This is a genomic window from Gordonia pseudamarae (assembly GCF_025273675.1).
Taxonomy (GTDB): Bacteria; Actinomycetota; Actinomycetes; order Mycobacteriales; family Mycobacteriaceae; genus Gordonia; species Gordonia pseudamarae.
The window spans coordinates 1,382,135-1,843,507 of sequence record NZ_CP045809.1 but is presented as its reverse complement, the minus strand read 5'-3'; the positions used below and the strand labels follow the sequence as shown (position 1 = coordinate 1,843,507).

Here is a 461,373-nt window from a genome sequence, read left to right as displayed (position 1 = left end):
ACGACGTTCTAAACCCAGCTCGCGTGCCGCTTTAATGGGCGAACAGCCCAACCCTTGGGACCTACTCCAGCCCCAGGATGCGACGAGCCGACATCGAGGTGCCAAACCATCCCGTCGATATGGACTCTTGGGGAAGATCAGCCTGTTATCCCCGGGGTACCTTTTATCCGTTGAGCGACACCACTTCCACTCGTAGGTGCCGGATCACTAGTCCCGACTTTCGTCCCTGCTCGACATGTACGTCTCACAGTCAAGCTCCCTTGTGCACTTACACTCAACACCTGATTGCCAACCAGGCTGAGGGAACCTTTGGGCGCCTCCGTTACATTTTGGGAGGCAACCGCCCCAGTTAAACTACCCACCAGGCACTGTCCCTGAACCCGATCAGGGTCCGAGGTTAGAAGTCCAATACGATCAGAGTGGTATTTCAACAACGACTCCACGACCACTGGCGTGACCGCTTCACAGTCTCCCACCTATCCTACACAAACCGAACCGAACACCAATACCAAGCTATAGTGAAGGTCCCGGGGTCTTTTCGTCCTGCCGCGCGTAACGAGCATCTTTACTCGTACTGCAATTTCGCCGAGTCTGTGGTTGAGACAGCAGAGAAGTCGTTACGCCATTCGTGCAGGTCGGAACTTACCCGACAAGGAATTTCGCTACCTTAGGATGGTTATAGTTACCACCGCCGTTTACTGGGGCTTAAATTCTCAGCTTCGCACCCACAAGGGGCACTAACCGGTCCTCTTAACCTTCCAGCACCGGGCAGGCGTCAGTCCGTATACATCGTCTTACGACTTCGCACGGACCTGTGTTTTTAATAAACAGTCGCTTCTCTCTGGTCTCTGCGACCACCACCAGCTCCCACCGAACAGTGTTCACCAGCAGTGGTCCCCCTTCTCCCGAAGTTACGGGGGTATTTTGCCGAGTTCCTTAACCACAGTTCACTCGATCGCCTTAGTATTCTCTACCTGACCACCTGTGTTGGTTTGGGGTACGGGCCATGTACCAACTCACTAGAGGCTTTTCTCGGCAGCATAGGATCATGGAATTCGCCTCACCGGCTACGCATCACCTCTCAGGCACACAAGACACGGATTTGCCTATGTCTCGCCCTACAGGCTTACACCAGTACAACCACTCACTGGCCCCACTACCTTCCTGCGTCACCCCATCGCTTAACTACTACAACCAAGGTCGTGCGCAGCACCCGCCAGCCACCCGAAGGCGGTCTCTTGGGATTTGGGCACTTAGTACAATTGCCTCGCTATTGGGCGCGGATACACGGGTACGGGAATATCAACCCGTTGTCCATCGACTACGCCTGTCGGCCTCGCCTTAGGTCCCGACTCACCCTGGGCGGATTAACCTGCCCCAGGAACCCTTGGTCATCCGGCGGACAAGTTTCTCACTTGTCTTTCGCTACTCATGCCTGCATTCTCACTCCCACACCCTCCACACCTGGATCACTCCGGCGCTTCCACGGATGCAGGACGCTCCCCTACCCACCCACACCACTACACACACCCCCGCAAGGATGTGCCGATGACTTGTGTGAGTGCCGCGGCTTCGGCGGTGTACTTGAGCCCCGCTACATTGTCGGCGCAGGATCACTTGACCAGTGAGCTATTACGCACTCTTTCAAGGGTGGCTGCTTCTAAGCCAACCTCCTGGTTGTCTTCGCGACCCCACATCCTTTTCCACTTAGTACACGCTTAGGGGCCTTAGCCGGCGATCTGGGCTGTTTCCCTCTCGACTACGAACCTTATCGCCCGCAGTCTCACTGCCACACTCTCACTTACCGGCATTCGGAGTTTGGCTGACGTCAGTAACCTGATAGGGCCCATCGGCCATCCAGTAGCTCTACCTCCAGCAAGAAACATGTGACGCTGCACCTAAATGCATTTCGGGGAGAACCAGCTATCACGGAGTTTGATTGGCCTTTCACCCCTACCCACAGCTCATCCCCTCCATTTTCAACTGAAGTGGGTTCGGGCCTCCACAACATCTTACTGCTGCTTCACCCTGGCCATGGGTAGATCACTCCGCTTCGGGTCTAGACCCGGCGACTACAGTCACAAGACATAATGTCTCCGACATTGCGCCCTATTCAGACTCGCTTTCGCTACGGCTACCCCACACGGGTTAACCTTGCCACCGAGCACTAACTCGCAGGCTCATTCTTCAAAAGGCACGCCATCACCCACAGTCCACTCAAGAACTCACAGGCTTTGACGGATTGTAAGCGTCCGGTTTCAGGTACTATTTCACTCCCCTCCCGGGGTACTTTTCACCTTTCCCTCACGGTACTAGTCCGCTATCGGTCACCAGGAAGTATTCAGGCTTACCGGGTGGTCCCGGCAGATTCACAGCAGATTCCACGAGCCCGCTGCTACTTGGGCATCCATCACGCAAGACCACAGGCTTTCGACTACCGGACTCTCACCGTCTACGGCGGACCATTCCAGGCCACTTCACCTAACCCATGATTTTATCACTCACGCCCGGACAGGTAGATCCGGGAAGATGAACCCCACAACCCCACACACACAACCCCTACCCGGTTACACATGCGCATGGTTTAGCCTCATCCGCTTTCGCTCGCCACTACTCACGGAATCACACTTGTTTTCTCTTCCTATGGGTACTGAGATGTTTCACTTCCCCACGTTCCCTCCACACCCGCTATACATTCACGGGCGGGTAACACCACATAACTGGTGCTGAGTTTCCTCATTCGGACACCCTCGGATCACAGCTCGTTTGACAACTCCCCGAGGACTATCGCGGCCTACCACGTCCTTCATCGGCCCCTGGTGCCAAGGCATCCACCGAACGCCCTAAAACACTTACAACAACACCTACAAACACACCCCCACCACACAACCCGAAGACTGCCGGCAAAGACACGAATGTAGACGCCAAAAAAGCACTATCTCAAAAAATGAAATTGCAATATTCATACCATCAACAACAACCAACAACCCCTCACAGGGCACATCGATCATCACTGATGAGATGCTCGCATCCACTATGCACTTCTCAAACAACACACACCCACCACCAGCCACCAACTCCGGCCCCCATCACAGGAACCCTCACCACCAGCAACCCAACAGCAGGCCAAGACAACCCGCATCACTGCGTGTTCCCTCAGAACCCCGATAGTGTGCAACAACCAGCATCCCAGTCACCCAGAACACTCACCCCACCCACCACACACGTCTAGTGCACAGCCGGCATAACAGGATGTGTTTGATGTTTCACCCATGAACATGACCGCGGCACACCACATTCGGGCATGATCCACGACAGTGCCAATGCTCCTTAGAAAGGAGGTGATCCAGCCGCACCTTCCGGTACGGCTACCTTGTTACGACTTCGTCCCAATCGCCGATCCCACCTTCGACAGCTCCCTCCCACACAGGGGTTAGGCCACCGGCTTCGGGTGTTACCGACTTTCATGACGTGACGGGCGGTGTGTACAAGGCCCGGGAACGTATTCACCGCAGCGTTGCTGATCTGCGATTACTAGCGACTCCGACTTCATGGGGTCGAGTTGCAGACCCCAATCCGAACTGAGACGCGCTTTAAGGGATTCGCTCCACCTCACGGTCTCGCAGCCCTCTGTACGCGCCATTGTAGCATGTGTGAAGCCCTGGACATAAGGGGCATGATGACTTGACGTCATCCCCACCTTCCTCCGAGTTGACCCCGGCAGTCTCCTGCAAGTCCCCGGCATAACCCGCTGGCAATACAGGACAAGGGTTGCGCTCGTTGCGGGACTTAACCCAACATCTCACGACACGAGCTGACGACAGCCATGCACCACCTGTACACCAACCACAAGGGAACCGACATCTCTGCCAGCGTCTGGTGTATGTCAAACCCAGGTAAGGTTCTTCGCGTTGCATCGAATTAATCCACATGCTCCGCCGCTTGTGCGGGCCCCCGTCAATTCCTTTGAGTTTTAGCCTTGCGGCCGTACTCCCCAGGCGGGGTACTTAATGCGTTAGCTACGGCACGGATCCCGTGAAAAGGAACCCACACCTAGTACCCACCGTTTACGGCGTGGACTACCAGGGTATCTAATCCTGTTCGCTACCCACGCTTTCGCTCCTCAGCGTCAGTTACTACCCAGAGACCCGCCTTCGCCACCGGTGTTCCTCCTGATATCTGCGCATTTCACCGCTACACCAGGAATTCCAGTCTCCCCTGTAGTACTCAAGTCTGCCCGTATCGCCTGCACGCCTACAATTGAGTTGCAGAATTTCACAGACGACGCGACAAACCGCCTACGAGCTCTTTACGCCCAGTAATTCCGGACAACGCTCGCACCCTACGTATTACCGCGGCTGCTGGCACGTAGTTGGCCGGTGCTTCTTCTCCAGGTACCGTCACTCGCGCTTCGTCCCTGGTGAAAGAGGTTTACAACCCGAAGGCCGTCATCCCTCACGCGGCGTCGCTGCATCAGGCTTGCGCCCATTGTGCAATATTCCCCACTGCTGCCTCCCGTAGGAGTCTGGGCCGTGTCTCAGTCCCAGTGTGGCCGATCACCCTCTCAGGTCGGCTACCCGTCGTCGCCTTGGTAGGCCATTACCCCACCAACAAGCTGATAGGCCGCGGGCCCATCCCTGACCGCAAAAGCTTTCCACCAACCCCCATGCAAGGGCAGGTCATATCCGGTATTAGACCCAGTTTCCCAGGCTTATCCCAAAGTCAGGGGCAGATCACCCACGTGTTACTCACCCGTTCGCCACTCGAGTACCCCCGAAGGAGCCTTTCCGTTCGACTTGCATGTGTTAAGCACGCCGCCAGCGTTCGTCCTGAGCCAGGATCAAACTCTCCATGAAAAAACACTGAAACCAAACAGTTTCAACACAATTCTTCAGACCAGAGAGAAAAACCTGACCAAAAAATCCTCAAAAAAACAAACTGGCATTCAAAAATATTTTGACTACCAAAAAAATTTGGCATCAAACAAAGTTTGTCACACACTATCGAGTTCTCAAAGAACACACACCCACCAACACCACCCCACAAAGAGGCAACCATCAGCAAGCACTGCTCACAAACACTTGGAAACCGCCACCCACTCCGGGGCAACCACTCCAGCCTAACAGACCCGAACCCCGACCGCAAAACCCGGCAACCCCGAACCCTTGCAGCCGACCGAACCTACCCGGCCCACCCCGAACCCCGGCGCACAACACAGCACACCAGAAAACAAACCAAGGTGATCATCACAAACCCGAAACCAACACCCACAAGCCCCTGACCAGGACTTTCATCCTCGCCCGACTCCCCGGCGCCAGCCCGTCTCGCTCTGACTCGAAGAAAGTTACGCGAACGTTTACAGAGGATCAAATCGCCAGGTGGACACGCTCGGCCGACTAGGTTCGCCCAGGTAGGCGCGTTGTCGGTGGAGCATGTTCGGTCAATTGCACCCAAATCGGGCGAAATCACCTTGTTGTGATCTGCATCACATTACTCGGTCGTGTTCCCGTACCCCGAAACTGCCGAATCCCCGAAACCCTGCCTTTACGGCCAGTTCACCACCACGATCTGGAGACCTACTCTGGACCCATGACCACGGTGAATGCGGACGCTGCGACCCCTACCGAACTGAACGTGCTGGTCAGGCCGCTACCGGACTACCCGGACGCCGAGCGTGCATACTCCAGGAGCTCTTCCCTGCTATGGCGGCGCTCCGCCGGTGCGGTGGAGATCCTGCACCCCTGGACCGAACGGACCATCTCCGATTCGGTGATGGTGGCCTCCTTGTCCGAGCTCGTCGAACTCGGAGTCCTCAGCGGACAGGAACAGTTCGAGGATGCCGCCGTGCAGATGATCTGCTCGTCGGCCGCCTCCGAGGAGTCCGCCTGGCGGGCCTACTACCTCAACTCGATCAACGAGTTGGACAACGGCACTTCACCTTTCAGCCCCGTCCATCGTCGGGCACGGTCCTTGATCGCCGGCCACGAGGTTCTGGAGGTGGGATGCTGCTTCGGCTTCTTCGCCCTGGCGTGCGCCCGGGACGGTCATTCGGTGCGGGCCTGCGACATCTCCCCCGGCGCGATCGACCTGCTCACCACCGCCTCGGCGAGCCTGCGGATCGATGTCGACGCGTGCGTCGGCAATGCTCTCGCACTGCCCTACCCGGACGATCACGTGGACACTGTCACCCTCATCCACCTGCTCGAACACCTCGATGTCCAGGACACGACCGTCGCGGTCACCGAGGCGTTGCGGGTGGCCAGGCATCGCGTGGTGATCGCCGTGCCGTTCGAGGAGGAGCCGACCGAGCACTTCGGGCATCTGCTCCGGCTCACCGAGGACGACCTGCGACTCTGGGCCGATCGTGTCGATCACGCCGGCGCCGAGATCTTCACCGACCACGGCGGCTGGCTGATACTCACCCCGCACCGGTAGTCCGGTGCGCCGCCTACTATCGCCGGACCCGGGCCCGGCCGGTTCGGGGGCGCGGGCGGTCAGATCAGGCCGCGTTTGCTGGCGATGTACACCGCGTCAGTGCGCTTGGACACCCCGAGCTTGCGGATGATGTTGCGGATATGAAACTTGACCGTGGATTCGGAAATGAAGAGCTTCTGACCGATTCCCTTGTTGGACATGCCGTCCGCCAGCAGTCGCAGAACTTCGCGCTCACGGTCGGTCAGCGCGTCGGAGGTGCCGGACTCCCCCGAGACCGTACGCAGGACGATCGCTGTACTGCGCGCGTCGAAGGCGCTGCCCCCACCCCACACGGCCTGGATCGCCCGCACGAGTTCGGTGGTGTCGATGTCCTTGACCACGTACCCGCGTGCCCCCGCCTTGACCGCGCGCACCACCAGGTCATCGTCGAGGAAGGTGGTGAGCACGAGTGTGGCCACCGTCGGATACCGCGACGACAGCTCGGTGACCAGGCGCAAGCCCTCGTACTCGGTCCCTGCGCTGAGTTTGAGGTCGACGACGACCACCTCCGGCCGGCACCGCGCGATCTCGGCGAGTGCCGCATCGTAGGAGTCGGCCTCACCGACCACCGAAATCGCCTGCTCGCGGTCGAGCAGCGACCTGATCCCCTCCCGCAGCAGCGCGTGGTCATCGACCAGCATCGTGCGGACGGCCGATTGCGGAGTCCGCCCCGGCGGAGCCGTGGATCTTTGTGGAACACCTTGCGCCCCAAATGTTGTCATTGGTTCACCTCCCGCGGTCTGACCGGCCGGACAGTGGCGTCGGGCAATTCGACGGCGATCCGTATACCACCCATGCGCGATCGCCTGATACGCAGCGTGCCACCCAGGTCCGCGGCGCGGGTCGTCATGTTCGCCAGCCCGCGGTGCCGGCCGGCGAGGTCACCCAGCGTGGCCGCCTGCAGAACGCGACGTAGATGTCCCGGATCACCGGCACCGTCGTCGTCCACCGACAGCCCCACGTCGTGTTCACCGTACGTCAGCACCACCTTCGCCCGAGTGGCCTCGGCATGTACCGCCGTGTTGAACAACGCCTCGCCGGCGATCCGCAGAATGGCGTGCTGTGCGTCGTCGGATAGATCGCGCACCTTGCCGACCACGCGAACCTCGGTCCGCAGGTCGGCCGGCATGTGCATCGAACACAGTTCGTCGAGAATCTCACCGAGAGTCAACCCGCCCACCGACGGCGCCTGATTGAGCGCGTAGATCACCGAACGCAGCTGTTCGACGGCGTTGCGGGTGAGCCGACCGGCCACTTCCAGTCGCGCCGCGGTCGCCGGATCGGATTCGACCCGGCACACCTCGATCTGCATACCCGCCGACAGCACAGACTGGGTCACCGAGTCATGCAGCTCCCGCGCGATTCGTTCGCGCTCCTCGGTGACCAGCCGCTGCCGTATCGCGGCAGACAGTTCCCGCTGCGTACGTTCGAGGTCCTCGTTGCGCGCGGCGAGTACCGCGGCCTGTTCACTGACCCGCCGGTAGGCGTCCTCGGCGCGGGTCAGCTGATGCCTGCTCTCCTCCAGGAGTGCGGCGTTGAGCAGGGCGACAACAGCCTGGCGTGCCAGGATCCGCATCACCACCAGATCTGCGGAGTCCACGAGATTTCCCCGACGGGTCCATGCGGACAGCCCACCGACGACGCGGCCGTCGAGTTCCAGCGGCAGGTGCAGATGGTGATCGTCGACCACCGCCACCTCCAGTCGATCGGTCTGTCGGCGCAGGATGTCGTTGAGCCGGTTGAGAACTTCGTCCGGCAGGTTGCTGGGCACCCGGCCGCTGGCCACCCCTTCGAACGCGTAGACGGTGCCGTCGGCGGCCATCATCAGGTGCCGCGGGCCTGTGCGTTCGAGTTCTCCGTCGCAGAGCGCGAAGACCACCCACCGCGCGTCGAGGTGTTCGCTGACGGCCCTGGCCACCGACAGGACCAGATTCTCCGGTCCCTCCGCGGTGTCGACCAGGGCGCGCGAGATCCGGTCGAGCGCGCCGACGACCCGGCTCAGGCGCTGCTCGACGCCCCGGTACTGGGCGTAGTGGCCACCTTTGACCGAGTGCAGGCCGATCAGTGAGTTGAGCCATTCGGCGTCGGAGGAATCGGGCGACGAGGTGGGACACGGGCCCTGCACTGCGTTATCCCGGTGTTCGAGGTTATCCCGGTGTTCGAGCGGGTCCGGCTGGCGTTGCTCGGCGGACCGGCCGCGCGGGCTCTGTTGTGTGCGTGGCGGCGACATGGTCACAGTGCCTCGCGGTACATGGCGGCCACGTCGGCGGCGGTCGGCCGGCGCGGATTGGTCCGCATGCAGGCATCGGCCAGCGCGTTGACCACCAGTGACGGGATATCCTCGGCGCGTACCCCGAGCGCCGACAACGACGTGGGCAGTCCGACCCGCGTCGTCAGCCCGGACATCTCGTCGGCGAAGCGATCGGCGGTGGCGTGCGGTGATGCCGCCTCGGGCAGTCCGATCGCCCTGGCCAGATCGACGTAGGGCGATGGATCGGCCTGCGCGTTGAACCGGATCACATGCGGCAGGATGATCGCGTTGATGGCGCCGTGCGGCGCGTCGCACATGCCGCCCACCGGGTGACTGAGCGCGTGCGTGGCACCGAGAATCGCGTTGGTGAACGCCATTCCCGCCTGCAACGCCGAATACGCCATGTCCATCCCGGCGTCGGGGTCGGCCGGGGCGTTCACCAGCCGCTCCAGGCTGCGCCAGGCCGTGCCGATAGCCGACAGCGCCGCCGCGTCGGTGAGCCGGGTGTGCGCACGCGAGGCGTATGCCTCGACGCAGTGCGAGACCGCGTCCATACCGGACTGGGCGACCACCTCGGGCGGCATCGTCGCGAACAGCCGTGGATCGATCACCGAGACGTTCGGGACCAGGCCACGGCCGATGATCGTCACCTTGGTCTTGCGGTCGGAATCGTTGATGATGCAGAACTGCGAGACATCCGAACCGCTGCCGGCGGTGGTCGGCGCCGCCAGCAGCGGCGGGAGCGGGTTGCGGGCCCTGTCGATGCCCTCGTACTCCAGGATGTGACCGCCGTTGGCGGCCAGGATCGCGACCCCTTTCGCGGCGTCGATCACCGATCCGCCGCCGAGCGCGACAATGCCGTCGCACCGCGCCATCCCATAGCGTTCGAGGCCGGCCACCACCTCACCGGCACGCGGATTGGGGCTGATTCCGGTGAACGAGGAGGTGCGGATACCGGCCTTGTCCAGCCTGTCGGCCAATTCGGAGAACCAGGGGCTGCCCAGGATCCCGCGGTCGGACACGACAAGCAGCCGACTCACGCCGAGCCCTTCGGCGGCGCGCGGGATCTCGGCGAGAGCACCGCGCCCGATGATCACCTCGGGAGTGTGAAACTTGGCCACGCGCACCGCATCGCGGGCCGGCTGTTCATCGCTGAACCCGGACCGCGACGACGGCACCCGCTCGACAATCTCATCCACTGACACTGTGAGCCACACTACTTCGGCGGGTCATGCAGCCACGTTGCAAATGGAAAAGACTCCGGGGCATCGACCAGGCGCGTCCGGCCATCACACCTTGATCGCATCGACCGACACCTGCTCGAGTGCCGTCAGATCATGGATGATGTGCACCCGATCGCAGTACGCGGCATAGCCCGGCAGATCGCACGAACCAAGGCCCCACGAGTACGAGGGTTCGGGCGTGATCCAGATGACCTCCCGCGCCCGGCGCGAGATCTCCTCCAGTGCGGGGAAGTTCGGATCAGCACCGTTGCCCCGGCCGTCGCCCAGGACGATGACCGTGGTCCGGCGATTGACGGCGCCGCCGTACTCCTCCAGGAACATGCCCAACGCGGTGCCGTAGTCCGAATCCGCGGACGTGTCGAGCACACCGCCGTTGGACAGACCGCTGACCACCAGGGACAGCGCCTCCTCGATCGGATGTTCGGCGAACAGATCGGTGATCTCCACCAGATCCGACACGAACGCGAACGAGCGCACGTGCGAGACCATCGACTGCAGTCCGTGCACGAGCTGCAGCGTGAACCTGGCCGCGGCGCGCACCGACAAGGACACGTCCGCCAGGATCAGCAGACTCGGGCGGTCCTCCACCTTGGCCACGGTGATCGGCCGGAACGGCACACCGTCGTAGCGCAGGTTGGCACGCATCGTGCGGGCGGCGTCGACCGAACCGCGTGCGGCCACCTTGCGGCGCGACCGGGGTGCCCCGTGCAGGCTGCGGATCAGCCGCCGGATCGAATCCTCCAGACTGGCGCGTTCGTGCTCGTGGATGACATCGCGGATCTCCGCCTTGACCTCGCGTTCCTCGATCTCGTGGTCGCTGGCCATCAGCTGCTCGAGGTGGTCGCGCAGCTTCTCCGGCAGACCGTCGAGCAGACCCGCCAGGATGCGGCGCAAGGCCGCGATCTCCTCCGCGTCGGGCTGGGTGAGGTCATCGGAGTCGCTGTCGAGCCAGTTCAGCAGCGCCATCTCCTGCGCCACCGACAACTCGACGTCGAGCCTGGTGCGGTCGTCTGCCACCAACTCACCCGGCCTGCCCGGATTGGACAGGCGCGACACGGTGAGCTGGACACGCGCGGCGGCCTCGGAGTTGGGCACCTCGTCGGCCGACAGCACGATCTCGTCGGTCAGCGACGCCATGTCCAGACGGTTGGCCTCCTGATGCAGGTTGTACTGCTCGGCCAGGTCCTCCGGGTCGAAGTAGTCCTTGAGGTTGGACGGCGGGCCGTGGCTGTGGCCCTGCTGCGGGGTCTGGGAGATCTCATCCGAGAGGCTGTACTCGTTCAGTTCGCCGCTGTCGGAAAGGTCGTCGTGGGTATGCGTATGCCCGTGCCCGTCATCGCTGTCCAGGACCGGCCGCAACCGGAAGAAGCGGTCGAAGACATCATGAAATGTCTCCTCGTCGCGGCGGTCCTTGACCAGGCACACCTCCAGGGCCGACCGCAGCAGTTCCCGTTCGCCGAGGATCTCCGGTGCGGCGGTCGCCGCCATCGCATCCATCGCCTCAGATACGCCGATGCGGATACCGTGCAGCCGCAGCAACCGGACGAACCGGTGAATCGCGCCTTCCATCCCGGCCGCCTAGAACGGCCGCTTGCGCGCGCCGCCGCCGCCGCGGGAGGCGAAGGATCTGCTGCCCTGCCCCGCGCTCACCGTGCGCTTGCCGATGTCCCTGCTGTCGCCGGGCGCGCCGTAGTAGTCGTCGCCGTGCCGGCCGGGTTCGTCCATCGCCGCGCGCCGCTCGCGGCCGGGTTCGTTGTGATCGTGCGCATGGCCGTGATCGTGGGAATGCCCGTGGTCATGGGAATGCCCGTGATCGTGTCCGTGGGTATGCAGGTGGCTGGGCACCTCGGCGTTGGGGTCGACCAGTGTGGGCAGTGCGTCCACCGCACGGGCCAGGTCGCGGTCGTACTTGACCACCACATTCGCTGTCTGCGAAAGGATGTCGGCGTTGAGTTCGTCTGCGCCCAACACCGCCAGGGTCCGCGCCCAGTCGATCGCCTCGGAAATGCTCGGGGCCTTGCGCAGGTCCAGGTCACGCAGCCCGCGCACAATCTGAACAAGCTTGGCGGACAACACATCCGAGAGGCCGGTATTCTTGGACTTGATGATTGCCAGCTCGCGGTCGGCCGTCGGATAGTCCAGCGACAGGTGCAGGCACCGGCGCTTGAGCGCGGCCGACAGATCACGGGTGTTGTTGGAGGTGAGGATCACCAGCGGCATATGTTTGGCCACGAAGGTGCCGATCTCGGGAACCGACACCTGGAACTCGGCGAGTAACTCCAGCAGAACCGCCTCCAGCGCCTCGTCGGCGCGGTCGACCTCGTCGATGAGCAGCACCACCGGCTTCTCCGAGCGCACCGCCTCCAGCAGCGGGCGCGGCGCCAGGAAGCGTTCGGAGAAGAAGACGCTCTCCTCTGCGCCGATCCGGTCCACGGCCTCTGACAGCGTGTCGACATCGGCCACCACCTGCGAGATCTTCTCGCGCAACACCTGGGTATACAGCAGTTGCTTGCCGTAGTCCCACTCGTACAGCGCGGTCGTCTCGTCCTGGCCCTCGTAGCACTGCAGGCGCAGCAGTTCGCGTCCGGTGACCGCCGCCAGCGTCTTGGCCAGCTCGGTCTTGCCGACGCCGGCCGGCCCCTCCAGCAGCAACGGCTTGCCCAGCCTGCCCTGCAGGAACACGGTGGTGGCGAGGCGCTGATCGGCAAGGTAACCGGCCTGTGCGAACTGCTCGACGACGTCGGCGACGTCGGCGAACTGTTCGGCTGCGGGGCTGGTGGTCTCGTCGGTGGTGCTCGCGGGCGCGGCGGTGGTCTCGGACATGTGATGCTCCGGTTCTAGAACGGTGGTTGTCGGTGCTGGGTATGGGGAATGCGGGTGGCGGACGATGCTGCATTGTCCGCCACCCGCTCACCTCATCGCGGACGAAGCGACGAGAGGATCCCGTGGGACCTGGGAGGGCGAGCTGCTCTAGGTGAGCAGTTCGTCCAGGTCACCGTTGAAGCAGTGATCGACGACCGGACGAACCGTCTCGAAGGTGCACTCCTTCGGGTTGCCCGGCGTACAGGCGTCGCCGAGCACGTGGTTGGTGATGGCGTCGATGGTGGCCGGGCCGCCGTCGATCTCCTTGCGGTTGGCGTAGAACGCGGTCGGACCCGTGCCCAGGCGGTTCTTGACGTGCGTGTCCTGGGTGATGTCGGTGAACTTTTCGGTGATGCCCACATCGCGCAGCAACCGGATCGCGGCGTTGAGCGCCTGGTCGGCGGCCTGCACCTTGGTCATGCCGTGCGTGTCGATGCCCATCACCTCGGCGATGTCGGCGAAGCGCTCGTACATGACCGGCATGTTGAACGCCCACACGCGCGGGAGTGCGATGGCGTTGTTCAGGCCGTGGTGGGTGTCGTAGAACGCCGACACCGCGTGGCTGATCGAGTGGATGATGCCCAGGCCACCGGAGTTGAACGCCTGCGCCGCGATGTACTGCGCGTACATCATGCCTTCGCGGCCGGCCAGTTCGGTGGGGTTCCAGGTGGCCTCACGCAGGTGCCTGTTGGTGAGCCGGATGGCGTGCAGTGCATTGCCCAGCGACGGCTGGAAGTTCAGGCGCGAGACGTACGGCTCGGAGGCGTGCGCGAGAACGTCGAAACCGCACTGCGCGGTGAAGGCCACCGGGCATTCGTAGTACAGCACCGGGTCGTCGATCGCCAGGGAGGTCACCGAGGCGTCGTCGAACGCGACGTACTTGTGCGGCTTGTCTGGGTCGGTGGTGGTGTCGGTGATGACGTACGCCCACGAGGTCTCCGAACCGGTTCCGGCGGTGGTGGACACGGCGATGTGCGGCGGGTTCTTAGGGTTCTCGCTCTTGTTGAAGCCCTCGAACTCGTTGATGCTGCGGCCGTCGTGGGCGACCGAGATACGGGCACCCTTGCAGGCATCGTGCGCGGAGCCGCCGCCGATGGAGATGAACGAGTCGCACTTCTCCGAGTTGTACAGCGCGACCGCGTCCATGACGTTGTAGTCCTTGGGATTGGACTCGACCTGATCGAACACCACAACCTCAAGGCCGTGGTACTTGCACGACTCCGCGATCTTGTGAACGATGTCCGTGCCGCGCAGGCCGGTGGTCATGATGAGGGTCCTCTTGAATCCCAGCTTCAGCGCCTCGGGACCGATCATCTCGTGTGCGCCCGGACCCATCATGGCCCGGGGGAAGGGGTGGAACTCCTTGATGGGGAACGGCTTCAGCAGTTCATCTACCTGCATGACTACCTCCTCGCGCTGATGCGCACTGGAAAACTACGGGGTGACAGGCGCGACGTTACGCGGATCACACCCGCGCCCCCAGGGCCTCGGAGACAAACCGTCCGTTCACATCCGCACGACCCACCACCGGTCAGGTACACCCCTGCCCGAGTGGCCAGTTAGCTGTGCGCTAACCGACGCCGGCGGCCCAGGCCCGCCGCAGACTCTCGGCGTCGAAACCCCACGGAAGCTCCAGCCGGTGCCGGGCCAGCAGCGCCGCATCCGCGAGAATGTCCACGATCGGACCATCCGCGACGATGCGGCCGGCGTCGATGACGACGGCACGCTCACACAGTTGCGCGGCGTACGGCAGATCGTGGGTCACCACCAGCATGGTCCGCTTCAATCCGAGCAATGTGTGCGCCAGTTCCCTGCGGGCCAGCGGATCGAGATTGGCCGACGGTTCGTCGAGAACGAGAATGTCTGGGCAGCAGGCGAGTACGGTTGCCAAAGCACCGCGCCGACGCTGCCCCCCGGACAGATGGGTGGCGCCGCGATGGGCGTGCGCGGTCATCGACACCGCACCCAGCGCCTCATCGGTGCGGGCGGCAAGTTCCGCACCGGCGACGCCGAAGTTGGCCGGGCCGAACGCCACATCCTCGGCGAGGGTCGACATGAAAAGCTGGTCGTCGGGGTCCTGGAACACCAGGCCCACCCGCCGCCGGATATCGCGAACCGACTTGTCCCCCAGCTTTATCCCCGAGATCGCCACCTCCCCCGCGGTGGCCCGGAGCACGCCGTTCAGATGCAGCATCAGCGTGGTCTTGCCCGCACCGTTGGGCCCGAGGAGCGCGACCCGCTCCCCCCGCCGCACCGTCAGGTCGATGCCATCGAGCGCGACATGCCCGTCGGGGTAGGTGAAACCCAGCCCGGTCACCGCGATCGCGGGAGCACCCGGGACGGTCACTGCGGTACCGGGTTCAACGGCCACGGCGGTGCCGGGTTCATCCGAGCTACCCGCCCGCGTTCGTCTAGACCACACCGTTACCTCTCCTCACAGCGTTGCATCTGCTCACGGCATTGCATCTCGTCACAGCAGTTTCCAGGCCGTCACCGATACAGCCACCGCGGCCACCGCCGGCATCGTCACCGTCAGCCATTGCGCCGCACCGGCCTTCACCCGCGAGGACGGGCCCGGCAGTTCGGGCACACGCCCGCTGAACCCGCGCGAGGTCATTGCCAGGTGAACCCGCTCACCGCGCTCGTAGGACCGCAGGAACAGTGACCCGACACCTTTGGCTATCGCCGCCGCCTGATGGGCGAAACGGGGATCGTCACCACGCGCCGTCCGGGCGATGCGCTGCTGCCCGGCCTGTACCGCCAGGAGATCGACGTACCGCAGCATCATCACCAGAATCTGGGTGATCATCGCCGGAACCCCCAACCGCGACAGGGCGATCGGAAGTTCGTCGGCACGGGTGGTGGCCGCGAACGTCAGCGAGGCAGCGACACCGAGGGTGCCCTTGACCAGAATCCCCCACGCCGCATAGAGGCCGGAGACCGACAGCGACATGCCCAGGACCTCGGTGCGTTCACCGCCCTCGGAGAACGGCAGAAGGATCGCCAGGACGACGAACGGCGCCTCGATCAGCATCCGCGGCGCGATCCACCGCAGCGGAATCCTCGCGATCGCCCACACCGTGATGAGGATTCCCGCGACAACCAGATAGGGCCAGAACACCTCGCGGGGTGCCGCCACCACCGCGAAGACGAAGACGACCAGGCACACCAGCTTGGCCTCGGCGGGCGCGCGATGCACCGGTGAATCACCCTGCCGGTACAGCGGATGCGAATGTCCTGCTCCCATCGGATCGCCCCGCCGCGTCAGCGTCCGGCGCCGTCACGGCGACCGCGGGCCAGCAGCCAGAACAGTCCGCCGGCCACCAGCACCGTGACGACAACCCCCAGCACCCCGGCGATCCCGCCGGAATTGCCCAGACCCGAGACGCTGTAGTCGGCCAGCGGCGACGACGACATCGCGTGGTCCGTGGCGTGCTGGGCGATGCAGTTGCCGTGCAGTTGTTCAGCGCCGTTCACCATGACCGTCTGGCACCCCCGCTGGGTGGCCGAGTCCAGTCCGTCCGGCGACGAACTGGCCGCGTACGACAGGACGCCGGCGATGACCAGCGCCACCAGGCCGAATGCCACGAGGAACCCGTGCCTGCGTAACCACGGCCGACGGCCGCTCCCGTCCTGTTCGGTCCCGTCCTGTTCGGTCCCGGGCCGTGCGGTGCCCGTTCCCTGCGCGCCGGGATCGTCGACGATACTCATGCCCGAACTCCCTCACTCGTCACCGACCGGCGTCCCGGCACATCGGCCGGGCGTGTTCGGCGCAACAGATACACCAGATCGGGCCGCGCCTTGGCCACCGCGGTCACCGTCACCGCGGTGATCAGACCTTCGCCGACACCGATCAGCAGATGCGTGCCCCACATGTACCCGGCCACCGTCGCCAGCGATGAGTCGCCCGCCCCGCCCAGCGCATACTGAAATACAAATCCGGTTGCGGCACAGACAGTTCCGACGAGAGCGGCGACAAACGCGAGGACCGTCAGGCCCCGCCCTCCCGACTGCCCGGTGAGGAATCTGCGACCGGCCATCGCCACACCGAAGCCGGCGAAGGTGGAGATGATCGCCATGTTGGTGATGTTGGTACCCAACGCCGACACCCCGCCGTCGGCGAACAGGAGTGCCTGCACCACCAACACGATCGAGATGCACAGCGCCCCGACGTACGGGCCGACCAGGAGCGCGGCCAACGCGCCACCGAGCAGATGCCCGCTCACCCCGGGAAGGATCGGGAAGTTGATCATCTGCACCGCGAAGATGAAGGCGGCGACGAGGCCGGCCATCGGTACCGCTCGTTCATCGAGATCGGCACGGGCCCGCCAGCCGCACAAGGCCAGGCACCCGGCCGCGAACACCGCGAACATGACCGACACCGGCGCGTTCACGATGCCGTCGCTCATATGCATCGCCAGCGTGGTGGATGTGGTGGACGTCATAGGCTGAACGCTAGACCCGCCGCCGAATACCTGTCCACAGATTCATATGTCCGCATGCACAGACTATCCATCCGGTCAGGTACCGAACCCTCCCAACGGGGCCGACACCTGTCCGTCACCGGCACCGGTCCCGTCCGTACCGGGGCCGGCCCGCACGGGCTCCGGAGCCGCCGTACCGTCGACACGGCGGCCGGGATCGGGTGACTCAGCCGGTAACCCGTTCGATCCGGCCACCCAGGCTGCGCAGGATCTCCTCGAACCGGGGATAGCCACGATCGATGTGTTCCACATCGTGCACATCGGTCACCCCGTCGGCCACCAGGCCCGCGAGCACCAGGCCCGCTCCCGCCCGGATGTCCGAACACCACACCGGCGCACTGGAGAGCTGATCAACCCCGCGGATCACCGCATGATGACCGTCGGTGCGCGCATCCGCGCCGAGACGGACCATCTCCTCGACGAACCGGAACCGGGCCTCGAACACGTTCTCGGTGATCAGCGACATTCCGTCGGCAACCGCCGCCAAACCGATTGCCATCGGCTGCAGGTCGGTGGGGAAACCGGGAAACGGCAATGTCGAGACGTTCACGGCCCGCGGCCTGGCGTCTGCGCGCACCCGGAACCCGTCATCGAAGGTCTCCACCACCGCACCCGTGTCGCGCAACTTGTTGAGCACCAACTGCAGATGTGCCGGGGCGACACCGTGCACGGTCACATCGCCGCGCGTCATCGCGGCCGCGATCCCCCAGGTGGCGCCGACGATCCTGTCGCCGACCACCCGGTGCGTCGTCGGATGCAGTTGCCGGACGCCCTCCACGGTCAGCGTCGACGATCCGGCGCCGTCGATCCGGGCGCCCATCTGCACGAGCATCTCGCACAGGTCGACGATCTCCGGCTCGCGCGCCGCGTTGTCGATGGTGGTCACCCCGTCGGCGAGGACCGCGGCCATCAGAATATTCTCCGTGGCGCCGACCGACGGAAACTCCAGCGCCACGCCGGCACCGGTCAGCGTGTCGGCCGAGGCCACCACACAACCGTGCTCGATCGAACTGTGCGCACCCAGCGCCCGCAGACCCGCCTGATGCATGTCCAGTGGCCTGGACCCGATGGCATCGCCGCCGGGCAGCGCGACCACCGCGCGACGACAACGCGCCATCAGCGGACCCAGGACGCACACAGAGGCACGGAACTGCTTCACCGCGTCGAAATCGGCGTGATACTTGGGTTCGGCCGGCGACTCGATGGCCACCGTGTCGCCGTCGATCGTGACCGCGGCACCCAGACCACGCAGTACATCCGCCATCAACGGGACGTCCGCGATATCCGGACTGTTGGTCAGCGTGGTGGTGCCCTCGGCCAGCAACGCGGCCGCCATCAGCTTGAGCACGCTGTTCTTCGCACCGCCGACGACCACCTCGCCCTCGAGCCGTGCCCCACCACTCACCAAGAACCGATCTGCCACGCTCACACCTTAACCGGCACCACCCGCCACCGTCGTCACCTGGCCCTCACCTGCCAACACGGACCGGTCACCACGATAGATTTGCACCCATGGCCATACATCTGACGCGGATCTACACCCGGACCGGCGACGACGGGACAACAGGGCTCAGCGACTTCTCGCGAGTCGCCAAGACCGACGCCAGAGTCGTCGCCTACGCCGACTGCGACGAGGCCAACGCTTCGATCGGCGTGGCGCTCGCCCTCGGCGGGAGCATTCCCGACGACATCGTGACCGTCCTGCGGACAGTGCAGAACGACCTCTTCGACGCCGGCGCCGACCTGTCCACCCCCGTCGTCGAATCCCCGAAGTACCCGCCACTGCGTATCGAGCAGGCCTACATCGACGCCCTGGAGCACTGGTGCGACCACTACGGCGAACCGCTGCCGAATCTGGATTCGTTCATCCTGCCCGGTGGTTCGGTGTTCGCCGCGCTGCTGCATCAGTCACGCACCGTCGTGCGGCGGGCCGAACGTTCGGCGTGGGCCGCCATCGACGCGGACCCCGAATCAACCGGCGTGCTGCCGGCCAAATACCTCAACCGGCTCTCTGACCTGCTGTTCATCCTCGCCCGCGTGGCCACGCATCCGCCGTACGGTCAGGGCGATGTGAAATGGGTTCCGGGCGGGGACCGGGAACATCCGGGACGCGAAGCCTGACAGAACGGCTCCGCCGCCGGGCCTAGGCCCGACGGCGTTGCGAACGCGCCGACTGGCGGGCCTCGATCCACGACTGGAACGCGGTGGCCGCCCCCTGGGTCATGGCCATCTCGAACGCACCGCCACGCCCGTCCGCGCCGGGCGCGACCTCGAGGACCACAAGGCCGTCGAGGATGTCCGCCTCGGTACCCTCCGGACGCCGCCGGGCCACGATCTCGGTGCTCTGCCGCAACAGCGTCACGGTGGCACCGAGCCTCAGTGTGCTGAGACGATAGAAGGCGATGCCGATCTCGTCGTAGCGCACCACCCCGTGCCGCCAACCCTGGTCGGCGGCCGCCGGGATACGACGCAGAAGGCAGGGCGTACCCACGCTGCGAAGCCTGGTGATGCGGTACGCCAGGACTATCGCCACACCAGCCGCGAGCACCAGCAACACACTCAGCACGATGATGGCAATATCCACCGGGGAGGCACCTCCAGGTGAGCGGTCGGCTCCGCGCCGACAGAACTGGGCTGCCATCGGCGCTGACCGGCCATACTTGGTGTACAGGATGCCACCACCGGACGGCTGGAACAACACGAGGGCCACGCCTGCGACGCAGCCCACAGAAGACAGCCTCCACAACAAATCGGCCATCCGGAACTCGCGTTCCGAATGGCCGATCACACCAGAATCGTGCGGTGCTACTTGTTCAGGCTCTCCGCAGCCTTCACCAGGGCGTGCGCGTGGTTGTACTCCGCGCTGCCCGGCTCGGCCGCTTCGAGTGCGGCACGCTGGGCAGCCACATCGATGTCGTCGGCCCACTGGGCCGAATCGGCCAGGATGGTCACCCGCTCGCCGGTCACCGAGAGGAATCCGCCCTCGACGGCGGCAGCCTTGCGGGTGCCGTTCTCCTCGACGATCGCGACGAAACCGCTGGGCACAAGCTCACCGAGAAGAGGCTCGTGCCCCGCCAGAACACCGAGCTCGCCCACGGTCGTCTGGGCGATCACGAATGTCGCCGATCCCGAGTACAGCTCCCGGTCCGGGGAGACGACCTCCACGTGGAAGGACTTGTCTGCCATGGCGATGTGCTACTTTCCGGCGATCTTGGCAGCGGCGGCTTCCACGTCGTCAAGGCCGCCACAGCTGTTGAACGCCTGCTCCGGCAGGTGATCGAACTCGCCCTTGCAGACACGGTCGAAGGCCTCGATGGTGTCGGCGAGTGGCACGACCGAACCGACCTGGCCGGTGAACTTCTCGGCGACCAGGAAGTTCTGGCCGAGGAACTTCTGCAGACGACGGGCACGCTGCACCGTCACCTTGTCCTCTTCGGACAGCTCGTCCATACCGAGGATGGCGATGATGTCCTGCAGTTCCTTGTACTTCTGCAGAATGCGCTTGACCTCGTTGGCGACGCGGAAGTGCTCGTCACCGACGATCGAGGCCTCCAGGATGCGCGAGGTGGAGGTCAGCGGATCCACGGCGGGGTAGATACCCAGCTGCGAGATCGGGCGCGAGAGCTCGGTGGTTGCATCGAGGTGGGCGAACGTGGTGGCCGGCGCCGGGTCGGTGTAGTCGTCGGCGGGCACGTAGATGGCCTGCAGCGAGGTGATCGAACGACCCTTGGTCGAGGTGATGCGCTCCTGCAGCTCACCCATCTCGTCGGCCAGCGTCGGCTGGTAGCCCACGGCCGAAGGCATACGGCCGAGGAGGGTCGAGACCTCCGAGCCTGCCTGGGTGAAACGGAAGATGTTGTCGATGAACAGCAGCACGTCCTGGTGCTTCACATCGCGGAAGTACTCCGCCATCGTCAGCGCGGACAGGGCCACGCGCATACGCGTGCCCGGCGGCTCATCCATCTGGCCGAACACCAGGGCGGTGTCGCCGAGAACGCCCATCTCCTCCATTTCGAGGTGGAGGTCGGTGCCCTCACGGGTACGCTCACCGACGCCCGCGAACACCGAGGTGCCCGAGAACTCGCGAGCGATACGGGTGATCATCTCCTGGATCAGAACGGTCTTGCCGACGCCGGCACCACCGAACAGACCGATCTTGCCGCCCTTCACGTAGGGGGTCAGCAGGTCGATGACCTTGATGCCGGTCTCGAGGATCTCGGTCTTGCCCTCAAGCTCACTGAAGGCCGGGGGCTTGCGGTGGATACCCCACTGCTCGCCGTCACGGCCGAGTCCCGGGCTGTCGAGGCAGTCACCGAGCGCGTTGAACACGTGACCCTTGACCACGTCACCGACGGGCACCCGGATCGGGAAGCCGGTGTCGGAAACCGCAGCACCACGGACCAGGCCGTCGGTCGGCTGCATCGAGATCGTACGCACCAGGTTGTCGCCGAGGTGCTGGGCAACCTCGAGGGTCAGCGTCTTGGCGACGGCCGCCAGCGTGACCTCTGCGTGGAGGGCGTTGAACAGTTCAGGGATCGAGCCCCGGGGGAACTCGACGTCGACCACGGGGCCGATGATGCGGACGACGCGGCCCTGGGTCGAGCCCGCCTTCCCTTCCGTTGGTGTCGTAACAGCTGCGGTCATTGTGGTTGGGTCACTTCCTCTTGGGTAAACGTTTCGGTTTGGGCGCGCTCGTGCCGCCGCACTCAGCTCAGTGCGGCAGTGCCGCCGACGATCTCGCTGAGTTCCTGGGTGATCTGGGCCTGACGCAGCTGGTTGGCCTCACGGGACAACGACTTCGACAGTTCCTCGGCGTTGTCGGTTGCCGCCTTCATGGCGGTACGACGCGCGGCCGACTCCGACGCGGACGAATCCAGCAGTGCCGCGTGGATACGCGTGGCCACGTACTTCGGCAGCAGCGAATCGAGCAGCGCATCGGCGCCGGGCTCAAAGCTGTAGTTGCGATCCGGTGTCGACGAGTCGGTTTCGTCGGCATCGGCGACAACCAGCGGAGCGACCCGCCGGACTTCCGGTGTCTGCGTCAGCATCGTGACGAAACGCGTGTAGACCATGTGGATCTCGTCGACACCCCGCAGGGTTCCGCCGCCCGGAAGCTCGACGGTTTCGTCCGAACCCGCCATGAACAGCTCCACGAGCAGGTCGGCGGCCCGCGCCGCATCGCTGTACGTCGGCTTCTGGGAGAATCCGCTCCACGAACCGGCGAGCGTCTGGCCGCGGAAACTGAAGTAACCGATGCCCTTTTGCCCGGTCGCGAACAGTACGGGCTCCTTACCCTCCTCTTCGAGGAGCGCGATGAGCTCACGTGCCGAGCGCAGCGCGTTGGAGTTGTAACCGCCGCACATACCGCGGTCGCTGGTGACCACCAGCACCGCGGCACGCTTGGGTGCTTCCCGTTCCACCAGCAGCGGGTGATCGAGCGAGCCGGCACTGCCGGCCAGCTCGGCGAGCACCTCGGTCATCTCGGCCGAGTACGGCTTGGCCGCCGCCACCCGAGCCTGCGCCTTGGTGATCTGCGAGGTCGCGATCAGCTCCTGCGCCTTGGTGATCTTCTTGGTCGACTGCACCGACCGGATGCGTGAGCGCAGCTCACGGATGCTGGCCATGGACCCTCACCCCTTTCTGACGAAAGAATCGGTTGTCCACGGACTACTTCTTCACCTTGATGGCTTCGCGCTCCACGTCTTCGGCTTCCATGGCCTCGACCTTGGCGTCGTTGACCACACGCTTGCCGTCGTGGGTCAGGTAGCCCTTCTTGAAGTTCTCGACCTCGGAGACCAGTACCTCGGCCTGGTCGGCGCCCAGAACCTGACCGCCCTCGATGGAGGCGTAGACGCCTGCGGCGTTGTGATGCAAGTGCGAGAGCAGCTGCGTCTCGAAGTTGCGGATGTCGTTGACCGGCACGGAGTCGTAGTGGCCCTCACCGCAGAGGTAGATCGAGACGATCTGGTCCTCGACCGAGAACGGGCTGTACTGGTCCTGCTTGAGCATTTCCACCCAGCGGGCGCCGCGCTCGAGCTGCGCCTTGGAGGCATCGTCGAGGTCGGAGGCGAACGCGGAGAACGCTTCGAGCTCACGGAACTGTGCCAGTTCCAGACGCAGCGAACCGGAGACCTTCTTCAGGCCCTTGGTCTGGGCGGCACCACCGACACGCGACACCGAGGTACCGACGTTGATGGCGGGGCGGACACCCTTGTTGAACAGATCCGATTCGAGGAAGACCTGACCGTCGGTGATCGAGATGACGTTGGTCGGGATGAATGCCGAGACGTCGTTGGCCTTGGTCTCGATGATCGGCAGAGCGGTCATCGAGCCGCCGCCCATCTCGTCGGATAGCTTCGCGGCACGCTCCAGCAGACGCGAGTGCAGGTAGAAGACGTCACCCGGGTATGCCTCGCGGCCCGGCGGGCGGCGCAGCAGCAGCGAGATGGCGCGGTAGGCCTCGGCCTGCTTGGTCAGGTCGTCAAACACGATCAGGACGTGCTTGCCCTCGTACATCCAGTGCTGGCCGATGGCCGAACCGGTGTAGGGGGCGAGCCATTTGAAGCCGGCCGAGTCCGATGCGGGGGCGGCGACGATGGTGGTGTACTCCATCGCGCCGGCCTCTTCGAGAGCGGTCTTGACGCCGGCGATGGTCGAACCCTTCTGACCGATCGCGACGTAAATGCAGCGGACCTGCTTGTTCGGGTCGCCGGTCTCCCAGTTCGCCTTCTGGTTGAGGATCGCGTCGACGCAGACCGCGGTCTTGCCGGTCTTGCGGTCACCGATGATCAGCTGACGCTGTCCACGGCCGATGGCGGTCATCGCGTCGATGGCCTTGATGCCGGTGGCCAGCGACTCCTCGACGGGCTGACGCTGCAGCACCGTGGCGGCCTGCAGTTCAAGCACGCGCTCGCCCTCGGCCTCGATGTCGCCGAGTCCGTCGATCGGGCTGCCCAGCGGGTCGACGACGCGACCGAGGAACTTGTCACCGACCGGAACCGAGAGAACCTCACCGGTGCGGCTGACCTGCTGGCCCTCTTCGAGTGACTGGAAGTCACCGAGGATGACGGCGCCGATCTCGTCCTCATCGAGGTTGAGGGCCACGCCGAGGATTCCGCCCTCGAACTTGAGCAGTTCGTTGGCCATTGCCCCGGGCAGGCCACTGACCTGGGCGATACCGTCAGCGGTGTGGGTGATGATGCCCACTTCGTCGCGGGACGCCTCTGCCTCGAACGACGAGACGTACTGCTCGATCGCTCCCTTGATCTCCTCTGGTGAGATCGTCAACTCCGCCATGGGTGTTCTCGTCTTTCCTTGAATCGGTTCGGGTCTGTGCTGGTGATGTGGTGAGGTTGCGCGTCGGCGTGAGGTCAGCGCGGCAGCGTCTGGGCCGCTGTGGCCAACCGCGTGGCGATGTCGGCCTCGATGACCTCGTCGCCCACTGCGATCCGCAGGCCACCGAGGATGGCCTCGTCAACTTCGGTCTGCACCGAGACGGGGCGACCGTAGATGTTGGCCAGGACACCGCCGAGACGCTGGATCTGTGCGTCGGTGAGCTGCGATGCCGATATGACGTGTGCGACCGACTCACCGCGGCGCGCCGCGGCCAGTTCGGCGAGATGGCCGACGGCCAGCTCCATCGGCTGACCGTGCAGCAACCGCACGGTGTGTGCGAGCAGGGTCTGCGTATGCGCGCCGACCTTGCCGCCGATCAGCGTGCCCAGCAGCCCGATCCGGTTATCGGCGTCGTGGTTGTAGTCCGACAGCAGCGAAGCGAGCTGCGGATTGGCGTCGAGGAGTCGCGAGACCCGGAAAAGTTCGTCCTCGACGCTCTCAATGGTGCCGTCGCGCTCCGCGGCGGCGAGCACGACGAGTGAGTTCTGGCGCCGGAGCGCCGTACCGAAATCGGCGGTCGTCGACCAGCGCTGCCGGGCGGCGGCGGCGACGATGTCCACGGCCACCGGGGATGCCTTACCGGCGAACAGCGAGTTGACCAGGGCGGTCTTGCCCTGCGGGAACTCGTCGTCCTCGGTGAGCTTCTTGCGCAGCACCGGGTTCTTGTCGAGCAGTCCGATGATCTGTGTGAGGTCATCGGATGCGGTAACGAGAGATGCGGCGTCCTTGCCCGCTGCGTCGGCCTCGAAGGCCTCGGCCACTGCCTGGGCAGCGTCGCGGCTGGTGGCCCGCAGCGAATGAATGCCGATCAGCTCGGCACGCGAGTGCGTGGCCGGTGTGGCGGCCGACATCGCCTCGAGTTCGCTGATGACGCGATCGACGCTCTGTTCCTTGGCGGCCGGGTCGGCGAGGTGTCCGCGCACCAGGTCGCCGGCCTGGTCGACCGCGCTCAGGCCCAGATCGGTGCGCAGCTTGCGCACCAGGGTGGACCGGACGAGATCGCCCTGGTTGCTGCTTCCCTCCGAGATCCGGCGAACCTCGCGATCGGCCTGCACCCGAAGGTCGGCGACGATGTTCTCGGCGTCGACGACGGCGTTCTCACGCAGCTTTTCGCCTTCGACCTTGGCGTTCTCGACCGCACGCTCGTGTGCGACGGCCGCGTCCTTGGCCTTGGCCTCGGCGCTCTCGCTGTCAGCGATCTGCTGACCGATGGTGTCCTGCGTGTTCTTGACCGCCTTCTTCAGGAGCGGTACGACGAACTTCCAGATGAGGAAGGCGACGACGGCGAAGCCGACGAGCTGTCCGATGAAGATTTCCACTGTTTAGCTCACCGTCTCCTGAAATGCCTTACCTGTCCGGACGTCCACACCGAGCACGCGGCCGGCGAGGGTCTCCGACAGACGTCCCACGTCCTGCTGCGCGGTGGCCGCGGCCGCGTCGGCCTCGGTGCGCAATCCGGCCGTGGTGGTGGCGAGAGCGGCGTCGGCCTGCTCGGTCGCGCGCCGCTTCGCCTCTGCCAGTTCGTCGTTACCCTGTGCCCGCGCCTCGTCCCGGATACCGGTTGCCACGCCACGAGCGTCTTTGAGCGCGGCCTCGTACTCGGTGGTGGCAGCCTCGTAGCTCGCCGCAGCCGCCTTGTTGTCCTCGGCGGTCTTCGCAACCCGGGCATCACGTTCGTCGAGGACCTGGACGATCGGCGGTACCACGTAGAACTTGATGACCAAAAACACGACTACGAAGATCAACAGGCACACGAAAAAGGTGCCGTTCGGGATCAGGAAGTTGTTGGTTTCCTCACCCTCGGATCCTGAGGCGAGATACATGGTGATTGATTCTTTCTATTGAACCTGACGTCAGTCGGCGGAGATCGGCGTGGCGAAGACGAACAGCGCCATGAATGCGAGGTTGATGAAGTAAGCAGCCTCGACCAGACCGACGGTGATGAAGAACGGGGTGAACAGACGACCCTGAGCCTCGGGCTGACGTGCGATACCCGCGATCAGCTGAGCACCGGCCAGACCGTCACCGATACCGGCACCGATCGCACCGCCGGCCATGATGAGACCGCCGCCGATCAGGGCGCCCATACCAATTGTTGGATCCATTCTGAACTTTCCTTTCGGGTGGAAACTGACGATTTCACTCGCCAGGTCTATAGGCCTGCCCGGCGGCGCCGGTCAGGGGTTTCGTCAGTGATGGTCTTCGGTCTCCATCGCCTGACTGAAGTAGAGGACAGTCAGCAGCGAGAAGATGAACGCCTGGATGAGGCCGACGAACAGGTCGAACGACTTCCACAGTGCGTTGGGTGCCCACAGGATGTAGGCGGGGAACATGGCGATGACCGCGAGCATCGTTCCGCCGGCGAACATGTTGCCGAAAAGACGGAGGGAGAGCGAGACGGGCTTGGCGATCTCTTCGATGATGTTGATCGGGGCGAGGCCGACGGCGTGACCCTTGATCAGCTTGATCGGATGGCCGATGATACCGCGACGCTTGACGCCGGCCGCGTGGTACCAGACGAACACGAAGATGGCCATCGCGTAGACGAAGTTGACGTCGCCGGACGGGGTCATCAGGACCTCGTGGGCCACGCTCTCACCGTGGTCGTCGGTGGTGCCGTACTGCCACGGGATGATGCCGATCCAGTTGGCGATCAGGATGTAGGTGAACAGGGTGACCGCGAGCGGCAGGACGAAGCCGGCGATCTTCATGCCGATGCCCTGCTCGATCTGCTGGCGCATCTGCACCGTGATCGTCTCGAAGTAGATCTGCACCGTGTTGGGTTTGCCGGACGTCATCTTCGCCTTGACGAAGAGCGCCAGGCCGATCACGATCACCGCGGCCAGCGCCGAGGCGATGATGGTGTCGATATTGAAGGTCATCCCGAGGAACTCGGCCTCTTTGTGGTGACCAACTTCGATGGAAGCCGCCAAGATGGAGGTTTCGCTCATAGCTGCTTACGCAGTCCTTTCATCACCGGGATCACCGTGTTGAGTACCAGGATCACCTGTCCAACCGCGAGTCCGAACATGACGCCCAGCCCATCGGGCCGGACCAGGAGGGCCGCCGCCAGTGCCAGCACCGTGATGGCGCCCAGCCGGGCGGCGGAATTGAGGGCCAGAGATTTCTTGTGCGGGTTGGGTTCTGCCGCGATGACACCGACGACGTTGCGCACGGCGACCGCGTTCACGAATGCCCCGACCACGCCCACAAGAAAGAACACCCCGACCAAGGGGTGTCCGAGCCAGATCGATACGCCTGCCACGACTGCCGTGACCACGACCGCGATGATCCCCGGCCGCCGAAGCCCCGTGGGCGCCTGCGGATAGACGGGGGCTGATTCGGGTGCGGATGTCGTCATTCGCCTCTCCTCAGCTCCTTCAAGCCGGCTTTGCGCGGACTCAGCCCGCCAAGCGGGCACAGGGTACCGCACGGGTTCCGGACAGCCAGTGTGACACCGGATGGCCCGCGGGTGCTCTGTGACCATATCAACACAGGGATAAAGACGTCACCGGGGGGTATCTCTTGAGTTTCCCGGTTGGTCGGCGTGAGCAGATCTGCTCTACTACCGTCGATAGTACACGTAGTTTTACTGTTACCTTACCCTGGCCCCGCACGGCGGCCCAGGACCGCTCTCCCCCACCATGTTCGGGGCCGCGGACGCCGGCTCAGCGCGCACTCCGCGAACTCGTGCGCCACTCCGCGTACCGGCGCTGCAGGCGCGGCGCCATCGTCACGCCCAGCGCCAGTACCAGCCCGGCGCCCAGAGCCGGGGCCACATACCTGACCGGGTAGATGGTGCTGGCCGCGACGGAGAAGGCCAGCACACCCACCCACAGGTAGATGATCAGCGCCACCCGGCGCTGCGAATGGCCGAGCTCGAGCAGCCGGTGATGCAGGTGCATCTTGTCGGGCGTGTAAAAGCCCACCCCCGCCCGGGTACGGCGGATGACCGCCATCAGCATGTCGAGCATCGGGATGAACACCACGGCGGCGACCAGGATCAACGGGCTCAGGAGCGTGAACACGTCGGCCGGACCGTACGAGTAGATCGCGATGCGCCCCGACGCACTGGTCGCCGCCGCAGCCAGCAGCAGTCCGATCAGCATCGCCCCGGAGTCGCCCATGAAGATCCGCGCGGGCGAGAAATTGTGCGGCAGAAAGCCCAGACACGCACCCGCCAGCGCGGCCGCGATCAACGCCGGCGGGTAATAGCTGACGTCACCTCCCTGATCCCGGAGCAGGCCCACCGAGAACAGACAGATCGCCAGCGCCGAGATGGCGCCCAGCCCCGCGGCCAGCCCGTCCAGACCGTCGACGAAGTTGACCGCGTTGATGGTGGAGACCGTGATGAGCACGGTGAGCAGGCCGGCCTGGAAGGGATCGAGGACGACGGTGTCGATGTCACCGAACGGCACCGGCACCAGGTACCAGCTCACGCCCATCACGACAAGGACACCGGCCGCTGTCACCTGGCCCAGGAACTTGGTCAGGGCATCGAGGCCCCACCGGTCGTCGATGACGCCGACCAGGACTATCACCGTGCCCGAGGCCAGCACCGCGCTCATGTCGTTGGTGTAGGCGAAACCACGCGTCAGCGCGGGGAGATTCGCCGCGAGCATGATCGCCGCGAGAACACCGGCGAACATTCCGATGCCGCCGAGTCTGGGGGTCGGGATGACATGTACGTCGCGGGTCCGCGGGACAGCCACGGCACCGGCCTTGATCGCACCCATCCGGACCAGCGAGGTGACGAGGTAGGTGACCGCCGCGGCGGTCAGACCGATCAGCAACAGCTCCCGGAACGGCACGCCCGCCCCGCCGCCGGAGGAGGCCGCGAGTGACAGGTGTGCGGGTTCGGGACTGATCGCGTCAGGATGCATCGCAACAGGTTCCGCGACGACCGCCGCTCACCGGTCTCCGGTCAGCACTGCCGGGTCGATGTCGAGAACCTCGGCGATGTCCGCGACCGACACCGCACCCTCGCGCAGGATCCGCGGGGTCATTCCGGTCAGGTCGACGATCGTCGAGGGCTGCGCCAGCGCGGCCGGACCACCGTCGAGATAGACCGACACCTCGCCCCCGAGCTGCGCGCGCGCGTCGGCGGCCGTCGACGCCGGCGGCTGCCCGGATACGTTGGCACTCGAGACCGCCATCGGGCCGACTGCCCGCAAGAGTTCGATCGCCACCGGATGCAGCGGCATCCGCACCATCACCGTTCCGTCGGCGTCACCGAGATCCCAGGCAAGTGACGGTGCCTGCTCCACGACGATGCTCAGCCCGCCCGGCCAGAAGGATTCGACCAGCGCCCGCATATCCGCCGACACCGACAGCACCAGGCCGTCGATGGTGTGCCAGGACCCGACGAGGACGGGCACCGGCATGTCGCGGCCCCGGCCCTTGGCGCTCAGCAGCGAGGCCACTGCCTCGGAGTCGAAGGCATCGCAGCCGATACCGTAAAGCGTGTCGGTGGGCAGGACCACCAGTCTGCCCACCTTGGCGGCCCCCACCGCCGCGCGGATACCGGCCTCCCGCGAGTCCGATTCGTTGCAGTCGTACACGGTGCTCACTGCCGGTCCTCGCTCACTGCCGGTCCTCACTCATCGCTGGTCCTCACTCGTCGCCGGCTCACAATCACCGCCGAAAGACTCACTCTGCCATCCTCGCACGCCACATGCCGAGCCCCGCGCCGATGCTCGTCACGGGCCGCTCACCGCGACCGGCGCATCGTCACGAATCGTGGCCGTCCGGTCAGATCGTCGTGGCCGGCGACCTCGGTAAACAGCCCGGTGGCGGCCGCGGCCGCGAGCACCCGGGCGGACGTGCTCTCGTCGTGCTCGATTCCCGCGCGGCCACCCGGCCGCAGGAGCCGGCCCACCAGCGCGAGCATCGGGGTGATCACCGACATACCGTCGTCGCCGGCGAACACCGCGGCGTGCGGGTCCGCACCGACCTCCGGTGCGACGCCGGTGCCCTCGGGGACATACGGTGGATTGCTCACCACGAGATCGGCGACCGGTGCCGCGCCACGCGATCCGGGGCCGCTACCGGCCACGGCCGCCAGGGCCGCGACCGTGGCGCCCGCATCGGTCACGTCGGCACACACGGCCCGGCAACGCGAGGCCACATCGCAGGCGGTGATGTTGCGGTTGAGCCACTGCCAGGAGTCAGCGGACTTCTCGACGGCCAACACCCGGGCCGTGGGCACCAGTGTCGCGACAGCGATGCCGAGCGCCCCGCTGCCGCTGCACAGATCGACCACGACCGGATGCGCCACCTCGGTCAGCGCGGCAACAGCCCACTCGAGCAGCCATTCGGTCTCCGGTCGCGGAACGAAAACGCCCGGACCGACCGCCAGATCAACCGGGCCGAACGCCGCGGTGCCGATCAGGTGCTGCAGCGGGACCCGGGTCCGGCGCCGGGCGACGAGGTCGCGGTAGGACCACGCCTGGTCGTCGGACAGATCGTCGGCGATCAGGAGCCGCCCGCGATCGATGCGCAGCACATAACACATCAACCATTCGGCGTCGGCACGGGGCGAGGCCACCCCGACTTCGGCAAGTTGACTTGTCGCCCATGCGATCTCGTCGCTGACGCGCACTCGCGGGGCCGTCATTCGGCGGCGAGGCGCGCCTGCCGGTCCGCCGCGACCAGGGCGTCGAGCAGCGCGTCCATGTCGCCGGCCAGCACCGCGTCCAGATTGTTGGCCTTGTAGCCGACGCGGTGGTCGGTGATGCGGTTCTCGGGAAAGTTGTAGGTACGGATGCGCTCGGATCGGTCCACCGTGCGGATCTGTGCGGCACGCCCCTGCGCCGCCGCCGCCTCAGCTTCCTCCTCGGCCGCCGCCTGCAGACGCGCCGCGAGCACCTGCATCGCGCGGGCCTTGTTCTGCAGCTGGGAACGCTCGTTCTGGCAGGTCACCACGATTCCGGTCGGCAGGTGCGTGATCCGGACCGCCGAGTCGGTGGTGTTGACACCCTGCCCGCCCTTGCCCGAGGACCGGTAGACGTCGATCCGCAGGTCCGATTCGTCGATCGCGACCTCCTCGACCTCGTCGGGCTCGGGGTAGATGAGCACACCGGCGGCCGAGGTGTGGATACGGCCCTGGGACTCGGTCACGGGCACACGCTGCACCCGATGCACACCACCCTCGAATTTCAGCCGCGACCACACTCCGTCGCGCACCGATTCACGCGCCTTGATCGAGATCGTGGCCTCCTTGTAGCCGCCGAGGTCCGATTCGGTGACGCCGAGGAACTGCGCCTTCCAGCCGCGCCGTTCGCAGTACTTGAGGTACATCCGGGCCAGGTCGGAGGCAAACAGTGCCGACTCCTCCCCTCCCGCACCGGATTTGATTTCCATGACGACATCGTCGCCGTCATGCGGGTCACGGGGGGCGAGCAGGTCGGTCAGAGTCGCGTCGAGTTCGGCGACCGTCTCCTCCAGTGCCGGGATCTCTTCGGCGAACGCCGGGTCATCGGCGGCCAGTTCGCGGGCCGCCTCCAGATCGTCCCGGGCCGCGCACAGCCTGCGGTAGGTGGCCATCACGGGCGCCAGTTCGGCGAAGCGTTTGCCCACCCTGCGCGCGGCGGCCGGATCGTTGTGCAGCGCCGGGTCCGCCAGCTGCCGCTCGAGACCTTCGTGTTCGGCGACGACATCGTCGATCGCGGACGGGCTGGTGCTGCTCACAGTGCCTCACTGGGATAGATGGCACCATCGGGTATCGATGGCACGTGCCGGGGATCGGTTCGGACAAAAAAGAACGGCGCCCGGCCCGGGAGGAGTTCCCGGGCGGGCGCCGTTGTGCAAGCTAGCTGGAGGCTGCGCTCTTGTTCCGCTTGCCGTAGCGCTTCTCGAAGCGCGCGACACGGCCGCCGGTGTCGAGGATCTTCTGCTTGCCCGTGTAGAACGGGTGGCACTGCGAGCAGACCTCGACGGTGATCCGGCCGCTCGAGGCGGTGCTCCGGGTCTCGAACGTGTTGCCGCAACCACACACGACGGTGGTGGCGACGTATTCGGGGTGGATACCCTTTTTCATTCCTCTGGTGTCCCTTCGATGGTGGTCGCCGGGTCACCGTCGGTGATTCGACGGTGTGAACCGGTACCGGACTCAACCTTGCCACTATGCCACGGCCGACCATCCGGAATGAAATCGATCAGCCGGAGATCGGTGCCGACATGTGGGCACAAGTAGCGCAACAGCGCGCCCGGTCCGGCTATTCCACCGCCCCGACTCCACCATCCTGACCAGCAACAAAGGTATAGCTTAGTTAATTTAGGATTGGCTTAGCTATAGTGATCGGACGCCACTTCAACGTCGCAGGGGCGTATCAAGCATTCGGTCGGCTCGATACAGGAGACGTATGAAGCGCGAACAGCGCACGCAGGACCTGCTGTGGCACCCCAGCGACGAGAAGAGCAGTTGCGGCGTCGGGTTCATCACCCGCAAGGACGGCGTGCAGAGCCACGACGTCATCGTCAAGGCATCCGAGGCACTGTGCTCGGTCCCCCACCGCGGCGGCATGTCGGCCGAGGGAGTCGGTGACGGCGGCGGTGTCTCGATGGACCTCTCACAGGCCTTCTTCCGCAAGATCACCGGCATGCCGGACCTGTCGCTCGGCAGGTTCTGCGTCGGAAACTTCTTCCTCCCGGCAGGTGCGCAGGACCGCGCCGAGCACCTCATCGAGTCCACGATGACCGAGCGCGGCTTCTCGGTTCTTGCAGTTCGTGATGTGCCGGTGAACAATTCGGCTTTGCGCGCCGCCGCGGTCCGGCACCAGCTGCCGATCCGGCAATGGGTGTTCGCCGCACCCGAACCGACGCCCGGACCCGCCGAACTCGACCTGCTGGTTCAGCAGGCGCTGCTGCACATCGAGGCCGTCGGCTACACCGATCCCGCACTGGCCGGGCTGTATCCGCTGTCGCTGTCCGCGCGGACCCAGGTCCTCAAGGGCCGGCTCTCCTCCCCCGAGGTGATCGGCTACTTCGCCGACCTGACCGACCCGGACCACGCGGTGCACACCCTGTTCTTCCACACGCGGTTCTCCACCAACACGGACCCGCATCCGACGATGGCCCAGCCCTTCCGGTTCCTGGCCCACAACGGTGAACTCAACACCGACAAGAAGAACCGCATCGCGCAGGTCACCGCCGCGGCCGCGCAGCGGCGCCGGATCGTCCGGCCGCCCGGTCAGTCCGACAGTTCACGGCTCGACCAGACCGTCGCCACCCGGGTCACCGAGGACGGTCTCGACCTGGTCACGGCAATCGTCTCGATGATGCCTCCGGCCTGGGAGAACGACAGCTCGCTCTCGCCCCGCGTGCGGGCGATGTTCGAATACTTCTCGCTGTACGAGGAAAAGAACGACGGACCTGCGGCGGTCGTCTTCGGCAACGGATCGATCATCGGTGCCCGCCTCGACCGGCTGGGGCTGCGACCGCTGCGCACCCTGGAGACCAACAAGTACCTGTGCGCGTTCTCCGAGGCCGGGCAGATCGACGTGCACCCGGATTCGGTGATCGCGCGGGGCCGGGTATCGGCGGGCGGGATGATCTTCTACGACCACCGCGAACATCGCACCTACACCACCGACGACGCGTACGAGAAGCTCGCCGCCGCCGCCGACTACCCGGCACTGCTGGCCGCAGCCAAGGTGGACCTCGACGATCTGCCCGAATTCGAACCGGGCCCTGTTGATGGTCGGGCCCCGGTCGGCCCCCAAGGCTCCGTCTTCCTCCCCCCTTCGGGGTCGCAAACTCCCCGCTCAGTCAGTCATCCAGACGAAGCCGGTCCGACCGAACCCGACTTGACCGACCATCAGCTGTTCCGGTCGTACTATCTGGATCAGGAGAGCTTCCGCTACTTCATGGATCCGATGCTCGACAAGGGCGCCGAACTGGTGTCGGCGATGGGCTTCGGCAACGCCATCAACGCGCTGAGCAACATCGAACCCAGCATCACCCGCTACTTCTCGCAACGCTTCGCCCAGGTCACCAACCCGCCGCTGGACAGCATCCGGGAGGCCGACGGCATGACGCTGCGCGTCTCGCTCGGCATCCGGCCCGAGGTGTCCGGACGCGACCGCAGACACGACACCCTGATCCGCACACGCCAGATCGTGCTGCGCTCGCCCATCCTGACCGCCCAGCACCTGTGGGTGCTCGGGGCGCAGGCCGAAACACCGGTCAGCACATTCTCCGCGCTGTACCCGGTCGGTCCCGCCGACAGCGGGCGCGCACAGCTGGTCACCGCCATCGACCACCTCTGCGAGGAGATCGTGGCGTTTGCCAAACGCCGCGGCGGTATCGCCGTCATCACCGACCGCGGGGTCGACGCCCACCACGCGGCGCTGCCGATGACCTTCGTCGTCTCGGCCATCAACCAGCGGCTCATCGACGAGGGGCTGCGCCTGCGGATCTCCCTGGTCGTGGACAGCGGACAGGTCGAGTCGTCGCATCACCTGGCCACGCTGCTCGGATTCGGGGCCTCGGCCGTGCACCCGCATTCGGTGGCACGCCGGGCCGCCGCCCGACCCGACCCCGATCAGGCCTTCCGGAACTGGGCCAAGGCCGCGGAGAAGTCACTGATGAAGACGATGGGCCGGGTCGGGCTGTGCACCGTCGAGAGCTACATCGGCGGAGAGTTCTTCGAACCCAACTTCCTCGACACCGCCGACGACGACCTGCGACGCTGGTTCCCGGGCTCCCTATCACCGGTCGGCGGCGTCGGACTCGACGCCATCGCCGAGGTCCTCGCGGACGCGCACCGCCACGCCACCGACGAGGCCTCCGTACTCACCTCCGACAAAGATCTGCCGCTGCTCGGGCTGTTCAAGGAGCGGGCCGGCGGCGCCGGCCACTCGTTCGGCACCAAGGCGGTCAAACGCTACGAGGGGCTCACAGCCGAGCCGCTGAGCTACCGGTCGGCCGACAAGGTGTCTGCGAAGGCCGAGGCCGCCGACGCGTCCGGCTCACTGCCGCTGCTCACCCTCGCCGGTCTGGACTCCGCATTCGGCCTCGACGCATCGGTATACGGCGGCAGCGGCTTCGACCGCCTGTCCGACGAGGCCATCGACACCTTCCGGATCACCCCGGCCTACCGCTCGTTCACCGAGGACATCGCTCAGGCCCGCGCCGAACGGCCCAGCGCCCTGCGTGACATCCTGGCGGCCCACCCGGCCGGTCCGCCGATCGAGCTGGAGCAGGTATCCGCCGCCCACGAGATCACCGCCACATTCGCATCGGGCGCGATGAGCCACGGCGCGCTCGTCGCCCCCGCCCACGAGGCGGTCGCGCACGGCACCAACATGGTGGGCGGACTGTCCAACAGCGGTGAGGGCGGCGAACATCTGTCGCGATACGGCACTATCCGCGCCTCGCGGATCAAACAGTTCGCCTCGGGCAGGTTCGGTATCTGGTCGGGCTATCTGGCCGACCCGATGCTCGAAGAACTCGAGATCAAGATCGGACAGGGCGCCAAACCCGGTGAGGGCGGACAGCTCCCCGCGCCGAAGGTCACCGTGGAGATCGCCGCGGCGCGCGGCGGCACACCCGGCGTCGAGCTGGTCTCACCTCCCCCGCACCACGACACCTACTCAATCGAGGATCTCGCGCAGCTGATCCACGACTGCAAGGCCGCACGCGTACGGGTGATCGTGAAACTGGTGTCGTCCGAGGGCATCGGCACCATCGCGGTGGGCGTGGCCAAAGCCGGCGCCGACGTCATCAACGTGGCCGGCAACACCGGGGGCACCGGCGCCGCGTCGGTGACCAGCCTGCGGTACGCGGGCAGAGTCGCAGAGATCGGGTTGGCCGAGGTGCATCAGGCGCTGTGCGCCAACGGTCTGCGCGACAAGGTCGTCCTGCGCACGTCAGGGGCGCATCAGACCGGTCACGACGTGGTGACCTCCGCGTTGCTCGGCGCCGACAGCTTCGAGTTCGGCACCGCAGCCCTGATGATGATCGGCTGCGTCATCGCCAAGAACTGCAATGTCCAATGCCCGGCCGGACTCACCACCAACCCGGAGGTGTTCGAGGGCGACCCGCGCGCGATGGCACAGTATCTGCTCAACGTCGCGCACGAAGTTCGTGAGATCCTCGCCGGCCTCGGGCTGCCCGACCTGCGGGCCGCGCGCGGACGCGCCGACCTGCTGTCGGTGATCGACCATCCGGCACTCGTCGGCACGCTGCGCAGCCGGGCGCTGCTGGCCGTCGTCGACAACCCGCACATCGACGACCCGGTGTACCTCGAACGCGACTACGCGGTCGACGACCGGCTCCTGGAGCAGGTGCGCGACACGCTGTTCGACAGCGGGTCGGCGGCGGTGACCACCCAGCCGGTGCATCTGGGCAACCGCAACAAGAGCGTCGGCGCACAGCTGGCCATCGACATCGAACGCATCCTCAACTACGAGATCGGCGATGCCGACGCGGCAGCTCTCGGACCGGTACACACCGACGACCGCGGCCGCCGCTACCTGGACGCCGACACCGTCACCGTGCCCACCACCGGATCGGCGGGGCTTTCGTACGCGGCCTTCTGCACCGACGGCATGACGATGGTCCACACCGGCACCTGCAACGACGGTGTCGGAAAGTCGATGTCGGGCGGCTCGGTGATCGTACGGTCCCCAGGTGGCGGGTCTCCCGCGGTCGGCGGCAACGTGCTGGTCGGCAACTTCGCGTTGTTCGGCGCCACCGGTGGCCGACTGTTCGTCGAGGGCGAGGCCGGGGACCGGTTCGCCGTCCGCAACTCCGGTGCCACGGCCGTTGTCGAAGGTCTCGGCGAGTACGGCTGCGAGTACATGACCAACGGGGCGGTGTTCAATCTCGGCGGCTTCGGCAAGGGCCTGGCCAACGGGATGAGTGGCGGCTTCCTCTATCAATACGATCCCGCCTGCGATCTGGACTCGCGGATCAGCTCCGATTCGGTGATCGTGGGCGCCATCACAGGTGTCGACGACCCGTACGCCCCGTTCCATCACCACGCCGCCCGCACCCTGCTGCACATGCACGCGGCGGCCACCGGCTCGGCGCTGGCCACCCGGCTCATCCAGAACTGGGAGACCGAACGTCACTACGTCAGCTACGCGATGCCCAAGGCCCTCCTGCAGCATCAGGACAGCGACACCATCATGGCGACGCTGACCCGGCGTGAGCTGCTGGACGAGCTGTCCACCGCGATCGCCGGAGACCAGGTTCACAAGCTGAAGATCTCGATCCGCCACCGGGCACCCGTCGCCGAAGGTCTGACCCCGGAGTTCGGTCATACCGACGACGAACAGACGTTCCGGGTCCTGGGTGCGTTCATCGTGTTCGAACTCGCCCGCGAGGTGGCCACCCGCCGCCTGCGGCGCACATCGCCCGCCGCGGACGACACCGCCGTGGCCAAGGCCGCGCGCAACCTCGTGCTGACCGAGGATTTCGAACTCAACGGCAAGGTCAAGAAGTATGCCCGCGACATCCTCTGCGGCTATGCCGACGAGCAACTCGCGGCCCTGATCGGCAACAAACGCGTCACCGACTACAAGAACGCGTTGCGACTGCGAAACGTCCGGTCGATCGATGCTCCGGCAACGTACGGCTGGGTACTGCACCAGGACGCCGTGAACCGTGCCAAGCTCGGCGGACTGCCCGGTTTCGATGAGCTCTTCGCCTCAAGAGCCGTGCCGGATGTCGCGGCTACCATTGCGGCCGGTATATATCACAGTGACGCAAATCGCATATCCAAATCGAAGGTCGGATGACATGCAACTGCCCCACATTCCCGCGGACGTACCCTTCACAGGCGAACAGAAGGCCTGGCTGGCAGGGTTTCTCGCCGGACTGAACACCCGCATCGGACTGCCTTCGGAGGTGGTTCCGGCATCCGGCCAGGCCTCGCAGGCCACCCCTGCCGTCGCCACCGGAGCAGCCGCCCCGCAGCCGCAGGCCGCCGAGCCCGAACCGGCCGCGTCCGGTCCCCGGTCGCTGCTGGTGGTGTACGGCACCCAGACCGGCAACGCCGAATACGTCGCCGAGCAGGTCGAGACCGCGGCCGCCGAGCACGGCTTCGCCGCCGAGACCAAAGACATGGGCGATATGGACCTGGACACGCTCGCCGCCGCGAGCCACCTGGTCATCGTGTGTTCCACCTACGGCGAGGGCGAGATGCCCGACGATGCCGAGGACTTCTGGCAGGAGGTCGCCGGACCGGGAGCGCCGCGGCTGGACGGCACCTATTTCGGCGTCGTCGCGCTCGGCGACTCCATCTACGACGGTTTCTGCCAGGCCGGCAAGAACTTCGATGCCCGGCTCGCCGAACTGGGCGCTATCCGGGTGATCGACCGCGTCGACTGCGACGTGGACTATCAGGGACCGGCCGACGACTGGGTCGCCGAGGCGCTGCCCGCGCTCGCCGCCGCCGGTGCCGAACCGGCGTCGGCCGTCGCCGAACCCGAGGCCGCCGAGGTTCCCGCCCCCGAGACCGCCGTCACCGAGACGGCCGCTCCCGAGATCGTCATTCCCGAACCCGGCGCCCCGGAACCGTCCGACAGCCCGGCCACCGAGGCCTCCGCCCCCAAGGCACCCGCGAAGGCCACCGGCAAGTCCGACTGGGGCCGGAAAAACCCCTATCCGGCGACCATCGTCACCAACTCGGTCCTGTCCGGCGCCACCTCGGCCAAAGAGGTACGCCACATCGAGATCTCGCTCGGTGACAGCGGGATCGCCTACGAGCCGGGCGACGGTATCAGCATCGCGGCCGTCAACGACCCCGCGGTCGTCGACCTGATCCTCAAGCGGATCGGTGCCACCGGCGACGAGGTGATCAAGGATCGCAAGACCGAACACACCCTGCGCGAGGCACTCACCCACCACTACGAGATCGGGGTGCCCACCAAGTACCTCGTCGACTACATCGCCAAACGCACCAACGATCCCGAGATCGGCCACCTCGTCGACACCGGCGACCACGAGGCACTCGACGCGTGGCTGTACGGGCGCGACGTCCTCGACGTCCTCAATGTCGACCCCGATCTGACGATCACCCCCGAGGAACTGATCGCCGAGCTCAAACCACTCGCGGCCCGCGTCTACTCGATCTCCTCGAGCCCGCGCGTGCACTCCGGATCGGTCCACATCACCATGGCGGCCGTCCGGTACCGCACCGGTGACCGCGACCGCGGCGGTGTGTGTTCGACCTACCTCGCCGATCGTCGGGCCGTGGGCGAGCAGGTGGGTGTGTACATCACCCCCAACAAGTCGTTCCGGCTGCCCGCCGACGACGCGAAGGTCATCATGATCGGCCCCGGCACCGGTGTCGCACCGTTCCGCGCGTTCCTGCACGAGCGGGTCTCCCGTGGCGCGACCGGCGACAACTGGCTGTTCTTCGGCGACCAGCACCGCTCGAGCGACTTCATTTACGCCGACGAGTTCGGGCAGTTCGTCACCGACGGCGTGCTCACCCACCTCGACCTGGCGTTCTCGCGGGACCAGGAGCACAAGGTCTACGTCCAGAACAGGATGCTCGAGAAGGGCGCCGAATTCTTCTCGTGGCTGGAATCGGGCGCCCACGTCTACGTGTGCGGCGACGCCACCCGGATGGCGCACGACGTCGATGAGGCACTGCACGAGATCATCGCGCAGCACGGCAAGCTCTCGGCGAATGACGCCGAGACCTACATCAGCAAGCTTAAATCCGACAAGCGCTATCTGCGCGACGTGTACTAACGCGGCTCCAGGCGCGAGCCAGAAAGGAAAGCGGCGACGATGCCCGATTCCCCGGACAGGACACCCGACGATTCCGGTACCGCCGGCGACCACGAGGTCACCGGCGTCACCGGGCACGGATGCGCCAACGCATCGGGCTGTTACTGTCCGGGCCGGGCGCGGCAGACCACGAGCGATCTGGACACGCTGCTGGCCACCCCCGGTTTTGCCGGGACGGTGCTGGACACACCCGTCACCGAGTTGGCCGGCACGCTCCCGCTGCTCGACCGCGTCGTCGGGGTGACCGTCGCGGGCCCGGTCATCATGAACGATGTGGGCACGCACTGCGCGCCCGTCGAGATGGGCGGCCCGCTGAAGTTCGACGACACGCACATCTCGTTGCGCATCAACCCGCGACGTCTCGGGAAGATCCTGGTCACCGAGCCCGCCGCGCACGTACCGCCCACGCTGCGGCTGTTCGACACCGACGGCAACACCGCCCACGCGACATATCTGACCGAACAGTCGGACCGGCTGGCCTTCGAGGCGCTCTCGCTGGCCGTGCCCGCGCGTGAAGACGACGCCGGATCCCGGGACGAACAGATGCCGGAACCGTCGTCGGCGTCGGTGCCCGACGACGATCAGATCGCGCTGTTCGACGCCATGCTCGACGACTGCGGTACCCAGCGCCTGGCCCGCCTGACCAGACCCGACACCACGGCAGCACCCCGTGCGGTCCGGGTCGACTCGGATCAGGTAATCGCCGCCCTCGAACACGCCTCGCTGTTGGGTATGCGGGTGACGCTGTGCGCTGTCGCCACCGGATGCCTACAGGTTCGCCATGCCGTTCTCGACGGCTGCCGAGAGCACAACGGGACGATGGTGATCGCTTCGGGCACCGCCCGCGTGATGATCAACTTCAACCTCGTCGAGGAATGCTGGATCAGCTGGTCCCAGGGTGCGTGCGGGCCCACCGGTGCCATCGAGCTGTACGACCGGCACGGCCGGTGCAGTTTCGTGGCCACCCAGACCGGGCCGGTGGCGCCCATCACCTCGGAGGCATGGGATCAGCTCATCAGCGACCTCGCCGCCTGAATCACCGCCTACACCACCACGAACGCCCCCGATCGCCGGAGTACCGGCTTTCGGGGGCGTTCGTGGTCGGATCTACTGCCGATCGGTCGTCCTGCTGATCAGTCGTCTTGCTGATCAGTCGTCTTTCATGGCTCCGGGGGCGTTCGACTGGACCTGCATCAGGAATTCGATGTTGGTCTTCGACTTCTTCAGCTGTGAGATCAACAGGTCGATCGCCTGCTGCGAGTCCAATCCGCTGAGCACGCGACGCAGTTTGTGCACGATCGCGAACTCCTCGGGCGAGAGCAGCAGCTCGTCCTTACGGGTGCTCGACAGGTTCACGTCGACCGCGGGGAACACACGGCGTTCGGCGATCTTGCGATCGAGTTTGAGCTCGGCGTTGCCGGTGCCCTTGAACTCCTCGAAGATGACGGTGTCGCCGGTCGATCCGGTTTCCACCAGCGCGGAGGCGATGATGGTGAGCGAACCACCGTTCTCGATGTTGCGGGCCGCGCCCAGGAACCGCTTGGGCGGGTACAGGGCGGTCGAATCAACACCACCGGACAGGATGCGCCCCGACGCCGGCGAGGCGTTGTTGTAGGCACGACCCAGGCGGGTGATCGAGTCGAGCAGCACCACCACGTCCTTGCCCTGCTCCACCAGGCGCTTGGCCCGTTCGATGGCCAGTTCGGCGACCGAGGTGTGATCTGACGGCGGGCGGTCGAAGGTGGAGGCGATGACCTCACCCTTCACCGAGCGCTGCATATCGGTGACCTCTTCGGGTCGCTCGTCCACCAGCACCACCATCAGGTGACATTCGGGGTTGTTGGTGGTGATCGCGTTGGCGATGTCCTGCAGGATCGTCGTCTTACCGGCCTTCGGCGGCGACACGATCAGTGCGCGCTGACCCTTGCCGATCGGCATGATCAGATCGATCACCCGCGTGTCGAGCCGATCTGGCGTGGTTTCCAGACGCAACCGCTGATTGGGATACAGCGGGGTGAGCTTGTTGAACTCCGGACGCTTGCGCGCAGCATCGGGGTCACCGCCGTTGACGGTATCCAGCCGGGCCAGCGGGTTGAACTTCTGCCGCTGGTTGGCCTGCTCGCCGTCCTTGGGCACCTTCACCGCGCCGGTGACTGCGTCACCACGACGCAGGCCGTAGCGGCGCACCAAGTTCATCGACACATAGACGTCGTTCTGGCCTGCCAGGTAGCCCGAGGTACGCACGAACGCGTAGTTGTCCAGGACATCGAGGATGCCCGCGACCGGCTGCAATACGTCGTCATCGGAGATCTGCGGCTCACCCGAGGGGGACGAGTCGCGGTCGCGCCCACGACGGCGCTCGCGGAATCGCCTGCCGCGCCTGCCGCCCCGGCCGCCGTCCTCGTCGTCGTCGCGCGGGCCGTTCTGGCCACCACCTGACTGATTCCGGCCCTGCTGGTTCTCCCCGCGCTGGTTTTCGTTGCGCTGGTTGTTGTCCCCGCGCTGGTTTTCGTTGCGCTGGTTGTTGTTCTGGACCTGCTGATTACGGTTGCGATTGCGATTGTTTCGACCCTCGCCCTGCGTACCGTCCGACGGCTGGTCGTCGGCACGGGCCGTCTCGCCCTTTCCGCCGTCGTTCCGGCCCGATTCCTTCTGGCCCGATTCCTTCTGGCCCGGCTCCTGCCGGTCGGAATCACTACCGCGGGCTTCCACCGCGGGCTCCTGACCTGTGCCGTTGTCGGTGGCGGCCGAAGTTCTGTCGGCGTCGCCCCGGACCGGGGCGACGGAGTCGGCATCCGCGGGCGCCTTCGCCGTGCGGGTCGCACGCGTCGTGCGCGGCGCCTTCGCCTTCACCGTCTTCGCCTCGTCCGCGCTCTTGGGCACGTCAGCGGTCAAGGTGAGCTGATCTGCTCCGCCCTGACGTTCCTTGATCGCGGCGATCAAGTCGCCCTTGCGCATACCCGAAGTACCCTTGATGCCCAGCTCACCGGCCAGAGCACGCAATTCGGTCAGGACCATGCCGGAAAGTCCGGCACGCGCCCTGCTCTTCGGTGCGGTGATCACGTCCGTATCGGTCACGGATGTCCTTTCGTTCCCCTGATCTCGAGCAATGAGACCGGGGTCTAGGCTGCCCCCCGCTGCGCTCAGCGGAAGGATGTACGTCCCGGGTGGACGTTGTCGGGGAATGTATTCGGGGTGTGCGCCACGAGAATCCCCGCTTCTTCATGCTCCACATCTGATGACCTGGCTCGTGGCCGGGCTGCGATTCACCATGGCCGCACCGCTGTGCTCAGCAGTGTCATCGCGCCGACCAGTACAGCTCCATGATGCCGAAGTACCGGCCGGCACCACGGATCGGTGTGCCGGAGTGTGGAGGAGAAACGTGGCAGAAAACTCTGCGGGGCCGAGACCCATAATACGCTAGCCGTTTTCGCATACTACGGGTAACACGCCCGAAAACACAATTGACGGTCAGCCGACCATTCGGCCGATGCCACTCACCAGGAGATCTCGACGCCCTCGGCGATCTCGACCGGCCAGGTCGCGAACCCGATTCCGTGCGCCAGCGCGTCGACCTCGTCGGTGACCGCATCCGTACTCAGGACCAGTACCGACGGGCCCGCTCCCGACACCATCGCGGCATATCCACGCTCGCGCAGCGCCACCACCAGCTCGGCGCTCTGTGGCATCGACGGCGCCCGGTACGGCTGGTGCAACCGGTCGACGGTCGCATCGATCAGGCATTCCGGCGCGGTGGTCAACGCCACCACGGCCAGTGCCGAGCGCGAAAGATTGAACACGGCGTCGGCACGCGGCACCGTGTCGGGCAGCAGGCCGCGCGTATGCGAGGTCGAGGATTCTGTTTCCGGCACGAACACCGTGGCCCGGATTCCGGGATGCACCACGAGCCCGCGTGCCAGGTAGGCCTCCCTCACGGCCACCACGCCGTCGGGGTTCGCGTCGAGCGGACTGTCGGCCCAGGTCACCACCGCGCCGCCGAGGACGCTGGCCGCAGCATTGTCGGGGTGTCCCTCGAACTCGCCGGCCAGCTGCACGAGCTCGGCGTCGGAGAAGGGTTCACGAACACCCGCGGCCGCGAGCAGCCCCGATGCCGCGGCAAAACCGGACACGGCGGCGGCCGCCGAGGAACCCAGACCGCGCGAATGCGGGATCGCGTTGACGCACCGCAGGGCCAGGCCGGCCGCGCTCGCCCCGCCGTATTCGAGTCCGCGCCGCACCGCGCGCACGACCAGATGCCGTTCGTCGCGCGGAATGCTGTCGGCACCTTCACCCGTGGCCTCGATGTGGATTCCCGACGCCACCGTGGACACGGTGAGCGTGTCGTAGACACCGAGCGCGATGCCGAGGCAGTCGAAACCCGGACCCAAATTCGCACTCGAGGCCGGAACCCGTACCCGCACCGAAATACCTTCGAGCAGAACATTGTCGGCGCCCCCGACGACCGAGGGCGCCTCCGGCATCACGTCGCCGGCCATCTCCAGATCAGCCGACACCGAGGGCGTCCGCAACCGCGACCGGATCGACCGGGATCGCGTTGACCTCCGGCATGCCCGACAGCGCGGTGTCCGGGTCCTTCAGACCGTTGCCGGTGACCGTGCACACGACGGTGCTGCCCGATGCGATCCAGCCGTCGGCGTGCGCGGCGAGCAGACCCGCCACACTGGCCGCCGACGCCGGCTCGACGAAGACACCTTCTTGGCCCGCGACCAACCGGTATGCCTCCAGCAGCTTCTCGTCGGTCGCCGCGCGGAACTGGCCGTTCGACTCATCCTTGGCCGCGACCGCCTGGTTCCAGCTCGCGGGCGAGCCGATCCGGATAGCGGTGGCGATGGTTTCGGGGTTCTTCACCGGGGCACCGTTGACCAGCGGCGCGGCACCCGCGGCCTGCACACCCAGCATCCGGGGCAGCGAATCGCTGATGCCGTCTGCGTGGTACTCGCGGTAGCCCGTCCAGTAGGCGGTGATGTTGCCGGCGTTGCCCACCGGCAGCGCGTGCACGTCGGGAGCACGGCCGAGGACGTCGACGATCTCGAACGCCGCCGTCTTCTGCCCTTCGATACGGGCCGGGTTGACCGAGTTGACCAGTTCGATCTCGGGAAAGTCCGCGGTGACCTTGCGGGCCAGTTCGAGGCAGTCGTCGAAGTTGCCCTGCACCTGAATGATCTTGGCGCCGTGCATCACCGCCTGAGCCAGCTTGCCCATCGCGATCTTGCCCTCGGGGATCAGCACCGCACAGGTGATACCGGCCCGGGTGGCGTACGCGGCCGCCGACGCCGATGTGTTGCCGGTGGACGCACACAGCACCGCCCGCTTGCCGTTGTTGACGGCGGTGGTGACCGCCATGGTCATACCGCGGTCCTTGAACGATCCGGTCGGATTCAGACCCTCCACCTTGAGGTACACCTCGCAGCCGGTCAGCTCCGACAGGTACGGAGCCGCCACCAGTGGCGTGCCGCCCTCCAGCAGCGTCACCACCTTCCAGTCGGCGGCCACGGGCATCCTGGTGCGGTAGGCCTCGATGAGGCCCGGCCAGGCGCGGTGAACGGGGTTGGGGGTCACGTCGGTCGGGCTCACGTCAATCATCGGTTCCTTCCATTCGGAGGACGCTGGATACCTTGATCACCGCATCCATGTCTTCCAGTGCCGCAACGGTTTCCGACTGCGCACGGTCGGGTGCGCGGTGGGTGACCACGATCAGCCGGGCATCGTCGCCCGCGCCTTCCTGGCGCACCGCGGCAATGCTCACCGACCGCTTGGAGAACTCTCCGGCGACCTGCGCCAGAACCCCCGGACGGTCGGCGACCCGCATCGACACGTAGTAACGCGTCGGCACATCGTCGATGGAGGCCACCGGAAGGGCCGCGTACGTCGACTCCAGCGGACCACGGCCACCGTGCACCTTGTTGCGGGCGGCCATCACCAGATCACCCATCACCGCCGACGCGGTGGGCGAACCACCGGCGCCCTGGCCGTAGAACATCAGGCGACCGGCGTTCTCGGCCTCCACGACGACGGCGTTGAACGCGCCGTTCACGGTTGCCAGCGGATGCGAGAGCGGGACCAGCGCCGGGTACACCCGAGCCGACACCTGTTCGCCGTCGTCGCCGATGACCCGTTCGCAGATGGCGAGCAGCTTCACGGTGCAGTCGAACTTCTTGGCCGCCGCCAGATCGGCGGCGCTGACCGCGGTGATGCCCTCGCGGTGCACATCGGCCGCGGTGACGCGCGTGTGGAAGGCGATCGAGGCCAGGATCGCCGCCTTTGACGCGGCATCGTAGCCCTCGACATCGGCGGTGGGGTCGGCCTCGGCGTACCCCAGGCGCCCGGCCTCGGCGAGGGTCTCGTCGTAGCCGGCGCCCGTGGAATCCATCGCCGAGAGAATGAAGTTGGTGGTGCCGTTGACGATCCCGGCCACCCGCTGCACCTTGTCACCGGCCAGCGACTGCATCAGCGGCCGGATCACCGGGATCGCACCGGCCACCGCCGCCTCGAAGTACAGGTCCACCTTCGACTCGGCCGCCGCACCGGCCAGTTCGCCGGTGTAGTCGGCCAGCAGCGCCTTGTTGGCCGAGACGACCGACTTTCCGCCGGTCAACGCCGTACGGATCAGTTCGCGGGCCGGATCGATGCCGCCCACGAGCTCGACGACGATGTCGACGTCATCGCGGGCGACCAGGGCCGCGGCATCGGTGGTGAGCAGAGCCGAGTCGATCTTGCGGGGCTTGCTCAGGTCGCGCACCGCCACACCGCGGATCTCCAGCGGAGCACCGACCCGGGCACGCAGGTCGTCGGCGTTCTCCTCGAGTATGCGCACCACCTCGGCGCCGACATTGCCCATACCGAGCACGGCGACGCCGATGGCCGGCCTGTCCTGAACGGCTTCGGTCACTTGGACACCTCCAGTCGCAAGAAGTCTTCGATCGTCTCCCGACGGATCAGCAGTCTCGACGCGCCGTCGGCGACGGCCACCACCGGCGGGCGCATCACCATGTTGTACCGGCTCGACATCGAATAGCAGTACGCACCCGTCGCCGCCACGGCCAGCAGATCGCCGGGCCGCAGATCGCCGGGCAACCAGCAGTCCTTGATGATGATGTCACCGCTCTCGCAGTGTTTGCCCACCACCCGGCTGACCACCGCGGGTGCCGTCGACACACGCGAGACCAATCGTACGTCGTACTCGGCCTGATACAGAACGGTGCGGATATTGTCGCTCATCCCGCCGTCGACGGAGACGTAGCGACGGACGGCGCGGCGTTCGAGTTCGACATCCTTGATGGTGCCCACCTCGTACACGGTGACCGTGCCGGGACCGGCGATCGCACGCCCCGGTTCGACGGCGAGGGTGGGCATCGGCAGACCGACGGCGGCCGATTCGCGCCGGACGATCGCCGCCAGCGTGTCCGCGACATCCTTCACCGGCAGCGGGTCGTCATCCTGGAGATACGAGATCCCCAGTCCCCCACCGAGATCGATGATCTCCAGCTGCGCTGTCTTGTCGACTCCGAACTCGGAGACGATCTCCTTGAGCAGCCCGAGCACCCGATGTGCGGCCAGTTCGAAGCCGTCCATGTCGAAGATCTGCGAACCGATATGGCTGTGCAGACCGACCAGGCGCAGGTTGTCGGTGGCGAACACGCGGCGCACCGCATCCATCGCGACACCGCCGGACAGGGCGAACCCGAACTTCTGGTCCTCGTGCGCGGTCGCGATGAACTCGTGGGTATGCGCCTCCACGCCCACGGTGACCCGCACCAGCACGTCGGCGACGATGCCGCGGTCACCGGCGAGCGTGTCGAGCCGGTCGATCTCGGCCAACGAGTCGAGCACGATGTGCCCGACGCCGGCATCGAGCGCGGCGCCGAGTTCGGCGGTGCTTTTATTGTTGCCGTGCAAGGCGATTCGTTCGGCGGGGAAGCCCGCGTGCAGGGCGATGGCCAATTCTCCGCCGGAGCAGACGTCCAGGCTCAGCCCCTCCTCATTCACCCAGCGGGCGATCTCGGTGCTCAGAAATGCCTTGGACGCGTAGTGAACCCGACCGTACTGACCGAACGCACCGATCATGTCCGCGCAGCGCGAACGAAAGTCCTTCTCGTCCACCACGAACAGCGGCGTACCGTACTCGCGCGCCAGTTCACCCACCGGCACACCCGCGAGTGTCAGCTCGCCGGAGTCGGCGCGGATCGCGTTGCGCGGCCACACGTTGGCCGGAATCTCGGCGAGTTCCGCGGGGTCGTGCGGTCGCTGGGCCAGGTGCGGTGCCGCCGGGATGTCCGCATGCCGCGGGCCGGCCGGATGCGCGCTCACATCCGCTCCGGTGCGCTCACGCCGACCAGGTCCAGGCCGTTGGCCAGCACCTGCCGGGTCGCCTCGCACAGCGTCAGCCGCGCGCGATGGATGTCGGCGGCCTCCTCGTCGCCCTGCGGCAGGACGCGGCAGCGGGCGTAGAAGCGGTGGTAGGCCCCGGCCAGCGCTTCCAGGTACCGGCACACACGGTGCGGTTCGCGCAGCTCGGCCGCCGTCGCGACCACCTCGTCGAAGTCTCCGATGGTGCGGATCAGATCGCCCTCGGCGGGGTCGTCGAGCAGTCCGAGATGCCCCGTGTCGCGTTCGAGCCCGAGCTCGGCCGCGCTGCGGGCCAGCGCCGACAGTCGGGCGTGCGCGTACTGGACGTAATAGACCGGGTTGTCGTTGGACTGTTTGACCAGCAGATCCAGGTCGATGTCGATGTTCACGTCCACCGACGAACGGATCAGCGAGTACCGCGCGCCGTCCACACCGACCGCACCGACCAGGTCGTCCATGGTGATCACATTGCCGGCGCGTTTGCTCATCCGCACCGGCCGGCCGGCCTTGACCAGGTTTACCATCTGCCCTATCAGCACCTCGACGGCGGCCGGATCGTCACCGAGCGCGGCCGCGGCCGCCTTCAGCCGTTTGATGTAGCCGTGGTGGTCGGCACCGAGCATGTACACACACAGATCGAAGCCCCGGTTGCGTTTGTCGCGGAAGTAGGCGATGTCACCGGCGATGTAGGCGGCCTCGCCGTCGCTCTTGATCACCACCCTGTCCTTGTCGTCGCCGAAGTCGGTGGTGCGCAACCACCAGGCGCCGTCCTTCTCGTACAGGGTGCCGTTGGCCTTGAGCTCGGTGATGCAGGTGTCGACGAGCCCGGACTCGAACATCGAGTTCTCGTGGGTGTACACGTCGAAGTCGGTGCCGAACTCGTGCAGGCTGTGTTTGATCTGCCCGAACATCAACTCCACGCCCTCGGCGCGGAACGTCTCGCGGCGGTCGGCGGGTTCCTGTTCGAGGACGCCGGGCACCTTCGCGACCACGTCGGCGGCGATCTCGGCGATGTAGTCGCCGGCGTACCCGTCCTCGGGGGTCGGCTGCCCGAGCGCGGACGCCTCCAGTGACGTGGCGAATCGGTCGATCTGTCCACCGTGGTCGTTGAAGTAGTACTCGCGGGTCACCGCGGCGCCACGGGCGGCGAACACCCGGCCCAGCGCGTCGCCGACAGCCGCCCAGCGGGTGCCGCCGAGGTGGATGGGTCCGGTCGGGTTGGCCGAGACGAACTCCAGGTTGATCGACGTGCCCGACAGTTCCCCGCCATGGCCGTACCCGGTGGCCTTGGCCAACACCGATTCGACGACGGTGTTCTGCGCGGCCGCGGCCAGCCACACGTTCACAAACCCGGGGCCGGCCACCTCGGCCTTGTCGATGCCGTCGGCGGCGGCGAACGCGTCGGCAAGCCAGCCGGCGAACTCGCGGGGCACCACACCGAGACGTTTGCCCAGTTGTAGGGCGATATTGGTGGCGTAGTCACCGTGGTCGGTGTTGCGGGGCCGTTCGACGACGACGGTATCGGGCACCAGCGAAGCATCCAGGTCCCGCCCGGATACGACGGTCAGCGTTATCTCGCGGAGAAGCGCAGCGAGGGCGGCAGGAGTCACGGGTATTCATCCTATGGTCCGTGGTCCCCGCGCGGACAATCGACTCCACCCGAAGCCGGCGATCACCCCCCGGGCGATGTGCCGAACACGACTAATGGGACATTCGTAGCGACCACCGACCGGTGGCCCGTCACCACTGTCCACTCGGAGGTTCACCGCATCGTGTCCGACGCCCCGACACTTACCCCCGCCGCGCGGCCCTGGCTGCTACCCACAGCGATCGGCGTGGTCGCACTGCTCCTGGGCGTCGGCCTGGGCTGGCTGGTCACCGCCAGTTTCGCCGGCGACTCCGAGGACGGACCGGACGCCGGGGCCGCGCCCGTGGGCTTCGCCCAGGACATGATCGTGCATCACGCGCAGGGCGTGGAGATGGCCGAGATCGTCCTCACGCAGGGCACCGATCCCGCGATCAGGAAGATCGCGCTGACGATCCTGACCGACCAGACCCGTGAGATCGGCCAGATGACGGCGTGGCTCGACCTGTGGGGTCAGCCGGTGGAGAGTCCCGATGCTCCGATGACCTGGATGGGTCACGACACATCGGACCCGACCGGGCACGACATGTCCGGACACTCCGGCCATGGCACGGACGCCCCCGCTGCCACCGCTCCTGCTGGGACCTCTCCTGCTGCGACGAACTCACCCGTTCCGGCGGACGAACCCGTCATGCCGGGGATGGCAACCGATGCGGAGATGGCGAGGTTGCGCTCGCTGCACGGCGCCGAGGCAGACACCTTCTTCATCCAGCTGATGCTGCGCCACCACGAGGGCGGCCTGCACATGATGACCTTCGCCGCCGATCCCGCCAACGTCTCGCAGGAGTACGTGCGCGAGCTCGCCGGCCACATGGACGGTCAGCAGACCGACGAGATCACCCTGTTCACGAAGATCCTCACCGAACGCAACGCCCAGCCCCTGCCGATGAACTGAGCCTGCTCAGCGCGTTCGGCCACGCTTGTTCGCCGAGACCTGATCAAGCGTTCCGGCGGAGCGGCGGCGGTGCGACGGGTCCGCACCGCCCAACCTGTCGCCCGAATCCAGTCGCCGCACACGTGCCCGGATCGTGTCGACGACCGACTCCACGGGCCAGTCCGCCGCTGAACCCACGTCGCGTTCCCCGACAAGCCGCAGGCTCTCGACAGCGCCAGTACCAGCGCCTCGTTCTCCGAACTGTGCGGCCAGACAGTGGTCGGTTTGAGGATGTGTGTCGACGGATAGCCGTCCACCGGTCGGCACCATCGGTCATCGACGTTGGTCAGCAGCAATTTGTCCTGCGCCCCGCCCAACGACATCCGGATTCCGTGTATGGGATCGGTGCCGAGCGGACTGTCCCCGAGCCCACCGAGGAGTTCGGCGATGTCGCGATCGCGCAATGGAACCGATGGATGCCCCGAACCCGGTGGCCCTTCATCGGTGGGCAAGACCACGACCGCGCCCGTGCACTCTCTGCCATACTCCGTCAGCAGTGCCATCACGTCCGCCGGTGTCGCCGGCGCGCCGGCCAGGTCGAGTCGGACGCCACGTAACCGTGCGGCCGCAGCGGCCAACGCATTTCCTTCCGGGAGAAGACCTTCCAGATACGCCCGCGAGACGGCCGGTGGTTGCGACGCCACTACCGCGGGCAGCGAGCAGGACAGGATCGGCGCCCCCTCCCGATAGCCGCCACACCCCTCGTTCGTGTACTCGATCGAGATCTTGTTGCCCCGGGCCCTGGGCGCGATACTCGCCGTATGCCGACCGTTCAGCCAGATATCCAGTGCCTTCACGACGTCCGCCAGCCCCGCCGCGGCCGCACCGCCAGTTCGAGGTCGAGTGCGGCGAGGGCGTCGAACAGTTTCTCAACCGCCTTGGTTGTTTCCCCTTTCTCGATCTGGGTGATCGAGAAACGGTTGGTGAGCGCCCGTTCGGCGAGTTCGGCCTGCGTCATGCCGTGTTCGAGCCGCGCAGCGCGAATCGCGCGCCCCAGTCCGGCCGCGGAACGCACCGACACCTCACGATCACCCGATGTTGACATATCCCAACATTAGACCAACAGGTACCCGATGGCAAGAAATCCCAACATCGCGTCGGGTGTGCCACCGCGTCGCACATGCGGACCGAGTTGATCACGCAGGCGGTGCGCAAACGCTGCCCGCAGTGGTTTCGTCGCCGGCGGCGCGATCTTCCATCCGGACCGGGGAGCCCAATACACCAGCGGCGAATTCGCCACTGGTGCACAGTATTTAGATGTACGTTTGCCTGTTGGACGGACCGGTCAATGTTGGGACAATGCCGTCGCTGAATCGTTCTTCTCCATGCTCAAGAACGAGATGTACCACCACCATCGGTTCGGTACCCGTGCCCGCGCCCGGCTCGCGGTCGCCGACTACATCGACGTGTTCTACAACCGCCGCCGCCACTCAACGATCAACTACCAAACCCCCGCCCAGGCGATGAACAACGTCCTCGCCCGCACCGATCCCACAGCCGATCAGGCCGCATAAAGATCAGGGGGTTCCGCCGCCTACAGAACTTGACACAGCCCACCCCGCGTTCTCGAAACGCGAGAATCACTGTTTGGCGTGACGCCAATTTGTGCCGTGTACTCAGCGCGCGTTGAATCCAGCATCCACGGGGAAGGTGACACCGGTGATGTAGCGGCCGGCATCACTGACCAGGAATGCGATGGCGGCGGAAACATCGGCGGGCTCGATGAACGGGACCGGCATGATGTTGCGGACAGCATCGAAGTCGACGTTGGGATCGCTGTAGAACTTCTCGAGTTGAGGATTCTGGATCATCGGAGTCGCCACCCCGGTCGGGTGAACGGTGTTCACTCTGATGCCCTTGGGGCTCAGCCAGTTTGCGTAGTTGCGCATCAGTCCGACGACACCGTGCTTGGCAGCGGTGTAGGCGGCGTTGACACCGCCCATTCCTCCGGTCCCCTTCAAACCCTGCGACGAGCTGGTGATGACGATGGAACCACCGTTGTTGGCCAGTAGGCTCGGTACAGCCGCGGTAACGGTGTTGTGGACGCCGGTGAGATTGACGTCGATCACGTCCAAGAAGGCTTGGTGGGTGTTGATCTCGATACCGAGCGGCATGATGCCGGCGTTCGCCAGCACGATGTCGACCCGTCGACCGATCGTCGCCTCACCCTGTGCCAGCGCATGGGACAGAGCATCAGGGTCCCGGACATCGGCTTCGGATGCGACGATCGCGCGGCCGAGTTTTTCGACCTCCTTGATCGTCACATCCATGTCGTCACGAGTCGCCATCGCGTACTCGACAGTCGGGATCTGTGCGCAGATGTCGACGGCGATGATGTCGGCTCCCTCGCCGGCAAGTTTGATCGCATGGCTGCGCCCTTGGCCCCGCGCCGCTCCGGTTACGAATACGGTCTTGCCGTCTAGCGTGCCCATGTCGGGCTCCTCTCGTCGTGCGTGTACGTCGGAATCTGTCGACACAGAACCTTCGTTGTGGTTGCGCAGGGCGGCGTGCGGAGTGGATCACCAAGCGCTGGAGCGTAGGAAACGACCGGATTGGTCGATACAACAATGTGTACGACACGTGTACGACACGTATCCGCAGGGCGCCTGCGCAAGGGACGTTACGGCGAGGTCGGTCCTGATCGGGTGCGGGCTCCCGACCAACGGGAGAATGAGGACACAGACCACTTTTCGAGACAGGACCAGGCGCCTGGTCGTTGGGTCACGACACCGGCGCGCTCCGATGCGAGTCGATGATTGTCTCGGACATCGTGCAGAAGGAGTGGTAGACGCGGTCGGTGACGATGCGGTCCGGGCATTCGGCGTCGAACCACCGGTCGACGAGCGCCCAGTGCACCGGGTGGTGCATGTACTGACCGAGTAGCGCGTCGATACCGGTGAACTCCTGCTCCCACACGTGGGTCCACCGCGACGAGGGCGCAACCGGCGTGCTCGACGAACCGTTCAATACGTTGCGGTCGGTCGCCATCTCCGTCTCCCGCGCACACATCGCGGCAAGCCCACCGAACAAAACCACCGATGACCTGGGAGAAAAGAACAAACCCACGCGCGAGGGCGTGGGTTTGAACAAAGCTAGCTTGGTGCGCCTTCCGGGATGTCACTCGAACTCAGCGGGCGTACTCCGGCCGGAGGCCGGTGAGGATGTTGTGGTGCCCCCCGCAGGATTCGAACCTGCGACCTTCTGCTCCGGAGGCAGACGCTCTATCCCCTGAGCTAGGGGGGCTCATCGGGCGAGAGTCAGAGTAGCCTACCGATACCGAACTCCCCAAACCGCATGGTCAAGACCGCTTTCGGCGAGTCATACGGTGACCACGTGAGCGTCGCGGACGCCGGCGTAGCGATGCGGGCTGCACGTCAGAACGATCACCTGGGCGTCGTGGGCGGCCTCGGTGAGCACCGACGCCATCGCAGCGATGCGGTCGGGGTCGCTGTAGCCGAGTGCGTCGTCGATGATGACGGGAACACCGTCGGCCTCGTCCACGAGGGTGGCGACGGCCAGGCGGGAGATCAGGCCCAGCTGTTCCTTGGCGCCGCCGGACAGTGCGTCGCGGGGCACGGTGACGCCCTCGACGGTGCGGGAGACCACGTTCAGGTCGTCGTCGACGTCGAAACGCACCGACTCACCGAACACGATGGCGCCGAGCTGGTCGAGGCGGCGGGTAAACGGGTCGGCGTACTTGGCGCGCGACTCCAGCCGCGTGCGGGTAAGGGTCTCGTGCAACAGTTTTGCGGCCTCGGCGCGGCGGGTGATCCGCCGCAGACCGGCGCACGCGTCCTCCCATTCGACCTGCGCCTCGTCGAATTCGTCGAGCCGGGCCTCGCTGCGGTACATCTCGAGTTTGGTGCCGAGTTCGGTGATCAGATGCCCGACGGCGTCGAGTTCGGCATCGCCGTGACCGATGTCGCGGGCGATCTGCTCACGCCGCAATTCGATACCGGCGGCGTCGAGTTCGGCCGCCTGCGCCGCGAACTGGGTCTGCGCCGCGCGGGCCTCCTCGAGATCATCGCGGGCCCTGTCGACCGCCGCGCGGGCCTCATCGTCGGGCAGCGCGAAAACCAGCTCGGCGAGCCTGTCGTCCAGCTCATCGATCTGCTTGCCGACGCGCTCGCGCCGCCGCGCCAGCGACGTCTGCCGGTCTGTGAGGGCCGACGACTCCGACGCCCGCCGGATCGCGGCCGTGTGGGCGCGCTCCACCAGATCGGCCTGGGCGCGCTCGGCCGCCACCAGATCGTCGATCGAGTCCGGCGCCGGCGCCTCGGCCTCGGGCAGTCCCTCGAGCTCTGCGCGCACCACATCGCGCCAATCCCGGATCTCGGCCACGGTCCGCCACTTGAGCAGCCCGTCGCGCCGCTCGCAGATCAGCGCCCGCTTGTGGGTGAGGTCGGTGCGGGCGGCGGCCCTGGCCGCAGCCTGCGACAGATCCGTCAGACCGTGGGTATCGCATAGGGTTTGCGCCGACCACTGCAGCCGGTCGAGTTCCTCGGCCAGCGCCTGCGTGTCGACGCCGCGCCGCACCGTCACCCGCACTACCCCGGCCGCCTCGATCACACGGTCGGCGTCGGCCACGACATCGACCGCACCATCGACATCTACCGCACCATCGACATCTACCGCACCATCGGCGGCCACGGGCTCGCCGTCGATCGTGACCGGATGGTCCCCCAGCGTCTCCACGCGCAGCGTCGCCGCCGCCGCCTCCAGCCGTCCGCGCGCGACGTCGATCCGGTGGGCCAGCGCCTGCGCCGCCGAGGCGACCTCCGCATCGACGGTGTGCGTGGCCAATTCGCCGTCGACGGTGTCGAGCTCGGCCCGGAACCCGGCAAGCTTGTCGAGGACGTCGGTGAGTTCGGCGACCTCGGCGGTCAATCGGGCGCGGCGCAGAGCCTGCCGGGCGGTACCCACCTTCTCGCGCAGATCGACCAGAATCTCCTTGGCAGAGGACAATTCGCCTTCCAAACCAGAGGCCTCGACCGCCGCCAGCCGTGCCTGTTCGAGAGCCTGGGCGCACTGCTCGTCGAGTTCGGCGGCCTCCGTGCACAACACCGCACGCCGCTGCCGGATGTCGTTGCGCTCGTTCATCACCCGCTCGGCCAGTGTCAACGCGGTCTGGCGGTGCGCGACACCGCGCGCGGCGTCCTCCGCCTTCGACAGCACGGCCTGCGCCGCCTGCCACGCGAGCTCGACCCGCTCCTGGTCGGCCCGGGCGAGTTCGCCCGCGCGCTGCAACTCCCCACGACGCGAGACCGCCTCCCGCAGCCGTTCGATGTCGTCATCGAGCACCTCCCGGCCCCGGCGCAGCCGGTCGTACCGTTCACCGGCGACAGCGGCACGGGAGGCGGCCGCCGCCAGTTCGCCCGTCGGCTTGCCCTGTTTGAGGGTGTAGTACCGGCCGTATTCACCGGCCACCGCATCCACGAGAACGTTGTCGTCCTCGGACACAATCGGATCTGGGGACACAACCGAATCGGGGGGCACAACCGAATCGGGTTCGGCACCGGCGAGCCCGCCGCCGCCGGCCGCCCGGTCGAGCGCCCGCGACAGCGACGCCGCCGACGACAGATCGGTCAGCGCCGGATCGGTACCGGACTGCAACAGTTTCAGCGCGTCGAACAGCACCCTGTCGACGGTCGTGTCGAGGATCTCGTCGACCCGGTCGTGCGCGTCACGACCGCTGAGCTGTTCCGGTTTCGGGCGGTGCACGGCCAGCGTCGTCGACGGCTGCTTGTTGAATCGTTTGGAATAGGTGAAATACCATTCACCGCAGCTGATCTCGGCCTCGACTTCCGACCCCACATCTCGACCGGACGGCATGATCGCGCGCACGGCCGACGATTTGCTGTTGTCCCGGAACCTCAGCAGCACATCGAGGGCCTCGATCATCGACGACTTGCCGGCCTCGTTACGGCCCTCGACCACCGTCACGCCCCGATCGGCGAAACACACCTCGCGCTCACCGATACCCCGGAAGTCACGCAGCTTCAGGCGGTGCAGCCTCATCGCGAGGCCAGTCTGCGCAGCAACGCCAGGGCATCCCGGGCGGCCTGCGCGCTCTCGTCATCGGATGAGTCCGCGATACCCAGCAACTCGTGTGCCGCTTCGGCGGCATACCCCGCCACACCCAATGATTCGATGTCGGACTCGGCGCCGACGACGGTCAGGTCGTCATTCTTGGTCCACGGCACCAGGGCGGCGAACCGGTCCCGGAACTGTTCGAGCATCTCCTCCAGCACCGCGTTTTCGGCGATGGTGAGCGACCCGACCAGGCCCAGCTGCACCACGACACGCGTCTTGTCGGCGATGGCCTCCAGTTCGGCCCGCAGCGCCTCCACGTCGTCGGCGCCGGCGATGTCGCGGCTGATGCTGCGAAAACTCCACTCGCCCACCCGATGCGGGGTGACCTCGATATCGCGCCGATCGCCCGCGCGGCGCAGCGTCACCGCCAGCACGTGGCCAGGCTCGGCCTCGATGTGGTCGAAGTTGGTGACCTCGTGGGCGCCCGAGTACCAGATGCGCCCGCCGCCACCCACGTCGGTGACCGAATGCCGGTCACCGAGCGCCACATAGTCGACCAGGCCGGACTCGACGGCCCGCTCCAGGGCATCGACCGAGATCAGCGCGGGATCGTCACCGGGCACGATCGTGTCGACGCCGCCATGCCCGACGACGATGCGGATCACGCCGTGCTCGTTGCCGCCCGCACGCTCGATCTGCTTGTTGACCAGGTCGGTGAGCGGATGCTTGTGCGCCCAGGGCGCCGGCACCAGCTCGATGCCCTCGCGCACCCGCACCACCCCGTCGGCCGACAGCACGGTCACATTGGCAGGGCAGGCGTCGACGAAGGCGCGGGACCGGTACACGCTCGCCGGGTCGGCGGTGTCGTGGTTGCCGGGCAACAAATACACCGGCACACCGCACGCGGCCAGCACGTCCATGGTCTGGCGGATAGTCCTGTCCGCCACCCGGTGATCCTCGAAGACGTCGCCGCTGACGACGATGAACTCGGCACCGGTCTCGCGGGCGACCGCACCGATCCGGGTGATCGCCTCACGCCGGGCCGCGGCGTAGGAGTGGGCGGCCTCGGCGTCGAGATAGTGCCGCGTCATGCCGATCTGCCAGTCCGCGGTGTGCACGAACGTCACCGAGTGTGCCGTCGACCGCCCGTCGTCCGGGGGCGCAGGCGTCCGCTCGACGGCCTCGGCCGCGGGCCGGGCCCCGGGTTCGACCTCGGGTTCGGGCTCGGAGACCAGCCGCGTCACCGGTGCGGGCCGGGCCGGGCCAAGTGACTCCATGCCGGGGAGCGGCTCGAACTCGGGCAGGTCGAACAGCGACGCCGTCATCGTCGACGCCCCTCCTCTCGCTCGCGGCTGTGCAAGGGTACAGGGGCGATTCTATGAGCCGCGTACGACAATCCCCGCATGCGGCGCGGTCGGAGCACCCGCGCGTGGGTCAGTGCACCTCCTCCGCGCTCTCCTCGCCCACCGGCGCGGCACCGCCGCCGGGATGCGCGGAGGCGGGCCGCCGCAGGAACAGAGTGGCCGCGACACCCATCACCAGTACGACCGCCGGGAGGTAGATCGACTGTCCCATCGCCGTCGCGAAGCCCTCGCGCAGGAACTCCGGCAATTGCTCGACCGTGCCCTGTGCGCTGTCGACGTCGATGTCGGCGGGCAACTCGGCCGACAACCGCGTCTGCATCAGGGCGCCCACCATCGCCGCGCCGAGCACCGATCCGATCATGCGGGTGGTGTTGTACACGCCCGCGCCCGCGCCCGCCTGATGCCAGGGCAGGTTCCGGGTCGCGGTGGCCGCCAGCGGGGCCCAGATTCCGGCCGAGGCGACACCCATCAGGGACATCGGGATGAGAATCAGCCACACCGGGGATTCCGGCCGGACGACCACACCCAGCCAGCCCACCGAGATCGCGGCCAGTCCGAGTCCGGTGCAGATGATCAGCCGCGGATCGACCCGGTCCAGGACCTGTCCCACAATCGGTGCCAGGATGCCGGTGATGACCGCCTGCGGCACCATCATCGCCGCGGACTGGGTCGGCGACATCCCGCCGACGAGCTGCAGGAAGAACATGGTGGGGATCATCAGACCGGAGATCGCGAACCCCATCGAGGCAATACCCAGGTTGGACAGCGTGAAGTTGCGGTCCCGGAACAGTTCGAGCGGCACCAGCGGTTCGGTACGGATCTTCGACTGCCAGTACACGAACAGCGCCAGCACCAGCACGCCACCGAGGATCAGCGACCAGATCCACCAGCCCCAGTTGTTCTTCTCGCCCTCCTGAATACCGAAGACCAGCGCGAACAGGCCGATCGCCGAGAGCGCCACACCTATCAGGTCGAACTTGTGGTCGTGCGTGTCGACCGTCGGCACGAGCGTCGCCGCGAGTACCAGACCGATGGCCCCGACCGGCAGGTTGACGAAGAAGATCCATTCCCAGCCCAGACCGTCGGTGAGCACGCCGCCGAGCAGCGGACCGACCAGGGTCGCGACACCGGCCACGGTCCCCCACACACCCATCGCCGCGCCACGCTTCTCCGGCGGGAAGATCCGGGTGATCAGCGCCATCGTCTGCGGGGTGATCAGCGCGGCGCCGAGGCCCTGCAGGCTGCGGGCGGCGATCAGTTCGCCGATCGATCCGGACAGCCCACACCACAGGCTGGCGACGGTGAACACCAGCAGACCCACCTGATAGATCCGCTTCGGGCCGAACTTGTCCCCGAGTCGTCCGGTCACCAGCAGCGGCACCGCGTAGGTCAGCAGGTACGCGCTGGTCACCCACACCACACCGTTGACATCGGTCCCGAGGGACTCCATGATCTGCGGCTGCGCGACGGCCACGATCGTCATGTCCACCAGGATCATGAAGAAGCCCACGCAGAGTGCCATCAGCGCAACCCACGGGCGGGTGGTGATCGCGGCCCGAGCACCGGGCGAATTGGTTGTCATAGGACTTCAGGTACTTCCGGTAGAAGGAAAGCTCCGCGGGACCCCGCGTCATCGACGCTAATGGTCCCCGGACCCCGCGTCATCGACGCTAATGGTCCCCGGACCCCGCGACCAATCGGCTTATCAGGTCAACCGGGAGATTCACGACATACCGGGCAGAGGAATTGATCACCCGTCCCGCCGCGGGATCGCCGCGGCCACCGCACCGGATCACTACTCTGGTGAACATGTCCCCGAACACAGCCGCCGACAACACCGGACCGGGTGCGGCCACACAGGGTCAATACGTGACCGACGGCCAGGAATTCGTCCGCGACACCAAGTACATCGAGACGCGGATCACCGCCGACGGCCGCGACGGCTACCCGGTGCAGGCCGGCCGCTACCGGCTGGTGGCCGCGCGCGCCTGCCCGTGGGCCAATCGGACCCTCATCGTGCGCAGACTCCTGGGTCTGGAAGACGCCCTGTCCCTGGGCCTGTGCGGCCCCACCCACGACGCCGATTCGTGGACCTTCGACCTCGACCCGGGTGGTCTCGATCCGGTCCTGGGCATCCCCCGGATCAAGGACGCCTACGAGCGCCGCTTCCCGGGCTACCCCAAAGGGATCACCGTCCCGGCGATCGTCGACGTCCCGTCGGGTGCGGTGGTCACCAACGACTTCGCGCAGATGACCATCGACTTCTCGCTGGAATGGACGGCCTTCCACCGAGACGGCGCCCCCGAGTTGTATCCGGACGCGCTGCGCGAGGAGATCGACGCGGTCAATCGGGGCGTGTACACCGAGGTCAACAACGGCGTCTACCGCTGCGGTTTCGCCGGGGACCAGGACTCCTACGACGCCGCCTACGACCGGCTGTTCACGAAACTCGACGAGTTGTCCGAACGCCTGTCACACCGGCGCTACCTGGTCGGCGACACCATCACCGAGGCCGATGTGCGGCTGTTCACCACCCTGGCCCGCTTCGATCCCGTCTACCACGGCCATTTCAAATGCAACCGGTCGACGCTGAGCGCGATGCCTGTCCTGTGGGCGTACGCCCGCGACCTGTTCCAGACCCCCGGATTCGGCGACACCGTCGACTTCACCCAGATCAAACGGCACTATTACGTCGTCCACCGCGACGTCAACCCCACCGGCATCGTGCCCAAGGGCCCCGATCTGTCACACTGGCTGACCCCGCACCATCGGGAACAACTCGGCGGCCGTCCCTTCGGCGACGGCACCCCACCGCCCCCGCCGGCACCCACCGAGCACATCCCCGCAGAGAATTGGGTACCCACCGCATGAGCAGGATCCGCACACGCAACGGAAACGTCATGGTGACACCGGAGAGCGGTGCCGACGTGCGCGACGGTCGACCGTCCGCCTTCACGCTCCGGGCGGTCAGCCGGGTCCTCGACAAGGCGCAACGTCTGCAGGCCCCGCAGGTCAAGAAATACGTCGACGGAATCCGCCGCCGTCATCCCGACGAGACCCCTCAGCAGATCATCGAACGGCTCGAGAAGCACTACCTGCGGGCGGTCACCGGCGCCGGCAGCGCGGTCGGTGCCGCCGCCGCGGTACCCGGTGTGGGGACCGCGGCCGCGCTCGGCGCGGCGACCGGAGAGACCGCGCTGTTCATCGAGGCTGCGGCGCTGCTGGCCCTGGCCGTCGCCGAGGTGCACGGCATTCCGGTGCACGACAACCAACGGCGCACCGCTCTGGTGATGGCCGTGGCCCTCGGCGAAGAGGGCGTGCTCGCGGTGAGCAAGGTGGTGGGTTCGCGCAGCGGAACCCTGCGCAGACTCAACCAGAGCACCACCCCCGACAGCCGGATCGGCAAACTCAACCACAAACTCGCCACCAAACTCGCCCGCAAGTACGCCATCAAGCGGGCACCGCTGATCTTCGGCAAGCTGCTGCCGGCCGGAATCGGCGCACTGATCGGCGGCGTGGGCAACCGTGCGCTCGGCAAGAAGATCATCGCGAATTCCCGGGCCGCGTTCGGTCCGCCCCCGCGGCAGTGGCCGGTCATCGACGGTTCCGTCGTCGACGGCGGCGGACCCGACACCGGTGTGGCCGTGCGCAATGACGGGAGTCGCCGCCGCGCGGGCCGAGGGTGAGCAGGACCGAACCCGGCTGGGTCCGGCGACTCACGGCCCAATGCCTGGAGCACAGGCATCTGGTGGTGCTCACCTGCCTGGCGACGCTGACCGCGGTGTCCGTCGACCTGGCGGCACCGCTGCTGGCCAAGGCCGCGATCGACGACGCGACCGGCGTCGGCCACGGTGGCCCGGGCCTCACGGTGATCGTGACGGCACTGGTCGCGGCCGCGGTGATCAGATTCGGATGCCAGTTCGCCCGCCGGATGACGGCGGGCCGGTTGTCAATCGTCGTGCAGAACACGTTGCGGCTCAAGCTATTCGACACTCTCCTGCGGCTCGACGGAGCGGCCCAGGGCCATATCCGGACCGGACAGATCGTGTCCCGGTCGATCTCGGACCTGCAGATCATCCAGGGCCTGCTCGCGCAGGTGCCGCTGGCCCTGGGCTCGGCGGTTCAGCTGATCGCCGCGATCGCGATCATGATGTACCTCTCACCACTGCTGACCGGTGTCGCGCTGGTGACGGTGCCGCTGGTGGCCGTGGTGGTGGTCCGGGTGCGCCGACGCATGTTCGCCGCCACCTGGTCGGCGCAGCAGGCCGCCGCCGACGTCGCCGGCCATGTCGAGGAGACCGTCACCGGGGTGCGGGTGGTGAAGGGTTTCGGGCAGGAAGAACGCGCCGTCGACACACTGGTGGATCTGGCCGGACGCCTGTATCGGCTCCGGCTGCGGGCGGCGCGCATCAACGCGATCCTGGCCCCGACCCTGTCGGCGATCCCGCAGCTCGGCACGGTGCTGGTGATCGCGGTCGGCGGGTATCTGACCCTGCACGGTTCGATCACCGCGGGAACCTTCCTGGCGTTTGCCACCTATGTGGCATCGATGACCGCACTCGCGCGCATGGTCACCGGGCTGCTCGTGACGGCGCAACTGGCCCGGGCCGCGGTCGACCGTGTCTACGAGGTGGCCGATCATCCGCCCGACCCCGCGCTGGCCTCCGACGCACCCGCCCCCGGCGGACCGCTGGGACTGCGGCTGTCCTCGGTCCGGGTGGAACTGGGCGGGCGAACCGTGCTCGAGGAGATCACCCTGGACATCGCTCCCGGGGAATGTGTGGCGGTCGTCGGTCCGCCCGGATCGGGCAAATCCACCCTGGCCGACATCGTGTGCCGGTACCACCGACCGGTGGCCGGTTCGGTGGCCGTCGGCGCGGGTGAGCACTACGTGGATGTAGGCGATCTGGCCGCCGACGCACTGCACTCGGCGGTGTCGGTGGCCTTCGACGACCCGTTCCTGTTCTCCGACACCATCGCCGCGAACATCGCCGTCGGTGTGCCCGACGCGGCGGAGGCCGATATCCGCGCCGCCGCCGACCGGGCCTTCGCGACCGAGTTCATCGACGAGTTGCCCCACGGTTTCGACACTGTCGTCGGTGAACGCGGGCTGACCCTGTCCGGTGGTCAGCGACAGCGCATCGCGTTGGCCCGGGCCATGTTCGCCCGGCCCCGCATCCTGGTGCTCGACGACGCCACGTCGGCGGTCGACGCCGTCACCGAACAGGCGATTCTGCGTGAGCTGCGGGCACCGGGGCCCGGGACTCCCACCACGATGCTGGTGCTGGCGCATCGTCGTTCGACACTCGCGCTCGCCGACCGGGTGGTGGTGCTGGACGACGGCCGGATCACCGATATCGGGACGGTCGCCGAACTGGACGGGCGCAGCGCACGGTTCCGCGCACTGATGAGTGCCGGTGCGGACCCCGCTCCGGTACTCGCGCCCGCTCCCGAACCGGCCTATGACGTGCTGTGGCCGCCGGTCCCCGAGTCCACTCACCGCCGCAACCGCACCTCCCGGGCCGCCGACACCGGCGCCGGCAGGTCCGGCGCGCTGGGATCGATGCCCGAGACCCCGGCCCTGGCCGCCGCCGTCGCGGCCCTCCCACCGGCGACGGAGGAACCCCGCATCGACCTCGCCGCCGCCCGCGCCGACACCGAGCCGTTCACCCTGGCCGGCCTGCTCGGCGGTGTGCGGACGCTGATAGCACTGACCGTGCTGGGGATCGGTGTCGAGACGGCCGCCGGGCTGGTGTTCCCGTCGCTGGCCCGCATGGTGCTCGACGGTTCCGGCTACGCGACGGTGTGGCGGGTAGTGCTGGTCGGTGTGCCGGCGGTGTGCCTGGCCTGGGCGGCCGCGCGGCTCACCGTCATCGCGTCCACCCGGGCCGGGGAACGTATCCTGTACGGCCTGCGAATCCGCAGCTACACCCATATCCAGCGACTCGGCCTGGACTACTACGAGCGCGAGTTGTCCGGGCGCATCATGACGCGGATGACCACCGACATCGACGCTCTTTCGACGTTCCTGCAGACCGGGCTACCCTCTGCGGTGGTGGCCGTGCTGACCCTGTGCGGGGTGGGCGCCGCACTGGTACTCACCGACCCCACGCTCGGTGCGGCGATGCTGCCGTTGGTTCCGCTGCTGATCGCGGCAACCATCGTCTTCCGGCGGATATCCTCGCGCGCCTACACGCGGGCGCGAGAACTGGTGAGCGCCGTCAACGCCGACTTCCAGGAGAACATCGCCGGCATCAAGACCACGCAGGCCTATCGGGGTGTTCCCGCCGCCCGGGCCCGCTTCGCCGCGCGGACCGCGGCCTGGGTCGACGCCCGGATGACATCGCAACGCGCCATCTCTGTGTATTTCCCGTTCATCACGTTCACCGCCGACATCGCCGCCGCCGCCGCGGTTGCCTTCGGCGCGCATCAGATCGCCGACGGGAGGCTGTCGGCGGGCACGCTGGTGGCGTTCGTGCTGTACCTGTCGATGCTGTTCGGGCCCGTACAGCAGTTGTCGCAGGTGTTCGACGGCTACCAGCAGGCCGCGGTCGGGCTGCACCGCATCGCCGACCTGCTCGCCACCGGGTCGTCGATCCCGCACAACCCGGACGCCCGGGAGCCCGGACCGCTGGACGGCGACGTGTGCTTCGACGACGTGGGTTTCCGTTACGGCCGGAGTGAACGCTTCGCGCTCGCGGGGGTGCGGCTGAGTATTCCGGCGGGCACGTCACTGGCGCTGGTCGGCCGGACCGGCGCCGGGAAGTCGACGATCGTCAAGCTGCTCGCCCGCTTCTACGACCCCACTTCCGGCGCCATCCGGGTCGGCGGCACCGACATCCGCGACCTCACGCTGGACGGATACCGGCACCGGCTCGGCGTGGTGCCGCAGGAATCGCATCTGTTCGCCGGCACCGTCGCCGAGAACATCACCTACGGACGGCCCGATGCCGACCGTGCGGCGATCACCGCTGCCGCACGGTCGGTGGGGGCGCTCGGCGTGATCGCCCGGTTGCCCGACGGGATGAACCAGCAGGTCGGCGAGCGGGGCAGAGCGTTGTCGTCGGGACAGCGGCAGCTGGTCGCCCTTGCCCGCGCCGAATTGGTGCGACCGGACCTGCTGCTGCTCGACGAGGCGACGGCCAACCTCGATCAGGAAACCGAGTCGCTGGTGCTCGCGGCAAGTGCCGCCGTCACCTCCCGGCGCACGTCGGTGATCGTGGCCCACCGCCTGGCCACCGCCGCACGCGCCGACCGGATCGCCGTCGTCGACGCCGGCCGGGTGGTGGAGTACGGCACCCACGAGGATCTACTCGCAGGGGGCGGGATGTACCGGCGGCTCTGGGAGTCGGACCGCACGGCACCGGTATGAGATTTTCGTCATATGGACCTGCCACAGTGCTTCATGTGATGCACCGATAGTGCTGTGAGGTCCGAGCACTGCAGCCTGCCGTGGACGGCGTACCATCGAGGGTTGATCCACGCCGACTGTCTCCACAAGGGACCTAGGACGTGATCAGGCGACCCGATACCAGAGGGAATTGAGGCGAGAAAGCGCAGTGAGCAGTTCGGTTTCGGATTTCGGACAGAACACCTGGCTGGTCGAGGAGATGTACCAGCAATTCATCAAGGATCCGACCTCTGTCGACCCCAGTTGGCACGATGTCCTGAAGACCTACAAGCCCGAGTCGCCCGGTTCGGCCGCGTCCGGGCAAGCCTCAAGCAACGGTGGCGCGGCCCCCGCACGGACTGCTGCCCCGGCACAGCCCACGCCCGCTGCGCCGGCCAAGCCCGCGGCCCCGGCCAGGACGGCAGCCCCGCGGCCGACCAATCAGGTCACGCTCGACACCGTTCCGACGCGACCGCAGACGCCGCGTAAACCCGCCCCCGTCAGGGAGGCCGCGGCCACCAAGGCGGCGGCCGGTCGTGGTACCGCCGGCCGGGGCGGCTCGTCGACATCGACCACCGCGGTCGGCGGCAAGGCCCCGGCCACCCCGCCGGCGGCCGACGAGAACAAGGTGCTGCGCGGTCCGGCGGCGGCGATCGTCAAGAACATGAACCTGTCGCTGGAGATCCCCACGGCGACCAGCGTCCGGGCCATCCCGGCCAAGCTGATGATCGACAACCGCGTCGTCGTCAACAACCACCTCTCGCGCACCCGTGGCGGCAAGATCAGCTTCACCCACATCCTGGGTTACGCGATCGTCCAGGCCATCAAGGACTTCCCGAACATGAACCGGCATTTCGCCGAGGTCGACGGGAAGCCGAACGTCATCACCCCCGCGCACACCAACCTGGGCCTGGCGATCGACCTCGTCGGCAAAGACGGCAACCGCACACTCGTGGTGGCCGCCATCAAGGGCTGCGAGACGATGAACTTCGGCGAGTTCCACGCCGCCTACGAGGACATCGTGCGCCGTGCCCGCGAAGGCAAGCTGGCCGCCGCCGATTTCGCCGGCGTGACCATCTCGCTGACCAACCCGGGCACCATCGGAACCGTGCACTCGGTGCCCCGCCTGATGAAGGGTCAGGGAGCCATCATCGGAGCGGGTGCGATGGAGTACCCGGCCGAGTTCCAGGGCGCCAGCGACGAGCAGATCGCCGATCTGGGCGTCGGCAAGCTGATCACCCTGACCTCCACCTACGATCACCGGATCATCCAGGGTGCCGAGTCGGGCGACTTCCTGCGCCGCGTGCACACGCTGCTGCTCGACGACGGCTTCTTCGACGAGATCTTCACCGCGTTCAAGATCCCCTACGAACCGATCCGCTGGCGCCGCGACATCCCCGCGGGCCTGGTCGACAAGAGCACCCGTGTGCTCGAGCTGATCGCCGCCTACCGCAGCCGTGGTCACCTGATGGCCGACACCGATCCGCTGATGATGAACAGCGACGCGCGGGCCGCGCACCCCGACCTGGACGTGCTCACCTACGGCCTGACCCTGTGGGACCTCGACCGCGAGTTCAAGGTCGGCGGCTTCCACGGCGAAGAGCGGATGAAGCTGCGCGATGTACTGTCGGTGCTGCGCGATGCGTACTGCCGTCACGTCGGTATCGAGTACACACACATCCTGGAGCCCGAGCAGCAGCGCTGGCTCGAGGACCGGGTCGAGATCAAGCACGTCAAGCCGCCGGTGGCCGAGCAGAAGTACATTCTGTCCAAGCTGAACGCGGCCGAGGCCTTTGAGACGTTCCTGCAGACCAAGTACGTCGGGCAGAAGCGGTTCTCGCTGGAGGGCGCCGAGGCGACGATCCCGACGATGGATGCGGTGATCGACCGCTGCGCCGACCACAACCTGCGCGAAGTGGTCATCGGCATGCCGCACCGCGGCCGTCTGAACGTGCTCGCCAACATCGTCGGCAAGCCGTACTCGAAGATCTTCGGCGAGTTCGAGGGCAACCTGAATCCCGCTCAGGCACACGGTTCGGGTGACGTGAAGTACCACCTCGGCGCCGAGGGCAAGTACTACCAGATGTTCGGTGACAACGAGATCGCCGTCTCCCTCACCGCCAACCCGAGCCACCTCGAAGCGGTCGACCCGGTGCTGGAGGGACTGGTCCGGTCCAAGCAGGATCAGCTCGACGAGTCCGAACAGTTCGCGATCCTGCCGCTCATGCTGCACGGCGATGCCGCGTTCGCCGGCCAGGGTGTGGTCGCCGAAACGCTCAACCTGGCGATGCTGCCCGGTTACCGCACCGGCGGCACCATCCATATCGTCGTGAACAACCAGGTCGGTTTCACCACCGCACCCGAGCATTCACGGTCCACCGAGTACTGCACCGACATCGCCAAGGTGATCGGCTCGCCGATCTTCCATGTCAACGGCGACGATCCGGAGGCGTGTGTGTGGGCGGCCAAACTGGCCGTGGACTACCGCGAGGCGTTCCACAAGGACGTCGTCATCGACCTGGTGTGCTTCCGCCGCCGCGGCCACAACGAGGGCGACGACCCGTCGATGACGCAGCCGGCGATGTACGACGTGATCGACACCAAACGCGGTGTCCGCAAGAGCTACACCGAAGCCCTGATCGGCCGTGGTGACATCTCCACCAAGGAGGCCGAGGACGCGCTGCGCGACTACCAGGGCCAGCTCGAGCGGGTGTTCAACGAGGTCAAGGAACTCGAACGGTACGTCCCCGAGCCGAGCCCGTCGGTGGAGTCCGATCAGACGCTGGCGCTGAAGGTCGAGACCGCCGTCGACAAGTCGGTGCTCGAGCGGATCGGCGACGCCTTCTTCGAGGTGCCCGAGGACTTCCATCCGCATCAGCGGGTCAAGCCGGTGCTCAAGCGCCGCCACGAGATGTCCCGCGAGGGCCACGTCGACTGGGCGTTCGCCGAGTTGCTGGCGTTCGGCTCGCTGGTACTCGAGGGCACCGATGTGCGTCTGTCGGGCCAGGACTCGCGGCGCGGCACGTTCACGCAGCGCCACTCCGTGCTCATCGACCGCACCAACGGTTCCGAGTACACCCCGCTCAACCACCTCTCACCCGACCAGCCGGGCCGGTTCCAGGTGTACGACTCGCCGCTCTCGGAGTTCGCGGTGTTGGGCTTCGAGTACGGGTATTCGGTGGGCAACCCCGACACCCTGGTGCTGTGGGAAGGGCAGTTCGGCGACTTCGTCAACGGCGCCCAGTCGATCATCGACGAGTTCATCTCCTCGGGTGAGGCCAAGTGGGGTCAGCTCTCCGATGTCGTACTGCTGCTGCCGCACGGTCACGAGGGGCAAGGTCCCGACCACACTTCGGGCCGTATCGAACGGTTCCTGCAATTGTGCGCCGAGGGTTCGATGACGGTCGCGCTGCCGTCGACCCCGGCCAGCTATTTCCATCTGCTGCGACGGCACGTGCACGACGGCATCCGCCGCCCGCTGATCGTGTTCACCCCCAAGTCGATGCTGCGCAACAAGCACGCCGTGAGCCAGATCACCGATTTCACCGAGGACAAGTTCCGCTCGGTGCTCGACGATCCGAAGTTCGCCACCGGCGGCGCCGACCACAGTAAAGTCAAGCGGATCCTGCTGGTCAGCGGCAAGTTGTACTACGAGCTCGATGAACGCCGCGAGCAGGACGGCCGCGACGACATCGCGATCGTCCGGATCGAGCAGTTGTACCCGGTTCCGCACCGCAGGCTGCGCAAAACCATCGAGCAGTACCCGAATGCCACCGATTTCGTGTGGGTGCAGGAGGAGCCGGCCAACCAAGGTCCGTGGCCGTTCCTGGGCCTGTGGCTGCCTGAGGTGCTGCCGGATCTGCTCAGGGGGCTGCGCCGGGCGTCGCGTCGCGCGATGTCGGCACCGTCGTCGGGTTCGAGCAAGGTTCACGCCGTGGAGCAGAAGGAGATCATCGACACCGCGTTCGGCGAGTGACGATCACGCTCTGACCGGCAGGGCCCACCCCTCGGGGTGGGCCCTGCCGGCATCTCGGCCGGCGGTACAGCATGCCCGGGCGGGGTCACCTCGGCGTCACACCCGCGTGAGGACCGCCTCGAGCAGATCGACGCGCGAGCCCAGCGATGCCAGTGAGGCGTGTTCGGTGACGGCGTGCGCCCCACCTCCCGACGGACCGAACCCGTCGACCGTGGGGATTCCCAGACCGCCGGTCAGATTGGTGTCCCCGGCACCCGCGGCAGGCCGCCCGGTGACGCTCTGCCCGATGCCACGGGCGACGTCGGCGATCGTGCCGAGCCACCCGGTGTCTGCCGTCGAGGCAGGCCACGACGGCCGCTGACTGAGGACTTCGACATCCAGGCCCGCGCCGGTTCGGATCGGCCGCAACGCCGCGAACCCGTCGAGCACACGGGTTTCGGACTCTCGGTCGATGAATCTGAGTCCGATCTCCGCTTCGGCGTGCGCGGGTACCACGTTGGCGGCCCCGCCACCGTTGACGGTTCCGATGTTGCACAGCACCTCTGTGGGCAGTGTCGGGTCGGTGACCAGGTCACGGACCGCCATCAGCTGGTCGACGAGTTCGTCGACGGCCGATATCCCGCCCGCCGGGTCGAGCGCCGCGTGCGAGGCCTTGCCGGTGACCGCCAGGCGCACGCGGGTGCTTCCCCGCCGCCCGACCTTGAGCGCGCCGTCGGGGTGAGGCGATTCGAACCCGATGACCGCCGACACGCCCTGGACGCATTCACCGATCAGCGGCCGCGAGTCGGGTGAACCGACCTCCTCGTCGCACACCACGACCACCCGGACGGCCCGGTGCGCACGCCCACGCAGCCGCTGCGCGGCGGAGAGCATCACCACGAGGCCGCTCTTCATGTCGTAGACCCCGGGACCGCGGACGATGTCGCCGTCGACGGACCACGGCACATCACCGGTGAGCGTTCCGTGCGGCCATACGGTGTCGCAGTGCCCCACCAGGAGCACCGGATCGCCAATGCCCGGCAGTTCGGCCACCAGGTGCGGCCCCGACCCGCCGGCGACGATCCGGACGTCGGCACCGACCGCGCGCCACCAGCCGGCGAGCATCTCGATGATCTGCGAGGCCGCCGCCGCGTCGAGTGACGGGGTTTCCAGTCGCACAAGCGCGTGCAGCCGCTCCAGATCGGTCATATCCTCGAAGGTGCGCACATCGATGCCGTCGGTCGAGGTACCCACGAAGCCACCCCCGAGCTGTTGGCGACACTTACGTGTCCTATCTTGGCCTTGTATCAGGTGAAATGGCAAGATATTCTTAATATTACGTTTCTCAACAAGATCCGCCGTCCACCAGCCCGGCCACGGCGCACCCCCGGCATCGCGCCCGCCACGACGCCCCGGCACCGCCGATTCGCGAAAGATCGTCCCGTGCCCCCTCCCGACACGCACACCCAGGTGCGCACCCGTGACCGCTTCGATCAATTCCAGGCGGCCGACGAGTTGTACCGGCGGGTCTTCGGCTACGACCGGCCCGAGTTCGCGCTCAACCCCAACCCGCTGTCGGCGCTCACCCGCAACGGGGGCTCGACGATCGGGGCCTACACCGACTCCGACCGGCGCGTCGGAGTCGCGTACGGATTCGCCGGACTCGATTCAGCGGACCAGGGGCGACCGGTCACGGCAGTGGGGATTCCCGCCGGATACGGCGGCCGGTGGCTCGCTCTGCCCGAGACGTCCGACGACCGCCCCGACACACCGGCCAACACGCGGACCCTTGCCGCGATACGGGCGGTGGTCAAGGACGGGCCGATACTGGTGTCATGTCATCGCACACAGTCGGCGACCGGCCCGGCCGGGCCGGTTCCGGGGGCGGCCACCGGCACCGCGGCGTACCCGGCGGTCCGGGCGCCATGACCGAGGACCGCACACAGAATCCGAGCCTGTCCACGCCCGGTGAGCGCTACGGCGAGCGGCTGCGCACCAACTCCTCCGCCGAACAGGTGCAGAGTCGCGTGATGCAGGCAGAGACACGCTCCCTGGCAATGACTTTCAATGATCTCACGGCCAGCGGCGCATTGCCCCAGGCGGCCGCGGTCATCCTGGGTGCCCGGCGCCGGTACATCACCGGCGAGGGGAAGTCCGCGATGTACGCGGGCCTGCTCAGCGCTGATCTGTCGGCCACGCTGTCCAACGTGTTCCTCATCGACGGCCACGCGCTGACCCCGTTGACGGTGCTCACCGACGTACGCGACAAGGATCTGCTGATCGCGTTCTCGCTGCGCCGCTACCGCCGCGAAACCACCAAACTCGGCGAGCTCTTCCGCGCGGCGGGCGGCAAACTGGTGCTGGTCACCGACAGCGACGAAGCGCCCCTGGCACCGCTGGCCGACGCGACGATCCGGGTCCGCACCGACAGCGCCTCCTACGCCGACTCCCCCACCGCGATGGCCGCGGTCTGCCATCTGCTCAGTACCTTGACCACCGCCAGCGCCAAAGGTGCCCGCCGACGACTCACCATCCGGGACGAACTCGCCACCGCCCTCGACCTGTACCAGCCCCTCGCCCCAGACTCCCGCACACCGGGCCCCCACACACCGGACGGCGACACGACACACCCCGGTGTGGCGGAAGACGGAGCCCACCCATGAGGCTCGACCGTCTGCGCATCTTCGAGGTGCGCCTGCACCTGGCGCACAGCTTCCAGACAAGTTCACACCGCAAGTCCGGCCTCACCCATCTGCTCGTCGCGGCCACCGATGCCGACGGCCGCACCGGCTGGGGCGAGATCGCCTCCCCCGCGGATCCGTTCTATTGTTCGGAAACCACCTTCACCGCCTTCGACATCGCGATCGACCACCTGGTCCCCCGCGCCCTCGACACCGACTGGGACACTCCGGCCGACTTTGAGCAATCCTGGTCGAAGATCCGCGGACACGAATTCGCGAAGTCCGGATTCTCTTGCGCCGCATGGGATCTTTACACGCGCATCCAGGGCGTACCGCTGGCGGCGGCGCTCGGCGGGACCCGGAGCGAGGTGGTGGCCGGGGTGTCACTGGGCATCGAACCGACCATCGACGACCTGCTCACCCAGGTGCAACGCCAGGTGGATGCGGGGTATCGGCGGGTGAAACTGAAGATCGCCCCCGGCTGGGATGTCGAACCCGTCGCCGCGGTGCGCCGGGCCTATCCCGGCCTCGACCTGCACGTGGACGCCAACGGCGCCTACCCGGACGACGACGCGTCGTCGAAGGTGTTCATCACCCTCGACGAGGCCGGTCTGACCATGATCGAACAACCCTACGCACCAAGGGATTTCCTCGCCCACGCACAACTGCAGCGCCGGATCGACACCCCGGTGTGCCTGGATGAGTCGGTGGTGGACGTCCACGACCTGCATACGATGCTCGCACTGGGCGCCGGCCGGGTACTCAACATCAAGGTGTCGCGGATGGGTGGACTGTCGGCGGCCCGGGCCGCCCACGACGTCGCCGTGGAGGCCGGAATCCCGGTGTGGTGCGGCGGGATGCACGAGTTCGGGGTGGGCCGCGCCGCCAACGTCGCCATCTCGTCGCTGCCCGGCTTCACCCTGCCCTCCGACGTGTCCGGGTCCGACAAATACTATGCCCGCGATGTCATCACGCCGCCGGTCGTCGCCCACGGCGGTGTGGTCATCGTCCCGACCGATCCGGGTATCGGCCACGACGTCGACATGCATTGGGTAGAACACAACACGCTCCGCCACTACGACAGCGGTGACGACACCGCCGCCTGACATCGCCTTACGCAACGTCCCAGACCCGGAAAGATCACCGTATGCAGCCGCTGACCCTGTACGTGCTCGACCTGTCCCGCCCGGCCGGTGCCGACCCCGACGCCGCCATCATCCGGCGTCAGGTCGGCGACGCCGTGCTGCGCACCGACGACCTGGGCGTGACGCGTGGTGATGGCATCTTCGAAACCATCCTGGTGCATCAGGGCGTGGCGCAGGCGATGGACGCGCATCTGGACAGGTTCGCCCGATCGGCGGCCATGATGGATCTACCGGCGCCCGAGCGGGCGCTGTGGCGGCGGGCGGTGGAGGTCGCGGCCGCCGAGATGGCCCCGCTCGCCCCGTTCGCCGCGGTCAAGTTTGTGATGACCAGAGGCGTCGAAACAGAGGATATACCAACCGGTTTCGCATACGGGTTTGTACCCGACGATCCGGCGGGGGCACGCCTGGACGGCATCGACGTGGTGCTGCTCGATCGCGGCTACCGGCACGATGTCACCGAAACCTCGCCATGGCTGTTGCAGGGCGCCAAGACACTCGCCTACGCCGTCAACAAGGCGGCACTGCGCGAGGCGGCGCGGCGCGGCGCGCACGATGTGATCTTCGTCAGTTCCGACGGCTATGTCCTCGAAGGACCCAACTCCACGTTGATCGCGCGCATCGACGGCGTCTACATCACCATTCCGGTGGCGCTGGGGGTGCTGCCCGGCACCACGCAAGGCGATCTGTTCGCCGCTCTCGAACTCGCGGGCGCGCCGACGCGGGTGTCCGAACTCTTTCCGGCCGACCTGACCACCGCCGACGCGCTGTGGTTGTGTTCGTCGACGCGGGGTGCGGCGCCGATCCGGAGCGTGGACGGCGCACCTGTCACCGTCGACCGTGAGGTGACCGCCATGATGAACGACGCCCTCGGCGCCCGAACGACGTGAGGTTCACCGGCGGCCATCACCGCCGGGATCATGATCAGGTCACATAACCACAAGGGGGAATATGCGTTTCGGAATCACGGCATTGTCCACATTGGCCGTCGTTCTGGCGGTGACCGCGCCCGGAGCGGCTGCGGCACCGTCCGCGGACTCCGGATATCGCGCGCACTCGCAACCGCATGCGAACGGAACGATCACCACCGAGAGGTACACCGGGACCGCGGGTTCGCGCGAGTTCCAGGTGTACCGGCCACGGGCGCACCGGCCGGGGCAACCACTCATGATCTGGCTGCACGGCGCGAGCAAGGTGCGCAACGGCGATCCCCGGGAGTTGCGCCGCACGAGCACCCTGCTCACCGAGGCCGATCGGCGCGGATACTCGGTGGTCGCGGCGATGCAGTCGCTGTCGGTCGATCCCTCCGGCACCTGGCGGGTGTTCGATCCGGCCAATCTGATCCGTGGTCAGGGCGAGACCTCGATCATCGCCGGCATCGTCCGGCGATCGGTGCGCGAACTGAGAGCGGATCCGTCGCGCGTGTACGTGGTCGGGCATTCCGCCGGCGGCGCGATGACGCAGAACGTTGTCGCGCTCTACCCGGAATTGTTCGCCGGGGCCGCCACAAGCGCGAGTGTCCCGTTCGCGGCCGATCCGACGGGCGCGTTGACCCGCGCCACCCGTCAGGGGAAACCGATCCCCATGTTCGTCGTCCAGGCCGACAAGGACAGCCTCGTACCGCTGTTCGTGAGTACGCTGAGCATCGGTGCCGCCTTGAACGTCAACGGGATTCGCGGTGCGCACCCGGCGGTCTCACGGCTGAGGGCCACATCGTCGGACAGGTATCCGACCGTGCTCGAGCGGTACGGGGCCGGTCGCCGCGAGGTGGTGTCCGCGACGGTGATCGGTGCCGACCATCCGACAGGTCCGGGCGGTGTCACGGTGAACGGCCCGGCCCTCGACCGGAAGGTCATCACGTTCCTGCTCTCGCACCGCCGGTGATCGGCGGTCGCGGCAGGAGTCAGTACACGTCTCGGTTGCGATCGTCGAGATAGCAGAACTGGCCGCGGGCGCGTTTGATGTCGGTGCGGGTGATGGAGGCGGTCACCAGATCCGGGTCGCCGCCCTTCTCGGCGACGGACACGCCGGTGGGCCCGAGAATAGTGCTCAGGCCGCCATAGGTCATATCGCCTTCGACGCCCACACCGTTCGCGTAGGCGAGGAAGACCTGGTTTTCCAGCGCACGGGCCGGGAGCAGCACCCGCTGCACATCGTTGAACTCGGCCATGTTGGCGGTGGGCACGCAGACGATATCGGCGCCGCGGACGGCGAGCGAACGCACCATCTCCGGGAACTCGACCTCGTAACAGATGAGCAGACCGACATGCCATCCGCCGAACTCGATGACCGGCGCCGGCTCGGTGCCCGCGGTGAACATCGCCCGGTCGAGGTCGCCGAACAGGTGCGTCTTGTGGTGGCTGCCCACATGGGCGCCGGTCGCGTCGACGAGCCGCGCGGCGTTGTACACCGATCCGTCATCGGCGATCTCCGCGCATCCGTAGACGACGGCGATCCCGTGCTTGGCGCACATATGCGAGACGGCGTCGGCGACCGACCCGTCGACCGGCGGAACCGTCATGTCCCGCAGCGCCGGATCGGCACGCAGCCGTACGGCATCGGCTCCGACGTTGTATCCACCGATGAACATCTCCGGGGTGACCAGCAGATCGACGGTCCCGGCGACCTCGGCCAGTTTGGCCTCCAGGCGCTCGAGGTTCTCGGCGACCGTGTAATCTACGCGCAGCGACTCGACCGGCGGCATCGGCTCGCACTGCCACAGGGCCAGGCGCAACGTCTCGGGCAAGGCAATCAGTCTCCGATATCTATTGGTCCGAGCCGAGAGTACACGTCACCCGGCCCCGGGTTATCCGGCGGCGTCCGACCACTGAAATGTGAAAGAACTCCCCACACGGCATTCAAACCGGTCTGTACAGCCCCCTCCACCCACGCAGGCATGAATGATACATCATCACCGGCAAGAAATATCCCCCGCTCGGCGTCCGGGAATTTCCCCTGATCGTGGAAATGACCATACATTCGGGTATTGTAGCGGTAGTGGCCCGGCAGCGCACCTTTGAATGCGCCCAGGAAGTGCGGCTCATCTTCCCAGGACACGGTCAATGGCCTTCCCACAATGTGACTTTCAATGTCAACGTCGGGGTAGATCTTTCGCAACGCGGACAAAGCCAATTCAACGCGCCGTCCCACCGGATGCGGAAGCACTTTCAGGGCATCGGACATCCAGCTGTACGTGAGACAGATCACGGCGGGCCGATCGGGTCCGTTGTCAAACAAATATGTGCCGCGTGTGAGCCGGTCCGTCAACGTCGTACTCATCAGATCGCGCCCGGTGTCCGGATCTACGTCTTTCCAAAAGGGCCGATCCACCATGACGAATGTTTTCGACGACTGCATGTAGCGCGTTCGGTCCAGCGCCATCCACATGTCCTGGCTGAACAATGATTCGTCGCAGTCGATCTCCGTCGAGAGCAGCCACGCCTGACAGGTCGCCACCACCGCCGGAAACACATGCGCATCGCCCCACCGGTCGGTGACCTCGATCCGGTCGGGCCCGAGCCGGCGGATCCTGGCGACCCCGGCCCTGGGCACTCCCCGGTGCAGCGACGACAGAGTTGTCCCGGCCGGCCAGTGCGCAATGGTCTCCGGCGCGTGCGCCCACAGTCCGCGCGGCACCTGCTCACAGCCGCCGTCGATCAGGAACTGGTCGCTGTCACAGCCCGTGACCACCACCCGCAAGATCTCCAGCATCGAGTTGGCGAAATCCGAATCCCAGCCACCGGTGCCGAATCCGACCTGACCGAACAATTCCCGATGCCGGTACGTAAGCGACCCGAACTCGTCGGAGGTGGCCAGGAAATCGTAGAAGCTACGGTCGTCCCACTCCCGGACCAGCTTGTTCCAGCGCTTCTTCAACGCCACCGCGTCGCGGCGAACAATCGCATCCTGAAGGTCGCCGAATCCGGCAACCCGTTCCAGTGCCGCGTCCCAGGCCCGCGAGATCACCCGGTAGATCTCGGGCAGATCGTCGATGGTGCGGGCATAGAGCGTCTGGCCGCCGATGTCGATGACGGTGGATCCCGACGCTGGGGTCAGCGGATTGGGAAAGGGACGGTAGCCCAGACCGAACATGTCGACGTAGTGGAAGAATGCCCGCGACGAAATCGGGAAACGCATACCACCGAGTTCGGCGACCTCCGGCTCACCGGGGGTGAACGGTTCGGACCGAAGCCGCCCACCGATCCGTTCGGCCTCGTACACGACCGGTTTCAGGCCGAGCTTCATCAGTTCGTAGGCCGCGACCATCCCCGCCATGCCCGCCCCGACAATCGCGACCTCCGAGCCGAGCGCTTCATCGGGCACCGTGCCCAGGCCTGCCGGATGGCGCAGCCAGTCGTCGTAGGCGAACGGGAAATCCGGTCCGAAGATCGTGACGGGTGCATCGGCGGCCATACGGCGACGCTACCGCCGGCCCGACGTCCCCGCTCTTCTTCACCGGCCCGCGGGTACCTGCCACTTCGGCGCAATCGTGGGCGCCATGACCGGTGAGTTCGTACTCTCGAGAGCACCGGCGTCGATGAAGGGCGGTCGCCATGTCAGCATCCGGTTTCCCTGCCGAGGGGTTCGCGGCGCCGCAGCGGCGACGGCTGGTCACCGAGATTCCGGGACCGCGCTCGCGGGAACTTGCCGCCCGCAGGGCCGCCGCCCTGCCCGCAGGGCTCACGAGCAGCGCGGGCATCTACGCGGCCGCGGCGGGTGGCGGAGTGATCGTCGATGTCGACGGCAACTGCATGATCGACCTCGGCAGCGGCATCGCGGTCACCACGGTCGGCAACTCCGCTCCCCACGTCGTCGCCCGGGCAGCCGATCAACTCGAGGCGTTCACGCACACCTGTTTCCTGGCCACCCCGTATGAGCTGTACATCGAGGTCGCCGAAACCCTCAACCGACTCACCCCCGGTGATCACGAGAAGCGGACCGCCCTGTTCAACACCGGCAGTGAGGCCGTCGAGAACGCGGTCAAGTACGCGCGCGCCGCCACCTGTCGCCCCGCCGTGATCGTGTTCGACCACGCCTTCCACGGCCGGTCACTGCTCACGATGACGATGACCGCCAAGGACCGGCCGTACAAGCATGGTTTCGGCCCGTTCGCGCCCGAGGTGTACCGGGCGCCGATGGCCTACCCGTACCGCTGGCCGTCGGGCCCCGACAACTGCGCGGCAGAGGCGCTCGGCCGACTCGCCGATCTCATCGACGTGCAGCTCGGCGCCGACGCCATCGCGTGTGTGGTGGTCGAACCGATCCAGGGCGAGGGCGGATTCATCGTGCCCGCCGACGGTTTCCTGCGCGGCGTCGAACAGTTGTGCCGTGATCGGGGCATCCTGCTGGTGGCCGACGAGGTACAGGCCGGTATCGCCCGCACCGGCAGGTGGTTCGCGTCCGAACACGAGGGCATCGTTCCCGACCTGGTGGTCACCGCGAAAGGCCTGGCCGGTGGGCTGCCGCTGGCCGCGGTCACCGGCCGTGCCGATGTCATGGACGCCGCGCATCCCGGCGGGATCGGCGGCACCTACAGTGGCAACCCGGTGGCCTGTGCCGCCGCGCTGGGCGTCTTCGACGAGATCACCTCGAACAACCTGCTCGAACGGGCCCGCGACATCGGCGACCTCCTGACGCGTGAGCTACGCGAGATCACCGCGGGCACCGACGTGATCGGTCAGATACGCGGGCGGGGCGCGATGATCGCCGCCGAACTGGTCCTGCCCGGCACCACCGAACCCCATCGTGACGCACCGGCCCGCATCGCCCGCCACTGCCAGGACAATGGCGTGCTCGTCCTGACCGCGGGCACCTTCGGCAACGTCCTGCGTTTCCTGCCCCCGCTGTCCATCTCGGACGAGTTGCTTCGCGACGCCCTCGGTGTGCTCGCCGGCGCCTTCGCCACCCTCTGAACGCTGCGGGCGGGCGATGGCGGACCCGGTGGGTCAACAGCCGAACGAACAGCGGTGGACACCTTTGATCTTGCCGTCGAGCCTGGCGACGAGGTGCGAATCGGACCCGTTGGTGTTGACGCCGATCCACACTGAACCGCCCCGGAAAGTCCGGAGACTTTGATGTACCCCGGGTTCGCCGGGGTGATTCAAGTTGAGCCTGCGACCGGCGAGCAGGTCTCCCCATAGCCAACCCTCGCTTGAGGTTGCTGGTGGTCCCGGTTTGCGGGTTCAACAGCAACCTCAGGCGGAGCCCGGTCGGTCAGGTGGCGGTGAGGGCGGCACCGGCGGCGAGAGCGGGCAGGGCTGCGGTGACCAGGGCGACCAATTCGTCACGGGTGATGTCCTGGGTGGTGAACCAGTTGATCGCGGTTTCCTCGACGAACGCGATCCAGCCGTGGACGGCGAGGCGGACAATGGGGGTGACCTCGACGCCGAGGGCGGGGACGTGGGTGAAGATTCGTTCGGCCATGGCCGCGCGGGTGGAGTCGAACACGGCGCGCATCGCCGGGTCGGAGCTGGACGCACCGCGGATCACGGCCATGTAGGCGATGCGGTTGTCGCTGACGTAGTCGATGAACGCACCCATCGCCTTCTCCAGCATCTCGATCGGGTCGTCGAGGGTGGGGTCGGGTTCGGTGCAGGCGAGCATCTGGTCGGCCTGTGCCTGGGCGAGGGCTACCACGAAGTCCTGTTTGGAGTCGAAGTAGTGGAACAGCAGGGCCCGCGAGACACCGGCGGCGTCGGCGATCGCGTCGATGGACACCTCTTCGATCGGACACTCGCGCGTCATGGTCAGGCCGAGTTCGATGAGCTGCTCACGCCGGGCCTTCGGGCTCATCCGGGTGCGGCGCGGCTTGGCCGACGATGCGGCCGGCCTGTCGGCTGTGCTGGTCACGAACTCTCTTCCTCCACATCACCCTCGTCCCCGGCCACGACCGGCCCGGAGGGCCGACCATGTCACCGGTCCACACGGCGCGCATGTCACCGGAACGGAGGCCTTTCGGCACTTCGCCTTCCCTGGTGAAGCGTACTCAATTGACGTCGGCGACCTCACCACCGTAGCCCGTTACTGACCAATACTCAATAAGGTATTGACGGAAGGTCAATAGCGCCCTAGTGTGGGCCACATGACAACGAACGATGTTCAGGTCGCCATCATCGGCGCAGGCTTTTCCGGACTCGGCGCAGCCATCAAACTGAAACAGAATGGCTTCGACGACTTCGTCCTCCTCGACCGCGGACAGAACTTCGGCGGCACCTGGCGCGACAACACCTACCCCGGTGCGGCCTGCGACGTGCCCTCACAGCTGTACTCCTACTCCTTCGAGCTCAATCCCAACTGGACCCGCTCCTACGGCCACCAGCCCGAGATCCACCGGTACATCAACGACGTCGCCGACAAGCATGGCATCGGCGCCAAGACCCGCTGGAGCTCGGAGGTCACCCGCGCGCAGTGGGACGAGGACCAGAGCCGTTGGCTCATCGATGTGACCCGCGACGGCAAGAACGAACAGATCCGCGCCCAGTTCGTCGTCGGCGGCGTCGGCCCCCTCTGCGAGCCCAACCTGCCCGACATCGACGGCATCGACAGCTTCGGCGGCAAGATCGTGCACTCGGCCCGCTGGGACAACGACTACGACTTCACCGGCAAGCGGGTCGCGGTCATCGGCACCGGCGCCTCCGCCATCCAGCTCGTACCCCAACTGGCCACGATCGCCGCCCGCCTCGACGTGTACCAGCGCACCGCGCCCTGGATCGTGCCGCGCACCGAACGCGCCTACCACCCGGTCGAGAACTGGGCGTTCAAGCACGTGCCGGGCGTCCAGAAGCTGATGCGTGCCACCGTATACGGCCTCAACGAGATCACCGCGTTCGGCCTCACCTACTCCCCCAAAGCCCTCAAGCCGGTGGAACTGGTGTGCCGCACCAACATCTCCAAAGCCATCAAGGACCCCGAACTGAAGGCCAAGGTGACCCCGACGTTCGCGATCGGCTGCAAACGAATCCTGCGCTCCAACGACTGGTACCCCGCACTGGCCCGGACCAACGTCGACCTGGTCACCGACGGGATCAGCAAGATCACCGGCAGCGGAGTGGTCAGCAGCGACGGCACCGAACGTGAGGTGGACGTGATCGTGGTCGCCACCGGCTTCCACGTCACCGACTCGCCCGTGTTCGACGCCATCGTCGGTGCCGACGGCCGCAGCCTGGCCGACGTGTGGGCCGAGATCGGCATGCAGGGCTACAAGGGCACCTTCATCCACGGCTTCCCCAACCTGGCGCTGATGATCGGGCCGTCGACGGGCCTGGGCCACACCTCGATGGTGTACATGATCGAATCGCAGCTGAACTACCTCGTCAGCTTCCTCAAACAGGTACGCGAGCAGGGCATCAGCCGCGTCGATGTGAAAGCCGACGCCCAGACCGAGTACAACGAGGGCATCCAGCACAACCTGCGCAACAGCGTGTGGGTCAACGGTGGCTGCGCCTCCTGGTACAAGGACAACAAGGGCAACATCACCACCCTGTGGCCGGGATTCACCTTCAACTTCCGGCGCATCACCAAGGAATTCGACATCGCCGCCTACGATGTCGAACGTCGCAAGGCGGCCGTTCCGGCGTGACGGCGGCCGGTCCTTCGATGGTTGGGGTGTGTCGGCTCGCCGGGTTTCGAGGCTCATCGCCTAGCGGCTCTTCAAAGCTCAACCAGCTGGAGGCCACCAGGTTTCGAGGCTCATCACACCTCAACCAGCTGGAGGCCACCAGGTTTCGAGGCTCATCACACCTCAACCAGCTGGAGGCCATCGGGTTTGAAGGCTCATCCGACAGATCGTCCAGGGGCTCAGCGCGGCTCTGACCAGATACACAATTTCAGGAGCACATCATGAAGAACTTCCGTGACAAGGTAGTCGTGGTCACCGGCGCGGGTTCGGGCATCGGCCGCGAACTGGCCGTCACACTCGCCCACAAGGGCGCCAAGGTCGCCATCTCCGATGTCGATGCCGCGGGTCTGGCCACCACCGAGCGCCTGGTCCGCGAGGCCGGTGCCGAGGTGCACACCCAAACACTGAATGTGGCCGAACGGCAATCGGTTCTGGACTACGCCGATACCGTCGCCGCCCACTTCGGCAGCGTCAACGCGGTATTCAACAATGCCGGCATCGCCCACCACGGCGAGGTCGAGCACACCGAGTTCAAGGACATCGAGCGCGTCGTCGACGTCGACTTCTGGGGAGTCGTCAACGGCACCAAGGCTTTCCTTCCCCATGTGATCGCATCCGGCGACGGCGCCATCGTCAACGTCTCGTCGTTGTTCGGCCTGCTGTCCGAGCCGGGGCAGGCCGCCTACAACGCGGCCAAGTTCGCGGTGCGCGGATTCACCGAGGCGCTGAACCAGGAGATGATCGTCGCCAAGCATCCGGTGAAGGTGACATGCGTGCACCCCGGCGGCATCAAGACCGCCATCGCCCGCAACTCCACCACCTCCGGAGATCACGACCAGAAGGCCACGGCCGAATTCTTCGACAAGCACCTGGCCCGCACCTCGCCGACCAAGGCGGCCGAGGTGATCCTCGACGGCGTCCGCAAGGGCAAGGCGCGCGTGCTCATCGGTGCCGACGCCAAGGTGCTCGATCTGTGGGTGCGGGTGGTCGCTTCGAAGTATCAGGGTGTGTCCGCACGGATCACCGCACTTGCACTCAGCAAGGTGTAGCGGCGGTCACAGACCGTGTTCGGTGAGCCACGCGGCCGCGAGGTCTCCTGGCTCACCGCCCTGTGCGGCCCGGTCGGCCAGCGCCTCCAGGTCGGCGGTGGTCAACTCGCCCGCCACCTTGTTGACGGTCTTCATGTCCTTGCGCGAGAGTGCCGCCGACCGATACACCGGTACCAGGACCTGCGCTCGCGGCGCCGGCTCACCGGTTACCACCAGCGTCGGATCACCCACCGACACCCCTTGTGGCAGCGAATGGTTCAATTCGACGAAAACGTCCTCGGCGGTCATCGAGGTGGCCTGCGGTGCGAGTGAGGTGAGCAGCGTTCCGGTGAACGCGCCGAACAGATCCACCTCGGCGGCCGACATCTTCTCCAGCAACCGCGCGTCGTCACCGATCGTCACCGTCTCCGATACATCGGCGCCGCCCCGACGCAACGCCCCCGTGTAGATGTTCGCCACCACCCGCATCATCGGGGTGTCCGTGGCCCCCACCACCAGCCGGTGGTGCGGCGCCCGGCCGGGATCGTCGCAGGCCGTCACCATCGACGCCACCACGACGATCAGACACAACACCGTCCACACTCTCCTGCTCACCGGACCCACCGTATCGTCTCGCCCGCTGTCAGCGAGTCGGGAGCGCCCGGACGCATCGGCCACTACGATCGTCACCGTGCCCTCGATGCCACATCTGCGAGCGGGCCTGTCCCGCTCGCGACTACCGCTGCCTCCGATCCCCGTACCGGTGGCGCGGGCCGTCGTCGACTGCGCGGTGTACGTCGACGGCACACGCACACCCGGATACATCTCGTACACCGACGCTCTCCATCAGGTCCGGGAAACGGGCACCGGCTTCGTCTGGCTGGGACTGCACGAACCCGACGCCACCCAGATGCAGAACGTGGGCGAACTGTTCGGCCTGCACGAACTGGTCATCGAAGATGCCATACACGCCCACCAGCGGCCCAAACTGGAGGTCTACGACGACGTCCGGTTCCTGGTCCTGCGCACCGTCAAGTACGTCGAACACGAATCGATCGACCACGCCAGCGAGGTGGTGGAGACCGGCGAGATCATGATCTTCACCGGCCCCGACTTCGTGGTCACCGTTCGCCACGGCGACCACACCCACCTGTCCGGAGTCCGGCGCCGCCTCGAGAAGCGCCCCGAGCTGCTCCGGCTCGGACCGATGGCGGTGCTGCACGCCATCGCCGACCGCGTCGTCGACTCCTATCTGGCGGTCGCCGAAAAGATGGACACCGACGTCGAGGCCATCGAGAACGCGGTGTTCGAGCCGTCGGCGCGCCGGGTCCGGATCGAACCGGTCTACATGCTCAAACGAGAAGTCCTCGAACTACGCCGGGCGGTGTCGCCGCTGTCGATGCCGCTGGCCACCCTCACCGTGCCCGACCGGCCGGGCGTGCCCACCGAGATCCGGCGCTACCTCGGCGATGTCGCCGACCACCTCGCGATGGTGATCGAGCAGATCGCCGAATACGACCTGGTCCTGTCGTCACTGCTCGACGCCGCCACCGCGAAGATCGGCATCCAGCAGAACACCGACATGCGCAAGATCTCGGCATGGGTCGCGATCGGCGCGGTGCCCACGATGATCGCGGGCATCTTCGGGATGAACTTCGAACACATGCCCGGCACCGGTCACACATGGGCGTTCGTCACGCTGCTGGTCGTCCTGACCGTGATCTGTGTGGGGCTGTTCGCGGTGTTCCGTCACCACCGCTGGCTATAGGCGCACAACAGGCGCATTGTCGCCTCGCCTGGTTCCAGGGCTCATCGCCCGGCGGCCCTTCGCACCCCTACCGGCGACGGCGAACTACAGGGTGGCCGCCGAACGCGTCACCGACGCCACATCGATCCCGGCCTCGGTCCACGCCTCGCGCAGCGCATCGACCCCTTTGAGCCGCACCCATGCCGCCTCGTTGGCGGTGATCGGGATGGCGCGCAGCAATGCCACCGGGTCCATCGGCTCGGGCAGGCCCACCTCACCGAGCGCATCGGGCTCCAGGATCAGCGCGGTGCACGCCGACCCGTCCCACAACGGTTCACCCAGATCGATCAACGCGTCGGCGGCCAGGATCAGCCCCTCCACCGCAGGCGCCGCGGCGATCGTCGCGAGCCGTTTGTGCAGCCCGGGCAGGGCGTGCCCGGCGTGCATCCGCACCACGATCTCCGCGCGCGGACCGCGCACCGGGTCCGGATTGAAGTCGGCCGGATCGCTCATCGGGTGCCGGGCGCACCCACAGGTGGCGTAGACCAGCCCAGAATCGGTCTGAAATCGCAGCACGTCGATCGGTTCGACGCCCAGAAAGGTCACCGACGCCTTCTGCGGCCGCACCCCCAGCCGGTCGGTCAGAAAGGCGGTCACGGCGCCACTCACTGAAGTGCTCACCCGTCCACCGTATCGGCCACTACGCTGAACTGGTGGTACGCGTGCTGGCGGTGGCCGACGAGGTGGTCGATTCCCTCACCTACGGGGTGGGTATCGAGGGCAAACCCGACCTCATCCTCGGCGCCGGCGACCTGCCGTTCGAGTATCTGGAGATCCTGTCGACGCTCTGCGACGCCCCGTGTGTGTTCGTGCCCGGCAACCACGACCCCGACCTGCACGGCTACCGGCGCGGCCGGACCGGGTGGACCCGCGGCGGCCTGCCCACACCGGACCCCGGCCCGGCGGGGGCCATCAACGCCGACGGCCGCACCGTGCGTGTGGCGGGACTGACCATCGCCGGTCTCGGCGGCTGCCGCCGCTACAACGGCGGACCGAATCAGTACACCGAGCGCACCCAGCGACGACGCGCGGCCCGACTGCGCGCCCACTCGTGCCTGCGTCGCCGCGACATCGACATCCTGCTCACCCATAGCCCGGCCCGCGGCGTGGGTGACGGCGACGACCCGCCGCACCGGGGTTTCCGCTGCTATCACCGGCTGGTGGGCGGGCTCGATCCGGTGTTGCTGGTGCACGGGCACATTCATCCGTTCGGCCTCCACCCCGACGACCACCGGATCGGCGCCCGCACCACGTCGATGAATGTGGTGGGCTACTGCCAGTTCACGATCGACCCCACGATCGGTGCCGTCGCGGTGGGACGGAGACGTCATGGCGCGTGACACCGGATTTCCGGCCGCCGACGCCGAGAACGACTTCAGCCGGCTGCGCCGACAGGCCGAACTGTCACGCCTGGTGCAGTGGATGCGCCGCCAGCCCGCCGACGTCAACGAGATCCTGCCATTCGACGAGGTGGTCGCCGCACTCGGCCGCACCGGCGAGGTGCGCCTCGGTCTGCGGCAGGTCGAGGTCCGCACCATCATCGGAAGTGTAGATCGCACAAAGGATTTCGACCGATACTTCCGGCCGACGTCGTCACATGTGCGGGCGCGCTGGGAACGGCTGGCGACGGCGCAACGGCGCGGTGAGTCGATGCCGCCGGTCGAGCTGTACCGGATCGGCACCATGCATTTCGTCATCGACGGCCACCATCGGGTGTCCATCGCGATCGCCCGGCGCCAACCGATCATCGACGCCTACGTCACCGAGATCCACACCCGCATCGCCCCCGATGGCATCAACGTGTCGTCGGATCTGCTGCTCAAGGACCATCGACGGCTCTTCCTGACCCGAGTGCCGCTGTCCCAGGCGCAGGCCGACGCGGTGCGCCTGACCGACCCGTGGGGCTACGCGCAACTCGCGGAAGCGGTGGAGGCGTGGGGGTTTCGGCTCTCGCAGGAGGTCGGCGAGTTCCTGTCGCGGCCCGAGATGGCGCGGCGCTGGTTCGGCGAGGAATTTCTGCCGGTGGTGCGGATGGCGCGCCGTGCCGACATCCGCGCCGATCTCACCGGCGACGCCGAACTGTACCTATGGCTGGCCGGTGAACGGTACCGACTGTTCCGCAAACACATCTGGGACAAGGCGGTGTTCGAGCAGTTGTCCGATGCCGCACGCCGCCACCGGCGGTGACATGCCGGCGGCGGGTGCTGCGGTGTCGTTGCCGCAGAAGACAATCGGCCGCACGGGTTCGGCTACAGGCGAAGGTTGGCTCCCGATGACTGGTCGAACACCGCCACCTTGCGGGTGTCGAAGAACAGTTCGGTACGCGATCCGCGGGTGGCCTGCGATTCGGGTGAGAGCCGGGCCACGAACTGTCCGGCACCCACCGACGCGGCATCGGCGTGGACGGAGCCGCCGTGATCGAGATCGAAGTAGGCGTACTTGTCCGACCCCATCGACTCCAGCACTCCGATGTCGGCGGTGAAAGTGCCTCCGGCCTCCCTGGTCTGCGGGTCGATGAGCGCCGCGTCCTCCAGATTCTCCGGCCGGATGCCGATCAACACCTCCCCGCCACCCTTGGCGTTGGCGACGATCCGGCTGTGATCGGGCAGCGTGATGCGGCCCACCGAGGTGTCGATGGCCTCGCCCGCGAGTGTGCCCGGAATGAAGTTCATCGCGGGCGAACCGATGAAGCCGGCCACGAACAGGTTGACCGGATTGTTGTACAATTCCTGTGGCGATCCGATCTGCTGCACATAGCCGCCGCGCAGCACCACCACCCGGTCGCCCAGGGTCATCGCCTCGGTCTGATCGTGGGTCACATAGACGGTCGTGGTACCCAGTCTGCGTTGCAGCTGCGAGATCTCGGTGCGCATCTGCACACGCAGCTTGGCATCGAGATTGGACAGCGGCTCGTCCATCAAGAACGCCTTGGGCGAGCGCACGATCGCCCGGCCCATCGCCACCCGCTGACGCTGACCACCGGACAGGTTGGCGGGTTTGCGATCCAGATACGACGTCAGATCGAGAATCCGCGCGGCCTCCTCCACCTTCTGCGTGATGGTTGCCTTGTCGAGTTTGGCCAGGGTGAGCGGGAACGCGATGTTCTCGCGCACCGACATGTGCGGATACAAAGCGTAACTCTGGAACACCATGGCGATGTCGCGGTCCTTGGGTGCGCGTTCGTTGACGCGCTCACCACCGATGCGCAGCTCACCCGAGGTGATGTCCTCCAGCCCGGCGATCATGTTGAGTGTGGTGGACTTACCACAGCCCGACGGACCGACGAGAATGATGAACTCGCCGTCGGCGATGTCGATGCTCACCTCATGCACGGCCGTCGAGCCGTCCGGGTACTTCTTGGACACTCTGTCGAGAACGATGTCGGCCATGGAGTTATCCCTTCACCGCGCCGGAGGTGAGTCCGGCGACGATACGACGTTGGAAGAAGAGCACGAAGATGATGATCGGGATGGTGATGACGACGGCCGCGGCCGCGATCGATCCCGTCGGTTCCTCGAACTGGGAGGAGCCGGTGAAGTTGGCGATGGCCACCGGCGCCGTGATGGCCCGGTTGGTCGAGGTCAGCGACAGGGCCAGCAGCAGATCGTTCCAGGCGAAGATGAACACCAGGATCGCCGCGGTGACCACACCCGGCGCCGCCAGCGGCGCGATCACCTTGGTGAACGCCTGAAACGGGGTGGCGCCGTCCATCTTTGCCGCCTTCTCCAGCTCCCACGGGATCTCCCGGAAGAACGAGGACAGGGTGTAGATCGCCAGCGGCAGCGCGAACGTGATGTACGGCAGGATCAGGCCCGGCCAGGTGTCGAACAATCCGATCGCGCGCTCGATGTTGAACATCGGCGTCACCAGGGACACCTGCGGGAACATCGCGATCAGCAGCGCCGCACCGATGAGCAGCTTCTTGCCCGGAAAGTCGAGCCGGGCCACCGCGTAGGCGGCCATTGTGCCCAGCAGCACCGCGATGAACGTGGTGATCAGGCCGATGCCGATCGAGTTGCGCAGCGCCGCGGTGAAGTCACCCGCGTCGAAGATGTCCTTGTAGTTGTCGAAAGTCCATTCCTTGGGTATGAAACTGCCGTCCTTGACGGTGCCCGGCGGTTTGAACGACAACGATACGATCCACAGCAGCGGGATAATCGCGTAGAGCACCACCAGCAGGTTGGCGACGCTCCACCACGCCTTCTTCGATCCGGTGTTGTTCATGCCCTACCGCCCCTCGTTGTCAGAGCCGGGTGCCGCCGTGCCGAAGCCCTTGACGAACACGAATGCGATGATCGCGACGCATAGGAAGATCAGGATGCTGATCGCCGATCCCACACCGAGATTGAATGCCTTGAACAGGTTGTCGTAGCCCAGCATCGACACCGAATAGGTGTTGTTGGAGCCTTTGGTGAGCACGTAGATGTTGTCGAACACCCGGAACGCGTCGAGGGTGCGGAACAGCAGGGCGGTGAGGATGGCCGGCTTCATCAACGGGATGATGATGCGCACCAACCTCGTCCACGCACCGGCGCCGTCGACCTGAGCCGCCTTGAGCAGGTCGTCGGGAACCAGCGCCAATCCGGCCAACAACAGCAGCGCCATGAACGGGGTGGTCTTCCACACCTCGGCGAGGATGATGATGAACAACGACGGCCACTGCTGGGTGAGCGGTGCGCTGCCGTCGGGCAACAGGTTGGCCAGATAGCCGGTGCCCGGGGTCCACGCATAGTACCAGGAGAATGCCGCGGCCACGGTGACGATCCCGTACGGGATGAGCACCACGGTGCGGATCACGCCCTTGCCGAAGATGGTGCGGTGCATCACCAGCGCTATGGCCATACCGAGCACCAGCTCGATGACCACCGAGACGACCGTGATGAACATCGTCACACCGAACGCCGTCCACCAGTACCCGTCCGAGAGCACGGTGGAGTAGTTGCTGAACCAGACGAAGCTGCGCTCACCCGGCGCCGACAGGCTTTCCTTGTTCAGCGACAACCAGAACGCGTAGATGATCGGATACCCGGTGACCAGCGCCATCAGCAGTGCCGACGGGGCGACGAGCCAGAACGCGAGCCGGCGCTCGGCCGACTTGCCGTCGCTGACCTTACGCCCCTTGCCCCCGTCGGCCATGGACTCGGGCCGGGTGACCGTCGCGACGGCGGCCGCCGCGGTGGGCGCGGCGACCGGAGCCGACGTACGATCGGGCCCGGCACCGGCCGTCTCGGGCCGACCGCGCGCGGCGCCGGGCATCTGCTCGGGCGGTATCCACTTGCCGGCCGCGCCCGAGGCGGTGCGCCTGGGTACCTCGGGATGGGTCCAGCCCTGCGGCGGTTCGTCGCCGCCGAGGGAGTGACGGCCCGCGCCGTTTCCGTCCGTCATCATGGGATCAGACCTTTCCCGTCGATCGCCTTCTGCACCTGATCGGCCAGTTTGTCGACCATCGATTCGGGGTCCCAACCGCCCACCGGCGACAACGTCGCGGTAACCAGCGTGGAAATCGATTGGTACACAGGAGATGCCGGTCGGGTTGCGGCACGCCCCGCCGACAGCTGCTCACCGATGATGTCGCCCATCGGGTACGCGGCCCGAAAATCCTGGTCGTCGTACAGTGACTTGAGTACCGGCGGGTTGCCGCCGTTGATGGCATAGATCTTCTGCGAGGCCGGGGTTGTGAGGCATTCTGCCGCCTCGAACGCCAGACCCGCCTGTTCGGAGGTGCTCGCCACCCCGATGTTGACCCCGCCGATGGTGCTCTTGGCCGGCACACCTTCGGCGACACCGGGATACGGCGCGAAGTTGAACCTGGTGCGCACCAGGTCGTTGACCTCTCTCAGCTCACTGTCGGATGGTGATCCGCTCACCAGGTCGGCGAACGCGGTCATCTCCTTGAAGAACGGCACATCGCCGGCCGCCGCGTTCGAACGCATCGAGGCGAACACGAACGGCCAGTTGATCGCGAAGGCTGCCTTGCCGCTTTCCATGCCGAGTCTGGCCGCGGTCTCGTCGGAGTTGGTGATCGAGGGATCGTGGCCGGGGGCGGTCGCCACCGATTTGAGAATCTGCAGGGTCTTGAGCGTGGCCGCCCGATGCTCGGGTGTGTCGTTGAGGGTCTGCCTGGACGCGTCGTCGGGGTCGACGACCGAACCGCCGGCACTGACGAGCACCGAGTTGAACCAGACCATCAGGCCCTCATACTGCGCACCCTGCGCCATGATCCAGCTCGGTCCGCCCGCCTCCCGGATCTTCTCGGTGTCGGCGAGCATCTTGTCCCAGGTGGTGGGTGCCACGGTGGTGCCCAGATATTTTTGCATCACATCGGGCCGATACCAGAGCAGCTGGGTGTTGCTCCAGGCCGGGACCGCGTACAGCCGCTTCTCGAGATCGTCGTCGGTTTTCCACATCGCGCTGGCGAGCGGGCCGACCAGCGTGGTCTGCTGCACCTTGGCCGACAATTCGTCGGGCACCGGTTCGACCCAGCCGGCGTTCGCGAACTCCGCGGTCCACACCACGTCCAGACCCATCAGGTCGACACCGCTGTCGTTGCCGGCCAGCCGCCGGGCCAACTGCAGCCGCTGATCGTCGGCGGCCTTGGGCAGGACGTGGACCTTGACCGTGTACTTTCCCGCAGCGTCCTTGTTACAGGCGGCACTGGCGGTGCGCGCGATCTCGGCCGAGTCCGCGTTGGTGTAGAAGTTGATCGTGCCGGCCGTGTGTCCCGAACCGCAGGCCGCCAGCGGCATTCCCACAGCCGCGGCTGCTGCGACCGCGACCGCTTTGCGTCGGATGGTCACATGAGCTCCTCACGCCGAATGTTCCGATTCATCAACGTAACAGAGGAAACTGTGATGCACGGCACGTTTGGCGCGGCCGTGCCAGCGAACGGACAACTCCGGCGGATAGAACACCGGTCCCGCCGACGACCGACGGGCACGACCTCAGATCGTCAGTCGGGCCAGCATATCCCGTGCCTTCTCGGCGCTGCGCGGATCGCACAGCACGTCGTAGCGGCCGGCCACCAACTGCATCGTCGAGGCGAAATCGCGCTGCCCCTTGGTCGCCGCGTACGGGATCGTCGTGGAGATCACCCCGAAGATCACGCCGCCGACGAGGCCGAAGACGATGGGCACCAACGGGTTGTCCACCACGATCGAGACGAGCAGACCGAAGAACAGACCCAGCCAGGCCCCCGAAACGATCCCGCCACCGATCACCTTGCCCCAGGTGAGGCGGCCGATCACCTTTTCCACCTGCATCAGGTCCACACCGACGATGGTCACGTCCTGGACCGCGAACTCCTGGTCGGACAGATAGTCGACCGCCCGCTGGGCCTCCGCATAGGTGCCGTAGGAACCGATGGGCCAGCCCTTGGGCGGTGTCGGCAGCGCGGCGCCGGGCTTGGGCGGTTGGATCGGGTTGGACATGTCGTCTCCACTCCTGTTGTCAGCGGCCTTTACCCTTAGCGCATGGCATCGGTGAGCAAGGTCTACATCGCCAGATTAGTCGGGCTCGCGGTCCTCGGCCCCGACGGCGAGTCGATAGGCCGTATACGCGATGTCGTGGTGGCCCTGCGGCTGTCCGGACAGCGCCCCCGGGCACTCGGCCTGGCGGTCGAATTGCCCACCAGGCGAAGAATTTTCGTACCCATGCTGCGAGTCACCGCCATCGAACCGCAAGCGGTCACCCTGGCCACCGGATCGGTGAACCTGCGGCAGATGCAACTGCGTCCCGGCGAGGCCCTGGCCATGGGACAGATCGTCGACACCCGCGTGCGCGTGCACGATCCCGAACTCGCGGGCCTGGCCGACCAGGATCTGACGGTGATCGACCTGGCGATCGAACGCACCCGCACCCGCGACTGGGTGATCTCCCGGGTGGCCGTCCGGACCGACCGGAAAGGTTTGCGCCGCGGCGACATTCACGTGGTGGAATGGGGAAATGTGGTGGGCTTGACCCAGCACGCACTCCAGCTTCCCGGACAGAACCTGGCCCAGGAGCTGTCCCAGTTCGAGGGCATGCGGCCCGCCGACGTGGCCAACGCGCTGCGTGACCTGCCGCCCCGCCGGCGCGACCGCATCGCCGCCGCCCTCGACGACGGACGCCTGGCCGACGTGCTGCAGGAGTTGCCCCCCGACGATCAGACCGCCATCCTCGACCACGTCGGCATCGACCGCGCCGTCGACGTGCTGGAGGCGATGGACCCCGACGACGCCGCCGACCTGCTCGGCGAGCTGCCCACCACCGAGGCGGAGGCCTTTCTGGCCCGGATGGACCCGGAGGAGTCCGAGCCGGTGCGTCGGCTGCTGACCCACTCCCCGGACACCGCGGGCGGTCTGATGACCAGCGAACCGGTGATCGTCACGGCCTCCACGACCGTCGCCGAGGCACTGGCCCGTATCCGCAACCCCGAGCTCAACCCGGCCGCCGCAAGCCTGGTGTTCGTGGTGCGGCCACCGACCGCGACGCCGACCGGGAAGTATCTGGGGTGCGTGCACTTCCAGGCCCTGCTGCGCGAGCCGCCCGCGAGCCTGATCGGCGGTATCCTCGACGCCGATCTCAGCCCACTCGGCCCGGAGGACTCCCTGGAAACCGTCACGCGCTACTTCGCGACCTACAACCTGGTCTGCGGGCCCGTCGTCGACGACGAGAACCACCTGCTCGGCGCGGTCAGCGTCGATGACCTCCTCGACGAACTGCTGCCCCGCGACTGGCGGGAAACCGACCCGCACCCCGACGCACCCGACCCGGCCGTCGGCTTCCGGACCCCGACCACCGGAACCACCACCGGAACCGCAGACGGAGCAGCACGGTGAGCGCCGAACGTCCCGGCCGCAGACTCGACACCCCGCAGGAACGCTGGCGCCCCACGTTCAACCTCGACTCCGACATCGTCGGCGTGTACAGCGAGCGGGTCGCCCGGTTCCTGGGCACCGGGCGCTACCTGGCGATTCAGACGGTTGTCGTGATCGTGTGGATCGCGCTGAACCTGATCGCGGTATCGATCCGGTGGGATCCATACCCGTTCATCCTGCTCAACCTCGCGTTCTCGACCCAGGCCGCCTATGCGGCGCCGCTGATCCTGTTGGCACAGAACCGCCAGGAGAACCGGGACCGGGTGTCGCTGGAGGAGGACCGGACCCGGGCCGAGCAGACCAAGTCCGACACCGAGTTCCTGGCGCGCGAACTAGCCGCCGTCCGGCTGGCCGTCGGCGACACCGTCACCCGCGACTACCTACGTAAAGAACTCGACGACCTGATCGACGAACTCACCGACCGGCTGCGAGAGCGGACCGAGGAGACCGACCCGCTCGACGAGCCCAAGACCGACGATCACGATCCGACGGTCGACTGAGCGATCCGTCGGCCCCGGACCGTCCCCACGCTCCCACTGGCCGGCGATCGTCGCCAGAATTCATTCGATCGGGCGACCGGCCGGGTGTCATCCCAGGTGGCACGCGGTGCGACCGCCTCATCAGGAGGCCGTTCGCCATGCACGTGGGCAAAGAGTTATCGGGTTCCTGTATTCGGAATCCGCGACCTTCTGTATCGTGGGTCACGTTCACCATCCGAAGCAGCCGGGGCCGGTGAACGTGGATGCGCTCGGGGCGGGCCGGATCCGGCCGAGGCGATGAGCGCGGCAAATCAGTCGTGTGGTGTACGGAGTTGGGGCGTGGAACAGGCTTGGAGCGCGAAACCTACAGGGCGCCGTCGGGATAGTCGCCGATGATTTCGAACTTCACGAAATCATGCGGACCTACCGGCCGACGTCGCTCCCGCCGAGTTCTCGGCGTGGGTACCGGAACAGTCCTGGTCGGAGCGATGGTGCTCGGCGCGGCCTCATCGAGTGCGCACAGCACCGCGCTCGACGTCGAACCCGTCCGACCGGTGGTCGAGACGCCGGCCTACGAGCTCTCGGCCGACCCGGTCACCGCGCTGGCCGGCTTCTCCCCACCCGCCATCAGCAGCATCGTCACCACCACGGGCGCGGGTGTGGCCCCGCAGTTCCGCACCACCGTCGACCTGCCGTCCGGGCCGCTCGGCATCCCGGGTGTCGTCCTCAAGGCGTACCAGCTCGCCGCCACCCGGGTCGGATCCGAATCCCCGCAGTGCAAACTGCCGTGGTTCCTGCTCGCCGGTATCGGCCATATCGAGTCGAACCACGCCGGAAACGGTTCCGTCGACGCCTACGGCACCACCATCAATCCCATCGCCGGACCCGTCCTGGACGGCACTCTGGCCGGCAACGAGGTGATCCGGGACACCGACGGCGGCCGGATCGACGGTGACGCCACCCACGACCGGGCCATGGGACCGATGCAGTTCATCCCGAGCACCTGGTCCGCCTGGGGCAGCGATGCCAACGGCGACGGCAAAGCCGACCCCAACAACGTCTTCGACGCCACTTACTCCGCCGGACGCTACCTCTGCGCCGGTATCACCGACATCATGTCCGAACGCAACAAGGTCGCCGCGGTCCTGCGGTACAACCACTCGATGGAGTACGTGGCCAACGTGCTGAGCTGGGCCACCGCCTACTCGACCGGCGTCCTGCCGACCAACCCGATCCCTGAACCACAACGTCCGACGTCCTCCACTTCGAAGAAGAAGCCCGGGCGATCATCGACCGACAAGTCCACGTCGGAAAGCCGCGAACCCGATGATCCCTCGACCACCACCAGCACGACCAGCACGACCACCCCGACCCAGCAGTGCGTGGTTCGCGGGGTGTGCCTGCCGCCCGGGATCACCATCCCCGGTCTCCCGGTTCCCGGTCAGCGCACCACGCCGTCGGTGACCCCCAAAACCATCACCCCCGCACCCAAGCAGGGCACCACCAAACAGAGTGGAACGGTCGGCACCACCAAGCAGGGCACCACCAAACAGAGTGGAACGGTCGGCACCAGCGGATCGCCCAAGAGCGACGCAGCGCGCACCAGGCCCGCTCCCACGACGACCGGCACCCGAACCCCCACCACCACGATCACCGTCGTACCGCGCTGACCTCGCGGTCCCGGCCGCACGGCCGAGGTGCCCGGCCCCATGGCCTAGTCTGGTAGACGATGAGTACCGGAGTTGTCCCCACCGAGTCGTCCGTCCGTTCGGCGCTCAGCAAGGTCGCAGATCCCGAACTGGGCAAACCCATCACCGACATCGGGATGGTCAAATCAGTGGTGATCGCCGACGACCTGAGCGTCGACGTCGGCATCTACCTGACCACGTCCAGTTGCCCGATGCGCACGGAGATCGCCAGCCGTGTCGAGAAGGCCGTCGCCGACGTGCCCGGCGTCGGCCAGGTGCGGGTCGAACTCGACGTGATGGACGACGAGCAGCGCACGGCGCTGCGCAAGAAGCTCCGGGGCGACAAGGACGAACCGGTCATCCCGTTCGCCCAGCCCGGATCGCTGACCCGCGTGTACGCCGTCGCCTCCGGCAAGGGCGGCGTCGGCAAATCGTCGATCACCGTCAACCTGGCCACGGCGCTGGCCGACCGCGGCCTGTCCGTCGGCGTGCTCGACGCAGACATCTACGGACACTCCGTCCCTCGGATGCTCGGCAGCGACGCCAAACCCACCCAGGTCGAGCGGATGATCGTGCCCCCGATCAGCCATAACGTGAAGTTCATCTCCATCGGCCAGTTCACCGACGGCAACACCCCCGTCACCTGGCGCGGCCCGATGCTCCACCGCGCCCTGCAGCAGTTCCTGGCCGACGTGTACTGGGGCGACCTGGACGTGTTGCTGCTCGATCTACCGCCCGGCACGGGTGATGTGGCCATCTCCATCGCCCAGCTGATCCCGGGCGCCGAGATCCTCGTCATCACCACCCCGCAGCAGGCCGCGGCCGAGGTCGCCGAACGGGCGGGCGCGATCGCCCTGCAGACACGCCAGAAGATCCTCGGCGTCGTCGAGAACATGTCGTGGATGGAGCTGCCCGACGGCACCCGGATGGAACCGTTCGGCTCCGGCGGCGGCCAGAAGGTCGCCGACCGGCTGACCCGCGCCGTGGGCGCACCCGTCAAGCTACTCGGCCAGATTCCACTCGAACCGCTGCTGCGCGAAGGCGGTGACGCCGGGACACCCGTCGTGCTCGAGCACCCCGAATCCGCATCCGGGTCGGCGTTGCGCGCCGTCGCCGAGCAACTGGCCGTCCGTCGCCGTGGTCTGGCCGGTATGAGTCTGGGCATCGACACCACCCGGCACACCGAACCCACCAACCTCCTCTGACGGCACACGCCCGCCGGCGCCGTCAGGGTGCGTACCCGGCGGCGGGACGCCTCAGGTGGCGTCCCAGCGGCTCGGGTCGTGCGGAATCGACCCGGGCGCCTGTGGTCCCTTCGTCAGGTCCGGACGCCCCGCGCGGTCGGCCCGCTCCGGCATCGCCGAGGGCTTGGCCGAAGTGGCCCCGGGGGTCGAAGTGGGCCCGGGGGCCTGGCCCAGATCGAAGCCCTTCTTGACGTCATCGAAGATCGAGCTGTCGCCGCCCAGTAGATGTTTGGTGACGATCGACTGCGGTGTCATCCCCCGCAACTCGTTGAGCTGTGCCAACGGCTTGTGCAAATCATCGAACTCCGGTCCGAGCTCGTCCTTGAGCTGGCTGGTGGCGCCGGTGGCATAGTCGCGTGCCTGGCGCACCGCGCGCAGCGTCCACGACACCGCTCCGGGCAGACGTTCGGGACCCAGCACGATCAGTGCCGCGGCAAGAATGATCAGCAGTTCGCCCCAACCGATGTTGCTGAACATTCGCCCATCCCTACGTGCTGTGTGCCTGATATGGTCGCAGGCCCGAGATACCCGGCCACGATACCCGGCACCCCAAGGTACCCGCCGACCGAGAACACCCCGGCCCGGCCCGTCCGGACTGAGGGCGTGTCTCCCGATTCCCTGCGCCGCGCTCGGCGGAAGAATTGGGAGATACGTCCTAGTCGCTGCCCGGGGTGATGGTTCCCTTGAAGGTGCGGCCGTCGCGCCAGTAGGTGAACGGCACGTTCTCGCCGATCGTGGCCGTGCGCACCGCGACCGTCAACTCGTCCGCGCTCTCGATGGTCCGGTTGTTGAACGAGATGATGACGTCATTCTCCCGCACCCCGGCCCGGTCCGCAGCGCCGCCGTCGACCACGTTGCGCACCTGCGCGCCCAGCACCCGTTCGTTGCGAACCGAACTGGCGTTGATGCCGATCTGCGGATGATTGACCTTGCCGTCGGCGATCAACGCCTTGGCGATCGGCAAGGCCTGGTTGATCGGGATCGCGAATCCCAGACCGATCGACCCACCACCGGGCACCAGACCCGCCGTGTTGACGCCGACGACCTCGGCCTTGCCGTTCACCAGCGGACCACCGGAGTTGCCCGGGTTGATCGCCGCATCGGTCTGGATCGCGTCGATCACCGCATCGGTGTCGGACTCGGCATCCGGCTTGAGCGGCACAGGCCGGTTCTTGGCACTGACGATACCGCTGGTCACCGTGCGGTCCAGACCCAGTGGCGAACCGAACGCCACCACGTCCTCGCCGATCTGCAGGTCGTCGCTGTTGCCGAGCTTGGACACCGTCAGATCTTTGACGTTGTCGACCTTGATCACGGCCAGATCGGTTCTGATGTCGCGGCCGACGATACGCGCGGGAACCCGGGTGCGGTCGGAGAACACCACCTCGAGTTTGGCCGAGCGGTCGTTCGCGGCCATCGAGACCACATGGTTGTTGGTGAGGATGTACCCCTCGGGGTCGATGACGAAGCCCGAACCATTGGCGTACGCGCTGGCGGTGCGGATGTCGATGGACACCGCCGACTTGGCGACGGCCTCGACCACGGCAGCCACCTGGCCACGTGGGGCGTCCCCACCCCCGCCCGACTGCTTGAGCTCGACGGTGTTCGAATGCAGCGGCGCCGCCACCTCCGCGGTCCACCTGCCCAGCAAGCCGCCGGCCAGTCCGATGAGCAGAGCCACTATCGCCAGCGTCGCCAGCGCCCACCAGCTGATGCGGTTGCCGAACAACACGTCCCGGACGCCGAGTTTGGGACCTGCCAGGGTCGGCTCACCGGCCACTGGGACGGCCAGGGCGGGATGATCGAGCACCGGGGCGCTGTCGGGGTCGCGCCACGGGTCCTCGGGCTTCGGGTTGCCGACCGGCGCGCCGTACGAGGCGAGCGGATCGCGCTGCAGGCTGTCGGTCTCGCCGTCGGGGCGGCCGAATGCCTCCGCGAGCACCGGGTCCGGCGGCCGCACGGCGGGCGCGGGCCGCGAGTCGGTGTGGCCCCGCTGTGCGAACGACCCTCCCACCCCCACGGGTCTGCCGAACACCTCGGCGGTTTCGCGGGACACCGGCACATGGCGACCGATCGAGTGATCGGCTTTGTCGTCGATACGTTCCACCTTTGTCAGCGACCCCACCGGCGTGAGGCCCAACCGGTCACATCGCCCAGTGCGGGCGGCGCGTCGTGCACAGGAAACCCGGAAGCGGCCGGCGGCGCCTCAGCACCGGCCGGGGGCACGTCGAACTCGCGGGTGGGAATCTGGGACAGCTGACCGAGCAACGACGCGGGAATCTCGACGGAGCCGGAGGTGCGCAGACGGGTCCGGGCGGTGACCTGGGCTTCCACCGCGGCGGCGCATTCGGCGCACAACCCCAGATGCCGGGCGGCCCGCATATGCGGCGACATCGCCAGCTCACCGTCGACGAACGCGGCGACGGCCTCCGGGGCCAGGTGTTCGGTGGAGGCGAACTCGCGACCGCCGGGGGTGCCCGGCGCGCGGTAGGACGGATTCGGGGCGAACGACGATCCGCCCGGAGACCAGCTCGCCGGATTCCAGTAGGAACGGCGTCGTCGACGCATACCGGTCGCATCCAGCGGCGACTGCGGACTCTGAAAACCCTCGGAACCCTGACGACTCCTGCCGGTGTCCATGCCTTTGCCCTTCCGTCTCGTCGATGCGGCTGTCACGACATCGCGGCCGTCTGCAAGAGATCGGACGCGCGCACTGCCGCCAGCCTATCCGAATCTCTCAACGACGCCCGCGAGCCCACGGTTCCCGAGACGGACGGAGATCGCGGTACGGGCCCGGGCCGTCCTAGTGGCCGGCCCCCACCGCCACCGAACGGCTGTCGAGGTGGCCGCTGCCGGCGAGATGATCACGAATCGCCTGCCTGCCGCGATGGATACGGCTGCGCACGGTGCCGAGCTTCACCCCGAGGGTAGCGGCGATCTCCTCGTACGACAGACCTTCTATGTCACAGAGGACGACGGCGGCGCGGAACTCCGGCGACAACGCATCCAGCGCACTCTGCAGGTCGGCATCGAGATTCGCCTCGGCATAGATCTGCTGCGGGTCGGGGGTGTCGGCGGGAACCCGGTCGTAGTCGTCGGGCAACGCCTCCATCCTGATCTTGCCGCGGCGACGCACCATGTCGAGAAACAGGTTGGTGGTGATGCGGTGCAGCCAGCCCTCGAAGGTGCCGGGCTTGTAACTCGACAGCGATCGGAAGACGCGGATGAACGTCTCCTGCGTCAGATCCTCGGCATCGTGCTGATTGCCCGACAGGCGGTAGGCGAGCCGGTAGACGCGGTCGGCGTGTTCGTGCACCAGTTCTTCCCACGACGGCATCAGTCCCGCGCTGCCCGTGGCGTCGAAGCCCGCGGTGCCGGACGGAATCTGCTCGGCGGATTCGTCGTAAGGCGCTGGTACTGGCGATGAAGACATTGCTGGTGCACTTTCCCTTCGTTCACGCTCGTGGTGCGACCGCGGGTACTTGGTCAACCGACCCGGTCACCGGAATATTCCGGATCCCGATCGTCCGCACCGGTTCGCGATCGAGTTCAACCTTGTCGTATCGGCGTGTGGTCGCCGTATGAGATGGCTGTGTGTTCCCTGAGGAACCGCCGCGAGCGTTCTACACAGCCCACCACCTGCGATTTTCACCCGACAATCAGCGCGCCCCTGCGACGCGGACGGTAACGACCCGATTACGCTGACACCGTGAGCGAATCACCTGACCCCGTTTTGTCCGCGCAGGCGGCGGCCGCAGTGCTGGCCTACGCCGAGTCCGCGATCATCGAGGACGACGCCGTGGCGGCGGCCCGCGCCCGCGCCGAAGAACTGGGCGCGACCACCGTGAGCCCGGCCACCGGTGCGCTGCTGGCCTTTCTCGCGCGCTCGGCCAACGCCTCCAATGTGGTCGAGATCGGTACCGGGGCGGGCGTCAGCGGCCTGTGGCTGCTGGCGGGAATGCATACCGACGGGGTGCTGACCACCATCGATCCCGAGCCGCTGCACCACCGCGCCGCCCGGGCATCCTTCGCCGGCGCCTCGGTGTCCACCGGCCGCACCCGGCTCATCAACGGCGCTCCGCGCGATGTGCTGCCACGGCTGGCCGACGCCTCCTACGATCTGGTGTTCGTCGACGGCCCGCAGCTCGAACTGCCCGACTTCGTCATCGAGGCGATCCGGCTGCTCCGTCCGGGCGGGGTGCTCATCGTGCACGATGCGGCCGCCGAGGGCGCCATCGCCGACCCCGGCCGCAACGATCCGATGACCGAGGCCGCCCGGAACGCCGCGATGGTGGTGGCCGAGGACGACCGGCTCCTGCCGGTGGTCATCCCGCTGGGCAAAGGGGTGCTCGCCGCCGCCAAGGCGGGCTGACGGCACCGCCACGGACCCACCGCCGATGCGGCGGCCCGGGTCCGTACCCAACAAGTCCGGGGCCCAACAAGTCCGGGGCCCAACAAATCCGGGGCCCAACAAGGACCCGGGGCCCGGCGAGAACTCAGATGTCCGAGGAAAACCGGATCCCGTTGTCGGGAATGGTCACGCCCGGCCACACCCGCGCCCCGCGCAGCAGTTCACAGCGGGCCCCGATGTCAGCGCCGTCGCCGATCACCGTGTCGCGGACGAGCGCCCGCGGTCCCAGACGTGCGCCGAACCCGACGATGCTGCGCTCCACCACGGCTCCCGCCTCGATCACCGCACCGTCGAAGACCACCGCGCCGTCGAGCCTGGCACCCGGACCGATCTCGGCGCCGCGCCCGACGACGGTGCCGCCGATCAACAACGCCCCCGGTCCCACACCCGCGCCCTCGTGGACGAGGGACTCGCCCCGCCGGTCACCGAGCGCGGGCGAGGGGGCGATACCCCGCACCAGGTCGGCCGACCCGCGGACGAAATCTTCGGGGGTGCCCATGTCGCGCCAGTACGAGTAGTCGACATGCCCCTGGATGTGTACCCCGGAGCTGAGCAGTCCCGGGAACACCTCGCGTTCCACCGACACCGGACGGCCCTCCGGGATCTGTTCGATGATCGAGCGACGGAAGACGTACGCGCCGGCGTTGATCTGGTCCGTCGGCGGATCCTGCGTCTTCTCCAGGAAGTCGGTGACCCGACCCGTCTCGTCGGTGGGCACACAGCCGAAGGCCCGTGGATCGGACACCCTGACCAGGTGCATCGTGACGTCCGCGCCGCTGGTGCGGTGGGTGTCGAGAACCTGACGCACATCGGTGCCGCCGAGAACGTCACCGTTGAACACCAGAATGGTGTCGGCGGTCAGTTCGCCGAGCACATTGCGGATGGCGCCGCCGGTGCCCAGCGGTTCCTCCTCGGTCACGTACCGCAGCCGCAGGCCGAGTTTGGATCCGTCGCCGTAGTATTCGGAGAACACGTGCGCCTGGAACGAGGTGCCGAGCACCACGTCCTCGATGCCCGCGGCCTTGATCCGGGAGAGCAGATGCGTCAGGAACGGCAGCCCGGCTGTCGGCAGCATCGGTTTGGGCGCCGACAACGTCAGCGGCCGCAGCCTGGTCCCCTTGCCGCCGACGAGGACGACCGCCTGTACCTCGGGCCGCACATCGTCGGACGCCTCATGTCGTCCGGCGGCGTCGGCGTCATTGTGGGTTGCCGGATTCGTCATCGTTGATCCCCTGTCACATGTCCCCCGTTATTGTCGAGTGCCTTGCGGGCCGCGCGTACGGCCAGCTTCGAACGCACCGCCAGTCCGATGCGCAAGGCCAGCCGCAGCGGCGCGCGCAGCAGACCGGGGTTACGGTCGGCCTGGAACCGGTACGCGCTGCGGTGGTGCGCCGGCAGCATCAGCTCCGGATTCTTGCCGGCGCTGTGCCCTTTGGTGTGGGTGATGACCGCCGACGGCACGTACACGTTGAGCCAGCCCGCCTTGCCCAGCCGATCGCCGAGATCGACGTCCTCCATGTACATGAAGTAGCGCGAATCGAATCCGTCGATCGAGTCGAACGCCGTCCGCCGCAACACCACACACGACCCCGACAGCCACCCGACGGGTCGTTCGCTCGGCGCGACGTCGTCGGCACGGTAGGCCGTGGTCCACGGATTGGATTTCCAGATGGTGGAGAACAGTGCGTGGCCGGTCCCCGACAACAGATCGGGAACGCGCCGCGCCGACGGGTACACCGATCCGTCGGGTTCGTGGATCAGTGGTCCGAGAGATCCGGCGCGCGGCCAGCGCTCTGTCGCCGCGATCAGTTCGTCGAGGGAGCCCGGCGACCATTCGACGTCAGGGTTGGCCACCACCACGTAGTCGATGTCGGGCCCGAGTTCGGCCACGCCCCGGTTGACCGCACCGCCGTAGCCGATGTTGCCGCCGGTGCGCACCACCCGCGCCGAGGCGAACTCGCGCTCGGCTCTCTCCGGCGCGCCGTCGACCGACCCGTTGTCGGCGATGATGACCTGCGGGTCCGCGGTGGTGGCCTCGCCGAGGCTGCGCAGGAACGTCGTCAGATAGTCACCCGAGTTGTAGGTCACCGTCACGACGGCCAACTGTGAAGTCACCGGGACAGGGTAACCAATCCCCCGGCTCCGGCCACCGATACCCGCGACCGGACGGTCGCCCGAGTTGTCCGGTTCACGCCTGCGGCGGCCCGGCGATCGCCTCGTGCAACGCCGCGCGCCAGTCGCGCAGTGGGGTCAGCCCGGCGCCCGACCAGGATCGTCCGGACAGCACCGAATACGCGGGACGCGGTGCGGGCCTGGGGAAATCCGCCGTGGCGCAGGGGTGAACGCGCGCGGGGTCGGCGCCGATCTCGGCGAATACCGCGGCGGCCAGCTCGAACCAGCTCGCCCGGCCCGAGTTGGTGGCGTGAAGCACTTTTCCGGCGACGGTGTCGTCTCGCCCGCGACGGGCGAGCTCGAGCAGGCCCGCCGCCAGGTCGTAGGCATAGGTGGGCGAGCCGATCTGGTCGCTGACCACGTCGATCGCATCACGGTGGGCTTCGAGTCGGCGCATCGTGCCCACGAAGTCACGGGAGTCGGGGCCGCCGGTGTACAGCCACGCGGTCCGCACGATGGTGCTGGTGGGGTCATCACGCAGGACGATCTTCTCCCCGCGCAGTTTGGTGCGACCATAGACGGTGGCCGGGGTGGTGTCGGGGTCGACATCGCCGGGTTCGTATCCTTCGATGTCGGCCACGCGCGGCGGAGTCCCGGAGAACACGTAGTCGGTGGATACCTGCACCAGCCAGGCGCCTTTTTCCCTGGTGACCCGCACGAGGTGGGCCGGTCCGTCGACGTTGACCGCGTGCGCGCCGCTGTGGTCCTCCTCGGCGCCGTCGACGTCGGTGTAGGCGATGCAGTTGACGACGACATCGTCGGCGTCGACCCCGGTCAGTGCGGCCCGCACCGATTCCGAGTCGGTGATGTCGAGGTCTGCCGATGTCAGCGGGATCACCTCAAGCGGAAATTCGCTGTGGGCGGCCGTCTGCCGCATCGCGGTTCCGAGTTGACCGGCCGCACCTGTCACGAAGAGTCGTCGCGTCATGGTGACTATCGTGCCTGTTGCCTCCCGAACGGATCACACGACTCGCCCGGCGTTGCGCGACTGCATTCCCTCTTCACACAAGTAGCCTGGCGTTGCACCTTCAACACCAGCACCACCGTTCTCACCGGAAAGGCTTTGGCCAACTCGTGGACTCTCGATCAGACAACGGACGCCGGCGCGGGGAGCGCAGCGAGCGCGCCGAAGCTGACCGGCGCCGGGAGCGGGCCGACATCGACCGACGCCGGGAACGGGCCGAGACCGACCGACGCCGAGAGCGGGCCGAACGGTCCGAGACCGACCTGCGGCGGGAACGCGGCGACGCCGAACGACGTCGGGTCCAGACGCAGCCACGTCACGAACGGGGCGCGCGGACCGGGAACCCACGGCTCCGGGAGCTCGACGATCGAACCGAATCCGGCCGCCGACGCGAGCGTGATGCCGCACCGCGGCCGGCCGAGGCCGCCGACAGAGGCCGGGCCGCTCGTCCGCGTCCCGATGCTCCGGATCGGCGCGCCGCCGGCGGCCGCGGAGATCGCCCGTTGGGCGCAGACGGTTCCCGCACCCCGGACCGTTCCCGCACTCCGGACCGTTCCCGTGCCGGCGATCGGCGCGGGGCCGATCCGCGCGGCGACCTCGAACCGCCGACCCGCCGGGTCGATCGATCCGCCGATCGTGCGAGCGGGGAGATCCGTCGAGACGGACCGCGCCGACGCCCTCCCCGTGACGAGGCCGCGCGGGGCCGCCCGGCGGGTGGACGTTCGGCACCGACCCGGCTGCCCGCGGATCCTCGCGGGGGAGAAGGGCTCGACGTCCGTCGTGCGTCCGAGGAGATCCACACCTCGTCGCGGCGTGCGGCCACCGATCCGGGCGAGAGCCCCCGACGGCGCGTCCGGCGCCCCGCCGCGGAGTCGGGCGCGCCGCGAGAGCGGGTTCGTATTCCGGGGAAGAAGTCGGCGCCGACACCCGGAACGACCCACGACCAGCGTGCGGCGACCACTGATCCAGTGAAAGCCATTGCAGCGGAACAGAATACCCATCCGAAGAGGTCGATCAAGAAGGAGAACCCCGCCCACAAGGCCGATACCGGGGAGGGTGCCACCCGGACGGATTCCGCCCACGAGGCGCCCGACCAGAAGGACGCGGGCCGGAAGGACGCGGAACAGACGGCCGCGGAACAGACGGCCGCAGTGGCCCCACGCGCCGGTTCCACGGCGAAGACGACCACAGCGCCCGGCGCGCCGCCGGACACACCCGCCGGGGCGGCGAAGGTGCGGACAGCCCTGCGCGACCGCCACAACATCTCACGCATGGTCGTGGCGCTGCTGAGCGTGACGGTGCTGGTGTGCACCGGGTATGCGTGGCACAGTATCTCCGACCTACGCGAGAGCGTCACACAACTGTCAGGTCTCGGCCTCGGTGGCGGTGGCGGCGACGGCGCGACCGACGTGCTCCTGGTAGGCACCGACTCGCGGACCGACGCCAAGGGAAATCCGTTGAACGCCAAGGAGCTCCGCTGGCTACGATCCGGCGACGACGTGGCCACCAACACCGACACCATCTTGCTGATCCGGATTCCGAACAACGGGGCGTCGGCGACCGCGATCTCGATTCCGCGCGATTCGTACGTCCAGGTCCCGGGAATCGGCATGAGCAAGATCAACGCCGCCTACGGCGCCACCCGCGAGCACGTGCGCGCGGAGCAGGTCGAGGCAGGCAAGCCTGAGAAGGAAGCCGAGTCCGAGGGCACCAAGGCGGGCCGGAAAGCGTTGATCGACACCGTGTCCAATCTGACCGGGGTGCGTGTCGATCACTACGCGGAGGTTGGTCTGCTCGGTTTCGTGCTGCTCACCAACGCCGTCGGCGGCGTCGATGTGTGCTTGAAGAGCGCTGTGTCCGAGCCGCTGTCAGGGGCACAATTCCGGGCCGGAACACAGACGCTGACCGGGCCGAAGGCACTGAGCTTCGTCCGGCAGCGCCACGACCTGCCGCGCGGCGACCTCGATCGGATCACCCGCCAGCAGGTGTTCATGGCCTCGCTGGCCCAGAAGGTGTTGTCCGCCAAGACGTTGACCAGTCCGTCCAAGGTGTCCGAGCTGCAGAAGGCGGCGTCGAGGTCGATCGTGATCGACGACGGCTGGGATGTGGTGAGTTTCGTTCAGCAGCTCAAGGATCTCAGCGGCGGCAACATCCGATTCTCCACCATCCCGGTGATCACCGAGCACGGATGGAGCGAGGACGGCCAGCAGAGCGTCGTCGAGGTCGATCCGGCGCAGGTCAAGACGGCGACGGCAAACATGCTCAAGAGCGACGGGGACAAGTCCAAGAATGCCGATCGCGGCGACTACACGGTCGATGTCACCAATGCGGGCACCGTCGACGGCCTGGCATCCAACGTGTCGAACGTCCTGGCCGGCAAGGGCTACAAGCGGGGCCGGACGGCGACCCGGGGATCGGACAACCTCGATTCGCTGATCCTGACGCATTCGAAGGACGACGCGGGCGCAAAGAAGCTGGCCAAGGATCTCGGCGGGCTGACCGTTCGCGAGGACAGGTCCGTCCCGGAAAGGCAGCTGCGGGTGGTCCTCACCAATTCGTATGCCGGGCCGGGGTCGGCGGCCGACCCGACCAACGAGATCGCACAACCCCAACGGAGCGGGCAGGATGTCAACTCGGCACCGGGCGGCAACCGGTCGCCGATCACCGCCGATTCCGACGGTCCCATGTGCGTCAACTGACACCGCATCTGCCGGCTGCCCGTGTGCCTCGCCTGACCCCGCGCGCCGAATGACCGTGTGCCCACCGCCGACCGAAAGGCATCGCATGTCTCCCCCATCCTCCACCGGCTCCGCCACGATCACCGCCGCCGTGTTCGGCGCGGTCACCGACTGGACCCGGCCGATGCTGACCTTCTACGACGACGCGACCGGTGAGCGCACCGAGCTGTCTGCGGCGACACTGGGCAACTGGGCGGCCAAGACCGCCAACTTCGTCGTCGACGAGGTGGGCGCCGTACCGGGCGATGTGATCGTCGTCGATCTGCCACACCACTGGCAGACCGCGGCGATCCTGCTCGGCTGCTGGTGGGCGGGCGCGCACGTCCGGTTCGGCGGGGCCGGCGACGACGAGGCGGTCGCGGTGTTCACCTCGGTGGACAGAATCGGCGACCACGATGACGCCGACGAGGTGATCGCCACCTCGCTCGACCCGTTCGCCCTGCCGGTGCGAAACCTGCCGCCCGGGGTCACCGACTTCTCCACGGCGGTGCGGGTACACGGCGACAACTATGCCGCGCGGGCCCGGGCCGAGGCGGCACTCGACGATGCCACCACCGCCGAGGTACTGGCGGCCGCGCTGGCGCGGGCCGACTCCGACGGCGTGACCGACGGCGCACGGGTGCTCTCGACGCGGACATGGGCCGACGCGGATGCCGTCACCGCCGCATTGGTGTCGGTGTTGGCGCGTGGCGCGTCGCTGGTATCGGTGGCCAACGCCGATCCCGACGGCATCGAGCGCCGCGCTCAGACCGAGCGCGCGACGCTGATCCTGCGCTGAGGATCAGCGCCGACCGACGCACACGCCTATCCGCCGAGCAGCCTGTCGCGCAACGCCTCGTCCTTCGCCAGCACCATTGCCTCCAAGCCGCGCTGGAAGTCGGTCATCCGGTCGAGCAGGGCCGGATCCGACGCGGCCAGGATGCGCACCGCGAGCAGGCCCGCATTGCGCGCGCCGCCGATCGACACGGTGGCGACCGGAACCCCGGCGGGCATCTGCACGACCGACAGCAACGAGTCCATGCCGTCGAGATATTTGAGTGGAACCGGCACGCCGATCACCGGCAGCGGCGTGGCCGAGGCCACCATGCCCGGCAGATGCGCCGCGCCACCGGCACCGGCGATGATCACCGAGATCCCGCGACCGGCAGCACCGGCGGCGTAGTCGAGCATCCGCTGAGGGGTGCGGTGCGCCGAGACGACACCCACCTCGAACGGGACTCCGAACTCGGCCAGGGCCTCGGCGGCCGCCTCCATCGTGGGCCAGTCCGAATCGCTGCCCATGATCAGGCCCACCCGCGGACCTGCCGGGGCCGTTCCGGGCCCGGTGCCCTCGGCGTTGCTGTCGGTCATGAATGCGGATCCCATCCGTCGGTCCATTCTGCGCGCGACATCCAGTGCGCGGCCCGTTCGGCCCGCTCACGGACGTCCTCGACGCCCTTATCTGCTGAGGTGCTGTCTGCTGTGCCCACGATATTGACATGCCCGATCTTGCGGTCGGGCCGCTCCCCCTTGCCGTACAGGTGCACCTTCGCCTCGGGCATGCGGGCGCACAGGTGGTGCAGCCGCTCGTCCATCGACATCCGCGGGGCCTGCTCGGCGCCCAGGATGTTCGCCATCACCGTCACCGGTGCGCGTGGCGAGGTGTCGCCGAGCGGATAGTCGAGCACCGCCCGCAGATGCTGCTCGAACTGTGAGGTGACCGCACCGTCCATCGTCCAGTGACCGCTGTTGTGAGGGCGCATCGCCAGTTCGTTGACCACCAGCCGTCCATCGGCGCCTTCGGAACCCGCGGTCTCGAACAGTTCCATCGCCATCACCCCGACGACGCCCAGTTCTGCGGCCAGCCGCAGGGCCATCTCCTGCGCCTGCTGGGCCGACGGCCCGGCCAGGCCGGGTGCGGGTGCGAGCACCACCGCACACTGGCCGTTGCGCTGCACCGTCTCCACGACCGGCCACGCGGCACACTGCCCGAACGGCGAACGGGCCACCAGCGCCGACAACTCACGACGCATCGGCACCTTCTGTTCGACCATCAGGTCCGCACCGGCGCCGAAGTACTCGTCGAACACCGCCAGCGCCTCCTCGCGCGTGTCGGTCAACCAGACGCCTCGACCGTCGTAGCCGCCGCGCACCGCCTTGAGGACCACCGACCAGCCATGCGTGTCACCGAAGTCACCCAACCGGGTGCGCGCCGTCTCCCGGTCGGGTCCGGCGAGGTCGGCGAAGGCGGGCACCGGCAGGCCCAGCTCGGCCAGCCGCTGCCGCATCGCCAGCTTGTCCTGCGCGTAGTGCAGCGCCCGCGACGGCGGACGGACCTGCACCCCTTCCTCCTCGAGGGTGCGCAGCAGTTCGAGCGGCACGCCCTCGTGGTCGAAGGTCAGCGCGGTGGCCCCCCGCGCCGCCCGCCGCAGGTCGTCGATGCTCTCGTGCGATCCGAGCACCACATCGGCGCTGACCATCGCGGCGGGATCGGCCGGTGAGGCCGCCAGCACCCGCAGACACTGGCCCAGGGGGATCGCCGCCTGATGCGTCATGCGGGCCAACTGGCCTCCGCCGATCATCGTCACCGTAGGCATCGGACCTGCTTGCCGGGCATGCGCGGCGGGCTCAGAACTCACGGTTGACATGGTGGCACGTCGCCCTCACCCATCGCACATCGTGCCCGAGACGGACACCACATCTCCATCGTTTCGTACACTCGGATCTTGTGCCCTTTATCGATGAGCTGGTCGACCGGTTGCCCGGACCCCTACACAAGCTCGCGATGCGCCACCACGAACTGATCAAGTTCGCGCTCGTCGGCGGCACCACCTTCGTTGTCGACATGGCCATCTACTACACGCTGAGCCTGACCGTCCTGGAAGCCAAGCCGGTGATCGCCAAGATCATCTCGGGGGTCCTGGCGACCGTCCTGAGCTACGTCCTCAACCGCGAATGGGCGTTCAAGAACCGTGGCGGCCGCGAACGCCACCACGAGGCTTTGCTGTTCTTCGCGATCAGCGGCGTCGGAGTGGGCTTGCAGGCCGCTCCCCTGTGGTTCGCCAACAACGTGTTCAATCTCCGGGCCAATCTGGGAACCCTGGAGCTGGCCGTCGTCGACTTCGTTCTCGGATTCATCATCGGCAACCTGCTGCAGATGGGCTTCCGATTCTGGGCGTTGCGCAAATTCGCGTTCCCCGAGGCCACGGTTGCACTGCTCGGTGAGATCCATGCCGATGGCGAGATCGAGCCCGGCGGTGGGAGCCGCCCGGACGGCGAGACGGGGCCCGACGGGGCGCGCGCCGATCTCACCGATGAGGAACTCGACCACGGGTGACCTCGGAGCCGGGTGCCCGCCCGTCGCCCCGCTGTGTCCCGCCGCAGTCTGTGCCATCGCCGGCCGCGCCGTCGGTGGGCGCCTGCGCCGCGTCGGCCCACTCGATGCCTTCGGTCCAGGCCGGAACGACGATCGAGAACACCGGCGGCCGGCGTGAACCGAGTTCGAGTCTGCCGCCCTCGGCTTCGATGAGCGCACGGGCCAACGACAGCCCGACACCGCTGCCGCGTCCCGCCGAGAACCCCCGCCGGAAGATCAGGACGGCGAGTTCGTCCGCGACACCCGGCCCGTCGTCGGCGACAGTGATGCGGACCAGTCCGCTGGACAGTTCCCCGACCTCGATGCGGCACTGACCCGCTCCGTGGGTGAGCGCGTTGTCGATGAGCACGCTCAGCGCCTCGCGCAGGCGACCGGGGTGGGTGCTCGCCGCCACCGTCCCGCCTCCTCCAGCACCGCCACCGCCACCGGCCACGATCGAGCGCCCCCGCGAGGCGAAGGCGGGAGCGAAGTCGGCGACGAGGGTCGCCACGGTGTGCCCGACGTCGACGGGCTGTGAACGGGTCGTCTCCTCGCGCGACTGGGCGACGAACTCGTCGAGCTCGCGGGCGAGCCGGTCGATCTGTTCCAAACCGGCCTCGGCCTCGACCACGACCGCCGGATCCTCGTGCAGGGTCAGCTCGTCGAGCCGCAGCTGAATGGCAGTCAGCCGGCTGCGTAGCTGATGGGAAACATCGCCCACCGTTTCCCGTTCACGTTCGAGCCGCAACGCGATCTCGGCGTTGGCATCGCCCAGGGCCGACGACACCCGATCGAGTTCGCTGATCCCGTACCGGCGCCAGTGCGCCCCGAACTCGCCGCGGCCCATCGCCGCGGCCCGGTCGGCGAGGTCGGTCAGCGGATCTGCCAGCCTCCCCGCCGTCACCGCCGCCACACCGGTGCCCGCCGCCACCGACGCCGCCATCACCATCACCACCACACCGAAGGCGAACAGCTGATCGTTGCGGACGTCGGAGGCGGGGATCTCCAGCAGCAGAGTGCCTGCGGCGCCGAGGGCGATCGAATCGGATACCGTGTCCCCGTCGATGCGGGCGCCGATCACCCTGGTCTCCATCGGGCCGGACCGGGCCCCCGACTCATCTCCGGTGGTCACCGGATAGCGGATGGTGAGTCGGCCACCTTCGGGCAGCAGCACCCCGAAGGCGTCGACATCGAGTTCGCCGGGGGCGATCGACCCCGACTCACCCTCCTGCCGGATGAGCTGGTCGGCGATCGCCTTGATCCGGCCGTCGAGATCCTGGCGGGCGTTGTCGGCCACCCACCACCAGGCGATCACGGCCAGCGGAATCCCGAGCAGCAACCCGACCGCCACCACCATGGCGATCATCGAGTAGAGGATGCGTCGGCGCATCTGGGTGCGGACCCCATTTCAGTCGGACCGGTGAGTTCGGCCGGACCCGGTGAGTTCAGTCGTGATTCACGGATCGAACCGGAACCCGACACCGCGCACGGTGACGATGTGCCGGGGCCTGTCGCGCCGGTCGTCGCCGATCTTGCGGCGCAACCAGGAGATATGCATGTCAAGAGTCTTCGACGACCGCAGATCTGCCGATCCCCACACGTCGGTGAGAATGTCGTCGCGGCTGACGACCTGCCCGGAACGCTCCATCAGGAACCGGAGCAGATCGAACTCGCGGTTCGCCAGCACCAGGTCCTTTCCGTCGACCAGGACCCGCCGGCCTCGCGGGTCCAGCCGGATGTCGCCGCTGTCGAGGACCTGTTCGGGTTCTCCCTCGGCGTTGCGCCGGCGCAGCAGGGCCCGCACGCGGGCGAGCAATTCGGCCAGGCGGAACGGTTTGCCCACGTAGTCGTCGGCACCGGCGTCGAGTCCGACCACGAAATCGACCTCGTCGGTGCGGGCGGTGAGCATCAGTACGGCCAGACCCGGCCGGGTCGCCCGGATACGCCTGCACACCTCCAGGCCGTCGATCTCGGGCAGTCCCAGGTCCAGGATGAGCAATTCGTAACGGCTGTCCTGGGCGTGTTCGAGGGCCTGCGCGCCGTCGGTGACCACCTGGCAGCCGTAGCCCTCGCGACCCAATGCCCGGGCCAGGGGCTCGGCGATGGCGGTGTCGTCCTCGGCCAGCAGCACGTCGGTCATCAGCGGCCCTCGCGCTCTGCGGGCTCATCGTCGAGCACTTCCTGGTACAGCAGCGCATGCACCCGCTCCACCTGTGGAATGTTGTCGAAGGACAGCGGTTCGTCGGACGCCGATTCGATGACCAGCGACCCGGTGTGCAGCAGGCGATCGATCAGCCCATGCTGGAACTCGACCGTGTTGATGCGCTGTAGCGGGATGTCGTTGCCGGATTTGGTGATGATGCCGTTACGGAAGATCACCCGCCGGTTGGTCACGACGAAATGAGTGGTCTTCCACGCCACCAGCGGCCGCACCAGATACCAGCCGGCCATACCCAGCCAGATCACCAGCAAGATACCGAGAACCCAGGTCCGCGCGGTGCCGTCGAGCTTGTCCGACGCCAGCCCGCCGAGCACCCCGGCCACGCCCGTGGCGATGATGAAGATCAGCAGCGGAGCCACCAAGCACTTCCAGTGCGGGTGCCGCTGCAAGATGATCCGCTCGCCCTGTGCGAGATTCTCCTTGGGAATGCCCATGCCTGGCAGCTTAATGCGCCCACCAGAACATTTGCCGCGAGTCGGCCCGGCAGACCACGCCGACACCCTCGCCTACACCTCAACCGTGACGGCGCCTGCGTAGACTTGGTGCCAATCGCAGGTCAGGAGGCACACCTATGAGCTATCACGACCCGGTAGACCGCAACCGGCGCAATCCGGCCGACGCCGTTCCTCCCACCAGGGCCTATACCCAGGCACCCGGTTCCGGAAGCTACGACAATCACGGCGATTCCGGCCAATACTACGACGATCGTTCACACGGTGGTCCGATCTATCGTGACCAGGAGTACCCGGCACCGGGGCAGTACGAGAACCCGCGCGATTATCAGACCTCGCGCCACCTCGGTCAGCAGTACGGGGCACCCCAGCAGTACGGGCCGCCGCATGGCGCGCAGTCCCCGTACGACCAGCCGCGTCCGTACGACCAACCACGTCCGTACGAGCAGCCGCGCCGTGAACCGCAGCCGAGTTCAAACGAGGACCGGTCACCTCGTGGCGCGTACGAGGCCCCGCAGCAACCCCGCAAGCATGTCGGCCCCGATATCAATCCGGGCCTGTTCGTCGGCGGCGTCGTGATGACCGGCATCGTCACCGGTCTGGCCGCCTGGCTGGCCGCCTGGGTGGCCCGGATCATCATTGAGAAGGTCAACGACTCCGGCAGGTTCGGGGTATGGAATCCGATTGCCCGCGACGAATACTGGTTCGCCGTCGTCGCCTTCCTGTGCGCCATCGCCGCAGGTGCGCTGTGGTACCTACTGCAGCTGATCACGCCGTCCCCGGACGCGTTCTTCCGTTGGATCGTGTCCCTGCTCATCGCGGCGGCCGCCCTCATCCCGCTGCTGCTGTCGGCCGAGATCTCCGTCGGCATCGCCACCGCGATCCTGCATCTGATCATCGGGCTGCCGATCCTTGCCCTGATACCGGCGATGGGCCAGAAGAGTCTGCGTGACTGAAGATCCTGGGTCGCTGAAGATCCTGGGTCGCTGACCCGACCGGCCCTCCCATTGTTGATCCGCAGTTTGCGGTAGCCGCGCTCACCTGGTCCTCGGATCACTCGAACGAACCATCGGACCCGCCAGGCGATACCCGCGTACGCGATACCGGTTGCGCAATACCGCTGTCAGCTGCCGGTGCTGCCGGTGCCTTCCGTGCTGCCCATGGACATCACCTGAAGGATGGACATCAGCCAGTACGCGGTGCACGGGTGCACCGATGATCCGGTCGTTTCGGAAACCGTGGGAACGCACGGGGGAACCACCGGGTAGTAGACGGTGGAGGGCGCGGCCTGCGCGGGTGCGGCACCCAGCAGTGCGGGTACGGCGATGGCGATCGAGATCGCGGCGATGCGCAGGCGTCGGCGAACGTTCTTCATGAAAACCTCACTCGGTGGCGGGTCGGACCCTCTTACTGTGCCACCTGATCCACCCACCGTCAGCATGCGACCCCGGATCGACCGTCCTGCCCCATCAGACACACGGGTTCCTCCGGCACCGATCAGTCTTCGGCGACGCGCAGGTGGGTGACGTCCCCGGCGGTGGCGACGATTCGTTCACCGGCCGAGGTCTCCACGATCACCCGGCCGTCGGAGTCGACGTCGACGGCGGTTCCGATGACGTCACGGTCGCCGGGAGCGACCAGCCGGACCCGGCGGCCGATGGTGTCGCATCGGTCGCGGTAGGCGGCGGCCAGGGCGACGATGTCGTCGGGCCAGCCGTAGAGCAGCGCGTCGAGTTCGGCCAGGACGTTGCCCGTGACCGTGTGGACGTCGACGGGTGCGCCGGTGGCGATTCCCAGTGAGGTGGCCGTGGGCACCGGCAATTGATCCTCGGTCATGTCGGTGTTGATGCCGATGCCGATGACGGCGACGCCGCCGTCGGGACCCGGCGCGTATTCGGAGAGGATTCCGCACACCTTCTTGCCGTCGATCAGCACGTCGTTGGGCCACTTGAGCACCGCCCGCAGACCCAGGGCGTCGACGGCGCGGGCGACCGCGACACCGGCGAGCAACGACATCCAGCCCAGCCGGTCGGCGTAACGGCCCACCGCCACCGCGGCCGATATCGCCACCGACGAGCCCGCGGGCGCGGTCCAGGCGCGGCCGTGGCGGCCCCGCCCGCCGGTCTGGTCGGTGGTGATCCGCACACTGCCGGCCACCACGTCGGTGTCCTCTGCCGCCGCCAGCGACATCAGGTCGGCGTTGGTCGACGCGGTGGACCCGACCACCTCCACGGTGTGCCATCGCGTGTCGGACAGTCGGTCGGCAAGGACGGCGGCATCCGGCGCGAAGCTCATGACCGATCACCTTACCGGCCCGAAAGCGCACCTCACGGGCGGTCCCGACCGAACGCTCGGGAACATGAGGAGAATCTCACATTGGGAGTAGTTGACGTGGGTCACAGACTTGTCGTTAGCATCGTTGTTCATGACCTCTGCGCAACCCCAAGGCGGCACGCCTGACATCCACACAACAGCAGGAAAACTCGCCGATCTGCGTAACCGGCTCGACGAGACGCTGCACCCGGTCGGCGAGGGCGCCGTCGCCAAGGTGCACGAGCGGGGCAAGCTGACCGCGCGCGAACGCATCACCCACCTGCTCGACGAGGGCTCGTTCGTCGAACTCGACGCGCTCGCCCGCCACCGCAGCACCAACTTCGGCCTGGGCGATCGCCGCCCCGTCGGCGACGGTGTGGTCACCGGCTACGGCACCATCGACGGCCGCGAGGTGTGCATCTTCAGCCAGGACTCCACCGTCCTGGGCGGCAGCCTCGGCGAGGTGTACGGCGAGAAGATTGTCAAGGTCATGGATCTGGCGGTCAAGACCGGCCGGCCGCTGATCGGCATCAACGACGGCGCCGGCGCCCGTATCCAGGAGGGCGTGGTCTCGCTCGGCCTGTACGGCGAGATCTTCCACCGCAATGTGCGCGCCTCGGGCGTCATCCCGCAGATCTCGCTCATCATGGGCGCCGCCGCCGGTGGTCATGTCTACTCCCCCGCGCTCACCGACTTCGTGGTGATGGTCGACCAGACCAGCCAGATGTTCATCACCGGCCCCGACGTGATCAAGACGGTCACCGGCGAGGAGGTGACGATGGAGGAACTCGGCGGTGCGCACACGCACATGTCCAAGTCGGGTACCGCCAGCTACGTCGCCTCCGATGAGGAGGACGCGCTCGACTACGTCCGCGAGCTGCTGTCGTACCTGCCGAGCAACAACCGCAGCGAGCCCCCCCGTCTGCCGGTGCAGCCCTCGACCGGCGGCATCGAGGACTCGGTCAACGAGGAGGACCTCGAACTCGACACCCTGATCCCCGACTCGCCGAACCAGCCGTACGACATGCACGAGGTGATCGCGCGGATCCTCGACGACGACGAGTTCCTCGAGGTGCAGGCCGAGTACGCGACCAACATCATCGTCGGCTTCGGCCGTGTCGACGGGCGCAGCGTCGGCATCGTCGCCAACCAGCCCACCCAGTTCGCCGGCTGCCTCGACATCAACGCCTCGGAGAAGGCCGCCCGGTTCGTGCGGACCTGCGACGCCTTCAACATCCCGATCCTCACCCTCGTCGACGTCCCCGGCTTCCTGCCCGGCACCGACCAGGAGTACAACGGCATCATCCGCCGCGGCGCCAAGCTGCTCTATGCCTATGGCGAGGCCACCGTCGGCAAGATCACCGTTATCACCCGCAAGGCGTACGGCGGCGCGTACGACGTGATGGGCTCCAAGCACATGGGCGCCGACGTCAACCTGGCCTGGCCGACCGCCCAGATCGCGGTCATGGGCGCCTCGGGCGCGGTCGGTTTTGTGTACCGCAACCGACTCAAGGATGCCGCCGCCAATGGCGAGAACGTCGACGAACTGCGTCTGGAGCTGCAGCAGGAGTACGAGGACACCCTCGTCAACCCGTACGTGGCCGCCGAACGCGGCTACGTCGACGCCGTGATCCCGCCGAGCCATACCCGCGGCCAGATCGCTACGGCGCTGCGCCTGCTCGAGCGCAAGGTGGTCAACCTTCCGCCCAAGAAGCATGGGAACATACCTCTGTGAGCCCGGACATCGTGAACAAGGACAGCGTGAGCAACGACAAACAGAGCACCCCGGACGAGCGCACGCCCGAACGTCCGTTCCTGCAGGTAGTCAAAGGCAATCCGACCGATGAGGAAGCAGCGGCGCTGACCGTGGTGCTGGCGGCGGCAGCCGGAAACGGCGACTCGCCCGAGCCGCAGGTGCGCAACGACTGGGGCAACTACGAGGAGCGGCTGCGGCAGCCGTGGGGGATGCCGACCAGCTTCACCCACCGGCACCGCTGAGGTGGCGTCCCTGTCTCCGGTCCACGGCACGCACGTGGTGCTGGGGTCGGCCTCGCCGGCACGTCTGAAGGTGCTGCGCGATGCCGGCCTCGATCCCGAGGTCGTGGTCTCCTACGTGGACGAGGATGCGATCGTCGAACAGCTCGCCGGTGTCGAACCGGCCGAGGTGGTGGTGCGGCTGGCCGCGGCGAAGGCCGCCGAGGTGTGTGCGGACGTCGTCGGCAGAGCCGCTGCCTGCGACCGGCCCACCGGCACCGACACGGTGGTACTGACCTGTGATTCGATGCTGCTGCTGGACGGCGTGCTCAGCGGAAAGCCGCACACCACCGCAATCGCGCGCGACCAGTGGCGGCGGATGCGCGGCACCACCGGCCGACTGCTGACCGGACATCACGTCACACGCATCATCGACGGCGCGATCGCCGGGCAGGCCGCTCGCACGGTATCGACGACGATCCGGTTCGCCGATGTCGACGACGCCACCATCGACGCCTATGTCGCCACCGGCGAACCGCTGTCGGTGGCCGGCGCGTTCACCCTCGACGGGCTCGGCGGCTGGTTCGTCGACGGCATCGACGGTGACCCGTCCTCGGTGGTCGGCATCGGGTTGCCGACGGTCCGTGAACTGCTGGCCGCGGTGGGGGTGGACGTCACCGCGCTGTGGTGACCTCCGACTCGTGGCAACGTCCAGAACCGGTCGGGTGACCCGTCACCCGCACACCGACAGCCGGTAGTAGGTAGTCTCGACAGTCGGATCATCGCAGCGACGATCCTCGACGCCGGACAGCTGATCGGCGCGGCCGCACCCAGTGTTTGCACAGGTCCCGGTTCCCCAGGTGCCGCGGACACGCAGGACGTCCACCCTCAGAAGGGAACCCGCACGTGAGCGTCGATATCGACCCGAATCCCGCGTTCGCCGCCTATGCCCACCCCGAGCGGCTCGTATCCGCCCAGTGGCTGTCGGCACATATCGGCACACCGGGCCTGAGGATCGTCGAATCCGATGAGGATGTGCTGCTCTACGACATCGGTCATATCCCGACCGCCCAGAAGATCGACTGGCACCTGCACCTGAACGATCCGGTGACCCGCGACTACATCACCGGGGAGCAGTTCGCCGAGCTCATGCGCGAGAAGGGCATCAGCCGCGACGACACCGTCGTCATCTACGGAGACAAGAGCAACTGGTGGGCCGCCTACGCGATGTGGGTGTTCACCCTGTTCGGGCATCCCGACGTGCGCCTGCTCGACGGCGGGCGCGACGCCTGGCTCGCCGAGGACCGCGACACCTCGTTCAACGTTCCCGACTACCCGCGCTCGGATTATCCGGTCGTCGAACGCGACGACAGCAAGATCCGGGCGTACGCGGCGGATGTGCGCGCCTCGCTGGGCACGGTCCCGCTGGTGGATGTGCGCTCACCGCAGGAGTACACGGGTGAACGCACCCACATGCCCGACTATCCGCAGGAGGGTGCGCTGCGCGGCGGTCACATCCCCACCGCGGTGTCCATCCCCTGGGCCAAGGCCGCCGCGCCCGACAGCCGATTCCGTAGCCGGGCCGAACTCGACGAGGTGTACGCCGGGCTCGACGCACACACCCCGACCATCGCCTACTGCCGCATCGGCGAACGGTCGAGCCACACCTGGTTCGTGCTGACGTATCTGCTCGGATTCGACGACGTCCGCAATTACGACGGATCGTGGACCGAGTGGGGTAACACGGTGCGCGCACCCATCGTCGTGGGTGACGAGCCTGGCGCGGCACCGGCGTGAGCGTGCCCCCGGCGCTCGCCGAGATCGTCGACGACTTCGCCGCGCTGTCGGACCCCGACAAGGTGCGGTTGCTGCTGGAGTTCGCCGGGGAGTTGCCCGACCTGCCCGAACATCTACGTACCGAGGCGATGGAGCCGGTACCCGAATGCCAGTCGCCGGTGTTCCTGTCGGTGGACGCCACCGAACCGACGCATGTGCGGCTGTATTTCAGCGCGCCGCCCGAGGCACCCACGACACGTGGGTTCGCGTCGATCCTGCATCAGGGCCTGGACGGGGCCTCGGCCGAGGAGATCCTCGGTGTACCCGGTGATTTTTATCATGATCTGGGCCTGGAGAAGTCGGTGAGCCCGCTCCGTCTGCGCGGTATGGCCGGGATCCTCGGCCGTATCAAAGCGGCCGTGCGCCGGCAGATCTGACGGGCCGGCCGGGCACATGAAGTTCGTCCAGATCCTCGAGGAACCCATCGCACCGGGCGGCCTGGTCGAGTGGACCCCGTATGTTCCCGGCGGGCTCGGGGAGTGGACCACCGACTCGCGCCCGACCTCCCACAATCACGAACAACACCTGCGTTCGGCTTTCGACTACCGGCTGCGCACCCGGCGTGAGGGCGGCCGCGAGTCGTGGCTGGGCCTGGCGATCGAGTTCGATGAGCCGCTGTCGATCCCGGCGATCCGGGCCACCCTGCTGGCCTGGATCGACCGGCACGAGGTCCTGCGCAGCCACGTCATCCTCAAGGGGATACGGCCACAGGGCGCGCCGGGACTGGTCCGGCTGACCACCGGACCGGGGACGGTACGGCTGCGGATGGGCAGGGTCGGCTGGTATTCCGACGCCGCGGCGATGACCGATCAGATCGCGGGGGCGTTCGACCGGGCCACCGCTCCCCTGCACTGGCCCGCGTACATGTTCTCCACGGTCGGCCGCGAGGACTCGTTCACACTGCTGTTCGCCGGCGACCATTCGCTTCTGGACGGTTACTCGCTGATCGTCGCGCAGAACGAGCTCGTTGCGCTCTATCGCGCGGCCCGGGACCGCGCCAGGACCCACGGCGATCCGGGCGTTCCCTCGTTGTCGGAGGTGGGCAGCTACGTCGACTTCAGTGCGCAGGAACGCAGACTCGCCGACGAGACCGGCCCGGATCACCCCGCGATCGAGGTGTGGACGACGTTCCTGCGCACCGGCCACGGGCAGATGCCACGCTTCGCCGCCGCCGAACGGAGACTGCCCGCGGTGGCGCGTCCGGCCGTCCCGGGTGCGCCGGAACCCTCCGGGCACCCGGTTCCGGGGGCCGGAGGGGCCCGGACCGGGGACTGCGGGACCGAACAGGACGGGACCGAACAGGACGAGACGGGGCCCCCGCAGGACTCGATCACCGAACTACTGCTCGACGACGACCAGACGAACCGGTTCACCGCGGTCTGCTCGGAGGCCGGCGGGTCGCTGTTCGCCGGTGTGCTGGCGGCGCTGGCGATCGTGTACCGCGAGATGACCGGCGACACCGAGTTCCGGTGCGTGATGCCCCGGCACACCCGCACCGATCCGGAATGGCTGGCCTCGCTCGGCTGGTTCGTGGGACTGGCCCCGGTGTGTCTGGACATGTCTGATTCGCCGACGTTCGGGCAGTTGATCGTGCGCGCCAACGCCGAACTCAAACACGGCCGGGTCGGCGCGACGGTGCCGTATCTGCGGGTCGCCGAGCTGATCGAGGGTACGCACCCCGATGTGCTGGCCGGTGAGCCGCGGTTCGCGGTCTCCTTCATCGACACCCGGTACGCCCCCGGCGCCGCCGCCGCCGACGCGGGCCGGGCGCGGGTGCTGCGCAGCCACTGCTACGCACCGGAGGAGGTGTTCATCTGGATCAACCGCACGCCCGGCGGGCTGCGCGTATCGACGCGCTTTCCGGCGGCCGACGCCCACGATCCGTCGACCGGCGATCTGGTGAGCACCTATATACACCGCTTCGCGGATCTGCTGACGGCGACCGGCGACCACAGCACTTTTGCTACCGACGAGTAACCGGAACCCTGCTACCGAGCATTCGTTCGGTGCGCTAGGGTGAGTCGCGGAGTCGACGGCACCTACACTCAAGTGTCGTCGGTCACGCCTCGCCATCCATGAGACGGACGACGCGACCCACCCGTCCGAGTACCACGAGAAGTGCCTCGCCGACCACGGTGCAGGCAGCCCAGGAGAACCAGTGCCCACTCCCTCTGCGAACACGTCCCAAGGCATCAGCAAGGTCCTCATCGCCAACCGTGGTGAGATCGCCGTCCGGGTGATCCGTGCGGCCCGCGACGCCGGCATTCCCAGCGTTGCCGTGTACGCCGAACCGGATGCCGATGCACTCTTCGTGAAGCTTGCCGACGAGGCCTTCGCCCTCGGTGGTCAGACCTCAGCCGAGTCCTACCTCGTCTTCGACAAGATCCTCGACGCCGCCGCCAAGTCCGGCGCGAACGCCATCCACCCCGGATACGGCTTCCTGTCGGAGAACGCCGATTTCGCGCAGGCCGTGATCGACGCCGGGTTGATCTGGATCGGCCCGTCACCCAGCTCCATCCGCGATCTCGGCGACAAGGTCACCGCCCGTCACATCGCGCTCAAGGCCGACGCCCCGATGGCGCCGGGCACCAAGGATCCGGTGGCCAATGCCGACGAGGTTGTCGCCTTCGCCCAGGAACACGGCGTTCCGGTGGCCATCAAGGCCGCCTTCGGCGGTGGTGGCCGCGGCATGAAGGTCGCCTACACCATCGAGGAGATTCCGCATCTGTTCGAGTCCGCGACCCGTGAGGCCATCGCGGCCTTCGGCCGTGGCGAGTGCTTCGTCGAGCGTTACCTCGACAAAGCCCGCCACGTGGAGGCACAGGTCATCGCCGACCAGCATGGCAACGTGGTGGTCGCCGGCACCCGCGACTGCTCGCTCCAGCGCCGGTTCCAGAAGCTCGTCGAGGAGGCCCCCGCGCCGTTCCTGACCGACGAGCAGCGCACCAAGATCCACGAGTCGGCCAAGGCCATCTGCCGCGAGGCCGGGTATTACGGCGCCGGCACCGTCGAGTTCCTGGTGGGCAACGACGGTCTGGTCTCCTTCCTCGAGGTCAACACCCGCCTGCAGGTCGAGCATCCGGTCACCGAGGAGACCGCGGGCATCGACCTGGTGCGCCAGCAGTTCCGCATCGCCAACGGCGAAAAACTCGAGTTCTCCGAGGATCCGACCCCGCGTGGCCACTCCTTCGAGTTCCGCATCAACGGCGAGGACGCCGGCCGCGGCTTCCTGCCCGCGCCCGGCCCGATCTCGGTCTATTCCGAGCCGTCGGGTCCGGGCGTGCGCGTCGACTCCGGTGTGGTCCAGGGCGATGTCATCGGCGGCCAATTCGACTCGATGCTGGCCAAGCTGATCGTCACCGGTGAGACCCGCGAGCAGGCGCTCGAGCGTGCCCGCCGCGCCCTCGACGAGTTCCAGGTGGAAGGTCTGGCCACGGTGCTGCCGTTCCACCGGCACATCGTCTCCAACCCCGCATTCATCGGTGACGGCGAGAAGTTCGACGTGTACACCAAGTGGATCGAGACCGACTGGGTCAACCCGATCGAGCCGTACACCGGCGGACAGCCCATCGAGGACGACGAGGAGGCCCCCCGCCAGAAGGTCGTCGTCGAGATCGGTGGCCGGCGCGTCGAGGTGTCGCTGCCCGGCGATCTGGCGCTGTCGGGTGGTGGCGGCGCGGCCGCCGGCGCCATCCGCAAGAAGCCGAAGGCACGCACCAAGAAGAAGGGCGGCGGCGCCGCGGCGTCGGGTGACTCGGTGACCGCACCGATGCAGGGCACCGTCGTCAAGGTGGCCGTCGAGGACGGCCAGGAGGTCGCCGAGGGCGAGCTCGTGGTGGTGCTGGAGGCCATGAAGATGGAGAATCCGGTGACCGCGCACAAGGCGGGCGTCGTGACGGGTCTGTCGGTGGAGGCCGGCGCGGCCGTGACCCAGGGCACCGTACTGCTGGAAATCAAGTAGCCCCTTTGGAGGCTGTCGAGATCAACGCCGGGACGTGGTATCTGCGTGCGCTTCGTGCGGACACGCGGGTGTCCGACGTCCCGGCGTTGGCCGATCTGGGGGTCGACGACCCGGCCGGGTATGTGACCCGTGCCGCCGAGGGCTGGGCGACCGAAGCACTGTTCACCTGGGCCGTGTGCATACCCACCACCGGTGAACTCGTCGCGCTGGTCACCATCACCCCGTCCGCTGAGGTGGCTGTTCAGGAAGGCCGGGCCCGCGTCGGCTACGACGACGCCCTCGCCGACGCGTTGCCTCCGGTCCGGCGGTTCGTCGAGGGCATGCTCGGCCTCACCGTCGCCGACTGAGCGCGTCGGCGGCCGGCCCGTTCAGTACTCAGCGCTCGGTATCGATGTCCAGCCCGGTCGCCAGGTCGCCGCATTCGACCGCGATCACCTCTGCGGCGCGCGCCATCAGGTAGGCGCCGGCACCGGCGTCGCCGTGAAGTACGGCCGCCACGCCGTCGAAGTGCGCACGCCCAAGGTAGACCGGATGACCTGGTCTGCCGTCATACACCACCCGCGCGAGTGCCGGCGACGATCGGCCGCCGGCGAGGAGCAATCGCCGCACCACGTCGCCGCCCACATCGGGTGTGTCAACAACATGTAAAACAACACCGCCGCATCCGGGGGTCGCCCGGGCGTGACCGAGCACTGCTCGCACCGTCGCCGACAGCCCCGACGCCCAGTCATCCACAATGAGTTTTCGCGCCCCCGGCGGGGACGGCACCACCGCCGCACCCATCGCCACCACCACCTCGTCGCACCCTCCCCCGACGAGGGCATCGACCGCGATTGACAGCCATTCACCTTGGCGCGCAAGTATTTTAGGGCTACCGAAGCGCCTTCCGGCACCGGCGGCCAGTACCGCTCCCAACACCATCGGCCGATCCATCGCCGCTCCCCTTCCGGCACCACAATCCGTCGTGACCGGTGTCCGACCACCAGCTGTCATCGTCGACTTCCGGTGTCGATTTACCGACCGGAAACACGACGCTCTCACCGAGCGCACAGTGCGTCGCCGGTTCACTATGTACACCTGCCACACCTCGGACAACCACTGTGGCACAGCGGACCCCACCTCCACCGAGAGTCGGGACGATTTCCACCAGCGAAAGGTGCGAACACCACCATGGCGACTGACTTCGCTGCCGGTAAGGCAGCGCCACAACGTAAACGGGTCCACGAAGTGGACCAGGTGCCCCCATCAGGAAAACTCGTGGCCCTTGGCGTGCAGCATGTCGTCGCGTTCTACGCCGGCGCCGTGCTCGTCCCGCTACTCATCGCCCGCGCCATCAATCTCGACGACGCGGCGCTGACGATGCTGATCACCGCCGACCTGTTCACCTGCGGCATCGCCTCGTTGCTGCAGGCCGTCGGTTTCTGGAAAATCGGCGTGCGACTGCCGCTGCTGCAGGGCATCACCTTCGCCACCCTCGCACCGGTCATCAAGATCGCCAACGACCACGCCGGCGAAGGCGAGCACGCCGCGCGTGTCGGCCTGCAGACGGTGTACGGCGCGGTGATCGCGGCCGGTATCTTCACTTTCCTGATCGCACCGTTCTTCGCCAAGCTGATCAAGTACCTCCCGCCGGTGGTCACCGGAACACTCATCACGATCATCGGTGTATGCCTGATCCCGGTTGGCGCGGGCGACGCCGTAAGCGATCCGGCCACGCACATGCACGATTCGGCCAACGCGCGATGGGTGGCCTACGCGCTGGGCACCATCGTCCTGATCGTGCTGATGCAGCGCTTCTTCCGGGGTTTCATGTCCACCATCTCGATCCTGCTGGGGCTGATCGTGGCGACCTTCGTCGCGTGGCTTCTCGGTGACGCGTCGTTCGACAGTGTCGGCGACGCCGACTGGCTCGGTTTCACCCCGCCATTCGCCTTCGGCGCACCGCGCTGGGACATCGTGGCGATCGTGTCGATGATCGTGGTTCTGCTGGTGGTGGCCGTCGAGTCGACCGGGTCGATTTTCGCCACCGGCGAGATCGTCGGCAAACGCATCAAGAAGGACGACGTCGCCGCCGCGATCCGTGCCGACGGCCTGGCCACCGTGATCGGCGGCTCGTTCAACTCGTTCCCCTACACGGCGTTCTCCGAGAACGTGGGCCTGGTCCGGATGACCGGCGTCAAGAGTCGCTGGGTGGTGGCCTGCGCCGGTGTCATCATGATGCTGCTGGGCCTGTTCCCGAAGATGGCCAAGGTGGTCGAGTCCATTCCGGCCCCGGTCCTGGGCGGTGCGGCGCTCATCATGTTCGCGACGGTCGCGATCGTCGGCATCCAGACCCTCACCAAGGTCGATTTCACCGATCACCGTAACCTGATCATCGCCGCCACCTCGCTGGCCGTGGCTCTGTACGTCGAGCATTCGCAGTCCTCGCCGCCGTCGCAGGTGATCAACAAGGACGGCGAGATCGTCGATATCAATGCCATCCCGGGCGTGGACGAGGCGATGCCGAACATCATTTTGCAAATCCCGTTCTCGACGGGCATCACGATGGGTGCCATCACCGCGATCCTGCTGAATCTGCTGTTCTTCCACATCGGGTCGCGTGGTCCGGCGGTGGCCGGGGCCGGCTCGATCACCCTCGACGAGGTGAACACGATGACTCCCGAACGTTTCCGCGAAACATTCGGTGACCTCGTGCAGAACGTCGACTGGGTCGTCGACCGCGCCTACGATCAGCGGCCGTTCGACGATGTGCACGATCTGCGCAGCGCCTTCCAGGAGGCCATGCTCACCGGCAGCGACGAGGAACAGATGCAGCTCATCCAGGCATTCCCCGACCTCGGCGCCGAGGATGAGGAGACCGGCGAAATGGTGGCCGTCGACCACAAGGGTCTGTCACAGCTGGAGGAGACCGAACACGAGAATGTGGTCAACCTGTCGGCCGCCTATCGGGAGCACTTCGGCTTCCCGCTGGTGATCTGCGCCCGCGAAACCGAACGCTACGACCGGGTGCTGCGCAACGGTTGGGCCCGCATGGACAACTCGGAGACGAGCGAAAAATCGTTCGCGCTGATCGAGATCGCGAAGATCGCCAATTACCGCTTCGATGATCTCGTCTCCGACGCCAACCCGATCACGTCGGCGCGGTTCAGCAGGCAACCAGAACTCTAGGGCGTGCCCGGACGTTCCGGTGGTCGTGCCGCCACCGGAACGCCGGACATCGCCCCGCGGGTATCAGCGACAATCCCGGCGCGCCGACGCGCCGACTAGCTCCTAAGGTGGGACCGTGCGCAGGGTTGATTGGCAAGGTTTGTCCAGCTTCAACGAACTCACGGAGCGTCAGGCGATCAGCGCTCTCTACGAGTGCTGCAGCTCGACGATCTGGGCGATTCGGGTGGCTGCGGCACGCCCGTTCGCCGACGATGAGGCGTTGCTGGAATACGCCGACCTGATTCTGGCCGAGTTGAGCGAGAAAGACCTCGATGAGGCACTGGCGGGTCATCCCCGGATCGGTGACCGTGCCGACAACCCGTCGTCGGCTCGTGAGCAATCGGGGGTCGCCGGAGCCGACGCGGCGGTGCTGGCCGAACTCAAAGCGCTCAACGCCGCCTACGACGAACGTTTCGGACATGTGTATCTGGTCTTCGCCAACGGCAGGCCCGCAGCCGAACTACTCGCGATCCTCAAGGAGCGCATGCGCAACGACCCGGCCACCGAACGCCGGGTGATGCGGCTGGAGCTGGCAAAGATCAACCGCAGCAGACTGATCCGCATGCTCGCACCCGCCGGGAGCTTCGACGACGAAGGAGCCGCCTGATGACCGGACTGTCCACCCACGTCCTCGACGCCGTAACCGGTGCACCCGCGACAGGTGTGCTGGTGTCCCTACAGGACGCCTCCGGCACCGAACTGAGCACCGGCACCACCGACGCCGACGGCCGCATCACCTCGATCAACGACTTCCCCCTCCTCGCCGGCATCTACCACCTCGTCTTCGACACCGGAAACTGGTTCTCCGACAACGACATCAAAGCCTTCTATCCCGAGGTCGACATCTGCTTCGAGGTCGATGACCCCACCCGCCACTACCACGTCCCGCTGTTGTTGAGCCCGTTCGCGTACTCGACCTACCGCGGCAGCTGACGGACCGACGGCACGGTCAATCGTCACGGTGCAGTCAGTAGCATCACCAGGACCGCGCGCGGTGCTAATGTTGATAAACTATATTGTTCATCAACATCGCCACGATGGCGGTGCCCGACAGGTGGAGTTGCCATGTCCATTACCCAAATCGACGTTGATGATGAAGCCCTCGCCGAAGTCCTGAAGAGGTCCGGACTCGGCACCAAGAAGGATGCGGTCAACGAGGCTCTCCGCGACTACGCGGCAAAGCTACGTCGCGCAGCAGAGTTCGATGACTATGCTCGTCGTGCCCATGAGTGGGACTACGAAGCATGGAAGGCGCAGCGCGCAGCAGATCGCGGGGAGCGCGACTGACGTGTACCTCCTCGACTTGTCAGCTCTGTGGCGGATGCAGCGCGAGCCCGCCGTCTTGGAGCATTGGCGAGCTACTATTGAAGCAGGTGAATTACGGTCATGCGCACCCCAACGCGTCGAAGTTCTCCGATCAGCGCGCAATGCGACCGAGTTCGACCAGATGAGCCGCGATCTCACGCTCTTCTACCCCGATGCATCTGTACCCAAGAACGTGTGGCGGTGGATCGACACCGCCCAGCACACACTGGTTCGAGCCGGCGCGTTGCGAGCGTTCAGTGTCGTCGACCTGGTGATCTGCGGAACCTCTGTCCACCATGGCCTGACCGTGCTGCATGATGACCGCGACTTCGATACGGCAGCCAGGCACCTAACTGATATGCGATCCCAGCGCGTGAGAAGTGGTTGAGCCGGGCAACTACACTGCACATGGTGACAACCGAGAACTTCGACTGGGTCGGTCTGAAGCAAGCTGTGATCGACGAGATCACAATTTTGGTACGGTCGCACCGTGCCGAACACAACGACGAGATCTACGGGATCGCCGGTCCGGCGTCACCGCATAAGATATGACCCGATCATAATCGGATTCAAATACTCTGAAGGCTCCTCATTCTCTCTCATCATAATGAGCTCGAACTCAACCTCATATAGTACGAAATCCACCGGATAGCCGCGGACACGTTCTCGTCCTCATCTTCGTTGAGTTGGTCCCAACGGTCTACAAGATCGAAGGGGCTATGCAAATCCAGGTGCGCAGCACAGGAAACCACTTCAACACCACCGGCCTGGTCCAGGAGCACGCTGAGGCGACAGATGATAGCAGCAAGGTCATCTAGCCTCAAAATTTTGTGGGGTGGCGGTCGGTTGCCGATGGCCCGATTGGGTGGTCTGGGGACCTGACTTCGGGCCGAGGCCGTGAGGAGTGTGCCGAGGCGTCGGTGGGCGTTGGGGTTCACGGCCCCGAAATGTGGTCCTTTCGGTGTTGGTTGGTCGGGTTGGTTGGGTGGTCAGCGGGGGTTGGGTAGGGTGTCCAGCCGGGTGAGTGCGGCCAGTAGTAGGTGTCGGCCGGGTGCGTGTGTGGCGAGTTTGAGTCGGGTGCGTCGGGCGTGTCGGGTGATCTTGGCGGCGATGGAGAACAGGTGCAGTCGTAGTTTTTTCGGTTCCCAACGGCGTGCGGTGGTGCCGTCGAATCCGAGGAGTTGGGTCCAGGCGATCAGTTCGCAGGCGAGCATGACTATGGCGCACCAGATGCGGTTCTGGTCGAAGCCGTGCAATGGAAGGTTTGTCAGGCCACAGTCTTTCGCGTTGCGGATGCGGTCCTCGCAGCGGGCACGACGACGGTGGCGCAGTTCCAGTGCGGCGAGCTGACCTGTGGTGGTGTTCGTGGCGAAAGCGGTCAACCGCATTCCGTCGGAGTCGGTGTAGCGCAGTTGCGCCCCTGGATGCGGGTGTTCTTTGCGTACGATCACGCGTATACCGTCGGGCCAACCCGACAGGTCGAGCACGCCGGTCAGCTCAGCCACCCACGCCCCGTCGCGTTCGGTGCCGTCGCTGTCATAGGCCGGTGTCCACGCCGCAGGTTGGAGGCGGTCGATGACGGTGGCGATGGTCTCGGTCAGCCCGAACCCGACCGAATAGGACAGGCGCCGACGGGTCAGGTAGTCCAGGAAATCGTGTGTGCCACCAGCGGAATCGGTGCGGATCAACACGCTTTTACCCACCCGATACCCGCCGGTGCCCCGGATCTGTGTCAACGCTTGTTCGACGACGGTGATGTGGTCGGCGGCGGTGTTGGAACCAGCGTTGCCCGGGCGTAGCTCGATTGCCAGGGGTTCACCGGTACCCTCGCCCTGGTGGTCGACGAACGCGCACAACGGGTGGAACCCGAATCCTTTCTTCCACGTCGCGGTGGCCTGCTGCTTCTCCGAATGGGCGGTCACCAACGTGGCATCGAGATCGATGATCAGCGGTGCACGGGCATCACGGCCATGATCAGGGGCACCCTCACCGGCAGCGGACCACGCCGTCGCACGCGCGGCTGCGCGTGCGGTGTTGATCGCCGCCAAAGCTGTGGTGGCATCGGCGGCCAACGTCGAGACCAGCCGTGACACCGTCGGATCGGAGGCCACCGGCCCGAACACACCCGGATCGGTGCGGACCTGGTTGATGTCGGCCAGGCAGTCCCCACCGATCGCGACCGCCACGGCCAGATCAGCGATGATCTTGCCCGGATCATGGGTTGCCATCGGCGCACGCCACGGCGCCAATGCCTGTGACAGTGCGCTGGTCAGACCAGTTTTGTGCGCCGTACGCAGCAACACCACAGCCCCCGCATGCGACACGACACCGGTTCCTGAACCATCTACCGACACTGACGGGTACGGCGACGTAGACTTACTCACCTGAATGGTGCTCCTCGATCTGGTCTGTTTGGAACCTTCGCAAGTTCAATCATCCCAGGTCAGGGCACCATTCTTTGTTAACGACACGGAATTACCGTGAAAGGCCCAGGTTAGATATGGCCCGATCAATAATCGGATTCAAATAGGCTGAAGGCTCCTCGTTCTCTCTCATCAGAATGAGCTCGAACTCAACCTCATATAGTGCGAAATCCACCGGGATAGAGTAGTGCCCCATAGAGTGGTGTAACTCGGTGACCAGGACCGTGGCCGGCAGCGTGTGGCTGTCGGGCAGGGAAGCGGTCACCGTGTGATCCTTCGAGTCAACCTCTCACAGAATCCTCGAATGGAGTCATCACGATGACCGCACCCCACATTGTCGACCCGGCCGGCCTGTTGAGCCAAGCTCTGACCGACGCGTCACCGGATCTGATGCGCGAGCTGCTGCAGACAGTGATTAACGCCCTGCTGTCTGCGGATGCCGACGCCGTGTGCGGCGCCGAATGGGGCCGCCGGTCCGAAGAGCGCACCAACTACCGCAACGGCTACCGCCACCGACCCCTCGATACCCGCGTAGGCACCATCGACGTCGCCGTGCCCAAGCTCCGGTCGGGCACCTACTTCCCCGAGTGGTTGCTCGAACGCCGCAAACGCGCCGAGTCCGCGCTGATCACCGTGGTCGCTGACTGCTATCTCGCCGGGGTCTCGACCCGCCGGATGGACAAGCTGGTCAAGACCCTGGGCATCGATTCGTTGTCGAAGTCGCAGGTCTCCCGCATGGCCGAAGACCTCGACGAACAGGTTGCCGCGTTTCGTCACCGCCGACTGGACGAGGCCGGCCCGTTCACGTTCGTCACCGCGGATGCGTTGACGATCAAGGTCCGCGAGAACAAGCAGGTCGTCAAAGCCGTCGTGCTGCTGGCTACCGGAGTCAACGGTGACGGTCATCGTGAGGTGCTCGGCATGCAGGTCGCCACCAGTGAGACCACAGCCTCGTGGAACACCTTCTTCGCCGACCTCGTGGCCCGCGGCCTGGGCGGAGTTCGCCTGGTGACTTCCGATGCCCATGCCGGGCTCATCGAGGCGATCGCAGCGAACCTACCGGGAGCGGCCTGGCAACGCTGCCGCACCCATTACGCGGCGAATCTGATGGCGGTGTGTCCGAAGTCGATGTGGCCAGCAGTCAAGGCCATGCTGCACAGCGTCTATGACCAACCCACTGCTGGTGCGGTCAATGCCCAGTTCGACCGACTCATCGAATACACCGAAGACCGCCTACCCGACGTCGCCGAACACCTCGGCGACGCCCGTGAAGACCTGCTGGCATTCGCCGCGTTTCCTGATGACGTGTGGCGCCAGATCTGGTCCAACAACCCCACAGAACGACTCAACCGCGAGATCCGGCGCCGCACCGACGTCGTAGGCATCTTCCCGAACCGCGATGCCATCGTCCGGCTCATCGGAGCAGTGCTCGCCGAGCAGACCGACGAATGGGCCGAAGGCCGCCGCTACCTCGGCCTCGAAGTGCTCAGCCGCTGCCGACTGACCGTCACCGACACCGACCACACACCGGAGGTGAACACCGACCCACTGATCCAACTACCCGCCTGACCACCTACGAAGGACCACAACCAGTTACACCACTACGCGGGACTTGACCCGGGATAGCCGCGGACACGTTCTTGTCCTCATCTTCGTTGAGCTGGTCCCAACGGTCCGCAAAGTCGAAGGGCGGCGGCGCCTCCCGTCGGCGGTGGAGGCGAAGCCGACGGGTTTGATGGTGGGTGTCAGGTAGTTGAGGCGGTCGTTGACCAGAGGCCACAGCGGGTTGAGAACGGCGCGTTCGGTGTCGGTGTCATAGCGCCAGTAGAACGCGTACTTACGCACAAGGTGATTGTCCTTGGATTCGATGGTGGGCAGTGTCATTCCGCCGTAGCAATAGGGCAGGTCAACGGGACCGGCCGGGGGTGAGGACGGGGTGGCCGTCGTGGGTCGGGGTCGGATGTGGTTGACGATCGAGGATCGGGTGGAGATCGCCGTTGGGGTGCGGGCGCAGGAAACCGTGACCTCGATCGCGAAGAGGATCGGCCGGGGACAAGTCGGTGATCTCCCGCGAGATTCGGCGTAACCGGTGTGCGTCCGGGCAGTACCGGGCGGCCACTGCCAACAAGCTCGCCACCGCTCGACGAGCCCGGGCGCAGGACCGCAAGATCGACGCCGATGAGGTGCTCTCGGCGCGGGTGCGAGCGGATCTGAAGGCCTCGCGTACCCCGCGTCAGATCGCCGGCCGGTTGCGGCTGGAAGCCGGCGAGGACACGGTAGAGGTCATGGATCATTCTCCCGGCGCTCAGGGCCGGACCGTCTCGTATGAGGCGATCCGTAATGCCTCACGTCAAACTGCCCGCGAAACCGGGTCCATGCCTCAGATAGGAATGCCCGCGAAACGGGGTTCAGCTGGCGGGGATTCGAATGCCTTTGCGGACGTCGGGTAGTGCGGTGGGCAGGGAGGCGAGGTAGAGCTGCTCGGTTTTGTCCTTGGCCAGCAACAACAGCTGGTCTTGGAGGGACGCGATGTCGCGGCCGATCTGTGCGGGGTTGAGGCTGTCGCGGTAGGCGCACAGCTCGGCGCGTTGGGCATCAGAGAGGACATCAGCGGCCAGGAGCCGGTCCAACGGGGTGGCCGGGGCGTCGTAAGACCCGGCGTCGGCGTCCGTTCGCTGTGGAGGCGAATCCGGTGGGCTTGACGGTCGGGGTCAGGTAGTTCATCCGATCGTTGACCAGCCGCCCCAGCCGGTTGAGAACGGTCCGTTCGGTGTCGGTGTCATAGCGCCAGTAGAACGCGTACTTGCGGACGAGGTGGTTGTTCTTCGATTCGATGGTGGCCTGGTCGTTCTTCTTGTACGGCCGGGGTCGGGTGAAGTAGATGCCTCGTTTCCGGCCCAGGTGATGACCGGCTGATTGAGGAACTCCGATCCGTTGTCGAAGTCCAAACTGGTTACTGCATAGGATATTTCAGTAATCGCGGTTTTCAACCCGGACAGGATGTGGGTGTGGGCGTTGTTGCGGATACTGCGGGTGAACACCCATCCGGTGTGCACATCGGTCAGGTTCAATGTCCGGGCGAACTCGCCTTTGAGTGTCGGGCCGCAGTGAGCGACAGTGTCGCCTTCGAAGAATCCTGGTTCGGCTTCGGCCTCATCACCGGCCTTGCGAACCTTGATAGAATTACGGAGCAGCACAGACGGTTTCGTCGTAGACACACCAGAGATCTGATCATTGGCTTTCGCTGGTTTGAGGTAGCGGTCGATGGTTGCCGCCGACATCGACAACAACTCCTCACGCACCGATTCGCTGTAACGGCCCTCTCCGACAACGAGTTCACCGTGACGCTCGAGCGCAGCAAGCTGCACAGGCATCGACACCGCGAGGTACTTGCCACACTGGCCACCCGAAGCCGCCCACACCTTCTGCAGCACCTTGAGCGCATCGTAGGAGTACTTCAGCGCCCGCGGCTTGCGCTCGCGCACCGCAACCGCACGGCCCTTACCCGGCCGCGTCGCCGCAGCCACCAACCGCCGGCGCGCATTGTCACGCGACCAACCGGTCACCTCGATCCCCTGATCGAGGATCTGGCCCCGCTCCTTCTTCGACGCCTGCACATACCCACGAGCAAACCTACTGGTCACCTCAGCGCGCGACCGCATCGACAACTCACTTTCCATCCACCGACGATCATCATTTCGCGGGCAAACCTATGTGAGGCACCGAGGGCGTTTCGCGGGCAGACTACGTGAGTCCAGCCGGACAGTTGGCTACCAGCGCATACATCGCTATGGTGGATCACGCAACTGGTTCGCCGACCGGAGCAACTATGGAGCCCCTGTGTTCTGATCGGCGACGACAAGAGGGAATCCGGTGAGAGTCCGGAACTGTCCCGCAGCGGTATGCCGGAACGACCGCCGTCTTGAGCACTGGGTGAGCCCGGGAAGCGACGGCCAGTAGGAGCGCGATGCGCGCACGCCGGTAAGTCCGAAGACCTGCCTGTTGTGCCGGGCGCGCCGCGTCCGGCGACTCACCGCCTCGTGGACTCGGGCGAGTGGTCGACAGGCGTTTCGGCGTGCCCTCTCAGGGCCGTGCCGACGGGGCTCGCGACTTCTCTCCGCAAGGGCGGTGGTCATCCACTTGCATTGCAGGAGAACATTACTCATGTCGATCAACAACCGGCCGTTTACCACCACAGTGCTCGGCACCCCGCGGGTGGGGCCGAACCGCGAACTCAAGCGTGCCATTGAAGGATACTGGGCGGGCCGCGTGTCCGCAGCCGATCTGGCCGAGACGGCTGCCAGCCTGCGCCGCGACACCTGGACCCAGCTCGCGGCAGCCGGATTCGATTCCATCCCGGTCAACACCTTCTCGTACTACGACCAGGTCCTCGACACCGCGGTCATGCTCGACGCCCTGCCCGCCAGGGTCTCCGGCATCGCCGATCCGCTGGACCGCTACTTCGCCGCCGCCCGCGGCAACGCCGAGGTCACCCCTCTGGAGATGACCAAGTGGTTCGACACCAACTACCACTACCTGGTTCCCGAGATCGGCCCGGACACCACGTTCACGCTCAAGCCGGAGAAGATCCTCGCCGAGGTCGCCCAGGCCCACGGCCTCGGCATCACCGCACGCCCCGTCGTCGTCGGTCCCATCACCTTCCTGACGCTGGCCAAGGCCGTCGACGGTGCGGCCGCACCGATCACCCGCATCGACGACGTGCTGCCCGCCTACTTCGAACTGCTCGACCGTCTCGTCGACGCGGGTGCGGACTGGGTGCAGTTCGACGAGCCGTCGCTGGTCACCGATGCCGTCAACGGCCTGCCCGAGCTGGCCGAGGCCGTGTACGGACGCTTGTCCGCGGTCACCCGCCGCCCCGCGCTGCTGGTCGCCACCTACTTCGGTGATCCCGGTGCCGCGCTCGGCGCTCTGGCCCGCACCGACGTCGAGGGCATCGCCGTCGACCTTGTCGAGGGCGACGTCGCCGCCGTGGCGGCCGTGCCCGAGCTGGCGAACAAGCTGGTCGTCGCGGGCGTGGTCGACGGCCGCAACATCTGGCGGACCGATCTCGACAAGGCACTGGGCACCCTGGGCACCCTGCTCGGGTCTACCGGCTCGCTGGCGGTGTCCACATCCTGCTCGACGCTGCACGTGCCGTACAGCTTGGAGCCGGAGACCGCACTCGATGACAATCTGCGCGGCTGGCTGGCGTTCGCCGCCGAGAAGTACACCGAGGTCGCGACGTTGTCGCACGCACTGCGCGACGGCCGTGAATCGCAGGCTGCGGCGTTCGAGGCGAGCAGTGCCGCCCTGGCGACCCGCGCCACCGATCCACGTCTGCGCGTGGAGACCGTACGGACGCGGCTGGCAGCCGTCACCGACGCCGACGTGACCCGCGGCGAGGCGTCCGCACGCCTGGACCGCCAGCAGGAGAAGCTGGGGCTGCCGGCACTGCCGACCACCACGATCGGCTCCTACCCGCAGACCTCGGCGATCCGCGTGGCCCGTGCCGCGCTCCGCAAGGGCGATATCGACGACGCGGCGTACGTGGAGAAGATGCGCGCCGAGATCGCCGAAGTGATTGCGCTGCAGGAGAAGATCGGTCTGGACGTACTGGTGCACGGGGAGCCCGAGCGCAACGACATGGTGCAGTACTTCGCCGAGCAACTCGACGGATTCTTTGCCACCGCGAACGGCTGGGTGCAGTCCTACGGCACCCGCTGCGTGCGCCCGCCGATCCTGTTCGGCGATGTCGTCCGCCCGAACGCGATGACCGTCGACTGGATCACCTACGCACAGTCACTGACCGGAAAGCCCGTCAAGGGCATGCTGACCGGCCCGGTGACGATCCTGGCGTGGTCGTTCGTCCGCAACGATCAGCCGCTGGCCGATTCGGCCAACCAGATCGCGCTGGCCATCCGCGACGAGACCGTCGACCTGGAGAAGGCCGGTGTCGGCATCATCCAGGTCGACGAGCCGGCGCTGCGTGAGTTGCTCCCGCTGCGGGACGCCGACAAACCGGCCTATCTGGCCTGGGCGGTCAAAGCGTTCCGGCTGTCCACCTCCGGTGTCGCCGACCAGACGCAGATTCACACCCACCTGTGCTACTCCGAGTTCGGTGAGGTCATCGGCGCGATCGCCGCCCTCGACGCCGACGTCACCTCGATCGAGGCGGCCCGGTCGAAGATGGAGGTGCTCGACGATCTGAACGCCGTCGGCTTCGCCAACGGCGTCGGTCCGGGTGTCTACGACATCCACTCGCCGCGTGTTCCCGGCACCGCCGAGATCGCCGAATCACTCGCCGCCGCTTTGAAGGCCGTTGATCCGCGCCGTCTGTGGGTCAATCCCGACTGCGGCCTCAAGACCCGCGGCACCGACGAAGTGGTCGCCTCCCTGACCAACCTGGTCGAGGCCACCGAACAGGTCCGCGCCACCTTGTAAGGCCGGATACGAACCGCCCGCCACCGCCCCGACGCTCGATCGCGTCAGCGGGGTGGTGGCGGGTGGTCATTTCCCAAAGCCGCCGGAGATGTGGCATATCGAGCATCCGCTGCGCTGAACCGCTGTCTTGTGGCTCAGACCGTGGCCCGGCGGTCTGCCACCGACGGAGCACGCCGGACCTGACAGACCGAACTCGATAGAACGGACCGTACGATAGAACGGACCGCCGGAGATCACAGGTGGCCCAACACCCTGATGTGATCTCCGACGGTCCGCTTTTGATGCTGACCGCGCCGCGGCCGCTCTGCGTTTCAGCCGAGCACGATCAGCAAGTCCCCCGGCGCCACCTGGGCGACTTCACCGATGGCCACCCTGGTCACCTTCCCCTCAACCGGAGAGGTGATCGTGGCCTCCATCTTCATCGCCTCGATGGTGCCTATCGCGGCACCTGCCGCCACGACATCACCGACACCCACTGACAGTGACACCACGCCGGCAAATGGCGCCGCGATATGGTTGGGGTTTGAGCGGTCGGCCTTCTCCGCCGAAGTCACCTCGGCATCGACCGACCTGTCGCGGACCGCGACCGGCCGCAGTTGTCCGTTGAGGACACACATCACAGTGCGCATGCCCTTCTCGTCCGCGTCGCTGACCGCTTCGAGACCGATGATCAGTTCGTGACCGGGTTCAAGTTCGACGCGGTGCTCCTCGCCGTAACGCAGACCATAGAAGAACTGGTTCGCCGACAGCGTCGAGGTGTCACCGAACTGTTCCTGGTGGTCCTCGAATTCCTTTGTCGGGCCGGGGAACAGCAGCCTGTTGAGCGTTTCCTGACGGCCGCGGCCGGACACGTCGAGCGCGGCCGAGTCCTCGACGGACAACTCTTGCGGCGACGGTGCGTCGGCACGGCCTTCGAGGGCGACGGTGCGCAGCGGCTCGGGCCAGCCACCGGCCGGGTCGCCGAGCTCCCCGCGCAGGAAGCCGATCACCGAGTCCGGGATGTCGTAGGCCGACGGATCTGCGGCGAACTCACCGGCGGTGATACCCCGGCCCACCAGCGCGAGCGCCAGGTCACCGACCACCTTGGACGACGGAGTCACCTTGATCAGGCGGCCCAGCATCCGGTCGGCCGCCGCATACGCCTCTTCGACGGCCTCGAACCGGTTGCCCAGCCCGAGTGCGATCGCCTGCTGTCGCAGGTTGGACAGCTGGCCGCCAGGGATCTCGTGGGTGTAGACGCGGCCGGTCGGCGCGGGCAGGCCCGACTCGAACGGCGCGTACACCTTGCGCACGGCCTCCCAGTACGGTTCGAGGTCGCACACCGCACCCAGATCGAGTCCGGTATCGCGGTCGGTATGGGCGGCCGCCGCCACGATCGCCGACAACGCGGGCTGGCTGGTGGTGCCGGCCAGGGCCGCGCTCGCACCGTCGACGGCACTGGCACCGGCCTGCCAGGCGGCGAGGTAGGTGGCGAGCTGACCGCCGGCGGTGTCGTGGGTGTGCACGTGCACCGGCAGATCGAATTCCTTGCGCAACGCCGACACCAGGGTGGTGGCGGCAGGTGCGCGAAGCAGTCCGGCCATGTCCTTGATGGCGATGATGTGCGCACCGGCGTCGACGATCTGCTCGGCCAAGCGCAGATAGTAGTCGAGCGTGTACAGATCTTCAGCCGGGTTCGCCAGGTCGCCGGTGTAGCTCATCGCCACCTCGGCGACCGCGGTGCCGGTTTCGCGGACCGCGTCGATCGCCGGACGCATCTGCTCGATGTTGTTGAGCGCGTCGAAGATCCGGAAGATATCGATGCCCACCCCGGTGGCCTCGGCGACGAACGCGGTCGTCACCTTGGTGGGGTACGGGGTGTAGCCGACGGTGTTGGCTCCGCGCAGCAGCATCTGCAGGCAGATATTGGGGATTGCGGCACGCAACTGCGCCAACCGATCCCACGGGTCTTCCTTCAGGAAGCGCAGTGCCACATCGTATGTCGCGCCGCCCCAGCATTCGATGGACAGCAGTTCGGGGGTGAGTGCGGCGATGTGGGGAGCCACCGCGATCAGCCCGGAGGTGCGGATGCGGGTGGCCAGCAGCGACTGGTGGGCATCCCGGAAGGTGGTGTCGGTGACCCCGAGCCGCTTGCTCCGCAACAGGTCCGCGGCGAAACCTTCCGGCCCCAGCTCGAGGAGGCGTTGCCGCGAGCCGTCGGGCGGTGAACTCAGCAGATTGTGGTCGACAGCGGGCAGCTTGTCGCGCGGGTACACCTTGGTGGGACGTTCGCCGTGGGGCTTGTTCACGGTGACGTCGGCCAGGTACGACAGGATCTTGGTGCCGCGATCGGCCGATCCCTTCGACATCTGCAGCCACGGACGATCGTCGATGAACGACGTGGTGACACGGCCGGCCCGGAAGTCCTCGTCGTCGAGCACCGCCTGCAGGAACGGGATGTTGGTGGCCACGCCACGGATGCGGAACTCGGTGACCGCGCGCCGGGCACGTGAGACCGCCGTCGGGAAATCGCGCCCGCGACAGGTGAGCTTGACCAGCATCGAGTCGAAGTGCCCGGCCACCTCGGCGCCGAGGTTGGTGCCGCCGTCGAGCCGGATACCGGCCCCGCCCGGCGAACGATAGGTGGTGATCCGGCCGACGTCGGGCCGGAAACCCTCGGCCGGGTTCTCCGTGGTGATGCGGCACTGCAGCGCCGCGCCACGGATCTTGATCGATTCCTGGGACAGCCCCAGCTCGGCGAGGGTCTCCCCCGACGCGATGCGCAGCTGTGCACCCACCAGGTCGACGTCGGTGATCTCCTCGGTGACCGTGTGCTCCACCTGGATGCGCGGGTTCATCTCGATGAACACGTGCCGGCCCTGCTCATCGAGCAGGAACTCGACGGTACCGGCGCACGAATACCCGATCTGGCGGGCGAACGCGACGGCGTCGGCGCAGATACGGTCCCGGATCTCGGGATCGAGGTTAGGAGCCGGGGCCAGCTCGACCACCTTCTGATGGCGGCGCTGCATGCTGCAGTCCCGCTCGTACAGGTGGATGACGTTGCCGTGGGTGTCGGCGAGGATCTGTACCTCGATGTGCCGTGGGTTGACCACGGCCTGCTCCAGGAACACGGTCGGATCACCGAAGGCGGTGTCGGCCTCACGCGAGGCGGCGGCGATGGCATCGGCGAGTTCGTCGATCGTCTCGACACGACGCATACCGCGTCCGCCACCACCGGCCACGGCCTTGACGAACACCGGGAACCGCATGTCGGCCGCGGCCGCCAGCAACTGCTCGATGTCGGCACTGGGCTCCGAACTCGACAGCACCGGCAGTCCGGCCGCCTTGGCCGCGGCCACGGCGGTCGCCTTGTTGCCGGTCAGCTCCAGTACCTCGGTGGGCGGGCCGATGAACGTGATGCCGGCCGCCGCGCACGCCGCGGCCAGCCCGGGGTTCTCCGAGAGGAACCCGTATCCGGGATAGACGGCATCGGCGCCGGATCGTACGGCCGTCGCGACAATCTCCTCGACCGACAGATAGGCCCGCACCGGATGGCCCGGTATCCCGATCTGATAGGCCTCGTCAGCCTTGAAGCGGTGCAGCGAATTGCGGTCCTCGTACGGGAACACCGCGACGGTTCGCGCCCCCAACTCGTACCCCGCGCGCAGTGCGCGGATCGCGATCTCACCGCGGTTGGCCACCAAAACCTTATCGAACATGAGCACACTCTCTTATTGTCATTACGACGTGAGAAACGATTCCTCACAACCGCTTTCGTCAAGTTGTGAGAACCCGAGACCCACCGGGCCGACGTTGCGCGGCTTACGGTACGCACGACCGATTGCCACGTCAGTATACCGTGAGCTAACCCACAGCGAGGGACCGCTGCGCCTGACCGTCGTAGGCACTGAGCGGCCGGATCAGGGCGTTGGAGGCCACCTGCTCCATGATGTGCGCGGTCCACCCCGTGATCCGACTCATCACAAATATCGGCGTGAACGCCGGGATGTCGAAGCCCATCAGGAAATAGGCGGGGCCGGTCGGGAAATCCAGGTTCGGCTTGATCCCGGTACGCTTGCCCATCTCGTCCTCGAGCTCGGCATAGATCGTCAGCCACTTGTCCTCACCGAAGTGAGCAGAAATGTCCTCCAGCGCCGCGCGCATCGTCGGCACCCGCGAGTCGCCGTTCTTGTACACGCGGTGACCGAAGCCCATCACCTTGTCCTTGTTGTCGAGTTTGGCGCTCAGCCATTCCCGTGCACGTTCTGGCCGGTCGATATCGATCATGTCGTGCATGACGGCCTCATTCGCGCCGCCGTGCAGACTGCCCTTGAGCGCACCGATAGCTGCGGTGACCGCACTGTAGATGTCCGACTGCGTCGAGGTGACCACTCGCGCGGCGAAGGTGGAGGCATTGAAGCTGTGCTCGGCGTACAGGACCATCGACTTCTCGAAGGCCTTGACGATCACCGGATCGGGAACCTCGCCGAACACCATGTTCAGGAAGTTCTCCGAGTAGCCGAGCCCGTGATGCGGGGCGATCGGCTCCAGCCCGCGCCGCCGGCGCATGTCGGCGGCCACGATGGTCGGCAGCACCGCCAGCATCCGCAGCGACTTGGCCAGGTTCGCCGACGGGCTCGGGTCGTCCTCGGCGGAATCCTCAGTACCCAGGAAGGAGATCGCCGTTCGCACAACGTCCATCGGGTGGCAGGTGTCGGGGATCTTCGACAGGATCGACGCAGCCGTGCGGTCGAGCCGACGGTTGGCCCGCTCCTTCTGGCTGAAGTCGGCGAGCTGAACGTCAGTGGGCAGTTCCCCGTGCCACAGCAGGTAGGCCACCTGCTCGAACGAGCAGTGCTGCGCCAGATCCTGCACCGCGTAACCACGGTAGGTCAGCGAATTCGTCTCGGGCACAACCTTGGAGACGGCCGTCTTGTCGACGACCACCCCGGCAAGGCCCTTGTAGATGGTGGGTTGTTCCGCGGTAGGTGCACTCATGAGATGTTTCCTTGGGTTGACGAACTGGACGGCTAAGCCCCGTCGGCGAGCGTGAAATTGAACAGTTCGGAATCGAAGTCGTTGTACTCCGCGTACCGCAGCAGTTCGTACAGTCTGCTGCGATGCTGCATCCCGTCAAGCAATCCGGCCTGCGTTCCCTCGCTGAGGATTTCGCGAAGTCCGGCCTCAACCGCGCCCATCGCGATCCGCAGTGTGGTCACCGGGTAGATGACCGCGTTGTAGCCCACGTCCCGTAGCTGGTCGGCGGTGATCAGATCCGATTTACCGAACTCGGTCATGTTCGCCAGCAGTGGAGTATCCACGGCTTTGCGGAACTTCTCGAACTCACCGAGGTCGGTCAACGCCTCGGTGAAGATCAGGTCGGCCCCGGCATCGGCGTAGGCCTTGGCCCGGTCGACGGCCGCGTCGAATCCCTCGATGCCGCGCGCGTCGGTACGTGCGCAGATCACGAAGTTCGGGTCCCGTTTCGCCGATACCGCCGCCCGCAGACGTTTGAGCATCACATCGGCGGGAACCACATCCTTGCCGTCGAGGTGGCCGCAACGTTTGGGGTTGACCTGATCCTCCAGGTGCAAACCCGCAAGACCCGCGTCCTCGAGTGCGGCGACGGTGCGCGCGGCACTCATCGGCTCGCCGAACCCGGTGTCGGCATCGACGAGGGTCGGCAGATCGGTTGCCCGGGCGATGGATCCGGCCCGAGCGGTCACCTCGCTGAGCGTGGTCAACCCGATGTCGGGCAGGCCCAGATCCGCGGCGAGCACCGCTCCCGACACGTACACGCCATCGAATCCGATATCGGCGATGAGCTTTGCCACCAGCGGCGAGAACGCTCCCGGCCAGCGTTGCAGCTCACCCGAGTTCAGGCCGTCACGTAGCGCCTTGCGCTTGTCGGCATCGGTGACGCCCGAGGAGAACAGCGACATCAGAAGATCCCCTTGCCGACCGTGGGTGCCTTGTCCAGGTAGGCCTGCGGTACAACGATGTTCAGCTCACCGAGCGAGCCGGCCGGCTTGGCCGCCAGGTCGGTGACGAACGACAGGAAACGCCGCTGCTCGTCGGATTCGACGACTCCTTCGGCAAGACCTGTGAACTTCTCGACGTACTGCGGGCGGGCGAACGGGCGCGCACCGAGCGGATGTGCATCGGCGACGGCCAGTTCGTCGGTGAGCACGTCACCGTTCTTGAAGGTGATCACGGCCTTGGCGCCGAATGCCTTCTCGGCCGGGTCGTTCGAGTGGTAGCGGCGCGTCCACTCCGGGTCTTCGACGGTGGAGATCTTGTGCCACAGTTCGACGGTCTCGGCCCGGTGGGCACGCTCGGGGGCGTAGGACTTCTCCGAGTCCCAGGTGCCGTCCTCCAGCGCGACGGCAAAGATATAGGGCACCGAGTGGTCGAGGGTTTCGCGGCTGGCGTCGGGATCGAACTTCTGCGGATCGCCCGAACCGGTGCCTATCACCACGTGGGTGTGGTGACTGGTGTGCAGCACGATCGACTCGATCTGGGTGAAGTCTGCGATCTTCTCCCGCATCCGGCGCGCGAGGTCGATCGGGGCCTGGCTCTGGTATTCGGCCGAGTGCTCTTTGGTGTAGCTGTCGAGGATGGCGCGCTTGGCCTCCCCCGGACCCGGCAGCGGCACCGTGTACTGGGCGTCGGGGCCGCTGAGCAGCCACGCGATCACACCATCCTCGCCTTCCCAGATCGGCGACGGGGCGCCTTCGCCGCGCATGGCACGGTCGACGGCCTCGACGGCGACCTTGCCGGCCCAGGCCGGGGCGTAGGCCTTCCAGCTGGAGATCAGGCCCTTGCGGGACTGGCGGGTGGCCGTGGTCAGGTGCAGTGCCTGGCCGACGGCCTGGTAGATCGTCTCCTGATCCAGGCCCAGCATGGTGCCCAGACCGGCGGCGACCGACGGACCGAGGTGGGCGACGTGGTCGATCTTGTGCTCATGCAGGCAGATGCCCTTGACCAGGTCGATCTGCACCTCGTAGGCGGTGGCCAGCCCGCGGATCAGGTCGGCACCCGAGGCGCCGACGTGCTGACCGACCGCGACGAGCGCCGGGATGTTGTCCCCGGGGTGGGAGTACTCCGCGGCCAGGAAGGTGTCGTGGAAGTCGAGTTCACGCACGGCCACGCCGTTGGCGTAGGCCGCCCACTCCGGTGAATAGGTGCCACCCACACCGAACACGCCCGCGCCCGCACCGGCCGCCGTGGCCGGGTGCGCGACGGCCTGCGTACGGGCGGTGGTGACCGGCCGGCGGATCACCGACGCGGCGCTCACCGCGGCGTTGTCGATGATGCGGTTGATGATCATCGCCTCGGTATCGGCGGGCACCTCGACGGGGTCGACGGCGATGGCCGCGATCTTGCTTGCGAGGTGTTCAGACTTGGGAAAATCGTCCGAACTGCGATGCGAGGTGACGGTGTGATTGATCATGTCCACACCGTACGCACAACCGAAGTTCCATAGAAAGACCTGGATAATGCGTATTTTTGCGGATATTTGCCTATCAGTTTGCGAATGTTGCGGACTAAGATCCGGTTATGCTGGCCCTCATGGCCAAGCTGTATGTGGGTGCGCGTCTGCGTCGTCTTCGTGACGAACGGGGGCTGTCCCAGGCCGCCCTCGCCCGCCGGATCGAGCTGTCCACGAGCTATGTCAACCAGTTGGAGAACGACCAGCGGCCCATCACCGTGCCGGTACTGCTCACCCTCACCCGCGAGTTCGATCTGGGGCCCGACTACTTCGCCGCCGACCCCGACGCCCGCCTGGTCGCCGACCTGTCGGACGCGCTGGCCGCGCACTCCGAATCCGGTGATGTCTCCCGCGCGGAGATCACCGAGTTGGTGTCGCGGATGCCCGCGGTGGGCCGCACCCTCGTCGCGCTGCACCGGCGGTTCACCGCACTGACCGCCGAGGTGGAATCGTTCTCCACCGAATTCGCCGGCGCACCGTCGGACACCCCCGCCCAGGGTTCGGTCGGCCCGCGGACCCCGATGCCGTTCGAGGAGGTACGCGACTTCTTCTACGACCACAAGAACTACATCGACACCCTCGATGTGGCCGCCGAGCAGATCTTCGACACCCACGGACTGTCCATCGGCGGACTGGACCTGCAGCTCGCCCGAGTCCTGTCCGACGAGTTCGGCATCGGGGTCTCGATCACCCACGCCGGCGATCCTGCGGCAGCCGGTGCGACCGCCAAACGCCGCTTCGACGCCACCACCGGCACCGTGTACCTCGCGGGCAGACTCACCGCGGGCCAGCGCGCGTTCCAACTGGCCACCCAGCTGGCCTTCCTCACCCAGTCCGATGTCTTCGACGACATTCTGGCCGATGCCGAAAATCTCAGTCCCGCATCGGTTCCTGTTGCCCGAATCGGTTTGGCCCATTATTTCGCCGGGGCGCTGGTGTTGCCGTACGAGCGCTTTCTGCGCGCGGCCGAGGCCAACAACTACGACATCGAACTGCTGAGCCTCGGCTTTCAGGTCGGCTTCGAGACCGTTTGCCACCGGCTGTCGACGTTGCAGCGCCCGTCCAACCGCGGCATCCCGTTCATCTTCGTCCGCACCGACCGGGCCGGAAACATTTCCAAACGCCAGAGCGCCACCGCTTTTCACTTCTCCAGGGTCGGCGGAAACTGTCCTCTGTGGGTGGTGCACGATGCGTTCACCACGCCGGGGCGCATCGTCACCCAGACCTCACAGATGCCGGACGGGAGGTCCTATTTCTGGTTGGCCCGCACCACCGATGAAGGCATCGGCTACCTGACCTCACGGAAGAGTTTCGCGATCGGTCTGGGCTGCGACATCGCCCACGCCCATAAACTGATCTACTCCACCGGTGTCGACCTGGCCGACGCCCGCACCACCATCCCCATCGGCGCCGGCTGCAAGGTCTGTGACCGCCCCGCCTGCCCACAGCGCGCCTTCCCCCAGCTCGGCCGCCCGATCCACGTCGATGCCGGGATCTCCGATTCCATCCCCTACCGCCCCGAACACATCGGGTGACAGCCCGGGCACCGACACCTCTACGGCACCGGGTCCCGAGGCTCACACGCCCGCATCTCGACCAACGGCCGGCGCCCCGCGCAGATCTCGTCGCCGATCACCGTACGCACGTCGGAAATGTCCCCGTAACCCACCCGTCGTAGCGTGAGTGGGGTGAGTACCCGAACCCTGATCGCCGGGTGCGCGATCATCACCGTCGACGCCGAGCGCCGAGAACTGGGCAGTGGTTGGGTACTGATCGACGGCACCACCATCGCCGCCGTCGGTACCGGCGCGGACATTCCCGCCCTGCTCGGCGACGACGTGACGCACATCGACGGCACCGGCTGCGTACTCACCCCGGGCCTGGTGAACACCCACCACCACCTGTATCAGTGGATCACCCGCGGCCTGGCCGCCGACCATACGCTGTTCGAGTGGCTCACCACGCTGTATCCGGTGTGGGCGGGGATCGACGAGCAGGCCGTCAACGTCGCGGCGATGGGCGGACTCGCACATCTCGCGTTGTCGGGATGTACCACCACGACCGATCATCACTACGTCTTTCCCAAGGACGGCGGCGACCTGCTGGCCGCGGAGATCCTCGCCGCGCGGACGGTCGGGATGCGCTTTCACCCGACGCGCGGGTCGATGGACCTGTCGGCGAAAGATGGTGGTCTGCCACCTGATTCGGTGGTGCAGACGATCGACGAGATCCTCGCCGCCGGCGCCGACGCGGTGTCCCGCTGGCACGATCCGGCGGCCGGGTCGATGCTGCGCATCGCACTCGCACCCTGTTCCCCGTTCTCGGTCACCACCGACCTGTTACGCGAATCCGCGATACTCGCCAGGCAGCTCAAGGTTCGGATGCACACTCATCTGGACGAATCCCCCGACGAGAACACGTACTGCGCCGAACATTTCAACGCCACCCCGCTCGAGTACATGGAGTCGGTCGGCTGGGTGGGCGAGGATGTCTGGTTCGCCCACGGAATCGAATTCTCCGACAACGAGATCGACCGGCTCGCCGCCACCGACACCGGCATCGCCCACTGCCCCACCTCCAACGCCCGCCTGGGCAACCGGATCTGCCGCACCAGGGATCTGGTGGCGGCCGGGGTACCGGTGGGACTCGGCGTCGACGGCGCCGCGTCGAACGAGTCGTGCCGGCTCCTGGAGGAGGCCCACCAGGCCGTGTTGATGGCCCGGGCGATGGGTGGACCGACGGCACTGACCACCCGCACCGCCATCGAACTCGCCACCCTCGGCGGTGCGCGGGTGCTCGGCAGGCAGGACGAGATCGGTTCGGTCGAACCCGGAAAACTCGCCGACCTGGTGCTGTGGGACCTGACAACCATCGCGCACAGCGACATCGACGATCCGGTGGCCGCGCTGGTCCTCGGCGCCCAGCCGCCGATCCGCGGTTCATGGATCAACGGGCGCCGTGTCATCGACCGAGCGAGAATACTGACCGTGGACGCCCCGACCGTGGCCGAGCAGACCCGAGCCGAACACCGCAGGCTCCTGACGAAGGCGGGGCGCTGATGGACCTGAACACCGTCACCGGCTACCGCCGCGCCCGCACCCGCGAGGACCTGCGTCTGGCCCCGGGCGAGACCATCGTGGCCGGTGGCACCTGGTTTTTCAGCGAGCCGCAGATCGATTCGACCGGGATCGTGGACATCTCCGGAATCGATTGGCCCGCTTTCGAGGATCTGCCCGGCGGCGGACTGCGGGTGGCCGCCACCGCCACCATCGCGTCGCTGGCGGCACTCCCGCCGCGACCGCACTGGCCCGCGCAACGGTTGTTCGCCCAATGCGCCGACGCCCTGCTCGCCTCGTTCAAGATCCAGCACGTCGCCACCGTCGGCGGCAACGTCTGCCGGTCGTTCGCCGCCGCGTCGATGGTCTCACTGATGGCCGGTCTCGACGCGGTCGCGCACATCTGGTGTCCCGACGGCACCGACCGCCGCGAACCCGTGGAAACCTTCGTCACCGGGCAGGGCACCAACACCCTCGCCCCCGGTGAGGTGTTGCGTGCCATGGACATTCCCGCCCATGCCCTCCGCGCGCGTTCAGGCTTCCGCAAGATCGCGCTCGCCGAACTCGGCCGCTCCGGCGCGGTAGTCACCGGCCGCGTCGGCACCGGGGCGAGCGCAGCGACGGGGGATGTCACCGGGGCGAGCGCAGCGACGGGGGATGTCACCGGGGCGAGCGCAGCGACGGGGGATGTCACCGGGGCGAGCGCAGCGACGGGAAATGTGGCGGCCGGACAGTGTGTCATCGGTATCACCGCTGCCACGTTGAGACCCACCATCCTGCGCTACCCCACCGTCCCCGATGCCGAAACCCTGCGCCGCGACATCGAGTCGGTCGGCGGCTACTACACCGACCCCCTGGGTTCGGCGGATTGGCGCCGTGGTGTCTGCGTCGTTCTGGCCGAACAGATCCGATCGGAGCTGGCCGATGAACAGCACTGAGTGCGGCCCCCCTCGCCGGTTGAGGTGCGAAGAGCCGCCAGGCGATGAGCCTCGAAACCTCGTCAGACGACAACGTCATCCCACGGGGTTTCGAGGCTCGCAAGCTCGCACCTCAACCGGCACATCAGCTACCACGAAGTGCACGTTGCCATGAGATTCACTGTCAACGATCAACCCGTCGACGGCGACCCTGCGCCCGGACAGTGTCTGCGCACGTTCCTGCGCGACAACGGCCACCACGAGGTGAAGAAGGGCTGCGACGCCGGCGACTGCGGTGCCTGCTCGGTACTGGTCGACGGAAACCCGGTGCATTCGTGCATCTTTCCCGCACAACGTATCGACGGACGTTCGGTGACAACCGTTTCCGGTCTCGGCACACCCGACGATCTGCATCCGGTCCAGCGGGCATTCGTCGACAACTTCGGTTTCCAGTGCGGGTTCTGCACCGCCGGAATGATCGTCACCGCCTCCACCCTCGGCCCGAACGACCTCGACAACCTGCCCCGCAAGATGAAGGGCAATCTCTGCCGGTGTACCGGCTACCGGGCGATCCGGACGTCGATCAGCGCCGCCGTCACCGGACAGTCCGATTCGTGCGGCTATGCGTGCGCCCCGAATGTGGTCTGCCCCACCGCCGGTGACGGTGCGCCGAGCGGGGATACGGCCCGTCCGTGCCCGCCCGTGGGGGTCCCGGTGTCGCGGGATCGGGCGCCGACTCCGGGATCCATCGGCGTGTCGGTCAATCCGCCCGCGGCCCGGCGCGTCGTCACCGGCACCGAGCCGTACACGTTCGACGTCGATCCGGATTCGTTCGGTGCACCGGTGCACATCATCCGGGTGGCCACCTCACCGCATGCACACGCCCGGATCCTCGCGATCGACACCCGCGCGGCCCGGTCGATGGCCGGCGTGATAGCCGTGTTCACACACGAGAATGTTTCCACGAGGAGGTTTTCCACCGGGCGTCATGAGTTCCGCACCGACGACCCGGACGACACCCTGATCTTCGACCCGGTGGTCCGGTTCATCGGGCAGCGGGTGGCGGCGGTCGTCGCCACCTCGGCCGCGATCGCCGAGGCCGCCTGCCGCGCCATCGACGTCACCTACGAGCAGTTGCCGGCGGTGTTCGATCCGGAGGCGGCCCGCGCCCCCGGCGCCCCGCTCATCCATCCCGACCGCACCCCCGATGATCGGGTGGCCGAGGCTCACCGAAATGTGATCGCCTCGTTCCACGAGGGTTTCGGTGGTGACCCCGATGCGGCGCTCGCCGCCTCGCACACCACCGTGTCGGGCACCTGGAGCACCGCGCGGGTCAGCCACGGACAGTTGGAGACCCACGGTAGCATCGGCCGACTCGACGACGACGGGCGGCTGATCATCCGGACCAGCACCCAGGTGCCGTTCCTGGTCCGCGACGAACTCGCCCTGCTGTTCGACATGCCGGCCGAGCAGATCCGGGTGTTCAGCGCCCGCGTGGGTGGCGGTTTCGGCGGAAAGCAGGAACTGCTCACCGAAGATCTTGTGGCGCTGGCTGTTCTACGCACGGGAGTGCCGTGCGCCTACGAGATGACCCGCACCGACGAGATGACCCGCACCACGTGGCGGCATCCGTTCCGGGTCACGGTCGATCTGGGTGCCGACGCGGACGGCACGCTCACCGCGATGAAGGTGGATGTACTCTCCGATACCGGCGCTTACGGCAATCACGCAATCGGTGTGATGTTCCATTCGTGCGCCGAGTCGGTGTCGGTGTATACCTGCCCGGTCAAACGGGTCGACGCCGAGGTGGTGTACACCAACAATCCTCCGTCGGGCGCGTTCCGTGGCTATGGGCTCGGGCAGGTGATCTTCGGAATCGAGAGCGCCCTGGACGAACTGGCGCTGACGCTGGGTATCGACCCGTTCGAGCTGCGCCGCCGCAACGCGGTCGCCGACGGCGATCCGCTCCTGGTCGCCGAGCCCGAACCCGAACACGACCTGGTGTGGGGCAGTTACGGTCTCGACCAGTGCCTGGACCTGGCGCAGCGGGCGCTGGCCCGCGGCAACGGAGTCACCGCGCCCGAGGGTCCGTCGTGGCGGGTCGGCGAGGGGATGGCGGTGGCCACCATCGCCACGATGGCACCGCGCGGGCACCTGTCCACGGTCACCGCCGCCGTCGACGCCTCCGGGACGTACCGGATCGGTGTGGGCACGGCCGAGTTCGGCAACGGCACGACCACCGTGCACACCCAGATCGCCGCCTCCACCCTGAACACCGGCCTCGACCGTATCGTCCTGACCCACGGCGACACCGACGGCGCGGTCTATGACACCGGCGCGTTCGCCTCGGCGGGCACCACCGTGGCGGGCAAGGCCCTGTACTCCGCGTGTCTGCGGCTGCGCGAGATCCTCGTCGAGACCACGGTGCGACTGACCGGGGCCGATCCGACGACGGTGACGCTCGATGCCGACGGAGCGGCGGTCGGCGAGGGCAGACTGTCGTTCGCCGACCTGATCGCCGGCGCCGACGACGGGTTCCGGGACGGTCGGACGCTCGTTGCCTCCGGGCATGAGGCGGGAGACTTCCGGTCGATCGCCTTCAATGTGCAGGCGTTCCGAGTCGCGGTCGACGTCGATACCGGCCGGGTGGTCATCCTGCAGTCGGTGCACGCCGCCGACGCCGGCACCGTGATGAACCCGCAGCAATGCCTCGGCCAGGTCGAGGGCGGCGTTGCCCAGGCCATCGGCAGCGCACTCTACGAGGAGATCATGCTCGACGGCGCGGGCGGAGTACTCACCCCGGTGCTGCGTACCTACCGGCTGCCACAGATGGCCGACATCCCCGACACCGAGGTGTACTTCGCCGATACCTCCGATGACCTCGGCCCGTACGGCGCCAAGTCGATGAGCGAGTCCCCCTTCAACCCGGTCGCCCCGGCCCTGGCCAACGCGATCCGTCGCGCCATCGGCATCCGCCCCTGCGAAACCCCGATGTCCCGCGACCGTATCTGGCACCTGGCCCGCGTATCCGTGCGCGACTAGCCAGCACCCGAACCATGTTGTCGGTTCCAGAATCCCGAATCCGGAAGTGACAGCAAGGCGTCATCAATCTGCGAGCTATACCCGAATGACTGTCGGCCCGCCCGCTGCTTCGATCGGATCGAAATCGTCATCCTGGGTGACCACAGCCATTCCGTTCGCCTGGGCTACTGCCGCGATCCACAGATCGTTGACCTTGGCCCGGCGCTTGTACTCAGCCAGCTTGACGCGGAGTTCCGCCCAGCACCTGGTCACTTCGGCCGTGATGGGAAGAGGCTCCGCAGTATTGGCGAAGTCGAGCGTCCCCAGACGCCGCGCGCGTGGTGGTGTCCTGCGCGGCCAACACTCCCGCGTACAGTTCGCCGATGGTGATCACGCTGATTGCCGTCGTGGGCCGAGATCGGGCTACTCCTTGGTGTATCAAAGCAGGCGATGCACAAGAAGTACCGGAAGGTCGGCTGAGACCGTCAGTAGAGGGTGGAGAAGTATTCGTCCCAGAAGCGGATGACGATCAGCGCGACGACGGTCAGTACCCACACCGCGAGGATCACGCCGTGGTTGCGGGCCAGGAAGCCTGCCACGCGCGAGCGCTCGACCAGGCCGAAGGCATGGGCGTTGCGGACGGTCACGAAGATGAACGTCGGGATGGTCACCGACCACACCACCATGCACCACGGGCACAGCTTGCCGATGTCGTAGAGGCTCTGGTCGATCAGCCAGAGCACGAAACCGACGGCGAAGGTGGCGCCGAGCTGCAATCCCGCCCAGAACCATCTGTTGTATCGCGCGCCCGACAACAGCCCCACACCGACGGTGACGAACACCGCGAACCCGGCGACCCCGATGAACGGGTTGGGGAACCCGAACGCCGACGCCTGGCTGGTCTCCATCACCGAACCGCAACTGAACAACGAGTTGAAGTTGCACGAGGGGCTATAGGTGGGGTCCTTGAGCATCTCGACCTTCTCGATGCTCAGATCGAATGCCGCGATCAGGCCGATCGCGCCGCCGATCGTCAGCATCCACGCCACGATCCTCGTCCACGACGCCTCGGCCTGGGCCCGCAGCGCGGCGACATCGAACCCCGGAGACTCGCCTTCCGTGGAGTGCGAATCGGAATCAGTCACGTCCACCGTGGACGAGTCGGCGACTTCGGTCATGCTGGCCAGTCTATCCACGCGCCCGGCAGGCAGCTCAGGGCCGGACGGCCCCAGCGGCCTGGTCAGCGAGCAAGCAGACCTTTGGCCACATGTGTGACCTGAATCTCGTTGCTGCCGGCGTAGATCATCAGCGACTTCGCGTCGCGGGCGAGTTGCTCGACGCGGTATTCGGCCATGTAGCCGTTGCCGCCGAACAACTGCACCGCTTCCATCGCCACGTCGGTGGCCGCGCGCGAGGAATACAGCTTCATCGCCGACGCCTCGGCCAACGACAGCGGTTTGCCCGCCTTGGTGCGTTCCATGGCGTTGAACAGCATGTTCTGCACATTGATCCGCGCCACCTCCATCTCGGCCAGTTTGAGCTGAATGAGCTGGAACTGTCCGATCTCCTTGCCCCACAGCGTGCGGGAGTTGGCGTAGTCGACCGACAGGCGCAGCGCCTCCTGGATGACGCCGAGCGCCATCGACGCGATCCCGATCCGTTCCGCGGTGAAACCGGCCTTGACGGCCCCCGAGCCTCGCCGACCCTGTCCCTCGTCGCCCGGATTCTCGGTCTCGCCGAGCAGGTGATCGCGGGAGAGCCGGACGCCATCGAAAAAGAACTCCCCGGTCGGCGAACTCATGATGCCCATCTTCTTGAACGGTGCTCCCTGGGTGAACCCGGGCATCCCCTTCTCCACGACGAAGGCCAGGACTTTCCGCTCACGCTGAGGGGTACCCGAGCCGTCATCGAGTTTGGCGAAGACAACCGCGGTGTCCGCGTACGGACCGTTGGTGATGAACGTCTTCTGCCCGTTGAGGATGTAGTCGTCGCCGTCGCGGCGGACCGTCGTCTTCATGCCACCGAGTGCATCCGATCCCGAATCGGGTTCGGTGATCGCCCAGGCCCCGATCTTGGCCAGGGATACCAGGCCGGGCAGCCAACGCTTCTTCTGCGCGAGGGTGCCGCGGCTACGGATGGTGCCCACCGTGAGTCCCGTCGACACGCCCAGCGAGGTCACCAGTCCGAGACTGACCGAGGACAGTTCGCAGTTGAGCATGATGTACGTCGACTGGCTCATCCCCCCGGAGCCGGAGGATGCCTTGCCCGAACCGGAGTCGGCCGGCTCCTCTCCGGACGCACGCGCCTCCTCGGCCGCGAGCTCGGCGACGAGCGCATCCTCGGCCATCTGGTCCACGCCGAACGTGGCGAGCAGTTTGCGCAGAATGTCGTACGGCGGCAGCTGCCCCGATTCGAGCTCGTCGGAGTTCGGACGGATCTCCTTATCGATGAACGCGCGCAGCGCGTCCCGGACCATCAAATCCTCTGCCGACCATTCGTACACGAGCACTCCCTTACCGACTGAAACTAGAACATGTTCTATTCTGCCTGGTGCTCCTACGAATCGGCAATCGGGTGGCGATATCCCGGTCACGGGCCTCCGGACCTGGCCGTCTTCCGGATCTGGCGGTGCCGACGTCCGGTGCCGCGAACGGTCAGCTGCCCGGGGGTCGCGTACCGCCCGAACGGCGAACCGCGTACGCACCCGCACCGAGCACTCCGACACCGGCGATCGCGCCCGCCGCGATCGCCCAGGGCACCCAACCGTCACCCGAATCGCCACCGCTGCCCGAATCGCCACCGGATGCCGCCCGGGTGTCAACGCCCGGCGCCGATGTCGTGGTCGATGCATCCTCCTCCGCGTTGTCCTTCGCAGCCGCCACAGTGAACCTCAGTTCTGTGGTGTAGGACGTGCGCCGATCGGTCACCGTCGCGGTGTACGTTCCGGCCGGCTGGTCGTCACCGAGAACGAAGACGATAGTCGCCTCCCCCTTCTCATCGGCGGCGACGTTCTTGACCTTGACCTCGCGTGGTCCGGTGACCACGGTCGTGAACCGATCGCCGGGGGTCGCTCCGGTCACGCTGATCGTGCCCGCACCACCGGGCCGGATCTTGTCGGCGCCGAGCGCGACCTCGGCCTGACCCGCGTCACCGAAGGTGACGCGGGTCTTGGTGTCCTGGGACCGGTCCGGGCTGCCGTGTGCGGCGATCGTGTAGATCGAGCAGGTGTCGCGCAGGCAGTTGCCCTTGCCGTAGTCGGCTTTCAGGGTCAGCGTCGTCGACCAGGAACCGCCCTTCATCATGTACGGGGTGACAAACGAGGTGGCGCCCCAGCCGGCGGCGTCGGTCGTCGAGAACAGGCTGTCCTGCACCATGCCGACGTAGATGCCGGCTCCGGCTCCGGAGAATCCCGAACCGGAGATCGTCACCGTCGACCCGCGCGGGTCCAGGCCGCTGGTCTGTGAGATCGACACCGAAGGAACGCCGTCCTTCGCGCCGGCATCAGCATGGTCACGGCCCGCCGCGGCCGAAGGCTTGGCGACGCGCGCATCGGTGAAGCCCACCGGCGTCCTGGTGTCCTGCGACCGGTCCGTACTGCCATGTGCGGCAAAGGTATACACCGAGCATCTGGCCTTCTGACAGTCGGCGTCGGCGAACAAGGCCGACACCTTCAGCCGCGTCGACCAGGTGCCGCCCGACATCTGTGACGACCGCACGAACACGGTCCCCGGCCCGTATACGCTCGCGTCGGTGGTGGAGAACTGGTCGTCCTGAGCGATTCCGACGTAGATACCGGCGCCACCGCCGGAGAATCCGGTACCCGAGACGGTGATCTCCTCGCCGTCGGGGTTGAGTCCGGAGGTCTTGGACAGCGTCACCGCCGGTCCACCGGCGCGGGTACCGGTGGCCCGGATCCCGGTCTGCCCGGGCGCGGCGGGGGGCGTCGTCCTCGGCGATGCCGTGCCGGGGCCGGTCGAGTCGGCCGTTCCACCGTCCCTGGCGCCGGTGTTCGGCGTGCCGGTGGTCGGCGTGCCGGTGGTCGAGTCATGATCGGTGATCTGCCGCGCGGATCTACGACCACCCACCTCGATCCGGGTCCAGTTGTCCTGGGTGCGGTTGGCCGCACCCTGTGGCAGGGCCACGAAGGTGGCGATGTAGCAGGCCGAGACGGTGCAGTCGGTGTCACCGACCCGCCCGGTCACCGTGAGGGTGGTGGTGAATGTCCCGGATGCGTCGGTGGTCAATGTCCGTGCGCCCGCGGCGACCAGTGGAAATCCGGTGAACGGCCGGGCGACGGTCTGGGCGATGGTCAGCCGCTGGTCGGCGGTGAATCCGGAACCGGTGATCGTGACGCTCTCGCCGACGGCGGGCGTGGCCGAACTGAGCTCGACGCCGGTCTGCCCGTCGGGGTTGGGGTCGATGGTGAAGTCGCCGATGGTGATGCCACCGGCCAGTTCACCGAGACTTCCGGTGCCCGCAGGACCATCCGCGGGAGCCGCGGCGGCGCTACCGGCGGTGATCATCGCGGGCATCGCGCACAGCAGGCAGGCCACGAGGACTGCGACGAACCACCATCGGGATCGTCCCGATTCCGCGGGGTGTCCCGCCGTCGTCACGTTCGTGGACTCGTCAACCACCAAAGACACCAGGTAACGATAGCCTCACCAGCTGCGCCGGACATAGCCGAGTTCGGCGGATGTCGCAGGTCTCACGCCCGCCGAATGCATCGGTGGCCCCGATCATGACGATCCGGGCCACCGATGCGTCGATGTCGTCCTGCCCTCGATGTCAGCCGACGGTCTCGGATGCGGCGGTCTCGGATGCGGCGGTCACCGCGGTGCGCGGCTTCTCCAGCAACCGGATGATCAGTGCGAAGGCCACCGCGAGCACGGTCCACAGGATCACCTGGGCGGAGATCGCGTAGACCCGGAAATCACCGATCACATCGCCGGGGAATCCGGGGAAGACGATCGCGCCCTGGTCGTTCCTCAGCGCCTCGGGCACCTCGTGGAACTCGGGCAGGAGCGCGGCCGCGATCACGATGACGATCAGATAGGGCACGGCCGCCGCGACGCCCGCGACCAGCCCGCCGATGCGGGGCCGCAACCACAGTGCCAGGGCCACCGCGGCCGCCGCCGCGATCACCGACACCAGGGTGATGGTCAGGTACGCGCCGCTGCGATCGCCGATGGTGTTGTCGTCTCCGACGGCCGGGGGGTTGGCCGGGTAGACGAAGAACGGCACACCGAAGACCGCGACGAAACCGATGGCGGCGAGCGCGGCCACCACCGCCCGCGGATCGGTCGCCGGATACCGGCGACCGAGGTAGGACCACAGCACCGTGAACGCGACGGCGAAGAAAGCGCCCATGCAGAGGGCGAAGACGAGCGTGCCGGTCGCGGCACCGATGTTCTCCTGGACCGACCGGGTGAACACCTCGTGCTCGTGCCCGCCGTGCTCACCGGCGAGCGCCTCCTCGGCCGCTCCCCGGCCGTCCTCGTAATCGATCGCCTTGGCGACCTGCGGTTCGATGAAGATGCGGGCAAAAGTGTACGTGATGATTCCGGCGACCAGGCCTGACAGCAGGCCTGCGCCGATGAACTTCTTTTCCATGTTCGGTTGTCTCCTCGGACCGGGTATCAGTGGCAGGGGAAGCCGAGGAAGTGGCGCGAGTCGTGGATGAACTCGTGGATGTGGGTGTCCGATCCGAATACCGACACCGCCCCCTGGTCGTAGCCGAGGAAGTAGTAGGCCAGGGCCGCGGCCAGCACGGTGAGCGTGAGCCACAGCGCGGAGTTGACCGCGGTGATGTCGGGGACGGCCAGCGCCCGGGCTTTGCCGGGGGCCGCTGCGGTTGTCGAGGTCACGATGAAGGTCCTTTCCGGGATCGTGCGTCCCAGTGAGCACACGTTCTGTGGCCGGACACGGTGCTCTGACTGCCCGCGCGTTCCGTCGCCGTTCGTGCGGTTCGACGATGGTGCGGTTCACAGTGGCGCGACCGTCCCGGATTCTCACCGGGTTTCCCGTGTTCTGGCCTCGGAGTGACTCTATACCCGTGTGTCGTATCCATGCGACATGATGGCTCTGTGGCCGCCGCCTCCGTGCTCAATCGCTTTTCCACCGCCACCCGGCGGTGGTTCACAGGTGCCTTCAGCGCGCCCACCGCCGCACAGGCCGGCGCCTGGGCGGCCATCGCCGACGGTCACAACACCCTGGTCATCGCGCCCACCGGGTCGGGTAAGACACTCTCGGCATTCCTCTGGGCGCTCGACCGGCTGACCACCGAGACGAACGCCGAGCGCGATTCGGGTACCCGCGTTCTGTATGTCTCACCGCTCAAGGCCCTCGGCGTCGACGTCGAACGCAACCTGCGCGCGCCGCTGACCGGAATCACCCGCGCCGCGCAGGAGCTCGGCGCCCCCGAACCCGGTATCACCGTCGGGGTCCGCTCCGGCGACACCGATCCGGCCACCCGCCGATCGCTGGTGAAGGCTCCCCCGGACATCCTCATCACCACCCCGGAGTCGCTGTACCTGATGCTCACCTCCGCGGCACGCGAGACGCTGCGGCACGTGCACACCGTCATCGTCGACGAGGTGCACGCGGTGGCCACCACCAAACGCGGTACACATCTGGCACTGTCCCTCGAACGGCTCGACGAACTGCTGGAGCGGCCGGCGCAACGAATAGGGCTGTCGGCCACGGTCCGCCCGGCCGAGGCGGTGGCCGCGTTCCTCGGCGGCACCGGCGAGTGCCGGATCGTCAACCCCCCCGCCGCCAAGACGTTCGATCTGCGCGTCGACGTGCCGGTGCCCGACATGACCGCCATCCCGCCGCCCGAGGACGCCGATGAGCTCGACGATCCGTTCTCCCCCGCGGCCGGATCACTGTGGCCGCATATCGAGACCTCGATCGTCGACGCCGTCGAACGCAACCACTCGACGATCGTGTTCGCCAATTCGCGGCGTCTGGCCGAACGGCTCACCGCCCGGCTCAACGAGATCCACGAACGGCGCCGCAACGACGGTGCCCTCGCCCCACGCACACCCAATCCCGGCGTACCGGGCGGATCGGCGGCGCACGTGCCGGGGTCGGGCACCACCGCCGGATCGGCACCGGTGCTCGCCCGTGCCCACCACGGCTCGGTGAGCAAGGATCAGCGCGCCCAGATCGAGGACGACCTGAAAGCGGGCCGGCTGCGGTGCGTGGTCGCCACCAGTTCCCTCGAACTGGGCATCGACATGGGTGCGGTCGATCTGGTGATCCAGGTGGAGGCACCACCGTCGGTGGCCTCCGGCCTGCAACGGATCGGGCGGGCCGGCCACCAGGTGGGTGAGATCAGCCAGGGTGTGCTCTACCCCAAGCACCGCACCGATCTGCTGCACTGCACCGTCACCGTCGCCCGGATGCTCGGCGGCGACATCGAGTCGCTGCGCGTTCCGCAGAACCCGCTCGACGTGCTGGCCCAGCACACGATCGCCGCGGCGTCGGTCACCGCGCTCGACGTCGACAACTGGTTCGATGTGGTGCGGCGCGCGGCACCGTACCGGGACCTGCACCGTTCGGTGTTCGACGCGGTACTCGACCTGATCTCGGGGCGGTACCCGTCCGACGAGTTCGCCGAACTCCGTCCGCGCGTCACCTGGGACCGGACGGTCGGCACGATATCCGGGGGCACGCTGACCGGGCGACGAGGTGCGCAACGCCTGGCGGTCACCTCCGGCGGCACCATCCCCGACCGGGGGCTGTTCGGGGTGTTCATGATCGGCGAGAGCAACGCGCGTGTGGGCGAGCTCGACGAGGAGATGGTGTACGAGTCACGGGTCGGTGACGTGTTCGCGCTCGGGGCGTCGAGTTGGCGGATCGAGGACATCACCCACGACAGGGTGCTGGTGTCACCGGCGTTCGGCCAGCCCGGACGACTTCCCTTCTGGATCGGCGACTCGGTGGGCCGGCCTGCCGAGTTGGGTGCCGCGATAGGACGATTCACCGGTGCAATCGCTGACCCGGACAAGCTGGCCAAGCGGGCCGATGCCCTCGGTCTCACCGATTTCGCCCGCGACAACCTCGCCGCCCTGGTCGCCGACCAACAGGGCGCCACCGGGCACCTGCCCACCGACAGAACCCTCGTGGTGGAACGATTCCGCGACGAACTCGGCGACTGGCGGGTGATCCTGCACTCCCCGTACGGCCTGCGGGTGCACGCCGCGTGGGCGAGCGCCATCTCGGCGCGGCTGCAGACCACGCTCGGACTGGAGGGCGCCACCACCGCCTCCGACGACGGCATCATCGTCCGCCTGCCCGACACCGACGACGAGCCGCCGGGCGGGGCGGTTTTCGTGATCTCCCCCGACGACATCGAGCAACTCGTCACCGATGCGCTGACCGATTCATCGATGTTCGCCTCCCGCTTCCGCGAATGCGCCGCACGCGCACTGCTGCTGCCCCGGCGCGATCCGGGCCGCCGGGCGCCACTGTGGCAGCAGCGCCAGCGCAGCGCCCAACTGCTCTCGGTCGCATCACAATTCCCCGACTTCCCGATCGTCCTGGAGGCGGTCCGCGAATGCCTGCAAGATGTGTACGATCTGCCCGCGCTCACCGAGCTGCTGACCCGGATCAGCACCCGCAAGGTGCGGATCGTCGAGGTGGAGACCCCGGCGCCGTCACCGTTCGCGGCGTCGATGCTGTTCGGCTATGTGGGTGCGTTCATGTACAACGACGATGCCCCGCTCGCCGAAAGACGTGCCGCGGCACTGTCGTTGGACACCAGCCTGCTCGCCCAGCTGCTCGGGCGGGTCGATCTGCGGGAGTTGCTCGATCCGGCCGTCATCGCCTCGGTGGTGGGCAGATTGCAGCGCACCGCCCCCGAGCGGGCGGCCCGCGACGCCGACGACGTACTGGATCTGTTGCGTTGGCTGGGCCCGCTGCCGGCCACCGACATCACCGTACGCTACGTCGGCGAGGCCGATCTCGGGGTGCTCCTGGACGCCGCGGTGCGTGCGGGCACCGTCATCGCCGTCACCGATCGCGGCCGACCGCTGCTGGCCGCGGTGGAGGACACCGCGCGGCTGCGCGATGGGCTGGGAATCCCCGCGCCGCAGGGTGTTCCGGCCGCTTTCGGCGAACCGGTGCCCGATCCGGTGGGCGATCTGGTGCATCGTTACGCCCGCACCCACGGCCCGTTCACCACGCCCGAGGCCGCCGATCATCTCGGCATGGCCGTCGCCGTCGTCGCCGGCACGCTCGAACGCCTGGCCCGCGACCGCAAGGTCATCAAAGGCGACTTCATCCCCGGCACCACCGGGGCACAGTGGTGCCATGCCGACGTGCTGTCACAGATCCGGCGGGAGTCGCTCGCCGCGATCCGCGCCGACGTCGCACCCGTGCCCACGGCAGCGTTCGCGCGGTTCCTCACCGCGTGGCAGCACGTCACCGGACCCGGCCGGTTGCGCGGCATCGACGGTGTGACCGCGGTGATCGACCAGCTCGCCGGGTATCCGCTGCCCGCCTCGGCGTGGGAGTCGTTGATCCTGCCCGCGCGGGTCCACGACTACTCCCCCGCGATGCTCGACGAATTGCTGTCCGCCGGCGAGGTGGTGTGGTCCGGACACGGCCGGATCGGCGGCGCCGACGGCCTGATCGGTCTGCATCCGGCCGACCTGGCCCCGGTGACGCTGGCCGCGCCCACCGACATCGACACCACCACCGTCCACGACCGGATCCGCGAGATCCTGGCACCCGGTGGCGCGCTGCGGTTCGGACAGATCGCCGACCACCTCGACGCACCCGCCCCGCCGGGAACCGGGACGCCGCAGGTGGCCCACACCGACATCGAGGCGGCGCTGTGGGATCTGGTGTGGTCCGGTGAGATCAGCAACGATTCGTTCGCCCCGGTGCGGGCGCTGCTGTCCCCTCGCCGCACCTCCGCTCGCCCGGCCGCAACCCCCGCCCATCGTGGCCACGGCCGCGCGCCCCGACTGCGCGCGACCCGATTGTCGTCGAGATATCTTGCTGAACAGTCACTTTCGAGGCAGTTCGGCCCAACCGCGGGCGGTCGCTGGTATCGCCCCGAACGCCACGTCGCCACCACGCCCACCGACAGCACCGCGACCACCCACACCGTGTGCGAGCTGTTGCTCGCCCGCTACGGGGTGGTCACCAGGGGCAGCGTCGTCACCGAGGGGATCGACGGCGGCTTTTCCCGGATCTACAAGGCGTTGCACGTCTTCGAGGACAACGGCCAGGTGCGGCGCGGCTATTACGTCGACGGTCTCGGCGGCGCGCAGTTCGCCCATCCGGCCACCGTCGACGACCTTCGTTCCCATGGCGAGGACCGGCACGAGAACGACTCGCAGGCCGTGGTTCTCGCGGCCTGCGATCCGGCGAATCCATACGGTGCGGCCCTGGACTGGCCACCGTCCGAGGGACACCGGCCCGGCCGCAAACCGGGCGCCCTCGTGGTGTTGTTCGACGGTCGGCCGGTGGTGTTCGTCGAGCGCGGCGGCAAGACCGTCCTCACCTTCTCCGATGACGCCTCGGCACTCCACGCGACCGCCGAGGCGCTGGTCACCACGGTCCGCGCGGGGCGGGTGGAACGGCTGACCATCGACCACGTGGACGGCGATCCGTCGTTGCGCACGGCGTTCGGGCGGATACTGGTGGACGCCGGTTTCGCCACCACCCCGCGCGGCATCCGCCTACGGTACGGACGCCATGCCTGAGGACGACACCGTCTATCGGACCGCGTGAGTGCTGCGCGCCGGGTGTTGCAGGGTGACGTGTTGCGATACAGCCGGTTCCGGCGCCCGGAACACGGCGCACCCGGACTCACCGATCGGTGAGGCACTATTCGATCAGCGGCTGATGGCCGGAGTCTCCCCATTCCCTGTGCCGCCGTCGGCGGAAGAATCGGGAGACACACCATAGACGGCCCTAGACGGGGTAGCGCTCGGGTTCGGGCCCGAACACGAACCGGCGACCGCTGATCACGTTCACGGTGATGGCGACATAGTTGTATTTCATGGTCGCGACCCACGGCTTCAGCGGCAGTTCGTCGGCGGCGGCGATGTCCCCGGTGGACACGATCCGTTCGGCCGTGCCCTTCGCGATGACGCTCCACCCGCCTTCGGTGTCGTAACTGTCGACCTCGAAGACCACCTTGCCGTTGACGGAGAGTCCGGCGAGCTTGGTGCCTTCACCGGTGCGGAACACGATCTTCTCGCCGTCGACCACATAGTTCAGCGGAAAGATGTCAGGGTCGTCACCGACGCTGACCCCGATCCGTCCGAGCGACTGTGACCGCAGGAGCTCCCAGGATTCCTGGTCGCTGAGCACTGTGATGGGGTCACCTGTCATGTCTTTGGCCTCCTTCGTCGTGCCGCTCGTCAACGGTGAGAGCAAGCACCCGAGAACGCTGGTCGGATGCCAGTGGCCGTGAGCGACGATAACGACCGATCCCGCCGGTGGGCCGGATCAACTCACACCGTCATCGTATCCCCCGCCGCATGGGAGCGCGCCTACTCGGGGACGGGCACCGGTTCGAGGATCTCGCTGCGCGCCTCGGGAGCCGAGGCACGCAGGGCATCGGCGGAGGCGTCGTCGGGTTCGCGTTGCGAGGCGATCTCGGCCTCCACCCGCGCCCGGTAGGTGTCCACCTCGAAGGCCACCTTCTCGGCCGACCAACCGAGCACGCCGGCCATCAGATCGGCGACCTCCCGCGCGCAATCGACACCACGATGCGGGTATTCGATCGAGATCCGGGTGCGCCTGGCCAGCACGTCCTCCAGATGCAGCGCGGCCTCGTTGAGCGCGGCGTAGATCACCTCCACCCGCAGGTACTGGGGGGCGGCGGCGATCGGTTCGAGCAGGCCCGGGTCGTCGTCGGCGTGCACCAGCACATCGTCGATGAGTGAACCGTAACGGTTGAGCAGGCGACGAATCCGGTACGGGTGCAGACTGAATCGCTGACCGAGGTGTTCGCACTGGTTGACCAGTGCGAAGTAGCCGTCGGCGCCGAGGAGCGGAACGCGTTCGGTGATCGAATGCGCCACCCGGGTGGGTATGTAGTCATTGCAGGCGTCCACGGCGTCGGCCGCCATCACCCGATAGGTGGTGTATTTGCCGCCGGCGATCGACACCAGCCCGGGCGTCACCACCGCGACGGCGTGCTCGCGCGACAGTTTGGACGTCTCGTCGTCCTCACCGGCCAGCAGTGGCCGCAGTCCGGCGTACACGCCCTCGATGTCGTCGTGGGTGAGCTGGGTGACCAGCACCTCGTTGACCCGTTCGAGGATGTAGTCGATGTCGGCGCGGGTGGCCGCGGGATGCGCGAGGTCGAGATTCCAGTCGGTGTCGGTGGTGCCGATGATCCAGTGTGTCTCCCACGGGATCACGAACAGCACCGAGTTGACGGTGCGCAGGATGATCGCGGTCTCGCTGACGATGCGGTCGCGGGGCACCACGATGTGCACGCCCTTGGAAGCCCGGACCTTGAAATGCCCGCGCTGCTTACTCAGCGCCTGCACCTCGTCGGTCCACACCCCGGCGGCGTTGATCACGCAATGCCCGCGGACCTCGGCGGTCTCGCCGGTCTCGGTGTCGCGCACCCGTACACCCAGCACCCGGTCCGATTCGGTGAGAAAGCCGACGACCTGGGTGGAGGTGCGCACGACGGCGCCGTAGTGGGCGGCGGTGCGGGCGACGGTGAGGCTGTGCCGGGCATCGTCGACGACGGTGTCGTAGTAGCGGATTCCGCCGATGAGCGAGCTGCGCTTGAGGGCCGGAGCCACCCGCAGCGCGCCCGATCGGGTGACATGCTTTTGCCCGGGAACCGATTTGGCCCCACCCATGCGGTCATACAGGAAGATGCCCGAGGCAACGTACGGACGTTCCCACACCCGGTTGGTGAGCGGATACAGGAATGGCAGCGGCTTGACCAGATGCGGGGCCAGGGTGCTCAGTGACAGTTCACGCTCGCGCAATGCCTCACGGACCAAACCGAATTCGAGCTGCTCCAGGTACCGCAGGCCGCCGTGGAACATCTTCGACGACCGGCTCGAGGTTCCGGAAGCGATGTCCCGGGCCTCCACCAGCGCCACCCGCAGACCGCGGGTGGCCGCGTCGAGCGCGGCACCGACCCCCACGACACCACCACCGACCACGACGATGTCGAACTGCTCGGAGCCGAGCCGCCGCCACGCCTCCTGGTGGTAGAGCGGCCCCATGTCGGCGGGGCGGTCGGGATTGAACTCGTCACTCATGTTTGCCAAGCGTAATCCAACCCGACTCCTCCTACCGCGTGCGACACCACCGTCCGCCGGCCACCGAACCCAATCGCACCCGATGCCTGATACCGCGTGCAAGACTGTCGGTCGTGGGTAGCCAAACAGATACTTATGTGATGGCGATCGATCAGGGAACCACGTCCACCAGGGCGATGGTCTTCGACCGGTCGGGTACGGTGATCAGCCGCGAACAGATCGAGCACCGGCAGATTTTCCCGCAGGCCGGCCGGGTCGAGCACGATGCCGCCGAGATCTGGCGCAATGCCCGGCGGGTGGCGGCGGCGGCGCTGGCCTCGGCCGATCTGAAGGCCGACCACATCGTCGCGTGCGGGCTGACCAACCAGCGCGAGACCACCCTGCTATGGGATCGGGCCACCGGTGAACCGGTGCACAACGCGATCGTATGGCAGGACACCCGCACGGGAGCGCTGTGCGAGCGTCTGGCCGGCGATCAGGGGGTGGACCGCTACCGCGACCGCACCGGACTTCCGCTGTCCACCTATTTCTCCGGCCCCAAGATCGCCTGGCTGCTCGAGGAGCACCCCGAGTTGCGGGCTCGCGCCGACGCCGGCGAACTGTGTTTCGGCACGATGGATTCGTGGCTGGCCTGGAATCTGACCGGCGGCCCCGACGGCGGTCTGCACATCACCGACGTCACCAATGCCTCCCGCACGATGCTGATGGACATCCACACACTCGACTGGGATCGGCAGATCTGCGCCGACATGGGCATTCCGTTGTCACTGCTGCCCCAGATCCGCAGTTCGTCACAGGTGTACGGCCCGATGCGGGAGAAAGGACCACTGCCCGGCGTTCCGTTCGCGGGCATCCTCGGCGATCAGCAGGCCGCGATGTTCGGGCAGGCCTGCCTGTCGCCGGGTGAGGCCAAAAATACCTACGGCACAGGCAATTTCCTGTTGATGAACACCGGGACGGTGCCGGTGTTCAGTCAGCATGGGCTGCTCACCACCGTCTGCTACCAGATCGGCGACGACGAGGCCCGCTACGCCCTCGAGGGGTCCATCGCGGTCACCGGCTCGCTGGTCCAGTGGCTGCGCGACAATCTCGGTCTCTTCCCGGATGCGGCCGACGTGGAGACGCTGGCCGCCACCGTCAACGACAACGGCGGCGCCTACTTCGTCCCCGCCTTCTCCGGTCTGTTCGCGCCGCGCTGGCGGCCCGACGCCCGCGGCGTGATCGTCGGTCTGACCCGTTTCATCAACAAGGGCCACCTGGCGCGGGCCGCCTTGGAGGCCAGCGCTTTCCAGACCCGCGAGGTGATCGAGGCAATGCAGGCCGACTCCGGTGTACCCCTGTCGACACTGAAGGTGGACGGCGGCATGGTGGTCAACAATCTGCTGATGCAGTTCCAGGCCGACATCCTCGACGTCCCGGTCGTACGGCCCGTCGTCAACGAGACCACCGCACTGGGCGCCGCCTACGCCGCCGGCCTGGCCGTCGGCTATTGGGACAGCCAGGACGACATCCGCGCCAACTGGGCAGAGGGTGGTCGCTGGGAGCCCGACATGCCCGCCGATCGGCGGGCGGAGTTGTACGCCGGCTGGAACCGCGCCGTCGAGCACAGCCTCAACCTCGCCTGAGTTTGCTGCCAGACCCGGATTCCGGGTCTGGCCTCAAACTCACCCAGTCGGGTCGTCGGCCTGGTCCGCCAGCAGCCGCTCCAGTTTGGCTTCAACTACCGATACGGCCTTGTTCGATGCCTGCTCGGGTGAACGCCGCTGCACGGGTCGGTCGATGTCGGGCAGCAGCCATGCGGGTGGCACCGACAGCGCGAGCGCGAGGCGGTAGATCGTCGACAACTGTGGATCGGCGATGTACGGGTCGCGGTTGCTGTGATTGCGTTCGAGGTTGGAGACCTGATTGCGGTGCATTCCCGACCGGTGGGCGACTTCTTCCTGGGATAGTCCGCGCTGACCCCGGATGAACGAAAGCCGATGCCCGAAGGAGTCTCCGTAGGTCCCCCAATCGAGGGATCCACGTTCTCGGGCAGGCACCCAACCAATTTGTCCGACGCACAACGTATTGTCTGCACATCATGATGTGCACACCATTGACGATGGACAATCTCAGACCTCAGGCCCGGCTGCGGGGGCGATGGCCCGAGCCCGTGACCGTCGTCGCGGTGACTGCGCTGGGCCCCGACGCGTCGACGGTGATCCTGCGCCGTGGCGACGGGACGATCAGCGAGGAGATGTTTTACGCGAACGACCTCGACAGTATCGAGATCGTCCCCGCCGACGCGGCGGACTGGACCTTCGCCGCCGACGCTTCCGAATTCAAACTCGCCGCCGAAGCACTACGCATCCGGATGGCGGGGCTGCACGATCCGATGCTCGCCGTCGGCACCAGCGACATCTCACCGCTACCGCACCAGATCCGGGCGGTGTACGGCGAGTTGCTGCCCCGCACCCCGTTACGGTTTCTGCTCGCCGACGATCCCGGTGCGGGCAAAACGGTGATGGCGGGGCTGTACGCCAAAGAACTGATGCTGCGTGGCGACCTGACCCGGATGCTGATCGTCGCCCCCGGCGGTCTGGTGGAGCAGTGGCAGGACGAGCTGGGCAGCAAATTCGGGATCTCGGCGACGATCTTGGGTCGGGAGTTGGTCAACACGAGCGTGGGCGGCGATCCGTTCATGACTCATCCGCTGCTCATCGCGCGGATGGACCAACTCGCCCGCGACGAGGACCTGCGGGAGATTCTCGCGCGCAGCGAATGGGATCTGGTGATCGTCGACGAGGCGCATCGGATGTCGGCGACGTGGTGGAGTGGTGAATTGCGCAAGACCTCACGCTATGCGCTCGGCGAGTTGCTGGGTTCGATCAGCCGGCATCTGCTGCTGATGACGGCCACCCCACATTCGGGCATCGAAACGAACTTTCAGGCATTCCTGGCACTGATCGACCCGGACCGGTTCGAGGGCCAGGCGCGCGGCGAGACCACCTCCACCGATACCACCGGGCTGATGCGCCGAATGGTGAAGGAGGACCTGCTGACTTTCGACGGCAAGCCGCTGTTCCCCGAACGCATCGCCGAGACCGTGCCCTATAAGTTGTCCGGCGGCGAACTCCAGCTATATGAGGCGGTCACCCGGTATGTTCGGGACGAGATGAATCGGGTTGATAAACAATCTGATTCACCGCAGCGCCGCACTGTGGGATTCGCGCTGACGGTATTGCAACGACGCCTGGCATCGAGCACTCACGCAATCTTGCGGAGCCTTGTGCGTCGCCGCGACCGGCTGGCGGCAATGCGCGCCGATATGGCCGCGGGGCGATATACGGCCCCCGGCGATCCGGGCAGGATTCCCCGGCCCGAGGATTTCGACGATACCGACGAGTTCAGTGCAGAAGAGTACGAACGGGTCGAGGAAGAGGTGGTGGACGCGGCAACGGCGGCCCGCACTGTCGCCGAACTCGACGCCGAAATCGCGATCCTCGATGAGCTGGTGACCCTGGCCACCGAGGTCCGCAACAGCGGCAACGACCGCAAATGGGCGGAATTGCGCTCCCTGCTGATCGATCGGTCACTACTGCGCGACGAGGACGGCCGGCCTCGCAAGTTGATCATCTTCTCCGAACACCGCGACACCCTCGACTATCTGGCCCGGCAGGTCCGCAATCTGGTCGGCGCCGACGATGCGGTGCTCACCATTCACGGCGGCACGCGGCGCACCGACCGGGTGGCGATCCGCGAACAGTTCACCCAGGAACCACACCGGCAGGTGCTGATCGCCACCGACGCCGCAGGTGAGGGCCTGAACCTGCAGGCCGCGCACCTGATGATCAACTACGACCTGCCGTGGAATCCGAACCGGCTCGAACAGCGGTTCGGCCGCATCCACCGGATCGGTCAGGAGAAGGTGTGCAGAGTCTGGAATCTGGTGGCCGACCAGACCCGCGAGGGACAGGTCTACGAGCGGCTGCTGATCAAGATGGAGCAGCAACGAAAAGCATATGGCGGCAAGCTATTCGATGTCCTGGGCGAGGCCTTCAACGAAACCCCGCTGCGCATCCTGTTGATGGAGGCGATCCGCTACGGTGACGACCCGGCGCGGATCGCGGAAATCGAGCGGGTCGTCGACGCGCAGGTAGCCGACGGCTGCGTCGAGCTGGTCGAGAGCCGCGCGCTGGCGAGGGAAACGTTGGGACCGCTGGAACTCGACGAGCTTCGTCGGCGGATGGACGACGCGACCGCGCGCCGATTGCAGCCGCACTACATCGAGAAGTTCTTCGTCGACGCGTTCGGTGCACTGGGTGGGCGGATGAAGCGCCGCGAGAAGGGCCGCTACCAGATCTCGAATGTGCCGGGGCAGCTCCGTCATCGGCCTGTCCGCCACGAGCACGCGGGGCGCCCGGTGGTCACCTCGTATGAGCGGGTCACCTTCGAGCCCGCCGCCGTCTCCGGGGCCAAACGCGCGGAACTACTCGCGCCGGGTCATCCGCTGCTGGACACGCTGCTCGATGTGACTGTCGAACGAGGACAGCGAGCGTTGAATGACGGTGCGGTGCTGTTCGATCCCACCGATCCGGGAACCACACCGTCGGTGATCGTCGCGATGACCGGGGACATCGTCGACGGCCACGGCATCACCGTCAGCAAACGCTTCTCCTTCGTGTCGGTGACAACCGGACCCGACGGCCAACCGGTGCTCGCCGATGCCGGCCGCGCACCGCACCTCGATCTGACGGCCCTCCCCGTCGGCGCCGAGTCGGCCGCCGAACGGGCCCGCATGTCGGTGTCGGGGAACGCACATACGTCGGCGATGCGCTGGGCCGCCGGGGTGGCACAGCCCGAGCACCTTCGCGATGTCCGGGAACGACTGTTGCCGACGGTGGAGAAGACCCGGTCGGCGGTCCGCTCCCGTCTGGTGTCACAGATCAACTACCTGGACGGCGAAGCCGCGCGCCTGCGTGAGGTGATCGCGGCGGGCCGTTCCGGAAAACGGTTGCGGCACAGTCCCGACCGACTGGAAAGCCGGGCCCGCGACCTGGAAGCCCGCCTCGACGCCCGGATGACCACCCTCGCCAAGGACGCCGCGCTCACCGCCAGGCCACCCAACCTGACCGCGGTCATGCTGGTGATCCCGGCGGGCATGGTCGGCGGACAGATTGCCCGCCGCGCCAAGGACACGCAGATCACCGACGCCAGGGCTGTCGCCGCCGTACTCGCCGCCGAGCGCGCGCTGGGTCGCGAACCGGAGGAGATGCCGCACAACAACAAGGGCTACGACATCCGCTCGGTTCCACTGCCCGACGCCGACGGCGTCCGGGGGCCGACGGTGTTCATCGAGGTCAAGGGCCGGATCGAAGGCGCCGACAGCTTCTTCGTCACCTACAACGAGGTCCTGCACGGACGCAACACCGGCCCACAGCATCGCCTCGCCCTCGTCTCGGTCAGCGACGAGGGCCCCGACCATGACGACATCCGCTACCTCACCAATCATTTCGCCAGCTTCGAGATCGGCGGCACCGATGTATCCGGCGTCGAACTCGACTGGCGCAAGACCTGGGCCAAGGGCAAGCCCCCACACTGATCATGCCGGCGGCTTCACCCGCTCGACGTCCGACGAATCCACCACATGAGCACCGCCCACCAGAGGGGCCGAGACTCCGGCGATATCCTCATACAGGCCGAGGAAGCCTTCCGGATGAGCCACTTCCGTGGCCGCGACGCACGCCTGACCCGAGCACCCGGCCGCCGATCTTCGATAAGATCAGTTTGTCGGCCGTCGATGTGACAACGGGACCGGCATGGAGGTTGGTATGCAGCGACCGAGCGCACAGCCAGAGCCGACCGTTCGCGTCGGCGACTACCCTCAGCTCCGGGCAATCTCCTGGCAACTCCGCGACGACACCGAACTCAGCGAATCGGAGGCCCTGCGCCGCTACGAACGGAACTGGCGTTTCGTCGGCCTGATGGATGATCGTGAAAAGGCCTTCGTCCAGCATCTCGCCGACACCTACAGCGCCGGGAGGCTGCTTGTTTGAGCGTCCACGCCACCGAGCGATCGCCCGCCTGCTGGGCGGTCTCCACGCAGGTCTCCTGCGCGAGATGAACTGCTGGTTCGGCGGTGGCACTGCCATGGTCATGCGTTTCGGTGAATGGCGCGAGTCGTCGGACATCGACATGCTGATCTCCGACTGGCCGAGTTACAAGACGCTCTGGGAGCGTGTGTCGACCGAAGGCATCGAAGCGATAGGTGCCGTTGAGCCGGTGCGCGAAACCGTCACCGACCGGTACGGCATCCGAACTCTTTTGCAGTCCGATGCCGGACCGGTCAAGTTCGAGATCATCCACGAGGGACGTATCGAACTCGACGCCCCGGGCGACGCCGACATGGTCGGTGATATCGCCACGCTGGCGACAGCCAATATGGTCGCATCCAAACTTCTCGCCAACGACGACCGGCGGGCTGACACGTCCCTGTTCAGCCGGGACCTCATCGACCTCGCACTTCTCCCGGCAACCGAAGCAGACTGGACGCGAGGGCACGCCAAGGCCGTCGCCGCCTACGGCGCAACGATCGACTCGTGGCTCGGCAGGGCAATCGAGACCGCACTGGAAAGACCCGGCTGGATCCAACGGTGCATTCGGGAGCTACAGATGGCCGTCGACGAGCAACTGCTCAGGGAACGGCTCACCGCGTTACTCGACCGCCCCACCGACTGACATCGTCCTGCCCGCGCGAACCCACGTCGGCTTGCTCACACAACTTGTTGTGCAATAGTCTGCAACGTTCTGAGTCGTATGCGAGAGGGCTGCCATGCCGAGCGGTGCACAACATGTTGGTAGACGAAAGCTGATCGAGGTCAGCTTGCCGTTGGAGACCATCAACAAGGAGTCGGCGCGCGAGAAGTCGATCCGGCACGGGCATCCGTCGACGCTGCACCTGTGGTGGTCGCGCAAACCACTCGCCACAGCACGTGCCGTTCTGTTCGCCCAGCTCGTCGACGACCCGGTTCGCGTTGACCTGGTTCCGCCAGAACACTTTCGATACCGGCAGGTTCGGCGATGCCGAATCGATCGCGAACGCTCGTGGCGTGTCGCTGGATGGTCTGGAACGTGCCGGCATCCTCACCAAGGGCGGCGGCAAGGTCGCGCTCATCGCTCCGGCCGACATGCCGCCGGACTACGACCCGGCCACCGACGACGGCATCTCGCACTGGGAGGTTGTCATGCATATGTCGCGCGTGCTTGCCGCCGACGGTGTCCCGGCCGCGGCGTCGTTGCTGGGCCGGGTCCCGCGCACCGTCGACTGGGATCTGTGCAAGGAGTTGGCACACCTGCTGGTCAAGCTCGCCGAGGACCGGAAGGAGACCACGCTGGCCGTCGACTTCAACAACCTGGGCGCCGCCTGGAATGACATCGCCCGCCAGGCCCCCGACTCCTCCTGGCAACCCACCCTCACCGACTGAGTTTGCTGTTGATCCCGGTTTCCGGGATCAACAGCAAACTCACACCAAAAGGGAACCTTTCGCCCACCTGGTGCGTCAGATTCGCGTGGATCTGAACGAGTTCGTCATCAGACACGACGGTGTGGTCAGCGCCAGGCAGGCGCGCGGGTTTCTCAGCACGTCGGCGATAGGGCGGCGACTGTCGTCGGGCGTGTGGACGGCGGTGACCCCGGGGGTGTACCTGGTAGCGGGCCATCAGCGGTCGGCGCGGGCGCAGGCGCGGATCGCCGCACTGTCCGTCGGCGACGACGCGGTGCTGGGTGGCGAGGCCGCCGCGTGGTGGTTGGACATCGTGGACAAACCACCACGCAAGCACCTCGTATACACTGCAACGCGCGGACGGTATGCGCGGGCATCATCGACGACTGTTGTGCGGCAACGACACCTCGACCCGCACGATATTTCTGTCGTTGACGATCTGCCGGTGACGGCCCGTGAGGCGTCCGTACTCGATGCGGCGCTCACGCTCGGAATCTCAGTCGTCGACTCAGCTCTGCTGCGTGGCTTCGTCACGCTGCCCGGACTCGAAGCGGCACACCAGCGCTATCCGGGGCGACGAGGAATCGCGAACATCAATCGGTTCTTGGCACTCTTGCGCTCGGGTGCGAGGTCGGAAGCCGAACGTGTCGTCGTGAGGATGTTTCGCAGGGCGCACGTCACCGGCTGGATCGCCAACCATCCGGTTGGCGGCTACCTTATCGACTTCGCCTTCCCCGACATCAACCTCGCCATCGAGATCGACGGGTTCGGGTGGCACCGCGACGTCGGCGCCTTTCAGCATGACCGGACCCGACGCAATGCGCTGGTCGCCGCCGGCTGGACGGTCCTCAATTACACCTGGGCCGACCTCCTGGAACGGCCATCAGAGACGCTCGGTGAGATCGCCACCGTCCGCCACCAGCTGACCGCCGCCTGAGTTTGCTGTTGATCCCGGAAAACGGGATCGACAGCAAACTCACCCCGCAGCCCCGATGTCAGAGGTGGCCGATACAGTCGATAGTCACAACATGTTGTGTGACTGACGTGAGGCGTGGGCTATGGCATTGAGCAACCGGGACCGTATCGGCAAGGCAATGGAGCTGCTCGGCCCTGCCCTCAACCGGTTTCTCACCACGGTCATCAACCCGGAGGTGCCCAATGGCACCTGGCTGGACCTGCTGCGCATCAAGGATCAAGGCAAAGGCGCATCGTCGAATAAGACCTACAACGCCGACGACCCGGCGAACGGCCTGCGCGTGATCACCGAGAACGTCACCGGCACCGTCCGCAAGGGCTGGTATCCACTCAACGGTGTCCTTTCCCGCGTCCAGAAAAGCTACGCATCGGAACTGCGTGATGCCCGGAACCGCCAGGCGCATATGGAAAGTTTCGACAACGACGACGCCCAGCGCATCCTCGACACCGCCGAACGCCTCCTCAAAGCCATCAACGCACCGGCCGAGGCCGAGCAGGTTCGTAAACTGCGGGTCGATCTGCGCCGCGTCGCCGCCGACCGCGAAGACACCAAAGCCGCCCGCAAACTTGACCTCGCGTCGGTGGCCGCCGACAATTTGCCGCCGTGGCGCGAGATCCTCAGCCCACACCCCGATGTCGCAGGCGACAACTTCAACGCGGCCCGAGTTCGCCGCCGACCTCTATACCGTCGCGCAGGGCAACGAGGCAGGCGAATACACCGACCCGGTGCAGTTCTTCGAACGCACTTACCTGACGCAGGGCCTACGCGACCTCATCGACCGCAATGTGCGGCGGCTGACCGGCGATATGAATGCCTCCCCGGTCGTCAATCTACAAACCAACTTCGGTGGCGGCAAAACCCACTCGATGCTGGCGCTGTGGCACCTCGCCTCCGGGCTGAGCAGCTCCGAATATCCCGACGACGTGGCCGCGATCATCCGACCGCTCGACGCCATCCCGGCCGGGGTGCGCCGGGTTGCCCTGGTGGGCAATCAGATGGAGCCGGCCAAGTCCGATACCACCGATGGTCGGCCCGGTATCCGGACGATGTGGGGCGAACTCGCCTGGCAACTCGGCGGGCAGGAGGCTTACGACATCGTCGCGCACGCCGACCAGACCTCGACCAATCCGGGTGCCTCACTGCGGGAGTTGTTCACCCTCTACTCCCCCGCAGTCATTCTCATCGACGAGTGGGTTGCCTATGCGCGACAACTGTTCCACGCGAGCGGGCTACCCGCGGGCGACTTCGACACGCAATTCACCTTCGCGCAAACACTGACCGAAGCAGCCAAGGCGGTCAGGGGCATTCAGGTGGTCATCTCCATCCCCGCCTCACACGACAACTCCCCCGACTCCGATGGCATCAACGACGAGGAGGTCGGCGGCGAGTATGGCCGCGAAGCGCTGTCGAGGTTGAAATCGATCGTCGGCCGCACCGCCGATCACTGGCTACCGGCGAACTCCCAGGAAAGTTTCGAGATTGTCCGGCGTCGCATCTTCGTGGCACCCGACGGGGAAACACTCGCCAAAATCAGTTCGATCGCCAAAAGTCTGGTGGAATACTATCGCCGCCACAACACCGAATTTCCCAGCCATGCTATCGAACCGGCATACATCGACCGCATCAAACAGTCTTACCCGATTCACCCCGAACTCTTCGACCGCCTCTATGAGGACTGGTCCACCTTGAATCGTTTCCAGCGCACCCGTGGCGTGCTGCGGATGATGAACCGAATCGTCGGCACCTTGTGGCGAAGCGACGACTCCGGTGCCCTGATCATGCCGGGATCAGTACCACTGGAGAAGGATTCGGTCATCACCGAAATCACCCAATACCTCGACGACAATTTCCGCCCCGTGCTCGGTGCCGATATCGCCGGTGAGGATTCCGTCCCGTACATCATCGACAAAGAACACGACCTATTCGGCAAACGCCGCGTCACCCAGCGTCTGGCACGATCGGTATTCATGGGGGCCACCCCCACCCTGCACACCGCACACAAGGGCGTCGACAAACCCCGCATTTTCCTGGGTACCGCCGTCCCCGGCGATATACCGGGAAACTTCCATTCCGCACTCGACCATCTCGCCAATCGTGCGACCTACCTCTACACCGACGCCGGGCGTTACTGGTACGACACCCAGGCCAATACCACTCGCGCGGCCCGCGATCACGCTGCCAACCTTCCGTCCGCCGATGTGTGGGCAGAGGTCACCGAACGTTTGCACGCCGCGCGCCGAACGTCCGCCGACACCAGTTTCGTCGGAATCCACGTGTGCCCGGACACGTCGGCGGACGTACCCGACGAGGCAGCGACCCGACTGGTCATCGCCCCCTTGAAGGTGACTCACGCCGCACGCGCGACCACTTCGTCCGCACTGGTGTGGGCCAAAGAACTGGTCGAACACCGCGGTGCGGCGAACCGCACGTACAAGAACTCGCTGCTGATGCTCGTCGCCGACGACAAGCGGGCACGTGAACTCGATGAGGCCGTCCGCGACTACCTGGCGTGGCGGTACGTCCATGCCAACGCGGACTCTCTCGGGCTCGGCGGCCAGCAGACAACCCAGGCCCGTACCCGGATGGAAAAGGCCGACCGGATCGTCGCCGACCGGTTGATCGACACCTACATCTGGGCGATCGCACCCACTCAGGACCCCGCGCAGCCCATGTACTCACTGACCGCACTGAACACCGGCGGTACGACCGACGATGTGATCGCCCGTACCGGCAAGAAGCTGGCCGATGACGGCAAGATCGCGACAATGCGGTCGTCGTCGCTGATCGGTATGGACCTGACCGGCCCCATCGCCTCGGTGTGGTCGCCGGGACACGTCAGCGTCGGAGAGTTGTCCGACCTGTATGCGACGTACCCGTACTTGTCGCGGCTGCGGAATCGCGCCGTCCTTACCGACGGCCTGCTCTCGGTGTACAACGACACCCGCTGGGACATAGATGGTTTCGCCTTCGCCTACGGCTGGGACGATGCCAAAGGCGAGTACCTCGACTTGCATCTGCCCACCGACGCCGCGACGCCACAACTCACCGATTCCACGCTGATCGTCAAACCTGATGTCGCTCAAGCGCAGCGCGCGCGGGAAATCGAGCGATACAGCAACAAGCACGCCGACGATTCGTCGTCGAGATCTTCGGACCGAGCGGATAACTCACGCCACGATGGAACACCCCACGCCGACGATCCTGCGCCCCGTCCGCCACGCGCGACCCGCTACTGGGGCTCGAAAACCCTCGACGTCAACTTTCCCGCCCGAGACTTCTCGACCATCCAGCAGGAAATTCTGCAGCACCTGTCCACCTCGCCCGACACCACCGTCGAAGTCCGCATAGAGATCAACGCGACCACTCCGACCGGTTTCGACGAGTCCTGCCAACGCACCGTCCGCGAGAATGCGAACACGCTGGGCTTCGACGAGACCGAGTTCGCCGTCGAGTAGCGATCTCACCGTCCGAGTTTGCTGTTGATCCCGGTTTCCGGGTCTGGCAGCAAACTCACCCGCCCGCACGCAGCCGACGCGTCGATCAACTGTCCTCAACCGATCGCGGTGATCGACACATGGTGACCGGGCACCCGTACAAGGCGGGAGTCGGCGGTCACCGGTTCCGTGTCGAGTAGCTCGGCGAGTGCCACATACGTTGCGTCGTAGGCGGTCAGGTTGTCGCGCAACTCCCACACGCGCCGGGCGACCCATAGATGATCGTGGTAGTCGATATCGAACTCGCCAAGGGCGTCCAACGCTGAGAGCGCCGTGTCAGGCGAGGTGAGCCCTGCCGCTACCCGCGCCGGCGCAGTACTTGGAGGACCTCCACCGTCAGCAGATGCGGCGCGTACAACTGGGGGTCGGGATCACTGAGCCGACGACGCACCGGCGGCGCCTACGGCAGGTTCAGCAGCTCCACCACCGCCCACGTGTCGACCACGATCACCGGATGTCGCGCTCGGCACGAACCGATTCGGCCGCCACCACCACGAGATTGCCAAGGGCATATCGACCGGCATGTGACGCCGCGCATCTGAGATTCTCTCCGTACTCCGAACATGGTCAGTGATCGCGTCTGTCGGACCCGGAATCATCCTCCGGCTCGACGGTTTCCGGACCGATCGACCAGTCACCGAGAACCGGCGGCGATACCAGCGGCAATGGGCCGAGCATCTGTGCCCCGTTACCTTCGGTGCGCAGGTACCCGGCCACCGTATGTTGGTCACCTCCCGCTCCTGCGCTGCGCGCTCCCGATGGCACCGCACCACCAGGTATCGGCCGGGTGGTTCCGGGCACCGTCGACGTCGGCGTGGTACCCGTCGGAGTGGACAGCGGCCCGGCAGTCCGTGGCGTGATCGGCGTGCGCGGGCCGCCAGAAGAGATCGGGCCGTTGATTGTTCGCGGCGTCGGCGATCCCGGTGCTCCGGTGGGGGTATTCAGCCCCGGCAATGAGAGCGGGGTCGACAGGTTCAGGCTCCGATTTCCCGATCCAGTCATGTTTGGTCCGGTCGTGTTGGGTCCAGGGGTTTGTGGCCCGGTTGTGTTGGGGGCGGCGTTACTCGGCGAGGTCGTCGGCGACGTGGTGTCTCGGGCTGCGGTCACCGTCGGATCGGTTCCGGTGGTCGTATCCACTGGGCGGGTCGTCGTATCTGTGGTATTCGGCGTGACGTTCGACGACGTGGTCGTGGTGGTGTTCGGCATCGTCTGCGTGTGAGTGTCGCGTGTGTCGGTCTGCCGTTCCGTCGACACCGGGGCGCTGCCGGAGGTCGTCGTGGTCGCATTGTCCGAGACAGCTTGCGTCACCGGCGATGTTCGAGTCGGCGTGACGCTCGTCGGCGTCGCCGACCCCGACGGGTAGTCGCCTCCCGCGGTGGCATAGGACGCGGGATAGACCGGGACGACATCCGCGTCGTCCAAGCCACGCTCGGTAGACACATTGACCCCGGTGATCGGATCGGTGTACGTCGAATTCATCATCTGTTCGAGGTAAGCCCGGACTGTAGCCAACTGCAGCTGCCCAAGACTCGTCGCGGCGAACCCTTTCAGATTCACCAACTCTGCTTCGCGGCCGCCCGTCGCCTCAACGATCCGCCCTGCCGTGGTCGTCGAATCCCGGCCCACGACAGTCCAGTTGGCGCGGGCATCCACGTTCCACCCAAGGGCGTACCCTTCATCCCGACATGCCTGGGCGCCGAGCCCTTTCGCCCCTGGAGTCCCGAAATCCCCCACCAGTTCGGTCCCGATTCGTTGCATCTCCGAGATCACGACACCCAGCACATCGCTGTCGCCGGACGCTCTACCACCGTTCATCGACCTGACGACCACGAGCACCTCGCCGATACTCATCGACCCCCACGGACTCCCCACCAGCCACCCCCCGGATCAGTTCACAATCCCTCGTCCCCCTCTGGACACCGGCGACTCTACCGTGTTCACTGTGACCAGTTAAGCAATCCATCAACAGGTTTCGCCTGGCAAAGATTGTTCGACACCACAAGTCAAGGGGGATATCATGGCCGGTGACGACACACAACCGGGACGGCAGTACGACTTCGACACCGGCGATCTCCTGGAGTCCAGCGAGACATGGTGGAAGGCACGCGGCAAAACCGCAGAGACTGCCGCAAACGACCTGGAATCCCTCATGCGGCGGGTCAAGCCGCTCTTTGGCGAGAACTACTGGGGCGACTGCGTGGAGGGTCGCGCCACCCATACAATGTTTCGCAGATTCATCGATACCCTGGTGACCGATTTGACGGAACAATCAGCGTCCGCTCGCAATCTGTCCCAAGCGTGCTACGAGGCCGCTCGCACCATCGCGACCGCAGACCACAATTCAGCAGCGGGTATCGCGTCCAGCTGACCTCAATGACATGCCATCCATACATGTGCGCCATCTCCCGCTGGTGGTCGGGTTGATAATTACCGCTGGGCTGTCGGCATGCTCTACACCTGGCGAACCGATACCCACATCAGATCCTGCGACGTCAGAACCAGTGACGAGCACGCCTGCACCGATTCGCCAAACCGACGACCGCGGCAAACCACTACCGTTCACCACCCGCTTCCCGAACCGATGGTCGGCGAACAACAACGGCACCAGCTACGAACCATGCACCGCCCTGAACGATGCGGAACTTACCTCACTCGGCCTCGACCCCACCACCGTGAGAGATGCCGCCCTGGCCAACCATCAGACCGCCCGCGGCTGCATATGGAAATATTTCGGAAAATTTATGGGCGGCATCAGTCAGACCACGGGGAACAGGCCCACATTCGAATACGAACTGACCGATACCGAGTGGTACATAAGGTCATACACCACCACAATCGGGGGACGGCTGGCGATAGTGAACTATTGGGATCGGACCTCGTGCGTTACCATCGTCAAAGTCGAGAATGCTCGAGTAACAACAATCGTCAACCGAGTCCTGACTCTGACCCCCGAATCCGAGCTGTGCAACCTGGCGATCGAATTCACGAAGCTGACGATCCCAAAAATGCCACCACCAGCCCCGTAAGCCACGCCGCAGCGAAAGGCACAAACTGGTCATTCTTCCCAACTATCGTTGATAGTCACGTGGGGGCCAGCTCGTGTTTCCGACAATTCCCAACGGCATCATTCCGTCCGGCCACTCGATATATATACGACATCCGCAAGGGGGAGATACGAATCGGGTCCGGCAGCTTCCGGCACGGCGAGGAGGCATTCCATCAACAGATTCTACCTGGCAAAGATTGTTCGACACCACAAGTCAAGGGGGATATCATGGCCGGTGACGACACACAACCGGGACGGCAGTACAACTTCGACACCGGCGATCTCCTGGAGTCCAGCGAGACATGGTGGAAGGCACGCGGCAAAACCGCCGAGACTGCCGCCAACGACCTGGAATCTCTCATCGAGCAGGTCAAGCCGCTCTTCGACGAGAACTACTGGGGCGACTGCGTTGAGGGTCGCGCCACCCACACATTGTTCCGCGATTTCATCGATACCTTGGCGACCGCTTTGGCGGAACAATCAGCGTCCGCTCGCAATCTTTCCCAGGCGTGTTACGAGGCGGCTCGCACCATTGCGACCGCAGACCACGATTCAGCAACGGCGATCTGACCTCAACGACATGTCATCCACACATGTGCGCCTGCTCCCGCTGGTGGCTTGTCTGGCTGTTGTCTGCGCGCTGTCGGCATGCGCCACGCCCGGGGAACCGATACCCACATCAGAGCCAGCGACGTCAGAACCAGTGACGAGCACGCCTGCACCGATTCGTCAAACCGACGACCGCGGCAAACCACTACCGTTCACCACCCGCTTCCCGGACCGATGGTCGGCAAACAACAACGGCACCAGCTACGAACCATGCACCGCCCTGAACGATGCGGAACTCACCTCCCTCGGCCTCAACCCCACCACCGTGAGAGATGTCGCGCTGGCCAACCATCAGACCGCCCGCGGCTGCATATGGAAATATTTCGGAAAGTCTATGGGCGGCATCAGTCAATCCACCGGAAACAGACCCACATTCGAATACGAGCTGACTGATAGAGAATGGTACATAAGGTCATACACCACCACAATCGGGGGACGGCTGGCGATAGTGAACTATTGGAAGCAGTTCTCGTGCTTTACCATCGTCAAAGTCGAGAATGCTCGGGTAACAACAACCGCCAACCGAGTCCTGACTCCAACCCCCGAAGCCGAACTGTGCAACCTGGCGATCGAATTCACGAAGCTGACGATCCCAAAAATGCCACCACCAGCCCCGTAAGCCACGCCGCAGCGAAAGGCACAAACTGGTCATTCTTCCCAACTATCGTTGATAGTCACGTGGCATCCAACTCGTGCCACCGACAATTCCCAACGGCATCATTCCGTCCGGCCACTCGATATATATACGACATCCGCAAGGGGGAGATACGAATCGGGTCCGGCAGCTTCCGGCACGGCGAGGAGGCATTCCATCAACAGATTCTACCTGGCAAAGATTGTTCGACACCACAAGTCAAGGGGGATATCATGGCCGGTGACGGCACACAACCGGGACGGCAGTACAACTTCGACACCGGCGATCTCCTGGAGTCCAGCGAGACATGGTGGAAGGCACGCGGCAAAACCGCCGAGACTGCCGCCAACGACCTGGAATCTCTCACTGAGCAGGTCAGGATGCTCTTCAATGAGAACTACTGGGGCGACTGTGTGGAGGGTCGCGCCACCCACACATTGTTCCGCAGCTTCATCGATACCCTGGTGGCCGACTTACGAGAACAATCAGCGTCCGCTCGCAATCTGTCCCAAGCGTGCTACTCTGCGGTTCGCACCATCGCGACCGCAGACCACGATTCAGCAACGGCCATCTGACCTCATACCGATATGTCTTCCCTACGTGTGCGCCAGCTCCCGCTGGTGGCCTGCCTGGCCGTCATCTGCGCGCTGTCGGCCTGCTCCACACCTGGCGAACCTATACCCACATCAGATCCTGCGACATCAAGACCAGTGACGAGCACGCCTGCACCGATTCGCCAAACCGACGACCGCGGCAAACCACTACCGTTCACCACCCGCTTCCCGAACCGATGGTCGGCAAACAACAACGGCACCAGCTACGAACCATGCACCGCCCTGAACGATGCGGAACTTACCTCCCTCGGCCTCGACCCCACCACCGTGGAAGATGCCGCCCTGGCCAACCATCAGACCGCCCGCGGCTGCATATGGAAATATTTCGGAAAATTTATGGGCGGCATCAGTCAATCCACCGGAAACAGACCAACATTCGAATACGAACTGACCGATACCGAGTGGTACATAAGGTCATACACCACCACAATCGGCGGACGACTAATGATAGTTAACTATTGGAATTGGGCCTCATGCTTTACCATCGTCAAAGTCGAGAATGCTCGTGTAACTACGAGTGTCACCCGATCCTTGACGCAAACCCCCGAAGCCGAGCTGTGCAACCTGGCGATCGAATTCACGAAGCTGACGATCCCAAAAATGCCACCACCAGCCCCGTAAGCCACGCCGCAGCGAAAGGCACACGCTGATCATCGTTCCCAACTATCGTTGACAGTCACGTGGGGGCCGGCTCGCGCTACCGACAATTCCCAACGGCACCATTCCGTCCGGCCACTCGATGCCAACGACATCCGCGAGACAGGAGAGATGAATCGGGTCCGGCAGCTTCCACTATGACCACCCGGTCGAGTGTGCGATCAGACCCGGTTTCCGGGTCTGGCAACAACCTCAGCCCGGTATGTACTCCGAGAGTGCGATGATCACCGCTTCCCGCCCGATCGCCGCAGCGGCCTCGTAGACGGCTTCGGCGAACTCCTCGCGCGACAGGCCGGGGGTGGTGGCGCGCAGCAGACAGTCGATTGCCCGGGCACGCCGAAAGGCGACGAGCTGGCCTGCGGCATCATCGTTCTGGCGGCAGGTGTGGGCGGTGAACTCGGCACGGATGCGGGCGGCGTCGAGTTCGATACGCAGCCCGGTCGTCAGCGCTCCGTGGGCTCGCCACTGCCCCGACATATCCAGCACTTCTGCCAGGTCGTCGACGCCGGTGCCGTCGATGACCGCGACAATCAGCAGATTGGTACACGCCGCGATATCGCCGTCGGCGACTGCCGCCACCGCGACGGTCATCTTCTCCCCGAGATGATCGATTCTGCTCACAGTTCCTCCCCCACCCTGACCGTTCCACACCCTGAAGTAGGGATGGATCTGCCAGTCTAGCGGTCAGACTGCGGCGTCAGTCGAGGTCATCGTGGCGCACGAGCTGACGTGCGGCCTCGGTGATGGACCCCGACAACGACGGGTACACCGAAAAGGTCTGCGCCAGATCACTGACCGTCAGCTTGTTCTGCACCGCAAGGGCGATCGGCAGGATCAGCTCGGATGCGTTGGGCGCCACCGTGACCCCACCGATCACCACACCGGTGGCGGGACGGCAGAAGATCTTGACGAAGCCCCGGCGCAGGCCGCTCATCTTGGCGCGTGGATTGGTCGCGAGTGGCAGCATCACCGTCCGCGCCGGATACTCACCGGCGTCGATCGCCTTCTGCGACACACCCACGCTCGCGATCTCGGGCCGGGTGAAGATCGCCGACGCAACGGTTTTCAGCTTGATCGGGCTCACCCCCTCGCCGAGCGCGTGATACATGGCGATGCGGCCCTGCATGGCGGCGACGGAGGCGAGCGGGAAAAGCCCCGTGCAGTCCCCGGCGGCGTACACGCCGGGCACCGATGTGCGGGAGACCCGGTCGACGGTGACATAGCCGCCGCGATCGGTTTCCACACCGGCCTCGGCGAGCCCGAGAGTCTGCGTGTTGGGTACCGAACCGACCGTCATCAACACGTGCGAACCCACCACCCGCTGGCCGTCGGCCAACTCGACGGTCACCGAATCGCCTTCGCGGACAACCCTGTCGGCACGGCCATGCTTGATCAGGGTGACACCGCGTTCGGCGAGCACGTCTTCGAGCACCAACGCGGCGTCCTCGTCCTCGTGTGGCAGCACCCGGTCGCGACTGGACACCAGCGTCACCTTGACACCCAATTCGGTGTAGGCGTGCACGAATTCGGCGCCGGTCACGCCCGACCCGATCACGATGAGGTGTTCGGGCAGCTCGTGCAGGTCGTACAGCTGTCGCCAGGTGAGGATCCGTTCACCGTCGGGCTGCGCATCGGGCAAGATCCGGGGCGAGGCGCCGGTCGCGATCAGCACGACCTCACCGGAGTAGGTTTCGGTGGTCCCGTCATCGAGGGTGGTGACGACGTTGTGCGAGCGCACCCCGGTCTGTGTCGGTTCGAGCGTGGCCGTACCCGACACCAGTCGCACGCCCTCACTGATCAGTCGCGATCGGATGTCGGCGGACTGGGCGAACGCCAGATCGCGGACCCGCTGGTGGATCTGCGACAACGTGACCGTCGCATGATCGGCGTCCAGGCTGATGCCCAGGTCAGCGGCCCGGCGGATCTCGGTGCGGATGCCCGTGGAGGCGATGAATGTCTTGGACGGGACACAATCCCACAGCACGCAGGCACCGCCGACACCGTCGGAGTCGATCACGGTGATGTCGGCACCATAGGCCGCCGCGGCCAGCGCCGCCTCATAGCCGGCCGGTCCCCCACCGATGATCACGATCTTGGTCACGTCGTCACTCCTGTTCTTCGCCGACGGTGTTCTCACCCGGGCGGCACACGAGACCGTCCGGGCCGGGCTGAGAGTCGGCTGCTCCGCACACCAATTTAGTGCTCACCGCCGGATACGCGCGACCGAACCGACAGCTCACCTCCGATTCTTCAGCGAACGGTAGTGTTTGCGTCGTTCAACGGTCAGATGCTCGATCGCGTAGCCGAGCATCGTACGCGGCATCCGGGACGCGTACTCGTCGAGAAAGCCCGTCAACATGCCCGGGTCGACCCGTTTGCCCACCTCGCGCAGCATCCAACCCGTTGCCTTCTGCAGCAGGTCATCTGGGTAGTCGAGATAGACCGGGGCAAGTTCCAGGGTTGTCGACCCGTCGCCCCGATTGATGAACTCCTGAGTGGCGATGATCGCGATCCGCCGCAGCCACAAGTCGTTTCGGCCGCCGCCGGTGCTGCGGGGCGAGCTCGAACAGCAGACCGCGTGGCCGGTCGACGAGCAGACCGCCGAGGATCGGTCCCGCAGAGGTGTCGACGATGTCCCAGTTGTTGATCCGGCCACGTCGGGCAGCATCGAGATACCACTCTCCCGTTCGTCGGCGGCACGACGAAACCGCCCGACGGCACCGATCACCGCGCACAGCCGATGCTCGTGTACCGGCGAATCGACCAGAGCGGTGAGTTCGGCGAGCGGCAGGTCCGGAAACGACCGCATCACCGCGCGCTGGGCGGGCACCGGCACCCCGATGAAGCGATCGCCTTCGCCGTACTCGCCGGGCCCGGTCTTGAAGAACCCTGCGCTGCTCGCGGCGCGGCCGGGCGAAGCCAGCGCGGCGAGGGCTTCCATCACCGCCCGAGCCGACTGGCGCGGCGGGCCGGGTCGGGTGTCGGGGGCCGCCCGCGACCGGGCCGTTCGTTCCGGAGGGTTCGGGGGCATCGGAGAGGTCACCTTCGGACTGTAGATCGCTCCCGGCGATGTGATGCTCGCGGTGATCGCCCGACTTGCGCACCTATTGTCCGTCGCGGGGCACTAGGATGACTCGACGGGCCGCTGTTACGGCCGGTGGTAGACGAGGAGCCGAACGCCGCGCGGCAGTCCGCGGGGTGTGAGCGGAGAGGACGACGTGCCGATTTACGCGGCGTACGGGTCGAATATGCACCCCGAGCAGATGGCAGAACGCGCCCCTCATTCCCCGATGTCGGGGACGGGCTGGCTGAGCGGGTGGCGCCTGACCTTCGCCGGCGGCGACATCGGCTGGGAGGGTTCCCTGGCAACGGTGGCCGAGGACCCGTCCGCGCGGGTGTTCGTCGTGCTGTACGACGTGACCGACGAGGACGAGCAGGCCCTCGACCGATGGGAGGGCTCCGAGCTCGGGATCCACCGCAAGGTCCGGGCCCGCATCGACACCGCCGACGGCGCCGTGCTGGCGTGGCTCTACGTCATGGACGCCTTCGAGGGCGGACTGCCGTCGGCCCGCTATCTGGGCGTGATGGCCGAGGCCGCGGAGATCGCCGGCGCCCCCGCCAAATACGTCCAGGACCTGCGACTGCGCGAATCCCGCAACGTGGGCCCCGGTTCCGGCGGCGAGGTTTAGCGACTCCCCAACACCCGGTTCGGACTTCACAAGTTGTTTAGCGCCGGCTGCGCGTAACGCTTTCGGCATATGGCCGGGCTCTGCATTATTTGCCGGTGTCCGAAACCTCCCCCACGCGCACGATCAGATTCAACGCATTCGACATGAACTGCGTCGCGCACCAGTCCCCCGGTCTGTGGCGCCATCCGCAGGACCGGTCCTCGAACTACAACACCCTCGACTACTGGGTGGACCTGGCCAGGCTGCTGGAAACCGGCGGCTTCGACGGCCTGTTCATCGCCGACGTCCTCGGCACCTACGATGTGTTCGCCGGCAACGACGAGGCCGCCCTCCGGCAGGGTGCGCAGATTCCCGTCAACGACCCGCTGCTGCTGGTTTCGGCGATGGCCTACGCCACCGAGCACCTCGGCTTCGGGATCACCACGGGAACCGGATTCGAACATCCGTATCCCTTCGCCCGGCGCCTGTCGACGCTGGACCATCTGACCAAGGGCCGTCTCGGCTGGAACGTGGTGACCGGCTACCTGCCGTCGGCCGCCCGCAACATGGGCGCCGACGACCAGCTCGAGCACGATACCCGCTACGACCAGGCCGACGAATATCTGACAGTGCTGTACAAGCTGTGGGAGGGATCATGGGAACGCGACGCCGTCCGGCGTGACCGCGTCACGGGCGTCTTCGCCGATCCCGACAAAGTGCACCACATCGGGCATCGTGGTGAGCATTTCACCGTCCCCGGCATTCATCTGTCCGAGCCGTCGCCGCAAGGTTCGCCGGTCATCTACCAGGCCGGCGCGTCGCCGCGCGGGCGCCGGTTCGCCGCCGAGAACGCCGAAGCCATCTTCGTTGCCGCTCCCACGAAGAAACTGCTGCGCCAGACCGTTTCACAGATCCGTGACGAGCTGGTGCGCGCCGGACGGGACCCGTACGACGCGCGGATCTACACCCTGCTGACCATCATCACCGATGCCACCGGAGAGGCCGCACGCGCCAAGGCCGACGAGTACCGCCGCTACGCCAGCGAGGAGGGATCACTGGTGTTCATGTCGGGGTGGATGGGCATCGATCTGGACGCCTACGACATCGACGAACCGATCGGCAACGTTCACAGCAACGCCATCCAGTCGGCGGTGGCCGCGTTCAGCCAGACCTCCGAGACCGGCGAACCGTGGCGGGTCCGCGACATCGCAGCCTGGGGCGGTATCGGCGGAATGGGGCCGGTACTGATCGGCTCCGGCGACGAGGTGGCCCAGCAACTGCAGGACTGGGTCGCCGACACTGATGTCGACGGGTTCAACGTCGCCTACGCCGTCACACCGGGATCGTTCGCCGACATCATCGAGCACGTCATTCCGGCACTCGAACGACGCGGCGCCTACGACCGCACCTACACGCCGGGAACACTGCGGCACAAGCTGTTCGGCCGGGGCGACCTGCTCCCGGACAATCATCGCGGCGCCGACTTCCGCCCCGGTCGTCCCGGGTCCACGATCGACGATTCGGTGCGCGGCTCCCGCGCCCGGCTCACCGGAGTCCGGTGATGATCGAATTAGTCAATCTGACAAAAACATTCGGCTCCGGAAAGACAGCCACCACGGTTCTCGACGACATCTCGTTCACCGTCGACGCCCGCGAGATCCTGGCCGTAGTCGGTCCGTCGGGCGCGGGTAAGAGCACCCTGGCCCGCTGTCTCAATCTGCTCGAACGCCCCACCTCCGGTCAGGTCATCGTGGGCGGCGAGGACCTGACCGCGATGGGTGCGGCCCGGCTACGGGACGCACGCCGACGCATCGGCACGGTCTTCCAGTCGGCCAGCCTGCTGTCGCGGCGCACCGCCGCGGAGAACGTGGCCCTGCCACTGGAGTATCTGGGTGCCACCAAGGCCTCCACCAGGGCGCGGGTCGGCGAACTCCTCGACCGCGTCGGGTTGCTCGACAAGGCCGGACACTATCCGCACCAGTTGTCCGGCGGACAGCGCCAGCGCGTCGGAATCGCCCGGGCGCTCGCGCTCACACCGTCGGTACTGCTCAGCGACGAGGCGACCTCCGGGCTCGATCCCGACTCCACCGAAACCTACCTGCGGCTGCTCACCGAACTCCGCGACGATCTGCGGCTGGCGGTCGTATTCATCACCCACGAGATGGACACCGTTGTGCGTGTCGCCGACACGGTCGGACGAATCGACGGCGGCCGGATCGTCGAACACGGCGCGATCACCGACCTCGTCCTCGACCCGCACTCGTCGCTGGGCCGTGCGCTGCGGCCACGTGGTCCCGCCGCCGGAGTCGGCCGCGGACACACCGGCCTGACCGTCGTCTACAACTCGGCCACCGTACCCGCCGACTGGCTGACCCGGCTCGGCACCCGGCTGGGGCTGTCGATCCCGGTTCTGGGCGCGAATGTACAAACGGTCGACGGTGTCCCGTTCGGTGACTTCACCGTCTCGGTTCCCTCCGACCGGGTCCCCGCGTTCATCTCGGCCGCCGGGGAGCTGAGCCTGACCGTCGACCCGGCGCCACCGGCTCAGTCGGCAGCCCCGGCCCGGGAGCCGCTGACCACCCGAGACGAGGTGACGGTGTGAGCACCTTCGATCTCGCCGCCATCAAGGTCCCGACCGATGAGATCCCCGATCTGCTGATCCCGGCATTCCTCGACACCGTCCAGATGGTCGGCATCGTCATGGTGATCGTGCTGCTCGTCGGAGTGCCCCTCGGAGCTCTCGTCCACAACCTCGCCCCCGGTGGGCTGTTCGAGAACCGGGCGCTGCACACGCCGCTGTCGTGGATCATCAGCATCGGCAGATCGCTGCCGTTTCTGGTCCTGATGACCGCCATCATCCCGTTCACCCGATGGATCACCGGCACCAACATCGGAATCGCGGCCGCCGTCGTACCGATGTCGATCGCCGGGATCGCGTTCTTCACCCGCATCGTCGAGAACTCGCTGCGTTCGGTGCCCACCTCGGTCATCGACGTGGCCCGCGCCTCCGGCGGGTCCAACGCACAGATCATCTGGACCGCGCAGATCCCGGAGGCGCTGCCGAGCATCGTCGGCGGGCTCACCATCAACACGATCGCGATGATCGAGTACTCGACCATCGCGGGCACCATCGGCGCGGGCGGCCTCGGCTATGTCGCCGTCACCTACGGCTACCAGCGCTTCGACCACGGCGTCATGATCGCCACGATCGTCGTCCTGGTCATCACCGTGGCACTCATCCAGCTGGCCGGCGACGCACTGGTGCGCAGCCTGACCCCCGAAAAGTCCAGGCGCATCAACCGCTGATCCGTTTCGTCCGCATCTCCCCCTACCTGATCGAGAGGTTTCACCATGTCCAATTCTGTTGATGTCCAACCAGAGTCACCGCCTTCGGGTGGTTCCGACATCGAGCTCGGCCGACGCGGAAAATGGCCGATCGCCGCCGCGATCATCGTGGTCGTCGCCGTGGTCGCCGCCGTCCTCGTCTGGCGCCTTGCCGGATCCGACGACACCTCGCCGAACGACACCGCCGGCGCCACCCTCACCATCGTCACCGCCGAGGGCAACGCCGCCGAGGAGGCGCTGGTCACGTTCATCGCCGATGAGGTCGCCCCGCGCCACGGCATCAAGGTCGCCTTCAAAGGACTGTCCGACTCCACCACCCTCAACCGCGCCGTGAGCGACGGCGAAGTGGCCGGTACCGTCTACCAGCACAAACTCTGGCTTTCGCAGGTCCTCGAAGCCAACCCCGACTTCAAGGAGGAGGCCGCCACCCCCGTGTTCCGCTGGGGATTCGGCATCTGGTCGGACAAGTACAAGAACCCGGCCGACCTGCCGCAGAACGCGAAGGTGTCGCTGTACTCGGACCCTGCCAACGAGGCACAGGGACTGTGGCTGCTCGAGCGCGCCGGTCTGATCACCCTCACACCCGGCATCGACAAGTGGAAGGCCACCCAGAAGGACATCGCGACCAACCCGAAAAACCTGCAGTTCGTACTGCTGGACTTCGCCGCCCAGTCGCGATCGCTCGGTGACCTCGACGCGACGGTCGGATACACCGAGTACTATCTGGCCGCGGGCATCGACGTCGCCAAGCAGATCTACGCCCCGCCGGCCCCCGACGAGTTCGCCGGACAACTCACCATCGGCACCGAGTGGAAGGATTCGGACAACATCAAGAAACTGGTGGCCGCATTCAAAGACCCTGCGGTACAGGAATTTCTGCGCACCGATCCGTCGGTGAAGGACATTCTGCTGCCGCTGTAGCGGCACAACCCGGCCCATGCCGACGGCAACACCGGCCCGTGCGATCGCCCGGGCCGGTGTTGCCGTCGGTTCAGTGTTGCCGTCGGTTCAGTGTTGCCGTCGGGTTCAGCCGCGTCCGGACGACCCGAGCACGACCCCGACCAGCGCCCTGACCCCCACGTCGAGCGCCCGCTCGTCGATACGGAAGTTGGGGCTGTGCAGGTCCACCTGCGGTCCGAGCCCGTCCCACACACCGAGCCTGCCCATCGCGCCGGGCACATGTTCGAGATACCAGGAGAAGTCCTCGCCGCCCGGTGACTGCGGGGTGTCGGCGACGGCGTTGGGTCCCACGGCGCTGACCGCCGTCGACAGCATCGCGATCGCGGTCTCCTCATTGACCACCGGCGGGACACCACGGAAATAGTTGAGGTCGTACTGCACTCCCAGCGGTCCGACCAGTTCGCCGATGATGCTGCGCACCAACGGTTCGAGCTCCGTCCAGATCTCGCGCTCGCCGGTGCGGACGGTGCCGCGCAGGCGACCCTCCTGCGGGATGGCGTTGGGGGCGCTGCCCGAATGCGCCGATCCCCACGCCATCACGGTCCCCGACCGCGGGTCTATCCGCCGCGACAGCACTCCGGGCAATCCGGTGATGACGGTGCCCATCGCATAGATCAGGTCGGCGGTCAGATGCGGCCGCGAAGTGTGTCCGCCTTTCGAATGGAAGGTGATGTCCACATGGTCGGCCGCCGAGGTCAGCGCACCGGAGCGCAATCCCACCGACCCGACCGGCAGCCGCGGATCGCAGTGCAAGGCGAAGATCCGGCTCACCCCCTGCAGCACCCCGGCGTCGATCGCGTCGAGCGCACCGCCGGGCATCACCTCCTCGGCGGCCTGGAAGATCAGCCGAACCCCCACCGGAAGGTCCTCGACACCGGACAGCAGAGCGCCGGCCGCAAGCAGGATCGCGGTGTGCGCGTCATGCCCGCAGGCGTGCGACACGCCGTCGATGGTGGAACTGAACGGCAGCCCGGTGTGCTCGGTGATCGGCAAGGCATCCATGTCGGCGCGCAACGCGATCCGGGAACCCACCTCGGGCCCCAGATCGCACACCACCCCGGTGCCCAGCGGCAGTCGGCGCGGACTCAGCCCGAGCGCGGTCAGCTCGGAGATCACCAGATCGGTGGTGGCCACCTCCTGGCGCGACAGTTCGGGATGGGCGTGGATCTGTCGCCGCCACGCGACCAGCTGGTCGCGATGGGCGGCGAGCCAGTCGTCGACAACCGACGACGCCCTGCCGAAGGGGTCGAGCGAACCTTCCGCGGCGGTCACAGCAATGTCGCCGGAGTGATCACGGCCAGGTCGTCGAGCAGCGGTGTGCGCAGTCCCTTCTTGATCAGGCCGAGGTTCGGACCGGCCACCTGCTGACGTTCGGCGGCCACCGCGCGCGCCCGGCCCAGCAGGTCGTCGACGGATGCGGCCTCACCGACGATGCCGGCCGCCGCCGCGTCGTCGGCACCGTAGCGGCGGCTGGTGAGCATCGCCTCGGTGGCGGTGGCATCGGCGAGACGTGTGCGGATCAGCGCCGCCATACCGCGGGTGAACGGCATCGACAGCGCGGCCTCGGGCAGCGACCAAAATCCGCGATCGGCGCGCATCACGCTGTGATCGGCGCACAGGGCCAACATCGCGCCGGCACCGAAGGCGTGACCGTTGATCGCCGCCACGGTCGGCACCGGCAGGGTCAGGACCTTGCTGTAGAGCGCGTGCACCTTGTCCAGGTACGCGGGCAGCTCCGCGAAGTTCGCAGCGATGAAGTCGGTGTCGAGGCCGTTGGTGAAATACTTGCCCGTCGCGGTGATCACCAGCCCCTTCGCGTTGGCCGCGGCCTCGTCCAGCAGGCCGGTCACGGTCTCGATCCACTCCGTCCGGAATCGGTTCTCGGGGTTGTCCGGATCGAGGTCGACGCCCTCGGTACCGAGGTAGAGCTCGTAGATGTCGCCGTCGGCGTTCAGAAAAGGCATGGAAAGACAATATCGCCCGAGCCGATCGCGCCCCGGACGACTCCGCCGGAACACCCCGATCCGCGGGGTATCGGCCCGGCGGCTGCCGGTCCGGCGGGGGCGACAGCCATAATCGGGGCATGAGCGCGGGCGGACCAGGAGATCAGTACGGCAGTCGATACCCGGGGTTCCAGGGCGACCCGATGTCGTATCCCGGCCACGGCTATCCCGGTGGCCAGTCCGGTGGCTACCCTCCGCCCGATCGTTCCCCCTGGTCATCGCCGGTGGTGCTGGTCGCGGCGGCCGCCGGCGTACTGCTGGTGATCGGCGGCGTCCTGGCCGCCTTCCTGCTCATCCCGTCCGACGACGACGATCCGGTCTCGGCACCGGGAACCAGCACCACCACGTCGACCGTCACCGGGTCCCCCGGTGAGCGGGCGGACTCGCCGACGGTGACGATAACCCCGCCGCCCACCACCGTGACCACCACGCACCAGCCGACCACGACCGGCACCCGCCCAGCCCCCACCGTGCCCGGCGCCGACTGGCAGGGTTTCACCGACGGCCCCCGGTGCGATGCCGCGAACGATCCGGCGGTCGCGATCCTGCGGACGGACCGGTCCCGGGTGATCATCTGCCGGGTCGGTGAGGCGGGCGGGCTGTACTACAAGGGCGTCGCCGACGGAAACCTCAAGCACATCGACTTCCCCACCCAGGAAGGCAAGTACTTCATCGCGCGCAGTGGTTCGTACGAGTACATCGTCACGCCGTCGGGTCTGGTGATCCGGCAGAACGGCAACACCATCGCCGACGAACCCGCCATCGCCTACTGGTCCCGATAGGAGTACACACGACTATGGCCCACCAACCGGTCCTCGACGCCGTCGGGCTCGACGTGGTGCGCAGCGGCCGACTGCTGCTCGACGATGTCGGCATGCGGGTGCTGCCCGGCGAACACTGGGCGCTGCTCGGCCCGAACGGCGCCGGTAAGTCGACCCTGATGACGATGCTGGGAGCCCGCGGGTTTCCCACCCGCGGCACCGTCGATGTCCTCGGGCACCGTCTCGGGCGGGTCGATATGCGGTCCCTGCGCACCCACATCGGGCACGTCGATCCGCGCTGGCGCATCGACATCCCGCTGTCGGCGCACGAGGTGGTACTCACCGGGCTGACCAACACCCCCGAACTCGACAACCGGCACCACTACACCGATGCCGAACACGCCCACGCCGATTCACTGCTGGCGATGTTCGGCATGATGGAGCGTCGGGAATCGTTGTGGCCGTTCATGAGTCAGGGCGAACGCGGACGCACCCTGATCGCCCGGGCACTGATGCCGCAGCCGCCGCTGCTCCTGCTGGACGAGCCCGCGACCGGTCTCGACCTGGCCGCCCGCGAAAAGCTGCTCGCCGGGATCGATCAGCTACGCGCCGAAGTGCCCACGCTGGCAACGGTTCTGGTGACACACCACCTGGAGGACCTGCCCGCCAGCACCAGCCACGCACTGTTGCTGCGTGAGGGCAGGACCGTCGCCGCCGGCACCGTCGACGAGGCCCTCACCTCCGAGACCATCAGCACCTGTTTCGACCACCCCGTCGAGGTTCGCCGTACGGCCGGTCGCTGGTCCGCGGTCGCCGCGTAGGGCCGCTATCGGCGCAGGAGACCCTCCTCACCGAGGGTCTCCTGCGCCACTGACCCTTCCCATGTAACGCGGGAGGTCAGAAGCGTGTAGCGATGGCATCGATGATCTGGTCGGGGGCTTCTTCGGGTACGAAGTGTGCGGCGTCGGCAACCGTGATGACATCGATGTTCGCGAAGGCGGTGCGCACACGAGGCAGGCAGACCTTTGGACGGAAGACAACATCGCGCATGCCCCACACAGCCACCGCCCGCTTGTGCCCAAGCAGCCTGGGTACGTCAGCTTCGAGCCTCGCCATCAACGGACGGGCCCCACGGATCTGCCCGGGCATCTCGGCGAGTCCGACTCGTGCGTCGGCGTCGGACTGCACGCCACGATAGTGGTCGGCTTCGGCCGCGATCAGAGTCGGGCCGGAAGTGCCGAGTAGCAGTTTCTCGATGAGGACATTCTCATGCAGGATGCGCCGCCGCATCGGTCCGCTGTCCATCACCACACTGAACGCGTAGTTGGCCACCGAGAGCCTCGGCCAGAACATGGTGTTGCACAGTGCGATTCCAGCAACCCGATCGGCTCGCCGAACGCAGGCGCCCAATCCGACCGGTCCGCCCCAGTCGTGTCCGACCATGACGAACCCATCGAGTTGCAGGTGGTCGATGAGCTCACCCGCGACCATCGCGAGTTCATCGATCGCGTAGCTGTATCCGGGTGGTCGTTCCGAAAGCCCGAACCCTGGATAGTCCAGCGCAACACACCGGAAGCTCTCACGAAGTCCCGCAATCACTCGACGATAGAGGAAGCTCCAGGTCGGCGAGCCGTGAAAGAAGACGACCGGCGGACCGGAACCCTCATCCACGTAGTGAACCCGACCCGCCGACGACTCGAACCATCTCGAGCGGAACGGATATAAGGCGGAATCCGGAGTGAAGTCGATCAGCATGTCGATGGGCCATCCTTCCTAGCCGCGCAGTTTGCTACAGATGTAGCGTAATACAGATGCTACACCTGTATCCTCCGTGTGGTGACGACGAGTACATCCGGCGGCGAGGATCGGCGCGAGGTGATCGCGAGGAGTGCGATCACGGTGATCGCTGGTCACGGGGTGCGCGCATTGACCCATCGGGCGGTCGACCGCGAAGCGGGGATCCCGGAGGGCGCGACGTCACATCACGCACGGACACGGCAGGCGTTGATCGAGCTGATCATCGAGAGTCTCGAATCTCGCACCCTCGCCGACACACAACTGTTCGTCGACTCGCTTGCCACGTCGGAACCACGCGACATCGACGGACTGGCATCGGCACTGACCGAACTCATCGACGCGTTGGCGTCACGCGAGGCAGATATGCGGGCACGGTACGCGCTCATGCTGGAACCTGGTGGCGATCCGGCCGCGCATGCCAGACTGGCGGTGAGTTCGGAGATCGACGCCGTGGCGATGCACGCCGTGTCGCAGGCGATGGCAGGTGCAGGACTCAACCACTCCGCCAAACAGGTCCAGGACCTCATAACACTGGCCGACGCACTGGTATTCGCCCGTACCGTAACCGGTACCGACATCGCCTCCGTCCTCACCCCCTACCTCCACGGGCTACACACCCAGGCACAGCCATCGGATTGACCTTCTTGACTTTCCCGCACAACGCAGGAGGTCAGCGGGGGCCGTATTGGCGATCGCCGGCGTCGCCGAGGCCGGGAACGATGTAGTAGGCCTGGTTGAGGCCTTCGTCGACCGCACCGACGATCAGCCGGATCGGATGACCGGAGTTTTCCAGGGCGGCAACACCCTCCGGAGCGGCCACCACACAGATGGCGGTGATATCGCGGGCACCGCGGTCGACGAGCAGATCGATGGCGTGGAGCATCGAACCGCCGGTCGCGAGCATCGGGTCGAGCACGAAGACCGGGATGTCCGACAGGTCCTCGGGCAGCGAGGCCAGATACGGCACCGGCTTGGCCGTCGACTCGTCGCGGGCGATACCGACGAATCCGATGTTGGCCTCGGGGACCAGCGCGTGTGCCTGGTCGACCATCCCCAGCCCGGCACGCAGCACCGGGACGAACAGCGGGGGTGCGCTGAGCCGGGCGCCGACGCACGAACCCATCGGCGTCTGGATCGGCACCTCGTCGACGAGCGCCGCCGCGAGTGCCTCGTACACCAGGATCTGGGTGATCCCCGACAGTGCCTGCCGGAACTCCGCATTGCTGCTGTTCTTGTCGCGCAGGGTGGTCAACCGGACGGCGGCCAGCGGGTGGGCGACGATGTGGACATCCATGCGCTCACCTTAATTCGGGACAGGCCGCACCGCGCACAAAGAGCCCCACCATTCATCGAACAAAAATTCGATGGAACCAAACGGGGTTCGGCCGCGTCAGATTCCCATGACGAACACCCAGGTTCAGGCCGATCCGGCCGCGATCACCCGATTCGCCCGACAGCAGCGCACCATCGCCGCGGAAATCCGTGGCTCCGCGAGCGTCGGTAACTCGGCAGCCGGAGAACTCGCCCCCACCTTCGGCATCATCGGCGCCGACTTCCTCGCCGTACTCACCAGTGTGCTCGACGCCAAGAACCGGACGGTCGTCGCGATCGCCGACCAGCACGCGACGATCAGCACCCGATCGCAGGCGGCCACCAACACGTACGTCACCACCGACAGCAACGCGGCCCGGCGTGTTGTCACCAACTCCCAAACCACCAGGACGAACCGGACGACGAACAAGACCGACACCCGGACGCAGACGGTGAGCAACAGCCTGACCACCGGCATCCAGGCGCTGTCCACACTCGCGACCGGAGTCCAGTCACTCGCCGGCCTGCTGACAACCTCCCAGGACACCGACGAGCAGAACCGGACAACGAACACGAACCGGCAAAAGACCACCACGCCGGCCCCCGATAAGACGACAACCGACAAGACGACAACCGACAAGACGACAACCGACAAGACGACAGCGGACAAGACGACAGCGGACAGAACGACGGCGGACAAGACATCTGCTGACACGTCGACCAACGAGAAGTCGACCACCGAGAAGACGACCACCGAAAAGCCAACTACGGAGAAGACAACTACGGAGAGGCCGACAACGGACAAGACCGTGCACACCGATAAATCCGGCACCACACCGGACAAGGTCGTCTCCACCGTCGCCACGCCGAACGGCACCACCGCGTCCACGACAACGACGACGACCACCACGACCTCGACCCCCGGCGGTACGACCACGACAACAGTCACGACCACCGAACTCGGCACCGTCGACAAGGAGCTGACCCTCAAATGATCAATCTGCTGATCGCACCCCTGCACACCCTCGTCGACGCCCTCGGCACCGGCGTCCTGCCGCCGGATAGTCCGGTCAGCCGGTTACGCACCACCGCAAGCACTCTCGCCGAGGCGGAGAAGAACTCGGCGGCGGCCACGACGACAGTCCTCGCGTCATGGTCCGGTGACGGCGCCCGCAGCATGAGCAGTCAGGTCACCGCAACCCACGATGCCGCGACGGAATTCACCACCGACGCCGACGCCATCATCACCATCGTCGACGATGCCGCGGGCAAGATAGCAACCGCCGCACGGCAACTCGACACGCTCGTCGACTCCTTCGGTCGCACCGCCGCCACACTCGGCAGCAACGCGCTGACGGTCCCCGGGCTGGCACTGCTCGTGCCGGTGGCCATCGATCACGTCAGCCGTGGCGTCCAGATCGTCGAAAAGACCCGGACACAACTGGAATCCGACAGCGCGCGGCTACGCTCACTCACCCGTACGACGACCACAAACACACGGACCGCCGCGACAACCACCACGAACACGCCAAAGGCAACCATCTCCACTGCGACGACCCCGCCAGCAACCACCCCCACCGCGACCACCCCCATCCGAAACACCCCGGCGATCACCACCACACCGTTCTCGACCACCCGCACCACACCCGCGTCCACAACCACGGACACCGGCCGGCGGACGACCTCCACCACCGACACCCCGACGATCACCACCCCCACGATCACCACAGCGGCCAACACCCGCACCACAACCGACACCACCGGGCGGGGTATCCCGGTCACCCTGCCCGACGGCTCCATCGCCTACGCACCCAATCAGCGCGCCGCCACCGCCGTCACGGCCGCGCTCAGCAGACAGGGCACCCCGTATGTGTGGGGCGGCACCGGTACCGGTGGTTTCGATTGCAGCGGTTTCACCCAGTGGGCGTACCGCCAGGCCGGCGTCGAACTGCCGCGGCTGGCCCAGGATCAGGACACCGTGGGCCGGCAGGTGTCCCAATCCGAGCTACAACCCGGCGACCTCGCCGTCTGGTCGGGCCACGTCGCGATGTACATCGGCAACGGACAACTCGTCGAAACCGGCGGCGCCCCCGTGGGCGTCACCGCGCTGCGCACCACCAACGCGGACCAGACGTTCGAGGGCTTCTACCGTGTCACCTGAGAAACCTGAGCACGCTGATAACCCTGTTGTGCCCTACCATGGTGTCGCGCTGCCCACTCCTAGCGTTAGGCTTTCTGCTCATGGCCGGAGACATCGTCCCCATCGAACTCGGATTGACCAACGGAAACGTGTTCACCCTCTGGGCGCCGCGCTGGCGCGAGGGTGACGACGAATGGGAAGCCTTCCTCGGGCTGGAGGAGGACCTGTACGGGCTGCCCGGCGTCGCGGAACTGGCCGCCTTCATCCGGTCCGGCACCGAGAACGATCTCGAGGATCACCCCACGTGGGAGACCCTCAAGCAGATCTCGGCCGACGAACTGCTGCCCGACGACCGGCACACCTACGATCTGGTCGGCGTGCCCGAACTCGCCGCCGAGGACCCCACCCCCGAGGTCATCGCCGAGCTCGAGGATGCCCTGGAGATCGTCCGCATCCTCGGTGAGGTGTGCGAGCTGACCGTCGTCACCAAGTTCTTCAACGGCAACCCGATCCTGGGCGCCGTCACCACCGGTACCCGCAACTTCGTCGGCCGCGACGGCATCGACCTGTGGGTGCGCATCGGGCGACTGATCGCCAAACACTGGGATGACGTCGTCGACGCCATCGACGGTGTGCTCACGACACCGCCCACCGACGCCGCCGCCGTTGCCGTCGCCGAAGCCGAACTCGAGGCGGCGGCCTCCGCCGAGGACGAGGACGAGCCGGGCGACGACGAACTCGAGCAGGTCGAGAGCGGCGACGCCGACGACGAGTCCGAGGACGATGAGGACGAGGACGAGGACGAAGTAGATGACGACTACGACGACGACAGCTTCTGGGCGCGCGTCGGCATCGACCCCATCCGGATCGTCACCGGCGACGACGAATACCTGACGCTGCGCTGCTACCTCGGCGACGACCCGGTGTTCCTCGGCACCGACGGCAAGATCTTCGTGTTCACCTCGGCTCGGACGATGAGCAAGTTCCTCGCCGACAGCACCGACCACGACCTGCTCGACGTCTCCACCTTCGACCAGGTGCGGATCGAGGCCACCGACGGCTCACTCGAGTTCGACGTCATCGACGAAAACGTCTACGTCCTCACCGGCCTGGCCGCCGACATCGCCGACGGCCCCCGCCGCATCGACCGCAACCAGCTCGACCTGGCCGTCGAACTCTTCACCGACGCAGCCGATTTCGGTGACGACGATGCTGTCAACGAGGCGCTGGGGTCCAGCACCCCGCTCGGCTGGTTCGTTGACTACGCCATCAACCCCGACCCCAAACGCCTCGCACCGTCGGGACCGTTCGACAACGAGTCGGAGGCGTGGCGCGCACTGGAACACGACTTCGAGGCCAGGCTGGTCAAGAAGAGCTGAGGCTCAGCCGATGAGGACGGCGTATCCGGGTTTGATGACCTCGTCGATGATCCGGATGCGGTCGTCGAAGTGCAGGAACGCCGATTTCATCGCGTTGAGGGTGAACCGTTCCAGATCGGTCCATCCGTAGCCGAAGTGGTCGACGAGGACCTTGAACTCGTTGCTCATACAGGTGTCGCTCATCAGCCGGTTGTCGGTGTTGACCGTAACCCGGAAGCGCAGCCGCGCAAGAATGTTGAACGGGTGATCGGCCAGTGACGCGACAGCCCCGGTCTGCACGTTGGAGCTCGGACACAGCTCCAGCGGAATCCGTTTGTCACGCACCGTCGCCGCGATGTCGCCGAGCACCGCCCCATCGAAGGAATGCGAGGCGGGCGTGACCCCGGGCGGCAAGGTGATGTCGTCGATGACGCGGACGCCGTGGCCGAGCCGGTCGCAGCCACAGTAGGCCAGTGCCTCATGGATCGACGGCAGGCCGAACGCCTCCCCGGCATGGATGGTGAACCGGGCGTTGCTGGCGCGCATGTACTCGAATGCGTCGAGATGCCGGGTCGGCGGATTACCCGCCTCGGCGCCGGCGATGTCGAAACCGACCACACCCCGGCCGCGGAACCGCACGGCCAGTTCCGCGATCTCCCGCGAGCGGGCGGCATGGCGCATCGCGGTCACCAGAGCGCGCACGACGATCGGCCTGCCGCGGCCGGCCGCGTCCACCTCACCCTTGGCGAACCCGGCCAGCACCGACTCCACCACCTCGTCGAGGGTCAGCCCGTTCTCCAGGTGCTGTTCGGGGGCGAACCGCACCTCCGCGTAGACGACGCCGTCGGCGGCGAGGTCCTCGACGCATTCGCGGGCGACCCGTTCCAGCGCGGACGCGGTCTGCATCACCGCGACCGTGTGCGCGAACGTCTCCAGATATCGTTCCAGCGACCCGCTGTCGGCGGCGTCCCGGAACCACGTGGCCAACGCCACCTGGTCGTCGGCGGGCAGTTCGGTGTAGCCACAGTCGTGGGCCAGCTCCAGCACGGTGGCCGGTCGCAGTCCGCCGTCGAGGTGATCGTGCAGCAGCGCTTTGGGGGCGAGGGCCAGGTTGGCCGGGTCCAGTGGTCGGGGCGTCATCGTCAGACGGTAACGCGATCGAGCACCAATGGCCGGGCGAGTGGACCGGACTGTCCCTCCGCGCCGATCACAGCGGCGCCGTCGAGTGCCGCAACGGCTCCGGGGATGGCCTCGGGGGTCCGGGTGTGCAGGCTGTACAACGGAGCACCCGCGACAACCGTGTCACCGGGTTTGGCGTGCAGGACCACACCCGCCTCGGCCTGCACGTCGGCTCCGGGCACCGCACGCCCGGCACCGAGCCGCCACGCCGCCACCCCCACCGCCATCGCGTCCAGGCCCGTCAGGACACCCGACGACGCGGCCCGCACCACCTCCACGTGCGGTGCCACCGGAAGTGGGGCATCCGGATCGCCGCCCTGGGCGGCGATCATGGCCCGCCAGGTGTCCATCGCCCTGCCATTGGCCAGGTGCGCGGCGGGGTCGGCATCGCACAGGCCGGTGGCCGCCAGCATCTCCCGCGCCAGTACCAGTGTGAGTTCGACAACATCGGCCGGCCCGCCGCCGGCGAGCACCTCCAGCGACTCGGCAACCTCGACGGCGTTGCCCGCCGTCAGCCCCAGCGGCGTGGACATGTCGGTGATCAGGGCAGTGGTGCGCACTCCGGCGGCTGTGCCGAGTGAGACCATCGTCTCGGCCAGCCGCCGCGCGTCCCCGGGTTCTGAAAGAAAGGCACCCGAGCCCGTTTTCACATCCAGCACGAGCGCACCGGTGCCCTCGGCGATCTTCTTGCTCATGATCGAACTGGCAAGCAGCGGGATCGATTCGACGGTCCCGGTCACATCGCGCAGCGCGTACAGCTTGCGGTCGGCCGGGGCCAGGTCGGCGCCCGCGGCGCACACCACCGCACCGACCGATTCCAGCTGCGAATACAGCTGCGCCGTCGTCAGATCCGCCCGCCACCCGCTGATCGACTCCAGCTTGTCCAGGGTGCCGCCGGTGTGACCGAGCCCACGGCCCGACAGTTGCGGCACCGCCACCCCGAAGGAGGCGACGAGCGGCGCGAGCGGGAGCGTGATCTTGTCGCCCACGCCACCGGTGGAGTGCTTGTCGACGGTCGCCAGGGTCCGGCCGTCGCGGCGCAGGCCGGAGAAGTCCATCCGCCCTCCGCTCTCGATCATCGACCGCGTCCAGGTGACGATCTCCCGTTCGGTCATTCCGCGCAGGTAGATCGCCATCAGCAGAGCCGACATCTGTTCGTCGGCCACCCCGTCGGCACGGGTGTACCTGTCGATGACCCAGGTGATCTGTTCGTCGGTCAGTTCCCGGCCATCTCGCTTGGCCGCGATGACCGACACGGCGTCCGGTACCGGGCTCATCGGGTGATCCGATCCAGATCTTCGGGTCCGAACGCCTCGGGCAGCAGCTCGCCCAGCGTGCGCGGACCGTCGGCGTGATCAATGAGCAGGCCCGGCCCGCCGTGCTCCAGCAGGACCTGCCGGCACCGGCCGCAGGGCATCAGGGGAGAGCCGTCGGCGTCACAGATCGCGACGGCCCGCAGGCGTCCGCCGCCGGTGGCGACCAGCTGCGCCACCAGCGTCACCTCGGCGCAGATCCCGAGTCCGTATGAGACATTCTCCACATTGCATCCGGCGACCAAACGGGCATCGTCGGTGATCGCGGCAGCACCCACCGGGAACCTCGAATACGGTGCGTAAGCCTGACCTAGCATCAGCCTTGCGTTGTCGCGCAACGTCTTCCATTCGACCGACTCGACCACCACAACCTCCTCGACGTCACTGTGCGGGCCCGGTGTGACCATCCCTACGCCCGTTCAGACATTGGTAAGGCAAACCTAATTCGAGTTATCTTGTCTCTCAAATGTGTTCGGGTAATTTAACGACGGCCTCAGCATAGGTTTAAAGTCTCTTGCATGGGTCGTACGCAGGATCGTGAGCAGTCGGCCCAGCCAATCCATCGACGGTGTTGGAGGCCAACTTTCCGATGAGCACGCCGACCGAGGTTGCACCAGATCCGGTGCGTAAGCGTTCCCTCTACCGAGGCGATCCAGGCATGTGGTCCTGGGTGCTGCACCGCATCACCGGTGTTTCTATCTTCTTCTTTCTGTTCGTTCACGTCCTCGACACGGCGGTCATCCGTATCGATCCGAACAAGTATTCGGAAATCATCGAGACGTACAAGACCCCGATCATCGGTCTGATGGAGATCGGCCTGGTCGCGTGCGTCATGTTCCACGCCCTCAACGGCCTGCGACTGATCCTGGTCGACTTCTGGGCCAAGGGACCGAAGTACCAGCGGCAGATGCTGTGGGGCATCCTCGGCCTGTTCGTCGTGCTGTTCGGCGCGATGACGGTCCGGCTCCTGCAGATCCTGATCCAGCACTCGCTCTAGGAGCCGACGGACATGACCACTTCAGCAAACCCGAAACTGGCCAAGACGCTCGAGAAGGAGCACGTCCGACCGGCCAGCCTCGACAACCCGCGCTCGCCGCGCAAGCCCAAGGGCGGCAACTTCGAGAAGAACGCATGGATGTTCATGCGCTTCTCGGGGCTGGCACTGATCATCCTCACCTTCGGCCACATGTTCATCATGCTGGCCTGGGAGGACGGGGTGCACCGCATCGACGCCTCCTACGTGGCCGAGCGGTGGGACTCACCGTTCTGGCAGATCTGGGACCTGACGATGCTGTGGCTGGCACAGCTGCACGGCGGCAACGGCGTGCGCACCGTCATCGCCGACTACACCCGCAAGGACTCGACCCGCTTCTGGCTGAACGTCCTGCTGGCGCTGTCGATGCTGCTCGTGCTCATCATGGGCACCTACGCCCTGCTCACCTTCGACGTCGGCAGCGTCGACTGACCTCGCGCGTCGGACAAAGGAGACCAAGACTCATGCAGGAACACCGCTACGACGTGGTCATCGTCGGCGCCGGCGGCGCCGGGATGCGCGCGGCCATCGAGGCCGCTCCCCGTGCGCGGACCGCGGTCCTCACCAAGCTCTACCCCACCCGTTCGCATACCGGCGCGGCGCAGGGCGGCATGTGCGCCGCGCTGGCCAACGTCGAAGAGGACAACTGGGAGTGGCACACCTTCGACACGGTCAAGGGTGGTGACTACATCGTCGACCAGGATGCCGCCGAGATCATGGCCAAGGAGGCCATCGATGCGGTGCTCGACCTGGAGAAGATGGGGCTGCCGTTCAACCGCACGCCCGAGGGCCGCATCGACCAGCGCCGGTTCGGCGGCCACACGCGCGACCACGGCAAGGCCCCGGTCCGCCGGGCCTGCTACGCCGCCGACCGCACCGGCCACATGATCCTGCAGACGCTGTACCAGAACTGCGTCAAGCACGATGTCGAGTTCTTCAACGAGTTCTACGCACTCGACATCTGTCTGACGGAGAACGAGGACGGCGAACTCACCGCCACCGGCGTCGTCGCCTACGAGCTGGCCACCGGCGAGATCCACGTCTTCCACGCCAAGTCGATCGTGTTCGCCACCGGTGGTTCCGGACGTATGTACAAGACCACCTCCAACGCGCACACCCTCACCGGCGACGGCATGGGCATCATCTTCCGCAAGGGACTTCCCTTGGAGGACATGGAGTTCCACCAATTCCATCCGACCGGTCTGGCCGGCCTGGGCATTCTCATCTCGGAAGCTGTGCGTGGTGAGGGCGGTATCCTGCGCAACGTGGACGGCGAGCGGTTCATGGAACGCTACGCCCCCACCATCAAGGACCTCGCGCCCCGTGACATCGTGGCCCGCTCGATGGTGCTGGAGGTACTCGAAGGTCGCGGCGCCGGACCGAACAAGGACTACGTCTACATCGACGTGACCCACCTCGGCGAGGACGTGCTCAACGAGAAGCTCCCCGATATCACCGAGTTCTCGCGCACCTACCTCGGCGTCGACCCGGTCACCGAGTACGTGCCGGTGTTCCCCACCTGCCACTACGTGATGGGCGGCATCCCGACCAACATCGAAGGCCAGGTGTTGCGCAACAACACCGAGATCGTGCACGGTCTGTTCGCCGCCGGCGAGTGCGCGTGCGTGTCGGTGCACGGCGCCAACCGCCTCGGCACCAACTCGCTGCTCGACATCAACGTGTTCGGCCGGCGCGCGGGTATCGCCGCCGCGGAGCACGCCAACTCCGCGTCGTTCGTGCCGCTTCCCGAGGCGCCCACCTCGATGGTCGACAGCTGGCTGGAAACCCTGCTGTCCGACCACGGCCACGAACGGGTCGCCGACATCCGCACCGAGCTGCAGGCCTCGATGGACGCCAACGCGTCGGTGTTCCGCACCGAGGACACCCTCAAGCAGGCCCTCAAGGATGTACAGGGGTTCAAGGAGCGGTACGCCCACATTCGCATCCACGACAAGGGCAAGCGCTTCAACTCCGACCTGCTCGAAGCCATCGAACTCGGCTTCCTGCTGGAAATGGCCGAGGTCACCGTCGCCGGTGCCCTCAACCGCAAGGAATCCCGTGGTGGGCACGCCCGTGAGGACTACCCCAACCGCGACGACGTCAACTTCATGCGCCACACGATGGCGTACAAGAAGGGCGCCGACCTGGTCGCCGACATCGAGCTGGACTACAAGCCCGTGGTACAGACCCGATACGAGCCGATGGAGCGTAAGTACTGATGACCGCAATCCTGGAAAAGCCCACGCCCGGCTCCGACGAGCCGCCGCTGCCCCCGGTGCCCGCCGAGGCCACCATGATCACGCTCAAGATCTACCGGTTCAACCCGGAAGATCCTGACGCACAGGGATTCCAGAGCTACCGTGTCCCGGCCCTGCCGACCGACCGGCTGCTCAACCTGCTGCTGTACGTGAAGGGTTATCTCGACGGCTCACTCACCTTCCGGCGCAGCTGCGCACACGGCGTGTGCGGCTCCGACGCGATGCGGGTCAACGGCGTCAACCGGCTGGCGTGCAAGCTGCTGATGAAGGATCTGCTGCCCAAGGATCCCGCCAAGGCCAAGGAACTGACGATCACCATCGAACCCATCAAGGGTCTGCCGGTGGAGAAGGACCTGATCGTCAACATGGAGCCGTTCTTCGACGCCTACCGGGCGATCAAGCCGTTCCTGATCACCTCGGGCAATGAGCCGACGTACGAGCGTATCCAGAGCCAGACCGACCGCGCCCGCTTCGATGACACCACCAAGTGCATCCTGTGCGCGTGCTGCACCACCAGTTGCCCGATCTTCTGGAACGAGGGCAGCTACTTCGGTCCGGCCGCCATCGTCAACGCGCACCGGTTCATCTTCGACAGCCGTGACGAGGCCGCCGTCGAGCGCCTGGACATCCTCAACGATGTCGACGGCGTGTGGCGTTGCCGTACCACCTTCAACTGCACCGATGCCTGCCCGCGCGGCATCCAGGTGACCCAGGCGATCTCGGAAGTCAAGCGCGCACTGATGTTCTCGCGCTGACGCCTGCCTTTCAGAAGACAGGGGGCCCGCCGACCGAATGGTCGGCGGGCCCCCTGTCGTTTCCGGTCGAACTGTCGTTTCCGGTCGAACTGTCGTGTCCGGTCGCACAGTCCCTATCCAGGTTTGCCGCCGGTGCGTCGGGCCGGGACCGGCGGCCACGATCTCACCTGCGCAGACGCGCGACCTGCGCGATGGATGCCGCGAGCACCGCTCCGGCGGCCACCGCACCCGCGATCACCGTTGGTCTCGGCGTCGGATTAACCGCGTAGGTCGGTGAGATCACCACAGTCCGCTGCGCCTGCTCCTCCTCGTGCGGTTCGATCTCATCGACCACCTGGAAGGCCTGGTTCTTCGGGTCCGTGGCGCACCAGGCGGTGGCGTACAACAGGATTCGCGAGGCGAGATAGGCGAACACCATGATGCCGATGATCGATCCGAAGGCCGCGCCCGCGGGCCCGCTCATCACCGACGTCAGGTAGATGCCGCCGAACGTCTTGAGGACCTCGAAGACCACCGCCATCAGCAGCCCCGCCTTGAGACAGTTCGTGAACGGCACCTTGGTCAGCGGAAGCCACGACTGCACGAAAGTGCACAGCATCCAGGACGCGCAGACCGACACCAGGATCGAGACCACCCGGATCACCGTCGACGCCCACGGCATGTCATCGATCGACAGCCAGTCCATGATCTTGTTGAGCAGCCCGCTGCTACCCAGCGCGCTCAGCACCATCGTGACGATGAACGCCGCCCCGAGGGCCACGAAGGCCAGCAGATCGCCGAGCTTGGCCATCACCGCGTTGCGTTTGATGCGTCCGCCCCAGATCTCGGTCAGCGCCATGCGCACACCCGCCATCCATCCGATGCCGGTGAACGCCGCACCGAACAGGCCGACCACACCGACCGTGGCGCGGGAGGCGATGGCCGAATCAATCAGGTCCGACACCTGCGTGCCCATGTCGCCGGGCATCTGCTCGACCACCGACTCCTGGATCTCGTCGAGCAGACCCTGATTGCCGGCGAGGACATAACCGGCAATGGCGAACGCCACCATGAGGATAGGGATGAGTGCGAGTATCCCGTTGAAGGTGATGCTCGCGGCATGCAGATTTCCGCGTCGCTCATTGTAGCGGGTGACGGTGTCGAGGATGTGTTTGAGCACCGGCCAGCGGTCCTGCGCCTCGGTGAACTTCTCCTTGCCCGTGCTCACCGCGGCCTTCGCCGAGTCGATCGCCGAACTCATCCCCGATGTCTCCCTCGTCGTGATGCGAAGGAGACATCCCTCACATCTTCGGTGCCAGGAACCCTACTTTGTCATACGTAACAGCGAGTGTGTCGGACGCAATCTTGCGGGCCCGCTGTGCTCCGGCGGCCAAAATACCGTCGAGATAGGCCGGGTCCTCGGTGTATTCGGCGACCCGGCCGCGCAGTGGACCGACGAAATCGGCCAGAACCTCAGCCGTGTCGACCTTCAGGTCGCCGTACCCCTTGCCCGCGTACTTCGCGACGAGATCGTCGATGCCCACTCCGCTCAGCGCGGACTGGATCGTCAGCAGGTTGCTCACGCCGGGCTTGTTCTCGCGGTCGAAGATGATCTCGCTGCCGGTGTCGGTGACCGCCGAGCGGATCTTCTTCGCCGACCGTTTCGGATCGTCGAGCAGGTTGATCAGGCCCTTGTCGGTGTCGGCGGACTTGCTCATCTTGGCCGTCGGGTTCTGCAAGTCGTAGATCTTGGCGAACTCGGAGACGATGTAGGCCTCGGGCACCTTGAGTGCCTTGCCGAATCGCTTGTTGAAGCGCCCGGCCAGGTCGCGGGTCAGTTCCAGATGCTGACGCTGATCCTCACCCACCGGCACCAGGTCGACCTGGAATGCCAGGATGTCCGCGGCCATCAGGATCGGGTAGGTGAACAGCCCCACCCCGGCGGCATCGGCGCCCTGTTTGGCGGATTTGTCCTTGAACTGCGTCATCCGGCCCGCCTCACCGAAACCGGTCAGGCACGAGAGCACCCAGTTGAGCTGCGCGATCTCGGGCACGTGCGATTGGACGTAGATCGTCGCGCGCTCCGGGTCGACGCCGACGGCCAGCAACTGCGCGACCGCCACCCGGGTGCGTTCACGAAGCACCGCGGGATCCTGCGGCACCGTGATGGCGTGCATGTCGGGGATGAAGTAGTAGGCGTCGAAGTCGTCCTGCAGTTGCACCCACTGCCGCACGGCACCGAGGTAGTTGCCGAGGTGGAAGGAGTCACTCGTCGGCTGAATTCCGGACAGCACCCGCTTACGGGCCTGGGGTACGGCACCTTCGCCGCCGGTGTTCTCACTGCTCGCGACTTCACTGCTGGTCATGGGTTCCAGTGTCTCAAAGGCGCTCAACCCGATGTTGTCGGCACACCCGGCGACGTGGCGCGGGACGGTCAGCCGAAGGTGACGGTCACCGGTGCGTGGTCGGACCAGCGCAGATCGTAGGCATCGGCGCGGTCGACGACGGCCGAACGCGCGGCGGCGGCCATCGGGGCGTTCGCCAACTGGTAGTCGATGCGCCAGCCGGCGTCGTTGTCGAAGGCCTTGCCGCGCCACGACCACCAGCTGTATGGTCCGGGTCCCTCGGGGTGCAGGTCGCGGACCACGTCGGACCAGCCCGATGCCAGCAGCCCGGCCACCCATGCACGTTCGTGCGGTAGGAAGCCGGGGCTCGTGAGGTTGCCCTTCCAGTTCTTGATGTCGGCCTCGGCGGGCGCGATGTTCCAGTCGCCGCCGACGACCACTCCCCGATCCCGCGCTCCCCCGTCCTGCACTCTCCCGTCCGGATCGATGAGGCCGGCGAGATACGCGCCGAATTCGTCGAGGAAGCGCTTCTTCTCCTCGAATTTGGCCGCGTCCTGCGGAGTGTCCGCGGCGCCTTTGGGCAGGTACAGGGCGCCGACCGTCAGCTCGCCGACACCGTCGATGCCGGGTGCGCCGAAGTCGGCCTCGACGTATCGGCCCAGATCGTCGAATTCTGCGCTGCCGAAGCCGGTGCGCACGGCGGCCGGTTCGATGCGGCTGAGCACGCCGACCCCGGCATGACCCTTGACCGACGATTCGGTCATCGTCAGGTGCCAGCCACCCTCCAGCACCGGTGCCAGCGCCTCGTGTGCTTGTTTGTGCGATGCCCGGATTTCCTGCAGGACAATCACATCCGATGGTGCCTCCGACAACCATCGCAACATTCCCGCGTTGCGTTCGTTGCGTTGCCTGACGGCGGCACGGATACCGTTGACGTTGACCGTGGTGATAACGATGGACACGACAACCGAGCCTACGTGTGCACGGCCGCGACGCCGACGGCGATCACCGTCACCCACGCCGGTGTGCCGCCACGGCCGGTACCAGAATCAGCAGCCCGCCCACGGCCAGGTCCGCGCCGAACAGGGTGGGCGTCGGCAGAGTGCGCAGCAGCGCCGGCACCGTATTCCACGAACACGCGGTGAGATCGTTCACAACACCGATTTCCGCGGTGTTCCAACCGGTCTGAGCAGGAGGGTTCCCTGGGTATGAAATCGGTGTTATATCCTTGTCGCCAGGTCATGAGTATCAGCACGAAGCCCCGGCTCGCTGATCGGCAACCCTCCAACCGCGGTGGGGTGCTCCGGGTGATGACCAGGTTGGGGGCCACACGGCCTCCCGGCAAGCGCGGGTCCGAAGGTCGGACCCCACAGGGTCTCAGCGAGCCCTGCCGACCGTAAGAAAGTTGTGTACACGTCATGTCTGACGCAGCGAATCCAGCAGACAACTGGAGTTTCGAAACCAAGCAGATCCACGTCGGCCAATCACCGGATCCGACGACCGGTGCGCGCGCGTTGCCGATCTACCAGACCACCAGCTACACCTTCCGCGACACCGAGCACGCCGCCAATCTCTTCGGCCTCACCGAGCCCGGCAACATCTACACCCGGATCATGAACCCGACGCAGGACGCGGTCGAGCAGCGCCTGGCCGCACTCGAGGGCGGCGTCGCCGCACTGCTGGTGGCCTCGGGTCAGGCCGCCACCACGTACGCGATCGTCAACGTGGCAGAGGCCGGCAGCCATGTGGTGTCCAGCCCCCGGCTGTACGGCGGAACCTACAACCTGTTCCACTACACCCTGCCCAAGCTGGGTGTCGAGGTCACCTTCGTCGACGATCCCGAGGATCCGGCGGCGTGGCAGGCCGCGGTCCGCGACAACACGCGCGCCTTCTACGGCGAGTCCATCGCCAACCCGGGCAATGAGGTACTCGACATCCCGGGCATCTCGGCGGTGGCGCACAACAACGGTATTCCGCTGATCGTCGACAACACCGTCGCGACCCCGTACCTGCTCAATCCGCTGGCTCACGGCGCCGACGTGGTGGTGCATTCGGCCACCAAGTACATCGGCGGCCACGGCACCGCGGTGGGGGGTGTCATCGTCGACGGCGGCACCTTCGACTGGCGGGTCCAGCGCGACGGAACGGACCTGTTCCCGGGTTTCACCACCGCCGATCCCAGCTATCACGGCGTCGTGTTCGCCGACCTGGGCGCCCCGGCGTTCGCTCTGAAGGCCCGGGTCCAGTTGCTGCGTGACATCGGTGCCGCGATCGCCCCGTTCAACGCCTTCCTACTGGCACAGGGCCTGGAGACGCTGAGCCTGCGGGTCGAGCGGCATGTGGCCAACGCGCAGCGCGTCGCCGCGTTCCTCAACGACCATCCGCAGGTCACGTCCGTGACGTATGCGGGGCTGTCGACGTCTCCGTGGTACCGGCGGGGCCAGGAACTGGCCCCCAAGGGGCAGGGTGCGATCGTCGCGTTCGAGATCGACGGCGGCGTGGATGCCGGCAAACGATTCGTCGACGCGTTGACCCTGCACAGCCATGTCGCCAATATCGGCGATGTCCGGTCGCTGGTGATCCATCCGGCCTCGACCACGCACAGTCAGCTGACGCCCGAAGAGCAGCTGGCGGCGGCGGTCACCCCCGGGCTGGTCCGGCTCGCCGTCGGTATCGAAGGCATCGATGACATCATCGCCGACCTCGAGCAGGGCTTCGCGGCAGCCAAGTGAACAGGTGATGTGTGAGAGCGAGTGAGCAACCCGTGCCGGTGACCATCAGCAGTCCAGTGACGGAGCATCCGTACGCCCTCAACTGGGAGAACGCCCCGGACGGGGAGTTGATGTATGCCCCGGTGGGCCCTGTGGCACTCGACAACGGTGAGGTTCTCGGCGACGTGACCCTGGCGTTCCAGCGCTGGGGCACGTTGTCACCCGACCGCGACAACGTGGTGCTCGCCCTGCACGCACTCACCGGGGATTCCCATGTCACCGGACCGGCCGACGACGAGCACGAGGCCGCCGGCTGGTGGGACGGACTGATCGGTCCGGGATGCGCCGTCGACACCGACCAATGGTGTGTCGTGTCCCCCAACGTCCTGGGCGGTTGCCGCGGGTCCACCGGACCCTCGTCGACCGCCCCGGACGGCCGCGCGTGGGGTTCGCGGTTTCCGCGGATCACCATCCTCGACCAGGTTCGGGCCGAGGTCGCGCTGACCGAGGTGCTCGGTATCTCGCGGGTGACGGCCGTGGTCGGCGGCTCGATGGGCGGCGCGCGCGCACTGGAATGGGCGGTCGGCTATCCCGATCGGGTCCGCTCGGCGCTGGTCCTGGCGGTCGGTGCCCGCGCCACCGCCGACCAGATCGGCATCCAGTCCACCCAGATCGCCGCTATCGAGGCCGACCCGCACTGGCAGGGCGGCGACTACCACGGGTCGGGCGTCTCGCCGACTGTCGGTATGGGTATCGCCCGGCGTATCGCGCATCTGTCCTACCGCGCCGAGATCGAGCTCGACGAACGATTCGGCAACTCCCCGCAGGGCACCGAGAATCCGCTCGACGACGGCCGCTATGCCGTCGAAAGCTATCTCGAACACCAGTCGGCGAAGCTGAGCCGGCGGTTCGATCCGGGCAGCTACGTCACCTTGACCGACGCGCTCAACAACCACGACGTCGGCCGGGGTCGAGGCGGTGTCGAGGCGGCGCTGCGCGGCTGCCCGGTGCCCGTCGTCGTCGGCGGGATCGATTCGGACCGGCTCTATCCGCTGCGCCTGCAGGCAGAAATCGCCGAACAACTCGGCAACGCCGCCGGTGGACTGCATGTGGTGAGCTCGGACAAGGGGCATGACGGCTTTCTCACCGAGGCCGACGCCATCGGCGGGCTCCTGCGGTACACGATCGACGTCGCCCGGGATGCGCGCCGGTAGACTCCTACCGATGACCACCGATGAGCCGATCCCCCGTCCGTCGGACACAACCGATTGGGAGGATCTTCCCGACGGTCAGCTGACCTCAGTCACCCTGCCCCCGCTTCCGCTCGACAGCGGCGAGACGTTCGAGAACGTGACGATGGCATTTCAGCGCTGGGGCCGGTTGTCGCCCGACCGCGACAACGTCGTTCTCGTCCTGCACGCGCTCACCGGCGACTCGCACGTCATCGGCCCCGCCGACGACGATCACCCGACACCCGGTTGGTGGGGTGATGTGATCGGGCCGGGCCGGGCCATCGACACCGCCGAATGGTGTGTCATCGCCGCCAACACCCTCGGCGGTTGCCGGGGTTCGACCGGGCCGTCATCGATTGCCCCGGACGGCAGGGCATGGGGATCCCGATTCCCCGCGATCACGCTGCTCGACCAGGTGCGGGCCGAGGTACTGCTGATGGACCGTCTCGGTATCGACCGGGTGGCCGCGGTGCTCGGCGGGTCGCTCGGTGGCGCCCGTGCGCTCGAGTGGGCCGTCGGATTTCCCGACCGGCTTCGCACCGCGCTGGTCCTCGCGATCGGCGCCCGCGCCACCGCGTTCCAGATCGGGATTCAGACGGCGCAGATCGCGGCCATCAAGGCGCATCCGGATTGGCAGGGCGGCGACTACTACGGCACCGGGCGGTCACCCGCCGCGGCGATGGGTATCGCGCGCCGGATGGCGCATCTGACCTATCGCGGTGAAGCCGAACTCGACGAACGGTTCGCCAACGCACCGCAGTCGGGCGAGGATCCGCGCACCGGGGGGCGCTACTCCATCGAAAGCTACCTGGAGTATCAGGCCGAGAAGCTGATCGAACGATTCGATCCCGGCAGCTACGTGTTGCTGACCGAGGTCGTCAACGGCCACGACGTCGGACGCGACCGCGGCGGGGTGAGGGCCGCGTTGAGTGCCTGCACCGTCCCGGTGGTCGTCGGAGGCATCGATTCGGACATCCTGTTCCCGCTTCGGCTGCAGCAGGAGATCGCCGACAACCTCGGCAACGCCGTCGGCGGGCTGCACGTGGTCAACTCGGACAAGGGGCACGACGGATTTCTCACCGAGGTCGACGCCGTGTCCGACCTGCTCAGGTATACCGCCGACATCGCCCGGAAGCCGCCGGTGGAATGCGGTGCCGAGAATCGGTAGAGGTACGGGAATCGGTAGAGGTAGTGGGCCCGGAATATCCGGGAGCCCCGCCGGGCGGCTGCGGAGCCATTGCCGGCGGCTATGAACCGTAGGCCGCTTCGGGCACCTCGGTACCCGATTCCGGGGCCGGCTCACCGGGCGCCGGTGTCCTGGACGATGTCGGCGCGCTGATCTCCGGGTTCGGATCGGTCACCGCGGGTTCACCGTCGCCGGACGGTTCCGACGATGCCGCGGTGCTGGTGGGGCTGCTCGAGGACGAGCTGTCCGATGACGATGGCGGGTCCGTACTCGTCGATGTCCCGACGCCGGACGTGGAGGGTGTCGTCCGCGTCGTGGTCGAGGTCGAGGTCGTCGTCGAGGTTGATGGAGGCGGAACAAGCGTCGTGGTCGGCCCGTCGCCGGCGAATCCGGGCGGCTCGGGGAGCAGGGTCGTCGTCGACGTCACGTCCGGCTGTGGCAGCTCGATGGTGGCCCACCCGGGCGTGGCCGCTCCCCAGGACGGGTCGGTCGGCAGGGTGTGCGTGGGGCGTTGTGTCGGCGATTCGGACAGATTTTGGAACAGTCGCGTCGTCGCGCCGGTCGCCGTGGTGTGCCTCACCGAGTGCATCGGCTCCGAGGTCGGGGCATCGGGCGAGTTGGACACAGTGGACAGGGCACTGCCCACCGCGTACAGGGTCATCAACACCGCCCCGAGGATCGCGGCAACCGCCGCCAGCGGCATCGGGGACAGCAGCCCGCGGGTCACACCGCCACCGATCATCGTCTGTCTGGCCGCGTCCGGTCCGCCCGAGGCCAATCGGGCCGCGCCGATCGCCGAGGCGAGTTCGGGCATGTTCGGGATCACGGTGCCCCGTGCCCCGTGCCCGGTGCCCACGCCCCGGACCGCCGGGATATTGACGAGGCCACCGACGAGCACCACCGCCTCGGGGTCTGTTCCACGTCCGGCGGCCAGCGCCAGGGCCTTGCGCACCGCCTCGCGGGCCTCGGCGACCATCGGCTCCACCGCCTCGGCCACCATCTCGGCGGTCAAGTCGACCTTGCTGACTCCCGCCGCCGGTGTGACCTGTCCCTGTGCGACCTGCTCGGGTCGGGTCAGTTCCTCTTTCGCGGTGCGGCAGGCGCTGACGAGATCGCGCCGGTTCTGGCCGAAGGCCGGGTCGCTCGCGATACCCGGTTCGGACCGCATCACCGATCGGGCAAGGGCCTCGTCGATTTCGCGGCCGCTGATCGCCCGGGAACGCTGTACCTCCCCCGTTCGCCGTGTGGCCGGGTCGAGGGTGTACATCGACATCCCGGAGTCGCCGCAGTCGACCACCAGCACGGCGGAGTATCTGTCGATCTCACCGGTGTCGCCCAGATATTCGGCGACGGCCTGTTCGCCGGTGAACAGACGGATCTGTCTGCGCGTGCCCGAACCCTTGCCCGCCACGGCGTGCCGCGGGCCTCCGGTGAGGGTGGCCACACCGATGGCCTGCACGCTCAGATCCTCGTCGGCGGCGGCGTTGAGCATGACGTCGATCCCGGCGTTCACCCGGCCCACGTCGTCGAGGCCGTCACGACCGTCGACGGCGATGACCCGGCTGTCGACGATGCTGCGACCGGTTTCGTCGTCAGTCAGCAGGACGTAGTGCACAAGACCACGTCCGACCGACACCCCCAGGGCCGTGGAACCCCGAGGTGGTGTGGTGCCGACTGCTGACGAAGTGATGCGAAATCCCGATCGTTGGGGGCGTTTGAGATCTTATTGTAATGAATCCGTGCCCAACGAGTCGATGGACGTGGCCAGCCACAGGATCGCCACCCCGGCCGACGCCATCAGCACCGAATCAAACAACCGTCCTCTGACCTGCAATAGTCCGGCACGTTGCGACGGCAGCAGGGCCCGGAAAAGTGAACCGAGCAACAATGCCGAACCGAGCACGAATACACCACGCCGCCACCGGTCGAAGGTTACGAAGATCGCCGCGATCAGGGCGGCGAGTAACACCAGAACGTACGGCAACTCCACCAGCACCGCCCGCAGCAGACTCACCCGCGGCTGGTCCTCTCCCGGTTGGTCCTCCCCCGGTTGGTCCTCTCCCGGTTGGTCCTCTCCCGGTTGGTCCTCTCCCGGTTGGTCACCGTGCTGGTTTCGAGGCTCGCAAGCTCGCACCTCAACCGGCGAGGGGGTGTCATCGTGCAACCCGCCGTCATCCGGGGGGACAACCTCGGACGAGGGGCCCGATGCCGGCGAGGTCATCGCCGTGCCGCGAGTTGCGCCTCGGCTCGTTCGACCACGTTCACCAAAAGGAAAGCCCTGGTCAGCGGCCCCACCCCACCCGGATTGGGTGATACGGCACCGGCCACGTCCCACACATCGGGTGCGACGTCGCCGACGAGGCCCTGCTCGTTGCGGCTGACACCGACGTCGATGACCGCGGCCCCCGGTTTGACCATGTCGGCGGTGATCAGGTGGCCGACACCGGCCGCGGCGACGACGATATCGGCCCGCGAGACCTCGGCGGCCAGGTCCCGGGTGCCGGTATGGCAGAGAGTGACGGTGGCATTTTCGCTGCGCCGGGTCAGCAGCAACCCGATCGGCCTGCCGATGGTGACGCCGCGTCCGACCACGGTTACCCGGGCGCCGTCGAGGGGGATGCCGTAGCGGCGCAGCAGGTGAATCACCCCGCGCGGGGTGCACGGCAGTGTCGATTCCTTGCCCAGCACGAGCCGTCCCAGGTTGATCGGGTGCAGGCCGTCCGCGTCCTTGTCGGGGTCGATACGTTCGAGCGCGGCGTTCTCGTCGAGGTGCCCCGGCAGCGGCAGCTGGACGATGTAGCCCGTGCAGGCCGGGTCGGCGTTCAGTTCGTCGATCGCGGTGTCGAGCTGTTCCTGCGTGATGTCGGCGGGCAGATCACGCCGGATCGATTCGACGCCGATGCGGGCACAGTCGTTGTGCTTGCCCTTGACGTAGGAGTGCGAGCCGGGGTCGTCGCCCACCAGGATGGTGCCCAGACCGGGCACGATGCCCTCGGCCCGCAACTTCTCCACCCGCACGCTCAGATCAGCGAAGATCTCGTCGCGGGTGGCTTTTCCGTCAAGTCGTATCGCACTCACCGGGCCCATTATTCCACTATGCGGTTCGGCCACTCCGCCACATGATGCCGCGGGTCGGGCCACGCCGGTCCACGGGTGCGCCTACGACTAAGCTGACCGGCATCATGTTCCGGATCATGTTCTTCCAACCCTGCATTCCGCCCAACACCGGCAACGCGATCCGCCTGGCCGCCAACACCGGCTGCCAACTGCATCTGATCGAGCCGCTCGGGTTCACCATGACCGACGCCCAGGTCAAACGTGCCGGACTCGACTACCACGAGATGGCCAACGTCACTGTGCACCCGGATCTGCCGACGGCGTGGGAGTCACTGCGCCCCGAGCGGGTGTTCGCGTTCACCGCGCGCACGGACAAACGGCACACCGATATCGCCTATCGGCCGGGCGATGTGCTGCTGTTCGGTCCCGAACCGACGGGCCTGCCCGACGATGTGCTCGCCGATCCGAAGGTCACCGACCGGGTTCGCATCCCGATGTTGCCCGACCGGCGATCGCACAACCTGGCCAACGCCGCCTGCATCGCCGTCTACGAGGCGTGGCGTCAGCACGATTTCACGGGCGCGGTCTGAATCCTCGGCTGTCACCGATATGCCCGATTGGCGGGCTCCGGTGTCCTTCAGACGGTTGATTTCGGCCGGGCGGACGACGAAATGCCCTGATACGACACGTCTCCGGTCCCATACGATCACCTCGTGACGAGGTGGTCGATGGTCGGTCGCGACAAGGAATGCGCGGTACTGCGACGCGCGCTTCGCGATGACACCGCACCCACCGTCGTGGTCGCCGGGCCCGCCGGGATCGGCAAGACGCGGCTGATCACCGAGGCTGTCGCCGATCGCCGGGACGTGCGATGGGTCCATCCCTCGTTCGCGGCCGCAGCCGTTCCGCTCGGCGCGTTTGCCGAACACGTCGACCCGGTGATCGTCGATCCCCTGTTGCGGATACGTTCGCTGATCCAGTCCTTCACCTCGGGTGCCGACGATCCGGTCGTCGTCGTCGACGACATCCAGGTGCTCGACCAGATGTCGACGATCGTCGTGCAGACCCTCATGGCCATCCCGACGGTCCGGGTGGTGCTCGGCTATCGCACCGCCGGTCCCCCGACCCCGTTGCTCGCCGAGGTACTCGGCGCATCCGGGGTTCTGCGGATCGATCTGGAGCCGTTGTCGCGCACCGCCGTCGACGGGTTGGTGAGCCAGGCCCTGGGCGAGGACGTCACCGAATCCGTCCGCGGCGACCTGTGGCGACTGACGCAGGGCAATTCGCTGTACGTGACCGAACTGCTCGCCGACCCCGAGTCGCTGGGGGCCGCGTCGCTGTGGGATTCGGAGCGGCAGGTGCCCGGCACGGTGAGGGTGCCCAAAAGCCTGATCGATGTCGTCTCGACGCGGATCGGTGATCTTCCGGAGGCCACCGCGGACGTGCTCGACATGGTGGCGCTGGCCGAGCCTGTTCCGGTGTCGGTGATCACCGCGTTGACCGCTCCTACCGCACTGGAGAGCGCCGAGGTCCTGCGGCTGGTCGTGGTCGACGACGGGCCCGGCGGGGATGTGCGGCTGGCCCATCCGCTGTACGGCGAGGTCCGCCGTGCGAGCGCCCCCGCGACCAGGTTGCGGAGACTGCGCACGCTGCTCGTGCGCGAGCTCGACCGTCAGCGGATCCCGGGGATGCAGGTCGCGGGCAACAAGGGTGTGCTGGCACTGGCGGCCGAGCCGTTCGACGGCAGGGAACGCATCCTGTTGGAGGGGGCGGTCGCGGCGGCCGGGCTGGTGGCGCTGCCGCTGGCGGCGGAGTTGGCCGCGCAGATCGGCCCCGGTGAGCACTATGTGGACGCGCAGTTGCTGCTGGCGCACATCGCTTCACTCATGGCCGATCCGGAATCGGTCGAGCATTCGCTGATCCGCGCCCGCAACAACGAACTCGACGACGCCCAGCGCGCCGAACTGCTGCTGCAGGAGAGCTACCACCGGCTGTGGGCGTGCAACGATCCGGCCGCGTCTGTCGCGGTGATCGATGCGGCCCGCGCCGAGGGACATATGTCGGCGAGCCTGATCGCCGCGCAGATGATGGTCGATGCCGCACGGTCGCGCCCGCGCGCGGTGATCGACGGCGCCGAGGTCCTGGCCCGGACCTCACCGGTGAGCGACACCGCCCGCATCACCGCGGACTGGGCCGAGGTCGTCGCTCTGGCCGACGTGGGCCTGATGCGCCGCGCACATGAGATCGCCGGCCGCGCACATGCACTCGCCGATCACAGTCCGTGGGGAACGTACTGGCGGATGACGCTGTGCGACGTCCACATTCGAGCATGCGAACTGGGCAATCAGGGCCCGGCGGCGGTACGGATCGCCACCGCGATCCGTGAAACGATACCCACATCCACCGGCGATGTCGAAGGGTGGATCCTCGGATTCCTCGGCGTGGCACAGTTCTCGGTCGGCGACCTGACCGGCGCCGACGATCTGCTGACCAGGTCGCTGACCGCCTTCGATTCGGTGCAGTCCCCGCCCGAGATGTGGTTTCCGTTCTGCCTCAACGCCGCCGAGGTCGCGGCGAACATGGGCGATGCCGAACGGGTCCGCGGCCTGCTGGCGCGGCTGACCTCCCACCCCAGTGACGGGTACGGGTTCCGTACCGCTCGGATCCACATTGTCGAGGCCTCGCTGCACGCGCTCGGGGGCGCGACCTCGGTGGCCGCGGAGATCGCCCGAACATCGGCCGAGTCGGCGCACGCCGCCGGGCAACTCACCCCCGAGGTGATATGCCTGCAGTACGCCGTCCGGTTCGGCGATACGACATGTGCCGACAGACTCGCGGTGCTCGCCGCGGAACTTCCCGAGGTTCCCCGTGCCCGCACGACACTCGCCCACGCCCGGGCCCTGGCCGCCGGCGACGGCGAGCAGCTGATGGCGGCCGCCCGGTCCTATGCCGCCGACGGGGATCTTCCGGCGGCGGTCGACGCCGCCGCACAGGCGGTGGAGGCGTTCCGGCGGCAGCACCGTGGCGGAGCCGCGCTGACCGCACGCGAGTACGCCGCCGGGCTCGCCACCCGCTCCGGTGCCGACACACCCGCGCTTCGCGCTGCACAATCGGAGGACGGCCTGTCCGGGCGGCAGCGTGAGATCGTCCGGCTCGCCGAACAGGGTCTGAGCAACAAGGAGATCGCCGACCTGCTGGTGCTGTCGGTGCGGACCGTCGAGGGCCACATCTACCGGTCCTCACAGATCCTGGGCGCGCCGATCCGCCGGACGCAGCACCCCGACCACAACGGCTGACGCGCGGGCCTCGGGCCTCGGATATGCGGCGCCGACACCGCGCTCACCGCCTGATCGGCGCTCAGCCGACCCGGAACCGTTTGGTACGCGCGGTGGCCCCGCCGATCAGCGCCACCTTGCTTTTCGGCACACCGAGGTGTTTGGCGAGCAGTTCACCGACCGCCTTGTTGGCCTTGCCCTCGGTGGCGGGTTCACGCACGAAGATGGTGATCGCCCCCTCGCCGTCGACCTCCACCAGCGGCCCTTTGCTGCTGTTCGGTTTCACTGTGACCACAACAGTCTGCGACATTACTTCCCCGATCATCGTTCTCGTGTCCCACGTGCTTCGTGTCCCACTTATTTTGTGCGCCCCGACATCAGTGCCAGTCCCTGGAACGGGTCCCCACCCGAAGGTCCATCCGCTGCAACCGGTCCGCGACCACGGTCACGGCCCCTTCCGCGTTCTGCACCTTTCCCCGTACCAGCAACGCAGATGCCGAGTGTGCCAGATCGCGGTATCGCACCCACAATCCCACCGAACACACCACGTTGACCATTCCGGTTTCGTCCTCAAGGTTGATGAAGGTCACCCCGGACGCCGTCGCGGGCCGTTGACGGTGCGTCACCGCACCGCCGACCAGCACCCGCGCACCGTCGGCCACCGACAGCAGCCGGTCGGCGGGAACCACCCCCAGCGCGTCCAGTCGCGGCCGCAGGAACCGCGTCGGGTACAGGTGCGGGGTGATCCCGGTAGCCCACACGTCGGTGGCGGCCAGTTCCACCTCCGACAGACCCGGAAGTTCGGGCGCCGACACCGACGCCTCCAACCGTAGATGATCGTTCCGGGCCGCGGCGGCGGCACCCGCCTGCCAGAGGGCCTGACGCCTGCTGAAACCGAAACAGTCGAATGCGCCCGCACCGGCCAGACCTTCCAGGTGCCGGACGTCGAGTTCCGCCCGACGGGACAGATCCTCGAGATCGGTGTAGTCACCGCCCCGGCCGCGTTCGTCGACGATCCGCCGCGCCACCTCATCCCCCACCCCACGTACCGCGGCGAGCCCGAGCCGCACCTGCATGCCCTCATTCTCCAGTGTCGCCCACGGCGACGAGGCGTTGATGTGCGGCCGGTGCACCCGCACCCCGTGCCGCCGGGCATCGGCGACGAGCGACTGCGGGGAGTAGAAACCCATCGGCTGGGCACGCAGCAGCGCGGCACAGAAAGCGGCCGGGTGATGCAGCTTGAACCATGCCGAATAGAACACCAGCGAGGCGAAACTCTGCGAATGACTTTCCGGGAAACCGAAATTGGCGAATGCCGCCATTCTCTCGTAGATGCGGTCGGCGGTCGGTCCGGTGATGCCGTGCAGACGCCGCATACCATCATAGAACCGCCTGCGTAGTTGTTCCATGCGTTCGGGTGAGCGTTTGGAACCCATCGCACGGCGCAGTTGGTCGGCTTCGGCCGCGTCGAATCCGGCGACGTCGACGGCCAGTTGCATCAGTTGTTCCTGAAACAGGGGAACCCCCAGCGTCCGCTCCAAAGCGTTCCACATCGACGGATGTTCGACGTCGGGCTTCTCCTTTCCGTTGCGCCGCCGAATATACGGGTGCACCGAACCACCCTGGATAGGTCCGGGACGGATCAGTGCCACCTCCACGACGAGGTCGTAGAAGTTTCGGGGCCGCAGCCTCGGCAGCGTCGCCATCTGCGCCCGCGACTCCACCTGGAACACCCCGACGGAGTCGGCGCGGCACAGCATCTCGTAGACGTCCGGTTCGGACAGGTCGAGCTCGGCCAGGTCGACGACGATGCCTTTGTGCTGCGCCAGCAGATCGATGGCGTAGTGCAGCGCCGACAGCATCCCGAGCCCGAGTAGATCGAACTTGACCAGACCGATTGCGGCGCAATCATCTTTGTCCCATTGCAGGACGCTGCGGTTCTCCATGCGCGCCCATTCGGTGGGGCATACGTCGGCGATCGGCCGGTCACAGATCACCATACCGCCGGAGTGGATACCCAGATGTCTGGGCATGCCCACTATCTCACCCGCCAGTTCGGTCACCGCCGCCGGCGCGTCGTCGGGATCGCGGCTCCACGCGTCCTGCTGTCCGGGGGCAAAACCCAACGCCCGTACCATATCCCGGACCGCCGACTTTCTCCGGAAGGTGATCACGTTGGCCACCTGCGCGCTGTGGTCGCGGCCGTAACGCCGGTACACGTACTGGATCGCCTCCTCGCGGCGATCGGATTCGATGTCGACGTCGATGTCGGGCGGGCCGTCGCGCGCCGGTGACAGGAATCGCTCGAACAGCAGCTTGTTGGCCACCGGGTCGACATTGGTGATGCCGAGTGCGTAACAGACCGCCGAGTTGGCGGCACTCCCCCGGCCCTGACACAGGATGTCGTTATCCTTACAGAAGTCGACGATATCGGCGACTATCAGGAAGTAACCGGGAAAGTCGAGTGAGGCGATGACGGCCAGCTCGTGGTCGATCTGCCGGTACGCCGCGGGGTGTTGGGCCGGGGTGCCGTAGCGCCGCCGCGCGCGCCGCAGCGTCAGTTCCCGCAGCCACGAACTCTCGGTGTGCCCGTCGGGGACGTCGAAGGGCGGCAGTTGCGGTGCGATCAGGCCGAGTTCGAAGGCACAGTCCGCGGCGATACCCACCGCGTTGTCGATGGCCTCGGAACACCCGGGCAGCAGACGTCTCATCTCGTCGCCGCTGCGCAGATGCGCGCCGCCGACCCCCGGTAGCCAGCCTTCGATGGTGTCCAGGTCGGTGCGGGCACGGATCGCCGCCACCGCCATCGCCAACCGCCGCCGATCCGGCGCGGCGAAGTGCGCCCCGGTGGTGGCCGCCGTCGGCACCGCGCACTCGGCGGCGATCGACGCGAGGGCGGCATTACGTTCGTCGTCGTCGGGCAGCCCGGATGCGGTCAGTTCGACGACCACGTTGTCGCGGCCGTACCGGTCGATCAGCACGCGCAGTTCTGCGCGCGCGGCCGGTATCCCGGCCCGCTCCAGTGCCCGGCGTACCGCGCCTTTGCGGCAGCCGGTGAGAATCAGCCAGTGACCTGCGGCCATGCCGGGAAGCGCGTCGGGTTCGTAGCGCAGCAGCCCTTTCTCCCCACCCGCCATGTGTGCCGCGGCGATGGTCCGCGACAGTCGCCGGTAGCCTTCCCCGCCGCGGGCGATCACCAGCAGATGCTCACCCGGCGGATCGGGCACCCCGGTGCGGGTGGCGTCGCGTTCCAGCGACAGTTCGGCCCCGAACACCGTCGGCATCCCGTATTCGCGGGCCGCCTCGGCGAACCGGACCACCCCGTAGAAGCCGTCATGATCGGTCAACGCGAGCGCCTTCAGATCGAGCCCGCGGGCCTCGGCGACCATCTCCTCCGGCATCGACGCCCCGTCCAGAAAGCTGTAGGCACTGTGCGCGTGCAGTTCGGCGTAGGCGACCGTCGACACCCGCCGCTCGATGTCGTCGGCGGTGAATGCACCTCGCTGTCGCGACCAGGCCGGCGAGTCGTTCCCGTCTCCCGGCACATAGTTCTCGGCCATCCGCCCGCCGGGCCCGGGCGCCCGTCCCGACAGCACCCGCTCCATCTCCGACCAGGTCGGCGGCCCGTTGTTCCATCCCATCCACCCACCATATCGAACACACTTTCGATATTGAGGTCCACCCGGCGTTACACCCTTGGGTACCATGATTCGATACCGCGTTCACGAAATCATTTCAGGCAGAGGAGATACCCACCGTTGAACTACATTCGTCGATCCGCAGTCGCGATCGGTTGCGCCTTGGCAGTGACCGCCGGCGGGGCGCTGCAAGCCGGTGATGCCGAGGCCGGCCCCGTCGGCTACGTCTATATCGCCTTCCCCAAGAGCAAGGGCAATTGCGGTCCAGCCGGAAAGGTCTGGGCCATCAAGGCCTCGGTCGGGGCGACCTACACATCCACTTGGGACTATGGCGACGATCTGATCTATGCGAAGGTCACGTTGAAGCAGTCTCAATCGGTGTCGGCGCAGGTCTGGTGCAGCCAGTCCAAACCGAAAACCAAACCGTCACGTTTCCTGATGTCACATGCGGTTTCGCAGAACATCAAGCCGACCCGCAACAATCAGACGGTCTTCGTCGGACCGGCCGGGGTCAGCTACAACTGATATGTAGGCCATGCTGGTCAAGAGACATGGTGCGGCGCCCGTCCCGATTCGTCGGGGCGGGCGCCCCGTACTTCGCTGAGCTGATACCCGGTGAGCGACATACGCGACTCGGTTACCACAGGACGGCGATTTCGGCAGGAGCGTTCCAGCCGCCGAAGGATATCCGTTTGGCGCCGAAGGGAATTGTTGCGCACGAAGACTATTCGTAGATCCCCTCCACGATCCAGTGCTCAGATCGGTAGTGCAGGAGGAGAGCCCGGGTGTCGTCGAGGAGGACTTGGGCCCGGGCGGTTCCGTCGAGACCGGTGGGCCAGGGGCCCGCCCACCAGCGCACCGACCATGTGCGGTGCCCGACAACCAGCGCCGGTTCGGCGCTGAACGCACCCCGCGCCGACACCCGCACCGGATCGCCGTCCGGGTCGAGCACCGCGACGGCCGCCTCGGCCAGGGTGGCCGGGGACGGTTGCGGCAGCCGTCCCGGCCACGGTGCCGACCGATCGTGGTGGGGCACGGAGTCCTCTCCCAGGGTCACCAGCCTCACCTGATCGGACGGGCCTCGCCCGCCGCTGAGCACCGGGATCTTGACCGCGTCACCGCCGAGCAGTCCCTGTACTCGCGCCAGCACGGCCCGGGCCCGTTCGCCGTCCGACTCCGACTCGGGCAGACCGTGCCCCGACAAGGTGTAATGCATTGCACCCGAATCGATCACCTCCACCGGATCGATCCGCAGCAATGCGATCGGCGAATCCGGGCGCTGCCCATGGGTGCCACGGCCACCGGTGAGCCAGCCGTCGAGCTGCCACCGGACCCGGCAGGCGATGTCGTCGGCGGTGAGCGGTGCGACCGCTCGCCAGGTCCGCGTATGCCGCTGCCCCAGTTGCGTCACCGCCTCGACGGTGAGCCGGGTGCAGCACACCGACATCGCGGCCAGACGACGATGCAGTTCGTCGGCCAGTCGGCGCCCCACGAACGCCGCGGCATCAACCCGGTCGATCGGCGGATCGCAGTCGTACTCGATCAGCAGATCCTCCTGGATCCGTCCGCCCACCGGACCGCGGTCCGGCACCGCGTTCGCCAGCCGGTGCGCGGCAACGGCATCGGCGGTGAACCGGGTGGCCACATCGCGGATCGGAAATCCGGCGAACGCACCGATCGTGGTAATGCCCAGTCGGCGCAGCAGGTCGACGAGTTCGGTGCGCTCATGCCCGCCGAAGGCCGATTCGACGGCCAGCTCGGCGATGGGCAGCGGCGCCAGCCACGCCGCATCACCACCCGGTTCGACGCATTGCCCGCGCCGGGCGGCGAGCACCGCGGTGAACATCTCGTCGGCCACACCGGCCGACGCCTCGGCACCGCACGCACCGATCACGTCGGTCAGCCGTTCGGCGATCGCCTGTTCGTCGCCGAGATGCCGACACAGCGTCGCGGTCAGCGGTATCACCAGCAGCCCCGGCCGCAGCACCTCGACAGTCGGCACCACCTCCGTCACCGCGGCCACGATCGGCTCGTACCACTGCCCGTCACGGCCGGCGTCGGAACCGGCGAGCACCATCTTCGGGCAGGCGGCCTGTGCCTGCCGGTTACGCATACCCCGGCGGACCCCGCTGCGTCTGGCCGCCGCCGAGCACGCCACCACCCGGTTGGCGTGCAGCACCGCCACCGGTACATCCGGAGCCAGATCCGCCGCCGCACCGGCGGCGCTCGCCGGCCAGTCCGGGCACCACAGCGCCAGCACCCTGCGGGCCGGCGACCGTGGCCCCGAAACCCCTCGCGAGGACGGGTCACCCATCAGTTGGCCACCTCCAGCACCGGATCGGCAGCCACCGACCGATACCCGTCGGTGCGCACCATGCCGACACGCCTGGACGCCCCGAATCCATCGGCGACCAATTCGACGTCGACGCCACTGCGGCACCGGCCCCGGCCGACCGCACTGACCCGAAGGCGCATCCCACCGATCCGCCCCATCCCGCTGCGGCCTGATCCGCTGCCGGAAATACTGTGGGACAAGCTGTTACGATATCCGGTCACTTCGGCATCGATACTGGTACGCACCCCGGGCCACTGCCCGCCGGTCACGATCAGGGTCGACGACCGCTTCCGCAGGCGCCCCATCAGCACCTTGGCCCGGGACGGCGGCACCGAGGCTCCGGCCAGATTCAGCACCACCACGTCCATCCCGTCGAGCAGTACCGAGGCCACCTCCACCGGATCGGCACCCGGATACGGCACGGTCGCGATCCTCGACAGATCCGCACCCAGCTCGGCCGCCGACAGCAGACACAGGCGCGGCATGCCGACGATGCCGACACGCCGCCCGGAGGCCGACGCCGACGCGATCAACGACAGCAGCACCGACCGCGCGCCATCGCAGGCCAGCACGGCGCCGGTAGCCAATCCGCCGGCCGGAAACAGCGGCTCCAGCGCCACCGGCACCGGGATCACCGATACGTCCGGCCGCTCCGCCGACAGCCGATCGGGTTGCCCGGACATGACGGCGAGCTGTCGGCGCAGTTGCGCGATACGGCTTTCGTGGTCGGCATCGGACCGCCGCCCCGCCGTACCCTGCCCTGCCACAGTCGGTCGATCACCCATCGTTCCTCCTCATACCCGGTGTGGTGGCGCGCGTACAGGGAAGATGCTGCGCATCCCGGAGCGGTCACCCCGGGAGACGAATCCCCGCCCAACCTCCGCCGGATCGAACAGGTTTTCGACGAGTTGATCATAGACGAGAGCGCCGACATTGATGCCCAAAGCGCTGTCGCCGCAGGTGGAAACACATTGTCGAACACGGAACGGCGATCATCCCGACGGTTGAGCCAGAACCCGGGGAGCCAGAACCCGGGGAGCCGGAACCCGCGGGCCAGAACCCGGGGAGCCGGAAGCCAGGGAACTGAAACCAGGGGCCGGCCGGGGTCAGAACAGGGTGAGCGCCTGCGCCAGCTCGGGCGCGGCCACCAGCGCACGCTCGGCGGCGATGGTCATGTCCACCTCGCGCGATGCCGCGACCCGGCCACTGCTGGCCGCCCCGTACAGCCCGCCGGAATCGCCGAGTCCGTGCTTGCGGACCAGCGGCGCCATCCGCTCCCGCAGCCAGGCCGAGTACTCCTTGGAGACATAGGCACCCCGCCCGTACAGGCTGCGGTAACGCGGGATCAGCCGCGGATGTTCGGCAGCCAGCCAGTCCAGGAACCACGGCTTCGTCGACCCACGCAGATGCAGCGGAAAGGCCGTCACCCCCGAGGCGCCCACCCCGGCCAACGCACCGAGCAGTTCGTCGAGCTCGGAGATCGAGTCCGACAGGTACGGCAGCACCGGCGCGACCATCACGTGCGGGGCGAATCCGGCGTCGGCGACGTCGCGGATGAGCGTCAGCCTCGCCCTTGGCGAGGGTGTGCCCGGTTCCAGGGTCTTCTGCAGTTCGGCGTCGATGACGGCCAGCGAGATCCCGATACTCACCGGCACCCGTCCGGCCGCCTGCCGGAGCAGTGGCAGATCACGACGCAGGAGTGTGCCCTTGGTGAGGATCGAGAACGGTGTGGCCGCCTCGGTGAGCGCTGCGATCACCCCCGGCATCAACCGGTAGCGCCCTTCGGCCCGCTGATAGGGATCGGTGTTTGTGCCCAGCGCCACGGTCTCACGGGTCCATGATCTGCGGCGCAGTTCTTTGCGGAGCACCGCGGCCACGTTCAGCTTGACCACGACCTGCGAGTCGAAGTCGGCGCCGGCGTCGAGGTCGAGATATTCGTGGGTGGGCCGGGCGAAACAATACCGGCAGGCATGCGAGCAGCCCCGGAAGGTGTTGACGGTATGCCGGAACGGCAACTGCGCACCCTCGGGCAGCTTGTTGAGCGCGCTTTTGGCCAGAACCTCATGAAAAGTGACACCGGCGAAGTCCGGCGGACGCACCGACCGCACGAGCCCCGATCGCTGCAGGCCGGGTAACGCGCCGTCGTCGACGGCCACCCCACCCACCGACACCTCTTGATCCGACCATCGCATCACTAAAGTCGAACACACGTGCGAGGGGGTGTCAACCGTGGCCACTCCGTACCGTCACCACGGCTATTATGCAGCCATGTCATCGGTCGCCGACAATCCCCGCGTGCCAGGTCCGCAGTACCTGGTCGCCGGGCGATACCGCCTGCTGTCCAGGATCGGCGGTGGCGGCATGGGCACTGTGTGGCTGGCCCGCGATCAACTCCTGGACCGCGAGGTGGCCGTCAAACAGGTGATCTCCACCGAGGGCCTGAGCGAGGACTCCGCCGACACCGTCCGCCAGCGCGCCATGCGTGAGGGCCGGATCGCCGCCCGGCTGGCCCACCGCAACGCCATCGCCATGCACGATGTGGCCCTCGACAGCGGTGAACCGTGGCTGGTGATGGAGTATCTGCCCTCGCGCAGTGTCGCGCAGATCCTGCACGCCACCGGCACCATCGACGTCGCCCAGTCGGCGCAGATCGGCGCGCAGGTGGCCGACGCGATGGTCGACGCGCATGCCGCCGGGATCATCCACCGCGACATCAAGCCGGGAAACATCCTGATCGCCAGTACCGGCCGCAACGCGGGCCTGGTGAAGATCACCGATTTCGGTATCTCGCACGCCAAGGACGATGTGACCCTCACCCAGACGGGCATCGTCACCGGGACACCCGCCTATTTCGCGCCGGAGGTGGCCCGCGGCCAACTGCCGTCCGAGGCGTCGGACGTGTACTCCCTCGGCGCCACCATCTACACGATGCTCGAGGGCCTGCCACCGTTCGGCGTCGACGAGAACTCCCTCGCCCTGCTGCACAAGGTCGCCCGCGCGAAGATCAATCCGATCACCAAGGCCGGTGCGCTCGAACCGATCCTGCGTAAACTCCTCGAGCCGTCACCGGCCCGCAGGCCCACGATGGCACAGGCTCGCGACGAGCTGGCCGCCATCGCGGCCGCGGCCACACACACCAGCACAGATCAGGTACTCACCGGAGTCCTCACCCAAAAGGACGGGGCCCTGCCGATCTGGATGCAGAAGTCCCGACCGCGCACTATCGCTCCGGACGCCGCCGCGGCGCAGCGCACCATCACCCCCGCCCCGTCGGGTACCGCGCAGCAGCCGGGCACGCTGCCCCTGTCGCACACCCACGATCCCTCGTACGCACCGACCATGTCGTCGGATCGTCTGCACTTTCCCGGTCACGGCGCCGGCAGTGCCAACCGGATGACCGGCGCGTTCCCCGAACCCCGCCCCCAGCAACAGAGTTCGACCACCGCTCTGGCCCTGTCGGTGTTCGCCTTCTTCGTCGTTCTCGCCGGTGTCGCGATCCTGCTGATCGCCCTCCTCAAATAGTCGCCACCGGCCTCGCCCGAGGCGTCCGGTGAGCGTGCCGACCGCGGCATCCGCGCAGGTGTATCCGGTCAGCCGATGTGGCGGGTGGCGGCCCAGCGGGTGAGGGCATTCCGGTTGGACTGCTGGGTTTTTCGCAGCACATTGGAGGCGTGGGTTTCCACCGTCTTGATGGAGATGAACAGTTCCTCAGCGATCTCGCGATAGGTGTAGCCGCGCGCCAGCAGACGGAGCACCTCCATCTCGCGGCGGGTCAGCGAGTCCAGTTCGGGGTCGAGGGCCGGTTCCGGTACCGAGGACCGACCGGTGAACGAGTCGAGCACAAACCCGGCCAGCCGCGGGCTGAACACGGCATCGCCGTCGGCGACTCGACGTACCGCGTCGGCGAGTTCGGCGCCGTCGATGGTCTTGGTGACGTAGCCACGGGCCCCCGCCCGGATGGTGGCGATCACGTCCTCGGCCGCGTCGGACACGCTGAGTGCCAGGAACACCGGGGTGTCGCCGCCCAGCCGGTCGCGGACGCCACGCAGCACCGCAACCCCACCGCCGCCGGGCATGTGCACGTCGAGCAGCACCACGTCGGGACGTGAGGCGACGATGTGCTCGATCGATTCGGCCACGGTGCCCGCCTCCCCGGCGATGCTCAGGCCGCGCTCCCCGGCGAGTTCGGCCCGCACCCCGGACCGGAACACCGCGTGATCATCGACGAGGAACACCGTGCACGCCCCGCCGCCGGAATCCTCCTCTGCCCCTGAATGGTTCTCGGCGCCAGTATCGTTCGTGTTACCCGAATCATTCTCTGTCACTGGCCGTCCTCCTGCCGTCCGGTGTGCGAGGCCACCGCGTCGTCGCCGGGCATGTTCCTGCCGTGCGGGTCGTCCTCGTGGGCGCGGGGCATTCGCAGCACCACATTGGTGCCGCGACCCGGTGCCGAGTCTATGGTCACCGATCCGCCGAAGCGGTCCATCCGGCCGCGTACCGACCGTACGATTCCCTGCCGGTCCTCGCCCACCGTGGCCGGGTCGAAGCCGACACCGCGGTCACGGACGAACACCTCCACCTGTTCGTCGGTGATCTCGCAGTACACCGAGACCTTGCGTTCGCCGGAATGCTTGGCGGCGTTGATCAGTGCTTCCCTGGTCGCCGACGCCAGTCCCGCCCAGCGGCGACGGCGCTCGGCGTGCGGTTCGTCGTCGGGGCTGAGGTCTCCGACGGTGATCACGTCCACCTCGATGCCATAATCGTCCTCCACCTCACCGCACACGCCGGTCAGCGTCGCGGCGAGCGAACCGCCGTGCTGTGCGGGATCGCCGAACAGCCAGCCGCGCAGCTCTCTCTCCTGACTGCGCGCCAAGCGCACCACCTCGTCGGGTTTGGCGGCTTTCTTCTGGATCAGTGCGAGGGTCTGCAACACCGAATCGTGCAGGTGTGAGGCGATCTCCTCGCGTTCGGCATCGCGGATGCGGGCCGCCCGTTCATCCCCCAGCGCGCGCCACATCCGCATCCACAACGGCACCGTCAGCATGACCACACCGGCCAGCGTCACCCCCACCGCCAGCAGAGTTGTCGAGAGCCGGCCGACGTCGGGGTCGCCGAGCAGGACCACCACCGCGAGCCCGCCGACGACGGCCGCCGCGCCGCCGGCCAGCCGTGCCCAGGTTCGCCAGGTCCCCCGACCGGTGGCCGGCGCGTCGAATTCGCGCCACACCACCCCGGCACCGACGAGAACCACCAGGAACGGCAGCAGATTGGCCAGCGGGGTTCCGGCGGCCGCGATCCCCAGAAGTATCGACACGACGGAGCCGACCAGCGCCAGGCCGTATGCCTGCCTGCGCTCGGCGGCCGACGCCCGCTCGGTGTCCTCACCCAGCGGGCACAGGAACCACAGCAGCACGTACGCCGCGACACCGGCACCGGCGAGCGCGCCGAGCAACACGAACACCACCCGGACCCGGAACACGTCGACGCCCAGGTGGTCGGCCAACCCACCGGCCACCCCGCCGATGACCCGGCCGGCGTTGCGCCGGACGAGCCTGGACGGCCCGTCCGGGGACGGCCGTCCGGCAGGCAGCGATCCCGCGGCTTCCGGCGGGTACTGCGCGGCCAGTCCACGTGGTCGCCAGGGGACGGCCGACGGTCCCGTCCGTTCCGCGCGCAGATCTTCTCCGCGCAGACCTTCTCCGCGGCGACGTTCTCTGCGACGACTCACATCTTTGATACTGGCACGGCCGGGGTCCCCGACACATCAGGGATGATCTCAGGGTGTTACCCGATTCCGGGGATCGGGCCGCGCCGACAGTATGTATGTCATGGACACCAAGCAGCTCGAACAGATGTGGACCTCGCGCCCGGTCCGGACTACCGCGCGCACCGTGGCCGGGGTCTGTTCCGGCATCGGCGCGCGGTATCGGGTCGATCCGACCCTGGTGAAGGTCGCGTTCGTGGTCGCCACCTTGTTCGGCGGCAGCGGCATCCTGCTCTACGCCATCGCCTGGCTCACCTTTCCGGGTACCAGCGGTCGCGCCAAGATCGGCGGCCCGCGCGAGCACAGGTCGGCCCTGCACGGGCACGGCAGGCATCAACTGATCCTGGTCGTGGTGATCGTCCTGGGCATCCATACCGTTTTCGGGTTCGGTTCGCAGACTTGGGGTTCGGGAGGTCTGATGGGTACGATCCTGATGCTCGCCGGGTGGTGGTTGCTCTATCGACGCACTCCGGCCGCACCGCCCGGCACCGGTGCCGACAACTATCGGGCACCGGCCGCGAGCGCCGCGCATTCCTTTCAGCGCTGGACTCCGCGGGACATGACCGACGGGCTCGTCCCGTCCGGATATGCCGGTGCCGCGGCCGGCCACCCCGCCGCACCCACCGGATACGGGCCGTCCGCATCGGCTCCCCCGGACACGGCGCGGACGCCCTGGTCGCCGGCCGGCGTGCAGTCGGTGCCCGCGCAGCCCACCGGGGCGGCCGCCTCCACCGATACAGGTGTCGTACCGCCGGTGCCGCCGGCGTGGGATCCACTGGGGGCCGCGCCTTTTGCCTGGGATCTTCCCGAACCGGCTTCGTCCGGGGACGATTCACCCGATCCGGGGCGATCACCGTGGACGCCGATGGTTCTCGGGGTCGCGATCCTCACCGCGGCGGGCGCCGGCGCGGCCCATCTGGCCGGCGTCGACTGGTTCACCCCCCTGCGTATCGCGGCGCTCGCCCTGGCGGTGATCGGTGCGGGCCTGGTGGGTTCGGCGCTGCGCCGACGGCCCGCCGGCGGGCATGCGACCGGCCTGGCCACCGTCGCGGTGATCCTCGGCGCCGGTCTGCTGCTCGCCGCCGCCGCCGACATGCAGTGGCAGCGGCTGCCCGGCGGCGGGGTCGGTGAGCGGGTCTGGACACCGCAGAGTGAACACGACATCCGGCCGGAGTACTCGTTCACCATGGGCAGCGGGACGCTGGATCTGACCGGCGTGACGCTCACCGAGGACCGCAGCGTGAGCATTCGCGGCGGTATCGGCGAGATCGACATCACGGTTCCGTCGGACATGGCGATCGATGTCACCTGCTCGGCGAATGTCGGCGACACCCACTGTCCCGACGGCCTGTCGAAGGGCGACAGCCGACCCGGCGGTCCCGTCCTGAGCATCGACGCCGCGGTGAATCTCGGAGATGTGGAGGTAGCACGATGACCGGCGATTACCCCGCCACCGCCAGCGGGTCCGGCGGCGGAACCGGCGAGATGACCGAACGGGCGGGCCACAGAGCCCCCGGATATGTGCTCATCGGTCTGTGCGCGATCGCGATCGCCGGCTGGGTGCTGACGGGGACTCCGGCGATCGACGACGCCGCGACGATCGGCAAGATCGCGGTGGGCGCGTGCCTGATTCTCGGGGTCGCCCTCATCGCCACCGGGGCACGCAAGGCGACGCCCCGCCGATAGCCTCCCGCGCGGTGTGCGGCATGTTCGGTCGTGAACACGGCAAACCAGAAGTTAGGTCAACCTAAGACCTCTGCTACCCTACCCTGTGGCAAGCAAGGTTAGCCTGCACATCATTGAGCGAAGTCGGTTGCGCGAAGTCGGAGGGTCGGAGGTTGCGGATGCGGAGAAGCTCGCGGGTACGTCGAATCCTGACCACCATGTCGATCCTGACCGTCATGTCGATCCCGACCATCGACTCCTGGACACCGCCGGGGATCCGCACAACGGCGCCGGCGCAGGCCGCGCCCGCCGGAAAGCCCGGCGATGTGGTCCGCAGCACCGAGATAACCGACCGGCCTGAAGCCCGAATGGCCAGTGCAGCAAGGGTTTTTGATGTCACCTACCTGTCCGCAGACTCCCACGGCAACCTCGTCGAGGTCAAGGGCAGCGTCTCGGTCCCCAAGAAAAACCCCGGCCCGGGCGGCTGGCGCATCATGGCGTGGGACCACTCGACGATGGGGCTCGGGGACGACTGCAGGATCACCGACACCCTCGGCAAGGATCCGCGCGGCAGCCGCGACAAGTGGCTCGGCCAGTGGCTGCGCGACAACTACGTGATCGCCGCGACCGAGTACCAGGGAATCGGCGGGCCGGGTGTGCACGCCTATCTCGACGGACCGGTCGCCGGCAAGAACACCCTCGACATGGTGCGGGCCGCCCGGACCGTCGTCACCCGGTATGTCGGCACACCGATCTCCAATGCCTTTGTCAGCTACGGCGGTTCGCAGGGCGGACACGCCTCGTTGTGGTCGAACCATCTCGCCGGATCCTATGCTCCCGAGCTGAAGAACGCCGCCACGATCGCGCATTCCGTGCCGACCGGCCTCGCCGACTATTTCGCCGCGATCCGGCCCGGGTTCCCGAACGTCGTCATTCCCGACTACGTCACATACTTCTCGTATGTACTGGCCGGCCTCAAGGTGGCCAGACCCGATATCGACGTGGACGCCTACCTGACACCGACCGGACGCAAGGTGGTCAAGGACGCCGAACGGCTGTGCTACGCCGAGTCCGGTCCGGCGACCAAGGGGCTGACCGTCGGGCGCCTGGTGTCCAAACCGCTTACCGACGGCCCACTGTTGCCCGCGCTGCGTCAGTACGCCCGGGTACCCACCTCCGGCTACGGCGCGCCGATCCTGATCCAGCAGGGCTATCTCGACGTGGTCTCGTTCACACCGCTGAGCGAACAGTTCGTCTCACAGCTGCGCGCCAACGGCGTCGACGTCACCTACCGGACCTATCCGGATCAACGGCACGGGCTGAGCACCGCACAGGTATTGCAGTCGGTGACCTGGTCCAACAGCCGCCGAACCTGGCCCAGGTAGGCCGCTGTATACCGTCGTGACACCATTTTCTTGGCCGGACACCGAGTGTGTCCGGCCAAGAGTATGTGAGGAAGAGTTCTGATGAAGATCGCCGAGATCATGCCGCTCACCCCGCTGCAGGAGGGACTGCTCTACGCGTCGACCCTGTCGGATTCGGGGCCCGACCCGTACACGGTGCAGGCGGACCTCGGTATTGACGGCGATCTCGATCCGCGACTGCTGCATCGCAGCGCACAGGCCGTGCTCGAACGTCACCCCAACCTGCGCACCGCGTTCCGCCGGCGCAAGAACGGAATGCCGGTGGCGCTGGTGCTCGACGGCGCCGAAATCGGCTGGGCCGAATACGATCTGACCGACATGTCCGAGACCGACGCGCTACGCCGGTGGCATGAGCTGCGTGATCGCGACCGCGACAACCGATTCGATCCGGGCACCCCGCCCCTGCTGCGCCTGACCCTGGCCCGGATAGCCCCCCGGTCCTGGCGGGTGCTGATCACCAATCATCACCTCATCCTCGACGGCTGGTCGTCGCCGCTGCTGGTGCGCGATATCTTCGCCGCGTACGCCGCGGGTGGCGACACCGGGGATCTGCCGCCGGTGCGCTCCTACCGCGACTTCCTGGCCTGGCTGAACGACCGCGACACCGGTGCCGCACTCAATCGCTGGCGGCAGGTGCTGGGCGCGACACCCTCGGCCACCCTGCTGGCGCCGGACACCGCCGCGACGTTGGGTTCGCGGCCGGCCGAACTGCGCATCGACGATCTCGGTGATCTGACCGACCGCCTGACGGCACGCGCCCGCGCCGAGGGCACCACGACCGCGGCGCTGGTGCAGACCGCGTGGGGCCTGACCCTCGGGCTCGACACCGGGCGCGGTGACGTCCTGTTCGGTATCACCGTGTCCGGCCGCAGCCCCGATTTCGACGGCGCCGAATCGATCGTCGGCATGACGCTCGGCGCTGTCCCGGTACGGGTCGAGGCCCACCCGTGGGACCAGCTCACCGACGTGGTCCGGCGGGTCGGTGCCGCGCAGACCGCGGTGATGGACGATCAGTGGGTCGGCCTGCCGGCGATCGCCGGGGCGGTGGGTCTGGGCGAGATGTTCGACACCCTGCTGGTGTTCGAGAACCACCCGCTCAGCGCGGGAACGCTGGGCGAGACGATGACCGCGGCCGGACTCGCGATCACCACGATCGAACCGCAGGATTCCACGCACTATCCACTCACGCTCCAGGTGATCCCCCACCCGACGATGCAGATCCGGCTGCACTATCTGCCCGAGGCGGTGTCCGTCGCCCGTCGTGACCGGCTGGCCCGGACGCTGGTCGCCGTGCTGACCGCGCTGGCCGACGCGCCGTCGACCCCGGTCGCCGGGCTGCCGGTGCTCGACGAGCGGGAGGCCGCACGGGTTCGCGCGCTCGGCACCGGCGCCGCACTGGCCGCGCCGTCGCTCGACGATCTGCTCTCCGTCGCGCCCGGTGACGAGGTCGCGGTGATCGCGGCGGGTGATTCGATCACCTGGACCGAGCTCGATGCGCGGGTACGGGCGCTGACACAGCGCCTGGCGGACGCCGGGATCGGACCCGAGTCGATCGTCGCGCTCGCACTCGCGCGCCGGACCGACACGGTGACCGCCGTCCTGGCGATCCTGCGGTCGGGTGCGGCGATCCTGCCGGTCGCGCTCGACTACCCCACGGACTTCATCACGTTCGTCCTGGGCGATGCCCGGCCGGATCTGGTCGTCGTGGACGGGCGTACCCCGGTCCCCGGCACCGACGGTCTGTCACTGCTCGTCGTCGGCGACGCGGCACCGGGAAACCCGGTCACCCGGCGCCCGGCCGGCGAGCGCACTGCCCGGCCGGACAATCTCGCCTACCTGCTGTACACGTCGGGTTCGACCGGTACCCCCAAAGCGGTGGCCGGGACCCGCGCGGGTCTCGCGGCCCGGCTGGCGTGGGCCCGCGAACAGTGGCCGCCGGCCGGCCCCGATGTGCGACTGGTCAAGAGTTCGCTGTCGTTCATCGACGGCCTGACCGAACTGCTCGGTGCGGTCACCGCACGCGCGCCGATGATCGTGGCCACCGACGATGAACGGCTCGACCCGATCGCGCAGGCCGCACTCATCACCGAGCACGCGGTCACGCAGGTCACCGCCGTCGGTTCACTCGCCGCCGAACTCGCCGAGTCGGCACCGGCCGCGTGCCGCGGGATCACCCGGTGGATCCTGTCCGGGGAAACACTGCACAGCGAGGTGGCCGCACGCCTGCGCGAGCTCGCACCGGGGACCACGATCGTGAACTCGTACGGTTCCTCCGAGGTGGTCGGCGACGTCACCTTCGCCGTCGCCGACCCCGAGACCGCCGACCCGGTTCCCATCGGCCGACCGGTCCCGGGTACCGAGATCCTCGTACTCGACGATGCGCTGCGACCGGCACCGGTGGGCGTGGTCGGCGAGATCTATGTGCGCTCGGCCCAGGTCGCGCGCGGCTATCTGCGCCGGCCCGCCCTGACCGCCGAACGATTCGTCGCCGCCCCCGACGGCGACGGCAGGTTGTTCCGCACAGGCGACACCGGATGCTGGGACGGCGACGGCAATCTGGAGTTCCACGGCCGCGCCGACGGTCAGGTGAAAATCCGCGGCCATCGTGTGGAGACCGTCGGGGTGGAGGCCGCGCTGCGCGCCCAGCCGGGTGTCGACGATGCCGTCGTGGTCGCCCGGCCCGACAGCACCGGGTCGCTGACGCTGTGGGCGTACGTCACCGGTGACGCCGATCCGATCGCGGTCCGCGCCGCCGTCGCCGAACGGCTGCCCGACTACCAGGTGCCCGCCGTCCGCACCCTCGATCAGCTGCCGACACTGCCCAACGGCAAGGTCGACCGCCGGTCGCTGCCTGATCCCGCCGGTCCGGCCACCGGACACGGCGTCCGCCCACTCGCCCCCGGCACCGAAACCTCGATCGCCGCCCTGTTCGGCGATCTGCTCGGTCGCACCGAGGTCGACGCGGAGCTGAATTTCTTCGTCAGCGGTGGTCATTCGTTGCTGGCCACCCGTCTGGCGCACCGGATCGCCCTCGAGCTCGAGACGCCCGCCACCGTGCGCACGGTGTTCGATCATCCGACCGTCGCCACGCTGGCGGCCTGGGTCGACGAGTATACCGGCGAGCCGGACGAGCCCGATGTCGCCGACCTGCCACGCCCGGACCCGCTGCCCGCCACCTCCGCCCAGCGCCGGCTGTGGGCGCTCGACCGGTTGCGGCGGGACTCGCCGCACACAGGGCAGGGACAGACAGGGCACGGACAGGCAGAGCAGGGGAACGATGCGGTCGGCTCGGCCTACAATCTGGCGTTCGTCGTCGAACTCGACGGCCCCCTCGATCCGGCCGCGCTGCGGTCCGCGGCGCAGACCTTGGTGGACCGGCACGAATCGCTGCGCACCCGGCTCGTCGCCGACGACGACGGAAACCTGTTCCAGCAGATCCTGCCGGTCGGCACCGGCGCCTCGGTCACCGAGCACGACGGACCCGAATACGTTGCCGCCCTGGAACGTTCCCGGAACAAGAGATTCGATCTGGCGGCCGAATCACCCTTCCGCCTCGATATCGCCCACACCGGCGATCACAGGTCGACGGTGCAGATCGTCATGCACCACATCGCCGGCGACGAGTGGTCGACGCCGCTGGTGTTCGGCGAACTCGCCGCGGAGTACGAGCGCGTGCTCGGTGACGGGGCGCCGCCGCCGGCCCCTGCGCTCCAGTACGCCGACGCCGCGCTGCGTCAGGAGCGCCTGTTGGATGCCACCGACTCGTCGGGCATTCCGCTGCGTCAGCACGAACGTGATCACTGGCGCCGCGAACTGGATGGTCTGCCCGACGAACTCCCGCTTCCCTACGACCGGCCCCGCCCGGCATTCGGCTCCGATTCCGGTGGGACCGTGGAGTTCACGATCGACGCGCCCACCACCGATGCGCTGGCCCGGTTGACCCGTACCCTGGGCGTGACCGGCTTCATGGTGGTCCATGCCGCGGTGGCGGCACTGTGGTCGCGACTGACCGGCGGCGACGACATCGCGCTGGGCACCCCGGTCGCCGGGCGCGAGGATCCGGCCACCCGATCGGTGATCGGCATGTTCACGAACACCGTCGTGCTACGTACCCGGCTGAACGGCGATCCGACCGTCGCCGACCTGCTCGAACAGGTCAGGCAGGTCGATCTGACGGCATTGGAGCATCAGCTGTTGCCCTTCCAGGAGGTCGTCGACGCCGTAGATCCGGCCCGCGATGTGGCGCGCAGCCCTCTGTTCCAGACGCTGGTGCAGTACCGAAGCCCCATCAGCACGCCCGATTTCGCCGGGATTCCCGCCCGGTTGCTGCCGGCGCAAGCCACCACCGCCAAGTTCGATCTCACCGTAGAATTCCTGGAAAATGGTCCCGGACAACCCCTCTCAGGAAGGATCGAGTTTGCCCGCGACCTGTTCGACGAAGCCACCGTCCAACGGATCGCCGCCGCGCTGACGCGGGTGCTGACCGCGATGGTGGCCGACCCCGGAACCAGACTGTCGCGGCTGCCGCTGCTGACCGACCCGGACCGGGCGGCGCTGATCGGCTTCAACGACACCGCCGCCGACGTGCCCACCGATGCCGACCTGCCGATCCTGATCGTCCGGGCGGCACACGCCCATCCCGGGACACCGGCCGTCATCGACGACGACACAACCCTGACCTACTCCGAACTACTCAGGGCCGCAGACAATCTCGCCAGAAGGCTGGCCGGTTCGGGGGTGGGAACCGACGACGTGGTGGGCGTGGATCTGCCGCGCGGGGTCGCGCTGTCGGTGAGCGTGCTGGCGATCATGCGGGCGGGTGCCGCCTACCTTCCGCTCGACCGCGACCATCCACCGGCGCGCCGGGAGTTCATTCTCGGCGATGCCCGGCCGGCCGCGATCGTCACCGACGACGACACCTTCGCCGCCGCCGACGCTCCGATCGTGCGGGTCGATGCCACCGGTACCCCCGTCACCGACGGCCCCGACAAGACCCCGCCGCCCGGCTCACTGCCCGTCGCACGCGGCGCGTACCTGATCTACACCTCCGGATCGACCGGCAACCCCAAGGCCGTGGTGGTCGAGCACCCCGCGATCGTCAACCGGTTGTTGTGGATGCAGGCCCGATTCGGCCTGCGGCCGGGTGAGCGGGTGCTACACAAGACACCGATCGGTTTCGATGTGTCGGTATGGGAGTTGTTCTGGCCGTTGATCTGCGGCGCCACCATCGTGATGGCCGCGCCCGGCGCGCACCGTGAGCCCGCCGCGATCGCCGAGGCGTTGCGCCGGCACCGGATCACGACCGTGCACTTCGTGCCGTCGCTGTTGCGGGCGTTCCTCGCCGACACCACCGCGGGGGCGGGCGAAGCGACCGGAGAACTGCCGGATCTGCCCGACCTGCGCCGGATACTGTGTTCAGGTGAGGCGCTGACCGCACCGCTGCGCGACGGCGTCGCGCAGCGGTTCGCACAGGTGCGCCTGCACAATCTGTACGGCCCCACCGAAGCGGCCGTGGACGTCACCGAGATCGACGTCACCGAGACCACCGGTACGATCGTGCCGATCGGCGCGCCCGTGTGGAACACCGGGTTGCACGTCCTGGGCCGGACGCTGGACGAACTTCCGATCGGCGCATGGGGTGAGCTGTACCTGTCGGGCCGGCAGTTGGCCCGCGGCTACGCCCGCCGCGCCGGACTGACCTCGACGCGTTTCCTCGCCTGCCCGTTCGGGTCGGCCGGAGACCGCATGTACCGGACCGGCGACGTCGCGCGGTGGACCGCCGACGGCGTACTGGAGTACGCGGGCCGCAGTGACGGGCAGCTGAAACTGCGTGGGCAGCGCGTCGAACCCGGAGAGATCGAACGGGCACTGCTGTCCACCGGCCACCTGGCACAGGCAGTCGTGGTGGGCCACACCACCGTCGACGGCCGCACCGCACTCGTCGCCTACGGCGTACCGTCCGCCGCACAGCCCGGCGATACACAAACCTGCGATACACAAGACCCGAATACGCAAACAATTGCGCCGGAACAGATTCTGGCCGACATCGCCGAGCTGCTGCCGGCTCATCTGGTACCGGCCACCCTGACCCTGCTCGATGCGTTGCCGGTCACCGCGAACGGCAAGCTCGACGCCCGCCGGCTGCCCGATCCGCTCATCGCCGGCCTCGGCGGTGCGGTCGAGGACCCGATGGCCGCCGAGATCGCCGGGGTGTTCGCCGACGTCCTGCATCTCGACGGTGACGCCGTCGGGTCCGGTGACGACTTCTTCGCCCTCGGCGGCGACAGCATCGTCGCGATCACCGTGGTCAACCGGTTACGCCGGCGCGGCCTGCTGGTGGATGTGCGGGAGTTGTTCGAGCAGCGCACCGTGGCCGCGCTGGCCGCGGTGGTCCGCCGCGACACCAAGACGGCCTCCGACGACGTACCCGAACGCACGTCGCCGCTGCCGCTGACCCCGATCGTCGCGCAACTCGCGGGCCGGCCGGGCCGCTGGCAGTCGCTGGCCCAGTCGATCACCGTCGCCGTCCCCGCGACGGTGACGGCCGACGACATCCGGCGGGCGCTCGACGCCGTCATCGCCCGCCACGAGGCGCTGCGGTTGCGGGTCACCAGCACCGTGCCGGGAGTGTGGTCCGTTCAGCCTGTCGCAGTCCAATCATTTGATACCACAGACATTCTCACGGTTCATCAGATCACCGATCCGACGCCGGAGGCATTCGCCCGGATCGCCGCCGACACCCATGCCCGGCTCGATCCCACCACACATGGAACCATCACGGCCGCAGCCGTTTTCGCCGATGGAGAGCACGTCAGACTGGTGCTGGTGATCCACCATCTCGCCGTCGACGCGGTGTCCTGGCGCATTCTGCTCGACGACCTCGCCGACGCCGCCGATGCCGTCGCCGCCGATGTCGACGCCGCGGACAAACCACCGGCCCTCCCGTCGCCGGCTGTGCCGTACTCGAGATATGCCGATGCGATGTCCGAGCTGGCGGCGGCGCCGTCGACCATGGCCGAGCTCACCCGCTGGCGCACCCTGCTGGCCCGGTCGGTGCCGATCACCGACGCCCGGGACTTCGGAGTGCAGGCCGATCTGATCACCACAGCCATCACACTCGATGAGGAACACACCCGCCGGTACCTGTCGGCCGAGTCCGTGACCGCCGCGGTGATCGCCGACAGCGGGTCCGCGATCACCGCCTGGCGCACCGGTGCCGGACATACCGCCGGACCGGTACTGATCGACGTCGAACGACACGGCCGCGACCTGGGCGACCTCGACCTGTCGCGGACGGTGGGGTGGCTCACCACGGTGACTCCCGTACTGTTCGACCCCGCCGGGGACGATCCTGCTGCGTCTGATCCTGCTGCGTCCGATCCTGCTGGGCCGATCGCCGACGAACTCGGACGTCCCGGCCATTCCTACGGACTGCTTCGGCACTGCAACGCGCGCACCGCCCGGGCCCTGGCCCGCGCCCCCAGGGCGCAGGTCCTGGTCAACTACCTGGGCATCATGGTGCTGAGCGGCGGGGGGCGGTGGCAACCGGCGCCCGAATCGGCGTGGACCAGAACCCGCCCCGCCGACGACCTGGGCGCCGACTACGCGATCACCGTGGACGCGCGCGTCGAGCGTGACCGGGACGATCGGGGTCGACTCGTCGTCGAGGTGACCTGTTCTGCCCGGGTTTTCACACCGACCGACATAGAAGTGCTGGTCGGTGCCGTCGAACAGGCCGTGCGCGCACGTGCCGGGCGCGGGGCACGTCAGCAGCCCAATAGTGTGTAGGTTACCCTAACCTGGGTCCGCGGTGTCCGCCTTTGACACCACCGGCAACCCCGTCAGTGAACAATCCGTCCGCGAACACTCCCGTCCGCGAACACAGAGGAGCTTTCCGATGGCCTTGACACACGTAGCGGTCGCCGCCCGGCCCGCAACCGACCGAGGACCTCGGCGAGGCCGCCGCGCGCGCAGCGCCGTCGTCGCGCTCACCGCTGCCGTGACCCTCGTCGCGGCCGGCTGCGGCAGCGACGAGTCGTCGGACGAGAGCAGTGTGTCCACCAGCGCCGCGGGCTGCTCGACCGGCTCGGAGTCGGGCACGCGCACCATCAGCGACACGCATTTCGGTGACGTGGAGGTTCCGGCGCATCCGCAGCGGATCGTCGCCGGCTGGCTGGTCGGCAACCAGCTCATCGACCTCGGGGTCCCGCTGGCGGGTCTGCTCGACGACTACCAGCAGAACGCCTCGCAGGCCGAACTGGACAAGGTCAAGGATCTGCCGACGGTCGGGTCCATCGCCGACGGCCTGAGCGCGGAGAAGGCCCTCTCACTCAAGCCCGATCTGGTGGTCACCTCGATCCGGCAGGACGTCGTGGAGACCCTGGCCGTCGACAAGCTCAAGGAGCAGGTACCGGTCGCCGCCTTCGACATCAAGGAACCGGCCGACGTGTGGCGCAACTACCCCAAGGTCGCCGACGCGGTGGGCTGCGGCGACAAGGTCACCGCCGACCTCAAGCGTCTGGACACCGACCTGGAGCAGGTCGGCATCGACAACAAGGAAGCCATCTCCACGCTCGGCGAGGTCGCCTACGTCGAAGGTTCGGCGGTGCCGGGCTCGTTCCAGATCGCCACGTCCAAGGCGCTGACCTACGAGCGCCTCACCAAAGCCGGTCTCACCTACTTCTCGGGCGCCGACCCCAATCCCGAACGCTACAACCAGGCCGTCTCGCTGGAGCTGACCAGCAAGCTCGAACCGGCCAACGTGATCTTTTACGAGGCCGATTTCGACGGCAAGCCCACCAAACGCACGCAGGAACTGCTCGACAAGACCACGTTCAAGAACCTGCCGGCGGTCAAGGCGGGCAACCTGTTCCCGTACCCGGCACCGTACGCGTACACGATCACCGCGGCCGATATGCAGGTCGAGGCCATCACGTCCGCCGTGAAGGCCGCTAAGCCCGCCCAGTAATGACCGACGCCACCTTCACCGCCGCCGCCCCATCCGAAGACGCGACGTCCCCGGCGGGCGCGCCCCGGGCGGGTGCGCGGCCGCTGACCGCCGCCCAGCGCGAGATCTGGGTGGGTCAGCGGCTCACCGATGACGCGACCGCCTACTCGACGGTCCTCGTCGCGCACGCCCGGGGTCCCGTCGACTTCGACGTCCTGCAGGAGTCGATGCGGGTGGCGATCGGCGAATCGCAAGCCGTCCGGGTGCGCTTCCGGGTGGCCGACGGCGGTGAGGTGGTGCAAGAACCGACCGACACCGTCCCCGAATGCGACATCCTCGACCTGCGTGACCGGCCGAACCCGTATGCCGAGGCACGCGAATGGATCTCGGCCGAGCTCGAACGACCCTACGACGTCGCCGGTGAGCGCGGCGAGGGCGGCGAACTGCTGTTCCGCATCGCCCTGATCCGGGTGGAGGACGAGTACAACCTGGCGTTCCTGTCGGCACACCATCTCATCCTGGACGGCACCGCGGTGGGTTTCGTACTCGCATCCGGACTCGCTCGCTACGACGCGATGCGCCGGGGGCAGAAGTACGCCGGCGCCGACGAGTCCGGTACGCAGTGGTCGCTGGGCAGCCTGGTCGATCTCGACGACGACTACCGCAACTCCGAACAGTTCGCGCAGGACCGGGACTTCTGGGTCGCGCACGTCGCCGACGCGCCGCCACCGCCGCGGCTGCTCACCGATCTCGATCCGACGCCCCGCCGGGCCGATATACTCTCAGTCGGGCTCACCGACGAGGAGTACGACCGGCTCTACGCGCTGGCCCGCACGCTCGGGGTGCGGACGGCGGGCATGCTGTTCGCGGCACTCGCCGGATTTCTGCATCGGCGGACCGGCCAGAGCGATCTGATGCTGGCCATGCCGATGGCGGCCCGCACCACACCCGAACTGCGGACGCATCTGGGCACTTTCGCCACGGTGCTGCCGGTGCGGGTCCGGTTACGGTCGGGCGCCACCTGGCGGCAGGCGGCCGGCGACATCGATGAGCTACTGGGTAAGGTGGCTCCGCACAGCCGTTTTCGCGGTGAGGATCTCGGCCGGGCGCTGCGAGATGCGGGCAACCCTAAGGCACTGTTCGGCGTCGGTGCCAATGTGCTGCCGTTGAGCACCCGTCCGTTCACCCGGGTCGGGCTGGAGGCGACCCTGGAGATCCTGTCGTCGGGTCCGACCGGCGACATCGACGTCTTCTTCGAGGTCGACGTCCCCGCCCGCAAGATCCGGCTCAACCTGCACGGACCCGGCACCCACATGGCCGAGATGATCCGTATTGCCGACGAGCTGGCCGACTACGTACGCGGCCTCGTCAACGATCCGGAGCAGGTGATCGGTCCCGCGTTGCCCGCAGCGGCCGGGCAACCGGACGGGTCCGCGGCCGAGGCACCGGCCGGAACTCTGCCCGGCGCCGAGGAGTGGATCGCCGCCAACGACGCCGAATCCTTCAGCACCGGATCTTTCGACACCGCATCCGATGTGGAACCGGACCCCGATACCTATCCCGCGACCGTCATCGCGGTGGACACACCCGCCGGCACCGAGGCCGCACAGGTCCGGGCGGTGCTGACGGCCCTCGTCGGCGCGCACCCTGAGCTGTCGCTGCGCGCCGAGCGCTGGGCTCCGGGTCTGTGGGAGTACGTCCCGGCCGATGCCGCGGACGCCCTGACGATCCTCGATCCGGCAACCGTGCCCGACGCGGCCGCCGGCGGATTACCGGACACCGCAGGCGGTTTCGCCGCCGCCTGGATACCGGGCACACGCCGCCGACCCGGAACGCTGCTGCTGGCCGCGCACCCGCTGATCGCCGACGCCCACGGCCTGCAGATCCTGCGCCGGGACCTCGACACCTGTTGGTCGGCCATCGCGGCCGGCGCCACCATCGACCTTCCCACCGCACCCACACCTGCCGATGCGGTGACGTGGGCCGCCGACCGCGCCAACTCGGCCGGCTGCGTCGAACAACTCGACAGCTGGCTCGAACTCACCCGGCAGGCGCCCGCCACCGGGCCCTCCGACGACGGTGACCGGGCCACCGCGACGGCCCTCGCGGACCCCGCGGCCACCGCTGCGGCGGGTCTGGATGTGAGCGGCACCGCTTTCGCGGCACTGTCGCTGGCCCTGTCGGAGGTCGCCTCCACGGCAGGCACTCGGGGCTCACGTGTGATCGTCGACCTCGACCGCGCCGGACGCGCCGGTTATCGGCAACCCGTCATCGGCAGTGCTGCCCCGTTCGGTTTCGCCGCCCCCATCGCCGTGCCGGTGACCACCGATCCGTCCGCCGCCCTCCGTACCGCCCGTACCGGCCTGAATCGGCAGCCCGACAATGGCCTCGACTTCGCGCTGCTGCGCCATCTGCACCCACAGGCGTCCGCCGTGCTCGCCGACGCCGGATCCCGCTGGCCGATCCGGGTGCGCGATGAGCGTGGCCTGCGGGTGATGCGCGGCCAGGATCCGGCCACCGGTGCGCTGGTCCGGCTCACCGACGACGGATTCGTGCTGACCGTCCACTCACCGCTGCCGACCGGCGACGGATTCGTGGAACCGGCCGCGCTGGTCCGGGCCTGGGCACGCGCCGCCGAGTCGGTGGCCGCCGCCGCCGCCGACCCCGCCAACCAGGTCGGTCCGTCGCCGGACAACATCGTGGGCGTCGAACTCTCCGACGCCGCGCGCACCCGGCTGCGGCAGCTCGCGCCGGGCCCCATCGAGGCGATCTGGGCGCTGTCACCGCTCCAGGAAGGCCTGTACTTCCAGTCGGTGGTGTCCGAGGATCTCGATATCTACAACGCCCAATTCGTGCTCGACTTCGATCGCGCGCTCGACCCCGACAGGCTCCGGCACGCACTCGCGGCACTGATGGCCGATCACCCGGCGTTGCGCGGCGGTTTCACCCACGACGGGATGCCCGGACCGGTCCAGTATATCGTCGACCGCCTGCCCGTCCCGCTGGAGATCGCCGATCTTCGTGAATTGCGCGACACCGCACTCGACGACGCCTACAACACGGTGATCGGGGCCGACCGCGCGCACACATTCGACCTGACCGCGCCGCCGCTGTGGCGGGTCACGCTGATCCGGCGACCGGACGGCGACCGGCTCGCGGTGTCGCGCCGGTTCCTGGTCTGGGACGGCTGGTCCAACGGTCCGTTCATCGGCGGGTTGCTCGCCCACTACGCCGGTGAGCTCGACCGCTCGCCCGCACATCCCCCGTCGCTCCGCTCGCCCGCACCAATCGAATCGGCGGTGTTCGCCCGGTATCTGCGATGGCTGGGTGAACGAGACCGTGCGACGGCCGCCGCCGCGTGGGCCGACTATCTCGACGGCTACGACGAACCGTCGGTACTGGTTCCCGAGGCCGACCCGATTGTCCGGGGCCGCACCCGGATCCACAACCACACCCTGAGCGCCGGGCAATCGGCGGCACTGCCCGCGCTGGCCCGTGCCGCCGGTGTCACCCTCAACACGGTGCTCTCGACGGCACTGCTGCTGGTGGTGGGCCGGTGGACCGGCCGCACCGATGTGGCGATCGGTCAGACCATCGCGGGCCGCCCGCCCGAGGTCGAGGGCGCCGACACCGCGATCGGCATGTTCCTCAACACCGTTCCGGTGCGGGCCCGACTGCGGCCCGACGCGACCGTCGCCGATCTGCTCGGCGCACAGCAATCCGCCGCGCTGGGCGTGCTCGGGCACGACTGGCTCAGCCTCGGCGAGATCCAGGCGCAGGCCGCCGCACCCGTTCTGTTCGACAGTCTGCTGGTGTTGCAGAACTTCATCGCCGACGCGGCGCTGGGCGCCGAACACGGGGTGGTGGGACACACCAGCGACGATCACACCCACTTCGCCCTGACCGTGGTGATCACCCCCGGCGACGAGCTGACGGTGAAGGTCGAAACCCGCTCGGACATCATCGACGACGAGACCGCCGAGGGCCTGTCGGCCGACCTGCTCACCCTGCTGGCCGCACTCGCCTCCCCCGGACCGGTGCTCGATACCCCGCTGGCGCGGTTGCCGATCGCGGCGGCGCAGCAGCCGCTGATCGGGCGCACCCTGGACGTTCCGGACCTGTCGGTGTCGGAGCTGTTGGCGGCCACGGCCGCCGACAACGCCGAGGCCACCGCCCTGATCTTCGGCGATCAGTCGCTGACGTTCGGCGAACTCGACGCCGAGATCAACAGGCTGGCCCGATTGCTGCTGGCCGACGGCGCCGCACCGGAGACCGTGGTGGCCCTCGGTATCGAACGGTCCATCGAGATGGTGGTGGCGCTGTTCGCGGTACTGCGTACCGGCGCCGCCTATCTGCCGCTGGAGCTGGTACATCCGGCCGAACGCCTGCACGAGTTGGTGGCCGACGCCCGTCCGGTGCTGGCCCTCACCGCCGGCACCGGCGCCGAGACCGATCGGGTGATTTTCGGCGACACCGGGGTGCGGCCGATCGACCTGCGTTCGACGCAGGTGCGCGAACGACTTGCCAAACTCTCGCCGGAAGCGCTGTCGGACAACGAACTCGGTGGATTCGCACGCGATCGCTCCGGCCGGCTCGACCATCCCGCGTATGTCATCTACACCTCGGGGTCCACCGGCAGACCCAAGGGCGTGGTCACCGGCTATCGCGGCCTGACCAACATGTACGTCAACCACCTCGACGAGATCTTCCGGCCCGCGGTCGCCCGTTCCCGGTTCGACCGCCTGCACATCGCGCACACCGTGTCGTTCGCCTTCGACATGTCATGGGAGGAACTGCTCTGGCTCACCTACGGCCATACGGTGCACATATGCGACGAGGAGTTGCGCCGCGACCCGCGTGATCTGGTGGCCTACTGCGACGCGCACAGCATCGATGTCATCAACGTGACCCCCACCTACGCCGAGTACCTGATCTCGGCGGGCCTGCTCAACGGCGAGAACACCGGCGACACGGCGGGTTCGCACCGTCCGGCACTGATACTGCTCGGCGGCGAGGCCGTGGGCACCGGGGTGTGGGACGCTCTGCGCGAGGCCGACGGTACCGAGGGCTACAACCTGTACGGGCCCACCGAATACACCATCAACACCCTCGGTGGCGGCACCGGGGATTCGGCGACGCCCACGGTGGGCAGACCCATCAGCAACACCGTCGGACATCTGCTCGACCCGTGGCTGAGGCCGGTACCGCCGGGCGTGCCGGGCGAGTTGTACGTCGACGGCGACGGCCTGGCCCGCGGTTACTGCGGCCGCCCCGAGCTGACCGCGGCGAGTTTCGTCGCCCACCCGCACAATCCCGGCGAAAGGCTGTACCGGACGGGTGATCTGATGCGCCTGCGCGGCGACGGCCTGCTGGACTACCTCGGGCGCACCGACTTCCAGATCAAGGTCCGCGGCTATCGGGTGGAGCCGGCCGAGGTGGAGGCCGCGCTGGCCGCCGTCGACGGAGTGTTGCACGCCGCGGTGGTGGCCCGCACCGATGGCGCCGGAACACCCTCCTCCACAACCACACTGGCCGCGTATGTGGTGTCCGACGGACATCTGCCGCCGATTCCGCAGATCCGGCGTCGGCTCGCCGAGCGGCTTCCCGCCTACATGGTGCCCTCCACGATCACCGAGATCGGCGAGATACCGGTCAACGTCAACGGCAAACGCGATGTGTCCGCGCTTCCCCAACCGGTCACCGCCGCCGGTGGTGGCGGGCGGTCCGGGTCGATGCTGGAGCGGGTGCTCGCCGAGATCGCCGCGGGCGTCTTCGGCGTCGACGAGGTGGACCCGGACACCAACCTGTTCGATCTGGGTGCGCATTCACTGCAGCTGATGACGTTCGCCGACGCGGTGCGCAGCAGACTCGGGGTAGAGCTCAAGGTGGCCGACGTGTTCACCAATCCGACGATCGCCGGCATGGCCGCGGTGCTCGGCGGCGACTCGGATACCGGCTCGCATCTACGGGTTCCGGTGATCACCTTCCGCCGCCGACCCGCGCACGCCGCCGACACCCCCGTGTTCGTCCTGCCGCCGGGTACCGGTCTGGGTTGGCGCTACGGCCAGTTGCTGGCACACATCCCCGACTCGCGAGGCGTGTACGCCGTGCAATCGCCACCCATCGCGCACATCGAGGTGGCCGCCGACCTGGGTGCCACGGCACGGTATTTCGCCGAACAGATCGACCGGGCCGTCGCCGGGGACGGCGACGGCGACGCGGTGACACTGCTGGGCTGGTCGTTCGGCGGTTCGATCAGCACGGCGGTCGCGGCGGCACTGGCCGAACGCGGCCGGCGGGTCGAATCCCTGGTACTGGTCGACTCGTTCGCCCGCTCCCCCGCCGAATACTTCGAGTACGTCGACACGATCGCACCCGCGGCGGCGGCCCTGGCCGCGATCGACGTGCCGGTACCACCGGAGCTGGCCGCCGATCTGACCGTGGAGCAGGCGGTCGAGGTGGTGCGCGGCAGCGACTCGGTGTTCGCCGGACTCGGCGCCGACTACATCGCATCCATCGTGGCATCGAACATGTGGGCCCTGACGGTGATGCGGCAACTACACCCTCCCGCCGAACCCCTGGACACCCCGGTGCTCTACGTCGAGGCCGATCCGCCGTTCTCGTACAACACCTGGGCGGGCATGCTGAATGTGACACAGCATGTGAGCGTGGAGTATTCGCATCCCCAGATGCTCAATCCCGATGCGGTGCGCAGCTGGGGACCGCATCTGGCAGCATTCCTGGAGCCGAAGGCATGACCGAGCCCATCGCCCTCACCTGCGCACAGGCCGGACTCTGGTTCGGCCAGACTCTGGCCCCGGACAACGCCACCTTCAACGTGTGCGACGCCATCGAGATCCCCGGCGACATCGATGTCGAATCGCTTGTGCGCGCCGCGCACCTGGCGGTGTCCGAGTCCGACGCGCTGACCACGCGCCTGGTTGCGTCCGGCGACGGCTGGCGACAGCTGCCCGGCGACTTCGACCCGGCTCCGCCCACCGTCGTCCGCACCGACGCCGACGACCCGTGGCCGGTGATCACCGAACAGATGCGCCGGTGGACCGGCCGGCCGCATGATCTGAGTGTCGAACCGGGTGTGCACCACTGGGTCATCTCCGCTCCCGGACGCACATTCTGGGTGCTGGCGGTGCATCACGCACTGATCGACGCCTACGGCCTGTCCCTGGTGTTCAACCGGGGCGCGGCGATCTACGCGCACCTGCTGGCCGGTACCCAGGACACCGCGGCCCCGCTGGATCCGATCGCCAAGGTCGTCGACGGCGACCTGAACTACCTCGCCTCCGATGCCTACCGCAGCGATGCCGCATTCTGGTCCGAACGGCTAGACGGCGCACCCGAAACGGGCTTGTCCGGGCAGGCCGACGCCGTCCGCACCATCCGCACCACGCTGCCGCGGATTCCCGGGAGTTGGACGATTGCCGTCACCGCCGGTGTGGCCGGATATCTGGCCCGGGTGCGTGGCGAGGACGAGATCAGCCTCGGATTCCTGTTGATGAACCGGCTCGGCTCGCCGTCGGCGCGGGTCCCCACCGTCTCGGTGAACCTGGTGCCGCTGCGGGTGACCACCCGTCCAGCCGACACCGTCGCCGAGATCATCGCCGGCACCGAATCGGTGATCCGTGAACTGAGCCGCCACCAGCGGTACCGGGGCAGACCTGTCGGCGGTGAGGACGGGACCGGACACGGCACCGGCCCGACACTCACCGGCGGGTTCAGCCGATTCGCCGGGACCGTCGTCAACGCCAAGCCGTTCGCCCCGTCGGTGCGTTTCGACGGCCGCGACGCCGCCCAGCACTCCATCGAACGTGGCCCGGTGCAGGACTTCTCGGTGACCATCGCACCCACCGGCGATGGTGAACTGGGCCTGCTCATCGATGCCGACGCGGGCCTCTACGACGACCGGGCGCTGTCACGGTTGTCCGATGACATCGCCCGGTTCCTGGTCGCCTTCACCGACCCCGCGTCCGCCGACAGGAAGCTCGCGACACTGGCGCTGCTCACCGACGCCGAGACCGAGCACGTCGCCCGGCTCGGCCGGGGCGGTCCCAATCCGGGTGGCGTGTCGATGATCGAGACATTCGACGCGACGGTCGCCGCCGACCCGGACGCGATCGCGATCCTCGCCCCGGACGCTACCTGGACGTTCGCCGAGTTGTCGGCCCGCACCGAGGTGCTGGCCCGTACGCTGCGCGCCGCCGGAGTACGCGCCGACGATCCGGTGGCGATCCTCGCCGACTCGTCGGCGGCCACCGTGGCCGCGATCCTTGCGGTGTGGCGGGCCCACGGAGCGTTCGTCCCGATTGACCCCCGATATCCCGCCGACCGGGTCACCTATCTGCTCGAGGACTGCCGGGCGCGGGTGGTACTGGTCACCGAGTCGACGCGTGAACTCGCCGGCCGGTATCTTCCCGCCGGCGCCACACTCATCGACCTCGCCTCCACCGATGCTCCCGACAACACAGAAATAGTTCTGCCGCAGGACTATCCACACCCCGAGAGCACCGCCTACGTCATCTACACCTCCGGATCGACCGGTCTGCCCAAAGGTGTGGTGATCCCGCACCGCAGCATCTGCACCCTCCTCGGCTCGCACCGGTTTTTCACGATGCCGGACGAGAAGATCCGGATCCTGAGCACCCACACCTTCTCGTTCGACTCGGCGGTGGTGCCGTTGGCGTGGATGTGTTTCGGGCACCACCTGCACCTGATCGACCGGGCCGATGTCACCGACCCGGACGTGGTCATCGACTTCATCCGCGGACACCGTATCGACTATGTCGACGCGGTCCCCGCCCTGCAGGCCGAGTATGTGCGCGCCGGTCTGGTGAATCCATCATTCGGCCAACATATTCCGCGGTGGCTGTCGACGGGCGGGGAGGCCTTCTCGCCGTCGTTGTGGACCGAGCTGCACCAGAACCCGGCGGTCACGGTGTTCAACCTGTACGGCCCCACCGAGACGACCGTCGAGATCACCTTCGCCACGGTCGCCGACACGCCCCGACCGTCGATCGGGGTGCCTTCTCTGGGTGCGGACCTGCATATCCTCGATCGGCACCTGCGGCCGGTCGCCGCCGGCGACGAAGGCGAGCTGTACATCGGCGGACAACAGTTGGCGCGCGCCTACCACCGGCGTCCGGACCTGACCGCGCAGCGGTTCGTGGCCAGCCCGTTCGTCACCGGTGAGCGCCTGTACCGGACGGGCGACCTGGTGCGCTGGAACACTTTCGGTCAACTCGACTATCTGGGCCGTGCCGACGATCAGGTGAAGGTGCGCGGCTACCGCGTCGAACTCGGCGAGGTGGAATCCGCGGTCACCGCGGCCGCCCGCACACTCGGCCTCCCGGTCGGCGCGGTGGTCGCCGATGTGCGGTCCTCCGAGGGATCACCGGCGCGGCTCGTCGCCTACCTGACGGGTACGGCCACCGACGATTTCGCCGCGCTGCGTGAGAACATCGCCCGGATCGCGCCGTCGTACATCGTCCCGTCCGCGTTCGTGCCGATCGACACGATCCCGCTGAGCCCGGCGGGAAAGACCGATCGGCGGGCGCTGCCCGACCCGTGGCACGGTCAACCCGTCGCCGCGCAACCGGTGACGGGCGATTCACCGGTCGCGATCCTGTCCGGACTGATCGCCGACATCCTGGAGCTGCCGTCGGTGGCACCCGACGAGGACTTCTTCTCGCTCGGTGGTGACAGCATCATCTCCATCCAGTTGACCTCGCGGGCACGCGAATTCGGTATCGTGGTGACCCCGCGCCAGGTCTTCGAGTTGCGCACGGCACAGGCGCTGGCCGACGCGGCCGATCGGTCGTCGGCGGCCACCGTGACCGCCGACCCGGCCCAGGCCGTCGGCGAGATCGCGTTGACACCGCTGATGCATCGAGTGCTGCGCGGCGGCGGTCCGCTCGACAGATTCGCACAGATACGTGCCTACCGGATACCGCCGGGCGCCTCCCCCGCCGATCTGTCCGACACCCTCGACGCGGTACGCCGGGCCCATCCGATGTTGCGCGCGCGGCTCACCGACGCCGGACTCGTCGTCGACCGCTCACCCGCCGACGACGCCGACACCTCGGTGCAGGACGTCAGCATCCCCGCCGGACTCGGCGTCGCGGCCGCCCGGACCTGGGCCGAACAACGGATCACCGAGGCCGCCGGACTGCTGCGCCCACGCACCGGCCTCATGAGCCGGGGCCTGCTGATCCGCGATCTGCCCATCGGGGACGGGGCCACCGCCGAAGGCGTCACCGACGCGTTCGTGCTGATCGTTCACCATCTGGTGATCGACGGCGTGTCCTGGCGGGTGCTGAGCGAGGACCTGCGGCAGGCGTTCGACTCGGTGTCCCGGGCCGGCGCGGCGCGGCTCCCCGCACCCACGACGTCGTTCCGCGAATGGTCACGCGGACTGGTCGCCCGGGCCGCCGACACCGATATCGCCGCCGGTGCCGGGCTGTGGGAGCATCCCCCGGCCGCACCCGGTCCCGACGACATCGCGGTATCAGCACGCCCGCTGGACGCCGCGGTGGATGTGGCGTCCGCCGTCGACCGGTTCGAGGTTGATCTGCCCGCGCGGGAGGCCATCTCCGCGATCCCCGACCTGTACCGGACCGGTCCCACCGAGGTTCTGCTCGCGACGCTGGCACTGGCGATCGCCCGGGTGTACCCCGATGATCGCCCCGGCAGCCGCCGATTGTTTATCGACCTGGAAGGCCACGGCCGCGACGAGACGCTGGTCGACGGCGTCGACCTGTCGCGAACCGTCGGCTGGTTCACCGCCTTCTGGCCCGTGCCGGTCGACATCCGCGCCGACGGCGTGGCGGCGGCGCAGGCGGCCGACACCCTCATCAAGCAGGTCAAGGAACGGCTGGCCGCACCCGTGTTCGGCGGCCTCGAGTACGGTCTGCTGACCGAACTCGCACCGGGCGCCGAACCACAACGACCGAGCGGCGTCCTGTTCAACTATCTCGGCAGGCTCACCACCGGCGAGGGCACCGGGCCGTTCTCGGCGGTCTGGCCGGATACACCGATCATCGTGGTGCGCGACGACTCGATGCCGGTATCGCATCCGCTGGAAATCAACGCGGTGGCCGTCGCGGTCGGCGACGAGTTGCGGCTGCGGGCCGAGATCTCCTTCGTCCGAACACTGATCAGCCGGGAACGCGCACAACGGATCGTCGCCGAATGGTCCGCGATCCTGGCCGCGCTGACCGCACCCGACACGATCGGCGAATTGGGCGGGATCACCCCGTCCGACTCACTGATCGACGACCTCACCCAAGACGAGATCGATGAATTCGCCGACGATTTCGCCTGAGAACCAGCACCGGCGACAAGAGAGTACGACACCATGGCATTGCTGTTCACCGTTGACACCGTCGAGGATCTGTCACCGCATATGCGGCGATTCACCTTCTCGGGCGATGCCGTAGGCCAATACATCGCCACCGGCCAGTTCCCCAACATCAAGATCTTCCTGCCGCACCCCGACGGCACCTACGACGTCCCCGAACTCGACGACCCGACCAGCCGGGTGGAGACCGTCCTGCGCTCACGACCCGAGCTGCACGCCCGGGTCCGCACGTACACGGTGCGGCGCCACAGCGCCGAGAACAACACCCTGAGTATCGATTTCGTACTGCACGGCGATGAGGGCATCGCGTCGGCATGGGCCGAACGCGCCAAGCCCGGCACCACCCTGGGTATCGCGGGCGGCGGTGGACGGCACATCGGCCACGGCGACCACTACCTGATCGCCGGCGACGAAACAGGACTACCCGGAATCGGTGACATCCTGGACAATCTGCCCGCCGACGCCACCGGCACCGCCTACATCGAGATCGCCGACGACTCCGGGCGGTTCGAACTCACCAAACCCGGCGGCGTCGACGTGGTGTGGCTGTCACGGGAGGGTGCGCCCGGCGGCACCACCACCCTGCTCATCGACGCCGTGAAAGCCCATGAACTCAAACCCAATACATTCGCCTGGGTGTCGGCAGAGTCGGCGCAGGTGATCGCGATTCGCAAGGATCTGCGGGCCCGCGGGGTGGACCGCAAGTCGATGCTGGTGATCGGCTACTGGCGCCGCGGCCTGTCGGAGAACGGCTACGCCAAGTCCGCCAACCACGACCGCGACCTCAAAGAGTACGACGATCACGAACACGACCACGACCACGGAGTCGGTGCCGCCATGCGCGAAGGCGCCGCCAACCTCGCCACCCGACTGCGCCGCCGTCGCCGCGCCCGAGACCCGAAACACCACCCCACCGCCGATTGAAGCACGAACAGCCGCACGACAACACCACCCCGCCGCTGGTTGAGGTGCGAAGAGCCGCTAGGCGATGAGCCTCGAAACCTGGTGGGCCATAGCGGGAATCAGTCGGAGATGTCGGCGATCGCACCGGCGGTGTTGAGGTCGCCGTAGGCGACGGCGTATCGCTGGGCCAGCGCGAGCGCGATCTCCGGGCGCTGCCACAGGCCGCCGTCGGCACTCGCCGTGGCCAGCCAGGTGGCCAGACCGTGGGCCACCGATGCCCGGTACCGCAGCCAGATCTCGTCGTCCGATGGCAGTTCGGACGCCGGAAGCTCCAGGGCGGAGCGGTATTCGACGAGTAGTGCGCGTTCGTGGGTGCGACGGTCCTCGACGGTGATCGATCCCTGCAGAAAGTATCCGACGTCGAGTGACCAGTTACCGCGACGCACCATCTGCCAGTCGAGCAGACCCACGTCGCCCTCGGGGGTGACGTAGGTGTTGCCGATGTGCGCGTCACCGTGCAGCAGCGTCTGGGTCGTGGTGGTGAGGGTGCCGATGTACGGTTTCCACACCTCGTCGACGAGTTGCCCGATGGTCATCGACAGCACCGACCGCGGAGTCGTGTCGTCCAGCTTCTCCAGCGCCGACGGCAGCGGCGCGTATTGCAGGCCGTCGAACGCGACGAACGGTTCGAGCCAGGACAGCTCCGGAACATCAAGGCGCGCACCCCAATACCGGCTGTGCAGCCGGCCCAGCGCCCGTACCCCGGCGGCCGCCTGGCCGGGGGTCAACGGCCGCAAGGAGTTTCGTGGGTCGGCGCCGCGTGCGACGATGTCCTCCATGACGAGCAGGAAGTCCTCACCGACCTCGTCGAACAGCGCCGAGTACACGGCCGGATGATCCACCGGCAGCGGCACGTCGGCCGCGAACAGTCGCGGTTCGTGGAACAGTCCGCTGGTCATCGTCAGCAGCACCCGATGATCGGGGTCCACCGATTTGACGAAAACCGTTGCCGGACCCGTGCCGGCACGATATGTGAGCGCCAGCCGGGCCCGCCGGTTTGTGCCGTCGTCGCGCAACACCACCGACACCTCGTCGACGATCGCCCCGGGATGGATGTCGGCGAGTATCCCCGACATCCACTCGGGCGTGATCTCATCAACGCTCGTGGGCATCGTCGGTGCACTCAACTCGGGTCTCCCGCCGCGTCAGGTGGAACTGGAAAGTTCACCCGACGCTAGCGACGACGGAACACCGGGGTGCGGCCACGTTCCGGACACCGGGACGGTGATCACCGCCGCCGTGTTGTCACTCCCACTCGATGGTGCCCGGCGGCTTGCTGGTGACGTCGAGAACGACCCGGTTGACGTCGGGGACCTCATTGGTGATGCGGGTGGAGATGGTTTCGAGGACGTCGTAGGGCACGCGCGTCCAGTCGGCGGTCATGGCGTCCTCGCTCGAGACCGGCCGCAGCACGATCGGGTGGCCGTAGGTACGGCCGTCGCCCTGCACACCGACGCTGCGCACGTCGGCCAGGAGCACGACCGGGCACTGCCAGATCTGGCCGTCGAGGCCGGCGCGGGTGAGTTCTTCGCGGGCGATGGCGTCGGCGCGACGCAGGATCGCGAGCCGTTCGGCGGTCACCTCGCCGACGATGCGGATCGCCAGGCCCGGACCCGGGAACGGTTGGCGCGCAACGATCTCCTCGGGCAGGCCGAGCTCGCGTCCCACCGCGCGCACCTCGTCCTTGAACAGTAGGCGCAGCGGCTCGACAAGGCTGAATTCGAGATCGTCGGGCAGGCCGCCCACATTGTGGTGGCTCTTGATGTTGGCGGTGCCGCTGCCGCCGCCGGATTCGACGACATCCGGGTACAGGGTGCCCTGCACCAGGAAGTCGACCTTCTCGCCCTGTGCGGCGCGGTCACCGAGCACCTCGGTGACCGCACCCTCGAAGGAGCGGATGAACTCGCGGCCGATGATCTTGCGTTTGGCCTCCGGGTCGCTGACCCCGGCCAGTTCACCGAGAAAGGTTGCCTCGGCGTCAACGGTCACCAGACGCGCGCCGGTGGCGGCGACGAAGTCCTGCTGCACCTGCTCGCGCTCACCTTCACGCAACAGCCCGTGGTCGACGAACACACAGGTCAGCTTGTCGCCGATGGCCCGCTGCACGAGCGCGGCCGCCACCGCCGAGTCGACCCCACCGGACAGGCCGCAGATCGCCAGCCCATCGCCCACCTGCGCACGTACGTCCTCGATGAGACTCTCGGCGATGTTCGCGGCGGTCCAGGTGGGTTGCAGACCCGCGATCTCGTACAGGAATCGGGTCAGCACCTGCTGGCCGTGCGGCGTGTGCAACACCTCGGGGTGGTACTGCACCCCGGCCATCCGGCGCTCGATGTTCTCGAACGATGCGACCGGTGCGCCGGGAGTCGAGCCGGTGACCGTGAAGCCCTCGGGCGCCTCCTGCACGGCATCGTTGTGGCTCATCCACACCGGCTGCTCACCGTCGAGGCCCGCGTGCAGTACGCCGCCGGCCGGGGCGAACGGCGTGCGCCCGAACTCGCGGCCGCCGGTGTTGGCGACGGTACCGCCGAGTGCTGTGGCCATCGATTGAAAGCCGTAGCAGATGCCGAACACCGGTACACCCAGGTCCAGGACCGCCGGGTCGAGGCCGGGGGCGTCATCGGCGTACACCGACGCGGGCCCGCCCGAGAGCACGATGGCCGCCGGGTTCTTGGCCTCGAACTCGGCCGGTGACGCATCGTGGGCGATGACCTCGGAGTAGATACGCGCCTCACGCACCCGCCGGGCGATGAGCTGCGCGTACTGGGCACCGAAGTCGACGACCAGGACGGGACGGGTATCGGTGGTATCGGATGAGCCGGTCACCCGCGCAAGTCTATAAGCGTGCCCGACATCGCGGGAAATCGCCGGCCGCGCCGCGTGGCGCGGGCTACGGGTCCGCCCCCGGCTCCGAGGCAGACATCACGTTTCCAGGTGTCCTGCGGCGTGGGATACTCCGAGATCGTCATGGATGAAACAACCAGCGTCCCCGCACGGGCTCCCTTCCTCACCGTCACCGACCTCACGCAGTCCGCCGTTTTCGCCGCGCTGATCGCGGCGCTCGGCCTGCCCGGCACCATCAACCTTTCCAGCGGTGTGCCCATCACCCTGCAATCGCTCGGCGTGATGCTCGCGGGTGCGGTCCTGGGCCCCAAGAAGGGCACCCTGGCGGTGGCGATCTTCGCGGTGCTGGCGCTCGTCGGCCTGCCGATCCTGGCCGGCGGACGCAACGGCTGGACCTCGCTCACGTCGGTGACCGGCGGCTTCTTCATCGGATTCCTGCCCGCCGCGCTCATCATCGGGCTGCTGACCGCGCTGATGATGCCCAGGTACCGCTGGTGGCTGGGCATCGTGTTCAACATCGTCGGCGGCCTGCTGGTGATCTACACCTGCGGCATCGTCGGCATGGTGATCAAGGGCATGACGTTCGACGCCGCGCTCAGCGCCAACACCTCGTTCATCGCCGGCGACATCGGTAAGGCTGTGGTGGCCGCGCTGGTCGCCGCGCAGGTGCACCGCGGCTGGCCCGGACTGATCCGGCCGCTGGGCCCGGCCACCGTACTGCGCGGGGCTTGATCGGGTCTGCCGTGATCACGTTCGACCACGTTTCGCACGGCTACGACGGCCGCCCCGTTCTCCGGGATGTCAGTCTGACCCTGGGCGAGCGCCGGATCGGGATCGTCGGCGCCAACGGTAGTGGCAAGTCCACGCTCGCCCGGATGCTCAACGCCCTGGTGCTCCCGGATACCGGCACCGTCACCGTCAACGGGCTCGACGTGGCCAAGAACAAGCGGCAGGTGCGACGCGACGTCGGGTTCATCTTCTCCGACCCCGACCGGCAGATCATCATGCCGACGGTGCGCGAGGACATCGAGCTGTCATTGCGGCGCACATCCCTGAGCAAGGACGAGCGGGCGCGCAAGGCCACCGACGTGCTCACCCGGTTCGGGCTCGGCGCTCACCTGGACCACCCGGCCAACCGGTTGTCGGGCGGCCAGAAGCAACTCCTCGCACTCGCCTCGATCCTGGTGACCGAGCCACGGGTGATTGTCGCGGACGAGCCGACCACGCTGCTCGACCTGCGCAACGCCGCCCTGCTGCGGCGTACCTTCGCCGGGCTCGATGAGCAGCTGATCGTGGTCTCGCACGATCTGGAGTTCGTCGGCGACTTCGACCGCGTCATCGTCATCGACGACGGCCGCGTGGCCGCCGACGACACCCCGGCCGCGGCCCTGGCCTTTTACCGTGCCCGGATGACCACGTGAGCGTGCTCGGCGTGTACCGCCCGGGCAGCACCGTTCTGCACCGGTTGCCACCAGGTATCAAGCTGCTCACGCTGGCGGTGGCGATTCTGGCGATCTCGCTGACGGTGCGGTCGATGACCGCGCTGGCGGTGGCCGCCGGATGTGTGGCCGCGGTATACGCGCTGGCCCGGGTCGGGCCACTCACCGCCTGGCGGCAGCTGCGCCCAATGCTGTGGATGTTGCTGCTGATCTTCGTGTTTCAGACCATTTTCACCGGCTGGGAGCGGGCCGTGATCGTCTGCGGGGTGCTGGTGACGTCGATGGCCCTGGCCACGGTGGTGACGCTGACAACGCGCACCACCGACACTCTCGACGCCCTGACCCGGGCGATGAATCCGCTGCGGCGCTTCGGTTTCCCGGTCGACCATCTGGCGATGGCACTGGCCCTGACCATCCGTGCGATCCCGCTGATGGTGGAGGTGGTACGTGAGGTGGACGAGGCCCGCAAGGCCCGTGGCCTGCGGCCGGGTCCACGGATTCTGGTGGCGCCCATTGTGATCGCCGCGCTGCGCACCGCCGAAGGATTCGCCGACACCCTCACCGCCCGCGGCCTCGACTGAGGCCGCCGGTTCATGGTGTCGCGAGATTACGAGCCTCGAAACCCCACCGCTGGTTGAGGCGCGAGCCTGCGAGCCTCGAAACCCCACCACTGGTTGAGGTGCGAGCTTGCGCCGGCGCTCCGCACACCTCAACCAGCAAGGTCAGGCACGGGCGGACAGACCCACCTTCTGGAACTCCTTGAGGTCGCAGTAGCCGGCCTTGGCCATCGCGCGCCGGAGCGCGCCGACGAAGTTCAGCTCGCCGTACGGATCGTCGGACGGACCACTGAGGACCTGCGCCAGGTCGGGGCGCTCGTCGTCGGTGGCAACCTGCAACAGCGAACCGCGCGGGGTGTCGGGGTGCGCGGCCGCCGACGGCCAGTACCAGCCCCGGCCCGGAGCCTGCGCGGCGGTGGCCAGCGGGGTGCCGAGCACAGCGGCGTCGGCACCGCAGGCGATGGCCTTGATGAGGTCGCCGGAAGTGTGGATGTCGCCGTCGGCGATGACGTGTACGTACCGTCCGCCGGTTTCGTCGAGATAGTCGCGGCGGGCCGCGGCGGCATCGGCGATGGCGGTGGCCATCGGCACGCCGATGCCGAGAACCTCACCGGTGGTGGTGGATCCGGCGGTCGAACCGTAACCGACGATGACACCGGCAGCACCGGTGCGCATCAGGTGCAGTGCGGTGCGGTGGTCGTGCACACCGCCGGCGATGACCGGGATGTCGAGGTCGGCGATGAACGTCTTGAGGTTGAGCGGGGGTCCGCTCTCGCCGGTTGCGCGGTCGGTCCGGGTGACGTGCTCGGCGGAGATGATGGTGCCGTGCACCACCAGCAGTTCGACTCCGGCGGCCAGCAGAGCCGGGGTCAGTTCGGGAGCGTGTTGCGGACTGACCCGCACCGAGGTGGTCACCCCGGCCTCGCGGATCCGTGCCACAGCCTGCCCGAGCAGTTCGGGGTCGAGCGGCGCACGGTGCAGTTCCTGCAGGCGGCGCACCGCTGCCCGCGGATCGGGGTCAGTGGCGGCCACGTCGATCAGCTCGCCGATCTTGCTCTCGACGTCGCGGTGCCGCGCCCACAGTCCCTCGCCGTTGATGACGCCGAGCGCGCCCAGACGGCCGAGTTCGATCGCCGACTCCGGCGAGACGAGCGCATCGGTGGGATGGCTCAGGATCGGGGCGTCGAACCGGTAGGCGTCGATCTGCCAGGCGGTGGACACATCTTTGGACGACCGGGTGCGGCGGGACGGGACGACACTGATGTCGTCGAGTTCGTAGGTCCGCCGGGCCGTGCGGCCCATTCCGATATCGACAAGGTCACGCACCGTTGCGCCTTTCTGCTGGTGACGAGTGCTCACAGGGAAGTGCCCGGGTCGCCGTGTGGCGCACCCGTTGTGAGTCGGTGGGTTCGGGCACGTACCGGTCAGCGTGAATAGTAGTTGGGCGCCTCTGTGGTGAGGGTGATGTCGTGCGGATGGGACTCTTTGAGCCCGGCCGCGGTGATCTGCACGAACCGCGCCTGCTGCAGGTCGGTGATGGTGGCCGAGCCGGTGTAGCCCATCGCCGCACGCAGACCGCCGACCAGCTGGTGCACGACCTGGCTGAGCGGCCCGCGGAACGGGACGCGGCCCTCGATGCCCTCGGGGACGAGCTTCTCCTCCTTGAGGACATCGTCCTGGAAGTAGCGGTCCTTGGAGTACGACTTGCCCTGGCCGCGGCCCTGCATGGCGCCGAGCGAGCCCATGCCGCGATAGCTCTTGAACTGCTTTCCGTTGACCAGGATCAGCTCTCCGGGCGACTCGGCGGTGCCCGCGAGCAGCGACCCGACCATCGCGGTCGAGGCTCCGGCGGCGAGTGCCTTGGCGATGTCGCCCGAGTACTGCAAACCGCCGTCGGCGATCACCGGTACGCCGGCCTTGTGGCAGACGGTGACCGCTTCGAGGATCGCGGTGATCTGCGGGGCGCCGACACCGGCGACCACCCGGGTGGTGCAGATGGAGCCCGGTCCGATACCGACCTTGACCGCGTCGGCACCGGCCTCGATGAGCGCCTGGGCGGCCTCGCGGGTGGCGACGTTGCCGCCGACGACGTCGACGCGGTCGCCCACCTCGGCCTTCAATTTGGCCACCATGTCCAGGACGAGCCTGTTGTGGGCATGTGCGGTATCGACGATGATCACGTCGGCACCGGCGTCGGCGAGCGCCATCGCCCGTTCCCATTGCGGACCGCCGGTGCCCACGGCCGCACCCACGAGGAGCCTGCCGTCGGAATCCTTGGTGGCCAGCGGGTGCTGTTCGGTCTTGACGAAGTCCTTGACGGTGATCAGACCGGTGAGTTTGCCGTTGCCGTCGACGATCGGCAGCTTCTCCACCTTGTTGCGGCGCAGCAGGCCGAGTGCGGCCTCTGCGGACACACCCTCCTGAGCGGTGATCAGCGGGGCCTTGGTCATCACCTCGGAGACCGGACGGTCCTGGTCGACCTCGAAGCGCATATCGCGGTTGGTGATGATGCCCACGAGCTCGCCGACGGCATCGACCACGGGCAGACCGGAGATGCGGTAACGCGCGCACATCGCGTCGACCTCGGCGAGGGTGTTGGTGGGCGAGCACGTCACCGGATCGGTGACCATCCCGGCCTCGGACCGTTTGACGGTCTCCACCTGTGAGGCCTGCGCCTCGATCGACAGATTGCGGTGCAGCACACCCATGCCGCCGGCCCGGGCCATGGCGATCGCCATGCGCGATTCGGTGACGGTGTCCATCGCCGAACTGACGAGCGGTACCCGGAGGGTGATGTTGCGGGTGACCCTCGAGGACGTGTCGACGTCACTGGGAATCACATCCGACGCCGAGGGCAACAGCAGGACGTCGTCGAAGGTGAGACCGAGCATCGCGACCTTGCCGGGGTCGTCTCCACCGGTGTGAACGTGCGTCATCGTTCCATCTTATCGGCACCGTCGGCCCAACCAGGAATCGTGTTGACCGCACCACATACACCACCGCGACGGCCCGCTCCGGAGCAAGCGCCCGCTCGGGCCCGCCGCACAGCGGCATTCGCCCGGACGACGTTGTCCCACATGTGGTGGTTGATCGGTTACCGTGGAGCACGTGCGTGATCACCTTCCCCCTGGCCTTCCCCCGGATCCGTTCGCGGGCGATCCCAGCGACCCGTCGGCCGCCCTGGACGCGATTGAACCGGGCATCCCGCTCGACGAGAGCGAGCGGATGGCCGTCGAGGAGGATCTGGCCGATCTCGCGGTGTATGAGGCGTTGCTGGCCCAACGCGGTGTGCGCGGCCTGGTGGTAATGTGCGAGGACTGTCGTGAAGATCATTATCACGATTGGGAGATGTTGCGCGCCAATCTACTTCAACTGTTGGTGGATGGTACGGTGCGCCCGCACGAGCCCGCTGTCGATCCTCGCCCCGACGACTACGTCACGTGGGACTACTGCCGCGGCTACACAGACGCACACGGCCATTTCATCACCGGCACCGATCACTGACGTCCGGATATCCGGCCTTCGACAACAGCAATGCCGAGACAACAGCAATGTCGGCACCGTCCGCGGTGTCGGCATTGTCGGCTTCTGCCCGTGTACCGGTCCGGCGTGCTGCCGCACCGCGTACCCGGGTCAGTTCGACGGCGACGTGGTCTCGACCGCGGTCCGGTCGTCGGCGGGGTCGTCGGCGGGGTCGTCGGCCGCTGTGGGGGCCGCCGTCGTCACCTCGTCGTTGGTGGCGGTGGGTGCCACGGTGGTCTCCGGGGGATTGCTGGTCGAGGGCGGCCGGGAGGTGGGCGCGTCCAGCACCACCGTGTCCGACGGGCGCGTCGTCACCGTGATGGGACCGCCGTCGTCGCCCGTCGGATCCATGGAGTCGTCGGTTCCCGGGTTGTCCGTGGCCGCGTCTTCATCGGCGGACGTCGTCGATGACCGCTTCGGCGAGGACCGGCTGCTGCTCGCGCCCGTCGCCTTGTCCGCGCTGTCGTCCTTGATCCGCTCGATCCATTCGTTCATCCGGCGGCGGGTCTCTTCGTCCTTGACCGGTTTAAGACTCTCCGACGCCTTCGAGATCAGACTGCTGGCCGATGACAGGTCACCGGTCTGCACCGCCGACTGCGCCTGTTCGAGGTTGTTCTTGGCCTCGACCATCGCCTTGGTCTGCTGGGCCTGCTCGGCGAAGACCACCGACTTGACACCCCACAGCGCGTCACCGGGTTGCGCTCCCTCGGCCACGACGATGAGGCCGGCGGCGGCGACGACCGCAACGGCCGCGGCCCCGGAGACAACCCGCAAATGCCGCATTGTGCGACGGCCACGACGCGGTTGCCCGGACGCGGCGATGGCGTGTTCGACCTCGTCGACCGACGGCAGCGGCGGCGGCGGCGCGGACAGGCTGTCGCGACGCCACCCGGACAGCAGGACGGCGAGCCGGTACTCGTCGTCGTCGCCGGTGAGCACGGGGGCGTCACGGGAGAGCGCGTCGAGGAACTGGTCGTCGGCACGCAGGGCGACGAAGTCGAGTCGTTCGGTGTCGGCCTGCGAATCCGAGTGTTGTTCGTCCCACTGTCGTTCGTGGTCGTTCATCGCGGATCACCTGCCTTACCGATAAGTTTCTTGAGCCGGGACAGCGCACGGTGCTGCGCCACACGCACCGCAACCGCGGTGGACCCGACGACCGTCGCGGTTTCTTCCGCCGACAGCCCTACGACGAGCCGCAGGACCAGGATTTCCCGCTGCTTTTCAGGAAGCAGTTCCAGCAGCTCACGCATCTGCCGACTGACGTCGGCGTTGAGGGCCAGTTGTTCGGGCCCGGCGACGCCGGTGGGTCTTTCCGGTACATCCTCGACGGGATCCGAGCGCACCCGGCCGACCGCCCGCATGGCGTCGGCGACCTTGTGCGACGCGATCCCGTACACGAAGGCCATGAAGGGCCTGCCCTGCTCTTGATAGCGGGGCAGCGCCGTCATCACTGCCATCAGTGCCTCCTGCGCGACATCATCAGCGGAGAACAAGTGCCGTTCTCCGACTCCCAGACGTCCTCGGCAATAGCGCAAGATCGGTTCCTGCACGCTCTCGAGAACTGACGTGAGTGCCGCACGGTCACCCTGCCGTGCGGCGCGGACAGCATCGTCCAACTCACTATCTGTCAATCTCATCGCTTGTTACGAACTCCGTGTTACATAGTCGTAGCTGTCACTACCAGCAATTTCCGTCGGCGCCGTTGCCTGTCCGTTATCTCCGTCACGTGTGGCCATGACGCCGAAGACCCCGACGCCGTCCCACCGGGAACCTAAAACACCTTAGCGAGGTACCGGTCACCGGCCGAATGACATACCGCGTCGTGTCAGTTCGGCGTGCAGGCTCCGATACTCGACGGCAACGCCCGGGTCCGACACGAGGGACCCGAGCAACGCCGTCGCGGCCCACTGCAGTGGCAGCAGCCCGGCGTCGGCGGCAGCCCTCCGACAGGCCTGCCCGCGTTCGACGGCGGCGGCGGCGTCGCCGGTGGCGGCATCGACGGCGGCGGCGATCAGATCGGTCTTCATCCGGTGCCGGGTATGGCGCTGTGCGGGCAACTCGGCCAGCAGGTCCAGGCCCGCCTGCGCGTGGATCCGTGCCGCTGCGGGCTCCCCGCGGTACAGGTCGAGTTCGGCGCTGACCCATTCGCACCGGAGCATCGGCCGCAGAGCGCACTCCCAGTCGCCCGCGTCGGGGGCCGCGGCGGCCATGAGGCTTCGTGCCCGGCGCAGGAGGCGTTCGGAGGCACCGAACGCGAACCGCCCCAGATTGTCGGCGGCGAGCCCGACGAGGGCGTCCATCCGGGCCGCGAACGCCCACCGGCCGTCGGCGGCCCCGGCAGGCCCCGGCAGGCCGATCGCCGCCAGCGCGCGCGCATCGGATACCAACGCCCGATCGTGGCGGCCCGCCTGCCGCAGCAGCGAGGCCCGGGTACTGAGGCACAGCGATTCCAGTGCCGTGTCGCCGGCCCTGGTCGCCTCGTCGCGGAGCATCTCCAGTTCGGTGTCGGCGCGGGCGACGTGCCCCGCGGCACCGTGTGCCACCGCCCGGTGCCACCGTTCGTGGCGCAGCACCTGCCGATTCCGATCGGCATCCGCGGCTATCTCACCCACCGAACCACCCGCGAGCAGCGGAAATAGTGTCATGAGTCACCCTCACCGATACAGTTTGCATGAATTTAACACCGCCGAACACGGGGTTTGTGGGCGGCAAAAGTGACAGGCACATGTTCTGATTATGTCATAGAGGTTACGTGACGTCGGTGGGAAACTTTCCCCGAAGCACCGCCGATACCCGCGAGTAGAACCGGACGGACCACGAATTACGTTCTGCAACAATGAATACCACTGGTGTCATAGTGGCGTTCCACCCCTCGCACAGTGCACCGTGCACCGGTGCGCACCGTACAACATTCCGTTAACAAACGGGGAATCTTTGGGCCTTTCGGTCCGATTCGAAGCCATATTGACTCGGTTTCTTTCACACATTTAGTGTTTTTTCATGCACCGGCCAGAACGGCCGGAGAGAACAAGGAGATGCAGCCATGCCTCAGCCCAATCACCTCCCCGGCCCCAACGCTGACATCTGGGATTGGCAGATGCATGGTCTGTGCAGAGGCGTGGATTCGTCGATGTTCTTTCACCCCGACGGTGAACGCGGCCGGGCCCGCGCACAGCGCGAACGGCGCGCCAAGGAGATGTGTCACCGTTGCCCGGTCATCGCGCAATGCCGCGAACATGCTCTCGCGGTGGCCGAGCCCTACGGCATCTGGGGCGGACTGAGCGAGTCCGAACGCAGCATCCTGATGAAGCGCGGTGTGGGCCGCCGCATCGCCTGACAATGACCTTAGTGAAGAAGGGGCACCCAACCAGGTGCCCCTTCTTCGTGTCACAGCCCGACCCCAACGGGCCGATGCCACCCACGACCACATAATTGGCCGCGCGGTCAGATCAGGCGCAGCGACCCGCGTCTGGACTGACAACACGCGAGCGAGCGGAGCGAGCCCCGCGTGTTGGAGGGAAGACGCGGGGCAAGCGGAGCCTGATCTGACCGCAAATCCAACTCAGTGCGCGTGGCCGTGGTGAGCGTGCGCACCGCTGTCGGCGGCCGGCTTGTCGGTGATGGCGGTCTCGGTGGTGAGGACCATACGTGCGACGGAGGCAGCGTTGACGACGGCCGAGCGGGTGACCTTGACCGGATCGATGATGCCGTCGGCGAGCAGGTCGCCGTAGGTCAGGGTGGCGGCGTTGAAGCCGTGGCCGCTCTCGGCCTCGGCGACCTTGGCCACGACGACGGCCCCGTCGAGTCCGGCATTGGTGGCGATCCAGTACAGGGGCGCCCGCAATGCGGTGGCAACCACCCGCACGCCGAGCGCCTCGTCGGTGGGCAGGGTGTCGGCGAGTCCGTCGAGGACCTTGGCCGCCTGCACGATCGCCGAGCCACCGCCGGGGATGATGCCTTCCTCCACGGCTGCCTTGGCGGCCGCGACGGCGTCCTCGACGCGGTGCTTGCGCTCCTTGAGCGCGGTTTCGGTGGCCGCGCCGACTCGGATCACGGCGATGCCGCCGGCGAGCTTGGCGAGCCGCTCCTGCAGCTTCTCGCGGTCCCAGTCCGAGTCGCTGTTCTCGATCTCGCGCTTGAGCTGTTCGACGCGGGCCGCGATCTCCTCGCTCGTGCCGGCGCCGTCGACCAGGGTGGTGTTGTCCTTGGTGATGACGGCGCGACGGACCGAACCGAGCAGTTCGAGGCCGGCATCGGCGAGGGTGACACCGATGTCGGTGGAGATGACGGTGCCGCCGGTGACGACGGCGAGGTCTTCGAGGAAGGCCTTGCGACGGTCGCCGAAGTAGGGCGCTTTGACGGCGACGGCGCGGATGGTCTTACGGATCGAGTTGACGACGAGGGTCGACAGCGGCTCACCTTCGACGTCCTCGGCGACGACCAGGACCGACTTGCCCGCGTTGACGACCTTCTCCAGGAGCGGCAGGAAATCGGGCAGGGAGCTGATCTTGTCGCGGTAGAGCAGCACCAGGGCGTCGTCGAGGATCGCCTCCTGGTTGTCGGGGTCGGTGACGAAGTACGGCGAGAGATAGCCCTTGTCGAACTGGACGCCCTCGGTGATGTCGAGTTCGGTGTTCAGTCCCGAACCTTCTTCGACGGTGACGACACCGTCGGCCCCGACGGTGGACATCGCTTTGCCGACCATCGTCCCGACCTCCTCGTCGCGCGAGGACACGGTGGCGACCTGGGCGATGGCGGTTTCGCCGTCGACGGGGGTTGCCACGCGCAGCAGTTCGGCGCTGATCGCGTCGGCGGCCTTGCCGATCCCGATGCCGAGGGCGATGGGGTTGGCGCCGGCGGTCACGTTGCGCAGGCCCGCGGTGACGATGGCCTGGGCCAGGACGGTGGCGGTGGTGGTGCCGTCGCCGGCGACGTCGTTGGTCTTGGTGGCAACGGACTTGACAAGCTGGGCGCCGAGATTCTCGCCCGGGTCGTCCAGGTCGATGTCGCGGGCGATGGTGACGCCGTCGTTGGTGACGGTCGGGCCGCCGAAGGCTTTCTCGAGTACGACATGCCGACCGCGGGGTCCGAGAGTGACCTTGACGGTGTCGGCGAGGGCGTTGATGCCGCGTTCGAGTGCCCGGCGAGCGGTGTCGTCGAATTCGATGTGCTTGGCCATGTGGTGCTTTCGGTTGTGAGGTGTTCGGGCCCTGTGATCTGGTGAGGGCCGCTCTGGGTGATCCGCTGTGGTGAGGGTGCGGAAAGCCATCCGCCCCGGGCCCTGGTGAGGGCGCCGGGGCGGTATGGCCAGATGGCGCGGGGACCGCGAGGTCTCCGCTGCGACGGGATCTAGCCGATCACGGCCAGCACGTCGCGCGCCGACAGGATCAGGTAGTCCTGACCCGAGTACTTGATCTCGGTGCCGCCGTACTTGCTGTAGATGACGGTGTCGCCCTCTTTGACGTCGACCGGGATGCGGTTCTCGCCCTCGTCGTCCCAGCGGCCGGGGCCGACCGCGATGACTTTGCCCTCTTGCGGCTTCTCCTTGGCGGTGTCCGGAATGACCAGACCCGAAGCGGTGGTCGTCTCGGCCTCGACTGCCTGCACCAGGATCTTGTCCTCAAGCGGCTTGATGTTCACGCTCGCCACGATGTGCGTCCTCAACTTTCGTACTGAGTATGTGATCGGTGTTCCGATACGTACGTGGGTGGCGCCCTGTTCCGATTGCCGCGTCGTCGCGGGTGCCGCGGCTTCGCACAGTGCCCTCTAGCACTCTATACATGCGAGTGCCAGCACTCAAGGTTCGAGGGCGCAAAAAGCCGGCCGGATGTGATCGCTCTGCGCGAACAGGCCGCGGTGCGGGCCATGCAAGCGGTTCAGCCGCCGACCACCGATCGCGCCAGCAGCCCGCGGGCGACGAACTCGGCGGTCAGCGCCGCGGCGATCGCGCTGACCGCGAGCAGCGCTATCAGCACGAACAACTGCATGGCGGCGGCCGCCGCCGGTGACGCGCCGCCGAGCACCATCCCGACGAACGAGCCGGGGATGGTGACCAGCCCGACCGACCGGGTCTGGTCGAGGGCGGGGATGAGCGCGGTGGCCGCGGCGGGACGGCAGATCTCCAGACGCGCCTCGCGGACGAGGAAGCCCAGTGACATCGCGGCCTCCACCTCGCCGAACCGTTCGGCGAGGCTGTCGAGGCAGTGCTTGCCCGCGAGCGAGGTGGTGTTCATCGCGGCCCCGAACATGATCCCGGCCGTCGGGATGATCGCCAGTCCGGTCATCGGCAGAACACCCGTGGCGACCAGCAGCGCCACGATCACCAGGGTCGGCAGCCCGACCGGGATGGCGCACAGGATCGTCGTGCGCATCGCCTCACGGCGAACCGCCGTCGCGGTGCGGGTGGCATTTCCCGCCGCCGCACCCGGTCCGGTCGCGCTTCCCGTCGCCGCGTGCGCCTCGGTGACCCTGCCCGCCGAAGTGCTAGAGGCGATCGCGGCCATGACGAGTACGAAAAGGATCGACGCCCACAGCACGTCGATGACGATGGTCACCACCAGTGCCAGCACACCCAGCTGCACTATCGCCCGCGCGACGGCGCGCACGGTGGCGGCGGCCAGCCGGCTGCCGCTGAGGTGGTTCACGAACGCGGCCAATGCGGTGAGCAGGACCAGCGCGACGGCCAGCCTCGGGCCGATGTGGATGATCGCGTCGTTGACCTCGCTCATCGCACGGGACCCGATCGCATGCGGGCCGTCATCGGCAGTAGGGAGATCGGGGTGTTCGCACTGTCTCCACCGTTTCTGTGGGGTGACGTCCGGCGGGCATCGGGACGGGACGTCGAATTCGGATCCCCGGCAACGGACCGGTGTTGCGGGGGTAACGCACAGGCAAACTGTAGTGTACGCGACGCCCAGAAATGTTTGGGTAGTGTTTACGACACTCGTGGGCTACTCTCATCGCGTGACCGAGTACCCCGCAGACTTCGTCCGGCGCTACCGCGACGCCGGCTATTGGACCGGCCAAACGCACTCCGCCCTGCTCGAGAGGACGGCGGCCGACCATGGTGACCGCGTGGCGGTCATCGATTCCCGCCGTCGGCTCACCTACGCAGAACTCCTCGCCGGCGCACGCGGATTGGCCCACGGACTCGTCGCCGCCGGACTGGACACCGGCGACCGGGTCGTGGTGCAGATGCCCAACGTCAGCGAATACCTGGAGGTGATCTTCGGGCTGTTCGACGCCGGACTCGTCCCCGTGTTCGCGCTCGCCTCACACTCGGCCGCCGATGTCGACGACCTGCTCACCCGCTCGCAGGCGCGGGCCTACATCACCGTCGATGCCTTCGGCGCGACCCGATTCGACGAGAACGCCGCCGCGATCGCGTCCGCCCACCCCGACACGACGGTGATCGTCGCCGTCCTCGGCTCCGGCGACGAACCCCGGGTCGGCGTCTCGCTCGATTCCCTGCGCACGGGTACGGCGACGTCTACGGGGCGGGCACCCGGCCCAGAGGCGCTCGCCTTCCTCCAGTTGTCGGGCGGCACCACCGGCTCCCCCAAACTGATCCCGCGCACCCACGACGACTACCTGTATTCGGTCCGGGAAAGCGCCGACATCTGTGGGTTGCATCCGGATTCGGTGTTCGGGGTGGTGCTGCCGGTGTCGCACAACTTCACGATGAGTTCACCGGGGGTCCTCGGCGCGATCCACGCCGGTTCGGCCATCGTGATGGTCGACTCCCCCGATCCCCACGCGGTGTTCGGCGCGGTGGCAGCCCATCGCATCACACATCTGTCGGCCGTCCCGCCGCTGGTCGCCGCGTGGATCGACTCCCCCGCGCGCGGCGAGCACGACATCTCCTCGCTGCAGGTGCTGCAGGTGGGCGGGGCCAAACTCTCGCGCAGTATCGCCGAGAAGGTGCCCGGCGCATTCGGTGTCACGCTGCAGCAGGTGTTCGGGATGGCCGAGGGCCTGGTCAACTACACCCGACTCGATGACGACCCGACCACCATTGTCTGCACCCAGGGCAGGCCGATCAGCCCCGACGACGAGATCCGTATCGTCGACGCCGACGGAAACGAGGTTCTCGACGGCACCCCGGGCAGCCTGCGCACCCGCGGGCCGTACACCATCCGCGGCTACTGGGGCGGGCAGGCGGCGGACTCGTTCACCCCCGACGGCTTCTACTGCACGGGCGACATCGTGGTGCGCGATGACCGCGGATACCTGCAGGTGGTCGGGCGTGACAAGGACCAGATCAACCGTGCGGGCGAGAAGATCGCCCCCGAGGAGGTCGAGAACCTGCTGCTGACGCATCCGGCCGTCCGCGACGCGTCGGTCGTCGGGGTCGCCGACGACCGCCTCGGCGAGCGGATCGTCGCCTACCTGATCGCCGCCGAATCGGGCCGGACGCCGATGCCCGACGAGTTCGGCATGCGCGCGTACCTGCGCGAACAGGGCCTGACCCCGTTCAAGGTGCCCGACCGGATCCTGGTCGTCGACGAGTTTCCGACGACGGCGGTGGGCAAGATCAGCAAGAACGCGCAGCGTGACGACCAGGGCGCACCGCCGCCCGCCGGGACAGCGGAGGCCGGCGGCGACGCCGCCGAGCGCGTGCGCGGGGACCTGGCCGGCAAGCTCGGGATCAGCCCGGCGGCACTGTCCGGTTCGATGGCCCTGGCCGACACCGGAATCGACTCGCTGCAACTGATGGCACTGCTCGACGCCTGGCGGGCGTCGGGAGCCCACGGTCTGGACTTCGAGGCGCTCGTGACCGCAGCGACCCTCGACGACCTCGTCGAGCAGGTCGTCGCCGCCAAGGCCTACGATGCCGACTGACGTGACCGTGCCCGGCGATGCGCCGCCGGAATCCCCGTCCACCGCCCGCGAGGACGCCCTCGGTGTGGTGTCGGCGTACGGGGGCAACCGCCGGAGCGGTGCCACCTACGCCCTGTGGTGGTTCGGGCTCGCCCTCGTGGTGGTGCTGCTGGCCTGGTTGAGCCTGTTCGTGGGTGCCCGGCCGGTGTCGGCCACCCAGGTGTGGGATGCGCTGTTCTCCTATGCCGGCAGCGCCGACCGCGACCAGGAGGTGGTGGTCGGCTACCGCATCCCGCGGGCACTGCTGGCGATCGTCGTGGGCGCCGCACTGGGCATGGCCGGCTCTCTCATCCAACGGTTGATGCGCAACCCGCTGGGCGACCCGCAGATCCTGGGCGTCAACGCCGGGGCGTCGTTCGCGGTGGCGATCGCTGTCGGGTTTCTGGGCCTGACCAGCATGTGGTCGTACATCTGGTTCGCCTTCGCCGGTGCGGTCGTCGCGATGGCCATCGTCTACGGGCTCGGTTCGGCGGGGCGCGGACGGATGACACCGGTCCGGGTCACGATGGCCGGGGTCGCGGTCACCGCGGTGCTCACCGGCGCGGTCCGCGGCATCGGACTGCTCAATCCCGACGCCTTCGACGCGCTGCGCATCTGGGAGGTCGGCTCGCTGGTCGGCCGCAACAACTCCGTCCTGCTGGCCGTCCTGCCGTTCATCGTGGTCGGCGGCATCCTCGCGATGGGACTGGCCCGGCCCCTCGACGCCATCTCGATGGGGGACGACCTGGCCACGGCGATGGGCGTCCCGGTGCGGCGCGTCCGCATCCTCACCATCATCGCGGTGGTGCTGTTGTGCGGCGCGGCGACGGCGGCGGCCGGCCCGATCGGGTTCGTCGGCCTGATGGTCCCGCACGCGGTCCGCATGATCGCCGGTGTCGGCGGCTGGTGGCTGACGGCGTTCTCGATGCTCGGTGGCGCCGCGCTGGTCCTGGTGTCCGATGTGGTCGGCAGGGTTCTGGTGCGGCCCGACGAGGTGCCGGTTGGGATCGTCACGGCTTTCGTCGGCGCACCCATTCTCGTGATTCTGGTTCGCAGACTGTCGTCAGGAACCGCTTGACTCCTCCCGTCCCTGAAGGAACGGGATTCCTGTTTCATCGGCAACCGCCCGAAAGGAGAACTCCTTTGAGGTCTTACATTGCCTCCGCAGGCGTTTTACCTCTCTGCCAGTCCGGCAGCGAGGATGTTGCGGGCCGCGTTCACGTCCCGGTCGTGGGTAACGCCGCATCGGCACTCCCACTCCCGGACGTTCAGCGGCAACTTCTCGTGCAAAGCTCCACAGCCCGAGCACACGCGGGTCGACGGATACCAGCGGTCCACAAGCAGCAGATCGCGGCCGTACCAGTCGGCCTTGTATTCGAGCATGGTGCGCAACTGCCGCCAACTCGCGTCCGAGATGCTTCGGGCCAGGGCGTGGTTGCCGAGCATGTTGCGTACCGTCAAGTCCTCGATGGCGATCGCTTGGTTCTCGCGGATCAGCCTCGTGGACAGTTTATGCAGGAAGTCGGTGCGCCGGTCAATGATCCGCGCATGGACGCGAGCCACCTTGCGGCGGGCCTTCTCCCGATTGTTCGACACCCTAGCCTTGCGCGACAGGGATCGTTGAGCCTTCGCCAACTTGCGCCGGTCGCGGCGCTCGTAGCGCGGATTGGTGACCTTCTCACCGGTCGACAACACCGCCAGGGACGTCAGGCCGACATCGACACCAACCGTGCTGTCGGTCGCCGGTGCGGGTTCGATGGTGTCCTCGGTGAGGATGGAGACGAACCAGCGGCCCGCCGAATCCTTGGACACGGTGACGGTGGACGGCTCGTCCGGCAGTTCCCGAGACCAGCGAATATCGAGCGGAGTCTTCATCTTCGCCAGGGTGAGTTGACCGCCGCGCCAGGTGAACGCCGACCGCGTGTACTCCGCCGATGCTTTCGACTTTTTGCGGGATTTGAACCTCGGGTAGCGGGCACGTTTGGCGAAAAAGTTCGAGAACGCCGCCTGCTGGTGCCGCAGCGATTGTTGCAGCGGCACGCTCGACACCTCGTTCAAGAACGCGAGGTCGTCGGTCTTCTTCCAGCCGGTCAGCGCGGCCGACAACTGAATGTAGGTCGTCTTGCGGCTCTCGGTGGCGTACACCCTCGTGCGCTCGTCCAGGGCCTTGTTCCAGACCAGGCGGACACACCCGAACGTGCGCCCCAGCTCCGCACCCTGTTCGCGAGTCGGGTAGAAGCGGTACTTGAACGCCCGCTTCACCGTTTTCGCCATAGCTCACACACTACCGTATCCTTCTGTAAGGAAGGGGGAAGGCGTTTCCTCCCGGCCGTGAACGACCGGGTTTCCACGCCTGAACCCCGATGACATCGACACGCAAGGCCGAACAAGGCCGCACTTTCGACGTACAGCATTCGGGCACAATAGATTTCGGACGTCCGGTGATCCGGTGGCGCATCGGCGGTCTGTCCGGGCGATGGGACCGCCGCGAGGTGGTCGTCGGGACCGTCGCCGCGGTGGCCACCGTCGTCATGGCGATCGTCGCGCTCGGGGCCGGCGACCTCACCGTTTCCCCGGTCGGGGTTGTCAAAGCCCTGCTGGGCACCGGCGATCCGGCCGCCGAACTCGCCATCCGCGAGTGGCAGGCACCCCGGGTGCTGGCCGCACTGGCGTTCGGTGCGGCACTCGCCCTCTCCGGTGCGATCTTCCAGCTGCTGACGCGCAATCCGCTCGGCAGCCCGGACATCATCGGTTTCGGTGTCGGTTCGTACACCGGCGCACTGGTGGTGACCCTGCTGTTCTCGGGTGGCTACCTGGCCACCGCCGGCGGCGCACTGGTGGGCGGAATCGCCACCGCCGCGGTCGTTTACGCACTCGCCTTTCAACAGGGCGTGGGCGGTTTCCGCCTCGTGATCTGCGGTGTGGCCATCAGTTCCATGCTCGCGGCGGTCAACTATTGGCTGATCCTGCGGGCGGAACTGTCCGAGGCGATGTCGGCGGCCCAGTGGGGCGCCGGAACATTGGAGACCATCACCTGGCAGATGACCACACCCGCGCTGTGTGTGATCGCCGTCCTGATGGTCGGGGTGGGCGCACTGTCCCGTCGGCACCCCGTCTTCGAGCTGGGCCCGGAGTTCGGGCGGACACTCGGCGCCGACTCGCGGTTGTCGCGGATCGGTCTGCCGGTCCTCGGCGTGGCACTGACGGCCGCCGCCACCGCGGTGGCCGGCCCGATCGCGTTCATCTCGTTGTCGGCCCCGCATATCGCCCGGCGGCTCGTCGGCGGCGGACGCACCCCGCTGACGGTCACCGCCCTGCTGGGCTCGCTGCTGTTGATCGTCAGCGATATCGTTGCCGCACGAGCTTTTTCACCGCGAGTACTGCCGGTCGGCGTGGTCACGGTCTGCCTCGGCGGAATCTACCTCTGTTACCTTCTGTACCGCGAGATGAGACAGGAACAATGACCGCTATCTCCACCAGGCTCGGCGCCGCCGATCTCACCCTCGGTTACGGCGAGAAGGCCATCGCCCGCAACCTCACCGTCGACATCCCCGACAACAGGTTCACGGTGATCATCGGCCCGAACGCCTGCGGCAAGTCCACGCTGCTGCGCGCGTTGTCGCGCCTGCTCGCACCCACCGCAGGCTCTGTCGTCCTGGACGGCAAGTCGATCGAGAAGTACTCGACCAAAGAGGTGGCCAAGATCCTGGGGCTGCTGCCCCAGACCTCGATTCCGCCCGAGGACATCAGGGTGGCCGAACTCGTCTCACGGGGCCGGTATCCGCATCAGCGGTTTCTGCGTCAGTGGTCACAGGCCGACGAGGACGCGGTGACCGCGGCGATGGAGGCCACGGGTGTCGCCCACCTGGCCGGTGAACGGGTCGACCGGCTCTCGGGCGGGCAACGACAGCGCGTGTGGGTGGCTCTGGTCCTCGCGCAGGAAACCCCGCTGGTACTGCTCGATGAACCGACGACCTACCTGGACATAGCTTTTCAGGTCGAGTTGCTCGACCTGTGCCGTCGGCTCCAGCGCGAGGAGAACCGGACGGTGGTCGCCGTTCTGCACGACCTGAACCAGGCCTGCCGCTACGCCGACCACATCATCGCGATGCGAGGCGGTGAGGTGATCGCCGCGGGCGCACCGGCACAGGTGGTGACCGCCGACCTGGTGGCCGATGTCTTCGGGCTGGCCTGCCGCATCATCGCCGATCCCGAGTCGAATTCTCCACTGATCATCCCGATCTGGCAGGACGCCTAGACCGGCGATCACCACAAGAAAGGGCACCCTTACCCATGCCTGTGAACCCTGCTAAGGTCCGATCCATGAATTCACGACGAATCCGACAAGTTTGCTACGTGGGTGCTCCGGTTGTCGCCGGGCTCGTCGTGGCGGCAACCCTGGCCTCGCCCGCCTCCGCGGCCCCGGCAAGCGCCAAGCTCGCCTCGGGGTGGTCGTACTCGCAGACATCGATTCCCGCGGGTGTCACCGACGGCGCCGAGTTGGCGATCGATCAGAAGCGTCGCAAGATCTTCGTCACCGATGCCGACGACTTCAACTACAAGGACCCAAATACCGGACAGGTCCTGCCCTACCCGCATCTGCTGGATCCCAAGGTGTCGGTGCTCAGCACCGACACCCGCAAGGTGCTGCGCTCGATCAGCTACAACAATCTGCCCACCTCGTCGGTCGAGGCCAGCAAGTCCGTCCCGGTGAAGATACCGATGAAGCAGGTGCCCTTCGGCCTCGCGCTCGACACCAGGAGCGGGCGTGTGATCACCACCAACGCCGAGACGAACCGGGCCACGGTCGTCAGCATGAACGCACGAAGTGCGGCGCCGAGTGACATGGTCAACACCAAGCTGTCCCATCCGATGGGAGTTGCCGCCGACTCGGCCACCGGACGCGCATACATCGCCAACCTGGACTTCAACGCGGTGATCGTGGTCGATACCGCCACCCGTCGCGAGATCGCCCAGATCAAGGACATCTACAGTCCGTCGTTCATCGCGGTCGACTCCGCCCGCCACCGGCTGTACGTCGGAAACGCCGACATCAAGACCAAGAAGACGCACTACGTAGCCGTGGTGGACAGCCGCACCAACAAGGTCATCAAGAAGATCCCCACCGCGGCCAACTCGCGGCCGGCCGTCGACGCGGCCACCGGCAAGATCTATGCCGCCAGCTTCGCCACCGGCGAGGTCGCGGTGATCGATCCCGACTCGCTGACCGTGACCACGCGCATCCAGACCGGCACCACTCCCAACAAGATCGCCATCGACTCCAAGCGCCGCGTGGCGTACACGGCGAACCTGTTCAAGAAGAGCTTCACCGTTATCGATCTGAAGACCGACGCCGTTATCGGGACCATCCCCGCCGGTGTCAGCGTGCATACGCTCGCCGTCGACGAACGCACCGGAACCGTGTTCTCCACGCAGTTCCAGTCCCCGAAGATGACCGTTCTGTCGGTCAAGCGCGGTTAGGTTCCCACACACACCCGAAATACCCACCACACCACCGAGATCCCGGCTCACCGGGGTGTCGGTGGTGTGGCATATTCTCACCCATGCACCCCCTATGTAGTCACTACTACAGTGGGTTTACATAGGGTAGTGTTCACGACATGTCGTTCGCCTCTCTGGTATCCGAGCAACTCGCCGGACTGACTCCCGCAGAAGCGCGGGTGGCGATGTTCATGGCCGACCATCCACACAGCGTGGGCCATCTGTCCGCCGCCCGACTCGCCGAAGCCGCCGATGCCAGTGACGCCACTGTCATCCGCACGGTGCGCAAACTCGGATTCAACGGTCTGGCCGCGCTCCGCGAGTCGCTGGCCACCGAGTTGTCGCTGTCCGGGCGCTTGGAAGCCTCGCTGAGCGCCGGGCACCAGGTCGGCACGATGCGGCTGATCGCCGAACGCACCGACGCGGTCATTGCGCTGCCCGGGCGGATCAACGAGGAGCCCCTGCTCAAGGCCGTCGACATCGCGGGCAGGGCCAGGCGCGTGTGTATCGTCGGTTTCGGTCCGGCGGGCTTCCTCGCCGGCTACGCCGCCCACCAATTCCGGCGCGCCGGGGTGCCGGCCACCGCGATGACCTCCACCGGACAGGGGTTCGCCGACGAACTGAGCCGGCTCACCGAGGGCGATGCGGTGCTGGCGCTGGCCTACGACCGCACCCGTGAGGTCGACGTCCTCCTCGATCAGGCGGTCACGTTCGCGATCCCGGTCATCCAGCTCACCGAGGACGCGCTGACCGCCGATCCGCGCGCCACGCTGGCGCTGGGGGTGGGCCGCGGCGAACCGACGCACTCACCCACCCACGCGCCGACCATCATCGTCCTGGAGTCCCTGGTGCTGGCCGTGGCGGCCCGGCACGTCAAACGGGCCGATCAGGCCACAAGGCTGCTGGCCGATCTGCGCTCCCGCCTGGCCACCGCCCCCGAATCCGGCACGCAGGAATCCGCTGACCAGGAGTCCGGCACACACGAGTCCGGCACCCGGAAGTCCGGTGACGCATGAACGCGCTGTTCGAGCTGAGCGGCCTCACTGTGGCCCGCGACGACGCCCGGCTGCTCGACGACGTCACCGTGGCGATACCGGACACCGGGGTCACCGCCGTGATCGGGGCGTCGGGATCGGGCAAGTCGACCCTGCTGCGGTGCTGCAACCTGCTCGAATCGCCCACCGCCGGGCGGATCGCCTACCGCGGCACCGACCTCGCCGAGGGCGACCCGCGCGCTCTGCGCAGAAGGGTCGCGATGGTGTTCCAGAAGCCGACGGTGTTCCCCGGCACCGTCATCGACAATCTGCGGGCGGCCGATCCGCAGCTGACCCCCGACGGCGCCGGCGAGCTCCTGTCCCGCGTCGGCCTGTCCGCCGACGCGCTCGACCGAGTCGCCGATACGATGTCCGGCGGCGAGGCGCAGCGGCTGTGCCTGGCGCGTGCACTGGCCACCGAACCCGAGGTGCTGCTCGCCGACGAGGCCACCTCGGCGCTCGATGAGACCTCGACAGCGGTACTCGAGACCCTCGCCACGCGGCTCGCCGCCACCGGCACACCCGTCGTGTGGGTGACCCACCACATGGGTCAGATGAACCGGATCGCCGACCACGTGATCCAGCTCGACCACGGGCGGCTGGTCTACGCCGGCGAGGTGAGCGGACTGCCCGCCGACGACGGGCCCGGCGCCAAGGAACTCACCCCCGGGAAGTTCCACCGAGATAACAAGGAGGACAGCTGATGTCCGGGGCCACCGTCGGCTGGCTGGGGCTGGCCGCCTCGCTGATCTTCGTCGCCGCCTCATTGGGGATCACCGCCCAACAACGTCTATCCCTGAATCGTCCCATTGTCATGGCCGTGGGGCGTTCGCTCATTCAGATGCTTATCGTGGGCGCGGCACTGGTCCCCATTGTCGACCCCGGCACACCACTGATCTGGTCATGGCTGTGGGTGGCCGGAATCATCGGATTCTCCACATTTACCATTACTCGACGGGCGCCACAGGTTCCGGGTTTGTTATCGGTGGCATTCGTCGCCAATATCACCATTGCCGTGGTCAGTCTTGCCATTATTTTCGGATTTCAGATATTCGAGGTCGACGGACGGTCGATCGTGCCGGTCGCCGGGATGGTCATCGGCAATTCGATGAAGTCGGCGGTGGTCGCCGCGAGTCGGGTCGCCGAATCGGTTTCGGAGAACCGCGCCGAGATCGAGGCCGGTCTGGCACTGGGGATGAGTGTTCCGCATGCATCTCGACGTCTAGTGAGATCTGCTCTGCGAACCGCAATTTCGCCGCAGGTTGAGCAGACCGCCGCGCTCGGTATCGTGTTTCTTCCGGGCGCCATGACGGGTTTGATCCTGGCCGGGGTGGACCCACTCGAGGCGGTCCGGACCCAGCTGGCATTGATGTACGTGATCTTGGCAGGTGTGGTGATCGCCGCGGTGATCACCGGCATGGGCACCTTGTACCGGCTGACCACACCGCAGCAGACAGTCGTGCGTCTGCACCGCGAGGTGCGGTCCTGAAAGAGGCAAAGTACTGAAATAGACTGTCCCCGGCTACTTTTGAATCACCGGGGACAGAACTAGCCGTCGCGCCTCAGCCCGCAGGACGGTCCGTGATCGCACTCAGCGCGACGTCGGCCAGGAACTGTGACCCGGCACCGATGATGTCGTCGTTGAACTCGTAGGCGGCATTGTGCACCGGCCCCCGGTCATCGGTGATCGGCCCGTTTCCGATGAAGGTGTATGCACCCGGAATCCGTTCCAAGAAGAAGGAGAAGTCCTCTGCGGCAAGGATTCCCGTGGTGTTGGGATCCACCTTTTCCGGTCCGGCCACGGCCGATGCCACCGCGGCCGCCCGCGCCGCGCACCCGGGGTCGTTGACTGTGCACGGATACCGGCGCTCGTAGGTCAGGTCGATGCTCACCCCGTGGGCCGTGGCCACCGCCGCGCACATCTGCCCGACGATACCCTCGATCTCGTCGCGCGCGTCGGCGCTCAGACAGCGGGCCGTACCGCGCAGGACCGCCTGTGGCGGCAGTACGTTGTTGGTCTCCCCGGCGAGGAACTGTGTGATCGAAACAACTGCCGGCACAAAGGGATCAAGCCTCCTGGAGACGATGGTCTGCAACTGGCCGACCAGCGCGGAGCCGGCCACGATCACGTCTCCGGTGTGGTGCGGCGCCATCGCGTGTGCCCCCTGCGCACCGATCGTGATCTCCAGGTGATCGAACGAGGCCAGTTGCGTCCCGGGCCGTACCGCGAAGTGCCCTGCGGGAATACCGGGGATGTTGTGCACCCCGTAGATCTCCTCGATCCCGAACCGCTCTATCACCCCGTCGTCGAGCATCGCGACCGCCCCGGCCGCACCCTCTTCCGCGGGCTGGAACACCAGCGCGACAGATCCCGTCAGATTAATTGTCTTACTGAGTATTTCGGCAGCACCGAGAAGCATCGCAACGTGTCCGTCGTGGCCACACGCGTGCATGACGCCGGGTTCGACGGAGGCGTGCGCACGACCGGACGTCTCCTGGATGGGCAGGGCGTCCATGTCGGCCCGCAGACCGATCACCGGCCCACGCGTCCTGTCGCCGATCACGCCCACCACACCGGTGCCGCCGATGCCGGTATGCACCTCGACGTCGATGTCGCGGAGATAGTCCGCAATCAGATCGGCCGTCCGGATCTCTTGAAAGGCGAGTTCGGGGTGGGCATGGATATCGCGGCGAACGGCGGTCAGACGCTGCAATGTGTGAGAATTCAACGAAGACATACCAAACAGTCTCACAAATCTCCGATTATGTGGAGTTCAGGGCTTAGGTAACACTAATTCCCGGTGTACGATGTGGGCCATGAGTCTTCGCCGTAACCGGATCACCGCATTCACGGTCGCGCTGCTCTGCGCGGCGGCACCCGCCATTGTCGGGTCCCCCGTCGTCACGGCCGCTCCCGCATCGACGTCGGCGGCCGGCTGGACCTTCCGGGTCTCGTCCACACCCGCCGGCGTGAACAGCGGCGGCGAACTCGCCCTCGATCCGGTGCGCCACTCCCTGTTCATCACCGACAACGACTTCGTGATGAGCACCAAGGGCGGCACCGACGTGTCCTTCGACCCGCACGTGGTCACCCCCAAGGTCACCGTGCTGCGCACCACCACCCAGCGGCCGGTCCGCTCCATCGACTTCAGCCCACAGCCGTGGGGCATGATGCCGATCGGCAACGCTCCGATCATTCCCACCCCGCAGGTGCCCGACGGCATCTCCCTCGACATCCGGCGCGGCCGGATCGTCGTCAGCAACTCGCACGCCAACGGAATCACCGTGGCCGACATGTCGGCCACCACCACCAGCGCCAAGAACCTCATCTCGGTACCCAACACCCACCCGATGGGCAGCGTGGTCGACACCGCCGCGGGCAAGGCGTACGTGGCCCTCAACAACGCGGGCCGGGTGGCCGTGATCAGCACCGTCACCGGACGGAAGATCTCCGAGATCGGTGGCATCGCCTGGCCCTCGTTCGTCGACATCGACGCCGGGCGGCACCGTCTGTACGTGGGCAACGCCGACTATCTCAGCAAGAAGACCAACTACGTCGCCGTGGTCGACACCCGCACCAACACGGTGATCAAGCGCATCACGACACCGTCCAACACCCGCCCCAAGGTCGACCCGGTCACCGGCCGCGTCTTCGCGGCGAGCTTCGACACCGGCAAGATCATGGTGATCGACCCGCGGTCGCTGACCATCACCAAGACCGTCAACACCCGCACCTCGCCCAGCAAACTGGCGATCGACGCCACACGCAGGCTCGTGTACACCGCCAACCTGCAAAAGCGCACCATCACCGTGCTCGATGCCGACACCGCCCGGATCATCGCCACCGTGCCGACCAACGCACCCGTGCACACGATCGTCGTCGATCCGGACACCGGAAAGGTGTACGGCACACAGCATCAGTCGGGGCGGCTGACCATCGTGTCCGTCGCCAGGAGCTGACCGGCACCCCTCTTCCGCAGACCCGCCCACCGCGCCGTTCACCCGGTGACAACGAAAGCCACTGAAACCCGATGAGCACTCTCCCCGCCGACAACGCGGCGTCCGCCCCTCCCCCGGTCAGCCCTGCCCCGGTCAATCCGGACCAGGTCGGCCCGGATCAGGCGAACGGAACCCGGCTGACCGCCGCCCAGACCGCCCTGTGGTTCGGCCAGCAACAGGTTCCGGGTTCGGAGGTCTATCAGTGCGCCGAACGAGTCGACATCCGGGGCGAGATCGACACCGAGGTGTTCGGTGACGTGCTGGCCCGGTGCCTGCGTGAGGTACCGGCGCTCAACGCCGTCTACGGTGCGGGCGCCGACGGCCCGGTCCGGTGGCCCCTCGCCCGGGATCACGCGGTACGTCTCATCGACGTGAGCGGCACACCCGATCCGGACAAGCAGTGCGATCACGAGATCACCGAGTTCATGTCGGGTGCCCGTCCGGAGCGCGCAGAGATCTCCGGCGAGTGGCTCAGCACCCAGATCCTCGTCCGATTGTCGGCCGCACATCACGTCTGGGTCCAGCGAATCCATCACATATGTGTCGACGGATACTCGTTCGCCGCGTTGCTGCGCTGGGTGTCGGCGTCGTACACCGCGGCCGTCGGCGGACAGCCGTCCCCGGCGGTTCCGTTCGCCGCCGCCGGGGCCGATGCGGCGGCCGATCCCGCCGCCGGCTCTGACCCGGCCGAGTTCTGGCGAGATTACTGCGCAGGTGATTCGCGGCCGCAGAGCCTCGTCGACCTGCCACCGACGGTGGCGGTCAATCACGCCCGGCGCGTCAACCGGCACCTGCCGGCCCGCACCCGGCCGGGGACGCACGGCTGGGCCGAGGCCGTGATCGGCGCGGTCGCCGTGTACACCGCATCGCTGTCGGCCGAGACCGAGGCCGTGATCGGTATGCCGTGGGCCAACCGGCGTCTGGGTGCACCGCCCACGGTCGAACCGGCCGTCAACATCCTGCCGCTGCGCATCACCACCCGGCCCACCACGACGGTGGGCGAGCTACTCGACGCGGTCAGTGCCGAGGTCCGCACGACCAGGCCGTATTCGGGGTACCGGGCCGAGCGGTTGCGGCGCGATCTCGACGCGGTGGGTACCGACGCGGTGATCTTCGGTCCGGTCGTGAACATCAAGTTCTTCACCCCGGTGCTCACCTTCGGCGAGGCGACCGGGACGATCACCAACATCGCCATGGGGCCCGTCGACGACATCACGTTCACCGCCTCACCGCAGCAGGACGGCGGACTGGTCCTCGAGGTGGAGACCAACCCGCGCCGCTACAGCCATGCCGACACCGAGCGGCACGCCGACCGGGTGCTCGCGGTGGTCGGCGAACTTGTCGGCGCCGATCCGGACACCCCGGTCGGTGCCGTCACGATCGCCGCACCCTCCGATGTCGACACCCAGATCAACCGTTTCAACGACACCGCGGTCGCCTACGACGACGCCACCCTCACCGAACTCCTCGACGCCGCCGCCGTCACCCACAGCGGGCGGCCGGCACTCGAGTGGGGTTCGCGCACGCTGACCTACGGCGAGTTCCACACCGCGGTCACCGATCTGGCCGAGCGACTGGCCGGGTACGGCGCGGGACCGAACACGGTGGTGGCGTTGCGGATGCCGCGCGCGGCGGAGATGGTGGTGGCCATCCACGCGACCATCAAGGCCGGCGCCACGTACCTGCCCATCGACCCCGAACTCCCCGATGAGCGCATCGCCTCGATCCGCGGCGACGCACAGCCTGTGGCCGAGCTGACCCTGCCCGATCCGGCGGTCGACGCACTCGGCGCCCCCCGCTGGGAGTGGAACGATCTCGCGCTGACGGTGACCTCCTACGGCCATTCCGGCAGCGGACCGCTGCGGGCCCCCGCGCCCGCCGATTCGGCGTACATGATCTTCACGTCCGGGTCCACCGGCCTGCCCAAGGGCACCATCATCGAACACCGCAGCATCGTGAACCGGCTACGCTGGATGGACGCGGTCTTCCACCTCACCCCGGACGACAGGGTGCTCCAGAAGACGCCGTACTCGTTCGACGTGTCGGTGTGGGAGTTCTTCTGGCCGTTGCTCACCGGCGCACGTCTCGTGGTGGCACCGGCCGGCGCCGAACGCGACAGCGCCCACATCGCGCGCGAGATCATCGACCACGGTGTGACGGTGTGCCATTTCGTGCCGTCGGCACTGGCCGCGTTCGTCACCGAGGCCACCGCGCGCGAGACCACGTCGCTGCGGCTGGTGGTGTGTTCGGGCGAGGCGCTGGCCGCCGAAACCGTGGTGCAGGCGGGCCGGGTGTTTCCGCGCAGTGTGGGAACGGCGGACAGGCCCGGCGAGAACATCGTCTACAACCTGTACGGGCCGACCGAGGCCGCTGTCGACATCACCTGGTGGTATCCGGGTGCGGATTGGGACCGGGCGTCGGTGCCGATCGGTCTTCCGGTACACAACAGCGCCGTGTACGTGCTCGACGACGCGCTGCGCCCGCTGCCGGTCGGACACGTCGGCGAGCTGTACCTGGCAGGTGTCCAGCTCGCCCGCGGATACCTGTGCCGCGGTCCGCTCACCGCCACGAGGTTCGTGGCCAATCCGTTCAGTGCCGGCCGACGCATGTATGCCACCGGCGACCTGGCCCGGCGCCGGCCGGACGGGGTGATCGAGTACATCGGGCGCGTCGACGATCAGGTCAAGGTCCGGGGCCGGCGCATCGAGCTCGGCGAGGTGGCCACCGCGCTCTCGGACGTGCCCGGCGTGGCGCATGCGGTGGTGATCGTGCGCGGGCGCGGACCGTCGGCGCTCCTGCTGGGCTACATCGTCGCCGATCCAGGGCAGGCCGTCGACACCTTCGAGGTGCGTACTCGGCTCGCGCACCGGCTGCCGTCGTACATGCTGCCCGACGCGATCGAGGTGATCGACGCGATCCCGATGACCCGAAACGGCAAACTCGACCGCAAGAAGCTACCCGAACCCACCTTCGGTGCGGGTGAGATCACCAGTCCGGCCAACCCTGTGGAGATGGCACTGGCCGGCGTCTTCGCCTCGGTGCTGCAGCGACGCCAGGTGTCGACGACCGATAGCTTCTTCGATCTCGGCGGCAACTCGCTCTCGGCCACCCGACTGGCCACCCGGGTGAGCGCGGCACTGAACCAGGACGTGTCGGTGTCGGACGTGTTCGCGGCGCCGTCGGTGGCCCTGCTCGCCCGCCGGGTCAGCGGCGAGTCCACGGTCGATCCGTTCGGGCGGCTGTTGACGCTGCGGCCGGACGACGGCGGCGGCGAACCGGTGTTCTGTATACATCCCGCCGGCGGTCTCGGCTGGTGTTATTCGGGCCTTCTCGGGGTGCTGGACCGGGCCGGCGGGGTGTACGCCCTGCAGGCCGACGGGCTGGACGGCGGCCCGCTGCCGGAGAGCCTGCGACAGGTGGCCGAGAGCTACCTCGACACGGTGCAGGAGGTGGCCCCTGCCGGGCCGATCCGGCTGCTCGGCTGGTCGGTCGGCGGGGTGATCGCCCACGAGATGGCGGCGCTGGCCGCCGACCGGGGGCTTCAGGTCGGTGTGCTGGGCCTGATGGACGCCTATCCGAGCGAGCTGTGGGCCGCGCAACCGCCACCGTCGGACGAGGAGGTGCGCCGCGCATTCCTGATCATGGCGGGTATCGAACAGGGCGAGCGCAGCGACGGGGAAACTCAGGGCGAGCGCAGCGACGGGGAAACTCAGGGCGAGCGCAGCGACGGGGAAACTCAGGGCGAGCGCAGCGACGGGGAAAGTCAGGGCGAGCGCAGCGACGGGGGATGTGAGGTCGACCTCGATTCCGACGACGCGCTGCTGCGGGCGCTGCGCGGGGCCAACACGGCTTTCGGCGGCCTGTCCGCCGAACGGGTCAGGACGATCGGCCGGATCGTCGCCCACTTCGCCGAACTGATGCGCACACACACCACCTCCACATTCGACGGCGACGCCATCCTGTTCCGGGCGCTCGAAGGCGGCGAGGATTTCCTGGACCCGGAGGCCTGGCGTCCGCACGTCGGGGGCCGATTCACTCAGCTCGACTTCCACACCTCGCATCCGGGCATGATCCGGCAACGGTCGCTGATGAAGATCGCCGACACGCTCAACTCCGTCGGGGCTGCCGGAGACGCCCGTGCCTGACCCCACGGCCACCCCGGAACGGATCCGTGAGCTGATCGTCGGCGATGCGCAGGTCGACACCGGGGCGCTCACCACCGCGCTCACCCGGCATGGTACCCCGCTGATCACCGACGACCCCGACAACCCCGACCGGCAGCGGATGCTGTTCACCTGGTGGCCGAGCCGCGACCCGGTACTGCCCGACGGCAAGGAACTCGCCGGGGTCTATGTGTGGGTCAACCGGCTCACCGACAAGGAACACGCCGATGCGGGGCTGATGCGTCGCGTTCCCGGAACCGATGTGTGGTTCACCGAGATCTCGGTCCCCCGTGACACCATGGCCGGGTACCGCATCTACCCGTTCGCGGCGGACGGCCCGGGCGTCACCGACGGGCGGGTCGAGTACTCGCGGGCCGTGGTCGCCCATGCCCTCATCGATTCCCGGAACAACCTGGTGCGCAGCAGATCACCATTCGGTTCGGTGGCCCGCTGCGTGTCCGCGCCCGGCCTCGACGCCTGGACCGGCCCGCACAGCGCGACGATCACCGAGACCACCGGCGAGGTGTCCGTGGCCGGCGAGTCCGGTATCCGGTACCGGCTGGGCGTCCCCGACACCGCGGACCCCGCGCCGATCAACCTGCTCATCACCTTTGACGCCGAAAAGTGGTGTGACCGATACCAACTGGCACAGGTTCTGGACCACCTGTATCGACGGGGAAGACTCGGCGAGCGGTTCGCGGTCCTCGGTCTCCACTCGCCACCGGGCAGCGGTGACCGGCTGCGGTTCCTCGGTGGCAATCACGGGGTGCTCGACGCCCTGGTGGGCAGCGTCCTGCCGCAGGCGCACCGGCACCTGCCCGCACCGCCGCCGAGCACGGTCGTCGCCGGCCAGAGCCTCGGCGGGCTGGCCGCCCTCTCGTTCGGCTCGTGGTACCCCGAGTCGGTGGACCGGGTTCTCGCGTACTCGCCGTCGGTGTGGTTCCGCCCCGGCCTGCACGCCCGGCCCGCCGATGTCAGCGGCCGCCAGGAGTGGATTCATCACCAGCTCCGCGATGCCGGACGGGCTTCGGCCTCGCTGCCCCGGCTGTACCTGGCGGTGGGCGACTTCGAGGGACAACTCGCGCCGAACGTGACCGAGGCCGCCGAGACCGCGGACGCCGCCGGTTTCCCGCTCACCTTCCGCACCTACTCGGGCGGCCACGACGACAGCTGGTGGGCGTCGATGCTGCTCGAGGACCTCGCCGACCGGCGCGGCGGGCCGGCACTGCCCGGTCCCGCCACCCATTTCCCCGCCACCGACACAGAATGCTAGCGGATGCATAACCGACTCCTCCGATTCCTCGCCCTCCTCGGCGCCGCCCTGCTCACCCTGTTCGCGGTCGCCGCCTGCGGCGGTGACGATTCGGGTGCGGGCGCGTCGGGTCCGTCACGGCAGTACACCGATGCCCACGGCCGCACCGTCGACATCCCCGAGCACCCCGGCAAGGTCGTGACCCTGGCTGAGGGGGCGCTCGACGCGGCGCTGGCACTCGGGGTGATCCCCGTCGGCACGACCAGTGCACGGGGACAGACAATGGCCCCGGCATACCTCGGCGCCGAGGCCGCCGACATCCCGATCGTGGCCACACCGCGCGGCCCGAACCTGCAGCAGATCCTCAAGGTCCGGCCCGACCTCATCCTGGTCGATGACACCACGGCCGCCCGCAACTCGCTCGACGAGCTGAGCAAGATCGCGCCCACCCTGTTGATCGCCAAGTACGCCGACGGTTGGGAGACGTACTTCAAGGCCGTCGCCGACGTCCTGGACAGGCACGAGCAGTACACGACGGTGAGCACCGAGATCGCCACCGAAATCGGCCAGGTGAAGCAACGGGTCACCGCCCAACAGGTCGACGGCCGCGCTGCGACCGCCGGTATCGTCCGGTGGGCGGCCGACGGGCCGACCATCGTCGGCGGCAATTCGATGCCGAGCTGGGTGCTCAAGCAGGTGGGTTTCACCCGTCCGGCGGCGCAGGAGAAGATCAACTCCCAGGGCCGTTCCGGCGACAAGGTCAGCCTCGAATACCTCGATCTGATCGACGCCGACTACCTGTTCTTCGGTGTACTGGCCGGCAAGGACAAGGCGGCCGAGGAGTTGTCGGCCGCACGCAAGCTTCCCGGGTTCGCCACGCTGGGCGCCAACCGGTCGGGCAAGGTCTTTCCCGTCGACGGCGTGCCGTGGACCAGTGGTTCCGGCCCGCTCGGTGTCCGGGCGGTGCTCTCCGACATCGCCGCCGCCGTCGGCTGACGACCGGCCGGGCTTCATTTCCCACTCTGCGACATAGCTTTTCGAATCAGGATCGGACCCATGTCTCTGCCGCGCATCCCACCCTACGATCTGCCCGCACCCGATACCTGGCCCGGGGCCCGTGCGGGATGGCGAGCCGATCCCCGGCGTGCCGTCCTGCTCATCCACGACATGCAGAAGTACTTCGTCGACGCCTTCACCGACGGACACCCCCTGCTGGCGGGGGTGATCGGCAACATCCTCGCCATCCGTGAAGCCTGCGACGAACTCGGCATTCCCACCGTGCTGTCGGCGCAGCCACCGCGCCAGCATCCGGCACGGCGCGGACTGCTCACCGACGTGTGGGGTCCGGGCCTGTCGACCGACGCCGATGCCCGGATCATCGCCCCGCTTTCGCCGCGGCCCGGCGACATCGAGCTGGTGAAGTGGCGCTATTCGGCGTTCGCGCGGACCGATCTGCTGGAGTTGATGCGCCGGTCGGGTCGGGACCAGTTGCTCATCACCGGCGTGTACGCGCATATCGGCTGCCAGCAGACCGCGGCCGATGCGTTCATGAACGACATCGAGCCCTACCTGATCGCCGACGCCGTCGCGGACTTCTCCCTCGCCGACCATCTGCGGTGCGTCGACTACGTGAGCCGGGTGTGCGGCTCGGCGGTGACGACCGCCGAAGTCGTCGGCAACCTCGTGGCGGCACCGGCGATCCCGGCCTCACCTCGACCTGCCTGCGTGTAGCCCGTTCGGTGACAATCGCCGCGACGATTCACCGATGACGCGACGGCGATCCCGGCGCGGTCGATCTCCCCCTTGGGTATGCGGGTCCGGGTGTAGTTCCCCGGCGCTTCGGAGAGCCTCCGGAACCGGCGCCCGCTCAGAGCTCACCCGTTGCTGAGCATCACTGCGGCCGATTCCACGCAGGACCACCTCGGGTACCAGCGGATATGCTCTTCGAGGCGTCGCGAGGTCACTGTCGCTTCCCCTATCGTGACCCACTCCGATGAATAGCGTGAGAGCTTGAGTCGGTACAGGAATTCGGCAAGTCGTTCCGCAGCCCGTAGCGGAATGGATATGCATTTGTTTCCGCCGAGTTCGGCGATCTGCCGCACAGTCAAGTATCCCTTGGGGCCGATATTGAAGACGCCTGAGCACCTGTGCTCGATGATTCCGAGCATCGCGGAGGCGAAATCGTCCTGGTGAAGAAATTGGTAGGCTGCCGAGCCCGCACGTGGATATACGATCACCCGCTGTCGGAACATCCGTATGCCGGAGTTCTCTATGTCTGGGCCGACTACATAGGTCGGCCTGAGTATGCAGAGGCGTTGCCGTATATTCGGGTCTCGCTGTGACCTTTCCGCCAGCCGGATTTCCATCTCGGCCTTGTGGTCGAAATAGAACTTACCCGGCGTGCGCTGGATGGCAACCGATTCGTCCAGACACTGTCCCGCGCGGTAAGCATCGCCGTAGGCGTTGATACTCGACAGTACTACTATGTGTCCGACCCCCGCCTCAACCGCGAGTTCGACGACGGATTCGACCGCTTCGACGTTCACCTTCCATGCTTGCTGTTTGTCTCGCGGCTCTTCGACGACATAGGCCCCATGGATGAGACAGTCGATACCGTTAAGATGATCGGCGGTCAATTCCGATATCGAGCTGTAGAGCACAGACTCCACACGATCGTGACATACTCGAAGGGGGCGTCGTGAGAACGCCCGCACCGAATCGACTGCGGCGGATCCGGCGAGCGCTCGGACTAGGACAGTGCCGAGGTTCCCGGCGGCTCCGGTCACGGCGACATTGGTCATAATGCAGGCACTCCCACCACCGCGGTCCCGATGACATCGGCTACATGCCGAAGGTCATCTGGACGGTGGTCGGCGGTGACGCATATCCGGAGAATAGAGCGTCCCCTCGGTACTGCAGGATGCAAGGCCACACCGACATAGACTCCGCTGTTAAGAATTTCGTTCCAGACTTCGACGGCTTCTTCGTCGGAACCGATCTTCACTGAAAGGATGGGCGACCACCCCGCGCGGGGGAGATCGAGCGCTACTCCTTGTTCGTGGAGTAGGTGTGCTAGATGGGCCGATGAGGTTCGTACCTGGTGGGCGATGTCGCGGCCTTCGGGGCTCATGACGATCCGGAGCGACTCGAGCGCGGCCCCCAAGCTCGCCGGCGTCGCTGATGTCGTGAACAGATGACTTCGGGCGGTGCCTTTCAACCCAGCAATCAACTCGGCCGATCCTGCGATGAATCCTCCGGTGCTGCCGAGCCCTTTGGACAGCGAGCCCATCAAGATATCCACTTCGCCGAGTACACCGCACTCTTCAGCCCAGCCGCACAGTGACTCGCCGTATAGCCCGAGTGAGTGGGCTTCATCGACCATGATTGCGGCACCCCGGTCCTGGCATATCGCAACGATCTCGGGGAGCGGCGCCAGGCTCCCCTCCATCGAATAGAGACCGTCGACGACGACGAGGGCCTCACCGGCCGCCGTCTCTGCTGCAGTGAGTACATTCCGCAGACTCTCCACGTTGTTATGCTCGAAGCGCAGTATCTGGGCTCCGGACAGCCGGGCTCCGTCGATAATGGAGGCATGCGCGTACTCGTCGACGACGATGATGTCGCCGCTGCCCATGAGCGCGGAGAGCACACCGACGTTGGCCGTATAGCCTGATGTGAAGACGAGTGCGTCGACTGCCCGATACCACCCAGCGATGAGCTCTTCGATCTCGACGTGCAGCTTGTTCGATCCGTTAAGCAGTCGGCTGCCTGTGGTGGCACTTCCGTAGCGGTGTATCTGCTCGACTGCGGCGCTCCGAACTCGTATGTCGCCCGCGAGCCCCAGATAATTGTTCGATCCGAACATCAGCACATCGCGGCCTTCGAGACGTACGGAGGAACCGATCATCGACTCCGCGGTGCGATAGAACGGGGAAATCCCCCGGCTTCGAAGCTCTGCGACCAGCCTGGGCCGATCCGTTTCGGCAAGCCGTTCAATCAAGGTATGGACCATATCCGCCTGTCACTTTCTCAGAGATGTCGATCGTCACGGCCGTCTCGGTGTCAGCTGGACCCGGAACTTCCCCGGCGAAACCGTTACATTTCGGCGCGAATACCGAATCGAGGTGTCGGCGATCGACGCCGGCCTCACCTCGTATCGCCCGACGATTGTGCCGAGCACAGTTTTCATCTCGGCGATCGCCAGCGCAGCCCCGATACACCGTCTGCTGCCACCACCGAATGGGAAATACTCGGAGGGCCTGAACTTTCCTTCCAGGAAACGTTCCGGTCGGAAGACATCCGGGGTGTCGTACACCTGCGGCCGTCGGTGCACCAGGTATATCGCCGGTGACAACAGTGATCCGACTGGAATGTCGAAGCCTTGGATCGTTACCGGGACGGTGGTCTTGCGGGACACGATGTCCACCACCGGCGTGATGCGGAGTGCCTCCGCACAAACTGCTTCCAGGTATCCGGACCCGGCCATGTGCTCGGGTGTCGCTCCCCGATCGACACCATCGTCGCCGTTGATGATCCGCTCCGCGACACGAGGAGTCCGCGCCACCCAGAACAATGCCCAGGACAGAGCGCTGGCCACGGTGTCATCGCCAGCGGCGATGAGAGTGATCAGGTCGTCCCGGAACCCGTCAGCCCCGCGCACATCGGACCATGCCTCGCCACGGGCCGCAGCCATTCGCGCTCCGACACAAGAGGTTCGAGGTTCCTGCGCCGCCTTCACGACCGTCTCGGACAACACCGAATCCAGTGCTGCGATTCGGCGCTGGAACCAGTACCCGGGTGAGGCGACGCCGCGTTCTCGTTGTAGTACTGGGAAAAACGCTGCCAGCGAACTCAGCGATCCAGTGACCCCATGAAGCCGCGCGAAGAAGACGCGCAGCAGATCGGGGTCGTCGGTTCCGAGTACGCGGTATCCGATGAGCCGCATCGCCAGCCATCGAAAGAGCTCGGTTACTTCGACCACACCACCGTCCTCGGGCAGTTCCTCACGGGTTAGCCGTGCGACTGCCTGTGGGTCGATGCGCGGGCGGGTAGTGAGCGAGGAGCGCATCTCCGCACGACGACGCCGATGTTGTTCGCCGTCGAGAACGAAGAGCGAGTCGGCCCCGACAATTGGGGTCATGAGCGCATTCGCTTCGCCGGTCCGGCCATGATCGGGATCCATCCGGAAAACCGACTCCACGTCGCGGGGGTCGGCGAGCATGACCACATCACCGAGAGCGTGTAGGCGTAGGGTGAACGCGTCGCCGTAGCGCCGCTGGCACTCGTACAGATAGGGGTAGGGACGAAGAGTCCAGTTCATCGTTTGCCGGGTGCGGGAATATCCTGGTCCTGGGGGAATGTTCTGGTACACGGTTAGTCGGCCGCCGGGCGCTCCGAACAGGTGAACATCATTTCCTCGTGGGTGATCCCGTTGATGAATTGGGTCGACACGATCGCACGAATCACCTTGCCTGGATGGGATTTGAACCGTTCCAGGGGGAAGCTTCGCCAGTGCCTGCGGATGGTGCCGCGGACGTCAGCAGCGGACATGACGGAGACCTGTTCGAGTTCGTGTAGCACGTCGAAGCCACCGGCTTCGAGTTCAGCGCGGAAGCTCGCCTTGGAGTAGTCCCGCACGTGAAACCGATAGAAGTCTTGGGTAGGGTATACGCAGCCGGAAATCAATAGTCGCCCGGTCGGTTTCAACGCCGATCGGATCACCTCGAGCAGCGCTTGAGGCTGGTCGACGTGCTCGAGGACCTCGAAACAGGTGACCAGGTCGTAGGCGCCGGGATCGGGTGTGAATGTGGTCGCGTCGTGCTGGATATACTCGATCGCGGGATGCGAGTAGTTGTCGAATGCGTAGGCGAGCGCGGCGGAGTCGACGTCAACAGCAGTTACCCGCTCGGCGCCTGAATCGGCCATCGAGTGGGCGCCGTAGCCAGCGCCACACCCGAGGTCGAGCACTCTCTTACCTCGGATGTCGGAGGATGCGATCTCGTACCGCTGCCGATGCTGTTCCAGCAGCATGAATCCCATCCGATCGGCTGGACCGATCCATTCCGGAACGACACGTTCACCGCTGTCGCGCAGCACCATCACACTTCTCCCTCGTTCGAATTCGGGCGACGCCCCGGTGTTCCATTCGTTCACGACACTGACGACGCCCGCTGGCCCAGCGCCCGGAGCATGCCGGTTGAGTTCGTCCTGATCGCTTCCACGACGAGGGGTTCCAGCATCGGGCGCAACTCCGGCAGCCCAATATCGAACTCCACCTCGAGTGTGGCCTCGGCGGAGCCATCGTCGAGAGCTCGCACCTCCCAATAGCCTTGGTATACTTCCAGATCGCCGGATAGTTGCTGAAAGGTCAGGCGATAGTCAGCGTCGTAGCGCAGTTCTCGTTCTGTCCATCTCAGGACCGAACCCTTGACCGTCGCCTGCCAGGACACCACGGTATCCACCAAGCCGTCCGGACGAGTGGTGCGCGAGTCAACCCGGATATCGGCGATAGATTCCATGTATTCCGGATACGATTCGACATCACACAATTGCTTCCAGACTGCAGCGCGGGAGGCGTCAAGTCGTTCTTGGACAGTGACCACTGGCATGAGTATTTACCTTTCGGGGTCGGACGGATTCGGGGACAAGACTGCGGTTTTCTCGTGCGTATCGAGCTCGATTGCGCTCTGCAGAAGTTCTTGTGCGCGCAACACCGCATCGCGGAAATCGGAGGCGCCGAGGCGCCGACCGACCGCAGGTACAGCCCCCCGTGAAACAGCGAGCTGCACCGCGTCTGCGGATTGCTCAACCGAGTGGATGGTGCCCGGATGGCTGGCATAGATCCGACCGGCCTCGAACTGCCGCACATACCAGGGAGTATCCGTGGACACATCGTCTTCGTGACGGAATGCCTCGAGCTCCATGACGCCAGCCAGGGTGAGAATGACGGCCTTCTCTTCGGGGCTTCGTGGGACCACCAATCCCTCGCCGGCGAGCCTTAGGTGTACGGAGTAGTCTCGTTCGGCATCCGAGCCCACCGAGAGGTATGTCAGGCCGGCACCGGTCACCGAATCCCCTGCATGTGCATCAGCGCTCACGTTTGTGAGCAGGGCGAGGACCAGCGAGCGCGTCGGTGCCAGCCACTCGGCATCGAAGATCGTGGGGTCGGCGGGGACGTCGTAGGGCGATTGGGACTGGGCCAGCAGCTCGACCACCGGCTCGATGAAAAATTCAGGCAATGGCATGGGATGCCTTCCGGTCGATAATGATTCCGCGGCGTGCCAAATCGTGTCGGATCTCGTGGAGGGCGTCCTTCGATATCGGACGTGCTCCCTTGTGGTGGGCCTTGCCCGAACTCGGCGCTTCGTAGCCGTTGAGTAGATGCAACATATCGCCCGCTGCATGCCATCGGGCCTGTCGCTTCGGGCCGCGAAGGAAGAGAGAGACTGTTCCGGGTAGCACTATCGTCTGGTGTACCAAGGAGTTCTGAAACGAGTAGCACGAGCCCGGTCGCTCGACCGAGACGATGCCGGGCGCGATATCCGCCGACGTGAACTCACCCGCCTGAGCGGAGCCAGTTCTCCTGTTCCACACGTGCAGATAACCACCCGCCAGCACGAATACGCTGAAAGGATACTTGTGGTCGTGCGGAACCAGGTCCCTGTCCCTGCCCGAGAAAATGTGCAAGCGCAGCTGGCAACGCCGTTCCGGATCTTCGTAGAGTGACAACCGGTGTAGGAGCGGATGGGTTTCTGACCGGGCCAGACGAACCGGATTCGACTCAATTTTGATTACTTTGTCCGACAACAACTCTCGGTTTAAAGCCAGCCGCGCAAGGATCGTGCGGGCCTGCCGATTCGCTCGACGAGGGTTCTCCCACTCGATCGCTGAGCAGACAGCACCCAGATCGAACGCGACGTCATCGGGCTTTGTCGATTCGATATGTTTCATCGACCGAACCTCCGTTTCCTGTGCGAGTAGTCGTCGAAAGCCGTACGGAAATCGGCGTATGAGAGCTCGGGTGCCGGAACGCTTGTCAGATAGAATTCTGCGTAGACTGATTTCCACGGCAAAAATTCTGGGACGAACGCCACAGCCGACGCCCTGATCACGAAGTCGATGGGCGCCAGGCTCCCCGTGTCAAGGAATTTCTCAAGGTTCGCACTATCGAGATCTGCGACTACCTCGGCCAGGCTAGTGCCTGCGGCCCGGGCAGTAGCGAGCATGCGACGTACTCCGTTGACGATTTCCTGGCGCCCCTCGTATTCAAGGATCAGGTTCACAATAAGTCCCGGCCCGTCTCGGAGGTCGTCCGCGCGTCGCCCAGAGTTCGTTGCAGAGTAGCCCAGCGCCTCGTTGCCACCGATGAGGTTGAAAGACGCCACCGGAACGGTCGGCCAGCCGAGCCTGAAGTGATCGAGCACCTGTTCCCATGCCACTACAGCTTGCTTCTCGGCGAGCGAGACCTCAGGTGCCAGGATCTGGAGCGTGAGCTCGGTGACACCGGCCGCCCAGCACCATTCGACTATTTCGATTTGCTTGGCGCAGACCCGACTGTAGGCCTCGAGCGTAAGTGTCCCGTTCGACTGGGCCCACAGCGCAGTGCCTCCGAGGATGACTCCTACATGCGCGGGCGTCATGGTGTGCCTCCTGGCGCGCCAGAGTTTTCTTCGATCAGACCGTCCGTGCAGAGTTGGGCCACCATCGCGCGGTACTCCGCGATGGTTACAGGCCGTTGTCCGTTGGCATGCTTGGGCTTTCCGGCCTCAGAGGGTGGTGGCCAACGCTCTGCCTGTGGGAGCATGTCCAGCGCCGCGTGTGATCGGCCCTTGACCCGAGGGCCCCGCATGAACAATGTGACTGTTCCCGGCAACATGATCGTCTGATGGACCAACGGGTGGCCGAACGTGTAGCAGGCGCCTGGGCGCTCAATGGTTACGATCCCCGGTAGCACGTCGGAACCGGTGAACTCGCGCTCACCTCGATCGGCTCGCCGCCGCCACACGTGCACGTAGGCGCCGCGCAGGACAAATGCGGTGAACGAGTACTTGTGGTCGTGCGGCACCAACTCGCGGGAACCGGGTGACATGTGCAACCGAACCTGAAATCCGCGCGAATCGTCCTGATAGAGGACTAGCCGGTTAATCAGCGGGTGCACTTCGCTCTGCGCGAGCCGACTAGGGTCGAACTCAATCTCGTGGACGAGGCGACTGAGGAGACTGCGATCATCAGCTAAGCGCGACAGCACGTTTCGCGCCTGACGATGCCCTGATCGCAGATTCGACCAGTCCAGCGGGGGCAGATGGTCGATCCAGTGCCTGCTGATATCCATCGATAGGTGTCCCGTCATGTATATCTCTCGGTTCCTCGGGGAGACAGACTTGAGATAATCTGGTCAGCGGCGGCGGCGAGTACGTGGTCTCGGTCGTCCGCCGACAAGTCGACCCGCAAGCATCTCCATTCGTTCGCGATCTCCTCGAAGATCGTTGCGCTGCGGCTTTGGAGATCCATGTACGAATCGCGCCCGATCGCTCGGCCCGCCGGACCGTAGTGCTCCATCCCGCCCACTTGGCCATACTGCAAAACCCTGCGCTGGTACGCGATCTGGGGATCGGTTCGGACCAGGACGGGTAGGGACCTGTCGGCCTCGGGCCGGAGTATCTCGATGGCGGCCCGCAGTGCCGCGTCGAACTGGGGCCGGGCTGCACTCTGAGGCTCGGTCACAGACATACCCAGCAGGTACAGCTTGACCACCATCTTGATGCCGTGGGTGTCCTCGATAACGGCTCGTCCCGCTTCGAGCTGGGGGCGAATGATTGCTTCCCGGAACGCTATACACCCGGCGGTCTCGGACAGCATCGAGGCGATGAGTCCGGCGGGGTTGTTCTTGACGATGACTGCTGTGTTGAGCAGTTTCTCGAACTCATCGGCTAAAATCTCACCTGCTAGCGGTGGAAACTGCTCTCCGAGAACAGTCCCGTCGTCGAGACCGGCGAAGCCATACAGCGTTCTCAGCGCTCCCTCGTAGAGCGCGGTAACCGTACTCCCCGCGAAGTCGCGCGGTGTCGATTTAAGGAATTGACGACGAGACATGCGGATCGCGTCCACCCCTCGCACTGTCAGCTGCCGTTCGAGTTCGGTTGCAAGCGTGGTCTTGCCGGCACCGTCGATGCCGATGAGCCCCACCGCGCATCCCGGTGCGATCGACTTCGAATTCAACGGACACTCACCTCCCGCTGTTCGCCACTGCCAGCTGATGGCCCCGTGAAGCACCCGTCGCGGTGCGCAAGCAGCACATCACGGAACTCGGTGACACCGAAGTCCGGCCAGAAGCCGGGTACCACACACATAGTGGAATACATTCCGGCCCAAAGCAAGAACCCGGAGGATCGCCGCTCACCCGAGGTCCGGACGATAAGTTCCGGCGCCGGCGACACACCGAGTATTTCCTCCGAGATCGACCGGACACTTATCCGGCCGATTGCCTCTCCCAGCGTCAGTCCACTGGAATCACACCGCGCCAGGATCTGTCGGCACGCATCTACGATCTCTTCGCGGCCTCCGTAACATACCGCCAGATTGATCCGTAAGCCTCCTACGCCTGACGTGCGCTCGACCGCGCGGTCGAGCGCATCCAGCAAAGGCTTGCGAATGACCTCCCGGGAACCTAGGTGCCGGATGCTCCCGATTCCCCGGGAGCCGACCACATCCACAGTTGCCTCGATGATTTTCGCCAGGCAGTCAACCTCTTCCGCGTCACGACGCAGATTGTCGGTCGACATCATCCAGAGAGTGACGGTGTGGATTCCCGCCGCCTCGCACCATGTCAGGATCTCTGGAATCCGGGAGAACCCGGCCAGATGTCCGGCTGAGGCGTTCATCCCGCGTGAGCGGGCCCATCGGCGATTACCGTCGAGAATGAACCCCACATGAGCGGGCACGCGGGGTAGTTCGTCCCGATTCACCACTGTCGAACCGCTTACCGTTGTCACAGTGTCCTCTCCACCCCCCAGACCGGCACCCGTTCGAAGAACGTGACTGCATCATCGTGCCAGCAGTCGCGCCATCCGGCGGCCTCCCGGCACGCCAATTCGGCGTAGCGATGCATTTTCGAGCGCAACTCGCGGTCCACTCGGTGGTGTTGGGCGATGTCGCGAAGGCAGTCGATGTCGGCCGCAGTGCAGTCCGGACGCCCCAGGATCGACTCGATGCGCACCCGCTCAGTCTCCGTCGCCGTAGCCAGCACAGCTCGGATTGCATAGGTACGTCGGCCGTCCCGTACGTCGGCAGTATTCGGCTTCCCGGTCACCCGTTCGTCTCCGAACAGACTCAGGTAATCGTCACACATCTGGCCTGAGATCCCGAACATAAGCGCGTAGCGACGCAATGTCTCAGCATGTTCGACGGGATCCTCACCGGCGACCAGGAGTCCGAGTTGGATCGGCGCGAGTGCCGAAGAGCGGGAAGCCTTGTAATCGGAGACCGAGTTCAGTAACTCTTCGCTCGGGATCTGCGGGAAATCGCGCTCCAGATCGAACATCTGTCCCACGAAGGTGGCAGCTGCTGCTCGTGTCTGCACGTCGACGAGCGCGTGCCGGAGCGCAACTGGCAGTCCAGAGTCCAGGAGAACCTGCAGGGACAGAAATGCGGCAAGGTCACCGGCGAGCAGCGCAAGACCGAGAGCGGTCTGGGGATGCTGGGGGAACTCCTCCCGGTACGCGTAGTACGTCGAAGGTCCGCCACGCCGGGTCGGGGCATCATCGATGATGTCGTCGTGCACGAGCAGGTGGGTCTGCAGCAATTCGATACTGAGCGCCGCCTCGTCGAGCCCGGGCACCGGTTCAGCGGTAACCAGACGAGCAGCTTCGTACAAGAAAGCGACGCGCTGACGCTTACCGCCACGAAGTGAGAGGTGCCCGAGCAGCTCAAGACTCCGTGCTGTGAAGCGGCTCTCAGCAGGTCCGTCAAAGTTTCGTTGGAGATCTTCGAAATATTGTGCGAATACGCGGGAGAAATGGTCTTGATAATCTGCGATCCTGCCCTGCAGCTCGCGGGTTATGCGATCGATATCGCTCGATGTTGACACTTCCGAAGCCTCATCTCGAAATCTGATCTGTATGCGAAATGGCATCGATTACTCTGAGAGCCGCTAGGCGCGAACGCAATCGTACAAATTCGCTGAATTCCAGGCGTCGTTGCCCGTCCGTATGCCGCCTTTCTTCGATCAATTCAGTCTCCGAATCGTCCGCTCGGCTACTACTGACAGTCCGATCTAGCATATCCAGAGCTGCGTAGGAACGGCTCTGCTCGCCGGGTCCTCGCATGAATAATGTGACCGTGTCCGCTTCCATCATGGTCTGATGTATGAGCGAGTATCCCAATGTGTAGCAGGAACCTACCTGTTCACAGGTCACCAACCCCAGCGGCGCCTTCTCTGCAGTGAAACTACCGCTATAAGATACAGACCGACGGCGCCACACATGGGTGTAGGAACCGCGGAGTATATAGGTCGTGAACGAGTATTTATGGTCGTGCGGGATGAGTTCGTTGTTTCCAGGCGAGACGTGCAGACGCAAGTAGATCCCGCGGTCGATATCGCGCCATAGCGTGAGACGATCCATGACAGGGTGGTGGTCCGCATCCGCGAAAAGAACCTCATCTATCGCGACACGGTCGACCAGGTTGGTCAACAGCTCTCGATCAGCTGCCAATTCAGTCAGTACTGACCTGCATTGCGCGTGGGCCAATCTGAGGTCGGTCCAGTCTATGGCGAAACCAGTTCCAAGCCAGTTCCGAATGTAGTCGGACACAGTCGGTTCACCTTCGATCTTCTATTCGGGTAACTCGTCGGTGATGAGATTTCGCCATCGCGCTGCGACATCCAGGTTCCGCAGCGTCGGCAAGACCGCGTCGAATACATCGCCAAACCACCCAGAGAACGGCTCCGTCGCACGTCGTTGCCTTAGGCCGTCTTGATCCACCCGAGCGATGTCCACGACCTCCTCGGGGGCAGGCTTCAGGTCGGCAGTGACGACACCTACAAATAGATGGTTGTACTCGTGTTCAACCAGCCCCGATTGTGGATCTTCATGGCGATATGTGACCGTGCCAGCCTCGGCCAGAACCGCAGGGCACACACCCAGTTCTTCCCGGACCCGGCGAGCGGCCGCAACGAATGGGTGTTCACCAGGAAGTGGATGGCCACAACAGGAATTCGACCACACTCCAGGGAAATGGTACTTGGTCAGCGCCCTGCGCTGCAGAACCATATGCCCGTCACTGTCGAGTAAGAATACAGAGAATGCGCGATGCAACCGCCCTGGAAATCTATGGGCAGCAATCTTCTCGGCGGTACCCAGCGTATTCCCGCTCGAATCAACGAGTTCCAGCAGAATGCCTGCCACATCCGCCGTCGAAGCATGACCCAAGGCACTTATCGCGCCTTCTGAAGTTAACGCCATTCGACCCCCCATATCGAGTTCCCCAAGAACGGAGAGGGACGATCGCCGACAAGCGACGATGCCAGAGAAATGTCGACTCGATACGAGCCAGCCTGACATTTACAGTACCCCACCCTTCCATCACACTACAGATCCCTTACAGCCCGCGCAAGAGAGATCTTCACCGAGATACTTCCTGACGACGGTTGCCGGACTGTGATTCCGCCGCTAGTGTCATGGCATTGGTCGTCAGGGGGACCGGCAAGTAGTCGGCTAACGTTTCGGGAAACCGAGTTCGGTTCAGTTCGGCAGTTATCGCAACTTTGTGCAAGCTCCCTGTCACGTTCCAGGAGTATCGATGACCAGGGGGAATTGAGTATGAGTCCATCGGCAGCTACGCCATCGTCATCAGCGACGCTTGATGCCCGGCTGCAAGCACACCTGGCCTCCCATCGTCTGACACGGAACGATGTCATCGCTCAGGTAGACACTTCGTTCGGACAACCGTTGCTCACGGTAGCCACTGGTTCGGTCCTGGCCGGGTTCGGCAACCCTGGAAGCGATCTGGACATATACTCGGTCGTGCCCGGTGCGGTGGCAGCCGCTCTCCCGCTCACCGCATACGTCAACGCCGCGCTGATCGAGGTTGTTCTCCACGGCGCCGAACCGATCACGAACCGCCATCGAGAACTCGTCTCCGGCCAGTGGCCACCAGCTGACATTGCTCCCGGCGCGATAGCCTCCGCTCGCTTGATCCTCGACAGTCTCAGCAGGTTCGCTCTCGGCCTGCCATTGACCGGTACTCAGGAATGGTTGTCCTGGCAGCGGAAACTTGCCGGTGACATGCCAGGTCGAATCGCCGGCTGGCATGCCGTCGAAGCCGTTCGCAAAAGGGTGTCTGCCCGCGTATTCGCGCCCAGCAAGCCGATCGTCGCCGCCCTGCGCATCGGTGAAGCACTCTGCGCGGCGCTCGAGCGGCATGCCGCGCTGCACGGTGAGTGGTATTTCAAACCCAAATGGCTGGGCGAAAAGCTGCGGCGGCTCGACGATCACTCCGCTCTCGATGCCTACCGCCTGGCAATGTGTCCGCCCGTCATACCTTCAGACGTGCCGGCATATCTGGACAAGACCGGTGAACTGCTCGACCACTTCCTCGCCGACGTCTTCTGCTCCGGCTGGCGTATCAAGGTTACACCTGCCATCGGAACCCAGGGCCATCTCTTTGACGAGACATACCTGATGTCGCGCTGGGGTTTGCGCACGGTCGCGGTACCCGCCGACGGGCCCGCGTGCGCAAACCCCGTGTGGACATACGGGATCGAGGACCAGTGGCACGACGACGTCGCCGACCTTTTCATCGAGGATGTGCTGTGGATGGGAGTCGAGAAGCCGTGAACACCCATTCGAGTCCCGAGCTGCGACGGCATGTCGCTCATGTCAGCCACGGTGCAGTGATGCTGATGATCGGCGCGCAATCGGCTCTCCAAGATATCGACGGCGGCGCCAAAGCTGGCCAGTGGCTGTTGGTCTTGGGGCAAACCCGCTACCTCATCACGATCTGCTGCCAGGCGCGGGGGCTGGAGTTCGGTGCCGAGCCTTACGTCGCCGAGGACGGCGGAGCGCTCGATCCCCATACCCACGTACCGCCGGATATCTGGATAGCAGGCCACCACCTACTCAAGGAAGCAAGCGAGTTCTCCCGCACCGCGCCCGATGCTGAACGTGCACAGTTCTGGCTGGCCCAGATACATGCGTGGGTATCGGAGATCGAGTCCACCCTCAGGCTCCCGGATCCGCTACCTGAACTGCGTTCTCCAGAAGGGATGTTCGGCGCTATCCGGTTGGTTCGCGCCTGGACCGAGCTGACAGATCGACTTGGGCTCCCGCCTCTGCTGCCCACCGACTGGACCAGGCCACTGTAACCGGGCCCTCGCCCAGAACGCCACATCGACCATTGGAGCTACTCGCGCGTGAGACCTGCACTCGAAATCGAGGACCTACGAATGTCTTTCAACGCATGCGACGCCCTCACCGGAGTGACTTTGAACGCCGACCGTGGTGAAGTGCTCGCCGTTATCGGTCCCAACGGAGCGGGGAAGACGACGTTGATATCGATCGTCGCCGGATTGCTCGCCCCGAGCAGCGGCTGCACACGGGTTCTCGGACTGGACGCCACCGGCGAGAGCAAGGCCCTGCGCGGCCGAATCGGACTGGCCGGTCAAGACATCGCGGTGTACCCCGCACACACCGTTGAAGAGAATCTTCGATTCTTCGGTTCGCTCAACGGGCTACGGCGCAGAGAACTCACGGGTGCCGTCGAGGAGTTGCTCGAAGTTCTCCAACTCGGCGACCTTCGAAAAAAGCGAGCGGCGATACTGTCAGGCGGTCAGCGCCGCCGTCTCCACGTCGGCTGTGCACTCGTCTACCGGCCCGACGTCGTCATGCTCGATGAGCCGACCGCGGGAGCGGATCCGGAAACCAGGCAGCAGCTGCTGCGTATCGTGTGCCAGCAGGCCTCGCGCGGATCATTGGTCGTCTACACCACCCATTACCTCGCCGAGGTCGAGGAACTACGTGCCCGAGTAGCGGTTCTCGCCCACGGCCGGATCGTGGCGGAAGGCACCGTCGACCGGCTGATCGCCGATCACGCCGCCAGCGAACTTGCGCTCCGCTTCGAGGGGGCACTGCCTACAGTCGATTGGCCAGGCGCACGGGTGCTCGCCGACACTCTGCTGCTACCGACGTCGAATCCGACCACTGACATCGTGCACGCGCTAGAAGCCGTGGCTGAGCACCGCGAGCAGTTGTGCGGGCTGGAGATCATCCGCGCCGACCTCGAACGTGCCTACTTCAATATTGTCACAGATGGGGGGTGCTCGTGACCCGCGCGCTACTGTTGTCCCGACATGATGCAGCCTGGCTGTGCCGTGAACCCGCTCCGCTGGTCACAGTACTGATCACTCCGGCCCTTCTGGTGCTGTTTATCAAGCCGCTCTACGCCGACGCAGTCACCCGACTCGGGTATCTGCACGGCGATGGGGTCCAACTGGCGGTCCCTGGAGTCGCGGTCATGTTCTCGTTCTTCCTGATCGGGCTGGTCACCGACTCGTACTTCCGCGAGCACGGTCTGCAGACTTGGCAACGTCTGCGCCTGTCGCCGGTGCGGACCTGGGAGGTCCTTCTCGGGAAATCGACGCTGTGTAGCGCACTCTCAGTTACACAGACAGCGTTTCTGTTCGCTCTCGGATGGACGGTGGTCGGCCTGCACATCACCGGTTCGATCCTCGCGCTGGCGACGATGGCACTCGCACTGGCTGCCTGCGTCTCGTCATTCGCCCTTGCGTTGTGCGCCGTGTCAGCCTCTCGGCGGCAGGCATTTGCGGCGGAGCGGGTCGTGACCTTGACCTGGACGCTGGTGGGCGGCGCGTTGGTGCCAACCGATCTCATGCCGGCACTGGTTCAATGGATCGCGAAAGCGACTCCGGTGTACTGGGCGGTCAACGGATTCCGGCAAGTGGTTCTAGATGGGGCCGCCCTGACGGACATCCTCCCGTGTCTGGCGGCGGTTCTCGCCTTCACCGCTGTCTTCACCGCTGTAGCGCTCTGGCGCTTCCCTATGGATCAGGAGCGGCTCCATTGGACTTAGCGCGAACGGAGGGGAGCGTGGATAGGTTGGTTAGGTGACGAAGTCGAGCATCCTGCAGCGGTTCGCATCGTACGGGCTCGTGCGAGACGCCGAGAGCGTGTTGATGGTTCGTATCGGTCCATCATCGAAGGACGACCACGGTCGCTGGATACTGCCTGGTGGGCGAATCGAACACGGTGAGCATCCCCGCGACACTGTTGTCCGTGAATTCAAGGAGGAGACCGGCTATGATGTCGCAGTCGTTCGGCTGCTGGACATCGATGCCGAGCACCGGATGCTGAGCACCGGGCTGGACCTGCATGCCGTCTTCTGCCTTTTCGAGGTCAGAATCACCGGCGGTAAACTGACCCACGTCGGACACAGCGGCGCTGATGCCTCCGCCTGGATTGCAATTGCGGACCTACCCACTCTTCCTGTGCTCCCGCCGGTCAGAGCCGCACTGCACCGGTACATCGGTGATGTCTGAGCGCCTTCTTCGCACGGACTGCTATTGCAACGAAGGCCTTCCCCGATACGATGCCCAGGTTCCCGGTGCCACATCTAACTGCGACGCGAGAATTGATGAGACTTCTGCCCTTGTTCCTACGCCGACCGATGGAGACGATCTACGAGCGTCGGCTCGCCACCACACTGGCCGGGCTACCAAGACCCCGGCACATCGGAATCATGCTCGACGGCAATCGTCGCTGGGCACGAGAGGCTGGCCACGACGATGTCCGCGAGGGATACCGTGTTGGTGGCGCCAAGGTAGCCGAGTTTCTGGAGTGGTGCACCGCCGCCGACATCAGACACGTCACGCTCTTCATGCTCTCCGACGACAACCTCGGCCGCCCACCCACGGAACTTGGGCCTCTGATCGAAATCATCGAAGCGACCGTACGGGACATCACCGGCCCGGATCGCGACTGGGAAGTTCAAGTGATCGGGTCGCTCGACTTGCTCCCCGACAGTGCCGCCCGGGTTCTTACACAAGCCGCCGCAGACACAGTTGAACGCCGCGGTCTCAAGGTCGATGTCGCAGTCGGTTACGGTGGTCGCCGAGAGATCGTGGATGCCGTGAAAAGCGCTTTCCGACAACATATCGCAGCTGGCGGCGACCCGGTCGAACTGATCGAGCAGTTCGATGTCGACGACATCTCCCGGCATCTGTACTCCGCCAGCGGCGACAACACCGACTTCATAATCCGGACCTCTGGCGAGCAGCGGCTCTCGGGGTTCCTATTGTGGCAATCAGCCTATGCCGAAATGCAGTGGATGGACTGTCACTGGCCCGCATTTCGTCGCATCGATTTCCTGCGTGCACTGCGCTCATACGCAGGACGGCAGCGGCGATTCGGCATGTGACGAGTCCTCGCCGTCGACGCCGCCACGCTGGCTGGGATGAGGCGATGTCGGCCTCGCGGACCCATACCAGCGCCTGGTCGACCTGGCCGCGCGCATGGCGCTGGCGGCGGCCAAGGTGCGCGTCGGCGTGGACCGCGGACTGTTCACCACCGGCTCCCCCGACGATGCCGCCCGCGTCGTGGTGTCGATGTGCGCGGCGCTGCCCACCTGGTGGCATCCGGGCGGACGGCTCTCACCCGAGGAGGTCGCCGCCGAATACGTGCGATACGGGCTGAACCTCGTCGGGTACCACACCGGGGAGCCCGCTACAGCTGGCTGACCTGCACCGACATTCCGGGATCGGAAGCCACGGTGAGCGGCGAGGGCTGTGCTCCGCCGGCGATCACATGTGCGCCCAGGGTCGCGATCATCACGCCGTTGTCGGTGCACAGACGCGGCTTGGGCACCCGCAGGGTTATTCCCGCCTCCGCGCAGCGCTGCGCGGCCAGTGACCGGATCCGCGAGTTGGCGGTCGCACCGCCACCGAGAACCAGGGTGTCGACGTCGAGGTCGGTACAGGCCCGGATCGCCTTCATCGTCAGGACGTCCGCGACCGCCTCCTGGAACGAGGCCGCGACGTCGGCCAACGGCACCTGCACGCCGTCACGGGCGCACCGCTCCACATACCGCGCCACCGCCGTCTTGAGTCCGCTGAAGGAGAAGTCGTAGCGGGCGTCCCGGGGCCCGGTCATCCCCCGGGGGAACGCGATCGCCGACCGGTCTCCGTGAACCGCGAGCCGATCGAGTGCCGGACCACCGGGATAGCCGAGGTCGAGCAGCCGGGCCACCTTGTCGAAGGCCTCCCCGGCGGCATCGTCGACGGTGGTGCCGAGTTCGGCGATGGGCCGGGCCAGGTCGGACACGTGCAGCAGGTGGGTGTGCCCGCCCGAGACCAGCAGCGCGACACATTCGGGCATCGGTCCGTGCTCGAGTGTATCGACGGCGACATGCCCGCCGAGATGGTTCATCGCGTACAGCGGCACATCCCAGGCCAACGAATACGCCTTGGCGGCAGCGACGCCCACCAACAGCGCCCCGGCAAGCCCGGGGCCGATGGTCACCGCGATCGCGTCGGGACGGTCGATTCCGGCCGCCTCACGGGCCCGCCGCATCGTCGGCACGATGGCCTCAAGGTGTGCGCGAGAGGCGATCTCGGGCACCACGCCACCGAACCGGGCGTGCTCGTCGACGCTGGAGGCGACCTCGTCGGCAAGCAGTTCGGCCGCACCGCCGGCCCACCGGACGATGCCGACTCCTGTTTCGTCGCAGGAACTCTCGATTCCCATGACGATCATCGTGGGGCCTCCTGGGTGTGTTCGGTCCGGGCGGGCCGGACCATCGTGTACGCGTCGGCACCCGACGGCTGATAGTAGCCGCGACGAATGCCGGCCGTCGCGAATCCGTGGCGTTCGTACAGGCCGATGGCGGTGTGGTTGTCGGTACGGACCTCCAGATACACCGGCGCGCCGGCATCGTCGGCCACCGCGAGCATCGCCCGCAGCAGCGCCAGTCCGTATCCGCGCCCCCGCCGTCCGGGATCGACCGCGATGGTGTGGATCTCGCTTTCGTAGGCGCCCGGTCCGCCCAGCATCGAGATCCCCGCATAACCCATCACCTCGGCGCCGGGGCTCTCGCGTGCGGCGAAATAAGTGTTGTAGGGCGCCTTCATCTCGGCACGGAACGCCGCCTCCGGCCACGGAGAGTCACCGGCGAACATCTGCATCTCCAGCGCCGCGCACCGGGGCGCGTCGGCGAGGGTGAGCCCGTCGATGATCGGGGCCGCCGCCGTCACCGCGGGACCGCCGTGGCCGGACGCTGCCGTTCGACCGCATCCGGGCGCCGGAGATACAGTGGCACAAGAGACTCGGGCACCTCACCGGCCGCGATCGCCGGCACGGCCGCCGTCGCGAGACCGAAGACCGTCGGCACGGACGGGACCTGCTCGTCGACGGTCAGCCCCACCGCCTCGATGTGTGCCGGTGATCCGGCCGCCACATCCACTCCGGCCACCTCGCCGGTCACCGCGGCCGGCGCGGCGACCTGGGGTCCGGCCACCCGCGTGCCGTTCTCGTAGCGGGCCCAGTACACCTCACGCCTGCGCGCGTCGCTGATGACGGCGACCGAACCAACCGAGGGCCGGTCACCGCGCACCTGCGCGGCGATCGCGTCGAGCGAGCACACGCCGTACGCGGGCAGCCCCAGCGCATCGGCGAACGCCGCGGCGGTGGCCAGCCCCACCCGCAGGCCGGTGAACGGTCCGGGGCCGCAGCCCACCACGACGGCGGCCAGCTCCGTTCTCCCGACACCGGATTCCTCCAGCACCTCACCGATCAGGGTGGTCAGCAGTTCGGCGTGCCTGCGGTGATCGGCTACCGACCGGGCAGCGAGCACCGTCACATCCTCGCCGGTGATCGTCGCCACCCCGGTCACCACCGAATCGGTGGCCGTGTCGATCGCGAGAACCCTCATCGTGCCGGTGTCAGTCATGGTAAACCCACCCCCATTGCGCATGGCGCACATCGGAATCCGGATCTCGGCGCAGCCGCACCGACAGGTGCCTGTCGGCCAGCACCTCGGCCACCCCCTCACCCCATTCGACGACCACCACGTCGTCGGTCAGGTCGGTGTCGAGGTCGAGTGCGTCGAGTTCGTCGAGACCGCCGAGCCGGTAGGCGTCCACGTGCACCATTCCGGGCCGGCCGGGGCCGCCCGGGCGGTGTTCGCGGGCGATGATGAACGTCGGCGACGACACCCGTCCCACCACGCCCAGCCCGGCGCCGATACCACGGGCCAGTGCCGTCTTACCGGCGCCGAGCGGCCCGTCGAGGATCACCACGTCGCCGGCGGCCAGACCCGAGGCCAGTTCGCGGCCGAGGGATTCGGTGTCGGCGACATCGGGAAGGTCCCGGCTGTGCCACCGGATGTCCTGATCGTTCACTTCTGTCCTCGCAGCCAGCGTCGTCGTCGCGGCGGGAGCAGTGCCAGCCTGCGGCGCTCCACCAGATCGACGATCGCCTCGTTCACCAATCCCGGGCGTTCGAACTGCACCATGTGTCCGGCGTCCTGGGCCACCACCAGTCGCGAGTCCGTACCGAGATCCGCGTACATCCCCACCGAATTGGCCAGTGGGGTGAGCTGGTCGGCGCTGCCGCACACCACCACGCTGGGCACCTGCGCCAGAACCGGGAAGGCGGTCGACTCGTCGTGGTCCTCCAGCGCGTGCAGGAAGTTGACGAGGGTGTCCAGCGGGGTGTTCTGGATGATCTTCTCCACCGCACGGCCGGCGGCCCGGCTGTGGAAATCCGGCCCGAAACTCGCCGCCACCAGCACCGGTTCGAGCGAGAAGCGGGTGATGCCACGGCCCGACTGGACCAGTCGGGGCGCCCGGCGCACCGACGTGCGGAACGCGCGGACCACCGGGTTGCGCAGCCCCACACCCAGCCCGGCCTCGGTGAGCCCCCGCGAGGCGGTGGCCACCAGTGCCACACCCGAGACGATGCCGTCGGGGCCGAACAGGTGGCCATGTCTGCGCGCCAGCGCCATGAGTGCCATACCGCCCATCGAATGCCCTACCAGCACAACACTTCCCGCCGGTTCTCCCCTGGCCGGGCGGCGTCGCCGGCTGCTGTGCGCGGGGGCGATCGTCCGGATCACCGCCGCGGTGTCGTCGGCGAGCTGATCGATGGTGCAGGTGTCCGCGGGCGCCCGGTCGCTGGTGCCGTGCCCACGATGGTCGAAGAACACCATCCGGATACGTCTGCCCGCCCACCGTTCGGCGAGCTGGAAGCGCTGAAAGTGCCAGCTCGCCATCCGCAGGGTGAAGCCGTGGACGAACAGCACCGTCACATCGGGTTCAATGTCGGTGCCGCCGTCCCACAGGTCGACCGTGCGCACCGACAACGTCAGACCGTCGTCGGTGACGACCGACGACGCCGGATCGTCGTAGATGGCCTTGAAGTCCTCGTCCGCGTACGGGTCCGGGCCGGCGATCCGATCGCGGCGGGTGACCCGCTTGGCCACTCCGCCGGCCGCCTGTCTACCCAGCGCCCCGACATCGGGCAAGCCCGCCAGCAGCCCGGACCTGCTCGGTGTCCTGGGAGCTCCGGAGGTTCCCGCCGACCTATCCATGGGGCTGCTCGCCACTGCCGCCCACATAACGGCGCGCGGTCCGGCCGCGGACGGCCGAGAGGATCTCGTAGTCGATGGTCCCGGTGGCATCGGCCCAGTCGGCCGCGGTGACACCGCCGCGATCTCCCCGCCCGAACAGTTCGGCCAGGTCGCCCTCGGCGACACCGCCACCCTCAGGCCCGAGATCGATGACGAACTGGTCCATGCACACACGACCGATGGCCGGGAACCGCCGCCCGTTGACCAGCACCTCGAACCTGCCCGACATGGTGCGCGGAATGCCGTCGGCGTAACCCGCCGGGATTACCGCGACCACGGTGTCGTGCGGGGCCGTCCAGGTGTGCGAATACGACACCCCCTGCCCCTTCGTCACGCGCTTGACCAGCGAGATCTCGCCGGTCAGCGTCATCGCCGGGATCAGCCCGAAATCGCCGCGGTCGGGCAGCGGGGAGCGGCCGTACAGGGCGATCCCCGGCCGGACCAGGTCGCGGGCCAAGTCCGGGCGCACCAGCGCGGCCGGCGAATTGGCCAGATGAACGACCTGCGGCGCGGTACCGAGCCGAGCCAGATCGGCCGCCGCCGCATCGAGCCGGTCGGCCTGCCGGGAATTGAGCGGGTGGTCGGGCTCGTCGCCGCGCACCAGGTGCGTCATCGCCGCACGCATCGTGATCGACTCCTCGGCGCGCGCCTTGGCCAGCGCCACCGCCATCGAATCCCACTCGTCGACGGCCACGCCACTGCGGTTGAGGCCGGTGTCGACCTTGACGGTCACGGTCGCGGTCACCCCACTGCTCCGGGCGGCGGCGACCACGGCGTCGAGCTGTCGCGGCGAGGACACCGCGATATCGATACCCGCGGCCACCGCCCCGGCGAAATCGGCGCTCGGGGCATGCAGCCAGGAGGTGATGTGGGCGTCGATACCCGCCCGCCGCAACGCCAGTGCCTCGGTGATGTGGGCCACGCCCAGTTCTGCGGCACCGGCACCCAGCGCGGCGCGGGCCACCTCGACCGCGCCGTGCCCGTAGGCATCGGCCTTCACCACCGCGATCACGTCGGTACCCGACGACGCGCGCAGCACCCCGACGTTGTGCGCGATGGCACCGAGGTCAATGGTGGCGGTCAGGGCGGCAGTGCTGGGCGTGGTGGTCATCGCCGACCATTATCCCAGACGCCCACCACCACCCCGATGGATGTATGGGTGCAATTGAGTAGTTGTACCGATCTCACCGTGCATCGCCTCAGTGACACTCAATACCTGCAGGCCAGCGCCTTCCGACCGGAGACGCCGATGTATCAGTATCAACCGCCCACCACGTACCACCCACCGGCCGCACCCGCCCCGGTGCCCAAGCGGTCGCGCATCTGGCTCACCTCGGCCTGGATCAACACCACGCCCGCGCTGGTGCTCGTGGCCTGGGCGATCGACGTCAACCAGTGGTGATGTGCCCGTCCGCGCCGCCGTGCGCGGTGCGCAGGTTCCCGATCACCGGACGTACCGCCGCCAGCAGCGCCGACGCGCCGATCGGGGCCCCTCCGCTCGCCCGGAGCGCCGCCAATGCGTGTACCCGGGCGGCACAGGCCCCCGCGATCTCGGGTTCCAAACCCGCCGCGAGCAGCGATCCGGCGATACCGGTGAGCACGTCACCCGCACCGGCCGTGGCCGCCCACGAGGAGCCCGCGTCGTTGCCGTACACCCGCCCGGCGGGCGTCGCCACAAGCGTGATCCTGCCCTTGAGCAGCACGGTGACCCCCAGGTCGGCGGCCAGCGCCCGTACCGCGGCGGGCCGGTCGGCACCCACGGCCGCCCCCGACAGCCGCGCGAACTCCCCCGCGTGCGGGGTCAGCAGCGTCGGCGCCGTCCGACCGCGCACCAGATCGGGGTCGCGCGCGATGACGGTGAGCCCGTCGGCGTCCACGAGAACCGGCAGATCACCGGCCAGGACGGTGCGCAGGATATCCAGCGCCCGGTCACCGGTGCCCATCCCCGGACCGACCGCCCACGCCTGCACCTTTCCGGCGTCGGCCAGATCGTCGACCGCGACCACCTCGGGATAGTGCGAGACCACCGCCTCGGCCGCCGAACCCACAAAGCGGGTCATGCCCGATGTCGCGGACACCGCGGCCCCCGAGGCGAGGATCGCCGCCCCCGGATACCGCTGCGACCCCGCGACGATGCCGACCACGCCCTGGGTGTACTTGTCGTCGGCCGGGCCGGGCACCGGCCAACGCGCGGCCACCTCTGCGTCGGTGAGCGAGAACAGGCCGTCGGGGGTGTCCGTGGGCGCCATACCGATGTCGACCAGAACGATCCGGCCGCATCGCGGCGCTGCCAGCAGATGCAGGTTGCGGTACGCGCCGAAGGTGACGGTGATCGCCGCCCGCACCGACCGATCGTGCACCACCCCGGTGTCGGCGTCGATACCCGAGGGCAGGTCGACAGCGACGATCGGTACGGTGACACCGGCGAACACCGCTGCCGCCGCCGGCCGCAGCGGACCGGTCCCACCGATGCCGACCACGGCGTCGATCACCAGGTCGACGGTATCCGGTAGGGCGCCGGTGATCCGGCCGCCGGCACCGCGGAAGGCGGCCAGGCCACCGCTGTGCGTCGTGTCGGGGGCGAGCAGCACCGCCGAGCAGCGCACCCCACGCCGGGCCAGGATCGCGCCCGCGTAGAGCGCGTCGCCTCCGTTATTGCCGGCGCCGATCACCAGACCGACCGCCCGCCCGTAGCAGCCGCCGGTACCGGTGAGCTCACCGAGCACCACCCGCGCCACCCCGGCCGCCGCCCGCCGCATCAACGTCCCGTTGGCCAGCAGATCCCCGGTGGCGTGTTCGGCCGCCCGGACCGCATCGGCGGTCAAATACTGAATCGGCATCGTCACCCCTCGGAAACTGTTGCGCGCGAGCCCTTTTCCGCTACTTACTCCACCGTGACCGATTTGGCCAGATTGCGCGGCTTGTCGACGTCGTAGCCACGTGCCTGCGCGACGGTCGCGGCGAACACCTGCAACGGCACCGTCGACACCAGCGGCTGCAGCAGGGTGGGCACCGCCGGGATGGCCACGAAATGATCGGCGACCGCGCGGGCCGCGGCATCGGTCTCCTCCGAGATGACGATGGTGGTGGCACCGCGCGCCTGGATCTCGCGGATGTTGCTCACCATCTTCGAGTGCAGCAACGCCCGGCCCGAATGCTGCGGCATCACGATGATCACCGGCAGACCCTCCTCGATGAGCGCGATCGGACCGTGCTTGAGTTCGCCGGCCGCGAAACCCTCGGCATGCATGTAGGCGAGCTCTTTGAGCTTGAGCGCACCTTCGAGTGCGACCGGATAACCCACATGCCGTCCGATGAACAGGACGGTGGAGTGGTGGGCCAGCGATCGGGCCAGCTCACGCACCGGATCCATGGCCGACAGCACCTGCTGGACCGACGCCGGCATCGCCTCCAGCTCATGGAACTCGCGAGCCACCTCGTCGGAGTATTTGGTGCCACGGGCCTGCGCCAATGCCAGACCCACCAGATAGGCGGCGGCGATCTGCGCGAGGAAACACTTGGTGGAGGCGACCCCGATCTCGGGTCCGGCATGGGTGTAGAGCACCGCATCGGACTCGCGGGGGATCTGCGCGCCGTTGGTATTGCAGATGGCCAGCACGCGGGCCTTCTGATCCTTGGCATGCCGGACCGCTTCGAGGGTGTCGGCGGTCTCCCCCGACTGGGAGATCGCCACCACCAGCGTCGACCGGTCGAGGACGGGATCGCGGTAGCGGAACTCGCTGGCCAGTTCCACCTCGACCGGCAGCCGCGTCCAGTGCTCGATGGCGTACTTGGCGAGCAGACCCGCGTGGTACGCGGTTCCGCAGGCCACCACGAACACCTTGTCCACATCGCGCAGCTCGTCGTCGGTGAGCCGCTGCTCGTCGAGCACGATGCGCCCGTTCTCGAAGTGTCCGAGCAGCGTGTCGGCGATGGCGGCCGGCTGCTCGGCGATCTCCTTGAGCATGAAGAAGTCGAAGCCGCCCTTTTCCGCGGCATTCAGGTCCCAATCGATATGGAACGGTTTGCCCTCTCGCGCCTCACCGTTGAAATCGGTGATCTCGTACGAGTCGGCGGTGATCACCACCACCTCGTCGTGGCCGAGTTCGACCGCGTCGCGGGTGTGCTCGATGAATGCGGTCACATCCGAACCGACGAACATCTCGCCGTCGCCGACGCCCACCACGAGCGGCGTGGAGCGGCGGGCCGCGACGATGGTGCCGGGATGATCGGCATGGGTGAACACCAGCGTGAACGCGCCTTCGAGGCGACGCAGCGTGGAGTACGCGCTGGCGACGAAATTCCCGGCGGCCTCCCCCGAGGCATACTCGCGCTCGATCAGGTGCACGGCGGTCTCGGTGTCGGTGTCGGAGGAGAACTCGATGCCCAGGTTCTCCAGCTCGTCACGCAGCGGCGCGTAGTTCTCGATGATGCCGTTGTGGACGACGGCGATCTTCTTGTCGGTGCTGACATGCGGATGCGCGTTGCGGTCGGTGGGCTGACCGTGGGTGGCCCAGCGGGTATGTCCCATCCCGGTGGTGCCGCTCAGCGCGTCACGGCCCACCGCGGCGATCTGCTTGTCGAGATTCTCCAGGCGGCCGGCCTTCTTCTCGACTGTGGTGTGCCCGTGACCGTCGACGATCGCCACGCCCGCCGAGTCGTAACCCCGGTACTCCATGCGGCGCAAAGCCTCGACCACGATGTCCAGCGCATCGCGCCGCCCCACATATCCGACGATTCCACACATAGCTCATCAGACTACCTGCGTGGCGCCCTGCCGCCGGGTACCGACCACACTCTCAGGACGCAATCGCGGGGTCCGTCTTTTTCTTCGGCGGGGTCGCGCCCAGCAGTGTCGATATCGGGTCGAGCAGGTCGGGTGTGTCGTCGAGATCGAGTGTGGTGAATGCGCCGAGAACGACCTCCGGATCGGAGAACGCCTGGTACTCCAGGTCACCGGTCAGCGAATGCAGCAGATACCCGGCCAGCAACGCCCGCACCTGCGAATGCACCTTGCGGTCGGCGCCGTTGAACCCGAGCAGCCGTCCGGGGCCGAACTTCTCGACCAGGGCGGCCGACGCACCGCCGGCCAGAGTGCGCAACACCACATCCCCGCCGTAGGCCGCGGCCAGCGGTAGCGGGTTGGCGTGCACGCCGTCGAGGATGGAGCCACCGATCACCAGGCCCTGGGCGGTCACCGTCTCCGCCGCCGGCAACAACGTCGCGGTGGTGGGCGCGGGGAACACCGCGGCCACCGACCGCACCGGCCGCGGCGCCTGCCCGTGCAGGATCGCGGTCGACGCCGCCAGCACCGCCGCCGACGCGCCCAGGCCGTCACCGGCGTATCCGACCCGCTCCGCGTCGACCTTGACCGCCCCGAACCCCAACGGCACGTGCGAGACCACGTCCAGCGCCGATCGCAGCGCCGCCGCAAGTGCGGTATCGGAGGCCAGCACACCCCGCTCGGCGTCGGGTGCGGCCACCACAATCCCCCATGAGGCCAAGTGGTACAGCAGATCCCGGTAGCGGCCACTGTCGGCCAACCACGAATGCCCGAACGCTATCGCCGGCCACCTGTCGCTGTCGCGTGTGCGGGCCGGCAGCCACGTCTGCGACGACGGCGCGAACACCTGCCCCGGCATCCCGACGATGCCCAGATCGCCGCGCAGCACCCGATACGGCCCACGGATCGCCAACCGCGCCATCAATTCCTTGGGCGATTCCGACGGCTTCTTCGCTTTTCCGAACACGACTGCCAGCCTAGCCGCTACCTGCGGGAAGCAGCACCGAAGACGCCACATGACATCGCGTTCGGCGACGCCGGCCGCCGGGTCCGGGCGACGCCGTCAGCGGCGCCGCGTGTGGGGACTGCCCGATGCGAGGTCGGCGGGCAGCAGGATGCGCGGGTTCTCGACGTCGGCGAGGTCGGCTTCGCGCTGCAACCGGTCACGGGTGGCAGACTCCGCCGCCGACGACCGCCGGACCGTCCGCGCGAGCCCCGCCCGGCGATCGGCGTAGGCGCCGATCGCCGCCGTCACCGCCTCGGTGGAACCTCGCCCGATCTCGTCGATCGCACCGGCGACCCTCATTCATCACCGGCCAGCGCCAGATATCCCGAACCGTTGTCCGGCGGGGCCTGCGGTGCGCCGCCGGCCAGATCGTCGGTGGCGGTGACCAGCACCCGCAGCATTTCGGCGATACCGTCGTCGGTGGCGTCGGCCGCGGTGTCGAACAGGGTGACCCGTGCGGCGATGTCGTCGGCCAGCAGCGACGGTGACACCACGCCCGTGCGGATCGCCTCGGCCGCGCCGTGGGCGGGGACTCCGCAGACCAACGGTTCACCGACCTTGTCGACGGCCCGGTACCAGGTGGTCAGCAGCTGCTCGATGCCCGAGGCCGCGGCCACCGTCGCCTCCGCCCAATCACGCAACACGATGAGGTCGGCGTCCACCCGGTCGCCGTGCGCGGTCACCGCACGGCCCACGGCGTCGCCCACCTGTGGCCACGCCTGCCGCAAGGACACCGATCGGCCCGGGATCGAGACGGCGAGCGAGGCCAGGCCGTGATGCGACCCGGCCAGCACGAAGGCATCGGCCGCCAGGGCCGACACATCGACCCGATCGATCCGGTCAAAACGCCTGCGAACCTCGGCCTCACCCGGAACCGTTGTGCCGCAGTCGCGCCCGACACTCAGAAGGGTGCAGAACGAATCCAGACTCCGACCGGACCGCGAACGCATCGCGACCAGCGCCGCCTCGGACGTCCTCATGGCGTCGGCCACGACAGGGCGATCCGGGCGTCGGTGCCCTCGATCAAGGACAGCCCCCGGTCGAGGTCGTCGGCGAGGGACTCGGCGTCACTTCCGTCGGTGCGCAGATTCTCCGACATCCTGCGCGCCATGGCCGAGAACCGCTCGCGCAGCAGCAGCGCATCGGCGCCGGTGCCCCACGCGGCGAATTCGTGCGTGGCCAGATCAGTTGACACCGAACCCGATACGGCCGCGAATCCCCGGTAGAAGGTGATCGTCTCGCGCACCCGGCCCACATCGACACGCATTTCCCCGTCGGCCATCGCCGCCCCCTCCCCTTGCCAGGTGAGTGTAGCGGGGGTCACCGCATGTGGGGAGAGTCCGATCGGACACTGTGCACAACACGAACCGCCGACAATCGCGAATCCCAGACAATCGCGAATCCCGGACTGTCGCGAATCCCGGACTGTCGCGAATCTCAGACGGTGATGCCGTGGCCGGCGAGAACCTCGATCAGCGCGCGCGGACGGTCGGCGGGGGCGGCGTCGTGGACCAACGCGAAATCGCAGCCCAGGGCCCGGGCACCGCCGTCTGCTTCCTCGCTGTCGCCCACCATCAGCGCCTGCTCCGCCTGTGCGCCGAGACCGTCGAGGGCGGCGTTGAACAGTCGGGGGTCGGGTTTGATCGCGCCGACCTCGAACGACAACGCGTAGGCCGACACCAGATCGGCGACACCCTCACGGGCGAGGACCTGACGCAGGTCGAAGGCGATATTGCTGACGATACCGACCCGGATCCCCTGCCGGGAAAGGCTGGTCAGAACCGCAACGGTGTCGGGGTACGGGATCCACGAATCCGGGTCCAGCACCCGCTCGTACAGCGTCTCGGCGTGACCGGGCACGGTCAGCCCCGACGCCCGCAGGATCGCCACATACGCCCGGCGATGCAGCCTCGGATCGAGGTCTCGGTCGCGCCAGGCGCTGCGCTCGTCGTCGGTGATGTCGACGGTGAGTCCGACGGGCTGGGTGAGCCGGCGGATCAGCTCCGCCTGATGCTCGAGATGGAGTGGTTCGCCGTGTTCGTCGTGCACACCGGCGAACCACTCATCACGATGCTCGAACCGGAACAGTGTTCCGGAGAAGTCGAACAGCACCACGCGCGGCATTCTCACGCCCCCGCCGCCGCCACCACGTCGGCGATGCGTTGCGCGGTGTGCAGGGCGGCGTCGGCGGTGCCCGCCTCCACCATCACCCGCACCAGTTGTTCGGTCCCCGACGGACGCAACAGCACCCGGCCGACACCGGCGAGTTCGGCCTCGGCGTCGTCGACCGCCTGCTGAACCTCGGGTGCGCGGGCCACCGCATGCTTGTCGGCCACGCGCACGTTGATCAGTTCCTGCGGCAGCACCGTCATGATGGCGGCCAGGTCGGCGAGGCGACGGCCGGTGACCGCGAGCTGCTCCATCAGCAACAGACCGGTCGCGATACCGTCGCCGGTGGTGCCGATCGCCGGGATCACGATGTGGCCGGACTGTTCGCCGCCGAGCGAGTACCCACCCTTGCGCAGCTCTTCGAGCACGTACCGATCGCCCACACCCACGGTGCGGACCCGCACCCCGGCGTCCTTCATGGCGATGTGCAGCCCGAGGTTGCTCATCACCGTGGCCACGAGCACGCCGTCACGCAGACGTCCGGCCGAGTTCATGGCGTTCGCGAGGATCGCCATGATCATGTCGCCGTCGACGACAGCACCGGTGGAATCGACCGCCAGGCAGCGATCGGCATCGCCGTCGTGGGCCAGGCCCAGGTCGGCGCCGTACTCCAGAACGGCGGCCTGCAGGGTGTCCAGGTGCGTCGAACCACAACCGTCGTTGATGTTGACGCCGTCGGGGTCGGAATGGATCGCGATGACCTTGGCGCCGGCGTCGGCATACACCTGCGGGCCCAACGCGGAGGCGGCGCCGTTGGCGGCGTCGACCACGACGGTGACACCGTACAGCGAGTGACCGACGGCCGAGGCCAGATGTTTGCGATAGCGGTCGGCGGCGTCGGGAGCGTCACGCACCCGGCCCACGGCCGCACCGATGGGCCGCACGAACTCGGCGTCCATGGCTGCCTCGATCTTGTCCTCGACGTCGTCGGGCAGCTTGTGTCCGCCGGCGGCGAAGAACTTGATCCCGTTGTCGGGCATCGGATTGTGCGACGCCGAGATCATCACGCCGAGGTCGGCGCCGTAGTCGGCGGTCAGGAACGCGATGGCCGGGGTGGGCAGCACACCCACCCGGATGGCGTCGACACCGGTCGCCGCCAGGCCCGCGCAGACCGCGGCCTCCAGCATCTCACCGGATGCGCGCGGATCCCGCCCGACGACGGCAATAGGGCGACGCGAGGTGTCGCCGGACACTGTCTGGAAAACGACCGCGGCGGCCGAAGCCAGGCGCAACGCGAACTCTGGGGTGAGTTCGTCGTTGGCCAGGCCCCGGACGCCGTCGGTTCCGAAAAGGCGAGCCACGCGTCAGCGCTTGGAGTACTGCGACGCCTTGCGGGCCTTCTTCAGGCCATACTTCTTGCGCTCCACCGCACGCGGGTCGCGGGTCAGGAAGCCTGCCTTCTTCAGGGCGGGACGATCATCCGGGGTGACCTCGATGAGGGCACGGGCGATCGCCAGACGCAGGGCGCCGGCCTGACCCGAGGGGCCACCACCGACGAGGCGGGCGTACACGTCGAACGACTCGGTGCGCTCGACGGTGACCAGCGGAGCCTTGATGATCTGCTGGTGCACCTTGTTGGGGAAGTAGTCCTCGAGGGTGCGGCCGTTCAGCGTGAAGTCGCCGGTACCGGGCACCAGACGCACACGGACCACGGCCTCCTTACGGCGGCCGACGGTCTGGATCGGACGGTCGATGACGATCGGGTCGCGCTCGACGACGTCGGTCTCCACGGCCTCGGCGTCGTAGTCGTCAGCCGCGACCTCGGCCTCGTAGCCGTCCTCGCCCTGCTCGACGGCGTCCTCGACGACCTCGGCGCTGTCCACCTCAAGGTTCTCCACGGCGTCGTTGGTCTCGTTGCTCACTGGGCCACCTGCTTGATCTCGAAGGGCACGGGGCGCTGGGCCGCGTGGGGATGGTTCGGGCCGGCGTACACCTTCAGCTTGGAGGCGACGGCGTCGCTGAGCTTGTTCTTCGGGAGCATGCCCTTGACAGCCTTCTCCACGACGCGCTCGGGGTGCGAGGCGAGCAGTTCGGCGGTGGTGCGGACCGTCAGGCCACCCGGATGCCCGGAGTGCCGGTAGTTCAGCTTGCTGTCGGCCTTGTTGTTGGTCAGGGCGACCTTCTCGGCGTTGATGATGATGACGAAGTCACCACCGTCGACGTTAGGGGCATAGGTCGGCTTGTTCTTGCCGCGCAGCAGATTGGCGGTCTGCACGGCCAGCCGGCCGAGCACCACGTCGGTGGCGTCGATGACGTGCCACGAGCGCGTGATGTCACCGGCCTTCGGTGCGTAGGTAGGCACAGTTGGTCCTCAACTCTTCTACTAGTGAATGCTGGTCGAGTACGTGAGCAGAGGGATTCCCCGGCGACCAGTGGGGACCCGGGCCTCGACTATCCGTGACCCACGAGAGTCTGCGCCCACGAAGGATCACGGATGCCACGCACCAGCGATCAACAGTACGCGGAAGTGCAGTTCAGGGTCAAAACGCCGGTCGGTCAGCCGGCCCCGCCCGCTCAGCGACCCGGAACCACCGGCCGGGGGCGGCGTCGACCCCGACAGGAGACGGTCGTTGCGGGAACTGCTCCTCACGTCACCGTCGGCCGATCCGCACCGACGAGACCGCCCGCACGCACTCGCCGGCCAGGGACTGGGCCTGATCGCCGTCCTGGCAACCCACGCTCACCTGCAGGCCGTCCGAGACCAGCACATACCAGCGGATCGGGCTGCCGGAACCGGGTGCCTCGCGGTAGCTGATCACATCACGTCCCGCATAGCCGGTCGACGCCGAGAACTCGGTCACCACCGCGTCGCCACGCTGACGGATACGGTTGCGCAGACTCAGCGCCACCGACTGCTGCGTCGCACCGGCCCGCACCGGGCTCAGCACCACGATGAGCCGGCGGCCGTCGGCGGGATCGGCGAACACCGTGCGGCGCGGCCCCGACCGCGCCGCCCCTGCCGGCGGGTCGGTGCGCCGCCACTGTCCCGGCACGCTCACCCGCACCCGGTCGAGGTCGGCGGTGACGACCCGCGGCCGGGCGACCGGATCACCACCCAGGACGATCGCCGCTCCGGCGGCCGACACGAGCACGCACAGCAGGACGACGGCCGCCGCCATCAGCGGCCGGTACCGACGACCGCCCGCCCGCCGCGGCCACTCGGTCGGCACCCAACCCGGGCCGGACCGACGCTGCGGCGAGCCGCGCAGGCCGTACTCGCGGACCAGCGCACGGTCCGCGGTCAGCACCCTGCCCGCCACGACGACGCCCGTGACCACCTCGACGGCCCGCGCCACCTCCGCCGGCACCGCCCCGTCGACGACCACGACCTCCACCGAATCATCGATCAGCCCGCCGATGTCGTCACCGGACCGATCCGGTTCGATGATCCCCTGCGCGTCCACCACCCAGCCGTCATCGGAGCGGACGACGATCGCCGCCGTCCAGAAAGGTCGCTGCCCGAACGCGTCCGGATGCGTCGGCAGGTGGGTGGTCTCGATCACCGCGCAGCGGCGCACGGCCCGGTCGGCGTGGGCGGCTGCCACCAGCGTCGCCCGCGCGGTGATCAGCACCGGACACCGCAGTCGCGCGGCCGCCTCGTCGATGACCGCGCGGCGCACGCTCCCCCACGTGCTCGGTACCCCCACCACCAGCGGAACGGGTGCGCCACACTGCGCGGCGCGATATTCCGTGAGGTCGCGCAGCAGGCCGAACCACATCGCCGAGGTGCGCCGGCGGACACCGTCGACGGTGACGGTCGGGGTGTCGATCGCGTCGAGCAGCCAGGTGACATCGATGCCGCGACCGTCCACGTCGGTGTGCCCGTAGGCCAGGTCGGCCACCGTGCGGGGATCGGCCCGCGCGCCCGGTGCAGGCCCGGCGGTCACTGACCGGCCGCCCCGGCTCCGGTGCCCTCGGATTCCGCAGATCCCTGTTCCGCAGATCCCTGTTCCGGCGTCGCCTGTTCCGGCGCCTCAGGATCCGGTGCCACAGGATCTGGGGCTTCCGGCTCCGGGGCTTCCGGCTCCGGCGGAACCATCGCCACCTGCACCATCTCGGTGGGACGGTTACGCGAGACCAGCTCGCCGCGGCCCGGTACGAGAGTCCGCATCCGCGACCGGCCGACAATGAAACCTTCCTCCCGGTCGCCACTCATCAGCAGCACATCGCACGAGAGCTCCCGCAGCCTGGTGATGAGCGGGTCGAACAACGCCCGCGCCACGCCGCCGGCCCGCCGGGTCAGCACGATCCGCAAACCCACGTCACGGGCGTTCGCGGCCACCTCCAGCAACGCCAGCAACGGATTGGCACCGGCCGTGGCCACCATGTCGTAGTCGTCGACGATCAGCACCACATCGGGCCCCGACCACCAACTGCGGTCCCGCAACTGCTGCGGCGTCACGTCCTCCGGCGGCATCCGCGCGGTGAGATAGGCCGCCAATTGCGTCATCATCTGCGTAGCCGTCTGCGCCGACGACGCCGACCCGGCCAGGTAATCGTCGTCGACCACACCGAGCAAGGTCCGGCGGTAGTCGACGAGCACGATCTTGACCTGTTCGGGGGTGGCACTGCCCACCAGCCCGTGGATGATCGTGCGCAGCAGGGTGGTCTTGCCGTGCTCGATGTCGGCGAACGCCATCAGATGTGGTTGCACGCCGAAGTCGAGGATCACCGGGGCCAGTTCGGATTCGCCGATCCCGATCGCCACCTGGCCCGGGCCGAGCGTGATCTGTGCGGCGGCCACCGCATCGGCCACCTCGATTGTGCTGATCGAAGTGCCGAGCCTGCGCACGGGCGGCGCGGCGCGGTCGGGAAACCGGGTGCCGATCTCGTGGACGGCCGACGCCACCGCGGACGTCAAGTCGTCGGTCGAGCTCGACGCGTCGAGCCGGGGCAGGGCGATCAGCATATGCAGTTCGCCCGGCGCGACGCCACGGCCGGGACGGTCCTGCGGGACCAGCGCCGCCGCCCGGCGCCCGAGTTCGGAGTCGATGGGGTCACCGAGCCTCAGTTCGATGCGGGTGCCGAGCAGGTCCTTGATGGCCGGCCGGACCTCGGCCCAGCGGGTGGCGGTGACGATCACGTGGACGCCGTACGAGAGCCCCTGCGAGACGATCGAGGTGAAGGTGTCCTCCAGCGATTCCAGATCCGAGCGCAGTGCCGCGATCCCGTCGAGGACCAGGAAGACGTCGCCGTGCCGATCGTCGGTCAGATCGTCGTCGGGCGCCGCTACACCGGTGCTCAGCCAGTGCGCCCGCCTGCTGCGGTAGTCCCGCATCGATTCGATCCCGTGCCGGGCGAACCGCGCCTCGCGTGCCCGCACGATGCCGGCCACCTCGGCGATCGTGCGGCGCACCCCGTCCATGTCGCCGCGCGTACACACCGAGCCGACGTGCGGGAGTCCGGCGAGGCCGACCAGGCTGCCGCCGCCGAAGTCCAGGCAGTAGAACTGCACCTGCTCGGGGGTGTGCGTGGCCGCCGCGGTCAAGACCACCGTTCGCACCGCGGTCGACTTCCCCGACTGCGGCCCACCGGCGATCGCGACGCTGCCCGCCGCCCCCGACAGGTCGATGACCTGCGGATCCCGCCGCTGATCGGCGGGACGGTCGATGATGCCGACCGCCAACCGCAGAGTCCCGGCCGCCCCGTGCCCGCTGAGCCGGCCGACCGTCGGCGATTTGTCCAACGGCGGCAACCACACCTCGTGCGCGGGTGTCCCGTGCCCCTCGATACGCCGCAACAGGGTCTGCAGCAACGACGCGGACGCGGCAGGTGGTGCTGTGGGCGCCAGGTCCGGCACCGGCTCCTCGTCGAGCAGGGCCTGCGCGCGGTCCAGCAGGGACGACCGCGACGGTTGCTCCACCGCGACCGTCTCCGCGCCGAACGGCACTATCGTCACCGCCCCCGGCCCGCCCGCGACACCGGGCCCCGGGCCACCGGCCGCGGGCGGCTCATAGGGACCGGACACGTAGCTGGCGTTGAAGCGGATCGGTTCGGCGGAATCGCATTTGAGATAGCCCGACCCCGGAACACTCGGCAGGTGGTACGCGTCGGGAACACCGAGAACCGATCGGGATTCGTTGGCGGAGAATGTTTTCAGACCGATTCGGTACGACAGGTGACTGTCGAGACCGCGCAGCTTGCCCTCCTCAAGACGTTGCGAGGCCAACAGCAGATGAATGTGCAACGACCGCCCCAACCGGCCTATCGCCACGAACAGTTCGGCGAAATCCGGTTTCTGAGAAAGCAGTTCGGAGAACTCGTCGACGACGATGAACAGTGCGGGCAGCGGTGCGAGGTCGGCGCCGGCCGAACGCGCCCGCTCGTAGTCGCCGACGTTCGCGAAATTGCCCGCCGCGCGCAGGATCTCCTGACGGCGGTTCATCTCCCCCGAGAGCGCGTCCTTCATCCTGTCGACCATGGCGAGTTCTTGCTCGAGATTGGTGATGACGGCGGCGACATGCCGGGCCCGTTCGAGGCCGAGAAAGGTGGCACCGCCCTTGAAGTCGACGAGCACCAGGTTCAGCTCGGTGGGCGAATGCGTGGCGATCAACGCCAGGACCAGGGTGCGCAGGAACTCCGACTTGCCCGACCCCGTCGCACCGACACACAGCCCGTGCGGCCCCATCCCGCCGTGCGCGCTCTCCTTGATATCGAGTTCGACGCGGGCGCCCGAGGCGGTGTAGCCCACGGGTACCCGCAGCCGGTCACGGCCCGATCGCGGACGCCACGCGGCAACCGGGTCGAAGGCCGTCGCGTCGCGGATGCCCAGAAGCGCGGTCAGACCCGGATCGGTTGCCACCGCATCCGATTCCAGCGACACCAGGGTCGCCGCCGTCGTGAGCCGATAGCGGGCCAGGCGGCGGGCGGCGGCGAGCGACTCGGGAATCGAGAGCGCGTCCATGTCCGCGAACTCCTCGACCCCCGCGCTGCTACGGGCCGATATCCGCCCACCGGACACGTTCAGGTGCAGTCCCCGCCGCACAGCCAGTTCGGTGGGTGTGTCGGCGATGTCGATGACGCTGACGCCGTCGATACCCGAATCGTCGGCGATGCGCTCGTCGCCCGCCACCCGGCCGTCGTCGATCACCACCACCAGATGCACCTGACCGGCCACTGGTGGGGCCGAGCGGGAGAAGCGGGAGCGCTCGCGCAGTTCGTCGGCCAGCGATCCCTCGAGAGCCGACAGGTCCGGATAGATCATCCGCACCGGGCCCAGCGCGTCGAGATGGGACGGATGACCGGCGTGCGGCAGCCATTTGATCCAGTCCCACAACGGTCCGGCCGGATCCGCGGTGACCACCGCGATCCGCAGCTGGTCCGGCGCGTGTGCCATCGCCAAACTGATCAGCATGGCCCGCACCAGACCTCGGGTCTGCTCCCGCGGCCCGCCGACCGCGACCGCAGGGAAGCCGCGCAACGAGATGGCCGTGGGCATACCGTGCACCACCGAATGGGTGCGCACGAACCGGCGCAGCGCCACCATCGAGACGGGCTCCAGATCCTCGATCGGGCCCACTTCCGGCGGCATCAGCCGCACAGCCAGCCGATGCGCTCCGACCCCGATCCTCACATGCGCGAAATCATTGTCGCCCGAACGTCTTTCCCACATCCTCCGGGAGCCGATGAGGTCGTGCGCGGCGGCCGGATCGGAGTGGCTCCAGGCCAGTGCGTCGCGCTGCTCGAGTGCGCTGTCGCGAACCTGGCGGCGCAGTTGCCCCAGATAGCGGAAGTAGTCCTTGCGCTCCTCGTTGAGTTCGGCCGCGCGTTTGCCACCGTTCCCGGACCGGCCGGACGCGAACATGCCGACCATCGACATGAGCATCATCATCGGAAACATCAGGAACAGCGGATTACTCATCATCTGCCGTCCACCGGTCACGAACATCAGCCCCACCATCCCGATGACGGCCACCACCATCACCACCGGCAGCAACCTGGTCAACAGGTTGCCGGGGACGGCACGCGGCACCTCGGGCGGCGGCGACAGTGTCAGCTCACCACCCGGCATCGGCGGTGGCGACACGCGGGCACGCCGCGCAAAACCTTCTGTGGTGACCACCATCGGACCGTTCCCCCGTTCCCCCTGCCGCCCCGTGCCTGTGCATCCGGGACTGGCCTCCCGGCGCCCGATTGTGCACAATGGGCGCCAATCGGTCATCGTAGCCGCGCTTCCGGGGGGAAGGAATATCGTTGTCCCAAGGCATCCAGCCATTGTCGGATCCCGAGCTCGTCGCCGGGCCCGAGTTGGTACGGGTCTCGGTCCTGGGCGGGAACACCCAGTTCGACGTGGGCCTGCCCGCGGGTGTGCAGATCGCTGCGCTGATCCCGGAGTTACTCTCGCACATACGTTCCCGGTCATCGGGCCATCCCGGATCGGCCTCCGGGGTCGATGACGACGACCACGACGGGACGGCATTCCGGCCACACTTGTGGACCCTGTCGATGATCGGCGGCGAGGATCTGCCGGCGGAGGTGACATTGTCCGAGTCGGGTGTCCGCGATGGCGAACTTCTGGTACTACAGTCCAGGAAATCCGGTGCGGCACCGCCACTCTTCGATGACGTCATCGATGCGGTGGCCCGACTCGGCGAGGAACGGACATCGCAGTGGTCGGCGACGACCGCTCGCTATGCCGGATATGCCGCCGCCGTTGCCTTCTCGCTCCTGACCGCGCTCGCCCTGCTGGTGGCCGATCACCCCGGTAGCGGGTGGCCTCTGGTGGTCGCGGCCGCGGCCTGCCTGGTGCTGCTGGTCGCGAGCGGCGTCGTCGGCGGGGTTCATCGCGACGCGGCCACCTCGATCGCGCTGCTGTGCACCACGCTGCCGCAGGCGATGGCGGCCGGGATGCTCGCCGTTCCGGGTGTGATCGGCCGCGCCGACATCGGTCTGGGCTGCGTGGTGGTGCTGGCCGTCGTGGTGATCTCCTATCGGGTGACCGGCGCCGGGGCACTGTGCCATAGCGCCGCGACCACCGCCGCCGTCCTCGGCGGAACGGCGTGCGGGGCAGCGCTGCTGACCGATGCCTCACCGGCCGAGGTGGGTGCGGTGACCGCGGTGTGCGCGGCGGCCGCGGTCGCCCTCGCACCGAGACTGACCATAGTGCTGGCAAAACTGCCGCTGCCACCCGTCCCGACCGCCGGCGGCGCGGGTGATCTCGTCGATCACGAACCGTCGCCGACGATCGAAGGGATCGGGGCGGTGGGCGCGATGGCCCTGCCCGACGCACGCACCCTCGAACGCCGGGTCGCTCTCGCCGAGTCGTACCTGACCGGAATCCTCACCGGTGCAGCCCTGGTCACGGTCACCGCGACCGTCGTATCGGTGTCGTGGCACACCTCCGCCTCGGTCGGCCCACTTCCGGTCACCGCCATCCTGGCCACCGTGATATCGGCGGTGCTGTGTCTTCGCGGCCGATCGCACAGCGGCCTGGCCCCCGCCGCGATACTGATCGGCGCCGGAATCCTCGGCTGGCTCGGGGTGTTGTCGGCGATGTTGTTCACCACCGATCCGGCGCCGGCCGGTGTGGTGGTGGCCGGACTGGTGACCGTCGTCGTGGCCACGGCCATCGGCGTCGTCGCCACCGCACACGAGTTCTCGCCGGTCATGCGGCGCGCGGTCGAGATCGGCGAGTACGTCCTGGTGGCCTCGATCGTGCCGCTGCTGCTGTGGATTCTCGATCTCTATCAGTCGGTGCGCAACCTGTGACCGCGACCGTCCCCACCGCCGCCCGGTTCACCCCTGCCGCCCGGTTCACTCTTGCCGCATTGCTGATCGCCGCAACACAACTGGTTCCCGTCGGTGCGGCCGCCATCGACCCGCCGGGCATCGACCGGCGGGCCCGGCCGACGGCCGGACCGATCGCCCCCAACGAGCCCACGCAGCGCCGCACCCTGTGCGCACGTCCTGTCACCACCCGGCCCTCCGCCACCCCCGCGGCCCAACGGCTGCTGAATCTGCCTGCAGCGTGGCGACTTTCGCGCGGGTCCGGGCAGAAGGTAGCAGTGATCGACACCGGCGTCACCCCACATCGGCGGCTTCCCGACATCATCGGCGGCGGCGACTACGTGTCCGCGGGCAAGGGCCTGGACGACTGCGACGCACACGGCACCCTGGTGGCGGGCATCATCGCGGCCCGACCGAGTCCCGAAGACCGGTTCTCCGGCGTCGCACCGGAGGCCACCATCATCGCCATCCGCCAGTCGAGCGGCGCCTACGCCGCCACCGGCAGTCGCCGGACGGACAACACGGGTGACGACACCGCCGTCGGGTCCGGCTACGGCACCATCAGCACCCTCGCGCGGGCGGTGGTGCGGGCCGTCGACCTCGGTGCGACGGTCATCAACATCTCGGAGGTGGCGTGCGTCCCGGCCGCCGAGCGGTTCGACGATCGGTCTCTCGGTGCTGCGATCCGGTATGCCTTCGACCGCAACGTGGTTGTGGTCGCGGCCGCCGGAAATCTGTCGTCGTCGTCGCAGTGCCGGACCCAGAATCCGGAGCCCGCGGTCGCGGGCTACGGCCGGGACAACTCCGCTGCCTGGCGTTCGGTGGTCACCGTCGCCAGCCCCGCCTGGTTCAGCCCGTACGTACTCGCCGTCGGCGCCGTCGACTCCGCCGACGGTTCTCCGGCCGATTTCAGCATCCACGGCCCGTGGGTGGGCGTGGCCGCGCCCGGTACCGACATCGTCAGCCTCACCAACGCGTCCCATGGGCTGGCCGGCGCGTACCGTTCGGACGACGGGTCGGTTCCCATCCGGGGCACCAGTTTTGCCGCCCCCTACGTCGCCGGAACAGCGGCACTGGTGCGATCCCGATTCCCGCAGCTGTCGGCGGCGCAGGTCATCGACCGGATCGTCCGCACCGCGCAGGGGCGCGGGTCGGGTCACGATGTCGCCGTCGGCTATGGCGTCGTCGACCCGGTGGCCGCGCTGACGACCGTGCTGCCGGACGAGTCGAACGGCGGTGGACTGTATACCGGCGGACCGGTCGAACCCCGGTCGACGCCCGTCGCCGCACCACCGGTCGCCCCCCTCCCGGACCGGGCGCCACGCGACCGCGCACTCTGGGGTTCGGCTGTCGGCATCTCGGTCATCGTCGCGACGCTACTGCTCGCGCTGCCCAACCGGCGGGTGCGCAGACTCCGCCCGGACGAATACTGACCTCGGACCACGATCTCCCGCGCCGGACGGTACCCGAAGAATCACGCGCGACCCACAGGAATTACGGGTGAACCACAAGAATCACCCATGACCGATAGGAATTGCATATGGGCCGAAAGTCCCTGTACGGGGGATGTGCGATGTCCGACCGGCCCCGCGTGTGAAAAGATACATTCGCGCCAGTGACGCCGAAATCGGTTCGGCGCCGGAATCGCAAGGGAGAACCGTCGTGTGGGATTCATTTTGGGACTTTCTGTGGTCCACGATCCTTGTCTTTGCGTTCATCGCGTACCTGATCATCCTGTGGCATATCATCGTGGATTTGTTCCGCGACCGGGACACCTCGGGATGGAAGAAGGCCATTTGGGTGGTGTTCCTCATCATCTTCCCGTACCTCACATCGATCGTCTATCTGATCGGACGGGGTAAGGGGATGACCGAACGCCAGATCGCGGCCGCCGAGCAGGCCAAGGCGGCGGGCGATGACTACATCCGTTCGGTGGCCGGGTCGAGCCCGACCCAGCAGATCGCCACCGCAAAGAGCCTGCTCGACTCCGGCGCGATCTCCGCGCAGGAGTTCGAAACGCTCAAGGCCAAAGCACTCGCGTCCTGATCTTGCCGCCATTGCGGACAAACGGTGGTGGTCACAGGATGTGACCACCACCGTTTGTCCGGTGCTGCCGAATGCTATTTGCGCACGGTGCGGGCCGGCCGCAGTTCGCGCGGCAGGGCGAAAGTGAGGGTTTCCTCGGCGGTGTTGACGGTGGACACGTCGTTGTAGCCGTGCTCGGCGAGCAATTCTACGACGCCGCGCACCAACACCTCGGGCACCGATGCGCCGGAGGTGACGCCGACGGTACTGACCCCGTCGAGCCAGGTCGGGTCGATCTCGCGGGCGTAGTCGACGAGGTAAGCGGCGGCGGCGCCGTTCTGCAGCGCCACCTCCACCAGCCGAACCGAGTTGGACGAGTTCTTGGAACCCACCACGATCACCAGTTCGCACTGCGGTGCCATCGCCTTCACCGCCACCTGACGGTTCTGGGTGGCATAGCAGATGTCGTCACTCGGCGGGTCGGCCAGATTCGGGAAACGATCCCGCAGCCGGTCGACGGTCGCCATCGTCTCGTCCACCGACAGCGTGGTCTGCGACAGCCAGATCACCTTCGACTCGTCGCGGACCGATACGTTCTCGACACTGGCCGGGCCGTCGACGAGCTGGATGTGTTCGGGGGCCTCACCGGCGGTGCCCTCTACCTCCTCGTGGCCTTCGTGGCCGATGAGCAGGATGTCGTAGTCGTCGCGGGCGAAGCGTTTGGCCTCCTGGTGCACCTTGGTGACCAGTGGGCAGGTGGCGTCGATGGTCCTGAGACTGCGTTCGGCGGCCGTCTTGTGCACCTCCGGCGACACGCCGTGCGCGGAGAACACGACGATCGCGCCCTCGGGCACATCGTCGGTCTCGCCCACGAAGACGGCGCCACGCTCGGTCAGCGTCTCGACCACATGCCGGTTGTGCACAATCTCTTTTCGCACATAGACGGGTGCGCCGTACTTGTCCAGGGCACGTTCCACCGTCTCAACGGCACGGTCGACACCCGCGCAGTACCCTCGCGGTTCGGCCAGCAGGACACGTTTGGAATCAGCCACGCCATCAAGGGTACGTGTTGGATTGCCCCGGGGATGAATGGCAGAGTTGTGACATGGTCCGCGCACCCTACACCGTCCGCATCGCCGCAGGTCTGATTGTGACCGCGATCGAGGAGACGCAGAAGCTCCCCACCCTGGTCGTAACACTACCCATGACCGCGCTCAGCGAGGCCCTCCAGCTCGGGATGCGAGTGCAACAGGGTGTGGCCGGACTGGCCATCAAGGGCGACCTGGCCCTGGAGCTGATGTTCGACAGGCCCAGCGAAGAACCCTCCTGGGCGCGCTTCGACGAGGACGAGGACCCGGTCGAACTGTCGCTGATACCCGCCGAACAACCCGGCGCCGACGCCCTCGACGACCAACCCGAACCGCCCGCCGCACAATCCCCTGCCCGGGAATCCCCGGCTCCGGACTCCCCCGCCGACGATGTCGCTACCCACCATGTCCCGTCCCACCATGTCGCTGCGCACGATGCCACTGCCCCCGAGGTCACGGCCCGACAAGCGGATGCGCAGCCGGCCGACGCAGCTCCGGGCACCGACCGCACCACCACCACCACCGAACCGGCCACCGGTGGCCGGTTCGCGCTGTACAGCTCAGCCCCCGACACCGTGGTGAAAGCCCCCGCCGACACCCGCCCGGGCGCCGCCGCATTCGACGGACCGGTGCCCGAAGTGGTCGAGTACATCGAATACGACCGCCTGACACTGGCCCAGTTGCGGGCCAAACTCCGCTCCGTCGGCACCGACGAGTTGGCCGCGCTGTTGGAGTACGAGCAGACCACCAAGGCACGGGCGCCGTTCGTGACGATGATCGAGAACCGGATCACCGCACAGCACAAGCGCCATTCAACCACGTGACCGGCGCGGTCTACACGTCTGCGGGCGGCGGCAACGAGCGCACCGCCAACACACCGGACGATCCGTGGCCGGTACGCACCGTCAACACCAAGATCGCCGACTGGGTCCACCGGCTCGGCCAGATCTGGGTGGAGGGGCAGATCACCCAGATCAGCCGGCGCCCCCGCGGCCGGGTGGCGTTCATCACGCTGCGTGATCCGGCCGCCGACATGTCGGTGCAGGTCACGTGCAGTCCTGATCTGCTCGACAGAGCGACGGTGCCGCTGTCCGAAGGCAGCCGGGTGGTGATGCTGGGCCGCCCCACCTTCTACACGGGTCGGGCCACCTTGTCGTTGCGGGTCTCGGAGATCCGGCCGGTCGGCATCGGTGAACTGCTGGCCCGTATCGAGCGGTTGCGGCAATTGCTCGCCGCCGAGGGCCTGTTCGATCAGCGACTCAAACGGCCGCTGCCGTTCCTGCCGAAGGCCGTCGGCCTCATCTCCGGCCGGGCCAGCGCCGCGTCGCGCGACGTGGTGGCCGTCGCCACGGCCCGGTGGTCGTCGGTTCGTTTCGAGATCCGCGATGCCACCGTGCAGGGTCCGGCCGCGGTGCCGAGCATCCTGCCGCTGCTGGCCGAACTCGACGCCGCCGATCACGTCGAGGTGATCATCATCGCCCGCGGCGGCGGCAGCGTCGAGGACCTGTTGCCGTTCTCCGACGAGACGCTGCTGCGCGCGGTATCGGCGTGCCGTACCCCGGTGATCAGCGCCATCGGCCACGAACCCGACAGCCCGCTGCTCGACCATGTGGCCGATGTGCGCGCCGCCACCCCCACCGACGCGGCGAAACGCGCGGTACCCGACGTGCGGACCGAGCTGGCCGGGATCGTCGAGCTGCGCCGGCGCAGCGCCCACGCGCTGCGCAACTGGGTGCACCGCGAGGAAGGCGGACTGGCCGGATTGCGCGCCCGGCCCGCGCTCGCCGCACCGCTCACCATGATCGACTCGCGCACCGACGACATCGCCCGGATGCGGACGGCGCTGCGCCGTGACGTGTCCCGGTCGGTCGAGGGCGAACAGCGCCGCATCGAGCATCTGTCCGCCCAACTCGGCACGCTCGGACCCGCGCAGACGCTGGCCCGTGGCTACGCGGTGGTGCAGCGCCTCGACATCGACGAGCCGCACGCGGTGTGTGCTGTCGGTGACCTGCCCGCCGGGGCACGCATCCGGATACGGGTGGCCGACGGTTCGGCCCCGGCGACCATCGACGCCGACGGGACCACGACAACTCCGGCGCCGACCGCGAGCCCCCTACCCCGACCCTGACGACCCCAACCCTGACGACCCCGACCACGACAACCCGGAGCAAGAGAGAGCAGTGACCCAGGACAAGCGCACCCCGGTGGACGAACTCGGCTACGAGGCCGCCCGTGACGAACTCATCGAGGTGGTCACCCTGCTCGAACGCGGCGGAATCGACCTCGACGCCTCATTGGCCCTGTGGGAACGCGGCGAAGCGCTGGCTTGCCGCTGCGAGGAACATCTCGCCGGAGCGCGCGAACGCATCGAGAAGGTGCTGGACCCGGACAACCGGCTGTCAGGTCACGACAGCTAGCGGGTCGACGCGGCCAGCGGCTGCTGCGCGATCACCGCCTCCGCGATGGTCCGGATGTCGGCGTCGGGGCCCTGAGATCGCACGCCGATACGCACATCGCCGAGATCGGCGATCCAGAACGTGTTCCCCTTCTCACCTTCGTAGACCACCCAGGACTGACCGCCCGCGTCCTGTCTGCCGGCGCCCCGCGCGTCATACCCGCCCAGATTGGCCACGAGCTCATCCTCGGTGGCATCGGTCTGGGTCAACTGCACGTAGGCGCCCTTGGTGCTGATCCAGCCGACGTTGCTCGACACCTTGCCGCCGACCATCTGCGTGGAGCCCGAATTGGGTTTCCAGCCTTCGGGGGTGGCCGGGCGCCGGACCGGGAACGGCATCGACCGGGCGTCGGCGGCCAGGGCGGCCGAGACGTCGAAGGCGGGAACCTTGTCGTCACCGGCACCGGCCTTGAGACCGAACGTCCAGTTGCCCGACGCGAACAGCACGAACATGCACAACGCCAGCAGCGCGAGGACGGTCCAGATCATGTCCCGCCCGTCCTGCAGGATGCGTGGTTTACCGGTGGCCATGACCACCAACATAAACCGGCACTCGGCTCAGCCCGAAATCACGACTTCACGCGGCCGGCGGCCGACACGACCGACAGCCGGATCCGTATCGGAACTAGGACTTGACTCCGCCGGCGGCCGACACGACCGACAGCCGGATCCGTATCGGAACTAGGACTTGACTCCGCCGGCGGTCAGACCCGAAACGATCCGGCGCTGGAACACCAGCACCATGATCACCAGCGGCACCGTCACGATGGTGCCCGCCGCCATGATCGCGGTGTACGGCTGGGTGAACGAGTTCTCCCCCGAGAAGCGGGCGATGGCCACCGTCACCGGTTCGGTGTCGCGTGTCGACAGCTGGCTGGAGAGCATGAACTCGTTCCAGGTGGCGATGAAGGCCAGGATGGCGGTGGTGAACAGGGCGGGTGCGGCAAGTGGCAGCACGATCAGCCGGAACGCCTGCGCGCGCGTGGCGCCGTCGATGCGGGCGGCCTCCTCCAGTTCCCACGGCATGTCGTTCATGAACGAGGTGAGTGTGTACACGGTGAGCGGCAGCACGAAGGAGATGTTCGGGATGATCAGGGCCTGATAGCTACCGATCCAGTTCAGGTCGCCGAACAACTGGAACATCGGCGTGATGAGCGCGACACCCGGAAACATCGACGCCGCCAGGACGATGCCGCTGACCACATATTTGCCGCGGAACTCGACCCGTGCCAGCGCGTAGGAGGCGAAAATGCCAAGGGTCAGCGCGACCGCCGTGGTGACAGCTCCGATCAGGAGGCTGTTGACGATGGAGCCGAGAAAGTCGTTGCCCTTGTCGGTCGACAACGCGTCCCGGAAGTTCTGGAACGTGACATGCGTGGGCCACCACGTGGTGTCAAAGGTGTGCTTGACATCGCGGAAGGCCGTGATGACCATCCAGTAGAACGGCGCCAGTCCCCACACCAGGATCAGCGCCACCCCGCCATATGTGCGGAGCGACGCGAATGCCTTGCGCCGGTTGCGCGCGTGCGCGTTCGACACCCTCGGCGTGGCCGTCGCGGCCGTCATCGGACTCCCTTTCGCTGCTCTTCTTGAGTGCGAACCACGTTGGCACCCAAGAACTTCACCATCAGGAAGGCAACCGCGAAGATCATCAGAAACACCAGCGTCGACAAGGCCGAGGCGCTGTTGAAGTTGCTGTTGCGCATTTCGGCCACCACCAGAATGGAGACCGTACTGGTCGGGGTGGCACCGCTCGTGCCCGACAGGATGGCCGGCAGGTCGTACATCCGCAGTACGTCGAGGGTACGGAAGAGCACCGCCACCATCAGTGCCGGCTTCACCAGCGGCAGCGTGATGTGCACGAACTGCTTCCACTTCGATGCCCCGTCGACACGGGCGGCCTCGTACACGTCGGACGGAATCAGTTGCAGCCCGGCGAGAATGAGCAGCGCCATGAAGGGCGTCGTCTTCCACACGTCGGCGATGATCACCGCGAACCGCGACGCCCACGGGTCGGTGGTCCAGGCGATGTCGGTGCCGAGCATCTTGTTGGCGATACCGTTGTCGGCGAAGATGAAGAACCACAGTTTCGCGGTGACCGCGGTCGGGATCGCCCACGGGATCAGCACACTGGCCCGCAGAAACGATCGGCCGACGAAGGTCCGGTTCATCACCGTGGCCATCCACAGTCCCAGCAGCACCTCGATGGCGACGGTGGTGACGGCGAAGAAGAAGGTGATGGCCACCGCCTGCCAGAAGTCGCTGCCGAGGTTGCCGTCGGGGCAGCTTCCGGCGCCGGTTCCGCAGTCACCGGTCAGCCACATCAGGTAGTGCTTGAACCCGGCGAAGCCGCCGGACTCGAAACGTCCGGTGGCCTCGTTCAGTCCGGCGTCGGCCTGGAACGACAGATAGACCGCACGCAGGACCGGGTAGGCGATGACCACCGCCAGCACCACCATGGTGGGTGCCAGCAGCCAGAACGCCCGGAGATCCCGGCCCTGCGTGCGCTTGGTGAGCGACTCCATCACGTCCGGTCGGGCCGGACGTGACCGAGCGAGACCGAATCGGTCACTTGGTCGCGACCTTGATCGCCTCGTCGATGTCGGCGGCGGCCTGGTCGACGGTCTTGGATCCGTTCAGCGCGGCGTAGACGTTGTCCTGGATCGCCTTGCTCACACCGTTGTAGTACGGGGTGACCGGGCGCGGCTTGGCGTTCTCGAGGGCGTCCTTGAGCGCGGGCAGGTACGGGAATTCCTTGACCAGGGACGTGTCGTCGTAGATGGACGCCAGCACCGGCGGGAACGAGGCCTCGGCGAATGCCTTCTGGTTGTCCGCGTTCTGGATGTACTTGATGAAGTCGACCGCGGTGGCCTTGTTCTTGGAGAAGACGTTGATGCCGTCGTTGTAGCCGCCGAGCGTGGAGGCTCCCGCGCCGTCGGGGCCGACGATGGCCGCGACACCGAACTTGCCCTTCACCTTCGACTCGGCATCGCCGGCGTTGGTGTACATATACGGCCAGTTGTAGGCGTAGGCCGACTCGCCGCCGACGAAGGACAGGTTGGTCTCCTCCTCGGTGAACCCGGTGGCCTTCTTGGGGATCACACCGTCCTTGTAGGCGTCCACGAGCGCCGACAGGCCCTCCTTCGCCTTGGTGGAGTTGACCTCCGGGGTCTTGCCGTCGGAACCGACGACCTGACCGCCCCACGAGTGGATGGCCTGGGTGGCGTTGACGGTGAGGCCCTCGTACTGCTTGAGCTGGGTGACCAGGCAGTCGACGTTCTTATCCTTGGCTTTGTCGCAGCTGTCGACCAGCGCCGCCCAGTTCTCGGGGGCCTTGTTGCCCACGACGTCCGTGCGGTAGTACAGCAACTGCGCGTTGGTGTTCTGCGGGCCCGCGTACAGCACGTCACGGTAGGTGGCACTCTCGACGGTGGCCGGCAGCAGCGGCGCGGTGTCGATGGCCAGGTCACCGGTGAGCGGTTCGAGCCAGCCGTTGGCTGCGAACTCCGCCGTCCAGGTGACGTCCAGTGCCATCACGTCGAACTCGTCGTTCTTGGCCTGCAGGGATTGAACCAGACGGGAGCGCTGGTCGTCGGCCTCACCGGGGAGTTCGACGATCGTCACCTTCTCGTCCGCGTGTTCCTTGTTCCACGAGTCGACCACCGGACGGATCAGGTCGAGGTCGTTCTTGCCCATGGCGAACGAGATGGCGCCGCGACCGTCGAGGTTCTTGCCGGCCGCGTCGTCGGCGCTGTCGCCGTCGTCCGAACATGCCGAGAGGACGAGAGCCGACGCCACCGAAAGCGCGACGGCCAATTGACTGCCGCGTCCAAACCGGGTCCTGGTACTCATAGTTCTCCTGTTCACAGGTCTGGTCGAGAAAATGTTGCCGCCCCGCCTAGTGCGCCTCGTGCGTCGCCGGTCACACCAAACTCAGGCAAAGTATCACATCGGCAGGGTGATGTGGCTTACAACCGCCTACCGGTGATCGTCGAGAACAAGTGCACCCGGGAGACGTCGAATGCCAGGCTCAGCCGGTCGCCCTTGTGCGGCGGGTAACGCCAGTCCGCGCGCGCCACGAGCGAGACCTCGTCACCGAACAACTCCGTACGCCCGTACAGGAAAGCATCGGAGCCGAGTTCCTCCACGACGTCCACGTCGACGGGCAGTGACTGCGGCACGGACCGGTCGTCGACGATGGCCAGATCCTCGGGCCGCACCCCCACCACGACCTCGTCCGCGTCGAGGTTGGCCGCCGACGGCGGCGGGATACGGATGCCACCCAGTTCGATTCCGCCGATTCCCACCGGCACGGTGAACAGATTCATCGCCGGTGATCCGATGAAGCCGGCGACGAACAGGTTCTCGGGCTTGGCGTACAGATCTCGCGGGCCGGCGCACTGTTGCAGCACACCCTTGTCCAGTACCGCGACGCGATCGCCCATCGTCATCGCCTCCACCTGGTCGTGGGTGACGTACACGGTGGTCACCGCCAGCCGGCGCTGCAACTGCGCGATCTGGGTGCGGGTCTGCACGCGGAGTTTGGCGTCGAGGTTCGACAGCGGCTCGTCCATGCAGAACACCTGCGGTTCACGCACGATCGACCGGCCCATCGCGACCCGCTGGCGCTGGCCGCCCGAGAGTGCCTTCGGCTTGCGGTCCAGATACGGCGTCAGATCGAGCATCTCGGCGACGGCGGCCACCTTCTTCTGAATGTCGGGCTTGGCCATGCCGGCCATCCTGAGCGGGAAACCCATGTTCTCGGCCACCGACATGTGCGGGTACAGCGCATAGTTCTGGAACACCATCGCGATGTCCCGGTCCTTCGGTTCGAGGCCGGTGACATCGGTGTCGCCGATCAGGATCCGCCCGCTCGACACCTCTTCCAGCCCTGCCAGCATCCGCAGCGACGTCGACTTACCGCATCCGGACGGACCGACGAGCACAAGGAACTCGCCATCGGCGATCTCCAGGCTCAACGAGTCCACCGCGGGTGTATCCGACCCCCGGAACAGGCAGGTGGCACCGTCGAATGTGACCGAGGCCATGGGCTCTCCTTCGCAACAGTCTGTGATGGTGACGACCGGATGTGTGTGCGGTGACTCCGGTCAGAATCTATACCGCGACCCTGCCGGGAGCCGCGCACGGGCCGGGTGCGGCGTCCCACCCACGATGTCGTCGGGCGCGTGTGACGTGCGAGGATGGGAGTACTACGCAATGCCGGCACGTTCCCCCGCTCGCCTTAGGAGGCCGACTTTCATGTCCGAATCAACCCATCAGGCTCCCGATCGCAACCTGGCCATGGAACTCGTCCGGGTCACCGAAGCCGCGGCGCTGGCCGCCGGTCGCTGGGTGGGCCGTGGAGACAAGAACGGCGGTGACGGGGCCGCTGTCGACGCGATGCGTGAGTTGCTCTCGACGGTGTCGATGCGCGGCGTCGTGGTGATCGGCGAGGGCGAGAAGGACGAGGCGCCGATGCTCTACAACGGCGAGGAAGTGGGCAACGGCGACGGTCCGGACTGCGATGTGGCGGTCGACCCGATCGACGGCACCACCCTGATGGCCGAGGGCCGTCCCAACTCGATCGCCGTGATCGCGGTCAGCGAGCGCGGCACCATGTACGACCCGTCCGCGGTGTTCTACATGAACAAGATCGCCGTGGGACCGGAGGCCAAGGGCGCCATCGATATCGACGCGTCAGTCGAGTGGAACGTCAAGTCGGTCGCGGGGGCCAAGGGCATCGACGTGGGCGATCTGACCGTGGTGGTGCTCGACCGTCCGCGGCACGCCGACCTGATCAGCGAGATCCGCGCCGCCGGCGCCAAGATCCGGCTCATCTCCGACGGCGACGTGGCGGGCGCGATCGCCGCCGCGGGTGACTACTCCACCGTCGACATGCTGATGGGCGTGGGCGGCACCCCCGAGGGCATCATCACCGCCGTCGCCATGAAGTGCATGGGCGGCGAGATCCAGGGCAAGCTGTGGCCGCGCGATGAGGCCGAGCGGCAGAAGGCCCTCGACGCCGGTCACGACCTCACCAGGGTGCTCACCAACGACATCCTCGTCTCCGGCGAGAACGCCTTCTTCTGCGCCACCGGTGTCACCAACGGCGACATGCTGCGCGGGGTCACCTACCGCCGCAACGGCGCCACGACCCGTTCGCTGGTGATGCGCTCGAAGTCCGGCACCATCCGCCGGATCGAGGCCGTGCACCAGACCAGCAAGCTGCGCGAGTACGCCCGCATCGACGTCTGACATCCCGCCCACCCGAGGATTAGGGTAGCCTTTCCATATTCGCAGGTCAGCGGCCTGCGAATATACGATTCGGCCTGTGAGTACAGCCCCGGATCCCGAGTTCCGCTATTCCGATCTCCTGCCGATCGGCACTGACGACACCCCGTACCGTCTGATCACGACGGACGGGGTGTCGACGTTCGAGGTCGACGGCCGCACATTCCTGAAGGTCGCCCCCGAGGCGTTGCAGAAGCTCACCGCTGCCGCCATCCACGACATCAGCCACTTCCTGCGGCCGGCGCACCTGGCCCAGCTGCGCAAGATCATCGACGACCCCGAGGCGTCGGGCAACGACCGGTTCGTGGCGCTCGATCTGCTCAAGAACGTGAACATCTCGGCCGGCGGCGTCCTGCCGATGTGCCAGGACACGGGCACCGCGATCGTGATGGGCAAGAAGTCCGAGGGCGTACTCACCGGCGCCGACGACGGCGAATGGATTTCGCGCGGCGTCTACGACGCGTACACGACGTTGAACCTGCGGTACTCGCAGAACGCGCCGCTGACCATGTTCGAGGAGCGCAACACCGGCACCAACCTGCCCGCGCAGGTGGAGATCTACGCCACCGAGCAGGGACCGAAGGGCCCGGAGTACAAGTTTCTGTTCATGGCCAAAGGCGGCGGCTCGGCCAACAAGTCATTCCTGTTCCAGGAGACCAAGGCCATCCTGAGCCCCAACAAGCTCCTCGACTACCTGGATCAGAAGATCCGGTCACTGGGCACCGCGGCCTGCCCGCCCTACCATCTGGCGGTGGTGATCGGCGGCACGTCGGCCGAGTTCGCTTTGAAGACGGCCAAATACGCTTCGGCCCACTACCTGGACACGCTGCCCACCGAGGGCTCGATGGCGGCCCACGGCTTCCGCGACATCGAACTGGAGGAGCAGATCTTCACGCTCACCCAGTCGTTCGGGATCGGCGCCCAGTTCGGCGGCAAGTACTTCTGCCACGATGTGCGTGCGATCCGCCTGCCACGGCACGGGGCATCGCTGCCTGTGGCCATCGCGGTCTCGTGTTCGGCCGACCGGCAGGCGCTCGGCAAGATCACCGCCGACGGCGTGTTCCTCGAACAACTCGAAACCGACCCGGCCCAGTACATGCCGGATGCGGGCGTCTCGGAGGAGATCGAGGGCGGCGCCGTCGTCGAGATCGACCTGAACCGGCCGATGCCCGAGATTCTCGCCGAACTCAGCAGGTACCCGGTCAAGACCCGGTTGTCGCTGACCGGTCCGCTGGTGGTGGCCCGCGACATCGCGCACGCCAAGATCAAGGAGCGCCTGGACGCGGGCGAACCGATGCCCGACTATCTGCGCGATCATCCGGTCTATTACGCGGGTCCGGCCAAGACGCCCGACGGTATGGCCTCGGGATCGTTCGGGCCCACCACCGCCGGGCGGATGGACAGCTATGTCGAACAGTTCCAGGCCGCGGGCGGCTCGATGGTGATGCTGGCCAAGGGAAACCGGTCCAAGCAGGTCACCGAGGCCTGCAGCGGCCACGGCGGCTTCTATCTCGGGTCGATCGGCGGCCCCGCGGCCCGGCTGGCGCTGGACTGTATCAAGAGTCAGGAGATCATCGAATACCCGGAGCTCGGCATGGAGGCGGTGTGGAAGATCGACGTCGAGAACTTCCCGGCATTTATCGTCGTCGACGACAAGGGTAATGATTTCTTCACCGATCCCGGTGGTGCGGTGAGTGTTCCCCTCGGCGGAATCCGCATCCGCTCCCGCGAGCGCTGAACCACTTGTGCGGTGAATCGGGTCGAATACGAGCCCCAATTCACCGCACAAGGGTCGACGGGGGTCAGTCTCCCGATACCGGAGGTGTGACGCCGTTGTCGGTCGCGTGGTACCTGATAACCGAGCCCTGACGTGCGGGGATCGGCATTCCGGTCCCCGCACGTAGGTCGTGATCCACTCCGGTTCCGACCACGGCCCGGACGGCGACGGCGCCCTCTGAACCACGACACCCGGTCTCCGCCATCCCTCCCAGTGCGCAATCCGATCGGTGTAGAGATAGTAGGTGCCGCCGTACATCACCATGTTCGGGCCCTCGTTGCCGCGTACGAGGCAATCCTGCACAGGCTTCCAGGGTCCGTATACGCTGCCTGATCGCCAGATCTCGTTGCACTGCCCGTCGCGTTTGATGTTGAGGTAGATCGTCGACCCGTCGGCGTAGAACGAGCCGTCGATGCGGTCTGTGGAGGGCACATTGAGGTGGATCTTGCGGGCCACACCGGGCACGAATATGATCTGCCTGCCGTTTGGCGTTCCCACTCAGGCCACACGCAGCTCGTTGACCTTCACGATGTACGGTTCCATCCGGTCCTTCTCGGGGCGCCCGTGCAGTTCGCCGTAGTAGCCGACCGAGAACACTATGTAGATGTCGCCGTTCGGTGCCTTGAACCAGTCCGGTGCGACCACATCGGTGCCATAACACGGCTTCTGGGCGTATCTGATCCCAGTGTAGTTGTCGCCGTTGAACATCCGACCTTCGGGCTTGGACCACGCCCGGGCGATACCATTCGGGACGATTTGATCCGTTCGGGCGACACCATCGGACAGAATTTGACCCGTACGGGCGACACCATCGGCAGCCATCCGGACAGGGCTATGAGTTGTGTCATATTTCGATCGGGCGACCTCGCCGTTCGGGCCGAACCACCACCGCAGTACGGTGGTGTAAGGACAACCTAATATCCGACGACGGAGGACCGGAGCAGCATGACCGAACCGCAGTACCGTATCGAGCACGACACCATGGGCGAGGTCAAGGTGCCCATCGACGCACTGTGGCGGGCCCAGACCCAGCGTGCAGTCGAGAATTTCCCGATCAGCTTCCGGCCCCTCGAACGCACTCAGATCCGCGCGATGGGCCTGCTCAAAGCGGCCTGCGCGCAGGTCAACAAGGACCTTGGCCTCCTCGAGGCCGACAAGGCCGAGGCGATCATCGCCGCCGCCACCGAGATCGCCGACGGCAAACACGACGACCAATTCCCCATCGACGTGTTCCAGACCGGGTCGGGCACCTCGTCGAACATGAACGCCAATGAGGTGATCGCGACGATCGCCAAGAACAACGGCGTCGACGTGCACCCCAACGATCACGTCAATATGTCGCAGTCGTCCAACGACACCTTCCCCACCGCCACCCACGTCGCGGCCACCGAGGCCGCGGTCACCGACCTCATCCCCGCCCTCGATCATCTGCGGCTGGCGCTGTTGGAGAAGTCGACGCAGTGGCGGGAAGTGGTCAAGAGCGGCCGCACCCACCTGATGGACGCCGTCCCGGTCACCCTGGGCCAGGAGTTCGCCGGCTACACCCGGCAGATCGAGGCGAGTGTCGAGCGGGTCACCGCCACCCTGTCGCGGGTCGGTGAACTGCCGATCGGCGGCACCGCTGTGGGCACCGGCCTCAACGCACCTGACGGATTCGGCACCAAGGTGGTGGCCGAGTTGCGCAAGCGCACCGGCGTCGACGCCCTGTCGCTGGCGAAGGACAACTTCGAGGCCCAGGCCGCCCGCGACGGCCTGGTGGAACTGTCCGGTCAGCTCAAGACGATCGCGGTGTCTCTCACCAAGATCGCCAACGACGTGCGTTGGATGGGGTCCGGTCCGCTCACCGGTCTCGGCGAGATCCAGCTGCCCGACCTGCAACCGGGCAGCTCCATCATGCCGGGCAAGGTCAATCCTGTTCTGCCCGAGGCCGTCACACAGGTGGCGGCGCAGGTCATCGGCAACGACGTCGCGGTCACCTGGGGCGGCGGCAACGGTGCGTTCGAGCTGAACGTGTACATACCGGTGATGGCCCGCAACGTGCTCGAGTCGATCAAGCTGCTGGCCAACGTATCCCGGCTGTTCGCCGATCGCTGCATCAGCGGCCTGGTGGCCAACGAGGAGCGGCTGCGCACCCTTGCCGAGAGCTCACCGTCGATCGTCACCCCGCTCAACAGCGCCATCGGTTACGAGGAGGCGGCGGCCGTGGCCAAGCAGGCGCTCAAGGAGGGCAAGACCATCCGGCAGACGGTCATCGATCGGGGCCTGATCGGCGACAACCTCAGCGAGGCCGAACTCGACAGCCGTCTCGACGTGCTCAAGATGGCCAACCTGGACCGTGAACGCTGAGCTGATGCCACAGCGCTGAGCTGTTCCCACAACGAAAGCTCCCATCCGCACGGTGAATTCACCACCGCGGATGGGAGCTTCTTATGCCTGACGGCTACGTGCTGCTGCCCGGAACCAGATCGGTGATCAAGGAAATCAGGAAGTTCACCAGATCACCGAATCCGTTGCCCTCACTGCTGACGGTCTCGGTGCCCGGGGTGTTGGCGGACTCGTCGGTCGGCGTGCCCTTGTTCACGCCGATCACGATCTTCGGGTTCTTGGCGGGGTCAAGCCAGCGCAGGATGTCGCGCATCGATCCTTCCTCGATCGCCACACCCCCTTCGGTGGGTGCGTGGTCGGTGACGTGCAGGAACATCGCCGACGCCTTGCCCGGGATCCGCTGCGGGTTGTGTGCGATGTTGACGGCGTAGTCGTACACCGGACCCGAGTTGTACAGGTTCTCGCTGTCGCCGCCCGGACTCCGCTCTGCGTGGACGTGCTTGTTGTAGGTCGGCGAGGACATGTCCGAATCCCACCAGTCCTGCGCGGTCACCTTGAAGTACGACATCGCGGTGCCCGGATTGTCCTTGCGGCCGAATGCCTGATCGAGGGCGTATGTACCCATCGGGGTGCGAGGCACATTGTCCTTGGCCTCCCCCATGCCCTGTGCACCGAGATAGGCGAGCATCGGACCGTAGACCGGCTTCCACGTGCCGGCGTCGTCTCGTTCGAACGCGGTCAGCTCACCGGTGGTGGCGGTGGCCTTGGCGGCGGTCACGACGATCGCCTGCCGGGTCTGGTTGGGACCGACCTTGTTCCGGCCCGTCCCCAGGAGGTTTCCGGCGAGGTTGTCGAGCACGGTGTCGAGCTCGGGAATGCCGGTCTTGGGCAGTGCCGAACCCGGCGGCGACGGGGTGCCGGCGGGTGCTGCCGCGGCCGAACCCGCACCGCCGAGCACGACGGTGACAAGACCGATCGAGATCAGTCCCACAAACCTCACAAACAACATCTGAAACTTCTGCACCAGGTCAGTGTGCCAGAGACAAGAGCCTGCTGCATATACCAAATAGTCACGATCCCGTACATTTCCGGTATCCGACCCGACCATCGCCCATCATCGATCGGAAGTCCCTCGATAATTAGGATTACCTAAGTATGCTCGCCTCATGTCGGCGAAACCACACCTGGGCGCAATCCAGGAAACACTGCTCATCCCGCTATACGGCCGGGCAAACGACGCCCGCAGGAAGAACAGCATCCTGCACGACACCACAGCAGCCGAGATGGTCGACTCGCTCGACTACGACTTCGACCAGCACGACACCCGCAATACCACCGGTTCGGTGTGGCGGGCCTCGATCTTCGACCAGTTCGTCCGCGACTTCCTCACCGATCACCCCGACGGCACCGTCGTCGACCTCGGTTGCGGCCTCAGCACCAGATCCGATCGTCTCGACAACGGCACCGCGCACTGGATCGATCTGGATGTTGCCGATTCGATCGCTTTGCGCCGCAACTTCTTCGACGACAGCGACCGGTACACGATGATCGCGGGATCAATCTTCGACACCGAGTGGTACGACCGGATTCCGCGCGAGCAACCGACACTCCTCCTGAGCGAGGCGGTTCTGCTGTACTTTCCCGAAGATCAGGTCCACAGCGCGCTGCGTTCGATCTCGACGGCCTTTCCCGGTGCACACCTGGCATTCGACACCGCGGGAAAGGCGATGTTCGAGGCACAGGACAAGACAAAGGTGTACGACAGCCTGTCCGCCCGTTTCCACTGGCAGTGCGACGATCCGGCCACATTGCAGCAGTTCGGTCTACGACTCACCTCGTCGTACAGCTTCGGCACTCCCCCGCCCACCGTCACCCGCACCTGGCCGGCGCTGCACCGCTACGGCATCAAGCTGGTCGGCCGATTCCCCATGTCCAAGTCGTACCGGTTCACCCTGTTCGAATGCACCCCGGCGCGGTGATCGTCACCTGACCAGATGATCGTAGGCTGGAAGGTATGGCGCAACCACGATGGATCACCGACACCAAACCCGGCCACAGCGAGTGGTACATCGAGCGGTTCCGGAAGATGGCCGCCGCCGGCGACGACCTCGCCGGCGAGGCCCGGCTGATCGACGCCATGGTCGGCAGGAACGCGCACATCCTCGACGCGGGGTGCGGACCGGGCCGCCTATCCGGCTACCTGCACGCCGTCGGGCATGCCGTGGTGGGCGTCGACGTCGACCCGAAGCTGATCGCCGCCGCCGAGCAGGACCACCCGGGCCCCACCTATCGGGTCGCGGATCTGTCCGAACTCGACCTGCCCGCCCAGGGGGTACACGAGCCATTCGACGCGATCGTGGCCGCGGGCAACGTCATGGTGTTCATCGCCCCCGACAGCGAGGCGCAGATCCTACGCCGACTGGCCGCCCATCTCAAGCCCGGCGGATTCATCGTCACCGGGTTCCACACCAACCGCGAACTCACCGTCGACGCCTTCGACGCGGCCGTCGCCGACGCCGGACTGACCGTCGACCAGCGGTTCGCCACCTGGGATCTCCGGCGCTGGCACGATACCGCGGACTTCGCGGTCACCGTCCTGCGGCACGCCGCCTCCGCCGGCTGAGGTGTTTCGAGGCTCGTCGCTTACGCTCCTCGCACCTCAACCGGCGGATGTGGCCGACACGGCCCCGGGCACCTCAACCGGCGGATGCAGGTTCACAGACCGGCACCGGGGGCGAACTCCTCCAGCATCTCGGTGACCAGTGCCGCGATCGGCGAACGCTCACTGCGCGTGAGGGTTACGTGTGCGAACAGTGGATGACCCTTGAGCTTCTCGATGACCGCGGCCACCCCGTCGTGCCTGCCGACGCGCAGATTGTCGCGCTGTGCCACGTCGTGGGTGAGCACAACTCGGGATCCTGATCCCAAGCGCGACAACACCGTCAGCAACACGTTGCGCTCGAGGGACTGCGCCTCGTCGACGATGACGAACGAATCGTGCAGCGATCTGCCCCGAATGTGGGTGAGCGGCAACACCTCCAGCATGCCGCGGCTGAGTACCTCCTCGATCACCTCGGGTGAGGCCAGGCCTTCGAGGGTGTCGAAGACCGCCTGCGCCCACGGCCCCATCTTCTCGGCCTCCCCACCGGGCAGGTAGCCGAGCTGTTGTCCGCCAACGGCATACAGCGGCCGAAAGACCACCACCTTGCGCTGGGTGCGGCGTTCGAGCACCGCCTCCAGTCCCGCGCACAGGGCCAGGGCCGACTTTCCCGTTCCCGCCTTGCCGCCGAGCGAGACGATTCCGACGGACTCGTCGAGCAGCAGATCCAGCGCCACCCGCTGTTCGGCCGAACGGCCGTGCAGGCCGAATGCCTCCCGATCGCCGCGCACCAGCTGTACCCGCTTGTCCGGATTGACCCGCGCCAATGCGCTGGAGGTGTTGCCCAGCAGCCGGATACCGGTGTGGCAGGGCAGCTCCCGCGCCGCGTCAAGATCGACGACACCCTCGGCGAACAGGGTGTCGATGACATGGGAGTCGACGTCAAGTTCGGTCATCCCCGACCACCCCGACACCACCACGTCCTGCGCGTGGTACTCGTCGGCGTCCAGACCGACCGCGCCGGCCTTGACCCGCAGCGGGGTGTCCTTGGACACCAAGGTCACCTCGCTGCCCTCCGCACGCAAATTGAGGGCGCACGCGAGGATTCTGGAATCGTTGGAGTCCGTGCGGAATCCGGCGGGCAGAACCGCGGGATCTGTGTGGTTGAGCTCGACTTGCAGGGTTCCGCCGCTCTCGCCGATGGGAATCGGCAGGTCCAGACGTCCGTGTTCGAGCCGGAGGTCGTCGAGCAGACGCAGTGCTTCGCGGGCGAACCAGCCGAGTTCGTGGTGATGGCGTTTGCCTTCGAGTTCGCTGATCACGACAAGCGGCAGAACCACGTGATGCTCGGCGAATCGCGTGACTGCCCAGGGATCGGACAGCAGCACGGAGGTGTCGATGACGTAGGTACGTGTGGTCACGTCGAACTCCTACGTTTGTGCGGCTCCCGCACAAACCAGTTGGCGGCGACCGGCCGGTTCCGTGGTCACACCCGGCAGATGCCGGGCGAACCGAGGACCGGGGCCGGCCCTCCCGCGCTGTTGCTACACACCACGTTTGAACCTCCCGGACGAACCGCTTCCACGCGGTCCGTCACTCGCCAACGTACGCGCCGCGCGGCGGTTCGGCTCGTCAGAATGGGTGCGTTCGCGTGAATTTCGCGTTAACGGGCCGTAGTGTGGGCACCAAGACAACCGTCGGTTGCCCCTCGGATCCACACGTGCGATCCGGGCCTACGAGGGTCGGCCGGCCGCTCGGTCCGCGAGCGCGGCCAGCGCGAGGATGCGTCCGCGGGCGGCCTCCGCGTCGTCGCTCAGTTCCTGCACCGATTCGAGTGTGAGCGCGTCGACCAGTGCGGCGGCCACCGCGCCGCGGGTGCCGTCGTTCTCGTAGTCGGCGATCAGCGCCCGCTCCGCGTCGAAGTCGGCCACATCGGCTCCGATCGCCTCCATGCCCGACAGGGCCCGGTCGATGGCCACGATCGCCGCTTCCTGGTCGGCGACGATCCCCGCACCCAGGAATGCTGCGAAGGTCCTGGCCTGCAGGGCGTCGTCGGCGGCTATCCTGCGCAGGATCTGGGCCAGGACCCCTTCGGAGACGGCCTCATCGATGCTGTCGGAGACAGCCTCACCGAGCCTGCGGACGAACGCCGCGCACTGGTGCTCGTGCACGGCCATGATGGCGAGCACGTCGAGCGGACCCACATCGGTGGCCGAACCCTCGTATTGCCGGAATCCGGCGGTCACGTGGATACGGCGGCGGACCTCGGCGTCAACCGGGTCGACGGCCCGGGTGACGACGAGGTAGTCGCGCAGGACGATGGCGTGCCGGTTGTCCTCGGCCGTCCACACACCGACCAGTTCGCGCCACGCCGAGAACACCGGAAAGTGCACGGCCAGCATCCGATGATAGGACGGCAGGTTGTCCTTGAGCAGCAAGAACGCCAGGACACCCGCGCGCACCTCGTCGGTCAGGGTCGCCTGACCGGGCTCCCAGTCGGAACCGCCGAGGAACGCGAAGTTGCGGCCCGCGTCCCACGGTACCCAATCGTGCGGGTTCCACGGCTGCGCCGCCGCCCGGTGGTCCTCGGCGATCTCCGGCAGCGCCTTCTCCAGTGCGAGGATCAGGTCGTCGTCGGAGAGCGCGTTGGTTCTGGGCTGGGCGTTCATGCCACGCACGATAGTGAATGGTCCCCCGTTGTGACGAATCCGGTGCAATTCCCGTCGCTGCGCTCGCCCCGGCACCTCCCGTCGCTGCGCTCGCCCCGGCACCTCCCGTCGCTGCGCTCGCCCCGGCACCTCCCGTCGCTGCGCTCGCCCCGGCGCGGTGTGCCAAATCGCCGTCAGATGCGGCTCATCAGTCCCCACTCCTCGAGTCCGTCGTACAGCGGGAAGTCGAGGGCGAGCTGCGAGACACGGGCGCGCAGCGCGGCGACATCGGCGCCGGTACCGGCGGCGAGCGCGGTACCGATGATGTCGGCGACCTCGGTGAACTGTTCGTCGCCGAACCCGCGGGTCGCCAGCGCCGGGGTGCCGATACGCAGACCCGAGGTGACCATCGGCGGGCGCGGATCGAACGGCACGGCGTTGCGGTTGACGGTGATGCCGACCTCGTGCAACAGGTCCTCTGCCTGCTGGCCGTCGAGTGCGCTGTGACGCAGGTCGACGAGCACCAGGTGGACGTCGGTGCCGCCGGTGAGCACCGAGACACCCGCCTTGGCCACATCCTCGCCGGTGAGCCGGTCGGCGAGTATCTTCGCCCCGGACAGGGTGCGGCGCTGACGCTCGGCGAACTCCTCGGTGCCGGCGATCTTGAGAGCGACGGCCTTGGCGGCGATCACGTGCATGAGCGGCCCGCCCTGCTGGCCGGGGAAGACCGCCGAGTTGAGCTTCTTGGCCCACTCCTGCTTGGCCAGGATGAGGCCCGAACGCGGCCCGCCGAGCGTCTTGTGCACGGTTGAGGACACCACATCCGAATGCGGGACGGGCGAGGGGTGCAGGCCCGCGGCGACAAGTCCGGCGAAGTGCGCCATGTCGGTCCACAGGTAGGCGCCGACCTCGTCGGCGATCGACCGGAACGCCGCGAAGTCGAGGGTGCGCGGGTAGGCCGACCAGCCTGCGACGATCACCTTGGGCTTGGTGTCGAGGGCGATCTTGCGCACCTCGTCCATATCGACGCGGAAGTCTTCCTTGCTGACGCCGTAGAAGGCGTTCTCGTACAGCTTGCCCGAGAAGTTCAGGCGCATGCCGTGCGTGAGGTGGCCGCCGTGGGCCAGGTCGAGGCCGAGCAACGTCTCGCCGGGCTCCATGAGCGCCTGCAGCACGGCGGCGTTGGCCTGGGCACCCGAATGCGGCTGCACGTTGGCGAAGTCGGCGGCGAACAGTTCTTTGGCACGGCTGCGGGCGATGTCCTCGACGACGTCGACGTGCTCGCAACCCCCGTAGTAGCGGCGACCCGGGTAACCCTCGGCGTACTTGTTGGTCAGGACACTGCCCTGAGCCTGCAGGACCGCACGCGGCACGAAGTTCTCCGACGCGATCATTTCCAGCGTGTCACGCTGGCGACTGAGCTCGCCGGCCATCGCGGCCGCGACGTCGGGGTCGAGTTCGGCGAGGGAAAGCGCATTCACGGAATCAGGGTTCTGCGTCATGGCGATCAGTGTAGTTTGCGCACCACGCGGCGATTTCTCTGATCCCGGTACGCGCGATCACCGCGCGAGTTCGGCGCGCAGTGACGCCGGGATGAGCGGTTCGTCGAGCAGCCGACCGAACCTGCGCAGGCGCGCGTCGTCGTCGGTGGCCACATCCAGCCAGGTCTGCAGCAGCCGGTAGCCCTCGACGTAGGTGGAGATGTATGCCCGCCACAGCGGAGAGGTCACAAAGCGCAGCATCTGCCGGGCGCGTTCGGGTGTGGCCAGCAGCCAGCGTTGCAGGAAGGCGGCCGCCTCGTCGTCGCCACGTCCCTGATCGTGCAACAGCAGCGCCGCATCCTGGCGCACCGACAGCAGGTCCGCGGTGGCCTTGCCGACCCGGGAGACGCGTTCGGCATCGAACCGCAGACCGAGATCGGCGTAGATCTCCTGCGCCCACGACGGCCAGTCCGCGCCGATCGCGGCGTGCAGCGCGTGGTCGGCCAGTCCCTCGGCCATCAGGCATTGCGGGGTGTTGACCAGGAAGATGGTCTGCTCGCGTTGACCCCCGCCGACCAGGATCTCCTCCTTGCGGCAGTGCTCGGTGTGATGACCGGGGTATGCCTCGTGCGCGATCAGGTGCGGCAGGTTCGACATGTGCTGGGTCAGATCGGTGTTGATCGCCACCTTCGACCGATAGTCACCGAGATAATAGTTGAATCCGGACCACGGTTTGTCGCCCACCACCTCGAACTCGACGATCTCCGAATCCGGCAGCGGAAAGGTCGCACGCACCCGTTCGCGCAGCGCACCGCTGAACGCCCGTACGCAGTCGTCCACGCGGTCGGCGGGGATCTCGTCGGACCGCCGGTGGGCGGCATAGGCCTCGGCCAGCCGCTCGCCGGTCGCCCCGGGGACGTCGAGGGCTTCGGCGAGCCGGGCGTGGGCATCGCGATAGAGCCCGGGATCGCCGGGGCTGATGTCGACGTCGAAGTAGCTCTTGACCTCGTCCACGAAGCCGATGTCCTCGCCGGCAAACTTGCGGGCCGAGCATTCCAGGGCCCGCAGATGCGCGGCGACGAACCCGGCCCGTGCGGAGTCCGACTGATCGTCGACCCGCGCCAGCAATGACCGGGCCCGCCGGGCCAGCTCGGCGGGTTCGGGGGCGGGCGCGTCCGCCACCTGCGCACGCAGCGCCCGATCACCGGTGTAGGCGTCGACGAAGCCCTCTTCGAGCCGGTCGAAGGCCAGCCCGAGACGCAGATAGTCGTCGACGAGTTCGCCGGAAAGTTCGTCGGCGTGTGCCGGGGCAGCATCCATACCTCCGCAGGCTACCGACCGCGCCGAAAAGCCGCCGACCGGTGTGGTTCTAGACTGTCCGCATGTCGACACCGGCAAGCACAACCGAGCAGATCAGCTGGTCGCCCCGTTCCCTGCCCGGGGACCGCGGCTGATGGGGCGGCCCGGGGCCGACCGCGACCCGAGCCTGTATCTGGAGCTCGATCGAAAACAGTGGCGCGACCTGCGTAATTCTATGCCGATGGTGCTCAACGAGGACGAACTCGAGCAGCTCACCGGCCTCGGTGAGCAGATCGACCTGACCGAGGTCGCCGAGGTCTATCTGCCGCTGTCCCGTCTGATCCACCTGCAGGTGGCGGCCCGGCAACGGTTGTTCGCCGCCACTTCGACGTTCCTCGGTGAACGGCAGACCAATCGGCAGGTGCCGTTCGTCATCGGCATCGCCGGCAGTGTGGCCGTCGGCAAGTCGACGACCGCGCGTGTGCTGGCCGCGCTGCTGGCCCGGTGGGAGTCGCACCCCAAGGTCGATCTGGTCACCACGGACGGTTTTCTGCTGCCCACCGCGCAACTGCAGCGACGGGGACTGATGCACCGCAAGGGTTTTCCCGAGTCCTACGATCGGCGGGCGTTGCTGCGATTCGTCACCGAAGTCAAGTCGGGTGCCCGCGAGGTGACCGCACCGGTGTATTCGCACATCACCTACGACATCGTGCCCGATGTGCGGCACTACATCCGTCAGCCCGACATCCTGATCCTGGAGGGGCTCAACGTCTTGCAGACAGGTCCGACGCTCACCGTGTCGGACCTGTTCGACTTCTCGGTGTATGTGGACGCCAAGACCGACGACATCGAGAAGTGGTACATCTCACGTTTTCTGCAGATGCGGACCACTGCGTTCGCCGACCCCAATTCGCATTTCCACCTGTACTCATCGCTCTCGGACGAACAGGCACAGGTCGCCGCGCGTGACATCTGGACCTCCATCAACCGGCCCAACCTGATCGAGAACATCCTGCCGACCCGGCCGCGCGCAACCCTGGTGTTGCGCAAGGACACCGACCATTCGATCAACCGGGTCCGGTTGCGCAAGATCTAGCCGGAAGGTCCGGACTACTTGCCGAACCTCCGGGTGCGGGCGGAGAAGTCGCGCAGCGCGCGCAAGAAGTCCACGCGCCGGAACTCGGGCCAGTAAGCGTCGGTGAACCAGATCTCCGAGTAGGCGCTCTGCCAGAGCAGGAAGCCCGACAACCGCTGCTCGCCGGAGGTGCGGATCACCAGGTCCGGGTCGGGCTGGCCACCGGTGTACAGGTTACGGTCGATGGCCTCGACGGTGACGGCCCCGATGATCTCGTCCACGCTGTCGCCGGCGGCGGCGCGTTCGCGCAACAGTGCCTGCACGGCGTCGACGATCTCCTGCCGGCCGCCGTAGCCGACGGCGACGTTGACGTTCATGCCGCCGTGGTCGGTGGTCCGTTCGGATGCCCTGCGCAGTCGTTCGGCGACGTCCTCGGGCAGGGGGTCGAGGGTGCCGACGATCCGTACCTGCCAGTTGCCGGTCGGACGGGCGATCTCGTCGACGATGTCGGGCACGATCTCCATCAGCGCGTCGAGCTCATCGGACTTGCGGCTTAGGTTCTCGATCGAGAGCAGGTAGATGGTGACAGTGCCGATACCGAGGTCGGCGCACCAGCCGAGCATGTCGGCAATCCGCTGGGCACCGACCCGGTGTCCGTGGCTGACGTCCTCGAAACCGGCTTCGCGCGCCCAGCGCCGGTTGCCGTCGCAGATGATGGCGACATGGTGCGGAAAGCCGGCGGGGTCCAGGTCGTTGAGGACACGACGCTCGTAGAGCGACAGGATCGGCCGGCGCACACGGTCGGGTAGCAGCTTCATCGCATCGGCCGTTCGCCGCGTTCACCGGGGTGTGCCATCACCCACGACACATTACGCGCCGACTGTGGCCGGCCCCCGGAACGCCGTGGACTGCGCGCAACGCTACCGTTTACCCCGCCGCCGAACCTACGGTACCGTAGGTTTGTGAGCATTCCGGCAGCCGTTCCCACGGCCACCAGCGCGACCGACCTGATCAAGCCCCGCCTGCGCGGGGTCATCCACTCCTACGCCGCCGTCGTCGCCGCGTTCGCCGGAGCGGGCGTCGTCGTCGGCGCCGCCGCCCTGCGCGATGCCGCGGCAACCCTCGCGTGCACCGTATACGCGATCACCATCGTCGGACTGTTCGCGGTGAGCGCCTTTTACCACCGCCTGTCGTGGAAGTCGCCGCGCGCCCACGTCCGGATGAAGCGCGCCGACCATTCGATGATCTTCCTGTTCATCGCCGGCACCTACACCCCGTTCTGCCTGATGGCATTGCCGTCTCCGGTCAACTGGTGGGTGCTGGCCGTCGTGTGGGCGGGCGCGATCAGCGGTGTGACGCTCAAGATCGCGTGGCCGGGTTCACCGCGCTGGCTCGGGGTATCGCTGTACATCCTGCTCGGCTGGGTGATCATCGCCGTCTCCCCCACACTCGTCGACCACTCCTCGGCGGCGGTGCTCGTACTGCTCGCCGTCGGCGGCGTGTTCTATAGCGTCGGCGGTGTCCTGTACGCCGCGAAGTGGCCCGATCCGTGGCCGTCGAGTTTCGGGCACCACGAGGTCTTCCACGCCTGCACCGCGGTCGCCGCCACCCTGCACTACATCGCCGTCTGGCTGGTGCTCGCCGCCTGAGCACGCCACCGGGCAGCCGCGGCACGGCCGGTCGGCGCGATAAACCCACCGCGAGGGTGACCGGTGGCCGACTGCCCCGTGACGGTTAGTCTCCATCCATGGATTCGGAGGGCGGACCGCGCGTGGCGGGCACCGATGTGCCCGCCCGTGGCCACCGTCACGATCCACTCCGCACCCTCGCCCGCATCCGGGGCGCGGTGATCGGTGCCGGATCCGCCGGTACCGCGATAGGTGCGCACACCATCGGTCATGGCATGCTCCCCGACACCGGCTCGCTGATCCTGATGGTCGCGGTGTGCGGGGCGCTGGGCCGGGCGGTGGCCGGCCGATCTCCGCGGGGCGGCATGGGTGTGGTCTCGTTCGCCGGACTCCTCATCGCCGGCCAGGTGCTGGCGCATTGTTCGATGGCGGGTCTGAGCGGTGAGTTGCCCACGCATGGCGGGGTGCTGATGCTGGTCGCACACATGGGCGCGACCATGCTCACCGTCGGCGTGTGGGCGCTGGTCGAGGCCACCGCCTATCCGCTGCTGGTGGCGGTGCTGGCCGCCGTGATGGCGCTGGCGACGTTCGCCGGACTGACCAGGCTCCCCGTCCCCACCGCGGACCTGCGGTTGTCGTGGACCGCCCGGCGCGGCGATCAGAGGCCGCTCGGGCGCGGCAGGCGTGTGCCGTGTGCCGACGGAACCCGGGGCCCGCCGTGCGGCCCGGTTCCCGCATTCACCTCAGGCTGACCCGCGACCTCTGTTCGGCGGGCGGCCATCTCACGCAGCCCGAAAGGCAGATTTCGTCATGTCCGTGATCGATCATTCCCCCTCCGCCGGAACCGGCGCGGCGGATCCGTCCCCGCCCCGGTCCTGGGTTCCACTACTCAAACGCCTGCACTTCTACGCGGGCATTCTCATCGCGCCGTTCCTGTTGGTGGCCGCCGTGACCGGCGGCCTGTACGCGGTGGCGCCCACCGTCGAAAAGTTTGTCTACGCCGACCTGCTCACCACCGATTCGTCCGGTTCTCCTGCGCCGCTGGCCGATCAGGTGCGTGCCGCACAGCTTCGATTCCCCGATCTGATGGTCTCGGCGGTGCGTCCACCCGCGTCGGCCGGGGACACCACGCGGGTGCTGTTCGCCGACCCGTCTCTCGGCGAGTCGGAGACCCGGGCAGTGTTCATCGACCCGGTGAGCACCGACGTGGTGGGCGATTCGGTCTCCTACGGGAGTGCCGCCGCCTTGCCGCTGCGCACGTGGCTGTCGGGCCTGCACCGCAATCTGCATCTGGGCGAACCGGGCAGGCTGTACAGCGAACTGGCCGCGTCGTGGTTGTGGGTGGTGGCGCTCGGCGGGTTGATGCTGTGGGTGGCGCGGTACCGGAACAAGCGCCGCAACAACCCGGCCAAGGCCCGGCTGGCCACCGTCGACCGCTCCGCCCGCGGACGGACCCGCAATCTGAATTGGCATGGTGTGTTGGGTATCTGGATCGCCCTGGGCCTGCTGATGCTGTCGGCCACCGGGCTGACCTGGTCGCGCTATGCCGGTGAGAACGTCGGCGACCTGCGTTCGGCACTGAGCTGGACGACGCCGTCGGTGAACACCGACCTCGGTGCCGAGCCCGACGCGCCGTCGTCGGGCGGTGGTCACGATCACGGCCACGGCGCGTCGTCGTCCGGTGCCGACACGACCGTGGTGACACGCAACGTCGGGCGTCTCGATGCGGTGCTGGCCGCCGCGCGAGAAGCCGGTATCGACGACGCCGTCCAGGTGGGCATCCCGTCGACGCCGCACACCGCGTTCACCGTGACCGAGGTCCGCCGGGAATGGCAGCTGTCACCGAGTTCGGTTGCAGTGGAAGGTGATAGCGGCGACATTGTCGACATCTCCTGGTTTGGCGACTGGCCGTTGGCGGCGAAGCTCACCACCTGGGGGATCGCCCTGCACATGGGCCTGTTGTTCGGCCTGGCCAGTCAGCTCGCCCTCGCCGCGCTGGCGGTGGTACTGGTGATCGTCATCGTGCGCGGCTACGCGATGTGGTGGCAACGACGGCCGCGCAACGAATCCCGACCCACGGGCACTCCGCCGGTTCGTGGCCCCTGGCGCCGGGTTCCGCCCGCCGCCGGTGTCGCGGGCCTCGTGGCCGTGGTGGCGGTCGGCTGGTTCCTGCCGCTGCTCGGCATTCCGCTGCTGGTGTTCCTCTCGGCCGACGGCGCCGTCGGGGCCTGGACACGGCACCGGGCCACCATGACATAGCCGACGGCCGCGACATAGCCGACGGCCGCCTTCCGGAGTGACCGTTCCGCCCACAGCGGCACCGTTCCGCTGTGGGCGGCACCCGGTGGTCGCCGGGCCCGCATACCGGCAGCATCGGGGCATGAGCGATGAGAAACGAAACCTGCCGCTGAGCAAGGCGACAGCGGAAAGCCTGCTGAACCAGCGGATTCTGATGCTCGATTCAGCCCTCGACGACGAGATCGGCAGCCAGCTGTGTGCGCAGCTGGTGTTGCTGTCGGCACACGACCCGACCGCCGACATCGCGCTATGGATCAATTCGCCGGGCGGCTCGGTACCCGCGATGCTGGCCATCGCAGACACCATGGACGTGATCCCCAACGACGTGGCGACGGTGAACCTCGGAATGGCCTACAGCGCGGGACAATTCCTGCTGTGCTGCGGCACTCCCGGCAAACGATACGCCCTCCCGCACGCGAAAGTGCTACTGCACCAAGGGTCCGCCGGGATCGGCGGCTATGCTCCCGATATCGAACTGCAGGCCGACGATTTGCGGCATGTCCGCGACACCGTGCTGGGCTTGATCGCCGCCCGAACCGGTCAACCGATGGACCGGATTTTCGATGACTCACTGCGCGACCATGTGTTCACCGCGCAGGAATCCATTGACTACGGATTCATCGACCACATCGTCGACGGTGTCGCCCAGGTCCGCCCCCATGCCCCCGCCGCATCAGGATTCGGAGTGTCCCGATGAGTACCTACACCATTCCCAATGTCATCAGCCGCACCCCGCAGGGCGAACGGGTGATGGACGTGTACAGCCGCCTGCTCGACGACCGGATCATCTACCTGGGCACCGAGATCGACGACGGGGTCGCGAACACGTTGATCGCGCAGATCCTGCACCTGGACTCGGACAATCCCGAAGCACCCATCGACCTGTACATCAACTCACCCGGCGGTTCGGTGATGGCCACGTTCGCGCTGTACGACACCATGCAGTACTGCCATGCCCCAATCGCCACCACCTGTGTGGGACAAGCACTCTCGACCACGGCACTGCTCCTGGCCGCGGGAACCCCGGGGCGCCGCTCGGTCCTCCCGCATGCCCGTGTCCTGCTGCACCAGCCGTCCGGGCAGGGCCGTGGCACCATCCCCGACCTGATCCTGGCCGCCGAGGAGATCCTGCGCACCCGCGAGGAGATCGAACAGGCCCTGAGCCGGCACACCGGCCAAGACGTGGACACACTGCGCCGAGACACCGACCGTGACCGCATCCTGCGCGCCCAGGAGATCGTCGACTACGGCATCGCCGACCAGATCATCGATACGCGAACCCGGGGTCAGGCCGCCAGCGCGTAGGGGCCCCGGCGGATCGGTGTGGCGGGTACGGCGACGGGAGCACTCGACACCGATCGCAGGACCGGCACCGGCCGCGTTCGGCGCACGAGTTCGACGGCCACCTCGCGGACCAGATCGACGAGGGTGAGACCGAGTGCCCCGGCAACGGCCGCGAGCACCTCCGACGACGCATCCTTGCGGCCGCGTTCGAGCTCCGACAGGTACTGGGTGGACACACCGGCACGCCGCGAGGCCTCGACGAGACGTTCGCCGCGCTCGTGCCGGTGCCGGCGCAACACGCGACCGGTCACCTCACGCCACAGCGGTTCGGGATAGGTATCATTGCCGGTCATACCCGCGATGGTAGCCATCGCACACCGATCGTGCCGCCCCGTTCTGCTCAGAGCAGACCGGGCTCAAGGTTGACCCCACACCGCTGATTGAGGCACGAGCACACGTCACCCATCCCGCTGGTTGAGGCACGAGCTCACGCCTCAACCGGCAAAAATGGGGCCCACTCTCGTATGCGTCAGGTGGTCGAACCCGTTCAGCTGCGGGCGAGCTCGGCAAGGACGTCGGCGGTGGGGTCCCAGCCCATGCATTTGTCGGTGACCGACTGGCCGTAGGTGAGCGGGCGGGCGTCGGTGGATTGCGCACCGGGGATGAGGAAGCTCTCCAGCATGACGCCGCTGATCGTCGGCTCCTCGCCGGCGGCGCGCGAGGCACGCACATCCGCAGCGACCTCGCGGGCCACCTCGGCCTGACGAATGTGGTCCTTGCCGGAGTTGGCGTGCGAGCAGTCGATCATCACCTTGGGGGCCACGCCCGCCTTGGCCAGGCTTGCCACGGCAGCGGCGACGGACGCGTCGTCGTAGTTCGGTCCGCGGGTACCGCCGCGCAGGATGATGTGGCAGTCGGTGTTGCCGACGGTCTCCACCACCGCACCGTGGCCGAAGTCGTCGACGCCGAAGAAAACGTGCGGTGCGGCGGCGGCGTTCACCCCGTCGACCGCCACCTGCACGTTGCCGTCGGTGCCGTTCTTAAACCCGATCGGCATCGACAGACCCGAGGCGAGCTGCCGGTGCACCTGGGATTCGGTGGTGCGGGCACCGATCGCACCCCAGGACACGGCGTCGGCGATGTACTGCGGGCTGGTCGGCTCCAGGAACTCGGTGCCCACGGGCAGGCCCAGGTCGATGATGTCGAGCAGCAGCGACCGCGCGGTGCGCAGGCCCCGCTCGACGTCGTAGGTCTCGTCCATGCCGGGGTCGTTGATCAGACCCTTCCACCCGACGGTGGTACGCGGCTTCTCGAAGTACACGCGCATCACGATCTTGAGCCGGTCTGCGTATTCGGCGGCCAGCGGTGCCAGCCGGCGGGCGTAGTCGAGGGCGGCGACCGGGTCGTGCACCGAACACGGCCCGACGACGACGATCAGCCGGTCGTCGTGACCCGCGAGGATTGCGGCGATCTCGTCGCGGTCACGTTGCACGGCCAGTGCGCGGCGCGCGGTGAGTGGCAGTTCGTTGCGCAGGGTGTCGGGCGACGGGATGGCCCGGAAGGTCTTGATGCGGCGGTCGCTGGTGGACTGCGACGGTGCGCTGACGGAAAGTGCGAGGTCGTCGGTGGTGGTGGTCACGCCAATGTGCCTTTCAGGTTGTGCCTGTCGTCGGGGTTTTGTCTCTCGGTCCCGGGGCACAGTCCCTGGTTGTGTTCCGGTGCCCTGAAACGACAAGAGCAGCGACCATGATGGTCACTGCTCGGGCTCCGGATGGTTTGTTGTGCGAACGCAGCTCAGCGCTTCACCGTGGCCCCACCCGGAGCCTCGATAAAGCGCCAATACGCGCACGCGGATCTATTCACGTCGACCACGGTAGCACAGCGGCCATTGCGACTTCACGGACGGCCCGGCCGGCGATCGGCGGACCGCCGATACGGCCCCGGATCCACTGCCGCCGGGATCGAAGCGGCCGGTTCACCATCGCCGGGTTCGATGTCGGCGACGCGGCGACGGAATCAGGTGCCGCGCCCTAGAATTGCCGATACCGGCAGACCGATCGCAGCGCGGCGAAGGATCACTGACATGAGCACGGAACACCATGTGGCACACAACTACTCGCCTCTACCGGTGACAGCCGCCACCGCGGAGGGGGTGTGGATCACCGATGTCGACGGCAGGCGCTACCTCGACTGCCTCGGCGCCTACTCGGCCGTGAACTTCGGCCATCGCAATCCGCGGATCGTCGCCGCGGCAACCGCACAGCTCGGCCGGGTCACCCTCACCAGCCGCGCCTTCATGTCCGATCAGCTCGAACCCTTCTGCGCCGCACTGGCCGACCTGTGCGGTAAAGACATGGTGCTGCCGATGAACACCGGCGCCGAGGCCGTCGAGTCCGCGGTCAAGGTCGCGCGTAAGTGGGGATACGAGGTCAAGGGCGTACCGGACGGGCGGGCGCGGATCATCGTGGCCGGCGGCAACTTCCACGGCCGCACCACCACCATTGTCAGCTTCAGCGACGACGACGCGGCACGCGCCGGATTCGGCCCGTACACACCGGGATTCGACCGGGTACCGTTCGGCGACATCGACTCTCTCGCGGCAGCGGTCACCGCCGACACCGTGGCGGTGCTCGTCGAACCGATCCAGGGCGAGGCCGGGATCATCGTGCCGCCCGACGACTACCTGCCCCGGCTGCGGGCGCTGTGCACCGACAACAACGTGCTGTTGATCGCCGACGAGATCCAGTCCGGACTCGGGCGCACCGGGAGGACGTTCGCCGTCGACCACTGGGACGTGGCCCCGGACGTCTTCACCCTCGGCAAAGCCCTCGGCGGCGGGATACTGCCGGTGTCCGCCGTGGTCGCCGACAGCGACGTCCTCAGGGTGCTCACCCCGGGTACGCACGGTTCGACGTTCGGGGGCAATCCGTTGGCAGCGGCTGTGGGGCGTACCGTGGTCGGCATGCTCGCCGACGGCACCTGGCAGGCGCGGGCCGCCGATCTCGGCGAACACCTGCATTCCCGGCTGCACGCGCTGATCGGGCACGGGGTGTACGCGGTGCGCGGCAAGGGCCTGTGGGCCGGTATCGACATCGATCCGGCACTGGGCACCGGCAAACAGTTCTGTCTACGGTTGGCCGCGCGCGGGGTGCTGGCGAAGGACACCCATGGGTCGACGCTGCGGCTGGCACCGCCGCTGGTGATCACCCACGAGGAGATCGACCTGGTCGCGGACCATTTCGCCGACGCCCTGCACCGGGGGTAGGCGCGGGTCTACCGTGATCAGATGGCACCGCGAACCGATCGTCGCATCCTGCTGATCCGGCACGGCCAGACCGAATGGTCGCTGTCCGATCAGCACACCGGACGCACCGACATCGCACTCACCGAGCGCGGCGAATCCGACGCCACCGGACTACGCGGCATCCTCGACGTCACCGGACTCGTCTCCCCGCATGTCATCAGCTCACCCCGCACCCGGGCCCGGCGCACCGCCGAACTGGCCGACCTGCCCGTCGACGAGGTCAGTGAGTTGTTCGCCGAATGGGATTACGGTGACTACGAGGGCCTGACCCGCGAACGTATCCGCGCCGACCACGACCCCGACTGGACGATCTGGTCCAAGGGTGGACGCAACGGTGAGTCGGTCGAGGACATGCTGGCCCGGGTGGACGCCGCCATCGCCCATGTCGATGCGTTGCTGACGACGAAGGATGTGGTGGTCGTCTCGCACGGCCATTTCTCACGGTCGTTCATCGGCCGCTATCTGGGCTGGCCGATCACCTGCGGAGCGAATATCGACCTGCGTCCGGCCGGCTCGGCGCTGCTCACCGACACCGACCGCGACCGGCGCCTGTCACAGTTGATCGGCCCGGTCGGCAGCTGGGCGTCGGCGTCATCGATCTGACCGGCCGGCGACGGCCGGATATGTCCGCGAGTCCGGCGAATGGGTATCGGGCCCACTCACGAGCTCAGTGCGCCGGCGAGCCCTTCGGGAGTGGTCACCGGCAGCCCGCACACGGTGCCTCGGCAGATGTAGGCGGCGTCGACGCCGTCGACGGGGCCCCGGCCGACCAGCAATGGTGTCGAATCCTTCGGGCCGGTAATCACAATCGATCCACCCGGCGCCAGCATTCGGGCCGTGGCCACCAACTCTCCGGTGCTCTCGGCCGTCTGCGCGACGACGATCTGCAACGGTCCGGTGCGCTCGGCCACGGCCACGGCCAGCCAATGCCCGGCCGAGCGAGGCAGTTTCGCCAACAGGACCGCGGCGCGGCGCAGTGTCGCATCGAGCAGTTCCGAATACCTGGCCGCGACATCGGCATCCGCGAGCAGCGAACCCATCAGCAGCGCCTCGGCCAGCAGGGACGCACCGGCGGGAGTCGCACCGTCGACGGGATCACGCGGGCGCACGATCAGACCGGATTCGCTTGAGTCGAACCAACTTCCGATGGCGTCCGGATCTCCGAACAGATCGATCGCCCGGTCGAGCAGGGTGATCCCGCGATCACGCCAGACGATGTCGCCGGTCACCTGATGGACGGTGAACAGCGCGACGCACAACGCGGCATGGTCGTCGAGCGCACCCAGTGGCTGCCCGGTCACTCCACCCAACGACGACCGGTGCAGCCGGCCGTCACGAATATGATTGCGCCACAGGGAATCGACACACCGCAGAGCGGACTCAACCCAGTCCGCGCGGCCGAGCCCCGCTCCCGCCTCGGCGAGCGCGGTGACGGTCATCGCGTTCCAGGCGGTGACCACCTTGTCGTCACGCTCCGGTTGTGGTCGCCCGGCACGCGCCACGAGGAGCGCCGCGCGAACGCGGGCCCAACGTTCCCGGTCGTCGGGGTCACGCGGCAATTGCAGCGTCGACGAGCCGTGCTCGAATGTCCCCGCCGCGGTGACGCCGAAAACCTCCGCCGCCCAGGTGCCGTCGTCCTCGCCCAGGACCTCGGCCAGTTGCGCCGGCGTCCACACGTAGGTGGACCCCTCAACACCGCCGGCGTCGGCGTCGAGCGACGAGGCGTACCCGCCGCCGACCCGCAGGTCACGTTCCAGGAACTCGATCGTCTCCTCGGTAACCCGCAGCGCGAGCGCGTCACCGGTGGTGCGCGCCAGATGTGCGTAGGCACGTAGCAGTTGCGCATTGTCATACAGCATCTTCTCGAAATGAGGTACCACCCAGGCGTTGTCGACGGCATACCGGGCGAATCCCCCGCCGAGCTGGTCGTAGATGCCGCCGCGCGCCATCACCTCACAGGTGCGGGCCGCGGCCGCGCCCGCCGCGGGTGCCACCGCTTCACCATGCCGCAGCAGACCTTCGAGCAGTGCCGACGGCGGAAACTTGGGTGCCCCACCGAACCCGCCCGCGACGTGGTCCTCATCGGCCAGGATCGCGGCCACCGCGGCGTCGAGCAGCACGGCGTCGATGCCCGGTCCGGCCACCGGCAGCGGCGCGGCGTTGTCGCTCAGATGTTTCCCGACCCGCACTCCGACGTCGTCGACCTCATCCCGGCGCTGCGTCCACACCTCCGAGATCGAGGTGAGTACCTGCCGCAGCGAAGGCTGGCCGCCGCGCGGTGTGAGCGGATAGTAGGTGCCACAGTAGAACGGTGCCCCGGCCGCGGTGAGGAAGCACGTCATCGGCCACCCGCCCTGACCGGTCATCGCGACGGTGGCGTTCATGTAGATGGCGTCGATATCGGGCCGTTCTTCCCGATCCACCTTGATACACACGAAATCTGCGTTCATCTGTGTCGCCGTGTCGGCGTCCTCGAACGACTCGTGCGCCATCACATGACACCAGTGACATGCGGCGTATCCGACGCTCAGCAGTACCGGCACGTCCCGGCGCGCGGCCTCCGCGAACGCCTCGGGACCCCACTCCCACCACTCGACCGGGTTGTCGGCGTGCTGGCGCAGGTATGGGCTGGTGGACCCGGCGAGACGATTCGGCATCGGATCACATGTCGGCTGATTTGTGCGGCACCGATTGATGTGACGGGTCCTGACGCGGCGGGTCGGCGTCGGCCGACAGATCGGCGGCATCCCCGGCCGCACTGCCCGCACCGGCGGAATCCGTGCCCTCGTCGAAGGCCTGATCGGCTTCGGGATGATCGGCGTCGAACGACTTGGGGAGCTTCTTGAGCTGGCTGTTCATCGACCAGATCAGCAGCGCCGTGCCCACGAGCAGCAGGATGATGATGAGCAGGCCGAACGGCGAGGACTTGCCGAACTCCGGGCCTTCGGGATTCTCCTCGGCCAGGATCAGAGCGGCGGACTGGAGTGCTGTCGTCATCATGGGGTCTCGATTCCGGCGAAAAGATCGGTTTCGGGGATCGAGGTCTGCACGCGGGTGCGGGCCAGCTCGAACTCCTCCGTCGGCCACAGCCGGATCTGCCATTCGGTGGGCACCGCGAAGAACACCCCGTTCGGGTCGACCTGGGTGGCGTGGGCGCGCAACGCCTCATCACGCGCACCGAAATAGTCGTCGCAGGTGATCTGTGTGGTGACCCGGCTCATCACGTCGCCGCCACGTGCGTCCCACCGGGCCAGCCACTCCTTGAACGGGCTTTCCTGACCGTGCTTCTCGAACTCGTCGGAGAAGGCGACCATGCGGGCCCGCAGGAAACCGTGCGTGTAGTAGACCTTCGACACCGTCCACGGCTCGCCGGCATCGGGGTACGCCCCGGGATCACCGGAACGTTCGTAGGCCAGCATCGACACCTCGTGACAGCGGATGTGATCGGGGTGCGGATATCCGCCGTGCTCGTCATAGGTGATCATGACGTGCGGCCGGAATTCACGGACCACCTTCACCAGCGCCTCACCCGACTCTTCGAGCGGGACGGTCGCGAAGGATCCCTCCGGCAGCGGCGGCAGCGGATCGCCCTCGGGCAGCCCGGAGTCGACGTAACCCAGCCAGGTGTGCCGCACCCCGAGCGCGGCGGCGGCCTTGGCCATCTCCTCCTGCCGGACCTGCGCGATGTTCTCCTTGATCCCGGGACGGTCCATCGCCGGATTCAGGATGTCACCGCGTTCACCGCCGGTGAGGGTGACCACCAGCACATCGTGACCTTCGGCCGCGTATTTCGCGGTTGTCGCCGCAGCCTTGGACGATTCGTCGTCGGGGTGGGCGTGCACTGCCATGAGTCGAAGTCCGGTCGGCCGGTCGAGATCGGTCACGCTTCCTCACCTTCAGCTACGTGTCTGGCTCCATGGTAGGTATTGACGCGTGACAAGCGGACCCCGGGCCACGTACCCCACCGAACGATCCCCGCAGAACCGGCGTCGCTGGTTCCTCGCCGCCTCGACGGCGGTGGTGATCATGGGAGTGGCTCTGGCCGTGATCGGCTACCTCAAATACTCCGACACCGATGTCAAAGGTGAGGCCACCGGCTACGAGATCATCGACTCGCACACCGTGGCCGTGCAGTTCACCGTGACCAGGTCCGACCCGTCACAACCGGCTGCGTGTGTGGTCCGCGGGCGTTCTCTCGACGGCGGCGAGACAGGCCGCCGGGAGATCCTCATCCCGCCGAGCAAAAACACCCAGATCGGTGTCAAGACCACGGTGCAGACCTCGCAGCCGCCGGTCATCGGCGAGGTGTTCGGCTGCAGCACCACGATTCCCGCCTACCTGAAAGCAGATAAACAGTGACAGAACCCACAGATCCGGGACCTGAGGAGTCTGGGCAGGTCGCGAACGCCGCACATCGTCATCGTGCAGTCTTCGCGGCCGTACCCAGCCCGTACTTTCCTATGCTGATGGCCGCCTTCGTCGGCGTGATGCTGATCAGCAACATCACCGGCACCAAGGGTGTCATCCTGTTCGACAGCTGGCTCCATATCGACGTGGGGCCGATCAAGATGGACGGCCTCGTCACCGATGGCGCGTTCTACCTCTTTCCTCTTGCCTACGTCCTCGGCGACGTGATCAGCGAGGTCTACGGTTTCCGCGCGATGCGCCGGACCATCCTCACCGGTTTTGCCGTGCTCATGGTGGCGTCACTGTGCTTCTGGCTGACCATCGAACTTCCGGCCGCCGACTTCTACGAGGGCCAGCAGGCCTTCCGCGACGTCGCCGGTGTCGTCCCGCAGTTCCTCGCCGCCGGCCTGGCCGGGTATGTGGTCGGCGAGCTCCTCAACTCCTACGTACTGGTCAAGATGAAGGAACGCAGCGGCGAAGGCCGCCTGTGGGCCCGGCTCATCTCATCGACCGTTGTGGGCGAGCTGGCCGACACCATCGTGTTCTGCTCGATCGCGGCCACCGCCCTCGGCATCGCCACATGGGGCGACTTCATCAATTACACGATCGTCGGTTTCGTGTGGAAGACGCTGGTCGAGATTCTCGTCATGCCGTTGACGTACCTGGTGGTAAACCGGCTCAAGCTGGCCGAGCCCACCTACCGGGAGGCGTTGCATGCGCGACGCCACGGCGCACCCGAGACTGCCGGCACCACGCGCTGAGTATTGCTCAATTGTGCAGCAAACGCGCCCCTCGCGTGATCCGCGTCCTGAGATCTGATATGATAGTCGGATACACACGGCTCCGCGAGGGGTCGTGTTGCTGCATTTAGAGCAGTCCACAGGCCCCGCCGGACACGTCGCACACCAGTGCGCACCGGGTCGGGACGCGGACGACACAAAGGAGTGACGACCATGACCGACACCCAGGTGACCTGGCTGACCCAGGAGTCTCACGACCGCCTGAAAGGTGAGCTCGACTCGCTGATAGCCAACCGCCCGGTCATTGCCGCCGAGATCAACGAACGCCGCGAAGAGGGCGACCTCAAGGAGAATGGCGGCTACCACGCCGCCCGCGAAGAGCAGGGCCAGCAGGAAGCTCGCATCCGCCAGCTGCAGGATCTGCTCAACAACGCCAAGGTCGGCGAGGCCCCGACCCAGTCGGGTGTCGCACTGCCCGGTTCGGTGGTCAAGGTCTACTACGACGGCGACGAGAGTGACACCGAGACGTTCCTGATCGCCACCCGCGAGGAGAGCGCCAAGGACGGCGACATCGAAACCTACTCGCCGAGCTCCCCGCTCGGCGCGGCGCTCATCGACGCCAAGGTCGGCGAGTCCCGCGAGTACACCGTGCCCAGCGGTGCGACGGTCAAGGTGACCCTCGTCAGCGCTGAGCCGTACCACGGCTGACGCCCACCCGGAGCACCCCGACGCCATACCCGCAGTCGCTGCCGAATCCCGGCGGCAACTGCGGGTTTACTTTTTTGTCCGATTTTCGACTGACCGCCCGACACCGACCCCCGCCAGCCGGAGTGACTGCCATCACCACGTGGAAAATGGGACTAAAGTCCCAATTTTATGATTTCACATCCCGCATGCAGGACATCGGCGCTGGTCAGGGTAATATCATGGCAGTAAGTTCAGGATATTCAACCTACTCTTTGGTAGCTTTCGTGATGGCGTGGTGATACGTTGATCGGTCTCTCGATGATTGTGGTGCTGTTCGTCAGTACCGCGGCGTGTGTCATCGCAACGCTCACTCGCCGGGACACCCCGATCGACGTCGGAGTCCCGTCACCGGCCGCACTGCGGCCCGCCCCCGCCGAACTGGTCGCGATGCTCCCCGCACACGTCAGGGAACGCGGTGTGGCGATGGTTGTCTGCACCCGGCGCTGAGTCCGCCCACCGACGGACCGGCCGGGCGAATCCCGGCACCAGCGAACTCGTGGCAGCCAGGGCATGTTTCCCGATTCCCCTTGCCGCCTTCGGCGGAAGAATTGGGAGACACGCCCTAACGATCGGATTCGTCGGGTACCAGTGCGGGCGCGAGACGCGGCAACGACTCCGGCAGCAAGCCGTCCTCTGCGCTCTCGGCGCGCACGGCCCGGACATCCCGCCGAACGAACACCTGTGCGTACACCGCACTCCATGGGGCGTACACCACCGTGACGGCGATACCGATGACCACCATGATGGCAACGGCATCGAGAATGTAGTGGTTGGCGGTGATCATCACCACGAGGATCGTCGACACCGGGTACAGGACACCGAGCACCCTGACCCAGATACGTTTGGCGTACAGCACGATCATCAGACCGCACCAGATGGCCCAGCCGCAATGCAGCGACGGCATCGCCGCGAACTGGTTGCTCAACGAGTCCGGACCCGGCGAGCCGGACGGGCTCCACCATCCCCACGACGACGTCTGCGCCAGCGTGTCGACGAAACCGTCGTACATGCGCGGCGGGGCGGTCGGCATCAGGTAGAAACCGGCCAGTGCCATCAACGTGGTCAGGATCAGCACGAACGAGCCGCGCCGATAGCCGGCCTTGTTGGTGACGAACAGCCACACGGCGGTGCCGATCGTCATCCACCAGTGCAGCGTGTGATAGTGCAGCGAGGCGATATCCCGCACGATCGTGAAGTGCTCCCCAAACCTGTTCAGCGACATCTCGATGTCGATGTGCAGCTTCTTCTCCAGATCCAGCACCGCGGTGCCGTGCCGGAACGCCGGCTCGACATCCTTGCCGCCGAGGTTCCGGATGTAGGAGTACACCCGGTAGATCGAGTAGATGACCGCAAGTTCGAGCCACCACCGCGGCACGGAGAAATAGCTCCGCGCCCAGGTCAGCCACAAGCGCACACGCGCACCACGGCCCGCCTGATCAGCGGGCCGCGTCTGCGTGTCGTCTTGTGCCGTTATGGACATGGCCTCCCCACGGGTAACGTCTGGGTGAATATTCTTCAGGCACACACAGGTGCAACTCACCAAGAACCAAGAGTAACGCGTAGGTATCCCGATGCTTGACGACGCACTCGCGCCCCACCTCCACAGGCATGTCGGGACCCGGCACGTCGAGGCCACGGCCTACCTGATGTTCGGTTGCGGCGCGTATGCCCTGTACGTGCTCTCCGGCTTCGACACCCACGTCACCTGGGCACATTCAGCGGCCATCGGATACTGTAGCGCCGCATTTATCGGACTTGCCCCGTTCAGCCTCCGCGTCTCACGCACGGCCCTCGCGCGGGTCGTCGCCACCGCCGGATCGGTGATTGTGCCGTTCATCACACTCACGTCGGGACAGCACCCGATGCAGAGCGAGATCGATGTCGTGACCCGGTCCGGCGACCTCCTGCTAAGCAGCGGCATCCCGTATCTGCCCGACGCGACCAGCGTCTCCGATATCAATCCGTACCTGCCGATGATGGCGGTGTTCGGGGTGCCCAGGGCGCTGTTGGAGCGGACCGGCATCGATACCGGCAGCGCCTGGAACGCGGTCGGCGACCCCCGGCTGTGGTGTGCGCTGATCGCCGGTATCGCCATTTGGGGTTCGCTGCGGATTCTCGGCGCGCTGAACTGGTGGACCGCGGGTGCGGTACTGCTGTTCATCGCCTCGCCGACCGTCGCGCTGGAGCTGTGCGCCAGCGGTGTCGACCTCCCGCTCGCGGGTCTACTGATCCTCGCACTGGCGCTGGTGGCCAGGCGGCACCTGGTCACCGGGGCGATCTGCCTGGCCGCGGCCGCCGCCATCAAGTGGGTGGCGCTCCTGGCCCTGCCGATCGTCGCGGCCTTCCTGCTCGCCAGGTTCGGCCGCGGCGCGCTGGCAAGGTTCTCGGCCGTGCTCGCGGCGGCATCGGCGGCGTTCATCCTGCCGGCGATGCTCTCGCTGTCGGACACCATCGCGCAGGTATTCGAGTTCCCCACCGGCAACGGCCCCGTCAGCACGCCCGCGCGCAGCCCTATGCCCGGCGTACTGCTCGCCGAGTTCGGGCCCGCCGGCCGCAACGCCGACATGCTGCTGCTGGCGATGTGCGCGGGCGTCATCGGACTGTGCCTGCTGCGCCACCCGCCACGCACCTTCGAGGCGATGGCCACCTATCTGGCGGTGGGCCTGACCTGCTTCTTCCTCCTCGCCCCGGTCGGCCGGTTCGGATATCTGCTCATCCCGATGCTGCTGATCGGGCTGGCCGGCATCGTGTATCGGCAGACCCATCCACACCAGGTGCTGCTCAATCGCCACCTCACCGCGATGGCCGCCACCCCGGCGCTGATCCACCGGTTCACCCCCGCCCGTCCACCCGTGACGGGGCGCCGTCCGTGGCCGAAGTGGCGAACTCGGCCGACGGGTCCGGCAGGCTACGCGAGGGCGACGTAAGCCGGTGTAAGTCCGGCGACAGCGGCGGCGCGCATCGTTGTCGCCATGACACATGGAACATCCACGGACCTGGCCATCGAGGCCACCGGTTTGGTGAAGCACTTCGGGGCCACCCGCGCCGTCAACGGCGTCGACCTGTCGGTCCCGACCGGATCCGTGTACGGCGTGCTCGGACCCAACGGAGCCGGGAAGACGACGACGGTGAGCATGCTTGCGACACTGTTGCGACCGGACGCGGGCCGCGCGGCGGTGTTCGGGCACGACGTCGTCGACGACGCGGTGGCCGTGCGCTCACTTATCGGGGTCACCGGGCAGTACGCGTCGGTGGACGAGGACCTGACCGCACTGCAAAACCTGGTGCTGTTCGCCCGGCTGCTCGGCTTCTCCGGGGCCCGTGCCCGCAGCCGCGCGGGCGAACTCCTGGAGGCCTTCGCACTGACCGAGGCCACCAATCGCCCGCTCAAGAACTTCTCAGGCGGCATGCGCCGGCGGCTCGATCTCGCCGCCAGCCTCATCGACACCCCGCCGCTGCTCTTCCTGGACGAGCCGACCACCGGCCTGGACCCGCGCACGCGAGCCCAGATGTGGGACACCATCCGCGAACTGGTGAAACAGGGCTCGACAGTGCTGCTGACCACCCAGTATCTGGACGAGGCGGATCAGTTGGCCGACCGGATCGCCGTCATCGACCACGGGGTGGTGATCGCCGACGGCACCGCGGACGAACTCAAACAGTCCGTCGGATCGAGCACCCTGCAACTCATTCCGGCACACCGTGCCGACGCACCTCAGGTCGCGCGGATCGTCGAGCAGTTCCTTGGTGGTTCCGCGCTGAGCCCGGAGGCGGGACGGGTCACCGCCGCCCTGCATCGCGCGGACCTGGTACCCGACATCCTGATCGCCCTGCGCGAACAGAACATCACCGTGGACGAGATCAACGTCCAGAAACCGAGCCTCGACGAGGTCTTTCTCACCATCACCGGCAAGCCCGCCGACGACACCACGGAGGTGGCCTGACATGACCGCGACAACCAGCACGAATACCGAGACGAATCACGAACCGGTCTTGCCGCAGAAAGGTATTCGCACCGACACCGCCAGGAAGGAGGCCAAGACATCGATATCCCCGCTGGAGACGATCACCCAGTCGTTCTCGATGGCCTACCGCGGCGTACTGAAGATCCGGCACAACCCCGAACAACTCTTCGACGTCACCTTCCAGCCGATCATCTTCACGCTCCTGTTCACCTACGTGTTCGGCGGGGCCATCAGCGGTGACGTCACGTCGTACCTGCCGGTCATCATTCCGGGAATCATGGTGCAGACCGTGGTCATGACCTCGATAGTGACCGGAACACAGTTGCGCGAGGACATGGACAAGGGTGTCTTCGACCGCTTCCGGTCGCTGCCGATCTCCCGGATCAGTCCGCTGGCCGGTGCGCTGCTGGCCGACGTCATCCGGTACTTCGTCGCCACCGTGCTCACCGTGATCATGGGCATCATCATGGGCTGGCGACCGGATGCCTTCGGGGTGGTGGCCTCGGCACTGCTGATCATGGTGTGCAGCTTCGCCCTGTCCTGGATCTTCGCGCTCATGGGCTGCCTGATGAGCAAGGCATCGGCGGTGCAGGGCGTTTCGATGATGATCATGTTCCCGCTGACATTCGCCTCCAACGCCTTCGCCCCCACCGACACAATGCCCGGCTGGTTGCAGGCGTGGGTGAAGGTCAATCCGGTCAGCCACCTGGTGAGCGCGGTGCGTGATCTGACCACCGACGGACACATGAGTTCGCATGTGGGATGGTCCCTGTTGGGTGCAGCGGTGGTGACCGCGATCTTCGCCCCGCTGGCGGTGCGCGCCTACATGCGCAACGCCTGACGGCCGTCAGCTCACGTGGTGGACTACGAAATCGAGGATCTCCTCACGCACCTGTCTTCGCGAACGCCGCACCACCTGCGTCCACATCGATGCCCAGTCGTCCTCGGACAACCCCGAGTTCGGCTGGGCGTCGACGACGGCGCGATGCAGGCTCGGCAGATCCTGGCGGGCACCGAGCCGCACACCCAGCGCCATGAGCCGGGCGCCCGGCGCCTTGTCGCCGGTCCGCGCATCCGCGTTGAGGAGCAGTCCCACGACCAGCGCGATGGTGGCACCCTGCGGTAGGTCCAGCCAGATCCGCCCACTGATCGTGGAGCGCAGACCGGCACACAGTGTGTCGAGATATATTCTGGCCGTGTCGGTCTCACCGCAGAGCAGCAGACCTGCGACCGATCCGCTCAACAACATCACCGCGCCGGGGTCGCTGCTCAGGAACGGGTGGTCCCGATGGATCAGGGCGGCCGAACGGCCGAACGCCTCGGCGGCTCCGATCCTGTCGCCTCGTCCGTACCGGATCTCGGCCCAGGCCATCATCATCGCGGCGACCACTTCGGTGTGTCCCTGCGGCTCCGGACCCCGCACCGTCCAGCCGCCCGCGACCGGCGCCAGAACCTGTTCGGCCTCGTCGAATCGGCCGAGCGCGGTCAGCGCGGCCGCGAGGTAGCAGCGCGAGCCGTCCGAGTCCTCGGTCGCCGAGATCCGTTCCAGTCCGGCGATGGCGTCATGGTAGTAGCCGATCGACCGTTCCCATTGCCCGCGTTGACCATAGATTCCCGCGACCGCGTTCTTCGGCATTGCAGAGAGCCAGACATCGTCGTAGCGAGAGGTCAGCTCGAGCATGTGCAGACCGTCACGCAACGCCGGGTCGAGAGATCCGGTGTTCTCCCGCACCGCCATCCGCAACCCCCTGGCGATGAGCGCCACCCTGGGCGTGCCGGCGCGCACACCCGACACGATCAGCCGGTGCAGCGCCGGTCCGCGGACGGCCAGGGCCAGCGCCGATAGGAAGTCGGTCTGCCCGGTCAGTACCTTGTCTCGGTGGATCAAGGCCCGCAACAACATCCGGCAACGGGCCACATGCCTGAGGTCGTGGTGCATCATCTGATGAATGGACGACACGAGCACCGTTGCCTGCCAGCATTTGCGGAGTTCATCGGGCAGCCCGGCCGGCGGCCGGGGAAGTATCGGCACCACCTTGGCACTCCACGCGATGACCTCCGAATGCAGGCCCCGGATCACCCACAGACCCCCGAGCACCGGGAACACGGTCACCACGGTGATCACCTCGTCATCGGAGGGTCGACCGGATTCGGATGCGACACAACGGCGCAACACCCAGAGCAGGTTCTCCGTCTCGGCGGCGACCCTGTCCAGCAGCGCCGGCGAGGCGAAATCATGCTCGTACTCCGCGCTGACCGACAGTGCGAAAGACCGTGCCCAGCAACAGATGGCCACATCGATGACGCGTGAGAGACCGGGATCGGCGGCCAGTGTGGTCTCGCCGAACTCACGGACCGTCTCCAGCATGCGATACCGCGTGCCCGTCACGGTCTCCACCACCGCCAGCAGTGACTGATTGACCAGTTCCTCCAGGACATCGTCGATCCGGTAGCCGCCGTATCCCAGTACGGCAGCCGCGGTATCGGCGGTGAATCCGGCCGGGAACCGGCACAGCCGCCGCAGCGCCGACCGGGCATCGTCGCCGAGCAGATCCCAACTCCAGTCGATGACGGCGTACAGGGTGCGGTGCCGGTCGGGGGCACTGCGATCCGAGCCGCGCAACAACCCGAATCGCTCGTCGAGCCGGGCGGTGATCTCCCCCACCGACATCGTCCGGATCCTGGCGGCCGCGAGTTCGATGGCCAGCGGCAGCCCGTCGAGCCGGGCGCACAGGCCGGCCACCTGGATCGGGTCGAGGGTCGCCGACCGCCGGATCGCCCGTGCCCGGCGCCCGAACAGTTCCGCCGACGCCCCGTCGACGTCCACCCCGAGCGCGGGCAACTGGTAGATGTGTTCGGCGGCCAGCAGCAACGGCGACCGGCTGGTGGTCAGTACCACCAGATCCGGTTCGGCCGTGAGCAGTTCGGCGACCAGGAGAGCGCACCGGGCCACCACCTGCTCGCAGTTGTCGAGAATCAGTACCGCACCCAGCCCGCGGATCTCGTCGACGATCCGGGCGGTGAGATCGGCAACCGCGCGCCGCGGACGGCCACCGGGCGTCCACTCGGTGTCACCGACCCCGAGTGTCGCGGCGATCGCCCCTACCACATCGTCGTCGTTGCGAATGGGTGCCAGCGGCACGTAGAAGACGCTGCGGCCGGCCCGGGCGAGTCGGGCGCCGACCCGATGCGACACCCGGGTCTTGCCCACCCCGCCCGGCCCCTGCAGGGTGACCAGCCGATACCGGCCGAGCAGGTCCAGGATCGCCGAGATGTCGTGGTCACGGCCCACGAGCTCGGACGAATCCGCGATGACACCGACGACCTTCGAACGCGGACCGCGACCGGTGGGCTCGATCACCTGCGGAGGGACAGCTGAACCGGCGCCCGAAACAGCCGTGGCCGCGAGCAATTCCGCGTGCACGGCGGCGGCCTCGGGGCCGGGATCAGCCCCCAGTTCGGCGGTCAGTGAGCGGCGGAGCCTGTCGAAAACGGCGAGCGCGGCGGCGGTTGCGCCCTGCCCGGCGAGCGCCCGCATCATCCCCACATGCGCGGTCTCGTCCAGATTATCTGTTGCACAGAGCCTTTCGGCCACGGTCCGAGCCTCGGCGAAATCACCGCCGGCGAGCAACGCGGCCAGTCTCCCGCGGTCGACGGCCTCCCGCAACGCGTTTGCACGAGAACGTAACTCGCTGGCCAATCCCACGTCGGCGTCGCCGAGATCATCACCGGGCACCCCGCGCCACCACGTCTGTGCCGCCGCCAGGTCCGCCGGATCTCCGGAAGCGGCCAGTTCGGCCACCACCGACAGATCGGTCCGGCACCCGGTCAGCCGGTAGCCACCGGCGACCGCCTCCACACGCGCCGGGCCGAGCACCGGGCGCAGACGGGAGATCTGCGTATGCAGGGCCGCGGCCGGCGATCCCGGCCGATCGGTACCCCACACGTCGTCGATGAGTCGTTCGGCGGTCCGCACCCGTCCTTCGGCCATCGCCAGGGAGGCCAGCAACCGGCGGGCCCGAACCCCGGCCACCGGCACCGGCTCGCCGGCACCCGGGGCACAGGCGGCCGTGACGTCGCGCACGACGCCGACCGGACCGAGCAGCCCGATCACCGTCGTCACCGAGGATTCAGTCTGCGACGTCGACACCCCGCCCAGAGTACGCAGCAGAGCACACGCTCAGTGCAGTGCTTTCTCCAGGTCACCGAGAATGTCGTCGATGTCCTCGATGCCCACCGACAACCGGACCAGATTGTCCGGGACCTCCAGCAGTGAACCGGCGGTCGACGCGTGCGTCATCGCGCCCGGATGCTCGATCAGCGATTCGATGCCGCCGAGCGACTCGGCCAGGGTGAACACCTCGGTACGGGCACAGAAGTCCTGCGCCGCTTCCAGACCACCCTTGACCAGCACCGACACCATGCCGCCGTAGCGGGCCATCTGCTTGGCGGCCACGCCGTGGCCGGGGTGGTCGGCCAGCCCCGGGTAGAGGACCTTCTCAATCTTGGCGTGTGCGGCGAGGAAGTCGACGACACGTTCGGCGTTGTCGCTGTGGCGGTCCATTCGCACCGCGAGGGTCTTGATGCCGCGCATCGTCAGGTAGCCGTCGAACGGGCCCGGTACCGCACCGGCGCCGTTCTGTAGGAAGGCGATGTCGGTGTCGAGTTGTTCGTCGGCGGTGACCAGTGCACCGCCCACCACATCCGAGTGGCCGCCGAGGTACTTGGTGGTCGAATGCAGCACCACATCAGCCCCCAGCGCCAACGGCTGCTGCAGGTATGGCGAGGCAAAAGTGTTGTCCACCACGAGCTTCGCACCGGCACCGTGGGCGATCTCGGCGAGCACCGCGATATCGCCGACGTTGAGCAGCGGGTTGGTGGGGGTTTCGATCCACACCAGCTTGGTCTTGTCGGTGACGGCGGCGCGCACCGCGTCGGGGTCGGTGATCGGGGCGACCGAATAGTCGATCCCCCACTGCGTGAACACCTTGTCGATGAGCCGGAACGTACCGCCGTAGGCGTCGTTGGGGATGACCAGGTGATCACCGGGGCGCAGGGTGGCGCGCAACAGGGCGTCGGTGGCGGCCATCCCGGAGGCGAAGGCACGCCCGAAGGTGCCGCCCTCCAGGGCCGCCAGGTTGGCTTCGAGGGCCCGCCGGGTGGGATTGCCGGTGCGCGCGTACTCGAATCCGCCCCGCAGGCCGCCGACCCCGTCCTGGGCGAAGGTGGAGGACGCGTAGATCGGCACGTTGACCGCGCCGGTCAACGGGTCCGGGTCGTATCCGGCGTGGATGGCGCGGGTGGAAAAACCGTGACTCATGGTTGCTGTCCTATCCGACGAAGGGATGTGTGCTGACAAAGGCGAGCAGATCGTGGCGGGTGAGGACGCCGACGGGTTTGCCGTCCTCGACCACCATCAACGCATCGGTCTCGCTGAACGCCCTGGTGGCCGCGGAGACCGGTTCGCCCGAACCGATCAGCGGAAACGGCTCGCCCATATGCGCCGACACCGGGTCGGCAAGGTTCGCGCGGCCCTCGAACACCGCACTGAGCAGGTCACGCTCGGTGACCGCACCGGCCACCTCACCCGCCATCACCGGCGGCTCGGCACCGACCACCGGCATCTGCGAGACGCCGTACTCGCGCAGGATCTCGATGGCATCGCGCAGGGTTTCGGACGGATGGGTGTGCACCAGGTCGGGCAGTTCGCCGCCCTTACCGCGCAGCACCTCGCCCACCAACGGCTCACCGGCGGTCTTGCCGTCGAGGGTGGACCGCAGGAAACCGTAGCTGCTCATCCACTTGTCGTTGAAGATCTTGGCCATGTAGCCGCGGCCGCCGTCGGGCAGCAGCACCACGACCACCGCATCGGGACCCTCGCGTTCGGCGACCTGCAGCGCGGCGACCACCGCCATGCCGCACGAGCCGCCCACGAGCAGGCCGTCCTCGCGGGCCAGGCGCCGGGTCATGTCGAACGAGTCGGCGTCGGAGACCGCGATGATCTCGTCCGGGATCGAGGGATCGTAGGCCTGCGGCCAGAAGTCCTCGCCCACGCCCTCCACCAGGTACGGCCGCCCCGTGCCACCGGAGTACACCGAGCCCTCGGGATCGACGCCGACGACCTTGACCTTGCCGCCGGAGATCTCCTTGAGGTACCGGCCGGTGCCCGTGATGGTGCCACCGGTGCCCACACCGGCCACGAAATGGGTCACCGTGCCGTCGGTGTCCCGCCAGATCTCGGGGCCGGTGGTCTCGTAGTGGCTCTGGGGTCCCGCCGGATTGACGTACTGATTCGGCTTCCAGGCACCGTCGATCTCCCGGACCAGCCGGTCGGAGACGTTGTAATAGCTGTCGGGATGCTCCGGCGGTACCGCCGTAGGACAGACCACGACCTCGGCACCGTATGCCTTGAGGACGTTGCGCTTGTCCTCGCCGACCTTGTCGGGACAGACGAACACGCACTTGTAACCCCGCTGTTGGGCGACCAGGGCCAGACCGACGCCGGTGTTGCCGGAGGTGGGTTCGACGATGGTGCCGCCCGGCTTGAGTTCACCGGAGGCCTCGGCGGCGTCCACCATGCGGACCGCGATGCGGTCCTTGCTGCTGCCGCCCGGATTGAGGTATTCCACCTTGGCCGCGACGAGGCCGGAGCCGGGCTTGACCACCGAGTTGAGCTTGACAAGGGGTGTGTTGCCCACCAGGTCGACGACATGATTCGCGATGCGCATACCTCCATGGTCCCATTGATGACCGCAGACCCCGAATCCCGCCCGCACTATCGGTGCCGGGCGCACAAAAAGCGGTCGTCGTCACCCCGCACCGCCGCCGATACCGGCACCTGGGCACGTGCAGTAACGTGTTTCACATGCCAGAAGCAGTGATTGTCGCCCATGCCCGTTCCCCGATCGGCCGTGCCGGTAAGGGATCTCTCAAAGACGTTCGCCCTGACGAGCTCTCGCGCCAGATGGTGGCCGCGGCGCTCGCCAAGGTCCCGTCGCTCGATCCCAAGGACATCGAGGACATCCACTGGGGCATCGGACAGCCCGGCGGCCAGGGCGGCTACAACATCGCCCGTGTCATCGCCGTCGAACTCGGCTACGACCACATCCCCGGTGTCACGGTCAACCGGTACTGCTCGTCGTCGTTGCAGACCACCCGGATGGCGCTGCACGCCATCAAAGCCGGTGAGGTCGACGTGGTGATCTCCGGCGGAGTCGAGAGCGTCTCCAGTTTCGGCATCTCCGGCGGCGCCGACGGCGCCCCCAACTCCAAGAACGCCCTGTTCGACGAGGCCATCGCGCGCAGCGAGAAGAGCGCCGAGGGTGGCGCCGACAGCTGGCACGATCCTCGTGAGGACGGCCTGATCCCGGACGTCTACATCGCGATGGGCCAGACCGCCGAGAACGTCGCCAGCTACACCGGCATCTCGCGGGACGACCAGGACCGCTGGGGTGTGCTGAGCCAGAACCGTGCCGAGGCCGCCATCAAGGCCGGTTTCTTCGCACGCGAGATCGACCCGGTCACCCTGCCCGACGGCAGCACCGTGTCCACCGACGACGGCCCGCGCGCAGGCACCACCTACGAGAAGATCAGCCAGCTCAAGCCGGTCTTCCGCCCCGACGGCACCATCACCGCGGGCAATGCATGCCCGCTCAACGACGGTGCCGCGGCGCTGGTGATCATGAGTGACACCAAGGCCAAGGAGCTGGGCCTGACCCCGCTGGCCCGCGTGGTGGCCACCGCCGCGACCGGACTGTCCCCCGAGATCATGGGTCTGGGCCCGATCGAGGCCATCCGCAAGGTACTGCGCATCTCGGGGATGTCGCTCTCGGATATCGACCTCGTCGAGATCAACGAAGCCTTCGCCGTGCAGGTTCTCGGTTCGGCCAACGAACTGGGCATCGATCACGACAAGCTCAACGTCTCCGGCGGCGCCATCGCGATCGGCCACCCGTTCGGTATGACCGGCGCCCGGATCACCACCACGCTGCTCAACAACCTGCGCACACACGACAAGACCTTCGGTATCGAGTCGATGTGCGTCGGCGGTGGCCAGGGCATGGCGATGGTTCTCGAACGCCTGTCCTGATTCAGACATACCCCGGATAGGGCAGGTCCACCCCGGAGGTGAACCTGCCCTGCCCGGGCGTGTCGGAAAGAGTTCTGCCGATAGAGCGGTGGGCTAGGACGAGACGCCATACGGGACGCCTATATCGGGGGCACTTTCCGATGCCGGTCTGGCATCATGTGCCGGGTGACAGCCATCACCAAGAGCGCCCTCGCACTCGTGGTCTCCATCGCCGCGGCACTGTCGAGTGCACCCGCCGACGCCACGCCCCCTACCCCCTCGGTCACCGACGCACGATCGCTGCTGGCCGTCGCACGGGGCGGCGGACTCCTCGGCGTTCCCGCGCTGCCCGATCTCGCGGCGGGTGCCGCGACAACTCTGGCCTCCCCGGATTTCTGGTCGAATTGGACGCACGAGGCGATCACCAACAACCGGATGCTGCTGCCGTTACCCACCGACATCGTCAAACCCGATTTGTTCCTCCCACACCAGCCGATCACCGCCGGTACGGCCAACACACTGCCTCGCATGCGGTCACCCGTCGATATCGGGTCGGTGAGCTACCGGTGGTCAGGCCGGACGAAAACCGTCCGCGACTTTATCCGCGACACCCAGACCGACGCGCTGTTGTTGATGCGCGACGGCTCGATGATCGCCGAGTTCTACGCGAACGGTTACCGGCGCACCACCGCACACCACGGATGGTCGACAACCAAATCGGTGATCTCCACTCTCGTCGGAATCGCCGTCGACGAGGGCCGGATATCCTCCCTCGACGAGCCGATCGAGCGGTACGTCCCCGGCGTCCGTGGGTCGGCCTGGCAGGGTACGACGATCAGGAACATCCTGCTGATGCGATCGGGAGTGAAATGGGACGAACACACCTCCGAGATCACGGCGAACGACCAGTTCCTGCAATGGATCGATCTCGCCCTCGACTACCACTCAGGCGGCCGAATCGGTAAGACCCGCAACGAGTTCCTGCTTGCACTCCCCCGGGTGGCCCCCCAGGGCACGGCGTTCAACTACAACAGCGCCAACACCCAGGTGCTGGGCTGGCTGCTGGAGTCTGTCTATGCCCGCCCACTGAGCACGACCATCGCGGAGAAGGTCTGGCGGCCGACCGGAATGGAGGCCGACGCCGACATCATGACCGATCGGACCGGGGCCGCGGTGGCGTCGATGTCCTTGTTTGCCCGGCCGGTGGACTTCCTCCGGTTCGGCGAGCTGATGCGTAACGGCGGACAGGCCGTCGGCGGGCGCCAAGTGGTGTCCCGCTCCTGGGTCACCGAGGCGACGATGAACCGTCGACCGGCCCGTGATGCCGCCGACGAGAATGTCGGCTCATATGGTTACCAGTGGTGGTCGGGCGCCACACCGCGCGGCTTCCAGGCCAATGGTTTCCAGGGGCAGTACATCACCGTGGTCCCGGAAAGCTGCCTGACCGGTGTACGCATGGCGCACACCGTACAACTACACCCGTCGGGTGATTTCGCCGGTCAGGGCAACGACGAGTGGCAAACACTGCTGCGCGCGGTGTCCCGGCGGGTCGGCGTTTGCAGGAGCTGAGCAGCACTCCGCGGTCAGGTAGTCGACCCGCCAATGGCCAATGTCCGGTCGAGTAGTTCCACGATCCGCGACCACGGGACGATTTTGCGGAACGCGCCGCACTGCGATGCGACGTTACTCCCCGCCGCGTCGGCCGCGGTGATCGCCCGATCGCAGATGGCCGGGTCCTCGCCGAGCGCCTCGGCAAGCCAGAGAAGTCCGGGCGCACATTTGAACCGCCCGTAGAACGCCTTGGAACTGCCCGAGCCGGTGCGCCTGTTGTACGCGCCCGGGCCGGAGTACTCGGCGAGCCAGCCGGCGATGTGCTCACGCTGCGACGAGTACCATACGGTGCGGTAGTCTCGGCCCTCGTACCGGTCGGTGACAGGTTGGTATACCGAGAGTGTCAGGATGACCGCCCGCAGGTCGGCGACGTCGAGGTTGCCGGCTTCGGCCAGCGTGGCACGCATCGTCCGCCGCTGCCGCTCGGTCAGCGCCGGGCCGTCCTCTTCGACCAACGTCTCATCGGCAAAATCCCAGTCGTTCACCTGCGAAACCATGAAATCCAACAAATCCTCGACCGGCGTGGGTTCAAGGGTTCCGTCAGCCTCATTCAGCAACCCGACGCGCTCCGGGTCAAGTTTCCATTCACCATCGTGGTATACCGATACGGCATCGACCGGAGTACCTTCCGGTGCGCCGTCACGATCGACTAGCTGGACACGGACTCCGGTTTCGAGCGTGTCCTCGACACGGCTATTTCTGATTATGACGTCGTGACCGCAGAGAATCCCGACGGTATACAGCGCACGAAAATCCTCAGATTGCGAAGCTCGCGCGAGATGCTCGGCGTTCGCACCAACCATCTCGTCATAAGTACCGTAGGAAAAGATCCGGAGGTACTCGTCCTGCGCCGTCGCGCACCGCACAGGATCATCGGACACCGCCACATCCCACGGATTAGTGTGAGTACCGATGCGACGGAGTAGTTCGCGGACCGGAACCGACTGAACCGCAATGCCCTTCCCGGATAGTAAATTGGGCAACGTACCGGTACCGCCGCGTGGCACCACCCATTCCCCGCCGACGTAGTCGGTAGTGAAGCACACAAAGTCGTCGCGGTCGTTACCGTCGGCATCGACACTATGCACCAGCATGGTGCAGCAGGGAGTTCCATCGTCGAGACAGCGGTTGCGCACTTCGATGTCGTACCCGCCCAGAACCGCAGTCTCCCGCAGGTCGACCATCTCCGGCGGCAGCCAGAAGCGAGCCAGTCCTTCGAATTCTTTCGATTCATCCGAAGTCGGTTCATCGACTTTGTTCGCAACGCTATCGGCCATAGTTCCTGATCTCCTCGAGGCTTCCTGGTACCGAACCGCATCCAGGCTGAATCAGATTCTGACATCGACCACTGACATTTCATCGGGTGTCAGCCGCCGCGGTCTTGGTCGTCTCGGGCCGGCGACGACTGTTCCGTCGGCCCGATAGCCGACTCCGGCCCGGTCACCGTCGCCCCGGAACCATATCCGACGAATGCCGGTGATAGCCCACCTACCGCCACCGACGACATCCGGTATCGCGATCATACGGCCGATGTCCGGCAGTCGGCGGGGTGCCAAAACGTCGCCGCGCCCTCTCTTCGGAGAGGGCGCGGCGATCGTCGTGAAACCAGCGATCCGCGACTGTGGCCTGTTCCCCAATTCCCTTTGCCGTCCTCGACAGAAGAATTGGAGACACGCCCTAGTCGGAGTTGAAGTAGCTCAGCAGACGCAGGATCTCGACATACAGCCAGACCAGGGTCACGGTGAGGCCGAGCGCCACACCCCAGGCGGCCTTCGATGGGGCTCCGGCGCGGATCAGCCGGTCGGCCGAATCGAAGTCGAGCAGAAAGCTGAACGCGGCGATGCCGATGCAGACCAATGAGAAGATGATCGCCAGCGGGCCACCGTCGCGCAATCCGAAACCGCCGTCGGTGAAGAATCCGGCCACCAGGTTGCCAAGCATCAGCACGACGACGCCGATCATGCCGGCGAACAGCATCCGGGTGAACCGCGGCGTGACGCGGATGGCACCGACTTTGTACACCACCAGCATTCCGAAGAACACGCCGAACGTGCCCAGGACGGCCTGACCGATCAGCGCACCGGCCGAGGTGTCACCGCTGACCACCCAGTTGCCGAAGACGAACGAGATCGATCCGACGAACAGCCCCTCGAACGCCGCGTAGGCGAGCACGATGGCCGGGTTGTCCTGTTTCCGGCCGAAACTGGCGACCAGGACCAGCACCAGACCGCCGATCGCGCCGACCGCCAGCAGCGGGGTGGCCAGCGAGTCGTTGGCGTCGACCAAGAAGTACGAGATGATCGCCGACAGCGTGAGCACACCGAGCGTGATGGCGGTCTTGGTGACCACATCATCGACGGTGAGCTGGCGCGTCGCCGGCTGGGTGGGCGGCTGTAGCTGCTGGGCGTAAGGGTCGTACTGCTGACCGCGCTGGTTGAACATCGCGCCCTGGGCCGCCCCCGCGGCCCCGGCGCCGAATCCGGCATAGCCGGTCTGGTTATCGCGGACGACTCCGCGCATAACCGGGTTACTGCTCTCTCTCACCACAGGCTCCTTCTGGGTAGGGCGTCTACTTCCCCCAACGTGTGACGGGTACGTAGGGTTCCGACTTTACCTACTCTTGACCATCACGGCTGCTCCACCGTATCGGCGCGGGGCGAACCCGAGGTGAGAATCCCCCGGCTCAGTACCGTGAACATGTGCTCGGCGTGCGACAGATCGGTATCCCAGCCCAGGTCCGGTAGGGCGATCATCAATGACGCGATGCCGTGCGCGGCGGCCCAGAGTTCCAGCACCAGGTCACCCGGAGCGCGGTCGGTGACGCCCCCGGACTCGACGAGTTCGGCGACCACCTCGTGAAATCGGACGAACGCGGATGTCATCAGCGCCTCGTCGCCCTTCGAACCGTGTCCCTTGCCCGGGGTTCTGACGTCGAGCAGCCGGTACAGCGCCGGCGCGCTCGCGGCGAAGCGCACATAGGCCATCCCCATCCGCACCAGCCGTTCGAGCGGATCGTCGACGCCGTCGCCCGCGGCCTCGAGCACACTGTCGATCGATTCGAAGTAGCGCAGCCACACCTCGTCGAGCAATTCCTGCTTGTCGGCGAAGTGCAGGTAGATCGACGGCGGGGTGACCCCGACACGGGCGGCGACCGAGCGGATGGACACCGCCGAGTCGTCGCCGGCCGCGATGAGCAGGTCGGTGGCGGCGTCGATGATCTCGCCCGCGAGCCGCTCGCCGGATCCGCGTGGGGACCGTCGCCGCGCCGTCATGATTCCGACAGGCCGATCCGCTGATGCAACCGGCGCAGGGGGGCCGGCGCCCACCAGTTGAGCCGCCCCATCAGCCGCATGAACGCGGGCACCAGCAGCAGCCGGATCAGGGTGGCGTCCATCAACACGGCGATGGCCAACCCCACTCCGAACATCCGCATGAACGACACACCGGAGGCCGCCATCGCGGCGAACACGATGCTCATCAGCAACGCGGCGGCGGTGATCACCCGGCCGGTCTTGGCCAGGCCGACGGCCACGGCGTGGTCACCGGCCTCCCGGCTACCGTCCGAGGCCAGGAACTCCTCACGTATCCGGCCGAGCAGAAACACCTCGTAGTCCATCGACAGCCCGAACGCGATACAGAACATCAGGACCGGCATGGTGGCGACGAGATGCCCGGTCGCGACAGTCCCGAAGCCACCGAGGTGACCTTCCTGGAAGATGAACACCATCGCCCCGAACGTCGCTGTCAACGACAGCACATTGAGGATGAGCGCCTTGAACGGCAGCACCACCGACCCGGTGAACAGAAACAGCAGGATGAAGGTGGCCACGGCGATCACCGCCAGCACCGCCGGCAGGTGCTCGTAGATCGAGTCGACGGCGTCGATGCCGCCTGCGGCGATCCCGGTGACCCAGGCTTCCATCCCCTCGGCCGGTTCGACTTCGCGCAGGGCCCTGACCAGGTCACCGCCCTCCTGGCTGGTCGGCTCCAGCGAGGACGACACGGTGAGGATCGCGATACCGCCGGAAGTGGCCGTCGGGTCGCCCTCGGCCACCTGCGCCCCCTGGACGAACAGGCCGGCCGACGATGTCACCGAGTCGACGCCCTCGACTCTGGCCAGGTCTTGGCTGTAGCTGCGCAGCGCGAAGCTGTCGGGGTCGTTGGCGCCGGTCACGACCACCGTCGACACCCCCGACAGGTTCTGCGCGTAGGTGTCGCGGACCTCCTGCTGGATCTGGTGCGAGTTGGCCGATGCGGGCAGCACCCGATCGTCGGGGAAGCCGAATTTGAACGACAGGAACGGCACACCGAGCAGCAGCAGGAACGCGGTGACCGCGACCATGACGACGACGGCGCGGCGCATCGCGAACCGGCCGATCCGGTACCAGACGGTGCCCTCGACGGCGGGCTGCGGGCGATCGGCCCGGCGCAGCAGGCGGCTCACGCCGAGACTGTCGACGCGGGGCCCGAGCACGGTCAGCAGTGCGGGCGTCAGGATCAGCGCGGCGGCCAGCGCCACCACCACCACACCGATACCCGCGTAGGCGAACGAACGCAGGAAGTACATCGGGAAGATCACCAGCGCGGCCAGCGCCAGCGCGACGGTGATGGCCGAGAACAGGACGGTGCGGCCCGCGGTGGCCATCGTGATCACGATGGCGTCCTCGCGTCCTCGGCCGGCGTGCACCTCCTCCCGATAGCGGGTGATCAGCAGCAGTGTGTAGTCGATGGCCAGCGCCAGACCCATCGCGGTCGCGAGGTTGAGCGCGTAGACGGACACGTCGGTGAAGATCGCTATGAGCCGCAGGTATGCGAAGGTCAGCACGATCGCGATGATGCCGATACCGACGGGCAGCGAGGCCGCGACCACCCCGCCGAACACGATGATCAGCACGAGGAAGGTGATGGGGATGGCGATCGCCTCGGCGATGGCCAGGTCGCGGGAGGACTGGGTATTGATCTCTGCGAACACCATGGCCTGCCCGCCGACCCGGATCCGTACGCCCTGCCGTTCTCCGCTGAACCTGTCGGACAGTTCCTCGGCGCGGGCGGGTGCCTTGTCCTCGCCGCCGGACAGGCTGACGATGATCTGCGTCGAGGATCTGTCGATGCTGAGCAGTCCCGCCTCCAGTTGGGGCTGGTCCCAGATCGACAGGACCGGGTCCTGCACGTAGTCGATGGTCTTCAGCTCGTCGATGATCTGTCGGCCGACCTGGCTCGCGGCGGGATCGGTGGAAATGTCGGTGCCCAGATCGACGTCGAGTTTGATCACGGCCCGCAGGCCGCCCCGGTCGAAGCGCTCATCCAGGATTCGCTCGGCCACCGACGATTCGGAATCGGGGTCGCTGAACCCGCCGGGGAGCAGGTCCTTGGCGGCGCCCGCGCCGTAGATTCCCGCGCCGATGAAGAGAATAAGAGCGATGATCAGCACCGTTCGCGGCGCGCCGATGATCGCTCGGGTCAGGCGTTCGGGCATCGGAGTTCCCCCATGTCTGCTGTCCTCCCGTGGGTTAATGCCGTTAAGTTAACGCCAGTAACCCATTTGGGCAAGCCTCGCCGAACATCCGACGACACCGACCGGGCGGTGTTAGCGTGACAGCGAGGCCGGCGTGGCACCGGGGCGCACCGGACACAGTCACGCCGAACGCCCGGAAACGTAGGTGACCACATGGCATTTCACGTCGACTCGGAGGTCGGTCCGCTCCGGCAGGTGATTCTGCACAAACCTGGCGTCGAGCTGCTGCGGCTGACCCCATCCAACGTGGACGACCTGTTGTTCGACGACATCATGTGGGCCGAGCGGGCACGCGAGGAGCACGAGGCGTTCGCGCAGGTGCTCCGCGACCTCGGCACCCGGGTCCACAGCTATCACCGACTGCTCACCGAGGCCATCGACGTCGACGGTGCGCGTGACTTCCTGCGCGAGCGGCTCACCACACCGTCGCTGTTCGGTCCGGCGCTCAGCGATCCCCTCAAGGAGTTCCTGAGCACCCACGACGCGGGCGAACTCGCCGAGATCCTTATCGGCGGACTCCTCAAACGCGAGATCGCCCCGCATCTGCACGGCACGTCGAGCCTGCTGCTGTCCTATCTCGACGACGACGATTTCCTGCTCGCCCCGCTCCCCAACCACCTTTTTCAGCGTGACAATTCGGCCTGGATCTATTCCGGCGTCAGCATCAATCCGATGGCCAAACCGGCCCGGCAGCGCGAAACGATCAACTCGCAGGTGATCTACAACTTTCATCCGATGTTCACCGCCGAGTCATTCGATTTCTACTACGGCAACGACGCCGGATACCACGCGCCCGCCACCATCGAAGGCGGTGACATTCTCGTGATCGGCAACGGACACGTGATGATCGGCCTGAGCGAACGGACCGCACCGCAGGGTATTGAGGTATTGGCCTCAGCGCTGTTCCGCAGCGGCAACGTGCATACCGCGATCGTCGTCGAACTGCCCCGCGAACGCGCGTTCATGCACCTGGACACCGCGATGACCCAGGTTGACCGCGACGCGTTCAGCGTCTACCCCTACCTGCCGGCGTCGCTACGCTCGTTCACGTTGCGCACCAACGAATCCCGTGGCTATACGGTCACCGAGAACAACGATCTGTGGCCGGTGGTCGCCGAGGCACTCGGCGTAGACGACCTACGGGTGCTGCGCGCCCCGATCGACCGGCTGGAGGCCGCGCGGGCGCAGTGGGACGACGGCAACAATTTTCTGGCCGCGGCCCCCGGCGTGGTGATCGGATACGAACGCAACATCACCACCAACAAGTTTCTCAGCGACAACGGTATCCAGGTGATTCCGATCGCCGGCAATGAACTGGGCCGGGGCCGCGGCGGACCACGTTGCATGTCGTGCCCCATTGAACGCGACCCGATACCCGACTGAACAGGATTCACCGACGCGCACCTCCTGGCCCACCCCGCCACCAACCGGCCGCGAGCTCTGCCCTAGCCTGGAAGGCCACCGGGCCGATGCGTGCGGTGTTCGCCCCTATAGCCCAATTGGCAGAGGCAGCGGACTTAAAATCCGCCGAGTGTCGGTTCGAGTCCGACTAGGGGCACCAGATGACCGCAGGTGGAAGCGGTTTCGGCACGCTTCCGCAGAGCACATACGCACTCCATTCCGGGGCTCCACCTCGCGGCGTGCGGCTCCGCCGCAACGTCCTACAGGACATGCCGGGCCGACGTAGGCTGTGTCGATGGGCCCTTCACCGCACGAGGTAACGCTGCGCCCCGCGACACTGGATGACGTGCCGATTCTCCAGAAGTGGGACCGGGAACCGCACGTCATCGCTTGCAGCACCGACAACCCTGCCGCCACAACAGCTTTCGATAATACCGACTGGGCGCAGGAGATCACCGGGGCCGGTGATGCCGACTACCACCTGATCGCGGAGGTCGACGGGCGGCCGATCGGGGCGATGCAGGTGATCGATCCGCTGGCCGAACCGACCCACTATTGGGGCGAGGTGGAACCCCATCTTCGGGCCATCGACATCTGGATCGGCGAGAGGGATGCGCTGGGCCGCGGATACGGCACCTCGATGATGACCCAGGTGATCGACGGCGCCTTCGCCGACCCGTCGACGGTGGCGATCATCATCGATCCGCTGAACTCGAACACCGACGCGCACCGCTTCTATCAGCGACTCGGATTCCGTGTGGTCGGGCGGCGATCGTTCGACGGCGATGACTGCCTGGTCCACCGGCTCGACCGGACGACGTGGCAGGACAGACGATAACCGGGACCACGGGCCGGCTCATCAGGACCCGATAACCAGGCACAGGATACGGGCGATACTGTGAGGTCCGTCGTCATCACGATCACTCAGGAGGGACAGTCCATGTTCGAACAAGCGATTTGGGATTTCATCCGGTCACAGCCGGCTCTGTACGCGTTTCTCTCCGACGTCATGAGCCAGGTCTTCTGACCCGTAGGACCCGACGCCGCGTCGCGAATCCCGGCGATCCGCGACGGGCTCAGGACATCCTGTGACGACAATCGACATCGCGGCGGCCGATGGTGGTGCCGCCCTGCTCACCCTGGGTATCGCGCTCTACGCCGCGACCATTCTGATCTGCGTCGGACTGTTCGTGCACGCGATGGCCAATCATCGCCGGCGACTGGCCATCGGCACGGCCGCGTCGGTGATCATCCTCAGCGTGGCCGGCGTGATCATCGCGATAGCCAGCAGCATCGGTTGATGCCGCCGTAGCACCCCCTGTCAGGTGGCGTCCACGGTAACCCGCCCGCAATTCGGCTTGCGTGTTCATCTTCGCCCCGTAGTATCCGGCTCATGCTCGAAGACCTCAACAAAGCAGCCAAGAAGGCCGGACTCCATGTCGCCGCAGCCAAGAAGGACGGCCTCTACACGATCCGAAAGATCAAGAACGGCAAGCAGGTCGCCAAGAACGTCACCGGGGACGAAGCGAAGAAGCTGATCAAGAAGCACGCGTGATCGCCATCGCAGTAGTGTGATCGTAGGTACCAGTATTGCCTACGTCACAGCAGCCGGAGGAGCACGATGCGCGAGATCACCAGGTTCTACATTGACGGACAGTGGGTCGAGCCCCACGAGCCCACCCTCCTCGATGTCATCAATCCCGCCACCGAGCAGGTCGCCGGTCACGTCGCCCTCGGGGGAGCCCGCGATGTCGACGCCGCCGTCGACGCCGCCCGACGCGCGTTCGCCACGTGGAGCCGCAGTTCCGTCGCCGAACGTGTGGAGTTGCTGAACGCCATCATCGCCGAATACCAGAATCGGATGGGTGATCTGGCCGCCGCGGTCACCGAGGAGATGGGTGCGCCGGACCGCCTCGCGGCCGGTTCACAGGTCCCGATCGGGCTCGCGCACCTGATGACGGCCGCCGCGCAGCTTCCCGGCTACTCGTTCACCGAGGACCGGGGTACCTCACGGGTGGTCAAGGAACCGATCGGCGTGTGCGGGTTCATCACCCCGTGGAACTGGCCCCTCAATCAGCTGACCTGCAAGATCGCCCCCGCCCTGGCCACCGGCTGCACGATGGTGGTCAAGCCGTCGGAGGTGGCTCCGTTCAGCGCTGCGATTCTCGCGGAAGTCCTTGCCACGGCAGGCGTTCCGGCCGGGGTGTTCAACCTGGTCAACGGTGACGGCCCCGGAGTGGGCGCCGCGCTGTCCGGGCACCCCGACATCGACATGGTCTCGTTCACCGGCAGCACCCGCGCCGGAATCGAGGTGGCGCGTGCCGCGGCACCGACGGTCAAACGGGTCGCGCAGGAACTCGGCGGCAAGAGCCCCAACATCATTCTCGACGATACGTCGTTCGCCAAGAACGTCGCCGACGGTGTGCTGTCGGTGATGAACAACTCCGGTCAGTCCTGCAACGCACCCACCCGTATGCTGGTCCCGGCCGGCCGGATGGCCGAGGCGATCGAGGCGGCCCGGTCCGTCGAAGCCAAGCTGACGGTCGGCGCACCCGACAGCGGGGCCCGGCTCGGCCCGGTGGTGTCGCAGGCACAGTTCGACAAGATCCAGACCCTCATCCAATCCGGCATCGACGCCGGGGCGACCGTCGCCTTCGGCGGCACCGGACGGCCCGACGGCCTGACGGCCGGCTACTACGTGCGGCCGACGGTGTTCGCGGAGGTCGACAACACCATGGAGGTCGCGCGTACCGAGATCTTCGGCCCCGTCCTGGTGATCATCGGCTACGACGACGTCGACGACGCGGTGTCGATCGCCAACGACACCGACTACGGTCTGGCCGGCTATGTCTCCGGCGAGGACGTCGACACCGTACGCTCGGTGGCCGCCCGGATCCGGGCGGGGCAGATCTTCATCAACGGCGCCGGGCCCGACCCGGCCACCCCGTTCGGCGGCTACAAGCAGAGCGGAAACGGTCGGGAATGGAGCGACTACGCGTTCGACGACTTCCTGGAGGTCAAGTCGCTGCTCGGGTACGCCCGCTGAACGGGCCGCCCACCGCCGCGTGTCCGTCACACGGACCAAATCTTTACGAATGTACACCGTTTTCGCCATAGCACTTTTCGCCGACTCCCGACATGGGTATAGTCAGCAAAAGGCCCCGAACCGGGGAAAATTTTGGCACTGACGTCTTGTGCGCCAAGGCGACCGGCGACCACCAACGATATCGAGGAGTAGCAGTGAAGAAACGAATCGCCATCGGATTGGGCACGGTTGCAGCGGCTTTCGCGATCACCGGAGCCGTTGCCCCGACAGCTTCCGCAGCGCCCGTCGAGAAGGAACCGTACTACGCGATCGGCTCGGTCAGCGTGTGCGTCCATATCCCGGTCGGACAGTTCCGCATCTCGATCTGCTGATCGAGTCCACCCAGCGACAGAAGAACGGAGCACCGATCCCCTGCCGGTCTCGGCAGCGGGATCGGTGCTCCGTTCTGTCCGGGTCCCTACATCGATGCGAGGTGCGGTGCGACCTTGTCGGCGACCAACGCGAGGTGGTCGAGGTCGGACAGGTCCAGCACCTGCAGGTAAATCCTGCTGATCCCGGCGGCCCGGTACCGCTCGATCTTCTCCACCACCTCCGCGGGCGTACCCGCGGCCCCGTTCAGACGCAACTCATCGACCTCCCGGCCGATGGCGTCGGCACGTGCGGACAGTTCGGCGTCGGTGCGGCCCGTGCACAGCACCAGCGCCGCCGAGTAGACCAGGCCCGACGGATCACGGCCGATCCGCTCGCACGCCTGACGTACCCGCGCCACCCGGGTCTCGGCGACGTCGGGCTGCTCGAACACCACATTGAACTCGGCGGCAAAGCGGGCGGCGAGCGCCGGGGTACGCACCCTGCCCTGACCACCGATGATGATCGGCGGTCCGGGGTGCGGCGCGGCCGCCGACATCGAGGAAGGATGTCCGGGCATGCCCTGCACCGGTTTGGGCAGGGCGGGCGAGTCGCTCAACGTGTAGTGCGCTCCGTCGAAGGCGAACCGGTCACCGGCGGGCGTCGCCCACAGTCCGGTGATGATCGACAGTTGTTCCTCGAGACGGTCGAAACGTTCGCCGAGCGGCGGGAACGGAATGCCGTAGGCGGCGTGTTCGGCCGCGAACCAGCCCGCGCCCAATCCCAGTTCCACACGGCCACCGCTCATCTGGTCGACCTGGGCCACACCGATCGCCAGCGGTCCCGGATACCGGAACGTCGCGGAGGTGACCAGGGTGCCGAGCCTGATGCGCGTGGTGTCGCGGGCCAACCCCGCCAATGTCAGCCACGCGTCGGTCGGTCCGGGATCACCGGGGGCATTCATCGCCAAGTAATGATCGGATCTGAAGAAGGCGTCGAAGCCGAGATCCTCGGCGGCGACGGCCACCCGCGCCAGGTCGTCGTAGGTGGCCCCTTGCTGTGGTTCGGTGAAGATTCGCAGTTGCACCTTCGCCAAACTACGCCGGGTGCGGCGTCAGTGACGGTTCGTCGGGTGTGGCCAAGGTCAGGACCGCCTCGACGACCGAGTCGAGGCTTTCGATCTGCGCCTCGATGTCCCGCAACCGTACCGCGAGATCATGTTCGGCCAGATCTCCGACGATGTCGACGGCCGCGACCAGATAGTACTGCTCGGGCCCCACGTATTCCAGATGCAGGTAGGTGACCCGGTCGACGGAGGGGTGTTCGAGCAGATGCCGCAACGCCAGTTCGCGGCGTCCGGGCAGCGCGGGCTGCCCGACCAGGAACTCGCTGTTGCGGGTGATCAGGAACACCGCGATAAAGCCGAGCAGCACGCCCACCAGAATCGATCCGACCGCGTCCCAGGTGGCATCGCCGGTGACCTCGTGCAATGCCATACACGCCGCGGCGATCGTGAGACCGATCAGCGCGGCGGCGTCCTCCACGAATACGGCCCGCAGCGTCGTGTTGGAGGTGCGAATGATGTATCGCACCGGATGCATCGACAGGCGACGGCCGCCCGAGCGGGCCTCCCGCAACGACTGCAGGAATGAAACACCTTCCAGCACAGCCGAAACAGCGAGCACGATGTAGCCGACCAGGTAGTCCCCTCCTTCTTCGGGGTGCCGCAGCGCGCTCACCCCGTGCATGATCGACACCACCGCGCCGACGGTGAACAGACCGAACGCGGCAAACATCGACCAGATGTAGGTCTCCCGTCCGTGACCGAACGGGTGCCGCCTGTCGCGGCCCCGCGCGCCGCGCCGTTCGGCGATCAGCAAGAACACCTCATTGCCGGCGTCGGCCCACGAATGCGCCGCCTCGGCGACCATCGCCGCCGACCCCGTCACCAGGGCCGCCGCCGACTTGGCCAGCGCCACCAGAATGTTCATCACGAAAGCGATGATCACCGTCGTCAGGGATCCGGCCGCGTCACGTTCGGGCCGCGCCGGACCGTCGCCGACGGTGGTCGCGTCGTATTCCTCGCGCATCAGGCGATCGTCTCACGCATCGGCGCACTGGCGGAGCTGTACGCGGGCCGCGCCCGGGCCCGCGGATACCACCGTGCCCGGCGGAATCCTCTACTGTGGCCGCGTGACCCCATCACGCCCCGGCCGGCCCGGACACGACAATGCCGGCGGACGCGCCCACTCGCACGGGCACGGACACTCGCACGATCTGTCGGCGATTGCCGCCTCGTTCTCGCCGCTCGCCCGGTGGGTGGTCATCGGCGCGTTGAGCCTCATCGGGCTCGGGGTGGCGGCCGGGGCGATGGTGCTGTGGCCGTCGTACAGCGATCACCCGATCCCCACCCAGTTCCGGTCCGCCGACGGCGGTTCGATTACCACCGTCGACGCCGAGATCTTCGAGCAGCGACGGGCGAACTGTCTCAACCCGCTGAGCGGCACGGTGCAGGACACCGCCGATATCGCGGTGGAGAACGAGGGCGTCGGCCCATGTATCCAGAACATCGTCAAACTGACATCGGGGCAGCACAAGGGCCGGTTCACGCTGTTGGAGGTTCCGACGAACCGGGCCCAGTCCGGTCAGGGCCCGGACAGCGTGGCCATCGACGAACGCACGCTCGACGACCCGCAGCCGGGCCAGCCGACCCTGCATGTCGGCGACAAGATCCGGGTCGCGGTCACCCCCACGCCCGACGGCGGCGTTCGCTACGGATTCTTCGACTTCCGGCGCGGGACGGCGACGATCCTCTGGGCGATCGCGTTTGTCGCGGCGATCGTGCTGGTCGCCTCGTGGCGCGGGCTCCGCTCGATCATCGGGCTGGTCTTCGCCTTCGCCGTGCTGGGTTTCTTCACGCTGCCCGCGATCCTGGAAGGCAGCTCGCCCGTCGCGGTCGCGGTGGTGTCCTCGGCCGTGATCCTGTTCGTGGTGCTGTATCTGGCGCACGGGGTGAGTATGCGCACCAGTTCGGCCCTACTGGGCACGCTGGTGTCGCTGTTCCTGGCCGGTGCCCTGTCCGCGCTGGCCATCACCACGATGAACCTGACCGGCCTGTCCGGCGATCAGACGATGAACCTGCAGGTCTACCAGGGCAGTATCTCGATCAGCGGGTTGTTGCTGGCCGGCTTCATCATCGGTGCGCTCGGAGTGCTCAACGACGTCACGATCACCCAGGCCTCGGCCGCGTTCGAATTGGCCGCGGCGGGTGAACCGTCGCGGCTGGCAACGTTCCGGGCGGCGATGCGCGTGGGCCGCGACCATATCGCGAGCACCGTATACACGCTGATCTTCGCCTACGCGGGCAGCGCGCTGCCCCTGCTGCTGTTGTTCTCGGTGGCCCAGCAGCCGTTCGGTTCGCTGGTGACCACCGACGCGGTGGCCGTGGAGCTGGGCCGATCCTTCGTCGGCGGCATCGCCATCGCACTGTCGGTGCCGTTGACCACGGCGATCGCCGCCGCGCTGACCACCCCCGGCGCCGACGACCACGACGGCCATCACCACGACGGTCATCACCACGACGACGACCACCATGACCCGGAATCCGAGCGGCGTGGCCCGGACCAGGCCGACGAGAGCACGGCGGGCACGAAGACCCCGGCGGCTCCACCTTCACACACCCCGGCCCCGGCTGCGCCCGCGGCGAACGTACCGCGCGCCGCGTCACCCGGCATCCGTCCGGCGGCGCCGGGCGACCGCCCGCGATCAGCGACACCGGGCCGGCCGAACACGAGCCCGGTCGCGGGAACTCCCGGTAACCGGCCGGCTCGACCTCCCGCGCAGGCGACGCCGCCTCCCGCCACGCCACCGCAGCGGCCGGCCCAACAGCTGCCGCCGCTCCGGCAGACGCCGCCGCCCCGGCAGTCGTCACCGGAACCGCCGCCGGGCGGGCGACCGGCGGCCGAGCAGCCGCCTGCCCCACAGCCGCATGCCCCACAGCCACCGGCACCACAACCACCGGCACCGCGGCGCCCCGGCAGGCATTCACGGCCCGACTGAACGTCGGCGGACGGATCAGAGCAGACCGCAACGCCCCATCGGGAGCCGGTTCAGGTTGCGGCCGAGCCAGGTGCCCATCGTGGTGAGCAGCCGCGTGCCGTCCCCGAAGCCTCCGCTGCGGGGTATGGCGATCATCGATACCCCGAGCTGCCCGCGCCCGGTGGTGATGATCCCGAGCTGGCGCACCACGTAGTTGCCCGTGTCGTCGCTGACCGGACCCCAGCCGCCCTTCACTGCTGTGCTCACCCCGGACCGGGAGATCTTCCGGATTCCCCAGTCCTGATTGCTCTCCACACTCGACATCAGCGACAGCAGGTGCGCGGTGCCCGACATGCACGGCAGGTTGGCCGCGAATCGCGACTGGTCGGCAATCGCCCATCGGGTGTACCCGGGGTATGAATCGGGGCCGTCGACCTCCGAGCTGACGTGGGTGGTGGCATCGTGCCCTTCGCGCAGCACCGCTGTCACCGCATCGACCGATGCCCGGCCCCCACCGAGGCTTCCCCACAGTTCACCCGCGGCGTCGTTGTCGGATGCCCGGATCGCCTTACTCTCCCATTCGGACACCTTCGCGCCGCCGTGTCGCTCAGCGGCCAGCGACACGGGAACCTTGAGCGTCGACCACGCCCGGCCGGCGACAACCGAACCGAACGTCACCGGGGTGTCGGCCCCGACGGGGGTGATGGCCAGACCGACCTTCCCGGACCGGCGCAGCGACCGTTCCAGCGTGCGGAACTGTTTACGCAGCGTCCGGGTGTTCTTGGCCTGCGGGTTGAGGAAGTCCTCGATACTCTGCCTGATTTCGGTCGGCGTCGGCAACCTCGGCGGCACCGGTCCGCGCGGGGCGGCCTGGGCGCCACCGGCCGACATCATCATCACCATCATCACGGCCGCGGACAGCGCAACCGATATCACCACGATCCGCCTGGCAAACTTTGTCACATGCATCTCCTGCATCACTTACGTAACACACTAGATGCCCGGAACACGCCAGGCCATTCGAAAATCCGGCATCGCGGACGGCGAGACCGACGTGCAAGCCGACCGTTACCCAACCGACGCTCCGAGAACGCGTCTCCATGGATGAGCACCGCTTTCAGGAACGCCTGAGGCCGTTCCCACTCGGGACGGGTGAAGATTCGTTCCGGCGTCGGTCAGGCCGCCGCAGCGTGCCGAACCGGTCTACGACGACGCGGCCCGCAGGGTCGGCAGGAACGCGCCGTGGACCACCTCACCGTCGTCCTCACGCTCGATCAGACCGAGGCGTGCCAGCTGCGGGCGCACCCCCTCACCGAAGTGATATGCCTCCTCCAGGTGCGGATACCCGGACAGGACGAAATGGTCGAGACCGAGTGCGTGGTATTCGGCGATGCGCTCGGCGACCTCGGTGTACGAGCCGACCAGCGCGGTACCCGCGCCCCCACGCACCAGGCCCACGCCGGCCCACAGGTTGGGATAGACCTCCAGCGAATGCGGGTCGGCGGAGTCGAAGGCGGATCCCGCGCCGTGCAGTTCGAGCATCCGGCGCTGCCCCTCGGATTCCGAACGCGCCAGGTTGGCCTGTGCGGCCGCCACCGTCTGCGGGTCGAGCCCCGACAACAACCGGCCGGCCTCCGCCCACGCCTGCTCGGAGGTCTCCCGGGCGATCACATGCAGCCGGATGCCGTAGTCGAGGGTGCGTTGTTCACGTTCGGCCAGACCGGAGATCCAGGAGATCTTCTCGGCGACCGCGTCGGGCTTCTCCCCCCACGTCAGATAGGTGTCGGCGTGGCGGGCGGCAACCGTTCCGGCCGCCGGCGACGATCCGCCGAAGAACACCTGCGGCAACGGGTCGGGCCTGCGGCCCAGGACCGCGTTCTCCACCCGGACGTGGCTCCCCGAGAAGTTCACCGGCTCATCCGACTCCCACAGCCGGCGAACGACGGTCAGAAACTCGTCCCCACGCTCGTACCGGGCCTCCTTGGTGAGGAAGTCACCGAACGCGCGCTGCTCGCTCGCCTCACCACCGGTGACCACATTGACATAAAGCCTTCCCTGCGAATGCCACTGGAAGCTGGCCGCCATCTGCGCGGCCAGCGTGGGGCTGGTCAGGCCGGGCCGGAAGGCAACCAGGAACTTCAGCGTCTCGGTGGCATCGATCAACGCCGCGGTGGTGAGCCAGGCGTCCTCGCACCACAGCCCGGTGGGGGTGAGCACCGCCTCGAATCCGTTGACCTCGGCGGCAGCGGCGAGTTGCTTGAGATACCGCAGATCTGCCCGGCGGTCGCCGGACATCGAACTCCCGTGACCTCCGGCCATCAGATTGCGGGAATCACCGTACGTGGGCAGGAACCAATGAAAATGCGCGGACACGGTAGGCAAGTCTCGCCGCCCGCGCATCCCCGGTCCAGGGTTGAAATCGCCCGGACCGAAAGGGGAGACATCGCGACCGTGCGGTCAGCACCGCCCTCGCGGCAGCATCCTGATCGACTCGTCGAGGTGTTGCGCCACCGTGTTCAGCGCCCCGATTCCGCTGTCCAGCGACGGCCCCGAGGTGCCCATCGCGACCGCGGTCATCGTGCCGTCGGCGTGCGTGATGAGGCCGATCTGGCGGACCACGTACCCGGACGCCGGACCGGGTCCCCAGCCGCCCTTGACCGCCGTCGACACCGGCGATGCCATGGCTTCCACACCCCATTGCTGATTACCGGCAACCTGCCCCATCAGCGACAGCACGTGCTCGGTGCCCGCCATACACGGCAGGTGCGCGGTGAACGCGGCGGCATCCCGCAGCGGCCACGTCGTCTGCCCGAAGATGGTGAACCCCGACCTCAGGTGTGCGCTGGGCACCGTGGTGGTGGTGTCTCCGCCGTCACGCAGCACCTCGGTCACGGCGGCCGCCGCGTCGGTGTCGGATCCGAGTGAGGACCACAAATGTTCGGCCGCGGCGTTGTCGGATTCGACGATCGCCGGGGTCTGCGATGCGGACTGCCCATTGGCACGTTCGGATGCGACCGCGACCGGCACCTTGATGGTCGACCACGCGACCATCGGTGTCTGATCTCCCGCCGTGATCGCCCGCGCCGACCGCCCGACGGGAACGATCGCGACACCGACCGGCTGGCCGGCCCGCTCGATCGCCGCATCCAGCGCCGACACCAGTCGGGCCCGGCTTGTCGCATTCGGTGTCCGGGCCTTCGATGAAGTCACGGCGACACTGCTGTGCGCGGGCGTCGCGGACGCGGTAACCGTCACCGTCGACGTCGTCGGGCGCGCCGTCGCGTCGTCACCGCCGGAGCACCCGGTCATCGACATCGCCAGCACCAGCACCGCGCCGAGACCCGGCACCTGAAGGATTCGCATGGTCTCTTAGTAAATGTGAACGACGGCGTTGTTCCCGCCGCGACACACCACGATGCCGTTTTCCGGCCCGCACGACATCCGGTAGGTGGAGCCGGTGATCGGGCTGCTCGCGGTGACCACCCGGGCCTCGCCCTTGGGTCCGGAGGCCAGGTACGCCGAACGGACGTTCGCCGCGAACTCACAGCTCGTGGGGGTTCCCGCCTCGATGCCGACCGAGCCGTCGCACCGCGAGGAATTGGCCGGCGGCCCGGTGACGGTGGGGGTGGTGGTTGCCGGAGTGTCCTGGGCCGGGGTGACCGTGGTGGTGACCACCGCCGTCGACTGCTCAGCCCTGGTATCGGAGTCGCCGTCGGAATCCTTGGTCAGCAGCACGACGGCCACCACTGCGAGCAGCCCGACGAGTGCGACGGCGATGATGCCGACAATCGGCACCAGCAGACTCCGGCCACGCCCGCCGTCTCCGGGCGGATACCCCTGTGCCCCTGTCGGATACCCCTGCGCCCCTGTCGGGTGCGGCCCCTGCCCGTACGGTCCGGTGGCCTGCGGACCGGTCCCGTAGGCCCCGCCGTACTGCCCGGACGCCCCGTACGGCGTGGTGCCCTGCCGAACCTCCGGGGCGAACCCTGCGCCGATCGGGGTGCCGACAGGACCCGGTGGCACCTGCGCGCCGTACGGGTTCGTGCCGGGGGGATTCCCGCCGGTGGGTGCCGGGCCCGCCGGCCCCGAGGCCGACGGTCCGGTGACCCGGATCTGCGTCTGCTCGTACTGACCCGCGGGATACGCGGTGGGCGGATCGGGTACTTCGAGAGCGGGCGCCTGCTCGGTGGCCTCGAGCGCGGCACGGCACGCCCGTGCCAACTCCCTGCCCGACGAATAGCGTTGCAGCGGATCGGAATTCATACCACGGGCGATCACGGCGTCAAAGCTCGCGGGTACCGCGGAGTTCACCGCGCCGACCCGCGGCGGGGTGTCGAAGAGCGCCGCCTTGATAGCCGAGCTGACGGTGCTCGCCGGATGGGGCACCTGCCCGGTCAAGGTCTCGAACAGTACACAGGTCAGCGCGTAGATGTCGCATGCCGAGGTGATGGGCGCCGTCTCGAACATCTCCGGCGCCATGTAGGCGAGCGAGCCTATGGCGGTACCGGCCTGGGTGAGGCGGGTGTCGTCGCCCGCCTGGGCGATGCCGAAGTCCACCAGGTGGGCGAAGTCGTTCTCGGACAGCAGAATGTTCTCGGGCTTGACATCGCGGTGCACGAGCCCGTCACGGTGCGCCGCATCGAGTGCGGCCCCCACCTGCTCGACGATCGCCACGGCGCGCGCCGGGCTCAGCGCACCCTCCTCGCGCAACACGGCCCGCAGGTCCTTGCCCTCCACCAACCGCATGTCCAGGTAGAGGACGCCGTCGATCTCACCCCAGTCGTGGATGGGAATGATGTGCGGTTCGCCGAGCCTGGCCACCACCTGCGACTCACGCCGGAACCGTGCCTGATAGGTGGGGTCGGCGGCGGGACCCTGGGACAGGATCTTCAGTGCGACAAAACGATCCTTGGTGGTGTCGTACGCGCGGTATACCTCACCCATACCGCCACGACCGATGAGGTCGTCGAGCCGGTAGGGCCCGAATGAACTCCCGACGCGATTGTGCGCATTCATACGCCGAGCATATTCATTGGTTCGGACAAATGACGCACCCGCGGCCCGGAAACCGATCGGACGACCGACTCCGTGACCGCACAGGTTCACGAGGCCGGCGGGCCTCTCAGCTCAGCGGTTGCGACGCGGACGCCACCGACTCATCCCCAGGAACACCAGCACCAGCTGACGTTCGACCCGGTCAATCGCCTCCCGTTCGCCACCCCGGCCACGGTAGTCGCTGTCGAGGTACTCGGCGACCGAGGTCAGCATGATCGTCACGATCAGATCGGCCGCCAGTTCGAGGTCCTCGGCGTCCCAGGCGGCCAGATCGGGCAGCCGCGCCAGGTCGATGGCCAGTTCCTTGGCGAACAGCCTGCGCTCGGTGTCGATGGCGCGCCGTACCTCGGCCACCCCGCCGTGCTGCTCGCGGATCAGGAACCGGAACGCCGGTTCGTCCTCCCGAACCTGGTTGAACAGGATGTCGGCCGAGGTCCGCACGGTGGGCAACGCCTGCCGGGCCGCCAGATCGCGCCGGCCGTCGCGCAGGGTTCGGCGCAGCACGCGCATCGAGTCCTCGACGAGGGTGACCCCCAGATCCTCCATCGAAGCGAAATGCCGGTAGAAGGCGGTCGGGACGATGCCCGCGCCGCGCGCCACCTCACGCAGGCTGATGCTGGCGAAGCTGCGTTCGGACACCAGGTCGAGGGTGGTGTCCAGCAGCGCCTGCCGCGTGCGGCTCTTGCGGTCGGCACGACTTTCGGCGTCGGCGCGCTTGGCGTCCGACCCCTTGGCGACCCGGCTCGCAGAGTCCGGGCGCGAGGTGACCTCCCCGTCGCCTTCACCCGATTCGGCACGCCGCCCACGTGATGAGCGGGTCGAGTTTCCGGTACGGGTCACCCGTCGAGTCTAAATCCTGCGTTCGGGCGGTGACCACACCGCCCGCGCCACGCGCGTTGCACCCCGGCACGGACGCACAGACACGGTGACAGCCGTCACATCGACGACGACTTGACCGCGACAGCGGTACATATGCCACACTTATTCGTGTACAGATGTTCACTCAAATCGAGAACATGCCCACTCTCGTGAACATGCCCAATCTCGTGAACACGAACGGAAGAACCCCGATGAGTATTCGACTCCCCCGGCTTGTCGGTTCGATCGTGGAGGCCGCCCTCACCCCGCATCCGGTGGACAGCTACCTCGAACTGGTCGATCCCAGCCTCACCTGGCGCGACGTACGCGCCACCGTCGTCAGCGTCAACCGACCCACCGAACGCACTGTCCGCCTCGCACTTCGGCCCACCCGCCAGTGGAAAGGCCATCAGGCCGGACAATATCTCCAGCTCAGCGTCGTCATCGACGGAGTTCGGCACAGCCGCTGCTATTCGCCGGCCAACTCCTCGGCCGGCGCCTGGAGCCCCATCGAACTCACCATCACCGCACACGACGACGGCTTCGTCTCCACCTACCTGCGCGACAACGCCCGCGAAGGGATGGTCCTGGGCGTCTCCCAGGCGCAGGGCGGGTTCGTCCTGCCGGCCGCACTCGAATCCGCGGTCTTCATCAGCGGCGGCAGTGGCATTACACCTGTACTCTCAATGATGCGTACACTCATCTCCCGGAAGTTCACCGGGCCCATCACCTTCCTGCACTACGCCCGCACCCCCGCCGACGTCTCCTACCGCGCCGAACTCGCCGCGCTCGCCGCCGACCACACGGGCGGACGACGTGACGGGGCCGCGAACATCGACCTGCGCCTCTACTACACCCGCGGCGACGACGAGAACCCCGGCCGACACTTCTCCGCCGCCCACCTCGACGGCATCGACGGGTTCGCCGGCGCCGACCTGTTCGTCTGCGGCCCGCCCGCACTCATGGACGCGGTCAACGCCCACGTCACCGACGCCGGCCTGACCAATCCGGTTCACTCCGAGGCATTCGTCGCTGCCGTACCCGTCGAGGTCGACCCCGACGAGCCCATCACCGGCGAGCTGACCTTTACCAGAGCCGGGCGCAACGCAGACAATGACGGACGCACCATCCTCGACCAGGCGGAATCGGCGGGTCTCGCGCCCGCATCGGGCTGCCGGATGGGAATCTGCTTCTCCTGCACCGCGGTCAAGAAGAGCGGCTGCACCCGCAACGTCGTCACCGGCGAGCTCAATACCGAGGCCGACGCCCAGATCCAGATCTGCGTCAACGCCCCCGTCGGCGACGTCGAACTCGACCTGTAGCCACCGGCCCGACGACAACCCACCCGCGAACCACCACTACCCCACAGATCACGGAGGTAACCATCATGGCGACGCCCATCACCGCGTTCGGCAAGTCCCCTGCGTTCCGCAAGCCGGCGACCCCGGCCACCCCCGACAACATCACCGAGATCAATCTGACCTTCGAGCAGGTCGAGGCCCTCGGTCGTGAACTCGACGAGTTGCGCGCCCGCGTGGTCGCCGACCTCGGCCAGAAGGACCGCGACTACCTGTACACCATCGTCCGCGTCCAGCGCGGACTCGAGGTGGGCGGCCGGGGCCTGATGTACCTCGGCTTCCTGCCCCCGGCATGGATCGCCGGGGTGGCCGCGCTGTCGGTGTCGAAGATCCTCGACAACATGGAGATCGGCCACAACGTGATGCACGGCCAGTACGACTGGATGCGCGAGGACAACTACAACTCGCGCGACTTCGAATGGGACAACGTGTGCCCCGGCGATCAGTGGAAACACAGCCACAACTACCTGCACCACACGTTCACCAACATCGTCGACATGGACCGCGACATCGGCTACGGCATCCTGCGCATGGCCCGCGAGCAGAAATGGCACCCCTATTACCTGGGCAACCTCGCCTACGCCACCGCGCTGATGCTGCTGTTCGAATGGGGTGTCATGCTGCACGACCTCGAAGCCGAGAACCTGATCAAGGGCAACCGTTCGTGGTCCGACGTCAAAGGCCTGGCCAAGGGTATGTGGCGCAAGGCCCGCAAGCAGGCCCTCAAGGACTACGTGGTCTTCCCCGCGCTGACCGGACCGCTGTTCGTGTCCACCCTGCTGGGCAACGCCACCGCCAACCTGGTGCGCAACGTGTGGGCGTACTCGATCATCTTCTGCGGACATTTCCCCACCGGCACGCAGACCTTCACCAAGGAGGAATGCGAGAACGAAACCCGCGGCCAGTGGTACCTGCGGCAGATGCTGGGTTCGGCCAACATCGAGGGCGGGACGCTGTTCCACATCATGAGCGGCAACCTGAGCCACCAGATCGAGCACCACCTGTTCCCCGACATCCCGGCCGGTCGCTACCCGGCGATGGCCGTCGAGGTCCGGGAGATCTGCGAACGCTACGGGATGCCCTACAACACCGGGTCGTTGCGCCACCAGCTGTGGTCGACGTGGACGAAGATCGCCAAGTTGTCGCTGCCCGACTCGTGGACCCGCGACGACGACGAGATCGTCGTCAACATCGAGCGCACGAAGGCATCCGCCGCCTGATCCGCCGCGCACGTCCCGAGGGCGCCCGTCACCGCACAGCCGCGGCGACGGGCGCCCTCGGCACATCCGTGCCACTGCGGCACATCCCTGTCACTGCGGCACATCCCTGTCACTGCGGCACATCTGCGTCCCGGCGGCCCCGGCCCGGTCGTCGGCAGACGCACCCGGAAAGAATCCGGCCGAACGCAACCCTTTCGCACACCTACCGTCCCCGCTAGCGTGTCACGACGTGGCGTCTCCCCTATTCACCTTCCCCAACCCCGTCAACGACTACGCGGCCCGCTCCACGGCGGGACTGGTCGTGGTATTGGCCGTGGTCACCATCATCGTCGATCATCCGGTCCTGTACGCGCTGCTGGCACTCGGATTCGCACTGCGCGTACTGTCCGGGCCCACGTTGTCGCCGTTCGGTCAGCTTTCGGTGCGGTTCATCGTGCCCAAGATCTGACGCAAGACCAAGCTGGTGCCCGGTCCGCCCAAACGATTCGCCCAGGCCATCGGACTCACTCTCACCACCCTCGCGCTCGTCCTGAGCCTGACCGGCGCGACCGTCGCCGCCCAGATCACCGTCGCACTCGTGGTGGTGGCCGCCGGCCTCGAATCGGTCCTCGGCTTCTGCCTCGGCTGCACCATCTTCGGATTCCTCCAGCAGCGCGGCGTCATCCCGGACACCGTGTGCGAGGCCTGCAACAACATCGCCCTCCGGCCCGCGCAGAGCGTCGGCTCACCGGACCCGTCCTGACGGGCGGGATCACACGGGGTCGAGCAGACCCAGCGCGATACCGTCGAGGATGTCGTGTTCGCTGACGACGAGTTCGGTGATCCCGGCGCGCTCGGCGAACTCCGCCGCCAGCAGCAACGTGACCAACGATCCACCGCCGATGACATCGACGCGGCCCGGATGCATCGGCCCCAGTGCGGCGCGATCGGCGCGGGTCATCGCGATCAACCGCTCACACACCTCGACCAGGTCGGACAGCGAGATCCGGGACAGGTGGATGGCGTCGGAGTCGTATTCGGCCAGACCCATCCCGATCGCCGACAGCGTGGTCATGGTGCCCGCCACCCCCACCCAGGTCCGCGCCTGCGCCACGGGCACCGCGGCGAATGCCGACGCCAGCCGCGATTGCGCGAATTCCGTTGCGGCGGAGATCTCTTCGCGGGTCGGTGGATCGGAGTGCAACGTCCGTTCGGTGAGCCGGACACAACCGATGTCGGCGGACTGGGCCGCCCGGACACCGTCGGCGTCGCCGAGCACCACCTCGGTGGATCCGCCGCCGAGGTCGGTGACCACGAAAGGCCCCGCGGCCGGGTCGAGTTCGCCGACAGCGCCGCGGAACGACAGCCTGGCCTCCTCGTCGCCGGTGATCACCTCGGCCACCGCACCCTGCACCACCCGACCCAGAAGCGTGGCGGTCATCGCGAAGAACTCGTCACGGTTGGCGGCGTCCCGGGTCGCCGACGTGGCGACCATCCGAACCCGTCGCACGCCGAGCGAAACCATCAGATCGACGTAGTCGGCCAGTGCGCGCCGGGTACGTTCGATCGCCGCGTCGGTGAACCTGCCGGTCGCGTCGACGCCCTCGCCCAGGCGTACCACCCGCATCTCCCGGTACAGATCCACCAGGTGCCCGGACTCGTCGGGACATGCCACCAGCAGCCGGATCGAATTGGTACCGCAATCGACGGCGCCGACTGCCGGGAACCGTTCGGTCATTTCCCCGTCGCTTCGCTCGCCCCGGTGACATTTCCCGTCGCTTCGCTCGCCCCGGCATCTGCCACACCGGGCCAGTCCGGGGGAACAGCGGTGCCCGCCAGACCATTTCGACCGGCCAGTGCCACCGCCTCGTCGCCGAACGGATTGACTCCCGGGCCTTTGGCCAGAGAATGCGCGATGAGCACGTGCAGGCATTTGACCCGGTCGGGCATGCCACCGCCGGAGAAGTCCGTGCCCAGGGATTCGATCGCATCACGTTCGGCGAGGAACGATTCGTGTGCCCGGCGGTACGCCGCGGCCACCTCCGGATCCGATTCCAGGCGCGCGGTCATCTCTCGCATCACCCCCGCCGACTCGAGCCGGCTCGCCTCGGCGGTCAGCCGCGGATCGGTCAGGTAGTACAGGGTGGGAAACGGTGTGCCGTCGGGCAGGCGCGGCACCGTCTTGACCACGGCGGGCACGCCGTCGGGCGTGTAGTAGGCGATCTCGATCACGCCTCGCGGTTCACGGCCGAGCTGTCGTGCGACAACCTCCAGGTCGGCCTGCGACACCGTCACTTCTTCGGCGGTGTCGCCACCGCGTCCCACAGGTTGGAGTACCAGGGATTGTTCGCATGTTGGGCGGCCTGACGTTCGGCTGCCTTCCGGGCGTCATCGCCCGGGTACATCATCACAACGGCCTTCTCTCCCGGGTACACGAAGTGCAGACGTTCCCGGGCCTGCGCCTCGATGTATGCGGGATCGTTCTGCTCATTGATCTTCTGCTCATAGTAGGCGATCTGTTTGCGCAGATCGCTGTTCGATGCCGACAGCTGGGCGAACTCCGAGCGGTTGGACATCGAATTGCGCAGTGGTGCAGCCAGGGTGAGCGCCACGGCGATTCCGGCGACGATGAGGACCATCGCCAGACCGATCGTCCGATTGGACCAGCGATGGGTCAGACCCACCAGCAGGTCGAAGCCTCCGCGACGCTTCCCGGTACCCGTGGCCTTCGCGGACCCGGAGGTCCGGCCCGTCCGCGACGATCTCCGCGATTTCCCGGACAGCGCCGACCGGCCAGCGCGCGACCGCGCGCTCCCGGAGTCCCCGGCGGTGGTCTTCCCGCGGTCGGCGGCCTCCTCAGGCGCCTCGGTGTCGATGGTGTCCGATGCCGAGGCAGAGCGCGTGCCGCGCGTCAGCGGACCCAGTGTGGCGCGCCCGGACACCGGCCCCGTGCCCGGAGCGTCATCCGGATCGAACACCTCGCTGAGGTCGTGCTCGCCGGAGTCGGTGAGATCGTCGATGGCGATCCGGTCCGCAGGCGTGGGACGACGATCCTGGCCTGCGGCCGACCGCGACGCCGACGGACGCGAACGGGCGGACCGTCGCGCCCGCGAGGCACGCCGATCCGCCCGTCTGCCGTCTGCCGTCATAGGAACCAGCTAATCATGAACCTGCCGTGAAACGCGGGAAGGCGGCGTCTCCGGCGTAGCGTGCCGCATCACCGAGACCTTCCTCGATGCGCAGGAGCTGGTTGTACTTGGCGACCCGCTCGCTGCGCGCGGGTGCGCCGGTCTTGATCTGGCCGCTGCCGACGGCAACAGCCAGGTCGGCGATGGTGGTGTCCTCGGTCTCGCCCGAGCGGTGGCTCATCATCGTCTTGTAGTTGGAGAAGTGCGCCAGTTCCACCGCATCGAGGGTTTCGGTGAGGGTGCCGATCTGGTTGACCTTCACCAGCAGCGCGTTGGCGATGCCCTTCTCGATGCCCTGGGCCAGGCGTTCGGGGTTGGTGACGAACAGGTCGTCGCCCACCAGCTGCACTTTGTCACCGATGGCGGCGGTGACGGCGGCCCACCCATCCCAGTCGTCCTCGGCGAAGGCGTCCTCGATGGACACGATCGGGAAGTCGGCGACGAGCTTCTCGTAGTACGGGACGAGGTCGTCGCTGGAGAACTTCTTGCCTTCCAGCGAGTAGACGCCGTCGGCGAAGAACTCGGTGGACGCCGCGTCGAGCGCGATGGCGATATCGGTGCCGAACGTGAATCCGGCCTTCTCCACGGCCTCACCGATGACGGCGATCGCGGCATCGGTGCCCGGCAGGTCGGGGGCAAAGCCACCCTCGTCGCCGAGCGCGGTGTTCAGGCCCTGCTTGTGCAGCACCGACTTGAGCGCGTGATACACCTCGGCACCCCACCGCAGCGATTCCTTGAAGGTGCTCGCGCCGATCGGCGCGATCATGAACTCCTGGAAGTCGATGCCGTTGTCGGCGTGCTCGCCGCCGTTGATGATGTTCATCATCGGCACCGGCAGGATGCGGGCGTTGGGTCCGCCGACATAGCGGTACAAGTCCAGGTCGGCCGACTGGGCCGCGGCCTTCGCCACCGCCAGCGACACACCCAGGATCGCGTTTGCGCCCAGGCGGCCCTTGTCGGGGGTGCCGTCGGTGTCGATGAGCACCTGATCGACCAGACGCTGCTCGGTCGCGTCGAGTCCGGCACCGACCACCGCCGGACCGAGTTCGTCGAGCACACCGCGCACCGCCTTGGTGACGCCCTTGCCGTTGTAGCGCTCGCCGCCGTCGCGCAATTCGACGGCCTCGTGCTCGCCGGTCGAAGCACCGGACGGAACCGCCGCACGGGTGAGCGTGCCGTCGTCGAGAAGAACCTCGACCTCGACGGTCGGGTTGCCGCGCGAATCGAGAATCTCGCGCGCGCCTACCTGATCGATGATTGCCACAGTTACGCCCCTATCGGTGAACTTGTGCCGGCACGCTCGACGTACCGGCGCGGGATGCCCAAAGCCTAGTGGACGCGACCGGTGGCCGGGCACCGACACGGGGCCGTGGCCCGCCGGGGGTCAGTAGCGGACGTTGATCGAATAGGCGTTGGCGTGGTCGCGGACGTCCAACAGGTACTGCCGCGAGTTGTTGTAGACACCGATCGCACGCTCCCAGCCGCCCGGGGTGGTCATGTCGCCCTGCGCCGACACACACAGGTAGCGCGCGGCCGACAGTGCCGCGTCGTCGATGTTGTCGGGGCTTGCCACCCCGTCGCCGCTGGCGTCGACGCCGTAGCGCTGCCAGGTCTCCGGGATGAACTGGAACGGCCCCATCGCCCTGTCGTAGGTGCGGTCGCCGTCGAGCCTGCCGCCGTCGGTGTCCTTGATCTTCAGGTTGCCCCGGGTGCCGTCGAGGGCGACCCCCCTGATGTGCGGCGAGGTGTCGCCGTTCGCGGCGATGGACGTACCGCGATGGCGTCCGTGTTTGCTCTCGACCGCCGCGATACCGGCCAGTGTGGTCCAGCCGATCCCGCATTCGGGGTGTTGCTGACGCTGAATCTCGGCGGCATTGCCGTAGGCGGTGAGCGCGGTGACCGGGATACCGGTGGACTTCGAGATCGGTTCCGCCCAGTCGGCGAGCAGATCGGCGGTGCGCCCGGGGCCATTGATGTCGATGTAGGGCTGCGGGGTTCCGGCGCCCGGCGGTACGCCGTCGGGAATGTCGGGCCGCGACTGCGGAAAACTCACACACGCCGTTGTTCCGAGCGCCACGGCAAGCACGACGATTCCCACCACTGTTCGATTCCGTGACCATGCCACCCGATTCCGCCGATGGGACCGCACACGCCCTTTCGCGGCCATACCCGACCCTGAATCGGGCATTTCGGAACCACCGCCATTCCACACTGAGGACGCCCTGAGAAACACCCTCGAATTCTCCCGGCTATCGGCTAGCTTCTTCACCCATGAACTCCATCGCCACACTCAACGCCTGACACCAGCGGGCGAGAATACCCGCACGGCGCCACAAGACCTGATCACGTAGCCAACTCCGGGGTCCGTCTTCCGGTTCCCGCCCCTCGCCGACTACCGTATGCATGGTTAGCCTCACCCACATCGAATCCTTCGGGTCGCCAGGGTGATGCGCACAGCAAAGGACCACCATGAACCTGTTCCTCGCGGACGGGCCGTCGATCGGCTCGCAAATGTTCGGCAGCGGACTGATCGGGGTTCGCGAAGGTCTGGAAACGGGCATTGTGGTCATGGTGCTCATCGCATTTCTGATCAAGTCCGGTCGCCGCGACGCATTGAAATGGGTGTGGGCCGGTGTCGCCCTCGCCGTGGCGATGACCTTGGGCACGTTCCTGATCATTCATCTGGGCACCTCCACCATCAGTAACCTGACCGCCGAATTGATTGCCGGACTCGCATCACTGGTGGCGGTGGTGATCGTGACCACCATGATTCTGTGGATGAGCAAGGCCTCGGCGCATATCTCGTCGGACCTGAGGTCAGGAATGGCCGACGCGCTGGTACGCGGCGGCCCCGCCGTGATGGGGCTGGCATTCCTCGCCGTCGGCCGGGAAGGCTTCGAGACCGCGCTGCTGATGGTCGGTTACGCCGAAAGCGTGTCGGGCGGCTGGTGGCCGTTGATCGGCCTGCTGCTCGGCGTGCTGGTCGCGGTCCTGCTGACCGTGCTGTTGTACCGCGGCGCGATCACCCTCGATTTTCACAAGTTCTTCTTCTACACCGGCCTTTTCCTCATCTTCGTCGCCGCCGGCATCCTGTCGTACGGCGTGCGGGCGCTGCAGACCTACGGATGGCTCCCCGGAATCGGTTCCACGGCGTTCGACTTCTCCGAGCACTACGACCAATCATCCTGGTATGGAATGCTTCTCGCGGGTATCTTCAATTTTCGCCCCGACCCCACCGTGCTTCAGGTGATCGCCTGGTCGGTGTACCTGGTGGTGGTGCTGTGGCTGTTCGTCCGGACCAACCGGCGTCCGCGGACGGCCCGAGCCACCACCGGCGCCACCCCCACCGATCCCCCGTCACAAACCCCGGCCACATCCGACGCCGGTATCTGAAAGGAATTTAGGTGATTCAACGCATCGCGACCCCCGCCGCGTTCATCTCGCTCGCGGTGGCCACGCCACTGATCCTTGCCGGATGTACCGACAAAGCCGACGAAGACGCCATCAAGGTCACCTCGACCAAGACCGAATGCGACCTGGGTACCGATGAGGCCGAGACCGGCGACGTCGACTTCAGCGTCACCAACAACGGCAACAAGGTCACCGAGTTCTACGTGTACGGCAACAACAACCGGGTGCTCGGCGAGGTCGAGAACATCGGGCCCGGTGTCACCGGCAACCTGACCGTGGAAATCACCGACCCGGGAACCTACACCGTCGCCTGCAAGCCGGGCATGGTGGGCTCCGGCATCCGCAAGGACCTCAATGTCACCGGCGACAAGAAGGAGAAGTCGCAGGCACCCGCCGATGTCAACGCCGCACGCGAACGGTACCTGGACTATGTGCGCGGCCAGCTCGACGGCCTGGTCTCGCAGACCACCGACTTCGTCGCCAAGGTCAAGAGTGACGACCTCGACGGCGCCCGCGACATGTTCGGCCAGGTACGTACCTTCTACGAACGCATCGAGCCGGTCGCCGAATCGTTCCCCGATCTCGACCCCAAGATCGACATGCGCTGGGACGACACCGAGGGCGGCACGACCGAGTTCACCGGCTTCCACCGCGTCGAGCGCTACCTGTGGCCGCCGCAGGCCTCCGAGATCGGCGACAAGCCGGGGCAGGTCTCGCCCGACGACGCCGCCGATGCCAAGGACAAGGACAACGCCCAGTCGATCGGAGTGATCGCCGACGGCCTCCTCGCCGACGTCACCACGCTCAAGAACGAACTCGACAAGCCCGACTTCAGCTTCGAGACCCGCATGTTCGTGGCGGGCCCGCAGGCCCTGATCGACGAGGTCGCCGCCACCAAGGTCGACGGCGAGGAAGACCGCTACTCGCACACCGATCTGTGGGACTTCGCCGCGAACGTCGACGGTTCCGAAACGCTGATCGCCGAACTGCAGCCCATCATCTCGGGCAAGGACCAGGCGCTCATGGACAAGATCACCGAACAGTTCAACGGGCTGCGCACCACCCTCGACAAGTACCGGGAGGGCGACGGCTACATCACCTACACCAACGTGACCGCCGAGCAGCGTAAAGAACTGTCCAACCAGATCGACGCGCTGTCGGCGACACTGTCCAAGGTGCCCGGACTCGTCCTGAGCTAGGGCAGGCCTCCCCATTCCCTGTGCCGGGCATCGGCCGGAGAATGGGCAGGCACATCCTGGTAGTTGTCGTTTCCCCGTTCGGAGTCCGGCCGTCACCCGGTGACAGTCCGGACTCCGAGCGGGTCGGCTTTCCCGCCCCGGTGCGGCCCTATGCCGGTGAGACCCAGAACGGTGAGCACCGAAGGAGGACAGACCATGACCGACGACCAGTCCGCTCCACCGCAGGCGGACCCCTCCGCCGGCGGGGGCCGGGGTGAGCGAAGCGACGAGGTATTTCCGGGCGGCCGCTCCCCGGTGTCGCGCCGCACCGTGCTGGCGGGCGCGGGCATCGGCGCGGCGGCCGTGGCCGCGACCGGATTCGCCGCCGGCCGCCACACCTCCCGCGACAACGATTCGTCGAGCGACCAGGTCGTCCCGTTCCGCGGAACGCACCAGGCGGGCATCATCACCGCCGCCCAGGACCGGCTTCACTTCGCGAGTTTCGACGTCATCACCGACAAGCGGGACGAACTCATCGGGCTGCTCAAGGAATGGACGACCGCGGCCGAGCGGCTGACGCGCGGCGAGGAAACCGCACCCGACGGCGCCGTGGGCCTGGGCGACTACACTCCCCCCGCCGACACCGGTGAGGCCATCGATCTCACACCCGCGCACCTGACCCTGACCATCGGGTTCGGTCCGAGCCTGTTCGGGCCGACATCGGCGCAGCCGGGCCTGCGCGACCGATTCGGGCTCGCTGGCCGCAAGCCGAAAGGTTTCGACGACCTGCCGCTGTTCGCCGCCGAGAAGATCGAGACCAACCGCTCGTACGGCGATATCTGCGTCCAGGCCTGCGCCGACGACCCGCAGGTGGCCGTGCACGCCATCCGCAACCTCGCCCGCATCGGGATGGGAGTGGTGGCGGTGCGGTGGTCCCAACTCGGTTTCGGCCGCACCGCGTCGACCTCGACAGCCCAGAACACCCCGCGAAACCTGTTCGGATTCAAGGACGGCACCAACAACCTGCACGCCGAGGAACCCGAACTCCTCGACAAGTGGGTCTGGGTCGACACGGCCGATAACCCTGATTCCGCACAGTGGATGACCGGCGGCACGTATCTGGTGGCCCGCCGTATCCGGATGGACATCGAACCGTGGGACCGGGCGAATCTGCTCGAACAGGAACAGATCGTCGGACGACTCAAAGGCAACGGCGCGCCCCTCGGCCAGCACGCCGAATTCGACGAACCGGACTTCGATATCACCTCCTACGGAGTGCCGTTGATCCCCAAGGACTCCCACGTCCGGCTCGCCCACGAAAAGCACATCGGTGTGCGTCTGCTGCGGCGCGGCTACAACTTCACCGACGGCTCCGACGGTTTCGGCCACCTCGACGCCGGCCTGTTCTTCATCGCGTTCAACCGGAACACCGCCAGGCAGTTCGTCCCGATGCAACAGGAACTGTCGCGCAAGGATGCGATGACCGAGTACCTGATCCCCAACGGCTCAGCGACTTTCGCGATCCCACCCGGCCTGGCCGAACGCGAGTACTGGGGCCAGCACCTGTTCGAGGGATAGCCGGCGCACGCGGGTTTCGAGGCTCGCAAGCTCGCACCTCAACCGGCAAAACCCTCGCAGCTCGCACCTCAACCGGCAAAACCCTCGCAAGCTCGCACCTCAACCGGCAGCGTCCCCGCCGGTTGAGGTGCGAGGAGCGTAAGCGACGAGCCTCGAAACCCGGTGACCCGACAACCTCAGCGACCGGCGTCGAGGATGCCGCGTTCGGTCAGCGCCGCCACGATACGGTCGGCGAGATCGTTGATGTCGGCGCCGGTGGTGTCGAAGCGCAGATCTGGGGACTCCGGCTTCTCATACGGGGCGTCGACGCCGGTGAGGCCGCGCAGCGTGCCTTCGCGGGCACGCTTGTAGAGCCCCTTGGGATCGCGGCGTTCACATTCGGCCACCGGCGTCGAAACGTGTACCTCGACGAAGTCGATGCCGGCGGCGTCGTGGAGTTCGCGGGCGATCTCCCGGTCCGAACGCAGCGGCGAGACCAGCGAGGCGATCGCGATGACCCCGGCGTCGGCGAACAGCCGAGCGAGATGGCCTACCCGCCTGATGTTCTCGGCGCGGTCTCCGGGTGAGAAGCCGAGGTCGTCGGAAATGCCGTGGCGGATGTTGTCACCGTCGAGCAGGTACGCGACCCGCCCCTGGGTGACCAGCAGCCGTTCGAGTGCCACCGCCAGGGTGGATTTGCCCGATGCGGGCAGACCGGTCAGCCAGACCGTCGCACCGCGCTGGCCGGTCTTGCGCCAGCGTTCATTGCGCGCAAGCGAGCTGGGATGCCACTTGACGTCGTTGCGGGCGGCCTTGCCCGGCACCACTTCCCGTGCCTCGGAAATGGTTCCGGCGGCGACGGTCTCGTTTGATGCCTCGTCGATGAGAACGAACGCACCGCCGTCCCGGTTCTCCGCGTACCTGTCGGCGAGCACCACCGAGGAGGTGCGAAGGGTGACGGTGCCGATATCGTTGAGTTCCAGCGAACTCGGGCCGACCTGTTCGATGAGACTGTCCGGATCGAGGCGACGGTCGAGCGACTGCACGGTGGCCCGCACCGTGGTCGTACCGTGTTTGAGCGCAACCCGGTCTCCGGCGCGCAGCGGTTTCTCGGCCAGCCAGCACACGGTGGCCTCGAGTTCGCGGGCCACCACCGGAAGGTGCGCGTCGTCGGCGGCGCTGACGATCACATCACCGCGGCCGACGTCGATGTCGTCGGCGAGCTGCACCGACACCGACAGTCCGGCAACACCTGTCGTCCGCGAGTCGTCAAGGGTGTCGACGGCGGTGACGGTGCTGCGGCTACCCGACGGCAGTACGGCGATCTCGTCGCCGACGTTGATGGTGCCGGCCACGATACGGCCGCTGTACACCCGACGGTGAGTGACGCTGGGCCGCGAGGCGTACTGCACGGGCAACCGCAGTTCCTGGGCACGCGGCGATGGTGCCGAAAGTTCGATCTCCTCAAGGAATTCCAACAGCGTCGGGCCACCGTACCAAGGAGTGGAGGCCGATCGGTGCACCACATTGTCACCACTGCGGGCGGCGACCGGGATCGCGGTGATCGTGTCGATGCCCACCTGCAGCGCCAACTCGTCGAGCTCGGCCTTGACCGCGCCGAACCGGTCCTCGGAGAAGTCGACGAGATCGATCTTGTTGACCGCTGCCACGACATGCCGGATACCCACCAGCGACGCTATCCGCGCGTGGCGCCGCGTCTGGCGCTGCAGGCCGTGCTGGGCGTCGACGAGCACCACGGCCACATGGGCGTTGGACGCCCCGGTGAAGGTGTTGCGGGTGTACCGCTCGTGACCGGGCGTGTCGGCGAGGACGTAGCTACGGGTGTCGGTGGAGAAAAACCGGTAGGCAACGTCGATGGTGATGCCCTGTTCACGCTCGGCACGCAACCCGTCCGACAGTGCGGCCAGGTCGAGTTCACCGTCCTCGCCGGTCACCGACTCGATGTGGTCGGTGGGCAGCGACCCGGTGTCGTGCAGTATCCGGCCGATGAGGGTGGATTTGCCGTCGTCGACGCTGCCGACGGTCGCCAGCCGCAGAAACTGCCTGTTGGCCGCGGGGGCGGGCGGGGCGTCCAGATCTGTCACGGTCATCAGAAGTATCCTTCACGTTTGCGGTCTTCCATTGCTGCACTGGAGGTTCGGTCGTCGGCACGGGTTTCGCCACGTTCGGACACTGTTGCCTCCGATACCTCGGCGATGATCTCGGGCAGCGTGGTGGCGGTGGAACGGACCGCGCCGGTGATCGTCAGGTCGCCGACCGTCCGGTACCGCACCCACTCGTTGTTCACGGTCTCTTCCGGCCGCGGATGGGTGAACGGCGAGACGGTCAGCAGGATGCCGTCGCGTTCGAAGACATCGCGCTGTGCGGCGAAGTAGATCGACGGCAGCTCGATGTTCTCCAGTTCGATGTATCGCCAGATGTCGAGTTCGGTCCAGTTCGACAGCGGGAACACCCGAACCGATTCACCGCGCCGGATGCGGCCGTTGTAGATCGACCACGGTTCGGGGCGTTGCGCCCGCGGATCCCACTGGCCGAATTCGTCGCGGAAGCTGAATACGCGTTCCTTGGCGCGGGCTCGGTCCTCATCGCGGCGCGCACCGCCGAAAGCGGCGTCGAACCGGTACTTTTCGAGTGCGTCGAGTAGCGTGCGGGTCTGCAGCCGGTTACGTGAACCCGACGGATCGGTGGTTTCCTCGACCCGGCCGGTGTCGATGGACTCCTGCACCGAGGCCACGATCAGCCGGACACCCTCGGGCCGGGCCGCGGACGGAGTGACCCGCTTGTCGCGGAACGCGATGACCTCGCTGAAATTGTGTCCGGTGTCCACGTGCAGGATGGGGAACGGCAGCGGATGCGGCCGGAAGGCCTTCTCCGCCAGGTGCAGCAGGACGATCGAATCCTTGCCACCGGAGAACAGCAGCACCGGACGTTCGAGTTCGGCCACCACCTCACGGATGATGTGCACCGCCTCGGCTTCCAGAATCCGCAGGGCGGGAACGTGTTCGACGTCGGTTGCGGTGGCCGGGGCGGCTGGTGCCACGGCTGCGGTATCGAGGGTCATAGCGGGTATCCGTTTCGTTCGGCGTCGGCTCGGTAGCGCGTCACCCATTCCTTGGAACGCGCGTTGGACTGAGGTTTGAGTGGGGCCGGCGGGGCCAGCGCGGGGTCCAGTTCGAGTGCCCGCAGCACCTGGGCGGTCGTACCGGTCGGGTCCTTGGTGAGTTGCCCGAACTCGATGTCGATCACCGGGACGCCCTCGGCCACAAACCATTCCCGCCAGCGACGCTCCTGCTCGGCAAGGATCCGGGCCAGGTGGGCGATGCCCTCGGCGTGGTAGACGGCCTTGTCGTCGAGGTGTGAGTTGCCGGCGTCGCGCCACACCCGGGTCTGCACGGCCCGCCACATCGACACCGCCTGACTGGCCAGATTGTCGCGATGCACGTGGATGAACAGCGGGTCGGCGCCCCCGAACAGCCAACGGATCGCGCCCCTCAGCGATCCGTCGCCCACCCGGGAGCGCGCGATCAGCAGCGGCGTCTGATTCCACATCAGTTTTCCGCCCCACACGCCGTTGCCGGTCGACCCTGCGGCCAGGACGTCGGCCCGCCACTGCTCACTGGTCCGGGTGTCGACGGTGCCCGGCACGCTCTCATCGAGCAGCGAGATGATCTCCGGGTCGTCGACCCCCGCGAACCACTCGCGGGGCTGCGGCGCCTGCGACGATGTCGGGTAGTACTGGAAGAACTCCTGCGGGCTGCCGGCCACGCCGGTCGCGGCAAGAGACTCCACCAGCAGCGTGCTGCCGCTGCGCTGGCTCGCGCACACCAGGTACGCATTGTTCGCGTTCACAGCGCCGAAGCCTATTGCGCGAGGACCCGATCGCAACCGGTGGAATTCCGGGACCGCCGAAGCAAATTCTTTACTTCTGGCCTCCGATGTGCCGATGCGATGGTCCGGCCGGCGGAGAAACGATCAGGGCGTGCGCGCCGAATCCATGTCCCGGCGCGCCGACGACACCCGTTCGGTGGTGATCTCACCGGCGAGTTCGCGCCGCGATCCGAGCGGCCTGCGCGACGGCAAAGCCTCCTCACCTGGCTCTTTGTCCGCCGAACGGGCCATCCACGCGCGCATGAACTCGGCGGCGATCTCGGTGCCGACAGCGGTGCCGGGCAGGGTGTCACCGGTTCGCGAACGCCACTGCGCGAGCCGTCCGGCCAGTTCTGCCTCGATGTCGGCGTAGGTAGGGTTGCCGGCCAGGTTGTTTCGCTCATGCGGATCGAAACGCAGGTCATACAGTTCGCGTTGCGCTCGCGGAACAATTGTGGATTGCGGATCCAGCGACCGTGCGGACAGGCTGTCGGCGATATCGAGCGGCAGCAGCAACTGCGGACGCGGTGCGAGGTTCTCGATATAGCTGAAATCCCTGGTTCGGATCGCGCGAATCGGGTCGAAGGCGTCGTGATAGGTCTTCTCGGTGAACACCGCCGTCCGGACGGGTCCGTCGCCGGCCGGGCTCGCCGGCTGAGGTGGCGCGGGGGTGCTGTCCGCCAACAGCTCGCGGGCGTGGGAGAGGCCGTCGAGGTCGGCGGGGATGGGGAGTCCGAGCAGGTCCAGGAGTGTCGGGGTGAGGTCGACACCGGAGAACAGGCCGTCGTACACGCTGCCGCGATGGGCGAGCACGCGGGGCGGCCGAATGATGAACGAGATGCCGGTTCCTTCGGCGTACAGGGTCGATTTGGCCCGCGGGAAGGCCAGCCCGTGGTCGGTGGCGAACACGATCCACGTGTTGTCGGCGAGCCCGGCCCGCTCGATCGCGTCGAGCAGACGACCCACGGCCGCATCGGCTTTGGCGATGGAACCGTGCAGCCCGGCGAGATCTGCGCGAACGTCGGCGGTGTCGGGCAGGAAGTCGGGTACACCGATGGCGTCCGGGTCGGCGGGCGGGTACTCGTCCTCCGGGTACGGCCGATGGGTTTCGAAGAAGCCCGCGGTCAGGAAGAACGGCTGGTCCCCCACGCCGTCGTCGTCGATCCATTCGGTGGCGCGTTCTACGACGTAGTCGCAGCGCGAGTCGGATACGTCGATGGTGCCGAAGCCGAGGCTGCTCGGGTCGGTGCTTTCGTGCTGCATGCCGAACAGCACCGTGCGGTAGCCGTGCTCGGACAGCAGCGACGGCAGCGTCCGCACCCCCGGCCGGTAGGCGAAGCCGTGGTGGGCGAGCCCGACGAGTCCGTTGCGGTGGGGGTACTGCCCGGTGAACAGTGAGCCGCGCGCCGGGGAGCACAGTGGCGCCGTGGCATGTGCGGAGGTCAGCAGTACCCCGTCGGCGGCCAGCTGATCGAGTACCGGACTCTGCACGCCCACCGCTCCGTAGCAGGCCAGGTGCCGCCCCAGGTCGTGCCAGTGGACGAAGATCACGTTCGCGCCGCTGCGTTCGCCAGTCACCCGTGTGTCATCTGCCATATCCACAATCATGCCCGGACCGGCGGCCGCGGACGTACCGGACCGGAGACCGCGGCCTGGAGAAACGCACACCATCCCCCAAGAATCACGATGAGCGAAACATCGGCACACGCTCACACCCGACGTCGGCGCGCGGTAGGCGGTCACCGTCCGAACGGCGGTTCGTGCTCGCGCGTCATCCCAGGTAGCGGCGCCATGCCTGCAGATTGTCGAGCCGGATGTCGTCGGCGGCGGCGCGCGCCTCGGCGGCGCGGACCCCGTCCATGAAGGCCAGGACCCGGGAACGGGCCAGCGCTTCGGCGCTGTCCCCGCCCGGGACGACGGTCACGGTCACGATCGCGGGATCGATGCGGTCGGCCGGGAACCCCGCGGCGTCGAGGCGTTCGAGGATCTTCTGGGTCAACGCGAGGGCGGGCTGACCCAGGGCGATGCCATCGAACACCGAGTCACGCTTCTTCTCGGCCGCCTTGAGTTCTTCCCACTCACGGATCTGGGTGTTGAGGTCGGTGTGGGAGCCCGCGAGGATGCCCCTGGTGCGGCCGGACACCTTGGCGGTGAAGGAGCGGGCGACATCGTCGATGTCGAAGGCATCGCCGGTACGGTCGGCGGCGATGCGGGCGTGAAAGAGCACCTGCAGCAACAGGTCACCGAGTTCTTCGAGCAGATCCTCGGGCTTGCCCGCGTCGATGGCGTCGAGGAGTTCGTAGGTTTCCTCGATCAGGTAGCGACGCAACGACTCGTGGGTCTGCGTGCTCTCCCACGGTCCGTTGCGCCGCAGGGTGTCCATCAGCGCCACCGCATCGAGCAGGGCTTGCCCGGAAACCTTCTCGGCCGTCATGCCGTGAGCGGTTTCATCGTGACGAGGAACGTGGTGAGATAGTCGATGAGCGCCTCGTCCCGCAGCCTGGCCGACCCCACTCCCCCGGTCCGCGGCAACGGCAGCGTGATCACCGATGTCGTCGCCCGGTAGGCAGCCGAGGAGTAGATGCGTTTGAGGCGTACCTGTTCGCTGTCGAGGAGGGTGAGCGGGGAGATCTTCACCGACGTACCCACCACCCCGAGCTCGGCGACGCCGCGTTCGCGGCACCGCAGCCGCACCCGCGCGATCAGCGCCAGACGCTTCGTCTCCTCCGGGGGTTCACCGTAACGGTCGGTGAGTTCGGTGAGAATGGCATCGACCGCGTCGTCGTCGGTGGCAGCGGCCAGTTTGCGATATGCCTCCAACCGCAGCCGGTCCGAATCGACGTACTCGACGGGGATGTGGGCGTCGACCGGCAGATCGATGCGAACCTCGGTGGTCTCCTGAGTCTGCACCGTCCGGCCGTCGGCGGCGGCCCGGTAGGCCTCCACCGCTTCGCCCACCAGGCGCACGTACAGGTCGAATCCGACGCCCGCCACGTGCCCGGACTGTTCGGCACCGAGAACGTTTCCGGCGCCACGTAATTCGAGGTCCTTGAGTGCTACGGCCATACCGGCGCCGAGTTCGTTGTTCTGCGCGATCGTCGCCAGCCGGTCGTAAGCCGTTTCGGTGAGCGGCTTTTCGGGGCTGTACAGCAGATAGGCGTAGCCACGTTCGCGGCTACGGCCCACCCTGCCCCGCAATTGGTGCAGCTGCGACAGTCCCAGATTCTCGGCGCGGTCGACGATGAGGGTGTTGGCGTTGGAGATGTCGAGACCTGTTTCGATGATGGTGGTGCACACCAGCACGTCGAAGTCACGGTTCCAGAATCCGGCGACCGTCTTCTCCAGCTGATCTTCGTTCATCTGCCCGTGTGCCACAACCACTTTGGCCTCGGGCACCATTGCCGCGATCTCCTTGGCGGTCTTGTCGATGGTGGAAACCCGGTTGTGCACGTAGAACACCTGGCCGTCGCGCAGCAGTTCGCGGCGGATGGCGGCGGCCACCTGTTTGGGCGAGTACCCGCCGACGTAGGTGAGCACCGGGTGCCGCTCCTCGGGCGGGGTGAGGATGGTCGACATCTCCCGGATACCGGCCATCGACATCTCCAGGGTCCGCGGAATCGGGGTGGCCGACATGGTGAGAACGTCGACGTGGGTGCGCAACGACTTGATGTGCTCCTTGTGCTCGACACCGAACCGTTGTTCTTCGTCGACGATCACCAGTCCGAGGTCCTTCCACACGATGCCGGTCTGCAGCAGCCGGTGCGTGCCGACGACGATATCGGCTTCGCCGGAGGCCATCTCGTCGATGATCTGTTTGGATTCCTTGGCGTCGGTGAACCGTGACAGACCCTTGACCCGTACCGGAAAGCCGGTCATACGTTCGGTGAAGGTCTGCAGATGCTGTTGCGCCAGAATCGTTGTGGGCACCAGCACCGCGACCTGCTTGCCGTCCTGCACCGCCTTGAACGCCGCCCGCACCGCGATCTCGGTCTTGCCGTAGCCGACATCGCCGACGACCACCCGGTCCATCGGGACCGGACGTTCCATATCGGACTTCACCTCGGCGATCACCGTCATCTGATCGACGGTCTCGGTGAAGTCGAAGGCATCCTCCATCTCCCGCTGCCACGGGGTGTCGGGGCTGAAGGCGAAGCCCGGTGCGGCGTGCCGGGCCGCGTACAGCTGCACCAGCTCACCGGCGATCTCCCGAACCGCCTTGCGGGCCTTGCGTTTGGTGTTCTGCCAATCGGATCCGCCCAGCTTGGACAGGGATGGTTGCTCACCACCGACATACCGGGACAACTGGTCGAGGGCGTCCATCGGCACGAACAACCGGTCGCCGGGCTGACCGCGTTTACCGGCCGCGTATTCGATGACCAGGTATTCGCGGCGCGCCCCCGACACGGTGCGTTCGATCATCTCGACGAACTTGCCGATGCCATGCTGATCGTGCACGACAAGGTCGCCGGAGGTCAGCGCGAGCGGGTCGACCTGGTTGCGGCGCTTGGCCGGAAGCTTGCGACCATCACGTACGCTCGCGACCCGCGTGCCGGTGAGGTCGGCTTCGGTGACGATCACCAGCGCGGCCCCCGGACACACCAGGCCACTGCGCAGCGTGCCGTGGAACACCGAGACCCGGCCGGGTTCCGGGGCCGTGCCGGGGTCGGCGAGACCCGAGGGCACCTCCGCGTCGGCGAGACGTTCGCACACGCGTTGTGCGGTTCCCTTGCCCGCCACCACAACCGCCGCGGCGCCGCCGCCGGTGACGTGGGCCCGCAGCATCGCGAAGGTCTTCTTGATCTCCGGTTCCTCGCCGTGCGGCGCGGGACCGGTGGCCAGTTCGAGTTCCACCTCGTCGCCGGTGCCCGAGGACAGCGGGCTGACCGTCCACCACGGCTTGTCGGCCCGCAACGTCGCCCGGCGCACCGCCTCCAGCGACCGATAGGCGCTCGCCTCCAGATCGATGGCGGTGCCCCGGGTGTCGATCGGGGCGTCGGCGCCGACGGCGGCCGCCTGCCACGACGCCTCCAGGAACTCCGCACCGGTCTCGGCCAGGCCCGCCGCCCGGGTACGCACCTTCTCCGGGTCCAGGATGAGCACCCGCGTGCCGTCGGGCACCACCTGGGTGAGCAGCTGCATCTCGCCGTCGACGAGCGCCGGGATCAGGGCCTCCATACCGGCCACGGGTATGCCCTCGGAGAGTTTGGTGAGCATCTCCACGAGCATCTGATCCTCACCGACCTCCCCGGCGAGTTCGGCCGCACGCACCCGGACCTCGGTACTCAGTACCAGTTCGCGGCACGGATGGATCCGCACGGTGGCGACATCGATCTCGGGCTGGGTGCGCTGGTCGGCCACCGAGAACGCCCGCGTCTCACTGATCTCGTCACCCCAGAACTCGACACGCACCGGATAGTCCGCCGTCGTCGGGAACACGTCGAGAATGCCTCCGCGTACCGCGAATTCACCGCGTCGTCCCACCATGTCGACGCGTTCGTACGCCATCTCGACGAGTTGGGCGAGCAGGCCGTCGAAGTCGGTCTCGGCGCCCTCGGTGAGGGTGATCGACCGGGCCTCGCCGAGACCGGGCGCCATCGGCTGCACCAGCGAACGGACCGTGGTCACCACCACCCGCAGAGGATCGCCTTCGGGGTGGGCGAGCCGGTGCAGTACCGCCAGGCGCTGACCGACCGTGTCCGCGCTGGGCGAGAGTCGCTCGTGCGGCAGCGTCTCCCACGACGGAAACTGCGCAACCGCGCGTGGATCGCCCAACAGCTCGGCCAGCTCGGCGGTCAGATCGTCGGCCTCCCGCCCGTTGGCCGACACCACCAGCAGAGGTGCCGCCTCGTGATCGGCGAGTGCCGCGACGACGAAGGGCCTGGCCGCGTCGGGGGCGGTGATGTCGAGTTCGGGTTGGGCCCGCCGCGCGACGAGTCCGGCGAACGCCTTGTCGCTACATGTGAGGGCGGCCAGTCCATGTAAGGCAGGCGTAGACACCCGTCGAGTTTAGGGCATCGCTACGGGCGTTCGTGCAGCGCCGATCCCAGCACCTCTCCTTCCCGGACTCCCGGCAGGATCGCGTACACGGCCGATCCTATGGGCACTGTCCATTCGTTGAGCGCGTCATGCTCGGCCAGCCTGCGCTGTACCGGCACGAACTGGGCGTCGATGTCCCGCTGGAACGCGGCGAACAGCAGACCGCTGTCGGAGATCGCCGCACCGTTCGGTGGGTCATCGTAGTTGTAGGCCCGCCGCAGAAACCGGTCCCTATCGCCGGTCCTGCGCGCCCGCGCCACATGCGCCGACGCCGGGATCACCGGCAGCCCGTTCTTGATCGCTGTGAAGTCGGGATCGTCTCGCTCACTGGTCCCGGACAGTGGGGCGCCGTCGGACAGACGCCTCCCCACGGTCAACTCCCTGCCTCGCCGGTCCAGTTCGGCCCAGCCGTCCAGATCCATCGCGATGCGGCGCAGCACCAACGACGTACCACCGGCGAACCATGGTTGCGCCGAGCCGTCGTCCCAGATGAGGCTGTCGTGCAGTGAACTGTCCGGCTGGACCGTGCCGTCTACCTGACCCATCAGGTTGCGCATGGTCGCTCCGTCGGCCTGCGCACCGCGTGACTCCCGAAAGCCGCGCTGTACCCAGCGCACCCGGATCCGGGTGCGCACGGCGTTCACCATCACCCGGACCGTATGTGCAACGGTCATCGGATCGTCGGAGCAGATCGCCACCAACAAGTCGGTCTGCCCCCATTTCGGGTCGAGTTTGTCGATACCGAACGCCGGCAACGGACGAAGCCACGTCGGCCGTAGCTTCTCCTTGTCGGCGACAGTGAACACCCGCTCACCAATCCCCACCGTGACGGTCAGGCGGGCAGGCAGTCGGGCCAGTTCTGGCTCCGCGTCCGACAGTGACGGACGGCCCTGGGTCAGTCTGGCCGCATCATCGGTCCAGATGCCGAGGATTCCCCCCAGGACCGACGCGTTCGCGCCGGGCACAAGGTCGACCCCCACATAGGTGACGTGCGCGGGAGGGGTGGTGGTCACCCCGGCCTGGTGGTCACCGTGGAAGTCGACAGTTTCCGAACCGAATGTGCACTCGGTCGGCGCGGGCCGCAGCGCAGCGGCACCACCGGCGGTCACTCCGGCGCCGACGCCGAGGCCGGCGAGACCGGCCGCCCCGGCGAGGAACCGGCGGCGGCCGATCCCGCTACTCACCGGCATGCGACGTTGCCGACGAGGTCTCGTGGTCGGCGTACTTCTCCTGATTGCCGCTGAAGTCGCGCGCCTGGGCCGACGCGTCCAAGGTTGAACCGTCGGCGAACGTCAACGTGATCGTGACCTGGTCGCCGGCCCGGATCGGCCTGGTCAGATCCATCAGCATGATGTGGTTGCCGCCGGGTGTCAGTTCCACCGTCGCACCGGCCGGGATCGTCAGGCCTCCCTGGATTTCCTGCATCGACCGGACCCCGTCGGCCTCGGTGATCTCATGGACCTCCACGCTGCCCGCGGCGTCCGATCGGCCACCGGTCACGGTGACCTGGTTGTCGGAGTTGTTGGTGAGGATGCCGAACTCGGCTGTCATCTCGGTGTCAGCGGCCTTGATCCACTGGTCGGTCAGAGTGACCGATTCCGCCTGCGTGAGCGTCGTCGACGCGTCGTCGTCGGAGCCGCACGCGGTGAGTGCACCTACCGTCAGCACCGCGGCCGCGCCTGCGATCGCACGTGCGAACAATCGAGTACTGATGAATTGTGTTGCCGTCATTGGCTGTTTGCCTTTCATGCCGCGTGTCATCCGGGTGGGATGCGCGCGCAAACCGCCGTAGACCCCGATTATCGGTATCGGTCCACGGGTGTGAGATGGATAAGCAGTCAGGCGAATAGGGGTGGGCCACGTTCGGAGATCCGCGCCGCCCACACCAGGACGGGCAGAACGTGTGGCTGCCGACAGACAGGCGTCCTACCGGGTTCGGGAATCGTGACCGGTTGCACGAGGCCGGCAATCCGGCTGGTGATAGATCGATAGCAACGTTCGGCGCCGACAACCACGAGCGTGGCGGCCACGAGCGCCACGACGTGCGACATCAGCATCGCGGGCGAGGGAACGACATGTGAATGACCCGCACCGGATGAACTGAGCGAGGACACGACATGGCCCAATGTCTGCGCCGTGACCAGGATCGTCAGCGTCGCGGGCCATCTCTGCGACAGCGTTCCACACAGACGGCGCATTTCCGACGTACGGTGCGCGGCCGCCGCGAACAATCCCGCGCCCGAACTGAGCAACGCCACCAGGGCCAGTGGCCCGGTACCGGGCAGTGTCCCCGAGACGAGACCGTGCGCGGCAACCGACAGCGTCGCCGAGACAATCGCCGACGTCACACCATGAAGGCGGGCATCGACGGCGATATACCCGACGGAACCGCAAATCTCCCGTCGCTTCACGCGCGCGGACATAGTTCCCAGAATACGTTTGGGCCAGTAGTTGGCTGCGTCACACCTGAACGGCTACAACTTTGGCATGAGTATTCTGGTGCGCCCCGCCACCGACACCGACTGCCCGCAGATAGCGGCCATCTACCGGCACTACGTGGAGCACACCGTCGCCACCTTTGACACCGTCGCGCCGGCGCTCGGCGCGTGGCAAGAGAAGGTCGCCGCCATCGCCGCCGCGGGCAGGCCGTTTCTCGTGGCCGTCAAGCGCGATGACAATGATCAACGAACTGACAATGATCAACGAACTGACAACGATCAACGAACTGACTGCGATCAGATCGCCGGGTTCGCCTATCTCGGCGCATTCCGCACCATGCCCGCCTACGACCGGACCTCCGAGGACACCATCTACGTGCGCCCCGGACTGGGCGGCACCGGAATCGGTTCGGCGTTGATGACGCGGCTTCTCGCCGATGCCGCCGGTAGCGATGTCCGGCAGATCATCGCGGTGATAGCCGCGACGGGCGGGGCGGCCTCTATCGCGCTGCACCTCAAACACGGATTCACCCACGCCGGACAACTGCGCGCCGTCGGACGCAAAGCCGGCCAGTGGATCGACACCGTCTACCTGCAATACAGTGTCGGCGATCCGGGCCTCGGCTGAGTCCCGTTGATCAGTCGGCGTCGCCGGTATCGTCGTCCACATCGGCTGTGTCGGCAGCACGTTCGGTGGCGGAGTCCACGCTGACCAGCCGTGGATTGGGATTGAGCCGGGCCAGACCATTCCAGCACAGGTTGACCAGGTGCGCGGCCACCACCTCTTTCGATGGTTCACGCACATCGAGCCACCATTGGGCGGTCACCGACACCATTCCGACAAGTGCTTGCGCGTACATCGGGGCCAGAGCGGGATCGAAGTCGCGCCGCTCGAACTCACTTGCGAGAATGTGTTCGACCTGGCTGATCGCGTCGTTGAGCAGACTGGAGAATCCACCGGTGGCGGTGCTGTCGCCGCGCACCAGGATACGGAAGCCGTCGGTGCGTTCTTCCATGTAGGTGAGCAGCGCAAGCGCCACCTGCTGAATGCGCTGGAAAGAGCTCGTTCGCGACAACGACGAGGTGACCATCTCCAGTAGCGTTTCCATCTCGCGGTCGACCACGACCGCGTATAGGCCCTCCTTGCCTCCGAAGTGCTCGTAGACGATGGGTTTGGAGACGTTGGCACGCTGAGCGATCTCCTCGATGGAGGTGCCTTCGAAGCCGCGTTCGGCGAAGAGCCCGCGCGCCACCTCGATCAGTTGGGCGCGGCGTTGTGCGGCCGTCATCCGCGCACGCGGCACCCGCACGGCGGCGTCGGACTTCGTCGGTCGACTCACAGCCATGGGCTCCACACTAGGGTATGTCTCCCACGTCACGGCAAATCACCGCCGGTGAGACCCGGTCAGCTCCCGTCGAGTGGTGAGGTACGACGACATGGCCGTGCCACCCGGCCGATTCCACCTTGTCGTAGTCTCATCTCTCAAGTCGAGAACCCCCTGGGAAGCCGGTGCGAATCCGGCGCGGTCCCGCCACTGTGACGTTCGGGTAGTCCGAACCAGCCAGACACCGGCCTCGACGCCTAGCCACACCACGAGAGATGGGTGCGAAGGGAATGACGACCGATGTTGCGCGCAGCACGACCGACCGGTCGGCACCGCCGCACGCACCGCTGTTCCTGTTCATTCTGGGCGGTCGCCGCTACCGATTCGGGGCGGACGCATGAGTAGCTCACCGATCGCACTGAGCGCGAAGGGAATCGAAGTCCGGATCGATGGCCGCCGGATTCTCGACGATGTCGAACTCGATGTTCCGGCCGGGTCGATCGTCGGGATCGTCGGCCCGAACGGTTCCGGCAAATCGACCCTCATGCGCACCGTGGTCGGCTTGCAGCCGATGCGATCGGGCACCGTGGAGATCGCCGGGCGTCGCGCCGACACCCTGCGCGCACGCGAACGCGCCCGCCTGATCGCCTTCGTCGGGCAGGAAGTCGATCTGCCGCCGGACCTGCTCGTGCACGAATACGTGGCGCTGGGCAGGCTGCCGTATTCGCAGCCGTGGAGCATGGGCCGGGCCGACGACCGCCGTGCGGTGATGCGGGCACTGAACATGGTCGACATGGCGGCGTACCGGGACACACCCGTCGAGCGATTGTCCGGCGGGGAGCGGCGCCGCGTCGCACTGGCCCGGGGACTGGCGCAGCACTGCGGTCTCCTGGTGCTGGACGAACCGACCAATCACCTCGACATCCGGCACCAGATCGGCCTACTGAACCTGCTGCCGACCCTGGGCACCACCATCCTGGTCTCGCTGCATGACCTGGATCTCGCAGCGCACCATTGTGATTCGCTTGTCGTTCTGCACGACGGACGAGTGCGGGCGGCCGGACCCGGCGACCTCGCGCTCAGCACGAGCATCGTCGACGAGGTGTTCGGCGTCCACGCCTGCCGACTCGTCGACCCCTCCACCGGTCGAGCCCACCTCGTGTTCGACTCCCCACCCCCGGAAGAAGGCCGCCGCCCATGAAGCATCGCAACGCTGTCGGCAGGTGTGCTGCTCGCCGCAGTTACGCTGACCACCGTGCCGCCGGTGACAGCATGCAATGCCACCGCACCATCGGGCGTGTTCATGACCGATGACAGCGGCGATGGCACCGGCGACGACCGCGTCGTGATCGTGTTGCGCCCGACCGTGAGCGGGCTGGACCGGCGATCGGCCGACGCACTCGTGGACCGGATCCGGGAATCGAGCGACCGGGATATCGGAGTCGCCTACCTCGATATCGAGACCCCGACGATCCATGAGGAGCTCGACCGGGCGGCCCGCGACGGCCTGGCGTCGATCACCCTGCTTCCCGTGGCGGTTCCGCGCGACAAATACCTGACCACCTGGACTCAGCGCGCCGTCGCCAACTGGCGGGAGACCCGGCCGGACGCGGACGTGCACGTGCGGATCGCCGAGCCGGACATTCTCGACGCACTCGCCGACCACCTCGCATCGGCGATCGGGACCACCCCGCGCAGCGACATCCGGGCGTCACCGGCGTCCTACCGGTCCCCGGCCTGGTCAGTGATCGAGCAGCACGACCGACATGTGCTGGTGTGCAAGGGACCTCGGTGCATGGCCTACGGCGCCGGGCCGCTGCACCGCGAACTCACCGCCCTGTCGAAGGCAGCGCGGGCCGCCGGGCCGGACGCCCCCGGCTCCGGCACCAAGGTGACCGGCACCGGCTGTCTGAGCCCCTGCAACCTCGGCCCTCTCGCCATCGTCAACCCGGAATCGACGTGGTACGGCCACCTCGCCGTCGACGACGCGGCGGCCCTGATCGACGGACCGGGACCTGCCGGGCGGCGGCTGGAACGCTGACCGGCCCGCCCCGATTCAGTACCGGACGACACCGGAACGACTGAAATCCCAGGCCGCCTGGCCCATCGTGAAGAACGGGCCGACAAACGTCACCAGAATCCATGCGACAGTCGGCAGGGCGTCATTCATACCGCCGTCGGCCGTCCGGCCGATCGCTTCCATCAGCGCCCACACACTGCCACCGGAAGTCATTGGCCGAGAACGGAAACCAGGCCAGAGGTCAGGTCACGCCGTCGCCCCGGGATTTATCACTACCTCGATCTACGATCGCGGGATGGGGAAACTCGCCGGCTGTGAGCTCGTGCCCATCGCCAGCGACAGTGCGCGCACCAGCCACGGCTGCGAGGCGCGGATCGAGATCTACCGGTCTGCCATGTCCCGATGCGTTCGGCCTTGGTACAGGCTGTGCAGCACCCACCCCAGATGCCCGTCGATCAGCAGTTGACAGGTCACCTATCCTGGAGGAGGAGTGAAGTTAAAACTACACAGCTTTTCAAGGAGATCCACAGTGGGCCGGTCAAGACCATCGTCGGCATAGTCGACACCAACGGCGTGTGCGAGGCGCACGACTACCTGGCAGGACTGAACGCGGCGGACCAGGCTCAGTTCATGGCGCGGTTCGAGCGATACACCCAGATCGGCTACCTGCGCAGCCCTGAAGAGATGCGGATCATCGAGGAGTCAGGTGTCGATATCCGGGTCCACGAGATCAAGACGCGAAACGGGCATCGGCTCTTCGGCGTCGAAGAGGCCCATCGGTTCGTCGCATCCCACGGGACGCGCAAACCGAAGCCGAAAGCAGTGAAGAAGCACGCCCAACGCACCCGCGAGGACTACCGCGACGTGTGTGAGCGAGAGGAACAGGAGAACGAGAATGGCTGACTGGTTCAAGGCCACGCCCGAGAGCGAGCGGCTACTCAGCGAGGAACGGCTCATTCTGGAGGCGACAGAAACCGTCTACGAGGCCTTGGAGCGTTCCGGCACAACCAAAACGAACCTCGCCAGCCGACTTGGCGTTACCAAGAGCGAGATCGGCCAGCGCCTCAGTGGTCGCCGGAATCTCACCATCCGGTCGTTCGCAGCGATGCTGCATGAACTCGGCCTCGAAGCGAAGATCGTGACGAGGCCACTCACCCGGCACGATGAGATCCCGAACGACGACATCACAGCTCGCCGGCGTCAACAGGTGCCTGTTCCCGATGCCGTCACCTATCGGACCTCGCCGGTGCGGCTCGTAAGTACGTCCACCTCTCCCGAGGCCGTCGCCGGATGAAGGTGCACATTTCTGCCGAGGAAGGCGCGGCCGCAAACCAGCGCGTACTGATTTCGGTAGAAAGCCTGGCCGACATTCACCTGGTCAGTTTGAACTGCGAAGCGCGCCGACCGGTTTCCGGCGGCAACCTGACTCTCCTCACGGAGGTGGGCGTGAACGGAGTCGTTGACGGACGACGACTGGTGACTACCTCCAAGTACCGCGCCTGGGCCACCGATGATGACACCGACGACGGCCCAGACGGCAACGGAGTCAAGTGGCTGATCACCGCATCGATCAGCGTGAACTGGGTACTCAGGGACGGCGCCGAAGTTACCTACGCCGATGCTCAGTGCTTCGCCGCCGCACAGGGTGCGATGACATGCCACCCCTACGCGCGTGAGCTCATCCAGAACATGACATCGCGGATGAGTTACCCCGCAGCCACACTCGACCTGGCGCACAGCCCTTGGGCCGGCGACGGCATCGAGCTCAACCTGCCCGATCGCTGACGAGCACGCCGCATCATCAGACCGACCGCGTGGTCCGGCTGCGCTATCGGCACGCTATCGACATGACGGTTGGTGAGCTTCCGCAGAAACCAGCGTTTACCTGGTCTTATATGGTTGCTCCCCCACCAGGACTCGAACCTAGAATGCCTGAACCAAAATCAGAAGTGTTGCCGATTACACCATGGGGGATCACTGCGCTGACGATTGTGCCACAGCACCTCGCCCGCGCCGCAACTCGATTCCCGCTCACCCTCTCGGCAGGCGCTCACGGTATTCGGTGAGCGCGTGCCGATCGGATGGGCGGGAGACCGGGCGGTCAGTCCTTCGGGCCACCGGCGACGTAGATGACCTGGCCCGACACGAAACCGGCGCCTTCGCTGGCGAAGAACGACGCGGTGTGCGCGATGTCCTCGGGCTCGCCGACGCGCGCGACCGGGATGGCCGCCGCGCTGGCCTTCTTGAAGTCCTCGAACTCCACCCCCATGCGGGCGGCGGTGGCGGCGGTCATCTCGGTGGCGATGAAGCCGGGGGCGATGGCATTGGCGGTGATGCCGAACTTGCCGAGTTCGATGGCGAGGGTCTTGGTGAAGCCCTGCATGCCGGCCTTGGCGGCCGAGTAGTTGGCCTGGCCGCGGTTACCGAGCGCCGAGGTGCTCGACAGGTTGACGATGCGGCCCCAGCCGGCGTCGACCATGTGCTTCTGGCAGGCCTTGGACATGTTGAACGCACCGCGCAGGTGAACCGCCATGACCGCGTCCCAGTCGTCGACGCTCATCTTGAACAGCATGTTGTCGCGGATGATGCCGGCGTTGTTGATCAGGACGGTGGGGGCGCCCAGTTCGGCGACAACCTTGTCGACGGCCGCGGCCACCGAGTCGGCGTCGGATACGTCGGCACCCACCGCGATCGCCTTGCCACCGGCGTCGGTGATCGACTTCACGGTGTCGGCGCACGAGTCGGCATTGAGGTCGAGCACGGCAACCGCCAGCCCGTCACTCGCCAGCCTCCGCGCGACCGCCGCGCCGATCCCGCGTGCCGATCCGGTGACAATCGCAACCTTCTGTGTGCTCACTACAGCTACCTCCGTTTGGTGATCATGAGTTGTACGCCCCGTCACATTGGTTTTATCAGGTGCGGGCACCTATCCTGGCCACCGGCTTTGGGCTTGGTACTCACAGGCGGGCCGCCGTGCCCGGGACGAGCGGAGAAATCTCATGACCGACATCGCTGTGGTTGTCCTCGCGGCAGGCGCGGGCACCCGGATGAAGTCGACGACCCCGAAGATCCTGCACACCCTGGCTGGGCGCAGTCTCGTCGGCCATGCCCTGCACGGTGCCGCCGGTCTGGACCCGCAGCACCTGGTAGCCGTCGTCAGCCACGAACGTGAACTGGTCAGCGCGGCGATCGGCGAGATCGCCGGGCAACTGGGCGTATCGGTCGCCATCGCCGACCAGCCCGAACCGCGCGGCACCGGCGACGCCGCCCGCGTGGGTCTGGACCGGCTGCCCGCCGACTTCACCGGCACCGTCGTCGTCACCGCCGCCGACGTGCCGCTGCTCGACGCCGACACGCTGCGCGCCATCATCGACGCCCACACCGCCGACGGTGGTGCCGCGGTCACCCTCACCAGTTTCGTCGCCGACGATCCCACCGGCTACGGGCGCATCGTGCGCTCACCTGCCGGCGCGGCGGAGGCGATCGTCGAGCACAAGGACGCCACCGCCGACCAGCGGGCGATCACCGAGGTCAACGCCGGTGTGTATGCCTTCGACGCCGCCCTGCTGCGCGACGCCCTGGCTCAGGTGTCCACCGACAACGCCCAGGGCGAGTTCTACCTGACCGACGTCATCGAGATCGCCCGCAAGGCCGGGCGCACCGTCCGCGCGCACATCGTCGACGACCCGTACCTGGTGGCAGGCTGCAACGATCGGGCGCAGCTGTCCGATCTGGCGGCCGAGCTCAACCGGCGGATCGTGCGCGGCCATCAACTCGCGGGGGTCACCGTCGTCGACCCGGCCACCACCTGGATCGACGTCGAGGTCACCATCGAAGCCGATGTCACCATCGAACCCGGTACCCAACTGCGCGGGCACACCACGATCGCCGGGGGTGCCGTCGTCGGCCCCGACAGCACCCTCACCGATGTCACGATCGGGGTTGGTGCGCAGGTGATCCGCACCCACGGCACCGACGCGCAGATCGGGGACGGCGCCACCGTAGGACCGTTCGCCTACCTGCGTCCGGGTACCCGTCTGGGTACCTCGGGCAAGATCGGCACCTTCGTGGAGACCAAGAACGCGCGGATCGGCGATCACACCAAGGTTCCGCATCTGACGTACGTGGGTGACGCCGAGATCGGCGAGCACACCAACATCGGCGCCTCGAGTGTGTTCGTTAACTACGACGGAGTGAACAAACACAAAACGGTGATCGGCTCCCACTGCCGTACAGGATCTGACAATATGTTTGTCGCCCCTGTTCAGGTCGGTGACGGCGCCTACACGGGAGCCGGGACGGTGCTGCGGGAGGACGTTCCACCGGGGGCGCTTGCGGTGTCGGCTGGGTCACAGCGGATCATCGAGGATTGGGTGCCGCGCAAACGGCCGGGCACGGCGGCGGCGCTGGCCGCGCTCGACGCCCGGCACGGTGCGCACACCGACGGCAACGCGGACGCCGACGGCGATGCGGACGCCGACGGTAATGCGAACACCCACAAGGCCGCGGGCCTTGACAACTGAACACCACGACTCACCCGCCAGCCCCGAGTAGAAGAGATTTCATGTCCTGGACGACTGACAACCAGAAGAACCTGATGCTGTTCTCTGGCCGTGCCCACCCCGAACTCGCACAGGCCGTCTCCGACGAGCTCGGTGTGAAGATCACCCCCCAGACCGCGACGGACTTCGCCAACGGCGAGATCTTCGTGCGGTTCGAGGAGTCGGTGCGCGGGTCGGATGCCTTCGTGCTGCAGAGCTGCCCGAACCCGCTCAACCAGTGGGTGATGGAGGCGCTGATCATGATCGACGCCCTCAAACGCGGATCGGCCAAACGCATCAGTGTGATCCTGCCGTTCTACCCGTACGCCCGCCAGGACAAGAAGCACCGCGGCCGCGAACCGATCTCCGCGCGCCTCATCGCCGACCTGCTGCAGACCGCGGGCGCCGACCGCATCATCACCGTCGACCTGCACACCGACCAGATCCAGGGCTTTTTCGACGGTCCGGTCGACCACATGCACGCCCTCGGCCAGCTCGCCGAATACGTGCGCAAGAACTACGGCACCGAGAACGTGTGCGTCGTCTCTCCCGACGCGGGCCGCGTCAAGGTGGGCGAGAAGTGGGCCGACGCGCTCGACGGCGCACCGATGGCGTTCGTGCACAAGACCCGCGACCCCGACGTGCCCAACCAGATCAAGTCCAACCGTGTCGTCGGTGACGTCGCCGGCAAGACCTGTGTCCTGATCGACGACATGATCGATACCGGCGGCACCATCGCCGGGGCGGTGCGAGTGCTCAAGGAGGCCGGTGCGGGCGATGTCATCATCGCCACCACACACGGCGTGTTCTCCGATCCGGCGGCCGAACGCCTGGCCACCTGCGGCGCCAAGGAGGTCATCGCCACCGATACGCTGCCGATCCCCGAGGACAAGCGGTTCGAGAATCTGACCGTTCTGTCGATCGCTCCGCTGCTCGCGCAGACGATCCAGGAAGTGTTCGAGAACGGCTCGGTGACCAGTCTGTTCAACGGCAGCGCCTAGCGGTCCGGGCTCAGCCGGGGCGCCGTTTCACCATCAGGGCGGTGCCACCGGCGAGCAGGATCCCGGCTCCGGCGGCCACGGCGATCCCGATGTGACCCCGGTTGCCACCGCCCGTGCCGGACTCGCCGGAAGTCCGGGTGGGGCCGGTTGCCACCGGTGAGAACACCGGACCCGCATGAGCGATGACCGACGAGGCGTCGGAGTTCAGGTTGTCGCACAGCGACGCACCCCACTCACCATCCCCGGTGGTGACACCGCCACCGGGCCATCCGAGCACGATGGTCCGCGTCCGCCCCTTGGTCAGGGTGATTCCGCACGCACCCGCCGGTGACGCGCTGACGACGGTGATGGTGTCGGGCAATCGCCTCTTGTAACTTCGTTGCACCCGCACCACGCTGCGCGAGCCCGTCGCGTCCTCCGTCACCGAGACGGGGGTGCCGACGATGATCGCCCCGGCCCGGTCGGCGATCTGTTCGGCGGTGCGCGGCGCGCAACTGCACGCACATGCCGGGGAGGTACCGACGGCCAGCGACAGCATCGCGCACGCGATGAGTGCGGCCACCAGCACCACGGCCCGCGTCCGGGGGCGTCGCAGTACTCGGGTGAGTTCGGCCATACCCGCCATGATCGGGCGGAACCCGGCATCGGGTACCCGAATCGGCTGCGATTGCACCAACCGAATGACCTACCGTGGACGTCATGGACGCGACGATCTATCACAACCCGAAGTGCTCGACCTCGCGCAAGGCGCTCGCCCATCTGCGGGAGGCGGGAATCGAGCCGACGGTCGTCACGTATCTCGACACCCCGTACACGCGTGAGCAGCTCACCGGTTTGCTGGCCGATGCCGGACTCACCCCGGCCCAGGCCGTACGCAAACGTGAAACGCTGTACAAGGAACTGGATCTGGGGAGCGCATCCGACGAGGAGATCCTCGAGGCGATGCTCGAGCACCCGATCCTGGTGGAGCGACCGTTCGTTGTGACAGCCAAGGGAACCCGGCTGACCCGGCCGATCGACAAGCTCGACGAGATCATCTGAGGCCGACCAACCGCGCCGACAGCCGTCCGGCGACTCAGACCGCGACCCTCGCGGGAAATGGTCGTTGCACGGCCGGCACCAGCAGCGCGGCGACGCCACGCAGGGTGCCCTTCAGGCAGTCGAAGTAGTCGAAGTAGTCGCGCCACACGGTGATCCTGCCTTCAGAGGTCTCGAAACGCCCCCATACCCAGAAACGGATGGTCAGAGGGCCTAACCGCAGTTCGTCGACGCGTTCGGTCAACACCACCGATCCCTCGGCGGACACATTCACCATGCGGTAGTCGAATCCGATCCGGTACTTCGGCATGCCGGCAAAGCCCCTGGTCACCTTGCGCTTCCCCCGGATCGTGGGCAGTGAGACGTTGGTGTAGACGATGTCATCGTCCAGATCGGCCATAGCGGTCGCGATATCGGAGCGGGCGAGTGCGTCAAGGAAGTGGGTGGCGAGATCGACAGGTGTCTGAGAGGTCATTGACTCAGTGTGCCGCAGCCGTCGCCGAGGTTTGCTGTCGATGTCAGATCTCGCCGATCAACCGGATCACCGCATAGGCCAGCCATATCACCAGAACCACGCGGGTCAGGCGATGCCGGACGATGGTCTCGATCGCGGGCGGGGGGCGGCGACGGACCCGGCGCACCCCCGCCACCACCGCCAGAATCACGACGGCGGCGATGAGCAGGGGTCCGAAGACGTTGGCGCCGAACGCCGCAGCCCAGTCGCCGTGTACCGCATACACCCACGATCGGGTCAATCCGCAACCCGGACAAGACAGCCCGGTCATCATCCGGAACGGGCAAAGGATGGGCCCGTCCTCGATGTGCGCCGGTGACACCACCGCGGCGACGCCGAGGGCGGCCACCCCTGCGGCGGCCACCCATTCGGCGGTCGCCACCCGGTTCAGCGAGCCGGACACAGCGTTGGATGTGGACACCGGGTCACCGGGTTCAGGCCAGCGGCCGGCCGGAGCTGTCGCGGAAATTGCGGGTGGCGATCAGCACGATGTCGATCAGCCACCACACGTAGAAGCCGCCGCAGGTGATCAGCTTCAGGATGCCCAGGCCGGTCTGACCCACATAGAAACGGTCGACGCCGAGACTGCCGAGGAACACCGACAGCAGCAGCGTGGTGAGCCACTCGGAGGTGGAGAACAGGCCCGGAACCTGCTTCGCGGGAAACGGGTGCGGGCTCTCGGCCGACCGGATCAGGGTGTCGCCGCGCACCTGCCCGGAGATCGCCATCTGCTGGAGCTGGGCGAAACTGACCGGCCCCTGCTCGTAGCCCATCTGGTTGACGTAGAACTGCCCCGACATCCCCGACATCCCCGGCATCCCGGGCGTCGGCTGGGCACCGAACTGTCCGGCAGGCTGCCCGTAGTGCTGCGGCGGCAGCCCGAACTGGGCGTTCTTGTCGGGCTCGGGTGGTTGGTAGGTCATGAGCGCACATAGTACGGACCACATGGGGTCCGGTCACGGTGACACCGCGGGAAGCGTTCATCGGAACGACACGCACGCGGTGACCGGCGTCCGCGGCGGCCGGCCACCGCGCCCGATTCGGACTCATTCGCGGCGACGCAGGAGGAACCGCTGGATCTTGCCCGACGGCGTCTTGGGCAACGATTCCACGAAGTGCACGGTGCGCGGGTAGGCGTGTGCGGCGAAACCGGTCTTGACCAGTTGCTGCAACTCGGTCTCGAGGGCGTCGTCACCGGTCAGCCCCTCGGCGAGCACCACGAACGCCTCCAGAACCTCGCCGCGGAGCTCGTCGGGACGCCCGACGACGGCGACGTCGATCACCGACGGATGGGTGATGAGCACGCTTTCCACGTCGAAGGGCCCGATCCGATAGCCGGCCATGATGATCACGTCGTCATCGCGGGCGGAGAAGTAGAAGTTGCCGTCCTCGTCGACGCGGCCGGTGTCGCCGGTCAGGTACCAGCGTCCGTCGTCGGTGTAGCGGGCGGCGGTCTTCTCCGGCGCGTCGAGGTAGCCGGGGAACCAGAACGCGGGACTGGCGGGGACGTCGATGGCGATCTGCTCACGCACGATGCCGGTGGCGAAGCCGGGCATCGGCCACCCCATCGACCCGGGGATCAGCGGTGCGCGCAGTTCGTCGGCCCAGTGGTTGTTGATGAACATGCCGTGTTCGGTCTGCCCGTAGTGGTCGCGCACCTCGGTACCGAGCGCGGTGCGCGCCCAGCCGATCACATCCGGGGTGAGCGGCTCCCCGGCCGAGGACGCCCGCCGCAGACCGAAGCCGTCGACGGCGGGTGTCTTGCTCAGCGAGCGATACACCGTCGGTGCCGCCGCGAAGTTGGTGACGCCCAGTTCGGCGAACACCTTCGCCGTGATCTCCGGAGAGAATCCCGCCTGCAGAAGTATGTTGGGCCGGCCGATCACCAGCGGGCCGAGGATGCCGTAGTACAGGCCGTACGCCCAGCCCGGGTCGGCCGCGTTCCAGAAGACGTCGTCGTCGCGGACGTCGAGGCCGTAGCGCATGTACGTCCGGAACGAGGCGAGTGCGCGCATCGGAACCGGCACGCCCTTGGGGGTTCCGGTGGTGCCGCTGGTGAACAACAGGATCAGGTGTCCGTCACCGCCGACCGCGACCGACTCCGCGAGGGGTTCGCTGCCGGCGACGAGGGTGTCGAAGCCGAGGACACCGGTGTCGCCGGCGACGATCGTGGTGAGCCCGTCGATCGGGGTGAGCTTGTCGGCCTGGCCGGTCTCGGTGACCACGATGCTCGCGCCACCGCCGCGCAGCCGCATCTCGATGGCTGGTGTGGCGAACGCGGTGAACAGCGGAATGTACACCGCGCCGAGCCGGGCCAGCGCCAGGAGCGTCACCACCAGCTCGGCCCGCTTGCCCATCAGCACACCGACGCGGGTGCCGGTGCCGACGCCGAGTCCGGCGAGCGCGGTGGCCAGCCGGCGCGAGTCGTCCGCGAGTTCGCCGTAGGTGATCGGTGTGGTCACCAGTGCGCCGGCCTCGTCGAGCGCGACGGAGATGAAGGCGGCCGCCGTGGGGTCGTGGCGGTCGACCAGCAGGTGCGCGGCGTCGGCGTCGGCGGCGCCGTACCGCGCGAGCCAGTAGGCGACGGCCGTGTCCACGGTGGACGGAACGGTGTTGGTCATGGTCTCTCCCAGAGGTAAGCCAGGTCACATTTCTCGGCTATTCTGCGATAAGGACGATGTCGACAACACCCTCCGAAGAGGGGTACCGGGGCGGCACCATCGGCGGTGCGTGAATGGAGGTGATGAGCTACCGATGAACACCGCGGCTCCCATCCCCGATCCGAGTCTGGCGGCCCGCGTCAACAGTTCACTGCACCGGCTCCGCACGGTCAGCGGCGTGCCGCTGGCGATCGGCGCGCTCGTCCAGCGCAACCGCGCGCTCCGGCTGGACCTGTTCTCCGGAAACACCGCCGGGGTGATCAACGGCGTCTCGGTCGACTTCGGCCACGGACTCGGCGGCAAGGTACTCACACTGAATCGCCCGCTGGTGGTCGACGATTACCTGGTGAGCCCGCATATCACCCACCGCTACAACCCGGTGATCGCCGCCGAGAACGTGCACACGATGGTGGCCGCGCCGGTGATCGTCGACCGCGTGCCGGTGGCGGTGATCTACGCCGCGCTGCGCTCTGTCACCCCGATCGGCGACCGCACCCTCGACGCCATCTCCGGCGAGGCGCGCCAGCTCGAACAGCAGATCGTCGCCGCACACGCCGCGGGGCTCGATGACGTCGGCGGTGACGGCCTGCGCGAACGGGTCGCCGCCGCCTATGCCCAGTTGCGGGAGTTGACCCGGACCGTCGACGACCATGGCCTCGCGTCCGCGATCACCCGCATCACCGACGAACTGCTCGGCGACACCGGCCCCACCGGCCAGGTCGGCGAGTTGACCGCGCGTGAACAGGACGTACTGGCACTGGCCGCACTGGGCTTCTCGAACGCCCGGATCGCGCAATCGCTGGGGATCGGCCTGCACACCACCAAGGGCTACATGAAGGCCGTGCTGCATAAGCTGGGCGCCTCGAACAGGGTGGAGGCCGTGGTGATCGCGCGACGAAACCGTCTGCTTCCGTAAGTGATCACGTCGGGGCGAATCGGGTGCCACCGGTCGCCGATGTGACTTATCGCCCCGACGTGCCCTAGAATCGGCGGCGTTGTCTCGGCGAGGGTGACCTGATCACCGTTATCGGCGCGACCATCGCGACTCTCCTGGGCGATGCCTCCCTGTGCATCCCGGTGTCGTCGTGGTGCGTGCGCCGTCTGCGGTGCTCACCACTCACGCGGCAAAACCGATCAAGAGGAGAACATCATGTCGTCCACCACCACGCTCGCGGTGACCAACCGTTCCGAGAAGGGTAAGGGCGCCGCCCGCCGCGCGGGCAACGTCCCCGCCGTGCTCTACGGCCACGGCACCGATCCGGTGCACCTGAACCTGCCGGCCCGTGAATTCGCCGCCATCCTGCGCGCCAACGGCACCAACGCCGTCATCGACCTCGACATCGAGGGCACGAGCCAGCTCGCGCTGACCAAGCAGGTCGACGTACATCCGATCCGCAGCTACATCGAGCACGTCGATCTCCTGGTGATCAAGCGCGGCGAGAAGGTCACCGTCGAGGTCACCGTCGCGATCGAGGGCGACGCCGCACCCGGCTCGCTGGTTGTCCAGGACGCCAGCGTCATCGAGGTCGAGGCCGACGCACTGTCGATCCCCGAGCACATCGTCGTCAGCATCGAGGGTGTGGCCGCCGGTACCGCGATCCACGCCGGCGACGTGACTCTGCCCGAGGGCGTGACCCTCACCAGCGATCCCGAACTGCTGGTCGTGGCCGTCAACGAAGCCCCGCAGGCCGCCGACGACGACGCCGACAACGCCGACGAAGCGGCCGAGTAAGACTCACCATCGGAGTGAAACTCATTGTCGGCCTGGGTAATCCAGGCCCCCAATACGAGAAGACCAGGCACAATGTCGGCGCGATGGTCGTCGACGCCCTGGCCGCCTCGGCGGGTGAGCGGTGGAAGGTGCACAAGAAGTCGGGTGCACAGGTGGCCACCGCCCGCCTCGCCGGGGAGTCGGTCCTCATCGCACGGCCGACCACCTTCATGAACACCACGGGCCGGCAGGTGGGTCCGCTGGCCAAGTTCTACTCCGTGGCACCCGACGATCTGATCGTGGTGCACGACGAACTCGACATCGATTTCGGGGTCGTGCGGCTCAAACGCGGAGGCGGCGAGGGCGGACACAACGGCCTCCGATCGATCAGCCAGACCCTTGGGACCCGTGACTATCTGCGCGTGCGCCTGGGCATCGGCCGTCCGCCAGGGCGCCAGGACCCCGCCGACTACGTTCTCAAACCGTTTCCGGCCGCAGCCCGGGCCGATGTCGAGCTACTGATCGCCCACGGTGTCGATGCCGTCGAACTGCTGGCCGCCGGTGGCCTCGAAACTGCGCAGAACACCGTGCACGCGTGGTGACAATCACCACGACCGAAGACGAAAGTGCTTCGGCCCGGAACGAACCGGCGACAGGGCTCTGCGGGCATAGAATCCTATATTGACGAGCCGCAGCGACGCGGACAGCAGCCAGGAGGTAGTCGTGGCACAGATCGTAACCACAATAGGACAGCAGAATGTCGCGATGCTGGGCGTGGGAGCGTATCGCCCCCGGCGTCTGATCACCAACGACGAACTCTGCCAGACCCTCGACTCGACTGACGAGTGGATCTACGAGCGCAGCGGTATCCGCGCGCGGCGCTGGATCAGCGGCGACGAGACCAACCGGACGATGTCGGTCAGCGCCGGTGAACGCGCCATCGTCAACAGTGGTATTGACCGGTCGAAGATCGATTGCGTGATCCTGGCGACAAGCACCTGGCCCACGATCACCCCGCACGGCGCCCCGTCGGTCGCCTACGACCTCGGCATCAACGGGGTTCCCGCCTTCGACCTCGTGTCCGGTTGCGGCGGCTTCTGCTACGGAGTGTCGGTCGCGAGTGCGCTGATCAACGCGGGCAGCGCCACCAATGTGCTGCTCATCGGCGCGGAAACGATGTCACTGAGCCTGGATGTCACCTCGCGCTCGACGGCCTTCCTGTTCGGCGACGGTGCGGGTGCCGTGGTCATCGGGCCCGCGGCGGAGAACGGCATCTCCCCCACCGTGTGGGGCAGCGACGGCGAGAACGCCTCGGCCATCGGACAGACCATCAACATTCCCGACTTCATCAACCCGGAGATCAAGGACAAGCCGCGGATGTTCCTCACAATGGAAGGACAACGCGTTTTCCGGTGGGCCGCGATCACCCTGCCCAAGGCGCTCTCGGGGGCCCTCGACCTAGCCGGAATGCACCCGGAGGACATCGAGGTATTCATTCCGCATCAGGCCAACGCCCGCATCAATGATCTGATGAAGAAGAACCTGGGCCTGCCCGACACCGTCCCCGTCGCAGGCGACATCGAGTTCACCGGCAACACCTCGGCGGCGTCGATCCCGCTGGCGATGGAGGAGATGCTCGCCACCGGCAAGGCCAAGGGCGGCCAGACCGCGCTGATGCTCGGCTTCGGCGCCGGCCTGTCGTATGCCGCGCAGGTGGTGACATTGCCGCCCGCGCCGAAGGTCACCAGTCTCGACGATCGCTCGATCCCCGGCACCTGAAGGGTCCATGCTGGAATACGGTCAGGTTTCGTCTCCCGAGGAGGGCCACGCCGTGTACTCGAGACATTGCCGGCACAACAGCAGCGGCGGACGCCGCAACCCGGCACGGTCGGTGGCGATCGTCACTCTGGTCGCCGCGACGGTCTGCTCGGTCGGCATCGCCGGCATCGCGCCGGCGCGTGCCGCGAGCGCACCGGTCCTACGGATCTCGCTGTACAACGGTCCGCAGGAGTGGACCGGTTGGCGGTCCTATCTGGACACCAAGGGCAACCGCGAGTGCCGGGTCCGGGTCGCCGCACCGGCATCGACCAAGGTGCGCAGAGTTGCCCGGGTGAATGGCCGAGGGCACTTCGCCTGGCCGCAGAACTACCTTCCCGCCGGCCGGTATCGGCTTCAGGTGACGTGTCCGAATACGCGGTCGGCGGCGGTGAGTTTCTACTCGCCCCGCAACCGGATGAATGATGCCCGCACCATGTTCAGCGACTACACACAAGGCGTTCTGGGCGTGTGACCGGGCCTCACCGGCATACCGCGACGTAGTTGCAACACACTTCTTCACGGTGTGATACAAATTGCACCTGAATGATTCTCCGGGTTACATCTCGGCGAAAATCCCAGGATTCGGCGAAAGTCCCAGGACAAGCCCGGCAGTCAGATTCGACACGGCCAACCTCACCCCCAATCCCCGACTACGTTGTCGTCCGTTCAGAGGAGCGGGCCGGACGCCGCCTTGACACAGTTCCGTCAGCGGCCAGAATGGAACGTAGACAGGGGGAGATTCCACTTTGTATCGAGATTGTGTTGTGGCGTGGGAGGACCTGGATGCGCGCTGATAAGTCACGCGTCCGTCCGATGCGGATACGCAACCGCGCCACCCGCGAGCAGGATGTCGACCACCGGCAGCAATGGCGCGACCCGCACAAGGGGTTGTGGCTCTCGGGGCTGATCGTTCCGCTGACCCCGTTCATCGCGTGGGGTCTGGTCACGCTGCTCGGTCCGGGACTCTTCTGGGCCGCGGGCCTGCTGGTGATCGCCCTGATACCGTCCCTCGACCGTTTCTACGGACCCGACCGGACCAATCCGCCCGACGAGGTGATGAAGCAACTGGAGAATTCGCGCTACTACCGGTGGTGCCTGTTCCCCTACATTCCGTTGCAGTACGCGGGCCTGGTCCTGGCCTGCTACCTGTGGGCGTACGCACCGATGGGCGTGCCCGAACGCATCGCGCTGGCCACCACCGTGGGTGTGGTCGGCGGCCTGGCGATCAACGTCGCCCACGAACTCGGCCACAAGCGCACCAGCCACGAGCAGTGGCTGTCGAAGATCGCACTCGCCCAAACCTGGTACGGCCATTTCTACGTCGAGCACAACTACGGCCACCACACCCGGGTCGCCACCCCCGACGACCCCGCCAGCGCCCGCTTCGGCGAGTCGTTCTGGCGGTTCTGGCCCCGCACCGTATCCGGCACGTTCAAGCTCGGCTGGCAGATCGAGAGCAAACGGCTCAGGCGGCAGGGCAAAAGTGTCTGGAGCCTGCGCAACAATGTCCTGAACGCGTGGCTGATGTCGGCGTTGCTGTACATCGTGCTCATCGCGGTGTTCGGCTGGTCGATCCTGCCGTACCTGATCATCCAGGCCGTGTTCGGTTTCTCCTTCCTGGAGATCGCCAACTACATCGAGCACTACGGGTTGCTGCGCGAGAAGCGCCCCGACGGCAGGTACGTCCGGGTCGCGCCGCATCACAGCTGGAACAGCGACTTCGTGATGAGCAACGCGCTGCTCTACCACGTCCAGCGGCATAGCGATCACCACGCGCATGCCGGTCGGCGGTATCAGACCCTGCGGTCGTTCGGCGATTCCACCCCGCAGTTGCCCGGTGGTTATGTGTCGATGGGCGCGTGCGCGCTGATCCCGCCGCTGTGGCGCCGCGTCATCGACAAACGCCTGCTCGCCTACTACGACGGCGACGTGACCCGGCTCAACCGTGGCCACGTCGACGACGAGGCCGGTCCCGCGCAGGACGCAGCGTAGCCGCGGCCCCACGACTGCCCGGCGCAGATGTGGTTCCACAACAGATTTGGCCAGGTCACAAGCGGGCAAGTAACCTCGTCGGGTGAGCACCGAAGGTCAAAGCACTCAGGATCAGACGGGCAGCGGAGGGCAATCGGGCGGTGCATCCGCCCGGGTGGCCGGCGAGGTGCGCCGCCGTCGGACCTTCGCCATCATCTCCCACCCCGACGCCGGTAAGTCGACGATGACCGAGGCGCTGGCCCTGCACGCACGCATGATCAGCGAGGCCGGCGCCATTCACGGCAAGGCCGGCCGCAAGTCGACCGTGTCGGACTGGATGGAAATGGAGAAGGCCCGCGGCATCTCCGTCAGTTCCACCGCGCTCCAGTTCAACTACAGTCCCTCGGGATCGCCCGCGGCTCCCCCCGCAGACCCCGACGCGACTTTCGTCATCAACCTCGTCGATACGCCCGGTCACGCGGATTTCTCCGAGGACACCTACCGGGTGCTGACCGCCGTCGACGCCGCGGTGATGCTCATCGACGCCGCCAAGGGTCTGGAACCGCAGACGCTGAAACTGTTCCAGGTGTGCCGCCACCGCGGCATCCCGGTGATCACCGTCATCAACAAGTGGGACCGGCCCGGCCAGAGTCCGCTCGAGCTGATCGATGAAATCACCGACCGGATCGGCCTGATCCCCACTCCCCTGTTCCTGCCCGTCGGTATCGCCGGCGACTTCCGCGGACTCCTGGACCGGCGCACCGGAGAATACATCGCGTTCACCCGCACCGCGGGCGGGGCGAAGATCGCGCCCGAGGAGATCCTGGACCCGGATGCCGCGTCGGTCCGCGAGGGCGACGAGTGGAGTTCGGCACTCGAGGAGAGCGAACTGCTCTCGGAGATGGGCCAGGACCACGACCAGGAGATGTTCCTGGCCGGACAGACCTCGCCGATGATCTTCGCCTCGGCGATGCTCAACTTCGGCGTGCGTCAGCTGCTGGAGGCGCTCGTGGCACTCGCCCCGGCACCGTCGGGGCGGGCATCGGTGAACGGCGACGTCCGCGAACCGGCCGACCCGTTCAGCGCGGTCGTGTTCAAGGTGCAGGCGGGCATGGACACCAGCCACCGTGACCGGCTCGCGTTCATGCGCATCGTGTCCGGCGAATTCGAACGCGGCATGGTGGTCACCCACGCGCAGACGGGCAAACCGTTTGCCACCAAATACGCGCAGGCGGTGTTCGGCCGCGACCGGTCCACCGTCGACCGCGCCTACCCGGGCGACGTGGTGGGCCTGGTCAACGCGATGACACTGGCTCCCGGTGATTCACTGTTCACCGGCCCGAAGGTACAGTTCCCGCCGATCCCGTCGTTCGCGCCGGAACACTTCTCGTCGCTGCGGGCCACCACCGCCGACAAGTACAAGCAATTCCGCAAGGGTATGGATCAGCTCGACAGCGAAGGCGTGGTGCAGGTGCTGCGCAACGACCTGCGCGGCGACATGGCGCCGGTGCTCGCCGCTGTGGGACCGATGCAGTTCGAGGTGGTCACCGCTCGGCTCAAATCCGAGTTCAACGTCGACACCGTGATCGAGCCACTCGGCTACTCGCTGGCCCGACGCACCGACGAGAGCAGCGCCGCCGAACTGAACCGGCAGCGCGGCGTCGAGGTGTTCACCCGCACCGACGGTGCCCTACTCGCCCTGTTCAGCGACAAGTGGCGGCTGCAGTACGTCGAGAAAGAACACCCCGAACTGACCCTCGACCCGCTGGTCGCCGCAGCCGACTAAATGTGATTGATGTGAGGTTGCTGGTGAACCCGCTTTCCGGGACTGACAGCAACCTCGACGCCCTCCGCCCCAATGGGTAGCATGTCCGAACTGTGATCGAGTTGGGCGGCAAGACCGCCACCGGGTTCCGGGTGCCCGCGTCGGCAATCGAGACGATGGGTACGGTACGGTCATCGACTATCCCACGTCGGCGACCCGCATCGGCACTGCGCGTCCTGCTATCTGATTGGTTAGCGGTTCAGAGCTTGGTCGCCGCAGCGGACTACTCGCCCAGGAGGCGACGGATCTCGGTCTGGTCGACGGCGTCGACCGTAGACGGGGTGAAGGCCGGGTTGCGATCTTTGTCGACGAGCACCGCCCGGACGCCTTCGACGAAGTCGGGGGTGGCGCAGACGCGAGCACCTACCCGCAGTTCCCGGTCCAGGCATTCGGCCAGGTCAGAGGACTTACCCGCGTCGATCAGCGCGGCGGTGACCCACAGGCTCGTCGGGGAGGCGTGGGCGAGTAGGTCGAGCATCTCCCGCGCCCACTCGTCGGCGGGATCTTCTGCGGCGCCCTGTAATCCGCCGACCAGCGCGGTGACGTTCGAGTCGCTGAAGTATTCGGCGATCCGGCGTAGCGGCAGCTCGGACTCGACGTGCGCCGAGCGGGGTCGCAGCGCCTCACCCAAGCTGACGCCGGCGCGGATGTCGCCGGCGAGCGCGGGCAGATCGTCAGCCTTCACGTGGTGGGTGGCCAGACCGACGGCCACGGCGTCCGCGCCGCGCAACCGGGCGCCGGTCAGGCCGAGCCACAGCCCCACACCGTCGGGCAGGCGCGGCAGGAAGTAGGTGGCGCCGATGTCCGGGAAGAACCCGATCGCCGTCTCGGGCATCGCGATCAACGCGTTCTCGGTGACGACGCGGATCTCGCCATGCACCGAGATGCCCAGTCCCCCACCCATCGCCGCGCCATCGATCAGCGCCACATACGGTTTGGGGTATTCGGCGACCAACTGGTCGAGCCGGTACTCCGCGGTGAAGTATGCCTCGATGGCCTGGGGTTCGCCGTCGAGCGCGTGTTGCCGGATGGCCCGGATGTCGCCTCCGGCGCAGAACGCCCGTGGATGGGCCGAGGTGACCAGTACCGTCTCGATCGCATCGTCGTCACCCCAGGTGAGCAGGGTCTGATACATTTCGTCGATCATGCTCTGATCGAGTGCGTTGAGGGCTTTGGGCCGGTCGAGGATGATCTCGCCGACTCCGTTCGCGATGCTGGTCCGGATAAACGACATGCCTCCACGCTAGTGAACGGGCGCGGCCGGTCCCACACCACCTCACCGATCTCGCGCTCGTGTCGTCACCGGCCGTCACGCGTACGCGGACCAGCCCCGTCACCGGATGGCGGTTCGGGTAGCGCCGCAGGAGAAGACAGGTAGCTCTCTACTCGCGTGACCGGCCGGTGGCGGGTGGAGTGTGAAGTCATGCCACCGATCAACCCCGACAATCTCCAGACGGCATTCGCCCAGCTGCTGGACGCCGCGACGAAGGCGGGCGCCGACGGTTCCCGGCAGCTCACGGATCTCTTCGACCAGGTCGGAACGCTCACCGACGATGTCCGGGACCTCCCGGACACCGCGAAGGAACGCCTGAAGCAGATCACCGACAATCCCGATTGGTGGTCGCTGCTGGTATTTCTCCTCGTGCGCATCGCCGAACTCGATCACGACCACATGAGGGTCGGTGCCAGGAAGCCGCCGGGCTGGGTGCGAACGCTGACGCTGACCTACACCCCCGAAGGCCCTGCTCCCGCTGCCACACTGGGCCTGGCGATTGTCGGCGACGAGAGCGACCCCACCCTCAAGCGCGGGCTGCTGCTCGACATCACCCAGGCACTGGATGTCTCGATTCCGCAGCAGGACAGCATGTTCGGATTGACACTCAAGGCCGACGGGACCTGCGGGTGGGTGTTCGAGTTCGGCAGTCCGCCCACACCTCCGGACGGCGACGTCTCCGTCGATATCGGGTTGTTCTACGACGGCCTACCGGATCTCGGTCGTTCCCCGGCTGCCGTGACCACGGGACGAGCCAGGCTCACCCTCGCATTGAACAGCACCCCCGCCCCGTCGGAGAAGTGCTATTCGCTGACGGCAGGCCTCGGCTCGCCGAACACGGCCGCCGACGCCGGGGTCCGCGCGCACGTCGACTTCGGATCGATGCTCGGAATCCTGGGCACCGTGATCGACATAAGGACAATCGACGAACAATACAGTCCCGCATATACATTGCCAGCATCGGGCGAACCCTCTTTCGTTCTCAACCACCGTGGCACCTGAGAACGATCGTGAAAGCGAGAGCCACCATGACTGATTCGACGAACTCCTCCGGCATGAGCACCGACATCGTGCTCGTCGTCGATGTCCGGACGGGCCACGACAATCGCCTCGACGTCGAACTCGGCGCCGAGATGGGGATCGACTTCTCCGGCGGCCCACCCGGCGTAACCGTCACCGTCGAACATATGGTCCTGAAATCCACTGTTGCCCTAAAGTTCTCATCCGGCCGTCTCAGACTGCTACCGCAGGTCCAGGCACACCCGCCGACCGGCGCCCGGGTGAGTCTGGACCTGGGTGGCGTGACGGCAGGCGGATACCTGCGGCACCGGAACGAGCCCCCGATCGACGAGTGGCTCGGCGCGATCGCCGCGGACCTGGGGCCCGTGGAGGTCACCGGACTGTTCATCATCGGCCGCGTCGACCGGATCCCGAGTTTTCTGGCGGTGCTCGGCGCCCGATTCGCCCCCGGCATTCAGATCGGTTTCGGATTCGAAGTGACCGGGGTGGGGGGACTGATCGGCGTCAACCGGACCGCGAACACCGATCTGATGCGTGAGCGACTCGCCGGCGGGGCGGTCGGCAACGTACTGTTCTGCGAGGACCCCGTCAAGAACGCGCCGACCATCCTCGACGATCTCAGTCACTTTTTTCCGAGCGCACAGGGGCGCGTCATCGTCGGCCCCACCTTTCAACTCAGCTGGATAAAGCCCATCATCCGGGCGGATGCCGGAATCCTGATCGAGCTGCCCGGGCCGGCCAAGATCATCATCATCGGCAGTCTGCGGGTGCTCATCGGCGCGAACGAGAACGCCGCGCTGCTGTTTCTCAGAATGGACTTCGTCGGTGAGGTCGACCTGCAACGACAGCTGGTCTCACTGGACGCGCAACTCGTCAATTCTCATGCGTTACAGATCTTCCGCCTCACCGGAGGGATGGCGCTGCGCATGTACTACGGCCCCGATCCGTATGTACTCCTGACCATCGGCGGATTTCACCCGCGGTTCGATCCTGGTCCGCTCACGCTGCCGGCCGTGCCCCGCGTAGGCGCGGCGCTCGAAGCCCCGGTCGGCGCCTTTCTCCGATTGGAGATGTACACCGCTTTCACCCCGAACACACTCCAGGCCGGCGCCCATGTCCAGGCGGGCATGCGGCTCGGGCCGTTGAGCGCGGACGGCTACTTCGACTTCGATACCCTGATAACGTTCAAGCCGTTCACCTTTGATGTCGAGTTCGCGGCCGGTTTCGCGGTCCGCGTCTTCGGCAGGAGTCTGGCGAGCGTCGACGTGTCCGGTCGCCTCACCGGGCCGGGTCCGCTCGTGATCCATGCCCGGGCCTCGGTCAAGATTCTTCTCGTTCGTGTCTGTGGCAGCGCGACTTTCACTCTCGGCTCCCGCAACGGCGATTCGGTGACGGCCATCCCCAGCGTGATCGACGCGATCGCCGGAGAACTGCCGAAACCGGAGAATCTCGTGGCCTCCGGCGGTGACCGGGCAGTGCGGCTGCGCACCGATGTCGCCCGGCCGGCGAACCGGGCACTGCTCTACCCCTCCGGGACACTCAAATGGACGCAGAGGCGGGTACCGCTGGGCGTCGACATCCAGCGGCTGGAGAACGCTCCGCTCGCCGGAACCGGACACCGATTGTCGGTTGTCCCCGTACCGGGCACGCCCGCACCGGTATTCGAATCCGCCCGCGAATGGTTCAGCCCGGCGTCCTTCTCCTCGTGCGACAGCTCGGAGCTGATGAACAACGCGGGTTTCGAGCAACTGCCCGGCGGCATCACGTTCACCGCACCGGCGGTGGCGACCTCGGGCGACGCGAGGGACTCGAACCTGAACATCCGTGTGGTCAAGCTCCCGCGAAAACTGCTGATCCCCGGGGGAACTTTCCGGGGATACGGCGTACCCGGACTCGTCGAGGCGCTGTGGGAAAGCACTTTCACCCCCGCTGTCGCCGCACAGGATCGGGCGGTCCGCGTTTCCATCGAGACGTTCGTCGTCCTGGCCCCAGGCGGAGTCGTCTCGGCGACCGAGGATTCGTCGGTTCAGGCACGCCTGTGCTCACAACGGTCGGGCGGGGTCGCGATTGCCGCCTCCGATGTCGCGGTGGCGCTGTGAGCGAAGGAGTTCGAGATGACCGCTGACAAGATCAGGTTCCTGAGCTGGAGCCGGTCCGGAATCTACGACCTGGTCGGCTCCGAAACGCTGACGGACGGCAGGTTGACGGGCCGGGTCACGCTGTCGCTGACCGACGACGGCGAGCCTGGGCATCCGCCGGCAACCGGCAACGCCGCGTTCACGCTCATCGGCGCCCGGGATATCGCCACCATCGATCCGCGCAGCGTCCTGCGCTGCGCGCCGGCGGCCGATTCCACCGGAGCCGAAACCACCAAGATGGTGCACGTCGACTTCGTTGACCCCTCGCTGCCGTGGCAGTATTCGCCGACGTTGGCGCACGGCGCGAGGCTCCGTCCGTGGATCGTGCTGATCGTCGCCCGACGTGACGAAGCCGTCGTCGACCGGGCGCGAGGTGTGATCACGGTACCGGCGAGTTCGCTACAGGGTCTCGATCTGCAGCGGCGTTCCCATAACTGGGCGCACGTGCAACAGGAGGGCGGCCACCAGATCTCCCGACTGGTGTGTCCGCAGGTCGCGCCGGGTTCGGCGACAGACGACGACGTTCTGGCCGCCGACACCGACTATGTGGCCGCGGTCGTGGCGGCGTTCGACGACAGCGGGGGCCCAGCCTGGGCCTCCCCTACGAACCAGGCCGCAGTGCGGTTGCGGCTCATGTTCTCCTGGAGTTTCAGCACCGGGGACGCCGGCGACTTCGAGACCCTCGCCGGTGCGATCCGGCTCGGACGGGCCGGCGGTCTGGGTCGCGCGCCGTTGACGTACGTACGTGGCGGCTCCGAGGCAGATGCCGACGCGGTCAACCTCCACCTACGCGGAGCGATCACCGGTCTGGCCGCCGACGACACAACCGAGGTGCTGAACGCGGCACAGGCCGCCGCCGACTTGGTCAGGCGCCGAGAGTCCCTGGAAGCCGCCGTCGATCCGCTGGGACGCAAGGTGACCGGGTTCGCGCGGTATGGCTCGGTCTGGGCCGCCGATCCCGATACCACCGAATGGGGGGCCGCCCTCAACGCCGATCCCCGCCTGCGGGCCACCGCGTCACTGGGCATCCGCATGGGCCGCGACGCCCAGGACGGGCTCGTGGAGGCAGTCATGACCCAGCTCGGATCATTGCCTCTCGCCGCACATCTGGTATCCACTCTGGCATTCGGACTGCACCACGGCGCCTCATCGCTGGCCCGGCACCTGCCGTCGGATCGGGCCCGGCAAGTCGATGTCCTGAGCCCACTCCTCCGACGGATGCGGGCCACCCACAGTAGTGCCCCATAGAGTGGTGTAACTCGGTGACCAGGACCGTGGCCGGCAGCGTGTGGCTGTCGGGCAGGGAAGCGGTCACCGTGTGATCCTTCGAGTCAACCTCTCACAGAATCCTCGAATGGAGTCATCACGATGACCGCACCCCACATTGTCGACCCGGCCGGCCTGTTGAGCCAAGCTCTGACCGACGCGTCACCGGATCTGATGCGCGAGCTGCTGCAGACAGTGATTAACGCCCTGCTGTCTGCGGATGCCGACGCCGTGTGCGGCGCCGAATGGGGCCGCCGGTCCGAAGAGCGCACCAACTACCGCAACGGCTACCGCCACCGACCCCTCGATACCCGCGTAGGCACCATCGACGTCGCCGTGCCCAAGCTCCGGTCGGGCACCTACTTCCCCGAGTGGTTGCTCGAACGCCGCAAACGCGCCGAGTCCGCGCTGATCACCGTGGTCGCTGACTGCTATCTCGCCGGGGTCTCGACCCGCCGGATGGACAAGCTGGTCAAGACCCTGGGCATCGATTCGTTGTCGAAGTCGCAGGTCTCCCGCATGGCCGAAGACCTCGACGAACAGGTTGCCGCGTTTCGTCACCGCCGACTGGACGAGGCCGGCCCGTTCACGTTCGTCACCGCGGATGCGTTGACGATCAAGGTCCGCGAGAACAAGCAGGTCGTCAAAGCCGTCGTGCTGCTGGCTACCGGAGTCAACGGTGACGGTCATCGTGAGGTGCTCGGCATGCAGGTCGCCACCAGTGAGACCACAGCCTCGTGGAACACCTTCTTCGCCGACCTCGTGGCCCGCGGCCTGGGCGGAGTTCGCCTGGTGACTTCCGATGCCCATGCCGGGCTCATCGAGGCGATCGCAGCGAACCTACCGGGAGCTGCCTGGCAACGCTGCCGCACCCATTACGCGGCGAATCTGATGGCGGTGTGTCCGAAGTCGATGTGGCCAGCAGTCAAGGCCATGCTGCACAGCGTCTATGACCAACCCACTGCTGGTGCGGTCAATGCCCAGTTCGACCGGCTGCTCGAATACACCGAAGACCGCCTACCCGACGTGGCCGAACACCTCGGCGACGCCCGTGAAGACCTGCTGGCATTCGCCGCGTTTCCTGATGACGTGTGGCGCCAGATCTGGTCCAACAACCCCACAGAACGACTCAACCGCGAGATCCGGCGCCGCACCGACGTCGTAGGCATCTTCCCGAACCGCGATGCCATCGTCCGTCTCATTGGCGCAGTGCTCGCCGAGCAGACCGACGAATGGGCCGAAGGCCGCCGCTACCTCGGCCTCGAAGTGCTCAGCCGTTGCCGACTGACCGTCACCGACACCGACCACACACCGGAGGTGAACACCGACCCACTGATCCAACTACCCGCCTGACCACCTACGAAGGACCACAACCAGTTACACCACTACGCGGGACTTGACCCCACCCACGGCACCGCGATGGCGGCGATCACCGGCCCGGACAGCCCGCTGGACGCCGCGGTGTTCTCCACTGCCGCGCGACGGATGTTGCGGCCACGCACCGCTCGCACCCGACACTCCGGCGAGGTCGTCACGCGTGCGGGTGTCATCGGCACGATCAATCAATGCCCGAACGAACAGCCGCCCCCGTCGGCCGGCTTTCCGGCCATCGACACGATCATGGGCGAGGACGTGCGCAGGCTTGCCGGGATCACACCGATCCCCGAGGAAATCGCCGCCGCCATGGCCGAACTCGAGGGCATGACGGTCGACCGCTCCGACCCGCGGTACGTCGACCTCATCGACAGATTTCGGACCGTCGTCGCAGACGTCACCGGGGTCCGGCCCCACGATACCTACCACCTCGACCGGTACCAGGGTTCACCGTTGTCGTGGCCGGTGCTTGTGGCCGTCCTGCGGCGTTGGCTCCCATTGGATTTCGACGGTCGCCTCGTCGACCTTGTAGGCCTGCTGCCCGAACCGCGTCCCTCCGACTGCCGCGCGCCGGACCTGGGCGATGTCGCCGGCATCATCACCGAAGCACTAGATCCGGGTTCGGTACAGGCCCCTGCCCGCCGAAGGGTACGCGGCCGTATCAGGGGGATCGACATCGATGACCTGCGCCCGCCCGAGTATCCGGCCGGAGTCGACTACGCAACCTGGATCCTGTTGCGCGATCGTGAGCCGGAGTGGCTGCTGCCGGGCGTCGGCAAGCTGGAAAAGGATTCCGTTGTGGCGATGCAGACCAACCCGATGTTCATCGACGCCTTTCTGATCGGCCTCAACACCCAACTGATGGATGAGATGCGCTGGCGCAACATCCCGATCGACCGGTCGACGACACCGTTGCTCACCTTCTGGCGTCATGTCGACTATCAGACCGGCCTGCGGGTCGCCGATATCCGCGAGGTGGGGAGTTGGCCGGCCGACAGCCCCCTCGGTGCGCCGTCACATCAGGTGCCCCAGCCGGGCGACGACGATCAGGACAACGACCTGGTTTTGGTGTTCCGCACCGATCTGTTCCGGCGGTATCCCAAGACGCTGGTTTACCTGGTCAAGACACCTGCTGCGCCGCAACCACCGGGCTCGATCGACGCGAAGTTGGCCCAGACACCGGTACTGACCTACCCGCAGGCCGCCACGAGCGAACAGGCGCGCGCCGCACGCGAATTCATCGGCCCGAACTTCACCGGAACCGTTGCCAAGGACATCGTCTTCTTTTCGTTCGATATCCGGCCCACCGATCTCAAGGACTACTGGCTGGTGCTCGACGAGCCGCCGGCGGAGTTGCGTTTCCGCGCCCCCACCGCTGTGGCCGCCGACGCCGGTGATACCTCGGCGGCCTTTGCCGCGGCGACCGTCGACACACCGACGCGGGTCGCCTTCAACGGCCGGGACCTGCTGGCCCACGGTCTTCTGTGACAGAAAGGCAATCCCATGACCAGCACACACCTGTTCGACGCACGGGTGGCCGCACTGCGAGAGTGCCTTTCGGTATTCGTCGGGGGGAAGGGCCCCATCACGACGCGACCCCTGCCCATCGCCGACCGGCCCTGGTTGACGTCGCTGCAGCCCCGTCTGCGGCGCGAACTGGAGGATCTCGAGAGCGCAGCCGCGCAGGAGCGGACCGACTCTGCGGGTGAACTCGCCCTCATCGAGTGGTTGAGCCGACGGTCGGTCGACGAGGCCCGGGCGGCGCTCGCCGAGGACCCGGTCCACCGGTTAGCGACCGGCCCGCATCGCCGGCCGACGGTCACCGATACGGAGTGGAAAGCACTGGGAAACATAGTGTTCGGACCCGGTACACCGGTCACGACGGTGATCACCGCAATCGGCCCGGCCGCCACCGGGGTACTCCTCGCCACAGCCCGCGCGCAACGGCTCGCCCAACCGGCCGAGGCCCGCCCCGCGTTGTGGCGCGACGTCGCGGTGATGATGCCGCTGCGTCTGGAGACGAAGTTCGACGCAGATCCGGCCGGGACCACGACCATGCGTCTGCGGATCATCCCCGACGAGGCGAGTGTGCTTCGGCACGACCCCGATCCCACGGCCACCGAGATCGAACTGCTGCAAGCGTTCTGGCAGCACCTCCACGACAGTCTGGACGAGGCGGTCCGGGCGTTGCCGGTGTCCACGTGGCCGGCGCACGAGAAGTATGCCCTCGCTCCCTGGGAAGCCCTGTGCCACCAGGTCGGCGGTGCCCGCGCCGCCTGGCTGGCCGGGACCTTCGCGACGACAGTCGACGGCGGTGTCGTCACGGTGACCCCCGAGAAGCCACCGGTCGACCACGACGTTCCGCCGAACCGTGTCGGCGGGCTGCCCGAGACTATCGGAATCTGGTGCGAGTTCACCGGCAGTGAGCCGCGGTTGATCGCTACCACCGCCCCGATCGACACCTCGGCCCTGGTGCTGGACGCGTTCGCCGCCGGCGGGATCGACGGGGATCACTTCGCCGACGAGGACCGATGGTGGATGTCCTTCGATGCCGCATGTCAGGCCGGACTCGGAGTGACCTGCACGCTGCCCGACGGCGCCACCCCCTCCGATATATCCGCGATCTACGCGGTGGGCATCGGGGCGTCCGATCCCGCGGATCATTTCGCTCAGCTGGCCGACTCCGGCGAACTGGCTCGTGTCGCGCTGGGAACCGCCACCAACGCCGTCGACGGTGCGGCGACCACCGACCTCGGTTCCGACCCTGAGGGTTGGTACCAACTCATGCGGCGACGCCTCGACGGCGGATACGGCGAAGGCGATCTTGCGTCGGCGCTGACTGGACGGCCCGACGGCTTCGGACCGGTCCCGGGAAACAGCGGGCCGACGGGGTTGGACCGCCTGCTCGTGACATGCGCCTGGCCGACGCTGTGGGGACACCACTTTCGTGATCTGTGGGGCTTCGGCGACGACAGCGACGCCCTGGGCATCTGGGCGATGGACAACCTCGCACCGCAGGGGCCGATCCCGCCCATCCGGATCGCGGAACAGCCGTACGGCATCCTGCCCACCTCCACGATGGGCCGTTGGCAGGTCGACACCGACGAACCCGACGGCCGGTGCGAGCCGGACATCCGCGACGTTCTGTGGGAATTACGTTCCCGCGCCATCGATGCCGTGCGATCACAGGATCACCCGACGGTTGTGGGCGCGACCACCGAACAGCTCATGGAGTTGATCGGAGCGGACGGGGTGTCGCACGCCTACACCTATCGGCCGTTCCTGTCGCCGGGCCACTGGGCGAACCTGTACACCACGGTAGGGCTGGACCCGAGTGGTATCGCCGACCGGGCCGGCGAGCTCTACGCGTCGGCCGGCAAGGCGTACCTGGGTCGGCAGGTTGCGATTCCACTGCTCGGTACGGCCGATTTCAACGAACTGACCCTGCCGCTGGTGGTTCCGACGCAGTGGCCGGAATGGGAAGATCTCTCCTGGGAGCGGGATGATCAGGGGCATCGGGTGCTGCCGATCCCGGTCGGGGAGGCGATGGCCCGGATCGTCGAGGAGATCGCCCGGTTCGGCTCGCGCGCCCCGGTCATGTGGGGAAGACAGGGCGGTGAGCGTCAGTTCATGCCCGACAGTCTGCTCGTTCGGATCCTCTGGCAGTCATTGATGCACGCACAGCGCAACAGTGCGACCGCGACCGCGCAATCGCAGGCCCGGCTGATCGCCGAGACGCTCCCCCGCTCGTTCGGCGAACTCTCCCATGAGCTCGCGACCCCGGGAATCATCCCGGATGTGGAGCGTGCGCTGCGGGCGACTCTCGACACCGCGACCCATCGCATCGATCCGTGGTTCACGGCCATGGCCGCCCGCCGCCTGCGAACCCTCGCCGGGGCACCGTCGACCCGCTACCGCCTGGGCGCGTTCGGATGGGTCGACGGCCCGATTCGTCCCGCCACCCGCACCACGTCGCCCGGCCTCGTACATGCGCCCTCGCACGCCCAGGCGTTGACCGCGGCGATCCTGCGCGACGCGGCGGTGTCGTCGGCGACCGAGGATCCCACTGACGCCGATCGCTGGTCGATGCGACTGGACTCGGCCCGGGTCCGCCTCGCCGGGGAGATAGCCGACGATGTCCGCATCGGCTGCCACCCGTTCGAGGCCATCGGACGGCAGGTCGAACGCGTCATCGCCGACCAGGACGACATCAAGCAGGTACGCGGGAAGTTTCCTATGCGGCGCGGCCGCGAGGACGCCGCAACCGTCTGTCATGGACCGGCCGCGCTGGCCGGGCTACTGAATCCTCCCGGTTCGGTCCCGCCGATACCGATGTCCGACAGCCGACGCGGCGGCCTCGAAGCACTCCGTCAGGCTCTCGACGCCTACGCAGACCTGCTCATCGCCGAGGGCGTGCATCAGGTGGTCTGTGGCCGTCCCGACGCCGCGGGTGCGGTCATGGATGCGGCCGCGGGCCTGGCACCTCCACCGACGCTGAACTCGATTCGAACCCCCCTCACCGCGCACCCCCTGCGCACCACCGTGCTGTCGATAGTGCCGGTCGGCCAACCCGGGTCGCCGAGCCCGGCGACACTCGCCGATCCGTCGGTCGCGGCCGCACTCGAATCGCGGATCGGTGCAGCGGAGGCATGGACCTGGACCGCCGATGATCGGCAGCCGCCGCGAGCGGTGTCCCTGCTGGATCTCGGTCTGTCCCCCATCGACGCGACGCTGCTCTCGTCGGAGACGCTGGCCGGCCTGGCCGCGTGCAGGCTCGGCGTGGACGAGGTCGCCGAGCACAGTTCCGGTGTTCAGATGCATCGTCGCGCCCGCGACTTCGTCACCTCGCTCGGCGGACCCGCGTTCTTCTCGGAAATCGTCTCCGATACCACGAACGCCGACGCCGACGTTATCTCCGCGCTGGACGCCGAGATCATCGAAGACCTACTGGGGCGCTACACGGCGCTGCGGGCGGCGGCCACCACGGCGTCGGCCGAACTCGCCGAGGCGATCACCGGCGACCGCCGGGCCCAGGGTGCGGCACTGTTCACCGCCCTGCTGTGGGGCGTTGTGCCACACACCGATTCCGACGTCACGGCATCGGTGCGGGCCGTGACGCTCGGCGTCGAACCACCCGCCGGATCGACCATCATCGATGACGCGGCGTTGGCCGAACTCGTCGATCAGGCAAGGTCGGCACTCGGCAACCGCATCGCCACGGCACCGACGCTCCCGGCCCCCGGCCCCGGCCGCGACCTGCCGCGCGCCGACGAGTCACTGGCGACCGCGATCTCCGAATTGGCTTCTCCCGAGGGAACGTTGGCAGTGCTGTCAACGGTGTCGGTGCAGAACCTACTGGCCCTCGGCGAGCTCGTCCGCACTCCGGATCACGATCTTGACGACTGGCTCGCGACGGTGGCCGCTGTCCGCCCGCACATGGCACGGATCGAGGCCGCACAATTCGAACCGGCCCCGGCGCTGTCGATCGCCTGGAGCAACGCGCCCCAAGACCATTGGCAGACCAAGGCATTGGCCGAGTTCATCGATCAACAGCACCATCTCACCCAACCCGGTGGCATGATCAAACGGTTTGTCGCCGCGTTCTCCACCGCCGAGGTCACCCTCGACGGTCTGGCGGACCGACGATTGGCTGTGGGCCTGGTCGACTCATGGACCGAATCCGCACCGAGAAGCCGACAGACAACCACGGCCGCCTTCGGTTTCGACGCGCCCGGGGCACGGGCACCGCAGGCCATACTCATCGCGGTACCGCCGTCCCTCGGATCGTTCGGTGCCGAATTCGACGAGCAACAACTTGTCGAGGTGGTCGCCGACACCCGTCTGGGCGTGCATGCCCGTGCGGCCCGAATACAGGACATGGGCGACTACCAGGCGGCGATCGGAACGGCGATGATCGCCGCGCGCGGACAACTCGGCCACGGCATCTCGCTCGACATCGATACCTCGTTCCATCTGCCCGCCTGACCGGGACGAACCGTCACCCCACAAGTCCGGAGGCCAACCGTGCAAACAACAATCGAGCACCATCTGCGTATCGACCCGCATCCCCGGAAGTCGGACTTCGCCGCGGGATTCGCCGCCCGGATCCACGATCCGCTGTGGTTTCTCACCCGGCAGTGGCAGATGGGCGAATTCCAGGGCGAGAACGCGGCCACTCCGGTGCGGGTGGACTACTCGCTGGTGACCACACCCATCATGGCGAGCCCGGTCGCACCTGCCGCCGATCCCACCCGGATCCCGGCCGAATCCATCATCGAGGACCATCCCGACAGCTGGTGGACGACAGGCC

General features: G+C 67.0%; 390 protein-coding genes, 3 tRNA genes, 2 rRNA genes, 8 pseudogenes and 3 riboswitches (2 of these 406 only partly in view). Of the genes and pseudogenes, 190 read left to right on the top strand and 213 right to left on the bottom strand.

Annotated features, from left to right (window positions below; translation table 11 throughout):
* A 23S ribosomal RNA gene (locus GII31_RS08125) occupies positions 1–2,858 on the bottom strand (it extends 305 nt beyond the left edge of the window).
* A gap of 476 nt (positions 2,859–3,334) precedes the next feature.
* Positions 3,335–4,856, bottom strand: a 16S ribosomal RNA gene (locus GII31_RS08120).
* The 16S and 23S rRNA genes sit together here, the layout of an rRNA operon.
* Positions 4,857–5,589: 733 nt before the next feature.
* Here GII31_RS08120 and mftM point away from each other — a divergent pair.
* Positions 5,590–6,435 (top strand): mycofactocin oligosaccharide methyltransferase MftM, encoded by an 846-nt coding sequence (gene mftM / locus GII31_RS08115; RefSeq protein WP_260840377.1) that lies wholly within the window; start codon positions 5,590–5,592, stop codon positions 6,433–6,435.
* 59 nt (positions 6,436–6,494) lie between these two features.
* Here mftM and GII31_RS08110 read toward each other — a convergent pair whose 3' ends face one another.
* From GII31_RS08110 to murA, 11 genes are all read right to left on the bottom strand, one after another.
* On the bottom strand, positions 6,495–7,115 hold the full coding sequence (locus tag GII31_RS08110) for a MadR family response regulator transcription factor (protein WP_260840376.1): 621 nt from the start codon (positions 7,113–7,115) through the stop codon (positions 6,495–6,497).
* A gap of 77 nt (positions 7,116–7,192) precedes the next feature.
* Positions 7,193–8,599 carry a MadS family sensor histidine kinase gene (locus GII31_RS08105; protein ID WP_322974143.1) on the bottom strand — a complete coding sequence of 469 codons (1,407 nt, stop codon included), beginning with the start codon at positions 8,597–8,599 and terminating at the stop codon, positions 7,193–7,195.
* A gap of 107 nt (positions 8,600–8,706) precedes the next feature.
* The gene (locus GII31_RS08100) at positions 8,707–9,930 is read right to left on the bottom strand and encodes an iron-containing alcohol dehydrogenase (RefSeq protein WP_213248429.1); all 1,224 of its coding nucleotides are present in this window, start codon (positions 9,928–9,930) and stop codon (positions 8,707–8,709) included.
* Positions 9,931–10,014: 84 nt separating this feature from the next.
* On the bottom strand, positions 10,015–11,538 hold the full coding sequence (locus GII31_RS08095; protein WP_213248427.1) for a VWA domain-containing protein: 1,524 nt from the start codon (positions 11,536–11,538) through the stop codon (positions 10,015–10,017).
* A gap of 9 nt (positions 11,539–11,547) precedes the next feature.
* Positions 11,548–12,792, bottom strand: a complete 1,245-nt coding sequence (locus GII31_RS08090) for an AAA family ATPase (protein ID WP_260840375.1) — start codon at positions 12,790–12,792, stop codon at positions 11,548–11,550.
* A 147-nt stretch (positions 12,793–12,939) separates the two neighbouring features.
* A complete protein-coding gene (gene mdo / locus GII31_RS08085) occupies positions 12,940–14,232 on the bottom strand; it encodes an NDMA-dependent methanol dehydrogenase (protein ID WP_213248423.1) in 1,293 nt (430 codons plus the stop codon).
* 169 nt (positions 14,233–14,401) lie between these two features.
* A complete protein-coding gene (locus GII31_RS08080) occupies positions 14,402–15,202 on the bottom strand; it encodes an energy-coupling factor ABC transporter ATP-binding protein (RefSeq protein WP_407649924.1) in 801 nt (266 codons plus the stop codon).
* 99 nt (positions 15,203–15,301) lie between these two features.
* On the bottom strand, positions 15,302–16,078 hold the full coding sequence (gene cbiQ, locus GII31_RS08075; protein WP_213248419.1) for a cobalt ECF transporter T component CbiQ: 777 nt from the start codon (positions 16,076–16,078) through the stop codon (positions 15,302–15,304).
* Between the two features lie 17 nt (positions 16,079–16,095).
* On the bottom strand, positions 16,096–16,542 hold the full coding sequence (locus tag GII31_RS08070) for a PDGLE domain-containing protein (RefSeq protein ID WP_246222165.1): 447 nt from the start codon (positions 16,540–16,542) through the stop codon (positions 16,096–16,098).
* Positions 16,539–17,276 carry an energy-coupling factor ABC transporter permease gene (locus GII31_RS08065; protein WP_213248417.1) on the bottom strand — a complete coding sequence of 246 codons (738 nt, stop codon included), beginning with the start codon at positions 17,274–17,276 and terminating at the stop codon, positions 16,539–16,541. Before GII31_RS08065 ends, GII31_RS08070 begins: the two co-directional genes overlap by 4 nt.
* A gap of 205 nt (positions 17,277–17,481) precedes the next feature.
* Complete coding sequence (murA, locus tag GII31_RS08060; protein WP_213248415.1) at positions 17,482–18,738, bottom strand: UDP-N-acetylglucosamine 1-carboxyvinyltransferase; 1,257 nt, start codon at positions 18,736–18,738, stop codon at positions 17,482–17,484.
* Between the two features lie 89 nt (positions 18,739–18,827).
* Between murA and GII31_RS08055 the strand changes: the two genes are divergently transcribed.
* Positions 18,828–19,436 (top strand): cob(I)yrinic acid a,c-diamide adenosyltransferase, encoded by a 609-nt coding sequence (locus tag GII31_RS08055; RefSeq protein ID WP_213248413.1) that lies wholly within the window; start codon positions 18,828–18,830, stop codon positions 19,434–19,436.
* 22 nt (positions 19,437–19,458) lie between these two features.
* Here the strand turns inward: GII31_RS08055 and GII31_RS08050 are convergent, their stop codons facing one another.
* From GII31_RS08050 to rpmE, 15 genes are all read right to left on the bottom strand, one after another.
* Positions 19,459–19,899, bottom strand: coding sequence for a DUF2550 domain-containing protein (locus GII31_RS08050; protein WP_213248405.1), 441 nt, complete (start codon positions 19,897–19,899; stop codon positions 19,459–19,461).
* Positions 19,900–20,120: 221 nt separating this feature from the next.
* Positions 20,121–20,501: a F0F1 ATP synthase subunit epsilon gene (locus GII31_RS08045; RefSeq protein WP_213248403.1), complete on the bottom strand. Its 381-nt coding sequence runs from the start codon at positions 20,499–20,501 to the stop codon at positions 20,121–20,123.
* A gap of 9 nt (positions 20,502–20,510) precedes the next feature.
* A complete protein-coding gene (atpD, locus tag GII31_RS08040; protein WP_213248401.1) occupies positions 20,511–21,959 on the bottom strand; it encodes a F0F1 ATP synthase subunit beta in 1,449 nt (482 codons plus the stop codon).
* A gap of 62 nt (positions 21,960–22,021) precedes the next feature.
* Complete coding sequence (locus GII31_RS08035; protein ID WP_213248399.1) at positions 22,022–22,939, bottom strand: F0F1 ATP synthase subunit gamma; 918 nt, start codon at positions 22,937–22,939, stop codon at positions 22,022–22,024.
* A gap of 43 nt (positions 22,940–22,982) precedes the next feature.
* Entirely contained in the window at positions 22,983–24,611 is a 1,629-nt protein-coding gene (gene atpA, locus GII31_RS08030) for a F0F1 ATP synthase subunit alpha (protein WP_213248397.1), read from the bottom strand.
* A gap of 74 nt (positions 24,612–24,685) precedes the next feature.
* Positions 24,686–26,029, bottom strand: a complete 1,344-nt coding sequence (locus tag GII31_RS08025) for a F0F1 ATP synthase subunit B/delta (protein WP_213248395.1) — start codon at positions 26,027–26,029, stop codon at positions 24,686–24,688.
* Positions 26,030–26,032: 3 nt separating this feature from the next.
* Positions 26,033–26,533 carry a F0F1 ATP synthase subunit B gene (locus tag GII31_RS08020; protein ID WP_213248393.1) on the bottom strand — a complete coding sequence of 167 codons (501 nt, stop codon included), beginning with the start codon at positions 26,531–26,533 and terminating at the stop codon, positions 26,033–26,035.
* A gap of 30 nt (positions 26,534–26,563) precedes the next feature.
* On the bottom strand, positions 26,564–26,815 hold the full coding sequence (locus GII31_RS08015) for a F0F1 ATP synthase subunit C (protein WP_213248391.1): 252 nt from the start codon (positions 26,813–26,815) through the stop codon (positions 26,564–26,566).
* Between the two features lie 84 nt (positions 26,816–26,899).
* Positions 26,900–27,661, bottom strand: a complete 762-nt coding sequence (gene atpB / locus GII31_RS08010; protein ID WP_213248389.1) for a F0F1 ATP synthase subunit A — start codon at positions 27,659–27,661, stop codon at positions 26,900–26,902.
* Positions 27,658–28,071 (bottom strand): ATP synthase subunit I, encoded by a 414-nt coding sequence (locus tag GII31_RS08005; RefSeq protein ID WP_213248387.1) that lies wholly within the window; start codon positions 28,069–28,071, stop codon positions 27,658–27,660. The genes atpB and GII31_RS08005 overlap by 4 nt, the downstream gene beginning before the upstream one ends.
* 307 nt (positions 28,072–28,378) lie before the next feature.
* Positions 28,379–29,593, bottom strand: coding sequence for a glycosyltransferase family 4 protein (locus tag GII31_RS08000; RefSeq protein WP_213248385.1), 1,215 nt, complete (start codon positions 29,591–29,593; stop codon positions 28,379–28,381).
* Between the two features lie 27 nt (positions 29,594–29,620).
* Positions 29,621–30,280, bottom strand: a complete 660-nt coding sequence (locus tag GII31_RS07995; protein ID WP_213248383.1) for an L-threonylcarbamoyladenylate synthase — start codon at positions 30,278–30,280, stop codon at positions 29,621–29,623.
* Between the two features lie 140 nt (positions 30,281–30,420).
* Entirely contained in the window at positions 30,421–31,326 is a 906-nt protein-coding gene (locus GII31_RS07990) for a N5-glutamine methyltransferase family protein (protein WP_213248381.1), read from the bottom strand.
* Positions 31,323–32,399, bottom strand: coding sequence for a peptide chain release factor 1 (prfA, locus tag GII31_RS07985; RefSeq protein WP_213248380.1), 1,077 nt, complete (start codon positions 32,397–32,399; stop codon positions 31,323–31,325). Before prfA ends, GII31_RS07990 begins: the two co-directional genes overlap by 4 nt.
* A gap of 121 nt (positions 32,400–32,520) precedes the next feature.
* Positions 32,521–32,748: a 50S ribosomal protein L31 gene (gene rpmE, locus GII31_RS07980; RefSeq protein WP_213248379.1), complete on the bottom strand. Its 228-nt coding sequence runs from the start codon at positions 32,746–32,748 to the stop codon at positions 32,521–32,523.
* 325 nt (positions 32,749–33,073) lie between these two features.
* On the opposite strand from rpmE, the gene GII31_RS07975 reads away from it, so the two are divergent.
* From GII31_RS07975 to GII31_RS07965, 3 genes are read left to right on the top strand one after another with little or no spacing between them, the layout of a single operon-like run.
* Positions 33,074–38,455, top strand: coding sequence for a glutamate synthase-related protein (locus tag GII31_RS07975; protein ID WP_213248378.1), 5,382 nt, complete (start codon positions 33,074–33,076; stop codon positions 38,453–38,455).
* 1 nt (position 38,456) lies between these two features.
* Positions 38,457–40,418: a sulfite reductase subunit alpha gene (locus GII31_RS07970; RefSeq protein ID WP_213248377.1), complete on the top strand. Its 1,962-nt coding sequence runs from the start codon at positions 38,457–38,459 to the stop codon at positions 40,416–40,418.
* Between the two features lie 39 nt (positions 40,419–40,457).
* Positions 40,458–41,492: a ChuX/HutX family heme-like substrate-binding protein gene (locus tag GII31_RS07965; RefSeq protein WP_213248375.1), complete on the top strand. Its 1,035-nt coding sequence runs from the start codon at positions 40,458–40,460 to the stop codon at positions 41,490–41,492.
* A gap of 114 nt (positions 41,493–41,606) precedes the next feature.
* On the opposite strand, the gene rho is transcribed toward GII31_RS07965, so the two are convergent.
* From rho to argS, 6 genes are all read right to left on the bottom strand, one after another.
* A complete protein-coding gene (gene rho, locus GII31_RS07960; protein ID WP_407649922.1) occupies positions 41,607–43,535 on the bottom strand; it encodes a transcription termination factor Rho in 1,929 nt (642 codons plus the stop codon).
* Between the two features lie 419 nt (positions 43,536–43,954).
* Positions 43,955–44,938: a homoserine kinase gene (gene thrB / locus GII31_RS07955; protein ID WP_213250027.1), complete on the bottom strand. Its 984-nt coding sequence runs from the start codon at positions 44,936–44,938 to the stop codon at positions 43,955–43,957.
* Positions 44,939–44,960: 22 nt separating this feature from the next.
* Positions 44,961–46,061 (bottom strand): threonine synthase, encoded by a 1,101-nt coding sequence (thrC, locus tag GII31_RS07950; RefSeq protein WP_213248373.1) that lies wholly within the window; start codon positions 46,059–46,061, stop codon positions 44,961–44,963.
* Entirely contained in the window at positions 46,054–47,367 is a 1,314-nt protein-coding gene (locus GII31_RS07945) for a homoserine dehydrogenase (protein WP_213248371.1), read from the bottom strand. Before GII31_RS07945 ends, thrC begins: the two co-directional genes overlap by 8 nt.
* Complete coding sequence (gene lysA, locus GII31_RS07940) at positions 47,364–48,785, bottom strand: diaminopimelate decarboxylase (protein WP_213248369.1); 1,422 nt, start codon at positions 48,783–48,785, stop codon at positions 47,364–47,366. The genes GII31_RS07945 and lysA overlap by 4 nt, the downstream gene beginning before the upstream one ends.
* Positions 48,782–50,434 (bottom strand): arginine--tRNA ligase, encoded by a 1,653-nt coding sequence (argS, locus tag GII31_RS07935; protein WP_213248367.1) that lies wholly within the window; start codon positions 50,432–50,434, stop codon positions 48,782–48,784. Before argS ends, lysA begins: the two co-directional genes overlap by 4 nt.
* A 162-nt stretch (positions 50,435–50,596) precedes the next feature.
* Here argS and GII31_RS07930 point away from each other — a divergent pair, with 162 nt between their 5' ends.
* Positions 50,597–51,364, top strand: a complete 768-nt coding sequence (locus GII31_RS07930) for a DUF305 domain-containing protein (protein ID WP_246222164.1) — start codon at positions 50,597–50,599, stop codon at positions 51,362–51,364.
* On the opposite strand, the gene GII31_RS07925 is transcribed toward GII31_RS07930, so the two are convergent.
* Complete coding sequence (locus GII31_RS07925) at positions 51,289–52,200, bottom strand: type II toxin-antitoxin system HipA family toxin (RefSeq protein WP_213248365.1); 912 nt, start codon at positions 52,198–52,200, stop codon at positions 51,289–51,291. The genes GII31_RS07930 and GII31_RS07925 overlap by 76 nt on opposite strands.
* Positions 52,197–52,448 (bottom strand): helix-turn-helix transcriptional regulator, encoded by a 252-nt coding sequence (locus GII31_RS07920; protein ID WP_213248363.1) that lies wholly within the window; start codon positions 52,446–52,448, stop codon positions 52,197–52,199. Before GII31_RS07920 ends, GII31_RS07925 begins: the two co-directional genes overlap by 4 nt.
* Positions 52,449–52,668: 220 nt before the next feature.
* Between GII31_RS07920 and GII31_RS07915 the strand changes: the two genes are divergently transcribed.
* Entirely contained in the window at positions 52,669–52,917 is a 249-nt protein-coding gene (locus GII31_RS07915) for an IS3 family transposase (protein ID WP_213248361.1), read from the top strand.
* 102 nt (positions 52,918–53,019) lie between these two features.
* On the opposite strand, the gene GII31_RS07910 is transcribed toward GII31_RS07915, so the two are convergent.
* The 6 genes and pseudogenes from GII31_RS07910 to GII31_RS07885 all read right to left on the bottom strand — a co-directional run bounded on the left by GII31_RS07910 (position 53,020) and on the right by GII31_RS07885 (position 60,382).
* On the bottom strand, positions 53,020–53,835 hold the full coding sequence (locus GII31_RS07910) for a mycofactocin-coupled SDR family oxidoreductase (protein ID WP_213248360.1): 816 nt from the start codon (positions 53,833–53,835) through the stop codon (positions 53,020–53,022).
* 289 nt (positions 53,836–54,124) lie between these two features.
* Positions 54,125–54,337 (bottom strand): annotated as a pseudogene (locus GII31_RS07905) (Dabb family protein); the annotation flags it as partial.
* Between the two features lie 233 nt (positions 54,338–54,570).
* Positions 54,571–54,646 (bottom strand) — tRNA-Arg (locus GII31_RS07900).
* Positions 54,647–54,721: 75 nt separating this feature from the next.
* Positions 54,722–57,421 (bottom strand): AAA family ATPase, encoded by a 2,700-nt coding sequence (locus tag GII31_RS07895; RefSeq protein ID WP_213248358.1) that lies wholly within the window; start codon positions 57,419–57,421, stop codon positions 54,722–54,724.
* Positions 57,418–58,761, bottom strand: a complete 1,344-nt coding sequence (locus tag GII31_RS07890; RefSeq protein ID WP_260840374.1) for a metallophosphoesterase family protein — start codon at positions 58,759–58,761, stop codon at positions 57,418–57,420. Before GII31_RS07890 ends, GII31_RS07895 begins: the two co-directional genes overlap by 4 nt.
* Before the next feature lie 109 nt (positions 58,762–58,870).
* Complete coding sequence (locus tag GII31_RS07885; RefSeq protein WP_213248356.1) at positions 58,871–60,382, bottom strand: MFS transporter; 1,512 nt, start codon at positions 60,380–60,382, stop codon at positions 58,871–58,873.
* 227 nt (positions 60,383–60,609) lie between these two features.
* Here GII31_RS07885 and GII31_RS07880 point away from each other — a divergent pair, with 227 nt between their 5' ends.
* From GII31_RS07880 to GII31_RS07865, 4 genes are all read left to right on the top strand, one after another.
* On the top strand, positions 60,610–61,671 hold the full coding sequence (locus GII31_RS07880; protein WP_213248354.1) for a glutathione S-transferase family protein: 1,062 nt from the start codon (positions 60,610–60,612) through the stop codon (positions 61,669–61,671).
* Between the two features lie 29 nt (positions 61,672–61,700).
* Positions 61,701–62,486, top strand: coding sequence for a hypothetical protein (locus tag GII31_RS07875; protein WP_213248352.1), 786 nt, complete (start codon positions 61,701–61,703; stop codon positions 62,484–62,486).
* Positions 62,483–66,172, top strand: coding sequence for an ABC transporter ATP-binding protein (locus tag GII31_RS07870; protein ID WP_213248350.1), 3,690 nt, complete (start codon positions 62,483–62,485; stop codon positions 66,170–66,172). Before GII31_RS07875 ends, GII31_RS07870 begins: the two co-directional genes overlap by 4 nt.
* Before the next feature lie 187 nt (positions 66,173–66,359).
* Positions 66,360–70,166, top strand: coding sequence for a multifunctional oxoglutarate decarboxylase/oxoglutarate dehydrogenase thiamine pyrophosphate-binding subunit/dihydrolipoyllysine-residue succinyltransferase subunit (locus GII31_RS07865; RefSeq protein ID WP_213248348.1), 3,807 nt, complete (start codon positions 66,360–66,362; stop codon positions 70,164–70,166).
* Between the two features lie 96 nt (positions 70,167–70,262).
* On the opposite strand, the gene GII31_RS07860 is transcribed toward GII31_RS07865, so the two are convergent.
* The gene (locus GII31_RS07860) at positions 70,263–71,399 is read right to left on the bottom strand and encodes a M20/M25/M40 family metallo-hydrolase (RefSeq protein WP_246222162.1); all 1,137 of its coding nucleotides are present in this window, start codon (positions 71,397–71,399) and stop codon (positions 70,263–70,265) included.
* Positions 71,400–71,588: 189 nt separating this feature from the next.
* Here GII31_RS07860 and GII31_RS07855 point away from each other — a divergent pair, with 189 nt between their 5' ends.
* The 5 genes from GII31_RS07855 to GII31_RS07835 all read left to right on the top strand — a co-directional run bounded on the left by GII31_RS07855 (position 71,589) and on the right by GII31_RS07835 (position 75,852).
* Entirely contained in the window at positions 71,589–72,074 is a 486-nt protein-coding gene (locus tag GII31_RS07855) for a hypothetical protein (protein WP_213248346.1), read from the top strand.
* Entirely contained in the window at positions 71,981–72,808 is an 828-nt protein-coding gene (locus GII31_RS07850) for a MurR/RpiR family transcriptional regulator (RefSeq protein ID WP_246222161.1), read from the top strand. Before GII31_RS07855 ends, GII31_RS07850 begins: the two co-directional genes overlap by 94 nt.
* Positions 72,805–73,932 (top strand): o-succinylbenzoate synthase, encoded by a 1,128-nt coding sequence (gene menC, locus GII31_RS07845; RefSeq protein WP_213248344.1) that lies wholly within the window; start codon positions 72,805–72,807, stop codon positions 73,930–73,932. The genes GII31_RS07850 and menC overlap by 4 nt, the downstream gene beginning before the upstream one ends.
* Positions 73,933–73,973: 41 nt before the next feature.
* Entirely contained in the window at positions 73,974–74,858 is an 885-nt protein-coding gene (locus tag GII31_RS07840) for an aminotransferase class IV (protein ID WP_213248342.1), read from the top strand.
* A gap of 61 nt (positions 74,859–74,919) precedes the next feature.
* Entirely contained in the window at positions 74,920–75,852 is a 933-nt protein-coding gene (locus tag GII31_RS07835; RefSeq protein ID WP_213248340.1) for an alpha/beta hydrolase family esterase, read from the top strand.
* A 19-nt stretch (positions 75,853–75,871) separates the two neighbouring features.
* Here GII31_RS07835 and GII31_RS07830 read toward each other — a convergent pair whose 3' ends face one another.
* Together GII31_RS07830 and GII31_RS07825 are read right to left on the bottom strand one after the other, a co-directional pair.
* Positions 75,872–76,714 carry a carbon-nitrogen hydrolase family protein gene (locus GII31_RS07830; RefSeq protein WP_213248338.1) on the bottom strand — a complete coding sequence of 281 codons (843 nt, stop codon included), beginning with the start codon at positions 76,712–76,714 and terminating at the stop codon, positions 75,872–75,874.
* Between the two features lie 5 nt (positions 76,715–76,719).
* Positions 76,720–78,381, bottom strand: coding sequence for a flavin monoamine oxidase family protein (locus GII31_RS07825; RefSeq protein WP_213248336.1), 1,662 nt, complete (start codon positions 78,379–78,381; stop codon positions 76,720–76,722).
* A gap of 140 nt (positions 78,382–78,521) precedes the next feature.
* On the opposite strand from GII31_RS07825, the gene gabT reads away from it, so the two are divergent.
* Positions 78,522–79,880, top strand: coding sequence for a 4-aminobutyrate--2-oxoglutarate transaminase (gabT, locus tag GII31_RS07820; RefSeq protein WP_213248334.1), 1,359 nt, complete (start codon positions 78,522–78,524; stop codon positions 79,878–79,880).
* 301 nt (positions 79,881–80,181) lie between these two features.
* Here the strand turns inward: gabT and GII31_RS07815 are convergent, their stop codons facing one another.
* A complete protein-coding gene (locus GII31_RS07815) occupies positions 80,182–80,760 on the bottom strand; it encodes a TetR/AcrR family transcriptional regulator (protein WP_213250017.1) in 579 nt (192 codons plus the stop codon).
* Positions 80,761–81,049: 289 nt separating this feature from the next.
* Here GII31_RS07815 and GII31_RS07810 point away from each other — a divergent pair, with 289 nt between their 5' ends.
* Together GII31_RS07810 and GII31_RS07805 are read left to right on the top strand one after the other, a co-directional pair.
* Positions 81,050–82,546, top strand: coding sequence for a flavin-containing monooxygenase (locus GII31_RS07810; protein WP_213248332.1), 1,497 nt, complete (start codon positions 81,050–81,052; stop codon positions 82,544–82,546).
* Between the two features lie 260 nt (positions 82,547–82,806).
* Positions 82,807–83,634 (top strand): SDR family NAD(P)-dependent oxidoreductase, encoded by an 828-nt coding sequence (locus tag GII31_RS07805; RefSeq protein ID WP_213248330.1) that lies wholly within the window; start codon positions 82,807–82,809, stop codon positions 83,632–83,634.
* Positions 83,635–83,640: 6 nt separating this feature from the next.
* Here the strand turns inward: GII31_RS07805 and GII31_RS07800 are convergent, their stop codons facing one another.
* Positions 83,641–84,228, bottom strand: coding sequence for a type 2 periplasmic-binding domain-containing protein (locus tag GII31_RS07800; protein WP_322973060.1), 588 nt, complete (start codon positions 84,226–84,228; stop codon positions 83,641–83,643).
* 85 nt (positions 84,229–84,313) lie between these two features.
* On the opposite strand from GII31_RS07800, the gene GII31_RS07795 reads away from it, so the two are divergent.
* Positions 84,314–85,381, top strand: coding sequence for a magnesium and cobalt transport protein CorA (locus GII31_RS07795; RefSeq protein ID WP_213248328.1), 1,068 nt, complete (start codon positions 84,314–84,316; stop codon positions 85,379–85,381).
* 84 nt (positions 85,382–85,465) lie between these two features.
* Here GII31_RS07795 and GII31_RS07790 read toward each other — a convergent pair whose 3' ends face one another.
* Positions 85,466–86,041 carry a suppressor of fused domain protein gene (locus GII31_RS07790; protein ID WP_213248326.1) on the bottom strand — a complete coding sequence of 192 codons (576 nt, stop codon included), beginning with the start codon at positions 86,039–86,041 and terminating at the stop codon, positions 85,466–85,468.
* 32 nt (positions 86,042–86,073) lie between these two features.
* Between GII31_RS07790 and GII31_RS07785 the strand changes: the two genes are divergently transcribed.
* Together GII31_RS07785 and GII31_RS07780 are read left to right on the top strand one after the other, a co-directional pair.
* On the top strand, positions 86,074–86,760 hold the full coding sequence (locus GII31_RS07785; RefSeq protein WP_213248324.1) for a metallophosphoesterase family protein: 687 nt from the start codon (positions 86,074–86,076) through the stop codon (positions 86,758–86,760).
* Positions 86,750–87,607, top strand: a complete 858-nt coding sequence (locus tag GII31_RS07780) for a chromosome partitioning protein ParB (protein ID WP_213248322.1) — start codon at positions 86,750–86,752, stop codon at positions 87,605–87,607. The genes GII31_RS07785 and GII31_RS07780 overlap by 11 nt, the downstream gene beginning before the upstream one ends.
* Positions 87,608–87,669: 62 nt before the next feature.
* Here the strand turns inward: GII31_RS07780 and GII31_RS07775 are convergent, their stop codons facing one another.
* From GII31_RS07775 to GII31_RS07755, 5 genes are all read right to left on the bottom strand, one after another.
* Positions 87,670–88,809: an ABC transporter ATP-binding protein gene (locus tag GII31_RS07775; RefSeq protein ID WP_213248320.1), complete on the bottom strand. Its 1,140-nt coding sequence runs from the start codon at positions 88,807–88,809 to the stop codon at positions 87,670–87,672.
* A gap of 4 nt (positions 88,810–88,813) precedes the next feature.
* Positions 88,814–89,644: a carbohydrate ABC transporter permease gene (locus tag GII31_RS07770; protein ID WP_213248319.1), complete on the bottom strand. Its 831-nt coding sequence runs from the start codon at positions 89,642–89,644 to the stop codon at positions 88,814–88,816.
* A 3-nt stretch (positions 89,645–89,647) separates the two neighbouring features.
* The gene (locus GII31_RS07765) at positions 89,648–90,808 is read right to left on the bottom strand and encodes a carbohydrate ABC transporter permease (RefSeq protein ID WP_287383768.1); all 1,161 of its coding nucleotides are present in this window, start codon (positions 90,806–90,808) and stop codon (positions 89,648–89,650) included.
* Positions 90,805–92,217: an extracellular solute-binding protein gene (locus tag GII31_RS07760; protein WP_260840373.1), complete on the bottom strand. Its 1,413-nt coding sequence runs from the start codon at positions 92,215–92,217 to the stop codon at positions 90,805–90,807. The genes GII31_RS07765 and GII31_RS07760 overlap by 4 nt, the downstream gene beginning before the upstream one ends.
* Positions 92,218–92,361: 144 nt before the next feature.
* Positions 92,362–92,847 (bottom strand): general stress protein, encoded by a 486-nt coding sequence (locus tag GII31_RS07755; protein WP_213248317.1) that lies wholly within the window; start codon positions 92,845–92,847, stop codon positions 92,362–92,364.
* Positions 92,848–92,889: 42 nt separating this feature from the next.
* Here GII31_RS07755 and GII31_RS07750 point away from each other — a divergent pair, with 42 nt between their 5' ends.
* The 4 genes from GII31_RS07750 to GII31_RS07735 all read left to right on the top strand — a co-directional run bounded on the left by GII31_RS07750 (position 92,890) and on the right by GII31_RS07735 (position 97,647).
* The gene (locus GII31_RS07750; RefSeq protein WP_246222159.1) at positions 92,890–94,236 is read left to right on the top strand and encodes a magnesium transporter MgtE N-terminal domain-containing protein; all 1,347 of its coding nucleotides are present in this window, start codon (positions 92,890–92,892) and stop codon (positions 94,234–94,236) included.
* Positions 94,233–94,775 (top strand): DUF1003 domain-containing protein, encoded by a 543-nt coding sequence (locus GII31_RS07745; protein WP_213248315.1) that lies wholly within the window; start codon positions 94,233–94,235, stop codon positions 94,773–94,775. Before GII31_RS07750 ends, GII31_RS07745 begins: the two co-directional genes overlap by 4 nt.
* 371 nt (positions 94,776–95,146) lie before the next feature.
* Positions 95,147–96,424, top strand: coding sequence for a lytic transglycosylase domain-containing protein (locus GII31_RS07740; protein ID WP_260840372.1), 1,278 nt, complete (start codon positions 95,147–95,149; stop codon positions 96,422–96,424).
* A gap of 59 nt (positions 96,425–96,483) precedes the next feature.
* Complete coding sequence (locus GII31_RS07735) at positions 96,484–97,647, top strand: Mrp/NBP35 family ATP-binding protein (protein ID WP_213248311.1); 1,164 nt, start codon at positions 96,484–96,486, stop codon at positions 97,645–97,647.
* 51 nt (positions 97,648–97,698) lie between these two features.
* Here GII31_RS07735 and tatB read toward each other — a convergent pair whose 3' ends face one another.
* The 4 genes from tatB to sigE all read right to left on the bottom strand — a co-directional run bounded on the left by tatB (position 97,699) and on the right by sigE (position 101,119).
* Entirely contained in the window at positions 97,699–98,163 is a 465-nt protein-coding gene (gene tatB, locus GII31_RS07730; protein ID WP_213248309.1) for a Sec-independent protein translocase protein TatB, read from the bottom strand.
* Between the two features lie 178 nt (positions 98,164–98,341).
* Entirely contained in the window at positions 98,342–99,811 is a 1,470-nt protein-coding gene (locus GII31_RS07725) for a S1C family serine protease (protein WP_246222158.1), read from the bottom strand.
* The gene (locus GII31_RS07720) at positions 99,799–100,326 is read right to left on the bottom strand and encodes a hypothetical protein (protein ID WP_407649920.1); all 528 of its coding nucleotides are present in this window, start codon (positions 100,324–100,326) and stop codon (positions 99,799–99,801) included. Before GII31_RS07720 ends, GII31_RS07725 begins: the two co-directional genes overlap by 13 nt.
* A 163-nt stretch (positions 100,327–100,489) precedes the next feature.
* On the bottom strand, positions 100,490–101,119 hold the full coding sequence (gene sigE, locus GII31_RS07715; RefSeq protein ID WP_213248305.1) for an RNA polymerase sigma factor SigE: 630 nt from the start codon (positions 101,117–101,119) through the stop codon (positions 100,490–100,492).
* Between the two features lie 276 nt (positions 101,120–101,395).
* On the opposite strand from sigE, the gene GII31_RS07710 reads away from it, so the two are divergent.
* Entirely contained in the window at positions 101,396–102,058 is a 663-nt protein-coding gene (locus tag GII31_RS07710) for an O-methyltransferase (RefSeq protein ID WP_246222157.1), read from the top strand.
* Between the two features lie 124 nt (positions 102,059–102,182).
* Here GII31_RS07710 and manB read toward each other — a convergent pair whose 3' ends face one another.
* The 4 genes from manB to GII31_RS07690 all read right to left on the bottom strand — a co-directional run bounded on the left by manB (position 102,183) and on the right by GII31_RS07690 (position 106,033).
* Positions 102,183–103,319 carry a mannose-1-phosphate guanylyltransferase gene (gene manB, locus GII31_RS07705; RefSeq protein WP_213248296.1) on the bottom strand — a complete coding sequence of 379 codons (1,137 nt, stop codon included), beginning with the start codon at positions 103,317–103,319 and terminating at the stop codon, positions 102,183–102,185.
* Positions 103,316–104,212 (bottom strand): glycosyltransferase family 2 protein, encoded by an 897-nt coding sequence (locus tag GII31_RS07700; protein WP_213248294.1) that lies wholly within the window; start codon positions 104,210–104,212, stop codon positions 103,316–103,318. Before GII31_RS07700 ends, manB begins: the two co-directional genes overlap by 4 nt.
* A gap of 73 nt (positions 104,213–104,285) precedes the next feature.
* Positions 104,286–105,197: a dTDP-4-dehydrorhamnose reductase gene (gene rfbD / locus GII31_RS07695; protein WP_213248292.1), complete on the bottom strand. Its 912-nt coding sequence runs from the start codon at positions 105,195–105,197 to the stop codon at positions 104,286–104,288.
* Positions 105,198–105,355: 158 nt separating this feature from the next.
* Entirely contained in the window at positions 105,356–106,033 is a 678-nt protein-coding gene (locus tag GII31_RS07690) for a hypothetical protein (RefSeq protein ID WP_213248290.1), read from the bottom strand.
* 168 nt (positions 106,034–106,201) lie between these two features.
* Here GII31_RS07690 and GII31_RS07685 point away from each other — a divergent pair, with 168 nt between their 5' ends.
* The gene (locus tag GII31_RS07685) at positions 106,202–107,932 is read left to right on the top strand and encodes an LCP family protein (protein ID WP_246222156.1); all 1,731 of its coding nucleotides are present in this window, start codon (positions 106,202–106,204) and stop codon (positions 107,930–107,932) included.
* Positions 107,933–108,017: 85 nt separating this feature from the next.
* On the top strand, positions 108,018–108,749 hold the full coding sequence (locus tag GII31_RS07680; RefSeq protein WP_213248288.1) for a TIGR03089 family protein: 732 nt from the start codon (positions 108,018–108,020) through the stop codon (positions 108,747–108,749).
* Positions 108,750–108,775: 26 nt separating this feature from the next.
* On the opposite strand, the gene purE is transcribed toward GII31_RS07680, so the two are convergent.
* Entirely contained in the window at positions 108,776–109,336 is a 561-nt protein-coding gene (purE, locus tag GII31_RS07675) for a 5-(carboxyamino)imidazole ribonucleotide mutase (protein ID WP_407649919.1), read from the bottom strand.
* Entirely contained in the window at positions 109,318–110,547 is a 1,230-nt protein-coding gene (locus GII31_RS07670) for a 5-(carboxyamino)imidazole ribonucleotide synthase (protein WP_246222271.1), read from the bottom strand. Before GII31_RS07670 ends, purE begins: the two co-directional genes overlap by 19 nt.
* A 131-nt stretch (positions 110,548–110,678) precedes the next feature.
* Here GII31_RS07670 and GII31_RS07665 point away from each other — a divergent pair, with 131 nt between their 5' ends.
* A complete protein-coding gene (locus tag GII31_RS07665; RefSeq protein ID WP_213248276.1) occupies positions 110,679–111,287 on the top strand; it encodes a GtrA family protein in 609 nt (202 codons plus the stop codon).
* Here the strand turns inward: GII31_RS07665 and GII31_RS07660 are convergent.
* From GII31_RS07660 to GII31_RS07650, 3 genes are all read right to left on the bottom strand, one after another.
* Positions 111,259–112,695, bottom strand: coding sequence for a sensor histidine kinase (locus GII31_RS07660; RefSeq protein WP_213248274.1), 1,437 nt, complete (start codon positions 112,693–112,695; stop codon positions 111,259–111,261). The genes GII31_RS07665 and GII31_RS07660 overlap by 29 nt on opposite strands.
* Positions 112,696–112,761: 66 nt before the next feature.
* Positions 112,762–113,445, bottom strand: coding sequence for a response regulator transcription factor (locus GII31_RS07655; RefSeq protein WP_213248272.1), 684 nt, complete (start codon positions 113,443–113,445; stop codon positions 112,762–112,764).
* On the bottom strand, positions 113,445–113,960 hold the full coding sequence (locus GII31_RS07650) for a PH domain-containing protein (RefSeq protein WP_213248270.1): 516 nt from the start codon (positions 113,958–113,960) through the stop codon (positions 113,445–113,447). Before GII31_RS07650 ends, GII31_RS07655 begins: the two co-directional genes overlap by 1 nt.
* A 290-nt stretch (positions 113,961–114,250) precedes the next feature.
* On the opposite strand from GII31_RS07650, the gene GII31_RS07645 reads away from it, so the two are divergent.
* The gene (locus GII31_RS07645) at positions 114,251–114,934 is read left to right on the top strand and encodes a hypothetical protein (protein WP_213250005.1); all 684 of its coding nucleotides are present in this window, start codon (positions 114,251–114,253) and stop codon (positions 114,932–114,934) included.
* A gap of 167 nt (positions 114,935–115,101) precedes the next feature.
* Here the strand turns inward: GII31_RS07645 and GII31_RS07640 are convergent, their stop codons facing one another.
* Positions 115,102–115,353 carry a hypothetical protein gene (locus GII31_RS07640; RefSeq protein ID WP_213248268.1) on the bottom strand — a complete coding sequence of 84 codons (252 nt, stop codon included), beginning with the start codon at positions 115,351–115,353 and terminating at the stop codon, positions 115,102–115,104.
* A gap of 122 nt (positions 115,354–115,475) precedes the next feature.
* The gene (locus GII31_RS07635) at positions 115,476–116,273 is read right to left on the bottom strand and encodes a biotin--[acetyl-CoA-carboxylase] ligase (protein ID WP_213248266.1); all 798 of its coding nucleotides are present in this window, start codon (positions 116,271–116,273) and stop codon (positions 115,476–115,478) included.
* Between the two features lie 91 nt (positions 116,274–116,364).
* Between GII31_RS07635 and GII31_RS07630 the strand changes: the two genes are divergently transcribed.
* From GII31_RS07630 to GII31_RS07595, 8 genes are all read left to right on the top strand, one after another.
* The gene (locus GII31_RS07630; protein ID WP_407649917.1) at positions 116,365–118,026 is read left to right on the top strand and encodes an acyl-CoA carboxylase subunit beta; all 1,662 of its coding nucleotides are present in this window, start codon (positions 116,365–116,367) and stop codon (positions 118,024–118,026) included.
* Positions 118,023–118,289, top strand: coding sequence for an acyl-CoA carboxylase subunit epsilon (locus GII31_RS07625; RefSeq protein WP_407649916.1), 267 nt, complete (start codon positions 118,023–118,025; stop codon positions 118,287–118,289). Before GII31_RS07630 ends, GII31_RS07625 begins: the two co-directional genes overlap by 4 nt.
* 34 nt (positions 118,290–118,323) lie before the next feature.
* Positions 118,324–118,956, top strand: coding sequence for a Maf family protein (locus GII31_RS07620; protein WP_213250001.1), 633 nt, complete (start codon positions 118,324–118,326; stop codon positions 118,954–118,956).
* A 215-nt stretch (positions 118,957–119,171) separates the two neighbouring features.
* Positions 119,172–120,062, top strand: coding sequence for a sulfurtransferase (locus tag GII31_RS07615; protein WP_213248262.1), 891 nt, complete (start codon positions 119,172–119,174; stop codon positions 120,060–120,062).
* Complete coding sequence (locus GII31_RS07610; protein WP_213248260.1) at positions 120,059–120,478, top strand: SufE family protein; 420 nt, start codon at positions 120,059–120,061, stop codon at positions 120,476–120,478. Before GII31_RS07615 ends, GII31_RS07610 begins: the two co-directional genes overlap by 4 nt.
* Positions 120,479–120,494: 16 nt before the next feature.
* The gene (locus GII31_RS07605; RefSeq protein ID WP_213248258.1) at positions 120,495–122,078 is read left to right on the top strand and encodes a condensation domain-containing protein; all 1,584 of its coding nucleotides are present in this window, start codon (positions 120,495–120,497) and stop codon (positions 122,076–122,078) included.
* Positions 122,079–122,259: 181 nt separating this feature from the next.
* The gene (locus GII31_RS07600; RefSeq protein ID WP_213248256.1) at positions 122,260–124,062 is read left to right on the top strand and encodes an acetyl-CoA carboxylase biotin carboxylase subunit; all 1,803 of its coding nucleotides are present in this window, start codon (positions 122,260–122,262) and stop codon (positions 124,060–124,062) included.
* Positions 124,063–124,067: 5 nt separating this feature from the next.
* Positions 124,068–124,409 (top strand): hypothetical protein, encoded by a 342-nt coding sequence (locus GII31_RS07595; protein ID WP_213248254.1) that lies wholly within the window; start codon positions 124,068–124,070, stop codon positions 124,407–124,409.
* 28 nt (positions 124,410–124,437) lie between these two features.
* Here GII31_RS07595 and GII31_RS07590 read toward each other — a convergent pair whose 3' ends face one another.
* Positions 124,438–124,983 carry a nucleotidyltransferase family protein gene (locus GII31_RS07590; RefSeq protein ID WP_246222154.1) on the bottom strand — a complete coding sequence of 182 codons (546 nt, stop codon included), beginning with the start codon at positions 124,981–124,983 and terminating at the stop codon, positions 124,438–124,440.
* Between the two features lie 249 nt (positions 124,984–125,232).
* On the opposite strand from GII31_RS07590, the gene uraD (GII31_RS07585) reads away from it, so the two are divergent.
* From uraD (GII31_RS07585) to GII31_RS07560, 6 genes are all read left to right on the top strand, one after another.
* Positions 125,233–127,230, top strand: a complete 1,998-nt coding sequence (uraD, locus tag GII31_RS07585; RefSeq protein WP_213248250.1) for a 2-oxo-4-hydroxy-4-carboxy-5-ureidoimidazoline decarboxylase — start codon at positions 125,233–125,235, stop codon at positions 127,228–127,230.
* A 115-nt stretch (positions 127,231–127,345) separates the two neighbouring features.
* Complete coding sequence (uraD, locus tag GII31_RS07580) at positions 127,346–127,876, top strand: 2-oxo-4-hydroxy-4-carboxy-5-ureidoimidazoline decarboxylase (RefSeq protein WP_213248248.1); 531 nt, start codon at positions 127,346–127,348, stop codon at positions 127,874–127,876.
* The gene (gene uraH / locus GII31_RS07575) at positions 127,876–128,202 is read left to right on the top strand and encodes a hydroxyisourate hydrolase (protein WP_213248246.1); all 327 of its coding nucleotides are present in this window, start codon (positions 127,876–127,878) and stop codon (positions 128,200–128,202) included. The genes uraD (GII31_RS07580) and uraH overlap by 1 nt, the downstream gene beginning before the upstream one ends.
* 132 nt (positions 128,203–128,334) lie before the next feature.
* Positions 128,335–128,556: a type II toxin-antitoxin system VapB family antitoxin gene (locus GII31_RS07570; protein WP_213248244.1), complete on the top strand. Its 222-nt coding sequence runs from the start codon at positions 128,335–128,337 to the stop codon at positions 128,554–128,556.
* Between the two features lies 1 nt (position 128,557).
* Positions 128,558–128,962 carry a PIN domain-containing protein gene (locus GII31_RS07565; RefSeq protein ID WP_246222153.1) on the top strand — a complete coding sequence of 135 codons (405 nt, stop codon included), beginning with the start codon at positions 128,558–128,560 and terminating at the stop codon, positions 128,960–128,962.
* 20 nt (positions 128,963–128,982) lie between these two features.
* Positions 128,983–129,126, top strand: a complete 144-nt coding sequence (locus GII31_RS07560; RefSeq protein WP_260840371.1) for a hypothetical protein — start codon at positions 128,983–128,985, stop codon at positions 129,124–129,126.
* Between the two features lie 437 nt (positions 129,127–129,563).
* Here GII31_RS07560 and GII31_RS07555 read toward each other — a convergent pair whose 3' ends face one another.
* Both GII31_RS07555 and GII31_RS07550 read right to left on the bottom strand, forming a co-directional pair.
* On the bottom strand, positions 129,564–130,958 hold the full coding sequence (locus GII31_RS07555; protein ID WP_260840093.1) for an IS1380 family transposase: 1,395 nt from the start codon (positions 130,956–130,958) through the stop codon (positions 129,564–129,566).
* A 91-nt stretch (positions 130,959–131,049) separates the two neighbouring features.
* Complete coding sequence (locus GII31_RS07550) at positions 131,050–131,262, bottom strand: hypothetical protein (RefSeq protein ID WP_260840370.1); 213 nt, start codon at positions 131,260–131,262, stop codon at positions 131,050–131,052.
* Positions 131,263–131,315: 53 nt separating this feature from the next.
* Here GII31_RS07550 and GII31_RS07545 point away from each other — a divergent pair, with 53 nt between their 5' ends.
* Positions 131,316–132,566 (top strand): IS256 family transposase, encoded by a 1,251-nt coding sequence (locus tag GII31_RS07545; protein ID WP_213244434.1) that lies wholly within the window; start codon positions 131,316–131,318, stop codon positions 132,564–132,566.
* A 24-nt stretch (positions 132,567–132,590) separates the two neighbouring features.
* Here GII31_RS07545 and GII31_RS22585 read toward each other — a convergent pair whose 3' ends face one another.
* Positions 132,591–132,881: a hypothetical protein gene (locus GII31_RS22585; protein WP_407649915.1), complete on the bottom strand. Its 291-nt coding sequence runs from the start codon at positions 132,879–132,881 to the stop codon at positions 132,591–132,593.
* A gap of 76 nt (positions 132,882–132,957) precedes the next feature.
* Here GII31_RS22585 and GII31_RS22715 point away from each other — a divergent pair.
* Positions 132,958–133,333 (top strand): annotated as a pseudogene (locus GII31_RS22715) (transposase); the annotation flags it as partial.
* A gap of 72 nt (positions 133,334–133,405) precedes the next feature.
* Here GII31_RS22715 and GII31_RS07535 read toward each other — a convergent pair.
* Together GII31_RS07535 and GII31_RS07530 are read right to left on the bottom strand one after the other, a co-directional pair.
* Positions 133,406–133,627: a hypothetical protein gene (locus GII31_RS07535; RefSeq protein ID WP_246222152.1), complete on the bottom strand. Its 222-nt coding sequence runs from the start codon at positions 133,625–133,627 to the stop codon at positions 133,406–133,408.
* Positions 133,628–133,717: 90 nt separating this feature from the next.
* Positions 133,718–134,677 carry a hypothetical protein gene (locus GII31_RS07530; RefSeq protein ID WP_213248242.1) on the bottom strand — a complete coding sequence of 320 codons (960 nt, stop codon included), beginning with the start codon at positions 134,675–134,677 and terminating at the stop codon, positions 133,718–133,720.
* Between the two features lie 153 nt (positions 134,678–134,830).
* A riboswitch (cobalamin riboswitch) is annotated at positions 134,831–135,014 on the top strand.
* 147 nt (positions 135,015–135,161) lie between these two features.
* On the opposite strand from GII31_RS07530, the gene metE reads away from it, so the two are divergent.
* A complete protein-coding gene (metE, locus tag GII31_RS07525; protein WP_260840369.1) occupies positions 135,162–137,438 on the top strand; it encodes a 5-methyltetrahydropteroyltriglutamate--homocysteine S-methyltransferase in 2,277 nt (758 codons plus the stop codon).
* A 311-nt stretch (positions 137,439–137,749) separates the two neighbouring features.
* On the opposite strand, the gene GII31_RS07520 is transcribed toward metE, so the two are convergent.
* The 4 genes from GII31_RS07520 to prpD form a co-directional block, all read right to left on the bottom strand.
* Positions 137,750–141,139: a pyruvate carboxylase gene (locus tag GII31_RS07520; protein ID WP_213248238.1), complete on the bottom strand. Its 3,390-nt coding sequence runs from the start codon at positions 141,137–141,139 to the stop codon at positions 137,750–137,752.
* A gap of 145 nt (positions 141,140–141,284) precedes the next feature.
* A complete protein-coding gene (locus GII31_RS07515; RefSeq protein WP_260840368.1) occupies positions 141,285–142,418 on the bottom strand; it encodes a bifunctional 2-methylcitrate synthase/citrate synthase in 1,134 nt (377 codons plus the stop codon).
* 32 nt (positions 142,419–142,450) lie between these two features.
* Positions 142,451–143,362, bottom strand: a complete 912-nt coding sequence (prpB, locus tag GII31_RS07510) for a methylisocitrate lyase (protein WP_213248234.1) — start codon at positions 143,360–143,362, stop codon at positions 142,451–142,453.
* Positions 143,362–144,873, bottom strand: coding sequence for a 2-methylcitrate dehydratase PrpD (gene prpD / locus GII31_RS07505; protein WP_213248232.1), 1,512 nt, complete (start codon positions 144,871–144,873; stop codon positions 143,362–143,364). The genes prpB and prpD overlap by 1 nt, the downstream gene beginning before the upstream one ends.
* 119 nt (positions 144,874–144,992) lie before the next feature.
* Between prpD and GII31_RS07500 the strand changes: the two genes are divergently transcribed.
* From GII31_RS07500 to GII31_RS07485, 4 genes are all read left to right on the top strand, one after another.
* Positions 144,993–146,447 (top strand): short-chain fatty acyl-CoA regulator family protein, encoded by a 1,455-nt coding sequence (locus GII31_RS07500; RefSeq protein ID WP_260840367.1) that lies wholly within the window; start codon positions 144,993–144,995, stop codon positions 146,445–146,447.
* Positions 146,448–146,600: 153 nt separating this feature from the next.
* A complete protein-coding gene (locus tag GII31_RS07495) occupies positions 146,601–147,971 on the top strand; it encodes an 8-oxoguanine deaminase (RefSeq protein ID WP_260840366.1) in 1,371 nt (456 codons plus the stop codon).
* Positions 147,971–148,906: an FAD binding domain-containing protein gene (locus GII31_RS07490; RefSeq protein ID WP_246222151.1), complete on the top strand. Its 936-nt coding sequence runs from the start codon at positions 147,971–147,973 to the stop codon at positions 148,904–148,906. Before GII31_RS07495 ends, GII31_RS07490 begins: the two co-directional genes overlap by 1 nt.
* A 150-nt stretch (positions 148,907–149,056) precedes the next feature.
* On the top strand, positions 149,057–151,927 hold the full coding sequence (locus GII31_RS07485; protein WP_260840365.1) for a molybdopterin-dependent oxidoreductase: 2,871 nt from the start codon (positions 149,057–149,059) through the stop codon (positions 151,925–151,927).
* Between the two features lie 75 nt (positions 151,928–152,002).
* On the opposite strand, the pseudogene GII31_RS22580 reads toward GII31_RS07485, so the two are convergent.
* The 6 genes and pseudogenes from GII31_RS22580 to GII31_RS07460 form a co-directional block, all read right to left on the bottom strand.
* Positions 152,003–152,242, bottom strand: a pseudogene (locus tag GII31_RS22580) (PIN domain-containing protein); the annotation flags it as partial.
* Between the two features lie 149 nt (positions 152,243–152,391).
* A complete protein-coding gene (locus GII31_RS07480; protein ID WP_213248225.1) occupies positions 152,392–153,084 on the bottom strand; it encodes a vitamin K epoxide reductase family protein in 693 nt (230 codons plus the stop codon).
* A 62-nt stretch (positions 153,085–153,146) separates the two neighbouring features.
* Complete coding sequence (locus GII31_RS07475) at positions 153,147–154,409, bottom strand: acyl-CoA dehydrogenase family protein (RefSeq protein ID WP_213248216.1); 1,263 nt, start codon at positions 154,407–154,409, stop codon at positions 153,147–153,149.
* Positions 154,410–154,560: 151 nt separating this feature from the next.
* Positions 154,561–156,552: a neocarzinostatin apoprotein domain-containing protein gene (locus tag GII31_RS07470; RefSeq protein WP_260840364.1), complete on the bottom strand. Its 1,992-nt coding sequence runs from the start codon at positions 156,550–156,552 to the stop codon at positions 154,561–154,563.
* Positions 156,553–156,694: 142 nt separating this feature from the next.
* Positions 156,695–157,519: a CbtA family protein gene (locus GII31_RS07465; protein ID WP_213248212.1), complete on the bottom strand. Its 825-nt coding sequence runs from the start codon at positions 157,517–157,519 to the stop codon at positions 156,695–156,697.
* A gap of 26 nt (positions 157,520–157,545) precedes the next feature.
* Positions 157,546–157,773, bottom strand: a complete 228-nt coding sequence (locus GII31_RS07460) for a CbtB domain-containing protein (RefSeq protein WP_213248210.1) — start codon at positions 157,771–157,773, stop codon at positions 157,546–157,548.
* Positions 157,774–157,992: 219 nt separating this feature from the next.
* Here GII31_RS07460 and GII31_RS07455 point away from each other — a divergent pair, with 219 nt between their 5' ends.
* A complete protein-coding gene (locus GII31_RS07455; RefSeq protein ID WP_213248208.1) occupies positions 157,993–162,627 on the top strand; it encodes an ATP-dependent helicase in 4,635 nt (1,544 codons plus the stop codon).
* Positions 162,628–162,838: 211 nt separating this feature from the next.
* Here GII31_RS07455 and GII31_RS07450 read toward each other — a convergent pair whose 3' ends face one another.
* Both GII31_RS07450 and glpD read right to left on the bottom strand, forming a co-directional pair.
* Positions 162,839–163,261, bottom strand: coding sequence for a pyridoxamine 5'-phosphate oxidase family protein (locus GII31_RS07450; RefSeq protein WP_213248206.1), 423 nt, complete (start codon positions 163,259–163,261; stop codon positions 162,839–162,841).
* Between the two features lie 161 nt (positions 163,262–163,422).
* Positions 163,423–165,165, bottom strand: coding sequence for a glycerol-3-phosphate dehydrogenase (gene glpD / locus GII31_RS07445; protein ID WP_213248204.1), 1,743 nt, complete (start codon positions 165,163–165,165; stop codon positions 163,423–163,425).
* A 137-nt stretch (positions 165,166–165,302) separates the two neighbouring features.
* Here glpD and glpK point away from each other — a divergent pair, with 137 nt between their 5' ends.
* A complete protein-coding gene (gene glpK / locus GII31_RS07440; protein WP_213249995.1) occupies positions 165,303–166,790 on the top strand; it encodes a glycerol kinase GlpK in 1,488 nt (495 codons plus the stop codon).
* Between the two features lie 39 nt (positions 166,791–166,829).
* Here the strand turns inward: glpK and GII31_RS07435 are convergent, their stop codons facing one another.
* Positions 166,830–167,204, bottom strand: a complete 375-nt coding sequence (locus GII31_RS07435) for a helix-turn-helix domain-containing protein (RefSeq protein ID WP_213248202.1) — start codon at positions 167,202–167,204, stop codon at positions 166,830–166,832.
* Positions 167,205–167,266: 62 nt separating this feature from the next.
* Between GII31_RS07435 and GII31_RS07430 the strand changes: the two genes are divergently transcribed.
* From GII31_RS07430 to GII31_RS07400, 8 genes and pseudogenes are all read left to right on the top strand, one after another.
* Positions 167,267–170,746 carry a helicase-related protein gene (locus tag GII31_RS07430; protein WP_407649914.1) on the top strand — a complete coding sequence of 1,160 codons (3,480 nt, stop codon included), beginning with the start codon at positions 167,267–167,269 and terminating at the stop codon, positions 170,744–170,746.
* 229 nt (positions 170,747–170,975) lie between these two features.
* On the top strand, positions 170,976–171,200 hold the full coding sequence (locus GII31_RS07425; protein ID WP_213248199.1) for a hypothetical protein: 225 nt from the start codon (positions 170,976–170,978) through the stop codon (positions 171,198–171,200).
* Positions 171,193–171,882: a nucleotidyl transferase AbiEii/AbiGii toxin family protein gene (locus tag GII31_RS07420; protein WP_213248197.1), complete on the top strand. Its 690-nt coding sequence runs from the start codon at positions 171,193–171,195 to the stop codon at positions 171,880–171,882. The genes GII31_RS07425 and GII31_RS07420 overlap by 8 nt, the downstream gene beginning before the upstream one ends.
* A 94-nt stretch (positions 171,883–171,976) precedes the next feature.
* Positions 171,977–172,175: pseudogene (locus GII31_RS07415) on the top strand (DUF1156 domain-containing protein); the annotation flags it as partial.
* Positions 172,137–172,628: a hypothetical protein gene (locus tag GII31_RS07410; protein WP_246222374.1), complete on the top strand. Its 492-nt coding sequence runs from the start codon at positions 172,137–172,139 to the stop codon at positions 172,626–172,628. The pseudogene GII31_RS07415 and the gene GII31_RS07410, both read left to right, overlap by 39 nt.
* Positions 172,629–172,698: 70 nt before the next feature.
* Entirely contained in the window at positions 172,699–173,583 is an 885-nt protein-coding gene (locus GII31_RS07405) for an endonuclease domain-containing protein (protein ID WP_246222149.1), read from the top strand.
* A 121-nt stretch (positions 173,584–173,704) separates the two neighbouring features.
* Positions 173,705–174,037, top strand: a pseudogene (locus GII31_RS22495) (Swt1 family HEPN domain-containing protein); the annotation flags it as partial.
* 217 nt (positions 174,038–174,254) lie between these two features.
* On the top strand, positions 174,255–177,077 hold the full coding sequence (locus GII31_RS07400; RefSeq protein WP_322973059.1) for an ATP-binding protein: 2,823 nt from the start codon (positions 174,255–174,257) through the stop codon (positions 177,075–177,077).
* Between the two features lie 95 nt (positions 177,078–177,172).
* Here the strand turns inward: GII31_RS07400 and GII31_RS07395 are convergent.
* Positions 177,173–177,319 (bottom strand): annotated as a pseudogene (locus GII31_RS07395) (hypothetical protein); the annotation flags it as partial.
* A gap of 653 nt (positions 177,320–177,972) precedes the next feature.
* Here GII31_RS07395 and GII31_RS07390 point away from each other — a divergent pair.
* The 7 genes from GII31_RS07390 to GII31_RS07360 all read left to right on the top strand — a co-directional run bounded on the left by GII31_RS07390 (position 177,973) and on the right by GII31_RS07360 (position 182,640).
* The gene (locus tag GII31_RS07390) at positions 177,973–178,335 is read left to right on the top strand and encodes a hypothetical protein (RefSeq protein ID WP_213248189.1); all 363 of its coding nucleotides are present in this window, start codon (positions 177,973–177,975) and stop codon (positions 178,333–178,335) included.
* Positions 178,336–179,133: 798 nt separating this feature from the next.
* On the top strand, positions 179,134–179,484 hold the full coding sequence (locus GII31_RS07385; protein WP_213248187.1) for a hypothetical protein: 351 nt from the start codon (positions 179,134–179,136) through the stop codon (positions 179,482–179,484).
* A 10-nt stretch (positions 179,485–179,494) separates the two neighbouring features.
* Entirely contained in the window at positions 179,495–180,142 is a 648-nt protein-coding gene (locus tag GII31_RS07380) for a DUF3558 domain-containing protein (RefSeq protein WP_213248185.1), read from the top strand.
* Between the two features lie 248 nt (positions 180,143–180,390).
* Entirely contained in the window at positions 180,391–180,732 is a 342-nt protein-coding gene (locus GII31_RS07375) for a hypothetical protein (RefSeq protein WP_213248183.1), read from the top strand.
* Between the two features lie 10 nt (positions 180,733–180,742).
* Positions 180,743–181,390 (top strand): DUF3558 domain-containing protein, encoded by a 648-nt coding sequence (locus GII31_RS07370; protein WP_213248181.1) that lies wholly within the window; start codon positions 180,743–180,745, stop codon positions 181,388–181,390.
* 248 nt (positions 181,391–181,638) lie between these two features.
* On the top strand, positions 181,639–181,980 hold the full coding sequence (locus GII31_RS07365) for a hypothetical protein (RefSeq protein ID WP_260840363.1): 342 nt from the start codon (positions 181,639–181,641) through the stop codon (positions 181,978–181,980).
* Positions 181,981–181,992: 12 nt separating this feature from the next.
* Positions 181,993–182,640 (top strand): DUF3558 domain-containing protein, encoded by a 648-nt coding sequence (locus GII31_RS07360; protein ID WP_213248177.1) that lies wholly within the window; start codon positions 181,993–181,995, stop codon positions 182,638–182,640.
* A 228-nt stretch (positions 182,641–182,868) separates the two neighbouring features.
* Here the strand turns inward: GII31_RS07360 and GII31_RS07355 are convergent, their stop codons facing one another.
* The 3 genes from GII31_RS07355 to GII31_RS07345 form a co-directional block, all read right to left on the bottom strand.
* Positions 182,869–183,297 (bottom strand): hypothetical protein, encoded by a 429-nt coding sequence (locus GII31_RS07355; protein WP_213248176.1) that lies wholly within the window; start codon positions 183,295–183,297, stop codon positions 182,869–182,871.
* Between the two features lie 76 nt (positions 183,298–183,373).
* Complete coding sequence (locus tag GII31_RS07350; RefSeq protein ID WP_213248174.1) at positions 183,374–184,777, bottom strand: NAD(P)H-quinone dehydrogenase; 1,404 nt, start codon at positions 184,775–184,777, stop codon at positions 183,374–183,376.
* Between the two features lie 135 nt (positions 184,778–184,912).
* Entirely contained in the window at positions 184,913–185,707 is a 795-nt protein-coding gene (locus tag GII31_RS07345) for a DNA alkylation repair protein (RefSeq protein WP_213248172.1), read from the bottom strand.
* 187 nt (positions 185,708–185,894) lie between these two features.
* Here GII31_RS07345 and GII31_RS07340 point away from each other — a divergent pair, with 187 nt between their 5' ends.
* The 5 genes from GII31_RS07340 to GII31_RS07320 all read left to right on the top strand — a co-directional run bounded on the left by GII31_RS07340 (position 185,895) and on the right by GII31_RS07320 (position 190,610).
* Entirely contained in the window at positions 185,895–186,365 is a 471-nt protein-coding gene (locus GII31_RS07340; protein WP_213249992.1) for a gamma-glutamylcyclotransferase, read from the top strand.
* 143 nt (positions 186,366–186,508) lie between these two features.
* Positions 186,509–187,906: an LLM class flavin-dependent oxidoreductase gene (locus GII31_RS07335; RefSeq protein ID WP_213249990.1), complete on the top strand. Its 1,398-nt coding sequence runs from the start codon at positions 186,509–186,511 to the stop codon at positions 187,904–187,906.
* A complete protein-coding gene (locus tag GII31_RS07330; RefSeq protein ID WP_213248170.1) occupies positions 187,906–188,946 on the top strand; it encodes a methionine ABC transporter ATP-binding protein in 1,041 nt (346 codons plus the stop codon). The genes GII31_RS07335 and GII31_RS07330 overlap by 1 nt, the downstream gene beginning before the upstream one ends.
* Positions 188,943–189,650, top strand: coding sequence for a methionine ABC transporter permease (locus GII31_RS07325; RefSeq protein ID WP_213248168.1), 708 nt, complete (start codon positions 188,943–188,945; stop codon positions 189,648–189,650). The genes GII31_RS07330 and GII31_RS07325 overlap by 4 nt, the downstream gene beginning before the upstream one ends.
* 45 nt (positions 189,651–189,695) lie before the next feature.
* A complete protein-coding gene (locus GII31_RS07320) occupies positions 189,696–190,610 on the top strand; it encodes a MetQ/NlpA family ABC transporter substrate-binding protein (RefSeq protein ID WP_213248167.1) in 915 nt (304 codons plus the stop codon).
* 105 nt (positions 190,611–190,715) lie between these two features.
* Here the strand turns inward: GII31_RS07320 and GII31_RS07315 are convergent, their stop codons facing one another.
* Together GII31_RS07315 and GII31_RS07310 are read right to left on the bottom strand one after the other, a co-directional pair.
* Entirely contained in the window at positions 190,716–191,921 is a 1,206-nt protein-coding gene (locus GII31_RS07315) for an amidohydrolase (protein WP_213248165.1), read from the bottom strand.
* A complete protein-coding gene (locus GII31_RS07310; protein WP_213248163.1) occupies positions 191,918–192,613 on the bottom strand; it encodes an enoyl-CoA hydratase/isomerase family protein in 696 nt (231 codons plus the stop codon). Before GII31_RS07310 ends, GII31_RS07315 begins: the two co-directional genes overlap by 4 nt.
* 119 nt (positions 192,614–192,732) lie before the next feature.
* Between GII31_RS07310 and GII31_RS07305 the strand changes: the two genes are divergently transcribed.
* A complete protein-coding gene (locus tag GII31_RS07305; RefSeq protein ID WP_260840362.1) occupies positions 192,733–193,434 on the top strand; it encodes a hypothetical protein in 702 nt (233 codons plus the stop codon).
* 14 nt (positions 193,435–193,448) lie between these two features.
* Positions 193,449–194,234: an ABC transporter ATP-binding protein gene (locus GII31_RS07300; RefSeq protein ID WP_213248161.1), complete on the top strand. Its 786-nt coding sequence runs from the start codon at positions 193,449–193,451 to the stop codon at positions 194,232–194,234.
* Between the two features lie 76 nt (positions 194,235–194,310).
* Here GII31_RS07300 and GII31_RS07295 read toward each other — a convergent pair whose 3' ends face one another.
* Positions 194,311–195,168 (bottom strand): alpha/beta fold hydrolase, encoded by an 858-nt coding sequence (locus GII31_RS07295; RefSeq protein WP_213248159.1) that lies wholly within the window; start codon positions 195,166–195,168, stop codon positions 194,311–194,313.
* 81 nt (positions 195,169–195,249) lie between these two features.
* Here GII31_RS07295 and GII31_RS07290 point away from each other — a divergent pair, with 81 nt between their 5' ends.
* A complete protein-coding gene (locus tag GII31_RS07290) occupies positions 195,250–195,849 on the top strand; it encodes a TetR/AcrR family transcriptional regulator (protein ID WP_213248157.1) in 600 nt (199 codons plus the stop codon).
* Between the two features lie 31 nt (positions 195,850–195,880).
* Here the strand turns inward: GII31_RS07290 and upp are convergent, their stop codons facing one another.
* The gene (gene upp, locus GII31_RS07285; protein ID WP_213248155.1) at positions 195,881–196,504 is read right to left on the bottom strand and encodes a uracil phosphoribosyltransferase; all 624 of its coding nucleotides are present in this window, start codon (positions 196,502–196,504) and stop codon (positions 195,881–195,883) included.
* Between the two features lie 106 nt (positions 196,505–196,610).
* Here upp and GII31_RS07280 point away from each other — a divergent pair, with 106 nt between their 5' ends.
* The 3 genes from GII31_RS07280 to GII31_RS07270 all read left to right on the top strand — a co-directional run bounded on the left by GII31_RS07280 (position 196,611) and on the right by GII31_RS07270 (position 200,040).
* A complete protein-coding gene (locus tag GII31_RS07280; protein WP_213248153.1) occupies positions 196,611–197,516 on the top strand; it encodes a type VII secretion target in 906 nt (301 codons plus the stop codon).
* Positions 197,513–198,682, top strand: coding sequence for a C40 family peptidase (locus GII31_RS07275; protein ID WP_213248152.1), 1,170 nt, complete (start codon positions 197,513–197,515; stop codon positions 198,680–198,682). Before GII31_RS07280 ends, GII31_RS07275 begins: the two co-directional genes overlap by 4 nt.
* 80 nt (positions 198,683–198,762) lie before the next feature.
* Positions 198,763–200,040, top strand: a complete 1,278-nt coding sequence (locus GII31_RS07270) for a primosomal protein (protein ID WP_213248150.1) — start codon at positions 198,763–198,765, stop codon at positions 200,038–200,040.
* Between the two features lie 3 nt (positions 200,041–200,043).
* Here GII31_RS07270 and GII31_RS07265 read toward each other — a convergent pair whose 3' ends face one another.
* From GII31_RS07265 to GII31_RS07255, 3 genes are read right to left on the bottom strand one after another with little or no spacing between them, the layout of a single operon-like run.
* Positions 200,044–201,159: an adenosine deaminase gene (locus tag GII31_RS07265; protein ID WP_213248148.1), complete on the bottom strand. Its 1,116-nt coding sequence runs from the start codon at positions 201,157–201,159 to the stop codon at positions 200,044–200,046.
* 2 nt (positions 201,160–201,161) lie between these two features.
* On the bottom strand, positions 201,162–202,475 hold the full coding sequence (locus tag GII31_RS07260; protein ID WP_213248146.1) for a thymidine phosphorylase: 1,314 nt from the start codon (positions 202,473–202,475) through the stop codon (positions 201,162–201,164).
* Positions 202,472–202,918, bottom strand: a complete 447-nt coding sequence (locus GII31_RS07255; RefSeq protein ID WP_213248144.1) for a cytidine deaminase — start codon at positions 202,916–202,918, stop codon at positions 202,472–202,474. Before GII31_RS07255 ends, GII31_RS07260 begins: the two co-directional genes overlap by 4 nt.
* Before the next feature lie 182 nt (positions 202,919–203,100).
* Between GII31_RS07255 and sdhC the strand changes: the two genes are divergently transcribed.
* The 4 genes from sdhC to GII31_RS07235 are packed head-to-tail and all read left to right on the top strand — an operon-like array spanning position 203,101 to position 206,557.
* On the top strand, positions 203,101–203,508 hold the full coding sequence (gene sdhC / locus GII31_RS07250) for a succinate dehydrogenase, cytochrome b556 subunit (protein ID WP_213248142.1): 408 nt from the start codon (positions 203,101–203,103) through the stop codon (positions 203,506–203,508).
* A gap of 12 nt (positions 203,509–203,520) precedes the next feature.
* On the top strand, positions 203,521–203,976 hold the full coding sequence (locus GII31_RS07245) for a succinate dehydrogenase hydrophobic membrane anchor subunit (protein WP_213248140.1): 456 nt from the start codon (positions 203,521–203,523) through the stop codon (positions 203,974–203,976).
* A gap of 32 nt (positions 203,977–204,008) precedes the next feature.
* Complete coding sequence (sdhA, locus tag GII31_RS07240; RefSeq protein ID WP_213248138.1) at positions 204,009–205,763, top strand: succinate dehydrogenase flavoprotein subunit; 1,755 nt, start codon at positions 204,009–204,011, stop codon at positions 205,761–205,763.
* On the top strand, positions 205,763–206,557 hold the full coding sequence (locus tag GII31_RS07235; RefSeq protein ID WP_213248137.1) for a succinate dehydrogenase iron-sulfur subunit: 795 nt from the start codon (positions 205,763–205,765) through the stop codon (positions 206,555–206,557). Before sdhA ends, GII31_RS07235 begins: the two co-directional genes overlap by 1 nt.
* Before the next feature lie 163 nt (positions 206,558–206,720).
* Here the strand turns inward: GII31_RS07235 and GII31_RS07230 are convergent, their stop codons facing one another.
* The 4 genes from GII31_RS07230 to GII31_RS07215 form a co-directional block, all read right to left on the bottom strand.
* A complete protein-coding gene (locus tag GII31_RS07230) occupies positions 206,721–207,797 on the bottom strand; it encodes a YhjD/YihY/BrkB family envelope integrity protein (protein ID WP_213248135.1) in 1,077 nt (358 codons plus the stop codon).
* A gap of 40 nt (positions 207,798–207,837) precedes the next feature.
* Entirely contained in the window at positions 207,838–208,902 is a 1,065-nt protein-coding gene (gene trpS / locus GII31_RS07225) for a tryptophan--tRNA ligase (protein WP_260840361.1), read from the bottom strand.
* Positions 208,903–208,970: 68 nt separating this feature from the next.
* Positions 208,971–209,843 carry an exodeoxyribonuclease III gene (locus tag GII31_RS07220; RefSeq protein ID WP_213248131.1) on the bottom strand — a complete coding sequence of 291 codons (873 nt, stop codon included), beginning with the start codon at positions 209,841–209,843 and terminating at the stop codon, positions 208,971–208,973.
* A gap of 49 nt (positions 209,844–209,892) precedes the next feature.
* A complete protein-coding gene (locus GII31_RS07215; protein WP_213248129.1) occupies positions 209,893–210,036 on the bottom strand; it encodes a hypothetical protein in 144 nt (47 codons plus the stop codon).
* Between the two features lie 82 nt (positions 210,037–210,118).
* A riboswitch (SAM riboswitch) is annotated at positions 210,119–210,235 on the top strand.
* Positions 210,236–210,299: 64 nt separating this feature from the next.
* On the opposite strand from GII31_RS07215, the gene GII31_RS07210 reads away from it, so the two are divergent.
* Genes GII31_RS07210 through metX (GII31_RS07200) form a run of 3 tightly spaced genes read left to right on the top strand, consistent with a single transcriptional unit; the run spans position 210,300 to position 213,992 of the window.
* Positions 210,300–211,613 (top strand): bifunctional o-acetylhomoserine/o-acetylserine sulfhydrylase, encoded by a 1,314-nt coding sequence (locus tag GII31_RS07210; RefSeq protein ID WP_213248127.1) that lies wholly within the window; start codon positions 210,300–210,302, stop codon positions 211,611–211,613.
* A gap of 32 nt (positions 211,614–211,645) precedes the next feature.
* A complete protein-coding gene (gene metX, locus GII31_RS07205) occupies positions 211,646–212,806 on the top strand; it encodes a homoserine O-acetyltransferase MetX (protein ID WP_246222147.1) in 1,161 nt (386 codons plus the stop codon).
* Between the two features lie 10 nt (positions 212,807–212,816).
* Positions 212,817–213,992 (top strand): homoserine O-acetyltransferase MetX, encoded by a 1,176-nt coding sequence (metX, locus tag GII31_RS07200; RefSeq protein ID WP_213248125.1) that lies wholly within the window; start codon positions 212,817–212,819, stop codon positions 213,990–213,992.
* A gap of 79 nt (positions 213,993–214,071) precedes the next feature.
* On the opposite strand, the gene GII31_RS07195 is transcribed toward metX (GII31_RS07200), so the two are convergent.
* The 3 genes from GII31_RS07195 to GII31_RS07185 all read right to left on the bottom strand — a co-directional run bounded on the left by GII31_RS07195 (position 214,072) and on the right by GII31_RS07185 (position 217,088).
* Positions 214,072–215,646, bottom strand: coding sequence for an Hsp70 family protein (locus tag GII31_RS07195; RefSeq protein ID WP_213248123.1), 1,575 nt, complete (start codon positions 215,644–215,646; stop codon positions 214,072–214,074).
* Between the two features lie 87 nt (positions 215,647–215,733).
* The gene (locus GII31_RS07190) at positions 215,734–216,024 is read right to left on the bottom strand and encodes a DUF3017 domain-containing protein (protein ID WP_246222146.1); all 291 of its coding nucleotides are present in this window, start codon (positions 216,022–216,024) and stop codon (positions 215,734–215,736) included.
* Positions 216,025–216,227: 203 nt separating this feature from the next.
* On the bottom strand, positions 216,228–217,088 hold the full coding sequence (locus tag GII31_RS07185) for a bifunctional methylenetetrahydrofolate dehydrogenase/methenyltetrahydrofolate cyclohydrolase (protein ID WP_213248119.1): 861 nt from the start codon (positions 217,086–217,088) through the stop codon (positions 216,228–216,230).
* Between the two features lie 104 nt (positions 217,089–217,192).
* Here GII31_RS07185 and GII31_RS07180 point away from each other — a divergent pair, with 104 nt between their 5' ends.
* Both GII31_RS07180 and GII31_RS07175 read left to right on the top strand, forming a co-directional pair.
* Entirely contained in the window at positions 217,193–217,657 is a 465-nt protein-coding gene (locus GII31_RS07180) for a tRNA (cytidine(34)-2'-O)-methyltransferase (RefSeq protein WP_213248117.1), read from the top strand.
* Positions 217,658–217,780: 123 nt separating this feature from the next.
* Positions 217,781–220,363 carry a helix-turn-helix transcriptional regulator gene (locus GII31_RS07175; protein ID WP_213248115.1) on the top strand — a complete coding sequence of 861 codons (2,583 nt, stop codon included), beginning with the start codon at positions 217,781–217,783 and terminating at the stop codon, positions 220,361–220,363.
* A gap of 61 nt (positions 220,364–220,424) precedes the next feature.
* On the opposite strand, the gene GII31_RS07170 is transcribed toward GII31_RS07175, so the two are convergent.
* Positions 220,425–220,652 (bottom strand): DUF167 domain-containing protein, encoded by a 228-nt coding sequence (locus GII31_RS07170; RefSeq protein ID WP_213248113.1) that lies wholly within the window; start codon positions 220,650–220,652, stop codon positions 220,425–220,427.
* A 67-nt stretch (positions 220,653–220,719) separates the two neighbouring features.
* The gene (locus GII31_RS07165; protein ID WP_213248111.1) at positions 220,720–223,983 is read right to left on the bottom strand and encodes an error-prone DNA polymerase; all 3,264 of its coding nucleotides are present in this window, start codon (positions 223,981–223,983) and stop codon (positions 220,720–220,722) included.
* Positions 223,984–224,100: 117 nt separating this feature from the next.
* Here GII31_RS07165 and GII31_RS07160 point away from each other — a divergent pair, with 117 nt between their 5' ends.
* The gene (locus tag GII31_RS07160; RefSeq protein ID WP_213248110.1) at positions 224,101–224,505 is read left to right on the top strand and encodes a hypothetical protein; all 405 of its coding nucleotides are present in this window, start codon (positions 224,101–224,103) and stop codon (positions 224,503–224,505) included.
* 199 nt (positions 224,506–224,704) lie between these two features.
* Here the strand turns inward: GII31_RS07160 and GII31_RS07155 are convergent, their stop codons facing one another.
* The 3 genes from GII31_RS07155 to GII31_RS07145 form a co-directional block, all read right to left on the bottom strand.
* Entirely contained in the window at positions 224,705–226,294 is a 1,590-nt protein-coding gene (locus tag GII31_RS07155; protein ID WP_213248108.1) for a DNA polymerase Y family protein, read from the bottom strand.
* Positions 226,294–227,100 (bottom strand): hypothetical protein, encoded by an 807-nt coding sequence (locus GII31_RS07150; protein WP_213248106.1) that lies wholly within the window; start codon positions 227,098–227,100, stop codon positions 226,294–226,296. The genes GII31_RS07155 and GII31_RS07150 overlap by 1 nt, the downstream gene beginning before the upstream one ends.
* Before the next feature lie 321 nt (positions 227,101–227,421).
* The gene (locus GII31_RS07145) at positions 227,422–228,507 is read right to left on the bottom strand and encodes an Rv2578c family radical SAM protein (protein ID WP_213248104.1); all 1,086 of its coding nucleotides are present in this window, start codon (positions 228,505–228,507) and stop codon (positions 227,422–227,424) included.
* A 76-nt stretch (positions 228,508–228,583) separates the two neighbouring features.
* Between GII31_RS07145 and GII31_RS07140 the strand changes: the two genes are divergently transcribed.
* On the top strand, positions 228,584–229,837 hold the full coding sequence (locus tag GII31_RS07140) for a serine/threonine-protein kinase (protein WP_213248102.1): 1,254 nt from the start codon (positions 228,584–228,586) through the stop codon (positions 229,835–229,837).
* A 68-nt stretch (positions 229,838–229,905) separates the two neighbouring features.
* Here GII31_RS07140 and GII31_RS07135 read toward each other — a convergent pair whose 3' ends face one another.
* Both GII31_RS07135 and GII31_RS07130 read right to left on the bottom strand, forming a co-directional pair.
* Positions 229,906–230,550 carry a response regulator gene (locus GII31_RS07135; RefSeq protein ID WP_213249984.1) on the bottom strand — a complete coding sequence of 215 codons (645 nt, stop codon included), beginning with the start codon at positions 230,548–230,550 and terminating at the stop codon, positions 229,906–229,908.
* 86 nt (positions 230,551–230,636) lie between these two features.
* Complete coding sequence (locus tag GII31_RS07130; RefSeq protein WP_213249982.1) at positions 230,637–231,905, bottom strand: ATP-binding protein; 1,269 nt, start codon at positions 231,903–231,905, stop codon at positions 230,637–230,639.
* Between the two features lie 238 nt (positions 231,906–232,143).
* Between GII31_RS07130 and GII31_RS07125 the strand changes: the two genes are divergently transcribed.
* From GII31_RS07125 to GII31_RS07090, 8 genes are all read left to right on the top strand, one after another.
* Positions 232,144–233,514, top strand: coding sequence for a PspC domain-containing protein (locus tag GII31_RS07125; RefSeq protein WP_246222145.1), 1,371 nt, complete (start codon positions 232,144–232,146; stop codon positions 233,512–233,514).
* Positions 233,511–233,765 carry a hypothetical protein gene (locus GII31_RS07120; RefSeq protein ID WP_246222144.1) on the top strand — a complete coding sequence of 85 codons (255 nt, stop codon included), beginning with the start codon at positions 233,511–233,513 and terminating at the stop codon, positions 233,763–233,765. Before GII31_RS07125 ends, GII31_RS07120 begins: the two co-directional genes overlap by 4 nt.
* A gap of 197 nt (positions 233,766–233,962) precedes the next feature.
* Positions 233,963–235,129, top strand: coding sequence for a lipase family protein (locus tag GII31_RS07115; protein WP_213248098.1), 1,167 nt, complete (start codon positions 233,963–233,965; stop codon positions 235,127–235,129).
* 81 nt (positions 235,130–235,210) lie between these two features.
* Positions 235,211–242,956: a non-ribosomal peptide synthetase gene (locus GII31_RS07110; RefSeq protein ID WP_213248096.1), complete on the top strand. Its 7,746-nt coding sequence runs from the start codon at positions 235,211–235,213 to the stop codon at positions 242,954–242,956.
* Between the two features lie 109 nt (positions 242,957–243,065).
* On the top strand, positions 243,066–244,136 hold the full coding sequence (locus tag GII31_RS07105) for an ABC transporter substrate-binding protein (RefSeq protein WP_213248093.1): 1,071 nt from the start codon (positions 243,066–243,068) through the stop codon (positions 244,134–244,136).
* Positions 244,136–250,873 carry a non-ribosomal peptide synthetase gene (locus GII31_RS07100; RefSeq protein ID WP_260840360.1) on the top strand — a complete coding sequence of 2,246 codons (6,738 nt, stop codon included), beginning with the start codon at positions 244,136–244,138 and terminating at the stop codon, positions 250,871–250,873. Before GII31_RS07105 ends, GII31_RS07100 begins: the two co-directional genes overlap by 1 nt.
* The gene (locus tag GII31_RS07095) at positions 250,870–255,450 is read left to right on the top strand and encodes a non-ribosomal peptide synthetase (protein WP_213248087.1); all 4,581 of its coding nucleotides are present in this window, start codon (positions 250,870–250,872) and stop codon (positions 255,448–255,450) included. Before GII31_RS07100 ends, GII31_RS07095 begins: the two co-directional genes overlap by 4 nt.
* 33 nt (positions 255,451–255,483) lie before the next feature.
* The gene (locus GII31_RS07090; protein ID WP_213248085.1) at positions 255,484–256,410 is read left to right on the top strand and encodes a siderophore-interacting protein; all 927 of its coding nucleotides are present in this window, start codon (positions 255,484–255,486) and stop codon (positions 256,408–256,410) included.
* A 98-nt stretch (positions 256,411–256,508) separates the two neighbouring features.
* Here the strand turns inward: GII31_RS07090 and GII31_RS07085 are convergent, their stop codons facing one another.
* A complete protein-coding gene (locus tag GII31_RS07085) occupies positions 256,509–257,561 on the bottom strand; it encodes a phosphotransferase (protein WP_407649911.1) in 1,053 nt (350 codons plus the stop codon).
* Between the two features lie 133 nt (positions 257,562–257,694).
* Positions 257,695–259,275: a glutamine-hydrolyzing GMP synthase gene (guaA, locus tag GII31_RS07080; RefSeq protein ID WP_213248081.1), complete on the bottom strand. Its 1,581-nt coding sequence runs from the start codon at positions 259,273–259,275 to the stop codon at positions 257,695–257,697.
* Positions 259,276–259,416: 141 nt separating this feature from the next.
* Here guaA and GII31_RS07075 point away from each other — a divergent pair, with 141 nt between their 5' ends.
* Genes GII31_RS07075 through GII31_RS07065 form a run of 3 tightly spaced genes read left to right on the top strand, consistent with a single transcriptional unit; the run spans position 259,417 to position 261,313 of the window.
* Positions 259,417–260,025 carry a biotin transporter BioY gene (locus GII31_RS07075; protein ID WP_213248079.1) on the top strand — a complete coding sequence of 203 codons (609 nt, stop codon included), beginning with the start codon at positions 259,417–259,419 and terminating at the stop codon, positions 260,023–260,025.
* Positions 260,026–260,036: 11 nt separating this feature from the next.
* On the top strand, positions 260,037–260,714 hold the full coding sequence (locus tag GII31_RS07070; RefSeq protein ID WP_213249973.1) for an energy-coupling factor ABC transporter ATP-binding protein: 678 nt from the start codon (positions 260,037–260,039) through the stop codon (positions 260,712–260,714).
* Positions 260,711–261,313: an energy-coupling factor transporter transmembrane component T family protein gene (locus tag GII31_RS07065; RefSeq protein WP_213248071.1), complete on the top strand. Its 603-nt coding sequence runs from the start codon at positions 260,711–260,713 to the stop codon at positions 261,311–261,313. Before GII31_RS07070 ends, GII31_RS07065 begins: the two co-directional genes overlap by 4 nt.
* Positions 261,314–261,454: 141 nt before the next feature.
* On the opposite strand, the gene GII31_RS07060 is transcribed toward GII31_RS07065, so the two are convergent.
* Positions 261,455–262,615, bottom strand: coding sequence for a GuaB3 family IMP dehydrogenase-related protein (locus GII31_RS07060; RefSeq protein ID WP_213248069.1), 1,161 nt, complete (start codon positions 262,613–262,615; stop codon positions 261,455–261,457).
* A gap of 98 nt (positions 262,616–262,713) precedes the next feature.
* Positions 262,714–264,225: an IMP dehydrogenase gene (gene guaB, locus GII31_RS07055; protein ID WP_213248067.1), complete on the bottom strand. Its 1,512-nt coding sequence runs from the start codon at positions 264,223–264,225 to the stop codon at positions 262,714–262,716.
* Positions 264,226–264,397: 172 nt separating this feature from the next.
* Here guaB and GII31_RS07050 point away from each other — a divergent pair, with 172 nt between their 5' ends.
* Positions 264,398–264,793, top strand: a complete 396-nt coding sequence (locus tag GII31_RS07050; protein WP_213248065.1) for a DUF5319 domain-containing protein — start codon at positions 264,398–264,400, stop codon at positions 264,791–264,793.
* Between the two features lie 129 nt (positions 264,794–264,922).
* Here the strand turns inward: GII31_RS07050 and GII31_RS07045 are convergent, their stop codons facing one another.
* The 3 genes from GII31_RS07045 to GII31_RS07035 all read right to left on the bottom strand — a co-directional run bounded on the left by GII31_RS07045 (position 264,923) and on the right by GII31_RS07035 (position 267,456).
* Complete coding sequence (locus GII31_RS07045; RefSeq protein WP_213248063.1) at positions 264,923–265,876, bottom strand: anti-sigma-D factor RsdA; 954 nt, start codon at positions 265,874–265,876, stop codon at positions 264,923–264,925.
* Entirely contained in the window at positions 265,873–266,448 is a 576-nt protein-coding gene (locus GII31_RS07040) for a sigma-70 family RNA polymerase sigma factor (RefSeq protein WP_213248061.1), read from the bottom strand. Before GII31_RS07040 ends, GII31_RS07045 begins: the two co-directional genes overlap by 4 nt.
* Positions 266,449–266,607: 159 nt before the next feature.
* The gene (locus tag GII31_RS07035) at positions 266,608–267,456 is read right to left on the bottom strand and encodes a hypothetical protein (RefSeq protein ID WP_213248059.1); all 849 of its coding nucleotides are present in this window, start codon (positions 267,454–267,456) and stop codon (positions 266,608–266,610) included.
* A 398-nt stretch (positions 267,457–267,854) separates the two neighbouring features.
* Here GII31_RS07035 and GII31_RS07030 point away from each other — a divergent pair, with 398 nt between their 5' ends.
* Positions 267,855–268,148 (top strand): WhiB family transcriptional regulator, encoded by a 294-nt coding sequence (locus GII31_RS07030; protein WP_213248057.1) that lies wholly within the window; start codon positions 267,855–267,857, stop codon positions 268,146–268,148.
* A gap of 225 nt (positions 268,149–268,373) precedes the next feature.
* Here the strand turns inward: GII31_RS07030 and groL are convergent, their stop codons facing one another.
* The 3 genes from groL to GII31_RS07015 form a co-directional block, all read right to left on the bottom strand.
* Positions 268,374–269,990, bottom strand: coding sequence for a chaperonin GroEL (gene groL, locus GII31_RS07025; RefSeq protein WP_213248055.1), 1,617 nt, complete (start codon positions 269,988–269,990; stop codon positions 268,374–268,376).
* A gap of 170 nt (positions 269,991–270,160) precedes the next feature.
* A complete protein-coding gene (gene groES / locus GII31_RS07020; protein WP_213248053.1) occupies positions 270,161–270,460 on the bottom strand; it encodes a co-chaperone GroES in 300 nt (99 codons plus the stop codon).
* Between the two features lie 227 nt (positions 270,461–270,687).
* Positions 270,688–271,539, bottom strand: a complete 852-nt coding sequence (locus GII31_RS07015; protein ID WP_213248051.1) for an ABC transporter permease — start codon at positions 271,537–271,539, stop codon at positions 270,688–270,690.
* Positions 271,540–271,774: 235 nt separating this feature from the next.
* On the opposite strand from GII31_RS07015, the gene GII31_RS07010 reads away from it, so the two are divergent.
* Both GII31_RS07010 and GII31_RS07005 read left to right on the top strand, forming a co-directional pair.
* On the top strand, positions 271,775–273,652 hold the full coding sequence (locus tag GII31_RS07010) for a (2,3-dihydroxybenzoyl)adenylate synthase (RefSeq protein ID WP_246222143.1): 1,878 nt from the start codon (positions 271,775–271,777) through the stop codon (positions 273,650–273,652).
* A complete protein-coding gene (locus GII31_RS07005; RefSeq protein ID WP_213248049.1) occupies positions 273,642–274,748 on the top strand; it encodes a FecCD family ABC transporter permease in 1,107 nt (368 codons plus the stop codon). The genes GII31_RS07010 and GII31_RS07005 overlap by 11 nt, the downstream gene beginning before the upstream one ends.
* A gap of 95 nt (positions 274,749–274,843) precedes the next feature.
* On the opposite strand, the gene GII31_RS07000 is transcribed toward GII31_RS07005, so the two are convergent.
* Entirely contained in the window at positions 274,844–275,944 is a 1,101-nt protein-coding gene (locus GII31_RS07000) for an RNA-guided endonuclease InsQ/TnpB family protein (protein WP_213248047.1), read from the bottom strand.
* Positions 275,945–276,033: 89 nt separating this feature from the next.
* On the opposite strand from GII31_RS07000, the gene GII31_RS06995 reads away from it, so the two are divergent.
* The 6 genes from GII31_RS06995 to GII31_RS06970 all read left to right on the top strand — a co-directional run bounded on the left by GII31_RS06995 (position 276,034) and on the right by GII31_RS06970 (position 281,695).
* On the top strand, positions 276,034–277,134 hold the full coding sequence (locus GII31_RS06995; protein ID WP_260840359.1) for a FecCD family ABC transporter permease: 1,101 nt from the start codon (positions 276,034–276,036) through the stop codon (positions 277,132–277,134).
* 59 nt (positions 277,135–277,193) lie between these two features.
* Positions 277,194–277,928 (top strand): ABC transporter ATP-binding protein, encoded by a 735-nt coding sequence (locus tag GII31_RS06990; protein WP_246222266.1) that lies wholly within the window; start codon positions 277,194–277,196, stop codon positions 277,926–277,928.
* A gap of 98 nt (positions 277,929–278,026) precedes the next feature.
* The gene (locus tag GII31_RS06985; protein WP_213248041.1) at positions 278,027–279,151 is read left to right on the top strand and encodes a YncE family protein; all 1,125 of its coding nucleotides are present in this window, start codon (positions 278,027–278,029) and stop codon (positions 279,149–279,151) included.
* A gap of 140 nt (positions 279,152–279,291) precedes the next feature.
* Complete coding sequence (locus GII31_RS06980) at positions 279,292–280,188, top strand: MurR/RpiR family transcriptional regulator (RefSeq protein ID WP_260840358.1); 897 nt, start codon at positions 279,292–279,294, stop codon at positions 280,186–280,188.
* On the top strand, positions 280,185–280,910 hold the full coding sequence (locus GII31_RS06975) for an ABC transporter ATP-binding protein (RefSeq protein WP_213248037.1): 726 nt from the start codon (positions 280,185–280,187) through the stop codon (positions 280,908–280,910). Before GII31_RS06980 ends, GII31_RS06975 begins: the two co-directional genes overlap by 4 nt.
* Positions 280,910–281,695 carry an ABC transporter permease gene (locus tag GII31_RS06970; RefSeq protein WP_213248030.1) on the top strand — a complete coding sequence of 262 codons (786 nt, stop codon included), beginning with the start codon at positions 280,910–280,912 and terminating at the stop codon, positions 281,693–281,695. The genes GII31_RS06975 and GII31_RS06970 overlap by 1 nt, the downstream gene beginning before the upstream one ends.
* 73 nt (positions 281,696–281,768) lie before the next feature.
* Here GII31_RS06970 and GII31_RS06965 read toward each other — a convergent pair whose 3' ends face one another.
* The gene (locus tag GII31_RS06965) at positions 281,769–282,944 is read right to left on the bottom strand and encodes an amidohydrolase (protein ID WP_213248028.1); all 1,176 of its coding nucleotides are present in this window, start codon (positions 282,942–282,944) and stop codon (positions 281,769–281,771) included.
* Between the two features lie 79 nt (positions 282,945–283,023).
* Here GII31_RS06965 and GII31_RS06960 point away from each other — a divergent pair, with 79 nt between their 5' ends.
* From GII31_RS06960 to GII31_RS06940, 5 genes are all read left to right on the top strand, one after another.
* The gene (locus tag GII31_RS06960; protein WP_246222141.1) at positions 283,024–284,166 is read left to right on the top strand and encodes a YncE family protein; all 1,143 of its coding nucleotides are present in this window, start codon (positions 283,024–283,026) and stop codon (positions 284,164–284,166) included.
* A gap of 71 nt (positions 284,167–284,237) precedes the next feature.
* Positions 284,238–288,350 carry an amino acid adenylation domain-containing protein gene (locus GII31_RS06955; protein WP_260840357.1) on the top strand — a complete coding sequence of 1,371 codons (4,113 nt, stop codon included), beginning with the start codon at positions 284,238–284,240 and terminating at the stop codon, positions 288,348–288,350.
* Positions 288,343–289,641: an enterochelin esterase domain-containing protein gene (locus GII31_RS06950; RefSeq protein ID WP_213248025.1), complete on the top strand. Its 1,299-nt coding sequence runs from the start codon at positions 288,343–288,345 to the stop codon at positions 289,639–289,641. The genes GII31_RS06955 and GII31_RS06950 overlap by 8 nt, the downstream gene beginning before the upstream one ends.
* A 3-nt stretch (positions 289,642–289,644) precedes the next feature.
* The gene (locus GII31_RS06945; RefSeq protein WP_213248023.1) at positions 289,645–290,616 is read left to right on the top strand and encodes an ABC transporter substrate-binding protein; all 972 of its coding nucleotides are present in this window, start codon (positions 289,645–289,647) and stop codon (positions 290,614–290,616) included.
* Between the two features lie 60 nt (positions 290,617–290,676).
* Entirely contained in the window at positions 290,677–291,351 is a 675-nt protein-coding gene (locus GII31_RS06940) for an isochorismatase family protein (protein ID WP_213248021.1), read from the top strand.
* 143 nt (positions 291,352–291,494) lie between these two features.
* On the opposite strand, the gene GII31_RS06935 is transcribed toward GII31_RS06940, so the two are convergent.
* From GII31_RS06935 to idi, 14 genes are read right to left on the bottom strand one after another with little or no spacing between them, the layout of a single operon-like run.
* A complete protein-coding gene (locus GII31_RS06935) occupies positions 291,495–292,421 on the bottom strand; it encodes an NAD-dependent epimerase/dehydratase family protein (protein WP_213248019.1) in 927 nt (308 codons plus the stop codon).
* Positions 292,418–293,620 carry an aminotransferase class I/II-fold pyridoxal phosphate-dependent enzyme gene (locus tag GII31_RS06930; protein ID WP_213248017.1) on the bottom strand — a complete coding sequence of 401 codons (1,203 nt, stop codon included), beginning with the start codon at positions 293,618–293,620 and terminating at the stop codon, positions 292,418–292,420. The genes GII31_RS06935 and GII31_RS06930 overlap by 4 nt, the downstream gene beginning before the upstream one ends.
* Positions 293,621–293,665: 45 nt before the next feature.
* Positions 293,666–294,940 carry a cytochrome P450 gene (locus tag GII31_RS06925; RefSeq protein ID WP_213248015.1) on the bottom strand — a complete coding sequence of 425 codons (1,275 nt, stop codon included), beginning with the start codon at positions 294,938–294,940 and terminating at the stop codon, positions 293,666–293,668.
* A 53-nt stretch (positions 294,941–294,993) separates the two neighbouring features.
* The gene (locus GII31_RS06920; RefSeq protein ID WP_213248013.1) at positions 294,994–295,719 is read right to left on the bottom strand and encodes a class I SAM-dependent methyltransferase; all 726 of its coding nucleotides are present in this window, start codon (positions 295,717–295,719) and stop codon (positions 294,994–294,996) included.
* A gap of 50 nt (positions 295,720–295,769) precedes the next feature.
* Positions 295,770–296,228, bottom strand: coding sequence for a type II toxin-antitoxin system RatA family toxin (locus GII31_RS06915; protein ID WP_213248011.1), 459 nt, complete (start codon positions 296,226–296,228; stop codon positions 295,770–295,772).
* 6 nt (positions 296,229–296,234) lie between these two features.
* Positions 296,235–296,864, bottom strand: coding sequence for a hypothetical protein (locus tag GII31_RS06910; protein ID WP_213248009.1), 630 nt, complete (start codon positions 296,862–296,864; stop codon positions 296,235–296,237).
* Positions 296,851–297,570: a hypothetical protein gene (locus tag GII31_RS06905; RefSeq protein ID WP_213248007.1), complete on the bottom strand. Its 720-nt coding sequence runs from the start codon at positions 297,568–297,570 to the stop codon at positions 296,851–296,853. The genes GII31_RS06910 and GII31_RS06905 overlap by 14 nt, the downstream gene beginning before the upstream one ends.
* Entirely contained in the window at positions 297,567–298,259 is a 693-nt protein-coding gene (locus GII31_RS06900) for an undecaprenyl diphosphate synthase family protein (protein ID WP_213248005.1), read from the bottom strand. Before GII31_RS06900 ends, GII31_RS06905 begins: the two co-directional genes overlap by 4 nt.
* The gene (locus GII31_RS06895) at positions 298,256–298,951 is read right to left on the bottom strand and encodes a hypothetical protein (RefSeq protein WP_213248003.1); all 696 of its coding nucleotides are present in this window, start codon (positions 298,949–298,951) and stop codon (positions 298,256–298,258) included. Before GII31_RS06895 ends, GII31_RS06900 begins: the two co-directional genes overlap by 4 nt.
* 14 nt (positions 298,952–298,965) lie before the next feature.
* Entirely contained in the window at positions 298,966–299,805 is an 840-nt protein-coding gene (locus tag GII31_RS06890) for a hypothetical protein (protein ID WP_260840356.1), read from the bottom strand.
* A 29-nt stretch (positions 299,806–299,834) separates the two neighbouring features.
* The gene (uppS, locus tag GII31_RS06885; protein ID WP_260840493.1) at positions 299,835–300,548 is read right to left on the bottom strand and encodes a polyprenyl diphosphate synthase; all 714 of its coding nucleotides are present in this window, start codon (positions 300,546–300,548) and stop codon (positions 299,835–299,837) included.
* Positions 300,549–300,607: 59 nt separating this feature from the next.
* A complete protein-coding gene (locus GII31_RS06880; protein WP_213247997.1) occupies positions 300,608–301,705 on the bottom strand; it encodes a polyprenyl synthetase family protein in 1,098 nt (365 codons plus the stop codon).
* A 10-nt stretch (positions 301,706–301,715) separates the two neighbouring features.
* Positions 301,716–302,429, bottom strand: coding sequence for a hypothetical protein (locus GII31_RS06875; RefSeq protein ID WP_213247995.1), 714 nt, complete (start codon positions 302,427–302,429; stop codon positions 301,716–301,718).
* Positions 302,430–302,450: 21 nt separating this feature from the next.
* Positions 302,451–303,080, bottom strand: a complete 630-nt coding sequence (gene idi / locus GII31_RS06870; RefSeq protein ID WP_246222138.1) for an isopentenyl-diphosphate Delta-isomerase — start codon at positions 303,078–303,080, stop codon at positions 302,451–302,453.
* A gap of 357 nt (positions 303,081–303,437) precedes the next feature.
* On the opposite strand from idi, the gene GII31_RS06865 reads away from it, so the two are divergent.
* The 7 genes from GII31_RS06865 (at position 303,438) to GII31_RS06835 (ending at position 308,368) form a co-directional block, all read left to right on the top strand.
* Entirely contained in the window at positions 303,438–304,454 is a 1,017-nt protein-coding gene (locus GII31_RS06865; RefSeq protein WP_213247993.1) for a hypothetical protein, read from the top strand.
* The gene (locus GII31_RS06860; protein WP_260840355.1) at positions 304,451–304,981 is read left to right on the top strand and encodes a hypothetical protein; all 531 of its coding nucleotides are present in this window, start codon (positions 304,451–304,453) and stop codon (positions 304,979–304,981) included. Before GII31_RS06865 ends, GII31_RS06860 begins: the two co-directional genes overlap by 4 nt.
* 81 nt (positions 304,982–305,062) lie before the next feature.
* Positions 305,063–305,941 (top strand): ABC transporter ATP-binding protein, encoded by an 879-nt coding sequence (locus GII31_RS06855; protein ID WP_213247989.1) that lies wholly within the window; start codon positions 305,063–305,065, stop codon positions 305,939–305,941.
* The gene (locus GII31_RS06850) at positions 305,932–306,705 is read left to right on the top strand and encodes an ABC transporter permease (protein ID WP_213247987.1); all 774 of its coding nucleotides are present in this window, start codon (positions 305,932–305,934) and stop codon (positions 306,703–306,705) included. Before GII31_RS06855 ends, GII31_RS06850 begins: the two co-directional genes overlap by 10 nt.
* 79 nt (positions 306,706–306,784) lie before the next feature.
* On the top strand, positions 306,785–307,171 hold the full coding sequence (locus GII31_RS06845) for an NUDIX hydrolase (protein WP_213247985.1): 387 nt from the start codon (positions 306,785–306,787) through the stop codon (positions 307,169–307,171).
* 95 nt (positions 307,172–307,266) lie between these two features.
* Positions 307,267–308,049, top strand: coding sequence for an isoprenyl transferase (locus tag GII31_RS06840; protein ID WP_260840354.1), 783 nt, complete (start codon positions 307,267–307,269; stop codon positions 308,047–308,049).
* 94 nt (positions 308,050–308,143) lie between these two features.
* Positions 308,144–308,368 (top strand): hypothetical protein, encoded by a 225-nt coding sequence (locus GII31_RS06835; RefSeq protein ID WP_246222137.1) that lies wholly within the window; start codon positions 308,144–308,146, stop codon positions 308,366–308,368.
* Here the strand turns inward: GII31_RS06835 and tsaD are convergent.
* The 6 genes from tsaD to alr are packed head-to-tail and all read right to left on the bottom strand — an operon-like array spanning position 308,355 to position 313,366.
* On the bottom strand, positions 308,355–309,383 hold the full coding sequence (gene tsaD / locus GII31_RS06830) for a tRNA (adenosine(37)-N6)-threonylcarbamoyltransferase complex transferase subunit TsaD (protein WP_213247981.1): 1,029 nt from the start codon (positions 309,381–309,383) through the stop codon (positions 308,355–308,357). The two genes, GII31_RS06835 and tsaD, sit on opposite strands and share 14 nt — an antisense overlap.
* Positions 309,380–309,880, bottom strand: coding sequence for a ribosomal protein S18-alanine N-acetyltransferase (gene rimI / locus GII31_RS06825; protein WP_213247979.1), 501 nt, complete (start codon positions 309,878–309,880; stop codon positions 309,380–309,382). Before rimI ends, tsaD begins: the two co-directional genes overlap by 4 nt.
* Entirely contained in the window at positions 309,877–310,575 is a 699-nt protein-coding gene (gene tsaB / locus GII31_RS06820) for a tRNA (adenosine(37)-N6)-threonylcarbamoyltransferase complex dimerization subunit type 1 TsaB (protein WP_213247977.1), read from the bottom strand. The genes rimI and tsaB overlap by 4 nt, the downstream gene beginning before the upstream one ends.
* Positions 310,568–311,026, bottom strand: a complete 459-nt coding sequence (gene tsaE, locus GII31_RS06815) for a tRNA (adenosine(37)-N6)-threonylcarbamoyltransferase complex ATPase subunit type 1 TsaE (protein WP_246222136.1) — start codon at positions 311,024–311,026, stop codon at positions 310,568–310,570. Before tsaE ends, tsaB begins: the two co-directional genes overlap by 8 nt.
* Positions 311,023–312,216 (bottom strand): alpha/beta fold hydrolase, encoded by a 1,194-nt coding sequence (locus tag GII31_RS06810; protein ID WP_213249964.1) that lies wholly within the window; start codon positions 312,214–312,216, stop codon positions 311,023–311,025. Before GII31_RS06810 ends, tsaE begins: the two co-directional genes overlap by 4 nt.
* The gene (alr, locus tag GII31_RS06805; protein WP_213247975.1) at positions 312,209–313,366 is read right to left on the bottom strand and encodes an alanine racemase; all 1,158 of its coding nucleotides are present in this window, start codon (positions 313,364–313,366) and stop codon (positions 312,209–312,211) included. Before alr ends, GII31_RS06810 begins: the two co-directional genes overlap by 8 nt.
* Before the next feature lie 138 nt (positions 313,367–313,504).
* Here alr and GII31_RS06800 point away from each other — a divergent pair, with 138 nt between their 5' ends.
* The gene (locus GII31_RS06800; protein WP_213247973.1) at positions 313,505–313,657 is read left to right on the top strand and encodes a hypothetical protein; all 153 of its coding nucleotides are present in this window, start codon (positions 313,505–313,507) and stop codon (positions 313,655–313,657) included.
* Here the strand turns inward: GII31_RS06800 and GII31_RS06795 are convergent.
* The 12 genes from GII31_RS06795 to eccCa all read right to left on the bottom strand — a co-directional run bounded on the left by GII31_RS06795 (position 313,644) and on the right by eccCa (position 328,278).
* Positions 313,644–315,095, bottom strand: a complete 1,452-nt coding sequence (locus GII31_RS06795) for an NAD(P)H-hydrate dehydratase (RefSeq protein WP_213247971.1) — start codon at positions 315,093–315,095, stop codon at positions 313,644–313,646. The genes GII31_RS06800 and GII31_RS06795 overlap by 14 nt on opposite strands.
* A 44-nt stretch (positions 315,096–315,139) precedes the next feature.
* Positions 315,140–317,002 (bottom strand): glutamine--fructose-6-phosphate transaminase (isomerizing), encoded by a 1,863-nt coding sequence (gene glmS / locus GII31_RS06790; RefSeq protein ID WP_213247969.1) that lies wholly within the window; start codon positions 317,000–317,002, stop codon positions 315,140–315,142.
* Between the two features lie 52 nt (positions 317,003–317,054).
* Complete coding sequence (locus GII31_RS06785) at positions 317,055–318,005, bottom strand: dienelactone hydrolase family protein (RefSeq protein ID WP_213247967.1); 951 nt, start codon at positions 318,003–318,005, stop codon at positions 317,055–317,057.
* A gap of 96 nt (positions 318,006–318,101) precedes the next feature.
* A complete protein-coding gene (locus tag GII31_RS06780; RefSeq protein ID WP_213247966.1) occupies positions 318,102–318,344 on the bottom strand; it encodes a hypothetical protein in 243 nt (80 codons plus the stop codon).
* Positions 318,341–319,024 carry a hypothetical protein gene (locus GII31_RS06775; RefSeq protein ID WP_260840353.1) on the bottom strand — a complete coding sequence of 228 codons (684 nt, stop codon included), beginning with the start codon at positions 319,022–319,024 and terminating at the stop codon, positions 318,341–318,343. The genes GII31_RS06780 and GII31_RS06775 overlap by 4 nt, the downstream gene beginning before the upstream one ends.
* Positions 319,021–319,326 (bottom strand): hypothetical protein, encoded by a 306-nt coding sequence (locus GII31_RS06770; RefSeq protein ID WP_213247962.1) that lies wholly within the window; start codon positions 319,324–319,326, stop codon positions 319,021–319,023. Before GII31_RS06770 ends, GII31_RS06775 begins: the two co-directional genes overlap by 4 nt.
* 155 nt (positions 319,327–319,481) lie before the next feature.
* Complete coding sequence (locus GII31_RS06765) at positions 319,482–320,168, bottom strand: HAD family hydrolase (RefSeq protein WP_213249962.1); 687 nt, start codon at positions 320,166–320,168, stop codon at positions 319,482–319,484.
* A 2-nt stretch (positions 320,169–320,170) separates the two neighbouring features.
* Positions 320,171–321,514 carry a phosphoglucosamine mutase gene (glmM, locus tag GII31_RS06760; protein ID WP_213247960.1) on the bottom strand — a complete coding sequence of 448 codons (1,344 nt, stop codon included), beginning with the start codon at positions 321,512–321,514 and terminating at the stop codon, positions 320,171–320,173.
* A 3-nt stretch (positions 321,515–321,517) separates the two neighbouring features.
* Positions 321,518–322,075, bottom strand: a complete 558-nt coding sequence (gene rpsI / locus GII31_RS06755) for a 30S ribosomal protein S9 (protein WP_213247957.1) — start codon at positions 322,073–322,075, stop codon at positions 321,518–321,520.
* The gene (gene rplM / locus GII31_RS06750) at positions 322,072–322,515 is read right to left on the bottom strand and encodes a 50S ribosomal protein L13 (RefSeq protein ID WP_213247955.1); all 444 of its coding nucleotides are present in this window, start codon (positions 322,513–322,515) and stop codon (positions 322,072–322,074) included. Before rplM ends, rpsI begins: the two co-directional genes overlap by 4 nt.
* A gap of 289 nt (positions 322,516–322,804) precedes the next feature.
* On the bottom strand, positions 322,805–324,100 hold the full coding sequence (locus GII31_RS06745) for a type VII secretion-associated protein (RefSeq protein ID WP_213247953.1): 1,296 nt from the start codon (positions 324,098–324,100) through the stop codon (positions 322,805–322,807).
* Positions 324,097–328,278, bottom strand: a complete 4,182-nt coding sequence (eccCa, locus tag GII31_RS06740; RefSeq protein ID WP_213247951.1) for a type VII secretion protein EccCa — start codon at positions 328,276–328,278, stop codon at positions 324,097–324,099. The genes GII31_RS06745 and eccCa overlap by 4 nt, the downstream gene beginning before the upstream one ends.
* Positions 328,279–328,406: 128 nt before the next feature.
* Here eccCa and eccD point away from each other — a divergent pair, with 128 nt between their 5' ends.
* From eccD to GII31_RS06725, 3 genes are all read left to right on the top strand, one after another.
* Entirely contained in the window at positions 328,407–329,921 is a 1,515-nt protein-coding gene (gene eccD / locus GII31_RS06735; protein ID WP_246222135.1) for a type VII secretion integral membrane protein EccD, read from the top strand.
* Positions 329,918–331,372: a type VII secretion-associated serine protease mycosin gene (gene mycP / locus GII31_RS06730; RefSeq protein WP_260840352.1), complete on the top strand. Its 1,455-nt coding sequence runs from the start codon at positions 329,918–329,920 to the stop codon at positions 331,370–331,372. The genes eccD and mycP overlap by 4 nt, the downstream gene beginning before the upstream one ends.
* 229 nt (positions 331,373–331,601) lie before the next feature.
* On the top strand, positions 331,602–331,985 hold the full coding sequence (locus GII31_RS06725; RefSeq protein ID WP_213247949.1) for an SHOCT domain-containing protein: 384 nt from the start codon (positions 331,602–331,604) through the stop codon (positions 331,983–331,985).
* A 74-nt stretch (positions 331,986–332,059) separates the two neighbouring features.
* Here the strand turns inward: GII31_RS06725 and GII31_RS06720 are convergent, their stop codons facing one another.
* Positions 332,060–333,016: a 4-hydroxy-3-methylbut-2-enyl diphosphate reductase gene (locus GII31_RS06720; RefSeq protein ID WP_213247947.1), complete on the bottom strand. Its 957-nt coding sequence runs from the start codon at positions 333,014–333,016 to the stop codon at positions 332,060–332,062.
* Positions 333,017–333,069: 53 nt separating this feature from the next.
* Between GII31_RS06720 and GII31_RS06715 the strand changes: the two genes are divergently transcribed.
* Genes GII31_RS06715 through GII31_RS06705 form a run of 3 tightly spaced genes read left to right on the top strand, consistent with a single transcriptional unit; the run spans position 333,070 to position 335,469 of the window.
* On the top strand, positions 333,070–333,876 hold the full coding sequence (locus GII31_RS06715; protein WP_213247945.1) for a lipid droplet-associated protein: 807 nt from the start codon (positions 333,070–333,072) through the stop codon (positions 333,874–333,876).
* Positions 333,873–335,180 carry an exodeoxyribonuclease VII large subunit gene (gene xseA, locus GII31_RS06710; protein ID WP_213247943.1) on the top strand — a complete coding sequence of 436 codons (1,308 nt, stop codon included), beginning with the start codon at positions 333,873–333,875 and terminating at the stop codon, positions 335,178–335,180. The genes GII31_RS06715 and xseA overlap by 4 nt, the downstream gene beginning before the upstream one ends.
* Positions 335,181–335,232: 52 nt before the next feature.
* Positions 335,233–335,469, top strand: a complete 237-nt coding sequence (locus GII31_RS06705; RefSeq protein WP_213247941.1) for an exodeoxyribonuclease VII small subunit — start codon at positions 335,233–335,235, stop codon at positions 335,467–335,469.
* Here the strand turns inward: GII31_RS06705 and GII31_RS06700 are convergent.
* The 5 genes from GII31_RS06700 to GII31_RS06680 all read right to left on the bottom strand — a co-directional run bounded on the left by GII31_RS06700 (position 335,466) and on the right by GII31_RS06680 (position 340,555).
* On the bottom strand, positions 335,466–336,038 hold the full coding sequence (locus GII31_RS06700; RefSeq protein ID WP_260840350.1) for a DUF4245 domain-containing protein: 573 nt from the start codon (positions 336,036–336,038) through the stop codon (positions 335,466–335,468). The two genes, GII31_RS06705 and GII31_RS06700, sit on opposite strands and share 4 nt — an antisense overlap.
* A 150-nt stretch (positions 336,039–336,188) precedes the next feature.
* Positions 336,189–337,073, bottom strand: coding sequence for a carbohydrate ABC transporter permease (locus GII31_RS06695; RefSeq protein WP_246222133.1), 885 nt, complete (start codon positions 337,071–337,073; stop codon positions 336,189–336,191).
* Positions 337,070–338,032 carry a carbohydrate ABC transporter permease gene (locus GII31_RS06690; protein WP_213247937.1) on the bottom strand — a complete coding sequence of 321 codons (963 nt, stop codon included), beginning with the start codon at positions 338,030–338,032 and terminating at the stop codon, positions 337,070–337,072. Before GII31_RS06690 ends, GII31_RS06695 begins: the two co-directional genes overlap by 4 nt.
* A gap of 43 nt (positions 338,033–338,075) precedes the next feature.
* Positions 338,076–339,359 (bottom strand): ABC transporter substrate-binding protein, encoded by a 1,284-nt coding sequence (locus GII31_RS06685; RefSeq protein WP_213247935.1) that lies wholly within the window; start codon positions 339,357–339,359, stop codon positions 338,076–338,078.
* A gap of 116 nt (positions 339,360–339,475) precedes the next feature.
* Positions 339,476–340,555, bottom strand: coding sequence for an ABC transporter ATP-binding protein (locus tag GII31_RS06680; protein ID WP_213247933.1), 1,080 nt, complete (start codon positions 340,553–340,555; stop codon positions 339,476–339,478).
* A 211-nt stretch (positions 340,556–340,766) separates the two neighbouring features.
* On the opposite strand from GII31_RS06680, the gene glpX reads away from it, so the two are divergent.
* Together glpX and GII31_RS06670 are read left to right on the top strand one after the other, a co-directional pair.
* Positions 340,767–341,762 carry a class II fructose-bisphosphatase gene (glpX, locus tag GII31_RS06675; RefSeq protein WP_213247931.1) on the top strand — a complete coding sequence of 332 codons (996 nt, stop codon included), beginning with the start codon at positions 340,767–340,769 and terminating at the stop codon, positions 341,760–341,762.
* 76 nt (positions 341,763–341,838) lie between these two features.
* Entirely contained in the window at positions 341,839–343,536 is a 1,698-nt protein-coding gene (locus tag GII31_RS06670; RefSeq protein WP_213247929.1) for a fumarate hydratase, read from the top strand.
* Positions 343,537–344,073: 537 nt separating this feature from the next.
* Here GII31_RS06670 and GII31_RS06665 read toward each other — a convergent pair.
* Positions 344,074–344,283 carry a hypothetical protein gene (locus GII31_RS06665; protein WP_213247926.1) on the bottom strand — a complete coding sequence of 70 codons (210 nt, stop codon included), beginning with the start codon at positions 344,281–344,283 and terminating at the stop codon, positions 344,074–344,076.
* 237 nt (positions 344,284–344,520) lie between these two features.
* Here GII31_RS06665 and GII31_RS06660 point away from each other — a divergent pair, with 237 nt between their 5' ends.
* A complete protein-coding gene (locus tag GII31_RS06660; protein WP_213247924.1) occupies positions 344,521–345,921 on the top strand; it encodes a class II fumarate hydratase in 1,401 nt (466 codons plus the stop codon).
* 94 nt (positions 345,922–346,015) lie between these two features.
* Here GII31_RS06660 and GII31_RS06655 read toward each other — a convergent pair whose 3' ends face one another.
* The gene (locus tag GII31_RS06655) at positions 346,016–346,909 is read right to left on the bottom strand and encodes a L,D-transpeptidase family protein (protein WP_213249956.1); all 894 of its coding nucleotides are present in this window, start codon (positions 346,907–346,909) and stop codon (positions 346,016–346,018) included.
* Positions 346,910–347,066: 157 nt separating this feature from the next.
* Between GII31_RS06655 and GII31_RS06650 the strand changes: the two genes are divergently transcribed.
* Together GII31_RS06650 and GII31_RS06645 are read left to right on the top strand one after the other, a co-directional pair.
* Positions 347,067–347,879 carry a class I SAM-dependent methyltransferase gene (locus GII31_RS06650; RefSeq protein WP_213247922.1) on the top strand — a complete coding sequence of 271 codons (813 nt, stop codon included), beginning with the start codon at positions 347,067–347,069 and terminating at the stop codon, positions 347,877–347,879.
* A gap of 35 nt (positions 347,880–347,914) precedes the next feature.
* A complete protein-coding gene (locus tag GII31_RS06645; protein ID WP_213247920.1) occupies positions 347,915–348,523 on the top strand; it encodes a class I SAM-dependent methyltransferase in 609 nt (202 codons plus the stop codon).
* 92 nt (positions 348,524–348,615) lie between these two features.
* Here the strand turns inward: GII31_RS06645 and GII31_RS06640 are convergent, their stop codons facing one another.
* The 4 genes from GII31_RS06640 to GII31_RS06625 form a co-directional block, all read right to left on the bottom strand.
* Positions 348,616–349,920 (bottom strand): PhoH family protein, encoded by a 1,305-nt coding sequence (locus GII31_RS06640; protein ID WP_260840349.1) that lies wholly within the window; start codon positions 349,918–349,920, stop codon positions 348,616–348,618.
* Positions 349,921–350,232: 312 nt separating this feature from the next.
* Entirely contained in the window at positions 350,233–351,168 is a 936-nt protein-coding gene (locus GII31_RS06635) for an acyl-ACP desaturase (RefSeq protein ID WP_260840348.1), read from the bottom strand.
* A gap of 173 nt (positions 351,169–351,341) precedes the next feature.
* Positions 351,342–352,649, bottom strand: a complete 1,308-nt coding sequence (glyA, locus tag GII31_RS06630) for a serine hydroxymethyltransferase (protein WP_213247914.1) — start codon at positions 352,647–352,649, stop codon at positions 351,342–351,344.
* Positions 352,650–352,706: 57 nt separating this feature from the next.
* The gene (locus GII31_RS06625; protein WP_213247912.1) at positions 352,707–353,948 is read right to left on the bottom strand and encodes a DUF885 domain-containing protein; all 1,242 of its coding nucleotides are present in this window, start codon (positions 353,946–353,948) and stop codon (positions 352,707–352,709) included.
* 133 nt (positions 353,949–354,081) lie between these two features.
* On the opposite strand from GII31_RS06625, the gene coaA reads away from it, so the two are divergent.
* Complete coding sequence (gene coaA / locus GII31_RS06620; protein WP_213247910.1) at positions 354,082–355,023, top strand: type I pantothenate kinase; 942 nt, start codon at positions 354,082–354,084, stop codon at positions 355,021–355,023.
* A 14-nt stretch (positions 355,024–355,037) separates the two neighbouring features.
* Here coaA and GII31_RS06615 read toward each other — a convergent pair whose 3' ends face one another.
* Entirely contained in the window at positions 355,038–355,820 is a 783-nt protein-coding gene (locus GII31_RS06615) for an isoprenyl transferase (RefSeq protein WP_213247908.1), read from the bottom strand.
* 144 nt (positions 355,821–355,964) lie between these two features.
* Between GII31_RS06615 and trhA the strand changes: the two genes are divergently transcribed.
* The 5 genes from trhA (at position 355,965) to GII31_RS06590 (ending at position 360,233) form a co-directional block, all read left to right on the top strand.
* The gene (gene trhA, locus GII31_RS06610; RefSeq protein ID WP_213247906.1) at positions 355,965–356,651 is read left to right on the top strand and encodes a PAQR family membrane homeostasis protein TrhA; all 687 of its coding nucleotides are present in this window, start codon (positions 355,965–355,967) and stop codon (positions 356,649–356,651) included.
* A 98-nt stretch (positions 356,652–356,749) separates the two neighbouring features.
* Positions 356,750–357,382, top strand: a complete 633-nt coding sequence (locus GII31_RS06605) for a hypothetical protein (RefSeq protein ID WP_213247898.1) — start codon at positions 356,750–356,752, stop codon at positions 357,380–357,382.
* Between the two features lie 58 nt (positions 357,383–357,440).
* Positions 357,441–358,889: a PepSY-associated TM helix domain-containing protein gene (locus GII31_RS06600; protein ID WP_213247896.1), complete on the top strand. Its 1,449-nt coding sequence runs from the start codon at positions 357,441–357,443 to the stop codon at positions 358,887–358,889.
* Positions 358,890–359,010: 121 nt separating this feature from the next.
* Entirely contained in the window at positions 359,011–359,625 is a 615-nt protein-coding gene (locus GII31_RS06595) for a ClpP family protease (RefSeq protein ID WP_213247894.1), read from the top strand.
* The gene (locus GII31_RS06590) at positions 359,622–360,233 is read left to right on the top strand and encodes a ClpP family protease (protein WP_213247892.1); all 612 of its coding nucleotides are present in this window, start codon (positions 359,622–359,624) and stop codon (positions 360,231–360,233) included. The genes GII31_RS06595 and GII31_RS06590 overlap by 4 nt, the downstream gene beginning before the upstream one ends.
* Here the strand turns inward: GII31_RS06590 and GII31_RS06585 are convergent.
* Positions 360,215–360,565 carry a helix-turn-helix domain-containing protein gene (locus GII31_RS06585; protein WP_213247890.1) on the bottom strand — a complete coding sequence of 117 codons (351 nt, stop codon included), beginning with the start codon at positions 360,563–360,565 and terminating at the stop codon, positions 360,215–360,217. The genes GII31_RS06590 and GII31_RS06585 overlap by 19 nt on opposite strands.
* Positions 360,566–360,759: 194 nt before the next feature.
* Complete coding sequence (locus GII31_RS06580) at positions 360,760–361,851, bottom strand: 3-deoxy-7-phosphoheptulonate synthase (protein WP_213247888.1); 1,092 nt, start codon at positions 361,849–361,851, stop codon at positions 360,760–360,762.
* Positions 361,852–362,295: 444 nt separating this feature from the next.
* Here GII31_RS06580 and rocD point away from each other — a divergent pair, with 444 nt between their 5' ends.
* Together rocD and GII31_RS06570 are read left to right on the top strand one after the other, a co-directional pair.
* On the top strand, positions 362,296–363,477 hold the full coding sequence (rocD, locus tag GII31_RS06575) for an ornithine--oxo-acid transaminase (protein ID WP_213247886.1): 1,182 nt from the start codon (positions 362,296–362,298) through the stop codon (positions 363,475–363,477).
* Positions 363,478–363,498: 21 nt separating this feature from the next.
* Positions 363,499–364,119, top strand: coding sequence for a histidine phosphatase family protein (locus GII31_RS06570; protein WP_213247884.1), 621 nt, complete (start codon positions 363,499–363,501; stop codon positions 364,117–364,119).
* 56 nt (positions 364,120–364,175) lie between these two features.
* Here GII31_RS06570 and GII31_RS06565 read toward each other — a convergent pair whose 3' ends face one another.
* From GII31_RS06565 to mca, 3 genes are read right to left on the bottom strand one after another with little or no spacing between them, the layout of a single operon-like run.
* Positions 364,176–366,173, bottom strand: a complete 1,998-nt coding sequence (locus GII31_RS06565; protein ID WP_213247882.1) for a thioredoxin domain-containing protein — start codon at positions 366,171–366,173, stop codon at positions 364,176–364,178.
* A 4-nt stretch (positions 366,174–366,177) separates the two neighbouring features.
* Positions 366,178–366,513 carry a hypothetical protein gene (locus GII31_RS06560; RefSeq protein ID WP_246222265.1) on the bottom strand — a complete coding sequence of 112 codons (336 nt, stop codon included), beginning with the start codon at positions 366,511–366,513 and terminating at the stop codon, positions 366,178–366,180.
* Positions 366,513–367,364, bottom strand: a complete 852-nt coding sequence (gene mca / locus GII31_RS06555; protein ID WP_213249955.1) for a mycothiol conjugate amidase Mca — start codon at positions 367,362–367,364, stop codon at positions 366,513–366,515. The genes GII31_RS06560 and mca overlap by 1 nt, the downstream gene beginning before the upstream one ends.
* 85 nt (positions 367,365–367,449) lie before the next feature.
* On the opposite strand from mca, the gene GII31_RS06550 reads away from it, so the two are divergent.
* From GII31_RS06550 to GII31_RS06535, 4 genes are all read left to right on the top strand, one after another.
* Positions 367,450–367,875, top strand: coding sequence for a DUF4307 domain-containing protein (locus GII31_RS06550; protein WP_213247878.1), 426 nt, complete (start codon positions 367,450–367,452; stop codon positions 367,873–367,875).
* A 107-nt stretch (positions 367,876–367,982) separates the two neighbouring features.
* Positions 367,983–368,684, top strand: coding sequence for a queuosine precursor transporter (locus GII31_RS06545; RefSeq protein WP_260840347.1), 702 nt, complete (start codon positions 367,983–367,985; stop codon positions 368,682–368,684).
* Between the two features lie 192 nt (positions 368,685–368,876).
* A complete protein-coding gene (gene greA, locus GII31_RS06540; protein ID WP_213247876.1) occupies positions 368,877–369,371 on the top strand; it encodes a transcription elongation factor GreA in 495 nt (164 codons plus the stop codon).
* Between the two features lie 297 nt (positions 369,372–369,668).
* Positions 369,669–369,857, top strand: a complete 189-nt coding sequence (locus GII31_RS06535) for a hypothetical protein (protein ID WP_213247874.1) — start codon at positions 369,669–369,671, stop codon at positions 369,855–369,857.
* A gap of 115 nt (positions 369,858–369,972) precedes the next feature.
* Here GII31_RS06535 and GII31_RS06530 read toward each other — a convergent pair whose 3' ends face one another.
* Positions 369,973–370,890 (bottom strand): phosphatase PAP2 family protein, encoded by a 918-nt coding sequence (locus GII31_RS06530; RefSeq protein WP_246222131.1) that lies wholly within the window; start codon positions 370,888–370,890, stop codon positions 369,973–369,975.
* Between the two features lie 91 nt (positions 370,891–370,981).
* On the opposite strand from GII31_RS06530, the gene GII31_RS06525 reads away from it, so the two are divergent.
* The 3 genes from GII31_RS06525 to GII31_RS06515 are packed head-to-tail and all read left to right on the top strand — an operon-like array spanning position 370,982 to position 374,216.
* Positions 370,982–372,337: a glycosyltransferase 87 family protein gene (locus tag GII31_RS06525; protein ID WP_213247872.1), complete on the top strand. Its 1,356-nt coding sequence runs from the start codon at positions 370,982–370,984 to the stop codon at positions 372,335–372,337.
* A 45-nt stretch (positions 372,338–372,382) separates the two neighbouring features.
* Positions 372,383–373,354: an ATP-binding cassette domain-containing protein gene (locus tag GII31_RS06520; protein WP_213247870.1), complete on the top strand. Its 972-nt coding sequence runs from the start codon at positions 372,383–372,385 to the stop codon at positions 373,352–373,354.
* 1 nt (position 373,355) lies between these two features.
* A complete protein-coding gene (locus GII31_RS06515) occupies positions 373,356–374,216 on the top strand; it encodes an ABC transporter permease (protein WP_246222130.1) in 861 nt (286 codons plus the stop codon).
* Positions 374,217–374,222: 6 nt separating this feature from the next.
* Here the strand turns inward: GII31_RS06515 and GII31_RS06510 are convergent, their stop codons facing one another.
* The 3 genes from GII31_RS06510 to GII31_RS06500 are packed head-to-tail and all read right to left on the bottom strand — an operon-like array spanning position 374,223 to position 380,103.
* Complete coding sequence (locus GII31_RS06510) at positions 374,223–377,525, bottom strand: BTAD domain-containing putative transcriptional regulator (protein WP_260840344.1); 3,303 nt, start codon at positions 377,523–377,525, stop codon at positions 374,223–374,225.
* A 30-nt stretch (positions 377,526–377,555) separates the two neighbouring features.
* Positions 377,556–378,695, bottom strand: coding sequence for a cystathionine gamma-synthase (locus GII31_RS06505; RefSeq protein ID WP_260840343.1), 1,140 nt, complete (start codon positions 378,693–378,695; stop codon positions 377,556–377,558).
* Positions 378,696–378,705: 10 nt separating this feature from the next.
* Positions 378,706–380,103 (bottom strand): cystathionine beta-synthase, encoded by a 1,398-nt coding sequence (locus GII31_RS06500; protein WP_213247864.1) that lies wholly within the window; start codon positions 380,101–380,103, stop codon positions 378,706–378,708.
* Positions 380,104–380,240: 137 nt separating this feature from the next.
* Here GII31_RS06500 and GII31_RS06495 point away from each other — a divergent pair, with 137 nt between their 5' ends.
* Both GII31_RS06495 and GII31_RS06490 read left to right on the top strand, forming a co-directional pair.
* The gene (locus GII31_RS06495) at positions 380,241–381,464 is read left to right on the top strand and encodes an acetyl-CoA C-acetyltransferase (RefSeq protein ID WP_213247862.1); all 1,224 of its coding nucleotides are present in this window, start codon (positions 380,241–380,243) and stop codon (positions 381,462–381,464) included.
* A 165-nt stretch (positions 381,465–381,629) separates the two neighbouring features.
* On the top strand, positions 381,630–383,012 hold the full coding sequence (locus tag GII31_RS06490) for a serine hydrolase domain-containing protein (RefSeq protein ID WP_213247860.1): 1,383 nt from the start codon (positions 381,630–381,632) through the stop codon (positions 383,010–383,012).
* Between the two features lie 14 nt (positions 383,013–383,026).
* On the opposite strand, the gene GII31_RS06485 is transcribed toward GII31_RS06490, so the two are convergent.
* The 4 genes from GII31_RS06485 to GII31_RS06470 form a co-directional block, all read right to left on the bottom strand.
* On the bottom strand, positions 383,027–384,331 hold the full coding sequence (locus GII31_RS06485; RefSeq protein ID WP_213247858.1) for a hypothetical protein: 1,305 nt from the start codon (positions 384,329–384,331) through the stop codon (positions 383,027–383,029).
* Positions 384,332–384,731: 400 nt separating this feature from the next.
* Positions 384,732–385,598, bottom strand: a complete 867-nt coding sequence (locus GII31_RS06480) for a Bax inhibitor-1/YccA family protein (RefSeq protein ID WP_213247856.1) — start codon at positions 385,596–385,598, stop codon at positions 384,732–384,734.
* An 83-nt stretch (positions 385,599–385,681) separates the two neighbouring features.
* The gene (locus GII31_RS06475) at positions 385,682–386,326 is read right to left on the bottom strand and encodes a TetR/AcrR family transcriptional regulator (RefSeq protein WP_213247854.1); all 645 of its coding nucleotides are present in this window, start codon (positions 386,324–386,326) and stop codon (positions 385,682–385,684) included.
* Positions 386,323–388,530, bottom strand: coding sequence for an MMPL family transporter (locus GII31_RS06470; RefSeq protein WP_213247852.1), 2,208 nt, complete (start codon positions 388,528–388,530; stop codon positions 386,323–386,325). Before GII31_RS06470 ends, GII31_RS06475 begins: the two co-directional genes overlap by 4 nt.
* 192 nt (positions 388,531–388,722) lie before the next feature.
* On the opposite strand from GII31_RS06470, the gene GII31_RS06465 reads away from it, so the two are divergent.
* The 7 genes from GII31_RS06465 to GII31_RS06435 all read left to right on the top strand — a co-directional run bounded on the left by GII31_RS06465 (position 388,723) and on the right by GII31_RS06435 (position 393,387).
* Positions 388,723–389,952: an arginine deiminase gene (locus GII31_RS06465; RefSeq protein ID WP_213247850.1), complete on the top strand. Its 1,230-nt coding sequence runs from the start codon at positions 388,723–388,725 to the stop codon at positions 389,950–389,952.
* A 101-nt stretch (positions 389,953–390,053) separates the two neighbouring features.
* Positions 390,054–390,130, top strand: a tRNA-Leu gene (locus GII31_RS06460).
* 135 nt (positions 390,131–390,265) lie between these two features.
* Entirely contained in the window at positions 390,266–390,808 is a 543-nt protein-coding gene (locus GII31_RS06455; protein ID WP_213247848.1) for a GNAT family N-acetyltransferase, read from the top strand.
* Between the two features lie 250 nt (positions 390,809–391,058).
* Complete coding sequence (locus GII31_RS06450) at positions 391,059–391,271, top strand: hypothetical protein (protein WP_213247846.1); 213 nt, start codon at positions 391,059–391,061, stop codon at positions 391,269–391,271.
* A 92-nt stretch (positions 391,272–391,363) separates the two neighbouring features.
* Positions 391,364–391,525, top strand: coding sequence for a hypothetical protein (locus tag GII31_RS06445; RefSeq protein WP_213247844.1), 162 nt, complete (start codon positions 391,364–391,366; stop codon positions 391,523–391,525).
* A 66-nt stretch (positions 391,526–391,591) separates the two neighbouring features.
* On the top strand, positions 391,592–393,016 hold the full coding sequence (locus GII31_RS06440) for an aldehyde dehydrogenase family protein (protein ID WP_213247842.1): 1,425 nt from the start codon (positions 391,592–391,594) through the stop codon (positions 393,014–393,016).
* A 194-nt stretch (positions 393,017–393,210) separates the two neighbouring features.
* On the top strand, positions 393,211–393,387 hold the full coding sequence (locus GII31_RS06435) for a hypothetical protein (RefSeq protein WP_213247840.1): 177 nt from the start codon (positions 393,211–393,213) through the stop codon (positions 393,385–393,387).
* 86 nt (positions 393,388–393,473) lie between these two features.
* Here GII31_RS06435 and GII31_RS06430 read toward each other — a convergent pair whose 3' ends face one another.
* Positions 393,474–394,451, bottom strand: coding sequence for an LLM class F420-dependent oxidoreductase (locus GII31_RS06430; protein ID WP_213247838.1), 978 nt, complete (start codon positions 394,449–394,451; stop codon positions 393,474–393,476).
* A 10-nt stretch (positions 394,452–394,461) separates the two neighbouring features.
* Positions 394,462–395,454, bottom strand: a complete 993-nt coding sequence (locus tag GII31_RS06425) for a cation diffusion facilitator family transporter (RefSeq protein WP_213247836.1) — start codon at positions 395,452–395,454, stop codon at positions 394,462–394,464.
* 103 nt (positions 395,455–395,557) lie between these two features.
* On the opposite strand from GII31_RS06425, the gene GII31_RS06420 reads away from it, so the two are divergent.
* Complete coding sequence (locus GII31_RS06420) at positions 395,558–397,423, top strand: YibE/F family protein (RefSeq protein ID WP_213247834.1); 1,866 nt, start codon at positions 395,558–395,560, stop codon at positions 397,421–397,423.
* 15 nt (positions 397,424–397,438) lie between these two features.
* On the opposite strand, the gene GII31_RS06415 is transcribed toward GII31_RS06420, so the two are convergent.
* The 5 genes from GII31_RS06415 to GII31_RS06395 form a co-directional block, all read right to left on the bottom strand.
* Complete coding sequence (locus GII31_RS06415; protein WP_407649906.1) at positions 397,439–398,371, bottom strand: hypothetical protein; 933 nt, start codon at positions 398,369–398,371, stop codon at positions 397,439–397,441.
* 234 nt (positions 398,372–398,605) lie between these two features.
* Complete coding sequence (locus GII31_RS06410; protein WP_213247832.1) at positions 398,606–399,775, bottom strand: LLM class flavin-dependent oxidoreductase; 1,170 nt, start codon at positions 399,773–399,775, stop codon at positions 398,606–398,608.
* Between the two features lie 84 nt (positions 399,776–399,859).
* On the bottom strand, positions 399,860–400,765 hold the full coding sequence (locus GII31_RS06405) for a serine hydrolase (RefSeq protein WP_213247830.1): 906 nt from the start codon (positions 400,763–400,765) through the stop codon (positions 399,860–399,862).
* 6 nt (positions 400,766–400,771) lie between these two features.
* Complete coding sequence (locus GII31_RS06400) at positions 400,772–402,418, bottom strand: serine/threonine-protein kinase (RefSeq protein WP_213247828.1); 1,647 nt, start codon at positions 402,416–402,418, stop codon at positions 400,772–400,774.
* Between the two features lie 111 nt (positions 402,419–402,529).
* On the bottom strand, positions 402,530–403,297 hold the full coding sequence (locus GII31_RS06395) for a TetR family transcriptional regulator (protein WP_213247826.1): 768 nt from the start codon (positions 403,295–403,297) through the stop codon (positions 402,530–402,532).
* Positions 403,298–403,527: 230 nt separating this feature from the next.
* On the opposite strand from GII31_RS06395, the gene GII31_RS06390 reads away from it, so the two are divergent.
* From GII31_RS06390 to GII31_RS06380, 3 genes and pseudogenes are all read left to right on the top strand, one after another.
* Positions 403,528–404,637, top strand: coding sequence for a ferredoxin reductase (locus tag GII31_RS06390; protein ID WP_213247824.1), 1,110 nt, complete (start codon positions 403,528–403,530; stop codon positions 404,635–404,637).
* 65 nt (positions 404,638–404,702) lie between these two features.
* A complete protein-coding gene (locus tag GII31_RS06385) occupies positions 404,703–405,893 on the top strand; it encodes a fatty acid desaturase family protein (RefSeq protein WP_246222128.1) in 1,191 nt (396 codons plus the stop codon).
* A 229-nt stretch (positions 405,894–406,122) separates the two neighbouring features.
* Positions 406,123–406,635: pseudogene (locus tag GII31_RS06380) on the top strand (DUF4395 domain-containing protein).
* 9 nt (positions 406,636–406,644) lie between these two features.
* Here GII31_RS06380 and GII31_RS06375 read toward each other — a convergent pair.
* The 5 genes from GII31_RS06375 to GII31_RS06355 all read right to left on the bottom strand — a co-directional run bounded on the left by GII31_RS06375 (position 406,645) and on the right by GII31_RS06355 (position 411,227).
* Positions 406,645–407,610 (bottom strand): Ppx/GppA phosphatase family protein, encoded by a 966-nt coding sequence (locus GII31_RS06375; RefSeq protein WP_213247820.1) that lies wholly within the window; start codon positions 407,608–407,610, stop codon positions 406,645–406,647.
* Positions 407,607–408,167, bottom strand: coding sequence for a DUF501 domain-containing protein (locus tag GII31_RS06370; RefSeq protein ID WP_213247818.1), 561 nt, complete (start codon positions 408,165–408,167; stop codon positions 407,607–407,609). Before GII31_RS06370 ends, GII31_RS06375 begins: the two co-directional genes overlap by 4 nt.
* Positions 408,164–409,021, bottom strand: coding sequence for an FtsB family cell division protein (locus GII31_RS06365; RefSeq protein ID WP_246222127.1), 858 nt, complete (start codon positions 409,019–409,021; stop codon positions 408,164–408,166). The genes GII31_RS06370 and GII31_RS06365 overlap by 4 nt, the downstream gene beginning before the upstream one ends.
* A gap of 13 nt (positions 409,022–409,034) precedes the next feature.
* Positions 409,035–410,324, bottom strand: a complete 1,290-nt coding sequence (gene eno, locus GII31_RS06360) for a phosphopyruvate hydratase (RefSeq protein ID WP_213247816.1) — start codon at positions 410,322–410,324, stop codon at positions 409,035–409,037.
* A gap of 120 nt (positions 410,325–410,444) precedes the next feature.
* Positions 410,445–411,227: a lytic transglycosylase domain-containing protein gene (locus tag GII31_RS06355; RefSeq protein ID WP_213249940.1), complete on the bottom strand. Its 783-nt coding sequence runs from the start codon at positions 411,225–411,227 to the stop codon at positions 410,445–410,447.
* A gap of 302 nt (positions 411,228–411,529) precedes the next feature.
* On the opposite strand from GII31_RS06355, the gene efeU reads away from it, so the two are divergent.
* From efeU to efeB, 3 genes are all read left to right on the top strand, one after another.
* Complete coding sequence (gene efeU / locus GII31_RS06350) at positions 411,530–412,453, top strand: iron uptake transporter permease EfeU (RefSeq protein ID WP_213247815.1); 924 nt, start codon at positions 411,530–411,532, stop codon at positions 412,451–412,453.
* An 11-nt stretch (positions 412,454–412,464) separates the two neighbouring features.
* Positions 412,465–413,670, top strand: a complete 1,206-nt coding sequence (gene efeO / locus GII31_RS06345) for an iron uptake system protein EfeO (RefSeq protein WP_213247814.1) — start codon at positions 412,465–412,467, stop codon at positions 413,668–413,670.
* Between the two features lie 195 nt (positions 413,671–413,865).
* Positions 413,866–415,227: an iron uptake transporter deferrochelatase/peroxidase subunit gene (gene efeB / locus GII31_RS06340; RefSeq protein ID WP_260840342.1), complete on the top strand. Its 1,362-nt coding sequence runs from the start codon at positions 413,866–413,868 to the stop codon at positions 415,225–415,227.
* A 176-nt stretch (positions 415,228–415,403) separates the two neighbouring features.
* Here the strand turns inward: efeB and cysC are convergent, their stop codons facing one another.
* The 9 genes and pseudogenes from cysC to GII31_RS06295 form a co-directional block, all read right to left on the bottom strand.
* Positions 415,404–417,317: an adenylyl-sulfate kinase gene (gene cysC, locus GII31_RS06335; protein WP_213247812.1), complete on the bottom strand. Its 1,914-nt coding sequence runs from the start codon at positions 417,315–417,317 to the stop codon at positions 415,404–415,406.
* On the bottom strand, positions 417,317–418,288 hold the full coding sequence (gene cysD / locus GII31_RS06330) for a sulfate adenylyltransferase subunit CysD (protein WP_213247811.1): 972 nt from the start codon (positions 418,286–418,288) through the stop codon (positions 417,317–417,319). Before cysD ends, cysC begins: the two co-directional genes overlap by 1 nt.
* A complete protein-coding gene (stf0, locus tag GII31_RS06325; RefSeq protein WP_213247809.1) occupies positions 418,285–419,076 on the bottom strand; it encodes a trehalose 2-sulfotransferase in 792 nt (263 codons plus the stop codon). Before stf0 ends, cysD begins: the two co-directional genes overlap by 4 nt.
* A gap of 123 nt (positions 419,077–419,199) precedes the next feature.
* The gene (locus GII31_RS06320) at positions 419,200–420,690 is read right to left on the bottom strand and encodes a sulfatase family protein (protein ID WP_213247807.1); all 1,491 of its coding nucleotides are present in this window, start codon (positions 420,688–420,690) and stop codon (positions 419,200–419,202) included.
* 175 nt (positions 420,691–420,865) lie between these two features.
* Positions 420,866–421,522: pseudogene (locus GII31_RS06315) on the bottom strand (MazG nucleotide pyrophosphohydrolase domain-containing protein); the annotation flags it as partial.
* Positions 421,523–421,524: 2 nt separating this feature from the next.
* Positions 421,525–425,091: a transcription-repair coupling factor gene (gene mfd, locus GII31_RS06310; RefSeq protein WP_260840341.1), complete on the bottom strand. Its 3,567-nt coding sequence runs from the start codon at positions 425,089–425,091 to the stop codon at positions 421,525–421,527.
* 20 nt (positions 425,092–425,111) lie between these two features.
* Positions 425,112–426,320, bottom strand: coding sequence for a Dyp-type peroxidase (locus tag GII31_RS06305; protein ID WP_213247801.1), 1,209 nt, complete (start codon positions 426,318–426,320; stop codon positions 425,112–425,114).
* On the bottom strand, positions 426,307–426,861 hold the full coding sequence (locus tag GII31_RS06300; protein WP_213247799.1) for a copper chaperone PCu(A)C: 555 nt from the start codon (positions 426,859–426,861) through the stop codon (positions 426,307–426,309). Before GII31_RS06300 ends, GII31_RS06305 begins: the two co-directional genes overlap by 14 nt.
* 107 nt (positions 426,862–426,968) lie before the next feature.
* On the bottom strand, positions 426,969–427,553 hold the full coding sequence (locus GII31_RS06295) for a hypothetical protein (protein ID WP_213247792.1): 585 nt from the start codon (positions 427,551–427,553) through the stop codon (positions 426,969–426,971).
* Between the two features lie 64 nt (positions 427,554–427,617).
* Here GII31_RS06295 and GII31_RS06290 point away from each other — a divergent pair, with 64 nt between their 5' ends.
* Positions 427,618–428,196 (top strand): GNAT family N-acetyltransferase, encoded by a 579-nt coding sequence (locus tag GII31_RS06290; protein ID WP_213247790.1) that lies wholly within the window; start codon positions 427,618–427,620, stop codon positions 428,194–428,196.
* 10 nt (positions 428,197–428,206) lie between these two features.
* Here GII31_RS06290 and GII31_RS06285 read toward each other — a convergent pair whose 3' ends face one another.
* Positions 428,207–428,914, bottom strand: coding sequence for a TetR/AcrR family transcriptional regulator (locus tag GII31_RS06285; protein ID WP_213247788.1), 708 nt, complete (start codon positions 428,912–428,914; stop codon positions 428,207–428,209).
* A 108-nt stretch (positions 428,915–429,022) separates the two neighbouring features.
* Positions 429,023–429,160, top strand: a riboswitch (cobalamin riboswitch).
* 130 nt (positions 429,161–429,290) lie between these two features.
* On the opposite strand from GII31_RS06285, the gene GII31_RS06280 reads away from it, so the two are divergent.
* Positions 429,291–430,094, top strand: a complete 804-nt coding sequence (locus tag GII31_RS06280) for an ABC transporter ATP-binding protein (RefSeq protein ID WP_213247786.1) — start codon at positions 429,291–429,293, stop codon at positions 430,092–430,094.
* A gap of 63 nt (positions 430,095–430,157) precedes the next feature.
* A complete protein-coding gene (locus GII31_RS06275) occupies positions 430,158–430,934 on the top strand; it encodes a (2Fe-2S) ferredoxin domain-containing protein (RefSeq protein WP_260840339.1) in 777 nt (258 codons plus the stop codon).
* A 15-nt stretch (positions 430,935–430,949) separates the two neighbouring features.
* Here GII31_RS06275 and GII31_RS06270 read toward each other — a convergent pair whose 3' ends face one another.
* Positions 430,950–431,126, bottom strand: a complete 177-nt coding sequence (locus tag GII31_RS06270) for a hypothetical protein (RefSeq protein WP_213247784.1) — start codon at positions 431,124–431,126, stop codon at positions 430,950–430,952.
* Between the two features lie 231 nt (positions 431,127–431,357).
* Here GII31_RS06270 and GII31_RS06265 point away from each other — a divergent pair, with 231 nt between their 5' ends.
* The 3 genes from GII31_RS06265 to GII31_RS06255 all read left to right on the top strand — a co-directional run bounded on the left by GII31_RS06265 (position 431,358) and on the right by GII31_RS06255 (position 432,698).
* Complete coding sequence (locus GII31_RS06265; protein ID WP_213247782.1) at positions 431,358–431,816, top strand: hypothetical protein; 459 nt, start codon at positions 431,358–431,360, stop codon at positions 431,814–431,816.
* A complete protein-coding gene (locus GII31_RS06260) occupies positions 431,809–432,207 on the top strand; it encodes a helix-turn-helix domain-containing protein (RefSeq protein WP_213247780.1) in 399 nt (132 codons plus the stop codon). The genes GII31_RS06265 and GII31_RS06260 overlap by 8 nt, the downstream gene beginning before the upstream one ends.
* Before the next feature lie 152 nt (positions 432,208–432,359).
* Positions 432,360–432,698 (top strand): hypothetical protein, encoded by a 339-nt coding sequence (locus GII31_RS06255; protein ID WP_213247778.1) that lies wholly within the window; start codon positions 432,360–432,362, stop codon positions 432,696–432,698.
* Between the two features lie 117 nt (positions 432,699–432,815).
* Here GII31_RS06255 and GII31_RS06250 read toward each other — a convergent pair.
* Positions 432,816–432,887: transfer RNA gene (locus GII31_RS06250), tRNA-Gln, on the bottom strand.
* A gap of 127 nt (positions 432,888–433,014) precedes the next feature.
* Entirely contained in the window at positions 433,015–433,770 is a 756-nt protein-coding gene (gene fabG, locus GII31_RS06245; RefSeq protein WP_213247776.1) for a 3-oxoacyl-ACP reductase FabG, read from the bottom strand.
* A 142-nt stretch (positions 433,771–433,912) separates the two neighbouring features.
* On the opposite strand from fabG, the gene glmU reads away from it, so the two are divergent.
* A complete protein-coding gene (glmU, locus tag GII31_RS06240) occupies positions 433,913–435,436 on the top strand; it encodes a bifunctional UDP-N-acetylglucosamine diphosphorylase/glucosamine-1-phosphate N-acetyltransferase GlmU (protein ID WP_213247774.1) in 1,524 nt (507 codons plus the stop codon).
* Positions 435,437–435,477: 41 nt separating this feature from the next.
* Positions 435,478–436,455, top strand: coding sequence for a ribose-phosphate diphosphokinase (locus tag GII31_RS06235; protein WP_213247772.1), 978 nt, complete (start codon positions 435,478–435,480; stop codon positions 436,453–436,455).
* 10 nt (positions 436,456–436,465) lie between these two features.
* Here GII31_RS06235 and GII31_RS06230 read toward each other — a convergent pair whose 3' ends face one another.
* Entirely contained in the window at positions 436,466–437,071 is a 606-nt protein-coding gene (locus GII31_RS06230) for a hypothetical protein (protein ID WP_213247770.1), read from the bottom strand.
* Between the two features lie 83 nt (positions 437,072–437,154).
* On the opposite strand from GII31_RS06230, the gene arsC reads away from it, so the two are divergent.
* Positions 437,155–437,496 carry an arsenate reductase (glutaredoxin) gene (gene arsC / locus GII31_RS06225; RefSeq protein ID WP_213247768.1) on the top strand — a complete coding sequence of 114 codons (342 nt, stop codon included), beginning with the start codon at positions 437,155–437,157 and terminating at the stop codon, positions 437,494–437,496.
* 34 nt (positions 437,497–437,530) lie between these two features.
* On the opposite strand, the gene GII31_RS06220 is transcribed toward arsC, so the two are convergent.
* The 4 genes from GII31_RS06220 to GII31_RS06205 all read right to left on the bottom strand — a co-directional run bounded on the left by GII31_RS06220 (position 437,531) and on the right by GII31_RS06205 (position 440,628).
* The gene (locus tag GII31_RS06220; RefSeq protein WP_213247766.1) at positions 437,531–437,968 is read right to left on the bottom strand and encodes a limonene-1,2-epoxide hydrolase family protein; all 438 of its coding nucleotides are present in this window, start codon (positions 437,966–437,968) and stop codon (positions 437,531–437,533) included.
* A 43-nt stretch (positions 437,969–438,011) separates the two neighbouring features.
* Positions 438,012–438,428 carry a DUF2752 domain-containing protein gene (locus GII31_RS06215; RefSeq protein WP_246222125.1) on the bottom strand — a complete coding sequence of 139 codons (417 nt, stop codon included), beginning with the start codon at positions 438,426–438,428 and terminating at the stop codon, positions 438,012–438,014.
* A gap of 13 nt (positions 438,429–438,441) precedes the next feature.
* Positions 438,442–438,930, bottom strand: a complete 489-nt coding sequence (locus tag GII31_RS06210; protein ID WP_246222124.1) for an NINE protein — start codon at positions 438,928–438,930, stop codon at positions 438,442–438,444.
* Between the two features lie 123 nt (positions 438,931–439,053).
* Positions 439,054–440,628 carry an AMP-binding protein gene (locus tag GII31_RS06205; protein WP_213247764.1) on the bottom strand — a complete coding sequence of 525 codons (1,575 nt, stop codon included), beginning with the start codon at positions 440,626–440,628 and terminating at the stop codon, positions 439,054–439,056.
* Between the two features lie 133 nt (positions 440,629–440,761).
* Here GII31_RS06205 and GII31_RS06200 point away from each other — a divergent pair, with 133 nt between their 5' ends.
* The 7 genes from GII31_RS06200 (at position 440,762) to GII31_RS06170 (ending at position 447,953) form a co-directional block, all read left to right on the top strand.
* Positions 440,762–441,583: a helix-turn-helix transcriptional regulator gene (locus GII31_RS06200; protein WP_213247762.1), complete on the top strand. Its 822-nt coding sequence runs from the start codon at positions 440,762–440,764 to the stop codon at positions 441,581–441,583.
* 234 nt (positions 441,584–441,817) lie between these two features.
* Positions 441,818–442,399, top strand: a complete 582-nt coding sequence (locus tag GII31_RS06195; RefSeq protein WP_407649904.1) for a 50S ribosomal protein L25/general stress protein Ctc — start codon at positions 441,818–441,820, stop codon at positions 442,397–442,399.
* A gap of 14 nt (positions 442,400–442,413) precedes the next feature.
* Positions 442,414–442,980: an aminoacyl-tRNA hydrolase gene (gene pth / locus GII31_RS06190; RefSeq protein WP_213247758.1), complete on the top strand. Its 567-nt coding sequence runs from the start codon at positions 442,414–442,416 to the stop codon at positions 442,978–442,980.
* Between the two features lie 121 nt (positions 442,981–443,101).
* The gene (locus tag GII31_RS06185) at positions 443,102–444,157 is read left to right on the top strand and encodes a beta-ketoacyl-ACP synthase III (protein WP_407649903.1); all 1,056 of its coding nucleotides are present in this window, start codon (positions 443,102–443,104) and stop codon (positions 444,155–444,157) included.
* Positions 444,158–444,209: 52 nt separating this feature from the next.
* Entirely contained in the window at positions 444,210–444,668 is a 459-nt protein-coding gene (locus GII31_RS06180; RefSeq protein WP_213247754.1) for a hypothetical protein, read from the top strand.
* Positions 444,669–445,009: 341 nt separating this feature from the next.
* Positions 445,010–446,188, top strand: a complete 1,179-nt coding sequence (locus GII31_RS06175) for an alkane 1-monooxygenase (RefSeq protein WP_213249931.1) — start codon at positions 445,010–445,012, stop codon at positions 446,186–446,188.
* A 154-nt stretch (positions 446,189–446,342) separates the two neighbouring features.
* Positions 446,343–447,953 carry a peptide chain release factor 3 gene (locus GII31_RS06170; RefSeq protein ID WP_260840490.1) on the top strand — a complete coding sequence of 537 codons (1,611 nt, stop codon included), beginning with the start codon at positions 446,343–446,345 and terminating at the stop codon, positions 447,951–447,953.
* A gap of 262 nt (positions 447,954–448,215) precedes the next feature.
* Here the strand turns inward: GII31_RS06170 and GII31_RS06165 are convergent, their stop codons facing one another.
* On the bottom strand, positions 448,216–449,226 hold the full coding sequence (locus GII31_RS06165) for an enoyl-CoA hydratase/isomerase family protein (RefSeq protein ID WP_213247752.1): 1,011 nt from the start codon (positions 449,224–449,226) through the stop codon (positions 448,216–448,218).
* 189 nt (positions 449,227–449,415) lie between these two features.
* Here GII31_RS06165 and GII31_RS06160 point away from each other — a divergent pair, with 189 nt between their 5' ends.
* The 7 genes from GII31_RS06160 to GII31_RS06130 all read left to right on the top strand — a co-directional run.
* Positions 449,416–450,267, top strand: coding sequence for a hypothetical protein (locus tag GII31_RS06160; protein ID WP_213247750.1), 852 nt, complete (start codon positions 449,416–449,418; stop codon positions 450,265–450,267).
* A 26-nt stretch (positions 450,268–450,293) separates the two neighbouring features.
* Positions 450,294–452,384 (top strand): DUF6603 domain-containing protein, encoded by a 2,091-nt coding sequence (locus GII31_RS06155; RefSeq protein WP_260840338.1) that lies wholly within the window; start codon positions 450,294–450,296, stop codon positions 452,382–452,384.
* A 15-nt stretch (positions 452,385–452,399) separates the two neighbouring features.
* The gene (locus GII31_RS06150) at positions 452,400–453,671 is read left to right on the top strand and encodes a hypothetical protein (protein WP_213247747.1); all 1,272 of its coding nucleotides are present in this window, start codon (positions 452,400–452,402) and stop codon (positions 453,669–453,671) included.
* Between the two features lie 120 nt (positions 453,672–453,791).
* Positions 453,792–455,042, top strand: coding sequence for an IS256 family transposase (locus GII31_RS06145; protein WP_260840337.1), 1,251 nt, complete (start codon positions 453,792–453,794; stop codon positions 455,040–455,042).
* Positions 455,043–455,108: 66 nt separating this feature from the next.
* The gene (locus GII31_RS06140; RefSeq protein ID WP_213247745.1) at positions 455,109–456,551 is read left to right on the top strand and encodes a hypothetical protein; all 1,443 of its coding nucleotides are present in this window, start codon (positions 455,109–455,111) and stop codon (positions 456,549–456,551) included.
* Positions 456,552–456,566: 15 nt separating this feature from the next.
* Positions 456,567–461,048, top strand: a complete 4,482-nt coding sequence (locus GII31_RS06135; protein ID WP_260840336.1) for a hypothetical protein — start codon at positions 456,567–456,569, stop codon at positions 461,046–461,048.
* A gap of 39 nt (positions 461,049–461,087) precedes the next feature.
* Positions 461,088–461,373, top strand: partial view of a hypothetical protein gene (locus GII31_RS06130; RefSeq protein ID WP_213247741.1) — the 5' portion only. The gene runs 1,229 nt beyond the window's last position; the window shows 286 of its 1,515 coding nt (coding positions 1–286); the start codon lies at positions 461,088–461,090; its stop codon lies beyond the right edge, outside the window.

What these genes read in the sequence shown, in the direction of transcription:
- GII31_RS06595 (WP_213247894.1), top strand. Translation starts at nt 359,011, where the DNA reads ATGAGCGATGAGAAACGAAACCTGCCGCTGAGCAAGGCGACAGCGGAA.
- GII31_RS07235 (WP_213248137.1), top strand. Translation starts at nt 205,763, where the DNA reads ATGACCGCAATCCTGGAAAAGCCCACGCCCGGCTCCGACGAGCCGCCG.
- GII31_RS06290 (WP_213247790.1), top strand. Translation starts at nt 427,618, where the DNA reads ATGAGTATTCTGGTGCGCCCCGCCACCGACACCGACTGCCCGCAGATA.
- GII31_RS07480 (WP_213248225.1), bottom strand. Translation starts at nt 153,084, where the DNA reads ATGACCGAAGTCGCCGACTCGTCCACGGTGGACGTGACTGATTCCGAT.
- GII31_RS06145 (WP_260840337.1), top strand. Translation starts at nt 453,792, where the DNA reads ATGACCGCACCCCACATTGTCGACCCGGCCGGCCTGTTGAGCCAAGCT.
- GII31_RS06135 (WP_260840336.1), top strand. Translation starts at nt 456,567, where the DNA reads ATGACCAGCACACACCTGTTCGACGCACGGGTGGCCGCACTGCGAGAG.
- GII31_RS07570 (WP_213248244.1), top strand. Translation starts at nt 128,335, where the DNA reads ATGTCCATTACCCAAATCGACGTTGATGATGAAGCCCTCGCCGAAGTC.
- GII31_RS06505 (WP_260840343.1), bottom strand. Translation starts at nt 378,695, where the DNA reads ATGAGTCACGGTTTTTCCACCCGCGCCATCCACGCCGGATACGACCCG.
- GII31_RS07365 (WP_260840363.1), top strand. Translation starts at nt 181,639, where the DNA reads ATGGCCGGTGACGGCACACAACCGGGACGGCAGTACAACTTCGACACC.
- GII31_RS07770 (WP_213248319.1), bottom strand. Translation starts at nt 89,644, where the DNA reads ATGAACAACACCGGATCGAAGAAGGCGTGGTGGAGCGTCGCCAACCTG.
- GII31_RS06910 (WP_213248009.1), bottom strand. Translation starts at nt 296,864, where the DNA reads ATGCCATTGCCTGAATTTTTCATCGAGCCGGTGGTCGAGCTGCTGGCC.
- menC (WP_213248344.1), top strand. Translation starts at nt 72,805, where the DNA reads ATGAGGCTCGACCGTCTGCGCATCTTCGAGGTGCGCCTGCACCTGGCG.
- metE (WP_260840369.1), top strand. Translation starts at nt 135,162, where the DNA reads ATGTCGATCAACAACCGGCCGTTTACCACCACAGTGCTCGGCACCCCG.
- GII31_RS06320 (WP_213247807.1), bottom strand. Translation starts at nt 420,690, where the DNA reads ATGGCAGATGACACACGGGTGACTGGCGAACGCAGCGGCGCGAACGTG.
- GII31_RS07075 (WP_213248079.1), top strand. Translation starts at nt 259,417, where the DNA reads ATGGATGAAACAACCAGCGTCCCCGCACGGGCTCCCTTCCTCACCGTC.
- GII31_RS07795 (WP_213248328.1), top strand. Translation starts at nt 84,314, where the DNA reads ATGCCACATCTGCGAGCGGGCCTGTCCCGCTCGCGACTACCGCTGCCT.
- GII31_RS06530 (WP_246222131.1), bottom strand. Translation starts at nt 370,890, where the DNA reads ATGTCCATAACGGCACAAGACGACACGCAGACGCGGCCCGCTGATCAG.
- GII31_RS06210 (WP_246222124.1), bottom strand. Translation starts at nt 438,930, where the DNA reads ATGACCTACCAACCACCCGAGCCCGACAAGAACGCCCAGTTCGGGCTG.
- GII31_RS07880 (WP_213248354.1), top strand. Translation starts at nt 60,610, where the DNA reads ATGTCCCCGAACACAGCCGCCGACAACACCGGACCGGGTGCGGCCACA.
- GII31_RS06200 (WP_213247762.1), top strand. Translation starts at nt 440,762, where the DNA reads ATGAACACCGCGGCTCCCATCCCCGATCCGAGTCTGGCGGCCCGCGTC.
- GII31_RS06940 (WP_213248021.1), top strand. Translation starts at nt 290,677, where the DNA reads ATGTCTCTGCCGCGCATCCCACCCTACGATCTGCCCGCACCCGATACC.
- GII31_RS06155 (WP_260840338.1), top strand. Translation starts at nt 450,294, where the DNA reads ATGACTGATTCGACGAACTCCTCCGGCATGAGCACCGACATCGTGCTC.
- efeB (WP_260840342.1), top strand. Translation starts at nt 413,866, where the DNA reads ATGACCGACGACCAGTCCGCTCCACCGCAGGCGGACCCCTCCGCCGGC.
- efeU (WP_213247815.1), top strand. Translation starts at nt 411,530, where the DNA reads ATGAACCTGTTCCTCGCGGACGGGCCGTCGATCGGCTCGCAAATGTTC.
- GII31_RS06695 (WP_246222133.1), bottom strand. Translation starts at nt 337,073, where the DNA reads ATGACGGCCGCGACGGCCACGCCGAGGGTGTCGAACGCGCACGCGCGC.
- GII31_RS06975 (WP_213248037.1), top strand. Translation starts at nt 280,185, where the DNA reads ATGAACGCGCTGTTCGAGCTGAGCGGCCTCACTGTGGCCCGCGACGAC.
- GII31_RS06780 (WP_213247966.1), bottom strand. Translation starts at nt 318,344, where the DNA reads ATGAGGGTCGCCGGTGCGATCGACGAGATCGGGCGAGGTTCCACCGAG.
- GII31_RS06775 (WP_260840353.1), bottom strand. Translation starts at nt 319,024, where the DNA reads ATGAGGACGTCCGAGGCGGCGCTGGTCGCGATGCGTTCGCGGTCCGGT.
- GII31_RS06665 (WP_213247926.1), bottom strand. Translation starts at nt 344,283, where the DNA reads ATGTTCAACGGCGACAACTACACTGGGATCAGATACGCCCAGAAGCCG.
- GII31_RS06375 (WP_213247820.1), bottom strand. Translation starts at nt 407,610, where the DNA reads ATGACCGAACGGTTCCCGGCAGTCGGCGCCGTCGATTGCGGTACCAAT.
- GII31_RS07335 (WP_213249990.1), top strand. Translation starts at nt 186,509, where the DNA reads ATGAACTGCGTCGCGCACCAGTCCCCCGGTCTGTGGCGCCATCCGCAG.
- GII31_RS07490 (WP_246222151.1), top strand. Translation starts at nt 147,971, where the DNA reads ATGGACCTGAACACCGTCACCGGCTACCGCCGCGCCCGCACCCGCGAG.
- atpD (WP_213248401.1), bottom strand. Translation starts at nt 21,959, where the DNA reads ATGACCGCAGCTGTTACGACACCAACGGAAGGGAAGGCGGGCTCGACC.
- GII31_RS07485 (WP_260840365.1), top strand. Translation starts at nt 149,057, where the DNA reads ATGAGATTCACTGTCAACGATCAACCCGTCGACGGCGACCCTGCGCCC.
- GII31_RS07320 (WP_213248167.1), top strand. Translation starts at nt 189,696, where the DNA reads ATGTCCAATTCTGTTGATGTCCAACCAGAGTCACCGCCTTCGGGTGGT.
- glmS (WP_213247969.1), bottom strand. Translation starts at nt 317,002, where the DNA reads ATGTGTGGAATCGTCGGATATGTGGGGCGGCGCGATGCGCTGGACATC.
- GII31_RS06960 (WP_246222141.1), top strand. Translation starts at nt 283,024, where the DNA reads ATGAGTCTTCGCCGTAACCGGATCACCGCATTCACGGTCGCGCTGCTC.
- GII31_RS06690 (WP_213247937.1), bottom strand. Translation starts at nt 338,032, where the DNA reads ATGGAGTCGCTCACCAAGCGCACGCAGGGCCGGGATCTCCGGGCGTTC.
- GII31_RS06195 (WP_407649904.1), top strand. Translation starts at nt 441,818, where the DNA reads ATGTCGTCCACCACCACGCTCGCGGTGACCAACCGTTCCGAGAAGGGT.
- purE (WP_407649919.1), bottom strand. Translation starts at nt 109,336, where the DNA reads ATGGGATCCGCATTCATGACCGACAGCAACGCCGAGGGCACCGGGCCC.
- sdhC (WP_213248142.1), top strand. Translation starts at nt 203,101, where the DNA reads ATGAGCACGCCGACCGAGGTTGCACCAGATCCGGTGCGTAAGCGTTCC.
- GII31_RS07515 (WP_260840368.1), bottom strand. Translation starts at nt 142,418, where the DNA reads ATGAGTGCACCTACCGCGGAACAACCCACCATCTACAAGGGCCTTGCC.
- GII31_RS06150 (WP_213247747.1), top strand. Translation starts at nt 452,400, where the DNA reads ATGACCGCTGACAAGATCAGGTTCCTGAGCTGGAGCCGGTCCGGAATC.
- GII31_RS06855 (WP_213247989.1), top strand. Translation starts at nt 305,063, where the DNA reads ATGTCTTTCAACGCATGCGACGCCCTCACCGGAGTGACTTTGAACGCC.
- alr (WP_213247975.1), bottom strand. Translation starts at nt 313,366, where the DNA reads ATGACCACCACGCCCAGCACTGCCGCCCTGACCGCCACCATTGACCTC.
- groL (WP_213248055.1), bottom strand. Translation starts at nt 269,990, where the DNA reads ATGGCCAAGCACATCGAATTCGACGACACCGCTCGCCGGGCACTCGAA.
- GII31_RS07590 (WP_246222154.1), bottom strand. Translation starts at nt 124,983, where the DNA reads ATGGTGTTGGGAGCGGTACTGGCCGCCGGTGCCGGAAGGCGCTTCGGT.
- GII31_RS06605 (WP_213247898.1), top strand. Translation starts at nt 356,750, where the DNA reads ATGGATTCGGAGGGCGGACCGCGCGTGGCGGGCACCGATGTGCCCGCC.
- thrB (WP_213250027.1), bottom strand. Translation starts at nt 44,938, where the DNA reads ATGCCGGAGGCGCCCTCGGTCGTCGGGGGCGCCGACAATGTTCTGCTC.
- GII31_RS07165 (WP_213248111.1), bottom strand. Translation starts at nt 223,983, where the DNA reads ATGGGATGGAACAACGGGCCGCCGACCTGGTCGGAGATGGAGCGGGTG.
- GII31_RS08110 (WP_260840376.1), bottom strand. Translation starts at nt 7,115, where the DNA reads ATGCTGGTCGATGACCACGCGCTGCTGCGGGAGGGGATCAGGTCGCTG.
- GII31_RS07245 (WP_213248140.1), top strand. Translation starts at nt 203,521, where the DNA reads ATGACCACTTCAGCAAACCCGAAACTGGCCAAGACGCTCGAGAAGGAG.
- GII31_RS06925 (WP_213248015.1), bottom strand. Translation starts at nt 294,940, where the DNA reads ATGAACTGGACTCTTCGTCCCTACCCCTATCTGTACGAGTGCCAGCGG.
- GII31_RS06645 (WP_213247920.1), top strand. Translation starts at nt 347,915, where the DNA reads ATGGCGCAACCACGATGGATCACCGACACCAAACCCGGCCACAGCGAG.
- GII31_RS07115 (WP_213248098.1), top strand. Translation starts at nt 233,963, where the DNA reads ATGTCGATCCTGACCGTCATGTCGATCCCGACCATCGACTCCTGGACA.
- GII31_RS07270 (WP_213248150.1), top strand. Translation starts at nt 198,763, where the DNA reads ATGGCCGGAGACATCGTCCCCATCGAACTCGGATTGACCAACGGAAAC.
- GII31_RS07275 (WP_213248152.1), top strand. Translation starts at nt 197,513, where the DNA reads ATGATCAATCTGCTGATCGCACCCCTGCACACCCTCGTCGACGCCCTC.
- GII31_RS06495 (WP_213247862.1), top strand. Translation starts at nt 380,241, where the DNA reads ATGCCAGAAGCAGTGATTGTCGCCCATGCCCGTTCCCCGATCGGCCGT.
- GII31_RS06655 (WP_213249956.1), bottom strand. Translation starts at nt 346,909, where the DNA reads ATGTTGTTTGTGAGGTTTGTGGGACTGATCTCGATCGGTCTTGTCACC.
- GII31_RS07970 (WP_213248377.1), top strand. Translation starts at nt 38,457, where the DNA reads ATGCAACTGCCCCACATTCCCGCGGACGTACCCTTCACAGGCGAACAG.
- glyA (WP_213247914.1), bottom strand. Translation starts at nt 352,649, where the DNA reads ATGACGCAGAACCCTGATTCCGTGAATGCGCTTTCCCTCGCCGAACTC.
- GII31_RS07105 (WP_213248093.1), top strand. Translation starts at nt 243,066, where the DNA reads ATGGCCTTGACACACGTAGCGGTCGCCGCCCGGCCCGCAACCGACCGA.
- GII31_RS07000 (WP_213248047.1), bottom strand. Translation starts at nt 275,944, where the DNA reads ATGGCGAAAACGGTGAAGCGGGCGTTCAAGTACCGCTTCTACCCGACT.
- GII31_RS06260 (WP_213247780.1), top strand. Translation starts at nt 431,809, where the DNA reads ATGGCTGACTGGTTCAAGGCCACGCCCGAGAGCGAGCGGCTACTCAGC.
- GII31_RS07975 (WP_213248378.1), top strand. Translation starts at nt 33,074, where the DNA reads ATGAAGCGCGAACAGCGCACGCAGGACCTGCTGTGGCACCCCAGCGAC.
- GII31_RS07430 (WP_407649914.1), top strand. Translation starts at nt 167,267, where the DNA reads ATGGACAATCTCAGACCTCAGGCCCGGCTGCGGGGGCGATGGCCCGAG.
- GII31_RS07680 (WP_213248288.1), top strand. Translation starts at nt 108,018, where the DNA reads ATGTCTCCCCCATCCTCCACCGGCTCCGCCACGATCACCGCCGCCGTG.
- GII31_RS07895 (WP_213248358.1), bottom strand. Translation starts at nt 57,421, where the DNA reads ATGAGGCTGCACCGCCTGAAGCTGCGTGACTTCCGGGGTATCGGTGAG.
- metX (WP_213248125.1), top strand. Translation starts at nt 212,817, where the DNA reads ATGACCACCGATGAGCCGATCCCCCGTCCGTCGGACACAACCGATTGG.
- GII31_RS06585 (WP_213247890.1), bottom strand. Translation starts at nt 360,565, where the DNA reads ATGACCGGCAATGATACCTATCCCGAACCGCTGTGGCGTGAGGTGACC.
- GII31_RS06915 (WP_213248011.1), bottom strand. Translation starts at nt 296,228, where the DNA reads ATGCCAGTGGTCACTGTCCAAGAACGACTTGACGCCTCCCGCGCTGCA.
- GII31_RS07155 (WP_213248108.1), bottom strand. Translation starts at nt 226,294, where the DNA reads ATGGGTGACCCGTCCTCGCGAGGGGTTTCGGGGCCACGGTCGCCGGCC.
- GII31_RS06405 (WP_213247830.1), bottom strand. Translation starts at nt 400,765, where the DNA reads ATGCGAATCCTTCAGGTGCCGGGTCTCGGCGCGGTGCTGGTGCTGGCG.
- GII31_RS06445 (WP_213247844.1), top strand. Translation starts at nt 391,364, where the DNA reads ATGCTCGAAGACCTCAACAAAGCAGCCAAGAAGGCCGGACTCCATGTC.
- GII31_RS06865 (WP_213247993.1), top strand. Translation starts at nt 303,438, where the DNA reads ATGAGTCCATCGGCAGCTACGCCATCGTCATCAGCGACGCTTGATGCC.
- GII31_RS06835 (WP_246222137.1), top strand. Translation starts at nt 308,144, where the DNA reads ATGGCGCTGGCGGCGGCCAAGGTGCGCGTCGGCGTGGACCGCGGACTG.
- GII31_RS06600 (WP_213247896.1), top strand. Translation starts at nt 357,441, where the DNA reads ATGTCCGTGATCGATCATTCCCCCTCCGCCGGAACCGGCGCGGCGGAT.
- GII31_RS07450 (WP_213248206.1), bottom strand. Translation starts at nt 163,261, where the DNA reads ATGACAGGTGACCCCATCACAGTGCTCAGCGACCAGGAATCCTGGGAG.
- GII31_RS06840 (WP_260840354.1), top strand. Translation starts at nt 307,267, where the DNA reads ATGAGACTTCTGCCCTTGTTCCTACGCCGACCGATGGAGACGATCTAC.
- GII31_RS06525 (WP_213247872.1), top strand. Translation starts at nt 370,982, where the DNA reads ATGCTTGACGACGCACTCGCGCCCCACCTCCACAGGCATGTCGGGACC.
- idi (WP_246222138.1), bottom strand. Translation starts at nt 303,080, where the DNA reads ATGGCGTTAACTTCAGAAGGCGCGATAAGTGCCTTGGGTCATGCTTCG.
- mdo (WP_213248423.1), bottom strand. Translation starts at nt 14,232, where the DNA reads ATGCAGGTAGATGAACTGCTGAAGCCGTTCCCCATCAAGGAGTTCCAC.
- GII31_RS07530 (WP_213248242.1), bottom strand. Translation starts at nt 134,677, where the DNA reads ATGGAAAGTGAGTTGTCGATGCGGTCGCGCGCTGAGGTGACCAGTAGG.
- GII31_RS07280 (WP_213248153.1), top strand. Translation starts at nt 196,611, where the DNA reads ATGACGAACACCCAGGTTCAGGCCGATCCGGCCGCGATCACCCGATTC.
- cbiQ (WP_213248419.1), bottom strand. Translation starts at nt 16,078, where the DNA reads ATGGGAGCAGGACATTCGCATCCGCTGTACCGGCAGGGTGATTCACCG.
- GII31_RS06235 (WP_213247772.1), top strand. Translation starts at nt 435,478, where the DNA reads ATGTCCTGGACGACTGACAACCAGAAGAACCTGATGCTGTTCTCTGGC.
- GII31_RS06945 (WP_213248023.1), top strand. Translation starts at nt 289,645, where the DNA reads ATGCATAACCGACTCCTCCGATTCCTCGCCCTCCTCGGCGCCGCCCTG.
- GII31_RS07910 (WP_213248360.1), bottom strand. Translation starts at nt 53,835, where the DNA reads ATGGGCACGCTAGACGGCAAGACCGTATTCGTAACCGGAGCGGCGCGG.
- GII31_RS07120 (WP_246222144.1), top strand. Translation starts at nt 233,511, where the DNA reads ATGACCGGCGATTACCCCGCCACCGCCAGCGGGTCCGGCGGCGGAACC.
- GII31_RS07660 (WP_213248274.1), bottom strand. Translation starts at nt 112,695, where the DNA reads ATGCGCCGACGCATCCTCTACTCGATGATCGCCATGGTGGTGGCGGTC.
- GII31_RS07885 (WP_213248356.1), bottom strand. Translation starts at nt 60,382, where the DNA reads ATGACAACCAATTCGCCCGGTGCTCGGGCCGCGATCACCACCCGCCCG.
- GII31_RS07360 (WP_213248177.1), top strand. Translation starts at nt 181,993, where the DNA reads ATGTCTTCCCTACGTGTGCGCCAGCTCCCGCTGGTGGCCTGCCTGGCC.
- GII31_RS07890 (WP_260840374.1), bottom strand. Translation starts at nt 58,761, where the DNA reads ATGACGGCGTCGCTGTTCGACCTGCCCGAGTTCGAGCCGCTCCCCGGC.
- GII31_RS07265 (WP_213248148.1), bottom strand. Translation starts at nt 201,159, where the DNA reads ATGACGCCCCGACCACTGGACCCGGCCAACCTGGCCCTCGCCCCCAAA.
- GII31_RS06795 (WP_213247971.1), bottom strand. Translation starts at nt 315,095, where the DNA reads ATGCCGATTCAGTATTTGACCGCCGATGCGGTCCGGGCGGCCGAACAC.
- GII31_RS06905 (WP_213248007.1), bottom strand. Translation starts at nt 297,570, where the DNA reads ATGAAACATATCGAATCGACAAAGCCCGATGACGTCGCGTTCGATCTG.
- GII31_RS08035 (WP_213248399.1), bottom strand. Translation starts at nt 22,939, where the DNA reads ATGGCCAGCATCCGTGAGCTGCGCTCACGCATCCGGTCGGTGCAGTCG.
- GII31_RS07040 (WP_213248061.1), bottom strand. Translation starts at nt 266,448, where the DNA reads ATGAGATTGACAGATAGTGAGTTGGACGATGCTGTCCGCGCCGCACGG.
- greA (WP_213247876.1), top strand. Translation starts at nt 368,877, where the DNA reads ATGACCGACACCCAGGTGACCTGGCTGACCCAGGAGTCTCACGACCGC.
- GII31_RS06230 (WP_213247770.1), bottom strand. Translation starts at nt 437,071, where the DNA reads ATGGCCGAACTCACCCGAGTACTGCGACGCCCCCGGACGCGGGCCGTG.
- GII31_RS07560 (WP_260840371.1), top strand. Translation starts at nt 128,983, where the DNA reads ATGGTGACAACCGAGAACTTCGACTGGGTCGGTCTGAAGCAAGCTGTG.
- mca (WP_213249955.1), bottom strand. Translation starts at nt 367,364, where the DNA reads ATGGCAGTGCACGCCCACCCCGACGACGAATCGTCCAAGGCTGCGGCG.
- GII31_RS07085 (WP_407649911.1), bottom strand. Translation starts at nt 257,561, where the DNA reads ATGCCCACGAGCGTTGATGAGATCACGCCCGAGTGGATGTCGGGGATA.
- GII31_RS07775 (WP_213248320.1), bottom strand. Translation starts at nt 88,809, where the DNA reads ATGGCCGACATCGTTCTCGACAGAGTGTCCAAGAAGTACCCGGACGGC.
- GII31_RS07045 (WP_213248063.1), bottom strand. Translation starts at nt 265,876, where the DNA reads ATGAACGACCACGAACGACAGTGGGACGAACAACACTCGGATTCGCAG.
- GII31_RS07035 (WP_213248059.1), bottom strand. Translation starts at nt 267,456, where the DNA reads ATGACACTATTTCCGCTGCTCGCGGGTGGTTCGGTGGGTGAGATAGCC.
- GII31_RS07720 (WP_407649920.1), bottom strand. Translation starts at nt 100,326, where the DNA reads ATGGACACCGGCAGGAGTCGTCAGGGTTCCGAGGGTTTTCAGAGTCCG.
- GII31_RS07140 (WP_213248102.1), top strand. Translation starts at nt 228,584, where the DNA reads ATGTCATCGGTCGCCGACAATCCCCGCGTGCCAGGTCCGCAGTACCTG.
- GII31_RS06970 (WP_213248030.1), top strand. Translation starts at nt 280,910, where the DNA reads ATGTCCGGGGCCACCGTCGGCTGGCTGGGGCTGGCCGCCTCGCTGATC.
- GII31_RS07750 (WP_246222159.1), top strand. Translation starts at nt 92,890, where the DNA reads ATGGCATCGGTGAGCAAGGTCTACATCGCCAGATTAGTCGGGCTCGCG.
- GII31_RS06220 (WP_213247766.1), bottom strand. Translation starts at nt 437,968, where the DNA reads ATGACCTCTCAGACACCTGTCGATCTCGCCACCCACTTCCTTGACGCA.
- GII31_RS06660 (WP_213247924.1), top strand. Translation starts at nt 344,521, where the DNA reads ATGACCGAACCGCAGTACCGTATCGAGCACGACACCATGGGCGAGGTC.
- GII31_RS06365 (WP_246222127.1), bottom strand. Translation starts at nt 409,021, where the DNA reads ATGACGGCAGACGGCAGACGGGCGGATCGGCGTGCCTCGCGGGCGCGA.
- GII31_RS07380 (WP_213248185.1), top strand. Translation starts at nt 179,495, where the DNA reads ATGCCATCCATACATGTGCGCCATCTCCCGCTGGTGGTCGGGTTGATA.
- GII31_RS08070 (WP_246222165.1), bottom strand. Translation starts at nt 16,542, where the DNA reads ATGAGTATCGTCGACGATCCCGGCGCGCAGGGAACGGGCACCGCACGG.
- uraD (WP_213248250.1), top strand. Translation starts at nt 125,233, where the DNA reads ATGGCGACTGACTTCGCTGCCGGTAAGGCAGCGCCACAACGTAAACGG.
- GII31_RS07755 (WP_213248317.1), bottom strand. Translation starts at nt 92,847, where the DNA reads ATGTCCAACCCGATCCAACCGCCCAAGCCCGGCGCCGCGCTGCCGACA.
- GII31_RS07605 (WP_213248258.1), top strand. Translation starts at nt 120,495, where the DNA reads ATGAAGTTCGTCCAGATCCTCGAGGAACCCATCGCACCGGGCGGCCTG.
- GII31_RS06160 (WP_213247750.1), top strand. Translation starts at nt 449,416, where the DNA reads ATGCCACCGATCAACCCCGACAATCTCCAGACGGCATTCGCCCAGCTG.
- GII31_RS07990 (WP_213248381.1), bottom strand. Translation starts at nt 31,326, where the DNA reads ATGACGGCCCCGCGAGTGCGCGTCAGCGACGAGATCGCATGGGCGACA.
- GII31_RS06980 (WP_260840358.1), top strand. Translation starts at nt 279,292, where the DNA reads ATGTCGTTCGCCTCTCTGGTATCCGAGCAACTCGCCGGACTGACTCCC.
- tsaB (WP_213247977.1), bottom strand. Translation starts at nt 310,575, where the DNA reads ATGACTGACACCGGCACGATGAGGGTTCTCGCGATCGACACGGCCACC.
- GII31_RS08090 (WP_260840375.1), bottom strand. Translation starts at nt 12,792, where the DNA reads ATGTCCGAGACCACCGCCGCGCCCGCGAGCACCACCGACGAGACCACC.
- cysD (WP_213247811.1), bottom strand. Translation starts at nt 418,288, where the DNA reads ATGACCCTCGATACCGCAGCCGTGGCACCAGCCGCCCCGGCCACCGCA.
- GII31_RS06700 (WP_260840350.1), bottom strand. Translation starts at nt 336,038, where the DNA reads ATGGCCACCGGTAAACCACGCATCCTGCAGGACGGGCGGGACATGATC.
- GII31_RS07465 (WP_213248212.1), bottom strand. Translation starts at nt 157,519, where the DNA reads ATGGAAAAGAAGTTCATCGGCGCAGGCCTGCTGTCAGGCCTGGTCGCC.
- eccCa (WP_213247951.1), bottom strand. Translation starts at nt 328,278, where the DNA reads ATGGTGGTCACCACAGAAGGTTTTGCGCGGCGTGCCCGCGTGTCGCCA.
- GII31_RS07305 (WP_260840362.1), top strand. Translation starts at nt 192,733, where the DNA reads ATGAGCGCGGGCGGACCAGGAGATCAGTACGGCAGTCGATACCCGGGG.
- GII31_RS06995 (WP_260840359.1), top strand. Translation starts at nt 276,034, where the DNA reads ATGACATCGACACGCAAGGCCGAACAAGGCCGCACTTTCGACGTACAG.
- prpD (WP_213248232.1), bottom strand. Translation starts at nt 144,873, where the DNA reads ATGATCAATCACACCGTCACCTCGCATCGCAGTTCGGACGATTTTCCC.
- glpD (WP_213248204.1), bottom strand. Translation starts at nt 165,165, where the DNA reads ATGAGTGACGAGTTCAATCCCGACCGCCCCGCCGACATGGGGCCGCTC.
- GII31_RS06475 (WP_213247854.1), bottom strand. Translation starts at nt 386,326, where the DNA reads ATGACGGCGCGGCGACGGTCCCCACGCGGATCCGGCGAGCGGCTCGCG.
- GII31_RS07825 (WP_213248336.1), bottom strand. Translation starts at nt 78,381, where the DNA reads ATGGCCGCCGATGCACCCGTCACGATCTTCGGACCGGATTTCCCGTTC.
- mftM (WP_260840377.1), top strand. Translation starts at nt 5,590, where the DNA reads ATGACCACGGTGAATGCGGACGCTGCGACCCCTACCGAACTGAACGTG.
- GII31_RS06295 (WP_213247792.1), bottom strand. Translation starts at nt 427,553, where the DNA reads ATGTCCGCGCGCGTGAAGCGACGGGAGATTTGCGGTTCCGTCGGGTAT.
- arsC (WP_213247768.1), top strand. Translation starts at nt 437,155, where the DNA reads ATGGACGCGACGATCTATCACAACCCGAAGTGCTCGACCTCGCGCAAG.
- GII31_RS07030 (WP_213248057.1), top strand. Translation starts at nt 267,855, where the DNA reads ATGCCTCAGCCCAATCACCTCCCCGGCCCCAACGCTGACATCTGGGAT.
- GII31_RS07655 (WP_213248272.1), bottom strand. Translation starts at nt 113,445, where the DNA reads ATGACCGACGTGCTGCTGGCCGAGGACGACACCGCCATCGCCGAGCCC.
- sigE (WP_213248305.1), bottom strand. Translation starts at nt 101,119, where the DNA reads ATGTCTTCATCGCCAGTACCAGCGCCTTACGACGAATCCGCCGAGCAG.
- GII31_RS07780 (WP_213248322.1), top strand. Translation starts at nt 86,750, where the DNA reads ATGGCGCGTGACACCGGATTTCCGGCCGCCGACGCCGAGAACGACTTC.
- GII31_RS06625 (WP_213247912.1), bottom strand. Translation starts at nt 353,948, where the DNA reads ATGGATGCTGCCCCGGCACACGCCGACGAACTTTCCGGCGAACTCGTC.
- GII31_RS06560 (WP_246222265.1), bottom strand. Translation starts at nt 366,513, where the DNA reads ATGACGACAGCACTCCAGTCCGCCGCTCTGATCCTGGCCGAGGAGAAT.
- GII31_RS06615 (WP_213247908.1), bottom strand. Translation starts at nt 355,820, where the DNA reads ATGAAGCTGCTACCCGACCGTGTGCGCCGGCCGATCCTGTCGCTCTAC.
- GII31_RS06935 (WP_213248019.1), bottom strand. Translation starts at nt 292,421, where the DNA reads ATGACCAATGTCGCCGTGACCGGAGCCGCCGGGAACCTCGGCACTGTC.
- GII31_RS07850 (WP_246222161.1), top strand. Translation starts at nt 71,981, where the DNA reads ATGTCATCGCACACAGTCGGCGACCGGCCCGGCCGGGCCGGTTCCGGG.
- GII31_RS07150 (WP_213248106.1), bottom strand. Translation starts at nt 227,100, where the DNA reads ATGGGTGATCGACCGACTGTGGCAGGGCAGGGTACGGCGGGGCGGCGG.
- GII31_RS08020 (WP_213248393.1), bottom strand. Translation starts at nt 26,533, where the DNA reads ATGTATCTCGCCTCAGGATCCGAGGGTGAGGAAACCAACAACTTCCTG.
- GII31_RS06390 (WP_213247824.1), top strand. Translation starts at nt 403,528, where the DNA reads ATGAGTATTCGACTCCCCCGGCTTGTCGGTTCGATCGTGGAGGCCGCC.
- GII31_RS06955 (WP_260840357.1), top strand. Translation starts at nt 284,238, where the DNA reads ATGAGCACTCTCCCCGCCGACAACGCGGCGTCCGCCCCTCCCCCGGTC.
- GII31_RS07810 (WP_213248332.1), top strand. Translation starts at nt 81,050, where the DNA reads ATGACAACGAACGATGTTCAGGTCGCCATCATCGGCGCAGGCTTTTCC.
- GII31_RS06535 (WP_213247874.1), top strand. Translation starts at nt 369,669, where the DNA reads ATGATTGTGGTGCTGTTCGTCAGTACCGCGGCGTGTGTCATCGCAACG.
- GII31_RS06800 (WP_213247973.1), top strand. Translation starts at nt 313,505, where the DNA reads ATGTATCAGTATCAACCGCCCACCACGTACCACCCACCGGCCGCACCC.
- GII31_RS07295 (WP_213248159.1), bottom strand. Translation starts at nt 195,168, where the DNA reads ATGCTGATCGACTTCACTCCGGATTCCGCCTTATATCCGTTCCGCTCG.
- GII31_RS06515 (WP_246222130.1), top strand. Translation starts at nt 373,356, where the DNA reads ATGACCGCGACAACCAGCACGAATACCGAGACGAATCACGAACCGGTC.
- prpB (WP_213248234.1), bottom strand. Translation starts at nt 143,362, where the DNA reads ATGTCGCTGTTCTCCTCGGGCGTCACCGATGCCGACAAGCGCAAGGCG.
- glmU (WP_213247774.1), top strand. Translation starts at nt 433,913, where the DNA reads ATGACCGACATCGCTGTGGTTGTCCTCGCGGCAGGCGCGGGCACCCGG.
- GII31_RS08045 (WP_213248403.1), bottom strand. Translation starts at nt 20,501, where the DNA reads ATGGCAGACAAGTCCTTCCACGTGGAGGTCGTCTCCCCGGACCGGGAG.
- uraH (WP_213248246.1), top strand. Translation starts at nt 127,876, where the DNA reads ATGACCGGACTGTCCACCCACGTCCTCGACGCCGTAACCGGTGCACCC.
- GII31_RS08095 (WP_213248427.1), bottom strand. Translation starts at nt 11,538, where the DNA reads ATGGAAGGCGCGATTCACCGGTTCGTCCGGTTGCTGCGGCTGCACGGT.
- GII31_RS06965 (WP_213248028.1), bottom strand. Translation starts at nt 282,944, where the DNA reads ATGTCTTCGTTGAATTCTCACACATTGCAGCGTCTGACCGCCGTTCGC.
- GII31_RS07180 (WP_213248117.1), top strand. Translation starts at nt 217,193, where the DNA reads ATGTTCCGGATCATGTTCTTCCAACCCTGCATTCCGCCCAACACCGGC.
- coaA (WP_213247910.1), top strand. Translation starts at nt 354,082, where the DNA reads ATGGGGCGGCCCGGGGCCGACCGCGACCCGAGCCTGTATCTGGAGCTC.
- tsaD (WP_213247981.1), bottom strand. Translation starts at nt 309,383, where the DNA reads ATGATCGTCATGGGAATCGAGAGTTCCTGCGACGAAACAGGAGTCGGC.
- GII31_RS07965 (WP_213248375.1), top strand. Translation starts at nt 40,458, where the DNA reads ATGCCCGATTCCCCGGACAGGACACCCGACGATTCCGGTACCGCCGGC.
- guaB (WP_213248067.1), bottom strand. Translation starts at nt 264,225, where the DNA reads ATGACGCACGTTCACACCGGTGGAGACGACCCCGGCAAGGTCGCGATG.
- GII31_RS07170 (WP_213248113.1), bottom strand. Translation starts at nt 220,652, where the DNA reads ATGTCGCAGACTGTTGTGGTCACAGTGAAACCGAACAGCAGCAAAGGG.
- GII31_RS07370 (WP_213248181.1), top strand. Translation starts at nt 180,743, where the DNA reads ATGTCATCCACACATGTGCGCCTGCTCCCGCTGGTGGCTTGTCTGGCT.
- GII31_RS07015 (WP_213248051.1), bottom strand. Translation starts at nt 271,539, where the DNA reads ATGAGCGAGGTCAACGACGCGATCATCCACATCGGCCCGAGGCTGGCC.
- rfbD (WP_213248292.1), bottom strand. Translation starts at nt 105,197, where the DNA reads ATGACGCGACGACTCTTCGTGACAGGTGCGGCCGGTCAACTCGGAACC.
- GII31_RS07875 (WP_213248352.1), top strand. Translation starts at nt 61,701, where the DNA reads ATGGTGACACCGGAGAGCGGTGCCGACGTGCGCGACGGTCGACCGTCC.
- gabT (WP_213248334.1), top strand. Translation starts at nt 78,522, where the DNA reads ATGTCAGCATCCGGTTTCCCTGCCGAGGGGTTCGCGGCGCCGCAGCGG.
- atpA (WP_213248397.1), bottom strand. Translation starts at nt 24,611, where the DNA reads ATGGCGGAGTTGACGATCTCACCAGAGGAGATCAAGGGAGCGATCGAG.
- GII31_RS07260 (WP_213248146.1), bottom strand. Translation starts at nt 202,475, where the DNA reads ATGAGCCCGGTACCGGACGCCGTGTCGGTCATCGCGGCCAAGCGAGAT.
- GII31_RS07385 (WP_213248187.1), top strand. Translation starts at nt 179,134, where the DNA reads ATGGCCGGTGACGACACACAACCGGGACGGCAGTACGACTTCGACACC.
- GII31_RS06205 (WP_213247764.1), bottom strand. Translation starts at nt 440,628, where the DNA reads ATGACCAACACCGTTCCGTCCACCGTGGACACGGCCGTCGCCTACTGG.
- GII31_RS07110 (WP_213248096.1), top strand. Translation starts at nt 235,211, where the DNA reads ATGAAGATCGCCGAGATCATGCCGCTCACCCCGCTGCAGGAGGGACTG.
- GII31_RS08005 (WP_213248387.1), bottom strand. Translation starts at nt 28,071, where the DNA reads ATGACGACATCCGCACCCGAATCAGCCCCCGTCTATCCGCAGGCGCCC.
- GII31_RS06285 (WP_213247788.1), bottom strand. Translation starts at nt 428,914, where the DNA reads ATGGCTGTGAGTCGACCGACGAAGTCCGACGCCGCCGTGCGGGTGCCG.
- GII31_RS06140 (WP_213247745.1), top strand. Translation starts at nt 455,109, where the DNA reads ATGGCGGCGATCACCGGCCCGGACAGCCCGCTGGACGCCGCGGTGTTC.
- GII31_RS06500 (WP_213247864.1), bottom strand. Translation starts at nt 380,103, where the DNA reads ATGCGCATCGCGAATCATGTCGTCGACCTGGTGGGCAACACACCCCTT.
- GII31_RS07635 (WP_213248266.1), bottom strand. Translation starts at nt 116,273, where the DNA reads ATGAGCTTCGCGCCGGATGCCGCCGTCCTTGCCGACCGACTGTCCGAC.
- GII31_RS07400 (WP_322973059.1), top strand. Translation starts at nt 174,255, where the DNA reads ATGTCGCAGGCGACAACTTCAACGCGGCCCGAGTTCGCCGCCGACCTC.
- GII31_RS07210 (WP_213248127.1), top strand. Translation starts at nt 210,300, where the DNA reads ATGTCTGACGCAGCGAATCCAGCAGACAACTGGAGTTTCGAAACCAAG.
- GII31_RS06425 (WP_213247836.1), bottom strand. Translation starts at nt 395,454, where the DNA reads ATGCGCGAGGAATACGACGCGACCACCGTCGGCGACGGTCCGGCGCGG.
- GII31_RS06465 (WP_213247850.1), top strand. Translation starts at nt 388,723, where the DNA reads ATGGCATTTCACGTCGACTCGGAGGTCGGTCCGCTCCGGCAGGTGATT.
- GII31_RS08015 (WP_213248391.1), bottom strand. Translation starts at nt 26,815, where the DNA reads ATGGATCCAACAATTGGTATGGGCGCCCTGATCGGCGGCGGTCTCATC.
- GII31_RS07375 (WP_213248183.1), top strand. Translation starts at nt 180,391, where the DNA reads ATGGCCGGTGACGACACACAACCGGGACGGCAGTACAACTTCGACACC.
- GII31_RS07805 (WP_213248330.1), top strand. Translation starts at nt 82,807, where the DNA reads ATGAAGAACTTCCGTGACAAGGTAGTCGTGGTCACCGGCGCGGGTTCG.
- GII31_RS22585 (WP_407649915.1), bottom strand. Translation starts at nt 132,881, where the DNA reads ATGACACTGCCCACCATCGAATCCAAGGACAATCACCTTGTGCGTAAG.
- GII31_RS08055 (WP_213248413.1), top strand. Translation starts at nt 18,828, where the DNA reads ATGGCCATACATCTGACGCGGATCTACACCCGGACCGGCGACGACGGG.
- GII31_RS06270 (WP_213247784.1), bottom strand. Translation starts at nt 431,126, where the DNA reads ATGACTTCCGGTGGCAGTGTGTGGGCGCTGATGGAAGCGATCGGCCGG.
- GII31_RS07095 (WP_213248087.1), top strand. Translation starts at nt 250,870, where the DNA reads ATGACCGAGCCCATCGCCCTCACCTGCGCACAGGCCGGACTCTGGTTC.
- GII31_RS06650 (WP_213247922.1), top strand. Translation starts at nt 347,067, where the DNA reads ATGTCGGCGAAACCACACCTGGGCGCAATCCAGGAAACACTGCTCATC.
- thrC (WP_213248373.1), bottom strand. Translation starts at nt 46,061, where the DNA reads ATGATTGACGTGAGCCCGACCGACGTGACCCCCAACCCCGTTCACCGC.
- GII31_RS07545 (WP_213244434.1), top strand. Translation starts at nt 131,316, where the DNA reads ATGACCGCACCCCACATTGTCGACCCGGCCGGCCTGTTGAGCCAAGCT.
- GII31_RS06715 (WP_213247945.1), top strand. Translation starts at nt 333,070, where the DNA reads ATGGTCCGCGCACCCTACACCGTCCGCATCGCCGCAGGTCTGATTGTG.
- GII31_RS07145 (WP_213248104.1), bottom strand. Translation starts at nt 228,507, where the DNA reads ATGCGATGGTCGGATCAAGAGGTGTCGGTGGGTGGGGTGGCCGTCGAC.
- GII31_RS06545 (WP_260840347.1), top strand. Translation starts at nt 367,983, where the DNA reads ATGGCCGCCTTCGTCGGCGTGATGCTGATCAGCAACATCACCGGCACC.
- GII31_RS06455 (WP_213247848.1), top strand. Translation starts at nt 390,266, where the DNA reads ATGGGCCCTTCACCGCACGAGGTAACGCTGCGCCCCGCGACACTGGAT.
- GII31_RS06565 (WP_213247882.1), bottom strand. Translation starts at nt 366,173, where the DNA reads ATGCCGAATCGTCTCGCCGGGTCCACCAGCCCATACCTGCGCCAGCAC.
- GII31_RS07765 (WP_287383768.1), bottom strand. Translation starts at nt 90,808, where the DNA reads ATGATGACGGACGGAAACGGCGCGGGCCGTCACTCCCTCGGCGGCGAC.
- GII31_RS07330 (WP_213248170.1), top strand. Translation starts at nt 187,906, where the DNA reads ATGATCGAATTAGTCAATCTGACAAAAACATTCGGCTCCGGAAAGACA.
- GII31_RS06280 (WP_213247786.1), top strand. Translation starts at nt 429,291, where the DNA reads ATGAGTAGCTCACCGATCGCACTGAGCGCGAAGGGAATCGAAGTCCGG.
- GII31_RS07740 (WP_260840372.1), top strand. Translation starts at nt 95,147, where the DNA reads ATGATTTCGAACTTCACGAAATCATGCGGACCTACCGGCCGACGTCGC.
- GII31_RS06355 (WP_213249940.1), bottom strand. Translation starts at nt 411,227, where the DNA reads ATGGCCGCGAAAGGGCGTGTGCGGTCCCATCGGCGGAATCGGGTGGCA.
- GII31_RS06770 (WP_213247962.1), bottom strand. Translation starts at nt 319,326, where the DNA reads ATGGCCGACGGGGAAATGCGTGTCGATGTGGGCCGGGTGCGCGAGACG.
- GII31_RS06680 (WP_213247933.1), bottom strand. Translation starts at nt 340,555, where the DNA reads ATGGCCTCGGTCACATTCGACGGTGCCACCTGCCTGTTCCGGGGGTCG.
- rpmE (WP_213248379.1), bottom strand. Translation starts at nt 32,748, where the DNA reads ATGAAAAAGGGTATCCACCCCGAATACGTCGCCACCACCGTCGTGTGT.
- GII31_RS07520 (WP_213248238.1), bottom strand. Translation starts at nt 141,139, where the DNA reads ATGTTCGATAAGGTTTTGGTGGCCAACCGCGGTGAGATCGCGATCCGC.
- GII31_RS07255 (WP_213248144.1), bottom strand. Translation starts at nt 202,918, where the DNA reads ATGGTCACACCGGGCCCGCACAGTGACGTCGAGGAGGTTGTGGTGGTC.
- GII31_RS06920 (WP_213248013.1), bottom strand. Translation starts at nt 295,719, where the DNA reads ATGGTGCTGCGCGACAGCGGTGAACGTGTCGTTCCGGAATGGATCGGT.
- atpB (WP_213248389.1), bottom strand. Translation starts at nt 27,661, where the DNA reads ATGAGCGAAACCTCCATCTTGGCGGCTTCCATCGAAGTTGGTCACCAC.
- GII31_RS07300 (WP_213248161.1), top strand. Translation starts at nt 193,449, where the DNA reads ATGGCCCACCAACCGGTCCTCGACGCCGTCGGGCTCGACGTGGTGCGC.
- GII31_RS06415 (WP_407649906.1), bottom strand. Translation starts at nt 398,371, where the DNA reads ATGCATGTGACAAAGTTTGCCAGGCGGATCGTGGTGATATCGGTTGCG.
- GII31_RS06895 (WP_213248003.1), bottom strand. Translation starts at nt 298,951, where the DNA reads ATGGATATCAGCAGGCACTGGATCGACCATCTGCCCCCGCTGGACTGG.
- GII31_RS07650 (WP_213248270.1), bottom strand. Translation starts at nt 113,960, where the DNA reads ATGGGCATTCCCAAGGAGAATCTCGCACAGGGCGAGCGGATCATCTTG.
- GII31_RS06485 (WP_213247858.1), bottom strand. Translation starts at nt 384,331, where the DNA reads ATGGCCGATAGCGTTGCGAACAAAGTCGATGAACCGACTTCGGATGAA.
- GII31_RS06165 (WP_213247752.1), bottom strand. Translation starts at nt 449,226, where the DNA reads ATGTCGTTTATCCGGACCAGCATCGCGAACGGAGTCGGCGAGATCATC.
- GII31_RS06385 (WP_246222128.1), top strand. Translation starts at nt 404,703, where the DNA reads ATGGCGACGCCCATCACCGCGTTCGGCAAGTCCCCTGCGTTCCGCAAG.
- GII31_RS07090 (WP_213248085.1), top strand. Translation starts at nt 255,484, where the DNA reads ATGGCATTGCTGTTCACCGTTGACACCGTCGAGGATCTGTCACCGCAT.
- cysC (WP_213247812.1), bottom strand. Translation starts at nt 417,317, where the DNA reads ATGACCGTGACAGATCTGGACGCCCCGCCCGCCCCCGCGGCCAACAGG.
- GII31_RS07670 (WP_246222271.1), bottom strand. Translation starts at nt 110,547, where the DNA reads ATGCCTACGGTGACGATGATCGGCGGAGGCCAGTTGGCCCGCATGACG.
- GII31_RS07640 (WP_213248268.1), bottom strand. Translation starts at nt 115,353, where the DNA reads ATGAAGAACGTTCGCCGACGCCTGCGCATCGCCGCGATCTCGATCGCC.
- glpX (WP_213247931.1), top strand. Translation starts at nt 340,767, where the DNA reads ATGTCCGAATCAACCCATCAGGCTCCCGATCGCAACCTGGCCATGGAA.
- GII31_RS07840 (WP_213248342.1), top strand. Translation starts at nt 73,974, where the DNA reads ATGCAGCCGCTGACCCTGTACGTGCTCGACCTGTCCCGCCCGGCCGGT.
- upp (WP_213248155.1), bottom strand. Translation starts at nt 196,504, where the DNA reads ATGGATGTCCACATCGTCGCCCACCCGCTGGCCGCCGTCCGGTTGACC.
- GII31_RS07100 (WP_260840360.1), top strand. Translation starts at nt 244,136, where the DNA reads ATGACCGACGCCACCTTCACCGCCGCCGCCCCATCCGAAGACGCGACG.
- GII31_RS06590 (WP_213247892.1), top strand. Translation starts at nt 359,622, where the DNA reads ATGAGTACCTACACCATTCCCAATGTCATCAGCCGCACCCCGCAGGGC.
- GII31_RS07310 (WP_213248163.1), bottom strand. Translation starts at nt 192,613, where the DNA reads ATGCCTTTTCTGAACGCCGACGGCGACATCTACGAGCTCTACCTCGGT.
- GII31_RS06900 (WP_213248005.1), bottom strand. Translation starts at nt 298,259, where the DNA reads ATGACGCCCGCGCATGTAGGAGTCATCCTCGGAGGCACTGCGCTGTGG.
- rocD (WP_213247886.1), top strand. Translation starts at nt 362,296, where the DNA reads ATGAGCACGGAACACCATGTGGCACACAACTACTCGCCTCTACCGGTG.
- GII31_RS07425 (WP_213248199.1), top strand. Translation starts at nt 170,976, where the DNA reads ATGCAGCGACCGAGCGCACAGCCAGAGCCGACCGTTCGCGTCGGCGAC.
- GII31_RS07735 (WP_213248311.1), top strand. Translation starts at nt 96,484, where the DNA reads ATGAGTACCGGAGTTGTCCCCACCGAGTCGTCCGTCCGTTCGGCGCTC.
- GII31_RS06570 (WP_213247884.1), top strand. Translation starts at nt 363,499, where the DNA reads ATGGCACCGCGAACCGATCGTCGCATCCTGCTGATCCGGCACGGCCAG.
- trpS (WP_260840361.1), bottom strand. Translation starts at nt 208,902, where the DNA reads ATGACCAGCAGTGAAGTCGCGAGCAGTGAGAACACCGGCGGCGAAGGT.
- GII31_RS06400 (WP_213247828.1), bottom strand. Translation starts at nt 402,418, where the DNA reads ATGAATGCGCACAATCGCGTCGGGAGTTCATTCGGGCCCTACCGGCTC.
- GII31_RS08065 (WP_213248417.1), bottom strand. Translation starts at nt 17,276, where the DNA reads ATGACGTCCACCACATCCACCACGCTGGCGATGCATATGAGCGACGGC.
- GII31_RS06635 (WP_260840348.1), bottom strand. Translation starts at nt 351,168, where the DNA reads ATGAACGCCCAGCCCAGAACCAACGCGCTCTCCGACGACGACCTGATC.
- GII31_RS06685 (WP_213247935.1), bottom strand. Translation starts at nt 339,359, where the DNA reads ATGAGTACCAGGACCCGGTTTGGACGCGGCAGTCAATTGGCCGTCGCG.
- GII31_RS07815 (WP_213250017.1), bottom strand. Translation starts at nt 80,760, where the DNA reads ATGAGCCCGAAGGCCCGGCGTGAGCAGCTCATCGAACTCGGCCTGACC.
- GII31_RS06470 (WP_213247852.1), bottom strand. Translation starts at nt 388,530, where the DNA reads ATGCCCGAACGCCTGACCCGAGCGATCATCGGCGCGCCGCGAACGGTG.
- GII31_RS06810 (WP_213249964.1), bottom strand. Translation starts at nt 312,216, where the DNA reads ATGGATAGGTCGGCGGGAACCTCCGGAGCTCCCAGGACACCGAGCAGG.
- GII31_RS06440 (WP_213247842.1), top strand. Translation starts at nt 391,592, where the DNA reads ATGCGCGAGATCACCAGGTTCTACATTGACGGACAGTGGGTCGAGCCC.
- GII31_RS06305 (WP_213247801.1), bottom strand. Translation starts at nt 426,320, where the DNA reads ATGCCGGTGAGTAGCGGGATCGGCCGCCGCCGGTTCCTCGCCGGGGCG.
- GII31_RS06765 (WP_213249962.1), bottom strand. Translation starts at nt 320,168, where the DNA reads ATGCCGCGCGTGGTGCTGTTCGACTTCTCCGGAACACTGTTCCGGTTC.
- manB (WP_213248296.1), bottom strand. Translation starts at nt 103,319, where the DNA reads ATGACGAATCCGGCAACCCACAATGACGCCGACGCCGCCGGACGACAT.
- GII31_RS07835 (WP_213248340.1), top strand. Translation starts at nt 74,920, where the DNA reads ATGCGTTTCGGAATCACGGCATTGTCCACATTGGCCGTCGTTCTGGCG.
- GII31_RS08000 (WP_213248385.1), bottom strand. Translation starts at nt 29,593, where the DNA reads ATGCATCCTGACGCGATCAGTCCCGAACCCGCACACCTGTCACTCGCG.
- GII31_RS07345 (WP_213248172.1), bottom strand. Translation starts at nt 185,707, where the DNA reads ATGCCCCCGAACCCTCCGGAACGAACGGCCCGGTCGCGGGCGGCCCCC.
- GII31_RS06300 (WP_213247799.1), bottom strand. Translation starts at nt 426,861, where the DNA reads ATGACGGCAACACAATTCATCAGTACTCGATTGTTCGCACGTGCGATC.
- sdhA (WP_213248138.1), top strand. Translation starts at nt 204,009, where the DNA reads ATGCAGGAACACCGCTACGACGTGGTCATCGTCGGCGCCGGCGGCGCC.
- tatB (WP_213248309.1), bottom strand. Translation starts at nt 98,163, where the DNA reads ATGTTCAGCAACATCGGTTGGGGCGAACTGCTGATCATTCTTGCCGCG.
- GII31_RS07005 (WP_213248049.1), top strand. Translation starts at nt 273,642, where the DNA reads ATGCCGACTGACGTGACCGTGCCCGGCGATGCGCCGCCGGAATCCCCG.
- GII31_RS06520 (WP_213247870.1), top strand. Translation starts at nt 372,383, where the DNA reads ATGACACATGGAACATCCACGGACCTGGCCATCGAGGCCACCGGTTTG.
- GII31_RS07920 (WP_213248363.1), bottom strand. Translation starts at nt 52,448, where the DNA reads ATGTCAACATCGGGTGATCGTGAGGTGTCGGTGCGTTCCGCGGCCGGA.
- GII31_RS07500 (WP_260840367.1), top strand. Translation starts at nt 144,993, where the DNA reads ATGGCCAAGCTGTATGTGGGTGCGCGTCTGCGTCGTCTTCGTGACGAA.
- GII31_RS07230 (WP_213248135.1), bottom strand. Translation starts at nt 207,797, where the DNA reads ATGAGTTCGGCGATCGACTCGGCGAAGGCCGCGGTGAGCACGGGCAAG.
- GII31_RS06175 (WP_213249931.1), top strand. Translation starts at nt 445,010, where the DNA reads ATGCGGATACGCAACCGCGCCACCCGCGAGCAGGATGTCGACCACCGG.
- GII31_RS07125 (WP_246222145.1), top strand. Translation starts at nt 232,144, where the DNA reads ATGGACACCAAGCAGCTCGAACAGATGTGGACCTCGCGCCCGGTCCGG.
- GII31_RS06265 (WP_213247782.1), top strand. Translation starts at nt 431,358, where the DNA reads ATGCCCGTCGATCAGCAGTTGACAGGTCACCTATCCTGGAGGAGGAGT.